Genomic DNA, 458,236 nt, shown 5'->3' on the forward strand with positions numbered 1-458,236 from the left:
TACTGGTACTGCTGCGTCTGCGCCGCATCGACGCCGTCGGTGATCGCGGTGATCCGGTCCGCCGCATCGAACCCGTAGGTCAGGCTCTGCAGCGGGCCCGCCGCCGCATTCGTGCTGATGCCGATGATGCGCCGGTCGGTGTCGTAGCTGAAGGTGCGCAGCAGCCCGTTGCCATAGGTCAGATACGCCGGCGGGCCAAACGCCTGATACCCCCCAGCGTCGCCACCGTGGTCGTACTGCCGTTCACCATCGCCGTGACCGTCGCCAGGTGCCCATCGGCATAGCCATATCCGACCGTGATGCCGCTGGGATATTCAAGCCGCGCCAGCCGCCCCATGCCGTCGTACCCGTAGCGCGTGGTGTCGGTGGTGCCGTCGAGGGTGTCCTGCCGGGTGGCGAGCTGGCCCCAGGGGGTATAGGCGAAGCTGGCGGCTGTCGCCGTGCCGCCGGTCTTCGCCGCCACGCACAGGAGCCCCTTGCCGTTGGTGCAGGCATCGTAGGTCAGCGTGCGCGTCTGCCCGCCCGCGCTCTGGCTGACCAGGCGCCCCAGCCCATCATAGCCATAGGCAATGACGGTGAGATCCGCCTTCTGGGCCTGCGTCAATTGCCCGACGCCGTTGTAGGTGAACGCAGTGGTGCCGGTGTCCGGGCTGACCTGCGCCAGCAGGTGGCCCAGCCCGTCATAGGTGTAGCGGGTGACAGTCCCGCGCGCATCGCGCACCGACACCACCCGCCCCAGCGCGTCATACCCCGTCTCCGTGGTCCCCGCCGCGTCGGTCACCGTGGTGACACGGCGCTGGCGGTCGTAGCCGTAGCTGACCGTATTGCCCAGCGCATCGCTGATCTGGTCCAGATCGCCATTGGCATTGTAGTGGTAGGTCGTAGCCTGCCCGTGCTCGCCCTTGCGGCGGCTGAGGAAGCCGTTGCCGTCGTACTCGAACGTCGCCCGCTGCTGGGTCGTGGTGGTCGTGCGCACGACCGGCTTCCGGCGCTCCTGGTCCCACAAGGTCATCCGGTACTGCGAGCTCACCGTCACCGAGAGCGGCTGCGAGAGCAGGTTGTAGGTGTACGCCTGCGTCTCGGTCCAGGTGCGGCTGAGCACGCAGTCCACACCCCTGCCTGATCGCAGGGCTCCTCCAGCGGCAGCGCCGTCACCCGACTGATCGACACCAGCCGACCGTACCCGTCGTACGCACGCTGTACGGTCACCCCGTCGGGCGTCGTCACGCTGACCGGATTGCCGCGATCGTCATATACCGTACGGGTGACCTGCGCCACCCCGTCCACCCAGCGGGTTTCCGTCAGCAGCTGGCCACGCGCGTTGTAGGTGTAGTCGGCGATGGCGCCATTCGGCGAGACCACGCGCCCCGGCTGGCCGAGCGCGTTGTAATTGGAGTACGTCGCCACATGCCCCAGACCGTTGCGCACGCTGGTCAGGTTGCCGGCTGCATCATAGGTATAGATGACCGCATCGCCATCCCCCGCCAGCGGGCCGTCCACCGTCATCGTGGCCACCAGGCCGTTCGGGTGCAGGGTGTAGGCGTAGGTGGTGGTCAGGCTGCCCACCGGGCCGCCTGCCAGATTGGCCACCGTCGCCGACTGCAGCAGGCGCGCGCGCGGATCCCCGTCCGGGTAGTAGGTGTAGGTGGTGGTATTCAGCGGCTGGTCCAGGCTGGCGCCATAGACCTGCAGCTGGTTCAGCCGGGACTTGATCGCCGCATCCCACACCAGGTGCGTGATCTGCTGCTGGTCGGTCTCCCCATTGGGGCCGATGCCGGTGATCTTCTCCATCAGCCGCTGATCGGCATCGTAGGCATAGGTGGTGCGCACGCCGAACTGGTCGCGCTCCTCGATGACGTTGCCGTTCGCATCGTAGAACGTCTGCGCCACGCTGCCGGCGCAGGTGGGCGACGGCGGCCGCTCCACCGCGATGATGCGGCGCACGCCGTCCTGCTCGCTCACGTAGTGGATCGTTTTTTGCCCGAGCGCATTGGTCACTTCGGTGCGGTCATCGAAATACTCGAAGCTGCTGCGCTCGACACCCCCTTCCAGCCCCGACCACTGCACCTTCACGCCACCGGTCGTGCCCATGTACTGCACGCGCAGATAGCGCACGTCGTTGATGGAGACCCCGGTCAGCAGGTCGGCCCCAAACGGGCTTTCGTAGTGATAGGTGCGGGTGCCCAGGTTGTCGGGATAGATGACCTTGGCGAGATAGCCGTTGGCCCCGTAGCCGTAGGCGTAGCTCTTGCCGTTCGGACCGGTGACGCTGGCCACCTTGCCGCCGATCCAGGTCAGGGTCAGGAAGCGGCCGCTGGTGTGGGTGATCCGGGTCAGGCGCCCGCCTGCATCGTAACTGTAGGTCAGACCGATGCCGCGCTCGCCAAGAATCCGCAGCGGGCGGCCGTTGCCGTCGAACTCGTGGCGATCCCCGCTGGCATAGCGCACCACCCAGCCGCCGTTCTCCTGGGTCGCCACGTCCCCCTGCGCGGAGCGCCACTGCCCGTCCACCTGATTGAACCGCACCGGGTAGCCGCTCGGCCCATAGGCATACACGGTCAAGAGCGGCTTGCCGCCGGGGACGCAGGGCTCCACATGGTCCAGATACGCCCAGCACACCAGATTCTGGTATTCGAACACCAGGGTGTAATCGATGTTGGAACTCCACGAAGGCCCGAAGGCCCCGATCTTGGTGTTGCCCTGCTGGTAGAGCCGGTTCAGCGTCAGCGGGATGCCTTCGCCCACCGAGGGAATATCGAATTCAGGCAGGAACTTGGTGCCGGTGGCAATCCGCACCGGGTGGTTGGTCGCGTTTTTGTTTTTATTGTCACAGGGGTCCTGCACCTTCTGGCGGCCCTTGTCCGCCACCTTGCCCTGAGAAGCGCCACCGCCGCCACCAAAGTCCAAGGTTGGCGTAAACCAACTACCGGGAAAATCAAAATAGATCGGAGGAACCCAGTACTCCGTCAACGTTATTCCATAAACCACGACTGTTTCTGAATCATGCGGAGGCGGCTTCTGCTCACTGGGTGCCTGCTCCACCGCCTGCGTAGTTCCGGATGCCATCAAAATCCCGGCCGCCAGAACTACCCCCCGACACTGATCCGATTGAATGCCCGCATCCCTTCCTCCCTTGCAGGACTGGCCTGCGCCTGCGCGGCGCGCTTTGAAATGCCGTGGAATATTGCGAACGCCCGACTCCCTCTGCGCGAGCGATGCGCGCAGGCCCCTAGGAAACACGGACGGCAAGAGGCTAGCATTCAGGTCACTCCATAGGCAATCCCGTCCGCATGCGAGGCTGTGGCCGCTCGCGGTAATGCTGCAACGTCAGGCTCTCCCTGATGCCCCCGATCACTGCACGTCCGCCCCCCCCACGCGGCGCGGGTCGCGAGGGACGTGTCGGGCAACGCCCGCGTGCGCGCCGCTACGCGAAATGCTGGTAGCCCGGTGGCACCGGCCCGAGGCCGGCGCAGTGGACGCCGCTGCCGGCGACGATGCGGCCGATGCGCGTCAGCGGCAGCCGCAGCGGTGCGGCCAGCGTCTGCAGCGCCGCGCGCTGGGTGGCCGGAGCGGTGAAGCACAGTTCGTAATCGTCGCCGCCGGTGGCCTGCAATACGCGCCGGGCATCGGCCGCAAACGCGCCGCGCAGTGCGTCGCTGGCCGGCAGCGTATCGGCCTCGATCTCGGCACCAACGCCACTGGCGCGCGCGATGTGCGCAAGATCGGCCAGCAGGCCGTCGCTGATGTCGATGCAGGCCGATGCAATCCCGCGCAGGGCCAGGCCCAGCGCCACCCGCGGCGTGGGGCGGTCCAGCCGCGCGCGCAACGGCGGCGCGATCGCCGTGCCCGCCTGCCATTGCGCCAGCGCGCCGGCGGCATCGCCCAGGGTGCCACTGACCCAGACCTCATCGCCAACGCGCGCGCCGTCGCGGCGCAGGGCCGCGCCCGCCGGTACGAACCCGTGCGCAGCGATGGACACGGACAGCGGGCCGCGGGTGGTATCGCCGCCGACCAGCGCCACGTCGTGCTGCGCCGCGAGGGCGAGGAAGCCATCGCAGGAAGCCATCCACGAAGGCGGCGTCGGCATGCGGCAACGTCAATGAGAGCGTGCACCAGGCCGGCTGCGCGCCCATCGCGGCAAGGTCGGAAAGATTGACCGCCAGCGCCTTCCAGCCGATGTCGGCAGGCGCCGTTTCTGGGGGAAATGCACCCCCGCGTTGAGGGTGTCCATCGTCACCGCCAGCTGAATGCCCGGAGGCGGCGCGAGCAGCGCGCAGTCGTCGCCGATCCCCAGCGCCACGTCGTCGCGCGCGGCGATGCGCCGGCGGATGCGCGCGATCAGGTCGAATTCACCCTCGGACATGCGGCTTCCGGCACGGCCCGCGCGGGGCGGATTACTTCTTCGCTTCCACGCCGCGCAGCATCGCGGCGGCCTTGTCCAGCACGCCGTTGACGTAGGTGTGGCCGTGCTCGGAGCCGAAGCGCTTGGTGGAGTCGATGGCCTCGTTGATCACCACCCGGTACGGCACGTCCGGACGGTGCATGAGTTCGTAGGCGGCGATCCGCAGCGCGGCGCGCTCGATCGGGTCCACCTCGGCGATGCCGCGGTCCAGGTGCCCGGCCAGCGCCGCGTCCAGCGCATCGACGTGGCGCAGCACGCCGCGCACCAGGTCCTCGAAGTATTCGAGGTCGGCCACTTCGTGCGCCTGCTCGTGCGCGAACTGGGCCAGCAGGCTGCGCTCGTCGGCGCGGTTGATCTGCCAGGCGTAGATCGCCTGCAGTGCACGCCGGCGCGAACGCGAGCGGGCCACGGGGTCGATGCCGTCGGGACGGCGGCGATGGTGTTCGTTCATACCAGCTCCTGGAGCTTGCGGCGGAGGTCGGCCATCTCGATCGCCACCAGCGCCGCCTCCTCGCCCTTGTTGCCGTGGCTTGCCGCCGGCGCGGGCCAGGGCATCCTCGAAGCGTTCCACCGCCAGCACGCCATTTAGCACCGGCACCCCGGTATCCAGCGCCACCCGCATCAGGCCCTCGGAGGCGCCGTCGGCCACCTGCGCGTAGTGGCGGGTGTCGCCGCGCACCACGCAACCCAGGGCGACGATCGCCGCATGGCGGCCGGCCAGCGCCAGCGCGCGCGCGGCCACCGGCAGCTCCCACGCGCCCGGCACCCGCACCACGTCGATCCCGGCCTCGGGCACGCCGTTGGCGAGGAAGGTGGCACGCGCGGACTCCACCAGCGCATCCACGATGCGTGGGTTCCAGCGGCTGGCAAGGATCGCGAAGCGCGCACCCGGATGGATGCGCAGGTCGCCTTCGAGGTGCGGCATCGGCGTGGACAGGCAATGGGGCCGTGCAGTTTACCGCGCCGGCAGGGCCGCGTACTCCACCACCTCCAGCCCGTAGCCGGCCAACCCGACCTGGCGCCGCGGCGTGCCCAGCACCCGCAGCCGGTGCAGGCCGAGGTCGGCCAGGATCTGCGAACCGGCGCCGGTGCGCCGCCACTGCGCCAGCGCGCCGGCCTTCGAGGGCGGCGGGGCCGGCTGCTCGCGGATGCGCGCCAGCACCGCCTCGGCATCCGGGGCCTCGCCCAGCAGCACCAGCACCCCGCGTCCTTCGCCGGCGATCATCGCCAGCACGTCGCCCACCAGCGGGCCGAAATCGGCGCGCCGCCAGTGCAGCGCGTCCGCCAGCGGATTCTGCGCCTGCACCCGCACCAGCACCGGGGCGTCCCCGGCAACGTCCCCGCGCACCAGCGCGAAATGCAGGCCGCGGGTGAGACGGTCTCGGTAGGTGTGCAAGGTGAACGCACCGTGGTCGGTCTCGATCGGGCGGCTGTCGATGCGCTCCACCGTGTGCTCGGTTTCCAGCCGGTACCGGATCAGGTCCTCGATCGACCCGATCTTCAGCCCGTGCGTGCGCGCGAACACCTCCAGCTCGGGCCGGCGCGCCATGCTGCCGTCGGGATTGAGGATCTCCACCAGCACCCCGGCCGGCTCGAAGCCCGCCAGCCGGGCGAGATCCGAGGCCGCTTCGGTATGCCCGGCGCGGGTCAGCACGCCGCCGGGCTGCGCGGTGAGCGGGAAGATGTGGCCGGGCTGGCTGAGGTCGGAGGGCTTGGCGTCCGGGCGCACCGCGGTACGGATGGTGTGCGCGCGGTCGTAGGCGGAAATGCCGGTGGTGACGCCCTCGGCGGCCTCGATCGAAACCGTGAAATTGGTGTGGTGCGGCGAGGTGTTGTCGCGCACCATCGGGTTCAGGCCCAGCTGCGCGCAGCGCTCGCGGGTCAGCGACAGGCACACCAGCCCGCGCGCGTGGGTCACCATGAAGTTGATGTCGGATGGTTTGACCAGCTCGGCGACCATGATCAGGTCGCCCTCGTTCTCGCGGTCCTCGTCGTCGACCACCACCACCATGCGCCCGGCGCGCAGTTCGTCCAGCAGTTCCGGGATGCTCGCAAAGCTCATGCCCAACCCTCCGTCTGCCGCAGGCGTTCCAGGTAGCGCGCCAGCAGATCGACCTCGATGTTCACCGCATCGCCCACGCGCAGCGCGTGGAAGGCGGTGTGCGCCACCGTGTGCGGGATCAGCGCGACCTCGAAGCCGGCCTCGTCCACGGCGTTCACGGTCAGGCTGACGCCGTCCACGCACACCGAGCCCTTGTGCGCGATGTAGCGCAGCAGCCCGCGCGGTGCGGAAAGCGCCAGCGCACAGCGCGCGCGTCCTCCCAGCAGGCCTCGGCCTGCCCTAGCCCGTCCACGTGGCCGCTGACCAGGTGCCCGCCGAGACGGTCGGACGGCCGCAGCGCGCGCTCCAGGTTCAGCGGCGCGCCGAGCGGCAGCTGGCCCAGCGTGGTCAGCGCCAGCGTCTCGCGCGAGGCATCCACCGCGAAGCTGTCCACATCGAACGCCACCACCGTCAGGCAGCAGCCGTTGACCGCGATGCTCTCGCCCAGCCGCACGTCATCGAAGGGCAGCGTGCCGGCTTCGATAATCAAGCGCGCATCGCCCCCCGCGGCTCGCGCGCCCGCAGCGCACCGACGCCCTCGATCAATCCTGTGAACATGTCCGCAAGTCTCCCGCATGGCACGGGAAACGCCGGCAAGGCGCGCGCAGACGCGCGGCGGTTGGCCGCGCGGGTGCGTCTTCTTCCTTCCGGACTGTGACCGTCGGCCCCGGCATGCGACCGGGTCTGCTGACCTTCCCGCCGGCCCGGCCGGGAAGCGCTCGCGGGCTCGCGCGGGCCGCCCCCTCGCCGAGGGAACACCACGCCTACCGCCGGTGGGGACTTCCACCCCGCCCTGAAGACGTTTCGTGAATGATGTGGTGCCGGCGAACCGGCGCAGGCAAGTTTAGCACCGCGCGGTGTCCGGCCCGAGCCCGGACGACCGCCGGAACACAGGGTTCCGCGGACGCTGCCGCCGGCTCAGGCGGCCGCCCCGGCTGCGCGCGCCAGCGGCCGCAGGCGCAGGCGGAGGTCGTCGCCGAGCGGGGTGCAGTCGATCGGCTGCAGGTGGAAGCGCTGCGCCATGTGCTCGATCGACAGGCCGGCGAACAGCGGGCGGGCGGTATCACCGAGCAGGACCGGGGCGATGTAGAGCAGCAGCTCGTCCACCAGGCCGGCGGCGAGGAAGGCGCCGGCGAGGGTGGCGCCGGCTTCCACCTGCACCTCGTTGATGCCGCGCGCGGCGAGCAGGCGCAGCACGGCATCGAGGTCGAAGCGGGTGCCGTGGACCGGCGCGGGCGCATGTTCGACCGCCAGCCCGTGCGGGAGCTTGGCATCCGGCGCGTGCAGGTAGAGGGTGGGCGCGCTGCCCTCGCGCACGTGGCCGCGCGCGACGGTGGCCAGGCCGGCATCCAGCACCACCCGCAGCGGCGGCACGAAGGCGCTGCCGTCGTCCAGACGCACGGTGAGGTGGGGATCGTCCGCGAGCACGGTGCCGGCGCCGGTCAGCAATGCGCCGCTGCGCGCGCGCCAGCGCTGCACGTCCCGCCGCGCGGCCTCGCCGGTGATCCATTTCGATTCGCCGCTGGCCAGCGCGGTGCGGCCGTCCAGGCTCATCGCCAGTTTCAGCCGCAGCCACGGGCGGCCGCGCTCGACGCGCGAGAAGAAGCCGCGGTTGAGTTCGCGCGCCTGAGCTTCCAGCAGGCCGTGTTCCACCGCGATCCCGGCCGCGCGCAGGCGTGCAAAGCCGGCGCCGTCCACCTGCGGGAATGGATCGCGCATCGCCGCGACCACCCGCGCCACCCCGGCTTCGATCAACGCATCCGCGCACGGCGGCGTGCGGCCGTGGTGGGCGCAGGGCTCGAGGGTGACGTAGGCGGTGGCCCCGCGCGCGGCCGCGCCGGCCGCGCGCAGCGCGAACACCTCGGCATGCGGGCCGCCCTGGCGCTGGTGCCAACCCTCGCCGAGCACCGCGCCGTCACGCGCGATCACGCAGCCGACCATCGGGTTCGGGCGGGTGGTGTAGGCGCCGCGCTCGGCCAGGCGCAGGGCTCGCGCCATCAGCGCATGGTCGGCGGCGGAAAAACTCATCGCCGCCGCAGCCGCTCGGGGCCACGCGCGGCCGCGGCGGGCTCGCCGTCCAACAGCGGCAGCTGGCCTTCACCGGGTAGATCGCGCTCCAGCCGGTCCAGTTCCTCGCGGAAATCGGCCACGTCCTCGAAACTGCGGTACACCGAGGCGAAGCGCACGTAGCCGACGTGGTCGAGCTTGCGCAACTGCTCCATCACGAACTCGCCGACCCGGCGCGAGGGCAGCTCGCGCTCGCCACTCATGCGCACCGCGTGCACCACCGCGCGCACCGCGGCCTCCACCTGCTCATCCGAAACCGGCCGCTTCTGCAGCGCGCGGTCGAAGCCGGCGCGCAGCTTGCGCGCGTCGAACGCCTCGCGGCGGTCGTCGCTCTTGATGATCGCCGGCAGCTTCAGCTCGATGGTCTCGAGGGTGGAGAAGCGCTCGCCGCAGGCCTCGCAGCCGCGGCGGCGGCGGATGGTCGCGCCGTCCTCGCTGACCCGCGAGTCAAGGACGCGGGTATCGGCATGCTGGCAGAACGGGCAGTGCATCGGCCGCGGTCACTCCTGGCTGCCGCCACCGCTGCCGGAATCGCCGCCGCTGCCGCCGCCACGCCGGATCGGGCGGAACGAGATCGGCACCGCGAGCACGCTGGTGACCGGCTTGCCGTCGATCGTGGCCGGCTCGAAGCTGGCGTTGCGCAGGACGCGCTTGGCGGCGATGGCAAAGGCGCCATCGGACATGCACACGGCTTCCGCCGCCAGCGGCTTGCCGTCGGCACCGACCAGCACAGCCACCACCACCGTGGCCGGCTTGCCTTCCAGCCCGCGCGGCGGGATCACCTTGCCGCTGCTGATGACTTTCGGCGGGGTGTGCGAGGCGGTCGCGGCCGGCGCCTGCGGCCAGGCCCCGCCGAACACCTCGCCCATGGTCTTGCCTTCGAACGGCTGCACATCGCCGCGGCGGCAGGTGACCGGCAGGTCGCGCGCGCCGGGGGTGCTGTAGTCGGTATTGCTGCTCCAGCGCGGCGCCGGCGACTGCGCCTGCGCGGTGGCGGCGACCGCGGCAAGCCCGGCGAGGGCGGTGGGAAGCAGGAAACGGGGCTTGCGCATGGCGGGATCCTTCTGGAGTCAGGAATGGATCAACGATAGACCGGGAACTGCCGGCACTGCTGCTCGACCCTGGCGCGCACGCCGGCGATCACGGCCTCGTCGTTCGGGTTGTCCAGCACGTCGCAGATCCAGCCGGCCAGCGCTTCGCAGTCGGCCTCTTTATAGCCGCGGGTGGTGACGGCGGGCGTGCCGATGCGCAGGCCGGAGGTGACGAAGGGCTTGCGCGGGTCGTTCGGCACCGAGTTCTTGTTGACGGTGATGTGCGCCTTGCCCAGCGCCTCCTCGGCCTGCTTGCCGGAGACGTCCTTACCGATCAAATCCACCAGCATCAGATGGTTCTGGGTACCGCCGGAGACGATCCTGTAGCCGCGGGACAGGATGGCCTTCGCCATCGCCTGCGCGTTCTTCACCACCTGCTGCTGGTAGTCCCTGAACGCCGGCTCCAGCGCCTCCTTGAACGCCACCGCCTTGGCCGCGATCACGTGCATCAGCGGGCCGCCCTGGATGCCGGGGAACACGATCGACTGCAGCTTTTTCTCCAACTCCTCCGCCTGCCCGCCCATGCCGGCCTTGCTGGCCACGATGATCCCGCCGCGCGGGCCGCGCAGGGTCTTGTGGGTGGTGGAGGTCACCACGTGCGCATGCGGCAGCGGGCTCGGGTACACGCCGGCGGCGACGAGGCCGGCCACGTGCGCCATGTCCACGAACAGGTACGCGCCCACCTTGTCGGCGATGGCGCGGAAACGCGCCCAGTCCACCACCTGCGAATAGGCGGAGAAGCCGGCCACGACCATCTTCGGCCTGTGTTCCAGCGCCAGCCGCTCGACTTCGTCATAGTCGATCAGGCCGGCATCGTTGACGCCGTATTGCACCGCGTTGAACAGCTTGCCCGAGGCATTCACCTTGGCGCCGTGGGTGAGGTGGCCGCCGTGCGCCAGCGACATGCCGAGGAGGGTGTCGCCCGGTTGCAGCAGCGCGAAATACACGGCCTGGTTGGCCTGCGAGCCGCTGTGCGGCTGCACGTTCGCATAATCCGCGCCGAACAGCTGCCTGCAGCGGTCGATGGCCAGCTGCTCGGCGATGTCCACGTAGTCGCAGCCGCCGTAGTAGCGCTTGCCGGGATAGCCTTCGGCGTACTTGTTGGTGAGCTGGCTGCCCTGCGCCTCCATCACCCGGGGGCTGGCGTAGTTCTCAGAGGCGATCAGCTCGACGTGGTCTTCCTGGCGCCGGTTTTCCGCGGCGATCGCCTGGGCGAGCTCGGGGTCGAAGGCGGCAAGCGTGTCGGCGCGGGAGAACATTCGGGAATCTCCGGGGAAGGCGTGGGGAATTGGCCGATTGTAGCCCGCAGGAAGGCCGCGAGCGCCCCGCCCCGGTAGCGCCCGCGTGCCAGCAGCAGCGTCAGCCTGCGCTGCAACAGCGGCTGCAGGAACGGCACCGGCAGCGCGCGCAGGCGGCCGTCCGCCAGCGCCTCGCGGACCGCCACTTCCGGCAGCAGGGCGATGCCCAGCCCGGCCACCACCGCCTGCTTGATCGCCTCGGTCTGCGCCAGCTCCAGCTGCCGGCGCGGTGGCGGCAGCCGCTCCAGCAGACGTTCGGTCAGTGCGCGGGTGGCCGAGCCGGCCTCGCGCACCACCCAATCGACATCCGCGAAATCGGCCGCGGTGAGCCGTCGGCGCACGGCCAGCGGATGCGCCGCCGGCGCCACCACCTGCAGCGCATCGTCGCGCCAGTGCACCGCCTCCAGCTCCGGGTGCAGCACCGCGCCCTCCACGCAGGCCACGTCCAGCGCGTGCGCGGCCAGCGCCCGCGCGATCCCGTCGGTATTGCCCACCCGCAGCCGCACCGTCACCTGCGGATGCGCGCGCACGAAATCACCCAGCAGCTCCTCCACCCGGTAGTTGCCGACGGTATTGCTGGCGCCGATGCGCAGTTCGCCGGACAGCACGCCGCCGGTGTCGGTGGCGGCGCGCACGAATGCGGCCTGGCGCTCCAGCAGGTCCTGCGCCAGCGGCAGCAGGGCGCGCCCGCGCGGGCTCAGGTGCAGGCGCCCGCGCACGCGGTCGAACAGGGGCGCGCCCAGCCGCCGTTCCAGCTCGGCCAGCGCCATGCTCGCCGCCGGCTGGGTGAGGTGCAGCTGCTCTGCAGCCTGGCGCAGGCTGCCGGCCGCGGCGGCACGCACGAACACTTCCAGCTGGCGCGGGGGGACGTGATTCATCAGTGATGATTATCGAATAAATCAGTAAGTAAAAGTTTCAATGATGATCTATCAGGCGCAGACTGGCGCCACCTCGCTTCCGGCCCTGCCGTCATGTCCCTCGCCGCCGCCACGCCCCTGCCGCCCGACCGCCCAGACCGCCTGCTGCCGGGGCTGCTGCTCAGCCTGGGACTGGCGGCGCTGGCGTTCGCGCTCGGCCGCGCGCTGCCGCTGGTCGGCGGCGCGGTGTTGGGGATCGTGCTCGGACTGCTGGTGCGCAATGCGCTGGCGCCATCGCCCGGCACCGCGCCCGGCATCCGCTTCACCGGCAAATATCTGCTGCAGGCGGCGGTGATCCTGCTCGGATTCGGGCTGGATCTGCGCCAGGTGCTGCACACCGGGCTGTCCTCGCTGGCGGTGACCCTGGTGACCCTGAGCGTGGCCTTCCTGACCGCCTGGGCGCTGGCGCGGCTGCTGAAGGTGCATCATGGGCTGGGCACCCTGATCGGGGTCGGCACCGCGATCTGCGGCGGCTCGGCGATCGCCGCGGTGGCGCCGATCCTGCGCCCGGACGAGCACGACACCGCGCTGGCGATGTCCACCATCTTCCTGTTCAACCTGCTGGCGGTGCTGCTGTTTCCGCCGCTGGGCCATCTGATCGGACTGAGCGACGCCGGCTTCGGGCTGTGGGCGGGCACCGCGATCAACGACACCTCCTCGGTGGTGGCCGCCGGCTACCATTACAGCCACGCCGCCGGCGACATCGCCACCGTGGTCAAGCTGGCGCGCGCCACCCTGATCATCCCGATCTGCCTGGTGCTGGCCGGCTGGCAGCTGTGGCGCGCGCACGGCCGTGCCGAAGGCCGCCCCGACCTGCGTGGGATCGTGCCGTGGTTCATCTTCGGCTTCCTCGCCGCCTCCGCGCTGCGCAGCGCCTCCCTGGTGCCCGCCGCGCTGCTGGCGCCACTGCACCTGGCCGCGGAGTTCCTGATCGTGCTGGCGCTGACCGCGATCGGGCTGTCCGCCGACCTGCGGCGGATGGCCGCCACCGGTGCGCGCCCGCTGCTGCTGGGGCTGGGCACCTGGTTCGCGGTGGCCGCCAGCAGCCTGCTGGTGCAGGCGCTGCTGCACCAGGCCTGAGGCCTTGCGAAACGACGAAGGCGCCCACAGGCGCCTTCGCGTTCACGCGCGCCGTGGCACCGGCGCTCAGTGGCGCAGGATGAGATCGGCGATGATCCCGGTCGTCGCCGCCACCAGCAGGAAGTCGCCGGCGTCGCTGCGTCGCCAGTAATAGCCGCGCGGCGGCGGCGCCAGGCGGTAGTAGCGCCAGTCGTCCACCACGTAGGTCGGGCCGTAGCCGGGGCCGTAGTAATACCCGCCACGCACCCAGCGCGGCGGTGGAACCGGGCGATAGACCACGCGCGGCGGCAGCGGGCGGTACACCACCTCGCGCTCGTGGATCACCTTCACCTTCTTCGGCGGGCCGCGGTGCCAGCCGCGGTCGTCGTGGTGTTCCCAGCGCTCCCAGCGCTCGTCGCGGCGGTCATCGCGGTCATGGCCACGGCCATGGCCATGGCCATCGTAGGCGGCGGCCGGCCCGGACAGCAGGGCCAGCAGCAGCGGGGCAGTTGCCAGGGCGAACAGGCTGCGCTTCATCGTCATTCTCCTACGTCCGTCGGGTGGGCCTGGGGCCGATCATGCCGGCGCCGGCTGAACCTGCACTGGCTTTTACCACGCCCGTGCCCCCGGCGACAGGCGCGGTTCACCTCCGCCCGCCGCGGCGGGCGGGGGGCGACGGGTATAATTCGCGCATCCCAATCCCCGCCGCCGCCCGCGCCCCGCGCGCAGGCGCGGGCGCGCTCACGGAGCTTTCCGCATGTCCTCGCAATACATCTACACCATGAACCGGGTGTCCAAGGTGGTGCCGCCCAAGCGGCAGATCATCAAGGACATCTCGCTGTCGTTCTTCCCGGGCGCGAAGATCGGCCTGCTGGGCCTGAACGGCGCCGGCAAGTCCACCGTGCTCAAGATCATGGCCGGGGTGGACACCGACTTCGAGGGCGAGGCCCGACCGCAGCCCGGCATCAAGGTCGGCTACCTGGCGCAGGAGCCGGAGCTGAACCCCGAGCACACCGTGCGCCAGGCGGTGGAGGAAGGCGTGGGCGAGGTACTGCAGGCGCAGGCCGAGCTGGAGCGCGTGTATGCCGCCTACGCCGAGGACGGCGCCGACTTCGACGCGCTGGCCAAGGAGCAGGAACGGCTGGAAGCGATCCTCGCCTCGGGCGATGCGCACACCCTGGAGCAGCAGCTGGAAGTGGCCGCCGACGCGCTGCGCCTGCCGCCGTGGGACGCCATCGTCGGCCAGCTCTCGGGCGGTGAAAAGCGCCGGGTCGCGCTGTGCCGCCTGCTGTTGTCCAAGCCCGACATGCTGCTGCTGGACGAACCCACCAACCACCTCGACGCCGAGTCGGTGGAGTGGCTGGAGCAGTTCCTGCACCGCTACACCGGCACCGTGGTGGCGGTGACCCACGACCGCTACTTCCTCGACAACGCCGCCGAGTGGATCCTCGAGCTCGACCGCGGCCGCGGCATCCCGTGGAAGGGCAACTACACCGAGTGAAGCTGGTGCAGAAGGAAGAGCGCCTGAAGCAGGAAGAAAACCAGGAGAAGGCGCGCCAGAAGGCGATCCAGAAGGAACTGGAATGGGCCCGCCAGAACGCCAAGGGCGGGCGCAGCAAGGGCAAGGCGCGCCTGGCGCGGCTGGACGAGCTGCAGTCGATCGAATACCAGAAGCGCAACGAGACCAACGAGATCTTCATCCCGCCGGGCGAGCGCCTGGGCAACAACGTGATCGAGTTCCGCAACGTCTCCAAGCGCTTCGGCGACCGCCTGCTGATCGATGACCTGTCCTTCATCGTGCCGCCGGGCGCGATCGTCGGCATCATCGGCCCGAACGGCGCCGGCAAGTCCACCCTGTTCAAGATGATCACCGGGCAGGAAAAGCCGGATTCCGGCGACATCCTGATCGGCCCCACCGTCAACCTGGCCTACGTGGACCAGAGCCGCGGCGCGCTGAACCCGAACAACACGGTGTTCCAGGAAGTCTCCGGCGGGCTGGACATCCTCGACATCAACGGCATCGAGATCCAGTCGCGCGCCTACATCGGCCGTTTCAACTTCAAGGGCCAGGACCAGCAGAAGCTGGTCGGCTCGCTGTCCGGCGGCGAACGCGGCCGCCTGCACATGGCCAAGACCCTGCTGCAGGGCGGCAACGTGCTGCTGCTCGACGAACCGTCCAACGACCTCGACATCGAGACCCTGCGCGCGCTGGAAGACGCGCTGCTGGAGTTCCCCGGCAACACGTTCGTGATCTCGCACGACCGCTGGTTCCTGGACCGCATCGCCACCCACATCCTCGCCTTCGAGGGCGACTCGCACGTGGAGTTCTTCCAGGGCAACTACCGCGAATACGAGGAAGACAAGAAGCGCCGCCTCGGCGACAACGCCGGCCCGCACCGGCTGCGCTTCAAGGCGCTGAAGTGACACCGGGGCGCCCGCGGCCATGCGGGCGCCCCGCCGCAGGAGGGAGACATGGGCTTCATCGACAAACTGCGCGCCCGCTGGCGTGACGCCGACACCCTGCTCTGCGTCGGCCTCGACCCCGACCTGGCGCGGCTGCCCGAGCGCTTCCTCGCCGGCGATGCGCTGGACGAGGCCGAGGCGTTGTTCGGGTTCTGCCGCGACATCGCCGATGCCACCGCCGAGTTCGCCTGCGCGTTCAAGCCGCAGATCGCCTACTTCGCCGCCCACAACGGCGGCGAAGCCGCGCTGCAACGGCTGATCGCGCACATCAACGCCGCCCATCCGCAGGTGCCGGTGATCCTCGACGCCAAGCGCGGCGACATCGGCAGCACCGCGCAGCAGTACGCCTGCGAGGCGTTCGAGCGCTATGGCGCCGACGCGGTGACGTTGAACCCGTACATGGGGCGCGACTCCGCGCAGCCGTTCCTGCAGTACAACGACCGCGGCTGCATCTTCCTCTGCCACACCTCCAACCCCGGCGCGCGCGACTTCCAGGAACTGCCGGTGGACGGCGAGCCGCTGTACCGGCGCATCGCGCGCACCATTGCCGGCGACTGGAACGCCGACGGCAACTGCGCGCTGGTGGTGGGCGCCACCTTCCCGCGCGAGCTGGCGGAGATCCGCGCGATCGTCGGCGACATGCCGCTGCTGATTCCCGGCGTGGGCGCGCAGGGCGGCGACGTCGAGGCCGTGGTGCGCAACGGCAGGTCCGCCGACGGCAGCGGGCTGATGATCAATTCCTCGCGCGGGATCCTGTACGCCGGCTCCGGCGAGGGCTATGCCGAGGCCGCCGCGCAGGCCGCGCGCGAGCTGCGCGATACAATCAACCGCTGGCGCTGACCGGCGCCGCCACTGGAACCCCCATGTCCAGCCAACCGCACGTCCCCGACGGCAGCAAGTATCTCAGCCCGCAAGGCACCCGCGCGATCAAGAGCGGGATCAAGCCCAATGCCAACAGCAGCATCCCCGACGTGGACCGCAAGCCGCCGTGGCTGCGGATCAAGCTGCCCAGCGGCGCCGCCTACGAGTCGGTGCACGACATCGTGCGCACCCACAAGCTCAACACCGTGTGCGCCGAGTCGCGCTGCCCGAACATCGCCGAATGCTGGAGCAACGGCACCGCCACCCTGATGCTGATGGGCGCGGTATGCACCCGCGCCTGCAAGTTCTGCGCGGTGGCCACCGGGAATCCCCGCGGCTGGCTGGATCCGCAGGAGCCCGCGCACGTGTCCGAGGCGGTCGCCCTGATGGGCCTGAAGTACGTGGTGCTGACTTCGGTGGACCGCGACGATCTGCCCGATGGCGGCGCCGGCCACTACGCCGCCTGCATCCGCGCCATCCACGCGCGCTGCCCGGACACCGCGGTGGAGGCGCTGACGCCGGATTTCTCCGGCGACGAGGCGCACGTGGCCACCGTGCTGGACGCGGGGCTGGCGGTATTCGCGCAGAACCTGGAGACGGTCGAGCGGCTCACCCACACAGTGCGCGACCCGCGCGCGGGCTACCGGCAGACCCTCGACGTGCTGGCCTTCGCCAAGCGCCACGCGCCCGCCACCCTCACCAAGACCAGCCTGATGCTGGGCCTGGGCGAGACCGACGCGGAGATCGCGCAGGCGCTGGACGACATGCGCGCGGCGAACGTGGACATCGTCACCCTGGGCCAGTACATGCGCCCCAGCAAGCACCACCTGCCGGTGCAGCGCTTCGTCACCCCCGAGGAGTTCCGCGGCTACCGCGAGCTGGCGCTGGCCAAGGGCTTCCGCGAGGCCGTGGCCGGTGCGCTGGTGCGCTCCAGCTACCGCGCCGAACGCGTGCTCGAGGGCAACAACCTCGGCCTGTGACCGTGGCGGCGCACAGCCGTCAGAACGAGGCCGTCAGGGCTTGGCCTTGCACTGCAGCGGCGCCATCCGCCCGATCTCCACGGTGAGATCATCGCCCTTGCCGCGGATGGTGGTGGTGCGGCTGGCATAGACGAAGCCTGAGCCGCTGGGCTCCTGCTGCAGCTCGGTGGTCTGCCCGCCGCGCACCAGCACCGCTACGCCCTGCGCCGGGAAGAACCGCACCGACAGGTCCAGCCCGTTGCTGCAGGTGAACGCCACCTCGCGGTCCTGTGGCGAGCCGTCGTTGGTCACCGGCCTGTCCACCGCCACCGGCGTCGCGGCGCAGCCCGCGACCAGCCCCGCTACCACCAGCGCGGCCGCGTGGGCCGCCATCGTCTTGCGCATGTCCATGGTGTCCTCCCGATTAAAGTTGAGCGCGGGTAATCCCATTTGACCGCTGGCCTGATGCCCATCGCGCCGTGCGGGCACGCCAATCCTAAGGCCGCTCGTCGTACGTCGGGGCGTGGTCGGCGCCGTCCAGCCAGGCGGCGCGGTCGCGGTGGAAGATGTGGGCGGTGACCGGGCCGGCGAATGCGCTGTCCAGCATGCCCGGGCGCAGGCGGATCACCTCCGGCGGGCCGGGGCGGTGGCTGAACAGCGGCGAGCCGCAGTGGCCGCAGAACTTGCGGAACACGCCCGACGAGGACTCATGGCTGGCCAGCCGCGCGTGCGGATCGCTGACGGTGAAGGTGGCCGGCTCCACCGTCACCGCGGCCAGGAAGGCGGTGCCGTTCGCCTTGCGGCAGCGCGCGCAGTGGCAGAACACCAGCGGGCCGAGCGCGCCGTCCACGGTGTAGCGAACGGAACCGCAGAGACAGGAACCGGTATGCATGGGCGCGGCGCTGCAGAGGGGAGGCCGTCATCCTGCTTCGCCGCGCACGATCGCGGCGCTGCCGGCTCCGCCGCGGCGCAGCAGGGCCAGCGGGAAATGCAGCCAGATCGCGGCGAATACCAGGCCGCGCTGCCAGGCCGTGCGGCGCGGGGCCTCGAAGCGGTGGAAATAGCGCCAGAGCCCGCGGTGCTTGTGCCATTCCACGAACAGCCGGCGTCCGCGCGAGGACACCCCGCGCAGGTGCACGGCCTGCACATCGTTGGCACAGGCCACCGCGATCCCCGCGCGGCGCGCGCGCCGGCACAGGTCCAGATCCTCCACGTGCAGGCGATAGCCGGGATCGAACCCGCCCAGCCGCGCGAACGCCGCGCGCGGCAGCAGCAGCAGCGCGCCGGAGACCGCTTCCACCGGCTGCAGCGATTGCGTCGGGTCGGGCGCGATCGCCAGGCGCGCACGCCGCAAATCGCGCAGCATCGCCGCAAAATCGGGGTCGTGCCGACGCGCAGCCGGGTCGCGGCGACCGTCGGCATCCACCAGATCCGCGCCGACCAGCGCACCGCCCGCGGCCTGCGCATGCGCGCGCAGGCGGGCCAGCGCATCGGGCGGCAGGAAACAGTCGGGATTGAGGAAGGCCAGCCACGGCGCATCGCAGTCCGCCGCGCCCTGGTTGCAGGCGGCCGCGAAACCGGGGTTGTCGGGATTGGCGATGAAGCGCACCCGCGCATCCGCCAGCGCGTGCCGCTGCACGATCGACAGGCTGCTGTCGGTGGAGCCGTTGTCCACCACCCGCACCTGCACCACGCCCTCCGCGGCGCGCACGCGCAGCAGGCATTCGTCGAGGGTTTCCTCGCTGTCGTGGCTGACCACCACCACCGCCACGCCATCACTCATACGCGATCCGCGAACAGATCCGGCTGCGGCGAGGCGTGTTCCAGCTCCTCCAGCGCCGTATGCAGCTGCGCGCGCAGGGCGGGCAGCGGGTCCTGCATCAGGCAGCGCGCGATCTCGGCATGCCAGGCCGGCCAGCGCGCCGCGAGCAGGTCGCCATCGCCGGGATGCGGCTCGCCCTCGCGCTCGCGCAGCACGAACGCACCCGGGCACAGCACGCTGCGGCCACCGAGGCCGGCCAGGCGCAGCGACAGGTCGGCCAGCGCCGCCGGCCACGCGCGATAGCTCTCGCCATCCACGCCGCCGGCCGCGACCCGCGCACGCCCGCGCAGCAGCACCGCATGCGAGACCGCGGAGGGCAGCGTCGGGCACGCGCCGCCGGCCAGCTGCGCGCAGGCCTGCGCCAGCCGCGCCGGGGCCAGCGCGAGCGGCACGATCTCGCCGATCCGCGGCCACGCCGCCACTTCGCCGGCATTGCACCAGGGCGTGGCGGTGGCGATCCCCGGATCGTCCGCCAGGCACTGCGCCAGCCGTTCCAGCCAGCCGGGCGTGGGGCGGGCATCGCTGGCCAGCACGACGACGTCTTCCTCGCCGCAGGCCGCGAGCGCCTGCGCCACGTGGGCCGCTTCGCCCAGCGGCGCGCTGCGGCGGGTATGCGCGGCCTGTAGCCGGGTCTGCGCCAGCCAGCGCTGGAGGATCGCCAGTCCGCGCGGGCCGGCCTGGGCATCGTCGGCCAGCCACACCCGGGTGCCTGGCGGGGTGGCGGTCTCGAGCGCCGCCAGGCAGCCATCCAGCGCCTTCTTCGTCGGTGCCTACCGGCACCAGCACGATCGGCAGGGCGGCGCCTGCGCGGCTCATTTCTTCTTCGGCGCGTAAATCGGATCCAGCGCGCGGAAGCGGCGACCGTATTCGTCGGTCAGGTTGCGCGCCTCCAGCGGGTTGCGCACCACCGTCGGGGTGATCAGCACCACCAGTTCGTCGCGGGTCTTCTCGCTGCCCTGCTGGCCGAACAGGCTGCCCACGATCGGGATCCGGCTCAGCCCCGGCACCCCGGTGGAGCTGCGGTTGCTGCCGTCGCTGATCAGGCCGGCCAGCACGATGGTCTCGCCGCTGGGCGCCACCGCACTGGTGGTGACCTTGCTGGTGTCGATCCGCACGTTGCCGTTGGCGTCGGCGGTGCCGGTGGGCTTGCTCACTTCCTGCACGATGTCGAGGAACACCATGCCGTCGCGGGTGATGCGCGGGCGCACCTTGAGGATGATGCCGGTGTCGAGGTACTGCACCTGGCTGTAGGTGCCGGTGGTGCCGCCGGCCGGGTTGAAGCTGACCGAGGCCACCGGGATGCGCTGGCCGACGTTGAGCACCGCTTCCTTGTTGTTCTGGGTGAACACGCTGGGCGAGGACAGCGTGCGCACGTCGGTGACGTTGTCCAGCGCCTGGATGATGGCCGCCGCGCTGCTGCCGAGGAAGGTCCAGCTGAGCAGGTTGCCGCCGCCGTTCGCCATCGGGCCCAGGCTGCCGCTGTAGCTGCCGTAGCTGTTGCGGCCGGTCGGGTACGGCAGGCCCTGGCCGGCCAGCGCATTGTCGAAGTACCAGCTGACGCCGTATTGCAACGCGCCCTTCAGCGCCACGCTGACCACCTGCGCCTCGATCTGCACCTGCATCGGCATCACGTCGAGGCGCTCGATCACGTCGCGGATCGACTTCCACTGCGCCGGGCTGGCGCGCACCAGCAGCGAATTGGTGTCCTCCACCGCCGACACCCCGACCTCGGCGCCGCCCACCTTCAGGGTCACCCGGCCGTTGCCGGCCCGCGCCTGCGGCAGCGCCGCGCCCTGGCCGAGGCCGCCGGCCGACGCGCCCTGGGCGCCGGCATCGGCGTTCATCGCGTCCTGCGCGCGCGCATCGCCGCCGCCACTGCGCAGGTCGGTCGCCTGTACCCCGGGCATCAGCGCGCCGGCCTCGTCGCGCCCGCCGCCGCTGCCACCGAACACCTCGGCCAGGCGGTCGGCCAGATCGCGCGCCTTGATGTACTTCAGCTCGTAGGAGAACAGCTGGTTGTCGCCGCTGCCGCCCTCGATGCGGTCGATCCACTGGCGGATCTCGTCGAGGTAGCTGGCCTGCGGTGTGATCACCATCACCGCGTTGGTGGATTCCAGCGGCATGAAGCGGAACATCCCAGCCACCGGGGTCTTGCCCTGTTCGCCGAACACCCGCTCCAGGTCCTGCACCACGTCCACCGCGCGCCCGCTCTGCAGCGGGAACACGCCCACCGACATGCTCGCCATCCAGTCCACGTCGAACACCTGGATGGTGCGCAGGTAGTTCTCCAGCTCGGCGCGGCTGCCGGCGATCGTGATCAGGTTGCGCGCGCCGTCCACGCTGACGATCGCGCCCGGGCGCGCGTACGGCTTGAGGATCTTCTCCATCTCGGCGGCGGCGATGTAGCGCAGCGGCACCACCCGCGACTCGAAGCCGCGCGCCAGCGCCGGCGAGACGTTGCGCGGCACCGCGCCGCTCTGCAGCGCCTGGTCGGCCGGCACGATGTTGTAGCGGCCGTCGCTGTACACCATGCGCGCGCCGTTCTGCGCCAGCACCTGCTCCAGCAGGCTCAGCGCACCGGCGGCGCCCACCGGCTTCTGGGTGGCCACCGTCACCGTGCCCTGCACGCCCGGCGCGATGCTGTAGCTCTGGCCCAGCATGTCGCCCAGGATCGCCTTCACCACCGCCTGCAACGATTCGCCCTCGAAATTGAAACTGGCCTGGCCGCTGCTGAGGATGGCCGGCGGCGGCGCGCTCGCGGCCGCGCGGTTGATGACCTCGCCGCTGCCGCGCCGGATCACCGGCTGCGGGCCGGCGCTGCCGAGTTCCTGCATCACCTCGCTGCGCAGGTCCTGGGCCGCGGCGGCGCCCTGCGCGGCCTGCGCGCCGCGGTGCAGCTGCGGCTGCGGGACGCTGGCGCAGGCCGCCAGCAGCATGGCCGCCAGGGCCAGCAGGAACGGGCGTGCGGAGGGAAGCGACGGCGTGCGGTTCATGAGCCGGTTCATGGGCAGTGGGTCTTCTTCGTCATTTGCCGGGGCCGGACAGCGGCCGTGCGGGACCGGCGCTGGCATCGGCCGGGGTGGAAGGTTGTTGCTGCTGCAGCTGCGCGCGGCGCGCCTCGATGCGCCGGCGCAGGTCGTCGATCCGGCGCTGCTCGTCGCCGGGCTTGTCGGCGTCCGGCTCCGCCGCGGGCGCGGCCTCGACGCTGGCGGCCGGCGGCGGCGCGGGCGCGCCGAACACCCGCAGGTCGAGCGCCATCCGCCCGCCGGGGCCATCGAACAGCGCCCGCCGCGGCTGCACCTCGACCAGCCGCCAGCCGGCCGCGCCCTCGGGGGCAGCGCCTTCGCGCACGCGCTGGGCGGGGCCGCCGTTGCCGGGCTGCAGGATCGCCAGCCGCACCTGCGGGCTGATCAGCACGCCGGTCAGCACGTAGTCGAAGGCATTGCCGCTGCCGCCGTCGCCAGGGTCGGCGGTGGTCGCGACGAACGCGCGCGGGCGGCGGTCCTCGGTGAACAGCGGGCGCGTGGCCGCCTCGGCGTACTGCGCCAGCGGGCCGATGCGGTCCGGCGCGGGCGCGGCCGGTTGCGGCAAGGGCCCCGGCGGCACCGCGGCCGGCGTGGCCAGGCGCCCGCCCATGCCCAGCGCCGCGCCCAGCCACAGCAGCAGCGCCCAGGCGCAGGCGGCGGCCAGCAGCTCAGGTCGTCAGGCCGGCGCGCCGGAAGCGCTGCAGCAGGCCCTGCTCAATCGCCATGCGCACCCCCGCGGACGGCCGCAGGTAGCCGGACAGGTTGAAGCCGACATCCAGCCCGCCCTCCTGCGGCTGCGCGCTGCCGGGTACCGCGAAATAGCGCTGCGCGGTGATGTTCAGCGCATCCACGAACAGGTAGGGCCGCGCCGACTCCAGCGCGTGCAGCACCGCCAGGGTCTCGGCGTTGCCGCAGCGCAGGCGCACCTGCACGGTCACCCGCCGGTAGCGCCCGGGCTGGCTGGCGTCGTCCAGCGGCGTGCGGTTGACCAGCGCGCAGCCGCGCCCGCCCGGGCTGGCCTGGGCAACCACCGTTTCCAGCTGCTGCACCAGCGCCGCGGTCGCCAGCTCGGCGGTCGGCTCCAGCAGGAACTCCGGCTGGCCGCCGCCGCGCGCGTCCAGCGCCGCCAGCCGCTGCTCCACCTGTGGGCGCTGCTGCAACAGGCCGCGCAGGCGGACATCGCGCGCCTGCAGGTCGGCGATCCGCGCATCCACCGCCTGCAGCGGGGTGCCCAGCAGCGGCCACAGCAGCGCCAGCGCCAGCAGCAGCAGGCCCAGCAGCAAGGCCAGCGCCAGCCAGCGGTCGCGCTGCGCCGGCGACAGTCGCGCGCCCGGTGCGGCGCTCATGGCGCGCCTCCCGCCGGGGTGGCCGGCGCGGCGTCCGGCGGCACCTGCCGCCGCAGCTGCGCGACCAGGGTGAAGCGGTCCATTCGCGTGCGCGGATCCTGCTGCAACGCGCCGCTGAGCGCCGGCGCGCTCCATTGCGGCGCGCCTTCCAACTTGCCGACCAGCGCCGCGGCCTGGTTGGACAGGCCGATCAGGGTGAGCTGGTCGCCATCGATCGCGAGCTTCTCGAGATAGGTACCGTCCGGCAGCCGCTGCGCCAGCGCATCCATCACCTCCACCGCGGAGGGACGGCCGTTGCGCTGGGCGCGCAGCCAGGCGCCGCCTTCCACCGCGTCCAGCAGGTGCTGGCGCTGGGCGGCGACCGCATGCGCCTGCGCCTCGCGCCGGGCCATGTCGGCCTGCAGCGCGGCGGCGGCGGCGCGCCGGTTGTCGAGCAGCTGCGCCATGCCGAACAACAGCGCCAGCAGCGCCAGCCCGGCCAGCGCCAGGTTCCAGCCACGCCACGGATCGCGCGCACGCCGGCGCTGCGCGGGCGGCAGCAGGTTCACGCCCAGCGGCGTGCCGGCGGCGTCCACCAGGTCCAGCCCGGCCAGGCTGCCGGCCGCGCCGCCGAGCCGCGCGAGCGCCGCCTGGTAATCGCGGCGCGGCAGCACCACCAGCTCCACCTGCAGGCGGCCGTCGGGCTGCACCTGCAGCAGGCGGCCGTCGTGCAGGGCTTCGCCGGCGGCGAACGGGGTCTGGCGCTCGATCTCGAACGCCAGCACCTCGCGCAGGCGATCGCGCGCCGCCGCCGGCAGCAGCAGCGGACGCCGCAGGCCCAGCCGCGCCGGCAGCAGCAGCCAGCGCGGCCATTCGGCCACGTCCTCGCGCAGCAGTCGCGCCAGGGGGATCAGATTCGCCGTCCAGCGGCAGCGGCAGCAGCGCCAGTTCGCGCACGCCGCCGGCAGTGGCCGCCTGCACCCGCACCCCGTCGCCGTCCACCTGCAGCAGCAGGCGATCGCCCCCGGCCAGGGCTTGGCGCAGGCGCGGCGGCAGCCAGGCCATCAGGCCCGCCCGCCACCATCCCAAGAAGCCGCGCCAGCCGTGCACCGAGCGCGTCCATGCGGACACCCGCGCCGCCTGTGCGCTCACGGCATTGCTCCTTCCGCCTGCCAGCGCAGCGGCGTGTACGTCGAACCCGGCAAACCACTTCCCCCAAGCGAATGACCACCGCAAGCCCCGCGCTGCGTCCATCCGCGAGCCGGGCACGGCTGTCGATACTATACGTGCCGCTGCCTACCGGCGGCGGCGCATCCGGCGCCTGCGGCTCGGGCCGTGGCGGCAGCCCCAGCGCACGCCGCACCAGCGGATCGGCGAAACGCGCATCCGGCGTGCCCTGCCCGGAATACACGGTCAGGTGCGGCGCGGCGCGCGCATACAGCGCCGGGGTCATGCCCAGCACCTGCTGCAGTTCGGACACGTCCTCGAACGGCGCGTCCTTGGCGCCCCAGGCCAGCCCGGCGGCGGCGTAATCGGCGTCCTCGGCGCCGCCCATCGGCTGGGTCAGGCTGTCGGGGTCGCGGAAATCCACCACCGCACCGGCCAGTCGCGCGGCCGCTTCCGGCGCCTGGCCAAGGGCGAGGAAGAAATCGCGCAGCAGCTCGGGCGAAGCGGCGTTGAGGTCGATCTTGCCGGCTTCGTCGCGCACGCTCACCTGTATCTGCGCGCCGGCGAACGCGAACGCCTGCGGGCGGCCATCCACCGGCCAGCGCCGGGCCGGGTCCGGATCGAGCAGGCGGTACACCGCGTATTCGATGCCGGCGCGTGCCGCCTCGCGCGCCGCCAGCGTGCGGGCCACCCCGTTGCCCTGCAGCGATTCGATGCGCGCGCTCAGGGCGTAGCCGGCCACCAGGGTGGACAGCAGCAGCACGATCCACAGCACCAGCAGCAGCGCCGCGCCGGCGTGCGTCCGCCTCATGGCTGCGCCCCCCGGCGACGGCGTTCGCCAGCGGCAGCGCCACCACCAGCTCCGGCCACTCGCCGCCGGCATCGGCGATCCGCACCCGCACCTGCAGCGGCAGCGCCTCCGGGGTCTCCCAGCGCGACTGCCAGGGCGTCCAGCGCCCCTGCGCATCCAGCGTGCGGTAGCCCAGCTCGAACCGCCGCAGCCCCTGCGCCAGCGGCTCCGGCGCGCGCAGCGGCGGCCCCGCCTCGCCCGCCTGCAGCGGCCGGAACTCCACCATCAGCGCGTTGCCGCCGGCGGTCTCGCGCAGCGCCAGCTGGTGCACCTGCGGGCCACCGCGGCCGAGGTAGGCCGGCAGCTCGGCCACGAACCGCAGCGACTGCGGCCCGCCCTCGAAGCGCAGCGAACGCCCGCTGCGCGGATCCAGCGCGAACACCATCGGCAGCGCGCCGCCGATCCGGCTGCGCAGGAAACCGGAGACCGCGCGCACGTGCTCGTTGCGCGCGCTCACCAGCTCGCCGCGGGTCACCGTGGCCCCGGCCGCGCGCAGCACGCCGAAGGCCAGCGCCAGCGCCGCCGCCAGCAGCGTGGTGGCCAGCAGCACCTCCATCAGGGTGAAGCCGCGCGCGGTGTGCCTCATGGCGCGGCCCCGTCGCCGCCCGGCAGCGCCAGGCGCAGGCTGTCGATCCGCAGTCGCTGGCGCGGCCCGCCCTCGCCCCAGGCCACGTCCAGCCGCACCTGCAGCAGCCGCGCGGCGCGCGGATCGGCGTCCTCCACCGCGCGCTGGCGCGGGTCCTGCCAGGGCGTGACCTGCAGCTGCCAGCGGTAGCGGCCGCCTTCGAATTCGCCCTGCGCCCGCCCCGGCTGGCGCGGCAGCAGCGCGCGTTCGGCCAGCAGCGACTGCGCATGCAGCGCGGCGGTGCCGGCATCGCCGCCCTCGCGCAGCTGGCGGCTGGCACCGGACAGGGTGCCCAGCAGCAGGGTCAGGCCGAGCGCGAGGATGCCGAAGGCGACCAGGATCTCGATCAGGGTGAAGCCGGCCGCGGCGCGTTTCACGGCGCCTCCCCGATGCGGTGCAGGCGCACCTCGCCGGTCAGCCAGGCCACGTCCACGTCCCAGCCGCCGCCGGCCGCCGCCAGCCGCAGCTGGCCGCCGGTGGCCGCGCCGTCCGGGAAGAACCGCACGATGCCGCGCGCGGCCGCCTCCGGGCCGCCGCCGAGCTGGGCCGCGCTGGCGCCGTGGAAGCGCAGCTCGCCGACCTCCGGCAGCCGCCCGTGGCGGCCGTCCGGCGCCAGCCAGCGGCGGCTGCGCACATCCAGCACGAAGTCCTGCGGCTGCCCGCTGCTGATCGCCAGGGCGCGGGTGAAGCGCAGCTGCGCCGCCACGTCCTTCGCCGCCGCGCGCAGGCGCATGCCGGGCAGGCTGCCGCTGAACGCCGCCATCGCCAGCGCCATCGCCGCGGCGATCAGCACCAGCACCAGCAGCATCTCCAGCAGGGTGAACCCCGGCGCCGGCGCGCGTGCGTGCATCGCTGGCCCGCCGCGCCGCTTATTCGTACTTGAGGTCGGCGTTGACGCTGTCGCCGCCCGGGCGGCCATCGGCGCCATCGCTGCTGAGGTCGAACGGACGCCCGCCGTCGCCCGGCACCTTGTAATGCAGCGGGTGCATCCAGGCATCGTTGAGGTCGGCCGACTTGGCGTACGGGCCAAGCCAGCCGGACACCCCGGCCGGCGCGGCCACCAGCGCGTCCAGGGTCGGCGGCAGGTGGCCGGTGTCCATCTGGTACTGCTGGATCTTCTCGGCCACGGTCTGCAGCTGGGCCTGGGTGAGCTTGACCTTGGCGCGGTCGCCGCCACCGAGGATGCGCGAGGCCGCGAACGCCACGATCCCGCCGATCAGCACCACCACCACGATGATCTCGATCAGCGAGAAGCCGCGCTGGGCCGATTTCGGGGACAGGCGCGGCGCGCGCGGTTGCAGGCGGGAGGACGGACGAAGCTGGGACATGGCAGGGTTCCGCGAAAAATGGAAGGGACGGGCGTTCAGGACATCGCGCTCAGGACACCACGTTGGTGAGATCGTAGATCGGCGCGAGCACCGAGAGGATCACCGCGCCCACCACCAGCGCCAGCACCAGCGTCACCGCCGGCACCAGCGCCGCCAGCAGGCGGTCGATCGCGGCCTGGGTGTCCTGGTCGAAGGCATCGGCGGTCTTCAGCAGCATGCCATCCAGCGTGCCGGATTCCTCGCCCACCTGGATCATCTGCAGGGCCAGGCGCGGGAAGCGCTTGCCGCGCGCCAGCGCGGCCGACAGCCCGACGCCGTTCTTTACCGCCTCGGCCGCGGCCTCCACGTCCTCGGCCAGCAGGCGGTTGGCAAGCACGTTGCGCGCGATCCCCAGCGCCACCAGCAGCGGCACGCCGTTGCGCAGCAGGGTGCCGAGCGTACGCGCCAGCCGCGCGGTCTCCAGCTTGGCCAGCAGCGGGCCCAGCAGGCGGCGCTGCAGCAGCCAGCCGTCCAGCCGGCGCATGAAGGCCGGGTCGCGGCGCAGGCGCTCGAACCCGAGCAGGACCAGCAGCGGCAGCGCCAGCAGCACGAACCACCACGCGCGCACGAATTGCCCCACCGCCAGCACGCTGCGCGAGAACCACGGCAGCTCGGCGTTCAGGCTGGCGTACATGGCCGCGAACTGCGGCACCACGTAGGCCAGCAGGAACAGCAGCGACAGCCCCACCATCGCCAGCAGGATGGCCGGGTACACCAGCGCGTTCACCACCCGCGTGCGCAGCGCGCGCGAGCGCTCCAGGTACTCGGCCAGCCGCTGCAGGGTCGGTGCCAGGCTGCCGCCGGCCTCGCCCGCGCGCACCATGTTCACGTACAGCCGCCCGAACGCGCCGTGCTGGCGCTCCAGCGCCACCGACAGCGGCGCGCCGCCTCGCACCGCCTCGCGCACGTCGGCCACGATCCGGCGCGAGGGCGGATCGTCGGGCAGGTCCATCAGGATGCCGAGCGCGCGGTCCAGCGGCTGCCCGGCGCCGAGCAGGGTGGCCAGTTGCTGGGTGAAGCGCACCAGGTGGTCGCCGGAGAACGGCGGCGGCCGCAGCAGCGCGCGCAGCGCCGGCAGCCCACCCTCGCCGGTATCGACTCGCGCCTCCACCGGCAGGTGCCCTTGCTCCTGCAGGCGGGTGGCGACCTCGGCCTCGCCGGCGGCCTCCATCCGGCCTTCCAGCAGTTCGCCGCGCGCGTTCAGCGCCTTGTAGCGGTACGTCGGCACGGGTTCAGGCGTCCTCGGTCACGCGCAGGACTTCCTCGATCGTGGTCTCGCCGCGCAGCGCCTTGGCGATCCCGACCTCGTACATGGTCGCCATCCCGGCCTGGCGCGCGAGCTTCTCGATCTCGTCCATCCCGGCGTGGCGCATCACCGCGCGCCGCAGCTCGTCGTCCATCACCAGCAGTTCCATGATGGTGGTGCGGCCGAGGTAGCCGGTGGGCGACAGCGGCGACGGCACCGGCCGGTACAGCAGGATCTCGCCCTGCGGCTGGAACCGGCGCAGGCCGAACTTCTCGATCTCCTCCGGCGAGGCCGGGTACGCCTGCGCGTGGGTCGGCTCCAGCCGGCGCACCAGGCGCTGCGCAAGGATGCCGTTCACCGTCGAGGTCAGCAGATAGTCCTCCACGCCCATGTCCAGCAGGCGGGTGATGCCGCCGGCGGCGTTGTTGGTGTGCAGCGTGCTCAGCACCAGGTGGCCGGTGAGCGCGGACTGGATGGCGATGCGCGCGGTCTCGAGGTCGCGCATCTCGCCGATCATGATGATGTCCGGATCCTGGCGCACGATGCTGCGCAGGGCGTTGGCGAAATCCAGCCCGATCGCCGGCCGCGCCTGGATCTGGTTGATGCCCTCGATCTGGTACTCCACCGGGTCTTCGACGGTGATGATCTTCACCTTCGGCGTGTTGAGCTTCGACAGCGCGGTGTACAGCGTGGTGGTCTTGCCCGAGCCGGTGGGGCCGGTCACCAGCAGGATGCCGTGCGGCTGCTCCAGCACCTTCTGGAAGCGCGGCATGAACGCCGGGCCGAAGCCGAGGCGCTCGAAGTCCAGCACCACCGTCTCGCGGTCGAGCAGGCGCATCACCACCGACTCGCCGTGCGCGGTCGGCACCGTGCTCACGCGCAGGTCCAGCTCCTTGCCCTGCACCCGCATGACGATGCGGCCGTCCTGCGGCAGCCGGCGCTCGGCGATGTTGAGCTTGGCCATGATCTTGATGCGGCTGACGATGGCGGCGGCGAGGTTGGCCGGCGGGCTCTCGCCTTCCTCCAGCACGCCGTCGATGCGGTAGCGCAGCTTCAGCCGCGTCTCGAACGGCTCGACGTGGATATCGGAGGCGCGCAGCTCGACCGCGCGCTGGATGATCAGGTTGACCAGCCGGATCACCGGCGCTTCCGAGGCGAGGTCGCGCAGGTGCTCGACGTCGTCGAGGTCGGCCTCGGCGCCGGCGCCCTCCACGATTCCCTCCATCGCGCTGCGGCCCTGGCCGTGCCAGCGCTCGATCAGCTCGTCGATCTCGGCGCGCAGCGCCACCGCCGGGCGCAGCGGGCGCCCGAGGGCCAGCCGCACCGCGTCGAGCACGTAGCTGTCCTGCGGGTCGGCCAGCAGCACGTCCACCCCCTCGGGGTCGGCGGCGACCGCGACCACGTGGTGCTGCTTCATGAACTTCAGGCCCAGCGCGACCTCGTCCGGCGGCAGCTCGGGCACGTCGCGCGCGCTGCGCAGCGGCAGGCCCAGCGCGGCCGCGCAGGCCTCGGCGTGGTCGCGCTCGGCCACCAGCCCCAGCCGCGCCAGCAGCACCAGCAGATCGCCGCCGTCCTGCTCCTGCAGCCGGCGCGCGCGCGCCAGGTCGGCCTCTTTCAGCTTCTCGCGCTGCAGCAACAGCGCCACCACACGCCCTGCGGCATCGTCCTGCATCGTTTCCACCGGGCTGGGCACTGCATTCACGCCTGCGACTCCTGCGATCCGCAGCGGACTTTAGCAGGCCGAGCCGGCGCCGGGACGGCCGCGCGCGCGTGCGCGGCCAGCACCGCTCGGCGGCACCCCCGGCCCGTCGGCGGGCAGGCCGCCGGGCGTTCGCGGGCTCGCGGCTAGCGCCGCTCGGCGGCACCCCCGGCCCGTCGGCAGGCAGGCCGCCGGGCGTTCGCGGGCTCGCGGCTAGCGCCGCTCGAAAGCCCCGCTCACCCCAGCTCACACCCGGGCGTTGCGGAACATGCGCAGCCACGGCGACTCCTCCGGCCAGTCGGCCGGGGCCCAGCTGAAGTTGGCGCTGCGCAGGGTGCGCTCGGGATGCGGCATCAGGATCGTGGCGCGGCCGTCGCGGCTGGTGACGCCGGCGATGCCGTCGGGCGAGCCGTTCGGGTTGGCCGGGTAGTGCTCCGCGACGCGAGCGCCGTCCATGTAGCGCACGGCCACGTCCACCACGCCGCGATCGATCGCATCCGCGAACACCGCGCGGCCCTCGCCATGCGCCACCGCCACCGGGATCCGCGACCCCGCCATGCCGCGCAGGAACACCGACGGCGACTCGCCCACCTCCAGCAGCGCCAGCCGCGCCTCGTACTGCTCGCTGGCATTGCGCTGGAAGGTCGGCCAGTGCTCCGCGCCGGGGATGATGTCGCGCAGCTGCGCCAGCATCTGGCAGCCGTTGCAGATGCCCAGCGCGAGGCTGTCGCTGCGCGCGAAGAACGCGGCGAACATCGCGCGCAGGGCCGGGCGGCTCGAGGATCGAGGTGGCCCAGCCGCGACCGGCGCCGAGCACGTCGCCGTAGCTGAAGCCGCCGCAAGCGGCCAGAGCGTGGAAGTCCTTGAGGTCGAAGCGGCCGGCGATGAGGTCGCTCATGTGCACGTCGAACGCGTCGAAGCCGGCGCGATCGAAGGCGTAGGCGGTTTCCATCTGGCTGTTGACGCCCTGCTCGCGCAGGATCGCCACCTTCGGACGCGCGCCGGTGGCAATGAACGGTGCCGCCACGTCCTCCGCGGCATCGAAGGTGAGCACCGGCTGCAGGCCCGGCGCGTCGAACCGGCGCGCGGCCTCGCGCTCGGCATCGGCGCAGGCGGGGTTGTCGCGCAGGCGCTGGATGGCGTGGGTGACCGACCACCAGGCATCGAACAGCTCGTCCCAGCGCCACTGCGCCAGCTCCGCCTCGCCGTCCGCGATCCGCACCACCGGCGCGGTGGTCGGCACCGCGATCCGCTGCGCGCATTCGATCAGGCCGTGGCGCGCGACCAGGTCGGCGAACGCGGCGCGCTCCGCCACCGGCACCTGCACCACCGCGCCCAGCTCCTCGTTGAACAGCGCGCGCAGCGGGTCGTCGCTGCGGCCATCGCCCCAACCGTCGAGGCGGATGTCCAGCCCGACCCGCGAGGCGAACGCCATCTCGCACAGGGTGGCGAACACGCCGCCGTCGGAACGGTCGTGATAGGCCAGCAGCAGGCCTTCGGCGCGCGCCTCGCGCACCAGTTCGAACAGCGCGCGCAGGCGCTGCGGGTCGTCGAGGTCGGGCACTTCGCCGCCAAACGCCGGCAGCAGGCCGCCGCGATTGGCCTGCGGATGGCACTGCGCCAGCACCGAGCCGCCCATGCGCTGGCGCCCGCCGCCGAGCCCGATCAGCCACAGCTCGGAGTCCACGTCGCGGCGCAGCAGCGGGGTCAGCTGGCCGCGCACGTCCGCCACCGGCGCAAACGCCGAGACCACCGGCGACACCGGCGATACGACCTTGTGCGCGCCCTCGGCGTCCTGCCACTGCGCCTGCATCGACAGCGAATCCTTGCCGACCGGGATGCCGAGCTCGAGTTCCGGGCAAAGCTCCAGCCCGACCGCCTTGACCGCGTCGTACAGGCGTGCGTCCTCGCCGGGATGCCCGGCCGCCGCCATCCAGTTGGCCGACAGCTTGATCCGGTCCAGCGCCTCCAGCGGCGCCGCCATCAGGTTGGTGAGGGCCTCGCCCACCGCCATCCGCGCCGCCGCCGCGGCGTCCAGCAGCGCCAGCGGGGTGCGCTCGCCCATGCTCATCGCCTCGCCCGCAAAGCCGTCGAAACCGGACAGGGTGATCGCGCAGTCGGCCACCGGCAGCTGCCACGGCCCGACCATCTGGTCGCGCGCGGTCAGGCCACCCACGCTGCGGTCGCCGATGGTGATCAGGAACGACTTGGCGGCGACGGTGGGATGCGCCAGCACGCGCAGGCCGGCCTCGCGCAGGCCGAGCGCGTCGGTGTCGGCCGGCGGCCAGCGCGGCGGCGCCGGGTGCGCGGTGTCGCGGTGCATCTTCGGCGGCTTGCCGAACAGCACGTCCATCGGCAGATCGATCGCCGGCGGCTGCCCGGCGTAGCCCACCCGCAGGTGCTGCTCGGCGGTGGCGGTGCCGACCACCGCGAACGGACAGCGCTCGCGCGCGCGCACAGCGCGGCGAACTCGGCCACCCGCGCCTGCGGGATGCCCAGCACGTAGCGCTCTTGCGACTCGTTGCACCACAGCTGCATCGGGGAGAGCGAGGGATCGTCCTTCGGCACCTGGCCGAGGTCGATCACGCCGCCCACGCCGGAATCGTGCAGCAGCTCGGGGATGGCGTTCGACAGGCCGCCGGCGCCGACGTCGTGGATCGACAGGATCGGGTTGTCCGCGCCCAGCGCCACGCAGCGGTCGATGACCTCCTGCGCGCGCCGCTCCATCTCCGGGTTGTCGCGCTGCACCGAGGCGAAGTCGAGCTCCTCGGCGGAGTCGCCGGAGGCGACCGAACTGGCGGCGCCGCCGCCGAGGCCGATCAGCATCGCCGGCCCGCCGAGCACGATCACCGCGTCGCCCGGCGAGATCCGCCGCTTCTCCACCTGGCCGCGGTCGATCGCGCCGAGGCCGCCGGCCAGCATGATCGGCTTGTCGTAGCCGCGGGTGAGCCCGTCGGCCTCGTGCAGCTCGAAGCTGCGGAAATAGCCCGCTAGGTTGGGCCGCCCGAATTCGTTGTTGAACGCCGCCGCGCCCAGCGGTCCGTCACGCATGATCTCGAATGCGGAGGCCATGCGCGGATTGAGCGGGCGCGGCGCTTCCCACGGCTGCGGCAGGGTGGGGATGCGCAGGTGCGAGACCGAGAACCCGGTCAGGCCCGCCTTCGGGCGGCCGCCGCGGCCGGTGGCGCCCTCGTCGCGGATCTCGCCGCCGGCGCCGGTGGATGCGCCCGGGAACGGCGCGATCGCGGTCGGGTGGTTGTGGGTCTCCACCTTGATGCAGAACGCCGAATCCGCCACCGGCTCGCTGCGGTAGCGCTGGCTCGCCGGGTCCGGGCGCCAGCGCGCGGCCGGGTAGCCCGCCACCACCGCGGCGTTGTCGCTGTAGGCCGACAACACGTGCTGCGGGGTGCGCGCCTGGGTGTGCTTGATCATCTTGAACAGCGAGGTGGGCTGCTCCTGGCCGTCGATGGTCCAGCTGGCGTTGAAGATCTTGTGCCGGCAGTGCTCGGAATTGGCCTGCGCGAACATCATCAGCTCGACGTCGTGCGGGTCGCGCCCGAGCTCGGCGTAGCGCGCGCGCAGGTAGTCGATCTCGTCCGCGGCCAGGGCCAGGCCCAGGCGCGTATTGGCCTCTTCCAGCCGCGCCAGCGGCACCACGTCCAGTGCCCCCGCGGGCGGCGCCGCGAACAGCGCCGCGCCGGCCTCGCGCGTCTCCAGCAGCGACTGTGTCATCGGATCGTGCAGCAGCCTGCCCAGGGCCGCAGCGGTGGCGGCCGCGGCAGGCCAGCCGGTGAGGTCGAGGCGCATCCCGCGTTCGACCCGGCGCACCGGCAGGCCAGCGCCGCGCAGCAGTTCGGTGGCCTTGCTGGCCCACGGCGAGAGCGTGCCCAGGCGCGGCACCACGTAGCGGCTGGTGGCGCCCGGCGCAGGCGCGGCGAAGCCCTCACCGGCCTGCAGGATGCGGCGCAGCGTGTCCATGTCCGGGGTCGCGCCCGGTTCGGGATCGACCCAGTAGCCGTGCCAGGCCCCGGTGATGCGCAGGCCGGGGACGAGCGCTTGGAGGCGGTCTTGCAGGCGGTCGCGGCGGAACGGCGACAGGGCGGGGGCGCCCTCGAGGACGATCATGTCCGGCAATTGGTGTGGACGGCCCGCCATTGTAGCCGAGCCCCCACCGCCCGCGCCGGCGCGGGCGCCGCGCTCAGGGCGCGTCCAGCGCGTCCAGCCGCTGCGCCAGCCGTTCCGGCGGCAGGTAGCCGCCGACCAGGCGCCCGTCCAGGGCCAGGATCATCGGCGTGCCCTCCAGCCCCATGCGCAGGCCGGCGCGGTACTGCATGTCCACCGGCGTGCGCGTGCAGGTCGAAGCCAACGGCACCGGGCGGTCGTTCTTGGCGTCGGTCAGCGCCTTCCTGCGGTCGGGCGCGCACCACACCGCGACCATCTTGCGGTAGTCGTCGCTGCCCAGCCCGGCGCGCGGGAAGGCCAGGTATTCGACCCGGATGCCGAGCGCGTTGTAGCGGCCGATCTCGGAGTGGAACTTACGGCAGTAGCCGCATTCGATGTCGGTCAGCACCACCACCGTATGGCGCGGCGTGCCCTTGGGCGCGAACACGATGCGATCGGCTTCCGGCAGCGAGGCCAGGATGTCCTTGCGCACCTGCGCCATTGCCGCCTCGCTCAGATCCCGGCGCTTGGCCACGTCCACCAGCCCGCCCTGGAACAGGTATTTGCCGTCGTCGCTGACGTACAGCACGGTGCCGCCGGCCACCACCTGGCGGAAACCTGGAATCGGGGCCGGGCCGATGCGCTCGATCCGCACGCCCTCGCCCAGCGCCTGCACCGCGGCGCGCGCGCGCCTCCGGACTGCCGGCGGCGATCTTGCCGAGGTCGGCGGCCGGCACGTCGGCATCGGGCTTGGCGGCGACCGCACCTCCATTGGACTGGGCGCAGGCGGACAGGCTGAAGCCCAGCAACAGGGCGAGGACGAACTGTTTCATCGGCACTCCGGGACGCAGGGGAACGGCTTGGACCCGGCGCCAGCGCGCCGGTTCCGCATTGTCGCACGCCGCCGCGCGGGCCCGCGGCGGCTCAGGCCCGCGGATGGTGCAGCGCATGCAGCCGGCGCAGGCGGTCGCGCGCGACCAGGGTATAGATCTGGGTGGTGGACAGCGAGCTGTGGCCCAGCAGCATCTGCAGCGCACGCAGGTCGGCGCCGTGGTTGAGCAGGTGGGTGGCGAAGCTGTGGCGCAGCCCGTGCGGGCTGACCCGCGCCGGATCGATCCCGGCCAGTGCCGCATGGCGCTTGACCAGCGCCCAGAACGCCTGGCGGCTGAGCGGGGCGCCCGCGGGCGCGAGGAACAGCAGCGCCACCGCGGCCGGTGCGCGCGCGCCGGCCAGCAGCGCCGGCCGCGCTTCGTCGAGGTAGCGCTCCAGCCAGTGACGGGACTCCTCGCCCAGCGGCACCAGGCGTTCCTTGTCGCCCTTGCCGCGCACCCGCAGCAGGCCCTGGCGCAGGTTCACCGCGGTGCCCAGCAGCGCCACCAGCTCGCTCACGCGCAAGCCGCAGGCATACATCAGCTCCAGCATCGCGCGGTCGCGCAGGCCCAGCGCAGTGCCGGTGTCGGGCACTTCCAGCAGGGCCGCCACCTGCGCCTCGGACAGCGCCTTCGGCAGCAGCCGCGGCAGCGCCGGCGCCTGCAGCAGCGCGCACGGATCGTCGCCGCGCAGCCCCGCGCGCAGCGCATGCGCGTAGAACGCGTGCAGGCAGGCCAGCAGCCGCGCCGTGCTGCGCGCCGCGTATCCGGCCTGCGCGCGCATCGCCAGATAGTCGAACAGGGCGCCGCGGTCGGCCTGCAGCAGCGGCGGCCGGCCACTGCCGCGCAGCCAGCGCGCCAACGCCTGCAGGTCGGCGCGGTAGGCGGCCAGGGTGGCGGCGGCCAGCCCGCGCTCGGCCCACAGCGCGTCCAGGAAGCGCTCGATCGCCTGCGCATCCTGCGCGTCCAGCGGCGGCAGGCGGTGGATGTCGCGGCGGCGGTCGGCGGCGCTCGGCATCGCCCAAGGGTAGCGGCCGCCACGCGCGCCGTCTGTATCCTGTGGCGATGCCCGACCGCCCTTCCTCCCTCATCGGCTGGCGCCTGCTGGCGCTGCTGTACGACCTGTTCCCGGCGCTGGCGCTGTGGTTCGTGGTGGCCGCGGCCTTCACCCTCGTGCATGGCGACGCGGTGCGCGGCGGCGCGCTGGGGCTGCTGGAGTTCGCGGCGCTATGGCTGGTGACCGGGCTGTACGCGACCTGGAGCTGGCACCGCGGCGGCCAGACTCTCGGCATGCGGCCGTGGCGGCTGCACCTGGTGGCCGTCGACGGCGGCCGCCCCGGCTGGCGCGCGCTGTGGCTGCGCTACGCGCTGGGCGGGGTGTCGCTGCTGGCCGGCGGGCTCGGCTTCTGGTGGGCGTGGCTCGACCGCGACCGCCTGACCTGGCACGACCGCCTCAGCCGCACGCGCCTGCTCCGCGGGCAGGCGCGGCCGCTGGCGTGAGGCGCACGGATCAGCGGCGGCGGCGGCGGCGGTGGAACAGGCTCCACGACAGCGCCAGCATCACCAGCGGCGGCAGCGCGTAGGCGATCCGGAAATCGAAGCGGTAGATCCCGGCCAGCCTGGACGCGATCGTCTGCAGCACCCAGAAGCCCAGCGCGAACACGATGCCGAGGAACAGGCGCTTGCCGTAGCCGCCGCTGCGCAGCGAGCCGAACGCGAACGGCAGCGCCGCCAGGCACAGCGCCAGCACGTTGAACGGATAGAACCAGCGGCTCCAGTACACGTTCTCGAACTCGGCCGCATCCAGCTGGTTGCGGCGGCGGTAGTCGATGCTGGCGCGCAGCTCGCGGCTGCTCATGTTGCCGGGGCGGGTGATACTGGAAGCCAGCGCCGACGGGTCCAGCTGCGAATCCCAGCGTTCCTGCGCGATGCGGCTGCGCTGCACCGATTTTGGCCCGAACACGGTGCGCTCCACCCCGTGCAGCAGCTCACTGGCCGGCGCGGTGCTCGGCCATGTCCACGTTGGCGATCGACAACAGGCGGCCGTCCTCGCCGAACTGGAACAGGCGCACCCCGCGCAGCTCCAGCCAGCGCTCGTTGCCGCGCTGCTTCTCCTCGCCACCGCGGGCGTTCAGGAACATGTCGCCCTCGCGCGCCCACAGCCCGCTGTAGCGCGACACCGCCATGTCGCTGTGGCGCACCGCCTTGATCGCCTGCGCGCGGTCGTCGCCCCACGGCGCCAGGGTCTCGCCGTTGACCACCATCAGCACCGTCACCAATACCAGCGGCGCGAGCACCGACGCGGCCAGCCGCATCCGTGACACGCCGATCGCGCGCAGGACGGTCAGCTCGGAGGTGGCCGCCAGCTGGCCCAGCCCCAGCAGCATGCCGATCACCGCGGCGGTCGGGAACAGCACGTAGGCGCGGCTGGGGATGGTCAGCCCGGTGGCGGCGATGGCGTGGTTGATGGTGTAGCCGCCGCGACCCAGCTCGCCCATCTCGCCGACGAAGGCCAGCACCACGTCCAGCCCCAGCAACACGCCCCAGGCCAGCAGCACGCCGCCGAACACGACCCGCGCCAGGTAGAGATCGTGCAGCCGCGGCCAGCGCTTCACTTCGCCCCCTTCGGGCGCGCCAGGCGGCCGTCGCGGGCATACAGCCAGGCCGCCAGTGCCAGCAGCGGCAGCAGCAGTCCACCACAGGCCGGCGGCGGCCGGAATTCGCTCTTCCGCCAGCCACTGGGTGCCGAGCACCAGCAGGAACAGGCCCACGAGATACACCAGGAACGCCAGCAGCATCGCGCCGTAGCGCGACTGCCGCGGCCCGCTGCGCGCCAGCGGCACCGCCAGCAGCGCCAGCGCCAGCGCCAGCAGCGGCGGCGCGATCCGCCAGTGCAGCTCGGCCTGCGCCGCCGGCGCCGGGTTGCCCAGCAGGGCCGGGGTCGGCAGCAGCTCGGGGTCATCCAGCTGGCGGGTGTCATCGGCGGTGGGCAGTTCCATCTCGTTGCGGCGGTAGCGCATCAGCCGGTAGTCGAGGTCGGGGCCGGCCGCCGGGCCTTCCACCCGGAACCCGTCCAGCAGCGCCAGCACGCGCGCGCCGTGGTCGCGGTAGAGTTCGCCGCTGCGCGCGGTGGCCACGTCGATGCGATCCCCACGCTCGCGGAACAGGAACACCCGCGCCAGCCTGGTGCCGTCGTTCGACATCTCGCCGGCATAGGCCACGCCGCCGTTCGAGAGCGGGGTGAAGCGGCCCGGCTCCAGCCCGGCCACCAGCAGGTTCTTGTTGGCCTCGATCACCATTCCGCGCGCCAGCCGGTTGGCCCACGGCCCCAGCCACAGCGAGCAGCCCGCGATCACCAGCAGCACCGGCAGCGTCACCATCGCCAGCGGCCGCAGCACCCGCGCCGGGCCCACCCCGACCGCCGCCAGCACGTGCATCTCGGAATCCCGGTACAGCCGCCCGACCGCCAGCAGCAAGCCCAGCAGCAGCGCCAGCGGCAGGATCATCGGCAGGTAGCCGAGCAGGCGCAACCCCAGCTGCGACAGCAGCAGCGCCGGCGGCAGCTTGCCGCGCGCCATCTCGCCGATCAGGTCGGCGAACAGCCCGCCCAGGCTGACCATGCCCAGCACCACCAGCGCCGCCGCCACGGCACGCGCGAATTCGGCACTCAGGTAGCGGTCCAGCTTCGGCATCGGGCGCGGTTGCTTTAGAATCGGAAATCCACTTTCGCGCGGCATCGCCGCCCGAGCGCAGGCCGCGCATTGTATGCCACGCCACCCGCGCGCCCCGGCCGGCGCACCCGGCCGGGGCTACGCGCATCCATGCACGCCTACGCACCACTTCCCACGCAGACCCGCGCACAACACAGGTACGTTGATCGATGAGCCTCGAATTCAGCCTGAACCAGACCCCTCCCGCCGATGCCGCCGTCGACTGCGTGGTGACCGGCGCCTTCGCCGATGGCCGCCTGACCGCCGCCGGCCAGCAGCTGGATGCTGCCTGCGGCGGCCGCCTGGCGGCGCTGATCGCGCGCGGCGATGTCGAGGGCAAGGCCGGCAAGACCGCGCTGCTGCACGATCTGCCCGGCATCGCCGCGCCGCGGGTGCTGGTGGTGGGCCTGGGCGAGGCCGGCAAGTTCGGACCGGCGCAGTATCTGAAGGCGGTGGGCGATGCCGCGCGCGCGCTGAAGACGGGCCCGGTCGGCAGCGCACTGCTGACCCTGACCGAGCAGGCAATCAAGGAGCGCGACGCCGCCTGGGCGATCCGCCAGGCGGTGATCACCGCCGACCACGCCTGCTACCGCTACACCGCCACCCTCGGCGCCGACAGCCCCAAGCGCAAGCACACCGGCCTGAACCGGCTGGCGCTGGCCGGCAGCGACGACACCGCGCTGGCGCGCGGCATCGCCATCGCCAAGGGCGTGGCCTTCACCCGCGAACTGGGCAACCTGCCGCCCAACGTCTGCAACCCGGCCTACCTGGCCGAGCAGGCGCAGGCGCTGGCCACCGCCCACGCCGGGGTGGAATGCGAGGTGCTGGACGAGCAGGCGATGCAGGCGCTGGGCATGGGCGCGCTGCTGGCGGTCGCGCGCGGCAGCGCGCAGCGCCCGCGCCTGATCGTGCTCAAGTACACCAATGCCGGCGACGCCAGGCCCTATGTGCTGGTCGGCAAGGGCATCACCTTCGACACCGGCGGCGTCAACCTCAAGGTGCAGGGCGGCATCGAGGAAATGAAGTACGACATGTGCGGCGCCGGCAGCGTGCTCGGCACCTTCCTCGCCGCGGTCGAGATGCAGCTGCCGGTCAACCTGGTGTGCATCACCGCAGCGGTCGAGAACGCCATCGACGGCAACAGCTACCGTCCGTCGGACGTGATCACCAGCCTGTCCGGCAAGACCATCGAGGTCGGCAACACCGACGCCGAAGGCCGTCTGATCCTGTGCGATGCACTCACCTATGCGCAGCGCTTCCAGCCGGCGGCGCTGATCGACGTGGCCACCCTGACCGGCGCCTGCGTGATCGCGCTGGGCAAGCCCGCCACCGGGGTGATGACCAAGGACAGCGACGATCTCGCGCGCGAGCTGCTGGACGCCGGCACCACCGCGCACGACCGCGGCTGGCAGCTGCCGCTGTGGGACGACTACCAGCCGCTGCTGGATTCCGCGTTCGCCGACGTCTACAACATCGGCGGCCGCTGGGCCGGCGCGATCACCGCCGGCTGCTTCCTGTCGCGCTTCACCGAGGGCCAGCGCTGGGTGCACCTGGACATCGCCGGCAGCGCCTCCGAGGACGGCAAGATGGGCATGGCCACCGGCCGCCCGGTCGGCATGCTCAGCCAGTGGCTGCTGGACCGGGTGGCATAAGCGCCGATGCCGCGCGCCGATTTCTACCTGATCGACAAGCCGCGCTTCCGCGAGCAGCCGCTGCTGCTGGTGTGCGAGCTGGCGCGCAAGGCGCATGCCAGCGGCCAGCCCACCCTCATCCTGGCGCGCGACCAGGCCCAGGCCGAGGCGCTGGACGACCTGCTGTGGGCCTTCGATCCGGACGAATACCTGCCGCACCAGATCGCCGGGCAGGACGAGGACGAGGACGAGGCCCCGGTCCTGATCGCGCCGCCGGAGATCGACGCGCCGCTGCGCCCGCTGCTGATCAACCTGCGCGACGATCCGCCGCAGGGCGCGTTCGAGCGCGTGCTGGAAGTGGTCCCGGCCGAACCGGCCGCGCGCGGCCCGCTGCGCACGCGCTGGAAGCACTACCAGGCGCTCGGCTTTGCACTCAACAAATACGACATGTAATCCCGCCGCAATGACATCCCTCGCCCCCGGCTACGACCCCAAGTCCTTCGAATCCCGCCTGTACCAGCAGTGGGAGGCCAGCGGCGCGTTCGCACCGCAGGGCGACGGCCCGGCCTACACCATCCTGCTGCCGCCGCCGAACGTCACCGGCACCCTGCACATGGGCCATGCGTTCCAGCACACCCCTGCAGGATGCGCTGATCCGCTACCACCGCATGCGCGGCTACCGCACCCTGTGGCAGATGGGCACCGACCACGCCGGCATCGCCACCGAGATGGTGGTCAGCCGCAACCTCGCCATCGAGGGCAAGGGCGAGACCCGCGATTCGCTGGGACGCGAGAAGTTCATCGAAAAAGTGTGGGAGTGGAAGCAGCACAGCGGCGACACCATCGAGCGCCAGATGCGCCGCCTGGGCGCGTCCGGCGACTGGTCGCGCAGCGTGTTCACCATGGACCCGATGGCCAGCGCGGCGGTCACCGAGGCCTTCGTGCGCCTGTACGAGCAGGGCCTGATCTACCGCGGCCAGCGCCTGGTCAACTGGGACCCGGTGCTGCAGACCGCGATCTCCGACCTCGAGGTAGTCAACGAGGAAGAAAACGGCCACCTGTGGTCGATCCGCTACCCGCTGGCCGACGGCGCCACCTTCGAATACGTCGAGCACGACGCCGACGGCCACGAAACCCTGCGCGAAGTGCGCGACTACGTGGTGGTGGCCACCACCCGCCCCGAGACCATGCTCGGCGACAGCGCGGTGATGGTGCATCCGGAAGACCCGCGCTACCTCGACCTGCACGGCAAGGCCATCCGGCTGCCGCTGACCGGCCGCCGCATCCCGGTCATCACCGACGCCTACGTGGACCGCGACTTCGGCACCGGCGTGGTGAAGGTGACCCCGGCGCACGACTTCAACGACTACGCGGTGGGCCAGCGCCACGGCCTCGGACTGATTAACATCTTCACAAAAGAAGCCAAGATCGTAAGCAATGCCGCTTCCGACTGGCACATGAACATGACGACCAGCAATCGATGGGAGAATCGCAACCGCGCCTTCTCCGTAACTGATCTTGCTGGAGATATCGGAATCCCAGAAAAGTACCAGGGCCTCGACCGCTTCGACGCGCGCAAGGTGATCGTGGCCGACCTCGAGGCCGCCGGTCTGCTGGTCGAAATCAAGCCGCACCGGCTGCAGGTGCCGCGCGGCGACCGCAGCGGCCAGGTGATCGAGCCCTTCCTCACCGACCAGTGGTTCGTGAAGATGGACGGCCTCGCCAAGCGTGGTCTCGAACTGGTGGAGTCCGGCGAGGTGAAGTTCGTCCCGCCGAACTGGATCAACACCTACCGCCACTGGCTGGAGAACATCCAGGACTGGACGATCAGCCGCCAGCTCTGGTGGGGCCACCGCATCCCGGCGTGGTTCGACGAGACCGGCAAGATCTATGTCGGCCGCAGCGAGGCCGAGGTGCGCGCAAAGCACGGCCTGGGCGATGCGCCGCTGCGGCAGGACGCGGACGTACTGGAGACCTGGTTCTCCTCGGCGATGTTCCCGTTCTCGACCTTGGGCTGGCCTGACGCACAGGCCATGCGCGAGCGCGGGTTCGATGCCCACCTGCCGAGCAATGTGCTGGTCACCGGCTTCGACATCATCTTCTTCTGGGTGGCGCGGATGATCATGATGACCGACGCGCTCACCGGCCGGGTGCCGTTCCGCGACGTGTACATCACCGGCCTGGTGCGCGACAAGGACGGCCAGAAGATGTCGAAGTCGAAGGGCAACATCCTCGACCCGCTGGACATCATCGACGGCATCAGCGCGGATGCGCTGGTGGCCAAGCGCACCACCGGGCTGATGCAGCCGAAGATGGCCGAGAAGATCGAGAAGGCCACCCGCAAGGAATTCCCGAACGGCATCAACCCGCACGGCGCCGATGCCCTGCGCTTCACCATGGCCGCGCTGGCCGGCCCGGGCCGCGACATCAAGTTCGACCTCGCGCGCGCCGAGGGCTACAAGAACTTCTGCAACAAGCTGTGGAACGCGACGCGCTTCGCGCTGATGAACGTCGGCGAGGCCACGTTCGCCGGCGCGCCGCAGCCGCAGACCGACGCCGAGCGCTGGATCCTCGCCCAGCTCGACCGCACCTGCGCCGAGGCCGCCGCGCATTTCGCCAGCTACCGCTTCGACCTGCTGGCGCAGTGCCTGTACGAGTTCACCTGGAACCAGGTCTGCGACTGGTTCCTGGAGCTGGCCAAGCCCGCGCTCAACAGCGACGATGCCGAGGCCGCCCACAGCACCCGCCACACGCTGGTCTATGTGCTGGAGGCCCTGCTGCGCCTGCTGCACCCGCTGATCCCGTTCATCACCGAGGAGCTGTGGCAGGCGGTCGCGCCCCGGCTCGGCAAGTCGGGCAGCCTGATGCTGCAGCCGTACCCGCAGCCCGGCGCGATCGATGCCGGCGCCTACGCGCAGGCCGAGGCCGACATCGAGTGGCTGAAGGCGATGATCGGCGCGGTTCGCCGCATCCGCAGCGAGCTCGGCGTGTCGCCGGCCAAGCAGGTGGCCCTGCTGGTGCGCGGCGGCAACGCCGAGGATGCGGCGCGCATCGCCCGCTTCGACGCCCCGCTGCGCTTCCTGTGCAAGCTGGAGCGGGTCGAGGCGATCACCGGCGAGCCGCCGGCCGCCGCGCCGGCGGTGGTCGGCGAGCTGCAGCTGTTCGTGCCGCTGGAAGGGCTGGTGGACCTCGACGCCGAGCGCGCGCGCCTGGACAAGGAGCTGACCAAGGTGGGCGCGGAGAAGGCCAAGAGCGAGGCCAAGCTGGCCAGGTTCGGCCCCGGCGTACCGGAGGCGGTGGTGGAACAGGAACGCCAGCGCCTGGCCGACTGGAGCACCAAGCTCGCCGCACTGGCCGAACAGCGCGCGCGGTTGGGGTGATCCCGGGACGCAGGCCACACCTGCGTCCTGCGCCTGTCGGAGGCTGAAGCCCGCTCGTCCCGCGCCTGCCGGGGCACGAAGCCGTTCGTCCTAAGCCTGTTGAAGTCGAGAGCCCGTTCGTCCTGAGCCTGTCGAAGGATGAACGGGCGCGGCCCGCGCACCCGGCGCGATCAGTCCGGCAACAGCTCCATCGCCATCACGATCGCGTCCTCGCGGCCGCCGACCGCCGGGTAGTAGCGCGGGCGGCGCCCGATCTCGTTGAAGCCGCTGCGCTGGTAGAGCTCGATCGCGCGCCGGTTGGACGGCCGCACTTCGAGGAACACCCGCTGCGCGCCGTGGCCGCGCGCGATCTTCAGCAGCGCCTGCAGCATGCGCCGGCCGAGGCCGCGGCCCTCGTGCCCGGGCGCGGTGCACAGGTTCAGCACATGCGCCTCGTCGGCGGCGATGCTGAGCACGCCGTAGCCGGCCAGCCCGCCGTCCGCGCACTCGGCACCCACATCGCATAGCCGGCGCGCAGGCAGTCGCGGAAGATGCCGGGCGTCCACGGGAATGGATAGGCGCGGCGCTCGATCGCCATCACCGCCTCGAGGTCGGCCTCGCGCATGGGCCGCAGCCCGGGTTGGGCCGCGGCGGCATAGGCCTCGGCCGCGGTGCTCATGCGCGGCCCCGGCGCAGGGCGCGCAGGCGCGGCCACAGCGCCCGCTTGGCTGCCGGATCGGTGCGCAACCGCGGCAGCAGGTCGGCGATCCCGGCCTGCGCCCGCAGCGTCTGCGGCGACAGCCGCGCCGCCTGCGCCAGCTTCGCCAGCAGGGCGGCATCGCGGGCATCGATCTCCATGCCGGCGCCCGACCCGGCCTCCTCCGGCGCGGATTGCCCCGCCACGGCAACCGGCGCGCTGCCCGACGGCGCCACGGCCACCCGGTAGGCGTCGTGGCCGAGCTCGGCCAGCACCGCGCGCTGGAACGGATCCCAACTCAACCGGCGACCTCCGGCGGCAGGCGCCGGCGCTTGAACCACAGCAGCGGGCCGGACAGCGCATACAGGGTGGTGCCGCCGAGCAGGGTGATCGCCGGGGCGACCCACAGCGCGATCAATCCCGCCAGCACCAGCACCAGCACGAAGAACGGCACGCGGTCGGCTTTCGGCCCCTGGCGGCTGCCCTTGAAGCTGTTGTAGCGGATGCGGCTGACCATCAGCAGGCCGGCCACCACCGCCACCGCCAGCGCGGCGTAGCGCAGTTCCACCCCGGAAGCGCCGAACTCGTGGCAGACCCAGACGAAGCTGGCCACCAGCCCGGCCGCAGCGGGGCTGGCCAGGCCGATGAACCAGCGCTTGTCCACCGTGCCCACCTGAGCGTTGAACCGCGCCAGCCGCAGCGCCGCGCAGGCCGCGTACAGGAACGCGCCCAGCCAGCCGATCTTGCCCAGGGTGGGCCCGTCCAGCTTCAGCGACACCAGCGCCCAGTGGTACATCAGCATGGCCGGGGCCATGCCGAAGCTGATCAGGTCGGACAGCGAGTCGTACTGCACCCCGAATTCGCTCTGGGTGTTGGTCAGCCGCGCGACCCGGCCGTCCAGCCCGTCCAGCACCGCGGAAATGAAGATCGCGATGCAGGCCGCCTCGATGCGCCCCTGCGAGGCGGCGATGATCGAATAGAACCCGCCGAACAGGGCGCCGGTGGTGAACAGGTTGGGCAGCAGGTAGATGCCGCGGCCGCGCGGGCGCGGCGAAGGGTCGAGATTTTCATCCATGACCCCAGTTTACGGGGTTGCGGTGGAGCCGGCGCGGTGCTGCAATCGGCCGGCATTCCCCGGAGCCCGCCATGACCCTCGCCCGTTTCCTCGTCCTGTCCGTGCTGGCCGCCGCGCTGGCCGCGCCGGCCACGGCCCAGCAGCAGCAGCGCGTGTACCAGTGGAAGGACGCCAGCGGCGTCACCCACTACACCGACACCCCGCCCAGCAGCGCCCACCAGACCCGCGACATCGACGTACGCACCGGCACCACCGCGCCCAGCGAGCCCAAGCAGGCCGCCGAGAGCGAGCAGTGCACCAATGCCCGCGCCAATCTCAAGCGCCTGCAGAGCGGGGAGCCGATCGGCTACGACAGCAACGGCGACGGCAAGCCCGACCGCAACCTCAGCGCCGACGAGCGCAAGGCCCAGACCGAGCTGAACGCGGCCGCGGTGAAGGCGTTCTGCCCGCCGGGCAAGTCCTGAGGCCCGTATGAAGCAGTGGTTCTGGATGGTGCTGCTGGCGGTGGCCGCGGCGGCCGCGGCCCGCTGGTGGTACACGGTCGAGATGCCGCGGCGGGCGCATGAGCGCGAGGCCGCCGCCGAGGCCGCGGCGATCCAGGCCGAGCGCGCAGACGCGCTGTACCGCTGGCGCGACGACGACGGCACGTTGCACGTCAGCGACGAACCGCCGAAGAACCACCGCTACGAGCGCATCCGCAAGACCCCGAAGGACGGCATCGAGGTCGACGGCACGCGCTGATCGCGCGGGCGCCCGTCCAGCCCGGTTCGCGCACAGACCATCCCCGTTCGCGGCGCGCCATACCCCCGCACGTGGAATGCGACACGCCTGTCGCCGGGGGAGCCGCATCCCGTTCGTGGTGAGCCTGTCGAACCACGGACGGGATACCCGCCCTGCACGCCCTTCCGCAGGCCCAGGGTGGACGCTCGCAGGGTCCACGGTGCGCGCGCATGGCAAAATGCGCGTTCCGCCCCGTGTCGAAGTCCTCCGCATGCGCCTGTCGCAGTTCCACCTCCGCACCGAAAAGGAAACCCCGGCCGAAGCCGAGATCGTCAGCCACAAGCTGATGCTCAAGGCCGGCATGATCCGCAAGCTGGCCGCCGGCCTGTACACCTGGTCGCCGCTGGGCCTGCGCGTGCTGCGCAAGGTGGAGGCCGTGGTGCGCGAGGAAATGGACCGCGCTGGCGCGATCGAAATGGCGATGCCCTCGGTGCAGCCGAAGGAGCTGTGGGAGGAAACCGGGCGCTGGGCGAAGTTCGGCCCGCAGCTGCTGAAGATCCGCGACCGCAAGGAGCAGGAATACTGCTTCACCCCGACCGCCGAGGAAGCGGTCACCGATTTCTTCCGCCAGGAATTCTCCAGCTACAAGCAGCTGCCGGTGAATCTCTACCAGATCACCACCAAGTTCCGCGACGAGATCCGTCCGCGCTTCGGGGTGATGCGTGCGCGCGAATTCCTGATGAAGGACGCCTATTCCTTCCATATCGACGAGGATTCGCTGCGCGTCGAATACCGCAACATGTACGACGCCTATTCGCGCATCTTCACCCGGCTGGGGCTGAAGTTCCGCGCGGTGGCGGCGGATACCGGCGCGATCGGCGGCAGCGCCTCGCACGAGTTCCAGGTCCTGGCCGATTCCGGCGAGGACGCACTGGCCTATAGCGATGCCTCCGATTTCGCGGCCAACGTGGAGCTGGCCGAAGCGGTGGCGCCTGGTCCGCGCGCGGCCGCGGGCGAACCCCTGCGCGAAGTCGCCACCCCGACGCAGAAAACCTGCGAGGACGTCGCCGCGCTGCTGGGCATCCCGCTGGCGCGCACGGTGAAATCGGTGGCGGTGATGGGCACGGGCGACGACGGCGCGCCGCAATTCACCCTGGCGCTGGTGCGCGGCGACCACGTGGTGAATGAAATCAAGCTGGCGAAACTGCCGGGGCTGGCCGATTACCGGCTGGCGAGCGAGGCGGAGATCCTGGAATACCTCGGCTGCGAACCGGGCTTCCTCGGCCCGCTGCAGCCGCGCCGGCCGATCCGGGTGATCGCCGACCGCACGGTGGCGGCGATGGCCGATTTCGTGGTCGGCGCCAACAAGCCCGGATTCCACCTGGCCGGCGTCAACTGGGGCCGCGACCTGCCCGAACCCGAAGTGGCGGACATCCGCAACGTGGTCGAGGGGGACCCCTCGCCGGACGGCAAGGGCGTGCTGCGGATGGCGCGCGGGATCGAGGTCGGCCATGTGTTCGCGCTTGGCCGCAAGTATTCCGAAGCGATGCACTGCAGCGTGCTGGACGCGGCCGGCAAGGCTGTGGCCCCGGCGATGGGCTGCTACGGGATCGGCGTCTCGCGGATCGTGGCCGCGGCGATCGAGCAGAACCACGACGCGGCCGGCATCGTGGCCGCCGGCGATGGCGCCGTGGCGGGTGGTGGTATGCGTGATCAATCCCAAGAATGACCCGGCGGTGACCGCCGCGGCGGAAGCGCTGTATGCGGAATTGAACGCGGCCGGGCTGGATGCCGCGCTCGACGACCGCGGCCTGCGCCCCGGCGCGATGTTCGCGGATATCGAATTGATCGGCATTCCGCATCGGGTGGTGGTCTCCGCGCGCGGGCTGGATGCCGGCACGTTCGAATACCGCGCGCGCACCGCCAGTGAATCCGAACAGCTGGACCGCGCCGCGCTGCTGGAAAAGCTCCGCGCCTGAACCCAGCCTCCACGGCTTCCTGAACGCATATTCCGGGAATCCCGCGGGATTCCCGGAAGAATCTGCGCGGATGGAATGAATCGGAGTATGATCCGCGCATCCAACGGACTGGATACTCCCTTCATTCCAAAAAGTCGAAACCCACCATGAGCATGAATATCGACACTCTCAGCCCGCAGGAACTGGCCGCCCTGATCGCGCGCGCCAACAAGCGCAAGAAACTGCTGGCCAAGCGCAAGCCCGCCGCGCAAACCAAGGCCGCGGTGGCCAAACTGCTGAAAAGCGCCGGCTGGACCTTCGAGGAGCTGTACGGCAAGTCCGGCGGTAGCAGCGTGCCGGCCGCGGCGAAGAAGCCGCGCAAGGCCGCCGCCAAGCGTAGCGCTGGCAAGGTGCCGCCGAAGTACCGCAATCCGGCGAACGAAAAGGAAACCTGGACCGGCCGCGGGCGCCCGCCGCGCTGGCTGGCCGGGGAACTGGCCGCCGGCCGCAAGCTGGAAGAGTTCCTGATCCAGAAGTAATCCACGACCGCACGCACGCTGTGGAACCCAAAACGCCGGCTGTCGCCGGCGTTTTTTCCATGTGCCGCAACACCAGGGTTTCCAGCGAGCGATGCATCGTCATGCCGGATGCAGCCGATCGGCCGGCGCTGCATTTCACAGATTGCGGCGCGCGCTCGCCAGCAGGTTGCCGAACAGCAGCCCGGCCAGCAGCGCCATCAGGGTATTCAGCGCGGCCAGCGCGGCCTCCTGCCCGGCACCCAGGTCCTGCGCCTGGACCAGGGTGATCACGCCGCGCAGGGCCACGCTGCCCGGCACCAGCATGATCAGGCCCGGCAGCCGGATCAGTGCGCCCGGGCGATTGAACCTGCGCCCGTACAGATTGCCGGCGGCAGTGGTCAGCAGCGCCGCCAGGAACAGCCCCGCCTGCGGCCCGAACCATTCGCCGCCATAGCGCGAAATCAGATAACCGGAAGCCGCCGCCGCCATCACCAGCGGATAATCGCGGCGGTGGGCGCGGAACAGCACCGCGAACGCGAACGCGCCCAGCACCAGCGCCGCCCATATCACCCAGTCTGGCTGCGGGCGCGCGGCGCGCACCTGCGGCTCGATCCCGAGCAGGCCGGCCAGGCCGAGCGCGATCGCGGTGCCGATGGTCAGCTTGAGGATGGTGGTGAGCGCGCCGGCGAAACGCGCGGTGCCCGAGACCAGGTGGTGGCTGGTGAGTTCGTTCATCGCATTGGTCAGCGCCATGCCGGGCAGCAGCACGATCAGCGACGCGATGATCACGGTATTGAGGTTGAGCGGGCCGATCCAGACCGACACCGCGATCACCATCGCGCCCGCCACCAGCCCGCAGATGGCCTCGAACGCCTCGCCCAGCTGCGGGCGCACCTGCACCGCCAGCTCCAGCAGGCCGATCACCAGCCCGATCGCGGCGGCGGTGCCGATGTCCAGCCACGGCAGCCGCAGCAGGCCTGCCACCGCGGCCGAGGCCAGCGCGAATCCCAGCACCTGCATCAGCCGTCCGCGGCGCCCGGCCACCCGCTGCAGCGCGCGCAGGGCCTGCCGCCCTTCCGCCACCTGCATCCGCCCGGCCAGCACGTCCTCGGCGATGCGGTCGGCCTCGCACAGCTTGTAGAGATTGGTGTCGCCGCCGCCGAGCCGGATCACGCGGGTGGTCTCGGTCTCGCCCGGCGCGCGCCGCGGGTCGCTGAAGGCCAGGATCATGCCGGTGGGGTTCACCCACGGCTCGCAGTCCAGCCCCAGCCGCCTGGCCACGCCCACGATCGCACCCTCCAGGCGCTGCGCGGTGGTGCCGTAGGCGTGCAGGTGCGCCGCCAGGTCCACCACGAAGGCAACGCGTTCGGTATAGGAAACGGCATCGTGGCGGGCGTGCGCGTGCATCGTCCAAGCATGACATGCGCGCGCCGGATTCACACCCGCATCACGGCTTTGCGTAAGCTTGCCCGCGCATGAGCCGCGCGCCCAACCACCATCCGCCCAGCGCCAGCCCCGATCCCGGCGACCCGCAGGTGCTGCGCCTGGGCGGGCGCTGGACGCTGCGTTTCTCGGCCGAGATCGGCGAGGTGCTGCGCGCGGTCCCGGACGGCATCGCCTGCATCGATGCGCGCGCCGTGGACCGCCTGGATTCGCTGGGCGTGCTGCAGCTGCTGCGCTGCGCCGACCGCCGCGGGCTGGCGTTCGACCGCTTCCGCTTCCGCGACGAGCACCAGGCGCTGATCACCGCGATCGAGGACGTGCACGACGACCGCCCCAAGGGCCGCCGCGACACCGGCTTCACCGCCGCGCTGGAGCGCCTGGGCCGCGCGATCGTGGCCAATGCACGCGAGGTGCTGGCGCTGGTGGCCTTCCTCGGCGAGGTGCTGGTCAAGCTGCTGCGCCTGCTGAAGGAGCCGCGCCGGCTGCGGATGACCGCCACCGTGCACCACATGGAGCAGGTGGGGCTGGACGCGGTGCCGCTGGTGGCGCTGCTGTCGTTCATGGTCGGCGCGGTGATCGCGTTCCTCGGCGCCACCGTGCTGGCCGATTTCGGCGCCACCGTCTACGTGGTGCAGCTGGTCACCATCGCCTTCCTGCGCGAGTTCGGCGTGCTGCTGGCGGCGATCCTGCTGGCCGGGCGCACCGCCAGCGCGTTCACCGCGCAGATCGGGATGATGGTCAACCGCGAGGAAGTGGACGCGATCCGAGTGCTCGGCCTCGATCCGATCGATCTGCTGGTGATCCCGCGGGTGCTGGCGTTGCTGGCGATGCTGCCGCTGCTGACCTTCATCGCGATGATCGCCGGCCTGCTGGGCGGGATGACGGTCGGCGCGCTGGCGCTGGACATCCCGGCCGCCGCCTATCTCACCCGCATGCAGGACACCATGAACATCCACCATTTCGTGGTGGGCATGGCCAAGGCGCCGTTCTTCGCGCTGGTGATCGCGCTGATCGGCTGCCTGGAAGGCCTGCAGGTGCAGGGCACCGCGCAGTCGCTGGGCGAGCGCACCACCTCCAGCGTGGTGCAGGCGATCTCGCTGGTGATCGTGCTGGATGCGCTGGCCGCGCTGTGGTTCATGGAGATCAACTTCTGAACGCGCACGCCGCCAGCGAAGAGCGCATGGACGCGCGGGATGCCACCGCCGGCGCGGACGCACCGATCATCCGCGTGCGCGGCCTGGTGAACCGGTTCGGTCGCCAGCTGGTGCACGACGGGCTGGACCTGGACGTGCGCCGCGGCGAGATCCTGGGCGTGGTCGGCGGCTCCGGCAGCGGCAAGTCGGTGTTCATGCGCAGCCTGCTGGGGCTGCAGGTGCCGGCCGCGGGCCGCATCGAGATCCTCGGCGTGGACGCGCGCGCAAGACCCGCTGCTGCGCCGGCACATCGAGCGCAACATCGGTGTGCTGTTCCAGGACGGCGCGCTGTTCTCCTCGCTCACGGTTGGCGAGAACGTGCAGGTGCCGCTGAAGGAGTACTACCCCGAGCTGCCCGAGTCGCTGCGCTACGAACTGGCGCTGCTGAAGGTGAAACTGGCCGGGCTGCCGGCGGATGCGCTGAACAAGCTGCCCTCGCAGCTGTCGGGCGGCATGCGCAAGCGCGCCGCGCTGGCGCGCGCGCTGGCGCTGGACCCGCCGCTGCTGTTCCTGGACGAGCCCACCGCGGGGCTGGACCCGATCGGCGCGGCCGCGTTCGACCAGCTGCTGCGCACCCTGCGCGAGGCGCTGGGGCTGACCGTGTTCCTGATCACCCACGACCTCGACACCCTGTACGCGATCTGCGACCGGGTGGCGGTACTGGCCGACCGCCGGATCGTCGCGGTGGCGCCGGTGCGCGAACTGGAAACCCTGGACCACCCGTGGGTGCAGGAGTACTTCAACGGGCCGCGCGGGCGCGCCGCACGCGCCGCCCGGACGTAAGCCCCATGCACGCGCCGCACACGCCCATGCCGTAGAGTCCATACGATGGAAACCCGCGCCAATTACGTACTGATCGGAAGCTTCGCCCTGCTGGCGACGGTGTTCCTGCTGCTGTTCGTGCTGTGGGCCACCAAGTTCGGCGCCGACCGCAGCTGGCAGCGCTACCAGGTGGTGTTCACCGAACCGGTGGTCGGCCTCACCGAAGGTGCCGGCGTGCAGTACAACGGCATCTCGGTCGGCACCGTGGACAAGCTCAGCCTGGACCCGGCCGACCCGCGCCGGGTGGTGGCGCTGCTGAAGCTGAAAGCAGATATCCCGGTCAAGGTGGACACCCGCGCCAAGCTCTCGCAGCAGGGCATCACCGGAGTGCCGTTCATCCTGCTCAGCGGCGGCAGCCCCAATGCGCCGCTGCTGCAGCCGCCGCCCGGCAGCGACATCGCGGTGATCCGCACCGAACCTTCCGCGCTGCAGAACATCGCCGATACCGCAAACCGGCTGGTGGCGCGGCTGGACGAACTGCTGAGCGAGGACAACATCCGCCACATCAACGCCACCCTGGCCAACCTCGAGCAGACCAGCGCCGCCCTGGCCGCACACCGGCAGGACATCGCGCAGCTGGTCGTCAACGCGCGCGACGCCAGCGCCTCGCTGAAGACCACCCTCGACACCGCCAACGGCACCCTGCAGGGCCTCGACCGCAACCTCGTGCAGCGGCTGCCGGCGGTGCTGGACAAGCTCGACGCCAGCATCGCCAGGCTCGATGCGGCCGCCGGCAACGCCGACGCCCTGATCCGCGAGAACCGCCCGGCGATCCGCAGCTTCACCCACGACGGCCTGCCGCAGCTGGAACCGACCTTGGTGGAGCTGCGCGGCCTGGTGCGCGACCTGCGCGTGCTGTCCGGCCGCCTGCAGGGCAACCCCGCGCGCTACCTGCTGGGGCGCGATGCACCCAAGGAGTACGAACCCAAATGAGCCGCCTGCCCCGCCTCATCGCGCCCGCGGCCGTCCTGCCGGCCATCCTGCTGCTGGCCGGCTGCGCCAGCCTGCTCGGTGGCGATCCGCAACAGGCCACGCGCATGTACGACCCCGTGCCGCGCCTGCAGCCGGCGGACCCGGCCTGGCCGTCCGTGGACTGGTCGCTGTCGATCGCCGCCCGCAGCGAATCCGCGCTGCTGGATGGCCAGCGCGTGCTGGTGCATCCGGGCGGCGACGAGCTGCAGCCCTACCGCGGCGCAGCCTGGGCGCGCCCGCCCTCGGCCATGGTGGAAAGCGCGGTACTGCGCACGCTGGAGGACAGCGGCAGGATCCCTGGCGGTGGCCCGCTCCGGCAGCGGCCAGGCCGCCGGGTACCGCCTGCTGCTGGACGTGCGCCGGTTCCAGGCCGAGGTCGCCGGCAGCCCCGCGGTGCGGATCGAGGTCGGCGCCAAGCTGCTGAAGGTGGACGCGATGGCGATCGTCGGCAGCCGCAGCTTCGAGGTCCGCCAGGGCGCCAGCAGCGACGACGCCGGCACGCTGGCCGCCGCCTTCGCCGCCGCGCTGGGCACGCTCGGCCACGAGATCGCCGGCTGGACGCTAGCCAGCGGACAGGCGCAGGCAACGCCGGCGCGCTGATGCGCACGGCGCGCGCCGGGGAACATCCGCACGCGGATTGCCCGCCCCCGGCAAACGCCGGACAATTGCAGGATTCGCCACAGGAGAATCCCGCATGAATGCCCTCGGCCCGGAGCGCATCGAACGCGAATCGATGGACTACGACATCGTCGTGGTCGGCGCCGGCCCGGCCGGGCTGTCTGCGGCGATCCGCCTCAAGCAGCTGGCGGCAGAGCGCGGACGCGGGGTGTCGGTGTGCGTGCTGGAGAAGGGCTCCGAGCCGGGCGCGCACATCCTCTCCGGCGCGATCATGGACCCGCGCGCGCTCACCGAGCTGTTCCCCGACTGGCGCGAACGCGGCGCGCCGCTGAGGCAGGCGGTGACCGCGGACGAATTCCTGTTCCTCGACGAGACCGGCGCCAGGGCCACCCCGCACTGGCTGCTGCCGGACTGCTTCAAGAACGAGGGCCACTACATCGTCAGCCTGGGCGCGGTGACGCGCTGGCTGGCGCAGCAGGCCGAGGCGCTGGGCGTGGAGGTCTTCCCCGGCTTTCCCGCCGCCGAGGTGCTCTACGACGACGCCGGCGCGGTGACGGGCGTGGCGACGGGCGACATGGGCATCGGCAAGGACGGCCAGCCCACCGACCAGTACCAACCGGGCATGGAGCTGCACGCCAAGTACACGATCTTCGCGGAGGGCGCGCGCGGCCAGCTGGGTCGCCAGCTCATCGCCAAATACAAGCTCGACGCGGGCAAGGACCCGCAGAGCTACGGCATCGGCATCAAGGAGCTGTGGCAGGCCGATCCGGCCCGGCACCGGCCGGGCCTGGTGGTGCATACCGCCGGCTGGCCGCTGGATGCCGGCACCTACGGCGGCTCGTTCCTGTACCACGCCGAGGACGGCAAGATCGCGGTGGGCTTCGTGATCGGGCTGGACTACAAGAACCCGTGGCTGAGCCCGTTCGGCGAGTTCCAGCGCTTCAAGACCCACCCGGCGATCCGCAAGCACCTGGAAGGCGGCAAGCGCATCGGCTACGGCGCGCGCGCGATCACCGCCGGCGGCCTGCTCAGCCTGCCGAAGACGGTATTCCCGGGCGGCGCGCTGGTGGGCTGCGAAGCCGGCTTCCTCAACGCCAGCCGCATCAAGGGCGCTTCACGCCGCGATCAAGACCGGCATGCTCGCGGCCGAGGCCGCGTTCGCGGCGCTGGGCGAAGGCCGCGCGCGCGACGAGCTGGCCGCCTATCCGGCCGCATTCGAGGCGAGCTGGCTGCACGCCGAGCTGCTGCAGGCGAAGAACTTCAAGCAGTGGTTCAAGAAGGGCCGGCGCGTCGCCACGGTGATGACCGGCATCGAGCAGTGGCTGCTGCCGAAGCTGGGCATCCGCAACCCGCCGTGGACGCTCCACCGGGAAAAACCCGATTACGCCTGCCTGCAACCGGCGGCGACCCAGCCCAAGATCGAGTACCCCAAGCCCGATGGCGTGCTGACCTTCGACCGCCTCAGCTCGGTGTTCCTCTCCAGCACCCACCACGACGAGAACCAGCCGGCGCACCTGACGCTGAAGAACCCGGCGATCCCGGTCGAGGTGAACCTGAAGGAATACGCCGGTCCCGAGGCGCGCTACTGCCCGGCCGGCGTGTACGAGTACGTGGGCGAGGCCGGCAGCGAACGCCTGCAGATCAACGCCGCCAACTGCGTGCACTGCAAGACCTGCGACATCAAGGACCCCACCCAGAACATCGTCTGGGTCGCCCCGCAGGGTGGCGGCGGGCCGAACTACCAGAACATGTGAGGCGGGCGCGACCCGCGGCCCGCCTTCACAGGTTGCGCGGCGCCGTGGCGAAGTAGCCGCCCGTGGTTTCGTACTGGATGGCGCTTGCGGCCCCGAACATCGCCGCAAGCGCGGCGAACTGGGTCGCGGTCAGGAACACCTGGGTGGCCGCGGTGGCACCGTCCAGGGTGAAATACAGCCAGTACTTCTTGTCGCTCGGCCGGAAGCCGAAGCTGTAGCTCTGCACGCTTTTCCAAGCCATCGCCGCATTTCCGTCGTCAGGTTCCCCTTGAAGCGGAAAAAGCGCAGGGAACCGGACAGGGCTGTGCGGACAGGCCTGCGCGAAGCGCCCCGGAGGGCCGCCCTCTCCCACCCCCTGCGCTGGCGCGAGGGAGGTAGCAGAAGCGCCTCAGCGCAGCGGTACGCCGGTCTTGGCCGCCGCTTCCTCGCGGCTGACGCCCTCGGCCAGCTCGACCAGCGCCAGGCCGTCCGGGGTCACGTCGAACACGCCCAGCTCGGTGATGATGCGGTCCACCACGCCCACGCCGGTCAGCGGCAGGGTGCACGCGGGCAGGATCTTCGGGGCGCCGGCCTTGGTGGTGTGCTCCATCAGCACCACCACGCGCTGCACGCCGGCCACCAGGTCCATCGCGCCGCCCATGCCCTTGACCATCTTGCCGGGCACCATCCAGTTGGCCAGATCGCCCTTGTCGGTGACCTCCATCGCGCCGAGGATCGCCAGGTCGATGTGGCCGCCGCGGATCATCGCGAAGGAGTCGTGGCTGCCGAAGTAGCTGGCGCCCGGCACCGCGGTGACGGTCTGCTTGCCGGCGTTGATCAGGTCAGGATCGATCTCGTCCTCGGTCGGGAACGGGCCGATGCCGAGCAGGCCGTTCTCGCTCTGCGCTCACACGTTCACACCGTCCGGGATGTAATTGGCCACCAGCGTGGGCAGGCCGATGCCGAGGTTCACGTAGGCGCCGTCGGTGAGTTCGCGGGCGGCGCGCTGCGCCATCTGGTCGCGGGTCCAGGCCATGTCAGTTGCCCTCCGGCTGGCGAATGGTGCGCTGTTCGATGCGCTTCTCCGGGTGCGGGTTGTGCACGATCCGGTCCACATAGATGCCGGGCAGATGCACATGGTCGGGGTCGATCTGGCCGATCCCCACCACCTCCTCCACTTCCGCCACGCAGACCTTGCCGGCCATCGCGCAGACCGGGTTGAAGTTGCGCGCGGTCTTGCGGAACACCAGGTTGCCCGCCTTGTCGGCCTTCCACGCCTTGACCAGCGCGACATCCGCCCTGAGTGCGGTTTCCAGCACATACCAGCGGCCATCGATCTGGCGGGTTTCCTTGCCCTCGGCGACCACGGTGCCGTAGCCGGTGGCGGTGAAGAACGCCGGGATGCCCGCACCGCCGGCGCGCAGGCGCTCGGCCAGGGTGCCCTGCGGGTTGAACTCCAGCTCCAGCTCGCCGCCCAGGTACTGGCGCTCGAACTCCTTGTTCTCGCCCACGTAGGAGGAAATCATCTTGCGGATCTGGCGGGTGGCCAGCAGCTGGCCGAGGCCGAAGCCGTCCACGCCCGCGTTGTTGGAAATCACGGTGAGGCCCTTGACTCCTGAATCCCGCAGCGCGGCGATCAGCGCCTCCGGGATGCCGCACAGGCCGAAGCCGCCGACGGCGAGGGTTTGGCCATCCGCCACCAGCCCGGCGAGGGCGGCGGCGGCACTGTCGTACAGCTTGCTCTTGGCGGATGCCACGGACAGTTCCTCACACGACTGGAATTGGAGCCCGCATTCTAACGTTTCGTGCCACAACGCCCAGCGGACTTTCGGGCAGGCGCCCGCCCGCGGCCGCCGCCGCCGCGGGCAGTGCCGGCGCCCGTCCGCTAAAATGCGCAGTCCGGCCACCAGGGCCGCCCTCCGTTCCCCAAGGACATCCGCACGATGAAGATCCTCGTCGGCTACAAGCGCGTGGTGGACTACAACGTCCGCATCCAGGTCAAGCCGGACGGTTCCGGCGTGGTCACCGACGGCGTCAAGCTGTCGCCCAACCCGTTCGACGACATCGCGCTGGAAGAAGCGCTGCGCCTGCGCGACAAGGGCATCGCCAGCGAGGTGGTGGTCGCCACCATCGCGCCGGCCGACGCCCAGGCGCACCTGCGCAACGGCCTGGCGATGGGCGCCAACCGCGCCATCCACGTGGTGGCCGACGCCCCCATCCAGCCGCTGACCGCCGCCCGCACCCTGCTCAAGCTGGTCGAGAAGGAACAGCCCGACCTGGTGATCCTGGGCAAGCAGGCGATCGACGACGATGCCAGCCAGACCGGGCAGATGCTGGCCACGCTGTGGGGCCGCCCGCAGGCGACCTTCGCCTCCAAGCTCGAGATCGCCGATGGCAAGGCCACCGTGGTGCGCGAGGTGGACGCCGGCCTGGAGACGCTCGAAGTGGAGCTGCCGGCGGTGGTCACCACCGACCTGCGCCTGAACGAGCCGCGCTTCATCAAGCTGCCGGACATCATGAAGGCCAAGAGCAAGCCGCTGGAGACGCTGGCGCTGGCCGACCTCGGCGTGGAGGCCAATGACTCGCTCACGATCACCCACTACGCCCCGCCCGCCCAGCGCAGCCGCGGCGTGATGGTGAAGGATGCGGCCGAACTGGTGGCCGCGCTCAAGCAGAAGGGGCTCCTGTAATGGCCAAGGTTCTCATCGTCGCCGAACACCTCGGTGGCACGCTCAACCCCGCCACTGCCAAGTGCGTGAGCGCCGCGCAGGCGCTTTCGCCCGATGCCATCGACATCCTCGTGCTCGCCGCCGACCCGGCCGGCGTGGCCGCCGAGGCCGCGCAGATCGCCGGCGTGACCCGGGTGCTGACTGTCACCCACCCTGCCAATGCGCACCCCATCGCGCAGGTGCTGGCACCGCAGATCGCCGCGCTCACCGGCGGCTACACCCACGTGTTCGGCCCCTCCACCACCTTCGGCAAGGACCTGATGCCCTGCGTGGCCGCGCTGCTGGGCGTGAACCAGGTGTCCGACCTGATGGCGGTGGAAGGCCCCCACACCTTCAAGCGGCCGATCTACGCGGGCAACGCCATCGTCACCGTGCAGGCGCCGGCCGACCAGACCGTGGTCGCCACCGTGCGCATCGCCTCCTGGCCGGAAGCGCCGCGCGGCGGCAGCGCCGCGGTGGAAGCGGCGAGCGTGGACGTGGCGCTGCCCAGCCACACCCGCTTCGTGGGCCTGGCGGCCGGCAAGTCCGACCGCCCCGACCTGCAGTCGGCCCGCCGCGTGGTGTCCGGCGGCCGCGGTGTCGGCAGCGAGGAGAACTTCAAGGTCATCTACGCCCTGGCCGACAAGCTGGGCGCCGCGGTCGGCGCCTCGCGCGCCGCGGTGGACGCCGGCTACGTGCCGAACGAACTGCAGGTGGGCCAGACCGGCAAGATCATCGCGCCGGAGCTGTACATCGCCGTCGGCATCAGCGGCGCCATCCAGCACCTCACCGGCATCAAGGACGCCGGGACGATCGTGGCGATCAACAAGGACGCCGACGCGCCGATCTTCGAGATCGCCGACATCGGCCTGGTCGGCGACCTGTTCCAGGTGCTGCCGGAACTGGAAAAGGCGCTGGGGTGATCCCCCGCCGCCCGCATCCTTCGCCTGGATACGCCAAGGCCCGCAGCGATGCGGGCCTTGTGCGTGATGGGGGTGCGGAAGCCGACAAGCCAGCCCCGGCCTGTCCTGAGCACCATGAACTGCCTGGTGAGGAAGCGGATGCCCCTGGCACCTTGGCAGGCGCGGGCGAATAAGGGCATCGGCTTGCGTGGCAGGGCGGCGGGTTTACTGCCGGCCGCCGCATTGCTGCTCGCTACGGACTATTTGGCCGTTTACCGCGCGGCCTTCTGGCTCGCGTTGGCCATGCGCAGCGCCAGCACCTTGGCGAAATTGCCCGGCTTGGCCAGCGCGCGTGCCAGCGCCTGCCCTTCCCGCGATTCGGCGCGGCTCAAGGTTCCCGCCAGACGGTCACGATCGGCAAGCAACTTTTTTCTCTGAAAGAATTGTCCGCCGCCGCAAGGTTGTATAGCGCATAGGCCAGCACCTTGTCCTCGTCGACACCCTGGCCGGACTCATACATCCAGCCGAGGTTGTATTGCGCGGCGGCAACCCCCTGCTCGGCCGCCTTGCGATACCACTTCGCCGCCTCGGCATCGTCCCGCACCACGCCCCGGCCGTTCGCATACATCCAGCCGAGGTTGTTTTGCGCGGCGGCCTCCCCCTGCTCGGCGGCCTTGCGATACCACTGCACCGCTTCGGTCTCATCCTGAGGCACGCCTTGGCCTTCCGCATACATCAGAGCGAGGTTGTATTGCGCGTTGGCATACCCCTGCTCGGCAGCCTTGCGATACCACTTCTCCGCCTCGGCATCGTCCCGCACCACGCCCCGGCCGAGCGCATACATCCAACCGAGATTGTTTTGCGCGGCGGCATCCCCCTGCTCGGCAGCCTTGCGATACCACTGCACCGCCTCGACATCGTCCTGCGGCACGCCCCGGCCGTTCGCATACGTCACGCCGAGGTTGGTTTGTGCGACGGCAACCCCCTGCTCGGCGGCGCGGCGCCACCACTTCGCCGCCTCGGCATAGTCCTGCGGCACGCCCAAGCCACTCGCATACATCAAACCGAGGTTGTATTGCGCGCGGGCATGCCCTTGCTCGGCGGCACGGCGCCACCACTTCACCGCCTCGGCATACTCCTGCGGCACGCCTCGGCCGTTCTCATACATCACGCCCAGGTTGAATTGCGCGACAGCATCCCCCTGCTCGGCAGCCCTGCGATACCACATCGCCGCCTCGACGTAGTCCCGCGACACACCCCGGCCGTTCGCATATCTCAAGCCGAGGTTGTATTGCGCCATGGCATCCCCCTGTTCGGCGGCCCTGCGATACCAATGCACCGCTTCGGTCTCGTCCCGCGGCACGCTGCGGCCGTTCGCGTACATCCAACCGAGATTGTTTTGCGCGTCAATATGTCCCTGCTCGGCGGCCTTGCGGTACCACTGCACCGCTTCGGTCTCGTCCTGCGGCACGCCTTGGCCTTCCGCATACATCAGGGCGAGGTTGTATTGCGCGTTGGCATGTCCCTGCTCGGCGGCCCTGCGATACCAATGCACCGCTTCGGTCTCGTCCTGCGGCACGCCTTGGCCGCTGTCATACATCAGAGCGAGGTTGTATTGCGCGTTGGCATGTCCCTGCTCGGCGGCCTTGCGGTACCACTGCACCGCTTCGGTCTCGTCCTGCGGCACGCCGCGGCCTTTCGCATACATCAGGGCGAGGTTGTATTGCGCGTTGGCATGTCCCTGTTCGGCCGCCTTGCGGTACCACTGCATCGCTTCGACATCGTCCTGCGGCACGCCTCGGCCGCTGTCATACATCACGCCGAGGTTGTGTTGCGCCATCGCATATCCCTGCTCGGCGGCCTTGCGATACCACTGCACCGCCGCTACATCGTCCTGCGGCACGCCACGGCCATGCTCATACATCCAACCGAGGGTGTTTTGCCCGTCGGCATAGCCCTGCTCGGCGGACTTGCGATACCACCGCACTGCCTCGACATCGTCTTGCGGCACGCCCAGGCCGTTCTCGTACATCCAACCAAGGCTTTTCTGCGCGGCGGCATTTCCTTGCTCTGCAAGCGGCCGCAACTCCTTGTAGGCCTTTGCGTAATCGCCCCCATAGGCGGCCACCCCTTTGTCGGAGCCCGCCATGCAGGGCAATGCGGCAACCCAGACGATGGCAAGCAAGCACAAGGCCAGTCGCTTGCAATACAAGCTCATGTGATCTCCGTCCTTTGGCATGACCAAACCCGTTTCAAGAGCAGCCCCTTTCCGGCATCAACCCGCAGATGGAGGCAATTCTATTTGACCCCCAACGCCATCCACTCCCCCCGCGCCCGCGGCCGTGGGCTGGCGGCGAGGGCGAAGGCTTCGCCATCCAGGCTGAGGTTGGGGTTGTAGGCGGGGTCGTCGTCGAGCAGCGCGCCCCAGCGCTGGCGCATGAAATCGGCCTCGCGCTGCAGGCGGGCCAGGTTGTGCGGATCGGTATCCGGGCCGCGGGTGGCGGATTCGGCGTGCACCAGCTGCGCATGCGGGGTCCATACGTTGCGGTAGCCGGCGGCGCGCAGGCGCAGGCACAGGTCCACGTCGTTGAAGGCCACCGGCAGCGCTGCGTCCAGCCCGCCCACGGCATCGAACGCTTCGCGTCGCACCACCAGGCAGGCGCCGGTGACCGCGGACAGCTCGTGCGCCAGCCGCAGGCGGTCCATCGGCCCGCGGGTGTCTTGCGGCCAGCCGCACCACGGGTGCGCGGCCACGCCCCCGATGCCCAGCAGCACGCCCGCATGCTGGATGCGTCCGTCCGGGTACAGCAGCAGCGCGCCGACCGCACCGATCCCGGGCCGCAGTGCCTCGGCCACCATCTCGCGCAGCCAGCCGGGCGCGATCACCTGGATGTCGTTGTTGATCAGGCCGAGCACGCTGCCGGACGCCTGGCGCGCGGCGAAGTTGTTGATCGCCGAATAGTTGAAGGGCGCATCGAAGCGCAGCACACGCACCCGCGCATCGCGCGCGATCGCCGCCAGGTAGTCGCGGGTCTGCGCTTCCACCGAGCCGTTGTCCACCACCAGCACTTCCAGCGCCGGGTAATCGGTGGCGTGCAGCAGGCCCTCCACGCACGGCCGCAGCAGGTCCACGCGGTCGCGGGTGGGCACGATCAGCGAGACCCGCGGCGGCGGCGAGGGCAGCGCGCGGCGGACGCGCAGGCGTCCGGGGGCGAGGATTTCCACCTCCGCCGCCTGTCCGGTGCGCTGCAGATGCGCCTGCACCGCGCGCCGGGCGGCCGCGGTGGCGTAGTCCTTCGCCGCCGGATCGGCGGCGCTGGAGCCGGCATGCGCGCGCCAGTGGTAGAGCACCTGCGGCACGTGTCCGATCTCGTCGCGGCGCAGGCGCTCCACGCAGCGCAGTGCCAGATCCCAGTCCTGGCTGCCATCCACGCCGGGCGCGACGCCACCGACCTCGCGCAGCAGGTCGGCGCGGTACATCGCCAGATGGCCGATGCAGTTCTGTCCGAGCAACAGGGTGTGATTGAAATCGGGCTTGAAATAGGGGTCGCAGCGGCGGTCGGCGGCGTCGAGCTTGTCCTCGTCCGAATACAGCATCCGCCAGCGCGGATGCGCCAGCGCGGCGCGTACCATCTCCAGCAGCGCGTGCGGTGCCAGCAGGTCATCGTGGTCGAGCAGCGCCACCCACTCGCCGCGCGCCAGCGCCAACGCGTCGTTGCTGGCCGCGGCGATGTGGCCGTTGCGCGCGCGGTACACGGCGCGGATGCGGCCATCGCGCCGGCCATAGTCCTCGATCAGCGCGCGCACCTGCGGCGAAGGCGAGGCATCGTCGGCGATGCACAGCTCCCAATCCGGATAGGCCTGCGCCAGCACGCTGTCGAGGCAGGCGCGCAGCCAGTCCAGCGGCGGGTCGTACACCGGCAGCAGGATCGACACCCGCGGCCGCGCCGGCAGCGCCGCGAGCCTGCGCGCGCGCGCCGCGGGCTGCGCGTGCGGATCGAGCGCGCGCGCCAGCAGCCAGGCGGCATAGGGATCGGGCGGCGCGCCCAGGCGCTGCCGGTACTGCGCATAGGCCCAGTCGCCGGCCGCGCGCAGGCCGCGCGGCAATCGCAGCAGGGTGCCAGCGGCCAGCCGGAGCGCGGCACCACGCCCGACGTGGTGGGCCAGGTCCACCAGCATCGCCGCCAGCGCGCGGCGCTTGCCGATCCGGCGCAGCCGCACCTGCGCGCGCACGCCGGCATCCGCGTGCCCAGGTATGCCCAGGCGCAGCGCATGGGTGTCCATCCGCAGCCGCACCAGCGCCTGCACGCGGGCGTCGGCGTGCACCGGCGGCAGGCTCACGCAGGCTTCGTCCGCGCACGGCGGCCCAGCGTCCTCGACCAGCAGACACAGCCGCAGCCCGGCCACGGACGCCCCGTGCAGGCGCGCCTGCAACCGGTACCAGCCGCCCTCGAACAGGCCGCACGCCGGCACCGGCACGTCCAACGGCAGCGGTCCGGCCTCAGCCATCCAGCGGCTCCAGCGCAATGTCCAGCATCGGCAATCCGAGCATGCCGGTCGGCAGGCCCTGCCCCTCGGCGTGCAGCGCCAGCGCCGCGTGCGACCACCACTGCACGATGTGCTCGGCCTGGGTGCCGCGCGCCAGGCCGATCGCGAACGCATAGTCGCCGGCCTGCAGGCGCGGCATGCGGAAAGTGAAGCGCGCGCGGTAGCGTGCGCCCGCCGGCACGTGCAACGGCGCCCCGGCGGTGGTGAGGTAGGTGTTGTCGCCGAACAGCAGCTGGCCCAGGCGGTCCTTCAGGTAGAAGCCAATGATCGGCGCGGCGGTCGGCGCCAGCGCCTCGGCCACGATCTCCAGGGTCACCCGCTCGCCGCCCACCACGGTGGCCAGGCGGCGGCCCTGCGCATCGCGCAGGGCGACATCGCACAGGCGCGCGCTGCCCTCGCCGAAGCCGGCATCGCGCGCCGGGTCGAACACCGGCACCTGGATGTCGTTGCGCAGCGCGCTGCGCAGCAGCAGCTCCTCGCGCACGTCGCACTCCGTCGCGACCTGCGCGCTGCTGGCCGCTGCCGGGCGCGGGCGGCCTTCCGGCGCACCCTCGCGCGCGGCGATCTGCGATTCCAGATACGCCTCCCCGACCTCGCGCGCCGGCCCGTCCATGCGCAGCCGTCCCTGCTCCAGCCACAGCGCGCGGGCGCACAGCGCGCTAACCGCCGCGGTGTCGTGGCTGACCAGCAGCAGCGTGCCGCGCTGCTGGAACTCGCGCAGAAAGCGCATGCACTTCTGGGCGAAGAACACGTCGCCCACGGCCAGCGCCTCGTCGATCAGCAGGATGTCGGCATCCACGTGCGCCAGCACCGCGAACGCCAGCCGCACCAGCATGCCGCTGGAATAGGTGCGCACCGGCTGCTGCGCGAACGCGCCGATGTCGGCGAACGCCAGGATGTCGGGCAGGCGCCGTTCGATCTGGGCATGGCTCAGGCCGTGCAGCGCGGCATTGAGCATCGCGTTCTCGACCCCGGTGAACTCCGGGTTGAAGCCGCTGCCCAGCTCCAGCAGGGCCGCCACCCGGCCCTGCACCCGCAGCGTCCCGGTGGTCGGCGCCAGGGTGCCGGCCAGCAATTGCAGCAGGGTGGACTTGCCGGAGCCGTTGCGGCCGATGATGCCCACCGACTCGCCGCCGCGCACCTGCAGATCCAGCTCGCGCAGCGCCCAGAACGCCTGCCCGCGCGCGCGTCCGTCCAGCAGTTCGAGCAGGCGCTGCCAGGGCCTGGCGTAGGCGGCATAGCGCTTGCCGATGCCGTGCGCGGCGATCGCCCACTCACAGGACATCGGCAAACCCCGCCTGCAGGCGCCGGAACAGCGCCTGCGCCAGCAGCGCGAACAGCAGCGCCAGCAGCGCATACCCTGCCAGCTGCGGCCACTGCGGCCACTGCCCGAGGAACAGCACGCGCCGCAGCTGGTCGATCAGGGTGGTGAGCGGATTGGCCAGGAACAGCCAGCGCCAGCCGGCCGGCACCGCCGCGGGCGGCACCAGCGCCGACGACAGCAGCAGCGCGGCGGTGGCCAGCGGCGCCACCAGCTGGCCGAGATCGCGCAGGTACACGCCGAGCGCGCCCAGGCTCCACAGCAGGCCCAGCAGCAGCGGCAGCAGCGGCAGCAGCACCAGCGGCAGCGCCAGCAGGGTGGGCGGCAGGCCGCCGCGCCGCAGCGCCAGCGCCAGCAGCAGCACCAGCAGGTTCATCGCCAGATGGAACAGCGCCGAGGCCAGCACCGGCCAGGCCAGCAGCGCCAGCGGAAAGCGCACCCGGGTGACATAGTTGGGCTGCGCGGTCACCAGCGCGGGCGCGCGCGCCAGGCATTCGGCGAACGCCGCGTGCACCGCCAGCCCCGCAAATACCCACAGCGCGAACTCGCCCAGACCGTGCAACCCCGGCCACTGGGCGCGCGCCAGGTGGCCGAAGGCCAGGGTGTACACCAGCAGCATCAGCAGCGGCGTGGCCAGCGCCCACAGCGCGCCCAGCCCGGTGCCGCGGTACTTGCCGGCCAGCTCGCGCCGGATCAACTCCCAGACCAGCGTGCGCTGGTCGGCGCGCACCGGCAGCAGCGCCTTCAGCCCACCGCGCATGCGCCGGCCCCGGGGCGCTCATCCGGCCAGCGCCTGCGCCAGATCGGCACGCAGGTCGGCGGCATCCTCGACCCCGACGCTCAGCCGCAGCAGGGCATCGTCGATCCCGAGCTGCGCGCGCCGCGCGGGCGGGATCGAGGCGTGGGTCATCAGCGCCGGATGGTTCACCAGCGACTCCACCCCGCCGAGCGACTCGGCCAGGGTGAACAGCTGCAGCCGCTCGCACACGCGCCTGGCCGCGTCGAAGCCGCCCTTGAGGCGGATCGACAGCATCCCGCCGAAGCCGGCCATCTGGCGCGCGGCCAGCGCATGGTGCGGATGCGACGGCAGGCCGGGATAGATCACTTCCGCCACCGCATCGTGCGTCTGCAACCACTGCGCCAGTGCCAGCGCGTTATCGCAGTGCGCGCGCATGCGCAGGTGCAGGGTCTTCAGCCCGCGCAGGGCGAGGAAGCTGTCGAACGGCCCCTGCACCGCGCCCACCGAGTTCTGCAGGAACGCCAGCTGCTCGCCCAGCCCGGCGTCGTCGCCGACCACCAGCACGCCGCCGACCATGTCGGAATGGCCGTTGAGGTACTTGGTCGCCGAATGCATGACGATGTCCGCGCCGAGCGCCAGCGGGCGCTGCAGGATCGGCGAGGCGAAGGTGTTGTCGACCGCGACCAGCAGGCCGTGCTTCTTGGCGATGGCCGCGATCGCGGCGATGTCCACGATCTTCAGCAGCGGGTTGGTGGGGGTCTCGATCCACACCAGCTTCGTGTCCGGCGTGATCGCCGCCGCCAGCGCCTCGGGGTCGGTGAGATCGACATAGCTGAACTTGAGGCCGGCGCTGCGCCGGCGCACGCGCTCGAACAGGCGGTAGCTGCCGCCGTAGAGATCGTCCATCGCGATCACGTGGTCGCCGTGATCGAGCAGCTCCAGCAAGGTGGACAGCGCCGCCAGCCCGGAGGCGAAGGCGAAGCCGCGGCGGCCACCCTCCAGCGCCGCCACGCAGCGCTCGTAGGCGAAGCGGGTGGGGTTGTGGGTGCGCGAGTATTCGAAGCCCTGGTGCACGCCCGGGCTGGACTGCGCATAGGTGCTGGTGGCGTAGATCGGCGGCATCACCGCGCCGGTGGACGGGTCCGGGGCCTGGCCGCCGTGGATCGCCAGCGTGCCGGGGGCAAGGGTGGAGTGGTCAGTCATGGGATATCCGGTCGAATCCTGGGAACAAGCGGGGCCTCCGCGCCGCGACGTGCGGCGCCATGCTTCACTGCACCCGGCGGCGCAGGTAATTGAGCAGGTCGATGCGGGTGATCAGACCGAGGAAGGTCTCGTCGTCCATCACGATCGCCACATGCCCGCGGTCGAACACCGGCAGCAGCGCCTCCACCGGCGCGCGCACGTCGACCAGGTCGAGCTTGCTGACCATCGCGCTGGCCACCGGGTCGCGGAAGCGCGCCTCGTCGCCATACACGTGCAGCAGCAGGTCGGATTCGTCCACGATGCCGACGATGCGCTCGCCCTCCAGCACCGGCAGCTGGCTGACGTCGTACAGCTTCATGCGCTGCCAGGCGGTGAGCAGCAGGTCGTGCGGGCCGACCACGACGGTGTCGCGCTGCGCGAACGGGCGCAGGATCAGATCGCGCAGATCGCCGTGCGCGGTGCGCTCCAGGAAGCCGTTGTCCAGCATCCAGTAATCGTTGTACATCTTCGACAGATAGCGGTTGCCGGTATCGCAGACGAAGGTCAGCACGTTCTTCGGCGTGGCCTGTGCGCGGCAGTAGCGCAGCGCCGCGGCCAGCAGGGTGCCGCTGGACGAACCGCCCAGCACGCCCTCCTTCTCCAACAGCTCGCGCGCGGCCAGGAAACTGTCCTTGTCGCTCACCGCGTAGGCCTTCTTGACCCGGGTGAAGTCCGAGATCGGCGGCAGGAAATCCTCGCCGATGCCCTCCACCATCCAGCTGCCCGACTTGTCACTGAGGGTGCCGCGGTTGATGTATTCCTCCAGGATCGAGCCGACCGGGTCGGCCAGCACCAGCTCGGTGTGCGGCGAGTGCTGCGCGAAGCAGCGCGACAGCCCGGTCATGGTGCCGGCGCTGCCGCAGCCGAACACGATGGCGTCCAGCCCGCCGACTTCCGCCATCTGGCGCAGGATCTCCGGCCCGGTGCCCAGCTCGTGCGCGGCCGGGTTGTCGGGATTGCCGAACTGGTTGATGAAGTAGGCGCCCGGGGTCTCGGCGGCGATCCGCGCGGCCAGGTCCTGGTAGTAATCGGGATGGCCCTTGGCGACGTCGCTGCGGGTCAGGATCACCTGCGCGCCCATCGCCTTGAGGTTGAAGATCTTCTCGCGCGACATCTTGTCGGGCACGACCAGGATCAGCTTGTAGCCCTTCTGCTGCGCGGCCAGCGCCAGGCCGATGCCGGTATTGCCGGCGGTGCCTTCGACCAGGGTTGCGCCGGGCTGGATGTCGCCGCGTTTTTCCGCGGCCTCGATCATGGCCATGCCGATGCGGTCCTTGATCGAGCCGCCCGGGTTCTGGCTTTCCAGCTTCAGATACAGCGTGCAGGGGCCGGTATCGAGCCGGCGGACGCGGACGATCGGGGTATCACCGATCAGGCTCGAGAACGGAATCGTGGATGGCCATGGGGCGCCTGCGTGCGGAGCAGGCCCGGATTCTAGCAGCGGCTCCCGTCTGGCCCGGGTGGCGCGTTCCCGGCCAACGCGGGCCGGGAACGCGTCCTTGCCTGCGCGCTCAGTGCGCGCGTTCGTACATCTGCAGCAGTCGCTGCTTGGCCGCAAGCTTCTCGCGCTTCATCTGGCCCAGGGTGGCGTCGTCGATCGGCAGCACGCCCAGCTCCGCGTCCAGGACCTGGCGGTCCAGTTCGCGGTGCCGGTAGTACAGCTGCCGGAACTCGCTGTTGGCCTTCATCAATGCTTCGATTTCCGCCTGCGGTTGACTTTCGAACATGGAAACCTCCTGACTCGGCTTGGGCCATGCCCGGCGGCTGCGCGCGGGCATGGGGGGAACGGCAGCCCGACGGCTGCCGGGAAACGCCGCCGGTCGCCTGCGGCGATCGACGGTTCTGCACGGCCGGCTCAAACCGGCGCGCAAAAACGCAACGCCCCGGCGCGCAGGCACGGGGCGTCAGAGAGGCTTGGGCAACGGGCGGGACGGCATCGATGCGCGCGCCGCGCCCGGCAACCCGGCTTGCGGCGGCGGCCCTCGCGGGGGCGCTCGGTGCGGTGGCGAACGGATCGTGCATCGGCCGGCCTCCGTCCGGTGGCGGAATGCCCGCCCCGGGAGCTCGAACCTACGCCTGCCGGTCGCACTTGGCAAGGCCCGCGCGGGCCGCGACTCAGGCCCGGCCACGTTCCTGAAAATCAGCACAACCACATGATTTTTCAGGATTTTGGCGTGACGACGACCTCCACCCGACGGTTCTTGGCGCGACCCGCGGCGGTGCGGTTGTCGGCCACCGGATCCTCCTCGCCGCGCCCCTGCGCGGTGACCCGCGCACGCTCCAGTCCGGCCGCCACCAGCGCCGCCCGCACCTGCTGCGCGCGCCGCTCGGACAGACGGCGGTTGGCCGCCGGATCGCCCTGGCTGTCGGTGTAGCCGACCACCTGTACCGGGCCGCCGGGCAGGGCCGCCAGGTACAACCCCAGCGCCTTGAGGCTGGCCGCCGCCGCTGGCGTCAGCCTGGCCTGCCCGGAGGCGAAGGCATCGCCGGCCAGGATGAACACCTCGCCGCGCGCATCGCGCTGCACCGGCGGCAGCCTGGCCCCGGCCACCAGCTCGGCCTCCTTGCGCGCCAGCGCGGCTTCCTGCGCGCGCGCCGCCTCCGCCTTGGCCTGCTGCTCGGCCTGCGCCCCGTCCAGCGCCGCCTCGGCCTGCTGCGCCTGCGCACGCAACCGCTCGGCCTCTTCCGCCTGCAGCTGGGCCTGGATGCGCAACCGCTCGGCCTCGGCGCGCGCGCGCTCGGCATCGCGCCGGCTGGCTTCCACCAGCAGCTCGCTGCGCTCGCGCTCCATCCGGTCCAGCGCGCGCCGGGCGGCTTCCACCCGCGCCGCCAGCTCGGCGATCGCCACCCGCTGGTCGGCGCGCGCCAGCGCCGCCGGCAGCGCCTTGCGGCTGACCGTGGCCAGCGCGGTGACCGCCTGCCGCGCCTGCAGCCGCTCGTACTGCGCGAACGGATTGAGGCGGATGTCCGCGTCCAGCGCCTGCAGGCGCTGCTCGGGCGTGCCGGCCGGCACCGGGATGTCGAGCGGATCATCCGCATCGCCCGCCTGTGCGGCCGGCATTTGCAGCTGCCGGCGCAGGCGGGCCAGTTCGTCCTGCATCTGGCGCCAGTCGGCGCGCGCCCGCGCCGCGCTGCTGCGCACCCGCGCCAGGTCGGCGGCCGCGGCCGCGGCCAGCGCACCATCGCGGGCGTCGTCGTTGCGCCCGCGCGCCTGCGCCGCCTGCGCCGCCTGCAGCGCGCTGCGCGCGGCGGCCAGGTCGTCCGCCGCGTACTGGTCGGCATCCGCCGCCTCGGCGCGCGCCAGTGCCTGCTGCGCGGTGTCCAGCTCCGCCGTCGGCGGCGGCAGGCTGGCGCAGCCTGCGATGAGCATCACGCCCGCGACGGCGGGCGCGTACAGGACGCTACGGAAGTATGCGAAGCTTGGGCGCATGGGGGTCGCGGCTCTGCGTGGAGGTCGCGGCCATTGTGGGAAGGCGCCGGCGCCGATGCAACGCCGGCCGGGCAGCACGGGGAGACCGCATGGAGATCGGCCACTATTTCAAGTTGATGGCGGAAAAGGGCGCCTCGGACATGTTCCTGTCCACCGGCGCGCCGGTGAACATCAAGACCGAAGGCATGCTGCAGCCGGTGAGCGAGGCGCCGCTCTCCCCGGGCGAATGCCGCGACATCGCCTACGGCCTGATGGATGCCGCCCAGGTCGCCGAGTTCGAACGCGAGAAAGAGCTGAACATGGCGATCTCGGTGCCCGAATGCGGGCGCTTCCGCGTCAACGTGTTCCAGCAGCGCGGCGAGGTCGGGCTGGTGATCCGCGCGATCCGCAGCGACATCCCCACCATCGAGGAACTGCAGCTGCCGACGGTGCTCAAGGACATCATCATGGCCCCGCGCGGGCTGGTGCTGATCGTCGGCTCCACCGGCTCCGGCAAGTCCACCACGCTGGCGTCGATGATCGACCACCGCAACAGCACCACCACCGGCCACATCCTCACCATCGAGGACCCGATCGAATACCTGCACCGGCACAAGCTGTCGGTGGTCAACCAGCGCGAGGTCGGGCTGGACACCCACAGCTTCCACGCCGCGCTGAAGAACGCGATGCGCGAGGCCCCGGACGTGATCCTGATCGGCGAGATCCGCGACGCCGAGACGATGGACGCGGCGATCGCGTTCGCCGAGACCGGCCACATCTGCCTGGCCACCCTGCACTCCAACAACGCCGACCAGACCATCGAGCGCATCCTCAACTTCTTCCCCGAGGGCGCGCACAAGAACGTGCTGATGAACCTCGCGCTGAACATGAAGGCGATCGTCAGCCAGCGCCTGGTGCTGGGCGTGGACGGGCGCCGGATGCCGGCCACCGAGGTGCTGATCAACACCCCGCTGATCCGCGACCTGCTGCGCCGCGGACAGGTGCACGAGATCAAGATGGCGATGGAGGACTCGCTGCAGGAAGGCATGCAGAGCTTCGACCAGTGCCTGTTCCGGCTGTACAAGGAAGGCCGGATCGAGATGGAGGAGGCGCTGAAGGCGGCCGACTCGCGCGACGGCCTGGCCCTGAAATTCCGGCTGTCGGAAGGCGCCAGCGCCGAGCACGACCCCTACGCCGAGGTGTTCGGCAGCCAGTGAGGGCGGCGCCAGGCCGGCATCACGCCTGGCGGCGTGACTGGGCGCGCCTCAGGCCGCGGCCGGGGCGTCCGGCTGGTGCTCCGGGCGGGCGGCGATGAACGCCGGCAGCGCCAGGCAGGCGGCCTCGATCCGGCGGATGGTCGGATACGCGGCCAGGTCCACCCCGAACCGGCGCGCGTTGTACACCTGCGGGACCAGGCAGCAGTCCGCCAGGGTGGGCGTCTCGCCTTCGCAGAAATCGCCGGTGGAAGGGTGGTCGGCCAGCAGCGCCTCGACCGCGCGGAAGCCGTCCTCGATCCAGTGCCGCACCCAGCCATCGCGCTCCGGCTGCGGCACGCCCCACTCGCGCTCGAAGTACTGCAGCACGCGCAGGTTGTTGAGCGGATGGATGTCGCAGGCCACCAGCAGCGCCAGTGCGCGCACGCGCTGGCGCTCGCGCGCGGTGGCCGGCAGCAGCGCCGGCTCCGGCCACACCTCGTCGAGGTATTCCAGGATCGCCAGTGACTGGGTCAGGCGGCGCTGGCCGTGGCACAGGGTGGGTACCAGCGCCTGCGGGTTGAGGTCGCGGTAGGCCGCGGAGTGCTGCTGGCCGCCCTCCAGCACCAGGTGCACCGGCACGGTGTCGTAGGCCAGGCCCTTCAGGTTCAGCCCGATCCGCACCCGGTAGGCCGCGCTGGAGCGCCAGTAGGAATACAGCCGCAGGGGTTCGCTCATCCGCCCACCTTAATGCCGCGCATGCACGGCCGCCATGCCGCTGGCGGCGTCGGTTCGACCGTCCGCCGCCCTCAGCCGGCGGGGGCCTGCTGGATCCGCTGCTCGATCGCGCCGAACACGCTGCGGCCGTCGTGGCCCAGCATCTCGATCCGCACCACGTCGCCGAAGTGCATGAACGGGGTCAGCGGCTTGCCGTGCTCCAGGGTTTCCACCGTGCGCCTCTCGGCGAAGCAGGACGCGCCCTTGCTGGTGTCCTGGTTGGCCACGGTGCCGGAGCCGACGAGGGTGCCGGCCGCCAGCGGGCGGGTCCTGGCCGCATGCGCCACCAGCTGGGCGAAGTCGAACTGCATGTCCACGCCCGCTTCCGGGGCGCCGAACCACTGGCCGTTGATGTGGGTCAGCAGCGGCAGGTGCACCTTGTTGCCCTGCCAGGCCGCGCCCAGCTCGTCGGGGGTCACCAGCACCGGGCTGAGCGCGCTGCGCGGCTTGGACTGCAAAAAGCCGAAGCCCTTGGCCAGCTCGTCCGGGATCAGGTTGCGCAGCGAGACGTCGTTGACCAGGCCGATCAGCTGGATATGCGCGGCCGCCTGCGCCAGGCTGACCCCCATCGGCACGTCGTCGGTCACCACCACCACCTCGGCCTCGAGGTCGATGCCGTAGTCCTCGCTGGCGACCAGCACCGGATCGCGCGGGCCGTAGAACCCGGCGCTGGTCGCCTGGTACATCAGCGGATCGACGTAGAAGCTCTCCGGCACCTGCGCCCCCCGCGCGCGGCGCACGCGCTCCACGTGCGGCAGGTAGGCGCTGCCATCGACGAACTCGTAGGCGCGCGGCAGCGGCGCCGCCAGTGCCTGCAGGTCGAGCGCGAACTCGCCTTCGACCGGCCCGGCCTCCAGTGCCTCGGCCAGCGCGTTCAGGCGCGGCGCGGCCTGCTGCCAGTCGTCCAGCGCGCGCTGCAGGGTCGGCGCGATGCCATCGGCGCGCACCGCGCGCGACAGATCGCGCGCGACCACGACCAGGGTGCCATCGCGCCCGCCTTCCTTGAGAGAGCCCAGTTTCATTGCGACCTCGTACTGCCGGGATGGAATCGGTTGCAATTGTAATCGTCGTCGCCCAGAAAACCGGCACTGCGGAAGGTCAGCACCAGGGTGTCGCGATGGCCACCGGCCGCGGCTTCGGGCTGGATCGGGGTGGACTCGTGGATCACCCGCGCATCGTCCAGCAGCAGCAGCGACCACGGCTCGGCCAGGGTGAAGCGCTGGCCGTCGGGGCCGTCGGCGGCGAACACCCGGGTCTCACCGCCTTTGATCGCCCGCCGCGCCACCAGCAGCACCGCGACGAAATCGACCCCGTCGCGGTGCGCGCCCTCCGGGGTGGGGCGACCGATGCCGCCACTGGTGTCGATCCGGAACTGGTGCGCCTCCACATGCCAGCGCGGCACCGCCGGGCGCTGGCGGCTGCAGACGGTGGCCAGGCCCAGCACCAGCGGCGCGAACCCCGGCGCGGCCACGGTCGCCGGATCCAGCGGCGCGAACCAGCGCCGCATGCCGCCATGCAGGGCGTTGTATTCGCGCGGCTGCCAGTGCGCACGGTGCGGCACCGGGCGCAGCCGGCCGGACTCGACCACGAACGAGCCGTGCCGGCGGTAGCGGTAGCGGCCACCGTCCTTGAGGTACTCGTCCGCCGGCAGGTCGTCCCAGCCAGGCGCCAGCGCCTGCAGCGCGGCCAGCGGCACGCCCGCCAGCGCCGCCACGTCGTCCGCGCCCAGCACCGCGTAGCCACGCGTGCGCAGGGCCTGATCGAGCGCCGGCAGCGGGATCAGGGGCGGCGGGAAGCTGGCGACGGCCGACATGTGCAGGTCCAGGAAACCACGGGCGCCCATTGTCGCACCGGCCGGCGCGCCGCGGCCTGCTTCGGCACCGCGGGATTGGGACGTACAATGCACGGCCGTTGAATCCGCAGTGCCCCTCTCCGTGAAAGCCCAGCTCCGCGCCCTGATCGACCAGGGCCTGACCGCCCTGCGTTCCGCCGGCACCCTGCCGGCCGGCCTCGCACCCCCCGAGTTCGTGATCGAGCGCCCGAAGGAGCGCGCGCACGGCGATTTCTCCACCAACGCCGCGCTGCTGCTGGCCAAGGCGGCCAAGACCAACCCGCGCGCGCTGGCGCAGCAGCTGGTCGCGGCGCTGCCGGCCTCCGACGCCATCGCCAGGGTGGAGATCGCCGGCCCCGGCTTCATCAACTTCCACCTGACGCCCGGCGCGTGGCAGCAGCAGGTGCGCGCGATCCACACGGCCGGCGCGCGCTTTGGCCACAACGCTTCCGGCGGCGGGCGCACGGTCGGGGTCGAATACGTCTCCGCCAACCCCACCGGCCCGCTGCACGTCGGCCACGGCCGCGCCGGCGCGATCGGCGACTGCATCGCACGGGTGCTGGCCGCCAATGGCTGGAACGTCAAGCGCGAGTTCTACTACAACGACGCCGGGGTGCAGATCGAGAACCTGGCGCGCTCGGTGCAGGCGCGCGCCAAGGGCCGGAAGCCGGGCGATGCCGACTGGCCGGTCGACGCCTACAACGGCGACTACATCGCGGATGTCGCGGCCGCCTATCTGCGCGGCGACAGCGTGGACGTGGAAGGCCACGTGGTCACCGGCAAGGACGACCCCGACGACCTCGACGCCATCCGCCGCTTTGCGGTGGCCTACCTGCGGCGCGAGCAAAACGCGGACCTGGCCGCGTTCGGTGTCGGCTTCGACGTGTATTTCCTGGAGTCCTCGCTGTATGCCGACGGCAAGGTGGAAGAGACCGTACGGCGCCTGATCGCAAACGGCCACACCTACGAGAACGGCGGCGCGCTGTGGCTGCGCACCACCGACTTCGGCGACGACAAGGACCGGGTGATGCGCAAGTCCGACGGCACCTACACCTATTTCGTGCCGGACGTGGCCTACCACCTGTCCAAGTGGCAGCGCGGCTACCAGCGCGCGATCACCGAACTCGGCGCCGACCACCACGGCTCGCTGGCGCGCGTGCGCGCCGGCCTGCAGGCGCTGGACTGCGGCATCCCCGCCGGCTACCCGGACTACGTGCTGCACCAGATGGTCACGGTCATGCGCGGCGGCGAGGAGGTGAAGCTGTCCAAGCGCGCCGGCAGCTACCTGACCCTGCGCGACCTGATCGACGAGGCCGGCCGCGACGCCACCCGCTGGTTCCTGATCGCACGCAAGCCGGATTCGCAGCTGGTGTTCGACATCGACCTGGCCCGCTCACAGTCCAACGACAACCCGGTGTACTACGTGCAGTACGCGCATGCCCGCATCTGCAGCCTGCTGCGCCAGGCCGGCGAGAAGGGCCATGCGTTTGATGCCGCGCGCGGACAGGCCGCGCTCGACCGCCTGGACGACGCCCCGGCGCAGGACCTGCTGCGCGAGCTGTCGCGCTTTCCGGAGGCGGTGGAGGCGGCCGGCGCGACCCTGGAACCGCACCTGGTCGCGCAGTACCTGCGCGAGCTGGCACAGGCCTTCCACGGCTGGTACCACGCCAGCCCGGTGCTGGTGGAGGATGCCGACCTGCGCGACGCCCGCCTGGCGCTGGCATTGGCCACCCGCCAGGTGCTGGCGAACGGCCTCGACCTGCTGGGCGTGTCCGCCCCGGAGCGTATGTGATGGCAGCACGACGTGGCAAATCCCAGGCGCGCCGCAGCAGCGGCAGCGGCCTGCCCGGCTGGGCCTGGCTGCTGATCGGCATCGCCCTGACCCTGCTGGCGGTGCTGCTGGTCCCGCGCTACCTCAAATCCGGTGGCGGCGACGGCTTCTTCCGGCCGAAGCCGAACCCGGATGCACTGCCGGCCGCGGTCAGCGGCGAAGGCGAGTCCATCGCCCCAGACACCGCACCGGCCACCAAGCCCGATACCAGCAAGCCGAAGCCGACCCAGTACGACTTCTACACCCTGCTGCCGGGGCAGGAGGTGGCGATGAGCGATGCCGAGCTGGCCGCCAGCGCCAAGGCCGAAGCCGAGGCCGCCGCACGCGCGCGCAAGCAGGCGGACGCCGAGGCCGCGCCCGCCGCCGCACCCGCGCTGCCGCAGCCGCTGGCCGACACGCCCGCCGGCAACGCACCGGCCACGTCCACGCCCTCCGCCGGCGAACGCCCGCCCGCCAAGGCCGCCACCGCCGCGACCGAACCGGCCGCCGGCAACGCGCACTATCTCCTGCAGGCCGGCGCGTTCGGCGCCTCCGGCGACGCCGAAGCGCTCAAGGCCAGGATCGCCCTGCTCGGCCTGAACGCGCGGGTGGAATCGGCGCAGATCGGCGACAAGACCGTGTACCGCGTGCGCATGGGCCCCTACGGCAGCGCCGGCGAGCTCAGCGACGCCAAGGCCAAGCTGGCCGACGGCGGGCTGTCGGCGATCGCCATCAAGACGAATTGATGCGCGTCCGGCGCGCCGTCGCCGTCGGCGCAGCAGGTACCGGGCGACTGCTGGCGCGGCGCGCTGCCGCACAGCATCGCACCCCCTGAGATGGCGTCGGGGCATACTCGTTCCACTGCGAGGATGCCGCCATGCCGATCGAAGCCGCCCTGATCAAACCCGTCGTGGATGCGCTGCTGGCGCTGCTCCAGCGCGGCGAGAAGGCGGGCCTCAAGCGCAACGCCGAGGCCGCGCTGCGCGAGGCGATCCGCGAACTGCTGCTGGCCAATCCGGACGAGAACAAGGCGCAGGCGCGGATCGCCATCGCCAAGGCCGCCGGCCTCCTGTCCGAGGACGTGCTGCTGGCCGAGGACATGCTGCAGAAGCACCGCGCCACCAAGGCCAGAACCGCGGGCAAGTCCGGCACCGGGCGCAGGCGCAAGCCTGCCGCCTCGGCGGACGCCCCGGTCGAGGGAGCAAAACCGGCCCGGCGGCGCACGCCACCGGCGAAGCCGAAAGCCTGACGGCGTTCCGTGTCGAAGCAGGTCGGCACGCCCGCGCCGCTAGAATGTCGGCATGGACGCACACTCTCCCCGCACCGCCCTCATCACCGGCGCCACCGCCGGTTTCGGCCGCGCCAGCGCGTGCCGTTTCGTCGCCGCCGGCTGGCAGGTGATCGCCACCGGCCGCCGCGCCGACCGCCTGGAATCCCTGCGCGCCGAGCTCGGCGACGGCCTGCATCCAGCCTGCTTCGACATCCGCGACGAAGCCGCCATGCGCGCCGCGCTAGACGCGCTGCCGGAGCGCTTCCGCGGCATCGACCTGCTGGTCAACAACGCCGGCCTGGCGCTCGGCACCAAGCCCGCCCAGGACGCGCTGCTGTCGGACTGGAAGACCATGATCGACACCAACGTCACCGCGCTGGTGACGCTGACCCACGCGCTGCTGCCCACGCTCATCGCGCGCAAGGGCGCGATCATCAACATCAGCTCGGTGGCGGGCGTGTACCCGTACCCGGGCGGCAACACCTACGGCGGCACCAAGGCCTTCGTCAGCCAGTTCTCGCTGGGCCTGCGCTGCGACCTGCACGGCACCGGCGTGCGCGTCACCAGCATCGAGCCGGGCATGGCCGAAACCGAGTTCACGGTGGTGCGCACCCACGGCGACCAAGGCGCGTCGGACAAGCTCTATGCCGGCGCCCATCCGATGACCGCCGAGGACATCGCCGAGGCGATCTTCTGGGTCGCCAGCCTGCCGCCGCACCTCAACATCAACCGGCTCGAACTGATGCCGACCTCGCAGTCGTTCGCCGGCTTCCAGGTGCACCGCTCCCCTTGAGGGGAAGCCCATTCCCGCTCACTGCGGCGTGTCGTCGAGGTAGGTGTAGGCGGTCAGGCCGGCTTCCAGCGCGGCCTTCAGCGCCTCGCCCTCGGCGGCCGGCAGGTTCGCCGCGTCCACCTTGGCGGCGTATTCGCGACGCAGGTCGTCGAGCTTGTAGCCGACGTAGTCGAGCATCACGTCGGTGGTGTCGCCGCAGCGCTGCTGGCTGACCGCGAAGCCGTCGCCGTCGCAGCGCACCTCGATGGCGTCGGTGTCGCCGAACAGGTTGTGGATGTCGCCCAGGATCTCCTGGTAGGCGCCGACCAGGAAAAAGCCCAGCCGGTAGTTCTCGCCCTTGCGCAGTTCGTGCAGCGGCAGCGAGGAGTCGAGGTCCTCGTTCTCCACGTAAATGTCGATCTTGCCGTCGGAATCGCAGGTGAGGTCGCAGATCACCCCGCGGCGGGTCGGCACCTCGTCCAGGCGCTCGATCGGCACGATCGGGAACACCTGGTCGATCGCCCACACGTCGGGCATCGACTCGAACACGCTGAAGTTGACGAAGTACTTGTCCACCAGCCGCTCGTTGAGCTCATCGAGCAGGTCGCGGTGGCTCTTCTCGTCGTAGCTCAGGCGCGCCTTCACCGCGTGCGCGATGGCGTAGAACAGGTCGTCGATGCGCGCGCGCTGGACCAGGTCCAGCTGCCCCAGCGCGTACAGGCTCAGGCCATCGGCATGCGCCTGGCTGGCCTCGTGGAAGACCTCCACCGCCGGGCGCTGGGCCATTTCCGCATGCAGCTCGCGCAGCTGGCGCACCGGGGTGGATTCGTCGTCATGCGACTCCGGCACGCGGCCTTCCGGCGCCTGCTCGACCTCGCTGACGTTGGCCACCAGCACCGCATGGTGCGCGGTCATCGCGCGCCCGCATTCGGTGAGGATGCGCGGCGGCGCAAGCCCCTCGGCGCGGCAGGCCTCGGCCAGCGGCTGCACGATGCTGGAAGCGTAGTGGTGGATGCCGTAGTTCACCGAGTTGTACGAACGCGAGCGGGTGCCCTCGTAGTCGATGCCGAGGCCGCCGCCGACGTCCACGTGGCGGATGGTCGCGCCCAGGCGCGAGCTCGACGAAATAGCGGGTGGCCTCGCGCATGCCGGCGGCGATGTCGCGCACGTTGCTGATCTGGCTGCCCATGTGGAAATGCAGCAGCTGCAGGCAGTCGCCCATGCCGGCGTCGCGCAGCTCCTTCCACAGGGTCAGCAGCTGGCGCGGGTCCAGCCCGAATTTGGCCTTGTCGCCGCCGCTGTTCTGCCACTTGCCGGCGCCCAGCGAGGCCAGCCGCATGCGCACGCCCAGGCCCGGCCTCACCCCCAGCGCGGCCGCTTCCTCCAGCGCCACCTTCAGCTCGGAGGGCTTCTCGATGACGATGAAGGTCTCCAGCCCCAGCTTGCGCCCGATCAGCGCCAGGCGGATGTACTCGCGGTCCTTGTAGCCGTTGCAGACGATGGTGCCGCCGGGACGCGACAGCGCCAGCACCGCCATCAGCTCCGGCTTGCTGCCGGCCTCCAGTCCGAAGCCCTCGCCGTGGTGCGCGGCCAGGGTACCGGCCACGCCGGCGTGCTGGTTGACCTTGATCGGATAGACCGCGGTATAGCCGCCGGCGTAGCTCCAGTCCTGCTGCGCCTGCGCGAACGCCGCCTGCAGCTTGCCCAGGCGGTGCCCGAGGATGTCGGGGAAGCGCACCAGCACCGGCAGGTTGCCGCCCTGCGCCAGCGATGCGTCCACCACCTCGGGCAGCACGATCGCTGGCCCGCGGGCCCCGCGCGGGCGCACCACGATGCGGCCGCGATCATCGACGTCGAAATACCCGTCCGCCCAATGCGGGATCGAATAGGTCTTGCGGGCGAGGTCGGAAGACCAGCGGGTCATTTGGGCAACGTCGGCAACAGGGGGGACGCGCATTCTACGGGCTACCACCACCCCCTGCGGTAAAGCGGAGCGCCGGCCACCTTGCGGACCCGGCGCGCGATGCCGCGGCGATTGGTGGCGACAAATACCAGGACACTACCCGGCAGCACCAGCGCGTCTACGACCTGCTGCAACTTGGCGGATTGGCTCCATACGAAGCCACGCAGGGCCACCAGCATGACGTGGTGGGGGACGGCTTCGCCCCCTGGCGGCAGGCGCTTGCGGACTAGCCAGGCCCGGCCGACGCCACCCACACGCGCCAACGCCGCACGCAGCGCTTCCGTGGCAGGCGCATCGAGGCCATGCGGGAGAAACTCGTCATCGGCCGCGAGTGTGTTCCTGGCCTGCTGGACCCTGCTCCACCTGGCTTGGATGCGCGCCCATTCATCGGCGACACGATCCCGGCCAGTCAGATCCCCCGTGTCGCGGTAAAAACTGTCAAGGCGCTGGAGGGCCGCCTCGGCGTTGCCATCGTCAAGCGCTATCGCCTTCTCCAGATGCCCGATGCCGGCTGCATCCCCGCGATCCAGAAGCAGGCACCCTACTCGGAATCGCGCAAGGGCATGCTCTGGCGCCAGCGCCAGCGCCTGCTGGTAGATCGGCAAGGCATCCGTCTCCGGACGCAGCGACTCCACCAGTCCCGCATATTCCACCGCCTCGTCGGGTGTCCGCGACGGTAGCGCCTCGAGCGCTTCCAACCGCGCTCGATCCTGCGCATGTTGCCGGAACCACCGCTGCCAGTCTTCCTCGACGCGCACTCGCCAGTCGTCGCTGAAGCGGCGCTCGAGGTCTGTCAGCAGCGGGCCCAGCAACTCGCCCGCGCACCCGGCCTGCGCCTCCGGCACATCGACCCGATCGATGCCCAGTGCCGCCAGGCGCTGGGCCAGGGTGGGGTGGGTATCGTCAAAGTCGGGGACGCGGGCCAGCGCCTGTGCCAGCCGGTCGCCATCGCTGGAGGCAGGCACGCGCAGGTATTCCCCGATCTCGCGATACAGCAGGGCCGGAGGTGCCGGCTGCGTCTGCGATGCGCGCTGCAGGCCCGGCCAGAACTCCTGCTCCAGCCGCGCGGCGCCCACGTCCACCCGAATCAGTGCCTGGCCGGCGGCCTGCGGACTCGCCACGCGGGCTGCTGCCGCATCCGCCTCGTACTCCTGTGCGCGCGCCATCACGAAGCTGTAGGCATCGAAATACGGGGCGTACCAGTTGAAGAAGCGGACGAAGAGCTTGCTGGCCCAGGCCTCCTGCACCTGAAGCGCGCCCAGTAGCCGATACCAACTAACACGAACATGGTAGATCCAGCCCGTAAAGCGGCCGTGCCCACCACCAAAATGACCGAACTCGTGCGCCACCACCGAGGCGAACTGCGACCGATCCAGCAATTGCATCAATGGAAGCCCGAGCAGCAGGTAGTGGCGATGCCCCAGGAGCCCCATCGCGCGCGGCACGCTGACCGCTGCAGCATTCAGGGCGGCGTCGATCACGATGCCCGTCAGCTTGGGAGCACCGGTGGCCACACGGAGATGCTCCACCTCGGCCCATAGCGCCGGGGCCTCATGCGCCGCCAGGCGATGCCCGTCAGGCGGCGAAAACTTCACCCACAGGCTGCGCAGCAGCACCCAGCCGAACCCGATGGGAATCCAGATCAACTTGGCAAGCTTCAGCAGCAGCCAGGGACTGATCGCTGCCAGCAGCAGCACCAGACCGATGGACAGGCCGAACGCCAGCACCACTGCGCCGCCCAGAACCGCAAAACCCGCCAGTGCCAACAATGCCACCTTCGCCCGATAGCGCCCCGGGGCCACGGCCGCCTCGCCTTCCAGCCGTTCGATCAGCGCGCGCCGCGCACTCGCAGATACCATCCCTTCCCCCTTCGTTCCCCCGAGCCCCCGCCTGCCGCCCCACAAGGTCATCAACCCCATCCGCTACAATCCGCACCCCCGGACGCCGCCCACGCGCGGATGACAGGCTTCCCCCCACAGGATACCGCCATGACCGAGCCGACCTGGCTGCACGAAAATTTCGACAAGGCCGGCTCCTCGATCGGCTTCCGCGTCACCCGCAAGCTGGACGAGGTGCAGTCGCCGTTCCAGAAGATCGAGATCTACGAATCGACCGACTGGGGCAACATCATGCTGATCGACGGCGCGATGATGCTGACCACGCGCGACAACTTCCTCTACCACGAGATGATGGCGCACCCGGCGCTGTTCACCCATCCGGACCCCAGGCGCGTGGTGATCATCGGCGGCGGCGACTGCGGCACGCTGCGCGAGGTGCTGCGCCACCCGGGCGTGGAGAAGGCCGTGCAGTGCGACATCGACGAACAGGTGACGCGCATGGCGGAGAAGTATTTCCCCGAACTGTGCGAATCCAATGGTGATCCGCGCGCCGAGCTGCTGTGGGACGACGGCATCGCCTACATGGCCCACTGCGCGCCGGGCAGCGTGGACATCGTGATCGTCGATTCCACCGACCCGGTCGGCCCGGCGGAGGGGCTGTTCAACAAGGCATTCTTCGAAAGCTGCCACCGCGCACTGAAGGACGACGGCATCCTCGTCCAGCAGAGCGAATCGCCGCTGGCGCTGCTGGACCTGATCCAGGCGATGCGCGCCGAGATGGGCAAGGCCGGCTTTGCGAGCTTCCAGACCCTGCCGTTCCCGCAGCCCTGCTACCCCACCGGCTGGTGGAGCTGCACGATGGCCAAGAAGGCGGCGAACGCCGGGTTCGGCTTCCGCGAAGCCGACGCCCGCGCCAGGGCGTTTTCGACCCGCTACTACAGCGCGGACGTGCACAAGGGCGCCCAGGCCCTGCCGCCGTTCGTGGCGGAGGCGCTGGGCCGCTGAAACCAGGCCCCGCGGACTGCGATCCCAGGCACAACGGGCGTCACCGGTTTGTAATACATTCGGGATTGTTCTCACCCGGAGCGCGAATGGGCCCAGCCCCGTGGCTGCGAATCCTGCTTCTGCTGCTGGCCCTGCTGCCGGCGGCAGCGCCGTCGTCTGCCTCGCTGCTGGAGGCGCCGCCAGCGCCGCCGTCGAAGGCCGCGCAGTTCGATGCCGTGTTCCAGAACGTGATCGGGCCGGGTTCGATGGATGCGCCTTACGACGCCTACGCCGGCTGGCTGGAGCAGCTGCGCATCCTGTTGCCCCCGGGCGACAAAGCGCGCGAAGTGCAGTTTCGCTCGGTGTACTGCGGCAGTCCGCGCTGGAAAGACGCGCAGCAGGGCCTGGCCTACAGCCAGGAGGCGTTCCGCCGCGCACTGGCAGCAGGCGATGTGGCCTCGCAGGGCCGCGCCCTGTTCTGCCAGGTCGGGTTCGTGCAGGAGCTGGAAGGCACCCGCAGATCGATCGCGGTGGCCGACCGCATGGTCGCCCTGCTGGAACGCTCCGCCGAACGCCAGCTGCTCGGCGAGGCGCTGATGCTGCGCGGCGGCCTGCTGTCCGACATCGGCGAGCAGGCGCGCGCGCTGATGGATTTCCAGCGCGCACGGGCCGCGTTCCGCGATGCCGGGATCGACCACGAGATCGACTACCTGCAGATGAAGATCGCCACCGCCTACCGGCGAATGGGCGATTTCAGCCAGGCCGAGCGCTATTTCACCGGCTCGGTCGCGCGCCAGCAGGACCTGGGCGACTGGGAGCGCCAGGTCTCGGACCTGATCCAGCTCGGCTACCTGTACGAGGAATCCGGCGAGCTGCCGAAGGCGCGTGCCAGTTTCGAGCGCGCCGTGGCGCTGTCGCTCAAGCACGAGAGCCGCCTCAACGTCGCCAGCGCGCGGCTGGGCCTGGCCTCGGCGCAGATCGCCCAGGGCGAGTTCGATTCCGCGCTGATCACCCTCGCGCAGGCCCGTGCCGGCCTCATTGCCGAGCACGTGGACGCCAATGACGGCCTGCTGCTGCTGACCTCTGGCCAGGCACTGGCAGGAAAGGGCGAGCACCGCGCCGCGCTGGAGCATTACCGGCTGGCACTGGCGCCGATCGAGAAAGACGGCAACCAGCGCTATCTGGCCATGCTCTATCAGGCGCAATCGGCCAGCGAGGAAGCCCTCGGCCAGCTGCGCGCGGCGCTGGACGACTACAAGCGCTACGCACACCTGCAGGCCGAACTGCAGTCCAAGATGCGGCTGGAGCAGAGCCGGCTGCTGCAGTACGAATACGAAATCCGCCGCCGTGATTTCGAAAACCGGCGCCTGCAGACCGAGGCGCAGGCACGCCAGCAGCAACTGATCGTCCTGGAGCGCGAGCGTCATTGGCAGATCCTCGCCTTGCTCCTCGGCGGCCTGCTGGCTGCACTGCTGGCCTGCCTGGCGTGGCTGCAATGGCGCCGCTCGCGACGACTGCGCACGCTGGCGATGACCGACCCGCTGACCGGCGCCGCCAGCCGGCTGGCGATCGAAAGAACCGCGGATACCGCACTGGCCGCGGCGCAGCGGCAGGGCCAGCCGCTGTCGCTGCTGCTGCTCGACCTCGATTATTTCAAGGCCGTCAACGATCGCCACGGCCATGCCGCCGGGGATGCGGCCCTGCGCGACATCGTTCAGGCCTGGCAGGCGCAACTGCGCGATCGCGATACGCTGGGGCGGATCGGCGGCGAGGAATTCGCGGTGGTCTGCGCCGGCGCCGACCTGGCGCAGGCGCGCATGATCGCGCAGCGGCTGCTGGACGCCACCCGCGCCATCCGCCTGCCCGACATCGACCCCGCGCTGCGCATGGCCACCAGCATCGGCATCGCCGAGGCGCGCGCGGACGATACCCGCGAATCCCTGTTCGCGCGCGCGGACGCCGCGCTGTACCGCGCCAAGCAGCAGGGCCGCGACCGCGTCGAGGATTAGCGGATGAATCGGGGTGGCCGCGGCCGCCTCCGGGAACCGCCGGCGCTTATAGCGCGTCGGCGTCGAGCTCGCCGGTGCGGATGCGCACCACCTGGTCCAGGCCCCAGACGAAGATCTTGCCGTCTCCGATCTTGCCGGTGCCGGCCGCCTTCATGATGGCCTCGACCACCGGGCCCACGCGGTCGTCGGTGACCGCGATCTCGAGCTTGATCTTGGGCAGGAAATCCACCACGTACTCGGCGCCGCGGTACAGCTCGGTGTGGCCCTTCTGGCGGCCGAAACCCTTGACCTCGGTCGCGGTGATGCCGGTGACACCCGCCTCGGCCAGCGCCTCGCGCACATCGTCCAGCTTGAACGGCTTGATCACCGCCATCACCATCTTCATCGTCGCGCCTCCATTTGCATGCGGCGAGCATAGCGCGGCCGATGCCGGCATACTGACCGCGTCCACCCGGTTTCCCCTACCCTGCCGCGCGGAACCCGCCGACGGCCAGCGCCCCGCGCCCCGCGCCATGCTGGCCCTACCGGCAGGAGACCCACCATGAGCCCCGCAAGCATGATCGATCTGGCCCACCTCGACGACCTCGCCCGCCGCCTCAGCAGCCTGGTGCCCCCCGGCCTGCGCGAGGGCCGCGAAGAACTGCAGCAGAACTTCAGGGCCGTGCTGCAGGCCGGGCTGGCCCGGCTGGATCTGGTGACCCGCGAGGAGTTCGAGGTGCAGCGCCTGGTGCTGGCGCGCACCCGCGAGAAGCTCGAAGCGCTGGAACGCCAGCTGGCCGAACTGGCCGCCGGCAACGATCCCGCCGCGCGCTGAGGGCCGCCGCCATGAGCCTTGCGATCGTGCACAGCCGTGCGCGGCTGGGCGTGCACGCACCCGAAGTGCGGGTGGAAGTGCACCTGGCCGGCGGCTTGCCGGCGATGTCGATCGTTGGCCTGCCGGAGGCGGCGGTGCGCGAAGCCAAGGACCGCGTGCGCGCCGCCATCCAGTGCGCGCAGTTCGAGTTCCCGGCGCGCCGGATCACGGTGAACCTCGCGCCCGCCGATCTGCCGAAGGATGGCGGGCGCTACGACCTCGCCATCGCGCTGGGCATCCTCGCCGCCAGCGGGCAGCTGCCGGTGGAGGCGCTGGACGGCTGGGAGTTCATCGGCGAGCTGGCCCTGACCGGCGAACTGCGGCCCGTGGACGGCGTGCTGGCAGCGGCACTGGCGGCCGGGCAGGCCGGGCGCCGGCTGCTGGTCGCCCCCGGCAATGCCGCCGAGGCGGCGCTGGCCAGCGCGGTGGACGTGCGCGTCGGACGCACCCTGCTGGAAGTGTGTGCGGCGCTGGAGGGCCGGCGCGCCCTGCCGGCTGCAGAAGCCCCGCCCACCGTGGAAGCCACTTCCCCCGATCTCGCCGACGTGCGCGGCCAGGCGCAGGCGCGGCGCGCGCTGGAGATCGCCGCGGCCGGCGGCCACCACCTGCTGCTGGTCGGCCCGCCCGGGAGCGGCAAGACGCTCTTGGCCTCGCGCCTGTGCGGCATCCTGCCGCCTCCCACCGATGCGGAAGCGCTGGAAGCCGCCAGTATTGCTTCCGCCAGCGGGCGCGGGCTGGACCTGGCGCGCTGGCGACAGCGCCCGTTTCGTGCCCCGCACCACACCGCCAGCGCGGTGGCGCTGGTCGGCGGCGGCGCCGACCCGCGCCCGGGCGAAATCTCACTGGCCCACCACGGCGTCCTGTTCCTCGACGAGCTGCCGGAATGGAGCCGGCACGCGCTGGAAGTGCTGCGCGAACCGCTGGAATCCGGCAGCGTCAGCATCGCGCGCGCGGCGCGCCACTGCGAGTTCCCGGCGCGTTTCCAGCTGGTGGCGGCGATGAACCCCTGCCCCTGCGGCTGGGCCGGCGACCCATCGGGGCGCTGCCTGTGCAACGAGGAGATGATCCGCCGCTACCGCGCGCGCATTTCCGGCCCGCTGCTGGAGCGGATCGACCTGCACGTGGAAGTGCCGCGCCTGCCACCCACTGCGCTCCGCACCGACGGTCCGCCGGGCGAGTGCAGCACCCGCGTGCGCGAGCGCGTACTGGCGGCGCGCACCCGCCAGCACGCCCGCAGCGGCCGGACCAATGCGCGCCTGGACCAGGCCCAGACGAATGCATTCTGCGCGCTGTCCGCGCGCGACGCCGGCCTGCTCGAACGCGCGGTGGAGGCGCTGCAACTCTCCGCGCGCTCGCTGCACCGCATCCTGCGCGTGGCCCGCACCATCGCCGACCTCGCCGGCAGCGACGCCATCGACACCCCGCACCTCACCGAGGCCATCGGCTACCGCAAGCTGGAACGCGGGCGCGACCGCGCGGCGGCATGACCGCGCGCATGCCGGTCAACGCGCCCACACCCGCTGGTTGGGGTCGAACTCCGACTCGACCAGCGTTCCGGCGCGCGGCCCGAAGCCGCAGATCAGGAGCGGGCTCTGCTCGTAGTGGATCATCCCGAACGCCCGCTCCAGATCGACCTCGTTGATCGCGCTGGTGACGAACGGCCCCAGCCCGGCCTGCGTCGCGCACAGCTGCAGGGTTTGCGACAGGTGCCCGGCATCGAGGACGCAGACCCGATACGCCTTGGCATGGTTGCGGTACTTCCAGAAATTGCGATGGAAGCGGGGGCCAGCACGCACAGCACCGCGGCATCGGCGAAGAACGTCTGACCGGCCACGGCGATCTGCGCGAACGCCCGAAGGCTCTCGCTGCTCCATGCGGAGGCCGCCTCGCCGGGCGATAGCGCGCGCGTGCCGATATCGCCCACCACTGGAGCCGCAGCCTGCGGGACCACGGCCAGCAAGGCGTGCTCCGTCGCACGGTAGCGATACAGGCCCGGGGCCAGCCCCTGCACCCGCTGCACGATCAGAAAGCATTCGACGGGATGCAGCGCTCCCCCGGATGGACTGGTGCGCTTGATGACCTCGAATCCTGGAGCGGGCTGGCCACTTCCGCGCCGTCCGAAGGTGCGGGCCATGATCCTGGAAAACACCTCCAGCGGGATGCTGGCCTGCGGGTCGTAATTGCGGCAGGTGGTCCGTGCATCCAGCAAGGCGTCGAACCCGTCGCGGACGGGACGCGGCAGGGCATGCAATGGCGCCCCCTCCGGAACCGGACTCTCCGGTGGCGGCGGAAGCCCGTGCTGCTGCAGCAGGCCCTCGTTGCTGTCCAGCCCCTGCTCGGCCATGCCCGCAGGACCATCGATGGCCTCCCAGCGCGCGGCCATGTGCGCGACTGCCGCCGGCGGATGCCAGCCCTGCGCCCGGAATCGGGCGTCCGCCAGCGCCTGCTCCTGCACCCCCGGTTCCTGCAGCAGCAGTTGCAGCGCCAGCAGCGCCGCCACCGCCTCCGCGCCAAAGCGCGCCTCAAGCATGTCACGGCCGACCCAATCCACCGGCCCGACCGCGCCCAGCAAGGCCACATGTGCCGGGTCGATCTCGATGGCAGCCCCCAGATGCGGTGCATGCGCGAACCAGGCCAGCCGGCTGACCACGCCGGTGCCACCCGCCAGCAGGTCATCCAGCTGGAACGTCGCCAGCTCGCGTGGCTCCAGCCATACCACCGCACATCGCCTGACCCGCATCCGCCCCTCCGGCTCGATGGATCGCGGTGCTATTGTCCGGGCTCCAACCAACAGGGGATACCCACATGGCAACCGGAGACAAGCTTCCGCCCGCCGGCCTGCACCCGCAACTGGTCAAGCGGCTGCTGGACAACCTGGAAAGCAACGACGCCTTCCGCGCGCTGTTCCAGCAGTCGCCCGAGCAGGCGCTGCGGTCGCTCGGCTATACCGATCCGTGGGAATGCCTTTCGATGAAGGCAAATTCCGCCCTGGCCTCGCCCGAGCAAATCCGCACCCAACGCCGCAAGCTCGAGGCAGCCATGGTGGGCATCCAGGGAATGGTCTGCCCGCTGCACGCGCAAGGAAGCTGATCTTTCGATACCTCAGGCCTCATTCGGCATGCCCGCAGCGCTCAGCGCGCGGCGGTCTCCGGCGCTGCCTGGCGCGCGCGCAGGACGGCGTTGGAAACCGAGAGGTTGAAGAACCGCAGCACGTCGGACGCGGTGCTTTCGGCGAACACCCGGCCACGATGCGTCGTCGCCAGCCAGTCGGCCTGGGCGCGGGCGATGTCCTGCGCGTTGGCCGCTTCGGCCGCCCGCATCAGGGCCCAGTGGGTCGCCACCAGGGCGGTATCCCGGGCTACCAGCGGCTGCAACCGCGCCAGCGCGCGCGCGGGCTGCCCGTCCAGACGCTCCTGCTCGGCCAGCAGCACCTGCCGCAGTTCACCCACGGTCGGATAATCGCGCAACGCGCTGCTGCCTTCGGTCCGGCGCAGGGCCTGCGCGAGACCGGCACGGTCGTTGCGCCAGGCGGCCAGCAGGCCGGCATACAGGCGTAGCTCGGTGGACATCGGCGGATAGAGCTGATCCGCCTCGGCCCCCTTGGCTTCCACCAGCGCCGCCAGCGACTGCAGCGCGCGCCCGGCATCGCCCTGGCCCTGGAGCACGGCCAGGCTGGCCAGGGCCGCGTGCGACCGCAGCTGCTCCAGCACGTCGCCATCGGCTTCGGCCTTCTGCGCCCAGGCGCGCGCGTCAGCAGCGGCGCGCGCCGGCTGGCCGCGGTCGATCCAGACGATGGCCCCGATCTCGCCCCCCAGCCATCGCGCCCGGCGGTACTCGCGCGGTGCACCTTGTCCGCCTCGGCATGCTGGCCGCGCGCCTCGTAAAGCAGGGCGTAGAACTCGCCCGCGCCGGTGAAGCCGGACCCACGCGCAAGCCGGAACTGCTCCAGCGCCGCGTCGTAGCGTTCCTGCCCGAACAGCATGATGCCAAGGCTGTAGCGGACCACCGCAGAGCGCTCGTTCTGCGGCCGGATCGCCCGCCGGGCCATGGCCTCGGCCGCACGGAAGTCGTTGCGCTGGTGCCACAGGTTGCTCGAAAGCCGGCCGATGGTCTGATAGTCGTCCGGATACAGCGCCAGGTATTCCTCGGCCTTGCGGAAATAGGCCTGCGGATTGTCGTACTGCATCAACATCAGCTCGACCATCTGGTGTTCCTGCGGCGACAGCCGCTGCGGGATCGCCAGCGCCTTGCGCCATTCGTCACGCGCATTCGCCACTTCGCCCAGCGACGCATACAGGCGCGCCATGTCGGCATGCGCCAGCGCGAAGTCCGGGTCCAGCTGCAGGGCGCGCCGGTACAGGCCCAGCACCTGCTCGCGATCGGCGGTGGTGACGGCCAGCCGGCGCGCCACCGCGAACGCCTTCAGCGCGTCCAGGCTGGGCGTGGCGACGTTCGGCAGCGGCACCGACGTTTTCTGGACGTTCTGCAGGGCTTCGCCGAGCTTGCCGCGCAGCTGGTCGGTGACGTCGTCGATGGAAGCCAGCGCGGACTCCACGCCCTTGCCATCCGCCGAGACCGCGTACACGGTGGTCTGGGTGTGGGGATCGATGACCTCGGCGCTCACCCGCAGGCGCCCGCCCACTTCCGAGACCGTGGGCAGCAGCAGTGCGCGGGCGCCGTCGCGCAGCGCGATCTCCGAGCCGAGCATGCGGTCCACCTGCACGTCCGGCTTGCGCTGCATCCGCTGCAGGGTGTCGCGCACCTTGAGGTCGCTGAGCACGTTGACGTAGCGCGACTGCTCCAGGCTGATCCGGAACGCCTGCTCCAGCGCATCGTCCAGGCGCGGATCGCCAGTGAGGTTGCGCAGGTCGCCCACCACCACCCAGTCTCGCTCATTGAAGGCGATGGCCGGCTTCGGCTGGGTCAGGAACCAGGCGCCGATCGCCATGCCGGCCACCAGCAGGGCCTCCGCGGCCAGCGCCACCGGGCGTCGCCACAGCGGCAGGTCGCGCCAGGCCTTGGGGGTATGCGCCGGCATGCGCAGCGCGGCCAGGCCGGGCTCGCCGACCTCGTGCACCTCCTGCGCCTCGGGCACGCCCTTGAAGCGCCAGCGCCCATAGGACTTCCACACCAGCAGCTCGCCGCGCTCGCCCAGCTCGCGCGCGGCGCGATGCGCCAGCGGCTCGGCGGTGGCCGACAGCAGGATCTGGCCCGGCCGCGCCAGCGCCATCAGGCGCCCCGCCAGCGGCTTGGCCAGGCCTTCCACTTCCAATGGCTTGGCGCCCATCCGCACCGCGTCAGGGCTGTTCTCCCACAGCAGGACTTCGCCCACGTGCAGGCCGGCGCGCATCTGCAGCAGCTGCTTGAGCTGCATCTGCCGCCCGAGGTCGCGCAACTCGCGCGCATAGTCGAGGGCGAAGCCGAGGCCGTCGATCGGCCGCTCGAACAGCAGCAGCAGCCCGTCGCTGCGGTCGATCAGCCGCCCGCGCCAGCGCTGCTGCAGCTCCAGCACCAGGCGGTCGTGGGCGCGGAACAGGGCCGCGGCCGGCGCATCGCCCAGGCGCTCCACCAGCTGGGTGGAGTCCACCAGGTCGGTGAGCAGCAGGGTGCGGATCTGCGGGGCGTTGGCCACCTGATCCATGGCCGGGGGCTCAGTCCAGCCACTCGACATGGCCGCCGCCGCGGCGCTTGGCGCGGTACAGCGCGCGGTCCACGCGGGCGTAGCACTGCTCCCAGCTCGGCGCCTCGTGAGGGCCGACCAGGCAGGCGCCGATGCTGAGGGTGGCCATCTGCGGCGGGTTGCTGTGCATGCGTTCCAGCATGCGCGCGCTGTCGGCGATGTAGCCGGCGATGCGCCGGGCCTCCTCGCGTCCCTGCCCCTGCAGCAGCAGGCAGAACTCGTCGCCCCCAGCCGGCAGGCGATATCGTCCTTGCCGGCCACCGCGCGCAGCAGGTTGGCCACGCCCTGCAGCACGCGATCGCCCGCCAGGTGGCCGTGGGCATCGTTGATCGCCTTGAAGCGGTCGCAATCGAGCAGGATCAGCGCATGCCCGGCGAGCATGCCCTCCTCCCGCAGCTGCTCCAGGTGCTGCAGGAATCCGCGCCGGTTGGCCAGTCCGGTGAGCTCATCGGTGCGGGTCAGCGCTTCGGTCTGGTCCAGCCGGTGGCTGGTGGAGCGCAGCGCGTCCAGGGTGTCCTGCAGCTCCTGGTTGCGCCGGCGCAGGCGGCCGATCAGCGCCTGCTCGTTCAGCACCACCCGCATGATCGCGCGGCGCAGGAACTGCGCCAGCAGGTGCGGATCGCGCGCGGCCAGGGTCTCGAATTCGCCGCGGCCCAGCTCCAGCAATGCACTGTCCTCCAGCACACGGGCGTCCGCGCTGCGCGCGTGGTTGCCGATCAGCAGGCCCAGCTCGCCGAAGAACGCGCGCGCGCCCAGCCGCTTGCTGACCAGGTCGTCGCCGAAATCCAACTCGACCGTGCCGTTGGCGACCACGAACATGGCGTCGCCGGCATCGCCGCGGCGGAACAGATGCCGGCCGGCCTCCACCTCGCGCGGGCGCGCGACCTGCGCGAACAGCGCGTACTCCTGCGGGTCCAGCGCTGCTACGCCAGACTCGTCCGCGACCCGTGCCTTGCCGATGCTGCCCACTGCGGCCACGCTTTCCCCTGCTCCGCTGCGCCTATTCAGGCGCAAACAGGATAGCACCGCCGGCGGCATGGCAAGCCCCCGGCGGTGGGACGCTCAGGCCGCGGCGCGATCGCCGTGGAACTGCGCTTCTTCCGTACTGCCCCTGAGCGCGACGGTGGCGCTGTGCTGGCCCTGGATGGTCTGGGTGAGGGCGTCGAAATAGCCGGTGCCGACCTCGCGCTGGTGCCTGACCGCGGTGAAGCCGCGCGGGCGGCGGCGAATTCCTTTTCCTGCAGCTCGACGAACGCGCTCATCTGCCGTCGCGCGTAGCCGTGCGCCAGCTCGAACATGCCGTAGTTGAGGCTGTGGAAGCCGGCCAGGGTGATGAACTGGAACTTGTAGCCCATCGCCGCCAGCTCTTTCTGGAATCTGGCGATGGTGGCGTCGTCCAGGTGCTTCTTCCAGTTGAAGCTGGGCGAGCAGTTGTAGGCCAGCAGCTTGCCGGGGAACTTCGCGTGGATCGCCTCGGCGAAGCGGCGCGCGAACTCCAGGTCGGGCTTGCCGGTCTCGCACCAGACCAGGTCGGCGTACGGGGCGTAGGCCAGCCCGCGCGAAATGGCCTGATCGAGCCCGTTGCGGGTCTTGAAGAAGCCCTCCACGGTGCGCTCGCCGGTGCAGAACGGGCGGTCGTTGGGATCGATGTCGGACGTGAGCAGGTCCGCGGCCTCGGCATCGGTGCGGGCGACGATCAGGGTCGGCACCCCGCACACATCGGCGGCCAGGCGCGCAGCGATGAGCTTTTCGACCGCCTCGCGGGTGGGCACCAGCACCTTGCCGCCCATGTGCCCGCACTTCTTGACGCTCGCCAGCTGGTCCTCGAAATGCACGCCGGCGGCACCGGCCTCGATCATTCCCTTCATCAGCTCATAGGCGTTGAGCACGCCGCCGAAGCCGGCCTCGGCGTCGGCCACGATCGGCTGCAGGAAGTCGATGCTGTCGTCGCCCTCGGCGTGGTGCAGCTGGTCGGCGCGCAGCAGGGTGTTGTTGATGCGCTTGACCACCTGCGGCACCGAGTTGGCCGGATACAGCGACTGGTCGGGGTACATCTCGCCGGCCAGGTTGGCATCGGCGGCGACCTGCCAGCCGGACAGATAGATGGCCTTGAGCCCGGCCTTGACCTGCTGCATGGCCTGGTTGCCGGTCAGCGCGCCGAGCGCGTTGACGAAATCCTCGGTGTGCAACGACTTCCACAGCTTGTCCGCGCCCAGCCGCGCCAGGGTGTGCTCGACATGCACGGTGCCGCGCAGGCGCACCACGTCCTCGGCGGAATAGGTGCGGGTGATACCGGCCCAGCGCGGGTTGTTGGCCCAGTCCAGCTGCAGTTGCTCGGCGGTCGGCAGGGTGTGCGTCATGGTGGTGTCCTCGGTGGAGTGCGGCGGCGGTTGTTGCTCCCTTCGCCCGTGACGAAAGGAGGCGCGAAAAAAGGAAGTGCTCAATCCAGCCGTTCGTAGGCCGGCAGGGTCAAAAACGGGGCGAGTTCCTCGGCATGGATGAGGCGGTCGAGCAGGCCGATCGCTTCGGCGACGCGGCTGGCGCCGGGCAGCCCCGGCTGGGCGTGCAGACGGCTGGGCAGGGTGATCAGGGCGCGCTCGAACAGGGCGAAATCGACCGCGGTGCCGTCGTCCAGCGCGAGCGGCTCGCCGCCGGCATCGGCAAAATGCAGCCACTGCCACAGCTGCGCGCGCGCGATCTCCGCGGTGGCAGCATCCTCCATCAGATGGTGGATCGGCACGCAGCCGTTGCCGTCCAGCCAGGCGGCCAGATAGCGCACGCACACCTCGACGCCGTTCTCGAAGCCGGCGCGGGTGAGCGTGCCGCGGCACGGCTGCAGCAGGTCGGCGGCCTCGACGTGTACGTCCTCGCGCAGCACATGCTGCTGGTTCGGGCCGCGCATGCGCGCATCGAACACCTCGCGCGCGACCGGGACCAGCGCCGGGTGCGCGACCCAGGTGCCGTCGTGGCCGGCGGTCACCTCGCGCAGCTTGTCCGCGCGCACCCGCGCCAGCGCCTCCGCGTTCGCCTGCGGATCGTGCGCGATCGGGATCTGCGCGGCCATTCCGCCCATCGCGTGCGCGCCGCGGCGGTGGCAGGTCTGGATCAGCAGCTCCGAGTACGCACGCAGGAATGGCTGCGCCATCGTCACCTGGCCGCGCTCGGGCAGCACCCGGTCGCGGTGCCGGCGCAGGGTCTTGAGATAGGAGAAGATGTAGTCCCAGCGCCCGCAGTTGAGGCCGACGGCGCGGCCTTTCAGCGCGTGCAGGATCTCGTCCATCTCGAACGCGGCCGGCAGCGTCTCGATCAGCACGGTGACCTTGATCTGCCCGCGCGGCAGCGCAAGCCTGTCTTCGATGTGGGCCAGCACCGCCTCCCACAGCGCGGCCTCCTCCATCGACTCCAGCTTGGACAGGTACAGATAGGGCCCGCGGTCGCGCGCGGCCAGCGCGCGGGCGTTGTGGAAGCAGAACAGCCCGGCGTCGAACAGCGCCCCCGCCAGGCGCGCGCCGTCCACCCGCAGATGCTTCTCGTCCAGGTGCCAGCCGCGCGGGCGCACGATCAGCACCGCCTGCTCGGCCTGCGGGCGCAGCGCGTAGCGCTTGCCGCCCGCCTCGTGGGTGAGCGTCCCGGCGATTGCCGCGCACAGCGCCAGCTGCCCGGTGACGAGGTTGGCCCAGGTCGGGGAAGTCGCATCCTCGAAATCCGCCATGTAGCAGCTGGCGCCGGAGTTCAGCGCGTTGATCACCATCTTCGGGTCCACCGGGCCGGTGATTTCCACCCGGCGGTCGCGCAGCGCGGCCGGCGCCGGGGCCACCGTCCACTCGGCGGCGCGCAGGGCGGCGGTGTCGGCGCGGAACTCCGGCAGCGCGCCGGCATCGAAGGCCTGCTGGCGCGCACGGCGGGCGGCCAGCCGGGCCTGGCGTTCGCGCTCGAAGCGGCGGTGCAGGCCGGCAAGGAACCCCAGCGCGTCCGGGGTGAGCAGCGCGGCCTGCCCAGTCGCCTGCGCGGTGACCTCGACCCCTGCCCCGATTTCGGGCTGGACCTGCTGCTGCATGACTGCCGACATCGTCGCTGTGCTCCCGTGCTGACTCGTGGAGCGCTACCATCCGATGGCGTGTGGTATTTGACAAACGAGATTTATCAATGTTTTGTATTTATTGAACAAATACTGAAACAGATGTCGCCCGCCCGTCCGCCCCGCACCCCGCGGTTTTCCTACAAGGGCTCGCGCCTGAAGCCGCTGCGGGCGTTCTGCCAGGTCGCGCGCCTGGGCTCGATCAGCCGCGCCGCGGAGGCGCTCTACCTCAGCCAGCCGGCAGTGACCCTGCAACTGCAGGCGTTGGAACGCGAACTCGGGGTGCGCCTGTTCGAGCGCAGCGGACGGCGCCTGACCCCGACCCGAGAAGGGGAGCTGCTGTACGAGCTGGCACGCCCGCTGGTGGAAGGGCTGGACACGCTGGCCACCCGTTTCCGTGAACAGGTGCGCGGGCTGGATGCGGGTGAGCTAAACGTCGCGGCCGGCAGCTCGACCATCCTGTATCTGCTGCCGCCGATCGTGGAGGCCTTCCGGCACCAGCATCCGGACGTGCGCCTGACCCTGCACAACGTCACCGGCGCCAGCGGGCTGGACCTGCTGCGCAGCGACGCGGTGGATCTGGCGGTGGGCTCGATGCTGGACGTGCCGGCGGACCTGGCCTACACCCCCGCCCATCGCTTCGAGCCGATGCTGATCACCCCGCTGGATCACCCGCTGGCCAGCAAGGCCGAACTGGAGCTGGCGGACCTGTCTCCGTACGGGCTCATCCTGCCGCCCAAGCGCCTGACCACCTACCGGCTGGTGGACCTGGTGTTCCAGCAGCACCAGGTGCCGTACACGGTGGCGCTGGAGGTGGGCGGCTGGGAAGTGATCAAGCAGTACGTGGCGATGGGCCTGGGCATCAGCATCGTGACCGCGATCTGCCTGACCGCCGCCGATCGCCAGCGGCTGGCCGCGCGCTCGCTGGCACGCTGGTTCCCGGCGCGCAGCTACGGCGTGGTGATCCGCCGCGGCAAGGCGCTGTCGCCGCAGGCGCGTGCGTTCGCCGCGCTGATCCAGCCGCAGGCGCTGGCCCCGCGCGGCCACGACGAGAGCGGGCACTCCGAGCGCTGAGCCCGGCCTACGGCGTCTGCCCCGGCAGCGGCAGCGGATCCTCGCGGTAGATCGCCACATGCGGTACGCCGTCGGGGCCGATCCAGCCGCGGTACATGCCCGGCGTGTTGAACGGAAAGGCCATCACGCCATCGGCGCCGAGTGCGATCGCACCGCCGTCGCCGCCCGCCTTGGGAATGATGTGATTGATGACCTCATCGGCGGCTTTCGGCAGCGGCTCGCCGGCGAGCCGGGCGCGCGCGCAGATCTCGTGTGCGGCGGCCGTGCGGATGTAGAACTCGCCCCACCCGGTGCCGGACACCGCGCAGCCTGCCTCGGCCCAGGTGCCGGCGCCGATGATCGGGGCATCGCCCACCCGCCCGTAGCGCTTGTTGGTCATGCCGCCGGTCGAGGTGCCGGCGGCGAGGTTGCCGTGCGCATCCAGCGCCAGCGCCCCCACGGTGCCGAAATAGGCCTTGCCCGGCAGCACCAGCGGCTGGTTCGAGGCCTGCGCCGCGCGCTCCTCCCGCAGCGCCTTCTGCAGCTGCTGCCAGCGCTTTTCGGTGCGGAAGTAGGCCGGATCCACCAGGGTGATGCCCTGCTCGCGCGCGAACTGTTCGGCACCGTCACCGATCATCATCACGTGCCGGGAGCGCTCCATGATCGCGCGCGCCAGCAGGATCGGATTCTTCACCCGGTGCAGGCCCGCCGCCGCGGCGGCCTTGCCGCTGGCACCGTCCATGAGCGCGGCATCCAGCTCGTTGCGGCCATCGTGGGTGAACACCGCGCCACGCCCGGCATTGAACTGCGGTGCATCCTCCAGCACCGTGATCGCGGCGGTCACCGCCTCCACCGAACTGCCGCCGCCCTGCAGCTTCGCATAGCCGGTGCGGAGCGCCTGCTCCAGCGCCCTGCGCGCCTGCGTTTCTTCTTCCGGCGTCAGATCGCCATGCGCAACCCCCGCGCCGCCGTGGATGACCAGGGTCGGCAGGTCCAGCACGGCCAGTACGCCATCCCGAACCGTATACCGCCGGGTGAAGGCAGGGCGCTCCACTTCGCCAGAAGGAAGATGCAGGACCGAGCGGACATCCACCCCCACCGCCCACAGGCGTTCTATCCGCGCCGGGCGGTCGGGCTGCACACGCCGGTCGAATCCGCCGTGCACCACGGTTGCGCCCGCCCCCGGCGCCGTGGCGAACACCCGCGCACTGCCGTCGGCCTCCACCGCCAGCGCAGCGTTCTCATCCACTCCCAGCCCGATCAGGGGGCGGCCGGCCAGTTCCTCGCTCTTGGTCAGAAAAGCCACCAGCCGTCCCAGCCGGGCGCGCTCGCTGAAGTGGGTGTCGGTCACCACGCCTTCGAGGAGAGGAATGTTGAGGAATCCCGTCTCGATCGTATTGCTGTCGCCGAGCGGATCGGACAGCGCGCGTGGGCTGGTCAGGCTGCCGCCATCCATCGCCCCGTACAGATACTCGCCCAGGATGGCCAGACCCGCGCTGGTGCCGCCCAACGGTTTGCCCGCGCGGACGTGATCGTCCAACGCCTTCGCCAGCGGGGTGTCGCGCCAGTAGCGCACATAGCGGGACTGGTCGCCACCGGCGATGAAGATGCCGTCGGCGCGGCGGATCGCCGCAAGAATGGCCGGATCGCTGGCCGCCTCGCGGTCCTTGAACACGAATGTCTCGGCCGAGGCGATGCCGCCTACCTTGCGGTAGAACTCCTCGCCGATTTCGCCGCCCAGCGAAGCGCGCAGGATCACGATATGGCCGTGGCCGGCCTTGGCCATGAACCAGCGCAGCGCATCGAAATTGCGGTCACCCCCGCCCATCAGCAGCAACCCCGGCTGCACCCGCGCCGGAGCCTTGCCCGCGGGGTTGCCAAGCAGGTAGTGATCCACGTTCGCCGCCAGCGCCGACAACGGTGCCAGGACCGCCAGTACCGCCGCCAGCCATCGCGCGCTGCCGCCCACTCGCTGCATGTCGATTCCTCCCGCAGGTGCCATGCCGATGCAGGAAATAGACGAACGGACGCGCGGTTTCCCCCGCCGCGGCACTGGCTTCCGCTATGGTAGCGCCATGCAGACCGACCTCGACCGCTGGTTCATCCAGGAGATCCTGGTTCACGAACAGGCGCTGATGGCGTTCCTGCGCCGGCACTGGCCACATCCGGACGACCTGCATGATCTGCGCCAGGAGCTCTATGCGCGCCTCTATGAAGCCGCCTCCCGCGCGCGTCCCGTGCAGCCCAAGGCGTTTCTGTTCGCCAGCGCCCGCCACCTGATGGCCGATCGCCTGCGCCGCGCCAAGGTGGTCTCGATCGAACCGATGGGTGATTTTCCGCCTTCGCACGTCCTGATAGACGAGGTGTCGCCGGAGCGCTGGTGCGGCGGGCGTCAGTCCCTGCGTCGACTGGCGCAGGCGCTGGACCGCCTGCCCGACCGCTGCCGCGAGGTGGTATGGCTGCGGCGGGTCGAAGAGCTTTCCCAGAAGGACGTGGCGCTGCGGCTCGGGATCAGTGAGAAAACAGTGGAGAAACACATCGCCAACGCCATGCGCCTGCTTGCCGATGCCCTGTTCTCGGGCGAAGCGCCGCTGGCGCATGCGTCGGATCCGGCACGGTCGACGGAATCGCGCCATGGCCGCCGATAGCGCCACCATCGAAGCCACCGCCGCAGACTGGCTGGCACGCCGCGACGGCGGCCACTGGAGCGCGCAGGACGCGGCCGCGCTGCAGGACTGGCTGGATGCGGATACCGCGCACCGGGTGGCCTTTCTGCGCCTGCAGGCGGCCTGGCAGGAAAGCGCGCGCCTACAGGCGCTGGGCGCAGGCCGCGGCGCGCGCCGCGAACAGATGCTGCAGGCGCTGATGGCACACCCGCCGCGCCGCGCCCCGCATCGGCCCCGTCGCTGGCCGTGGGCGGTGGCCGCCGCCCTGGCCGGCTGCACCCTGGCCGCCGGATGAAGCTGTGGCGGCCGGCGCCGCAGCCCCAGCCTGTGCCCGGGCATGCCTACCAGAGCGGCGTCGGCCAGGTTCGCCCGCTCGTGCTCGGCGATGGCTCGCGGGTGACGCTGGCGGCCGCCAGCCGGATCGAGGTGCAGCTGACGCCGCACGCGCGCCGCGTCCACCTGCTCGAAGGCGAGGCGATCTTCGCCGTGGCCAGGGATCCCGCGCGGCCGTTCGCGGTCATCGCTCGCGGCTATCGCGCCGTGGCGGTCGGCACGCGCTTCTCGGTGCGGCGGGATCCCGGCAGTGTGCGGGTGGTGGTGACCGAGGGTCGCGTGCGGCTGGAGGACGCGGCGGGGACCGGCGGCGCTTCCGCGCTGCTGCCGGCCGGCAGCCTGGCGCTGGCGCGTGCGGACGGGGTGCTGGTCCGCAGGCTTGCGCTGGAGGACGCGCAGCACCTGCTGGACTGGCAGCAAGGCTGGCTCGTGTTCCGCGACACGCCTTTGTCCGAGGTGGTAGCCGAATTCAACCGCTACAACGCCCGCAAGCTGGTGCTGGCCGACGAACGCGCCGGCGCGCTGCGGATCGGCGGCAGCTTCCGCTGGGACAACGAGGCCGGCTTCGTGCGCCTGCTGGAGGCCGGATTCCCGATCCGCGCCGAGAGCGTGGATGGGCAGATCCTGCTGCACGCGCGTTGAGGAATGGTGGATGCGGGATTTCCCGCGGTCGCTCGTCATGATGCCGTAATGGCGCCACGTCGAGCGCCCACTCTGGGGAATCTTCGCCATGAAACCGCTGCGCGTCCTGCTGCTGTCGCTTGCCTGTTCCGCCGCCCTGGCGGCACAGGCGCAAACCGCCACCCGCCTCGACATCCCGGCCGGCGATCTCGCCACCGCGCTGGATGCCTATGCCCGCCAGACCGGCACCCAGCTGGTGTACCGCGCGGACCAGTTGAAGGGCGCGCGCAGCAAGGGGCTGCGCGGGCAAGCATCGTCCGCGCAGGCGCTCGATGCCCTGCTGGCAGGCAGCGGCTTCACCGCGCAGCGCGACGCCTCCGGGGCCGTGCTCATCGTGCCGGTTGCCACCGCACCGGCTCCGCCGCCGGTGCGCAAGCCGCCGGCGGCGCAGGCCGAAACGCCGGTCACCACCCTGGAAGCGGTGCAGGTCACCGGTTCGCGCATCCCGCGCGCACAGGTCGAGGGCCCGGCGCCCATCACCATCGTCACCGCCGAGCAGATCCGGGCCTCCGGCCTGACCACGGTGCCCGAGGTGCTGCGCTCGCTCAGCCAGAACAGCGGCAGCGTGCAGGGCCAGCAGAACACCACCAGCGCGCAGTCCACGCCCGGCGCGCAGGCGGTGGACCTGCGCGGCCTCGGCCCCAACCACACCCTGGTACTGATCAACGGCCGCCGGATCGCCGACTTCCCGCTGCCGCTCAACAGCCGCAGCAACTTCACCGACATCGGCAGCATCCCGCTGGGCATGATCGAGCGGATCGAGATCCTCACCGGCAGCGCGTCCGCCGTGTACGGCTCGGACGCGATGGCGGGGGTGATCAACTTCATCCTGAAGAAGTCGGTGGACGGGACCACCCTCGACTACCGCTACGGCGGGACCAGCGAGGGCGGCGGTGAATCGCACGATCTCACCCTGACCACCGGCTTCCAGCGCGGCGGTTTCAGCGCGCTGCTGGGGCTGGAACTGATCGACCAGCGCCCGCTGTGGGGATTCCAGCGCAAGGTGCAGGATTCGACCCTGGATGCGCCGATCCCGCGCCGCCGCCTGCCGCGCCTGATCGCGCAGGTGTACGACTGGGACGACGACGTCAACCTGCCGCCGCCGGACGGCTGCCAGGCGATGGCCGGGCTCAACGAGGGCACCACCGTGCTGGCCTACGACCGCTACGGCGAGCCCTATTGCGGCAGCGACCGCGCGATCGCCTACCGCACCATCCGCAACCAGCGCACCGGGGTCAGCGCATACGGGGCGTTCGAATACCGGATGTCCGGCGACCTGTCCTGGTTCGCGGACGTACAGGCGGCGCGCCAGACGGTGAAGCTGCTCACCGGCACCAACGGCAACGACGTGGTCAGCGACCACATGGGCTGGGAGTTCCACGACCCGGCCTCGACCGGCAACTACCGCAACAAGATGTTCTTCAACCAGGCCACCGGGCATTATGAAATCTGGTCGCGCCAGTTCACGCCGGAGGAAATGGGCGGGCTGCGCAACCGCATGAACACCACCACCCAGAAGACCCTGGCCGTCACCACCGGATTCAAGGGTGTGTTCGGTCGCGACTGGAACTGGGAGGCGGCCTACAACCATTCGCAATACGATGCCGACGTGGCGATGCCGCGGATCAAGGCGGCGGCGGCCAACACGCTGTTCCTGGGGCCACGCCTGGGCTACGACGCCGACGGCTACGCCATCTACGACGCCGACCCGGCGCGCCTGTTCAAGCCGCTGACCGAGGCCGAGTTCGCCTCCATCGCGGCGATGTCGGTGTTCCGCCCCAAGGCGGACAACGACAATCTCAGCCTGACCATGGACACCCCGGCCCTGTTCACCCTGCCGGCCGGCGACGTCGGCTTCGCAAGCGCCCTGGAATTCGGGCGCCAGTCCTACCGCATCAATCCCGATCCATTGGCACTGACCGACGATGCCTACGTGGGCCCACGCTATGGCGACGGCCACGGCAGCCGCAATCACTGGAGCGCCGCCGCCGAGCTGCGCCTGCCGCTGCTGCCCAGCGTGCAGGGCAGCCTCGCCGGGCGCTACGACCAGTACCGCTACGGCGGCCGCCAGCCGGGCAAGGTCACCTACAGCCTGGGCCTGGAATGGCGTCCGCTGGACAGCCTGCTGGTGCGCGGCTCCTACGGCACCGGCTTCCGCGCACCGGACATGCATTACCTGTTCGCCGGCAACGACTACTACCGCACCCGCTTCGCCACCGACTACTACCAGTGCCGGCTGGCCAATCCCGGCGCCAGCAACGCCTGGTGCTACGACGACGGCGGCTACGACATCAGCACCTTCGACGTATACAGCGGCAACATCGCGCTCGACGTGGAAACCAGCCGCTCCGGCACGTTCGGTTTCGTGTGGTCACCCAGCCACGGCTTCGACATCGCGATCGACTACTACACGATCCGCGTGCAGAACCAGGTGCAGGCCCAGGACCGTGACCTGCTGCGCCAGACCGAGGCCAACTGCCGGCTTGGCCAGACCGATACCGGGGCCCCGGTGGACATCCACTCGCCCACCTGCGTGGACGCCATCGCGCGGGTGATCCGCGACGGCAACGGCGACATCACCAGCGTGCATTTCGGGCCGATCAACATCGCGCGCGAACAGACGTCGGGCATCGATGTCACCGCCAACTACCGCCTGCAGACCACGGCCGGCGATTTCCGCTTCACCGGCAACTACAACTGGACCCGCCGGCACACCCGCCAGCAGTATCCGGGCGACCCCACCGAGGACATGCTGGCGGTGACCTTCAGCGACACCACCCTGCCGCGCGCCAAGGGCAATCTCGAAGTCGACTGGAATCGTGGCGCGTGGGGCGCCAGCCTGTTCGGCACCTACCTCGGGCGGGTGGCCAACTACGCCAACGATGCCTGGACGCACGCCACCTGGCGCTTCAATGCCCGCGTGCGCTACGACATCAACGACCATCTGCGCCTGGCACTGACGGTGGACAATCTGTTCAACCAGATGCCGCCGAAGGATCCCACCTGGGGCAACTACCCCTATTACGACACCTCGTGGTTCGACAGCATCGGCCGCAGCTTCTTCCTGCAGCTGACCTGGAAGCTGGGCGGCAAGCCGCTGCAGTGACCCGGCCCGGCGCGGCGCGACGGATCGCGCTGCGCCTATTCCGCCGGCACCGGCGCGCCGACGAAGCGGCGGTAGCCTGCGTAGTGGTGGAACACGAAGCCGCCGAACGCCGTCCGCTTGCGGTATGCGGCCTCGACCCTGCCTGCCTCGGCCTCGAACGCGGCCTCATCCATGCCGTGGAAGCTGAGCTTGGCCGGCTCGCCGGGGTTGAACTCCAGCCCGATCACCACGCGCTTGCCCTCGCGGTCGGCATACGCCATCTCGGAGGCGGCGTGGGAGAGGATGGAGTCGCGGCCCTCGGCGCGGTTGCGGTAGTCCATCAGCGCCACGTAGTCGGTGAGGTCGATCACGTGCTCGCTCACCGGCTTGCGCGCGCCGCGCCACTCCAGGGCGATGCCGTCCCACCAGAACGGCATCGCCGGGCCGACCGGCAGCGTCTGCCCGGAGGCGCGCCGGGCCTGCATCATCGCCGCGCTCATGTCGAGGAAGCCGCGCAGCAGGCGCGGGCGGGTGGCGTCCTCCCATTCGTCCAGCAGGTGCGGCTCGATGTCGTAGTTCACCCCGTCGAAGCGCGCCTCCGCCGGGGCGGCGGCGTTGTAGTCCAGCACCCGCTGCAGCATCGCCACCGCCTTCTTCTGCTGGCGCGGCAGCACGTAGCGCTCGGTGTGCAGATGCCACGAGCCCAGCAGCGCATACACCTGCATTCCGCGCGCATGCGCGGCGCGAATGAAGGCGTGGTAGCGGGCCGGCTGCTGCACCAGCAGATTGCGCCCCTGGTAGGCGTCGGCATACAGGTACAGCGTGCCGATGCGCTTGCGCTGCAGGACATCGAACGCCTCCTCGGCCACCGCCGGCACGTCCAGCATCGCGTAGGAATCGGCTTCCCAGACCCACACCGCGCGCGGCGCCTGCGCGGCGACGCTGCCGGCCAGCGCCAGCAGCGCGGCGAGCAGCCCGCCACCGGCACGGCGCAAGCTCATTGCGCGGCGCCCGGGATGTCCACCGGCACGTGGTAGCGCCCGCGCCCCAGCGGCTTGCCGTCGTCGGGATCGGACGGCCGCACCGCGACGAAATAGCGCCCCGGCGCCGACGGTCGTGGCAGCCACAGCGTGACCGCCTGCCGTGCATTCGCCCGTAGCCGCAGCGGCACGCCCGTAGCTTTCGTGCAGCTCGCGGCCCGCTTCATCGGTGAGCACCGCCAGCGGCACGAAGCGCGCCGAGTCGTGGCCGTCGCCGTTGGCGAACTCGGCCTGCAGCCGGATGCCCTCGGCCGTCACCGCCACCGTCAGCGCCTCCACCCCGAGCCCGGGCGCGGTGGCCTGCACCGCCTGCGGCGCGGCGGCGGGCGCGTCGCGGTAGGCCACCAGCGCCGGGGTCGCGCCCTCCGGCGACAGCCGGCGGCTGCGCAGGAACGCGGCGTTCGCGGCTTCATACGCCTGCAAATGCGCCTGCACCTGCGCGCGCAGCCCGGCATCGTCCACCTCGGACGTGCGCAGCCCGTCCTGCAGTTCGAACAGCGTGCCGTCGTGCAGGAACCAGCGCCCGGAGACGAAATCCAGCGCGCTGGTCTTGGTCTGCTTGAGCGGGAACTCGTGGGTGCTGCGGAAAGTGGTGGCCATGTCCAGCCCGCTGCCGGTCCAGGCCGCGCGCGCCGGACGCTTGAGCCCGTAGGTATGCGCCAGCAGCGCCAGCAGCGAGGGGGTCACGTCCAGGTGCGAGGACACCGCGCGCACCCGCAGCGGCTGCCTGAGCAGCGGCGAGAAAATCAACAGCGGCACGTGGTAGCGCTCGATGTGGGTGTCCAGCGGGATTTCCGGCAGACGGTGGTCGCCGGTGATGACGAAGAGGGTGTCGGCATACCAGGGCGCGCGGGCGACGCCTCCGAAATAGCGCCGCAGCTGGTCGTCGGTGTAGAGGATCGCGGTGTAGATGTCGGACTGCGCGCGATAGGCCGCGCGCCGCGCCTCCGGAATCCCCAGCCGCTGCAGGCGCTGCTCCAGCCGCGCGCGGTAGGCCTCCTGCCCGGGGAAACGGTAGTTCGTGTGCATGCTGATGGTCTGCATGCCCAGCACGAACGGCGTTTGCAGGTGCGGAGTATCGGCCAGCACCCGGCGCACCAGCTCGCGGTCGGGATAGCCCCACCCGCTGAACGGATTGCGCTGGTAGCCCGCACCGAAATTGCGCAGGTCCACGATGTCCTGCACGCCCTGCCGCTGCAGGAAGGTGCGCTCGTCGTCGAAGCCGGCGTCGGTGCCGCTGTAGAACGCCGTGTGGTAGCCCTGGCGCTGCAGCACGTTGAACAGGCCGGCATGCGCGGGCATGTCGGCGCCCAGCGCGGTGAAGCCTTGCGCGCCCATCGGCAACGAGGCCAGCAGCGAGGGCAGCACGCCGAAGGTGCGACCCTGGTTGGCGAGGAAATTGTCGAAGTACAGGCTGCGCGCGGCCAGTTCGTCGAGGAACGGGGTGAAGCTGCCGAGCGGCGCGTCCGGGCCGGAGAAGGAGCGGCCCAGGCCCTCGACCACGATCACCACCACGTTCGGCGGGCGGCCGTCGCGGGTGGGGCCGAAGTACGCGCCCAGCGCGTCCGGGGTGGCGTCCGCATGCAGGAAGGGATAGGCCGGATCGCCGGCCGCCGTCGGCGCGGCGGCACTGCCGCTGGCGATCATGAGCCGGATCTGCGCACGCCACCAGCGCAGGTTATCGACCACGAAATAGGCGCCCTTGCTGGTCGCCGCGGCGCGTACCGCCTCGCTGCGCAGCAGGGAAACGCCGGGCGCCAGCGGCAGCGCCCAGGCCGCCAGCCCGGCCAGCACCAGTAGCGGCAGCACGCCGCGGCGCGGCGGGTGCGGGCGGCGTGCGCGCCAGACCAGCAGGACCGTCAGCACCAGCAGCGGCAGCAGCAGGCCGGCCATCCCCGTCACGCCGAGCTCGCCACCGGCCCCGCCGAGGGTGGTGCGGATTTCGTCCAGCCGGTAGCCGAACAGGTCGGCGCCCAGCGCCACGCCGGCCGTCTGGAAGTACAGCGCCAGCAGCGCCTGCGCCAGCAGGAACAGCGCCCAGCACGCCGCGACCGCCAGCAGCGCCCAGCGCCGCGCCGGCAGCGCGGCCAGCGCCAGGCTGACCGGCAGCAGCAACGGCATGGCGCGCAGCAGGAACAGCAGGTCATTGCCGATAGCCAGCAGCACGGCCGCGGCGCCCGCGCCCGGCGGCAGCGCGCGCACGCCCATCCACAGCGCCAGCACCAGCTGCGCGACCAGCAGCGCCGGCAGCCACGCCAGCAGGCGCGCGCCCGCGCCTTCGCGCCCGTCGTCCGCGAACCGGGGGGCGTTATCCCGTCTCACCAGCGCCGGTACAGCGCGAAGGAGAGCTGGCGCTCGTTGAACCCGTCTGCATCGTCGGCGTAGCCGGCGCCGAGCTTGAAGCCCCAGGCGCCGAAATAGCGCACCCACGACACCCCCAGCGCGGCATTGCTGTTGCGCACCAGTGCGCCGCCGCGGTCGAGGTCCACGCTGCGGCCGTGGCCGGCGCTGACTTCCCAGTAGTCGTCGGCATTGCCGCGGTAGTAGTTGCGCAGCTGTGCGCGCTGGCTCCAGCTGCCGGCGCCCACGCCGGGCACGTGCTGCAGCTTGTAGCGGGCGTACCAGTCGCCCCAGTAGTGGCCGACCCCCACCCCGTAGAACTCGGTGGTGGTGGAATAGCGCAGATGGTCCACGCTGGCCGACAGCTCCCAGCCGCTGCCTACGCCCTGGAACAGCTCCGCCCGCCACGCCGTGCGCGGCAGCACCCCGGAGGCCGGGCCCTGCTGGTAGCGCAGATTGGCGTAGGCGCGCGCCCACAGGCTGGCGTAGCCATCCAGCGCCCAGGCAGCGTCGCGCTGGCGGAAGTGGTCGGACTGCAGCCATTCCAGCGCCAGCGAACCGCGCGCGAACCTGCGCCGCAGCGAGACGCCGGCATCGGTCCAGGCAGCGCGGCCGCCGCTGAAGGTGGTGCGGTCGAGCCCGGCCCGCAGCAGCCAGCGATAACCGTCGCTGCGCAGCGCCTCGGGCGCGGCGGTGCGCGCCGGCTGCAGGCTCTCGCGCAGCGCGGCCACCTGCGCCGGGTCGGCGCCGCGCTGCGCGGCCGCCTCGAAATCCGCGCGCGCGGCCGCAACATCGCCGGCGGCGCGCCAGGCGCGCCCGCGGGCCAGATACGCGGCTGCGTCCGTCGGCTCCAGCGCGATCCAGTGCGCGTATGCCTCTGCCGCCTCGCGCGGGCGGTCGCTCCACAGGTACAGATCGCCCAGCGCCGACCAGGCATCGGCGTAGCCGGGCTTGGCCGTGGTCACCGCGCGCAGGTCGGCCTCGGCCTCGGCATAGCGCCCGTCCCAGGCGTAGGTGCGGCCGCGTGCCAGCAGCACGTCGCTGTTGCCGGGCGAGTCCCGCAGCATCGCCGCATACAGGGCCAGCGCCTGCGCACGCTTGACCGGATCGCCGGAGGTGGCCAGTGCGCGCGCCTGGCGCAGGCGCAGGGTCTCGGCATCTTCCTGCGCGGCAGCCACGGGCGGCGCGGCCTGCAGTGGCGCGGTCGCGGCGGGACCGCTGGCGAGGAGGGCGGCCGCTTGCAGCACGGCCGGAGACAGCAGCATCATCGGGTCGCTCCCGGCGCGGATTGCAGGGGTCGGGAAGCGGCGGCGCCGGCGCCTGCCTCCCCGGGGTCGTCCGCGTGCCAGTCGCCGTCGCGGCGCATATGGCCCCAGTGCGAGCGCCGCCCCAGCCGGAGCAGGCGCACCAGCCAGCGCAGCAGCCCGACCACCCGGAACAGCGACATCATCTGGCGATAGCCGAAGTTCTCCAGCACCGCCACCAGGAACAGCTTGAGCTGCTGACCCGGGCGCGGGTACAGGTGGAACGAGATTTCCTCCAGCATCATCGCATTGACCGACAGCAGGATGCCAAGCCCGACCGAGGCGAACAGGAACACGAAGAACGCCTGCGACGACAGCAGCCCGGCCAGCCCGAGCACGATCACCGAGGCATAGCCCAGCACCTCCACCAGCGGCCCCAGGCATTCGAACAGCAGCATGAACGGGTACGCCACCCAGCCGACCATGCCGCCGTTGCGCCTGGCCATCAGCCGCCAGTTGCCAAACAGGCTTTCGGCCAGGCCCTGCTGCCAGCGCACGCGCTGGTTGTACAGCGAACGCAGGTCGGACGGCACTTCGGTCCAGCAGATCGGATCCGGCACGAAGGCGATCCGGTAGGGCCGCTTCTCCTCGCGCATCTGGTTGTGCAAGCGCACCACCATTTCCATGTCCTCGCCGACCAGGTCGCTCTTGTAGCCGCCGGCGGCGATCACGCGCTCCTTGTAGAACACCCCGAACGCGCCGGAGATGATCAGCAGCGCATTCAGCGGCGACCAGCCCAGGCGCCCGAACAGGAACGCGCGCAGGTATTCCAGCGTCTGCGTCAGCGGCAGCAGCCGGTCCGGCAGGTCGATCTCCGACAGCAGCCCGTCCTTGACCTTGCAGCCGTTGACGATGCGGATCACGCCGCCGGCGGCGATCATCCGCGCATCTTCCAGGAACGGCTGCACCACCCGCGCCAGGCTGTCCTCCTGCAGGATGCAGTCGGCATCGACCACGCAGAACAGCGGATAGCGGGCGGTGTTGATGCCGGCGTTCAACGCATCCGCCTTGCCGCCGTTGTCCTTGTCCACCAGGCGCACCCGGCCGTTGCCGGGGGAGACGAAGATGCGCCTGACCGGCGCGGTCTTCAGGCGCACGCGGTAGGCCTCCGGGAACTCCACCAGCCCGAACGCTTCCACCACCGCGCGCAGGGTGCCGTCACGCGAGCCGTCGTTGATGACCACCACCTCGAAATTGGGATAGCCCAGCCGCAGCAGCGAGCGCACGGTGGCGACGATGGTCTTTTCCTCGTTATGGGCCGGCACCAGGATGCTGACCGGCGGCTGGTACTCGGCGAAGTTGCGCAGGCGGAAGCTGGCACCGTGCTCGCGGGTGTAGCGCAGGATCGCGAACATCGCGATGAAGTTCAGCCCCAGGTACACCGCGTTGATGCTGACGAAATACAGCAGAAAGGCCCACTGCAGGCCTTCCAGGGTGGTCGCCAGCGCGGCCGGGATGGCGGGCATGGCCATTGCCTCGATCGCAAGGCTCATGCCGCCACCTGCAGGCTGTGCTCGGCCAGCACCTGGGTGAGGATGTCGCGCGCGTAGCGGTCCTGCTGGCGCTCGCGGATGCGCGCCAGCGCTTCGTCGTCGCCCAGCAGGTGCTGCAGCGCCTGCGCGCTGCGGTAGCGCACCCACCACTGGGTATCGCCCAGCAGCGGCAGCAGCGCCCCGGCATCGCGCGCGCTGCCCAGCCGCCCGAGCGCGGCCGCCGCGTGCATGCGCACATGCCAGCGCGGATGCGCCAGCAGCGGCCGCACCCTGTCGAGGTCGGCCGCCTCGGTCATCACCTGCAGGCAGGTCGAAACCAGGTGCTCGTCATGCGGCTCGGACAGGATGCGGCGGATCACCGGAGCCGCCGCCTGCGGGCTGACCCCGGCCAGGAAGCGCACCATGCGCGGCGCCACCTCGTCGTTGGCGCGCAGCGCGGCGCCACTCAGCGGGCCCTGTACCACCGCGGCATCGGTGTCCGACAGGATCTGCGCCACGCCGCCGTCCACCCAGTCCTGGCGCGCCTCGATCTGCGGCACCACCCGCTCCACCGCGCGCGCCGCGTCGATCCGCATCAGCGCGTGCGCGGCGCTGATCGAGACGATCGGGCTGGGATCGTCCAGCAGCGGCTCGATCCGGCTGAAGCTGGAGACGCTGCGCAGGTGGCCGAGCGCGATGATCGCCATGACCCGGTCGTGAAAGCGGCCGGCGCTGGCGATCTTCTCCAGTTTCGGCGCCAGCCCGACTTCCCACGCCAATTGGTGCATGCCCAGGTTGTCCACGCCCTGCGGCAGCTCGTGCAGCGCGTTCCAGGCCTCCATGAAGCCGGTCATGTCGTGCCCGGGCAGCAGCGGCAACCGCGCGGGCAGGCCGTCGCGCATCGCCTCCTCCAGCAGCGCCCGCCAGCGCGCCACCGCCTGCAGATGCTGGCGTTCGCGCCGCTGCGCCAGTCTGCGCAGCACCAGCACCGCCACGAACAGCGCCAGCGAGGCCAGGCTCATGCTCAGGCCCACCCAGAACGCGAACACCACCCGCGGGTCGCTGCTGTAGAGCAGGTCGAAGAGCCTCATCGGCCACCCCGCGCGCGCGCCGATGCCAGCCGCGCGCATGCGCGCCGCCCGACACCTTCCTGCACTGGCCATGACCGCTTCAAACCGCTTCTGCCTCCCCTTCTTTTCTTTGCCGATCCGCGCATCCGATACCGTTGCACTGTCCTGTCTTCCCGCCGGCCGCACTCCTCCCGGCAACACGCGGCGCGCGCTGCCCGAAAAGGCCTTGCGGGGTGGTGTCGCGACGGGCGCGCGCGGCGCACGCGGAAACTGCGACGCAAATCCCATGCCAAACCCGGAATCGCGGGTTTGCCACGGGAAATTCATGTATTCCAGGAAGTCGAACTGACGCGTTGCGTCAGTTCCGGCCCCGGGGCGGCCGCATTCAGCCGGGCTGCCGCACGTCGTGGTGGCGGCCCTTGAATGGCGCATACCAGCGCTGGATGCGCGCGATGTCGGCCGCCATGTCGCCGCTGGTGGTAAACGCCGGGCCGAGCACGATCCGCCGCCGCGGGTAGTCGAACGCCGCCACCACCACCGGCACCTGCGCGGCCTGCGCGATCCGCCAGAACCCCGGCTTCCACCGCGCCACCGGGCGGCGGGTGCCTTCCGGCGCCATCGCGTACCAGATCACGTCGCGCGCGCGCATGGCCGCCACCGCCTGCTCCACCACCCCCTGCGGCGCGGCGCGGTTGACCGGGATCACCCCCTGCCAGCGCAGCAGCGGCGCCAGCAGCGGAATGCGGAACAGACTGTGCTTGCCGAGGATCGACAGCCGGATGCCCAGCGCCAGCTTGGCCGCGATCCCCCAGAACCCGTCCCAGTTGGAGGAATGCGGGGCCGCCACCAGCACCGCCTTGGGGATATCCGGCAACTCCCCGTCCACCCGCCAGCCGCCCAGCCGCAGCACCGTGCGCCCCAGCCACGGGGCGATGTGCCCGCGCGGCATCCGCGGCACCCGCGGCGGCAGCGCCGGCACCAGCCCGTCGTGCGCGCCGACGCTCATTCCCAGCCCCGCCCGCTGCGGCCCTGCTTGCGCTCGCTGCGCACGCGCTTTTCGCCCAGCCGGCGCTCCTTCGCGGCGCGGGTGGGCCGGGTGGGAATGCGCGGCGCGGGGGCGCGCAACCCGCTCTCGATGAAGGCGGCCAGCCGCGCCCGCGCATCCTCGCGATTGCGCTCCTGGGTGCGGAACCGCTGCGCCGACAGCACCAGCACGCCCTGCCCCGTCATGCGCCGGTCGCGCCGCGCCAGCAGGCGCGCGCGTACCGCTTCCGGCAACGCGGGGGAAGCGGCCACGTCGAACCGCAGCTCGACTGCAGTGGCGACCTTGTTGACGTTCTGCCCGCCCGGCCCGGACGCGCGCACGAAGCGCTCCACCAGTTCGTCATCGGGGATGGACAGCGGGCCGACCTGCATCCTTCGATCTTAAACGACGCCCGCGGCCGGCTGCGGGCCGAACAGGGCCAGCGCCCTGGCGAACTCCGCGTCCACCGGCGCGGTCACCTCGATCCGCGCGCCGGTCTGGGGGGTGGAGGAAGGCCAGGCGACGCGCGTGCAGCAGCATGCGGTGGATGCCGAGCATACGGAACTGGCGGTTGTGGCGGCCGTCGCCGTGGCTGGAATCGCCGATCAGGTGGTGCGAGATGTGCTTGAGGTGGCGACGGATCTGGCGGAAGCGGCCGGTGTGCGGGCTGGCGCGCAGCCAGGCATAGCGCGAGGTGGGAAAGCCGGCCGAGGGCAGCGGCAGTTCGCAGGTCGCGAGCACTTCGAAGGCCGTTTGCGCCGGCTTCTTGTGCGGTTTGCCGGGCCCGCCGTCGAGCGGATGGTCGACCACGAACGCGCGCTGCGCCGGCCAGCCGCGGCAGATCGCCCAGTACTCCTTCTCGACCGCGCGCGCCATCAGCACCTTGCCGAGCGCGGAAGCGATGTCGCGGTCGAACGCCAGCAGCAGGCAGCCGCTGGTGGCGCGGTCGAGGCGGTGGATCAGGTGGATCGGCCGCCCGAACTGCGCGCGCAGCTGGTCGGCGGCGAATTCGGTGACGCCGCGCGCCAGCGCGCTGTCGTGCACCATCAGCCCGGCCGGCTTGCACACCACGGCCAGCCTCTCGTCCCGATACAGCACCGGCAGCGGTCCACCACCCTCAGTCATGCAGATCCACCTGGCCGCAGTGGCGCGTCTCCACCTGCAGGGTGGCGTGGTCGATGTCGAAACGCGCGTGCAGCATCGCCGCGACTTCAGCGCGCACGGCGTCGGGATCGCGGCCAGCTTCCGCCAGCAGCACGTGCGCGGTCAGGATCGGCTCGCGCGAGCCCAGCGCCCACACGTGCAGGTCGTGCACCGCGGCCACCCCGGACACCGCCTGCATGGCATCGCGCACGGCGTCGATGTCCAGCCCGGCCGGCACGCCCTGCATCAGCACCTGCCCGGCCGCGCGCAGCAATGTCCAGATGCGCGGCAGCACCCACAGCGCGATCAGCACCGCGATCAGCGGGTCCAGCAGGGTCCAGCCGGTGTAGCGGATCAGCAGCGCGCCGACGATCACCCCCAGCGAGCCGAGCATGTCGCTCCATACTTCGAGGTAGGCACCACGCATGTTCAGGCTCTCGCCGGCACCCGCCGCCAGCAGCCGCATCGACACCAGGTTCACCACCAGCCCCAGCACCGCGACCGCCAGCATGGCGTCTTGCGCCACCGGCTGCGGCGCACGCAGGCGCGCCAGCGCCTCCCAGAGGATGATGCCGGCGGCCACGAACAGCAGGCCGCTGTTGGCCAGCGCGCCCAGCGCTTCCATGCGCGCATAGCCGTAGGTGCGGCGGGCGTCGGCCGGGCGCCGCGCCATGCGCACCGCGAACAGCGAAATCCCCAGCGCCATCACGTCGGTGAACATGTGCGCGGCATCCGACAGCAGCGCCAGGCTGTTGCTCCACAGGCCGCCGGCCACTTCCACCAGCATGAACAGCGCCGTCAGCGCGAACGCGATCCACAGCGGCCGTTCGTGGCGGATCTCGGCCGGCGCGTGGCTGTGACCGTGCGAATCGTGGCTGCCGTGAGAATGGCCTGCGCCCATCGCGCGTGCTCCTGCAGAAACTGCGCGGCAAATTAGCGGCGGCCGCCGCGGTACACAATTGCAGCGGCACGGCGCATCGCGGCGCGGCGTCAGCGGCGCGGCCAGGCCGCGAATAGGGCCCACAGCCCGCCGAGTCCGGCGATCCAGGCCGAGACCGGCAGCGCCAGCAGACGCGCTCCGCCGGCATCCAGCGCGTACAGCAGCGCGGCGGCGATCAGCAGCCCCACGCCCAGCACCGAGGCCACGATCCGGCGCTGCATCTGCGCCAGCACGTGGGTGATCGCGCGCACGTCGGCCGAACGCATCGCCAGCTCGTGCCGGCCTTCCACCTGCTGCTGCAGCCAGGCGTGCAGCAGGCGCGGCATCTCCGGCGCGCGCGTCACCAGCTCCGGCAACTGCTTGCGCAGCTCGCCCAGCAGCCGGCGCGGGCTGTAGCGCTCGGCCAGGATCTCCTCCAGCACCGGCCGGGCCACCGCCCAGATGTCGATCTGCGGGTCCAGCTGGCGGCCCACGCCCTCGATGTTGAGCAGGGTCTTCTGCAGCAGGATCAGCTGCGGCTGCAGGGTCAGCTCGTAGCGCTGCGCGGTGCGCAGCAGCTTGACCAGCACCTCGGCCAGCGAAATCTCGCTCAGCGGACGGGTGAAGTACGGCTCGCAGACCGCGCGCGCGGCCGCCTCGAGCTCGTCGATGCGGATGTGCGACGGCATCCAGCCGGCCTGCACATGCAGCTCGGCGATGCGGCGGTAGTCGCGGTTGAAGATCGCCATGAAGTTCTCGGCGAGCCAGTACTGGTCCTCGCTGGAGAGCTGGCCCATGATCCCGAAGTCGAGCGCGATGAAGCGCGGGTCGGCCTGGCGCTGCGGATCCACCCAGATGTTGCCGGCGTGGGCGTCGGCGTGGAAGAAGTTGTCGCGGAACACCTGCTGGTAGAACACGCGCACGCCCTTGACCGCCAGCGCCTTGCGGTCGATCCCGGCCGCGTCCAGCGCGGCGATGTCGTCGGACGGGATGCCGCGCACGCGCTCCAGCGTGAGCGCGCGTTCGGCGGTGTGGCTCCAGACCACCTCGGGCACGTACAGATCCGGGGAATCCCGCCAGTTGCGGCGCAGCAGGCTGGCGTTGCCGGCCTCGCGCAGCAGGTCCAGCTCGGCGGCGAGGGTGTTCTCGATCTCGGCCACCACCTCGCGCGGGCGGATCTTGTCGGCGCGCGGATGCGCGCGTTCGACGAGCGCGGCGAGCGCCTTGAGCAGCGCGATGTCGGCCTCGATCAGGCGGTCGATCTCCGGGCGCAGCACCTTCACCACCACCTCGCGCCCGTCGTGCAGGGTCGCGGCGTGCACCTGGGCGATGCTGGCCGAGGCCAGCGGCACGGTGTCGAAGCTGGCGTAGGCGGCCTCGATCGCGCGCCCCAGCGCCTGCTCCACCAGCGCGCGCGCCTGCGCGCCCGGGAACGGCGCCACCCGGTCCTGCAGCAGCGCCAGCTCGTCGGCGATGTCCGGCGGCAGCAGGTCGCGGCGGGTGGACAGGATCTGCCCGAACTTGACGAAGATCGGCCCCAGCTCCTGCAGCGCCAGGCGCAACCGCGCACCGCGCGGCAATGCCTCCACCTCGCGCGAGGCGCGCGGCACCAGCGGGCGCATCAGGCGCAGCCAGCGTTCCGCCGGGGTACCGTCCAGCAGGGCATCCAGCCGGTAGCGCAGCAGCACGCGGCCGATCCGCCAGGCGCGCAGCGCGGACTTCATGCGTCCAATCCTCGCGCGCGGCGCAGGCGCGCCAGCTTGGCGGCGAGCCGCTCGACGTCGTCGCGCAGTGCGTCCACGTCGTCGTGGAAGGCGTCCAGCTCGGCGCGCGCCACCACGTCGCGGCTCTCTTCGGTGACGTACTCGGCGGCCATCTGCGCGAACTGGCGGCCGGCGCCCTGCGCCTGGCGCAGCGCGGCGGCCACCGCCTTGGCCACCTGCACGCCCAGCACCTCGCCGAACACCGCCACGAACGGCCGCTGCCAGTCGGGATCGAAGCGCTGCGCCAGTATCTGCAGGCGGCGCGCCAGCTCGGCATCGCCCTCGATCCGCAGCTGCCCCACCGGCGGCGCGGCGGCATCGCGCAGCGGCGGCAGCTGGCGCAGCAGCGCGCCGAGGCTGGCGCGCACGCCGAGGTCGGGCGCCTGCGCCGCATCCGGCGGCCCCACCCGCAGCGACTCACCGTCCACCCGGATCTCCAGCGCCAGCGGCGGCGGCGCCAGGTGCAGCGCGATGCGCCGGCCATCCAGCGCCGGCAGCGCGGCGCGGGTGTCGGGGTCCAGCGCCAGCGCGCGGTTGAGCGCGGCTTCCAGCGCCCGTCCGGCAGGCCGCTTCCAGTTGAAGGGGGTTCGGTCATGGCCGCATTGTAGGGTGCGCCATGCCGCTTCAGAGCAGCCTCATGCGGGGCAGGCAACCCCGCACCCCGACGACAGCCTCAATCCGGCCTCACCAGCGACGCGCGCAGCCGCGCCAGCCCGTCCGCCATCGACACCCGCGGCACGTAGCCAAAGTCACGCGCGGCCGGCGCCATCGAATACCAGTGCGGGGTGGCCAGCTGTTCGGCCAGAAAGCGCGTCATCGGCGGATCGCCGCGCAGCGGCAGCACGCTCCACAGCCCTTCGCAGACCGCGCCCAGCGCATAGGCTGCGCGGAACGGGAGCGTGGCGTGCACTTCCGGCGCCCCGGCGGCGCGCAGCAGCGCATTGAGCACCTCGCGCAGCGGCCACGGTTCGCCATTGCTGATGAAGTAGGCGCGCCCGGCGCAGGCGGCGCCCGGATGCAGGTGATCGAGCGCAGCCAGATGTGCCTGCGCGGCGTTATCGATGTAGGTGGTATCGACCAGGTTGTCGCCGCTGCCGACCAGGCGCAGGCGGCCACTGCGTGCGCGTTCTACCAGCCGCGGCAGGATCTGGGTATCGCCCGGCCCCCAGATCAGGCGCGGACGCAGGGCCACCGTCGCCAGCTCGGGGCCGTTGGCCGCCAGCGCCTCGCGTTCGGCGATGATCTTGGTCGCGGCGTAATGCGCCTTCACGCCCTCGCCGTAGGGCACCTCCTCGGCGGTCGCGCCTTCCACCGGGTGGGTGGCGCGATGGGCGACGCTGGGCGTGGACGTGTAGACCAGCCGCGGGATGCCGTGCGCGCGGCAGGCCGCAATCACGTGGCGGGTGCCCAGCACGTTCGCGCTGAAGTAGCTGGCATGGCTGCCCCAGGCGCCGGCCTTGGCGGCGTTGTGCAGCACCGCGTCGAAACCGCCGGCAAACGCGGCCAGCACCGCGTCGCGGTCGGCCAGGTCGGCTTGCCGCTGGGGCACGCCCATCGCATCCAACGCCGGATGGCGGCTGCGGCTGACGCTGGTGACGTCATGGCCGCGGGCCAGCAGCGCGCGGCACAGGGCCTGGCCGAGAAAGCCGCCGCCACCGGTGACGAGAATCTTCATGCGGCCTCCTTGCGCAGCTGGCGCGCCGCCCACGCCGCCAGCGCCTCGCGGCCGATCTTGGCGTTATGGCGGATGTCGACCGGAAATGGTTTTGGGTAATGCAGGAAGTGCGCGATCCTGGCGGTGTGCACGAAGCCGTCCGCACGATGGCGCAGCGCCTCGGCAATCTGCGGCCAGTCACGCCGATCCGTGCCGGCCTTCAGCTCCACGCACAGCACCGGCACCTGCGCGCCCTTCGGGCCAACCCCGACCAGCGCGCAGCGGCGCACCTGCGGATGGACGTTGAACACCGGCTCCACCTGCTCGGTGCACAGGGTGGTGTGCGCGTCCACCACCACCCGCTGCGACTTGCGTCCGCAGAACCACAGCCGGCCCTCGCCGTCGAAATAGCCGAGGTCACCCATGCGGTGCACGATGCGCGCGCCGCCGCCGGGCAGTGCTTCGCGGAGCTTGGCGAGCGCGGTCTGCGCGTCGCGGTTGAAATAGGCGTCGGTGGCGCTGGGGCCGGCGACGGTGATCTCGCCCACCTGCCCCGGGGCGACCTGCAATCCGTCGTGCCACTCGGGAATCACGCCATCGTCGATGCGGATGATGCGCACCGCATTGCCCGCCACCGGACGCCCGACGCAGGTGCCGGCACCGGTCTCGGTGCGCGCGCGCAGGGTGAGCAGCTCGCGACCTTCGATCACCGCCACCGGCAGGCATTCGGTGGCGCCGTAGGGCGTCCAGAACCGCGCATCGGGCGGCAGCAGGGCCAGCATCTTCTCGACCACCTCCGGCGGCACCGGCGCGCCGGCGCTGGTGACGCGCTTCAAGGTGGGCAGCGGCTGGCCGTGCTCGGCCAGGACGCGCATCAAGGCCGGCGAGCCGAACAGCTGGTCGGCGCCGAACCGCGCAATCGCCGCGTGCAGCTTGCGCGGATCGGCCAGCGCCGGGCGCGTGGGGTCCATGTCAGGGATGATGCTGGTCAGACCGAGGGCCGGATCGAACAGGGCGAACGGCGGGAAGGTGGGGAAATCCACGCCCGCCGGGGGCGATCCCGAACGCCTCGCGCAGCATCTTGATCTGCGCCACGAAATGGCGGTGCCGGTACACCACGCCCTTGGGCACGCCGGTGCTGCCGCTGGTGAACAGGATCGCGGCCACGTCCTCGCCGTCGGTATCCGCCAGCTGCGGCCCTGCGCCGCGTCCATCGGCCTCGACCTGCGCCAGCGTCGCATCGGCCAGCCACGCGCGGCGGCCGGTGGTGATGCGCACGCGCGCCGCCTTCGCCCAGCCCAGCAGCGCCTTCGCCAGCAGCGCCAGCGGGATGCCGATGAACGCCTGCGGCTGCGCCTCGTCCAGGCACTGCTTGAGCACGCGCCTGGCGATCCCGGGGTCCACCAGCACCGGCACCGCGCCGGCCTTGAACAGCGCGAACATCAGCAGGAAGAACGCCGGCGTGGGCCGCACCATCACCACCGTGCGGGTGCCGCGCACGATCCCGCGCCGGGCCAGGCCGGCGGCGATCGCGTCGCTGCGCGCGTCGAGCTCGGCATAGGTCAGCGTTTGTCCGTAGCGCCCGTCGCGCCCGGGACAGCGCATGGCGATCTGGTCCGGACGCTCGCGCGCCAGCCGCGGCAACGCCGCGGCGATGTTGCAGGGCGGATTCATGCCGGCATTATGACCCGCCGCCGCGCACCTTCGCGGCCACTTGCATGGCCATCGCAGGCAGCCAACAATCGCCACCCCACCGCTTCCGCCGCGCACCGCCCGGCCTGCCCGCATGCACCCCCTGCCTGACCTGCGGCGCCTGCTGCACCCAGTACCGCGTCGCCTTCCATTGGATGGAATCGGACGAGGTGACCCCGGGCGGGGTACCGGCCGCGCTGACCGAACGGCTGGACGCCCACCGCCTGTGCATGCGCGGCACCTACGCCCCGCCGATCCGCTGCGTGGCGCTGGACGCCGACATCGGAAAGTACTCGCGCTGCACGATCCACCCCAACCGCCCCTCGGTCTGCCGCGAGGTCGATGCCTCGTGGGAGTTCGGCCAGCCCAGCCCGCAATGCGACAAGGCCCGCCTCGCCCACGGCCTGCCGGTGCTGACACCGGGGGATTGGGTGGAAGTGGCGGAGCACGGGAAACACCCTTCGCCGATGAGCGGTTGATATCCCTCTCGCAGCACGGCCGGGCTTCCGCCAGCTTCCGGCCCGATGTCTTGCCAGTCTCATTCCGTGAGACGGCAATCCCTAAGATTAAGGCCTGAACAACGCCATCCAGGCGTTGTCAGCCCACGCCATCCATGGCCGGCGGGAACCTCTGGGTTGATCAGAGGTTCCCTAGCGCGCCAGTTCCAGGAACAGCATCGCGTAGCGCTGGTTCATCAGCTCGCGCCCGTATTCGCGCAGCGCGGTCTGCCGCGCCTGTGCGGCCAGCTGCGCGGCGCGCGCCGGGTCGCGCAGCAGGGCCTCTAGCACGTCCGCCAGCGCCTGCGCATCGCCTTCCGGCACCAGATGGCCATCCACCCCGTCGCGGATCACCTCGCGCACGCCCGGCACCGCGCTGCCCACCACCGCGCAACCGGCGGCCATGCCTTCCAGCAGCGCCAGCGGCATGCCCTCGTAATGGGTGCTGAGCACGCAGATCTGGTGCGCGAGCAGCCGCTGCGGCACGTCGCGCACCACGCCCGGGAAATCCACCTGCGCACGGATGCCCAGCTCCGCCGCCAGCCGTTCCAACGGCGCGCGGTGCAGGGCCTTGCCGCCGCCGACCAGCTGCACCGGCACGCGCAGGCCGCGTGCGGCCAGTTGCGCCACCGCGCGCAGCAGGGTGGCGTGGTCCTTCTGCTTGGAGAAGCGCGCGACCATCACGATCCCGGGGATGCGCGCGGCATGCGGATGTGCCTCGGCCTGCGCGAACGGGGCCAGGTCGATGCCGTTGGGGATCGCCAGCGTGCGCGCGGCCGGCATACCCATCGCCAGCAGCGCCTGGCGCACGCCTTCCGAGCAGCCCACGATGCGGTCGGTGCGGCGCGCCAGCCAGCGCGTCTGCGCCAACCGCCAGCGGGTGTAGCGCTCGCGCGTGTTGTGCTCGACGTGCACCAGGTGCGGCACCTTCGCCAGCAGCCCGGCGTAGCGGCCCCAGAGGTGTTCGGAAAAGCCGTGCGCGATCAGCACGTCGGGGCGGAACTTCTGGCACACGCGTGCCAGTGCCAGCACCGTGGCCAGGTGCGACCAGCCCGGCACCAGTTGCAGCGGCACGTTGCGCGCGTGCAATTGTGCGATCCGCTCTGGCGGCGTGCGCCGCTTGCGGCGCAGCACCAGCAGCGGTTCGATCGCCCCACCCGCACGCGCGGCCTCCACCAGCTGGATCGCCACCTGGGTCGCGCCGCCGGAGAACCCGCCGGTGACGAAATGCAGCACGCGCACGGGCGGGGTCATGCGCGGTCATCCGTTGGCGGGCAGGTCGTGCCACGGCGCCAGCGCAGCCAGAACAGCGGCCCGTACAGGCGGCTGAAATGGTGCCAGCGCGGCCACAGCCGCCGCGCCTCGTAGCGCAGCTTGGGCCAGGGATTGCGCGAGCGCGGTTTGCCGCTGCCGATGGTCGAAGGCACCGGCTCGGCGCTGACCACTGGCGGATGCAGCGAGAGGATGCGCAGGCCGAATTCCCAAGGGTGCTGCAGATCGCAGTCGATCGGCCGCGCCACCCCGGCGAAGGCGGCCACGAACCGCTGCGCGCCCGCGCGCGTCCACACCGCGGCGGTGGTGGTGCTGGGCACGCTGGGGCCGTATTCGACCAGACAGCAGCTGGCCGTGAGCGGCGCCAGCGGCATCCAGCGCCGCCTCGTATTGCACAGCTTGAGCACGTCCCAGCGGCACAGCGGGTCGGCCTCCGCGCGCCGGCGTTCCAGCGCCGCCGCCAGCGCCGGCAGGAACCCGTCCTCGAAGCAGGCGTCGTCCTCCAGCAACAGACAGAACTGCGCGGATGAGGCCAGGAAGCTGCGCAGCGCCTGCACATGCCCGAGGTAGCAGCCGACTTCGCCCGGGCGCAGCGGCTTGTAGTAGCGGTTGACCCGGGTCAGGCGCGCCAGTTCATCCGCAGGCAAGGTGGCGCCATCCACGCCCTCGATGCGGGCGAAGGCGATGCCCAGCGCGGACAGCTTCTGCTGCATCGCCGCCAGCCGCTGCGGCGCACGCGCCAGGTTCAGCACCAGGCACAGACAGTCGGCAGGCAGTCCCATCTCAGCCTTCGTCCTGCATCCGGTTGTGCGCCCGCTGTTCCAGCCGCCGGTAGTTGGCGACCCGGATGGCGCGGGAGATACGGTCGCGCAGGCGCCGCCACAGCGGTAGCGGCACTTGGCGCACGCCGCTGGAGAAGTAGCGGGCTTCCACCCGCGCGCGTCGGTCCAGCCCGTACTTGGCCATCACCCGATCTTCATCGGCCAGGGCCGCCTTGAAACCAGTGCTCTTGTAGAGCTCGCCACCGCCGACCGGGCGCGAGTGATACACCGCGGTCGCGTCGATGATCGCCATCGCCTGCTCGCCGCGATCGGCCAGCAGGCGCGGCCAGACCGAATCCAGTCCCCAGCCGCTGGTGCTCTCGGTGAAGGTGGGCAGGCAGGTGCGCAGGGCGTCGCGGTCGAACATCGGCGCCATGACTTCGACGAAGCGGGTGTAGCGCAGCTGGTAGCGCGCATCCTGCAGCAGCAGCGGCCAGGTGTAGTAGGAGTTGCGGGTCAGCGCCGGCTGCGCCAGCGCCAATTGGTAGGCGCGGGCGAAGGCGAACATGCGGTCGATGGTGGCGGTATCCGCCACCAGGTCGTCATCCGGCAGCTCAGAAATAGTCATAGCGCTCGACCAGCTCGGGATGCGCCTGCAGCAGCTCGCCCAGCACCGGCCACTTCATGCCCTTGCGGTCCTCGTGGTATTCGGCCTGCTCGGCATAGCGTCCCGGCTGGTTGCCGAAATAGCTCACGAAGAGATCGAAGTCGCGCGCACTGCCGGCCAGCCAGCCCGGGTGCACCGAGTTGTCGCCGGCGCGCACGATCACCAGGTTGCGGCGCTGGCTCATGCCTGTGGTTCCTCCTGCGGCTTGCCGAGCAGGCGGTTGCACAGCGCCAGCGCGGCGCCGACCACCTGGTCCATGTTGTAGTAGCGGTACTGCGCCAGGCGGCCGACGAAGCTCACCTCCGGCGTCTGCTCGGCCAGCGCCTTGTAGCGCTGGTACAGCGCTTCGTTCTCCGGGCGTGGAATCGGGTAGAAGGGATCGCCCTCGGCCATCGGATACTCACGCACGATCGAGGTGCCCGGCGCGGTCTCGCCGGTGAGGTACTTGAACTCGGTGATGCGGGTGTAGGCGTGGTCGTTGGGATAGTTCACGGTGCCGGTGGGCTGGAAGGTTTCCACGTCCGGTAGATGCTCGTGTTCGAAACGCAGGCTGCGATAGGGCAGCTTGCCGTAGCAGTGGTCGAAGAAGGCGTCGATCGGGCCGGTGTAGATGGTGCGCCGGCGCGGCGGCCGGGTGCGTGCGCGCACATAGGTCACCCCTGTGCGCACCTCGATGCCTGGGTGATCGAGCATGCGCTGGAACATCCGCGTGTAGCCCTCGGCCGGCATGAACTGGAAGCTGTCGGTGAAGTAGCGATCGTCATCGTTGGTGCGGGTGGGGATACGCGCGGCCACGCCTGCCGCCAGCTCGGACAGATCCAGCCCCCACTGCTTGCGGGTATAGCCGCGGAAGAACTTCTCGCACAGGTCCGCGCCCACGCTGTTCATCACCACGTCTTCGCTGGTTCTGGCGGGCAGGCGCTGGGTGCGGCGCTCGGCCAGGAACGCCTCCACCCCGGCTTCGTCCAGGTTCAACCCGTACAGGCGGTTGATGGTGGTGCGGTTGATCGGGATCGGATACAGCTTGCCATCCACTTGCGCCAGCACCCGGTGCTCGTAGAAGCGCCAGTGGGTGAAGCGCGAGAGGTATTCGAAGATGCGCTTGCCGTTGGTGTGGAAGATGTGCGGGCCATAGGGATGGATCAAGAGCCCGGCGGCGTCGCGGGTGTCGTGCGCGTTGCCGCCGATGTGCGGGCGGGCGTCCACCACCAGCACACGCCAGCCGGCATCGGCCAGCTCGCGCGCGCACACGCTGCCGGCAAACCCCGCGCCCACCACCAGTGCGTCGAAATCGCTTGCGTCCAGGATCGGGGGTGTCGTTCATCGGCTCTTGGAGGTTGTCGGGTCTGGCATGGAGGAAGTGTGGCAGGCGGCGCTGGCGCGGGCATCCAGCAGCCACCAGCGGCGGCCGTTGGCCAGGCCCATGTCGCGGGCCAGGGCGGGATCGACGCAGGCGGGCAGGCCATCGCCCTGCTCCACCAGCAGCCAGCGCGCGGCGGGCGCAGCCTGCTGCCAGCGCACGCCATCGGCGAACTGCGCCGCGAGCGGACGCTTGAAGCCGAAGTCGGCGGCCGGGCGGTCGGCCATCAGCAGCTGCTGTTCGCGCCAGCCGACCAGGCCGAGCTGCGCGCGCGGGCCGATCGCCGCGCCGACGTCGCGCATCAGCCCGCGCGAGGAACTGCCGTCGTTGAGCAGTACCGTGCCGACCAGCGAATACAGCACCCACAGCCCGGTCAGCATCGCCAGCAGCGCGGCGTGCGCACGCCGGCGCCCGAACCACAGGCAGGCGCCGAGGCCGAAGGCGCCGATCGCGCAGAACATCCAGGCCAGGCCGGTGGCCACGCCGGGGTCGCGGCCGTCGAGGAACTGCCGCTCGAAGCCGGGATTGCCCAGCAGCATGGCCAGCCCCGCGCCCAACGCGACCAGTGACAGCAGGACGGTGAACGCCAGCAGCAGCCGCTGCGGGTTCGGCTTGCGCAGCAGCCCCGGCAGCAGCGGTGCCAGCGCCAGCGCCAGCATCGGCAGCGCCGGCAGGATGTACATGTCGCGCTTGCCGGACGGGATGCTGAAGAACACGAACACCAGCACCACCCACGCCAGCGGCAGCAGGTAGCGCGCGTCGCGCCGGCGCAGGCGCCGCCGCCAGGCCGGGAACGCCCACGGCAGCGCCAGCACGGTCGGCAGCCAGGTGGTCAGCGCCACCTCGATGAAGTACCACCACGGCTGCCCGTGGTGCCAGGAATTGGCGTAGCGGGTGACGGTCTGGCGCAGCAGGATGTCGTCCACGTAGGCGCGGTAGGCGGCGCCGCCCTCGCCCAGCGCGGCCACCAGCATCGGCACCAGCCACACCCCGCAGGCGACCAGGAAGGCCAGCGGCCCGAGCCAGAAGCGGCCGTCGCGCGCATGCACGCGCACCCCCGGCCAGCCGCGCAGCGCAGCGAATGCGGCCGGCAGCAGCATCAGCAGCGCCAGCACGCCCACGCCCTTGGTGATGGTGCCCAGCCCGGCCGCGGCCCAACCCAGCATCCACATCCGCCAGTCCGGCCCGCGCAGCAGGTGGCGCAGCAGGCCGTAGCAGGACAGGGTGATCCAGAACACCACCATCGGGTCGATCTGGGCCTTCTTGGCCTGGAAGGTGAACTGGAGGGTCAGCAGGGTCGCGTAGCCGGCCAGCACGCCCACCCGCGGCGTCCACAGCCGGCGGCCGAGGTCGAGCACGCACCATAGGGTGCCCAGCGCGGCCAGCAGCGAAGGCAGCAGGAAGGCGATGCGCAGGTTGCCGGTCAGCCACAGCAGCGCGGCCTGCATCCACATGAACAGCGGCGGCTTGTCCGAATACAGCTCGCTGCCGCGGTGCGGGAACAGCCACTGGCCGCTTTCCAGCATCTGCCGCGCAGCTCAGCGCGAAGCGCGGCTCATCCGCCGGCCACGGGTCGCGCAGGCCGAGCCCGGTGGCCAGGATCAGCAGGGCCAGCAGCCAGAACAGCCAGAGGTCGCGGCGGGGGCGGGTCATGGCAGGGGACATGGCGCGGAGCATGGCGATAGTGTGCAGGGCGGACGTCAGGCTTTGCGCAGGCGGGCGTAGAAGAAGCCGTCGCGGCCGCCCTCGCCGGGCAGGCGCTGGCGGCCGGCGCCGGTGTCGTGGCCGAAGCGGGCATCCAGCGCATCCAGCCTCGCATCGGGCGTGCGCGCGAGGAAGGATTCGACCTGCGCCGCGTTCTCCGCGCGCAAAATCGAGCAGGTGGCATACAGCAGCGCACCGCCGGGTGCGAGCAGCGGCCACAGCGCATCCAGCAGCGCCGCCTGGGTCTGCACCAGCGCGGCGAGGTCGGCTTCGCGCCGGTGCAGCAGCACGTCGGGCTGGCGGCGCACGATGCCGGTGGCGCTGCACGGGGCATCGACCAGGATCGCGTCGAACGGGGTGCCGTCCCACCAAGACTCGGGGCGGGTGGCATCCGCGGCGAGGGTGTGCAGTCCTTCCAGCCGCAAGCGCGCGAAGGTGTCCTGCATCCGCCGCACCCGGTGCGCGTCCACGTCCAACGCGAGGATATGCAGCGACGGATCGCGCTCGGCCAGGTGCGCGGCCTTGCCGCCGGGCGCGGCGCAGGCGTCGAGCACGCGCGCGCCGGGGGGTGCCAGGGCGTCGGCCACCGCCTGCGCGCTGGCGTCCTGCACCGAGACCAGGCCTGCGGCAAAGCCGGGCAGCTGGGCGACCGGCAGCGCGGCGTCCAGGCGCAGGGCGTCGGCCAGATCGGCGTCGGGCATGGCGGTGATGCCGGCCTGCTGGAGCAGGTGCAGGTAATCCCCGCGCTGGATCCAGCGCCGGTTGACGCGCAGCCACAGCGGCGGCGGCTGCGCGCTCGCGGCGAAGATCGTTTCTGCCTCCTGCGGCCAGTCCGCGCGCACCTGCGCCGCCAGCCAGCCGGGCCAGGCGGCCTCGGGCGCGGCGGCCGGCAGCGGCTCGCGGGTGGCCCGGCGCAGCAGCGCATTGACCATCCCGGCCTGATGCGCGCGGCCCAGCGCGCGTGCGGCCTCCACCGTGGCGGCCAGCGCGGCGTGCGCGGGCAGGCCGAGTTCGAGCTGGGCAAAGCCCACCAGCAGCAGGGCGCGCAGCAGGGCATCGCGCGATCCCAGTGGGCGCGGCGTCCATGCATCCAGCGCGGCGTTGTAGCGCACGCGCTGGCGCAGCGCGGCCAGCACGATGGCCTCCACCAGCGCGCGGTCGCGCGGGTCGGGGAGCTCCGGCAGGCGGGTGCCCAGCGCGGCTTTCAGCGAACGCCCGCGGTGCAGTACCGCGGCGAGGATACGCGCCGCGGCGACGCGGGTGGCGACGCCATCGCTCACGCGAATACGTCGCGGCGGGCGTTGCGGTAGTCCTGCGCGCTGATCGGCTTGCCGCCGTCGCGTTGCAGGCGTTCCAGGCGCAGCACGCCGTGGCCGCAGGCGACGTCGATGCCCTCGCGCCCGGCGCGGAGCACGCTGCCGGGCGCGGCGGCGTGGGTTTCGTCGAGGGCGCGCGCGGCATGGATGCGCACGCGCTCGCCGGCCAGCTGCGCTTCCGCCACCGGCCACGGGTGGAACGCGCGCACCTTGTTGGCCAGCGTGATGGCGGGCTGCGACCAGTCCAGCTTGGCTTCGGCCTTGTCCAGCTTGTGCGCGTAGGTGACGCCCACCTCCGGCTGCGGCTGCGGCACCGGCAGCAGGCCGGCGCGCAGCAGGCCCAGGCCGTCGGCGAGAATCCGCGATCCGAGCGCGGCCAGGCGGTCGTGCAACTGCCCGCCGGTCTCCTCCGGGCCGATCTCGGTGGCCTGCGCCAGCAGCACCGGGCCGGTGTCGAGGCCCTTTTCCATCCGCATCAGGCACACCCCGGTGCGGGTGTCGCCGGCTTCGATCGCGCGCTGGATCGGCGCCGCGCCGCGCCAGCGCGGCAGCAGCGAGGCGTGCACGTTCCAGCAGCCATGCACGGGGATGTCCAGCACCGACTGCGGCAGGATCAGCCCGTAGGCCACCACCACCATCACATCCGGCTGCAGCGCGCGCAGGGTGGCCTTGGATTTGGCCGAACGGAAGTTCTCCGGCTGGTATACCGGGATGCCGCGCTGCACGGCCTCGAGTTTCACCGGCGAGGGCGTCAGCCCGCGCCCGCGCCCGGCCGGGCGGTCCGGCTGGGTATACACGGCGACCACCTCGCCGCGGGCGGCGGCCGCGCGCAGGCAGGGCACGGCGAACTCCGGCGTGCCGGCGAAGACGATGCGCATCGGGTCAGGCGGCGGCGGCGCGCTTGGCCTTGAGCAGTTTTTTGCGCACCATCTCGCGCTTCAGCGGGCTCAGGTAGTCCACGAACAGCTTGCCGTCCAGGTGGTCCATCTCGTGCTGGATGCAGACCGCCAGCAGGCCATCGGCCTCCAGCGTGAACGGCTGGCCGTGGCGGTCCAGCGCCTCCACCGTGATGGTGTTGCTGCGGGTGACGTCGGCATAGATGCCCGGCACCGACAGGCAGCCCTCCTGGTACACCTGCTCGCCGTCGCGCGCGGTGATGCGCGGGTTGACGAACACCAGTGGCCGGCTGTGGTCGTCGGTCACGTCGATCACCATGAAGCGCTTGTGCACGTCCACCTGGCTGGCGGCCAGGCCGATGCCGGGGGCGTCGTACATGCTTTCGAACATGTCGTCGATCAGGGTCTGGAACGCGGGCGTGGCCAGATCCGCCGGGTCCACATCGGCGGCCTTGGTGCGCAGGCGCGGGTCGGGGAATTCGAGGATCGTGAGCAGGGCCATGGCTGGGGTTCCGCGGTTCGGCGGCCGCACGGGGCCGCCACGTTTTGGATTGTAGCGCGCCCAGCCTGCACCGCCGCTTGCCAGATGCGCCGGATTGTGGGCTATATTGGGCAGGCTTCAGGGGGTTTCGCCATACGGAGCGGGGAGATAGCGAACATGCTTGAACGGGTTTCCAACCTGGCGCGCACCAACGCGCCGCGCACGCGCGGTCTGCGCGTCATGCTGGCTGCCGCGCTGCTGACCGTGGCCAGCTACGCCGCCGCGGTCGAACTGCGCGGCGACCATCCCGAATCCTACGTGGTGAAGCGCGGCGACACCCTGTGGGACATCTCGGCCCGCTTCCTCAAGAAGCCCTGGCTGTGGCCGGAGATCTGGCAGGCCAATCCGCAGATCAAGAACCCGCATCTGATCTATCCGGGCGACGTGATCAGCCTGGCCTACCTCGACCGCGTCACCGCCAAGGTGCAGCCGGGCGAGCGCAAGGAAAGCCCGGTCAACGCGGTGCCGCTGGCCGAGGTCGAGCCGTTCCTGAAGGACATGCGCATCGTCGACAGCCTCGACGGCCTGCCCTACGTGGTCGGCCTGGAGGACAACCGCCTGCGCGCCAGCCGCGGCCAGGTGGCCTACGTGCGCGGGCTGGAAGGCGCCGCCCCCGGCCAGCGCTATGTGGTGGTGCGCCCGGAGAAGCGCTACCGCATGCTCGAGCCGCGCCGGCCTGTGCTGCGACCTGTTCCAGACCCAGGACCTCGACGCCCGCGGCCAGCCCCGCCTGAGCCAGGATTCGCCGTGGACCGCGGCGGTGTTCCCGACCAAGAACACCGAGTTCCTCGGCTACGAGCTGGTGGCGCAGACCACCGGCACCGTCACCCGCACCGAGGTCGGCGGCATCCAGGCCAGCACCCTGATGCTGGACGCCGAAGGCCGCGACGTGCGCGTGGGCGATCGCCTGGTGCCGGTGCAGGCGCAGGCGTACGACCTCCAGTTCTTCCCGCATCCGCCCAAGCAGCAGGCCGAGTACGGCCGCCTGACCGTGCTGTCGGTGGCCGACGCGGCGCGCTTCGGTGGCACCCGCGACGTGATCGCGATCTCCGGCGGCAGCCGCCAGGGCATCGACAACGGCACCGTGTTCTCGATCTGGCGCCGCGGTGATTCGGTGGTGGACCGCGTGCGCGACGGCCTCGACCGCGACGATTCGCTCACCCCGCACGAATCCAAGGTGCGCCTGCCGGACGAGTTCGCCGGGCACGCCATGGTGTTCCGCACCTTCGACAACGTCAGCTACGCGCTCATCATGAGCAGCGTCAAGCCGACCCGCGTCGGCTACGAGCTGAAGCACCCGGACGCGGCCTACTGACCGCCCCGGCGTTTTCCGAGCCACCCACGCGACGGCGCCCGAGGGCGCCGTCGTCGTTTCCGCGCGATGCTGGCGGCATGCCCGATCCGCGCGAACCCGAATCCGAATCCGAGGCCCTGCTGCGGCTGCTGCTGAGCGGCGCGCCCGCCGCCGCCCTGCGTCGCCTGCTGGACAGCTCACGGCAGCGCGCGGGCCGTGCTGGCGGCTGGCGCCCGCGACTGGGCCAGCCACGGGCTGGATGCCGAGGTCTGCCGCAGCCTGCGTACCCCACCGGCGGAGGGGCTGGCCGCCGGCCTTGCCTGGCTGCAGGCAAGCCCGCGGCACCAGCTGCTGGGCTGGCGCGACCCGGCCTATCCGCCCCTGCTGCGGCGGATCGCCTCGCCCCCGGCGATGCTGTTCGTGGCCGGCGACCCGGGCCTGCTGTGGCAGCCCACGGTCGCCATCGTCGGCAGCCGCGCGGCCACCGCCGGCGGCTGCGCCAATGCCGCGCAGTTCGCCACCGCGCTGGCGCGCGCCGGGCTGTGTATCGGCAGCGGCCTGGCCGCCGGGATCGATGCCGCGGCCCATCGCGCCACCCTGGAGGCCGGCGGCGCGACCGTCGCGGTGCTCGGCACCGGCCCGGACGTGGCCTATCCCCCGCGCCACCGCGATCTGCTGGCGCAGGTGGCGGCGGCCGGTGCGGTGGTGTCCGAGCACCTGCCCGGCACCCCGCCGCTGCGCGCGCACTTTCCCAGCCGCAACCGGATCCTGGCCGGGCTGGCGCTGGGCGTGGTGGTGGTGGAAGCAGCGGCGCGCTCCGGCGCGCTGATCACCGCGCACCAGGCCGCCGATGCCGGGCGCGAGGTGTTCGCCCTGCCCGGCTCCATCCACAACCCGATGGCGCGCGGCTGCCACCGCCTGATCCGCGAGGGCGCGCAGCTGGTGGAAACCCCGGCCGAGGTGGTGGAGGCGCTGGCACCCGCGGTGCGCGAGCTGGCGCGCGCCCTGCGCGGCGCGCTGGACCCGCAGGCGGCCGTCATCGCCCCCGGGACGCCCCCGGCGGCGGGCACGGCCGCCGAGGCCCCGGACTACAACCGCTTGTGGCTGGCGCTGGGGCACGACCCAACCGATATGGACACCCTGGCGGAGCGCTCCGGATTGACGGTGGCCGAACTGTCCCCCATGCTGCTGGCGTTGGAACTGGAGGGGCGGGTGGCCGCGGCCTACGGCCGCTACACCCGGATCGCCTCCTGAAGGCCCCGGCCGCAGGCCCTGCATGGCGCCCTCGGGCGCAGGACGGAGGACATGAAAGAAAGCATCCTGGACGTCCTGCTGTATCTGTTCGAGCACTACTTCGCGGGCGAGGACCTCGCCGTTTCCGATGTCCTGCAGGCGCATGACACCCCGCTGATGGGCGAGCTGGTCAAGGCCGGGTTCTCGCCGGCGGAGATCGGCAAGGCCTTCGACTGGCTGGACGGGCTCAGCCGCCGCCGGCCAGCGTCCGATGCGCCGCGCGGAGTCGGACCGGTGCGGGTGTTCCACGCGGCCGAGCTGGAACGGCTGGACGTGGCCGCCCGCGGATTCCTGCTGGCGCTGGAGCAGCACGGGGTGCTGGACGCCGGCCAGCGCGAGCTGGTGCTGGACCGCGCGTTGGCGCTGGACCAGGACGAGATCGACCTGGACGACCTGAAATGGGTGGTGCTGATGGTGCTGTTCGACCAGCCCGGCAGCGAGGCCGCCTACGCCTGGATGGAAACCCAGATCTTCGCGGACGACCCCGAGCCGCTGCACTGAGCCGGGATTGGGCCGCGCCCGCGCCGTCCTTCGGCTTGACAGCCGCCCCCGCGGCGTGATTCCACTATAAAAGAAGGCGCCCGGGGCATTTGCTCCGGGCGTCGGTTTCTGCGGCCGCCGCCGGCCGCCCCGTCCGCACCACCGGAACCCGCACCACCATGGCCAAGAACCTGCTCATCGTCGAATCGCCGGCCAAGGCCAAGACGATCAACAAATACCTCGGCAAGGACTTCACCGTCCTCGCCAGCTATGGCCACGTCCGCGACCTGGTGCCGAAGGAGGGCGCGGTCGATCCCGAGCACGGCTTCGCGATGCGCTACGAGACCATCGAGAAGAATGAGAAGCACGTCGATGCGATCGCCAGGGCCGCCAAGGCCGCCGACCACCTGTATCTGGCCACCGACCCGGACCGCGAGGGCGAGGCGATCAGCTGGCACATCGCCGAGATCCTGAAGGAGCGCGACCTGCTGAAGGACAAGTCGCTGCAGCGGGTGGTGTTCACCGAGATCACCCCGCGCGCGATCCGCGAGGCGATGCAGCAGCCGCGGTCCATCGCGAGCAACCTGGTCGATGCGCAGCAGGCGCGGCGCGCGCTGGACTACCTGGTGGGCTTCAACCTCTCGCCGGTGCTGTGGCGCAAGATCAAGGCGGGCCTGTCCGCCGGGCGCGTGCAGTCGCCGGCGCTGCGCATGATCGTGGAGCGCGAGGAGGAGATCGAGGCGTTCCAGGCGCGCGAGTACTGGACGGTCGAGGCCGAGTGCGCGCATCCGGGGCAGGCCTTCACTGCCAAGCTGGTGAAGCTGGACGGGCAGAAGTTCGAGCAGTTCACCCTGACCGACGGGGCCAGCGCGGAGGCCGCGCGGCTGCGCATCCAGCAGGCCGCCGGCGGCCGCCTGCACGTCACCGACGTGGCCAGCAAGGAGCGCAAGCGCCGTCCGGCGCCGCCGTTCACCACCTCCACCCTGCAGCAGGAGGCCGCGCGCAAGCTCGGCTTCACCACCCGCAAGACCATGCAGGTGGCGCAGAAGCTGTACGAGGGCGTGGCCCTGGGCGAGGAAGGCACGGTCGGCCTGATCTCGTACATGCGTACCGACTCGGTGAACCTGTCGCAGGACGCGCTGGCCGAGATCCGCGACGTGATCGCGCGCGACTACGGCACCGCCGCGCTGCCGGACAAGCCCAACTTCTACCAGACCAAATCAAAGAACGCACAGGAAGCGCACGAGGCGATCCGTCCGACCTCGGCGCTGCGCACCCCGGCGCAGGTCGCGCGCTATTTGGGCGAAGACGAGCGCAAGCTGTACGAGCTGATCTGGAAGCGCGCGGTGGCCAGCCAGATGATCCCGGCCACCCTCAATACGGTGACGGTCGAACTGGCGGCCGGCAGCCAGCATGCGTTCCGCGCCAGCGGCACCACCGTGGTCGTGCCCGGCTTCCTCGCCGTGTACGAGGAAGGCAAGGACGGCAAGGGCAAGGACGACGAGGACGAAGGCCGCAAGCTGCCGCTGATGAAGCCGGGCGAGGACGTGCCGCTGGAGCGCATCCACGCCGACCAGCACTTCACCCAGCCGCCGCCGCGCTTCACCGAGGCCTCGCTGGTGAAGGCGCTGGAGGAATACGGCATCGGCCGGCCGTCCACCTATGCCGCCATCATCCAGACCCTGCTCGGCAAGCAGTACGCGGTGCTGGAGGGGCGCGCGTTCAAGCCCACCGACATCGGCCGCGCGGTCAGCAAGTTCCTGTCCAGCCATTTCAGCAAGTACGTCGATTACGACTTCACCGCCAACCTCGAGGACGAGCTGGACGCGGTCAGCCGCGGCGAGGAGGACTGGATCCCGCTGATGGAGAAGTTCTGGGGCCCGTTCAAGGCGCTGGTGGACGACAAGAAGGCCAGCCTCGACAAGGCCGATGCCGGCAGCGTGCGCGTGCTCGGCACCGATCCCGCCAGTGGCCGCCCGGTCAGCGCGCGGATCGGCAAGTTCGGCCCGCTGGTGCAGATCGGCACGGTCGAGGACGAGGAGAAGCCGCGCTTCGCCTCGCTGCGGCCGGGCCAGAGCATCTACAGCATCGGCCTGGAGGAAGCACTGAAGCTGTTCGAGATGCCGCGCCGGCTGGGCGTGGATGCGAACGGCGAGGAGGTCAGCGTGGGCATCGGCCGCTTCGGCCCGTTCGCGAGGCGCGGCGCCACCTACGCCTCGCTGAAGAAGGAGGACGACCCCTACACCATCGACCTGGCGCGCGCGCTGTTCCTGATCGAAGAGAAAGAGGAAATCGCACGCAACCGCGTGATCAAGGAATGGCCCGGCCATGCGGTGCAGGTGCTGAACGGCCGCTTCGGGCCCTACATCAGCGATGGCAGGCTGAACGGCAAGATCCCGAAGGACCGCGAGCCGGCCTCACTGTCGCTGGAGGAGACGCTGCAGCTGCTGGAGGACACCGGCAAGCCCGCGCGCAAGGGCTTCACCGCGAAAAAGGCCCCGGCGAAGAAAGCCGCCGCGAAGAAGGCCCCGGCCGAGAAACCGGCCGCCAGGCCGGCGGCGAAGAAGGGCGCGAAGAAAGCGGTGGCGAAGAAGGCCGTCGCCAAGAAAGCCCCTGCCAGGAAGGCCGCACGCCCGCTGTCGGGCGGCCGTGAAGAGGCCCGGCCGCTGCTCACCGCGGCCAAGGTGGTGCCGGGCAAGAAGCGGGTGGTGAAGCCGGCCGCGCGCGAGGATGCCCCGTTCTGATCCCCCCGCATGGCCCGGTGGCCAGCGCGGATGAGGCGCGCCTGAAGCGGCCGCGCGCGGGGGTTCCGCCGTCCGTCGCGGCGCGCCAAGATAGCCGCATGCGCGCCGCCGCCGCCCTGTTCGCCAGCCTGTTGCCCGCCGTGGCCGGCGCGGCGCAGGTGCCGCCCGCGCCCGCCACTCCCGCGGCCGCGCCGGTGATCGTGTACCGCTGCACCGACGCCGCCGGCAAGGTCAGCCTGCAGGATGCGCCCTGCGCCCGCGGCCAGCTCCAGCAGGAGCGCCAGATGCAGCGCCCGCAGGATGCGCCGCCCGCGCCACCTGCCGCGCCGCAGCCGCGGTCGCCGGTCCAGCCGCCGCCTGCCGCGCCCGCACCCGTGGTGTACCTGGCGCCGCCGCGGCCGCTGTACGAATGCGTCACCCCCGACGGCACCCGCTATACCAGCGACGACGGCCGCGGCAATCCGCGCTGGGTGCCGCTGTGGACGCTGGGCTACCGGCTGCCGCGGCCAGGGCGGCCGGGAGACGTAGACCGCGAGCGGCCGGCGGCCGACGCGCCGGCACAGGCCGGGCCTCCGCAGCCGCATGCCCTGCGCTGGCCGCTGGTCGGCGCTGGCGGCACCTGGGTGCGCGACGACTGCGTGATGCTGCCGCCGCAGGAAGCCTGCGCGCGCCTGCGCGATCGCCGCGCCGAGCTGCGCACCCGCTTCTTCAACGCGCAGGAAAAGGAACGCGACGCCCTGCGCCGCGAGGAGCGCGCACTCAACGCGCGCCTGGACAACGATTGCGGTGGGAGCTGATGCGGCTGCGACGGTCCGCCTGCCTGCTGTGGCTGTGCGCGCTGGCGGCGCCGGCGCTGGCGGCGCCGGCGCTGGCGCAGGAGACCGTGTTCTACAAATGCACCGATGCCCAGGGCCGGGTGTCGATGCAGAACGGCACCCCGTGCGCGCCGGGTCAGCGTCAGGAAATCCGCCGGGTGGGCGAGGTCAGGGCGGTGCCCGCGCCGCCGCCGAAACCGCCTGTGCCGGACGTCCCCGCGCCGGTGCAGTATGGCGAGTTCGTGCAGGTGGGCGGCCCGCGCCCGCAGCGCACGCCCGCGCCCGAGGCCGCCGGGCTGCCGCCACCGCCGGCGCTGTACCAGTGCCGGACCTGGGAGGGCGACACCTACTACGGCGAGACCGCCAGCCCGCCGGCGCGCTGCGCGCCGCTGCAGGTGGTGGGCATCGACGGCCGCCCGGACCCGGGCCTGGGCGCGGCCTGCGAGGTCAAGCACGACGACTGCGCCGCGGTTCCGGACGCGCAGCTGTGCGCGGCCTGGTACCGGCGCCTGGACGATGCGGAGTTCAGGCTGCGCTACGCCGGCGACGACACCCGCCGCGCGCGCCAGGCCGAATTCGATGCGATCGACGCCCGCATCAAGGCCAGCCGCTGTTCGACCACCGCGCCTGCGCCGCCCGCCGTGCCGTAAGCTGGCCGCCGGCATACACGCACGGACGGAACCCCCCGGGATGGAGAGCGACGGCCTGGAACTGGCTCTGGTCTTCCTGCTGGCCGCGGTGCTGGCGGTGCCGCTGTTCAAGCGGCTCGGGCTGGGCGCGATCCTGGCCTACCTCGCCACCGGCGTGCTGCTGGGCCCGCACGAGCTGGCGGTGGTGCGCAATCCGGAATCGGTGCTGGCCGCCAGCGAGATCGGCGTGGTCATGCTGCTGTTCGTGATCGGGCTGGAGCTGTCGCTGCCGCGGCTGGTGCTGATGCGGCGGCCGATCTTCGTGGTCGGCGGGCTGCAGGTGCTGCTGGGCGGCGCCGCGCTGGGCGGGCTGGCCCTGCTCGCCGGGCTGGGCTGGAAAGCAGCGCTGGTGGTGGGGCTGGGGCTGGCGCTGTCATCCACCGCGGTCGGGCTGCAGTTGCTGGCCGAGCGCAAGGAACTGGCGACCGACCACGGCCGGCTGGCGTTCGCGATCCTGCTGTTCCAGGACCTGGCGGCGATCCCGCTGCTGGCGGCGATCCCGCTGCTGGGCAAGGCCAAGGGCGCCGGCCTGGAAGGCGCGGACGTGGCGCGCGCGCTGGTGGTGATCGTGGCGCTGGTGGTGGGCGGGCGCTACCTGCTGCGCCACCTGTTCCGCACCATCGCGCGCGCCGACATGCCCGAGGTGTTCACCGGCGCGGCCCTGCTGGTGGTGCTGGGCAGCGCCTGGCTGATGCAGTCGGCCGGTCTCAGCGCCGGGCTGGGCGCGTTCCTGGCCGGCGTGCTGCTGGCCGAGTCCGAATACCGGCACGAACTGGAGGCGCAGATCCGCCCGTTCGAGGGCCTGCTGCTGGGGCTGTTCTTCATGGCCGTGGGCATGGGCATCGACGTGCAGCGGGTGCTGGCCGAACCGTGGCTGGTCGCGGCCGGAGTGGCCCTGCTGCTGGCGGTGAAGAGCGCGCTGCTGTTCGCGCTCGGCCTGCGCCCCGGGCGGCTGGACGTGCGCAGCGCCTGGATGCTGGCCGGCGTGCTGGCGCTGGGCGGCGAATTCGCGTTCGTGGTGTTCGGCGAGGCGGCCAAGGCCGGCCTGCTGGATGCCGCCCACCGCGACCGCCTGACCGCGGTGGTCGGGCTGTCGATGGCGGCCACCCCGCTGTTGCTGCTGCTGTATGCGCGCCTGCTGCCGGTGCGCGCGCCCCGCCAGACGCAAGCCTTCGACGCCATCCCCGACCGCCAGCCGCAGGTGCTGGTGGCCGGGTTCGGCCGCTTCGGGCAGATCGTGGCGCGCCTGCTGCGCGCGCAGGGCATCCCGTTCATCGCGATCGACCCGGACATCGAGCAGGTGAACCTGTCGCGCCGGATCGGCACCGACCAGATCTACTACGGCGACCCCACCCGGCTGGCGCTGCTGCGCTCGGCCGGCGCGGCGCAGGTGAAGGTGTTCGTGGTCGCCATCAATGGGGTCGAGGCCAGCCTGCGGATGGTGCGGCTGGTGCGCAAGCACTACCCGCAGGCGCGGGTGTTCGCGCGCGCGCGCGACCGCCGCCACGCCTGGCAGCTGGTGGACCTCGGCGCGCACGCGCTGCGCGAGACCTACGGCAGCAGCCTGGAGATGGGGCGCGATGTGCTGGTGGCGCTGGGCATGCCGCCAGCGCAGGCGGACGAGCGCGTGCAGCGCTTTCGCGCCTGGGATGAATCGCTGCTGGAGCAGCAGCGCCTGCTGCAGGACGACGAGGACGCGCTGCTGCAGGCCGCGCGCGATGCCCGCCGCGAGCTGGAGGAACTGTTCGCGGCCGATGCCGGGCAGGCGGACACCGGGCCGGCCACCGCGGAGCCGACGGCGCAGCCGCAGTCGCAAGACGACGCGGCCACGCGCGGGCGGGAATGAGCGCGGCGGCCGCGGGGCGTGCCTGCTACTCGCGCAGGAAACGCGCCATCGACACCCCGCCGCCGGGCGGCAGCGGGGCGTTGCCGAGCTCCGCCGCCACGTCCACGTAGCCGCGCATCAGCGCGATGTCGCGCGGGCTGCGGTTGAGGGTGTCGCGCTGGTCGGGGTTGGCACCGGCGTCCAGCAGCGCGCGCGCCACCCGCTGCAGGCCGTGCAGCGCGGCCAGGTGCAGCGGGCCGTAGCCGCGGCTGTCGCGGTCGTCCAGCCGCACGTCTTCGTCCAGCAGGCGCTCCAGCGCGCCCAGCAGCACGTCCTCGTTGGCCGGGGTGCCGGGTTCGGCGCGCGCGCCCAGCAGCAGCAGCAGCGGGGTGAGCCCGGCACGGGTGGCGGCGTGCGGGTCGGCGCCGGCCAGCAGCAGCGCATCCAGCAGCGCCATCAGGCGCGGGCGCTCGCGCGCGGTGAAGCCGTACAGGGCGGCGCAGTGCAGCGCGGTCTGGCCCTGGGCGTCGATGGCGTGCAGGTCGGCGCCGGCCTGCAGCAGGCGCGCGGCCATGTCCGGCAGGCCCAGCGCGGCGGCCAGCATCAGCACGCTGACCTCGCCCGGCAGGCGCTGGTCCAGTCCGCTGCCGGCGCGCAGCAGCAGGTCCACGATCTCCAGGTGGCGCATGCTCACCGCCGCCGACAGCGCGGTGGCGCCGGTGCTGGCGGCCAGCCCGGGGTCGGCGCCCTGCGCCAGCAGGAACTCCACCAGCGCGCGATGGCCGCCACCGGCGGCGCGCAGCAGGGCGGTGCACCCCTGCGCGTCGCGGGCATTCACCGGCAGGCCCAGCGCCAGCAGCCGGCGCGCCGCATCGAGGTCGCCGACGATGGCAGTGGCCGGCAGGTCGGGCGGCAGCAGCGGCCGCCGTGGCGGCCGCCAGCTGCGCCAGTCCAACCAGTCGGCAAGGTCGCGCCGGCCGCAGGACAGCGCGATTCCCAGCGGGGTCTGGCCATCGGCAGCGCGGCGGTCGGGGTTGGCGCCGGCCAGCACCAGCGCCTTCACCAGGTCGGTGCGGCCGAGCGCGGTGGCGTGGTGCAGGGCGGCCATGCCGCGATGGTCGCTGGCATCGGGGTCCAGCCCGCGCGCCAGCAGCGCGCGCAGCAGCCCGATCCAGCCCAGGCGCGCGGCCAGCACCAGTGCCGGATCGCCGTCCGCGCCCGCGGCAAACGGGTCGGCCCCGCGTTCCAGCAGCTCCAGCGCGAACGTCTCGCCGTCCGCGCCGGCACCGTGCGCCAGGCAGCCGGCCAGGAAGCGCGCCAGCCCGCCGGCCCCGCCCGCGCCGGCCCCGGCGGCGAACAGGCGGCGGGCGCCGGCGATGCCGTCCGCGCCGCGCGCCAGCAGGCGCCACAGCGGCGGCTGGCCGGCGGTGTCGGGGGCTTCCGGCTGCGCGCCGTGGCGCAGCAGCCAGTCCAGCCGGCCGCGTTCGGCGATCACCGCATCGTCGTGCAGCAGGGCATCGAGGTCGCGCGCGCCCAGCAGGGCGGCCAGCACCGCCAGCTCGGCCTCCGGCGCCCCTTCCAGCAGGCGTTCGCGCAGCAGCACCTGCGGCGGGCGTTCGGCCTGGGCCGCCGCGTCGTCCTGCAGCGACACCGGCAGCGGGCACTTGGGATCCAGTGCCGCCACCAGCGTCCAGCGACCGGCCGCGATGGCCACGTCCAGCGCGCTGCGGGCGTGCGCGTCCGGCGCGTGCGGATCAACGCCCAGTTCGCGCAGGTCGCGCACGAGATCCAGGCGGGGCGTTTCCGCGGCACACGCCAGATGCAGGGCATTGGCGCCAGCGGCGTCCTGCGCATGCACGTTGGCGCCGGCCGCGAGCAGGGCTTCCAGCGCGCGCAGCGCGCCGCCACGCACCGCCTCCAGCAGCGGTGTGCGGCCCTGGCCGTCGCGCGCATCCACCTCGGCGCCTGCTTCCAGCAGGGCCCGGCAGATTTCGGCGTGGTCGAGCGCGGCGGCCTCGTGCAGCGCGCTGCGGCCGCGCGCATCGCGGGCGTTGGCGCGCGCCTTATGGCGCAGCAGCAGCTGCACCCCGGCGGCATCGTCGTCCTCGCCGGCGGCGGCGCACAGCAGCGCCGGCTGGCCGCCGGGCGGTTCCGGGCGCGCGCCGCGCTCCAGCAGGAAGCGCGCCAGCCGCCAGTTGCCGGCCAGGCAGGCACTGCCCAGCGGGGAAATGCCCTCGTGGTTGCAGGCATCGACCTCGGCACCGGCGTCGCGCAGCAGTGCAGCCACCCCGGGATCCACGCTGCGCGCGGCGAAATGTAGCGGGGTATTGCCCTCGGCATCGGCCTGGCGCGGGTCGGCGCCGTTCGCCAGCAGGGTCATGACCGCTTCCGGGCGGCCGTGCCAGCTGTCGCGGGTGGCCGCCAGCAGTGGGCTCATCCCGGCCTGCATCGCATTCACGTCCACACCGTGCTCGATCAGGGCGCGCAGCAGGCGCAGGTCGGGCAGCACGGCCGCCAGCATCGCCAGGCTGCGGCGGTCGCGCGCGTCGGGTTCCGGCGGGGCATTGGGATCGGCGCCTTCCGCGAGCAGCGCCAGCGCGCGCTCCACCCGGCCGTTGCGCGCGGCGGCGTACAGCTCGCGGGCGAGGCGGGCGGGATCGGGCGCATCGGCCTCGGCTTCACGCGCAGCTGCGGTACTGGCGGGGCCATCGAACAGCGGCGCGGCGTCGGCGGCTTCGCCGGCGTCCATCTCGACCACCGGCAGGCTGTGCAGGGTCGGCGCGGGCGCGGCGGCTTGCACCAGCAGGTGCAGCAGCGGCATCAGGACGACGAACAGGATGAGTCCCAGCAGCCGTGCCGGGCCGGCCAGCAGGCCGGGCCACGCCAGCAGCAGGCCGCCGGCGACCAGCAGGGCGATCGGCAGCGCGACCCGCAGCAACCCGCGCCAGGACGCCTGTTCCAGCGCCGCGCGCCGCGCCCGACGCAGGCTTTCGCCACCACTGCGCGCCAGCAGGTGCAGGCCGGGCCAGTGCCACCACAGCCCGATCAGCAGCACCCCGGCGCCGCCGGCCAGCAGCAGCGCATGGCCCAGGCTCGGCTGCGCCAGCAGCCAGCGCAGCGGCCCGGCCAGCAGAAGCACGCCGGCCGCCGCGGCCGCCAGCCACTGCAGCAGCAGGCGCCCGGCATCGGCCAGCAGCCCGGCGCGCGCGCGCGGGTGCCGCGCAGCAGGCCCAGGCCCAGCGCCACCGGCACCTGCGCCAGCAGCAGGCCGATCGCCGCCGGCACGCCGCCCAGCCAGCCGCACGCCGCCAGCGCCAGCCCCGGCACGAGCCATGCGGTGCCGGCGAGGGGGCGCGCTCAGGCATCGGTGCCCCAATCGTCCAGCAGCGGGTCCTGCACGCTGGGCGGCAGCTGCAGGTGGAAGCCGTTGGCGGCCAGGTTGCGGCGCACCACTTCGGGGTTCTCGCGCGCCAGCGTGCGCTCCGGGGTTAGTGCCACCTCCAGCACGAAGCGCAGCTCGCCCAGCTGCGCGCGCACCGGCGCCGGCAGGCGCGCGAAATCGTCGCGCGCGGCCAGGTACACGTAGGTATCGGCCTTCTTCAGGCTCTTGTAGACGAAGGCGAGCATGGCGGCCCGGGGGATGGAATGGCGGCGTCGCAGCGATTGTGCGGGAAAGCGCGGCGCGGCGGAACCCGACAGGACCTTAGGCACAAGCGCATGTGGCGGCGGCTGCTACCCTGCCGACTGCCTTTATCGCGGAGCCTGTGATGCGTCTGTCCCCGTTCGTGTTTGCCCTGCTGCTTGCCACCGTGCCGGTGCACGCGGCCGATCCGAAGGCGGTCACGCTCGAGCAGGCGATGGCCGATCCCGACTGGATCGGCCCGCCGGTGGAGCTGGCGTGGTGGCGCTGGGACGGCAAGGCCGCGTATTTCCTGCAGAAGCGCCCCGGCGCGACGGTCCGCGACGTATGGACGGTGACCACGGATGGCGCCTCGCCGCCACGCAAACTGGAGGAGGCCGCGCGCGCGGACATGGACGCCGGCAATCCGGTGCTGGCGCCCGACCGCACGCGCATGGCCTTCGTGCGCAACGGCGACGTATTCCTGCGCGACCTGCGCCGCGGCACGCTGACCCAGCTCGGTCGCGGCCTGGGGGGCGCCTCGCGCCTGCAATGGGGCAGCGCCGGCCTGGTGTGGCTGGCCGATGGGCGCTGGTACCGCTGGGACGGCGCACTGATCACCCAGGCGGCGCAGCCGCGCGCCGAGGACGCCCCGGGCACGCCGGCGGCGGCGGACGCGCTGCGCGAGCAGCAGCTGCGCCTGATCGACACCTTGCGCCGCGACCGCGAGATGCGCGAGGCCGCACGCGCGCAGGCCGAGGCCTGGCAGCGCCAGGACCCGACCCGCGCGCCGGCGCCGGTGTATCTGGGCAAGGACGTGCAGATCGCCGATTCCGCGCTGTCGCCGGACGGGCGCTGGCTGCTGGTGGTCACCAGCGCCAAGGGCGCCGATGGCGGGCGTGCCGGCAAGATGCCGATGTACGTCACCGAATCCGGCTACGAGGAGTTCGAGGACGCGCGCACCCGGGTCGGCCGCAACCCGCCGGTGCCGCAGCGGCTGTGGCTGGCCGAGCTGGCCACCGGCAAAGCTGCGCGAGCTCACGTTCGATCCGCTGCCCGGGCTGCGCGACGACCCGCTGGCCGACCTGCGCAAGGCCGCCGGCAAGCCGCCGCTGGACGGCCCGCGCCCGCTGCAGGTGGCCGAGATCCGCTGGCGCGGCGACGGCGGCAGCGCCGCGGTGATGCTGCGCGCGATCGACAACAAGGACCGCTGGATCGCCACCGTCGATCCCGCCACCGGCACCCTGCAGCCGCGCCACCGGCTGCACGACCCGGCCTGGATCAACTGGAGCTTCAACGACTTCGGCTGGCTACCGGACGAGCGCACGCTGTGGTACCTCAGCGAGGAAAGCGGTTATTCGCACCTGTACCTGCTCGACGGCGCGCGCCGCCGGCAGCTCACCGACGGCCGCTGGGAGACCTCGCAGGTGGCGGTGTCTCCGGATGGGGCCACCTTCTACTTCCTGTGCAACCGCGCCGCGCCCGGCGATTACGAGGTGTGCGCGGTGCCCGCGCGCGGCGGCGAGGTGCGCGAGCTGACCGCGCTGGACGGGGTGGAGGATTTCAGCCTGTCGCCGCGCGGCGATGCCCTGCTGGTGCGCTATTCCGCGGCCTACCTGCCGCCACAGCTGGCGCAGGTGGCCGCCAGCGGCGGGCAGGCGCGCACCCTGACCGATACCCGCACCCCCGAGTACAAGGCCCGCCGCTGGATCCAGCCGCAGCTCGTGCAGGTGCCCAGCCAGCACGGCGCCGGCGTGATCTGGGGCAAGCTCTACCGCCCGCAGCAGCTGGAGCCCGGCCGCAAGTACCCGATCGTGATGTTCGTGCACGGCGCCGGCTATTTGCAGAACGTCTCCGCGCGCTACCCCGGCTATTTCCGCGAGCAGATGTTCCACAACCTGCTGGTGGACGAGGGTTACATCGTGCTCGACCTGGACTACCGCGGAAGCGAAGGCTACGGCCGCGCCTGGCGCACCGCGATCTACCGCTGGATGGGCCAGCCCGAGCTGGAGGACTACCTCGACGGCCTCGACTGGCTGGTGGCCCACCAGCAGGGCGACCGCGACCGTGCCGGCATCTATGGCGGCAGCTACGGCGGCTTCATGACCTACATGGCGCTGTTCAAGGCGCCCGGCGTGTTCAAGGCCGGCGCCGCGCTGCGCCCGGTGGCCGACTGGAGCCAGTACAACCACGAATACACCAGCAACATCCTCAACACGCCCGAGCTCGACCCCGAGGCCTACAAGCGTTCCAGCCCGATCGAGTTCGCCGCCGGGCTCAAGGACCGCCTGCTGATTGCGCACGGCATGATCGACGACAACGTGTTCTTCCGCGATTCGGTGATGATGGCGCAGAAGCTGATCGAGCTGCGCAAGGACAACTGGACACTGGCGCCTTATCCGCTGGAGCGGCACGGCTTCGTGCATCCCGACAGCTGGTACGACGAATACCGGCGCATCCATGCGCTGTTCGAGGCTACCCTGAAGCCGTGATCCGGGTCGAATCACCATGGCAGGAGGCACCGTGATGGACGCCCTGTTTCAACTGTCCGCGCCGTGGTGGGTGTTCGTGCTGCGCGCGCTGGTGGTGTACGTGCTGGTGACGGTATTGATGCGGCTGTCGGGCAAGCGCTCGGTGGGCCAGTTCACCCCGTTCGACCTGGTGCTGCTGATCCTGCTGGGCAACTCGGTGCAGAACGGCATCAACGGCGGCGACAACTCGCTCACCGGCGCCGCGATCATGGCCAGCACCTTGATCGCGGTGAACTACCTGGTGGCGCTGGCCACCTCGCGCAGCCGTCTGGCCGAGCGCCTGCTGGAGGGCGAGCCGGTGGTGCTGGCGCGTCACGGTCGCGTGTTCGACCACGTGCTGCGGCGCGAGCTGATCAGCAAGACCGATTTCCACGAAGCCATGCGCATGAACGATGTGGATGATGTCGGCGAGATCGCCCTGGCCCTGCTGGAAACCAACGGCCACATCACCATCCTCAAGAAGTCGGATCGAGCAGGCAGGGACTGAAAACGGGATCATGAAAACGGGGCCAGGTCCACTTCTGAACCCGACCCCGCATTCTGACCCGGCTGCGCCCTGCTATCACCCGCACTTGCTATACCCACAATTCAAACAAGTCGCACACCCGTCCATCAGCACCAGCGCCTTGGTCGAACACTTGTGGCACATGGTCGCGGACGGCGGAAAGCTGGCGCCGTCGCCGGTGACGGCGATGTCTTCCGGGTGCTCCGCCGCGCTGCTCAGGCCGGACGGGCCGGATTCAGCGTTTTTTTGAGCGCTCCTCGAACTGCCTGCGCTTCTCGGCGATCAGTGCGCGGGTGTGCTCGCCCATCTCCGGGTCGTGCAGCAGGCCGATCGACTTCAGGTGGTCTTCGACGATGTGACCGAGCTCCGCCACCAGCGACGGCATATACACGCCGCCGGCCTTGAAGTAGCCGCCGCGCGGATCGAACACGGCCTTCATCTCCTCGACGATGAAGGTGACGTCGCCACCCTTGCGGAACACGGCGGACATGATGCGGGTGAGCGCCACGATCCACTGGAAGTGCTCCATCGACTTGCTGTTGATGAAGATCTCGAACGGGCGACGGTGTTCGTGCTCGGTGCCGGCGTTGAGCACGATGTCGTTGATGGTCACGTACATGGCGTGCTCCACCAGCGGCGACTTGATCTTGTAGGTGCTGCCGATCAGGACGTCCGGGCGCTCGATGCGCTCGTGCATCTGGATCACGTTGTCGTCGGGGGCGGCGGCCGGCGCGGCGGTCTCCGCGGCCTTGGCGCTCTCCTTCGCCTTGTCGTCCGGGGTGACGACGGCATAGCCCTTGATTTTCTTCTCGATCCTGACGGTCATGGTCCTGACTCTGGCGGTCTGTGCGTTGCGGGTTGCGCGCCACGCCCGGCACGGCCGGGCGGGCGCAAAGGGACGGCTTATTTGCGGGCGGCCTTCTTGGCAGCCTTCTTGGCGACGGCCTTCTTGGCGGGCGCCTTCTTCGCCACCTTCTTCACGGCCTTCTTGGCAGCCTTCTTGGCGACGGCTTTCTTGGCGGCGACTTTCTTCACCGCCTTCTTGACGGCCTTCTTCGCCGCCGGCTTCTTGGCCGCGACTTTCTTCACCGCTTTCTTGGTGGCGGCCTTCTTGGCGGCGACCTTTTTCTTCAGCGCGGCCACTTCCTTCTTGGCGTCCTTGCTGGCGGCTTCGAGCTTCTTCTTGGCCCTGGCCACGGTCTTGCCGACCGCCTTCCTGGCCTTGGCCACGTTGGTCTTCACCTTCTTCTCGGCCGACTTCGCAGCCTTCTTCACCTTCGCCACGGTGGCGCTGGCGGTGGTGGCCATCGCGCCGCCGACTTCCGCAACCTTCTCTTTCGCAGTTTCAACGGCATCCGACAGGGCTGCCGTCACTCCATCTCCATTGCTCATAGGCCCTCCTCAAGGGCGTGGTTGGTGGGTACCGCAGCGCGATCCTATACCCGGAAACGGCGCGCGTGCAGCAGGCGGCGCGGTTGTCCGCGCGCGCCGCCGCGGGCGCGTTCAGAACTTGCCGTAATAGCCTTCCTTGAGGGCGTCGAACAGGTTGGCCGCGGTGTGCAGCTCGCCGTCGTATTCGATCTGCTCGTTGCCTTTCACTTCGACCACGCTGCCGTCTTCCAGCTCGAAGCGGTAGGTGGTGTTCTCGAGGTCGGTTTCCTTGACCAGCACGCCCTGGAAGGCGGCCGGGTTGAAGCGGAAGGTGGTGCAGCCCTTCAGGCCCTGCTGGTAGGCGTAGCGGTAGATGTCCTTGAAGTCCTCGTACGGGTAGTCCGTGGGGACGTTCGCGGTCTTGGAGATGGAGGAATCCACCCATTTCTGCGCCGCAGCCTGCACGTCCACGTGTTCCTTCGGGCTGATGTCGTCGGCGGCGATGAAATAATCGGGCAGACGGGCGGCCGGATCCTCGGCGTAGGGCATCGCCTTCGGGTTGACCAGCGTGCGGTAGGCCAGCAGCTCGAAGGAGAACACGTCCACCTTCTCCTTGGTCTTCTTGCCCTCGCGGATCACGTTGCGGCTGTAGTGGTGGGCGAAGCTCGGTTCGATGCCGTTGCTGGCGTTGTTGGCCAGCGACAGCGAGATGGTGCCGGTGGGTGCGATGGAGCTGTGGTGGGTGAAGCGCGCGCCGACCTCGGCCAGCTCCTCCACCAGTTCCGGCGCGACCTCGGCCACCTTCTGCATGTAGCGGCTGTAGCGCGCGTGCAGGGTCTTGCCCTGGATCTCCTGGCCGATCTTCCAGCCGTCGCGCGCCATCTCCGGGCGCTTGCGCAGCATCTCGGCGGTGACCGTGAACACCTCGTCCATGATCGGGGCCGGGCCCTTCTCGCGCGCCAGCGCCAGCCCGGTTTCCCAGCCGGCAAGTGCCATCTCGCGGGCGACGCGCTCGGTGAACTCGCACGACTCCTGGCTGCCGTACTTCATCTTGAGCATGGTCATGGTGCTGCCCAGGCCCAAAAAGCCCATGCCGTGGCGGCGCTTGCGCATGATCTCGTCGCGCTGCTGCTGCAAGGGAAGCCCGTTGACCTCCACCACGTTGTCCAGCATGCGGGTGAACACGCGCACCACTTCCTTGTATTCCTCCCAGTCGAACGTGGCCTGGTCGGTGAAGGGATGCTTGACGAACTTGGTCAGGTTGACCGAGCCCAGCAGGCAGGCGCCGTACGGCGGCAGCGGCTGCTCGCCGCAGGGGTTGGTGGCGCGGATGGTCTCGCACCACCAGTTGTTGTTCATCTCGTTGACGCGGTCGATCAGGATGAAGCCCGGCTCGGCGTAGTCGTACGTCGAGACCATGATCATGTCCCACAGGTGGCGGGCGCGGATGTGGCCGTAGATCTTGCAGGCCACCAGGCCGTCCTCGCGGGCGATGTAGTTGCGGTGGGTGGGCCACTCGCGCCACACCACCTGGGCCGGGTCATCGAGGTCGACGTCGCCCTTTTCCTTGATGTTCACCGGGAACACCAGCGGCCAGTCGGCGTCGTGTTCCACCGCCTGCATGAAGCCGTCGGTGATCAGCAGGGACAGGTTGAACTGGCGCAGCCGGCCGTCCTCGCGCTTGGCGCGGATGAAGTCCTTCACGTCCGGATGCGACACATCGAAGGTGCCCATCTGCGCGCCGCGGCAGCCGCCGGCGGAGGACACGGTGAAGCACATCTTGTCGTAGATATCCATGAAGGACATCGGGCCGGAGGTGTAGGCACCGGCGCCGGCCACGAACGCGCCGCGCGGGCGCAGGGTGCTGAACTCGTAGCCGATGCCGCAGCCGGCTTTCAGGGTCAGGCCGGCCTCGTGCACCTTGTCCAGGATGCCGTCCATCGAGTCTTCGATCGTGCCGGAGACGGTGCAGTTGATGGTCGAGGTGGCGGGCTTGTGCTCCTGCGCGCCGGCGTTGGAGGTGATGCGGCCGGCGGGGATGGCCCCGCGGCGCAGCGCCCAGGTGAAGCGCTCCTGCCAGTACTGCTGCAGCTCGGCGGTGGGCTCGGCCTCGGCCAGCGCCTTGGCGACGCGCCTGTAGGTGCCGTCGATATCGGCATCCAGCGGCACCCCCTGCTTGGTCTTCAGGCGGTACTTCTTGTCCCAGATGTCCACCGACGCCGGCTGCATCGGGATGTCCTGATTCGCGTCCGTGGTCACCGCTTCAAGCCTCGCCGTGCTCATGCCCTTCGACTCTCCTGTGTCGTTATAGACCCGCGCTGGCGGATCCGCTGCCCATGCCCCGCCCCCGGCGTCCGGCGGCGGCGGCGACGCAGGCCGCGCACGATGCGCGCAGCCTGCCAATGCTTCATTTTGGTGGCGTCACCGCCGGTTCTTGCTTCGTCACGCGCCGCTCCCCTGCCGACGTCGTTGCCCTCGGCTCGGCCCCCTGCGCCACTAGCCTTGGGATTTCCTGCAAAACCAACCACAAGATGTTGTGGCCAACCCGCAAGACCATAGCCACGCCTCCAACCCAAGTCAACGCGAAAATCGCACCGCCCCCGGCTTGCAATCCCGCGCCCGCCGCTGACACCCGCCCAGAATGCGTGTTCCACGCGATCCGGCACGCCTCCGGCGTGGAACTGAATACGTGCAAAACCCGCACCCGCCGGATGCTGCAGTGCAATGCCCACCCTCCCGCTGGCGATGGCCCGCCCCTTCAGCCACGATTGCGCAAGCCGCGGCGGGTCTCGGCAATACTTGCGGCCTGGCCCGCCGTTGCTTCCGATCGCCGCGCATGAAGACCGCCACCAAGACCCTGCTCGCCCTGACCGTCGCCGCCGCGTTCGGCGGCTTTGCCGCCACCGGGCTGAACCTGCTGCTGGAGCAGCCGGCGCGTGCCGCGGCGACCACCCCGGCGGTGCCGGCGGCCGGCGGCACCCTGCCGGCGGCGGTGGCGGGCACCCCGGTGCCATCACTGGCGCCGATGCTCAAGCGCGTGCTGCCGGCGGTGGTCAGCGTGAACACCAAGCAGGTGGTGCGGGTGAACACGCCGTTCGGCGACGACCCCGTCTTCCGCCGCATCTTCGGCATCCCGGCCGAGCGCATCGCGCAGTCGCTGGGCTCGGGCGTGATCGTGGACGCCCAGCGCGGGCTGGTGCTGACCAACAACCACGTGGTCGAGGACGCCGACGAGGTGCAGGTGACCCTGGCCGATGGGCGCAGCCTCAAGGCCCAGTTCGTCGGCAACGACCCCGACACCGACATCGCGCTGATGCGGATCCCGGCGCAACGCCTGACCGCGATCCCGCTGGCCGACAGCGACAAGCTGCAGATCGGCGATTTCGTGGTGGCGATCGGCAATCCGTTCGGCGTGGGGCAGACGGTGACCTCGGGGATCGTGTCCGCGGTGGGCCGCAACAACCTGCCCGGCGCCGGCTACCAGAACTTCATCCAGACCGATGCCAGCATCAACCCCGGCAACTCCGGCGGTGCGCTGGTCAACCTCAACGGCGAGCTGGTCGGCATCAACACCGCCAGCTTCAACCCGCGTGGCTCGATGGCCGGCAACATCGGGCTGGGCTTCGCGATTCCCTCCAACCTCGCGCACCGGGTGATGGACCAGCTGCTGGCCGGCGGCGTGGTGCGCCGCGGCACCCTCGGCATCGACACCCAGGACGTGGACGCGCGGCTGGCGCAGGGCCTGGGCCTGGCCGAGGCGCGCGGCGCGGTGGTGACCCGGGTGTTCCCGGGCTCGGCCGCGGGCGCCGCCGGGCTGAAGGTGGGCGACGTGGTGGTGGCCGCCAACGGCCAGCCGATCGACAACGCCGAGGCGCTGCGCAACTTCCAGGGCCTGCAGGCACCGGACGCCACCGTGGTGCTGGAGGTGCGCCGCGACGGCAAGCCGCTGCGCATCACCAGCGGCCTGCGCGAGGCACCGAAGGCGCTGGACGGCGGCCAGCTGGATCCGCGCCTGGCCGGCGCGCGCTTCGCGGAACTGCCCGAATCGCTGCGCCGGCAGGGCCTGGCCGGGGTGCTGGTGGAGCAGGTGCAGCGCGGCAGCCGCGCCGCCCAGAACGGACTGCAACCCGGCGACGTGGTGCTGGCCGCCAGCAGCGGCGCGTTCAGCGATCTCACCGGATTCCGTGCCACCCTGTCCGCGCCGGTGCCGCAGCTGGTGCTGCGGGTGCTGCGCGGCAACGCCAGCGGACAGCTGCCGATGCGCTGACCCCGGCGTTGACGCCCTCCATGCAGCGCCGGTGCGACACTGCCGGCGCGGTTCCCTTTCACCCCCGAGGACGCAGCAGATGAGCGAGCACACCGAAGCAGTCAAGAGCAACCTGGGCGAGGCCGGCGCGCACCTGAAACAGGCCGCCAGCGCCGCCGGTGGCGCGGTGAAGAACGCCGCCAGCGCGGCCGGCGACGAGCTGCGCCTGGGCAAGGCGCAGGTGAAGGCCGAGCTGGCCGACGGCGCGGTGGCCGGGCTGGGCGCGGCCGAGCACCTGGGCGGCGCCGCCGGCGAGCAGATGAACGCACTGATGGACAAGGGCCGCGACCTGCTGGACAGCGCTTCCGAGCTGATCCGCGAGCGTCCGCTGGTGGCGTTCGGGGTGGCGTTCGCCGCCGGTTTCATCCTGTCCAAGCTCGCCCGCAGCGACAAGTAAGCCGCCGATGGCCACCGGGGAGCCGCGGCAGGCCGCGGGCGAAGACGCCGGCGCGGGGCAGGCCGACGCGCATGCGGGCACGGCGGCGGGCGTGGCCGACAGCCTGCGCGCGCTGGGCGCGGAAGGCCGCGCCGGGCTGCGCGCCAGCCGCGATGCGCTCAAAGCGCTGCGGCTGCTGGTGGCGGCCGACATCGCGCTGGCGCGCGCCGCGCTGATCCGCGCGCTGGTCGCCGTCGCGCTGGCGGTGATCTTCGGCGGTTCGGCCTGGCTGCTGCTGATGGCGGCGCTGATCGCGGCGCTGCAGGCGCTGGGGCTGTCGTGGCTGGCGGCCCTGCTGGCGTGCGCACTGCTCAGCCTGGCGGTCACCGCGGCGTGCGCGCTGGCGGCGATGCGCTATTTCGAGTACAGCAGCCTGCGCGCCACCCGCCGCCAGCTGGCGCGCCTGGGGTTGGACGCGCTCGCCGAGCTGGACGCGCTGCTGCGCCGCGACGCGCAGGAGCCGCCGGCTACGAATGCCGATACGTCCGGCGGCGATGCCAATGGAGATGGCCGTGGCGACAACCACGCCCGACCGAACGGAGCCCCCGCGCCATGAGCCTCGACCGCGGCTTCGATGCCCTCCGACGGCGCGTGCAGCACGCCGAGCACGCGCTGACCGTGCGCGAACGGCGCGCGCAGCGCCAGTGGCAGCGCCTGCAGTCCACCTGGCGCGCGGCCTGGACGCCAGGACGGATCCTCGTGATCGGCCTGGCCCTGGGCTTCGCCAGCGGCCGCGCGCGCCCGCTGCGGCTGGCCGGCGAAGGCGGCCTGCTCGGCGCACTGCGCGCCCTCGGCCCGCTGCTGGCCACCCTCGACGCGGTGCGCGCCGCCACAACCCGTGACAGCCGCGCCGCCCCACCCGCGGACTGATCGCCTGCCGTGCGCCGCCTCCGCCACGGCGGCCTACAATGCAGACGTGAACCCGTCCATCCGCGCCCTGACTTTCGACCTCGACGACACCCTGTGGCCGTTCGCCCCGATCGGGGAGCGCATCGAGAATGCGCTGCACGCCTGGTTCCTCGAACACAGCCCGCGCACCGCCGAGCGCTTCCCGATCGAGGAGATGCGCGCCCTGCGCGCGCGGGTGTTCGCGGAATTTCCCGAGCACGCGCACGATCTCGGCCTGCTGCGGCGGCTGACGATCGAGCGCGCGCTGCGCGAGAGCGGCGACGACCCCGCGCTGGCCAGCGCGGCCTACGCGATCTTCTTCCGCGAGCGCAACCACGTGGAGTTCTATCCCGACGCGCAGGACGGCCTGCGCCGGATCGCCGCGCGGTGGCCGATCGCCGCGCTGACCAACGGCAACGCGGACCTGGCGGTGATCGGCATCGCCGGGCTGTTCCGCTTCCAGCTCGGCGCGCGCGAATACGGCGCGCCCAAACCCGACGCCGGCCTGTTCCATGAAGCCTGCCGCCGGCTCGGGTTCGCCCCGGAGCAGGTCATGCACGTGGGCGATCATCCGCAGATGGACATCGCCGGCGCGACCCACGCCGGCCTGCACACCTGCTGGATCGACCGCGGCGATCACGCCTGGCCCGCCGACCTGCCGCCCGCGGAACTGCGCGTCACCACCCTGACCGCGCTGGCCGACTGGCTGGAGGCCGGCGCCCATTCCGAGGCCTCTACATGACCCTGCCCGACGGCTACACCACCGACCTGTCCGCCGCGCTGCCGCTGCATGCGGTGAGCAAGGCCACGTTCCCGGCCTGGCTGCAGGCGCAGGCCGCGCCGGTGCAGGCCTGGCTGGCGGCGCAGCGCTTCGACGGCGCGCCCGGCCGCGCCTGCAGCTGGCCGGATGCCGCCGGCCGCGCGGCGGGAGCGGTGCTGGGCGTGGATGACCTCCACGACCCGTTCGCCTGGGCGCATGCCCCGCGCGCGCTGCCCGCGGGCGACTGGCAGGTGGCGTCCGAACTCGATGACGGCGCACGCCACGCGCTGCAGCTGGGCTGGGGCCTGGGCCGCTACCGCTTCGCCCGCTACAAGGCGCAGCCGGCCCCGGCGGCGCGGCTGGCCGCGGACGGCTTCGATGCCGAGACATTCGACCTGCTCGCCGCCTGCGTGCGCGTGCGCGACCTGGTCAACACGCCCACCGAGCACATGGGCCCGGACGAGCTGGAAGCGGCCGCGCGCGGACTCGCGCAGGCGCACGGCGCGACGGTCGATGTCATTGCCGGCGACGCCCTGCTGGCGCAGCACTACCCGGCCATCCACGCGGTGGGCCGCGCCTCGCACCGCGCGCCGCGCCTCATCGAACTCACCTGGGGCGAGGCGGCGCATCCGCACGTGGCGATCTGCGGCAAGGGCGTGTGCTTCGACACCGGCGGGCTGGACCTCAAGGCCGCCGCCGGCATGCGCAACATGAAGAAGGACATGGGCGGCGCCGCGCACGCGCTGGCGCTGGCCGGGCTGGTGATGGCGCGCAGGCTGCCGCTGCGGCTCACCCTGCTGGTGGCCGCGGTGGAAAATGCCATCGGCCCGAACGCGCTGCGCCCCGGCGAGGTCATCGCCACCCGCAAGGGCGTGAGCGTGGAGATCGACAACACCGATGCCGAAGGCCGGCTGATCCTCGCCGACGCCCTGGCCCGCGCCTGCGAACTTTCGCCCGACCTGCTGCTGGATTTCGCCACCCTCACCGGCGCCGCGCGCGTCGCGCTGGGGCCGGACCTGCCCGCGCTGTACGCCAACGACGAGGCGCTGGCGCAGGACTGGCTGGCCGCCGGCCAGCAGGTGCGCGACCCGCTGTGGCGGATGCCGTTGTGGCGGCCGTACCTGCGCTACCTCACCAGCGGTATTGCGGACCTGGCCAACAGCAGCAACACCACGATGGCCGGCAGCGTCACCGCCGCGCTGTACCTCGAGCGCTTCGTCGAGGACGGCGTGCGCTGGGGCCACGTGGACGTGTACGCATGGAACGACGGCGACCGCCCCGGCAAGCCGGCCGGCGGCGAGGCGCAGGGCCTGCGCGCCGCCTACGTGCTGCTGAAGGCGCGCGCGGCGGGTTGAGCGCGCGCAGACGGCTTTTCAACTCCCACGCAACAGCGGCGCAAGCTGGCGCAGGCCGGCTGCGGTCGCCGGTCCGACCAGCGCAAACGCGGTTCCGCCTTCGACCCAGTACTGCGCCAACAGGCGCCCGTCCCGGCGCTCCCCGGCGCGGTGAAGCGCGGCGTGCGCGGCCGCAGGTAGATGGCGATGGGGGTTCCCGCAGCGTCCCGATACAACAGCATGGCCGCTGGCCCCTCCGGGGTGGACAACAAACGCCCCCCGCCAGCGCATAGCCCTGGGACGTCAGTTCGGGGATGACGCCAGCACCGCCGAAATGGGTGCGCAGCCAGGCCTGCAAGGCCGCGCGGCTGCCGCCATCGAATGCGACCGGTGCATCCTCTGTCGCGAACACACGGTAGGCCGCGACCGCGTCCGCCATCGGAGGCGCCAGTGCCATGTCATGCCGGGCGTGCAGCTGCCAGCCGCCCAGGAGGCCCAGTCCAAGCGCCGCCACCAACCCCGCCGCGATGCCGGCGCGGGCACGGCGGCGTTCGGCCAATCGCCGTCGCACTGCCTGCACCCGCAGCTGCGGTGCGTCGGGCAAGCGGCCGGCAAAGCCCGCTCGGAGGGCGGCCGCATCCCGACGCCACGCAGCGATGCGCGCCATCTCCTGCGGATGGGACCGCAACCAGGCCTCGACCGCGGCCTGCCGCGCAGCCGGCAATTGGCCATCCAGCCAGGCATGCAAGTCGTGCTCGTGGATGTCATCGTTCATAACACGCTTCTCAGATTGCGCCCTGCTGCAGGTGGTTCCTCCGCGAAGGCGCGCAAGCGCGCGCGGGCGCGCGCCAGGCGCGACATCACGGTGCCAACGGGAATGCCGAGCGCCGCAGCGGCCTCGCGGTAGCCAACCCCCTCCACCACGACCAGCACCAGCACCGCCCGCTGCTCCGCCGGCAAGCGGGAAAACGCCGCCAACTGCTCGCGCCCGGCATGCACCTGCTCAGGGGATGGCACGTGATCGTCGTCCGCGCCGCCACCCGCCGCGAACAGCTGGCGCCATCGGCTCCAGCGCGCCTGCCGTCGGCATTCGTCCAGGAACCGCCGATACAGGATCGCGAACAACCACGGCTGCAGCGCCTGCGCGCGGCGGCCGCGCCAACCCGCCAGCGCACGCTCCAAGGTCGCCTGCACGAGATCGTCGGCATCCGCCGCATCCTTGCACAAGGCGCGCGCGAACCGCCGCAGCGACGGCAATGCCTCCTCCAACGCCCGCGCCTGTTCTTCTGCATCCATCCCGCCGGACTCCGTGGGGTGTGGCTGTAAAACGTCCCGGCGCGGCGTTTATTCCATTGCCGAGGCCGATGCCGCAGCACGCCAGCCGCGCCCGTGGCCGTTGCGATTCCGGTGGAATAACCGCCCTGCAGCGGCGTCACACCCATGTTCCATTCCGGGAAACCCGCATGTCCAGCCTGCCCCCTCGTCTCCTCCGCGCCTTGCCACTGCTTGCCATCGCCGCAATCCTCTTCTTCCTGGCCGGCGCGTTCGCCTGGACCGCCGGCTGGATTCCCGGCCAGCGGTTGACCGCGCAGCGTTTCACCGATGCCCTCGAAGCCGGCAACGGCGGCATCCATCCGGGATTCCGGCGGGCTCACGCGAAAGGCGTCTGCATCAGCGGACGTTTCGTGAGTAGCGGCGCCGGCGCGGCGTTGACCCGCGCCGGCATGCTGGCACCGGGTGCGGTGACCCCGGTGCTCGGCCGCCTTTCGATCGGCGGCGGCGATCCGCACGCCCCCGACGCCACCACCCGGGTGCGCAGCATGGGCCTGCTGCTGTCCTCCGCGAATGGCCAGCAATGGCGGATGGCGATGAACAACTTCCCATTCTTCGCGGTCTCCACTCCGGAAGCCTTCTACGAGCAGGCCCTGGCCAACCGCCCGGACCCGGCGACCGGCAAGCCAGATCCCGCCAAGCTCGCTGCACTGCTGCAGCGGCATCCGGAAATCGCCAAGTTTCAGCAATGGGCGAAGACGGCGCCGTGGCCGGACAGCTGGGGCAATACCCAGTTCAATGGCGTCAATGCCTTCCGATTCAGCGATGGCCGCGGCAAAAGCCATTTCGTGCGCTGGTCGATGCAGCCGCAACTCGCGTTTGCGCCGATGGAGGCGGCCCGCCGCGCCGAGGCCGAGCCCGACTACCTGGCCGATGACCTGCGCACACGCCTTGCGCGCGGTCCGTTGCGCTGGGACCTGGTCCTGACGGTGGCCGCCGACGGCGATCCAATCACCGACCCCTCGCAGCCCTGGCCCTCCGATCGCCAGCGCGTGGTGGCGGGCACGCTGGAGATAGACGCGATGCAACCGCAAGCCAGCGGCGCCTGCCGCGACGTGAACTTCGACCCGACCGTGCTGCCGGCAGGCATCGCACCCTCCGCCGATCCCGTGCTGGCGGCGCGCGCCTCGGTCTATGCGCAGTCGTACAACCGCCGCGAGCGTGAAATCGCGCTGGGACAGGCCCCGGATGCCACCGCCAAGGAGCGTGCACGATGAGCACCCAGACCCCGTTCAATCCGCTGGCGCGCCTGCTGCACTGGGGCATGGCCGCGATGCTGTTGGCGATGCTGTTCGTCGGTGTCGGCATGGTCGCCTCGATCGCCCAGCGCGAATGGTTGATCGCACTCCACCGCCCGCTCGGCATCGCGATCCTCGTGCTCGTGCTGGTGCGCATCGGGAACCGGCTGCGCCATCCACCCCCGCCGCTGCCGGCGGACCTGCCGCGCTGGCAGGCGCACGCGGCGCACCTTTCGCATTGAGCTTGCTGTACGCGCTGATGCTGGCGCTACCGCTGCTGGGATGGGCGATGTTGTCCGCCGGCGGCTTCCCGGTGCAGATGACGCCGGCCTTGCAGCTGCCGCCGATCGCTCCGGTCGATCCGCTGCTGTATGCATGGCTGCGCTGGCTGCATGGCAGTCTCGCGTTCGCGCTGTTCGCCCTGGTGTTGCTGCATATCGCTGCGGCGCTGTACCACGCCTGGGTGCGTCGCGACGGCGTGTTTTCCGCCATGGCGGGCCGTGGCCGCTCGCCACGGGAAGAGTGAGCGCGCGCTACAGCCAGCCCTTCTGGCGCGCGAGGCGGTAGGCCTCGATGCGGTTGCCGACGCCGAGCTTGCCGATCGCCTCGGACAGGTAGTTGCGCTCGGTGCCGTGCGAGAGGTTCAGGCGCTGCGCGATCTCGCCCGCGGACAGGCCTTCGCCGGCCAGGCGCAGGGCCTGGCGCTCGCGTTCGCTGAGCGGATCGGCCTCGCCCCAGGTCTGAAGCGCCAGCTGCGGGTCGATCGCGCGGCCGCCGCGGTGGACGTTGCGCAGGGCCTGTGCCAGCTGCTCGGCCGGGGCGTCCTTCAGCAGGTAGCCGCGCACGCCGGCGTCCAGCGCGCGCCGGAGGTAGCCAGCGCGGGCGAAGGTGGTGATCACCACCACCTTCACCGGCAGTTCGTGGCGGGCGATCCGCTGCGCCAGCTCCAGCCCGGTGAGGCCGGGCATTTCGATGTCGGTCAGCAGCAGGTCGGGGCGATGCCGCTGCAGCGCGCGCCAGGCCGTCTCGCCGTCGCCCACCGCGGCCACCACCTCGAGGTCGGATTCCATCCCCAGCAGCGCCGCCAGCGCGCTGCGCAGCATGGTCTGGTCTTCGGCGAGCAGGATCCGGATCATCGCGCGGGCAGGCAACGGGAGGGCGCGGGAAGGGAGCCAGACCTTAGCAGGTCGGTGCGGCCGGCAGGGCTGGACTTTCCGCCAGCGGGATGCGGATTTCCACGCAGGTGCCGGCCTGCGCGCTGCTGTCCAGCCGCAGGCGCCCGCCGAGCGCGCGCACGCGCTCGCGCATGCCGGACAGGCCGTTGCCGGGCACCAGTTCGCCGCCGCGGCCGTCGTCGCGAATGCGCAGCAGCAGCTCGCCGGCCTCGCGCGTGAACAGCGCCTGCGCGCTGCGTGCGCGCGCATGCCGCTGGACGTTGGTGGCCGCCTCGCGCAGGCACATCGCCAGCGCGGTCTCGGCCGCGGCCGGCAGCGGTTGCGCGGAAAACGCCTCGTCCAGCTGGTAGTCGAAGGCGATGCCGTCGCTTTCCAGCAGCAGCTTGGCGGCGGCCAGCTCGGCGGCGATCCCGGCCGCGCGGATGCCGCTGACCGCGCCGCGCACCTGCGCCAGCGCCTCGCGCGCGACCTGGCTGACCGCGGCGATCTCCGCCTGCGCCGCCTGCGGGTCGCGCGCCAGCAGGCGGCCGGCGAGGTCGGACTTCAGCGCCACCATCGACAGCGTGTGCCCGAGCAGGTCGTGCAGATCGCGCCCGATGCGCTCGCGTTCGGCCAGCGCCGCCAGCCGCCGCACTTCCTCGTGCGAGAGCTTGAGGGCGGCGTCGCGCTGGCGGTTCAGGCGCTCGACGAAGGTGATGATGCCGATGATCGCGGTCACCGCCGGCATCCACACCAGCGCCACCCACGGATAGCCGATCAGGCGCGCATAGCCCATCAGCGCGAGGTTGCAGGCCAGCAGCCAGACCACGTAGCGGCGCAGCGTGCCGTTGCCGCGCGGCTGCAGCATCACGCAGCCGAACACGAAGTAGCTGAGCCCGGACGGATACCACGGCAGCAGTGCGAAGCACAGCAGCAGCATGCCCAGCGCGGCCAGGTGCGCGCGGCGCTCGCTGGCGCAGACACTGACCGTGTACAGCCACAGGAACAGCGGATACGACACCAGGGTCAGCAGCAGCCAGCGCCCGGTATAGCCGTACTCGCCGCCGGAAAAGGCCGGGGTGATGAACACCCACACCGACCACACCAGGTGGATGAAGCAGGTCCAGGCCGGGCGTTCCAGGCGCGCCTCGCGCGCGACCAGGGAATCCGGCGCCGGCGCGAAGTAGCGCGCCAGCCAGCCGCGCAGGCGTCGATCGAACCGATCGCCCATGCCGCTGCCAGTGTCTACGTCCATCGCGTCCCTCCCGCGGGCCAGGCGCGATCCTACTGCAGGCCGCACTTCAGCCGCGCCGGCGCAGGCGGCGCGCCGCCGAGCCACAGCAGTCCGGCGGTGAACGCGGCCAGCACCAGCACGTGCGGCCAGCACGCGCCGGTGTCGAAGCCCACTGCCGACAGCGCCAGCGCGTTCAGGTGGTAGCTCGGCCACACCGGCGCCAGCTGGCGCAGCAGCGGCGGCATCATCTGCAGCGGGAACCACAGGCCGGACAGGAACGCCATCGGCAGGTACACCATGTTCAGCAGCCCCGGCGCGCCCTGGCCCTTGAGCAGGGTGCCGATGAACAGGCCGAGCGCACAGAACGGCAGCACGCCCAGCGCATCCACCAGCAGCAGGGTGGCCATCTGCATCGGCACCAGCGGCGCGTGCGCGATGCCCACGGCCAGCACCAGCAGCAGCGCGCCCACCACCAGCGCCACCAGCACCGCCATCAGCATCTTGCCGAGCAGGTAGGCCCCGGGCGGCATCGGCAGCGCGCGCTTGAGGGTGAGCAGGCCGCCATCGCGCTCCAGCGCCAGCGACACCCCGAAGCCGAACAGCCCGGGCGCCATCACCCCGAAGGTGCTGTAGCTGCCCAGCATGTAGCGCGTGGCCTCGCTGCTGCCGTGGTTCAGCACCACCGCGAACATCAGATAAAACACGTTCGGGAACAGGATCACCGGCAGCAGGAAGCCGGGGTTGCGCAGGTAGCGGACGATCTCGCTGCGCGCCTCTTGCACGTAGGCGCCCAGCAGTCGCGCGCGCGGCAGCGCCGGCAGCATGGCCACGGTGGTCGCTGCCGGACTGGACGCCGGCGTGGATGACGGGATCGATGCAAGGGTCATGCAGCCTCCGCGACCTGCCCGGCGCTGGCCGCGCCGGTGAGTTCGGTGAACGCCTCGGCCAGCCCGGCCGCGCGCACTTCCAGCCCTGACAGCGCCGGGTCGGCGGCCAGCAGTCGGCGCAGCAGCTGTTCGGGGACGTCGCTGGACAGGCACAGGCGCTCGCCGTCGCGCGCGGCCTCCGCCACCTCCGGCCACGCCGCCAGTTCCGCCAGCGGCAGCGTGGTCGCGCACCACACCCGCTTGCGCGCGATCCGCGCGCGCAGCGCCTGCACGCTGCCCTCGCTCAGCAGCCGCCCGTGCGCGAGCACGCACACGCGGTCGGCCAGGGCCTCCGCCTCCTCCAGGTAATGGGTGGTGAGCACCACCCCGCAGCCGTCCGCCACCAGCGCGCGGATCGCCGCCCACAGCGCCTGCCGCGCCTGGATGTCGAGGCCGACGGTGGGCTCGTCGAGGAACAGCAGGCGCGGGTTGCCGCAGATCGCCAGCGCGAACTGCACGCGCCGCTGCTGGCCACCGGACAGCTTGCCGTAGGGCCGCGCCAGCAGGTCTTCGATGCCGGCCAGCGCGGCCACGTCGGCGATGCTGCGCGGCGCGGGATAATAGCTCGCGGTCAGCCGCAACAGCTCGCGCACCTTCAGGGTCGGCGGCAGCGCCGCTTCCTGCAGCATCACCCCGACGTGGCGGCGCGCGGCGATGTCCTGCGGATCGCGCCCGAACAGTTCGACGCTGCCGGCATCCGGGCGCGCCAGGCCCAGCAGCAGGCCGATCGCGGTGGTCTTGCCGGCGCCGTTCGGCCCCAGCAGCGCCAGCAGCTCGCCGCCGCGCAGCGCCAGGTCCAGGCCCTGCAGCGCAGGGATCGCGCCATGCCGCTTGTGCGCAGCGCGCAGGCAGGCCAGCAGCGGCCGCGCATCCGTCCCATGTCCGTCCATCGTAAGCCTCCGCGAAGATGGCGCCAGCATGCCGATGGCCCGCCCGTGCCTGCAGCCGCAGGCGTCAGGACATCCGGATGACAGCCATCACATGCTCGTCCGGAGCGCCCCGCGTAGGCTGTGTCACGATGGCGATGCAGCGCGGGCCGCAGCCGGGCCCACCGTTCCGCCACCCACCGGATTCCGACATGCCTTCCAACGCCGACCTCCTCCATTCCCTGAAGATCGACCGCACCGCACCGCCACCGCCGCCATCGCGCAAGGGGCTGTGGATCGCGCTGGCGGTGGCCGGCGCGGCGGTGCTGGCCCTCGCCGCCGGGCTCGCCCTGCGCGGCGGCCGGCCGGTGAGTGTGCAGGTGGCCGAGGCGACCGCGATCGGCGGCGGCGCGGCGTCCGCCCCTTCGGTGCTGGACGCCAGCGGCTACGTGGTGGCGCGGCGGATGGCCACGGTCTCGGCCAAGGTCACCGGCCGGGTGCGCGAGGTGCTGATCGAGGAAGGGCAGAAGGTCAAAGAAGGGCAGGTGCTGGCCCGGCTGGATCCTGTCGATGCTGAAGCCCAGCGCGCCCTGTCGGCCTCGCAGCTGGCTGCCTCGGAAAGCCAGATCGCCAGTGTGCAGGCACAGCTGACCCAGGCCGAAGCGGATGCTGCACGGCTGGCCACGCTGGTGCAGCAGTCGCTGGTCTCACGTGCGCAATACGAGCAGGCGCTGGCGCAGAGAGACACCCTGCGCGCCCAACTTGCCACCGCCCGGCGCAATGCACAGGTCGCCGCAGCATCGTTGCGGATCGCCGACAACGGCGTGGACAACACCGTGGTCCGTGCCCCGTTCGATGGGGTGATCATCGCCAAGGCGGCGCAGCCGGGCGAAATCGTTTCGCCGCTGTCGGCGGGTGGCGGCTTTACCCGCACCGGCATCGGCACCCTGGTGGATATGGAGTCACTGGAAGTCGAGGTCGAGGTCGGCGAGGCCTACATCGGCCGGGTCAAGCCGGGCATGCCGACCCAGACTGCGCTCAACGCCTATCCAGACTGGAAGATTCCCGGCAAAGTGATTGCCATCATTCCGGCCGCCGACCGCGGCAAGGCCACGGTGAAGGTGCGGGTCAGCCTGGACGCGCGAGGCGACCCGCGCGTCGTCCCCGACATGGGCGCACGCGTCAGCTTCCTGGAGGAGGCTGACGCGCAGCGGCGCAATGAAACTGAAACCACGGGTGTGTTGGTGCCGGCTGCAGCGATCGTCCGGCGCGGCGATAAGGACGTGGCGTTCGTGGTGAGTGGTGGCAAGGTCGTTGAGCGTCCACTCGTGCTGGGTCGCACGCTGGGCGATGACCGTCAGGTGTTGCGCGGGCTGAGCGCGGGTGAGCAGGTGGTGCTGGAGCCGCCGGAGACACTGGCGGATGGCATGCGCGTGACGCGAGCAGACGACGACGAAGAACAGCAGTAACCGCACGACCATCACGCCGGCAGACGCACCAGACGGTGCGCAGTGGCGGCCTTTCCAGGGAGTCGATCAATGTCAGCACTCGTCCGTATCCGTAACCTGCACAAGACCTACCAGCGTGGCCCGGAACAGATCGATGTGCTCAAGGGTCTCAACCTCGATATCGACGCCGGGGAGTTCGTGGCATTGATGGGCCCGTCGGGCTCCGGCAAGACCACGTTGCTCAATCTGATCGGCGGGCTGGATACGCCCAGCAGTGGTGAGATCGAAATCGCCGGGCAGCGGATCGATCGTCTGTCGTCCAGCCAGTTGGCGCAGTGGCGCAGCCGCCACGTGGGCTTTGTGTTCCAGTTCTACAACCTGATGCCCACATTGACGGCACTCAAGAATGTCGAGCTGCCACTGCTGCTGACATCGTTGTCGGCGGCGCAGCGGCGTCGTAATGCCGAGATCGCGCTTGAACTGGTGGGGCTGAAGGATCGGGCCCGGCACCGCCCCAACGAGCTGTCCGGTGGCCAGCAGCAGCGCGTGGCGATCGCCCGCGCCATCGTGTCTGATCCCACCCTGCTGATCTGCGACGAGCCAACCGGCGACCTCGACCGGCAATCGGCAGAGGACGTGCTGCAGCTGCTGCAGACGCTCAACCGCGAGCATGGCAAGACCATTGTGATGGTCACCCACGATCCCAAGGCCGCTGACCATGCCTCGCGCACGCTGCATCTGGACAAGGGCAGCTTGGTCGAACAGATCGAGCAGGCGGCCTAAGGGCGTTTTGATTACGACAGACGGGCTGCCGGCCAGGGAAGGTCGGCCTGCGAAACCACGCACGCACGCGATTGTTTCGCAAACGTCGCGTCTGGACATGGGCCAGGCGCGCCGTGGTGGACACGGCCAGGATGGAGGTGTTCAAGCCCTTCCCAACGCGAGGACACGACGATGAAGTATTTCCCTCTGGTGTGGGCGGCGCTGATGCGCAGCAAGACGCGCACGTTGTTGACCCTGCTGTCGGTCATGACCGCGTTTTTGCTGTTCGGCATGCTCGATTCGGTGCGTGTCGCCTTCAATTCCGGCGGCAGTGTGGCTGGCGCCAACCGCATGATCACCACGTCGCGGCTGTCGATCACGCAGATGCTGCCGTACCGGCTGGATGCGCAGATTCGCGCCGTGCCGGGTGTGAAGAAGGCGGCCTTTGCGGCATGGTTCGGCGGCATCTACCGCGACCCCAAGAACTTCTTTGCCAACTTCAGCGTCAGCCCGGACTATCTGGATCTGTATCCAGAGTTCAAGCTGCCGGCCGCGCAGAAGAAGGCCTGGCTGGCCGACCAGCGCGGCGCTATCGTCGGCGCAGCGTTGGCCAGGCAGTTCGGCTGGAAAGTGGGCGACACCATCCCGCTGCAGGCCACCATCTTCCCCACCCACGGCAGCAATGACTGGACGTTCGCGCTGCGCGGCATCTACACGGTGGCCGATCCGAAGCAGAAAGCGCAGGAGCGCGTGCTGTTCTTCCACTGGAAGTATTTCGACGAAGCCAACGACTACGTGAAGGGCCGGGTGGGCTGGTGGGTGATCGAGCCACAGAGCCCGGCACAGGCCGAGCAGGTGGCCCGCGCCATCGACCGGCTCAGCGAAAACTCCGATCACGAAACCAAAACCCAGAGCGAGGCGGCTTTCAATCAGGCGTTCGCCAAGCAGTTTGCGGACATCGGCCTGATCGTGTCGGCGATCATGGGCGCGGTGTTTTTCACCCTGTTGCTGTTGACCGGCAACACCATGGCGCAGGCGGTGCGCGAGCGCATCCCGGAGCTGGCGGTGCTCAAGACCATCGGATTCAGCGACCGCAGCGTGCTGGCAATGGTGCTGGCCGAGTCGGTGTTGCTGGTGGTGCTGGGCGGTTTGCTCGGCATGGTGCTGGCGGCGGCCATCGTGCCGATGGTCAGTGCTGCCAGCGGCGGGATGATCCAGTTGCCTGGGTTGTTGCCCCAGACCTGGGGAATGGGACTGGCGCTGATGGTGGCAATCGGCGTGGTGGTGGGCCTGTTGCCGGCGCTGCGCGGCATGCGCCTGAACATTGTCGATGCCTTGGCCGGACGTTGAGAGGACACCCTGGATGAAACGTTTCTTTTCCGGTCTGCTGACCTTGCTGTTGCTCGTCCTTGTCCTGGCGATCTGGATCGCCTTGCCCTGGTTCATGGTGCTGGGCCTGGTGGTTGCCATCGGCCTGTGGCTGGGGCTGACCCGCAGCGGCCAGTTGGCATGGGCGGCGGCCCGGATCGGTATTGCCAGCCTGCCGCAGCGCTGGGGGCATCCAGCGTGGTGGTGGTGGGCATTGCCGGTGTGGTGGGCGTGCTGGTGGCGATGCTGGCGATGGGCGAGGGCTTCAAGGCCACCCTGGACAGCACCGGCGATACCCGTACGGCGATCCTGCTGCGCGCCGGTTCGCAGGCAGAAACCAACTCGGTCATCACCCGCGACCAGGTGCCGCTGATCGCGACGCTGCCGGGGATCGCACGCGATGGCGAGGGCCGGCCACTGGTGTCGCCAGAGCTGTCGCAGGTGGTCAACCTGCCCAGTCGTGCCGATGGCACGGATGCCAATGTGCAGTTCCGCGGCATCGGTCCAGCCGGTTGGGTCATTCGTCCGCAGGTGAAGATCGTCGAGGGACGCAGGTTTCAGCCTGGCTTGCGCGAGATCGTGGTTGGCCGTGGCGCGCAGCAGCGGTTTCGGGGCCTGGCGGTTGGCCAGACGCTGAAACTGGCCAATCAAAGCTGGACTGTGGTGGGTGTGTTCAAGTCCGGGGATGCGCACGAATCCGAGCTGTGGACCGATGCCGATGTGCTGGGCCCGGCCTACCAGCGCAGCGCGTTTCAGTCGGTCACCGTGAAACTGACAGATGCATCGGCGTTGCGCCGGCTGAAAGCAGCGCTGGCGAGTGATCCGCGGTTGAAGCTGGATGCGCTGACGACGCGCGACTATTACGGCCGTCAGTCGGCGGGCCTGACCAAGCTGATCCGTATTCTTGGCAACGTGATCGGCACGATCATGGCCATTGGCGCGGTGTTTGGTGCGCTCAACAGCATGTATGCGGCGGTGGCCGGGCGGGCACGCGAAATCGCCACCCTGCGGGCGATCGGGTTCGGCGGGCTGTCGGTGGTGACCGGCGTCATGCTGGAAACCCTGCTGCTGGCGTTGCTTGGCGGGCTGCTGGGTGCGGCCATCGCCTGGCTGCTGTTCAACGGCTACACGGTCAGCACGCTGGGGCAGAACTTCAGCCAGGTGGTGTTCCAGTTCAAGGTCAGCCCGACATTGCTGTGGACCGGCCTGAAGTGGGCGCTGGGCATTGGGCTGATCGGCGGCCTGCTTCCGGCCTTGCGGGCGGCACGCCTGCCAGTCACCGAAGCCCTGCGCGCGAGCTGAACCAGCTCAGGCCAGGTCTGCGAGTGCGGCCTGGCGTTGGCGGCGGGTGTGGCGCAGGCCGTCGGCCATGAATACCGCCAGCGCCACCCAGATGCAGAGAAAGCCAAGCAGGCGGACACGGTCGAACGGTTCATCGAAGATCAGCACGCCGATCAGGAACTGCAGGGTCGGGGCGATGTATTGCATCACCCCGACCACGGTCAGCGAGACGCGCCGCACGGCGTAGGCAAACCCGATCAGCGGCAGCGCGGTGATCAGACCCGACAGCACCAGCAAGGCAAATGTCGCGGTGTCGCCCGGGCCGGTGCTGGTGTATCCGAGGCCGGCACCGTGCAACCACAGCAGTGCCGCCAGTGCTGGCAGAACCAGGTAGGCGTTTTCGATGCCCAGCCCGGTGACGGCATCGACGTGCGCCAGCTTGCGCAGCACGCCGTACAGCCCGAACGATGCCGCCAGCGCCAGTGCAATCCAGGGTGGGCGGCCGTACTGCCAGGTCAGCCACAGCACGCCGACCAGGGCAATCGCGACCGACAGCCATTGCAGCGGGCGCAGCCGTTCGCGCAGGAACAGCACACCGATCACCACATTGAGCAGCGGGTTGATGAAGTAGCCCAGGGCGGTTTCCACCACGTGGCCGGCGTTCACCGCCCAGATGTAGAGCCCCCAGTTGAACGCGATCAGCACGCTGCTGAGCAGCAGCATGGCGCGCAGGCGTGGTGCGCCGGTCAGGGCCAGCCGCAGCCAGTGGCGGCCATCGCGCCAGGTGAGGAAGGCGCCCACCAGCAGCGCACTCCAGACCACGCGGTGCAGCACGATCTGCAGCGAAGGCACGTGCTTGAGCAGATGCCAGTACAGCGGGGCCACCCCCCACAGGGTGAAGCTGGCCAGGGCGGCCCAGATGCCGCGGGTGACGTCCTGACGCGTGGACGCGCTCATGCCACGTCCTCCACCGGTGCAGCGGGCGTGGTGTTGGCGCTCCGGCGCAGGGTGATGACGGCCACGGCCAGCAGGATCACTGCAATGGCGACGGCCTCGTGCGCACCGATCCGTTCGTGTGCCAGCCAGGCGCCCAGCAGCACCGCGATCGCCGGGTTGACGTAGGCATAGCTGCCGGCCAGCGCCGGCCGCACGTGGTGCAGCAGCCAGACGTAGGCAGAGAAGCCTGCCAGCGAGCCCATCACCACCAGATACCAGAATGCCGCCAGCGCGCGTGCCGTGGGCAGGCCGGACAGGCGCTCGCCCAATGCCAGCCCGACGACCAGCATCAGCAGGCCGCCGCACAGCATTTGCGCGGCGGCGGACATCAGCGGCGCGGGCAGATCGCGGCCGCGGCTCCAGATCGAGCCGAATGACCAGGACACCGAGGCGATCAGCAATGCGAGCAGGCCCAGCGGGGCGCCGGTCAGGCTGTCACTGCTACTCAGCCAGACCACGCCGATGAAACCGATGCCCAGGCCGACCATCTCAAGCCGTGTCGGCCGATGGCCGCGCATGGCCGCAAACACCGCCATCCACAGCGGCGCGGAGGCCACGGTGACCGCGGCCAGCCCGGACGACACTTTGGTCTCGGCCAGGTTCACCATGCCGTTGCCCAACAGCAGTAACAACGCTCCCATCACTGCGGCGTTCCGCCACTGCCGCGGGGTCGGACCCGGCTCCCCGCGCAGGCGCAGGACGCCCAGCAGCAGCGCGCCGGCGATCACAAAGCGGATCCCGCCCAGCAGGAAGGGCGGAAACCCGCCTTCCAGCGCGATCCGGATCGCCAGATAGGTCGAGCCCCAGATCAGATAGACGGCACTCAGGGCCAGGGCGGTGCGGGCGAGCGAAGCGGTCGGGGGTGCTGAGGACATGGGGTCGCCTTGCAAACGGCGGCGGGCACCCGGATGGTGCCCGCCCGTCGATCAATGTGGGGATCGCCGGTCAGGGAGGATCGGCGCAATGCCATCCTGGCCGACGGAACTCTCCGCCGTGGTGGGAGCGTTCTTAGTCGGCCCAGTGACCGCCCGCGTTGCGAGTGGCGGGCAGCACCCGTGCCGCCAGTGCGCCGTCCTTGCCGAGCAAGCCGATGGCGTCGGCGAGGATGGCGGCGGATTCGCGCAGCAGCGGGTCGATCATTTTGCGGGCCGCTTCCTCGCGCGCCACCGATTCGGCGACGTTGCGTTCGTCAGCGGCCAGCCCATCATCCGGGCGCGCTTCCAGCAGCGGATCCTGGGCCAGCCCCAGGCGCTTGCGTTCCTCGGCGCGCTGCTTGCGCAGTGCCTCGAAGCGGTCGCGCTCGGCGCGGCGCTCGGCTTCGTTGAGCGAGATCGACTTCTTCGCCTGCTCCTCCCGGAACCGGCGCACATCCTCCAGCCACCACTGGTATTCCACATCCTTGGCCGTGCGCGCCTGGTGCAGGACGTCGAGCTGGGGCAGCAAGGGTGTGAAGTTGCCGTAGCGCACATGGGGGCGGCGGCGATGCGCGACCACGGCAGCGCATTGGGGTAGGTGCTTTCGCCGTATTCGCTGGCATCGACACTGGCGGGGAAGGCCACATCCGGCTGCACGCCCTTGTTTTGCGTGCTGCTGCCATCCGGGCGGAAGAATTGGGCGACGGTCAGTTTGACTTCGCCAAAGCGCGGGGTCTCATTGGCCGGCCAGCGATCCAGATCCACCAGTGTCTGCACGGTGCCCTTGCCGAAGGTGTCCTCGCCGATGATCAGGCCGCGCCCGTAGTCCTTGATCGCGCCGGCGACGATCTCCGAGGCCGAGGCGGAACCACGATTGACCAGCACGGCCAGCGGCCCGTCCCAGGCCACGCCGGCATCCTGGTCGTATTGCACGGTGACCCGGCCGCCGGTTTCGCGAACTTGCACCACCGGCCCCTTGTCGATGAACAGGCCGGTCAGCTCGACGGCCTCGCTGAGCGAGCCGCCGCCGTTGCCACGCAGATCCAGCACCACGCCATCGACGTTCTGGGCGCGGAAATCGGCCAGCATCCGCGCCACGTCGCGGGTGGCAGAGGCGTAGTTCTTGTCACCGCGGCGGCGGGCTTCGAAGTCCTGATAGAAGCCAGGCAGGCGGATCACCCCGATCCGTCGTGCCGGCAGGGTGCCATTGGCCGGCACGCTGATGATGTCGGCGCGTGCGCGCTGGTCTTCCAGCCGAACCTTGGCACGGGTCAGCACGATCTGCTGCGGCTTGCTGTCGAGCGGGGCTTCGGCCGGCACCACGTCCAGCCGCACCTGGGTGTTGGCGGGGCCGCGGATCAGTGCCACCACATCGTCGATGCGCCAGCCCACCACATCCTTCATCTCGCCGCTGGTGCCCTGGCCGACCGCGACGATGCGATCGCCCGGCTTGAGTTTGCCGCTGCGTGCGGCCGGCCCGCCCGGCACCATTTCGCGCACCACCACCACGTCATCCTGGCGGAACAGCACCGCGCCGATGCCTTCCAGCGAGTTGGACATCTGCACGTTGAAGTTTTCCGCGCTGCGCGGGGTCAGGTAATCGGTATGTGGGTCGATCCGGCTGGCGTAGGCATTCATGAAGCTCTGGAACACGTCCTCGCCTTTGATCTGCTGCACGCTGGTCAGCACGTTGGCATACCGCTTGTCCAGCAGCTTGCGGATCTCGTCCGGCTGCTTGCCGGCCAGCTTCAGGCGCAGCCAGTCGTTCTTGACCGACTGCCGCCACAGCTGGTCGAGCGCGGCACTGTCCGCCCATGGCGCATCTTTGCGGTCATAGGCGTAACGCTCGTCCTTGCTGAAATCGAAGCTGCCGGTGAGCAGGCGGCGGGCATAGGCCACCCGCTCCTCCACCCGTTGCCGGTACAGCGCGAAGATCGCCCAGGCCGGCTCGACCTTGCCGCTCTTGATGGCGTCGTCCAAGGTGGTGGCGTAGCGGGCTTTGAGCTCGGCAACGTCCTGGTCGGTGAAGAACAGCTTCGAGGGGTCCAGCGCCTTGAGATATTCGTCGAGGATTTCCTGCGACAGGGCATCGTCCAGCGCACGCGGCCGATAGGCGTAGCGGCTGTCGGACAACAGGCCGTACACCATGCGTGCGGCGATCGACTGGTTCTGGGTGGGGCCATCGGGCAGGGCGGCGGTATCGCCGGCGGCCGCCAGCAGCGCCAGCGGCGCGGCCAGCACCAGGCCAAACAGGAGAGCGAACGGGGACGCTGACGGGTCATGCGGGGATCCGCGGTGGGGGTGGTGGAACAACAGGGATGCTGGCAGGCAGGTGGACCGCCGGCCAGTGCCGGAAGTTCACGCGGCTGTGTGCTAGCTCCACTCTACCTGCATTGTCGATCAGTTTGTGAACGTTTGTGCAGTGCGGCGCATGAGCCGCGTCGGCGAATGACTGGCTGGGAGTGACTCCGGTTGTGATGTCGCTTGACGAAATAAAGGGGGGGGTGATATAGAGTGGTCACCAGTATCAAATCGGGGAATTAAGGTGTTACGGAGTGGTGGCTTGAAATGGTGTTCTGTAATGTTGGTCGCTGGGTTAGTTGTGGGTGCGAATGCAGCTGATCCCCCAGTTGACCTTCCCCCAGTTCGAGCTGTTCCTGCGACTGACGGTGGGAAAATTATCTGCTACGGATACAGGTGTGCGGGTCTGCTTAATTCGTTGCTTCCAGCGCCACCACCGATTGAAATGGATGTGATTTCAATCGATCAATCAGGAGTCGACAGAAGCCAGTTTTGTGGCATGCTAAAGAGTCAGAAGCCGTCCAGTTGCAGTGCGAGTAGTCCTCCAGCAACGCCTGATACGGATCCAAGCTGGCGACCAAATGGGTGTGGGAATAATTGGCGAGTACAGGCGGCAATGCAACTCGGTATCATGGCTATTGTTCCTGATGATTTTGCTGGAAATTACAATGCGCCGTACTCCGGGGTTTCTTTCGAGGCGGCGTGCAACAATCATGATCGTTGCTATGGTCTAGCCTTTGATAAGGCATTCTGTGATGAACGTTTTGGAGATGAAATGAGGAGTGCTTGCAGCTTGGTTTCAAGTAGCTCTGGCTATAATCAGTGCGCAGGTTTGGCCGATATATACCGTGGTGCCGTTGCGGTCTTTGGGGCTTCTGCATACCAATCGGCCGTGCGAGATCATGAATGCGCTGTATGGGTTAAAGACATGAAACAAAATGGATGCAGTCAGTGAGCAGAGTTTATAATTTTGGAATCTTATTAGCAGGTTCGCTTGCTTTAATGGGATGTGTGGAGCCGTCCCATGGACGTGCAGAGTCTGCGCGCAACAATGAAAAACCCTTGCACGAAAGTGCTGTGCCTGTGATGGGTGCTGTTTCGGCAAGTCATGCGTTACAAACGAGAGGTCGCGCGTCAGAGAATCCTGCATCTGTTCTTGGTTTTGATTATACCAGTGATGCACAAGGTGCACTGGCGTTGGGTATCCCCTCGGTTGGGATCGCCTCGTACTATCGCGCCTTGCCGGACTACCTTCTCGAAAACAGAGCAAAATCGGGTGAGAAATTTGCCATGGCATTCTTTGTTGAAAGAATCGCTATGGATATCTTGGAATTTCAAAGAGCCAGACGCTCAGTAGAGCACCTTTCCCCAGATGGTGGTACCGGGCCGCTCAGGAACTTCGGAAAAATGAGCGTTACCTTGAGCGCTTTGATGCAAGACCCTACAAACGCAATGGCAGGATATTTGTGGGGGCTGGCACATTCCGCTTCCATCTTCGGCGCGCCCGACGAACCCATTGTTGCCGGTATTCGGCTGGCGGGAGTCCGGGGCGATGTCAGGGCAGCCGAATTCGAGCGTCAATTCCGCAGCACCCACCCAAATTTAGATGAAGCGAAAATAAAAATGTATTTTGATTCTGGTCGCCGCGCTATGGAAATGGCTGCTCAGCCGCGCAATCCGTAACCGCAGCGCACGATTATGCGCCCATTATTCTGGAGTAGATTAAAGCAAGGGGCGCTGAGTGAATTTCGCTTACGGAAACGGCTAAGGAAATGCGAGCTTTGGTATAAAGCAAGCCGGCATCAGGAAATCGGCGATGGTGCAATCCCGTGTTGCCACGCCAGCCCGAACTGCCGGCCGAGCTGTTCCAGCAAGACCGGTTTGACCGCCTCCAGCGACGCCGGGCCACCGAGGTCGGACAGCGCCACCACCTGCAGGCCGGCATAGCCGCAGGGGTTGATGCGGGAAAACGGCGGCGTGCTTTCGCCGCTGATGTTGAACGCCAGCCCGTGGAAGGTGCAGCCGCGGCGCACGCGGATGCCCAGCGAGGCGATCTTGGCGCCATTGACGTACACGCCCGGTGCGCCGTCTTTGCGGGCGGCGCCGATGTTCCATTCGGCCAGCGTGTCGATGACGGCCTGTTCCAGCCGGCACACGTAGTCGCGCACGCCGATCTTCAGGCGTTTTAGATCCAACAGCGGATATGCCACGATCTGACCGGGGCCGTGGTAGGTCACCTGGCCGCCGCGATCGACGTGGATCACCGGAATGTCGCCGGGCATCAGCACGTGCTCGGGCTTGCCGGCCTGGCCGAGGGTGAATACCGGGTCGTGTTCGACCAGCCAGAGTTCGTCCGGGGTGTCGTCGTCGCGGGCATCGGTGAACGCCTGCATGGCGCGCCAGACCGGCACATAGGCTTGCTGGCCGAGGTCGCGCACGATCCCGGCCCGGATGGCGCTTGCCGGGGTGGTCGGTGTGGCGCAGGCCGGGCTTACAGCGTCCATTTCACATCTGGATGGTCACGCAAGGCCTGGTGGGCGCGTTCGTATTCCTCGCGCGAGTTGGCGCGAAAGCGGATCCGCACCGAGACGTAGCGGCCGTTGCTGGAATGCCGCCAGTTCACCTCTTCGTGCAGCACCTCGATGCCGGCCTCCATCAGGTGCCGGGGCAGCTCGCTTTCCAGCTGGCGGTCGGCGGGCCCCATGGCGGACAGCTCGAAGACGCCGGGGAACTGGAAGCCGTGGTCCGGGTTATCGGAATGGATGCCGGTCATGGTGTCATTGTAAGTCGGTGCCGAACCGGGCCGTTCAGCCCTGCCACCACATCAGCAGTTCGTGCCAGAGGCGCTTGAAGAACCCGGCTTGTTCGACCGGGGCCAGCGCCACCAGCGGCGCCTGTGCGATCACCTTGCCATCCAGGCGCACCTGCACCGTGCCGATCCGCTGGCCTTTGGCGATGGGGGCGGTCAGCGCCTTGGGCAGCGCCATGCTGGGCTTGAGGTCGTTGTAGCGGCCGCGCTGGGTGGTGATCAACAGCGGTTGGCTGACCCCGACCGGAACGGTGTTGGTCGCCCCCTTCCAGACCTTGGCGGTGGCAAGGGGTTTACCGGGTTCGTAAAGGCGGTGGGTTTCAAAGAAACGGAACCCCCAGTTGAGCAGGGCCTGGGAGTCCACCGCCCGCTGGTTTTCGCTGCTGTCGCCCATCACCACGGTGATCAGGCGCATGTCGCCGCGCTTGGCCGAGGCCATCAGGCAGTAGCCTGCGCTGGAGGTGTGACCGGTCTTGATGCCGTCCACCGAGGGGTCGCGCCACAGCAGCAGGTTACGGTTGGGCTGGGTGATCGGCCCGACTGTGAACTCCTTGATCTTGTTGTAGCTGTAGGCCACCGGGAAATCGCGGATCAGCGCCCGCCCGAGCAGGGCCAGGTCATACGCGGTGCTGTAGTGGCCCTCGGCGCTGAGCCCATGCGGGTTGACGAAGTGGGTGTTACGCATCCCGAGCTTCTTGGCATAGGCGTTCATCAGCTGGGCGAACGCTTGCTCGCTGCCGGCCACGTGTTCGGCCAGGGCGATGGCGGCGTCGTTGCCGGACTGCACCACCATGGCCTTTTCCATCTCCACCAGCGGCGCGGTTTTGTTGACCTCGAACCCGCTGTAGCTGCCATCGGTGCCGGCGCCGCCGGCGCGCCAGGCGTGCTCGCTCATTAGTACCGGATCGTTGGGTTTGATCCGGCCCGTGGCCATCTCGGCGGCGAGCACGTAGCTGGTCATCACCTTGGTGATACTGGCCGGCTCCACCCGCGTGTGGATGTTCTCACCGGCCAGGACTTGCCCCGTGGTGTAGTCCATCACCAGCCAAGCCTTGCTGACCGCGGGCGCAGGCGCGTCGGGGATCGGCAGGGCAGCAGCGGTCGGCGCGGTCGGTCGTGCCTGTGGCTGCGCCATGGCCAGCCCACTGCCGACCGACAGCACGGCGGCCGTCAAGGTGACTGCAAACAGGGAACGCATCATCAACAACACTCCTGGGCCGCCTGGCAGCGGCACGGCATGCAAACGACCATTCTAAGTCGTATGGGAAAGATCGGGTCAGTCATGCACGCGCGTGGGCGTGCCCAATCCCAGACCGGCAATCCGTGCCGCGAGTTCCGTTCCGTCGGCCTCGTTCAATGGGCCAACGCGCAGCCGCCAGAGCGTGCGGCCGTTGCGCTGGGTGGGTTCCAGCCAGGCCTGTTCGATCGCCGCGGCGCGCAGGCGCAGCAGCGCCTGCTCGGCATTGCGGCGGTCGCTGAAGCTGGCGATCTGCAGGATCAGGCCGCGGTTGCCGGCGGGGGCGGGCGTGACGTGCGCATTGGCAGAAGCCGTCGATGCGCTGGCGGGGGGCGGGGTGGGGCTGGTTGCGGTGGTGTCAGTTGAGGCGGATCGATCCGGCAGGCCGGCCAGCAGGCCATCCAGCGGGCTGGTTGGTGTTGCGGCGGTGTCTTGGTCCGGAGTCAGCGCCTCCACCCGAACCCGGGCACTGCCTTTGTCGCGAAAGCCCAGCTTGACCGCGGCGGCATAACTCAAGTCGATGATGCGGCCTGGATGGAACGGCCCGCGATCGTTGACGCGCACGACCACCGACTTGCCGTTTTCCAGATTGGTCACCCGGGCGAAGCTGGGCAGCGGCAGGGTCTTGTGCGCGGCGGTGAAGGCGTACATGTCGTACACCTCACCACTGGAGGTGCGGCGGCGATGGAACTTGGTGCCGTAATACGACGCCAGCCCCTCTTCGCTGTAGCCTGCGACATCGTCCAGAACCCGGTATTGCTTACCCAGCACCACGTAATCGCGGTTGCCGGTGGGCGCGCGCGGCTCGGCGCGCACATCCGGTTCCGGGATGGCATCCACGTCCGGGATGTCCTCCGGCACGCTGTCGGGCACACCAGGGCGGAACAGCCCCCGGCCACGTAATCGCCGCGCTTGTCGGGGTCTTCCTGCGCCGGGGGGTAGGGCGAGGATTTGGGGGGCGGCGTCGTGACGACCGGGGGCGGTGGCACATGGGCGCTCCCGCCCGTGCTGGGCGCGCCGCCGCCGGTGGTGGCGCAGGCGGCCAGGGCCAAGGGCAGCAGCAGGCCCGGCAGGCGCCAATGGCGGTTCATGCCTCGCCCTCCGGCTGGACGGCGATCGCCTGCGCAAGCTGGTACACCGCAGTCGCGTACAGGCGCGAGAGGTTGTAGGTGGTGATCGCGCGGAAGTTGTTGAAGACGATCCAGTATTCCGGCCCAGCCTCGCCGTCGAGGGTGATCAGGCCCGCCGGGGTCTGCGGTGGCGGCATCACGTCTGTTGCGGCCGGGCGATAGCCGAGCGAGGCCAGTGAGGCCAGGGTTTGATCCAGCACCACCGTATTGCCTGACTGGGTGAGGTCGGCCGCCGCCGCATCCCGCACCGCGCGCAGCATCACCGGGCCGCCGGGCTGCCAGCCGCCTTTTTGGGCGAAATAGTTGGCCACGGAGGCGATCACATCATCCAGGTCGTTGAACAGATCGCGCTTGCCATCGCCATCGCCGTCCACCGCGTACTGACGATAGCTGGACGGCATGAACTGGCCCCAGCCCATCGCGCCGGCGTAGCTGCCCTTGAGCGTGGTGATGTCCAGCCCCTCGTCCTTGGCCAGCGCAAACAGTTGCGCCAGCTCGTCGCGGAAAAACGCCGCGCGCCGGTCTTCGTAGGCGGCCTTGGCCGGGGTCGCCGCTGCGTGGGTAGGCAAAGGCCAGGGTGTAGAGGGCATCCAGCACCGGCCAGCGGCCCTGGTTGGCGCCATAGCCGGTTTCCACGCCGAGAATGGCGACGATCAGCTCTTTCGGGACACCGTAGGTGTCCTCGGCGCGCTGCAGGGCGGCGCGGTGCGCGGCGAGGAAGGCACGTCCGCGTTCGATCCGTGAAGGTTGCAGGAAGATCGGCCGGTATTCACGCCAGGGCTTGGCCTCCGCCGGGTTGGCCATGGCGGCGCGGATCGGCTCGCGGATCTGTGCCTGCGCCAGCACCGCCTCAATCTGTCGGGCGGGAATGCCAAAGCGCTGGGCGGTTTCGCGCACGAACGCCGCGCGCGCCGTGGCCAGGTCCACCTCGGCATTCGCGGCGGGCGTGACCGGTGCGGGCGCCGGCACGGCGGGCGGCGACGGCGACGACGGCGGCGCGACGGGATGCACCGGGGATGTCGTGCAGGCAGCCAGGAGTGCCGCGGGCAGACAGAGCAGGAGACGTCGGATCATCGGCGCCGAGGGTAGCACGCCGGACGTGAACGGGCCGAACCCGGCCCCGTTTTCAGCCGCGCAGCGGCCGGTGCGCGCGCAGCGCCATCACCAGCCCGAAGCCGAGCAGGATGGTGACGGCCGAAGTGCCGCCGTAGCTGAGCAGGGGCATCGGCACGCCGACCACCGGCAACAGGCCCGCCACCATGCCGCCATTGACGAATACGAACGCAAACAGCGACAGGCCAATCGTCCCGGCCAGCAGGCGGGCGTAGCCATCGCGAGCGTCGGCCGCGATCCACAGGCAGCGTGCGATTATCAGTAGATACAGCGTCAGCACCAGCACCACGCCCAGCCAGCCGAACTCCTCGGCCAATACCGAGAAGGCGAAATCGGTGGTGTGCTCGGGCAGGTAGTTCAGATGCGACTGCGTGCCCAGGCCCCAGCCTTTGCCGGTCAGCCCGCCGCCGCCGATGGCGATCTGCGATTGCAGGATGTTCCAGCCCGCGCCCAGCGGGTCGTTGTCGGGGCTGCGGAAGGTGAGAATGCGCTGCTGCTGATAGGGCCGCAGGAACCAGAACCATTCGATCGGCGCCCATTTGGCCAGCGCGAAGCCGCCGCCGCCGACCGTCGCGGCGATCCCCCACCACCACCAGGACGTGCCGGCTAAAAACAGCACGAACACGCCGGTGGCCAGGATCAGCACCGCAGTGCCGAGATCCCGTTGCAACAGGGTCAGCCCGACGGGCACTGCGATGATGGCCAGGGCCGTCAACAACACCGACGGTGACGGTGGCAGCCGGTGGCGGTCGAAATGCCAGGCCAGCAGCATCGGCAGAGTGAGTTTGCACAGCTCGGCCGGCTGCACATTGAAAAACCCCAGGTTGATCCAGTGGTTGCCGTATTTGCCTTGGCCGATGAACAGCACCGCCACCATTGGCAGCATCGACAGGGCAAAGATGGCAGGGGTGGCCTGTTTGATCAGGTGCGCCGGGAGACGGGAGATCACCCACAGGCCAGCCAGGCCGACGCCGTAAAACACGGCCTGGGCGATGACCCCGCGCAGCGAGGCATTGCTGGCGCTGTACTGGACGGCCAGCCCGATCGCCATGAGCACCAGCAATGCCGGCGTCAGGATCGGATCCAGGCTACGCACGAAGCGGCGCAGCAGGCTGAGTAGCAAGTGCAGCAGGGCGCTCATGGACGTGGCTCCGCAGCCGTCGCAGGCGGGGCCGACGGCGGCACCGGCTCGGCATCCGGGGGTGCCCCGCACGCCGGAGAAGTCCACCCGCGCCGGCTGTGCCGGAAGGGTGGCGCCGGTGCTGGCTGCGGGGGTCGGCATTTTGCCCAGCAGCCAGGCGTCGAACACCTTGCGGGCGATCGGCGCAGCGGTGTCGGCACCGTAACCACCGCCTTCCACCGCGACCGCAATGGCGATCTGCGGATCATTGGCCGGTGCGTAGGCGATGAACAGGGCGCGGTGACGCAGATGGAGCGGCAGGCTCTTGGGGTTGACCGCGGTATTGCCGCGCCGGCTGACCACCTGCGCGGTGCCGGTCTTGCCGGCGATCAGATAGGTCAACCCGGGGCGGATGTTGGTGGCGGTGCCGGGGCCGTGCACGGTGCCGATCATGCCTTCGCGCACCACCTGCAGATGCTGCGGATTGTCGCTGATGCGGCGTTTGGGCGTGACCTGCACCGGCTGCCAGGGGGCGCCGAAGCCGGTGCGAACCGCTTTGACCAGATGCGGCGGGCGCAGCCAGCCAGTGGCCAGCGCGCCGGTGCCCTGCACCAACTGCAGCGGGGTGACCTTCCAGAAGCCCTGGCCGATCGCGGTGATCACGGTGTCGCCGGGATACCACGGCCCTTGCCGACGGGCATGCTGGGCCTTCCAGGCGGGTGAGGGCAGGATGCCGGCGATTTCGCCGGGCAGATCAATGCCAGTCGGTGCACCGAAACCGTAGCGGGCCATGTACTGATCGACGCGGTCGATGCCCATGTCGAGCGCCAGCCGGTAGTAGTAGGTGTTGACCGATTCATAGATCGACTTGCGCAGATCGGTCCAGCCGTGACCGCCGCGGTGGGAATCGCCATAGCCGCGCTTGAAGCCGGGCAAATAAAACATGCCGGTGGACAACACCTTGTCTTCGGGCCGGCGCAGGCCGCTGTCCAGCCCGGCCAGGGCCAGAAACGGCTTGACCGTCGAGCCGGGCGCCACGCCTCCCTGTACCAGCCGATTGAACTGCGGGCGCGAAGGGTTGTCGTTGAGGGCCTGGAAGTCGGCATGGCGGATGCCGTTGACGAACAGGTTGGGGTCGAAGCTGGGCAGGCTGACCATCGCCAGGACCTCGCCGGTGCGCGGGTCGATGGCCACCGCCGAGCCTTCCAGGTCGCCGAAGGCATCCACCATCGCCTGTTGCAAGTCGGCGTCGATCGACAGCCGCAAGTCGTGCCCGGGCACTGCGGGCACGGTGTCGAGCGCGCGCACGGTGCGCCCGGCGACGTTGGTCTCCAGCCGGCGGTAGCCGGGGCGCCCGCGCAGTTCGTCCTCGTAATAGCGCTCCAGCCCGCTCTTGCCGACGTGGGTATAGGCCGCGGCGGCCTCGCCCAGCTTCTCCAGGTCGTGCTCGTCGGCGCGCCCGACGTAGCCGATCACGTGCGCGAACAGCGCGCCGTACGGATACACCCGCCCGAGGTAGGGCACCAGGTCCACCCCGGGGAAACGCCAGCGGTTGGCGGCGAAGCGCGCGGCCTCCTCGTCGCTGAGGCGCAGCTTGAGGGTGACCGGCTTGAACGGGCGCGCCGCGCGGTAGTCGCGCAGGAAGCGCTGCTGCTGCTCGGCATCCAGCGCCACCACGCCCTGCAGCGCGCGCAGCAGAGCCACGCCGTCGCCGGCGCGCTCGGGCACTGCGTCCAGTCGCCAGGCGGCCACGTTGTCGGCCAGGATGCGGCCCTTGCGGTCGTAGATCAGCCCGCGCGCCGGCGCCACCGGCACCAGCCGCAGGCGGTTGCGCTCGGAGCGGGTGGCGTACAGCGCATGCTGGGTCACCTGCAGGTTGAAATACCAGCCAGCCAGCACCGCCAGCCCGCCCAGCGCCGCCAGCAGGCCCACCAGCGCGCGCCGCCGGAACAGCGCCGCCTCGCCGGCATGGTCCTTGAGTGGCCGCATCCGCCGCAACATGGCTCAGCCCCGCCGGCGCAGGCGCGCCGCGTCCAGCAGCAGGTGCAGCGGCGGCCACAGCAGCATGCCCAGCAGCGGTGCCAGCCAGTAGGCCCAGGCCAGCTGCGGCGCGCCCATCAGCAGGTGGATCACCGCGGTGATGATGCGGTCGTTGAACAGCAGCACGCCCAGTGCCAGGGTCTGCTGCGACATCGGGAAAAAGCGCAGGCGCGCGCGGAAGCGCTCGATGATGAAGGCCAGCACCACCAGCCGCAGCGCCTGCTCGCCCAGCAGACTGCCGAACGCGAGGTCGGCCAGCAGGCCGAGCACGAACGCGCTGCCCAGCCCCACCCGCTGCGGCGCCTCCAGCAGCCAGTACGCCAGCACCAGCGCCAACCAGTACGGACGCAGCGGCTGCAGCGCCTCCGGCAGCGGCACCAGCCCCAGCAGCAGCGCCGCGGCGAGGCTGAGCGGCAGCACCCAGGTATTGCGCGGCCGGCTCATCGCGCACGCTCCGGCGGGCGACGGGCGGCGGGCGCGGTAGGCGCAACGGCCGCGGGCGCCGCCCCGGCTGATGTTGGTGTTGGTGCTGGCGCCGCCGCGGACGGTACGCAGGCGCCGGCGGCGGGCGCCACGGCGGCCGGCTTCTTGCCGGTCGGGGCCGGGGCCGGCGGGCAGGCCGGCAGCGGCGGTTGGTAGCCGCGCAGCAGTAGCACGTCGCGGCCACGGTCGAGCTGCGCGGCGGGGATCACGTCGGCCTCGAGGAAGGCGCGGCTGTCGTCGGCGCGCAGCGCGGCCACCCGGCCCACCGCGAATCCCGGCGGGAAGCGGCTGCCGAGCCCGGAGGTGAGCAGTTCATCGCCCTCGCGCACGTCCGCCGACAGCGGCACGTCGGCCAGCTGCAGGCGATCGCTGCGGCCGGTGCCGTACACCACCAGGCGTACCCGCTGCGCGCCACCATCACCGGCACCGCGTGGTCGGGATCGGTCACCAGCAGCACGGTCGCGGTGGCCGGGGTGGTGGCGATCACCTGCCCCAGCAGCCCGCCGGCATCGATCACCGCCTGCCCCACGCGTACGCCGCTGCGGCTGCCGGCGTCCAGCAGCAGGCGCTGGCGGCTGGGATCGAGATCGACGTCGAGCACGCCGGCCAGTTGCACGTCCAGGCGCGCGCGCGGCGCTGTCGAGCAGGCCACGCAGGCGCGCGTTTTCGGCCGCCACCATCTGCAGGCGCGCGTTGCGGGCGGTGGTCAGCAACAACTCCTGGCGCAGGCGGGCGTTGTCGGCGATCAGCTGGCTGCGCGAGACCGCGTTCTCGCGCACACCGATCGCCAGCCGCGCCGGTTGTGCCGCCAGCCACCACAGCGGCTGCACCAGTGCCTCAGCCTGCGCGCGCACGGCGTGCAGCCAGCCGCCGCGGAAATCCAGCACCATCAGCGCGCCGGCCGCCACCAGGTAGGCCAGCAACCGCAGCACGCCGGCGATATCGCCGGGACGGGATGCGGAAGGGCCGGCCTGGGGCATCGGGCAAGGACTATGCGAGAGATCGAAGAAGAGAAAACGGCCGTGACGAGGACGCCGGCAGACGGTGACCGCGCTGCCGCGTGGGCGCGCTCAGTCCGGCGCGAAGAACTCGTTGCCGTGCATGTCCACCAGCTCCAGCGCGCGACCGCCGCCGCGGGCGACGCAGGTCAGCGGGTCGTCGGCCACCTGCACGTGCAGGCCGGTCTCGCCGCTGATGAGCTTGTCGAGGTCGCGCAGCAGGGCGCCGCCGCCGGTCAGCACGATGCCGCGCTCGGCCACGTCCGCGCACAGCTCCGGCGGGGTCTGCTCCAGCGCCAGCTTGATCGCGGACACGATCCCGGCCAGCGGCTCGCGCAGCGCCTCCAGCACTTCGTTGGAATTGATGGTGATGATCTTGGGCACGCCCTCGGCCAGATGCCGGCCGGAGATCTCGATCTCGCGCACCTGCTGCTGCGGGAACGCGTTGCCCAGCTCCAGCTTGATCCGCTCGGCGGTGGCATCGCCGATCAGCATGCCGTGGTGGCGGCGCACGTAGTTGATGATCGACTCGTCGAAGCGGTCGCCGCCGATCCGCACCGACTGCGAGTACACGATGCCGTTCAGCGCGATCACCGCCACCTCGGTGGTGCCGCCGCCGATGTCCACCACCATCGAGCCGCGCGCCTCGGTCACCGGCATGCCGGCGCCGATCGCCGCGGCCATCGGCTCCTCGATCAGGTACACCTCGCGCGCGCCGGCCTCCTCGGCCGATTCCTTGATCGCACGGCGCTCCACCTGGGTGCTGCCGGCCGGCACGCACACCAGCACCCGCGGGCTGGGCCGCAGCACGCGCGATTTGTGCACCTTGCGGATGAAGTGCTTGAGCATCTCCTCGGTGTAGGTGAAGTCGGCGATCACGCCGTCCTTCATCGGCCGCACCGTGGTCATGTGGCCGGGCGTGCGGCCGAGCATCTGCTTGGCCTCGCTGCCGACCGCCGCCACCGCCTTGGCGCCGCCGCCGCGGTCCTGGCGCACCGCCACCACCGACGGCTCGTTGAGGACGATGCCCTGGCCGCGCACATAGATCAGCGTGTTGGCGGTACCGAGGTCGATGGACAGGTCGCTGGAGAAATAGCCCCTGAGAAACTTGAACATGCGGGTGTCGTGCCGGAATGGGGGTGGGCCGCGTACGCGACGCGGTACGGGAGAATGCTCGCCTGGGGCGGGGGAGCCGCGGCGGACGCCGGGGGGCGGACAAGCCTAGCAACGCCCCCCGCCGGCGGCAAGGAACCGCCCCGCCGGCATTCAGCGGCGATGCCGCCGGCCGGGCCGGGCGGGTATCATTCGCGGCCCTGCATTCCTAACGACCGAGGCGTCCATGGCAGCCCTGATCTGCGGCTCGCTGGCCTACGACACCATCATGGTGTTCCCCGACCAGTTCAAGAACCACATCCTGCCGGACAAGGTGCACATCCTGAACGTGTCGTTCCTGGTGCCGCGGATGCGCCGCGAGTTCGGCGGCTGCGCCGGCAACATCGCCTACAACCTCAAGCTGCTGGGCGGCGACCCGATCCCGATGGCCACCGTCGGTGCCGATTTCGGCCCCTACCGCGAGTGGTTCACCGAGCAGGGCATCACCCTGGCGCACGTGAAGGTGATCGACGAGCTGTTCACCCCGCAGGCGTTCATCACCACCGACCACGACAACAACCAGATCACCGCCTTCCATCCCGGCGCGATGATGCGCAGCTTTGAAAACCACGTGAAGGACGTGCCGGGCGTCACCATCGGCATCGTCAGCCCGGACGGCTATGAAGGCATGCTGCAGAACGCGCGCGAGTTCGCCGAGGCCGGCATCCCGTTCATCTTCGACCCCGGCCAGGCCATGCCGCTGTTCAACGGCGAGGAGCTGCGCCGCTTCATCGAGCAGGCCGACTACGTCTGCGTGAACGACTACGAATCCAACCTGCTGCAGGAACGCACCGGCTGGAGCGAGCGCGACATCGCCGGCAAGGTGAAGGCCTACATCACCACCCGCGGCCCCAAGGGCGCGGAGATCCACGCCGACGGCACCAGCTACCGCATCCCGCCGGCGCACGAGCGCCGCGTCACCGACCCCACCGGCTGCGGCGACGCCTTCCGCGCCGGCCTGATCTTCGGCATCGAGAAGGGCTACGACTGGGAGACCATCGGCCGCATGGGCAACCTGATGGGCGCGCTCAAGGTCGAGCACCCCGGCACCCAGAACCAGCGCTTCGACTACGCCGAATTCGCCGAGCAGTTCCGCCAGCAGTTCGGCTACGCGCTGGCCTGAGGCGGGGCCGCCGGGCGCGCCACGCGCGCCTTCAGTTCCACTTCGGCAGCCGGGCCGGGTCCAGCCCGCCGACCTCGAACTGGGCGGTGCGCGCGCCGACGTCGCGGGTGGGGAATTCGATCGCCAGCTGCTTGCCGGACCTGGCGAGCTTCCACAGGCCCCTCCAGTCGTCGATGAACATGGCGATGGCCTCGTCGGTCTTCGGGCGCGAGCCCGGCAGGGTGTGCACCTGGCCGTCCAGCGTGACCTTGAGCCGGCAGCCGCGGTAGCAGTCGAAATCGCCGGCCTGCAGCACCAGATAGGCGCTGCGGCCCCACTGGGGATGATCGCGGAAGATCAGCCGCACCGGATGCGCGCCGCTGCCGTCGGTATCCACCGGCTCCTGCGAATAGATCGCCGCCGACAGCTGATGGCCACCGCCCGCAACCGGGATGTCGTCGTAGCTCCATAGCGCGGCCAGCCGCTGCTGCTGCACCTGGGCCTCGGCCCTGGCGCGCACTTCGTCCAGCCGCGGCTTGACCCGTTGCGCGGCGGCGCTGGTCGGGTAGTCCACCTGCAGCACCTCGGCATAGCCCTTGGCCAGGCGCCAGTTCTGCGCCGCCACCGCGTCCTCGAACTGTTTCTCCATCGCGGCGGCGGCCTGCTCCTTCGCCGCGGCCTGGGCGGCGACCTTCGGATCCTCGCCGCGCTGGCAGGCGGCCAGCAGCAGGGCGGCGGCGGCAAACACGGCGAACGCGGCGGGCAGGGCGGCGCGGGACATGGCGGCATCAAAGCAGTCTGCGGGAAGCGGAAAGCTTAGCCGGACGCGGCGGGTGTGTCCTCGATCCAGGCCACCAGCGCCTGCGCGACCTCGCGCGCGCGCTCCACCGGCGTCATGTGCCCGCAGCCGTCCAGCAGCCGCTGCCGCGCGTGCGGAATGCGCGCGGCGTACAGCGCCAGCGCGCTGGGGTCGATCACCGCGTCCTGCCGGCCCCAGACCAGCAGCGCGGGCTGGCGGATCCGCACCGCCTCCTCGCCGGGCCGCAGGCTGTCCGGCCCGCGCCCGATCTGGTCGAGCACCGCCTGCTCGAACGCGGCGTCGGCGCGGCGGCGGGCGATCAGCGCGGCGGACAGCGGCCACGGCAACCAGGGCATGGCGCGAGGATCGAAGAACACCGTGTGCAGATAGCGGCGCAGCGAGGCGGCATCGTGCACGGCGAAGGGATTCTCGCCGGCCAGCACCGCCAGCCCGAAGGCATTGTCGGCAAAACGCACCCCGGCGGCGCTCAGCAGGGCCACGCGCGCCACCCGCTGCGGATGGCGGGCGGCGACCAGCGCGGCGATCCCGCCGCCCATCGAATGCCCGACCAGCACCACCGGCCGCAAAGGCGAGCATGCGGCGATGAACGCGGCCACGCGCTCCGCCTGCTCGACGAAGCCGTAGGCGGCCCCCGGCTTGCGCTCGGACTCGCCCCAGCCGGGCAGGTCGGGGATCAGCAGGTGGCAGCGACGGCCGAGCGCGCGCGCCAGCAGATACCAGTTCTCCTTGCTGCCGGTGAACCCGTGCAGCAGCACCAGGGTCGGCGCCGCCGGATCGCGCGCGCGGCGCTCGGCATACACCCAGCGATGCCCAGCCACCTGCACCTGGCGCCGGCGCAGGCCCAGCGCCAGGCGCAGCAGGGCGAAGACCAGGCGCAGCAGGCGGTACGGTTCCCGCACCCACGCCCACACCGCCGCCAGTGCGGCCAGCGCGGCGAGCGTCAGCAGCAGCGCAGCGAACGTGCGCGCGCCGTCCATCCCGGCCCGTGCGCCTGGCGCCGGCTCACGGCGCGGCGGCGGCCGGCGTCGCCTGCGCCTTGGCGGCGTCCAGGATCGCCTGCACCGAGCCGGCGGTGATCGGATGCATGCCCGGCCGGGCCTTGGCGAACACCTGCTCGGCGAACGCCAGCCCGTCCGGGGTGGCCACCAGCGCCTTGTAGATCGGCAGGATCAGCTTGCGCCGCCCGACCTTCTCCAGGAACTTGCCCATCTCCTCGCGCGCGGCGGTGTAGCCGCTGCGCTCGGCCAGCGGGTACCAGCGCATCGCGATCTCGCCGTTGGCGGTGCCGGTGAAGTGGTAGGCCGCGTCCAGCTGCGCCAGCTGCTCCGGCTTGAGCGTGGCCGGCATGGTCTCCAGGAAGTGCACCCACTCCTGGGTGGTCCAGGCATCGGTCACCGCCTTCGCCGGCAGCTGGCCGCTGCCCTGCCAGGCGATGCGCGCGGCGTTCACGGTGGCGAACTTGGCCGACTCCACCTGCGGCGCGTTGCCGGGGATGCCCGGCTCGTACAGCCACTGGTCCACCTCCTGCATCGTCACCACGTTCGGGTGCTTGTCGATCAGGGTGGTCTTGAGGTAATCGCGGAACTGCGCCGTGGTGATGCTCTGGAACGCGAAGTGGTCGAAATAGCCCTTCAGCCACGGATCGAACACGTCGCGGCCGAAACGCTTCTCCAGAAACTCCAGGAACCACGCGCCCTTGGTGTACACGGTGGCGCTGGACTGGTCGTCCGGATCGGCCAGGGTGCCCGGCTTGAGCGAAAGCCGCTGCAGCTCGGGACGCAGGGTCTTGTATTCCTGCTCGAGCTCGTCGCGGTCGATCACCTCCTCCATGTCGGCCATGTCGCGGCCGTACAGGGCCTCGGTGATGCGGCTCTGCACGTAGGTGGTGGTGCCCTCGTTGAGCCAGGCGTCCTTGTCGGTGGCGAAGGTGACCAGGTTGCCGGACCAGCTGTGCGCCAGCTCGTGCGCGACCAGCGACACCAGCGACTTGTCGCCGACGATCACGGTCGGGGTGGCGAAGGTCAGGCGCGGGTTCTCCATGCCGCCGTAGGGAAGCTGGGCGGCAGCACCAAGAGGTCGTAGCGGCCCCAGCGGTACGGGCCGTACAGCGACTCTGCGGTGTCGATCATCTTCTCGGTGTCTTCGAACTCGTGCGCGGCCTTGTCCACCATCGCCGGCTCGGCCCACACCCCGCTGCGCGCGGAGATCGGCTTGAAGACCAAATCGCCGGCGGCGATCGCCAGCAGATAGGACGGGATCTTCTGCGGCATCTTGAAGCTGTAATCGCCGTCGCGCACCGCGTTCGGGTCGTTGTCGGCGCTCATCAGCACCATCACGTCCTTCGGCGCCTTCACATGCGCGCTGTAGGTGAAGCGCACCTGCGGGGTGTCCTGCAGCGGCACCCACGAGCGCGCGTGGATCTGCTGCGACTGGCTGAACATGAAGGGCAGCTTGCCGCCCTCGGTCATCGCCGGCGCCAGCCACTGCAGGCCGGAGGCCTCCGGCGAGGTGGCGTAGGTGACGCGCACCTTGGCCGGGCGGGTCGGCGTCTCGATGGTCAGCGCGCTGCCCAGCACCTTGTCCTTGTCCGACAGCGAGAACTGCAGCGGCGTCCACTTGCCGTCCGCGCCCAGGCCCTCGGCCTTGTCGATGGTGAGGTCGCGGGTGTCCAGCACCAGCGCCGTGGCGGACTTGTCCAGCCAGTCGAGGGTATAGGTGGCGGTGCCGCTGATGACCTTCCTGTCGAAGTCGAGCGCGAGGTCCAGCGCAAGGTCGGTGATACGGACCTTGTCCGGCTGCGAGAAGGAATGTTCGTCCACGATTTTCTCGGCCACGGCGGGCGCGGCGGCGGGGGTGGCGGCGGTTTCCGGGGCGGGCGCGCGGTTGCAGGCGGCGAGGGGCGCGCCCAGCGCGGCGGCGATGGCGGCGGACAGGAGCAGCTGACGCATGGATATCGGGCCTTGCAGCGGAAAGCACCGAGTTTAGCGCCATCGCCCGCGCGCCGCCGCCGTGCCGAAGGTCGCACCCACCTGCGGCACTTCGGGGGCGCGCGCATCACGGGCATCGTGCCCGCCACGCCGGCCGGAACCGTCGCCACCCCTGCCATCGGTCATGGCAACCGTGGCGGCGCCCGCGGCATCCCTGCCAACACCACATTCACGACTCCCGCCAGATGCCCCGCTTGAAACCGCATGCCCTGATCGCCGCCCTGCTGCTGTGCGCCCCGTTCGCCCGTGCCGGCACCGGCACTCAAGCGACCGCCCCGCCGCCGGCCACCGTGCCCGGCGGCCGCATCCCGCTGCTGCAGGGGCCGATCGTGATCGACGGCAAGCTCGACGACGCCGCCTGGCAGGGCGCGCTGGTGCAGGAGATCGCCTACGACATCCAGCCCGGCGACAACACCCCGGCGCCGGTGAAAACCCGCGTGCGCATCGGCTACGACCGCGACACGCTGTACTTCGCCTTCCATGCCGAAGACCCCGATCCCGCGCGCATCCAGGCCCACCTGCGCGACCGCGACAGCGCGTTCAACGACGACTGGGTGGGCGTGTTCCTGGACACCTTCAACGACCACCGCCGCGGCTACGAGCTGATCGTCAACCCGCTGGGCGTGCAGGCCGACCTGATCCGCGACGAGAGCAACCCCGCCAACCAGGAGGATCCGAGCTGGGATGGCCTGTGGCAGAGCGCCGGGCGGCTGACCGCGAGCGGTTACGACGTGGAGATCCGGATTCCGTTCTCGACCCTGCGCTTCCCGCGCGGCGGCGGCCTGCAGCATTGGGGGGATCTCGCTGCTCCGCAACTGGCCGCGCGACAAGCGCCATCTGCTCGCCAGCCACCGGGTGCCGCGCGACTCGCGCTGCTTCCAGTGCGAATGGGGCCAGTACACCGGGATGGAGGGCGTGCACCAGGGCCGCAACCTGGCGCTGGTGCCCACCCTCACCGCCGGCCTCGGCCAGACCCGCGACGCCGCCGGCACGCCCTGGGGCAGGACCGATTCCAAGGTCTCGCCGGGGCTGGACGTGAGCTGGGCACCCTCGCCGGCGATGACGCTCAACGCCACCCTGAACCCGGATTTTTCGCAGGTCGAGACCGACCAGCTGCAGGTCAACTTCAACGACGGCTTCGCCCTGTTCTACCAGGAGAAGCGGCCGTTCTTCCTGGAGGGCGCGGACTACTTCACCACCCCGCTGAACGTGCTCTACACCCGCCAGATCGCCGACCCCGATTTCGGGCTGCGCATCACCGGGCGCAGCGACGGCAGCACCTACGGCGCGCTGCTGGCGCGCGACGCCACCACCCAGCTGCTGGTGCCGGGCGTGCTGGGTTCCAGCTTCCAGTCGCTGGACCAGAAGGCCGACGTGGCGGTCGGCCGCTACCGCTACGACTTCAACCAGCACGCCAGCGTCGGCGTGATCGGCACCTTCCGCCGCGGCGAGAACTACGCCAACGGCGTGGCTGGGTTGGATGCGCGCTGGCAGCAGGGCGGGCACACCCTGTCGGCGCAGCTGCTGCACAGCGACGCGCGCTATCCGCAGGCGATCGTGGGCGCCTATGCCGACGAACTCGGCGGCAACCCGCGCCCATCCGGCAATGCCTGGCAGGTGCAGTACAGCTACGGCAACCGCCACTGGGGCTTGAGCGCCCTGCACGTGGACATCGGCCCCGGCTTCCGCGCCGATCTCGGCTTCATCGGCCAGGTCGGCTACCGCCGCAGCGCGCTGTCCGGCAACCGCGTCTGGTACCGCGACGATGCCGCGTTCAACCGCATCAGTCTGGCTGCCAGCGGCGGCACCAGCACGCGCTTCGACGGGCAGCTGCTGCAACGCGACGTCAAGCTGAGCCTGGCCGTGCAGGGCCCGATGCGCAGCAACTTCAGCCTCGCGCCGCTGGTGCGCACCCGTTTCTGGAACGGCGCGCTGTACCACGAGCACGACCTGTCGCTGTTCGCCGGGCTGTGGCCGCTGCCCAGCCTGCGCCTGGGCCTGGCCGCGAACAATGGCCGCGTGCTCGACCTGACCGGATCGCGCCTGGGCCAGCGCCTGCTGCTGAACCTCAACGGCGAGACCGATCTCGCGCGCGGTATCAACCTGAACTGGGACCTCGTCCACCAGCGCCTGCGCCGCGACGGCGGCACCGCGTTCACCGCCAACATCGCCAACCTCGGCGGCAGCTGGCAGCTCACTCCGCGCCAGCGCCTGCGCCTGACCCTGCAGGGCAGCAACGTGGAGCGCAACCAGGCGCTGTACACGGAGACCGTCAACCAGCATGCCCGCGACCGCGCCGCGCAGCTGGTCTATTCCTACAAGCTCAACCCGCGCACCGCGCTGTACGCCGGCGGCGCCTGGGGCGGCTTCCTCGACGACGACCATCCCGCCCTGTTCGGGGATACCCGCAGCGTGTTCATCAAGCTCAGCTACGGCTGGCAGCCGTGATCCTGGCCCACCAGGCGAAGTAAGGGAGCGCGCGCGGGCCGGCTTGCCTCGCACGCGCGCGGCCGCGACGGCGACAGATATAGACGAAGTGCGACGGCTGCTGCTTGCCTCGCACGCGCGCGGCCGCGACACTCCGCGCATGCCGCTTCGGGATGCCCTGCCGCCGACCCTTCGCCGCCACGCGGCCTTCGTGCTTGTGCTGGTGGCGCTGCTGGCGGGGTTGGCCGGCTGCCGGCAGTCCTCCGCGCCCGCGGCACCGGACGGCGTGCAGGAGGCCGGCGCGCCGGTGCCGGCCGCGCGCCCGGTGGATGCGGTGTACGTGCTGCGCGACCGCCTGCTGGCGCGCGACGGGCTGGGCTTCGCGCGGGTGGCGGTGCCGCCCGCGCTGCACGCCGAGCTGCGACGCGCCTGGCGCGACGGCCGCAGCCGCTGGCCGCTGGACGAGCTGCCGCTGGATGCGCGCATCCCGGCGATGCTGGCCGCGCTGCAGGCGCCGGGCGCGGACCGGCTGCTGATGGCGACCTTCCGCAAGCAGTTCGCCGGCGCCGACGCCGACATCGACCAGGCGGTGCGCACGCTAGTGGTGTTCGGCACCGAATATGTCCAGCGCGATCCCGGCTACAGCGCGGACGAACGCGACCACGCCGCGCAGGCGATCGCCGCCCTCGGGCGCTGGGCGATCGCCGCGCCACTGGACGATCCGGCGCGCGCGCAGCGCTTCTTCACCGCGCTCTCGGCGGCGGCGGTGCGCAGCGGCATCGACGGCAAGGCCGGCTGGCCCGCGTTCGCAGCGCTGGGCATGACCCAGAGCCTGAACCGGCTGTCCCCGTTCTTCGCCACCCTGCTGGCGCAGCTGCGCCAGCAGTACGGCCTCGACCTGGATGCCAGCCTGCGCAGCCTGCACGTCAGCCTGGTCGAGCAGACCGGCGACCGCGCGCGGTTGCGCCTGCAGTACACCCTGGCCGGAACCCCGATCGACACCCTGGCGACCGCGGTGCGGATCGACGGCCGCTGGTACCTGGCCGATTACGTGCAGGATGCGCAGCACCGCCTGGCGGCTGCTCCGCCCCCGGGCGCTGAGTCCAGGCAGGCCGGGCAACAGCTTGGGCGAACCCTGCCGATATACTCGCCAAGGCGTCCGTGCCTGCCTCGCATGCGCGGACTCCGGCATGGGGATGCCGGCACGCGCCTGCACGGGAGAGGCCAAGGCATGAGCGAAGGCGGGCAGACGGAACAGCAGGGCGCGACCGGCGCGGACGCGGGCGGTGCCTTGCCCGGGATCGCGCCGGCGGGGCTGGCGATCGCCACCGCAGCCAGCGTGCGCGAAACCGCTGCTGCGCTGCTGCGCGGGCTGGCCGAGTGCGGCCGCCAGGCCCATGCCGTGGCCTGGACCGACCACGGCGCGTTGCTGTTCGAGCCGCCGGAAAGCGCCACGAGCGCACGCCGGCAAGCGGCCGTCGCCGCCTTCTCCGGGCGTCCGCCCAGTGGCGCCGGGGCCCCGATACCCGCCTGCTGCCGCCCGGCGCGGCCGATGCCGGTGCCGTGCTGCTGGCGCCGCACGGGGCGCTGGCGCGGCTGGAGCCGGGCCCCAGCCGCCTGGTCGCACTGGCCGGGCAGCGCCTGGCCGAACTGTTCGCGTTCCGGCGCCTGCGCGCTTCGGTGCAGGACCTGGAGCAGGCCGAGCAATTGCAGCACGCCCTGTTCGCGATCGCCGATTTGGCCGCCTCCGACCGCGACATGCAGAGCCTGCTGCGCGGGCTGCACCAGATCATCGGTCGGCTGATGTATGCGGAGAACTTCTACATCGCGCTGTACGACCCACAGCGCGACACCTTGCGCTTCATCTACTTCGTCGACCAGATGGACGGCGGGATGTACGACCCCGACCAGGAGATCCCGGCGGCGCAGATGCGCGGCAGCCTGACCCTGGGCCTGATCCGCCACGGCCGCGCGGTGCGCGGGCCATCGGAGGAGATCGTGGAGCTGCTGGGGCTGCCACCGGAGGACGGCATCGGCACGCCGTCGGTGGATTTCATGGGCGTGCCGATGCAGCGCGACGGCCAGATTTACGGCGCGCTGGTGGTGCAGAGCTACCAGGAAGGCATGAGCTACACCCAGTCCGACTGCGCGGTGCTCAGCTTCGTGGCCGAGCACGTGCTGAATGCGGTGGAGCGCAAGCGCGGCCAGGAGGAACTCGAACGCCGCGTGGTGGAGCGCACCCGCGAACTGGCCGAAGCCAATGCCCAGCTGCAGGTCCAGATCGCCGAGCGCGAGCGCGCCGCGCACCTGCAGGCCACCCTGTACAAAATCGCCGCGCTGGCCAATGGCGAGCAGTGCGATGCGGAGTTCTACCGCAGCATCCACCAGGCGGTGGGCGAGCTGATCGACGCCGAGAACTTCTACATCGCGCTGCTCTCGCCCGACGGTCAGCACTTGCAGATCCCGTACACGGTCGACGCCGCCGGGGAAGATCGCGCCGATCGTCCGCTGGGCCATGGGCTGACCGAATACGCGCTGCGCCAGACCGGGCCGCTGCTGATCGACGACGCCGGTGTCCGCGCGCTGGTGGCGCACGGCGAGATCGACGCCGACCATTACGCCACCCGTGTGCCGGCGGTGTGCTGGCTGGGCGCCCCGCTGTGCGGACCGGGCGGCGTGATGGGCCTGGTCGCAGTGCAAAGCTACCGCCCGAATCTGGTCTATACCGAGCAGGACGCCAAGTTGCTGGATTTCGTGGCGCAGCAGATCGCCAGCAGCGTGCAGCGCCGGCGGCATGCCGAAGCGCTGGAGCGCCTGAATGCCGAGCTGGAACAGCGCGTGCAGGCGCGCACCCGCGAGCTGCGCCGCGAGATCGCGGTGCGCGAGCAGGTCGAGGCGCAGCTCAAGCACCAGGTGATGCACGACCCGCTGACCGGGCTGCCCAACCGCCTGTACCTGCGCGACCGCCTGCAGCGCGCGCTGTCCAGCCAGCAGCGCAACCCCGAACACGCCTTCGCCCTGCTGTACCTCGACGTGGACCGCTTCAAGCTGTTCAACGACAGCCTCGGCCATCTGACCGGCGATGCGGTCCTGCGCGAGGTCTCGCGACGGCTACTGGACTGCGTGCGCGGCCCCGACATCGTGGCGCGCCTGTCCGGAGACGAATTCGCGATCCTGCTGGAGGAGGGCGCGCAGCCGGCCACCGCGGTCAAGGTCGCGCAGCGCATTCTGGCGCGCATGCAGGCGCCGCTCACGCTCGGCGAGCGCGAGCTGCAGGCCTCGGTCAGCATCGGCATCGCCATCAGCCACGACCGCTATCTGGCCATCGACGAGATCCTGCACGATGCCGACGTGGCGCTGTACCGCGCCAAGTCCACCGGCCGCCAGCGCTTCGTGCTGTTCGACGAAAGCCAGCAGAGCGCGGCGATGAACGTGCTGGAGCTGGAGCTGGCCCTGCGCAACGCGCTGCACGCGGGCGAATTCGTGCCCTACTTCCAGCCGATCGTACGCATGGACGACCGCAGCACGGTCGGCTACGAGGCGCTGCTCCGCTGGCAGCACCCGGTGCGCGGCGTGCTCGGCCCGGGCGAGTTCCTGCCGGTGGCCGAGGAAAGCGGGCTGATCGAGGCGATCGACTGGCACATGTACCGCCTGGCCTGCACTGCCGGCGCGCCGCTGGTGGCCAGCGGCGGCTTCATCAGCATCAACATCTCGCCGCGCCATTTCCAGTACGAGGATTTCGACCAGCGCCTGCTGGAGCTGCTGCGCGAGACCGGGTTCCCGCCGCAGCGGCTGCAGATCGAGGTGACCGAAAGCACCCTGCTCGGCGATCCGGACGCCGCCGCGCGCATCCTGCAACGGCTGCGCGATGCCGGCATCGGCGCCGCGCTGGACGATTTCGGCACCGGCTATTCCTCGCTCAGCCACGCCCACCGCTTCCCGCTGAAGAAGATCAAGATCGACCGCAGTTTCATCCGCGATCTCGACCAGGCCGACGCACAGCGCAGCATCGCGATCATTCGCGCGGTCCTGAGCCTGGCGCAGTCGCTGGATCTGAACGTGGTGGCGGAAGGGGTGGAGACCGAGGCGCAGCGGCAGGCGCTGCTGGAAATCGGCTGCCAGTGCGCGCAGGGCTTCCTGTTCGGGCGCCCGCAGCCGGCGGCGTACTGGCTGGCACCGGACGGAAAAGCGTGACCGCGGTCACGCCGGGTCGCGGCGGGGCGTCCCTGCGGCAACGGGCGCTCGGCCATAATGGCCGCGATGCCTGACCGCAATCTTCCCGACCAGCCCGGCCTGTTCGATCCGCCGGCCGCCGCCGACGACCCCGCGACCGGCCCCGCCGGGCCCGCGCCGCTGCCGCTGCCCGGGTTTCTGGCACACGCCACCGCCACGCCTCCCGGCCCTCCTCCGCCGCCCGCGGGCAAGGCGCGCAACCCGCTGTGGGCGCGGCTGCTGGGGTGGCTGCTGGGGCCGTGGCTGCGGCTGGAGATCGACACCGACGCCGCGGTGACCCCGGCCGACCCGCGCCCGATCTGCTACGTGCTGGAGGACTACGGCCTGTCCAACGCGCTGATCCTGGCCCGCGCCTGCCGCGAGGCCGGGCTGCCGCCGCCGCTGCAGCCGATCGCCGGCGACCCGCTGGGCCGCAAGCGCGCCTATGTGGCGCTGTCGCGCCGGCACGTGAATGCGCTCGGCCTGCTGCCCGGGGCCGAGCACAAGACCCACTCCGGTTCGCTGGCGCGGCTGCTGCAGGCGCACCAGCGGCAGCCGGAGCTGGACGTGCGCCTGGTGCCGGTGTCGATCTTCGTCGGGCAGGCGCCCAAGCGCAGCAGCGGCTGGTTTTCCGTGCTGTTCTCGGAGAACTGGACCATCGTCGGCCGCTTCCGCCGGCTGCTGGCGATCCTGCTCAACGGGCGCGACACCCTGGTCCAGTTCGCCGCGCCGGTGCCGGTGCGCGAGATCGTGGCCGAAGGGCTGGAGCCGGAACGCACGGTGCGCAAGCTCTCGCGCCTCCTGCGCACCCATTTCCGGCGCGTGCGCGAGGTGGTGATCGGGCCCGACCTGTCCACCCGGCGCATGCTCGCCGACCAGGTGCTGTCGGCGCCGCTGGTGAAGGACGCCATTGCCGACCAGGCGCGGCGCGACGGCAGCACGCCGGAGGCGGCCTGGGAGAAGGCCAATGCCTATTTCTGGGAGATCGCGGCCGACTACTCCAACACCGTGGTGCGCTCGGCCAGCTTCGCCCTGACCTTCGTCTGGAACCGGATCTATCGCGGCGTGCTGGTGCACCACCTCGACCAGTTCAAGCAGGAAGCCCCGGGCCACGAGGTGGTGTACGTGCCGAGCCACCGCAGCCACATGGACTACCTGCTGGTGAGCTATCTGCTGTACACCCACGGCGTGGTGCCGCCGCACATCTTCGCCGGCATCAACCTCAACCTGCCGGTGGTGGGCACGTTGCTGCGCAAGGGCGGCGCGTTCTTCGCCCGCCGCAGCTTCAAGGGCAATGCGCTGTATTCGGCGGTGTTCCGCGAGTACATGGCGCAGCTGGTCGCAGGCGGCTATTCGATCGAATACTTCATCGAAGGCGGACGCTCGCGCACCGGGCGGCTGCTGCAGCCCAAGGGCGGCTCGCTGGCGATGACCGTGCGCGCCTACCTGCGCCAGCCGACCCGGCCGCTGCTGTTCCAGCCGGTGTACATCGGCTACGAGAAGCTGATGGAAGGCCGCAGCTATCTCGACGAGCTGTCCGGCAAACCGAAAGAGAAGGAGTCGATCTGGCAGCTGCTGGGCGGCATCCCCAGGGTGCTGCGCAGCAACTACGGCCAGGTGGTGGTGAACTTCGGCGAGCGCATCCAGCTCGGCCAGGTGCTGGCCGAACTGGCGCCGGAATGGGATGGCCAGCCGCTCGGCGACGACGAGAAGCCGGCCTGGTTCGCGCGCACGGTGGACGCGCTGGCGCAGCGCATCCAGACCAACGTCAACCGCGCCGCCGACGTCAACCCGATCAACCTGCTGGCGCTGGCCCTGCTGTCCACGCCCAAGCACGCGATGGGCGAAGCCGACCTGCGCGCGCAGATCGCGCTGTCCAAGACCCTGCTGGCGGAGGTGCCGTACTCCGACTGGGTGACGGTGACCCCGCACACGCCGGAGCAGATCATCGCCCACGGCGAGGAGATCGGCCTGATCGCCCGCACCACGCACCCCCTGGGCGACGTGCTCGGGGTGGAAGGCGACAACGCGGTGCTGCTGAGCTACTTCCGCAACAACGTGCTGCACCTGTTCACCGCGTCCGCGTGGATCGCGGTCTGCTTCCAGAACAACCGCCGCATGGGCCGCCGCCAGCTGCAGCAGATCGGCCGCACCCTGTACCCGTTCCTGCAGGCCGAGCTGTTCCTGCCGTGGGACGAAGACACCTTCGCCGCGCGCATCGAGCAGACCATCGAGGTGTTCATCCGCGAGGGCCTGCTGGAGCAGGTCAGCGACGAGGACGGCGGCATCCTCCAGCGTAACTCCGGGCAGAGCGACGAGGTGTTCCGCCTGCGCGCGCTCGGCCACACCCTGCAGCAGGCGTTCGAGCGCTATTACATCGCGATCGCGGTGCTGGTGAAGAACGGCTCCGGCACGCTCGGCGCGGGCGAGCTGGAAAGCCTGTGCCAGCTCACCGCGCAGCGCCTCTCGCTGCTGTACGCCCCGGCCGCGCCCGAGTTCTTCGACAAGGCCCTGTTCCGCGGCTTCATCCAGAAAGCTGCGCGAGCTCAGGCTGGTGTGGCCCGACGACACCGGCCGGCTGGCGTTCGACGACCGATTGAAGGCCTGGGCCAAGGACGCGCGGGTGGTACTCGGGCGCGAGCTGCGCCACACCATCGAGAAGATCAGCCCCGCCGGGACCGGACGCAGCAGCGGAGAACAGCCGGCATTGCCCGTGCAGGACCCTGCCGCACCGCCCTCCAGCGACTGAGCCGCTACGCCGGCTCGTCCGGGATCAGCAGATTCTCGATCCAGGCAATCTGGTCCTTCAACCACAGCTTGTGCTTCTTCATCCGCTTGAGCACCAGCTCGTCGGCCTGGATGCCCTCCTGCAGGCGGGCGATGGTCTCGTCCAGGGCGCGATGCTCCTGACGCAGCTCGGCAACGCGCCGGGCCAGGCGCGCGAGTTCGGCCGGATCGAGGGGCTGGTTCATGTGCCGAGCATAGCGCGCCCGTCGCGCCGCGGCAGGCGGGTAAAATGCGGCCAGATGACGACCCAGGCCCACATCCCCGCGCTGCCCCCGCGCGCCACAAGCGCGAAGCCGACAAGCTGGCCAAGCGCCTGCGCCACCAGGTGGGCAGGGCGATCGCCGACTTCGGCATGATCGAGGACGGCGACAAGGTCATGGTCTGCCTGTCCGGCGGCAAGGACAGCTACACCCTGCTGGACATGCTGCTGCAGCTGCGCAAAAAAGCGCCGGTCGATTTCAGTATCACCGCGGTCAACCTGGACCAGAAGCAGCCTGGGTTCCCGGAGCACGTGCTGCCCGAATACCTGAAATCGATCGGGGTGGACTTCCACATCCTCGAACAGGACACCTATTCGGTGGTCAGCCGGGTGATCCCGGAAGGCAAGACCATGTGCTCGCTGTGCTCGCGCCTGCGCCGCGGCGCGCTGTACACCCATGCCGCGCAGCACGGGTTCACCAAGATCGCGCTGGGCCACCACCGCGACGACATGGTGGCCACCTTCTTCCTCAACCTGTTCTTCCACGCCAAACTCTCCGGCATGCCGCCCAAGCTGATCAGCGACGACGGCCGGCACGTCGTCATCCGCCCGCTGGCCTATGTGCGCGAGGACGACATCGCGGCCTATGCCGAGGCGAAAGGCTTCCCGATCATCCCCTGCAACCTGTGCGGCTCGCAGGAAAACCTGCAGCGCAAGCAGGTAGCGAGGATGCTGGCGCAGTGGGAGAAGGAGGCGCCCGGCCGGATCGAGACCATCGCGCGCGCGCTGGGTGACATCCGCCCGTCGCAGCTGGCCGATCCGAAGCTGTTCGATTTCCTCGCGCTGGGCCGGCGCAGCGGCGCGGCCCTGCCCGATGCGCATGCCTGGCTGGCCGGTGCGCCGGCCGGGCACGAGCCGGTAGCGATGGCGCTGCACCCGGTGCGCAACCACGACGGCCTGGACATCCTCAAGTCTTAGCCAGCCCGGAGCAGTCCCGTTGGTGTCGTGTCCTTGCCCGCCCGCAGGCAGTCCCGTTCGTGGTGAGCCTGTCGAACCATGAACGGGATTCGCCAGAACCCAGCTGTTCCCATCGCCCCATCACGCGCTCCGGCATTCCCGGCCTGGCAATAGCCGCATCAAAAGAACCACACCGCCTCATTCCCACATCGCTGCACCGCTTCCATGCCGCAGCCCGCACAGGATTCCCGATGTTTTTCCGCAACCTCACCCTGTTCCGCTTCCCGTCCTCGCTCGATCTGTCCGACCTCGAACCACAGCTGGCGGAATGCGCGCTCACGCCGGTCGGTGCGCTGGAGCTGTCCTCGCGCGGCTTCATCGCGCCGATGGGCCAGCACCACGCCGGCTTTCAGCACGCATGCGACGGTGCGCGCTGGCTGACCGTCGGCGGCGAGGACAAGCTGCTGCCCGGCGCGGTGGTCAACGACCTGCTGCAGAAGAAGCTGGCCGCGATCGAGCAGAAAGAAGGCCGCAAGCCCGGCGGACGCACCCGCAAGCGGCTGAAGGACGAGCTGATCGCCGAACTGCTGCCGCGCGCGTTCGTCCGCCCGGTGCGCACCGACGCGCTGCTGGACGGGCCGCTCGGCGTGATCGCGGTGGACACCTCCTCGCGCAAGGTGGCCGAAGCGGTGGTATCGGAAGTGCGGCGCGCACTCGGCAGCTTCCCGGCGCTGCCGCTGAACGCGGAGGTGGCGCCGCGCGCCATCCTCACCGGCTACCTGGCCGGCGATGCGCTGCCCGACGGGCTCACCCTGGGCGACGAGTGCGAGCTGCGCGACCCGGCCGATTCCGGCGCGGTGGTGAAGATCCAGCGCATGGAGCTGTCCGGCGAGGAAATCGCCAAGCACCTGGAGGCCGGCAAGCAGTGCACGCGGCTGGCGCTGGTGCTGGACGACCACGTCAGCTTCGTGCTCGGCGAGGACCTGATCGTGCGCAAGTTCAAGCTGCTGGACGGCGCGGTGGACCAGATGGAGTCCACCGAACACGACGATATCGTGGCCGAGCTGCAGGCCCGCTTCGCGCTGATGACCGGCGAGTTCAAGCGCCTGTTCGCAGTGCTGGAAAAGGCGTTCAAGCTGAGCAAGGCGGACTGAGGCCGCACCTCGGCCACACCGGGGAAAACCGCCGGCGTACACTCGCCCCATGGGTTCCCTGTTCCGCCTGTTCACGCCCGCGCGCAGCGCGCCGAAAACGCCCGCGATCCAGCGTGACCGGCTCGCGTTCCTGCTCGACGACGGCCGCGAAATCACGGTACAGCGCGTGCGCGACCCGCGCGCGCGGCGGATCCGCCTGGCGGTGGACGAGCGCGGCGCGCGGCTGACGCTGCCGCTGCGTGCCAGCCTGGTCGCAGGCGACCGTTTCCTGCGCGAGCACCATGACTGGCTGGCCGGGCAGCTCGCGGCGCAGGCCGACGTGGCCGGCAGCGGGCTGGTGCGGATGGCGACGCCGGCATTGCCGCTGCGCGGCATTGAGCTGCCGCTGCGGTGGGACGGTGGCCGCGCAACGCGACTGGTCTTCGACACCGACGGCAGCCTGCGGTTCACCACCCCGGCCAGCGCCGGCGATGCGGTCCTGCGCCGCGTCCTGCGCGATTTCTACGAGGCCGAAGCCCGCGCCGATGTCGGCCGCTGGCTGCCGAAATACCTCTCCGGCCTGCCGCGCGCGCCGCGCCGGATCGTGTTCAAGCGCACCACCTCGCTATGGGGCTCGCTGGCGCCGGACGGCACCCTGGCGCTGGACCTGGCGCTGGTGCTGGCGCCGCCTGCGGCGTTCGAATACGTGCTGGTGCACGAGCTCTGCCACCTGCTGCACGCCGACCACTCGCCGCGGTTCTGGGCCGCGGTCGAAGCCCGCTATCCGGACTGGCGCGACCAGCGCGACTCCCTGCGCCACGCAGGCCGCGGCCTGAAGGGCCGGCTGCGCGCGCTGCTGGCCGGCTGACCCGCGCCAGCGCGTTTTCCCGGACAGACACAGACCAAGCGCCGGGGGGATCCATGACCACCACGCACAGCCGCCTGCCGGGCCTGCTGCCCGCGGTCGTGGCCGTCACCATGGCCATGACCATGGCGATGGCCGGGTGCCGCAAGGCGCATGAAGGCGTACCGGAGGCGGCAGTGGAGCGCGCGCCGGGGGCCGCGCGGGTCGCGGCGGCGGCCGATGGCACCACCAGCGTGGCACTGCCGCCCGGCTTCCCCACCGACATCTACCTGCCGGCGCAGCGCCGGGTGGCCACCGCGGTGGACATGGCGGGGATGCAGATGGTCAACCTGGTGACCCCGGCAACCAGCGAGGCGGTGTATGCGGAAGCCGACCGGCTGATGCAGGGCCGCGGCTGGAAACGCGAGCTGGCGATGCAGTCGGACGACGGCAGCACGCTGGCTTTCCGCAAGGAGCATCGTCAGGTGTTCTACCAGCTGGTACGCGACGATGCCGGCGGCACCCAGCTGGCGGTGCGGGTGGCCGCCAGCGACTGAACCCGCGCTCCGCGGGCGGCGGCACTCCCCTCGGACTCCCGGCACTTCAGCCCACGCCGAGGAACTCGCCCAGTACCTGCGCCACCGCCTCCGGCTGCTGCATGTGCAGGTGGTGGCCGCCGGGCAGCACCGCCATCCGCCCCTGCGGCAGCAGCGCCACCCGCCGCCGGCGTTCGTCATCCGGCAGGTAGGGCTGTGCGGGATCGGCGAACAGCGCCAGCGTCGGGCATTCGATCGCGCGCAGCACGTCGTCGATCTGCGCCTGGGTCATGCGGATCAGGGTCGGCTGCACCAGGCGCGGATCGCTGCACCAGACGAAGCCGCCGTCCACCGCGCGCAACCCGCGCTCCACCAGTAGCCGCAACTGCGGCTCCCCCAGCCCGGTGCCGGGTACGCGCTGCGACTGCAGGCGCGCGCGCACCGCAGTGTCGATGTCCGGGAACACGCGCAGCCCGCGCCCGGGCCGCAGGCGGTGCGCGATCGCCTCGCGCATGCGGGCGGCGGTGCGCTCCGGGGCCTCCGCCAGCGCGCCGAGCATCTCGATCACCGCCAGCCGCTCGATCCGCTGCGGGCAGGCCGCCGCCAGCAGGCTGGCCAGTCCGGCGCCCATCGAATGCCCGAGCAGGCAGAACGTCTCCCAGCCGAGCGCATCGGCCACGTCCAGCAGGGTGTTCAGCGCCAACGGAAAGCCGTAGTCGGTGCCGGGCGGCAGGTGCACGCTGTGGCCGTGGCCCGGCAGGTCCGGCACCACCAGATCCAGCCCGCGCAGATAGGGCGCCAGCGGCAGGAAGCTGGCGGCATTGTCCAGCCAGCCATGCAGCGCCAGCACGCGCGGGCCGCGGTCGTCGCTGCGCAGGGCCGCGATCCGGCCCAGCGGGATGTCGAGGGTGATCTCGCGCATCAGGCCCAGCCCTCCGCCGCGCGCGCCAGCGCGGCCAGCGCGTCGGCGTGCGCCGGCTCGGCGTTGAGGCAGGGGATGTAGCGCAACGCCTGGCCGCCCGCTGTGCGGAAGGCCGCGGCGTTCTGCAGCGCGATCTCCTCCAGCGTCTCCAGGCAGTCCACCGCGAACCCCGGGCAGGCCACGTCGACCTCGCGCACGCCGTCGCGCGCCAGCGCTTCCAGCGTCTGCTGGGTATAGGGCTGCAGCCAGGCCTCGCGGCCGAAGCGCGACTGGAAGGTCAGCACGATCTCCTCGCGCGCCAGGCCCAGCGCGGCGGCGATCGCGGCGGCGCTGGCTTCGCACTGCGCAGCGTAGGGGTCGCCTGCCTGCACCAGCCGCTGCGGAATGCCGTGGAACGACAGCAGCAACCGCTCGCCGCGCCCGTGCGCCTGCCAGTGCGCGCGGATGCTGCCCGCGACCGCCGCGACCCAGCCCGGATCGACGTGGTAATCGTGCAGCGTCTCGATGTGCAGCTCACCGCGCGCCGCGGCCACCGCGTCCTCGACGCTGGCGGTGGTGGTGGTCGAATACTGCGGGTACAGCGGCAGCACCCGCACCCGGCGCACGCCCTGCGCGCGCAGCTCGGAGAGCACCGCGGCCACCGCCGGCTCGCCGTAGCGCATCGCGTGCCGCACCCGCCAGCCCGGCAGGCGCGCCCCGACCGCCGCCGCCAGCGCGGCGGTATGCACCGCCAGCGGCGAGCCGCCCTCCATCCAGATCTCGGCGTACTTGTGCGCCACCTTCCGGGCTGCGCAGCGGCAGGATCACGAAATGCAGCAGCGGGCACCACAGCCAGCGGGTCAGCGGCACCACCCGGTAGTCGTGCAGGAACTGCGAGAGGTAGCGGCGCACCGCAGGCGCGGTGGGGGCCGCCGGGGTGCCGAGGTTCACCAGCAGCAGCGCGGGCGGGGCGGCGGAAGCGTCAAAGGGGGCGTCGTCCTGCATGTGCATAGGATGGCATGAAGCGCGCGCGCGGCCAGCCTGGCTTAACATCGATTCATCGCCGCCGCGCCAGGATGCGGCAGTCCCCCCGCAACCGGAGACCCCGATGACCGCCACCCCGCGCCGCCTGACCCTCGCCCTCGCCGTCCTGCTCGCCGCCGGCAGCGTCGCCGCCGGCAGCCGCGAGGATGCGCGCGCCGACGAAGCGATCCGCGTGCTCAAGCAGATCCAGGCCATTCCGGAATCCTCGATCCCCGACCGCCTGCTGGAGGACGCGCGCGGGATCGTGGTGGTGCCCGACACCATCAAGGCCGGCTTCATGCTAGGCGGCCGCCGCGGGCTCGGCATGATGGCGGTCAAGCGCCCGGACGGCAGCTGGTCGAACCCGGTGTTCGTGAAGCTGTCCGGCGCCAGCTTCGGCTTCCAGGCCGGGGTGCAGTCGGCCGACGTGATCCTGGTGTTCCGCAGCGAGCGCGGCCTGGACACCATCGTCAACGGCAAGTTCACCCTCGGCGCCGATGCCAGCGTCGCCGCCGGCCCGGTCGGCCGCAGCGCGGCGGCCGCCACCGACGGCGCGATGAAGGCCGAGATCTGGTCGTGGTCGCGCGCGCGCGGGCTGTTCGCCGGGGTGGCGCTGGACGGCGCAGTGCTGCAGATCGACCACGGCGCCGACCGCAGCGCCTACGGCGCGGGCGTCACCCCGCGGATGATCTTCGAAGGCCGCACGCCGCCGCCGTCGCCCGCCATCGCTGCCTTCCGCACCACCCTGGAAGAGGCCACCGCCGCCGCCCGCTACGCACGCCAGCGCGCCGAGGCGGCATCGGCCCCGCCGCCGCCCGCGCCGGGCGCGGCCACGGTGACTCCGCTGGGCGACGACAACCCGGCCAGCAGCGCGCCGCTGCCGCCGCCGACCAAACCGTGAGCATCGCGCGCGCCTGCTAGACTGGCGGCCTCTTTCCGTTCCTTACATTCCACGGGTGCACCATGGGCGGCTTCAGTATCTGGCACTGGCTGATCGTGCTGTTGATCGTGCTGCTGGTGTTCGGCACCAAGCGGCTGACCTCGGGCGCGCGCGACCTCGGCAAGGCCGTGCACGAGTTCAAGAAGGGCATGCGCGGCGAGGATGAGGGCGCGCAGGACGCGAACAAGCCCGCGCCGCGCATCGGCCAGGAGCCGCCGGCGGATGCGCCCTCCGAGCAGCGCGAGCACGACGACACCTCACGCTGACGCCGGCAGGCGGCGATGTTCGACTTCTCGCTCGGCGAGATGCTGGTGGTGGCGCTGGTGGCACTGGTGGTGCTCGGCCCCGAGCGCCTGCCCAAGGCCGCGCGCCTGGCCGGGCTGTGGCTGCGCCGCGCGCGCGCGCATTGGGTCTCGATGAAGAACGAGCTGGAGCAGGAGCTGGCGCGCGAAGAGCTGGCGCGCAGCCTGCGCGAGACCCGGCAGGCGCTGGACGAGGCGCAGGCGCAGCTGCACGCGGCCGACCGCGATCCGCCCCCGGCGGCGCCCGCGGCCAACGCCGCCGATGCCGCCCCGGCGGCGGCTAGCGAGGAAGCCGCCAGCCCCAGCGCCGCCAGCACTGCGCCGACCAGCGAGGTGCGCCGTGACGACTGAAGGCCGCGACGAGGCCGGCGAGCGCCCGCTGATCGCGCACCTGCTGGAGCTGCGCATGCGCCTGCTGCGCGGCCTGACCGGGCTGGTGCTGGTGCTGCTGGCGCTGCTGCCGGTGGCCAACCGGCTGTACGCCTTCCTGGCACAGCCGCTGCTGGCGAAACTGCCGAAGGGCGGCCAGCTGATCGCCACCCAGGTGGCCTCGCCCTTCTTCGCGCCGATGAAGCTGGCCTTCTTCGTGGCGCTGATGATCGCCATGCCGTGGCTGCTCTACCAGCTGTGGGCGTTCGTCGCGCCGGGGCTGTACCGGCGCGAGAAACGGCTGGCGCTGCCGCTGCTGGCCTCGGCGCTGGCGCTGTTCTACGCCGGCTGCGCGTTCGCCTATTTCCTGGTGCTGCCGATGGTGTTCGGCTTCCTCGCCCGGGTGACCCCGGACGGGGTGGCGATGATGACCGACATCAGCGCCTATCTGGATTTCGTGCTGGTCCTGTTCCTCGCCTTCGGGCTGGCGTTCGAGCTGCCGGTGGCGCTGGTGATCCTGGCCCTGCTCGGCTGGGTGACGCCGACCCAGCTGCGCGAGGGGCGCGGCTACGCGATCGTCGGCATCTTCATCGTCGCCGCGATCGTGACGCCGCCCGACGTGGTCAGCCAGCTGATGCTGGCGGTTCCGATGGTCCTGCTGTACGAGGCGGGCATCCTCGCCGCGCGCCTGGTCGCGCCACGCCCCGGCCGCGATGGTGCGTCCGCCTGATCCCGTGGCTGCCGGCTTCTGGCGCCGCTACGCGGCGTGGTCGCTGGATGCCGCCTGCCTCTTGCCGCTGGTCGTGCTGCTCGGGGCCGGCCCGCTGCGGCGGGCGTGGGCACAGGCGGATGCCAGCCTGCACACGCTGCTGGCGCTGGGCGTGCAGCGGCTGGACGCCGGGCTGGCGCAGGGCGATCCGCCGCTGGCGCTGGCCCTGGCCGCCACTGGCGATCCCGGCCTGCAGGCTGCAGCGGGCGCGCTGAGCGCCGCGCTGACCACCCTGCTCGGCCTGCCGCTGCTGCTCTACGCCCTGCTGTCGGCGCTGTGGGCGCTGGGGTTCGAAACCTCGCCCTGGCAGGCCACCCCCGGGCCAGCGCGCGCTGGGCCTGCGCGTGGCCGATGCCGCCGGCGCACGCGCCAGCGCCGGGCGGGTGCTGCTGCGCCACCTCGCCGCCGGGCTGTCCTGGGCCAGCCTCAACCTCGGGCATGCGCTGATCGCCTTTCCGCCGCACCTGGCCCTGCACGACCGCATGAGTGGCACCCGCGTGCTCGCACGCGGCGGCGATCCGCGCCTGCCCGCCTGGGCGCGCACGTGGCTGTGGCTGCAGGCGCTGGCCGGGGTGTTCGCGCTGGCCTGGCTCTACCGCCTCCTGCAAGTGCAGGCGGACGCCGCCCTGCGCGCGGCCCTGGGTGCCTGAACGCCCGCCAGGCGCGGCTTACAGCTCGATGCGGTCCTCGCGCGCCGGCAGCGGCTGGGCATTGCCGCCATCGCCGCAGATATCGCGCCAGGCGAAATACATCACCCCGAACATCACCACCATCAGGCCGACCACGAACGCCAGGTACAGCGGCACCGCGATCGCGGCCACCACCCAGCCGCCCACCAGCTTGGCCAGCACCCCGGCCAGCAGCATGGCCAGCACCAGCACGATCGCCAGCACGATCGCCGCCAGCACCGCCAGCACGAACAGCAGCAGCAATGCCGGCAGGTTGCGCAGGGTGCCGCGCACGCCGTCGGCCAGGGCCGCGCCGACGCCGCGGCCGCGCAGCGCGATCTGGCCGAAGCCGACCGCCTGCACCCCGTAGAACAGCAGCCCCACCACCCACATCACCAGCAGCGCCAGGCTGAAGCCGTCCGGCAGCGCGGGGCCGGCGCGCCCGCCATCGGGCCCTGCAGGCTGTGCAGGTACCAGCGGCCGATGTCCGGCGCCAGCAGCCCGATCAGCAGCGCCAGCAGCAGGTTCTGGGCCAGCATCAGCACGACCATGAACAGCACCGCGCGCGCCGCCACCGGCGGCTCGCCCAGCACCGAGAACACATCGCCGGCCCTGGCGGCGCGACCGCGTTCCACCGCATCCACCAGGCGCAGGTAGCCGGCGATCAGCGCCGCCATCAGGGCGGTGATCACGAGCCCCACCAGCATCGAGACACCGCTGGCCACCGCGCCACCCGGTTTGGCCCCCATGCCCACCGCGACCAGCACGACCACCATCGCCACCGCCAGGGCGATGATCGCCACCAGCAGCAGCAGCGCCCCGCCGAAGATCGCCTTCGGGTTGTCGCGGCCCAGGTTCAGCGCCCGCCGCAGCCAGTCGATGCTGGCCGTGGCGCCCACCGCACGCGTCGTCATCCGTGTATCCCTCGTGAAGAGCCAGGCCCGCGGCGCGGGCATCGCCTACAGCATACCCAAACCGCGCCCTCAACCGGCGCGCGCGTGCCGCACGAAGCGCCGCAGCACGCGCCGGGCCAGCGGCGCGGCGTGCACATCGGCTTCGAGCTGGCGCGGATCGCGGCCTTCCGCGCGCAGCGCGTCGCGACGGGCGCGGATGTAGCCGCGCATGTGCAGCGTGCTGAACTCGGGATGGAACTGCACCCCCAGGCGCTGCTGCCCCAGCGGAAGGCGTGGCAGGCGTCGTGGTCGTTGCGGGCCAGCACGACCGCCCCGGCCGGCGGGCGCAGTACGCTCTGCAGGTGGGTGGCCTGCGCGGCAAAGCGCGCCGGCAGACCAGCAAACAGGGGGTCGGCGGCGGCTTCCGGCAGCCGCTCGACCGCCACCGTACCCATCTCGCGCCCCCGCGGGTTGTCGCCCACCTCGCCGCCCAGCGCGTGCGCGATCAGCTGGTGGCCATAACAGATGCCCAGCAGCGGCAGCCCGGCCTGCGCGGCCTCCGCCAGCCAGACCGCGCTGCGCTCGCTCCAGTCGCGATGCTCGGTCACCATCGCCGCCGAGCCGGTGACGATCACGCCGGCAAACCCGGCGCGCTCCGGCAGTGCCTCGCCGTGCTCCACGTCCACCACCACCGCGGCATCGCGCTCCAGCCCGGCCGCCACCCGGATCCAGTGGGCAAAGCTGCCATGCCGGCGCATGCGCGCGGTGGGGTGGCCGGTTTGCAGGATCAGGAAGGGGGCATGCATGCGGGCGGGCCTCTCCCGCGAGCGCCGCGGGAACGACTGTGGGGATTGCGCGGGAACCGCGACCGCAGAGCGGCGAGGCGGGCCACTTATACTAGCCGGCCACGTTGCCGCTTGACCCGCCGATGGCCGCCGACCGCGTACCGATCACCTTCCAGCAACTCATCTCCCGCCTCAACGCCTACTGGGCCGAGCAGGGCTGCGTGCTGATCCAGCCGCTGGACCTGGAAGTGGGCGCAGGTACCTTCCATCCCGCCACCTTCCTGCGCGCGCTCGGCCCGGAGCCGTGGAACGCCGCCTACGTGCAGCCTTCGCGCCGCCCCACCGACGGCCGCTACGGCGAGAACCCCAACCGCCTGCAGCGCTACTACCAGTACCAGGTGGTGATGAAACCCAGCCCCGACGCCATCGTCGAGCTGTACTTCGATTCGCTCAAGGCACTGGGCATCGACCCGCTGGTGCACGACCTGCGCCTGGTCGAGGACAACTGGGAATCGCCCACCCTCGGCGCCTGGGGCCTGGGCTGGGAAGTGTGGCTCAACGGCATGGAGGTGACCCAGTTCACCTACTTCCAGCAGGCCGGCGGGCTGGAATGCCGCCCGGTGCTGGGCGAGATCACCTACGGCCTCGAGCGCCTGTGCATGTACCTGCAGCACTGCGACAACGTCTACGACCTGGTGTGGACCTATGGGCCGGACGGGTTGCCGGTCACCTACGGCGATGTGTACCACCAGAACGAGGTGGAGCAGAGCGCCTACAACTTCGAGCACGCCGACGTGGCCGAGCTGTTCCACCGCTTCGACGCCTGCGAGAAGGAGGCGATGACGCTGGTCGACGCCGGGCTGCCGCTGCCGGCCTACGAGCAGGTGACCAAGGCCAGCCACAGCTTCAACCTGCTGGACGCGCGCCGCGCGATCTCGGTGACCGAGCGCCAGCGCTACATCCTGCGCGTGCGCAAGCTGGCGCAGGCGGTGGCGGAAAGCTATTTCGCCCAGCGCGAGAAACTCGGCTTCCCGGGGCTGAGGAACAACGCCGCCCGCACGGAGGCCACGGCATGAGCATGCAACCCCTGCTGATCGAGCTCGGCACCGAGGAGCTGCCGGTCAAGGCATTGCCGGGGCTGGCGCAGGCGCTGTTCGACGGCGTGATCGCCGCGCTGGAGAAGCGCGGCATCGCGATCGAACGCGGCGATGCCAAGCCGCTGTACTCGCCGCGCCGGCTGGCGGTGCTGCTGCCGGGGGTGGCGATCGAACAGCCGGCGCAGACCTCCGAGGTGCTGGGCCCCTATCTCAACATCGCGCTGGACGCCGACGGCCAGCCGACCCGCGCGCTGCTGGGCTTCGCAGCGAAGCTCGGGGTGGAATGGACGCAGCTCGAACGCATCACCGACGGCAAGGGCGAACGCTTCGTGCACCGCGCCACCACCCCGGGCGCGCTGACCCTCGACCTGCTGCAGGGTGTGCTGGACGAGGCGCTGGCCGGCATGCCGATCCCCAAGCCGATGCGCTGGGGCGACCACGCCTACGGGTTCGCGCGCCCACTGCACTGGCAGGTGGTGCTGCTGGGCGGCACCGTGGCCAATGTGCACGCACTGGGCATCCGCGCCGGCCGCCACACGCGCGGCCACCGTTTCCACGCGCCGGGCAACGTCTCCATTGCGCAGCCGCAGGACTACGCGCAGGCCATGCGCCAGGCGTTCGTGCTGGTCGATCCCGATGCGCGACGCGCGCACATCCGCGCACAGGTGGAACAGGCAGCACGCGGCGTCGCCGGCCAGGCGCGCATCACCGCGGACAACCTGGAACAGGTGACCTGCCTGACCGAATGGCCGCAGGCGATCACGTGCGCGTTCGACCGCGAGTTCCTGGCGGTGCCGCAGGAAGCATTGATCGAAACCATGGAGGCCAACCAGAAGTTCTTCCCGGTGCTGGACGCACAGGGCCGGTTGACCGAGCACTTCATCGGCATCGCCAACATCGCCTCCAAGGACCCGGCGGAAATCCGCAAGGGCTACGAGCGGGTGATCCGCCCGCGCTTTGCCGATGCCAGGTTCTTCTTCGACGAGGACCTCGAGCAGGGCCTGGAAGCGATGGGCGAGGGCCTGAAGTCCGTGACCTACCAGGCCAGGCTGGGCAGCGTGGCCGACAAGGTGGCGCGGGTGGCCGCGCTGGCCGAGGCCATCGCCGCGCAGGTCGGGGCCGACCCGGCGCAGGCGCGGCGCGCCGCGCAGCTGGCGAAGAACGACCTGCAGAGCCGCATGGTGGGCGAGTTCCCGGAGCTGCAGGGGATCGCCGGGCGCTACTACGCGCGGCACGCCGGCGAGCTGGAGGAAGTGGCGCTGGCGATCGACGAGGCCTACCGCCCGCGCTTTTCCGCCGACGACATCGCGGCATCGCCCCTCGGCAAGGTGCTGGCCATCGCCGAGCGTCTGGACACCCTGGCCGGCGGTTTCGCCGCGGGCCTGAAGCCGACCGGCAACAAGGACCCGTTCGCGCTGCGCCGCAATGCGCTGGGATTGGCACGGACGATCATCGAGGGCGCGCTCGATCTCGACCTGAAAGCGATGCTGGTGCAGGCGAACGCGGCGCTGGCCGCGAAGGGCATCCAGGCCGACGTCTCCGAACTCTACGACTTCATCCTCGACCGCCTGCGTGGCTACTACGCCGACAAAGGCGTGCCGGCCGCGCACTTCACCGCCGTCGCGGAGCTCGAGCCCGCCTCGCTGTACGACTTCGACCGTCGCCTGGACGCCATCGGCGTGTTCGCACAGCGGCCGGAGGCCGCCGCGCTGGCCGCGGCCAACAAGCGCATCGGCAACATCCTGAAGAAGGCCGACATTGCCATCCCGGCGATGGAAGACCCCTCGCTCATGATCGAGCCCGCCGAACGCGCGCTGGCCGAGGCGGTGGAAGCGGCCTATGCGGAGACGGCTCCGGCGCTGGCGCGCGGCGATTACGTGGACGTGCTCACCCACCTGGCGCGGCTGCGCCCGCAGGTGGATGCGTTCTTCGACGCGGTGATGGTCAATGCCGAGGACCCGGCCGTGCGCGGCAACCGCCTGGCCCTGCTCAAGCGGCTGGCCGAGCGCCTGGGCAGCGTGGCGGCGATCGAGCACCTGTCGGCCTGAGGGCCGCGCGGCGGCGGGTTTAATCCGGCGTTGACGCCGCGCCGGTATCCTGCGCCGATGCCGATCCGTTCCCCGCGCCTTCCGCTGCTGCTCGTCTGCCTGTGCGCCGCCGCCCCGGCGTGGGCGGTCAAGGTGGACCGGATCGAAATCGAGGGGCTGAAAGACGCGGCGCTGCGCGACAACGTGCGCAGCGCGCTGTCGCTCAATGACGAGCTGGGCAAGGACCTGCGCGCGCGCCGCCTGGGCTATCTGCTGCGGGAGGCCGACGCCGAGGCGCGGCGCGCGCTGGAACCGTTCGGCTACTACGCGCCGACGATCGAGGTGCTGCGCAGCGACCGCCCGCTGCCGGCCGCCACTCCCGCAGCGGAGGCCGGCCTCGACGCGGAGACGGCGGAGACGGAGGACAGCGCGAACGCGGCCGAGCGCCAGCGCCGCATCACCGTCACCCTGCGCATCACCCCGGGGCTGCCGGTGCGGGTGCGCGGCTTCGATGTCGCGGTGGACGGCCCCGGCAGGTCCGATTCCACCGTCGTGGACGCGCTGCAGGCGTTCCAACCGCGCCCGGGGCAGGTGCTGGACCACGCGCGCTATGAGGCCAGCAAAGCACAGGTGGCGGGCGCGCTGGCGCACCACGGCTATTTCGATACGCAGCTCGTGCAGCACCGGGTGGAGGTGACCCGCGCCGCGCACGCCGCCGACATCGCGCTGCGCTGGGACAGCGGTCCGCGCTTCGCCTTCGGCCCGGCGCAGTTCACGCAGACGCCGCAGGCGGTCGTGTGGCCGCGCCTGCTGGACAGGCTGGTGCCGTGGACGCCGGGTGCGCCCTACGACGAGGCGCAGGTGGATCGCCTGCGGCAGTCGCTGCAGGCGCTGGACTACTTCGCGCTGGTGGACGTGCAGGCCGACCCGGCCGCCGCCAGCGACGGGCGGGTGCCGGTGCAGGTGCAGCTGACCCCGGCCAAGCGCAGCCTCTACAGCGCCGGCCTCAGCTATGGCACCGTCAGCGGCACCGGCGTCAGCCTCGGGATCGAGCGCCGCTACCTCAACCGCCGCGGACACAAGGCGCTGGCGCAGATCGACTGGGCGCAGAAGCGCAAGACCGCCACCGTGCAATACCGCATCCCGGCGTTCGCCTGGCTGGACGGCTGGTACACCGCCAGCCTGCAGGCCGCCGATGAGCAGACCGCCTACGTCAACAGCCGCCGGCTGGAACTCGTCGCCGGGCGCACCGGGCAGTACAGCAAGCGCCTGGCGCTGTCGGCCACCCTGCACCTGCTGCGCGAGCGCTGGGCCTATTACGTGCTGACCAAGCCCACGCCCAGCTTCCAGTTCGCCAGCTTCGTGTTCCCGGAGCTGCGCGGCGACTATATCGATGTGGACAACCGCCTGGCCCCGCGCCGCGGCGGTGGCCTCGGCCTCACCCTGCGCGGCGGCCGCGGCGGCAACGCCAGCTTCACCCAGCTGCATGCGCGCGCGCAGTGGTTCCACGGGCTGGATGCCGACAGCCGCCTGATCGTGCGCGGCGAGCTGGGCCACACCTTCACCCGCGACGTGCTCGACCTGCCGCCCAGCCTGCGCTTCTACGCCGGCGGCGACCGCAGCGTGCGCGGCTACGGCTGGCACGAACTCGGCCCGCGCATCCTCACCAGCGGCGGCCCGTATTACACCGGCGCGCCCAACGTGGTGACCGCCAGCCTGGAGTACGAGCGCTACTTCAAGGGCCCCTGGGGCGCGGCAGTGTTCGTGGATACCGGCAATGCCTTCGCCGGGCGTGCACCCGGCCTGCGCACGGGCGTCGGCCTCGGCCTGCGCTGGCGCTCGCCGGTGGGGCCGGTGCGGATCGACATCGCGCGCGGGCTTAATGCGCCCGATTCGCCGCTCAGCCTGTACCTCAACATCGGGCCCGACCTGTGAGCCGCCGCGAGCGCCACTCCGGGCTTGCGCCGCCGCCGGCGGACGCCACGTCGCAGCAGCGCGAGGCGCGGATCACGGAACTGCGTGCGCTGCGCCGCGCGCGCCGGCGCCGGCTGGCCATGCGCAGCGGAATCGGCGCGCTGGCACTTCTGCTGTTGGCGGCCGTGGCCGTCACCTGGCTGCTGATGACCATCGGCGGGCGCGACGCGCTGCTGGCGCAGATCGTGGCGCGGCTGCCGGCCGGCACGACGCTGACCTGGGACGCGGCAGACGGGCCGCTGTCCGGGCCGCTGACCCTGCACGGCGTGCGCTTTGCGATGCCGCGCCAGCGCGACCCCGACTGCGTGCCCACGCCGCGCGCCAGTTGCGCGATGGGCACCCTGCGTTTCCAGGCGCAGACCGTGGTGCTGGATCCGGCGCTGCTGCCGCTGCTGGGCCGCACCCTGCGCCTGGACGCGCTGGAGGTGCACGGCGGCGTGCTCGACCTGCCGCGCAGCGACACCCCGCTGGAACTGCCGCGCTGGCCGGACGTGCTGCCGCAGATCGCGCCGCCGCTGGCGCTGCGCGCCGACGCCATCCGCATCGACGACCTTGCGATCCGCCACGAGGGCGCGCCGCTGCTCGTGATCCGGCGCCTGCACGGCGGCGTGCAGGTCCGCCATGGATTCCTGCACGTGGAACGGCTGGCGATCGCCAGCGACCGCGGCCACTTCACCCTGCACGGCGACTATCAGCCCGCGCGCGAGTTCCGCAGCGACCTCACCGCCACCGCGGTGCTCGCCGCCGCGCCCGGGCGCACCCCGGCGCGGCTGGGCCTGGTGATGCGCGGCACTCTGGCGCGGATGGTGGTGGCACTGGCCGGGGATGTCCCGGCCCCGCTGCGCGCCCGCCTGGTGCTGCAAGGCAACCAGGCGACACCGCACTGGCAGCTCACCGCGCGCGGCGACGGGCTGGATCCGGGGCTGCTGACCGGCGCGGCCACGCCGGCCACGCCGCTGCGGTTCGCGCTCACTGCGCGCGGCGACGGCGGCCGCGCGCAGCTGCAGGGCGCGCTGCAGCGGGGCGAGTTCGCGCTCACCCTGCAACCCTCACGGCTGCACCTCGAGAATCAGCGGCTGCAGCTGCAGCCGCTGGTGCTGGATGCCTTCGGCGGCCGCATCACCGCCAGCGGCCGCGCCGACCTGCGCGATCCCGCCCACGCCGCGGTACAGCTGGCGCTGAACGCGCGCGGCCTGCGCTGGAGCAGCACCGACGGTGCGACCACCCTGCGCGGCGATGCCGACCTCGGCGTGGCCGGCCAGCTGCAGCGCTGGGCGCTGCAGGGCCAGCTGCGCCTGCAGCGCGGCGAGGAGCGCGCGGAGGTGGAGCTCGCCGGCACCGGCGACCTGGACCGGATGCAGGTGACGCGTCTTGCGGCGAGGATGCCGCAGGGCCGGCTGGACGCCACCGGCGCGCTGGCATGGACACCGGCGCTGCAATGGACGGCGCAGGCCCGTCTGGCCGGATTCGATCCCGGCTACTTCGCGCCGGACTGGCCGGGTACGCTGCGCGGCGAACTGCGCAGCAACGGCGAGACCCGCGCGGACGGCCGGCTACGCGCGGAGCTGCAGGCGCGCAACCTCGGCGGCCGCCTGCGCGGGCGCGCGCTGGCCGGGCATGCCAACGCCACGATCGATGGCGATGCCTACCGCGGCGAACTCGCGCTCAGCCTCGGCGGCAGCCGGATCGACGCGCGCGGCCGTGTGGCCGGGACGATCGCGGTGCAAGCGCGCCTCGCCCCGCTGCGCCTGGACGACCTGCTGCCGGGCGGCGGCGGCGTGCTGCGCGGCACGCTGGAGGTGCGCGGTGCGCGCGCGGCACCGGAGCTCGCGGTGGATCTCTCCGGCAGCGCGCTGGCGCTCGGCGACCTTCGCATCGCGCAGCTGCAGGCGCAGGGCCGCCTGCCCTGGCAGCGCGGCGCGGGTGAACTGCGTATTGCCGCCAGCGGCATACAGGCCGGCCTGCCGCTGGACAGCCTGCACGCCACCCTGCGCGGCGCCCTCACCCAGCTGCAGCTGGACGCCGACGCGCGCGGCGAGGCCGGCCACCTGGCGTTGTCGGCGCAGGCGCGCCGGCAGGGCGGCGGCTGGCAGGGTGCGCTGGCGACGTTGGCCCTCACCCCCGCACGCGGCGCTGCGTGGACACTGGCGCAGCCGGCGTCCTGGCGCTGGCGCAGCGGTGCGTTCGCGCTGCAGGCCGCCTGCCTGCACGGGGCCGCGGGCGGCCGCGTCTGCGCCCAGGGCGGCTGGCCGCAGCCGGGGCTGCATGTGCAGGGCGACGCGCTGCCGCTGGCGCTGGCCGCCGACTGGCTGCCGCCGCGCCGCGATGGCCGGCGGTGGGCGCTGGACGGCACGCTGGATCTGGAGGCGGACGTGCGCGCAGCGGCGCGCGGCTGGCAGGCCAACGCCATGCTGCGCTCGGCCGCCGGTGGCCTGCGCGAACGTCCCACCGCGCGGCGCGCGCTGCTGCGCTACCGCGATCTGGTGGTCGAGGCCACGCTCGGCCCGGCGCAATGGCAGCTGTCGGCCTATGCCGCGCTGGGGCGCGAGGGCAGCCTGGCCGCGCAGCTGCAGACCGGGCCGCAGGCGCAGGCCCCGCTGCGCGGCGTGTTGCGCCTGCGCACCACGGAGCTGCTGCTGCTGGAACTGCTCTCGCCCGACATCGTCGAGCCGCGCGGGCGCCTGGACGTGGCGGTACAGCTGGGCGGCACCCGCGCCACGCCGCTGCTCGGCGGCGAGGCACAGCTGCAGGCGTTCGCCGCGGAACTGCCGGCGCTGGGCATCGCGGTGCAGGACGGCACCCTGCAATTGCAGGCGCGGGAGGACGGCAGCGCGCGCATCGCCGGCAGCCTCGGCACCGGCCAGGGCCCGCTGCAGGTGGAGGGCAGCCTCGACTGGCAGGACGCCGACACCCCGCTGCAGCTGGCGCTGCGCGGCACCCGCGTGCTGCTGGCCGACACCCGCCAGCTGCGCCTGCTGGCCTCGCCCGACATCCAGCTGCGCTATCGCGCCGGCGCGCCGCTGCAGGTACGCGGCCGCGTGGCCGTGCCGGAGGCGGCCTTGCACCTGGAGCGGCTGGACATGGGCGTGGCGCCCTCGCCGGATGTGGTGGTGCTGGACCCGGCCGACCCGCAGCAGGCCGCCGCAAGTCCACTGCCGCTGGATCTCGATCTGGCGGTGACGGTGGGCGATGCGGTGAAGCTGGACGGCTACGGTCTGGCCGGCACCCTCGGCGGCGAGCTGCGCGTGCGCCAGCGCCCCGGCGGCGAGGTGCGCGCCACCGGCGCGCTCGACGTCGGCGGCCGCTACCGCGCCTACGGCCAGGACCTGCGCATCACCCGCGGCCGCCTGCTGTGGTCGAACGAGGCGATCGGCGACCCGCGGCTGGACATCCGCGCCGAGCGCGAGATCGGCGCGGTCACCGCCGGCGTGCAGGTGTCGGGGCGCGCCTTGGCGCCGCAGGCCAGCGTGTGGTCGGACCCGGCGATGAGCCAGTCCGAGGCGCTGGCCTATCTCACCCTCGGCCGCCCGCTGCCCAGCCTCAACCGCAGCGAGCTGCAGCAGGTGGACCTGGCCAAGTCGGCGCTCAACACCGGCGTCGGCCTGCTCACCGCGCAGCTGGGCGCGCGCATCGGCCTGGACGATGCCGGCGTGAGCAACTCGCGCGCGCTCGGCGGCGACGTGCTGGGCGTGGGCAAGTACCTCTCGCCGCGGCTGTACATCAGCTACGGCGTGTCCCTGCTCGGCACCGGCCAGGTGGTGACCCTGAAGTACCTGCTGCGCAAGGGCTTCGACATCCAGGTGGAATCCAGCACGGTCGAGAACCGCGCCTCGATCAACTGGCGCACGGAGAAGTGAGGCGCGCCGCGCGCCCGCTTCCCGCCCACCGCGGCGCGCTCAGTCCTGCTTGATCTTCGCCAGCCGCAGCTGGAACAGCACCTTGGTCACCAGCAGGCGCTCCTCGATCGGTTTGAGCACCAGGTCGTTGGCGCCTTCGCGCAGCAGCGCGGCCTGGTTGTCGCGGTTGTCGTCGCCGGTCATCATCACCATCGGCAGGCGGCGCTTGCCGTAGCGGAACACCGCGCGGATCTGGTTGAGCAGGTCGCGCCCGGACAGCGCGCCCTTCAGATACACGTCGCTGAGCAGCAGGTCGGCGCCGACGTCGCCGTCGCTGCGGCCGAGGAAGCGGTGCAGGTGCTCCAGCGCGTCCTCCGCCGAAATCATGTGCAGCACCTGCAGGCCGTGCCGTTCCAGCATGCGCTTGGTGGCGACCGCGACCACCTTGCTGTCCTCCACGTACAGCACGCGTGCGCCCTCGATCGGCGCCGGATGCACGTAGCCGCGGATGAACGCGGCCAGCGCGTCCTGGCCGAGCGACTTGTCGAAGTAGTCGGTGATGTCCTCGCTGAAGGCGCGCGCCTCCAGCGCTTCCTGCGCGTTGCCGGAGACCACGATCACCGGCACGTAGGCTTGACCTGCCGCCTCGCGCACGCTGCGCGCCAGCGCCAGGCCATCGCCATCGGGCAGCACCAGCGCGGTGGTGACCAGGTCGACGGCGCCGTCCTGCAGGGCCTGGCGCGCCTCGGCGATGCCGCCGCAGCCGATCACCTCCGCGCCCGGCAATTCCTTGCGCAGGGTGTCGCCGATCAGCTTGCGCACCAGCTTGCTGCCATCGACCACCATCACCCGCGGGGCGTCGCTGACCACGTGGCGAAGATCGTGCTTGTCGGCCATGTCAGCCCTCCACCGGGCGGTTCTGTCGCAGATGGTGGCCGGTGACCGCGGCCGCGCCCAGCCAGCCGAGCAGGCCCGCCAGCGCGAGCACGCCCGCGACCTCAGGCCAGGCCAGGCCCTGCAGTGCGAACGCGCTGCCATAGCTGGCGGCGAGGGTGGCCAGCGGCGCCTGCAGGACCAACCCCGCTACGGCCAGGATGGCCAGCGCCAGCGCGCCGGCGGCCAGCCCATACCACAGGCCCAGATACAGGAACGGCCGTCGCACGAAGCCGTCGCTGGCGCCCAGCAGCTGCAGCACGCTGATTTCCTCGTGCCGGGACTGGATGTCCAGACGCACGGTGTTGCCGACCACCAGCAGCGCGCCCAGGCCCAGCAGCACCGCCAGCACCTGTGCGATGCGGATGCCGAACCCCAGCCACGCCTGCAGGCGCTGGCGCCAGGCGGCGTCGTACTGCACGCGTTCGACCCCGGGCATGGCCTGCACCGCGGCGGCCAGCGCGCGTTCGTCGCCGCGCGCGGACACCCGCAGCACCGCCGGCAGCGCGCGGCGTGCGGCGTCCTCGCCCAGGGCGTCGATCGCGGCGGCCAGGTCCGGGCGCGCGCGCATCCGCGCCAGCGCCTGCGCCGGCGAGACCGTCTCCACCGTCGCCACGTCGGCCCGCGCACGCAGCGTGCGCGCCAGCGCCTCGGCCGCGCCCGCGCCGGTGCCCGGCGGCAGGAACACCGTGACCTCGTGCGCGGCTTGCACCGCGCCGTCCAGCCGCGCCAGATTCTGCAGCGCCAGCCCCAGCGCCAGCGGCAACGCCAGCGCCAGCGCCATCACCGCGATCGTGAGCAGGCTCGACCACGGCCGCCGCAGCAGCCGGCCCAGGCTGGCCATCACGCTGAACCCGTGGTGGGCCAGCCAGGTGCGGAAGCGGCCGGCATGGGTGCCCGCGGTACGCTCACGCATCGACCAGGTCCTCCGGCGCGATGTCGTCGATCAAATGCCCCTGCTCCAGCACCAGCACGCGCTTGCGCATGCGCTTGACCAGCGCGAGGTCGTGGCTGGCCACCAGCACGCTGGTACCACGCTCGGGCAGGGCGGCGAACAGGTCCATGATTTCCGCCGACAGCCCCGGATCGAGGTTGCCGGTAGGCTCGTCGGCGATCAGCAGGCGCGGCTCGGCGATGATGGCGCGGGCGATGCCCACCCGCTGCTGCTCGCCGGCCGAGAGCTGGCCGGGCAGGGCGCCGGCGCGCGCGGCCAATCCCAGCTTGTCGAGCAGGCTGCGCACGCGTTTGCCGATCTCGCCGCGACGCAGGCCGCGCAGCACCAGCGGCAGCGCGACGTTGTCGGCCACGCTGCGATCCATCAGCAGCTGGTGGTTCTGGTACACCACGCCGACCTCGCGCCGGTGGCGGGCGACGCCACCGCCGCGCACGCGCGCCAGGTTGCGCTCCTCGAACAGCACCGCGCCGCGGCTGGGACGCTCGGCCAGCTGGATCAGCTTGAGCAGGGTGCTCTTGCCGGCGCCGGAGCGGCCGGTGACGAACAGCATCTCGCCCGGCTCCACGGCGAAGCTCACCCCGGCCAGCGCGGCGTGGCCGCCGGGATAGTGCTTGCTGACGTTGTCGAACCGCAGGACCGGCATGCGCACAGGCTATCCGAAAGGGGCACCAGTATCGCCGCCAGCGTCGCCGGCGGCCAGCGCCGCCCGGGTCCGCGGCGGGTGCGGGTGCGGCGGCGCGTGGCGGGCGGTCAGTGCGGGCCGGCCGGGCCGCGCCAGACCAGCGACTTCAGGCCGCGGCCGATGCGCTTGAGCAACGAAGGTTTGCCGGCCGCAGGCGCGCTGGACGCCGGCTTGGCCGCCGGCACGTACTTCGGCGCGGCGGAGCGGGATGGCTGGCCTTGCGCCTGCGCCGCGGCGGCCTCGCCGCCCTCGACAGGACGCCCGCGGCGGCGCCGGCGGCGCTTGCGGGCGGGCGTCTCGCCCGCGGCGGCGGCCGGCTTGGCGGGCGCCGGCGCAAGCGCGGCAGCCGCGCCGGCTTCGACCGTCGCCGCATCTGCCGCGCGCGGCTTGCGCGGCGGACGCGGGCCACGGCCCTCGCCGCGCCCTTCGCCACCGCGACGCTCGCCGGAACGCTCGCCGCTGCGGCCGCCGCGGCCACGGCCACCGCCGCGCCTGGCGTCCTCGGCGGCGCGCGCCTCGCGCACCTCCTTGAAGATCTCGCCGATGCTCTCGCCTTCCTCGGCGTTGGCCTCCACGCCCTCGCGCGGCTTGCGCGGCAGCGCGGTCATCAGCTCGGCGGTGACCGGCTCGGACGGGATCTTCTGCCCGATGTAGGCCTCGATATCAGGTAGCGACATCGCGTAGCGCTCGCAGGCGAAGCTGATGGCATCGCCTTCCTCGCCCAGGCGCGCGGTGCGCCCGATGCGGTGCACGTAGTCCTCGGCGTCGAACGGCAGGTCGTAGTTGTAGACGTACTTGATGCCGTCGATGTGCAGGCCGCGCGCGGCCACGTCGGTGGCCACCAGGATCTCCAGCTGGCCGGCCTGGAACTTCTTCAGCAGCGACTCGCGCTTCTTCTGCGGCACATCGCCGGAGAGCACGCCGACCCGGTAGCCGGCGCGTTCCAGCGCCCGCGCGACGCGCTCGACGAACGCCTTGGTGTTGACGAACACCATGGTGCGCGCACCCTCGCTGCGCGAGAGCAGGCCCAGCAACAGCGGCAGCTTCTCCTCGTCGGCCGGATAGTAGAGCTTCTGGCGCACGCGCGCGGCGGTGACGGTCTCGGCCTCCACCACCAGCTTCTGCGGCTCGTTCATGTGCTCGTAGGCCAGCTCCAGCACGCGGTGGCTCAAGGTGGCGGAGAACAGCAGGGTCTGGCGGGTGGTGCGCTCGGGCATACGCCGCAGCAGGAAGCGGATGTCCTTGATGAAGCCGAGGTCGAACATGCGGTCGGCCTCGTCCAGCACGCAGATCTCGCAGGCGTGCAGGCTCACCACCTTGTGCTGCTTCACGTAGTCGATCAGGCGGCCGGGAGTGGCGATGATCACGTCGGCGCCGGCCTGCAGCAGCTCGCGCTGCTTGTCGTAATCGACGCCGCCGTACACCAAGGCGAACTTCAGGCCGAGGTCGGAGGCGAATTTCAGCGCGTCCTTGTGGATCTGGATGGCCAGCTCGCGGGTCGGCGCCAGGATCAGCGCACGCGGATCTTCGGGCTTGCGGTCGGCCAGCGCCGGACGCGTCAGCAGGCGGTTGATCACCGCCACCAGGAAGGCCAGGGTCTTGCCGGTGCCGGTCTGGGCCTGGCCAGCGACATCGCCACCGGCCAGGGCGACCGGCAGGGTCATCGCCTGGATCGGGGTGCAGCGGGTGAAGCCGGCGCCTTCCAGCCCGGCGAGCAGGGCCGGATGCAGGTCGAAGGAGGAAAAGGTGATGTCGGTCAGGGGTTTGTCGGACACGGATACGGCCTCGAAGGCGGCGGATGCACGCGGGCCGGAACGTCGCGTTGCACTCGGCCACTTGTCTTGATGGAGGCAGCCGCGCAGACTGCCGGGAGGATTCCGGGGCTGGTCATTCCCGGCACGGGCCCGGGGCTACGTGAAACCCCGGCCAATCCGCCCAAGTTTAACATCTACGCGCCACCGGCCGCGCCCACCCCATCTGGAGCCCTCCATGAGCAACACCGTCCTGCACGCCACCGATGCCGATTTCGACGCCCAGGTCCTGGCCTCCGAGGTGCCGGTGCTGGTGGACTTCTGGGCGCCCTGGTGCGGCCCGTGCAAGATGATCGCCCCGGCGCTGGACCAGCTGGCCGCCGACTACGCCGGCAAGGCCAAGGTGGTGAAGGTGGACGTGGACCAGAACCAGGCCACCGCGATGAAGTACCACGTGCGCAGCATCCCGATGCTGCTGGTGTTCAAGGGCGGCCAGATCCACGGCCAGCAGATCGGCGCGGTCGGCAAGGCCCAGCTGGCGCAGATGCTCGACAAGGCGCTCTGACCCGCCGCGCGCAGCGTGCACCCGGCTGGCGCGATCGTCGCCCGCCCTGTCTTTCCCGGCCTGCCCCTGCCGCGCGCGCAAGCGCGGGCGCTTCCCCTAAGGAAGGTCTGAACAACGCCATCCAGGCGTTGTCAGCCCACGCCGGGTCCGGTACAGACCCGGACACCGGCTCACACGAATCAACCACTTGCATGATGGATGCGTGGCCCGCCCTCCATGGCCGGCAGGAACCTCTGCGTTGATCAGAGGTTCCCTAACTTGCGCGCAACCCCACGCGGGTGCTAGCGTTCCGCCGTCACGGTGCCGATCCCCCCGCCAGTCTGGCGCGCCGCACCTTCTTCCGATCCATTCCCACGACCCCGTCCGCGCGACGCGGACGCTCGCCACCATAGCGAGGATTTCCCCCTTGTCCGAGACCACCAACGACGCCCCCGGCGAAGTCGCCGAGAAGCGCGTGCGCAAGACCCGCGTGGCCAAGCCACGTAGCCCCGAACAGCCCGAGATGCGCCTCAGCGACGATGCGTCGTCACCGCCCCCGGCAGCGGCTCCGGAAGTCGCCGCGGCGGCCCCGGCGCGCCAGGCCGAGACCACCGACGCGCCGCAGGAGGCGCGCGCGGCCGCCGGCGGCCAGCCGGCGCAGGACGCCGTGCAGGAGGGCGGCCAGCCGCGCGAAGGCGGCCACCGCCTGAGCCGGCGCGAGCGCTTCAAGAACCGCCGCGAGCGCCAGCGCGAACGCCAGCGCGAAGCCGGCGGCATGCCCGACGACGGCGGCAACGGCAGCGAACCCTTCGTGCCGCGCCCGCATCCGCAGGTGCCGGAGGGCTTCCCCACCTACACTCTGGGCGACCTCAAGCGGATGCCCGCCTACAAGCTGCTGGAGATCGCCGACCAGCTCTCGATCAGCGAGGGCGTGGCGCGCGCGCGCAAGCAGGACATCATCTTCGCGATCCTGAAGGTGCTGACCCGCCACGGCGAAGGCGTGCAGGCCGACGGCGTGCTGGAGATCCTGCCGGACGGCTTCGGCTTCCTGCGCGCAGCCGAGGCCAGCTACCTGGCCGGCCCGGACGACACCTACATCAGCCCGTCGCAGATCCGCCGCTTCAACCTGCGCACCGGCGACCACGTCTCCGGCCGCATCCGCTGGCCCAAGGACGGCGAGCGCTACTTCGCGCTGAACATCGTCGACACCATCAACGGCGAGCCGCTGGAAGCGTCGAAGAACAAGACCCTGTTCGAGAACCTCACCCCGCTGTTCCCGCGCAAGCGCTTCAAGCTGGAGCGCGGCGACGGCTCCAGCGAAGACATCACCGGCCGCATCCTCGACCTGATGGCGCCGCAGGGCAAGGGCCAGCGCTCGCTGATCGTCAGCCCGCCCAAGGCCGGCAAGACGATGATGATGCAGCAGATCGCCAGCGCCATCACCTACAACCATCCGGACGTGCACCTGATCGTGCTGCTGATCGACGAGCGCCCGGAGGAGGTGACCGAAATGCAGCGCACCGTGCGCGGCGAGGTCATCAGCTCCACCTTCGACGAGCCGGCCGCACGCCACGTGCAGGTGGCCGAGATGGTGATCGAACGCGCCAAGCGCCTGGTCGAGCACAAGAAGGACGTGGTGATCCTGCTCGACTCCATCACCCGCCTGGCGCGCGCCTACAACAACGTGCTGCCGAGCAGCGGCAAGGTGCTCACCGGCGGCGTGGACGCCAACGCCCTGCATCGCCCGAAGCGCTTCTTCGGCGCCGCGCGCAACGTCGAGGAAGGCGGCTCGCTCACCATCATCGCCACCGCGCTGGTGGACACCGGCAGCGCGATGGACAAGGTGATCTACGAAGAGTTCAAGGGCACCGGCAACAGCGAAATCCACCTCGACCGCCGCATCACCGAAAAGCGCGTGTACCCGGCGATCGCGGTCAACCTCTCCGGCACCCGCCGCGAGGACCTGCTGATCGAACCCGAGCTGCTGCAGAAGATCTGGATCCTGCGCAAGCTGCTGCACCCGATGGACGAGATCGCGGCGATGGAGTTCCTGCTCGACAAGATGAAGAACACCAAGTCGAACGACGAGTTCTTCCAGTCGATGAAGCGCTGAAAGCTTCACCCTACACCGCATCCCCGACGCCCCGCCCCGCGCGGGCGTCGGCGTTTGCGGCGATCGCAACGGAGGCTTTCGGCCGAGCTGGCGACCAGGGCGGAGCCGGCACGCCGGCGGGCGATGGCCCGCGCGGTCAGTGGCCGGCGCGGGCCTCGCCGGTCTCGATCACCTTGTCCAGCACATAGACATGGCGTGAGCCGTCGGCGGGCGGGGACTTGCGCGGGTAGCGGTCCACCCGCAGCACGTCGCGCACGCCTTCGCGATGGGTATAGCCCTCGATCGGATCATAGAAATGGGTGAACGCGCTGGGCGTGCCAACCGCCAGGCCCTGCGCGTCGTAGTGCAGCTCGCGCACCTGCAGGCAGCGCGCCTGCGGGATCAGCGGATGCGGGCAGGGCGCGCTGGCGGGGGCCACTTCCAGGAACAGCCGCTGCGGCGGGCCGTCGAAGCGGGCGGCGGCGGCGGGCAGGCCAGCGAAGGTGAGGGTGTCGCCGGCCGCGTTGACCAGCACCAGCCGCGGCGGGGTGCCGGCATCCAACTGCATCGCCAGGCGCCCCTGCAAGCGGTTGGCGACCGCGCCGTCCAGCGCGGCCAGCGCCGGGTCCGGGCAGGCGCGCATGCCGGAGGCGAACGCGGCGATGGTCAGGCTGTCCGCGGCCACCGTGTGGTGCGCGCTCAGCACGTTGCAGGCATTCCCCACGCTCACCAGCGAGGCGTTGAAGTCCAGCTGCAGCGGCGCCTCGGGGCGCGCGAACAGGGCGTCGATGCGGTGGCCGCCGGCATCCACCGCCGCCACCAGCCGCCAGTGGTGGCGGATCAGGCGCAGGGTGGTCTCCAGCGTGCCGGGCGGTGCCGGCGTGGCCTGCTGCAGCGCCGGCGCCGGCGCCGGGGCGGGATCGGTCGCGGTCGCGGCCGCCGGCGGCGCGGCCGGGCCGGGCGCCTGGCAGGCGGCCAGCAGCAGCGCCAGCGGCAGCCACAGAGGGCGATGGATGCGCGGGCTCATGCGTCCTCCTCGGCGCGGCGTGCGCCTCACTGCCCGACCGGCAGCCACAGCAGCAGGGCCAGACCGACCAGCAGGCGGTACACCGCGAAGCCGGTGAAACGGTGCTGCTGGATGTAGTGCAGCAACCACTTCACCGCCGCGAACGCGGTGGTCGCGGCAACCACGAACGCCACCGCCAGCGCGCTCCAGTCCTCGCCGGCGGCGCCGCCGGCCTTGAGCGTGCCCAGCAGCTCGTAGCCGGTGGCGGCGAACATGGTGGGGATGCCGACCACGAACGCGAATTCGGTGGCGGCAGCGCGGTTGGTGGTGCCGGCCAGCAGCGCCACGAAGATGGTGGCGGCGCTGCGCGAGGTGCCCGGGAACACCCCCGCGACAATCTGCGCGGCACCTACCAGCAGCGCCACCGTCCAGGTGATGGCGCTGCGCTCGCCCTCGCGCGCGGCGCGGCGCGCGGCCAGCTGCTCGGCCAGCACCATCCACGCCGCGCCGATCACCAGCGCCCACGCCACCGGGGTCACCGTTTCCGGCAGGCGCCAGCCCAGCTTCTTCACCAGCAGCCCGCCGATGGCGGTGACCAGGAAGGCGGCGATCAGTTTGAAGGCATAGTCGCGCGACTGCGCCGGGGTGGCGGTCTGCCCTAGCGGGTCGTAGGCGGCGGGCGCGTCCTTGCCGAAGAACGCCAGCAGCATGCCCCACAGCCGCTTCCAGTAGATCAGCACCACCGCGAGGATGGCGCCGGCCTGGATGGCGATGTTGAACAGGTCGCTGCGCGCGCCCAGCCAGTGCTCGGCGATCAGCAGATGGCCGGTGCTGGACACCGGCAGGAATTCGGTGACGCCTTCGATGATGCCCAGCAGCAGGGCGGTCAGCAGATCGTGCATGGGCAATGGCAGCAGGAACGCCGCGCGGCAGGCGCGGCCGAGGATGCAGGATAGCCGATTCCTTTATGCGCTATTTGTGTGCAAACGGTAGCCGTTGCCGCACAATCATCGTGCAATCCCGCATGCGCGCCCCGACTCCATTTAATCAAATCAATGGGTTATCGAACTGGCACGCATCCTGCAACTGCTGGACAGTGGTCTGCCTGTCGCAAAGCCGCGTCGCCCTTCCCACCTGCCGCCCGAGGTTCCCCGATGTCGCTCGAACACGTCGAAAAACTGCTCAAGGATCACAAGGTCGAGTTCGTCGACCTGCGCTTCGCCGACATGCGCGGCGTGCAGCACCACGTCACCTTCCCGGCCTCGATCGTCGATGCCTCGCTGTTCGAGGACGGCAAGATGTTCGACGGCAGCTCGATCTCCGGCTGGCGCGGCATCCAGAACTCCGACATGGTGCTGCTGCCCGATCCCTCCACCGCGTTCGTGGACCCGTTCACCGCCGACCCCACCCTGGTGCTGGGCTGCGACATCCTCGATCCCAGCACCATGCAGGCCTACACCCGCGACCCGCGCGGCGTGGCCAAGCGCGCCGAGGCCTACCTGAAGGCCAGCGGCATCGCCGAGCAGGCCTTCTTCGGGCCGGAGCCGGAGTTCTTCATCTTCGACTCGGTGCGCTTCGCCAACGAGATGGGCCACACCTTCTTCCACGTCGACTCGGAAGAGGCGCACTGGAACTCCGGGCGCGAGTACGACGGCGGCAACAGCGGCTACCGGCCAATGGTGAAGGGCGGCTACTTCCCGGTGGCGCCGCTGGATTCGCTGCACGACCTGCGCGCGGAGATGTGCAAGACCCTGCAGCAGGCGGGGATCGAGGTCGAGGTGCACCACCACGAGGTGGCCAACGCCGGCCAGTGCGAGATCGGCACCCGGTTCAACTCGCTGGTGAAGAAGGCCGATGACCTGCTGACGATGAAGTACATCGTCAAGAACGTCGCGCACCGCAACGGCAAGACCGCCACCTTCATGCCCAAGCCGCTGGTGGGCGACAACGGCAGCGGCATGCACGTGCACATGTCGCTGGCCAAGGGCGGCGCCAACCTGTTCTCCGGCGACGGCTACGGCGGCCTGTCGCAGCTGGCGCTGTGGTACATCGGCGGCATCTTCAAGCACGCCCGCGCGATCAACGCGTTCGCCAACTCCACCACCAACAGCTACAAGCGCCTGGTGCCGGGCTTCGAGGCGCCGGTGATGCTGGCCTATTCGGCCTCCAACCGGTCGGCGTCCTGCCGCATCCCCTACGTCGCCAACCCCAAGGCGCGCCGCATCGAGATCCGCTTCCCCGACCCGATGCAGTCCGGCTACCTGACCTTCGCCGCGCTGCTGATGGCCGGCCTGGACGGCATCAAGCACCAGATCGACCCGGGCGAGGCGATGGACAAGGACCTGTACGACCTGCCGCCGGAAGAGGCCAGGAACATCCCGACCGTGTGCCACGCGCTGGATCAGGCCCTGGAGGCGCTGGATGCCGACCGCGAGTTCCTCAAGGCCGGCGGCGTGTTCAGCGACGACTTCATCGATGCCTACATCGCGCTGAAGATGAAGGAAGTGACCGCCTTCCGCGCGGCCACCCACCCGCTGGAATACCAGCTGTACTACACGATCTGACGGCGCCGTGGTCCGGCCCCGGCCGGACCGGATGCCCGCCATTTCGCGCCCCCGGGCCCCGCGCCCGGGGTTTTCGCATGTACACCTCCCGAGCGCAGGCACGGGAACCCGGGCGGATGCGCGCGCCGCGATGCGGCCGGGCAGCCGGGCTGGGAGTGAAGGCGGGGGCGATGGCGGCGCGCCAAGACTCGCAGCGCCGGCATGCCGGGCGCGCAGCGCACGCCGCGAGGCTGGTGCGGGGATGCAGGGAGGAACCGGCAGCCCCGTCCTCCCTGACGGGGCCCGCAGCGGAAGGGGAGTCCTTCGCCACCCAGGGGTCACGGGCGGATCCGAGCGCTGCCGGTGAGGCAAGCTTGGCGGCAACCAACGGTCGGCGCCATGAGAGCTTTTCTCGCCGTCGGGTAGGATTTTTCTGACCCCTCCACCCGCCCAACCCCATGCCCCAAAACGCACGGGACCCGCTGGTGCGGACCCCGTGGCAACGCCTTCAACGCCTGCGCGGCGAACGCTTATTTGCGCGCGGTGAGGATCGGCGTCAGCAGGTCCGGCTTGCCGGGGATGCGCTCCAGGTGCGGGTAGCGCAGGCCGCCGTGGTACTCCAGCTTGACCGTGCGGTAGCGGTCGAACTCCTTGAGCAGCAGTTCGATCGAAGCCTTCGGATCCTTCGCCGCGGCCTTCACCGCCTCCTCCAGCGCGTCGTTGCTATAGGCCTGGCCGTTGACCGCGACCACGCTGGCGCCACTGCCGATGCCGGCGTTGAATGCCGGGCCGTCCCAGCGCACGTCGTTGATGGTGCCGTCCTTGCCCACGCTCAGGCCCAGCGAGTAGGTGAAGTCGGCGCCGCCCCAGCGCGCATTGGCCTTGGCATAGGCGCTGGGGGTGTCCTTGAACACCAGCCTCCAGCCCGCCGCCTCGATCCCGCCGGTCAGGCCCTTCTTGCCGTCCAGGCGCTCGCGCAGGAAGGTCGCCCAGTCGTACGGCAGCACCCCGTCGAGGGTGGCCACCACGGTGTCGAAGGTGTAGGTGTTCTGCTTCTCCCACTCGCCGTCGTTGATCCCGAAGAACGCGCGGGCGAAATCATCCAGCGATTTCTTGCCGCCGGTTTTGGCGCGGATCAGCGCATCGGCCTCCAGCCAGATCAGCTGCCCGCCCGAGTAGTAGTCCTCGCTCAGCTGGTAATTGCGATACGCGCGCGGGGCGCGGTTGGCGATGATCGGGTCGTTGGTGGTGTCCTGGATGTTGCGCCAGGACAGGCCCGGGCGGTTCTCGGCGTAGGTCGCGGCGACCAGCGCCAGCGCGTCGATCGAGGCCGGCAGCGGGCGCATGCCGCTGCGTGCGGCCAGCACATTGCCCCAGTACTGGGTCTGGCCCTCGTACACCCATAGCAGGCTGTCTTGCATCGGCACGTTGAAGTTCGGCGTCCACAGGTCGGCCGGGCGGCGGTACTTGCCGTTCCAGCTGTGGGTGTACTCGTGCGCCAGCAGGTCGGTGAAGCCGGTCTTCTCGTTCCAGCCGGTGAAGTAGTCGGTGCCGACACCGTTCTCGCTGGAGCGCTGGTGCTCCAGGCCGTTGCCGCCCATCTGCTCGGACAGCGAGAACAGGAACTGGTAGTGGTCGTAGTGCTGGGCGCCGAACAGTTTCAGCGCCTGCTCCACCATCGCCTTGTGCCGCGCGACCTGCTCCGGCTTGGCCTCCAGGTACTTCGGCGCATCCGCGATCACGCCCAGCTTCACCGGCACCTTGCTGCCGGCCGGGGTGAGGTCGATGTTCTTCGCATGGCGGCCGGCGTACACCGGCGAATCCACCAGGATGTCCAGCGGCACGTCCTGATAGTCCACGGTGTCGCCGCTGCGGCCGTCTTCCTTGAGCGCGGTGAAGGCGGTCCAGCCGGCCGGGTAGGTGACGCGCAGGTCGAACGGGATGCGGTGCGCGTAGTAGCCGGCCGGGTACAGCACGGTGGAGAGCGTCTGCAGGTTGAGCATGTTCGGGGTCATCACGATCCGGCCCTGAGCTGGGGGTGGTCGGGGTGAGGTAGTCGAACTCGGCGGTGATCGCGCTGACCCCGGATGGCACGTCCAGATGGAAGGCGTTCACGTCGAGGGGGTCGCGCGTCCAGTCCAGCGTCTTGCCATTGGCCTTGAAGGTGATGCCGGCGATCTTGTCGATCGGGTTGCGCGGGCTGTGGCCGCCCGGCACCCACTTCGGATACAGCAGGGTCAGCGGGCCGGGCCGGACCGGAATGGTCTCCTTCATCCGGAAGATGCGCTGGCTGAGGTTGGTGGCATCCACCTCGAGCTTGATCGTGCCCGGATAGGGCACGTCCTGCGGCGGCGGGATGTCCGGGGCCTGGGCCTGGGCGGCTCCGGCCAGCAGCAGGGACAGGGCGAGGGGCAGCAGACGGCGCTTCATGGCAGACTCCGGGCAGCGGGGTAAGCCCGCATCCTACTGGCGGCGGCCCCGCCCCCTATGCCGAAAGGCATGCACGCGGCCTTGACCGGCACCCCATATGCTGGCGTCACCTCCACCATCGAGGATTTCCGTATGCCGCTGCGCCCGCTCGTGATGCTCCCGGTTCTGCTGCTGGCCGCCTGCGCCAACCATCCGGCACCGCCCGCCCCGCCGCCCGCACCCCCGCCCCGCCGGCCGGGATGGCACCCCGCCGCCCGCCCCGCCGGCACCGCCGGCACCGCCGGCACCGCCGACGGCGGCGCCGCCTCCGCCCCCGCTGGCGATGGCCTGTGACGCCGCGCCGGCGCAGCGGTTCGTGGGCCAGCCGGCGACCGCCGCCAATGTCGAGGCCGCGCGCCAGGCCGCCGGGGCGAGCACGGTGCGCAGCCTCAAGCCCGGCCAGCCGATGACGATGGATTACCGCGGCGACCGCCTGAACGTGCTGCAGGACGCCGCCGGCAAGATCGACAAGATCAGCTGCGGCTGAGCGCGGCTCACTCCACCGCGTCCGCGCCCGCCGGCAGCGGTGCCTGCGCGGCGGGATCGCGCGCGTAGCGGCGCGCCACCAGCGCGGCCAGCGCCAGCAGACCGGCCGCCAGCAGGAATGCCACGCCCGGCAGGCGCAGCGGGGCCTGCGGGCTGATGAAGAACCCGAACGCCCCGGCGAAGGTGGCCGGGGCCACGATCCCGGCCAGCGACACCAGGCTGCCCAGCGAACCCTGGATGCGCCCCTGCTCGTTGGCCGGGACCTGGCGGGTGATCAGCGCCATCGTGGCCGGCCCGGCCACCGCCCACAGCGCGCTGATCGGCAGTCCCAGCAGGAACAGCCAGCCCTGTCCGGCCAGGCCGTACAGGAGGAAGCCGAAGGTGCCGCAGGACAGCCCCAGCAGCAGCGCGCGGCGCTCGCCCAGCGCCTTCACCAGCCGCCCCACCACCGCCACGTTGACGATCACGCTGAGCACCCCGACCACCGCCAGCACGTAGCCGGCCTGCCGCTCCTTCCAGCCGAAGGCGGCATCCGCGTACAGCACGAAGGTGCTCGGATACACGTAGTGGGCGAAGTTGGCGATGAACACCACCGCCACCAGGCCCCAGATCGCGCGATGCTCGCGCAGCATCCGCACCCCGCCCAGAGGGCGCGCGTGCCGCCAGTCGAAGCGCGGGCTGCGGCGCTCGCGCGGCAGCGATTCCGGCAGCACGAACAGCCCGTACAGGAAGTTCAGCAGGGCCAGCCCGGCCGCGCACCAGAACGGCAGGCGCTGATCCAGGGTACCGAGCACGCCGCCGAGCAAGGGCCCGATGATGAAACCCAGCCCGAACGCCGCGCCGATCATGCCGAAGCCCTTGGCGCGCCGCTCCGGCGGCAGCACGTCGGCGATATAGGCGTTGGCGGTGGTGAAGCTGGCCGAGGTGATCGCGGAAATGATGCGGCCCACGAACAGCCAGCCCAGGCTCGGCGCCAGCGCCATGAACACGAAGTCCGCGCCCAGCCCGAGGCAGGACAGCAGGATCACCGGGCGCCGCCCGAAGCGGTCGGACAGCGCGCCCTGCACCGGCGCGCTGAAGAACTGCACCAATGCGAAGGTGAATGAGAACAGCCCGATCCAGTATGCCGCCGTGGACAGCGCGCCGCCGACCATCTGCTGCACCAGGTGCGGCAGCACCGGGATGATCAGCCCGAACGCCAGCACGTCGATCAGCACGGTGACAAAAATGAAGGCGAGTGCGGCCTTGCGGGCAGGATGGGGTGGGGTGGGGCTCATGCGCGGGAGAATCCGAATCGGAGTTCAGACACCGAAGGCATCGCTGGCCAGCCATTCGGCATGCTCGCGCACATCCTCCGGCCAGCTCGCAATCGCCGCTTGAAACAGGTGGTAATCCGCTGCAAACAGCGCGCGTGCGGCATCCTCGGCGTTTTCCGCCATGTCCGCCATCGCCTGCAGAAAACGGTAGGCCGCCTCCTGCGCCGCGCGTCGGCGGTCCTCGGCGGCGGTGACCGCGCGCGCTGCGTCCACCAGCCGGCGCAGCGCGATCGAGGCGCCGCCCGGCTGCGCCGCCAGCCAGTCCCAGTGCTGCGGCAGCAGGGTCACCTCGCGCGCCACCACACCCAGCTTCGGCCGCCCGGGGCGGCGTGGGCGCGCGGAGGCCGCATCCCCTTCCGGGTGTGGCCGCGCCAACCACGCCAGCAGGTCGGCGGCCGGTAGCTCCAGCGGCAGTTCCAGCAGGCGCGCATCACGATCGTCGAACACCCGCAGCGCACGCTCGGGATGGGCGTCGAAGGCCTGCTTGGCCTTCAACGCGACGTGGCGCAGCTCGCCACTGGCGATGCGGTCGCTGCCGGAAAACGCGGTGCAGCGCAGGCTGGGGGAGATCAAGGCCGGCTCCTGGCGTCGTCAGCGGCCCGGCCCGACCTCGATGAAGCGCAGGAACTCGGCGCGGGTGCGCGCATCCTCGCGGAAGCTGCCCAGCATCTTGCTGGTGACCATGCTCACCCCGCGCTTGTGGATGCCGCGGGTGGTCATGCACTCGTGCGCGCCCACCACCACCACGCCGACGCCGCGCGGCTGCAGCGCGCGCTGGATGCAGTGGGCGATCTGCGCGGTCATCTTCTCCTGCACCTGGAAGCGGCGGGCGTAGGCCTCCACCACCCGCGCCAGCTTGCTGATGCCCACCACCTTGCCGTCCGGCAGATAGCCCACGTGGACCTTGCCGATGATCGGCGCCATGTGGTGCTCGCAATGGCTTTCGTACTCGATGTCGCGCAGCACGATCATCTCGTCGTAGCCGTCCACCTCCTCGAAGGTGCGCGCCATGTAGTCGTCCGGATCCAGCGCATAGCCGCTGAACCAGTCCTCGTAGGCCTTGGCCACGCGCTTGGGCGTGTCCAGCAGGCCCTCGCGCGCCGGGTCGTCGCCGGCCCAGCGCAGCAGCGTGCGCACCGCCTCCTCGGCCTGCGCGCGGGCGACGCCGTGGCGGACGTCATCGGAACGGGAATCGGACATGTGCGGCTCCGGGCGTGCGTGGGGCCGCATGGTAGCGCGATTGGCGTCGGCCCCGGATCAACCCGCGGCCGCGGCGCGCCCGCCCAGCAGGCGCGCCGGCAGCCACAGCAGCGCGCGCAGGAACGCGAACACCGCCGACAGCGTGATCCCCGCCAGCCGCAGCGGCAGCGACAGCAGCCAGACCAGCGGCCACAGCAGCAAGGCCAGCAGCGCCAGCGGCCAGCACAGCACGAACAGCAGGCACCACAGCAGCAGGGCGACTAGGGCCTTCATGGTGTTGATCTCCTCCGGCACCGCTACCGTGGCGCACCCACCCGGCCCCAGCAAGCGGTTTGCGACGAAGCGGCCCGCGCGCCGACGAAATCCGGGCGCTTGCCCTTCAATCCAGCCCCATCGCCCACGCCAACGCCGCATCGGCATCGACCGCGGCCGGCAGGCTGCCATAGGTGTTCGCACGCGCCGGGCCCAGCCGCGCCGCGCACCAGTCGCGCGCCAGCGGATGCTGCGCACGCAGCAGGATGGCGCCCTGCAGCAGCAGCGCCAGGCGCTCGACGAAGGCGCGCGCGCCGGCTTCGTCGCTGCCCGCCTCGAGCATCGCCATCCCGGCCTGCAGCGCGGCGTCGAACTGCGCGTCCATGCCGGCCGCGGCCTGCCACTGCGCGCGCAGCGCGGCGCCGATCTCCGGTTCGCGCGCCAGCGCGCGCAGCACGTCCAGACACTGGATGTTGCCACTGCCTTCCCAGATCGAATTCAGCGGCGCCTGCCGGTACAGGCGCGGCAGCAGCGTCTCCTCGATATAGCCGAGCCCCCAGGCATTCCTGCGCTTCGTTGACGAAGCCCGGCGTGCGCTTGCAGATCCAGTACTTGCCGATGGCAGTGGCGATCCGCGCCAGTGCGGCCTCGCCGGAATCGTGCGGCGCGCGATCGACCGCGCCGGCGACCCGCAGCGCCAGGGCGGTGGCGGCCTCCGACTCCAGCACCAGATCGGCCAGTACGCGGCGCATCAGCGGCTGCTCGAGCAGGCGCTTGCCGAACGCGCGGCGGTGGCCGGCGTGATGCAGCGCCTGTCGCAGCGCCATCCGCATCAGCCCGGCCGAGCCCAGCATGCAGTCCAGCCGGGTCAGCATCACCATCTCGAGGATGGTGGCGACGCCGCGGCCTTCGGCGCCGATGCGATGCGCCCACGCGCCATCGAACTCCACCTCGCTGGAGGCATTCGACCAGTCGCCCAGCTTGTCCTTCAGCCGCATCAGCCGCAGCGCGTTCCTGGTCCCGTCCGCACGCCAGCGCGGCAGCAGGAAGCAGCTCAGCCCGCCCGGCGCCTGCGCGAGAACGAGAAACGCATCCGACATCGGCGCCGAGAAGAACCATTTGTGCCCGACCAGCGCGTATTCGCCCTCCGCACCCAGCGGCGTGGCGCGGGTGGTGTTGGCGCGTACGTCGCTGCCGCCCTGCTTCTCGGTCATGCCCATGCCGAGGGTGACCCCGCGCTTGTCCGCCATCGGCACGTCGCGGCCGTCGTAGGCGAACGCGCAGGCCTTGTCGGCCCATTCGCGCAGGGCCGGCGCCTGGCGCAGCACCGGCACCGCGGCGTGGGTCATGGTCAGCGGGCAGCTGCTGCCGGGTTCGGCCTGGTAGTGCAGATAGCTCAGCGCCGCGCGCGCGACGTGCGCGCCCGGTTGCGGCTGCACCCACGACAGCCCGGCCACGCCATGCGCGATCGCCGCGCCCATCACCTCGTGGTAGGCGGCGTTGAAGGCGACGCGATCGATGCGGCGGCCGTAGGCATCGAAGGCCTGCAGGCGCGGGCGGTCGCGGTGCGCCTCGTCGGCCAGCCGCAGCAGGGTGTCGCCGGCCAGCGCACCGTAGGCCGCGAGCGAGGCGGAGAACGCCGCGCCGCCCTCGCGCGCCACCGCCGCGCGCAGCCCCGGATCGTCCGCCCACAGGTCGAACGGGCCGGGCGGCGGCGGCTGGTTGAACACCTCGTGGGTCTGGAAATGTGGCTGCTCCATCACATTCCTCCACTTTGTCCGTCAAGCCCGCTGGCATTGTGCCGTAGATGTCAGCAAGCGAGATAGGCTGCTGCCAACATGCACAGCACGATCTGCGCTAGCGTCGAGCACACGCGCATCGATGGGAGGTCGCCATGAACAATGTCCGCCAAGGCACTGCCGCCGAACTCTGGCAAGACCTGCTGCGCGACGCCGGGAAGCGCAGCCATGTCCCGCTGGATGAATCTCAGGAAAGCTATCTGGTATTTCTGCTGTTGCGGCACCAGAACGATCCGCAGCTACTCGCGCACGTGCAGGCGCTGGATTGGCTGCACGCGCAAACGCTGGTCGGACAGTCGCGCGCCGATGCCCTGCGCGACGTCGGCGACCGCTGCCTGCTGATCGCCGGCCTGTTCCCGACGCTGGCGCAGCGCCGCCGGGTCAGCCTGGACTATTTCCTGACCCTGGGCCGCAGCGCCTACCGCGACCTGGCCGACGCCTGCCGCTCGGCCTATGCCGAGCTGTTCGCGCAGCTGGCCGCGCACTACGACGCGTTGGCACAGGTGCTGCGCGGACTGCGCGAGACGCCGCTGCCGGTGCCGGCCGTGGCGCTGGCACCGGCGCGTCGCCCACCGGGGATGCGCGTGCATTGAGCTCAGCGCGGACTTTCCGAACCCGCGGATACGATCCCGAACTCGGCCTCGATCATCGCGTAGAACACCTGCACGTCCTGCTGCCGCAGCAGATCGAGGAAAGCCTCGATCTGCGCGCGCGGGGCCACGAACTCGACCAGCACCGGCTCGGTGCCGGCCAGCTCGAAAAAGCGCTCCTCGCGCAGGGTGCCGTGGCGGCCGAACCCCGCCAGCGCCCGGAACACCGAGCCGCCGGGGATGCCCGACTCCATCGCCTTGTGCAGCAGCCACTCGTACAGCGGCTTGCCCTCGTGGCGGCTGTTCTCGTAGGTATAGACGCGCAGGTGGATGCCTTTCATGCGCTTGCTCCTTGGAATTGGGCCTGCAGCAGGGCGTGGGTGACGGCATAGGCCGCCCAGGTGGCAAGCAGGGACAGGCCGACATGCAGCGCGATGCCGGCGCCGGCCCAGCCGAACTGGCCGCGCATCATCAGCGTGGTGATCTCGGCGGAGAACGTGGAGAACGTGGTCAGCCCGCCGAGGAAGCCGGTCATCAGCGCCAGCCGCAACGCGGGCGGCAGGGCATCGAACTGGTTGAACAGCGCCAGCAGCAGGCCCATCAGCAGGCCGCCGACGGTATTCGCGGCCAGCGTGCCCAGCGGCACGGTGGGGAACAGGGGATTGAGCGCCAGGCCCAGGCCCCAGCGCGCCAGCGCGCCGAATCCGGCGCCGATGAAGATTCCCAGGGCTGCAATGAAATTCACGGCCAGTGCCTCGCATGTGGCCGGCACGCGCAACCCATGATGAGCCTGCGCACCGGTGATCGTCCGGATGGGCAGGCATCATCAGCACCCCGGCGTTCGCGCCGCGTGCAGTTCGCCTGTCGAAACAAGCCGGAGGATGCCTTCTCCTTGCCGGCCATCTTAACGCAGGTGCGGCGCACGGAATGCTGAATTCCAGCGCTGGCCCGGGCGCAGGCCCGTACCCGCGTGCATGCGCGGCACGGATCGGTGATAATTCCTGTACCCGCGGGTTTACCCGCTTCGCCCCCGTTCAGCCAGTGCCCACCAAGCTGCGCGCCGACGCGCCCGCCGCTTGAAGCCGCAGCCGCAGTCCGCGTTTCCCTTCGTACCACCCATATTCAGGACCCAATGCCCACGCCCACTCCCCCGCCGTGCGCCTGTCCGATGTCCGCCTGGGCTATGGCGGCCGCACCATCCTGCGCGGGCTGCGCCTTGCGGTGCCGGAAGGCAGCATGACGGCGGTGCTGGGCCCCTCCGGCAGCGGCAAGTCCACCCTGCTGGCGGCGATCACCGGCGAGCTGGTGCCGGCGCAGGGCACGCTGGAGGTGTTCGGGCAGCCGGTGCCGCGCGATGCGCGCGGCCTGCTGGGGATGCGCAAGCGGCTGGGCGTGCTGCTGCAGGGCAATGGCCTGCTCACCGACCTGACCGTGGCCGAGAACGTGGCGCTGCCGCTGCGCGCCCATTCCGGCCTGGCGGAACCCGAGCTCCAGGCGCGGGTGCAGGCCAAGCTGGACGCGGTCGGCCTGGGCGCGGCGGCCGACCTGTTCCCGCGCGAGCTGTCCGGCGGCATGGCCCGGCGCGCGGCGCTGGCGCGCGCGCTGGCGCTGGACCCGCCGCTGCTGCTGTGCGACGAGCCGCTGACCGGGCTCGACCCGATCGCCAGTGGGGTGGTGATGGCGCTGCTGCGCCAGCTCAACCAGTCGCTGGGGCTGACCTGCATCGTGGTCAGCCACCACGTGCGCGAAACCCTGCCGGTGTGCGACCAGGCGGTGGTGGTCGCCAACGGCACGCTGGTGTTCGACGGCACGCCCGAGGCGCTGCAGGCCAGCTCAGGACCCGCTGCTGCGGCAGTTCCTGGACGGCGCTGCGCACGGGCCGATCGCGTTCGACGACGTCACCGGACAGAGGGCCGCCTGATGCCGCTCGCCGACACCCTGCGCGCACTCGGCCGTGCCGGGCTGTTCGCCCTCTCGGTGCTGCGCGCCTCGCGCCCGGGCCGCGATTTCCTGGTCGAGCTGGTCAAGGAGATCTACAAGGTCGGCGCGCGCTCGCTGCCGATCATCGTGGTCGGCGGCGCCTTCGTCGGGCTGGTGCTGACCCTGCAGGGTTATCGCACCCTGACCACCTTCGGCGCCAGCGACGCGCTGTCCACCCTGCTCGGGCTGTCGCTGTACCGCGAGCTGGGCCCGGTGCTGACCGCGCTGCTGTTCATTGGCCGCGCCGGCAGCTCGATCGCCGCCGAGCTGGGCCTGATGCGCGCCACCGACCAGATCAAGGCGCTGGAACTGATGGCGATCGACCCGGTCGCCAAGGCGGTGGCGCCGCGGTTCTGGGCGGCGGTGATCAGCCTGCCGCTGCTGACCGGGCTGTTCTGCCTGCTGGCGGTCACCGCCGGCTGGTTCGAGGCGGTGCCTTCGCTGGGGCTGGACAACGGCACGTTCTGGTCCGGCCTGCAGGGCAGCGTGGATGCCTGGGACGATTTCGGCGTGGCGCTGCTGAAATCGGTGGTGTTCGGCGGTACCGCGGCGCTGGTGGCGGCCCATGCCGGCTACTACGCCGAGCCCACCATCGAGGGCACCTCGGTGGCCACTACCCGCGCGGTGGTCAACGCCTCGCTGCTGGTGTTGATGCTCAATTTCGTGATGTCGGCGCTGCTGTTCAGGTAAAGCCACGCACCCTCGCGCCTGTCCGCGCGGGAGGCCAATGAAAATCGGGGCGTCCGGGACGCCCTCTTCGTACGTATAGAGGTCGCATATGGCAATCCGTCGCCCCAGGATCGAATTCGCAGTCGGCGCCTTCCTGCTGGTGGCGCTGGCATCCCTGCTGGTGCTCGCGTTCGTATCCACCAACCGCAAGTTCGGCGATGGCGGCGCGCATTATTCGCTGCGCGCCAGCTTCACCTCGATCGGCCAGCTGCGCCTGCAGGCGCCGGTGCGGATCGGCGGGGTGACGGTGGGGCGGGTCGCCGCGATCACGCTGGACCCCAAGACTTACAACGCGGTGGTGACGCTGGACATCGACTCACGCTACCAGCTCCCGGCGGATACCTCGGCCGGCATCTACACCAGCGGCCTGCTGGGCGACAGCTACGTCGGCCTGCAGCCCGGCGGCGATCCCGAGAACCTCAAGCCCGGCGAGCAGATCGCCTTCACCCAGCCGGCGGTGGATCTGATCCAGCTCGCCGGCAAGTACATGTTCGGTGGCGGCGCGCCGACTCCGGCGCCGGCCACGGCCCCCACTCCCACGGAAGCCAAGCCATGAAAACCCTGTTCCTGAGCCTCTCCCTCGCCCTCGGCGTGCCGCTGCTGGCCGCCGCGCCCGCGCTGGCGCAGACCCCGCCGGCCGCCGCCGCCAATCCCGGTCCGCAGATCGTCGCCACCGGCAACCAGATCCTGGCCACCCTGCAGCAGCGCCGCGCCGAGTTCCGCAAGGATCCGGCCGCCCTGCGCCGCTACGTCGATGGCGCGCTGCGCGCCAACTTCGACAGCCTGTACGCCGCGCGCCTGGTGCTGGGCCTCCACGGCCGCGGTGCCAGCGACGCCGACGTCAAGCTGTTCGCGGACGCGCTGGTCGACAACCTGATGCAGCGCTACAGCAGCGCCCTGCTGGATTTCGAGGGCCACCCGCGGCTGCGCCTGAAGGGCGAGACCGCGCTGCCCGGCGGGCGCGGGGGTGAAGGTCTCGACCGAGCTGCTGCGCGACAACGGCGCGCCGGTGCCGGTGGACTACCTGGTGCGCAACAATGGCGGCTGGAAGATCTTCGACGTGATGATCGAAGGCGTGTCCTACGTGCAGACCTTCCGCAGCTCAGTTCGACGGCCCGCTGCAGCAGAAGTCGATCGCGCAGGTCGCCGCCGATCTGCGCAATGGCATCGCCCCTGCGGCGACCAATACGGGCGGGCGCTGACGTCCGCTCGCCCCGGGAGAACGCCGCATGCCGCGTCTGATGCTCACTCCGCTCCTGCTGCTGGCGCTGTCCGGGTGCGCCGGCCAGGCCGTGCACGCGGATGCCCCCCGGCACGCGCGGCTGCACAGGCCCCGGCCGCCCCGGACCAGGCCGCGCCTGTCGCCGCACCCGCGGCCGGCGCGCCCGCCGTCGCCACGGCCAACGCCGCCAGCCCCGCAAAGACCGATGCGGCCGCTGCACCGGCCGCGGACGGCCAGGCGCCCCTGTCCGGCGCCATGCTGGCCGCCAGCGACGCCTCGGCCGACGCCGCGGACGCCGATTACGCCGCGATCTACGGCAGCGCGGGCGTGGGCGGCAGCAGCGACATCACCCCGATCCTGGACCCGTGGGAGCCGATGAACCGCCGCGTCCATGCCTTCAACCTGGCGGTGGACCACGCGGTGATGCGCCCGCTGGCGCGCGCCTATGCCACCGTGGTGCCGGCGCCGGTGCGCACCGGGGTCGGCAACTTTTTCGACAATCTCGGCACCCCGGTCACCTTTGCCAACCTGCTGCTGCAGGGCCGCCCGGGCGAGGCCATCGAGACCCTGGGCCGGTTCCTGGTCAATACCACCATCGGCATCGGCGGCCTGTTCGACCCGGCCGGCAAGGTGCTGAAGATGCACCGCCACAGCGCCGACCTCGGGCGCACCTTCGCGCGCTGGGGCTGGCGCGAATCGCGCTACCTGGAGCTGCCGTTCTTCGGACCGAGCACCCTGCGCGACGCCTTCGGCAAGGCCGGCGATTACGAACTCTCGCCGCTGACCTACGTCGAGGAGGATCGCACCCGGATCGGCCTGCGCGCCCTGCAGGCGGTGGATCTGCGTGCCAGCCTGCTGAACCTGGACGCGCTGCGCCAGGCGGCGCCGGACGACTACACCCTGACCCGCGACGCCTGGCTGGCGCGCCGCCGCTACCTGATCGAGAACGACCGCAGGCATGGCGACGAGGGCATCGATGCGCTGCCGCCGTACCTGATGGATGCGCCGGTGGAACCGGAGAACCCGGAGCCTGCGCGGCAGCCCTGATCCGGCCCGGGCACCGCCTCAGGGCGCCGCGCCGCCCGGCCCGCCCAGGCGCGGCGCGGCATCGCCACCCGCCTCCGCGGCGACGTCCACCTCGCGCAGGCTGCGCTCGATCGCACGGGTGCGCACCCCGGTCTGCTCGATCTGCTTGCTGGCCTGGTCGAGCTTCTCCTTCACCTTGTCCAGCACGTCGCCGAACTTGCCGAACTCGGTCTTGGCCCTTTCGAGAATGCGCCACACCTCGGCCGAGCGCTTCTCGATCGCCACCGTGCGGAAGCCGATCTGCAGGCTGGTGAGCAGCGCCAGCAGGGTGGTCGGCCCGGCCAGGGTGATGCGGTGCTCGCGCTGCATCGCCTCGAACAGCCCGGGCCGGCGCAGCACTTCCGCGTACAGCCCTTCGGTCGGCAGGAACATCACCGCGAACTCGGTGGTGTAGGGGCTGGCCACGTATTTGCGGATCTCGCGCGCCTGCAGCCGCACCGCGCGTTCCAGCGCCTCGCCGGCGGCGCGCACCGCCTCGCCATCGCCGCGCTCCTGCGCGTCCAGCAGGCGCTCGTAGTCCTCGCGCGGGAACTTGGCGTCGATCGGCAGCCACACCGCGCTCTCGCCGGTGGTTCCAGGGAAGCGCACCGCGAACTCCACCCGCCGGTTGCTGCCGGGCACGGTCTCCACGTTGGCGGCGTACTGCTCCGGCGCGAATACCTGCTCCAGCAGCGCCGCCAGCTGCACCTCGCCGAAGATGCCGCGCGATTTCACGTTGGTCAGCACCCGCTGCAGACCGCCGACATCCGCCGCCAGCTTGCTCATGTCACCCAGGCCCTGGTGCACCTGCGCCAGCATCTGGTGGACGCTGGCGAAGCTTTCGGTCAGGCGGGTCTCCAGGGTGGCGTGCAGCTTCTCGTCCACGGTGGCACGCATCTGCTCGAGCTTGCGCGCATTGTCCTCGCGCAGGGTGGTGAGCTGCTGCTCGAGGGTGGCGCGCAGCTCGCCCAGGCGCACCTCGTTGCGCTGGGTGAGCTCGCGCAGGCCGGCCGCGAGCGACTCGGCGTGCTGCTGCTGCTGCGTGGCCAGCTCCAGCCGCGCCTGGCGGGCATCGTGGGTGAGCGCGGCGCGCAGCTCCTCGAGGCGGGCGTCGGTGCGCGCGGTCAGCTCGTCCAGGCGGGTGTCGGTGCGGGTGGCCACCGCCTGCACCTGCAGGCCGAAGCCATCGATGCGCTGGCCCTGCTGCAGGGCGAAGCTGTCGAGCTGGGCGCGCAGTTCGTCGCGGCCTTCGCGCGCCTGCGCGCGCAGCAGTTCGGCCAGGCCCTCGCCGCGGCCGCGAACCAGCAGCAGGGCAAGCATCACGAGCGCGGCCAGCGCCGCCAGCAACAGCACGACCAGAAGCAGGGTGTTCGTCTCCATCGCGCCAGTGTAGCGGCGCGCGGTCGCAGCGCCTGCGACTTCAGCCGGCGCTGATGCCGAAGATCCGGCCGATGCCGGCGGTGACCGCAAGCGCGAGGGCGCCCCAGAGCAGCACCCGCAGCGCGCCCTTGAGGCCGCCGCCGCCGGCGACGCGCTCGGCCGCATAGCCCAGCACGGCCAGCAGCAGCAGGGTGCTGGCGACGATCACGGCGGACAGGCCCGGTGCGGTCCAGAGCCACGCCAGCAGCACCGGGGGCAATGCGCCGACGGTGAACGCGGCGGCCGAGGCCAGCGCCGCCTGCACCGGGCGCGCGCGCTGCAGGTCGTGGATGCCGACTTCATCGCGCAGGTGGGCCGCCAGCACATCGTGCGCGGTCAGCTGCTCGGCCACCTGGCGCGCCAGCGCCGGCTCCAGCCCGCGCCCGATGTAGATCTGGGTCAGCTCTTCGAGCTCCGCCTCGGGATGCTGTTCCAGCGCCTTGCGCTCCATCCGGATATCCGCCAGCTCCGCGTCCTCCTGCGAACTGACCGAGACATACTCGCCGGCCGCCATCGACAGCGCGCCGGCCGCCAGCCCGGCGATGCCGGTCAGCAGGATCGTGCTCGGCGCCGCCTGCGCCGCGGCCACGCCGAGCACCAGGCTGCTGGTGGAGATCAGGCCATCGTTGGCACCCAGCACCGCGGCGCGCAAGCCAGCCCGAGTGCTGGCTGCGATGGACCTCGTGGTGATGGTGGTGGCACTCGGCAGGCATGGGGATCCCTCGGCTCGATTGGGGGCAAGGCGCGCAGCACGCGCGCTCGCGTTCAGTCCAGCACGCGGCAGAATACCGCCTTCAGGTAGCGCGATTCCGGTACCTGCGCCAGCCACGGGTGGTCGGGGCCGGCGCCGGCGACCTTCAACACCTGTACGGTGCGGCCGGCGTAAAACGCGGCGCGGCGCAGCATGTCGAGGAACTGCTCCTCGCTGACCAGGCCGGTGCAGCTGAAGGTGGCAAACAGCCCGCCGGGCTTGACCACGCCCAGCGCCAGCTTGTTCATGTCGAGGTATTTCTTCAGCGCCGGGATGACCTGCTCGCGGTCGCGGGTCATCTTGGCCGGGTCCAGGATCACCACGTCGAAGCGCTCGCCGTTGAGGGCGGCGTCGCGCAGCCACGGGAAGATGTCGGCCTGCACGAAGCGCGGCTTGCGGGTGCCGATCAGCGCCGCGTTGAGATGCGCGTTCGCGCGCGCGATCTCGATCACCGCCGGGTCGATGTCGATGCCCACCACCTCGGCCGCGCCGCGCACCGCGGCGTACACGGCGAAACCGCCGGTGTTGCAGCACAGGTCCAGCACCCGCTTGCCTTCGACCTGCTGGCTCAGCCACTGCCGGTTCTCGCGCTGGTCGGCGAAGAAGCCGGTCTTGTGCGCGCCGGCCGGATCGGCGCGGAACCGGATGCCGTGCTCGGTGACGATGGCCGGTTCGGTGCCCTGGGTGTCCTTGTAGTCGAAGCTCTCCTGCTTCTGTACGTGCTCATCCGCGAAGCTGTGGAAGCGGCAGCCGGGGGAAGTGCGCGCGCAGGGCGTCGAAGATGATGCTGCGCTGCCGCCAGGCGCCGGCGCTGAAGAACTCGACCACCAGCAGGTCGTCGTAGCGGTCCACCACCAGCCCGCTGATGCCATCGCCCTCGCTATGGACCACGCGCCAGGCGTTGGAGATGTCGTCCAGCCGCAGGATCTCGCGGCGCAGCTGCACCGCCTGCCCGATCTTGCGCACGAACCAGCCGGCGTCCACCGCCACGTCGGGGTCGCGCTCCAGCATGCGCAGGGCGATCCGCGAGTGGCCGTTGTAGAAGCCGCGCCCGATGAACGCACCGTCCACCCCGACCACCTCGACGATGCTGCCGGGCTTGGGCCGCTGCGCGGGCTTTTCGACCAGGCGCTGGAAGATCCATGGATGGGTGGAGTTCCAGGCGTTCTTCAGGCGGACGACGGGCAACGGCTCGGACATGGGGCTTGACGACGGGCGGGCGGGATCGGGTATTGTCACCGAAGAAGGGGAGTAATCCCGCGCGCGACGGTCGTCATGACGGGCCGATGTCCTTGCCGGACATCCCGCCCCGGCCCCGCGGCAGGCCGCCGGCCTGTGGATGAGACCTTCGCCGAACGGCGAAGCGCGCCCCTTTTCCATGCGTCCCTGCATGGACGCCTGCGCCGCTCGTACCTTCCCCTGCGGAGCATGGCATGGAGACGATCGCAACCCCCTTTCTCTGGCTGGTATTCGCCGGCGTGGTGCTGCTGGCGCTGGTGGCCGACCTGGTGCTGATGCGCCACGGCGGGCCGCACAAGGTCACGTTCAAGGAGGCTGCCTGGTGGAGCCTCGGCTGGGTCGCGCTGGCGCTGGCCTTCAACGCCTGGCTGTGGTGGGAGGCCGGGCAGCGCTTCGGCGCCGCGGAAGGCGAGCGCATCGGCATGGAGTTCCTGACCGGCTACCTGGTCGAGAAGGCGCTGGCGGTCGACAACATCTTCGTGTTCCTGATGATCTTCGGCTATTTCGCGGTGCCGGAGCTGCAGCGCCAGCGCGCGCTGGTGATCGGCATCGTCGGCGCGATCGTGCTGCGCGCGATCCTGATCTTCGCCGGCGCGCTGCTGCTGGCCCGGTTCCACTGGATCCTCTACCTGTTCGGCGCATTCCTGCTGCTGACCGGGGTGAAGATGTGGCGCGCGGCCGGCGAGGAGCCCGACCTCGAATCCAATCCGGTGCTGCGCTGGCTGACCGCGCACGTGCCGTTCGTGCGCCGCTACGTGGGCAGCGCGCTGTGGATCGGCAGCGGCCGGCGGCGCAAGTTCACCCCGCTGTTCATCGTGATCGCGATGATCGGCATCACCGACGTGATCTTCGCGGTGGATTCGATCCCGGCGATCTTCGCCATCACCGCCGACCCGTTCATCGTGCTGACCAGCAACGTGTTCGCGGTGCTGGGCCTGCGCGCGATGTTCTTCCTGCTGCAGGGCATGGCCGACCGCTTCCACCTGCTGCCCTATGGCCTGGCGCTGGTGCTGGCGTTCATCGGCGCCAAGATGCTGCTGGTGGACCTGTACAAGCCGCCGGTGCTGCTGGCGCTGGGCGTGGTGGCGGCGATCATCGGCACCACCATCGCGCTGAGCCTGCTGCGGCCGCCGGCCGCACGCAGCGGCCACGGCTGAGGGCAGGGCGCGCCTTGCGTCGGCGCCGGCGCGCCCCATGTCGTTGCGATGGACACGCTTGCCGCCACCGCCGCGCGCCAGGACCGCCGCCGCCTGCGCCGCGCCATGCTCGCCAGCGGCGGCTTCGTGCTGCTGCTGTGGGCCTGCTTCCTCGCCCAGCACGCCCTGGACCGGCAGGGCGTGGACTGGGCCGGCCTGACAGTGACCCCCGGCACCGCCGCCGGCCTGGTGGGCGTGTTCACCGCGCCGCTGCTGCACGGCGCGCTGGAGCACGTGCTGGCCAATTCCTTCGCGCTGCTGGTGCTGGGCACGCTGGCGCTGGTGGTGTATCCGAAGGCGACCCTGCGCGCATGGCCGCTGCTGTGGCTGGGTTCGGGGCTGGGCGCCTGGCTGCTGGGCGATCCCGGCAGCCACCACCTCGGCGCCAGCGGGCTTGCCCACGGCCTGGGTTTTCTGGTGTTCACCCTGGGCCTGCTGCGGCGCGACCGCGCGGCGATCGCCGCGGGGATGATCGGCTTTCTGTTCTACGGCGGGATGCTGTTGACCATCCTGCCGCGCGAGGCGGGCATTTCGTGGCAGTCGCACCTGGGTGGCGCCCTGGCCGGCCTGCTCGCCGCTTTCCTGTTCCGCCGCAGCGACCCGCCGCCCGCGCGCGCGCCCTACAGCTGGGAGCTGGAGGAACAGCAGGAAGCGACCGCGCGCGAACGCAGTGCTGCGGATGCCGTGCTGTTCGAACCGCCCGCGGACGTGCCGGTGCTGTGGCAGCGCCCGGCGTTCGTATCGGGTGCAGACACGGTGGCGCCCCTGCGGCGGCCTGCGGCATCGTCCATCGAACCCCCCGCGAGGGGGGGCGATTGACCACCCCGCAGGCAGATCCTCGCGGCCCTCGCGCTCAAACGCCGTAGTCGTCCTGCTCGTATTCACCGCGGCGCAGGGCGTGCACCTGACGCGCCTGCCCCTCCAGCGCCGCCTGCCGGCGGGCGCGTTGGCGCGCGGCGTACCAGAGCAGGCCGGCACCGGCCACCGCCGCGCCCACCAGCAGCGGATTGCGCCGCACGAAACCGCCGGCCACTTTGGTGCCCGCGCGCAGCGCAGCCAGGGCGGCCCCGGTCTCCAGCCACTGCTTGGCGCTGCCCGGCAGGGCCTTGCGCAGGCCGTCGCCGAGCTCGCCCATCAGTTCCCGCGCCCGGTCCTGGGTGTCATCGAACTTGCGCATGCACTCCTCCGTCATCGTTTTTTGCCTGCTGGCCGGGGCAACTATCCACCAGCGTCCGTTGATGGATCGTGAGCGGGATGACGCCGGCGCCATCCGCCGCGCTACCATCTCCGTACGCACTCCCCGAGCGCCGGGGCGACGCCGGGGTGCCCGGCACGCTGGCCGCGCTCGGGCTTGCTTCCGGAAACCCTTGCCCCCTGCTCTTGGAACCTGCTCTTGGGACTGATGGACGCCACCAAGGAGCGCATCTGCGCATGAATCCCTCTGCTTTTCGTCCGCTGCTGGCCGGCATGGCCGCAGTGCTGCTGGCCGCCTGCGCCGGCGCGCCGCCGCGCCTGCCGCCACCGGCGCTGGACGCACGCGCGCCGCTGTCCACCTCGGGCGGCGACGCGCGCGCGGCATGGCCGGTCGCCGACTGGTGGACGCACTACCAGGATCCGACCCTGGACGCGCTGATGCAGCGCGCGCTGACCCAGGCACCCAGCCTGGCGCAGGCACAGGCGCGCCTGGCGCAGGCGCGCGCCGCGATCGCCGCGCAGGCGGCGGCCGGCAATGCCTACGTCGGTGCCAGCGCCGGCCTGCAGCGGCAGCGGATCAGCGAGCACGGGCTGTTCCCGGTGCAGTTCCTCGGCTTCACCTGGTACAGCCAGGCCGATCTCGGGGTGCAGCTGCAGTACGACGTGGACTGGTGGGGCAAGCACCGCGCGCAGGTCGCCGCCGCCACCGACCAGGCCCGTGCCGCCGCCGCGGAGGCGGACGCCGCGCGCCTGGCGCTGACCGCGGCGGTGGCGCAGACCTATTTCGGCTGGCAGGCCGACCAGGCCCGACTGGCCTTGGCCACGCGCGCCATCGAGGCGCAGCAGCGCCTGCTGGCGCTGGCGCGCGCGCGCGCCGCGCGCGGGATCGACAGCAGTGACACGGTGCATGCGGCGGAAGCCGCATTGGCCGCGGCCGAGCGCGCCCGCACCGCGCTCACCGCCAGCGCCGAAGGCCGCCGGATCGCGCTGGCGGCGCTGCTCGGGATCGCGCCGGACGCGCTGCCGGCGCTGCAGGCGCGGCCACTGCCGGCCATGACCGGCGGGCTCCCGGAGGATGCCTCCCTGAACCTGCTGGCGCGCCGCCCGGACGTGGCCGCCAGCCGCCGGCGGGTGGAGGCCGCGGTGCAGGACGTGGCCGCCGCGCGCGCGGCCTTCTTTCCCGATCTCAGCCTGAAGGCGCTGCTCGGCCTGTCCAGCATCGACCTGGGCCAGCTGCTCACCGCCGGCAGCCGGGTGGCCCTGCTGCAGCCGGCGCTGAGCCTGCCGCTGTTCGACGGCGGCCGCCTGCGCGCCGGCTACGGCCTCCGCCGGGCCCAGCTCGACGCCGCGATCGCCGACTACCACGCCAGCGTGGTGCAGGCCGCGCGCGAGGTGCAGCAGCAGGCGCTGACCGTCACCCAGCTGGCCGACGAGGCGGCACAGCAGGCCGCCGCACTGACGGCCGCGCGCGCCATGCAGGCCAATGCCGAGGCGCGCGCGCACGCCGGGCTCGGCGACGACCGCAGCCGCGCCCAGGCCGCACTGGCCCTGCTGCAGGCCGAGGACGCCGCGCGCGTCCTGTCCGCCGCGCGGCTGGCGGCCGACATCGCCCTGATCCAGAGCCTCGGCGGCGGCTATGCCGACCCGTCCGCCGCCGCGCCTTCCCCCGTTTCCAAGGACGCCCCCACGCCATGAGCACGCCGACTCCTTCCGCCGCCCCTGCCGCGCCCAGCAATGGCAACGGAAACGGCAAGCGCAAGCGCGTGTTGCTGGCGATCGCCGCGCTGTTCGCGCTCGCCGGCATCGCCTGGCTGCTGCTGTGGCTGTTCGTGTTCTCGCTGCGGCAGACCACCGACAACGCCTACGCCGGCGGCCACCAGGTCGGGGTGAGCGCGCGCGTGGGCGGTACCGTCACCGCGATCTACGCCGACGACACCGACCTGGTGCGCGCCGGCCAGGTGCTGGTGCGGCTGGACGGCACCGACACCCGACTGGCGCTGCAGCGCGCCGCCGCCGCGCTGGCGCAGGCCGTGCGCCAGGCGCGCCAGGCCGACAGCGGGGCCGCCGCCGCCAGCGCCGCCGAGGCGCAGGCGAAGATCGCGCTGGCGCAGGCCGAGGCCGACTACCGCCGGCGCCTGCCGCTGCTGGCCGAGAAAGCGGTGCCGCCGGAGGAAGTGGCGCATGCGCGCGAAGCGGTGGAGCGCGCACGCGCGGCGCTGGCGCAGGCCAGCGGGCAGGCACGCGCGCAGCGCGCGCTGGTGGAGGGCGTGGCGGTTGCGCAGAATCCGGCGGTGCAGCTGGCGCGCGCCGCCTATGTCGAAGCCTGGGTGGCCGACCACCGCACCGCGATCGTGGCCCCGGTGGACGGCATCGTCGCCGAGCGCGCGGTGCAGGTCGGCCAACTGGTCGCGCCCGGGCAGCCGCTGCTGAAGGTGCTGCCGCTCGGTCATCTGTGGGTGGATGCCAACTTCAAGGAAAGCCAGCTGGACAAGATCCGCCTCGGCCAGCCGGCGACCCTCACCAGCGATCTGTACGGCAGCGGCGTGGTGTTCCACGGCAAGGTGGCCGGCATCGCCGCGGGCACCGGCAGCGTGTTCTCGCTGCTGCCGGCGCAGAACGCCAGCGGCAACTGGATCAAGGTGGTGCAGCGGGTGCCGGTGCGGATCGCGCTGGATGCGAACGACACGTTGCGCGCGCATCCACTGCGCATCGGCCTGTCGATGGAAGTGGACATCGATACCCGCGACCAGTCCGGGCCGCGCCTGCCCCGCTCAGCCGCCGACGGCGGCGGTCAGCCAGACCGATGTGTACGCGCACGACCTCGACGCCGCCGCACGTGCGGCGGACGCCATCATCGCCGCCAACGGCGGACGCTGACGACCGGCCATGGCCGCCGCTGCCGCGACAGACACCGCCGCCCTGCCGCCGCCGGCGGTCGCCGCGAAGCCGCCGCTGCGCGGCGGCGCGCTGGTGCTGCTGACCCTGGCGATCGCGCTGTCCACCTTCATGGAGGTGCTGGACATCACCATCGTCAACGTCTCGGTGCCGACCATCGCCGGCAGCCTGAGCGTCGGCGTGTCCGAAGGCACCTGGGCGATCAGCTCCTACTCGCTGGCCAGCGCGATCGTGCAGCCGCTGACCGGCTGGCTGGCGCGCCGGTTCGGCGAGGTGCGCACCTTCACCGCCTCGGTGACCCTGTTCGTGGTGTTCTCGATGCTGTGCGGGTTCGCTACGAGCATGCCGATGCTGGTGCTGTTCCGGCTGCTGCAGGGGCTGGTGTCGGGGCCGATGGTGGCGCTGTCGATGACCCTGCTGCTGGCCAACTATCCCAACGAGAAGAAGGGGATGGCGCTGGCACTGTGGGCGATGACCGTGATCGTGGCGCCGATCTTCGGGCCGATCCTCGGTGGCTGGATCACCGACAACTATTCCTGGCACTGGATCTTCTTCATCAACGCGCCGGTCGGGCTACTGGCGGCGCTGGTGGTGTGGACCCTGCTGCGCGACCGCGAGACGCCGGTCCAGAAGGTGCCGATCGACCGCATCGGGCTGGCACTGCTGGTGATCGGGGTGGGCTCGCTGCAGTTCATGCTCGACAACGGCAACGACAAGGACTGGTTCAGCTCGCCACTGATCACCACGCTCGGCATCGTCGCGCTGGTCTGCCTGACCTTCTTCGTGGCCTGGGAACTGACCGACGCGCATCCGGTGGTGGATCTGTCGCTGTTCAAGCGCCGCAATTTCCGGGTGGGCGTGATCGCGCTGTCGGTCGGCATGTTCGGCTTCTTCGGCATCAACGTGATCTACCCGCTGTGGCTGCAGACCACGCTGGGCTACACCGCGGAATGGGCAGGGCTGGCGACCGCGCCGGTCGGCATCCTGGCGGTGTTCTTCTCGCCCCTGGTCGGGCGCCTGATCGGCAAGGCCGACCTGCGGGTCATGGTCAGCTTCGCGTTCCTGGTATTCGCCTTCACCACCCACTGGTTCTCCACCTTCACCGCGCAGGCCAGCTTCGACCAGCTGATCTGGCCGCGCCTGATCCAGGGCATGGGCGTGGCGTTCTTCTTCATTCCGCTCAACCAGATCATCCTGTCGGGGCTGCCGCAGCACGAGATCGCCAACGCCTCGGGGCTGTCCAACTTTTTCCGCACCATCGCCGGCAGCATTTCCACCGCGGTCTCGGTGACGCTATGGCAGCACCGCGCCGACTACCACCACGCGATGCTGACCGAGCATGTCACCAGTGCGCGCCCGGCCGCCGAACAGTGGCTGGGCACCCTGCAGGGCGTCGGGATGGGCCGGGCGCAGGCGCTGGCCCTCACCGACCAGACCATCAATCTGCAGGCGTTCACGCTGGCAGTGAACGACCTGTTCCTGCTGTTTTCCGGCCTGTTCGTGGCAATGATCGTGCTGGTGTGGTGGGCGCGCCCGCCGTTCGGCAGCGCCGGCGGCGCGCCGGCGCATTGAGCGGGGCGACGCTCAGGTCCCGCGCGGCTTGGCGCGGTGGGTGGCGGTAGCGCTCCACGGGTCGTCCGGCCATGGATGGCGCGGATAGCGGCCCTTCATTTCCTTCCTGACCTCGGGATAGGTGCGCTCCCAGAACCCGCGCAGATCGGCGGTCACCTGCAGCGGGCGACCGGCCGGCGAGAGCAGGTGCAGGGTCAGCGGCACCCGGCCGTCGGCGATGCGCGGTGTGTCCGCCAGGCCGAACAGTTCCTGCAGCTTGACCGCCAGCACCGGCGGCGCCGGCGTGCCGTCGGCCTCCAGCGCGTACGCGATGCCGCGCTGCAGGCCGGACGGCACGGCGATGCGGGTCGGCGCAAGCGCATCGATCCGCTGGCGCAAGGCCCACGCCAGCCGACCCTTCAGCGCCTCGCCCAGCTCCTCGACCGCGAGCGCGTCCAGCCGGGTCTTGCCGGCGAACGCGGGCGTCAGCCAGTCCTCCAGCGTGGCCAGTAGCGCGGCGTCGGACAGGTCGGGCAGGCCGAGCTCGGGCAGCCACGTGCGCAGGCACTGCACGCGGATGCGCCACTGCGCCAGCGGCTCGCTCCACGGCAGCACGGCCAGGCCCAGGTCGCGCACGGCATCCGTCAGCGCCCGCGCAGCCAGCGCGGGATCGACGCGGCCGGTGGAGTTCGCCGCCAGCACGATGCCGTCGAAGCGGGCGATGCGCTCGCTCACCAGCGCGCGCCGCCCGGCGTCCCAGCGTACTTCGTCGGCTTCGGAGAAATGCGCGGCGAACTCGCGGCGCAGCACCGCCTCGTCCACCGGCGCGGCGCGCAGCAACAGGGCGTCCTTGGGTTCGAGGCGCAGCGCGCTGGCCACCAGCTCAGGGCTCGCCGTACAGCGCGGAGTCCTCCAGCAGGCGCGCGCTGCGCCCGTTCGCGAGCAGATAGCGGCGCGGATCCTGCGGGTGCTGGCGGGCGATGCGGTCGGGAAAGGCATGTGCGAGCAGATCACCCAGCGCGTGCGCCGGAACCGCTGCAGGCGGCAGCGCATCGCAGCGCAGACGGCGGCGCCACTGCCGGGCCGCGGCATCGATCGCCGCCAGCGCACTGCGGCTGGCCTCGGGCGGGAGACGCCCGCTGCGAAACGCGGCCAGCGCCTGCCAGCGCGCGGCCAGCGCATCCGTGCGGCTGCGCAGCGGATCGCGCGCCTCCAACAGTGCGGCCAGATCGCAGGCCAGCGCGAGTTGCTCTGCCGTGCGCGCGGCCAGCAGCATCGCCGCCAGCCGCGGATGCGTGCCCAGCGCCAGCATCCGGCGTCCCTGCGCGGTGATGCCGCCGCTGGCCTCCAGCGCGTCCAGCCGGCGCAGCAGGTCGCGCCCGGCCGCCAGCGCGCCGGGCGGCGGCGGATCGGGGAAGCGCAGCTCGCTGCTGCCCCAGGCCGCCAACTCCAGCGCCAGCGGCGCCAGGTCCAGCTGTGCGATCTCCGGCCGCCGCTGCGGCTCCAGCCGCTGCGACGCCGGCCACAGGCGGTAGGCCCAGCCTGCGGCCACGCGCCCGGCGCGGCCGGCGCGCTGGTCGGCGCTGGCCTGCGCGATCGCCACCACGTCCAGGCGCGAGAACCCGCTGTTCGGGTCGAAGCGCGGCGCGCGCGCCAGCCCGCTGTCGATCACCACCCGCACGCCGGGCAGGGTGACGCTGGATTCGGCCACGTTGGTCGCCAGCACTACCCGCCGGCGGCCGTCGGGCGCGGGCTGCAGTACGCGCGCCTGCTGATCGACCGGCAGCTCGCCGTGCAAAGGCAGCACCTCGGCGGGCAGCCCGGCCTGGGCCAGCAACGCCTCGACCTTGGCGATCTCGCGCTGGCCCGGCAGGAAGACGAGGACATCGCCCGGATGCTGGGTGAGCGCATGCTCGACCGCACGCCGCACCTGCTGTTCCAGCGCCTCGTCGCGGCGCGCCGGGACGTGCGAAATCTCGACCGGGAAGCTGCGCCCGGCGCTGGACAGCCGCGGCGCGTCGAGGAATGCCGCCAGCCGCGCGCCGTCCAGGGTCGCCGACATCACCACGATCCGCAGGTCGGAACGCACCGACGCCTGCACGTCCAGCGCCAGCGCCAGGCCGAGATCGCCTGCGAGGTGACGCTCGTGGAACTCGTCCAGCAGCACCGCGCCGACCCCGTCCAGCAGCGGGTCGTCCTGCAGCATGCGGGTGAGGATGCCCTCGGTGACGACCTCGATGCGGGTGGCCGGCCCGACCTTGTTCTCGAAGCGGATGCGATAGCCGACCGTCTGCCCGACCGTTTCGCCCAGCTGTTTCGCCATGAACCCGGCGGCCGCGCGCGCGGCGACGCGGCGCGGCTCCAGCAGGACGATCTTCCTGCCCGCCAGCCACGGCGCGTCCAGCAGCGCCAGCGGCACCTGCGTGGTCTTGCCCGCGCCCGGCGGCGCCTCCAGCACCAGCCGCGGGCGTGCGGCCAGCGCGGCGAGGATGTCGGGCAGCAGGGGGAGATCGGGAATTGCATGCGCGCATTGTAGGAGTCACGCATGCCAGGCCGTCGCCCTTGCCGCCGGGCCGCGGGGGGATTCGAGCGCGCCATGGATGGCGCGCGGCCGCGAATCGGAGCCGGATGCGCAGCCTGAGCGGCGAAGCCCGCCGCGGCCCGGCGGCAAGGGCGCGAGGTGCGACGGCTACAATTTCGCCATGCAACTCATCGACATCGGCCTGAACCTCAGCCATGACAGCTTCGACCGCGACCGCGACGCGGTCTGGGAGCGCGCGCGCGCGGCCGGGGTGACGCGTGCCGTGCTCACCGGGGCCAGCCGCGAGCACAACCCGAAGGTGCTGGCGCTGGCGCGCAGCCGGCCGGGCGAGTGGTTCGCCACCGCCGGCGTGCATCCGCACCACGCCAGCGAATACACCGAAGAGTGCGATGCCGAACTGCGCGCGCTGCATGCGCACCCCGAGATCGTCGCGGTGGGCGAATGCGGGCTGGACTACTTCCGCGACTTCTCGCCGCGCCCGGCGCAGCGGCGCGCGTTCGAGCGCCAGCTGCAGATCGCCGCGGACACCGGCAAGCCGCTGTTCCTGCACCAGCGCGACGCGCACGCCGACTTCATGGCGATGATGAAGCAGTTCGATGGCCGGCTCGGCCCGGCGGTGGTGCACTGCTTCACCGGCCCCCGCGAGGAGCTGTTCGACTATCTCGACCGCGACTGGCACATCGGCATCACCGGCTGGCTGTGCGACGAACGCCGCGGCCAGCACCTGCGCGCACTGGTGCGCAGCATCCCCGCGCACCGGCTGATGGTGGAGACCGACGCGCCCTACCTCTTGCCGCGCACGCTCACCCCGCCACCGAAGGATCGCCGCAACGAGCCTGCGTTCCTGCCGCACATCGTGGCCGAGCTGGCGCGCGACCGCGGCGAGGCGATCGAAGCCACCGCCGCGGCGACCACCGCCACCGCCACCGCCTTCTTCCGCCTGCCGCAATGACCGCGTGCGCGCTGCGCCCTCAGTGGCGCAGCCCGACCCCGCGCTGGAGCAGCCACAGGCCGAGTGCGGCGAGCGCGGCCGTAAACCCCAGCATCAGCCCGAAGGCCACCCCCAGCGACACGTCGGACACACCCAACAGGCCATAGCGGAAGGCGTTGACCATGTAGAAGATCGGGTTCGCGTGGGTGGCGGCCTCGGCCCAGCCGGGCAGCAGCTTGATCGAGTAGAACACGCCGCCAAGGTAGGTCAGCGGGGTGAGGATGAAGGTCGGCACGATCGCGATGTCGTCGAACTTCCTGGCGTACACCGCGTTGACGAAGCCGGCCAGCGAGAAGATGGTCGCGCCCAGCAGCACCGCGCCGATGGTCACCAGCGGATGCGGAATGCGCACGCGGGTGAAGCACATCGCGATCAGCAGCACGATCGCGCCGACCATCAGCCCGCGCAGCACCGCGCCGGCGACGTAGCCGCCCAGGATCACCCAGTTCGGCATCGGGCTGACCAAGAGCTCCTCGACGTGGCGGCCGAACTTGGCGCCGAAGAACGAGCTGCTGATGTTGCCGTAGCTGTTCTGGATCACGCTCATCATCACCAGCCCGGGGACGATGAAATCCATGTAGCGGATGCCGTCCATGGTGCCGACGCGCGCGCCGATCAGGCCACCGAAGATCAGAAAGTACAGGGTCATGGTGATCGCCGGCGGCATCAGGGTCTGGCCCCAGATGCGCAGGATGCGGTTCACCTCGCGGCGCACGATGGTGCCCAGCGCGACCAGGTTGGGATGGGTGGGTGGGCGGGCGCTCATGCCGCGTCCTCCTGCCTGCCGGTGAGGCGCACGAACAGTTCTTCCAGGCGGTTGCTCTGGTTGCGCATCGAGCGCACGCGGATGCCGGCCTCGCCGAGCACCGCGAACACGTGGTTGAGGTCCATCGCGCGCGGCATCTGCAGGTCCAGGGTCTGCGGGTCGGTGGCCTTCAGGTGCGCGCCGGGGATGTGCGGCAGCGGGTGCGGCAGTTCGCCGTCCACGTCCAGCACGAAGCCCTCCATGTCGAGTTTGGTCAGCAGCGACTTGATCGGCCCGTGCTCGATGATCTGGCCGCGGTCGATGATCGCCAGGTGCCGGCACAGGTGCTCGGCTTCCTCCAGGTAATGGGTAGTGAGGATGATGGTGGTGCCCTCGGTATTGATCTGGCGCAGGGTCTTCCACATGCCGCGGCGGATCTCGATGTCCACCCCGGCGGTGGGCTCGTCCAGGATCAGCAGGCGCGGCCGGGTCATCATCGCGCGCGCGATCATCAGCCTGCGCTTCATGCCGCCGGACAGGGTGCGGCTCATCTTGTCCGCCTTGTCCCACAGCTGGGCGTCCTTCAGCACCTGCTCGGCGCGCTGTAGCGCCTGCCGGCGCGGCATGCCGTAGAAGCCGGCGTAGTTCACGCAGATGTCCAGCGGCTTCTCGAACATGTTGAAGTTCAGCTCCTGCGGCACCAACCCGATCTGGCGCATGGCGCGACTGCGCTCGCGTTCGAGGTCGATCCCGAACACCTCCACCGTGCCGCCGCTCTTGTTCACCAGCGAGCTGGTGATGCCGATCAGGGTGCTCTTGCCGGCGCCATTGGGGCCGAGCAGGGCGTAGAAATCGCCGGGCGCCACTTCCAGGCTCACGCCTTTCAAGGCTTCCACGCCATTGTCGTAGGTCTTGCGCAGCTCGTGGATGCGCAGGGCAGGGGTGTGGGTGTCGGGGTGCATGCAGGCCTCGGGCGCGGGAGACGCGCGGCAAGCCGGTAGTATAGGCAGCCCCGTGGCCCGCCCGATGCCACGCAGTGTTGCAGCCCGTGGCCATTTCCCATTTTCCGCTCAGACTGACCGCCCGCCGGATGATCGCGCCGAGCGTGGCGCACCTTTCGTTCGAGCGCGCCGACGGCCAGGTCCTGCCCTGCATCCCGGGGCAGTTCATCCAGATCCACTTCCAGTACGCCGACGGCACGCCCGCGCGCCGCAGCTATTCGATCGCGGTCGGGCGCGCGCTGGACGCGGTGCCGGATGCGCGGGTGGAGATCGCGGTCAGCTACGTGCCGGGTGGCGCCGCCACCGCACTGTTCGAGGCGCTGCCGATCGGCGCCATGCTGGACGCCAGCGGCCCGTTCGGTCGTTTCTGCCTGCTGCCGAACGACGGCAACCGCCGCTACCTGCTGATCGGCACCGGCACCGGCATCACCCCCGTACCGGGCGATGCTGCCGGCGCTGGAGCGGCTGATGGCCGAGCGCGGCGTCGAGGTGCTGCTGCTGCAGGGCGCACGCACACCGGCCGAGCTGCTGTATGGCGACGAGTTCCGCGCCTTCGCCAACGCCCATCCGCGCTTCCGCTATCTGCCCTGCCTGTCGCGCGAGCTGCCGGCCGAAGGCTCGCCGCATGCGCATCCGGACGTGCGCCACGGCTACGTGCAGAACGTGCTGCCGGAGCTGGCGCCCGATCCGGCCAGCGACATCGCCTACCTGTGCGGCAACCCGGACATGGTGGATGCGGCCTTCGAGGCGCTGAAAGGCATGCGGCTGCCGGTGCCGCAGATTCGCCGCGAGAAGTACGTCAGCAACAAGTGATCCCGCCGGTCGGGATTGCCCGCGCTGTCAAGGAAGCTTGACAAGCGTTCCGCGGGCACCGTATCGTCGTGTCAAGCATCCTTGACATGAGGTGGCGCATGACCCCGCAAGACCCGAAGCAGCTGCGCGGCCCAGGGATCGCGTTCCTCGGTGCCGGCGTGGCGTTCTCGGCGGCCGCGCTGGCCGCCGGGCAGGCTGCCTTCATCGGCGTGGGCTCGGCCCTCATCGCGCTGGGCGTGGTGTTCCTCGCCCGCTCGCGTCGGGGTTGAACCGATGACCCTGCGCCGCTGGATGTGGATCTTCGTGGTGATCGGCCTGGCCGCGCTGGCCCTGGCAGGCGCGGGCCGCTGGCTGCTGGCCTGGCCGGGCGCGGCGGTGGGGACGTGGGCCGGGATCGGCGCCGGCTACCTGCTGGGTGCGGCGCTGCTGGCGCTGATGCCGCGCTGGTGGCGCCAGCACTGCGACGAGATGTACGCGCAGCCGGCCGGCCGCCGCTACCTGCGCGCGCTGTGGCCGATCATGGTCGCCTATTCCCTCACCCTGTTCCTGTCGCTGTGGCGGTGAAACGCGGGATCGACTCGCTGCCGCTGCGCGCACTGGTGGCCATCCTGCCCGCGCTGCCGATCGCCCTGTTGATGCGCGCCGCACTGCGCTACCTGCGCGAGATCGACGAGCTGCAGCGGCGGATCGAGACCGAGGCGATCGGCATCGCCAGCCTGCTGGTGGCGCTGCTGTACTTCGCCGGCGGGCTGCTGCAGAAGGCGAAGGTGATCGACCTGGATGCCGCCGCCGCGATGATCTGGGTGTTCCCGCTGCTGTGCCTCGTCTACGGCATCGCCAAGATGGCACTGACGAAGCGCTACCTGTGAGGCCCGCCCGGTGAACAACCGCCTGCGCGAGCTGCGGGAACGCGAGGGCCTGTCGCAGGGCGAGCTGGCGCTGCGGCTGGAGGTCTCGCGGCAGACCGTCAACGCGCTGGAGACCGGCAAGTACGACCCGTCGCTGCCGCTGGCGTTCCGCATCGCCCGCCTGTTCGATTGCCGGATCGAAGACGTGTTCCTGCCCGATGCTCCCTGATCCCCTTCCCTCCTTCCACCACGCCCCTCCTGCGAGGTCGTCCCGATGAACTCCCGCAAGACCCGATTCGCGCTGGCCGCCGCGATCGCCGCCGCGATCCTCGGCTACAAGGCCCTGCAACCCAAGCCCGGGGACGCCAGCACCGCGCCCGCCGCCGGCTCGCCGGCGCCGGTGGCCGCGGCCAAGCCGGTGATGCTGGGCACGATTCCGTTCACGCCATGCACGCTCAGCTCGCCGATGAGCAAGGACAGCCTGGAGGCGCTGTGTGGCCACTATGCAGTGCCGGAAGACCGCGCGCATCCGGCAGCACGCAAGATCACGCTCAACCTCGCCTGGCTGCAGCCGACCGCCAATGGCGAACAGCAGCCCGACCCGGTGTTTTTCCTGGCCGGCGGCCCCGGCCAATCGGCGGTGGACACCTTCCCGGCCATGGATCCCGTGTTCAAGGAAGTCCGCAAGCACCGCAGCGTGATCCTGGTCGACCAGCGCGGCACCGGGCGCTCCAATCTGCTGTCGTGCAGGCCATCCAAGGATGACGACGATGCCGACACCTCGCCCGCGGCGATGCAGGCACAGGCGGCAGCCTGCGCGGCCGAGCTGTCGAAGAAGGCCGACCTGCGCTTCTACACCACCACCGACGCGGTCGCCGACCTCGACGCGGTGCGCCAGGCGATCGGCGCCAAGCAGATCAACCTGGTCGGCGTGAGCTACGGCACCCGCGTGGCCCAGCAGTACGCCATGCGCCATCCACAGGCCACGCGCAGCATCGTGCTGGACTCGCCGGTGCCCAACAAACTGGGCCTCGGCAACATCTTCGCGCGCAACCTGGACGACGCGCTCACCCTGCAGTTCGGCCTGTGCAGCAAGGATCCCGCCTGCAGGGGCGCGCTGGGCGATCCGCGCGCCGAGCTCGACGTGCTGCTGACCACCCTGCGCGCGCACCCGGCGCAGGTGCAATACCGCGACGCCACCAGCGGCGAGATGAAGCAGGGCACCCTGCGCGCCGAGACGGTCGCCGGGCTGGTCCGCATGTACGCCTACATGCCGCTGGCCGCGGGGCTGCTGCCGAAGCTGATCCACGAGGCCAACGCCGGCCGTTACGAGAACCTGATGGCGCTGGCGCGGATGCTGACCGACGGCATGCAGGACGCGATGGCGATGGGCATGCAGCTCTCGGTGGTGTGCAGCGAGGACGCCGACAGCATGGTCACCCGCGCCGAGGACGCCGGCACCGTGCTGGGCAACGCGCTGCCGTCGGGCATGGCCGCGATGTGCAAGGCCTGGCCGAAGGGCAAGGTGCCCGCCGATTTCAACCAGCCGCTGGCCACCCCGGTGCCGGCGCTGGTGCTGGCCGGCGAATTCGACCCGGTGACGCCGCCCCGTTACGGCAGGGAGATCGTCCAGCACCTGCCGAATGGCCGCCTGTTCGTGCTCCGGGGCCAGGGCCACTCGGTGCTGGGCGCTGGCTGCATGCCGAAGCTGCTTGCCCAGTTCATCGAGCACGCGGACGCCAAGGCGCTGGACGGGACCTGCCTGGACAAGCTCGGCTACCCCGCCCCCTTCGTCAGCTTCAACGGCGCCGCGCCCTGAGCCGGCCCCGCCACGACACGACTTCTCAAGGACTGACGCAATGATCGTTGCAGAACACCTCCGCAAGACCTTCCCCGGACGGGGCAAGGACAAGACCCCGGTGGTCGCCGTGGACGACGTCGGCTTCACCGCCCGCGACGGCGAGATCACCGGCCTGCTGGGTCCGAACGGCGCCGGCAAGACCACCACCCTGCGCATGCTCTACACCCTGATGGCCCCGGAATCCGGGCGCGTGCTGGTGGATGGCATCGACGTGGCCAGCGACGCCGCGCGCGTGCGCCGCCACCTCGGCGTGCTGCCCGACGCGCGCGGCGTGTACAAGCGCCTGACCGCGCGCGAGAACATCGACTACTTCGGCAGGCTGCACGGGATGGCCCCGGCGGAGATCGCCGCGCGCACCGGCAAGCTGGCGCAGGCGCTGCAGATGGAGGATTTCCTCGACCGCGCCACCGAAGGGTTCTCGCAGGGCCAGCGCACCAAGACCGCGATCGCGCGCGCGCTGGTGCATGACCCGAAGAACGTGATCCTGGACGAGCCCACCAACGGCCTCGACGTGATGACCACCCGCGGGCTGCGTGGGTTCCTGCAGGAGCTGCGCGCCGAAGGCCGCTGCGTGATCTTTTCCAGCCACATCATGCAGGAGGTCGCCGCACTGTGTGATCGCATCGTGATCATCGCCAGCGGCCGGGTCACCGCGCAGGGCACCCCGGACGAGCTGCGCACGCTCACCGGCGAGACCAACCTGGAAGACGCCTTCGTGAAACTGATCGGCAGCGAAGAGGGCCTGCACGCATGAACAAGACCTCTTTTACCACCGTGATGCTGACGGTGATGCGCAAGGAATGGCTGGACTTCTTCCGCGACCGCCGCACGTTCTTGCTGTCGCTGCTGATGGCCCCACTGCTGTACCCGCTGATCTTCCTGGGCATCGGCAAGCTCACCCAGCTACGCGCCGAGACCCAGCTGGAGAAGACCCTCAGCGTGCCGGTGGTCGGCATGGAACGGGCGCCGAACCTGATGAAGTTCCTGGCCACCTACGGCATCGACGCCAAGCCGGCGCCGGCGGACATCGAAGCGCGCGTACGCGCGCAGCAGGAAGACCTGGCGCTGGCGATCGATGCCGACTTCGCCAAGGACTGGACGGCCGGCAAGCCCGCCAAGATCGACATCATCACCGACACCACCCGCCGCAACGGCGACGTCAAGGTGGCGCGGGTCAGCAAGGTGCTGGAGAGCTACGGCAGCGGCGTCGGCGCGATGCGCCTGCTGGTGCGCGGCATCAACCCGGCCATCGCCGCCCCGCTGCAGGTGGGCACCCGCGACATGGCCACGCCGGAAGCCAAGAACAGCCAGTTCATGTCGATCCTGCTGCCAATGATCCTGACCATCTTCGCCTTCATCGGCGGTGCACACCTGGCGATGGACACCACCGCCGGCGAACGCGAGCGGCAATCGCTGGAGCCATTGCTGGCCACCCCGGCCGCGCGCGCGGCGCTGGTCGGCGGCAAGATGCTGGCGGCCGCGCTGCTGGGACTGGCCACCATGCTGCTGATCCTGGTCTCGTTCAAAGTCTCGGCCACCCTCGCCAGCGGCATGGCCAGGCAGATGGACGTGAGCTTCCTGGCGATGGGCAAGCTGCTGCTGACCCTGGTCCCGCTGGTGCTGATCGGCACCGCGCTGATCACCGCGCTGGCGGCCGGCGCCAAGAGCATGAAGGAAGCGCAGAGCCACATCATGTGGCTGATGCTGCTGCCGATGCTGCCGGCCTACGGGCTGATGGCGTATCCGTTGAAAGACACCGCGGTGTGGCAGTACGCGGTGCCGTTCCTGGCGCAGAACCAGCTGATCCAGAAGATCACCCGTGGCGAAGCCGCGTCGATGGAGCAGTGGGCGCTGTACCTGGCCAGCTCGCTGGCGCTGGCGGCCGTGCTCTGGGCGCTGGCGGTGTGGCGCTACCGCCAGGAAAAGCTGGCGATTTCAGCCTGATCCGGCGTCACCTCGCTGCCACGAAAAAGCCCGGCGCATGCCGGGCTTTTTCGTGCCGCATCGTCGCCCGGACTACTGCTCGAACGCGATCGTGCGGCGGCTGGTGACGGCCTGGCCCACCGGCTGGAAGCGCCAGCGTTTGACCGCGGCCAGCGCCTCGCGCTCGAAATCGCGCTGGAACTGGCGCGGCACGTCGGCGGAGACCACCCGCGCGCTGGTGACGCTGCCGTCGGTGCCGACGGTGTATTCCACCTGCACCGACCCGCTGGCGCCGGCGCGCTGGGCCGCCGGCGGATACTTCGGCCCCGGCAGGCTGATCGGCCGTAGTTCGGTGCCGCCCGCCGCGGCCGGACGCTGTGCCGGTGCCGATGCGGCCGCCTGCGCTTTCTGCTGCGCGGCGGCCTGCTGCTGGCGCTGCCGTTCGGCTTCGGCGGCGGCCGCCTGCTGCTGGCGCACCCGTTCGGCTTCGGCCTCGGCGGCGGCCTGCTGCTGGCGCTGCTGCTCGGCCGCGGCCTGCTGCTGGCGCTGCTGTTCCTGCAGCTTCTTCTGGTCTTCCTCGCGCTGCTTGGCCAGCTCGGCCCTGCGCTTGGCCTCCTCCTCGGCACTCAGGGCCTGGGCTTCGGCGCGCTTTTTTGGCCGTCGCCTCGGCGCCCGCGACGCCCGCCTTCAGCCGCCCCAGCGCCGGATGGTTGGGATCGGCCTTGCCGATCAGGGCCACCAGCCGCTTGGCTTCGTCGAGGTCGTCGCGCGCCAGCGCCTGGTCGGCGGCGATCACCGCCATCGGCAGCAGGTCGCTGAGGGCGCTGGCGGCACTGGCGTTGCCCGGCTGCTTGTCGCGCAGGGCCAGGTAGTACTCCATGGCGTTGTTGCCAGCCGGCGCGTACAGGCGATTCTCGTTGTACGCCTTGCTGGCGGCCTCGCGCAGCTCGTCCACGCCCATCGCGGAGACCGAAGTCGCCACCACCGATTCCGGGGTGGGCGCCTTGGCCGCCGTCGGAGCGGCCTGCGGGCCGGCTGTGGCCGCCTCGTCCTTCTTGCAGCCGGCCAACGCGACCACCACTGCCATCGTCAATGCGACCGGCACCAGCCCCTGGTGCCGCTTGTTGCTTGCAGACATGTTCCTGATTCCCCTGTGGAGATGCACCCGGTTCCACGATAGCACGCGGCAGCGGCGCCGGCTTGTCAAGCCAAAGGTGCGTCCGCGCTCACTTTCCGATGCAGAAGCTGGCGAAAATGTGACCGAGTAGCGCATCCGCATCCACCCGCCCGCCGATTTCGCCGAGGCTGGAATGCGCCGCCGCCAGGGCCTCGGCCGCCAGTTCCAGGCGCTCGTGCGCAAGCTCCGCGCCGGCTTGCCGCAGCCACGCCTGCGCGCGCGTCAGCGCCTCCACGTGGCGCGCGCGCGCGGAGAACGCGCCGTCGCCACCGCTCGCCCCGGCCAGCGCCGCCAGCCGTGCGTGCAGTGCGGGCAGCCCGGCGCCGGTCTGCGCCGAGACCGCCAGCGCCGCCAGCCGTGCGTGCAGTGCGGGCAGCCCGGCGCCGGTCTGCGCCGAGACCGCCAGCGCATCCGCGCCGAGCGCGGGCAACTGCGGCAGCAGGTCGGCCTTGTTGTGCACCCATAGCACCTGCGGCACCGCGGCCAGGTCGGCGGCGACCGCCGCGCGCCCGGCCCCAGGGTCGCGCGCGTCCAGCACCACCAGCGCCAGATCGGCGCGCGCCAGTTCGGCGCGCGCGCGGCGGATGCCCTCGGCCTCGATCGCATCGCCGGCCTCGCGCAGCCCGGCGGTATCGACCAGCGTGAGCTCGACCCCGTCGATCCGCACGGTTTCCTGGAGCAGGTCGCGGGTGGTGCCGGCGATGTCGGTGACGATCGCGCGCGCACTGCCGGCCAGCGCGTTCAGCAGCGAGCTCTTGCCGGCATTCGGCGGCCCCACCAGCACCGCGTGCAGGCCGTCGCGCAGGCGGCGGCCGCGCTCGGCTTCGTCCCGGAGCGTGGCCAATTCGCGCGCGGCCTGCTCCAGCGCGCGCCGCAGGGCCTCGCCGCCGAGGGTGTCCAGCGGTTCGTCGGCGAAATCGATCGCGGCCTCGACCTGCACCCGCAGGCCCAGCACGCCGGCCATCACGGCCTCGACCCGGCGCGAGAACACGCCGTCCAGCGAGCGCCGCGCCGCGCGCGCAGCCTGCAGGTCGGCGGCGGCGATGAGGTCGGCGATCGCCTCGGCCTGGGCCAGGTCCAGCTTGCCGTTGAGGAAGGCGCGCTGGCTGAATTCGCCCGGCCCGGCCTGCTGCGCACCCAGCGCCACGCAGCGCGCCACCAGCGCGCGCAGCAGCACCGGGCTGCCGTGCGCCTGCAGCTCCACCACGTCCTCGCCGGTGAAGCTGGCCGGGGCGCGGAAATACAGCGCGATGCCGTCGTCGATCGGAGTGCCGTCGGCGTCCAGGAAGCGCACGTGGTGGGCATGGCGCACCCGCAGCCGGCGCGCGCACACGGTTTCCGCGATCGCCTTCGCGCGTGGGCCCGACAGGCGCACGATCCCCACCCCGCCCGTGCCCGGCGCGCTGGCGATGGCGACGATGGTGGCGGGGCTGGCGGCGGCGTGGTTCATCGCGGCATGATCGCAAAAACGCACGGACCCGCCGCGCGGCGGGTCCGTGCAGGGCGCGTGGCGGCGCAGGTCAGGCGGCCTTGGCCGGCGCCTCGGCGAAGCGCTTGGTGTTCCACCACTGCTGCAGCATGCCCAGCGCACCGTTGGTGACCCAGTACAGCACCAGGCCGGCGGGGAAGAAGGCGAACATCACCGCCATCACCAGCGGCATCAGCTGCATCATTTTCTTCTGCATCGGGTCCATGCCGACCATCGGGGTCATGCGCTGGGTCAGGAACATGATCGCGGCGTTGAGCAGCGGCAGGATGAAGTAGGGATCGCGCGCGGTGAGGTCGTTGACCCAGCCGACGATCCACGGCGCCTGGCGCAGCTCGACCGCCTCCAGCAGCACGTAATACAGGGCCAGGAACACCGGCATCTGGATCAGCACCGGCAGGCAGCCGCCGGCCGGATTGATCTTCTCCTTCTTGTACAGGTCCAGCATCGCCATCTGGAACTTCTGCTTGTCGTCGCCGTAGCGCTCCTTGAGCTGCTCGATGCGCGGCTGGAACTTGCGCATCTTGGCCATCGAGCGGTACTGCGCGGCCGACAGCGGATACAGCACCAGCTTGATCAGCACCACCAGCAGCACGATCGCCCAGCCCCAGTTGTGGGTCAGCTTGTGCAGCTGGGTCAGCAGCCAGTGGATGGGCTTGGAGAGCACGGTGAAGATGCCGTAGTCCATGGCCAGCCCCAGCCCCGGCGCGGTGGCATCGAGCTTGTCGGCCAGCTTCGGCCCGACCCACAGGGTGGCATCGCTTTCAAAGCGCTGGCCGGGTGCCAGGGTGATCGCCGGGCCGCGCGCGCTGATGCTGTACAGCGCTCCCTTCTCGCCCAGCGTGTACAGCGCCGGCTGGTCCGGCTGCGGTACCCAGGCCGCGAGGAAATAATGCTGCGACAGCGCCACCCAGCCGCCGGTCACCTGCAGGTTCAGCGGGCCGTCCTTGGTGAAGTCCGGGTACTTGCGCTTCTTGTATTTGTCCTGCGGGCTGTACCAGGCCGCACCGTTGAGGCTGAAGGATTCGGGATTGGTGAAGCCGCTCTTGACCACCGGCGGGACGCGCTCCAGGCGGCGGTCGATGTCGCCGCTCCACGGGCTGCTGCCGGCGTTCACGACCTCGTCGCGCACCTGCAGCGCGTAGCTGCCGCGGGCCAGGGTGAAGGTGCGCTGCACGCGCAGGCCGCTGGCGGCGGTTGCTTCGAACACCGCCTGCACACGCGGCTGCCCGGCGGCCAGGGTGAACGCACGCGCCGCGCCCTGCGGCTGCCAGGCCAGCTCGCGCCCCTGCGCATCGCGCCAGAGCGCCTCGGCCGCGAAGAAGCGGGTCGGGTCGGCATCGAACAACACCACCGGCGGACTGCCCGGAGCGCGGCTCTGCGGATACTTCAGCAATTCGGCATGGGTCACCGCGCGGCCATCCAGCACCAGCGCCAGCACGTCGTTGCGCAGCTGCACGCTGACCGGGGCCGGGACCGCCACGCTGGCGGCGGCAGCGGGGGCGGACGCGGCGGGCGTCGCGGCCGGGATCGCGGGCACCGCGGCCAGGGCCCCAGTGGCGGTGGCCGCTGGCACTGCGGCCGCTGCGGTCTCCTGCGGCGGCGTACCCCATTCGCGCCAGAGCAGGAAGGCCACCATCAGCCAGGCGGCAAGCAGGAAGGTGCGGGTCTGGTTCATTCGTCAGCCGTCTCGGGACCGCGCATGCGCGCAGCCGGATCAAGGGGGGATGGGAGGACGTCGCGGCCGGCATTGTGCCGACCGCGGCCGGTGCGGGCAACGCATCCGCGCGGCGTAGCAGGCGCTGCAGGGTGGCGCGCAGGGCCGCCGCATCGGCCTGCGCCGCGCCGCGGCGGGCGACGATCACGTAAGCGCCGGGGCGCAGCTGCGGGCGCAGCTGGCGGAACGTTTCGCGCAGGGCGCGCTTGATCCGGTTGCGGCCGACCGCGCGCGAATCCACCTTGCGCGAGACCGCCAGCCCCAGCCGCGCGGGCGCGGCGTCTTCCAGCCAGTGCAGCGCGAGGTCGGGCTCGGTCTTGCGCTTGCCGGTCTCGAACACGCGCGCGAACTCGGCCTTGGCGCGCACCCGCGCTGCGCGCGGGAAGCCGTGGCGGAGGCGATCGGCAGACGCGACGACGCCGGCATCCTGTGCGGAGGCCGGCGTCGGAGGTGTCACGGGCGCGGTCATCGGATTCCGGCACAAGGCCGGACACGGCCTTGCGGCCGTGTGGGTCAGACCGTCAGGCGACGGCGGCCCTTGGCGCGGCGGCGGGCCAGCACCTTGCGGCCGTCGGCCGTCTTCATCCGGGCGCGGAAACCGTGGTCGCGCTTACGCTTGAGGTTGCTGGGCTGGTAGGTGCGCTTGGTCGCCATGGCGGGCCTGTTTGCTTTGTTTCAACGGAAAAGACCGCGGATAATAGCGGCCGTCCCGGCGCGACGCAAGCCCGCCTGCGCGCGGCGCCGAGTGTGCGGGGTTTTGCTCGGCCCGGGGCGATGCTAGTCTGGCGCATTCCCCGACCTTATCCACAGGCGCTCCACAGACGTCTGGTTCGTTTCCGTTTTCGAGACCCGCCCGCGCATGGATGTTTGGCCCACCTGCCTGCAACGCCTGGAATCCGAACTGCCGCAGGAGGACGTGCTGGCCTGGCTGCGCCCGCTGCAGGCCGCCCACGAAGGCGATGGCCTGGTGCTGTACGCGCCCAACATCTTCGTGCGCGACGAGGTGCAGTCGCGCTTCCTGCCGCGCATCCGCGAACTGGCGCGCCATTATGGCGGCAATACCGAGGTGCTGCTGGACATCGGCGCCCCGCGCCGCGCGCCGGAACCGGCGCCGGCTGCTCCGGCCATCGCGCCCCGCCCGGGCCCGGCGGCGGCGGCGTTCCAGGGCAATGTGGACCTGCACTACACCTTCGACAATTTCGTGGAAGGCCGCAGCAACCAGCTGGCGCGCGCTGCCGCCTGGCACGCGGCGCAAAAGCCGGGCGACCGCGGCCACAACCCGCTGTTGCTGTACGGCGGCACCGGCCTCGGCAAGACCCACCTGATGCACGCGGCCGGCAACGAGATGCGCCGGCTCAACCCCGAGGCGCGGGTGCTGTACCTGCGCTCCAATACCTTCTACGACGCGTTCTTCCGCGCCCTGCAGGAAAAGAGCACCGACCAGTTCAAGCGCCAGTTCCAGAAGATCGACGCGCTGCTGATCGACGACATCCAGTTCTTCGCCGGCAAGGACCGCACCCAGGAGGAGTTCTTCCACACCTTCAATGCGCTGTTCGAGGGCCGCCAGCAGATCATCCTCACCTGCGACCGCTATCCGCGCGAGGTGGACGGGCTGGAGCCGCGCCTGAAGTCGCGCCTGGGCTGGGGGCTGTCGGTGGCGATCGATCCGCCGGATTTCGAGACCCGCGCCCAGATCGTGCTGGCCAAGGCGCGCGAGCGCGGCGCGGTGATCCCGGACGAGGTGGCCCAGCTGATCGCCAAGAAGATGCGCAGCAACGTGCGCGAGCTGGAAGGCGCGATCAACAAGCTGACCGCCCAGGCCGGCCTGCTGGGCCGCGCGGTGACCATGGAATTCGCCCAGGAGACCCTGCGCGACCTGTGGCGCGCGCAGCAGCAGTCGATCAGCATCCCCAACATCCAGAAGGCCGTGGCAGACTACTACGGGCTGCAGCTGCGGGAGATGCTGGGGAAGAAGCGCAACCGTTCGCTGGCGCGTCCGCGGCAGATGGCGATGGCGCTGGCCAAGGAGTTGACCGAGCACAGCCTGCCGGAAATCGGGATGGCGTTCGACGGCCGCGACCACACCACCGTGCTGCACGCCTGCCGCCAGATCCGCACCTTGATGGAAAGCGATGGCAAGCTGCACGAGGATTGGGAAAAACTGTTGCGCAAACTCAGTGAGTGACGCCGGGAGAAACTGTGGACAAGTCCGGAATGGCCGCCCTCCGAAAAATCATCCACAGCTTTTCCCCAGCACCCGACACGGTTTTGCAATGCTTTTCCATTACTTGATTTACAAGTAAAAACAATGACTTGAACCACTTATCCCGGGATTTTCCGGACACCAGCACCACCCCGTTTTCAGATTTATCTCCATTTCCAGAAGCAGGAGCAGCCTGCCTGCCCTGCCTCCCAAACGAACGGCCGAGGGGTCAACATGCGGTTTTCACTGCAACGCGAAGTGCTGCTCAAGCCGTTGGCGCAGGTCGTCAACGTCGTCGAACGCCGGCATACCCTGCCGGTGCTGGCCAACCTGCTGGTGCGGATCCAGGACGGCGTGCTGGCGCTGACGGGCACCGACCTGGAGGTGGAGATGGTGGCCCGCACCGGCGCGGATGACGCAGTGAACGGGGAAATCACCATTCCCGCCCGCAAGTTCTTCGAGATCGTGCGCTCGCTTCCGGACGGCAGTCGCGTCACCGTGTCCCAGAGCGGCGACAAGGTCAGCGTACAGGCCGGCCGCAGCCGCTTCAGCCTGTCCAGCCTGTCGGCGAACGATTTCCCGGCGCTGGATGAAGTGGATGCCAGCGAGCGCGTCACCATCCCCGAGGCGGCCCTGAAGGAGCTGCTGGAACGCACCGCCTTCGCGATGGCCCAGCAGGATGTGCGTTACTACCTCAACGGCCTGCTGTTCGACCTGCGCGAGAACGCCCTGCGCTGCGTGGCCACCGACGGTCACCGCCTGGCCCTGTGCGAGGCCAGTCTGGAGGCCGGGCCCGGTGGCAGGCGCCAGATCATCGTGCCGCGCAAGGGCGTGCAGGAGCTGCAGCGCCTGCTGGAAGGCGGCGACCGCCAGCTGGAGCTGGAAGTCGGCAAAGGTCATATCCGCATCAAGCGCGACGATGTCACCTTCACCAGCAAGCTGATCGACGGCAAGTTCCCGGATTACGAGGCGGTGATCCCGCTTGGCGCCGACCGCGAAGTGAAGGTGGACCGCGAAGCCCTGCGCGCCGCCCTGCAGCGCGCCGCCATCCTGTCCAACGAGAAGTACCGCGGCGTGCGCCTGGAAGTGGCACCGAACCTGCTGAAGATCAGCGCGCACAATCCCGAGCAGGAAGAAGCGCAGGAGGATGTGGAGGTGGAGACCGCGGTCGATGGCCTGGCGATCGGCTTCAATGTCACCTACCTGCTGGAGGCATTGACCGCGCTGCGCGACGAGTACGTCGTGATCCAGATGCGCGATGCCAATTCCTCTGCCCTGGTGCGCGGCGCCGACAGTCAGCATGCGCGGCACGTGGTCATGCCTTTGCGGCTGTGATTTCGCGCGTGTTCCACGTGGAACATGACTTGCGACGCCCGGCACTGCCCGGGCGTCGCCGTTTTGATGCCGGTCGGTCGGACACGCCATGCTGATCCACCAGCTACGCGTGGAGGGACTGCGCCGGTTCGATGAGGTCCGCTTCGCGCCGCAGCCGGGGTTCAACCTCATCACCGGCGACAACGGCAGCGGCAAGACCAGCCTGCTCGAGGCCTTGCACCTGTTGGCGCATGCCCGCAGCTTTCGTGGGCGGGTGCGCGATGGCTTGATCCGGCAGGGCGCGCCGGCACTGCAGGTGTACGTGGAGTGGGAGGATGCGCAGGGGGCGCCGCACCGCGCCGGGTTGCGGCATAGCGGCAATGCCTGGCAGGCACGCCTGGACGGGCAGGACGTGACTCAGCTCGGGACGCTGTGCGAGGCGCTGGCGGTGGTGACCTTCGAGCCGGGCAGTCATGCGCTGGTCGATGGCAGCAGCGAGGTTCGCCGCCGCTATCTCGACTGGGGCATGTTCCACGTGGAACATGGTTTCCTTCCGCAGTGGCGGCGCTATGCGCGCGCGCTCAAGCAGCGCAACAGCTTGCTGCGGCAGGGCGGGGGGCGTCGCTGGAGGCCTGGGAGCACGAGCTGGCCCTGGCCGGGGAAGCCATCACCGGGCTGCGTCAGGCCTACGTCGCAGGATTGCAGCCGCACCTGGCGCGCATGCTGCCGCTGCTGCTGCCGGCCGCCGGCAGCATCGAACTGGGCCTGCAGCCCGGCTGGAAGCGGCAGGAGCTGGGGCTGGCGGATGCCCTGCTGCTGTCGCGCGAGCGCGACCTGGCGCTGGGGCACACCACGCTGGGGCCGCACCGGGCCGACCTGCGCTTCGTCCTGCAGTCGCTGCCGGGGCGGGACGGGCTGTCGCGCGGGCAGGCCAAGCAGCTGGCGCTGGCCCTGCTGCTCGCGCAGGCGGCGCATCTGGCCGAATGCCGCGGGGCGTGGCCGCTGCTGCAGCTGGACGATCTGGGGTCGGAACTGGATCGCCAGCACCAGCGGCGGGTACTGGCGCTGCTGGCCGGCACTGGCGCCCAGGTGCTGGTGACCGGAACCGAGCGGCCGCCGGGGTGGCCGGTTGCGGATATCCCTGCGGCATTGTTCCACGTGGAACATGGCGCCGTCTCCGGGCCTCTGCCCGGCGCGGGCTGAAGGGTCGGGAGCGGCTTCGTCAGCGTGCCGCGCGGCAGGGTGGGCTATACTGTGGATTCCTATAGCTAATGTGTCCTGGCGCGTCCTGGCGCGCCGCGGGAGTCGAACGCGTCGATGTCGCAGAACGAACAGACCCCGGGCCAGTCGCCCGAAACCACCCCGAACAGCAACTACGATTCCAGCAAGATCACCGTCCTGCGCGGGCTGGAAGCGGTGCGCAAGCGTCCGGGCATGTACATCGGCGATGTCCATGACGGCACCGGCCTGCACCACATGGTGTTCGAGGTGGTGGACAACTCGGTGGACGAGGCCCTGGCCGGTCACGCCGACGACATCGTGGTCACCATCCATGCCGACGGCTCGGTCAGCGTCGCGGACAACGGGCGCGGTATTCCGGTGGACATCCACAAGGAAGAGGGCGTGTCGGCGGCGGAGGTGATCCTCACCGTGCTGCACGCGGGCGGCAAGTTCGACGACAACAGCTACAAGGTTTCCGGCGGCCTGCACGGCGTGGGCGTGTCGGTGGTCAATGCGCTCTCCAGCAAGCTCACCCTGGATATCTGGCGCGACGGTGGCCACCACCAGCAGGAATATGCGCTGGGCGAGCCGGTGTATCCGCTCAGGCGGGTCGGCGAGCAGGGCGGCCGGCGCGGCACCACGCTGCGCTTCTGGCCTTCGTCCGAGACTTTCAGCGACGTCGAGTTCCACTACGAGATCCTCGCGCGCCGCCTGCGCGAGCTCAGCTTCCTCAACTCCGGGGTCAAGATCACCCTGGTGGACGAGCGCGGCGAGGGCCGCCGCGACGTGTTCCAGTACGAAGGCGGCATCCGCAGCTTCGTGGAGCATCTGGCCCAGCTCAAGACCCCGCTGCACCCGACCGTGATCTCGGTGAGCGGCGAGCAGAATGGCATCACGGTGGAAGTCGCCCTGCAGTGGACCGACGCCTACCAGGAAACGATGTTCTGCTTCACCAACAACATCCCGCAGAAGGACGGCGGCACCCATCTGCAGGGCTTCCGCGCGGCGCTGACCCGCACACTCACGAACTACATCGAACAGAGCGGCATCGCCAGGCAGGCCAAGGTGGCGCTGTCTGGTGATGACATGCGCGAAGGCATGATCGCGGTGCTGTCGGTGAAGGTGCCGGACCCCAGCTTCTCCAGCCAGACCAAGGAAAAGCTGGTTTCCTCGGACGTGCGCCCGGTGGTGGAGGGCATCTTCTCCGCCCGCCTCGAGGAGTTCCTGCAGGAGCACCCGAACGAAGCCAAGGCGATCGCCGGCAAGATCGTGGATGCCGCCCGCGCGCGCGAGGCCGCGCGCAAGGCGCGCGACCTCACCCGCCGCAAGGGCGCGCTCGACATCGCGGGTCTTCCGGGCAAGCTGGCCGACTGCCAGGAAAAGGATCCGGCGCTGTCGGAGTTGTTCATCGTCGAGGGCGACTCGGCGGGCGGCAGCGCCAAGCAGGGCCGCAACCGCAAGAACCAGGCGGTGCTGCCGCTGCGCGGCAAGATCCTCAACGTCGAGCGCGCGCGCTTCGACCGCATGCTGGCCAGCGCGGAGGTCGGCACCCTGATCACCGCGCTCGGCACCGGCATCGGCAAGGACGAGTACAACCCGGACAAGCTGCGCTACCACCGCGTCATCATCATGACCGATGCCGACGTGGACGGCAGCCACATCCGCACCCTGCTGCTGACCTTCTTCTACCGGCAGATGCCGGAGCTGATCGACCGCGGCCACATCTACATCGGCCTGCCGCCGCTGTACAAGATCAAGCAGGGCAAGAACGAGCTATACCTGAAGGACGATGCCGCGCTGGATGCCTACCTGGCCGGCAACGCGGTGGAAGGCGCGGCCCTGGTGCCGGCCGAGGGCGAGCCTGCGATCGAGGGCGCCGCGCTGGAATCTCTGTTGCTGGCGTATGCCAAGGCCCGTGAGGCGATCGCCCGCAACGCGCACCGCTTCGATCCGGCCGTGCTGGAAGCGCTGATCGACTTCCTGCCGTTGGACGCCGCCAGCGTGGCCGCGCACGGCGACCTGGACCCGGCGCTGGCGGCATTGGTGTCCCGCCTCAACCAGCGCGGCCTCGGCAAGCCGCGCTACGCGCTGCGCTGGCAGGCCGCGCAGGAGGGCCGTCCGGCGGCGCTGCTGGTGACCCGCGCGCACATGGGCGAGGAGCTGACCCAGGTGCTGCCGCAAGCGCTGTTCGAGCATGGCGAGCTGAAGGCGTTGCGCGATGCCGCCGCCCAGCTGCACGGGCTGGTGCGCGACGGCGCACGCATCCTGCGCGGCAACAAGACGCAGCCGGTCACCTGCTTCGCCGAGGCGCAGGCCTGGCTGATGGAGGAGGCCAAGAAGGGCCGCCAGATCCAGCGCTTCAAGGGCCTCGGCGAGATGAACCCGGAGCAGCTGTGGGACACCACGGTGAACCCGGACACCCGCCGCCTGCTGCAGGTGAAGCTGGAGGACGCGGTGGCCGCCGATGCCCTGTTCAGCACGTTGATGGGGGATGTGGTCGAACCCCGCCGCGAGTTCATCGAGGACAACGCGCTCAAGGTCGCCAACCTGGACGTGTGACGGCCCCTCTCGCGCTGTCCCAGGCAGGCCAACCGGCACACGCCTGTTCACCCACGATCTGCTAGGTTTTCCGTAATGCCGCGCCTGGCGCGGCCCCACTCTTTCCCGAGGTGCCCCATGCCCCAGATGTCCCGTCAACCGCTCGTGATCGCCCTGACCGCCGCGCTGGGTGCGCTGGCACTGGTGCCGGTGGTGCATGCCGACCCGCAAAGCATGCGCGAGGAGCGCGCCCGGCGCGAGGCCGAGCTCGGCAAGGGCAAAGTCGCGGCGAAAACCGAAGCCAAGGCGCCTGCCTATCCCAACGCGACACGCCAGTCACCCGACGCCAAGGCCTCTCCGAAAGCGATCAAGCTGCTGCAGGCCATGCAGGAGCGCTACGAGAAAGACGATTGGGCCGGCGTGATCGCCAAGGCCGAGGATGTTGCGGCCATGCCGGCGGCCAGTGCCTATGACAAGGCGTTTGCCTATTCGATGGCGGGCAATGCGGCCGCGAACATGGATGACGCCGCCAAAGCGGCGGATTACTTTGCGAAGGCCATCGCCACCAATGGGCTCGACAACGACAGCCATTTCTCGGTGATGTACAACCTGGCGGTGACCTACTACCAGGAACAAAAATTTGCCGAGGCACTGCAGGCATTGGACCGCTTCCTGGCCGAAACCAAGTCCGACAAGCCGGAGCATCTGAGCCTGAAGGCCGGCATCCTGGCAAATCTCGACCGCAATGAAGAAGCGGCCGCCATCTACAGGCAGCTGCTGGCGCAGAAACCGGACGACAAGCGCATCCTGATGAACGCGGTCGCCACGCTGCAGGCGGCGGAGAAGTTCGATGAGGCCAACGCCCTGCTGGGCGACGCCTACAAGCGCGGCATGCTCACCGAGCCGCGCGAGCTGCGCGCGCTCTACGTCGGCTACATGAACGCCGGCAAGTGGGCCGACGCGCAGAAGGTGATCGAGGACGGCGTCGCCAAGGGCATCCTGCAGCCGGGCCCGGATCTGGCGCGCGACTACCAGGTGTTGGCGCAGACCGCCTACGTCAATGATGACATCCCGCTGGCGATCGAAATGTACCGGCGTGCCGCGCCGATGGCGGCCGACGGCGAGGCTTACCTCAACCTGGCCAAGGTGCTGGACTACGCGGGCAAGAAGGCCGAGGCGAAGGAAGCCGCCAAGCAGGCGCTGGCCAAGGGCGTGAAGAAGCCCGAGGACGCCAACCGCATCCTGGCGCGCTGAGAACCAGACCGCATTTTTCGCATACGCCAGCGTCGGGACTTGGAACAAGTCGCCGCGATTGGTATAGACTACGGGATTCCTGCGGCCCCAACGCCGCGCAGCTGAAGCCCCGGTGCCGACGCCCGGGGCCCCCCACACCAGAGCCGTGCGCATGACGCAAGATCTCGCCTACATCGAGAAGAAAGAAGACCGCGACAGCGGCTTGAGCTGGCCACGCATCGCCGGTATCAGTTTCGCCATCGCGCTGCATGCCGCTGCGCTGTTGCTGCTGCTGTCGCCGGTCGCGCCGCCCGCACCGGACGTGCAAAAGGAAGACGTCGTCAGCGTCACCTTCATCGAGCCGCCGCCGCCCCCGCCGCCGCCGCCGCCCCCGCCGCCGGAGCCGCCCAAGCAGCTCACCCCGCCCAAGACCCTGTCGCCGCCGCGTCCGTCGCCGGTGCCGCCGCCGCCGGATGAGCCGCCGGTGGTGCTGGACACGCCGCGTGCGGTCGATGTGGCCGCCCCGCCGCCGTCGCCGCCGTCGCCGCCAGCCGCGGTGCCCGACATCGGTTCCAGCGTGGATCCGTCCTCGCGCGCGATGAATCCGCCGCGGTACCCGCCGGAGGAAATGCGCCGGCAGATCCAGGGCACGGCGGTTCTGATCATCAGCATCGATGCCAGCGGCAACGTGCTCGACATCGAGGTGGAAAGGTCGAGCGGCAATCGCAACCTCGATCGCGCGGCCATGCAGGCGGCGCGCAAATGGCGCTTCAATCCGGAGATCAAGAACGGGCAGAAAGTCGCCAGCCGCGTTCGCGTTCCGGTCGAGTTCAAGCTGAACTGATCACCGAACATCGTCAGCGTAATATCGTCATCACCGTTCCACCCCCGTTACATCGGTTCTGTTTCACCCTCATCCACGACATCAAAAGGTAAGCGTATGTTGCAAGAAACTGCTGCCGCCGCACCTGCCGCCGCCGGAGGCAACAACGCCGCCGCGCTGCAGCAGATGGGCTTCGACCATCTGATCCAGGGCTTCGACGCGGTCGGCTGGGCCGTCTTCCTGACGCTGTCCATCATGTCGGTGATGTCCTGGTACTGGATCATCATCAACTTCATCAAGAACATGCGCCTGCGCGCGCGTGCCAACCGCGTGGTCGACACGTTCTGGGAGACCCCGAACGCGCAGGACGCCATCCGCTTCATGGAAGAACAGCCGAAATCCGAGCCGTTCTCCAAGATCGCGCTGGACGCCGCCCAGGCCGCGGCCCACCACTCGCGCCAGGACGGTTCGCGTCTGGCCGAGTCGCTGAACCGCTCCGAGTTCGTGGATCGCGCGCTGCGCCAGGCCGTGACCCGCGAGTCGCTGAACCTGGAAGACGGCCTGACCGTGCTGGCCACCGTGGGGTCGGCGGCGCCGTTCGTCGGTCTGCTCGGCACCGTGTGGGGCATCTACCATGCGCTGATCAAGATCGGTTCCTCGGGCGACGCGTCGATCTCGGCCGTGGCCGGCCCGGTGGGCGAGGCGCTGATCATGACCGCGATCGGCCTGTTCGCTGCGATTCCGGCGCTGCTGGCCTATAACGCCTTCGTGCGCTTCAACCGCGTGACGAACAACCAGTTCGACACCTTCGCCCACGATCTGCACGACTTCTTCGCCACCGGCTCCCGCGTTGGCGACGGGAAGTGAGATACAGCGGGCGATTGACCGGACACTGACGGAGGCCACGGACCATGGGTGCGAGTGTAGGTAATAAGGAAGACGGCGCGCCGATGGCGGAAATCAACGTCACGCCGCTGGTGGACGTGATGCTGGTGCTGCTGATCATCTTCATGATCACCACCCCGCTGATGAACCACAAGGTCAAGGTGGCGCTGCCGGAAGCGACGGTCGAGAAGAAGAAGGAAGAGAAACAGCAGGTGCCGCCGGTCACCATCACGGTGACCGAAGCGGGCGAGCTGTTCCTCAACGATGAGCCTTCCACCAAGGCGGCGATCGAAAGCCGCCTGTCGGTGGAGGCGCAGAAGACCCCGCAGCCGCCGGTGCAGATCCGCGCCGATAAAACCACCCAGTACCGGCTGATCAGCGACGTGGTGAAGATCGCCCAGCAGCAGGGGATCGCGAAGGTCGGCTTCGTCACCACGCCGCCGAAGAAGGGCCAGTAAGGAGAACGCACGATGGCCTTTTCGACCAACAAGTCCGGCGGCCCGATGGCCGACATCAACGTCACCCCGCTGGTGGACGTGATGCTGGTGTTGCTCATCATCTTCATGGTGACCATGCCGATCCAGTCCATCCCGGTGGACGTGGATCTGCCGCAGAAGACCGACAAGCCGCCGGAAAACCCGAAGGAACCGCCGGAGCCCATCCGCCTGCGCATCGACGCTTCGGGCCAGGTGTTCTGGAACGATTCCCCGGCGGCGCTGGGCGAGCTGCAGAAGCGCATGGTGGAAGAAGTGGCGCGCGACCCGACCAACCAGCCGGAGCTGCAGATCGACACCAACGACCAGGCCGAATACGGCGTGCTGGCGAAGGTGCTGACCGCAGCGAAGAATGCCGAGATGGTCAAGATCGGTTTCGTCCAGAACTGAAGTTTTTCCTGCTCCGCTCCTGCGGAGCGCGTCGTGGATGACGAAACGCCGCCTGCGGGCGGCGTTTTTTGCGCGCGGGCCTGGCGTCGGGATTTCGCAGCGGGCGCTGCTTCCTTCAGCGGCGCGGCGATCGCGCCGGAGTAGGCTCAGGCGGCGTGCGCGATGGCGCGGTAGGCGCGCACGGTCGGCGCCAGGCCGGCATACAGCGCCTCGCCGATCGCGCCGGAGTAGGCTCAGGCGGCGTGCGCGATGGCGCGGTAGGCGCGCACGGTCGGCGCCAGGCCGGCATACAGCGCCTCGCCGATCAGCGCGTGGCCGATGGAGACTTCCAGCACGCCGGGCACCGCGGCCAGGAACGCGGGCAGGTTGGCCTGGTTGAGGTCGTGCCCGGCATTGACCCCGAGGCCCGCGGCCTGCGCCAGGCGCGCCGTCTGTGCGGCAGCAGCCAGTGCGGATTCTGGATTGCCGTTGGCGAACGCCTCGGCATATGGACCGGTGTACAGCTCCACCCGGTCGGCACCGTAGGCGGCGGCCTGCGCGACCTCCGGGTCGCCGACATCCACGAACACGCTGACCCGGCAGCCCAGCGCCTTGAACGCGGCCACCAGCGGGCGCAGCGCGGCGCCGTCGCGGGTGAAATCGAAGCCGTGGTCAGAGGTGAGCTGGCCGTCGCCGTCCGGTACCAGGGTCACCTGCGCCGGGCGCACTGCCTCGCACAGCGCCAGCAGCCCCGGATAGCCCGGGCGCGGTGGCGCGAACGGATTGCCTTCGACGTTGAACTCCACCGCGCGCGCGCGGCACAGCGCGCCCAGCGCCTCCACGTCGTCCGCGCGGATGTGGCGCGCGTCCGGGCGCGGATGCACGGTCAATCCGTCGGCACCGGCGTCCAGACAGGTAATGCCGGCGCGCAGGACGTCCGGCTCGCGGCCACCGCGCGAATTGCGCAGCACCGCGATCTTGTTGAGGTTGACGCTGAGCGCGGTCACTGCGCGCGGCCAGTGCTGTCGTCGTCGCGACGTGCCTGCGCCTGCTCGCGCAGGCGGCGCAGCTCCGCCGGATCCAGCATCACGGACACATCGCGCCCGCTGCCCGCCACCCGCGCCTGGTACAGGCCCAGCACCCACAGCACGAACAGCACCAGCGCCGCCAGCAGGCAGCCCAGCAGCACCGCCATCGAATGGGTGAGGAAGGCGAATGCCATGGCGGCGAACGCCAGCAGGAGGAACAGCCAGTGCATGGGTGGCCTCGCGGAGTGGACTGATGGGGAGTGTACGCGCGCCCGCTGGTCAAAGCAGCGGGGACAGCAGGCGCGCCAGCGCCTCCGGCAGGCGTGCCGTCCACAGCGGTCGCGGGCGGTCGGCGCGCACCCGCGGGGCGGCCGCGAATTCGCGTGCGATCTGCTGCGCCAGGGCGGCGGCAACGCCGGCGTCCTCGAACAGCAGCGAGGCCTCGAAGTTCAGGCGGAAGCTGCGATGGTCGAAATTCGCGCTGCCGATGATGGCCAGCCCATCGTCCACCAGCAGGGCCTTGCTGTGCAGCATGCGCGGGCCGTACTCGTACACCTTCACCCCGGCCGCCAGCAGGTCGTCGAAATAGGAACGCATGCACCAGGTCACCAGCCGGCTGTCGCTGACCCGCGGCACCAGCAGGCGCACGTCCAGCCCGCCGAGGGCGGCCGAGGTCAGCGCCATCATCGCCGCCTCGCCGGGCACGAAATAGGGCGTGGTCAGCCAGACCCTGCGCGTGGCGGCGTGGATCGCCGACACATACATGCGGTGGATCGGTTCCCACGGCGAATCCGGGCCCGAGGTCAGCAGCTGCGCGCGCACCGGGCCGGGCATCGGCGGCGGCATCGCGCGCACCACCGCGCCGACGAAATCGTCGCGCTCGGTGGCGTAGGCCCAGTCCTCGACGAAAACTTCCTGCAGCGAGCGCACGATGTCGCCCTCCACCCGCAGGTGCAGGTCGCGGTAGGCATCCTCGCGCAGGCGCTCGTCCTCCTCGTCGGTGATGTTGATGCCGCCGAGGAAGCCGACCCGGCCGTCGATCACCACCAGCTTGCGGTGGGTGCGCAGGTTCATCCACGGCCGCTTCCACGGCGCCCACGGGCGCACCGGATGGAACCAGGCCAGCTCGCCGCCGGCTTCCAGCAGCGGTGCGAAGAAGCGGCGCGCGGCCTGCTTGGAGCCGACCGCATCCAGCAGCAGGCGCACCTTCACGCCGTCGCGCGCGCGCGCGGTGAGTGCATCACGCAGCACGGTGCCGGTGCGGTCGGGCTGGTAGATGTAGTACTCCAGGTGCACGTGATCGCGCGCTCGGGCAATGGCCTCCAGCAGGGCCGGATATTTGCTGCCGCCATCCACCAGCAGCTGCACCGCCTGCGCGGTGCTGGGCGCCAGCCCGGTGGTGGCGTGCGCCAGGGTGCGCAGTTCGGCGCTATCGTCGCCGTCGGCGCAATCCGCGGGCAGGCGGGCGTGGTGGCGCAGGCGGCGCCTGCGGTGGCGCACGATCCGCTGCGGGCCGAGGAAGTAATACACCGCGAACCCGACATAGGGCAGCGCGGCCAGGCTGATCAGCCAGCTCAGGGTGGCCACCGGCTCGCGCTTCTGCAGCACGATCCAGCCACCCAACCACAGCAGGTACAGCAGCCAGCCGGCAAGCAGCCAGGCATGGATGTGGGGGATCGCCCACAGCGCGTCCCAGGCGGGGATCAAACCCGGCATCGATGGCGTCCTTCGTCGCGGGTGGTGCGACGGCTACAGGGTAGGCTGTGCGGATGGTGATTGCATCCAGCCCGCCTTCGTCCGATGACGATGCCCGGCGCGCGCCGGCGCCGATCCACGGCCGGGGTGCCGCCAGTCACCTGGCCGGCCGCTTTGCGCGCCAGCAGGCCTGTGCCGAGGACGATGGCTGGGGGTCGGCGCATGCCGCGCAGGCGGACGCGCCGGCGTTGCGCACCGAGGTGCGCGTCGAGCGCGCGCGGCGGGTGATCAGCCGCAACCAGTCGCCCGACATCGGGCTGCGCCAGTCGGTCAACCCCTACCGCGGCTGCGAGCACGGCTGCGCCTACTGCTTCGCGCGGCCCTCGCACGCCTATCTCGACCTGTCGCCGGGGCTGGACTTCGAGACCCGCCTGTTCGCCAAGACCAATACCGCCGAGGTGCTGCGCACCGAGCTGGCCCGCCCCGGCTACGTGCCGGCGCCGATCGCACTCGGCATCAATACCGATGGCTGGCAGCCGATCGAGCGCCGCTATGGAATCAGCCGCGCCTGCCTGGAGGTGCTGCGCGAAGCGCGCCATCCGGTGAGCATCGTCAGCAAGGGCAGCGCGCTGCGGCGCGATCTCGACCTGCTGGCGGCGCTGGCACGCGAGGGCCTGGTGCACGTGTACATCTCGGTCACCACCCTCGACAACCGGCTGTCGGCCAGGCTCGAGCCGCGCGCCGCGGCCCCGCAGGCGCGCCTGCGCCTGATCGCGGCACTGCGCGAGGTGGGAGTGCCGGTGGGCGTGCTGGTGGCGCCGGTGATCCCGGCGCTGACCGACGCAGACCTGGAGCGCATCCTGATCGCCGCGCGCGAGGCCGGCGCGCAGGCGGCGGGCTACGTGCTGCTGCGCCTGCCGCACGAGCTCAAGGCGCTGTGGCGGCAGTGGCTGCAGGCGCACTATCCCGAGCGCGCCGAGCGCGTCATGCATCTGCTGCAACAGATGCACGGCGGGCGCGATTACGACGCCCGCTTCGGCCACCGCCAGCGCGGCAGCGGGCCGCTGGCGGACCTGCTCGCGCAGCGCTTCGGCAAGACCTGCGCACGGCTGGGGTATTCGGTATTGCCGCCGCTGCGCACCGATCTGTTCGTGCCCCCGCGCCCGCCATCGCCGCAGGGAACCCTGTTCTGAGGGTGCGCTATCTCACCCCAATGCGGCAGCAGCGGGCCCTTCAGCCACAGCCAGCGCGCCATCCACGCGCTGACCAGGCCGAGCAGCACGGTCAGCGGCAGGCCCACGCGCAGGAAGTCCGCGAAGCGGTACTGCCCAGGTCCCAGGATGAGCAGGTTGCCGTGGTGGCCGATCGGGGTCAGGAAGGCCACCACCGCGCCCATCGCGGTGCACACCACGAATGGCGTCGGCGGCATGTCCAGCATCTGCGCCAGCGAGATCGCCACCGGCCCGAGCAGCGCCACCGTGGCCGAATCCGACATCGGCTGGGTCAGCAGCGCGGCGGCGGTGAACATCACCAGCAGCACCGTCAGCGGCGGCCAGTGCGCGACCAGGTGGGCCAGCCCGCTGGCCAGCAGGTCGGCGGTGCCGGTCTGCTCCATCGCGATGCCCAGCGGAATGACCCCGGCGATCATCACGAAGATGCGCACATCGATCTCGCGGTAGGCCTGCTGGATGTCGATGCAGCGGGTGGCGATCATCGCCACCGCGCCCAGCAGGAAGGCCAGTGGCACCGGCAGGCGGTTGCTGGCGGCAAGCAGGATGGTGCCGGCGAGGATCGCCAGCGCCAGCGGCGCGCGCAGCCGGCGCTTGGCCTCGCCCGCGAACGGCGCCAGCAGCAGGAACCCGTGACTGGAGGCGAGCTCGGCCAGGCGCGACGGATGCCCCCACAGCACCAGCAAATCACCCTCGCGCAGCCGCGCATCGGAAAGACGCTCGGCGACCTGCCCGGCATGTCGCCATAACCCGGCGATCACCGCATGGAACTGGCGCGAGAAATCCAGTTCGCGGATGCTGCGGCCGATGAACTCCGAGCCCGGCGCCACCACCGTCTGCACCAGTTGCGGACGCCCCTCGCCGCTGAGCTGATCGCCGTAGCGGGCGATCGCATTGAGGTCGAGTCCGGGGTCGTCATGCAGCGACATCAGCTCGTCCGCGCCGGCCTCCACCAGCAGCACGTCGCCGCCGAGCAGTGGGCTGCTGGAGGTGAGGTCGGTGCGCATCACGCCGTCGCGCAGCCAGCCCAGCACCTGCACGGAGGGCCCGATCGCCTTCTGCATCTCGGCCAGGGTGCGGGTGGCCCATTGCCCGCCGGGCACCACCAGCAGCTCGGTGCGGAAGCGGCCCAGGCGCAGGTAGTCGTCCTCGCCGCCCTCGCCGCTGCGCTTGGGCAGCAGCCAGCGTGCCGCCAGCATGTAGCCGGTGCCGACCACCACCAGCGCGATGCCGATCGGCGTGATCGAAAAAATGCCCAGCCCGCTGGTGCCGGCGCGCTGCAGCTGGTCGTTGGCGAGCAGGAACGCCGGCGCGCTGACCAGGGTGAGGGTGGTGCCCAGCGAGGCTGCCAGCGACATCGGCATCAGCAGGCGCGAGGCCGGCAGGTGGCGGTCGCGCGCGTGCTTCAGCAGCAGCGGCAGCATCATCGCGGTCACCATCACGTGGTGGGTGAACGAGGCGAGCAAGGCCACGATCGGCATCACCACCGCGATCGTGCGCCACTCGCTGCGCCCGCTGGCGCGGCCGATCCAGGCGCCGATGTGTTCGGTGACGCCGGTGGCGGCCAGTCCGCCGGAAATCACGAATACCGCGGCGACGATGATTGCCGGCTCGCTGGCGAAGCCCGACAGCGCCTGCTTCTCGTCGAGGATCCCGGTCACCACCAGCGCCAGCAGGATCAGCATGGCGGTGACGTCGATCCGCACCTTTTCGGTGACGAACAGGTACAGGCCGCCGACCAGGATCAGGCCGAACGCGATCTGGGGCCACAGGTGGTGGAAGGCGTGCATGCCTGCATTGTGCCCAAAATCCGGCGGCGTGCCGCCGGCGCTCAGGCCGGCGCGCGGGCGGCGTCGTGGCGGCGGTGATAGTCCTCGGCGATCGCCACCTCCGCACGCGAGCCGAGGAACACCGGCACCCGCTGATGCAGACCGGACGGCACCACGTCCAGCATGCGCATCCGGCCGGTGCTGGCCGCGCCACCGGCCTGCTCGACCAGGAAGGCCATCGGGTTGGCCTCGTACAGCAGCCGCAGCTTGCCGCCCTTGGGTGCGCACTTGCTGTCCAGCGGGTAGCTGAAGATGCCGCCGCGGGTGAGGATGCGGTGCACGTCGGCGACCATGCTGGCGACCCAGCGCATGTTGAAATCCTTGCCGCGCGGCCCGTCCTTGCCCCGCAGCAGGTCGCCGACGTACTGCTGCATCGGCGCCTCCCAGAAGCGCTGGTTGGACAGGTTGACCGCGAACTCGCGGGTTTCCTCCGGGATGCGCATGCCGCGGGCGGTGAGGATGAAGCTGCCCACCTCGCGGTCCAGGGTGAAGGCGTGGGTGCCGTGGCCGACGGTCAGCACCAGCGTGGTCTGCGGCCCGTACACGCAGTAGCCGGCCGCCACCTGCGCGCTGCCGGGCTGCAGGAAGTGGGCGTCGTCCGGGGTGGTCACGCCTTCCGGGCAGCGCAGCACCGAGAAGATGGTGCCCACCGAGACATTCACGTCGATGTTGGAGCTGCCGTCTAGCGGATCGAACAGCAGCAGGTAGTTGCCGCGCGGATATACATCGGGGATCGGCTGGCTGTGGTCCATCTCCTCCGAGGCCAGCCCGGCCAGGTGCCCGCCCCAGGCGTTGGCCTCCAGCAGGATCTCGTTGGAGAGCACGTCCAGTTTCTTCTGCGCCTCGCCCTGCACGTTGATGCTGGCCTGCCCGGCCTCGCCGGCGTCGCCCAGCACGCCGCCGAGCGCGCCCTTGCCCACCGCGATGGAGATGCGCTTGCAGGCGCGCGCCACCACTTCCACCAGCAGGCGCAATTCGGGGTTGATGCGGCCGGCACGTTGTTCCTCGATCAGGAAGCGGGTCAGCGAGATCTGGGTGTGTGTCATGGGCAGGATTTCGAGCGGAACGGGGCCGCCATTGTCGCCTACTCGGCCGGGCCACCGGGAGCGGGGCCTGCGAAGCCCGCCGCCGCAGGAACTGTCATCCGGTGCCCCGGGCAGTGGTGGACCTCGATGGTCGAGTGCACGACCTCGGGGTGCGATGCAAGCCGCGCCCGCACCCGTTCCGGCGTGAGCGCATGGTCGCGGGTGATCACCGCCATCGCGCAGGAATACACCTGCTTGCCGACGCGCCAGACATGCAGATCCACGACCTGCGTTTCCCCCGCGGGGCCGCCGGCTTCGACCGCCCGGCGGATGGCCTCGACCACGGGGAGATCCATTTCGCGGTCGAGCAGGACCTTTCCGGTTTCCGTGATCAAGCCCTTGGCCCAAACCGCGACCAGTGCGGCGCCGACGATGCCCATCAGCGGATCCAGCTCAGGACCAGCCGAACAGCCAGCCGCCGCACAGGGCCGCGATCGCCAGCACCGAAGTCGCGGCATCCGCGAGCACGTGCAGATAGGCGGATTTCAGATTGAGATCGTGATGATGGGTTTCGCCGTGCCCATGCCCATGCCCGTGGCCGTGATCGTGGTGGCCATGCGCATGGGAATGCCCGTGGTCATGGCCGTGCTCATGCCCATGGTGGTGCGCCTTGCCCAGGATCAGGGCGCAGACCACGTTCACGGCCAGTCCGAGGACCGCGATCACGATTGCGTCCTGATACTGGATCGGTCGCGGCGAGACGATCCGTTCCAGCGAACCCACCAGCATCATCGCCGCCACGCCCAGCAGGAAGATCGCGCTGGCGAAGCCGCCGAGGATTTCGATTTTCCAGGTCCCGAAGGCGAAGCGGGGATCCTGCGCGTAGCGCCGTGCAGTGGCATAGGCGAACGCCGACAGCCCGATGGCCACGGCATGCGAGCTCATGTGCCAGCCATCGGCCAGCAGGGCCATCGAGTTGAACCACCAACCCGCCGCGATCTCGACCAGCATCATCGCGGCAGTGATCCACATCACCAGCCGGGTGCCGCGTTCCGCGGCGGCGTTGCCCGCGTGGAACCCGTGCGCATGGGGCCAGGCGGCAGGGTCTGCGTCGTGCATGGGACTCCTCAGCGAAGATAGGTGCGCAGGACGCCGATCAGCTCCTCGGCACTGCGGGTGCGCTCCGCGGCGCTGGTGATGTCCGGGGCGGCGACATGGGTGCGGATGTGGTCCTCGAGCACTTCGGCCATCAAGCCATCGATGGCGCCACGGATCGCGGCGATCAGGTGCAGCACCTCGCTGCAGCCCTTCTCGCCATCGAGTGCGCGCTCCAGGCCCTCCACCTGCCCACGAATGCGGCGCGCCCGCGCCAGCAGTTTCCCTTTGCCGCGGATCGTGTGGCTCATGCCGGCCTGCCCATGGATAACATAGGGGGATATGGTATATCAGAAATACGGTAGGCCAACATGCCGCCCGCACCGCGCGTCAGAACCCGAAGCGCGCGCCCGCCCCGAGCAGGGTGGCGATGCCGAGCAGGGCGAAGAGCACCGCGGCCAGCGCGTGCACCAGGCGCATCGGGATGCGGTTGGCGAGCTTGTCGCCGAGCAGCACCGCGGGCACGTCCGCGATCAGCATGCCGGCCGTGGTGCCGATCACCACCAGCAGCGGCGAGGCGTAGTGCGCGGCCATCGCGACCGTGGCGACCTGGGTCTTGTCGCCCATCTCGGCGAGGAAGAACGTCGCCAGGGTGGCGCCGAACACGCCGAAGCGGCCGGCGATCCGGGTTTCCTCGTCTTCGATCGCATCCGGCACCAGCGTCCACGCCGCCATCGCCAGGAACGACAGGCCCAGCACCCAACGCAGCACTTCCGGGTCGAGCGCGCTTGTGATCCAGGCGCCGAGCGCGCCGGCGAGGCCGTGGTTGACCAGGGTCGCCGCGAGGATGCCGAGCACGATCGGCAGCGGCTTCTTGAAGCGCGCGGCGAGCAGGAAGGCGAGCAGCTGGGTCTTGTCGCCGATCTCGGCCAGGGCGACCACGGCGGTGGGAATGAGCAGGGACTCCATCGGTACTCCCGGGCCGGATCACAGACGCATGACCACGGCGCATCCCCGGCCACGGATGGAGGCGCTGTGGTCAAAGGTCTTGCCAGGTACGGGAACCTGCTTGCGCCACGGCCGGCCGGCCGAGTGTGTTGACGCAAGCCCCTTCACGCAGACGGGAGGCTACTCCCCAATGACGGGGCGTATTGTAGCAGGCGCTGGCACCATGCCGTGCCGAGCGGCCGTCCTCACACGTCGCCGCCGCGCGCCCAGCCTTCGCCGGTGCCGCGCTGGAGCACCATGTCGGTCTCCAGCACGCTGCCGGCCGGGATCGTGTCCTGCCCGGCCAGACGCGCGTAGATCGGGGTGAAGTCCGGCCGCGTCGCGTCCATCAGCTGTTCGAAGCTGTCGATCACGAAGTAGGTTTTCTGGTAAGTGTCGATGCGGTAGCGCGTGCGCATCACCCGCTCCAGGGCGAAGCCGATCCGGTTCGGTGCGGCGCTGTCCAGGCAGTGGATGGATTCGCCCTTGGAACTGAGGATGCCGGCGCCGTAGATGCGCAGGCCGTCGGGCTGACGGATCAGGCCGAACTCCACCGTGTACCAGTACAGCCGCGCCAGCTGCATCAGCGCGTCCGGGCCGATGGCGTGCGCCTTCACCCCGCCCTGCCCGTAGGCCTGCAGGTAGTCGGCGAACATCGGATCCATCAGCAGCGGCACGTGGCCGAACAGGTCGTGGAAGAGATCGGGCTCCTCGATGTAGTCGATCTGCTCGGGGCGGCGGATCCACCAGCTCACCGGGAAGCGGCGATGGGCGAGGTGGGTGAAGAAATCCAGCTCCGGCAGCAGCCCTTCCACGCCGACGATCTGCCAGCCGGTGGCCGCGCCCAGCACCGCATTGAGGTCGGAGAACTTCGGGATGCGGTCGGGCGGCATCCGCATCGTCTCCTGCGCGCGCAGGAAGGCATCGCAGGCGCGGCCGGGCAGGATCTCGCGCTGGCGCGCGTACAGCCGGCGCCACACGTCGTGGTCGGTGGCGGTGTAGCTGTCCCACGGCTGCTCCACGGTGCCGGTGGCATACACCGGCAGCGATCCGCGGTCGGTCTGGATGTTCTCGAGGCGGCGGGGCGTGGGCAGGGCGGACATGGCGAGGCGGCCAGTGGCTTGGGTCTTTCAGCCTAAGCCGCGGGCGGCGCAAGATGTCTGCGTTGTTGCGCAGATATCGCGATGTGGCGCAATATCATTGCAGAGAAAACGAATTTCATAGAAAAAATGACTGGTACTGCGCTCGACCGCATCGACCTGCTGCTGCTGGCTGAACTCCAGCGCGCGGCGCGCCAGACCAATGCCGAGCTGGCCGAGCGCGTGCACTTATCGCCCTCGGCCTGCCTGCGCCGGGTGCAGCGGTTGGAGCGCGCCGGGGTGATCGCCGGCTACCGCGCCGAGGTCGATCCGGAAGCGCTGGGGCTGGGGCTGCAGGCCTTCGTGCGGGTGCAGCTGAAGAGCCACGACGCGGCGCGGATCGCGGTGTTCGCCGAGCAGGTGAACGCCTGGCCGGAGATCGTCGCCTGCCACGCGCTGACCGGCGACATGGACTACCTGCTGCAGGTGCTGGTGCGCGACCTCGAGCACTTCTCGCGCTTTCTGCTGGACAGGCTGCTGGCGCAGGCCGAGGTGGCGGACGTCAACACCAGCTTCGTGCTGCGCACGGTCAAGCGCGCGCAGGCGCTGGTGCCGGAGGCGTAAGGCCCGCGCGGCAGGCCGCGATCACCGGGCGGTCACGGCGCACCGGCCAGCGCCGCCTCCAGCTCCAGCAGGGCGCGGTCGCGGCCGATCGCGGCGGCGGCCACCAGCTGTCCGCCGCGGTAATAGCGCACCAGGCAGTCGCCGGCGGCGGGATCGCCGTCCAGCTCCAGGTTGTCCCAGCCGCGGCCGTGGCCGACGTAGCGCAGCTCGATGCCGGCCTGGTGGGTCCAGAAGAACGGCGGCACTGCGTAGGCCACCGGATTGCCCAGGATCGCATCGGCCACCGCCTGGCCCTGGCGCTGGGCATGCACCCAGTGCTCCACCCGCGCCCAGCCACCGGCATGCGGATAGCGCGCCACGTCGCCGGCGGCGTACACCCCGGGCGCCGAGGTGCGCAGCCCGGCATCCACCCGGATGCCGTCCTCCACCGTGAGGCCGGCCGCCAGTGCCAGCGCGGTGCGCGGTTTCACCCCGACCCCCAGCAGCACCGCGTCCACCGCCAGCGTGCTGCCGTCCGACAGCCGCAGCGCGCGGCCATCGAAACTTTCGGTCTTGCAGCCGAGGTGGAACACGATGCCCTGCGCGCGCTGCCGGGCCAGCAGCGCGGCGGCCAGCGCCTCGCCCAGCAGGCCGGCCAGCGGCAGCGCCTCGGGCGCGATCACGTGCACCTCCAGCCCGCGGCTGCGCAGCGCGCCGGCCGCTTCCAGCCCGATGAAGCCGGCACCGACGAGCGCCAGCGTGCGCGCGCCGTCCAGCGCGGCCAGCAGCGCATCGGCATCGGCCAGGCTGCGCAGGGTGAACGCGTTGGGCGCGTCGAAGCCGGGCAGACGCACCGGCGCGGCGCCGGTCGCCAGCAGCAGGGCGTCGTAGTCGAACACCGTGCCGTCGGCGCAGCGCACCTGGCGCGCGGCCGGATCCAGCGCCGTCACCGTGCAGCCCAGGTGCAGCGCGATGTCCTGCGCGGCGTACTCCTCGGGCGCCTGCAGCGGGATCCACTCCGCCGGCGCGTTGCCGGCCAGATAGTCCTTGGACAGATTGGGGCGATCCACCGGCGGCGCACGTTCCTCGCTGAGCAGGGTGATGCGGCCGCTGAAGCCGCGCTCGCGCAGGCGGCGCGCGCAGGCGTACCCGGCCGCACCGCCGCCGACGATCACCACCCTGCGCGGTGCCGCTCCCTGCTCCGCCGCGGCCTCCGTCACGGTCTCCGCTGCAGTTTCCGCTGCGGCGGCGCGCACGTAGGCCATGCCGGCGCGCACCTCCACCTGCCAGCAGGCCAGCGGCGCAAAGGCCGGCGCATGCAGGGCGCGCCCGCTGCGCAGGTCGAAACAGGCGTGATGCCACGGGCAGCGGATCTCGTCGCCGACCCGCAGGCCCTCGCCCAGCGGCGCGCCGTAATGGGTACAGCTGGCGGAAACCGCGTGCAGGGCTCCGCCCACGCGCGCCAGCAGGACCGGCTGGCCGTCCACCTGGCCGGCGAGCACGCCGTCATCGGGAATCGCGGAGATGGCGATGCCGCGGCCGAAATCCGGCCCGCTGGCCGGGGTGTGATCGCCCATGGTCGACTCCCGATCGCTGCAGGGCCTCCAGCCTTGCCCGCGTGCGATTCAAATGGCGTGAAGGCGGATCGGCAAGAGCCCACGCCGCATGGTTGCGTGCGCCCCACGATTCAAACGCCTCGTCATCGAGGGCGGCAGCCTATTTCGAGCCCCCGCGGGGGCGGAAAGAAGCTCCAGATGCTTTCAGCAGCGTCCTGATGCGACCGATCGAATACTGGGTTTCTTCCGATAGTTCGCGAATCGATCGCCCGAGTTCATAGCGTTGTCGTAGGGCGCGCCCCATTTCATCCGCATCATTCTCGTGCAAACGTGAATAGGGCGGGACCAATGGCAACTGGATGGGCCCACCTTGGTAGCCTTTGTGTTGCTTTCCTCGTGGCGCGATATCGGGATCGGATTCGGCACCCCAGGCCGACCATTCGGGTTGAGGATGGCGCGCGAACAGCTCCAGATAAGGACCGGGCGAGCATGCCTGGATCAGCGGGTATTGCTCGTCCGGCTTGCGCGAATGTTCTCGCTTTCTGGTTTCGATCATGTTGACTTGGCTGCGTGCTGGTCCAAGCGTGCGCAGGGAGCCGCGCACGCCAAACAGGAGCAGTTCGGTGACGTTGCGGAAATAAAAGCCGACACCACGCCCGTCCGGACCGCCATCCTTGCGCCGCTTGGCCCAAACGATATTGGAGACATATCGAAAGCCCCATGCGTCCATGACCTTCAGGCCCTCCGGAAGCAGGGCGTTGGGTACCCACAGGTAGAGGTGGCTATTGCGGGCGGCAATGCTTCGGACGGGCATCGCGCAGATGTCGTCCAGCGACATGGTGGAATAGCGATCGAGACGCCGATGTTCGGGCGCAACTTTCCCGGTCCGATTGGTGAAGCGCCAAGGAGGATCGGCGAGAATGGTGGACCAGCCCCCTCAACGGAAGGAAGCGGAAGATGGTGTTCCTGTTCAACCAATGGGCTCGCCATCAGGGTTCCAAAAAAGATCTTGAGAACGCGAGCATATTGGATCTTTGGCGCACTGCCTAGTCGGAAACGTATGTCTCCGGGCAGATGAAGACCGCAAGGATCGGACAACCGCCTGCGTCACCCCGGGTCAGACGAGGAAGCAGCTTCTCCCGATTGGTGGTTGTCGTCGTGTTGAGGATGCGGCGCGCTTGCTCAGGCGGCATGCCGGCTTCCAGGGCGAGGTGGCGGCCAAGATCGCGGAGATCCAGCGTTCGGGTAATCAGCACGCCGACGTCTATAAGTGCCGCATCGTAAAGCGAACGGTAAGCGCCGATGTCGCGATCAAGGTTTCCGTCCTTTGCGTTCCATTCCACGTCAAGTGCGATGCGATCGCGGAAGTTGTCCACCTTGTAGCCTTCATTCCGGGTTTCCGTAATGATCGGATCAAGCCTTACCTCGCCAGCGGCGGCGAGAGGCGTGCGCTGAAGCGATAGCTGGATCAGTGTGTCCACTCGAGCTTCGCGCCATCCATGCTCGCGGAATGCGCGATTCATGCGGGCAGCGAGATCGCTTTCCTGCCCACCCGGATTCAAGAGATCGGAAGATTTGAGTTGAAAGTTGCGAAGCACGGTCAGCAACTGGTCGAACGCATGGCGGTTAGTCGCTGCGAAAATGGCAGCAGCATTCCGGGTTTCTGCGAACTGATAACGCGCCAGAACGTCTTGAGGGACGTGGTTCTGGAAAGAAGTGGTCAGATCCATGGCGCGTGCATTACAGGGAGTGGGTGTCCCAGCATAGGGGATCTTGGCCCGGGGCCTGGAAAAGTAGTCAACGGCAGTCCGGATCGCGCCGCCACTTGTCCAGCCAGCCGCGTTGCTGGGCGCAGCGGGCCTTGCGCTCGGCCGCGCGCTGCTGCGCGGCGCGGGCGTCGGCGTCCGCGCGCGCCTGCGCCAGCCGCTGCGCCTGCACGGCGGCGAGCTTCGCCCGGATCTGTGGCAGTGCGGCCTGGGCGGCGCGTTCGCCCTCCAGGATCGCACGGCTGCGCTGCTCGAAATCGGCCGGGCCGATGTCGTTCACCGCGGGGCGGATCACCACGTCGGCGCGCGCCAGTTCGGCCGCGCCCAGTTTCTGGCCCATGATCGCGATGCTGCGGTTGACGTTGCCGAGCAGGCTGCTGGCATCGGCGGCGCCGCTGGGCCTGGTGGAGATGTCCACCGCGATCACGATGTCGGCGCCCAGCTCGCGCGCGGCGTCCACCGGTACCGGGCTGACCACGCCGCCGTCCACGTAGTGGAACTTGTCGATCGTCACCGCTTCGAACACGCCCGGAATGGCGCTGGAGGCGCGCACTGCCTGGCCGACGTTGCCGCGCACGAACACCGTGCGCTGGCCGTCCTCCAGGCGCGTGGCCACCGCAGCGAACGGCTTTTTCAGCTGGGCGAACGTGCGGTTGCCGAGCTGGGCGTTCACATAGTCCTGCAGCTTCTGCCCCTTCACCAGCCCGCCCGAGAACAGGCTGACGTCGCGGATGCTCCCCTCGTCCAGCGCCACCGCCTTCTGCTGCAGTGCATAGGCATCCATGCCGCCGGCGTACAGCGCGCCGACCACGCTGCCGGCGCTGGTGCCGGCCACCACCGCCGGCTGGATGCCGTTGGCTTCCAGCATCTTGATCACGCCGATGTGGGCAAAGCCCTTGGCAGCCCCGCCGCCCAGCGCCAGGCCGATCTTCGGCGGCGGCACCGTCACCGCCGGCGCGGGGGCGGGTGCGGCCGCGGGCGGGGCCTTGGGCGGACTGGCGCAGGCGGCGAGCAGGATGGCGAGCAGGGCGGCAGGCAATACGGGGCGCATGACGGCAGGGCGACGGTCGAATCGGGGCAGGCGAGTGACCGGGCAGTCTAGCGGGCGCCGGCCCAACCGCCGGCAACCGGGCGCACCGCCCGAGGCACCCGCCGAGCAGGCAAGGCGCGCATTTTTCGGTGACAATGGCGTGACAGCCAGCGCCCGGTCCGGGGCGCTGGTCGACATCCACGGGGACCCCATGCAGAACATGACCAAGACGCGCACCGCGTTGCGCCCGCTCGCACTGTCCATCGCCCTGGCGCTGCCGCTGCTCGCCCAGGCCCAGCAGTCGGCACCCGACGAGAAGGCCGCGCGCAGGGCGGTCACCCTGGACGCGGTGCAGGTCACCGCCGATCGCCGGGTCGAGAACATCCAGGACGTGCCGATGGCGATCACCGTGGTGGACGGCGAGAAGCTCACCGCCTTCACCTCGTCCGGCGAGGATGTGCGCGTGCTGTCCGCGCGGCTGCCGAGCCTGAACATCGAATCTTCGTTCGGGCGCGCGTTTCCGCGCTTCTACATCCGCGGCCTGGGCAATACCGACTTCGATCTCAACGCCAGCCAGCCGGTGTCGCTGGTGTACGACGACGTGGTCCAGGAGAACCCGATCCTCAAGGGGTTCCCGATGTTCGACATGGCCGACGTCGAAATGTACCGCGGCCCGCAGGGCACGCTGTTCGGCCGCAACTCACCGGCGGGCGTGATCCGCTTCAGCTCGGCGCGGCCGGAGCAGACCTTCGGCGGGTATGCCCGGATCGGCTATGGCACCTATGGCACCGCCAATCTGGAAGGCGCGTTGACCGGCGGGCTGACGCCGACCGTCTCGGCGCGGCTGTCGGTCCTGCACCAGCGGCGCGATAACTGGGTGGACAACCTGCACAACGGCCCCGGCAAGGATCTGGAGGGCTATCGAGAGACCGCCGCCCGCCTGCAGCTGCTGTGGCAGCCTTCGGATACCTTCGAGGCGCTGGCCAATGTGCATGTGCGTGCCCTGGATGGCACGGCGCGTGTGTTCCGCGCGGGGGCGATCGCGCCGGGCGGCAACCGGCTGGCCGCCGGCATCCGCCGCGATCAGGTCAGCCTGGATGGCGCCAACAAACAGACCCTGGATGGCGATGGCGCCAGCCTGCGTCTGCGCTGGAATCTCGGCGGCGTGACGCTGCATTCGATCACCGGCTACGAGCACGTCAAGGTGTACAGCCGCGGCGATATCGACGGCGGGTCCGTGTATGTGTTCCCGCCAGTGCTGCCGGGCCAGGCCCTGTTCCCTGCCGAGTCCGCCGACGGCCTGCCGTATCACCGCCAGCTCACCCAGGAAGTCCGGCTGGAATCCAATGACTGGGGCCGCTTCGACTGGCAGGCCGGGGCGTTCTGGTTCAACGAGCGCATCCGCGTGGACAGCTTCTCCTACGACGGCTTCGGTGGCCCGCAGACCGGGTATGCCACCCAGCGCCAGGACAACACCGCATGGGCGGTGTTCGCGTCCGGCGACTACGACCTCACGCCGGCCTTCAAGCTGCGTGGCGGCCTGCGCTATACCCACGACAGCAAGGACTTCACCGCGCAGCGGGTGACCGGCCCGTTCGGCCCGCCGATCGCGCCGATCCACGTCGCTCCGCGTGGCAGCAACGTCAGCGGCGATCTGAGCGGTCTTTACCAGCTCAGCCCGAATACCAACGTGTACGCGCGTCTGGCCACCGGCTTCCGTGCGCCCAGCGTGCAGGGGCGGTTGATGTTCGCCGATGCCAGCCTGCCCGCCAGCGAGCTGGTGACAGTGGCCAACTCGGAAAAGGTGCGCTCGCTCGAAATCGGCCTCAAGCGCCAGCTGTGGGACAACCGCGTCCGCCTGGGGCTGGCGGCATTCCATTATCAGGTGAGCGATCTGCAGCTCACGGCGGTTGGTGGCATCGCCAATGTCGCGCGGCTGCTCAACGCGCGCCGCGCGCGCGGCCAGGGTCTCGAGCTCGACCTCGAAGCCTGGCTGAGCGAGGCGCTGTACGTGACCGCCGGCGCCAGCATCAACGACACCCGCATCCAGGACCCGACCCTGGCGGTGTTCGGCTGCGTGCTCGACCTGTGCGGGGTGCGCGATCCGGTCAATCCGGATCCGGCGCGTCCTGGCACCTATCTGATCGATGGGAATCGGTTGCCGCAGGCGCCCAAGTATGTGGCCAACCTGACCGCGCGCTATGGTGTGCCGGTCGGTCGCGGCGAGTTCTTCGTGTTCACCGACTGGGCGTACAAGAGTTCGGCCAGCTTCTTCCTGTACGACTCCGTGTCGTTCCGCAGCCAGCCGAAGGCGGAAGGCGGCCTGCGCGTCGGCTACAGCTGGCGCGACGGCGAGCGCGAGGTCGCGCTGTTCGGGCGCAATATCACCAATGCGATGTACGCCACGTCCGGGATCGACTTCAACAACCTGACCGGGATGCTCAACGAGCCGCGGATCTGGGGCGTGCAGTTCAGCGTGAAGTTCTGACGCGTGAGGCCGATGCCTGCCCGCCGGCGCAAAATGCCGGTCGCAAGGCATCGCCCCGATGTGCCCGCCGCGGTCCATGCCGGCCGCGGCGGGATGCGGCAAGCCCGGCTTAGAAGCGTGCTTCCAGGCCCAGCGACAGGGTGTTGGCGCTGACGCGCAGGTCGCCGCCCGAGCCCTGGTTGTGGTCGTAGTTCAGGCTGACGCCGAAGGTCTTGCTGAAGTCGTAGCCGGCGCCGATGCCGTAGTACGGCTTGTTCGAGGTCTCGCTGCCGTTGCCCAGCGAGGAGTTGATGGAGAGCTTGCCGCGGGAAAGCCCGCCGCGCAGCTGCACGAAGAAGCCGAGGTCGGTCGGGGTGGCGTGTTCCTTGACCACCACGCCGAGGCCGATCGCGGACAGCTTGCCCTTCACGTAGTCCTCGCCGTCGTTGTACAGGGTCTGGTCGTAGAAGCGGCTGTAGTGGCCTTCCACGGCGAAGTTCGAATTGAACCAGTAGCCGCCGCGCAGCGAGTAGGCGGTGTCGTCGTCGTGATCGCTGCCGATCCCGTCCAGATGGGCCTTGACCTTGCTCTGGCCGACTTCGGCGCGGGCGAAGCCTTCACCGGCGAGCGCCGAGGCCGACAGGCCGGACAGGGCCAGCGCGCAGGCCAGCATCAGGGACTTCTTCATGTGCAACTCCTTGTGGATGGATGTAACCCGCCGATCCCGGCGGGCCGCGCACACTACCATGGTGGCCGCGGGGGATCACCGATATGCGCGGGACGGCGCGCCGTGCGTGCGCGCATCCGGTCACACGCATCCGGCCAAGTGCACCCGGCTCAATTGCAGCGCGATTCGCAGCGGGCTTCCGGAAGCTCCAGCAGGAACCGCGCGCCGCCGCCTTCGCGGTCCTCGTACCACAGCTGGCCGCCGGCGCTGACCACGATCTGGCGCGCCAGCGCCAGCCCCAGCCCGGTGGAGTGGCCGGGATCGCTGGCGTGGCCGTGCAGGCGCTCGAACGGCTGGAACAGGCGCGGCTGGAAGAACGCCGGCACCCCGGGGCCGCGGTCCTGGGCCACCACCTGCCAGTAGCCGGGCGCGCCGGCGCGCGCCACCAGCTCCAGTTCGCCGCCGCCGCGGGCGTATTTGAGCGCGTTGCTGATCAGGTTCTCGCCCACCTGGCGCAGCACCTGGCGGCTGATCGCCACGCAGGCCTCGGTCTCCGGCGGCTGCACGCGCAGGCGCAGGCCGTGCGCTTCCAGCTGCAGTTCGTAGCGTGCCGCCAGCCAGCGCAGGGTTTCGCCGAGGTGGGCGCAGCCGCCGGCCGCGGCACCGCCGGCGCGCGCGGGGTTGGCCTGGGTTTCCAGATAGTCGTGGATGTAGCTGAGCGCCTCGCGGGTGCTGTCCTCGATGATCCGCAGGTAGCGCGGCGCACGCTCCGGCCGGCAGTCTGGCTGGGCCAGCATCTCGCAGGCGAACAGCACGCTGGTCAGCGGGTTCTTGAGGTCATGCGCGACCAGGGTCACCAGCGCCTGGCGCTCGCGCGCCACCTGCGCCAGGCGGTCGCGGGTCAGCTTCAGGCGCAGGTGCACCTGCACCCGTGCCAGCAGTTCCTCTTCGCTGCAGGGCTGGCCGATGTAATCCACCGCGCCGGCATCGAACGCGCGCAGCAGTCGGGTCTGGTCGGGCGTGGGGGTGAGCACGATGATCGGCACCGCCTGCAGCGCCGCATCTGCATGCAGCGCGTGCAGCAGCTCGACCGCGGTGATGCCGGGGATCGGCAGGTCGAGCAGGATCAGGTCCGGCGGTTGCGCCGGCGCCAGTGCGAGTGCCTGTTCGGCATCCGCGGCGCGCATTACCGCATGGCCGTTTTCGCCCAGCAGTGCACACGCCGGGCAACTTGGAGGCTGGGCTGTCACGATCAGAATGCGGCCGGGGCGGTCGATCTGGTGCGGCATCCTGCGGGCTCCTCGCCGGGCGGGACGGCTACGCTAGCAGAGCCTGCGCGCGCCGGATAGCGCATTCAGGCGGAGGCCAGCGCCCGCCATTCCCCAGGCATCAACCCCTGCAGGCGGTGCGGGCCGATCGCCACCCGCACCAGGCGCAGGGTGGGCAGGCCGACCGCCGCGGTCATGCGCCGCACCTGGCGGTTGCGGCCTTCGCGAATCTGAAGTTCCAGCCAGGCGTCGGGCACCGTCTTGCGGAAGCGCACCGGCGGGTCGCGCGGCCACAGCGGTGGCGGTGCGATCTGGCGCACGCGCGCCGGGCGGGTGGGCCCGTCGGCGAGTTGCACGCCGTCCCGCAGCTGCTGCAGCTGCGTTTCGCTTGGATCGCCTTCCACCTGCACCCAGTAGGTCTTGGGCTGCTTGTGGCGGGGATCGGTCAGGCGGTGCGCCAGGCCGCCGTCGTCGGTCAGCAGCAGCAGGCCTTCGGAGTCGAAATCCAGGCGCCCGGCGGGATACACGCCCGCAGGCAGGCCGAACCCCGCCAGCGTCGGCCGCGGGCTGGCGCTGCGGTCGGTGAACTGGCACAGCACGCCATAGGGCTTGTTGAACGCGATCAGCATCGTCCGCCCCGCGCAGAGCCGGCGCGTCGGCGGGCTACGCCAGCAGGGCGAGCGCCGCGTTGAACGTCGCGCTGGGCCGCATCGCCGCGCTCAACTTGACCGGGTCGGGATGGTAGTAGCCGCCGATGTCCACCGGCTGGCCCTGCACCGCGACCAGCTCCGCGACGATCGCCTCCTCCTGCTCGGCCAGCGCGCGCGCCAGCGGCGCGGAGCGTTCGGCCAGCGCCGGCTCGGCGGTCTGTGCGGCCAGCGCCTGCGCCCAGTACAGCGCCAGGTAGAAATGGCTGCCGCGGTTGTCGATCGTGCCCAGCTTGCGCCCCGGCGAGCGGTCATGTTCGAGGAACTGCGCGGTGGCCACATCCAGCGTCTCTGCCAGCACCCGCGCGCGGGCGTTGCCGGTGGCGTTGGCCAGATGTTCCAGCGAGGCCGCCAGCGCCAGGAACTCGCCCAGCGAATCCCAGCGCAGATAGTTTTCCGCCAGGAACTGCTGCACGTGCTTGGGCGCGCTGCCGCCGGCGCCGGTCTCGAACAGGCCGCCGCCGGCCATCAGCGGCACGATCGAGAGCATCTTCGCGCTGGTGCCCAGTTCCATGATCGGGAACAGGTCGGTCAGGTAGTCGCGCAGCACGTTGCCGGTGACGGAGATGGTGTCCTGGCCTGCGCGGATGCGCGCCAGCGAGACCTTCATCGCCTCGACCGGCGCCAGGATGCGGATGTCCAGCCCGGTAGTGTCGTGCTCGCCCAGGTAGCGTTCGACCTTGGCGATCAGGCCGCGGTCGTGCGCGCGCTGCGGGTCCAGCCAGAACACCGCCGGCGTGTTGCTCAGGCGTGCGCGGGTGACGGCCAGCTTCACCCAGTCGCGGACCGCCGCGTCCTTGGTCTGGCACATGCGCCAGATGTCGCCGGCCTGCACCGGGTGCTCCATCAGCACGCTGCCGGCGTCGTCCAGCACCCGCACCACGCCCTCGGCGTCGATCCGGAAGGTCTTGTCGTGGCTGCCGTATTCCTCGGCCGCCTGCGCCATCAGGCCGACGTTGGGCACGCTGCCCATGCTCGCCGGATCGAACGCGCCGTGCGCCTTGCAGTCCTCGATCACCGCTTGATAGATGCCGGCATAGCAGCGGTCGGGGATCACCGCCTTGGCGTCCTGCAGCTTGCCTTCGGCGTTCCACATGCGCCCGCCGTCGCGGATCATCGCCGGCATCGAGGCGTCCACGATCACATCGCTGGGCACGTGCAGGTTGGTGATGCCCTTGTCGGAGTTCACCATCGCCAGCGGCGGGCGCTGCGCGTACAGCGCGGCGATGTCGGCTTCGATCTGCGCGCGCTGCGCGGCGTCCAGCTGGGGCAGGCGCGCGTACAGGTCGCCGATGCCGTTGTTGGGGTCGAAGCCGATCGCTTCCAGCGCCGGCGCGTGCTTCTCCAGCACCGGCGCATAAAACCGGCGCACCACGATGCCGAACATGATCGGGTCGGACACCTTCATCATGGTCGCCTTCAGGTGCAGCGAGAACAGCACGCCTTTCGCCTGCGCGTCGGCGATCTGCGCGTCCACGAACGCGGCCAGCGCGGCGGCATCCATCACGCTGGCGTCGATCACCTCGCCGGCCTGCACCGGCACCGGCGCGCGCAGCGGGAAGCGGCTGCCGGTGGCGCTGGTGAACTCGATCCGCACGCTGCCGGCCGCGGGCAGGGTCACCGACTGCTCGCTGCCGTAGAAATCCCCCCGCCTCCATGTGCGCCACGTGCGCCCCGCTGCCTGCCGACCACGCCGCCAACGTGTGTGGATGCTTGCGCGCATACGCCTTCACCGCCTTCGGCGCGCGACGATCGGAGTTGCCCTCGCGCAGCACCGGGTTCACCGCGCTGCCCTTGACCCGGTCGTAGCGCGCCCGGATGTCCTTTTCCTCATCGGTCTGCGGCGCGTCCGGGTAGTCCGGCAGCGGGAAGCCCTGGGCCTGCAGCTCGGCGATCGCCGCCTTCAGCTGCGGGATCGAGGCGCTGATGTTGGGCAGCTTGATGATGTTGGCTTCGGGGGTCTTGGCCAGCTCGCCCAGCGCGCGCAGATCGTCGCTCACCGCCTTGTCGCCCAGCCGCTCCGGGAACTGCGCCAGGATGCGCGCCGCCAGCGAGATGTCGCGCGTTTCCACGTCCACGCCGGCGGTCTGCGCATACGCCTGCACGACCGGCAGAAAGCTGGCGGTGGCGAGGAACGGGGCCTCGTCGGTCAGGGTGTAGAGGATCTTGGACATGACGGCTCGCGGACGCTGGGGAAGCCGTCATTGTCGCGCATCCACGCGTGCGCTGAAACGCATGCGCTCACGGCGCGGCGGCGGCGACCTCGAACACCCGCGCCTGTGCCAGCTGGCCGTCCAGCCGCAGTTCCAGCCGGTACTGACCCGGCGGCCAGCCGTCGGGCTTGCTGAGCTGGAACACGGTCTGCCGCGGGCCGGGGCCGGTCAGGAGTTTGCGTTCTTCGAGAATGGTCTGGCGGGTGTCGAGGTAGAACCAGTGCGCGTCCAGCGTGTGCGGGATGGCATCTGCCAGCTGCAGCTCGATGCTGGCGTAGAAGGTGTCATGCGGCGCGAATCGAATCAGCGGCAGCACGACCCGGCCCTGCGCATCCACCGCGTTGCCGAGTTCCAGGCGCGCGATGCGGTTGCTCGCCGGCGCCGGCAGTGGAGCCGTGGCGGTGGGCGAAGCGGGTGGCGCTGGCGGCGGCGCGCTGCGCTGGCAGCCGGCCAGCAGCATGCCCAGCGCGAGCACAATGGCGCGAGAGGCAATCACTGGCGCAGGCTGCGGTGCGGCGGCGGCGGCACGCGGCCGGGGGTCGCCCGCCAGGGGTTGATGTCCAGCCCGCCGCGGCGGGTATAGCGCGCTTCCACCGACAGTTGCTGCGGCGCGCAGCGGGCGAGCAGGTCCACGAAGATCTGCTCCACGCACTGCTCGTGGAAGCCGGCGTGCTCGCGGAAACTCACCAGGTAGCGCAGCAGCCCGGCGCGGTCGATGCGCGGGCCGCGGTAGGCGATGCTGACATCGGCCCAGTCGGGCTGGCCGGTGACCGGGCAGTTGGACTTCAGCAGCGCGCTGGTGAGGGTTTCTTCCACCACCTGTCCGCGATCGGCATGCAGCAGGTCGGCATCCGGCGGGCCGTAGTGGTCGATCGCGATGTCCAGCCCGTCGATGCTGTGCGCGTCGTCATCCTCGCGCAGCGGCGCCACCCCGAACGTCAGCGTGACTGGCGCGCCGGCCGCGGCCGAGAGATCGGCTTCGATCCGCGCGCGCAGCGTGTCCGCCGCGTCGAAGCGCGCGGCGTTGAGCGAGTTCAGGTACAGCTTGAGCGATTTGGATTCGATCAGCCGCGGCGAATCCGCCGGCACCTGCAGGGTGGCGGTGGCCACGCAGGGCTTGCCGCGCCCGTCCAGCCACGACAGCTCGAACGCCTGCCAGCGATCGAACCCGATGAACGGCAGCGCCGCGCCGAGGCCCAGCGCGGCGCGTGCCGGCGCGCGCGGGATCGGGTACAGCAGGGACGGGTCGTAGCGATCCGGATAGGCGGTGCCGCGGCCCAGCGGCGAGCCGTCGGGGGTATGGGCGCTCATTCGCTGTGGTGCTCGTGGGACATGTACTCGGTGGATTGCATCTCGGTCAGGCGCGAGGACGTGCGCGCGAACGGGCCGGCCAGGTCCTCGCCCGCATACAGCGCCATCGGCGCGGCATCTGCGGTGCAGACCAGGTTGACGTGACGGTCGTACAGCTCGTCGATCAGGTTGACGAAGCGGCGCGCGGCGTCGTCGCGCAGGGCGTCGAAGCGCGGGATGCCGCCCACCAGCACGGTGGCGAACTCGCGCGCGATCTCGATGTAGTCGGTGGTGCCGCGCGGGCCTTCGCACAGCGCGGCGAAATCGAACCAGGCCATGTCGTGGCCGAGCGCGCGCACCGGGATCGGGCGGCCGTCGATATGGAGCTGGGTATCACGCTGGCGGTCGTTGCCGCCCAGCTCGTGCCAGCGGCGTTCCAGCCAGGCGTCGGACTCGGCGTCCAGCGGGGTGCGGTACACCGGCGAGCGGGTGAGCGCGCGCAGGCGGTAGTCGGTGTCGCTGGCCAGCTCGACCACCTCGCACTCGCGTTGCAGCAGGTCGATCGCCGGCAGGAAGCGCACCCGCTGCAGGCCGTCCTTGTACAGCTCGGACGGTGCGGTATTGGAGCTGGTGACCAGCACCACGCCCTCGGCGAACAGCCGGTCCAGCAGGCGCTCCAGCAGCATGGCATCGCCGATGTCGCTGACGAAGAACTCGTCCAGCACCAGCACCCGCAGCGCCTGCCGCCACTGCCGCGCGATCGCCGCCAGCGGGTCGCGCTCGCCGGCATGCGCGCGCAGGCCTTCGTGCACCTCGCGCATGAAGCGATGGAAGTGGGTGCGGCGCTTCTGCTCCAGCGGCAGCCCGGCGAAGAACAGATCGATCAAAAAGGTCTTGCCGCGGCCCACCCCGCCCCACAGGTACAGCCCGCGTACGTGCGCGGTGCGCGGGCCATTGCCCAGCAGCCGGCCCAGCAGGCCGGGGAGCCGGCGCGCTGGCCAGCAGCTCGCGGTGGAGGCGGTCGAGTGCGCGCAGTGCCGGCTGCTGCGCCGGATCGTCCAGCCAGTCGCCGCGCGCCACCCCCTCGGCATAGCGCCGGGAAGGAAGCTGTGCGGTGCGGGCACCGTCGCTCATGCCACCGCTCACGCCGGGTCCGCCGGTGGCAGCCAGTCGCGGATGCCGTTCTTCAGCGCGCCGCGCAGATCCATCAGCTTGCGATGGAAGAAGTGGCTGGTGTCGGGCATTTCCACCAGCACCGGCGGCTGCGGCAGGCCGCTGACCCAGGCGCGCACGGCGCTGGCATCCACGATCTCATCGGCCTGTCCCTGGATCACCAGCCAGGGCATCTGCGGCGGCGCGATGCCTTCGAACTCCCAGCTGCGCCCGACCGGCGGCGCGATGCTGATCAGCGCCTTTGCGCCCAGTTCCGCCGCGCCGCGCAGCGACACCCAGGCGCCGAAGCTGAACCCGGCCAGCCACAGCGCGTGATCGGGAAACCGCGGGCGCGCCCAGGCGGCGACCGCGCGCAGGTCGTCGAGTTCGCCGCGGCCGTCGTCGAAGGCGCCCTCGGAGGCGCCCACGCCGCGGAAGTTGAAGCGCAGGGCGGCGATGCCGCACTCGCGCAGGGCGCGCGCCGCCATCGTCACCACCTTGTTGTGCATGCTGCCGCCCTCGGTCGGCAGCGGATGGCAGACGATCGCCAGCACCGGCCGCGCGGGGACATCCGCAGCGTCGAAGGCGATTTCCAGGCGACCGGCCGGGCCGGCGATAGTGGCGGGGATGTTGTCCATGTCCATGCCGCGGATGATGCCGAAGTGGGCGTTAAACGGTTCCGATGCCGGCATCGCCGGACCGCGGGAACGCGCCACGGAAACAAAGACGCCGCCCGCAGGCGGCGTCCGCATCGAGCGGCGCAGGGCGCTTATTTCTTGCTCTGCGCCACCATGTACTCGACCGCGGCCTTGACCTGCTCGTCGGTCAGGGCCGGGTTGCCGCCCTTGGCCGGCATCACGCCCACCGCGCCCTGGAAGCCGGAAATCGCCTTCTTCACCAGCTCGTCGATGCCCTGCTGGGCCACGCGCGCGCCGATCCCGGCGGCGTCCAGCTTGGGCGCGCCGCCGACGCCGGCGGTGTGGCAGCCGGTGCAGGGGCCGTTGTTGAAGATCTCGGCGCCGTCGGTGCGTCCGCCGAACGGCACGTTGGCCACCGCCGCCGCCGCTTGGGCCGCCGCGGCCGCGGCCTGGGCCGCCGCGCCGGTGGCCCCGGCATACACCGCACCGACCGGGGCGATCCGCTCCAGGGTCTTTTGCTCCGCGACCGGATCGGGCGGGTATGCCACCTTGCCGTTCAGGTAGTGGGCGAACAGGATCAGGCCCACCATCACCAGGAACAGGAAGGCGATCACCATCGAAAAACGCTTCAGAAACGCCAGGTCGTACGCGCGCACAGTGCCCCCGCAGGTCGTGGCCGGAGTCGGCCATTCAGCCCGATTATTCCAGAAACCGGACGCGCCATGCGAGGCGGTCGGACGTGGGTCGCGCCCGGAGACCTGGGTTGCTCGCGCGGATTCGAGGCTGGTCGCGCATTCAGGAAGGCTTCAGAGCGCACTGGAAACGTGACCTAGTTGACATGACACCCGTTCAGCGGCGATAAACCGTGCGTCAAGACGTCCGCAGGGGGTTCCGCGCCCGGCGTACGCCAGCACTGCAACGGCATGCTGCAGCGGCTTCAGGCCGCCGGGGCAAGGCGGATACACACTTCAAGGGATGGGGGATTCAACATGAGCGAGATCCGGAACGTCGGCACGTCGGGCAAGGCGCGCAATCGCCGCGTCTTCAAAGTGGCGCCGGTGACGCGCGCGGTGCGTTCGGCGCTGGCGGTGTCCGCGCTGACCCTGGCGATCGGCTTCGGGGGCGGTGCGGCGGCGGCGACCCCGCAATCGGCGGTGTCCGCGCACGCGCTGCGGATCGAGCGCTCCGCGCTCGACTTCGCCCCGGTGCAGGATCTCACCGTCGTTCCCCTGCTGGTGCCCGGCGGCGCGGGGGCCCCCACACCGACCTTGATCGGCGGCTACTACCCCGGCGATGCCAATATCGTCAACAACGCTCCGATCATCGAAAGCCAGGTCGGCAACGCTTTCGGGATCTACGCCTATAGCGGCACCGGCAACGTCAGCATCGTCAACGGCGCGCTCGGCGCCATCAGCGCGCATTCCGACTACGGCAATGCCATCGGCATCTACGGCTACGCCCTGGCCGGCGATGTTGCCATCACCAATGCCGCCAGCATCGTGGCGGACGCGCCCAACGGCCTGGCCGATGCGATCTTCGCCTCCGGCCACGATGTCACCGTGATCAACACCGGCAGCCTCACCGCGACCGGCTATTCCTGGGCCGCGGGCATCGAGGCCCAGGCCGGCAACAGTGTGAGCGTCACCAACACCGGCAGCATCACCGCGACGGCGACCGGTGGCCTGGCCTATGGCATCTATGCCACGGGCGATGCCAGCGCCAGCGTGGTCAACGCCGGCAACATCACCGCGCGCGGCTACTACGCGACCGGCATCCACGCCGAATCTGGCGGCGATGTCGCCATCACCAATTACGCCAGCGGCAGCATCGATGCCGGCACCATCACCGGCAGCGCGCTGGCGTGGGGCATCTACGCCGCCTCGAATGGCGGCGGGGCGGTCGTGCAGGTCGACAACAGCGCCTACATCCATGCCGCGGCGGTGTATGGCGCCACCGGCATCTCCGCGGTGGCGTCCGGTCTCGGCGGCAGCGCGGTGGTCAACAACGATGGCGACATCGTGGTGCAGCAGAATCGCCTAATGACCAGCTACGGCGGCTACGGCATCCTCGCCGCCGGCGATGTGCACGCGGAAATCAACAATTCCGGCGATATCACCGTCACCTCGCGCGGCCCGGCGTTCGGCCTCGCCGCGCTGTCCACCACCGGCGACGCGTCGGTCTCCAACTCCGGCAACGTCATCGTTTCCAGCAACATCAACAGCACCTCGGTGGCCCCGACCGGCATCCTCGCCGCCGGCGGCTACGGCAGCGCCGCGGTGGACAACTCCGGGTTCGTGCGCGCCACCGGCGTGCGCGTCGCCAGCGGCGTGGACATCAGCGGGTATGGCAACCTGACCGTCGACAACAGCGGCTACATCGGCGCGATCGCCAATGCGGGTTCGGGCCTCAGCGGCCGTGCCAACGGCATCAAGGCGGTGTCGGGCGGCGGGGATATCGCCATCAGCAACAGCGGCGAAGTCTATGCGCGTGGCCGCACCCTGGCCCTGGGCGTGTATGCGCTGGCCAACGGCGGCAACATCAGCGTTTACAACGACGCCTATGGCGCCATCGATTTCTTCTCGGCCGCCGGGCGCGGCTGGGGCGTGTGGGCCTACGCCGCCGATGGCAGCATCGCGGTCGACAACCAGGGCTACATCGGCGGCCTGGCCTTGGCGCAGGCCTACGGCGTCCTGGCGCAGGCGCCGCAGGGCAACATCGACGTCAGCAATGGCGGAACGATCAATGCCACCTCGGCCAGCAGCACCGCCCGCGGCGTGCTTGCAATCGCCAGCAGCGGCACCGCGAGCATCGACAACACGGGCGATATCTACGCCACCAGCGGCGGGTTCGGGTTCCCCGGGACTGCGGCCTATGGCGTGATCGCCTCGGGCGCATATGCCGATGTGTCCAGCAGCGGCAATATCGTTGCCCGCGGCAACACGGCGGCGTTCGGCGAAGTCGCGCAATCGGTGTCCGGCACCACGGTGTACAACGCCGGCGGCCGCATCGCGGCATACGCCAACGGGACCGCGGTCGGCATCAGCGCCACGGCGTCCGCCGGGGATGTCATGGTGGACAGCGCCAGCGCCATCACCGCGATCAGCCAGCAGGGCAATGCCACCGGCATCGTGGCCAACGGCTACTACGGCGCCAGCATCGACAACACGGGTGGCATCACGGCCGTGGGCCGCACCAGTGCCTCCGGCATCCGCGCGCTGAGCAGCGCAGGGGATGTCACGATCAGCAACAGCGGCCCGGTGTTCGCCTACACGGTCTATGGCAATGCCATCGGCCTGTATGGCTATTCCCTGTACGGCAATACCAGCATCAGCAATAGCGGCGATGTCACCGCGATCTCGGTCAATGGCCTGGCCGACGCCATCTTCGCCTCGGGTGCGGATGTCAGCATCGTCAACAGCGGCATGCTGTATGCCAACGGCAGCACCTGGGCCGCGGGCATCGAGGCCCAGGGCACCGGCACCACCAGCGTGCAGAACGACGGCGATATCGCGGCGTATGCGCGCGCGGCCGGCGCGCATGCGTTCGGCATCTACACCACTGGCGATGCCGGGGTGACCATTGCCAACACTGGTGCCATCAACGCCCAGGGGTACTACGCCACCGGCATCTATGCCAGCTCCGTCGGCGGCAGCATCTCCATCGGCAACACCGGCAACATCACCGCCGGCTACGTGTATGCCGGCAGCTACTACAGCGCGCTGGCCACCGGCATCGACGCAATGAGCGGCGGGGTCGGCGCGCAGGTCGATGTCGTCAACAGCGGCGACATTTCCGCGCTTGGCTATTACGGTGGAACGGGTATTTCCGTGGTCTCCAGCGGTCTCGGTGGCACCGCCAGCGTGGACAACAGCGGCAACATCACCGTCGCCCAGGGCAACAAGTACGGCTACGGCGCCAACGGCATTTTCGTGTCGGCGGATGGCGATGCGCTGATCACCAATAGTGGCGCGATCACGGTGAACTCCGGCGGTGCCGCTGCCGGTGCGGTCGCCCTGTCCTTCGCCGGCGATGCCAGCGTCGTGAACTCGGGCGATATCTCGGTCGATTCCACCGCGTTCTTCGGCTACAACGCCTACGGCGTGATCGCGTTCTCCGGCAATGGCGGCGCGATGGCCAGCAACAGCGGCCAGATCGACGTCACCACCAAGTACATCGGCGTCGGCATGGACGTGGGCGGCCTGACCGGCGCCACCGCCGACAACAGCGGCGGCATTGCGATCGATGCCTGGCGCGCCTATGGCATCCGCGCCCAGTCCGGCAATGGCGATGTGGCGGTCACCAACAGCGGCACGATCTATGCCACCTACAGCGGATCCTACGGTGGCACGGCGTTCGGCATCCTCGGTATCGGTACCAACGGCAACGTCGCGATCGACAACAGCGGCAGCATCGGCACCCATGTCGCCGGCCAGTCGGTGGGCGTGTTCGGAATCTCCAGCTACGGCGACGTCAGCGTCACCAACAGCGGCAGCATCGATGCCTACAGCGGCAGCAATGCCGCAGTGGGCGTGTTCGCGCGGGCCGACAACGGCACGGCCAGCGTCGGCAATAGCGGCAGCGTCAGTGCCTACTCCTATTCGGGGGTGGCCTATGGCGTGATCGCGCGCGGCATGGACGCGCTGGTGGACAACAGCGGCACGGTGTCGGCGAGCGGCTATTACGCAGCCATTGGTATGGCTGCCCTCGGCACGGATTCGGCCACCATCACCAGCAGCGCCGGCAGCGTGGATGCCTTTGCGCTGGGCCAGGCGATCGGCGATCTGGCCAGCGCTTTCTACGGCGACGCCACGATCACCAATGCCAGTGAAGTCACGGCGATGAGCCTCTATTCCGGCGCCACCGGTCTCTGGGCCCGGAGCGTCCAGGGGAATGCTTCCGTGACGGGGACCGGCAATGTCACGGCGATGTCGTTCATGGGAGCGGCGACAGGCGTCGAGGCTTACACGATCTTTGGTGATGCCGCGATTGACAATAGCGGCGACGTCACCGCGGCGGTCCTGTCGGGGACCGGCAACGCCATCGGCCTGTATGCCTACTCGATGTACGGCAACGCGACGGTGCACAACACCGGTGCCATCACGGCCGATTCCTATGGCGGCCTGGCAGATGCCATCTTTGCATCGGGGACTGTGGTCGATGTCGACAACGCCGGCGCACTGAGCGCGACGGGCAGCACCTGGGGCGCGGGCATCGAGGCGCAGGGGACGGCGTATGCGCGCGTCACCAACAGCGGCGACATCACGGCGTACGCCATGCCGTTCCAGCAGGTGGTGGATTACTACGGCAATTCGCTGGGCTACGCCAATGGCGGCCACGCCTTCGGCATCTACGCCACGGGCGGCAGCTACGGCGTGCGCGTGACCAACAGCGGCGCGATCAGCGTGGACGGCGGCTATGCCGACGGCATCTACGTGCAGTCGGGCGGCAACGCGGTGGTGGTCAACAGCGGCGACATCACCGCCGGCAGCGGCCTGGCGAGCTACTACAACAGCTACAACGGCTACACCTACTACTCCGGCACCCAGCTGGCCAACGGCATCAACGTCAGCAGCAATGGCGACGGCGCCGTGGTGATGGTGGACAACAGCGGCGCCATCACCGCCAGCGGCATCTTCGGTGCCAACGGCATCTCCGCCGTGGCCAGCGGCCTGGGCGGGGTGGTGGCGGTGTACAACGACGGCAACCTGACGGTCAGTCAGGCCAACAAGTACGGGTATGGCGCTTACGGCGTGTTCGCCTCGGCCGATGGCGATGCCTTCATCGACAACGGCGGGACCGTCACCGTCGACTCGGACGGTGCGGCGACCGGCCTTGCGGCGCTGTCGTTCGCAGGCGATGCCACGGTGGTCAACCACGGTGACCTGGATGTCACCAACACGGCGGCGCTGATGTACGGTGCCACCGGCATCACCGCGTTCTCCGCCAATGGCAACGCGGCGGTGGGCAACTACGGCGCGGTCAACGTCACCAGCAAGTACCAGGCGACCGCCGTCGATGCGCGCGCACTGGGTGATGTCACCGTGGTCAACGGCGGCTCGCTGTATGCCAATGGCGACAAGTACGCGTTCGGCGTGTACGCCTCGGCCGGCACCGGCAATGCGGTGGTCAGCAACCAGGCCGGCGCGGACATCGGGTTCTATTCCTATATCGGCCGCGGCTTCGGCGTGCTGGCGGTGTCCAGCCTGGGCGATGTGATGGTGGACAATGCCGGCAGCATCGCCGGCTATGCCTTCGGCCAGTCGGCCGGCGTGTTTGCGGTCGCGCTGCAAGGCGATGCCACGGTCTCCAACAGCGGCAGCATCGATGTCAGCAGCGGCGGCAACGTCGCGGTGGGCGTGTTCGCGCGTGCCGACTATGGCACCGCGACTGCGGTCAACAGCGGCAGCATCCACGCCACCGACTTCCCGGGCGGCAACTACACCGGGTATTCGGCCTACGGCATGTTCGTGCGCGGCGACATCGCGCAGGCGGGCAACAGCGGCAGCATCAGCGTGGACGGCTACTACGCCGCGACCGGCATCGAGGCGACCTCGATGAATGGCACCCTGGTCAGCAATACCGGCGGCAGCATCGTCGCGACGGCGACCGGGATGGCCACGGGCATCGATGCCAGCTCGGTGTACGGCGATGTCCAGGTCGGCAATGCCAGCACGATCACCGCCAGCGGCATGTACCTCGGCGCGACCGGCATCGAGGCAATGTCCTACGGCGGTAACGCCAGCGTGACCAACACCGCGGCGATCACGGTGTCCTCGGCATATGCCGGCAGCATTGGCATCCTCGCCGGGGCATATGGCAACGTCAGTGTGACCAATGCGGGCGCCATCACGGCCACCGCCGGCGGCGCCTACGCCCTGGCCCAGGGCATCTACGCCTACAGCAATTCCGGTGACGTCACCGTCGGCAACACCAGCGCGGGGCATATCGAGGCCAGTGGCGGTTCGGCGGCGGTCGGCATCCACACGGGCAGCTATGACGGTACCGTGGTGATCAACAATGCCGGCGTCGTCCATGCCAGCGGCGGTGTTTACAACGCCGGCGTGCTGATGGAGAACGTGTACGGCACCAGCACCTTGAACAACCTGGCGGGCGGCGTGATCAGCGCCGACGGCCCGGATGGTTATGCGTTCGCGGTGTACGGCAGCAATGCGGTCGAGATCATCAACAACAGCGGCCGCATCCTGGGCAACGTGGCCCTGCGGGGCGGGGATGACGTGTTCAACAACAAGGCCGGCGGCGTGTGGGATGTCGGTGCCACCACCTACAGCGATTTCGGGGATGGCGACGACACGTTGAACAATGCAGCCGGTGGCCAGGTGCTGCTCAACGGCGGCCACATCGCCTTCGGGGCTGGCAGCGACACGGTGAACAACGCCGGCCTGATCAAGATGACCAACAGCAGCATCAGCATGGGCCCGATGGTTCCGCTGTTCGCACCACTGGCGGGCGAGACCAACGTGTTCAACAACACCGGCACCCTGCAGGTGATCGGCAGCAACAGCATCGACACCTACGGTGGCACCTTCAACAACACGGGCCTGGTGGACTTCCAGAACGGCGTCACCACCGACAGCCTGACCCTGGACGGCACCCTCGCCGGGGTCGGCACGATGAATATCGATGTCGATCTGAACACCAATACGGCCGACCAGCTGGTGGTGAATGGGGATGTCGCCAGCACGGCCAAGCAGACCGTGAACGTACAGTTCACCGGGCTGCCGACCGCGACCACCACCGACATCGCTTTTGTCAACGTCACCGGCACCTCGGCGGCGGGCAACTTCGTGGGCGGCCAGTTCATCGGCTACAACGCGAACGCCAACTTCCTGACCCTGGGTCTGGGCGTCAAGAGCGCCATCAACACCGCCAACACCAGCGATGACGTGTTCTCGATCAGCATGGTGGTCAACGGCCTGAGCGATAGCGGTTCGCTGGGTGCGTCCACCGCCTCCGGCATGGCCGGCTTCATGAGCGCGCAGATGGGCACCTTCCGCCAGCGCCTGGGCGTGAATCCGTACGGCGATGCCGGCAAGGTGATGAGCGCCTTCGTCCGCGTGTATGCCGACCAGGGCGATGTGTCGCAGAAGCACACCAGCAACTTCGGCAACGGCGGCTATTTCGACTTCGATACCGCCAGCTGGGGCCGCGAAGTCGGCATCAACGCCAACCTGTATGGCAACTTCCATGCCGGGCTGGTGCTGGGCAGCACGGATGGCCGCCAGCGCCTGACCGGCGGCGGGGTCGGCGAGAGCCGCATGCATGCGATGACGGTGGGCGGCTACCTGACCTGGTACGTGCCGAATGGCTGGTACGTGGACTTCAGCGCGCGCCAGATGGCCCCGGACATCCATCTGTCCACTTCGGCCGGCACCATGTCCAGCCGCACCCATGTCAATGCGATGAGCCTGGAAGCCGGGTACGAGTGGAACATGGGCGGCTTCAACCTGGTGCCGCAGGCGCAGTACACCCGCACCAAGGTCGAAGATGCCACCTACATCGGCAACCTGGACACCATGGTGGCGCATGGCGGCACCTTCGAGCGCGGCCGCCTCGGGCTGGAGCTGAACAAGACCTTCCTCTCCGGCGACGTGCGCTGGATGCCGTACGCCACCCTCAGCGCGGTGCATGATTTCAGTGGCACCAGCACCTACACGGTGGCCAACGTGTTCAACGGCAGCACCACCGTGAAGGGCACCAGCGCGATGGCCGAACTGGGCGTGGGGATGCAGAAGGGCAGCTTTGGCTTGACCTTCAGCGCCAGCTGGAACGACGGCGGCCCGTACAAGAGCGTGGTCGGCGCCCAGGCCAACCTGCGCTACTCCTGGTAATCGCCGCGGCACCGGGCCTGGCATGACGCCGGGCCCGGGCCGGGCACCTGCAGTCTGGACAACACGTGTCTAACGAAAACAACCCGCAGAACGACCCCAAGATCCAGTCCAACCAGGACACGCCCGAGCTCGAGACCGGGCTGGATGCCATTGCGAGCGAGGCGCCGGCTTCTGCGCCGGCCCCGACCTCGGAAGCGGCAGCTCCCCTGCACAGGCGCAGCAACCGCAGCCCCCACGTGATCTCACCAAACTGCGGGTGGAGAAAAGCTGCTCGCGTAGCCTCGCCGGCTGGCTGGGCCAGAACCGGCTGTCGCTGGCGATCACCTCCTACCAGACCGGTCGCATCTATCTGGTGGGCAGCGACCAGCAGGGCCGGGTCTCGTTCTTCGAGCGCATCTTCGAGCGCGCGATGGGCGTGGTCGGCAATGCCCAGCGCATCTACCTGGGCGGGCTGTACCAGCTGTGGCGGTTCGAGAACATCCTGCGCCCGAACGAGGTCATCCACGGCCAGTTCGACAAGTGCTACGTGCCGCGCAACGCGCAGACCATCGGCGATCTCGACATCCACGAGCTGGGCATCCGCAAGGACGGCCGGGTGGTGTTCGTCAACACCAAGTATTCCTGCCTGGCCGAGCTCAGCCCCACCCACAGCTTCAAGGCGATCTGGAAGCCGAAGTTCATCAGCAAGCTGGCGCCGGAGGACCGCTGCCACCTCAACGGCCTGGCGATGGTGGACGGCGAGCCGAAATACGTCACCGCGGTGTGCAAGAGCGACAGCGTGGACGGCTGGCGCGAGCGCCGTCGCGACGGCGGCGTGGTGATCGACGTGCAGACCGACGAGATCGTGTGCGAAGGCCTGTCGATGCCGCACTCGCCGCGCTGGCACAACGGCCGCCTGTGGCTGCTCAACGCCGGCACCGGCCAGCTGGGCTGGGTCGATTTCGAGAAGAAGGCGTTCGTGCCGCATGCCTTCGTGCCGGGCTTCGCGCGCGGGCTGTCGATCATCGGCAATGTCGCCGCGGTGGGTCTGTCGAAGCCGCGCAACCAGCGCTTCGAGGGGCTGCAGCTGGACGAAGAGCTGAAGAAGCGCGACGCCGAGCCGTGGTGCGGGGTGCAGATCGTGTCGCTGGCCAATGGCGATGTCACCAACTGGATCCGTTTCGACGGCGACATCACCGAGATCTTCGACATCAGTTTCCTGCCCAACGTCAAGCACCCGATGATGATCGGCCTGCGCACCAACGAGATCCGCGACCTCATCACCTTCGAATCCGAGATTCCCGTGGAGGCGGCCGTCGCATGACCCGCGCGCACCCCATTGTCCTGCTGCTGGCCGGCCTGCTGCCGATGGGGCTGTTGCAGGCCCAGACCAAACCGGCCGCGCCCGCGCCATCCGCCGCCAGGCCCGATCCGGTGGCCGCGACGTTCAAGGCCTGGGACAAAAACGGCGACGGCCAGCTCTCGCTGCCGGAGTTCCGCGCCGGCTGGGGGCAGATGCAGGCCGCGCTGCGGGTGGAGCAGGCGCTGCGCCGCCAGTTCGCGGCGCTCGATACCAACCACGACGGCGCCATCGACGCCAGCGAATACGGCAACCTGGTGCTGATCAAGCAGGCCGGCAAGGCCGCGCCGCCGCTGGCCCGCTTCGATGCCAATGGCGACGGCAAACTGGAGTTCGTCGAATACGTGAAGCTGGTGCAGGCGCTGGCGCCGCCGCAGGACGCCGGCAAGGGCGGCAAGAAGTGAAGGTCGAGATCATCCCGGTCTGGAAACAGGTGACGCCGGCGCTGACGGAGGAGGTGGTCGCGTTCTGGCGCGCGCACAAGGCGATCGCCGACGAGGCCGTCGCGCGCGCGCGCGCGCAGGAGCTGGTGTGCATCGCGCGCGACAAGATGGGCGCCCTGTGCGGGGTCGGCACCGCGGTGCTGAAAGTGCTGCCGCGCCTGCGCCAGCCCACCTACTACTATCGCCAGTTCTTCGCCCCGCAGCTGCGCGGGCGCGGTCACATCCTCGGCTTCTTCCGGCGCTGCAAGCAGGTCCTGCACGACTACAACGCCGGCCTGAAGCAGCCGGAAAGCCTGGGCCTGCTGCTGGAAATCGAAAACCCCAAGATCGCCTCGGCCTATAAACGTGCAGTCGAGCCCGGTTTCGATGTGGTTTTCATCGGATATTCACCGCGCGGCCTGCAGCTGCGGGTGTCGTATTTCGACGATGCCGTGTTGCAGGCGCCGGCGCGCATCAGCGCCCCGGCGGCGCTAGCGAATGGCGGGCGCGCAGCCCGCGGAAAGAGCGGTACACCCCTTCCCGCCGCGGGCGCCGCAGCGGGGTCGATCACCACGGAGAACGCGTCATGAAAGTTCAAGCAAGCCTGCTGTGCCTCGCCATCGCCTCCGCCCTCGCCGTCACCGCGGCCCCGGCCGATGCGGCGGCGCTCCAGAAATCCGCGGTGGTCGCCCGCGCCAATGCCCTGGTCGGCAACCACGCCACCCTGGCGCGCAAGGCGCCCGCCGATGCCTTCGCCGTGCGCGACGTGATCGTCGATGCCGACGGTACCGAGCACGTGCGCTATGACCGCACCTACAACGGCCTGCCGGTGATCGGCGGCGACATGGTCGTGCATGCCCGCAACGGCCAGCTGACCGGCATCAGCCAGACCCTGAACACGGCTGCGCGTCCTGGCCTGCAGGCCAGGATCAGCCGCGACCAGGCCATCGTCGAGGCCGGCGCCCGCTTCGGCACCCGCTTCCTTGGCGCGCCGAGCGCGCGCACCGTGGTCTATGCCGTGGGCATGGCTCCGGTGCTGGCGCATGAGGTCGTGTTCAACGGCATCAAGGCCGACCAGACCCCGACCGAGATGCACTACATCGTGGACGCCAGCAGCGGCCGCATCCTCAACCAGTGGGACGGCATCGAAACCGCGCGTCCCGGTCCGGGTGGCAGCAGCAGCTGCAGCACCCCGGCCGTGGGCACCGGCAAGACCCTGACCCTGGCGGATGTGGTGATCAATACCGCCCAGTGCAGCAGCACCAGCTACCAGATGGTCGATCTCACCCGCGGCGGCGGCGCCACCCACAACATGGCGATGAAGACCTCCGGCATGGGCACGGTGTTCACCAGCAGCACCAACGTCTGGGGCAACAACCTGCTCTCCAATTCCCAGACCGTGGCCGCGGACGCCCACTACGGCGTGGCCACTACCTGGGATTACTACAAGAACACCTTTGGCCGCGTCGGCATTGCCAATGACGGCAAGGGCGCCATCAGCCGCGTGCACTACGGGCGCAACTACGCCAATGCGTTCTGGAGCGATTCCTGCTTCTGCATGACCTTCGGCGACGGCGACAATGGCGCGAGCATCTATCCGCTGGTGGCGCTGGACGTGGCCGCCCACGAGATGAGCCACGGCGTGATGAGCCGCACCGCCAATCTCACCTACAGCGGCGAGTCCGGCGGCCTGAACGAGGCCAACTCCGACATCTTCGGTGCCATGGTCGAGTTCTACGCCAACAATCCGGAGGACACGCCGGATTACGTGATCGGCGAGGAGCTGTTCCCGAACAATGCCGACCTGAGCAAGGCGATCCGCTGGATGTTCAAGCCGAGCCTGGATGGCGTTTCCAAGGACTGCTACTACAGCGGCATCGGCAGCATCGACGTGCACTACAGCTCCGGTCCGGCCAACCACTTCTTCTACCTGCTGGCGGAAGGCGCGGTGGTGCCGGCGGGCTTCGGCGCTGGCACCTGGGCGAACCTGACCCCGGCCGCGCTGGTGTGCAACGGCAATACTTCGCTGGTGGGCATCGGCCGCGCCAAGGCGGCGGCGATCTGGTACAAGGCGATCACCACCTACATGACCAGCAGCACCAACTACACCGGTGCGCGCGCCGCCACGTTGAATGCTGCTGCCGCGCTGTATGGCAACGGTTCGGCTGAGTACAACGCGGTGGCCGCGGCGTGGAGCGCGGTCAACGTGAACTGACCGGCTCCACGGCCGGCATGCGAAAACGGCCCGCGCGCGCGGGCCGTTTTCTTTGCGGCGCAGCCTGCGCCCGAGGCGCCGATCCCGCCCGCGATGGCGCCCGGGCGGCGAGCAGGATCAGGCCGCCTGCACGATCCGCAGCGGGTTGCCCCACTCCTTGAGCAGTTCCGCCTGGCGCGTCCTGGCCTGGTGCAGATGCGCGTCCTTGACGTGGCCGTAGCCGCGGATGTGCTCGGGGATGCTGGCGATCTCGGCCGCCAGACCCACGTTGCCGGCGTCGAGCGTCTCCAGCAGGCCCGCCACGGTGCGCTGGTAGTCGTCGATCAGTGCGCGCTCGGTGCGGCGCTCGGCGGTGTAGCCGAACACGTCCAGCGGCGTGCCGCGCAGGACGCGCAACCTGGCCAGCACGCGGAACGCGGTGAACACCCACGGGCCGTATTCGCGCTTCTGCAGCCGGCCCTGCGCGTTCCTCGACGCCAGCAGCGGCGGGGCAAGGTGGACGTGCAGCCTGTAGTCGCCTTCGAACTGCTGTTCGATGCGCCGCTGGAACTCGCCGCTGGTGTACAGGCGGGCCACTTCGTATTCGTCCTTGTAGGCCATCAGCTTGAAGAAGTAGCGCGCCACGGCTTCCGACAGATCGGTGCTGCCTGGCACCCGGCTGGCTTCCACGGCGCGGACCTGCGCCACGAAATCGGCGTAGCGGCGGGCATAGCGGGCGCTTTGGTAGTCGGTGAGGAAGGCCACGCGGCGCGCGATGATCTCATCCAGCGAGCGCGACAGGCGCGCATCGTCCAGCGGGCCGAAGGCCGGTTCGCCGGCGTGCGAAGCCGGCACATGGCGCAATTCATCGCCGCTGCGCAGGTCGGCGGCGAACGGCGTCAGGCCGGATTCGCCCGCGTCGTTGGCGGTGGCGCCCAGCAGCGGCAGCGTATGCGGCGTGGCTTCCGCTGCGGTCGGCACATTCCGCACGATGCCGGCGGCCTCGATGACGGCGTCCAGGTCCACCGCCGCCAGGCGGCCCCAGGCGAACGCGGTCTTGTTCATCTCGACCGCCGCGCCGTTCAGCTCGATCGCGCGCATCAGCGCATCCAGCGAGAGCGGCACCAGCCCCTGCTGCCAGGCATAGCCCAGCATGAACAGGTTGGCGGCGATGGCGTCACCCAGCAGCGCGGTGGCCAGCTGGGTGGCGTCGATCTGCAGCGGCGCTTCGCCGTCCAGCGCGGTGCGCACCGCCTGGACGATGTCGGCCGCGGGGAACTGCAGATCCGGGCGGGTGGTGAAGGTGCCCGGCATCGCCGCGTAGGTATTGAGCACCACCGTGCTGCGCCCGGCGCGGATCTTGGAGAGCGCCCAGTAGTCGTTCACCACCACCATGTCGCAGCCCAGCACCAGGTCGGCCTCGCCGGCGGCGATGCGCACTGCGTGGATGGCGTCCGGCGACCTGGCGATGCGCACGTGTGTGGTCACCGCGCCGCCCTTCTGGGCCAGACCGGTCTGGTCGAGCACGCTGGCGCCCTTGCCTTCCAGGTGGCCGGCCATGCCCAGCAGCGCGCCGATGGTCACCACGCCGGTGCCGCCGACGCCGGTGATCAGGATGTTCCACGGGTGCGACAGGTTGCTGCGGATCGCGGGTGCGGGCAGGTTGGCGAGGCGCTCCGCGGCGTTCGCCTTCTTGCCCTTGCGCGGCTTGCCGCCGTGCACGGTGACGAAGCTGGGGCAGAAGCCCTCCACGCAGCTATAGTCCTTGTTGCAGTTGCTCTGGTCGATCTCGCGCTTGCGCCCGAACTCGGTCTCTTTCGGTAGCACGCTGACGCAGAAGCTCTTGGCGCCGCAGTCGCCGCAGCCTTCGCACACCAGCGAGTTCACCACCACGCGCTTGGCCGGATCGGGCAGCTTGCCGCGCTTGCGGCGGCGGCGCTTCTCGGTGGCGCAGACCTGGTCATAGATCAGGATGCTCACGCCCTTGACCTCGCGCAGCCTCTTCTGCACGGCATCGAGGTCGCGGCGGTCGTGGAAGGTGACGCCAGCCGGGAAGAGCGACGGGTCGGTCCATTTGTCGATGTCGTCGGACACCACCGCAATCGTTTCCACGCCCTCGGCGCGCATCTGGTGGGCGATCTGCGGCACGGTCAGGATGCCGTCCACCGGCTGGCCGCCGGTCATCGCCACCGCGTCGTTGTAGAGGATCTTGTAGGTGATGTTGACGCCAGCGGCGATCGCCTGGCGGATCGCCAGCGAACCGCTGTGGAAATAGGTGCCGTCGCCCAGGTTCTGGAACACATGCTGTGTTTCGGTGAACGGCGCCTGCCCGGCCCAGGTGACGCCCTCGCCGCCCATGTGGGTGAAGGTGTCGGTGCGGCGGTCCATCCAGGTCACCATGTAGTGGCAGCCGATGCCCGCCAGCGCGCGGCTGCCTTCCGGCACCTGGGTGCTGGTGTTGTGCGGGCAGCCCGAGCAGTAGTGCGGCACGCGCGGGAAGTTGGCGCGCGGCAGGGCCAGCTCGCCCTCCTTCTGTGCCATCCACTGCAGCACCTGGCCGATGCGTTCGGCGGCGGCCCCGTCCACCAGGCCCAGCCGCAGCATGCGGCGGCCGATCACGCCGGCGATGGTGGCGGGGGTCAGCTCGCCGGTGCTCGGCAGGATCCACTCGCCGGCTTCGTCGTACTTGCCGACGATGCTCGGGCGGCGGCCCCAATCCTGCGGCCAGTTGTAGAACTGCTCCTTCATCTGGCGCTCGATGAAGGCCTTTTTCTCCTCGACCACCACGATGTCGGAGAGGCCCTGCGCGAAATGCGCGATCCCCTGCGGCTCCAGCGGCCAGGTCATGCCGACCTTGTACACGCGGATGCCGACGTCGCGACAGGCGGTCTCATCCAGCCCGAGGTATTCCAGCGCCTGCAATACGTCGAGATGGCTCTTGCCGGTGGTGACGATGCCCAGCCGCGCCCGCGCGGAATCGATCACGGTGCGGTCGATGCGGTTGGCGCGCGCGAACGCCTGCGCCGCCTTCACTGCGTAGCGGTGCAGGCGCATCTCCTGTTCCATCGGCGGGTCGGGCCAGCGGATGTTGAGGCCGCCCGGCGGCATTTCGAACGCGTCCTCGCCCGGCAGCACGATCTGCAGCGCGAACGGGTCCACCTGCACCGAGGCCGAGGATTCCACCGTCTCGGCGATGGTCTTGAAGCCGACCCAGCGCCCGGTGTAGCGGCTCATGGCAAAACCCAGCACGCCCATGTCCAGGATGTCCTGCACCCCGGCCGGGTTGAGGACCGGCATCATCGCGCTGACGAACTCGTCCTCGCTGCCGTGCGGTAGCGTCGAGCTGCGGCAGGCGTGGTCGTCGGCGGCCAGCGCCAGCACACCGCCGTACCGCGAGGTGCCGGCCGCGTTGGCGTGCTTGAACACGTCGCCGCAGCGGTCCACGCCCGGACCCTTGCCGTACCACAGGCCGAACACGCCGTCGTATTTCGCGCCCGGGAACAGGTTGGCCTGCTGGGTGCCCCAGACCATGGTGGCGCCGAGGTCTTCGTTCAGGCCCGGGGTGAACTTCACATTCGCCGCGTCCAGGTGCTTCTTCGCGCGCCACAGCTCCAGGTCGAACCCGCCCAGCGGGCTGCCGCGGTAGCCGCTGACGAAGCCGGCGGTGTTCAGCCCGGCGCGCGCATCGCGCAGGCACTGCATCAGCGGCAGCCGCACCAGCGCCTGCACGCCGGACAGGTAGATGCGGCCCCGGGTGCGCCGGTATTTGTCTTCCAGGGTGTAGTCGGTGTCCAGCACGTCGTGGGTCAGCAGCGACTTGGCGGATTCGGGCGAGGACAGTTCGGCGGTGCTGGTCATGGTGGGGCGGCCTTCCGGAAACGGCGAAAACGCCGCGCAGGGGCGGCGTTCGAGCAGATCCTCCGCATTTTAGCAGCCGCCGCCGGCAGGCCCGGGGCGGCGCCCGTCCGTGCGATCGGCTAGGATCGCGCCTGCGCGGCGCGATGCGCGCGGACGCGCAGGACACCATGCTTGAAGGGAGAGCAAGCCGATGCGTTACATCCTGGGGATGCTGTTGGGCATCGCGCTGGCGTCGCTGCCGGTGGCGGCCGATGCCGGCAATGCGCGCGCCGCGCGCAAGCTGGTGGAATCCACCCTGCTGGTCAGCGGCAAGATCGTGATCGCGCCGGACGGCACGGTGCGGGAGTACAAGCTGGACGACACGCGCGCGTTGGGGGCGCCGCTGGAGCAGTTCCTCGATGCCAACATCCGCCGCTGGCGGTTCGAGCCGGTGGTGGTCGATGGCACCGTGGTGACCGCCGAGGCGCCGATGCGGATTCGCCTGGTCGCCCATCCGCAGGACGGCGGCGGCATGCAGGTGCGCATCGCCGCCACCTGGTTTGGCGATGAAAAAGGCGGGCGGCCTGCGACCGATTTCCCGCGCCAAAGCCGCATGGATCCGCCGTCCTATCCGCGCGAGGCCCTGATGCTGGATGCCCAGGGCATTGCCTATGTCGTCCTGCGGTTTGGCCGCGATGGCAAGGTGCAGGAAGCGGACGTGGAGCGGGTCAACCTGCGTACCTACGGCACGGAGCAGCAGATGGCCGCGCTGCGCAGGCAGTTCGCGGATGCCGCGCTGCGCGCCGCGCGCAGGTGGACCTTCCTGCCGCCGACCACCGGGGAAGAAGCGAAGGAGGATCACTGGCTAGCCAGGGTTCCGGTGAGCTTCCAGATAGCGGACCTGAATCAGCCCAAGCCCTGGGAATGGCAGAGCTACATCCCCGATCCCAGCGTGCGCGACCTGTCGTGGGCGCACGAGCAGTTGCGGATCGCAGGCTCGCCCGAGGCGCTGCCCGACAGCGGGGTGTTCCCGCTGGCACGGCCGGCGATTCGCCTGCTGAACGGTCCGGGGACCTGAGTCCCGCCACCGCACCGGCGCTCACGCCTCGGCGCGGCCTGCGATCCAGGTCGCGCGCACCTGCGCGTTCGCATCCAGCCATACCAGATCGGCGCGGTAGCCAGGGGCGATGCGGCCGTGAGCTGCCGCCGAGGCCGAGAAACTCCGCCGGATACTGCGCCGCCATCCGGCACGCCTCGTCCAGCCCCAGGCCGAGCAGGCGCACCGCGTTGCGCACGGCGCTGGCCATGTCCAGCGCGCTGCCGGCCAGCGCGCCGGCGGCGTTGCGCACCACGCCATCGCGCGCGGTGATGGTCTCGCCGTACAGGGCGAATGAGGGCGAGGCGGCCCCCACCATCGGCATCGCATCGGTCACCAGCAGCAGCTTGCCGCGCGGTTTCGCCGCCAATGCGATGCGCAGGCTGGCCGGGTGCACGTGCACCCCGTCCACGATGATCCCGCACCAGCAATTCTCGTCATCCAGCGCCGCGCCGACTACGCCAGGCTCGCGGCCCTGCAGCGGGGTCATCGCGTTGTAGAGGTGGGTGACGCCGCGGATGCCGGCGGCGAAGCCGGCGCACATCTGCTCGTAGCTGGCATCGGTATGCCCGGCGCAGACGATCGCGCCGCGCGCGACCAGCGCGTGGATGGTCGCGGCGGGCACGCGTTCCGGCGCCAGGGTGATCAGGGTGACGCCGTTGTCCAGCGCGGTCGCCATCGTGATCTCGTCGGCGTCCGGCACGCGGAACTGACCAGCGTCGTGGGTGCCTTTGCGCGCGGGCGCCAGGTACGGGCCTTCCAGGTGCAGGCCGAGCACGCCGGGCATGCCCTGCGCGATGGCCTGGCGGGTCGCGGCGATCGCGCGATGCATCACCGCGGCGGCGTCGCTGATGAGGGTGGGCAAAAAGCCGGTGGTGCCGAAGCGGCGGTGGGCGCGGGCAATCGCGGCGATGCCTTCGACGCTCGGCGCGTTGTTGAACAGCACCCCGCCGCCGCCGTTCACCTGGATGTCGATGAAGCCGGGCGCCAGATACCCGCCGCCGAGGTCGATGCGCACCCCGCCGCCGGGCGGATCGCCGTGCAGCACGGCGACGATGTGGCCGTCCTCGACCACCACGCAGACCTCCGGCTCGAACCCGCGCCCGGTCAGGACATGGCCATTGTGGAAGACCAGCGGTTGCATGCGCGGGCGGAGGACGGGCGGCGGCCATGGGCCGGGGCCTGCCAGCCTACCCGCACCTTGCCGGCCTGCGGTAGTCTTGGCGTTCACCGCATGCGTCCGGGGGGAATGGCATGGCTGGATCGGAACTCCAGGTGATGGTGATCGAGGATCACGGCTTCCAGCGCAGGATCGCGCTGCGGCTATTGGCCGAGCTGGGCATCGAGCGCACCCTCGAGGGGGCCGACGGGCTGCATGCGCTGGACGTGCTGCGGCGCCAGCCCAGTCCGCCGGACGTGGTGCTGGTGGATCTGGACATGCCGGGCATGGACGGCATCGAATGCATCGGCCAGATCGCGCAGGAGCGCCTGGCGCGGGCGGTGGTGGTGGTCAGCGCGCTGGACCCCGCCTTGCTCAATACCGTACAGACCATGGCCCGCGCCTACGGGCTGCGGGTGCTGGGCAGCGTGGAGAAGCCGCTCACCCGCGACAAGCTGCGGGACGTGCTGGCGCGCTTCGGCGAGCACGCCGGCGAGGCGCTGATCGAAGCCGCCAGCGATTTCAGCGTGCCGGCCCTGCTGGCGGCGCTGGAGCAGGGTGAGATCGTGCCATGGTTCCAGCCGCAGGCGGAGCTGGGCAATGGCAAGGTCGTCGGGGTCGAAGCGCTGGCGCGCTGGGAGCGCAGCGACGGTAGCGTGGTGCGTCCGCTGCAGTTCGTGTCGCTGCTGGAGCGCGAAGGCCAGGCGCACGCGCTGACCGAGCGCATGCTCGACGAGGGCTGCCGCTGGCTGCGGCGCTGGAATCGCGACGGCATGCGGCTGAAACTGTCGGTCAACGTCTCGCCGCTGGCGCTGGCCGACGCCCAGGCCGCCGACCGCTACCAGGCGATCGTCGAAAACCACGCGCTCAAGCCCGAGGACGTGGTGCTGGAGCTCACCGAGAGTTCGGTGATGGCGGATGCCGCCTGCGGCCTGAGCGTGCTGGCGCGCCTGCGCCTGAAGGGCTTCGGGCTGTCGATCGACGATTTCGGCACCGGCTATTCCTCGCTGGCACAGCTGGCGCAGGTGCCGTTCAGCGAGCTCAAGATCGACAAGGAATTCGTGTGCGGCGCGCATCTGCAGCCGCGCAAGCGCGCGATGGTGGAGGCCAGCCTGGACCTGGCGCGCAAGCTGCGCCTGGCCACGGTGGCGGAAGGCGTGGAGAGCGCCGAGGACTGGCAGCTGCTGGCCGAACTGGGCTGCGAGGTGGCGCAGGGCTGGCTGATCGGGCGCCCGGTGCCGGGCAGCGAGCTGCCCGCGGCGATCGCGCGCTGGCGGCGGCCGGTGCACTGAGCCGGATGCGCGGCATGCCATCCTCCGCCCGGGCCTGATCCATGCGCTTCGACGCCCTGCGCTACAGCATCCGCAAGCAGCTGCTGGGGCTGTTCGGGCTGTTTCTGATCACTGGCGTGCTGGTGCTGGCGCTCGACCAGTTCCAGCAGTACCTGGCCGAACGCGCGCTGATCGCGATGCGCGACGACGTGCTGGCCGGCATGCAGCGGATCCGCAAATTGTCCAACACCTACGAAATGGATCTGGTGGACACCACCTTCCGCACCCGCAACTACCTGATCGACTGGCAGCAGGCGGCGGCCACGCTGGCGCGCGCGCAGGACACCGCCACCGCCGAATGGCAGGCGCTGCAGGCGATGCCGCTGGACGAGGAGGGGCGCGCGCTGCTGGCGCAGGCGCTGCTGGCGCGCCCGCGCGCCGACCAGGCGCTGGCCGACCTGCAGGACATCGTGCAGCGGCAGGACATTCTCGCCCTGGGCCGGTTCGCGGACCGCGAGCTGTACCCGGCGGTGGACCCGCTGGTGGCGCGCCTGGAGCAGATCGATGCGCTCGGGCAGGCGCGCGCGGATGCGCTGGTGCGCCAGGAGCTCACCCGCGCCGCGTGGTTCGGGCGCGCACGCATCGGGCTGTCGCTGCTGTGCTTCGTGCTGGTCGCACTGTTCGGCCGGCGCGTGCTGCACAACGGCTATCGCGGGGTGGAGAGCCTGCACCGGCTGGCGCTTGACATGGCCCGCCACGACTACACCAGCCTGCCGCGCTTCCGTCCGCGCGGCGAGCTGGGCGAGGTGATGGAGAGCTTCCTGCGCATGCGCGAGCAGGTGCGGCGGATGGAAGCCCAGCTCACCGACCAGCTGGCGCGCAACGACAGGGTGCGGGTGACATTGGAGCGGCGCGAGCAGTTCCAGCGCCTGCTGCTGGAAGCGGCGCAGACGGCGATCTTCGCGGTGGATGAAAACGGGGTGTTCTCGCAGGTCAATCCGTTCGCGGAAAAGCTGCTGGGGTGGCCGGCCGGATCGCTGGTCGGGCGCGAACGGCTGGATGCGATCCTCGATCCGGAGGCGCTTGGCGCGCTGGCGCGCGCGCTCAGCGAGGCCTATGGCCACACCGTGCCGGCCGACTGGACCGCGCTGCGCGAGCTGGCCCGCCACCGCGAGCCGCCGCGCGAGTTCGCCCTGCGCCACCAGCGCGGCCGCACCCTGCCGGTGCTGCTGGCGCTGTCGGCGATGCGCAGCGATACCGGCGAGATGATCGGGTTGCTGGCGGTGGCCACCGACCTCACCCACCTCAAGCGGCTGGAGCACGCCCTGCGCGACAGCGAGGCGCGCGCGCGCGAAGCCAACCACGCCAAGAGCGCGTTCCTGGCGGCGATGAGCCACGAGATCCGCACCCCGATGATCGGCGTCACCGGCATGATCGAGGTGCTCGGGCACACCCGCCTGGATGCCGAGCAGCGGCGCGCGCTCAACGTGATTCAGGCCTCGGCCGAGACCCTGCTGCGGATCATCGGCGACATCCTGGATTTCTCGAAGATCGAAGCCGGGCGGATGGAGCTGGAGCCGGTCGCCACCGACCTGCCGGAGCTGGTGCGCAGCGTGGTCGCCAGCTATGCCGGTTCCGCTTCCAGCAAGGGGCTGGCGCTGGAGTGCCGGATCGGCAGCGACCTGGCCCCGGCCTATGAGGTCGACCCGGTGCGGCTGCGCCAGGTGCTGGGCAATTTCCTGTCGAACGCGCTCAAGTTCACCGCGCAGGGTGGCGTCACCGTCAGCGTGGAGATCGAGGGCAGTGACCCGGACGCCGGCCCGCCGGGCCGCGATGCGCTGGTGCTGCAGGTCGCCGACACCGGCATCGGCATCAGCGCGCAGGCGCAGGCGCGGCTGTTCCAGCCGTTCGCGCAGGCCGAGGCCGACACCACCCGGCGCTTCGGCGGCACCGGGCTGGGCCTGGCGATCAGCCGCCGGATCGCCGAGCTGATGGGCGGCCGCATCGAGATGGAGTCCGCGCCCAGCAAGGGCACCCGCATGCGGCTGCACCTCACCCTGCCGCGCGCGCCGGCCGCCGCGCTGCCGCAGCCGCCGCACGCGGGCCGGCGCCTGGGCGGTTTCGCGCCGCGCCGGCTGCCCACGGTGGCCGAGGCGGAGCAGGAGCGCAGCCTGGTGCTGCTGGTGGACGACCACGCCACCAACCGCCAGGTGATCCAGCGCCAGCTGGCGCTGGCCGGGTATGCCTCGGAAGTGGCCGAGGACGGGCTGGAGGGCCTGGAGCGCTGGCGCAGCGGGCGCTATGCCCTGCTGCTGACGGACGTGCACATGCCGCGCATGGACGGCTACCAGCTGGCGCGCGCGCTGCGCGAGGAAGAGGAGCGGCGCGGCCTGCCGCGCACCCCGATGGTGGCGCTCACCGCGGCCGCGCTGAAGGGCGAGGCCGAGCGCTGTCTGGCTGCGGGCATGGACGACTATCTGGCCAAGCCGGTCGGGATCGCCGCGCTCGGCGCCTGCCTGCAACGCTGGCTGCCGCATACCGCCAGCAGCGCGGGCATGGACGAGGAAGAGGGGCACCGCATCCAGGCCGCCAACAATGCCCGCGCGGAGGCCGCCGCCGGCGACCCAGCGGAGGCCTCGCCGGTGCTGGACACGGCGGTGCTGGATGCGCTGGGCGGCGCCGATCCGGCTGCGCTGCTTGACGACTTTCTCGCCACCACCCGCGACGATCTGCACGTGCTGGAGCGGCTGCACGAGGCCGGCGACCTGCCCGGCCTGACCCGCCAGGCGCACAAGATCGAGGGCGCTGCGCGGCTGGTCGGCGCGCAGGCGCTGGCGGACGCCGCGGCCGCGCTGGAGGCGGCCGGCCGGCGTGGGGACTGGGCCAGCGTGCTGCCGCTGGCCGCCGATCTGCGTACCGCGGTGGAGCAATTGCGCCTGCACGTGGAGGCGCGCGCGCGCGGGTGAAGGCGGCGGCATGCGCCGGCACGGGCCGGCGTGTAGGCTGTCGCGGTGGCGATCCGGAGCCCTGCGATGAAGACCTGGCTGGTGGCGTGTTCCAAGGGCGGCGTCGGCAAGACCACGCTGGCCATCCATCTGGCGGCCCAGGCGGCGCTGGCGGAACGCACGGCGGCGCTGGTGGATGCCGATCCGCAGCGTTCCGCCACCCGCTGGTGCGAGCGCCGGGCCGGCCTGCAGGGCGCGGTGGCGGCGGTGGACGGCACCCGCCGCGCCTGGCACAAGCGCCTGCCGGGCGGCGTGCAGCGGGTGGTGGTGGACGCCCCCGGCCGGCGCCGACCGTGATGCGCTGGAGGCCTTCCTCGACGAAGCCGATGCGCTGCTGGTACCGGTGCAGCCCTCGGCGCTGGATATCGAGGCCGCGTCCGGCTTCCTGCACGACCTGCTGCGCCACCCGCGCCTGCGCAAGGGCAAGCTGCCGGCGGCGCTGGTGCTCAACCGCTGCAAGCCCAATACCCACGCAACCCGGCAGGCGCTGGAGCTGCTCGCCGGCTGGCCCTTGCCGGTGGTGGCGCAGCTGCGCGACAGCTCAGGCCTACGTGGTGCTGACCGGGCTGGGCAAGACCGTGTTCGACTACCATTCCGCCCAGGTGCGCGAGCACCAGCAGGACTGGATGCCGCTGCTGCACTGAGCTGGGCGAGCCCTGACCCTTCCCCATGGATACCTTGCGATGCGCGAACTGATCCTGCTCCGCCACGCCCACGCCGATGCCGCCGCGCCCGGGCAGGACGACGCCGGCCGCCCGCTGTCGGACACCGGCCTGGCCGAGGCGCGCGCCGCCGGCGACTGGCTGCGCCAGCACGGGCTGCGCCCCGACCGCGTGCTGTGCTCGCCGGCGCGGCGCACCCGCCAGACCCTGGCCGCGCTGGGTGAGCTGGGCTGCGGTGATGTGCGTGAGGAACCGGCGATCTACGAGGCCAGCCCCGGCACCCTGGTGGCGCTGGCCGACGCCCATGCCGATGCCGCCTGCCTGCTGATCGTCGGCCACAACCCGGGGCTGGAACAGCTGGCGGCGCTGCTCTACAGCGGCCAGTCCGGCGACCATCGCGGGATGCCGCCGGGCGCGATCGCGGTACTGGCGTTCCCGGAGGATGCCGCGGTCGAACCCGGCGCCGCGCGCCTGGCGCGCTTCTGGTGGCCTTGAGCCCATGTGTCGGGCGCGGGGCGGCCGCTGGCTGGCGGCCTGGCTGGTTCTGCTGCTGTGCTCCGGCTGCGCCACCCTGGGCCGCGCCCAGCGTGATGCGGCCGCCGGGATCGCGCAGGCGGCGCGCAGCACGCAGGTGGACTGTGCCCGCGCCGATGCCTGCGCCACGCCCTCGCCGGTACTGGACATGGCGCGCGAGGTCTGGGCCGCGTCCACCGCGCAGGCACCGCATCACCGCGCGCTGATCCTCGACCACGCCCCGGATGCGCTGCTGCTGCGCATCCACCTGATCCGCAGCGCGCGCCGCAGCATCGAGCTGCAGACCTATATCTTCGACGAGGACGACTCCGCCCAGCTGGTGATGGACGAGCTGGAGGCCGCCGCCTTCCGCGGGGTCAAGGTGCGCATCCTGATCGACCAGCTGGCCGCGCTGCGCAAGGTGGAGACCCTGGCGGCGCTGGCATCGCGCCATGCCAATCTCGAATTGCGCCTGTACAACCCGGTGCTCGACCGCGCGCGCCTGCCGCTGCCGATGTATGCCATCGCCTCGCTATGCTGCTGGCGCCAGCTCAACCGGCGCATGCACAACAAGCTGCTGGTGGTGGACGGGCGGGTCGGGATCGTCGGCGGGCGCAATTACCAGGACGACTATTACGACTGGGGCGAGGACTACAACTTCCGCGACCGCGACCTGCTGCTGGCCGGGCCGCAGGTGGCGGCGATGCAGGCCAATTTCGAGGCGTTCTGGCGTTCGCCGCGCAGCGTGCCGCCCGAACGCCTGGGCGACGTGGCGCGCTACCTGCGCCGCTATGGCGCGCCGGCCACGCCACCGCACCATCCGTTCCGGCGCCCCGAGCGGGTGCGCGCGCTGCTCGCCCAGGCCGATGATCCGGCGCTGCTGCGTGCGCGCTTCGTGACCCCGGCGCTGGAGGTCGGCGGGGTGTCGTTCATCGCCGACCTGCCGCGCAAGCACCGCGAAGAGACGTCCGCCGGCGTGCCGGCAGAGCCGGCCGTGGGGGCTGCCAGCCGCGGCCTGCTTGAGCTGTTGCAGGGGGCGCAGCACGAAGTGCTGCTGCAGACGCCCTATCTGGTAATGTCCAAGCCCGCGCAGCAGGTGTTCCGCGCCTTGCACGCGCAGCCCTCGCCGCCGCGGATCCTGATCTCCACCAACAGCCTGGCGGCGACCGACGCCTTCATCGCCTACGCGATGTCGTACAAGTACAAGCGCCGCTACCTGCGTGATTTCGGCTTCGAGATCCACGAATTCAAGCCGTTTCCGGCGGATGCGCCGCTGGAGCTGGGCGAGACCGGAGCCGTGCTGGAGCGCGAGCCGGACGAGGACGTCGAAGCGGAGAAGGCGGATGCGGCAGGCGCGCCGGCCGCCCTCGGCTCCGGCGGCAGCCTGCTCGAGCGCCGGCTGGCCAGGCGCGGCCTGCGCAGCGAGCCGGTCAGCGAGGCCGGGCGGCTGTCGCCGTTCGCCTCCTCCGGCGGGCTGCCGGTACGGCTCAAGCGCGCCGGCCTGCGCATGGGGCTGCACGCCAAGTCGCTGGTGGTGGACGAGCGCGTGGGGGTGGTCGGCACCCATAACTTCGATCCGCGCGGCGACACCCTCAACACCGAGAGCGCGGTGGTGATCGCCGACCCCGCCTTCGCCCGCCAGCTGGCCGCCAGCATCCTGCGCGATATGGCCCCGGCCAACGCCTGGACCATCGGCCGGCGCGACGACGCGCTGCTGCTGCCGGGGGTGGAGTACACCCTGGCCAAGCTGTCGGAGCGGATGCCGATCTTCGACCTGTGGCCGCGCAAGTACGCCACCAGCTACGACTACGTGCCCGGCCCCGGCTGCCCGCCGACCAGCGTGCCGCCGTCGCCGTTCGCTGCCGACTTCCGCCGCTGCAACCAGCCGGTGGGCGATTTCCCGGAGGTGGACCTCGGCCTGAAGTGGCTGGGCGTGCGCCTGTTCACGGCGTTCGGCTCGGGGCTGTCGCCGATTCTCTAGATATCCGCGTTGCGCGCGCGCAAGCGGCGATGCCATGCTTGCGCACACACGCCCCCTCTGCACCATGGAGATGCCACCACCATGCAGACCCCGGTCTTCACTTGGCCGCCGGAGGCAAGCCTGGAGGCGCTGAACGCGCGCTCGCGCGGCACGCTGATGGAGGCGCTCGGGATCGTGTTCACCGAGCTGGGCGACGGCTATCTGCGCGCGACGATGCCGGTTACGCCGCAGACCCGGCAGCCGTACGGCTTGCTGCACGGCGGCGCCTCGGTGGCGTTGGCGGAAACCCTGGGCAGCAGCGCCGGGATGCTGATGGCCGGCGGCAATGCGGTGGTGGGCCTGGAGATCAACGCCAACCATTTGCGCGCGGTGCGCAGTGGAACCGTCACCGGCACGGCGCGGCCGTTCCATCTCGGGCGCAGCACCCAGGTCTGGGAGATCCAGATCGAGGACGAGGGCGGGCAGGCGGTCTGCATCAGCCGGATCACCCTGGCGGTGCTGCCGGCGCCGCCGCGCTGAGGGGCCGGCATATGCGTGATTCCGCCGCCGCAAGGCATCGGGTATCGTGCTCTCCCATGAAGTTTCCCCCGGTTCACACCGCCCCGCGCGGCAGGGCGGCGCGGGCATGGCGCTACGCCTATCGCACGCCGCTGCTGGCCTGGCACCTGCTGGTCGACCTGCCGATCACCCTGCTGCTGATCGCGCTCGGGCGCGGCGGGTGGCTGTCGCACGCGATGGTGCGCTGGTGGTCGGGCGGCCTGCTGCGGGTGTTCGGCATGCGGTTGCAGCGCGAGGGCGCGCCGCTGCCGGGCGGCACCCTGTTCGTGGCCAACCATGTCAGCTGGGTGGACATCATGGTCCTGCACTCGCAGCACATGATGGGCTTCATCGCCAAGTCCGAGATCCGCCGCTGGCCGCTGGTGGGCTGGATCACCACCCATGCCGAGACCATCTTCCTGCAGCGCGGCAACGGGGATTCGCTGGGCCAGGTGATGGCCGAGATGGTGCAGCGCCTGCGCGCCGGGCGCGCGGTGGCGGCCTTCCCCGAGGGCGGCACCCGCGATGGCCGCGCGCTGGGCGCGTTCCACGCGCGCATCTTCGCCACCGCGGTGGAGGCCAATGCCCCGGTGCAGCCAGTGGCGCTGTGCTATGGCGCGCGCTGCGAGGCGCAGGCGATCGTCGCGTTCGCGCCGCGGGAGAGCTTTCTCGGCAATTTCCTGCGCCTGTTGGGCGAGCCGGCGCGCCCGGTGCGGGTGTGCTTCACGGCACCGGTCGACCCCGGCCAGCACGACGGCCGCCGCGGCATCGCCGAGGCCGCGCGCGCGCAGGTGCTGGCGGCGATGCAGGCGGGCTGAAGATGCGGTCCGGCCCGGTACGGTCCGGCTATGCGCCGCCAGCCTGGCTGCGCAACCCGCACCTGCAGTCGCTGCTGGCCTCCAGCCCGCTGCGCGCGGTGCAGTCCCGGCGCCGCCTGCGCCAGGTGCCGGCCACGCATGCGCCGACCCTGCTGGAACTGACGGGTGGCGTGCGCCTGCAGGGCGTCGCCAGTGTGCCGGCGGCGCGCGCGCCGCGGGCAGCGGTATTGCTGCTGCACGGCTGGGAGGGCAGCGCCGAATCCAGCTACATGCGGCTGACTGCCGCGCACCTGCTGCGCGCGGGGTTCGTGGTGTTCCGGCTCAATTTCCGCGATCACGGCGACACCCATCATCTGAACGAAGGCCTGTTCCACTCCAACCGGCTGGACGAGGTGGTGGATGCGGCGCACGCGGTTGCATCCCGCTGGCCGCAGCTGCCGATGTTCGCTGCCGGCTTCTCCCTGGGCGGCAACTTCGCCCTGCGCCTGGCGCTGCGCGCGGGCCAGGCCGGGTTGCCGCTGCGGCAGGTGGCGGTGGTCTGCCCGCTGCTGGACCCGGCGCGCACGATGGACAGCATGGAAGTCGGGCCGGCGGTGTACATGCGCCATTTCGAGCGCATGTGGCGGCGTTCGCTGGCACGCAAGCGCGCGCTGTTCCCGCAGGCGCACGGCTTCGACGATGCGGTGCTGCGCCTGCCGATGCGCGCGCTGACCGACTGGATGGTGCGGCATGCCACCGAGTTTCCCTCGTTGGCGGACTATTTCGACGGCTATTCGGTGGCTGGCGAGCGCCTGCGCGCGCTGCCGGTGCCGGCGCACATCCTGATGGCGGCGGACGATCCGGTGATTCCGCTGGAGGATTTCCACCACATCGCGGGGTTTCCGAACGTGCGCCTGGAGCTGGCCGCGCACGGGGGCCATTGCGGCTTCATCGAGCGCGCCAGCCTGGACGGCTACAGCGAGCGCTGGGTGGCCGCGCGCTTCCTGGCCGCGCTGGATGCGCGCGATCCCGCCGTAGAATCGGCGCACGATCCTTGCGGAGAGTACGACCATGCATCTGCGTAGCGACAGTTTCCAGCACCGCCAGCCGCTGTCTCCGGCGTTCGCCATGGGCGCGCCCGGCGGCGGCTTCGGCGGCAACCGCAATCCGCATCTGGCCTGGGACGCGGTGCCGGCCGGCACGCAGTCGTTTGCGCTGCTGTGCATCGATACCGATGCCCCGACCGACGGCGCGCTGGTGGCGGATGCGGCCACCCCGATCCCGGAGGCCCACCCGCGCGGCGATTTCGTGCACTGGGTGGTGGCCGACATTCCCGCCGACGTGCGCCAGATCGCAGAGGGCAGCTGCAGCGACGGCGTCACCCTGCGCGGCAAGCCGGCCGGGCGCGATGCCGACGGTGTGCGCGGGCTGAACGACTACACCGGCTGGTTCGCGGGCGACGCCACGATGGGTGGGCGGTATTTCGGCTACGACGGCCCCTACCCCCCGCGCACGACCTGCGCACGCATCGCTATTTCTTCCGCCTGTTCGCCCTCGATGTGGCGAGCCTGGGCCTGGTGGCGCCGTTCACCGCCGCCGACGTGCTGCGCGCGATGCACGGCCACGTGCTGGCGGAGGCGGCGATCTACGGCACCTACAGCCTGCACGGCTGAGGACGCTCCCGCCGCGGCGCCCGGCGCGGGCACGGCCGCCGCACGGGCATCGTCACAGGATGTAGCGGCTCAGGTCCGGGTCCTGCACCAGCGCGCCCAGCTGGGCGTCCACGTAGGCGCGGTCGATGGTGACGCTGCCGCCCTTGTCCGGGGCCTCGAAGCTCAGCGACTCCAGCAGCCGCTCCAGCACCGTGTGCAGGCGGCGTGCGCCGATGTTCTCCTGGCGCTCGTTGACGTGCGCGGCGATCTCCGCGATCCGCTCCACCGCCTCCGCGGTGAACGCCAGGCGCACGCCCTCGGTGTCCATCAGCTCGACGTACTGCCGGGTCAGCGCGGCCTTCGGTTCGGTGAGGATGCGCACGAAATCGTCCTTGCCCAGCGCGGTCAGCTCCACCCGGATCGGGAAGCGGCCCTGCATCTCCGGGATCAGGTCGGAGGGCTTGGCCAGGTGGAACGCGCCGCTGGCGATGAACAGGATGTGGTCGGTCTTCACCGGGCCGTATTTCGTGCTCACCGTGCTGCCTTCCACCAGCGGCAGCAGGTCGCGCTGCACGCCCTCGCGGCTGACATCGGCGCCCATGCCCTCGCTGCGCTTGGCGACCTTGTCGATCTCGTCGATGAAGACGATGCCGTGCTGCTCGCAGGCCTCGATCGCGGCTTCGCGCACCTCGTCCTCGTTGATGAGCTTGGCTGCCTCTTCCTCGACCAGCAGCGGCCGCGCGGCCTGGATGGTCATGGTCTTCCTGTGGGTCTTGCCGCCGGAGATCTGGCTGAACATCTGGCGCAGCTGCTGGCCCATTTCCTCCATGCCGGGCGGCGCCAGGATGTCCACGCCGACGTTCATGCTGAGATCGAGCTCGATTTCGCGCGTGTCCAGCGCGCCATCGCGCAGCTGCCGGCGCAGCTTCTGCCGGGTCGAGGAGTCCTGCGCCGACGGTTCGGCGCCAATGTCGATGGTGGTGGTCTGTGCCGGGTTGAAGCCGAAGCCAGGCGCGGCCTCGCGCCTGGGCAGCAGGGCATCGAGGATGCGCTCCTCGGCGCGTTCCTCGGCCTGGGTGCGCACGCGCTGCTTGGCCTGCGCGCGGTACAGCTTCACCGCGGTGTCGGCCAGGTCGCGGATGATCTGCTCGACATCCTTGCCGACGTAGCCGACCTCGGTGAAGCGGGTGGCCTCCACCTTCACGAACGGCGCGTTGGCCAGCGTCGCCAGGCGGCGCGCGATCTCGGTCTTGCCAACGCCGGTGGGGCCGATCATCAGGATGTTCTTCGGCATCACCTCGTTGCGCAGCTCGGGCGCCAGCTGCGCGCGCCGCCAGCGGTTGCGCAGGGCGATGGCGACCGCGCGCTTGGCGGCGTGCTGGCCGACGATGTGGCGGTCGAGTTCCGCGACGATCTCGCGCGGGGTCATGGAGGAGGAGTCGGTCATCGGGAGGGTCCTTCACGGGGCCAGCCCGGTCGGGGCGGCCCCATCAACAAAGCGAGTATCGGGGAGCGACTTGATGGGGTTGCCCCGGCCGGGATGGCCCGCGATCAAGCCTGGTTCGCGCGGGCTCAGAGCGTCTCCACCACGATGTTGCGGTTGGTGTAGATGCAGATGTCGCCGGCGATCCCCAGCGCCTCGGTGGCGATGGTGCGGGCGTCGAGGTCGGTATGCGCCAGCACGCGCGCGCGGCGGACAGCGCATACATGCCGCCGGAGCCGATCGCGATCAGGCCGTCCTCGGGTTCGATCACGTCGCCGGTGCCGGAGATCACCAGCGAGGTATCGGCATCCGCCACCGCCAGCAGCGCCTCGAGCTTGCCGAAGCGGCGCTCGGTGCGCCAATCCTTGGCCATTTCCACCGCAGCGCGGGTGAGCTGGCCGTGCTTTTTCGAGCTTGGCCTCGAACAGCTCGAACAGGGTGAACGCATCCGCCGCGGCGCCGGCGAACCCGGCCAGCACGCGGCCGTCCTTGCCGAGCCGGCGCACCTTGCGGGCATTGGCCTTCATCACCGTGTGGCCGAGCGTCACCTGGCCGTCGCCGGCGATCACCACCTGGCCGCCACGGCGCACCGAGACGATGGTGGTGGCGTGGAACACGTGGGGGTTCTGGCTGGGGTCCATCGTTTTCTCCGTTGAATCCTGCATGTGGGGCGCGACCGGCGCGCCTTCAAGTCGATTCATTCCGGGGGGCACGCATGGTTCCGCCGCTGGTCAGCCTGGCCGTGCCCATCTTCGGGGTGGCGCGCACCTTGCCGCAGGCGCTGGAGAGCGTGCTGGCGCAGGACGAGCCGCGCTGGGAATGCCTGCTGTGGGACGACGGCAGCCGCGACGGAAGCCGTGCGATCGCCGCCGCCTACGCCGCCCGCGACCCGCGCTTCCGGCTGCTCGGCGACGGATGCAACCGCGGCACCGCGGGCGCGCTGGCGGCAGCCCTGCAGCAGGCGCGTGGCGACTTCGTGGCCAGCCTCGACGGGGATGACCTGCTGGAGCCGCAGGCGCTGTCGGCGATGCTGGCTTTCCTGCACGCGCGGCCGGACCTCGGCATGGCCTATTCGCAGTACCGCGAGATCGACGCCGACGGCCGCCTGCATGGGCTGGGGCCGCGCTGCCTGCTGCCCTATTCGCCGCGGCACCTGCTGGTGGCGTTCATGACCTTCCACTTCCGCCTGATCCGGCGCGCGGCCTACCTCGCGGTCGGCGGCTACGATCCGCGCGCGCTGCTGGTCGAGGATTACGATCTCTGCCTGCGCCTGTCGGAACGGGTCGGCATCGGCCAGCTTGCGCGTCCGCTGTACCGCTACCGCGTGCACGCCGGCTCGCTCTCGCACACCCAGCGCGCGCAGCAGGTGCAGGCCAGCCTGGAGGCCGCCCGCCGCGCGCTGCACCGGCGCGGGCTGGACGCGCACTACCAGCTGGAGCTGGATGCGCAGGGGCGGCACGTGCTGCGGCCGCGGCGCGCGGGGGGCTGAGACGCGACGCGGCAGTGATTCAGCGCTTGCGCCGCGCGCGCGGGTGGGCGGCGTCGTACACCTTCGCCAGGTGCTGGAAGTCGAGGTGGGTGTAGATCTGGGTGGTGGCGATGTCGGCGTGGCCGAGCAGTTCCTGCACGCCGCGCAGGTCGCCGGAGGATTCCAGCACGTGGCTGGCGAAGCTGTGCCGCAGCAGGTGCGGATGGATGCGCTTGAACACGCCCTGGCGCTGCGCGAGCTGCTTGAGCCGTAGCTGGATCGCGCGTGCACTGATGCGCGCGCCGCCGCGGCCGGGGAAGACGAAGCCGTCCGCCGCGCCGCCGCAGTCTTCGCGCCAGGCCAGCAGCGCCGCGCAGGCGTGCGAGCCGACCGGCACGATGCGCTGCTTGCTGCCCTTGCCGAGCACCGTCACCAGCCTGCCGTCGAAATCCAGGTCCTGCCAGCGCAGCGCACACACTTCCGACAGGCGCAGGCCGGAGGAATACAGCAGTTCCAGCAGGGCGCGGTCGCGCAGGCCCAATGGCGCGTCGGTGGGCAGCGCCACCAGCTGCACCGCCTCGTCCACGTCCAGCACCTGCGGCAGCCTGCGCGCGGCCTTCGGCGCGCGCACCCCGGCGCAGGGATCGCGCGCGATGCGCGCGTGCCGCAGCAGCCAGCGGTACAGGCTGCGGCAGGCCGACAGTCGCCGTTGCAGCGACTTCGGGGCCAGCCCGCGGCGGTGCTCGGCGGCGACGAAGGCGCGGATGTCGGCCTCCTCCAGCGTCGCCAGGTCGCGCCCCTCGGCCCAGCGCGCCAGCGCGTCGAGGTCGCGCCGGTAGGCGTCGAGGGTATGCGGGGAGCCCTGCTTCTCGACCGCCAGGTGGGCCAGGAAGTCGTCGATCGCGCTCATCGCCCGGTGCCGTCGTGCGCGCCTGCGCCGGTGGCGCGGCTCAGCCGTCGAACCGCTGCAGCGCCGTCGCCAGCGCCTCGCCCAGCATGCGCAGGAACAGCGTGCCCATGCCCGGGAAGAAGCGGTGGGGATCGAAGCTGCCCACTGCCACCAGGCCGACCCCGTGCAGCGATAGCAGCACCGAGCTCTGCACCTCGCCCCGCGCGCGCCGTACAGCAGCGCGTGCTTGTCCGGATGCAGGCGGCCGCAGACCGGATCGCCGCTGGCGAGCAGGTCGCGGAAGCCGGCCAGGCGAGGATCGTCCTCGGCGATCACCTGCAGCCAGTCGGCCTCCTCCAGCCCGGCCACCGGATGGAATGCCACCACCCGCACCAGGTCGCTCTGGAAGTCCTCGCGCAGGCTGCCCACCAGCGCGCGCCAGGTATCCGCCGCGCTGCGCTGTTTCATCATGGCCAGCGTCAGCTGGTGCATGCGCACCGCCAGCCGCTCGTTCTCCTGCGCGTTGGCGAACAGCTCGTGCAGGCGGCGGGTCAGCTCGCGGTTCTTGTCGCGCAGGATCTCCAGCTGGTAGGCTGGCCAGCGACGCCGCCGGGCCGCTGTCGCGCGGCACCACCAGCGCCAGCGCCAGGTCCGGAAACTGCTGCAGGAAGGTGGGATGCCGGCGCAGCCAGGCCGCCACCTCGTGCGCGCTGATGCGTTCGGTGATGCCGTCGAACTCCTTGCTCACGGGATGTCTCCTTCGAAGACGAATGCGGCTGGGCCGGCCATCCACAGATGGTCGTCGGCGTCTTGCTGGATGTGCAGTTCCCCGCCCGGCAGCGCGACCGTCACGCCGGCGGCCGCGCGCACCCGGCCGCGCCGATCCAGGAGCGCCACCGCCGCGCAGGCGCCGCTGCCGCAGGCCAGGGTTTCGCCGGCGCCGCGCTCGTACACCCGCAGGCGCAGGCGGTCCGGTGCCAGCACCTGGGCGAAGCCGACGTTGACCGACTGCGGAAAGGCCGGGTGCTGCTGCAGGGCGGCGCCGATGCCGGCCACGTCCGCGCCGTCCACCGCCTCCACTTCCAGCAGCGCGTGCGGATTGCCCAGCGAGACCGCGCCGACCACAAGCGTGCGGCCGGCGATCTGCAGCGGGTAGGCGTCCTGCGTCTGCGCAAAGCCGCGCAGTGGAACGTCTGCCGGGAAAAAGCGCGGCGCGCCCATGTCGATCACGAAATCGCCGCGCGCATTGCGTCGCACCGGGTGCCGCCCGGCCGGGCTCGTGATCACGAAGGCGTCCTGTGCCGGCGCCGCGCCCGCACGCACCAGCCAGGCCGCGACACAGCGCGCGCCGTTGCCGCACTGGCCGGCCACGCTGCCGTCGGCGTTCCAGATCCGGTAGGACGCCACCGCATCCGCGCCGGGCGCCGGTTCGATCGTCAGCAGCTGGTCGCAGCCGACGCCGAAATGGCGGTCGGCGATCCGCGCGCACTCGGCGGGCGTGGGCGGCGCGCGGCCGTCGCGCAGATCCAGCACGACGAAGTCGTTGCCGGCGCCGTGCATCTTGCTGAAGTGCATGCCGCCCCGTTCAGCCCTGTACCGGCGGCGGATCCTGGGCCGGGGCGGCCGGCGGCGCGTCGGGTGCCGGCTTGTCCGGCAGCACCAGCGCCCCTTGTTGCCGCAGGCGGCCAGCAGGCAGGCGAGCACGGACAGCAGGAGCAGGCGTCGGGTCATGCCGGCAGTGTACCCGCGGCCGCGGCCCACTGTCGCGCGCGTGGCCGCGCCCGCGGGGCATGCATGGTCGTGCTCATGGCCGTGGCTCCGGGCGCCGCCACAGCCACAGCGCGACCAGCGCCATCACCGCGTCCACCGTGGCCGCCATCCACGGTTGCGGCGCGGTGAACCACACGCCGACGCCGGAGGCTGCCATCATCACCGTGGCCAGCCACTTGGCGCGCCGGCTCACGGTGCCCTCGCGCTCCCAGTCCAGGATCGCGCGGCCGAACTGCGGGTGCCGCAGCAGCCAACCGCGCAGGCGCTGCGAGCCGCGCGCGGCGGCGAACGCCGACAGCAGGATGAATGGCACCGTCGGCATCACCGGCAGCAGCACGCCGATGATGCCCAGCGCCAGGCAGGTCCAGGCCAACGCGGCCCACAGCCAACGGGTCATGGGGCTATCGCCTTTGCTGTCGCAGCGCGCACCGCGGGGGGTGTGATCGTGCTGTACGGACTCATGCGGAAAACACCGCGCCTGGCCGGGCGCTCCTGGGAGGAGGTGAGCGGAGGTTATTCGACCCCCAGCCGATCCAGCATGAACGCATACATCTCCGCCTGCTCGCGGTGGCGGCGGAAGCGCCCGGACTTGCCGCCGTGGCCGGCGTCCATGTTGGTGCGCAACACCACCGGTTCGGCCGAGGTGTTGAGGTCGCGCAGCCGCGCCACGTACTTGGCCGGCTCCCAGTACTGCACCTGCGAATCCCACAGCCCGGTGCCGACGAACATCGCTGGATACGCCTGCGCGCGCAGGTTGTCGTAGGGTGAGTAGGACAGCATGTACTGGTAGTACTCCGGCTGCTCGGGGTTGCCCCATTCGTCGTACTCGTTGGTGGTCAGCGGGATGCTGGGGTCGAGCATGGTCGTCACCACGTCCACGAACGGCACCTGCGACAGGATCACCCGGTATTTCTGCGGCGCCATGTTCGCAATGGCGCCCATCAGCAGGCCGCCGGCGCTGCCGCCGTAGGCCGCCACGCGGTCGGGTGCGGCATAGCCTTCCTTCACCAGGAAGTCGGTGACGTCGATGAAGTCAGTGAAGGTGTTCTGCTTGTTCAGCAGCTTGCCGTCCTCGTACCACTTGCGGCCCAGCTCCTGGCCGCCGCGGATGTGGGCGATGGCATAGGCCATGCCGCGATCCAGCAGGCTGACCGTGGCGACCGAGAAGCCCGGATCCATCGACATGCCGTAACTGCCGTAGCCGTACTGCAGCAGCGCGGCCTTGCCGTTCTTCGCGAAGCCCTTCCTGTAGACGATGGACACCGGAATCTTTGTGCCATCGCGCGCGGTGGCCCACAGGCGCTCGCTGACGTACTGCGCCGGGTCGTAGCCCGGCACCGGCTGGCGCTTGAGCAGGCGGCGCTCGCCCGTCTTCACGTTCAGCGCGTACACGGTGGCCGGGGTGGTCATCGAGGTGTAGCTGTAGCGTACCCAGTCGGTGGCCGGCTCGCTGTTGACGTCCAGCCCCATCGAATAGGCCGGCTCGTCGGCGGCGATGTGGTCCTCGCGTCCGTCCGCGTGCAGGAGACGCAGGCGCTCGAGACCGCCGCTGCGCTCGGCGATCGCGGTGAAGCCGTCGAACAGCTCGAAGCCCTCCACCAGCACGTCGTCGCGGTGCGCGATCCAGTCCTGCCAGTCCTTGCGCGAAGTGGCGCCGTCGGCGGCGGTGACCAGCTTGAAATTGGTCGCGCCGTCGGCATTGGTGCGGATCACCCAGCGCCCGCCGAAGTGGTCGGCGTCGTACTCCACGTCGCGCGCGCGCGCGGCCAGCACGGTGAACTCGCGCGGAGCGTCGGCCGGCGCGTAGCGCACCTCGTCGGACACCGTGCTGCTGACACCGATGACGATGTATTGCTCGTCGCGGGTGCGGTCGATGCCGATGTAGAAGCTGTCGTCGTGTTCCTCGTAGACGACAGGGTCCAACGTCGGGTCGGTGCCCAGCACGTGCTTCTTCACCCGCACGGTCAACAGCGTCTCCGGGTCGTTCTCGACGTAGAACAGGGTCTTGTTGTCGTCGGCCCAGACCAGGTTGGGCGAGACGCCGGCGATCGTTTCCGGGTAGGCCTCGCCGGTGACGAGGTTGCGGAAGCAGATGGTGTACTGGCGGCGGCCGTTGCTGTCGTCGGCGTAGGCCAGCACGGCGTTGTCCGGCGTCACCGCGTAATCGCCGACGCTGTAGTAGTCCTTGCCGGCGGCCAACCGGTTGACGTCCAGCAGCACCTCTTCGCCCGCGAAGTCGCCGGCGGCATTGGCCTGCTGGATCGACAGGGCGTCGATCCCCGGCGCGTCCTTGCGGCGGGCGTGGATCGGGTAATCCTTGCCGGTTTCGAACCGCGCGTAGTACCAGTACCCACGGTCGCGGCAGGGCACGCTGGCATCGTCCTGCTTGATGCGCGCCACGATCTCGCCGTAGAGCTTGTCCTGCACCGGCGTGCTCGACGCCAGCACGGCGTCGGCGTAGGCGTTCTCGGCGTTGAGATAGCCGAGCATCGCGGCGTCCTTGCGGCTGTCATCGCGCAGCCAGTAGTACTCGTCCTGGCGCTCGGCACCGAATGGCGCCTGCACCACGTGCGGCTTCTTTTCCGCGTCGGGCGGCGTGGGCGGAGTCTTGGCGGAAGTGGGGCTGCTCATGGGGACAAGACCGGCGATCAGTGCGTGGGGTTGCCTGAATGGGGCGTCGCAAGGGGGTTTGCAACGCTTTGCTCGTCATCCCCGCGCAAGCGGGGATCCATGGGCGTCGTGCACGGCGCAACCGGGGGCGGTGGCCCGGGCTTCCCCCTTTCGCTGGAATAACGCCGGAAGTCATTCCGTCAGCCGGTTCCACAGGAAGGTGTAGGCCAGCGCGGCCATGTGCGCGGCCTGCGCGTTGTCGGCGGCACCACCGTGGCCGCCTTCGATGTTCTCGTAGTAGTGCACGTCTTTTCCGGCCGCTTCCATCTTCGCCATCATCTTGCGCGCATGCCCCGGGTGTACGCGGTCATCCTTGGTCGAGGTCAGCAGCAGCGTCGGCGGATACGTCCGCGCCGGGTCGAACAGGTGGTAGGGGCTGAAGGTCTTGATGAACTCCCAGTCCGCGGTGTCCGGATTGCCGTATTCGGCCATCCACGAGGCGCCGGCCAGCAGGTGGCTGTAGCGCTTCATGTCCAGCAGCGGCACCTGGATCACGATCGCGCCGAACTTCTCCGGGTACTGGGTGAGCATGTTGCCCATCAGCAGGCCGCCGTTGCTGCCGCCCATCGCGCCCAGGTGCGCGGGCGAGGTGATCTTGCGCGCAATGAGGTCGTCGGCGACCGCGGCGAAGTCCTCGTAGGCCTTGTGGCGGTTGGCCTTGAGCGCAGCCTGGTGCCAGCGCGGGCCGTATTCGCCGCCGCCGCGGATGTTGGCCAGCACGTACACCCCGCCCTTCTCCAGCCAGCCTTTGCCGAGCGCACCGGAATAGGTCGGCGTCATCGACACCTCGAACCCGCCGTAGCCGTACAGCAGGGTCGGCGCCTTGCCGTCGAACTTCAGATCCTTCGGCCGCACCAGGAAGTAGGGCACGCGGGTGCCGTCCTGGCTGGTGGCGAAGTGCTGCTCGATCACGTCGCGGCGGGCGTCGAAGAAGGCCGGGTTCGACTTCAGCACCTCGGGCGCCTTGCCGATCTCGGCCAGCGACAGGGTGGTGGGGGTGAGGAAATCGGTGGCGGTCAGCCACACCGCGTTGCTCTCGTCGGGATCGACCGCCGCCACCGCGACCGTGCCCATCGCCGGCGCGCCGGTAAAGTCGCTGCGCGCCCAGCCGTGCGCGCCGGGGGTCAGCACCACGAGCCGGTTCTTCACGTCCTCCATCACGTTCAGCACGAGATGGTCGCGGGTCCAGGTGTAGCCGGCCAGCGCGGCCTGGTCGGTCGGTGTGAACAGCAGGTCGAAATCGCGTTTGCCGGCCATGAAATCATCGAAGCGGGCGGCGATCAGCGCGCCGGCCGGATAGGTCCTGCCGCCGGCGGCGTAGGGCTCGCGCAGCTCCAGCAGCAGCCAGTCCTTGTGCACGCTCTTCTGCGCGCTGTTGGGCGCGTCGATCTTGGTCAGGCCCGCTGCCGCTCCTGCGCATCCTGCGCCCGCGGCACTCGCACATCCATGTGCGTCGCGCAGGTACAGCTCGTCGTTGTAGAAGGCCAGGGTGCGGCTGACGAAATCGCGCTGGTAGCCCGGCGTGTGGTCGCGCAGGGCCGCGATATACATGTCGTCCGGCTTGCCCTCGTACACGACGCTGGCCGTCGCCAGCGGGGTGCCACGCTTCCACTGTTTGACGATCCGCGGATAGCCGGAGCGGGTAAGGCTGCCGGGGCCGAAGTCGGTGTACACGTACACGCTGTCCTCGTCGATCCACGCCAGACCGCCCTTGGCCTCCGGGCGGAAGAAGCCGTCCTTGACGAACTGCCTGGTGGTGAGGTCGAACTCGCGGGTGACGTCGGCATCCGAACCGCCCGGAGAGAGCGCGATCAGGCAGCGCTCGTATTTCGGGCGCAGGCAGTCGGCGCCGTGCCAGACCCACTGCGCGCCCTCGGCGGCATTCAGCGCGTCGAGGTCGAGCACGGTTTCCCAGCGTGGCTCGGGCTTGCGGTATTCCTCCAGCGTGGTGCGCCGCCACAGGCCGCGCGGATGCTGGGCGTCCTTCCAGAAGTTGTAGTAGTACGCGCCGATCTTCTCGACGCCGGGGATCTTGGCGTCGGAATCGAGGATCGCGCGAATGTCTGCTTCCAGGGTCTTGAACGCGGGCGCAGCGGCGATTTCGGCCTCGGTCCGGGCATTGCGTTCGCGCACCCAGTCCAGCGCCCTGGCCCCGTGCACGTCTTCCAGCCACAGGTATGGGTCGTCGCCGGATGGCGTTTGCGCGGAGGCGCCAGCGCTCATGGCCAGGCTGGCGATCAGGGCGGCATGGGTGAGCTGGGACATGCGCAGGACTCTCCGTTGGGCGGGGGAGACGAACGCTAGCACAGGCCTGCAATCCGGGAATGCGACCAGCACCCCCATGACACGCGCGACGATCCTCGTGTTCAGACAAGACGGACGCCGCGCAAACGCAGCGCATTGCCGATCACCGATGCGGAGCTGAAACTCATCGCCAGGGCGGCGATCAACGGTGAAAGCAGCCAACCGGTGAGCGGATACAGCGCGCCGGCCGCAATGGGAATGCCGAGTGCGTTGTAGAGAAAGGCGAACATCAGGTTCTGCTTCATGTTGCGGACCGTGGCCATTGACAAGGCGCGTGCCACCGCAATACCGCGCAGGTCACCCTTGACGAGCGTGATCTGTGCGCTGTTCATCGCCACGTCGGTGCCGGTGCCCATGGCGATGCCGGCGTCGGCCTTTGCCAAGGCCGGGGCATCATTGATGCCGTCACCAGCCATCGCAACGATACGCCCCTCGCGCTGCAACCGCTCCACCAGTTGCAGTTTGTCGGCGGGCTTGACTTCGCCATGCACCTCATCGATGCCCAAGCGCGCCGCCACGGCCTCGGCCGTGGTCAGACCGTCGCCCGTAGCCATGACGACGCGCAAGCCCTCCGCGCGCAACGACGCCAGCGCTTGCGGCGTGGTCTTCTTCACCGGGTCGGCGACGGCCAGGATTGCGGCGAGCACGCTATCGACGGCCAGATGCATCACGCTGGCACCCTCACGGCGCAGTGCCTCCGCCCGCTCGGCCAATGGCCGTACGTCCACACCGATCTGCTCCATCAGCGCGGTGTTGCCCAGTGCCACGGTATGTCCATCGACGCGCCCACGCACGCCGATGCCTGAGTGCGAGTCGAACTCCTCGGCGCGTGAGAGCACCAGGCCCTGCTCGCGCGCGGCCGTGACGATGGCTTCCGCCAGCGGATGCTCGCTGCTCTGGTCTAGGCTGGCAGCCAGTCGCACGGCTTCGCTGGCGGTGAAGCCTTCGGCTGCGACCGTCGTCTGATAGCGCGGCCGGCCCTCGGTCAATGTGCCGGTCTTGTCGACGATCAGGGTATCGACCTGGCGCATTTTCTCGATTGCGGCGGCATCGCGAAACAGCACCCCCTGCGTAGCCCCTCGCCCGGTCGCCACCATGATCGACATGGGCGTGGCCAAGCCCAGCGCGCAGGGGCAGGCGATGATCAGCACAGCCACGGCGTTGATGAGGCCAAAAACCCAACGCGGTTCCGGCCCGAACAGGCCCCAGGCAAAAAAGGTCAGCACGGCGATGGACACCACCGCGATCACGAAATAGCCCGCCACGGCATCGGCCATGCGCTGCATCGGCGCCTTGGATCGCTGCGCCTGCGCCACCATTTGCACGATCTGGGACAGCATGGTCGCCGAGCCGACACGTTCGGCGACCATGACGAATGCGCCACTGGTATTGAGCGTCGCACCGATGACCTTGTCGCCCACCCGCTTGGTCACGGGCAGGGACTCCCCCGTCAGCATCGATTCGTCCACAGCGCTGCTGCCCTCGATGACCGTACCATCTACCGGAACCTTTTCGCCGGGTCGAATGCGCAGCCGATCGCCGACATGGATGTGCGTCAGGGGCACGTTCTCTTCCGTGCCATCGTCGCGAAGGCGCCGGGCGGTCCTGGGGGGTCAGTCCGAGCAAGGACTTGATGGCGGCCGAGGTCTGCGAACGCGCCTTGAGTTCCAGTACCTGCCCCAGCAGGGTCAGGGAAATGATCACCGCCGCCGCCTCGAAGTACACCGCGACCCGGCCCATGGATACGAACGACTCCGGGAACAGTTCTGGGGCCACGGTCGCCGCCACGCTGTAGACGAACGCCGCCCCGGTGCCCAGTCCGATCAGGGTCCACATGTTCGGGCTGCGATGGACCACGGACTGCCAGCCGCGCACGAAGAACGGCCGGCCCGCCCACAAGACGATGGGCAGGGACAGAACGAGTTCGATCCAGGTCTGTGTGCGCGCCTCGAACCAATGCAACTGGTGGCCGAACATGGCAAGCACAGTGACCATGACGGTCAGCGGCAGGGTGCACCAGAAGCGGCGCTGGAAATCGCGCAGCTCGGGACTCTCTTCTCCTTCGAGATCCGGCAGCACCGGCTCCAGCGCCATGCCGCACTTCGGACAATGGCCGGGGTGATCCTGCCGAATCTCGGGGTGCATGGGGCAGGTGTAGATGGTGCCTGCCGCCAGCGCCGGCGCTTCGACAGACGAAGGCTCATGGCCGCTGTGGGCATAGCGCGCCGGCTCGGCGACGAACTTCGCCCGGCACTTGGCGCTGCAGAAGTAAAAGAGTCGGCCTGCGTGCTCGACGTGGTGCTCGGACTGCGCAGTCGCGTCCATGCCGCAGACAGGGTCCTTCGGACTTTCGGCCCGCTGCAGTGCGCTCGGGTGGTCGTGGGCGTGTCGGAGGTGTTCGTGGTCTGATCGCAGGTTCATGACTTCACGCCTCCCTGTTGGCGGGTTTGTCGGGCGGCGCACCATGCCCGCCATCGCTACCGTGGCCATGCAACAGGTGCATCAGCGGGTACGCCAGCAGCAACAGGTACACCCAATTGCTGCGACATGAATCCAGTGCTCGCGCAGCAGGTAGAAGCCGCCGATGAGGGCCACCATCAGCAACGCGATCCTGACACGCCGGCTCAGGCTGGACGAGCCACGCGTGTCGGGGTGGTGATCATGATGCGTCGCGCCCATCGCCGGGTGCGGGGTTTCTTCATGGATGAGAACTGAACGCTTGCGCAGCCCCGTCTTTCCCAACCAGCAAGACCTGGTAGGCATCACGGTGTCCTCCGTAGGCGACACCATCCATGCCGGGTGAACCAATGGGCATGCCCGGCACCGCCAAGCCCAAGGCTTGGGGCTTTTCCTTGAGCAGCCGCTGGATGTTCGTTGCGGGTACGTGGCCTTCGATCACATAGCCTTGGATCAGGGCCGTATGGCAGGAACCGAATTTCTGCGGCATCCCGAGGCGAGTGCGGGACGCGCCGTTGCCCTGGTCGACGGCACTCACGCGGAATCTGCTTTTCTCCAGGTGGGCAATCCAGTCCTTGCAACATCCACAGTTCGGGTCCTTCCACACCTGCACGGCGGCCGTCTGCAGTGCGGCGGCGGGTGTGAGGAAGGGGAAAAGGCTCAGGGCAATCATCGCCATCAGCATGCGCGGTCGTCTGCTCACGTGAGATCGGCTGAAGTTGTTCGTGTCAAGGCAGGTCTCCTACTCGGAAATGCTTTCAGGGTTGATTGCCGTCCTGAATCGCGCCCTGCGGCATCGCCTCTTCATCGCTTCGTGCGGTGAGGATCTGATACTGCTCCGGCGTCAGCTCCGGCAAGCGCTGCAGGAAAGTCACCATATTCCAAATGCGTTCGTCATCGTGGGTCGTTCCCCATGCCGGCATTCCTGAGGCTTTAATGCCATGTTTGATGATCCAGAAACGTCGTCTCGCTTGTGCCGTTAGGTCTTTTCCGTCCACCTGGGTGGGGGGCAGGCTGAGATTAGGCGGTACCGGATACAGCCCCAGAGTGAAATCACTCTCTTTCTTTCCGGGGCGCAGGTGGCACCCCGCACACATGTCATTGTAATCGGCACCACCGGCAAGCAGGCGGTTGGGCGTGCCCAGGTCGCCGGGCACTTCGATATCGGCACTGGCGCGGGCTATGGAGCGCTCACGCAAGGTCTCGAGCGCCCAGTAGGTCAGCCCGTTATGCGGCACATCGGCACCGATCGGATACCAGCCGGAGTAGAGGAAGGCCATCCCCGCCGCCAGCGCGAACAGGCCCGTGCCCAGCAGGCATTTCCCACAGGACAGCAGAGCTCTGGATTTCATGTAATCTCCTTTGGAGTGCCGCCCTTGCGGGTAAAGAGCAAGGGCGGGTTTCAGTCATTTTTCGTGTGCGTTCCGCGGCGGCTTGCTTTGCTCGGCTTTTTCACTTTGCTGTTGGTGTTTGGCATGAGTGCCGTTTGATGCTGAGCTGTCTTGATGCATGTCTTTCATGCACTTTTGCATCATCGCCTGCATCACGGGATCATTCATGTCCATCTTGCCGTGATCCATGCCTTTCATGGCGGCGCAGTCAGGTTTTTGCTGTGCCTCTTTCATGTGCTCTTTTGGGTCATGCGCGGGCGCATTCATGGCCAAGAACAGGGCGGGGATACCCAAGATCAGAAAGGATGTTGCTGTTTTCATGGTGTGACTCCTGTGGGTTGATTGGGGCGGCCTTCAGAACCAGAAACGCAAGCCGGCCACATACCGCGCTTCCCGGGCACGCTGCCCTTCGGTGTGGACAAAATCGGCGGTCTGCCCGAACCTGCCAGCCCATTCGACGCCGACGTAGGGCGCGAACTGGCGCGAGAACTCGTAACGCAGGCGCAAGCCCACTGCCGCATCGGAAAGCCCACTGCCCAAGCCACGCGCTTCATCGCGCCGGCCGTACAGATTGACTTCCGCGCGGGGCTGCAGAATCAGGCGCTGGGTGAGCAGGAGCTCGTACTCGCTCGACAGACGCAGTGCCGTGCGTCCCGAGCTGCCGACGTAGGCGGTGGCATTGACATTGAACCAGTACGGCGCGAGTCCCTGGATGCCGAAAGCAAGCCAGGTCCGGTCAGGCCCCGTGCCGCTGTCCTGCCGCCCCCCGAGTTGGGCGTCCCAGTACGAGGCGATCGCATGGCCCCAAAGGACCTCCGTGCGAGCCTCCTCCAGTTTGCCTTTGGTGACGTTACCTTCGGCCTTGAGGACCAGGCGGTCGTAGGTGCCGCCGAACCAGGCTAGCGCGTCATAGGCGGTCGCGTTGCCGTTCTTCGTGTCAACGCGCTCCAGGCGATCGAGGAGCACGCTGCCAAACGCATGTTCATCGGAGAACCGCAGTTGCCGTGGCCCGGGAAGTACGTAAGGGCCCGACTCCAACGTTAGGCCATTGGAATACGCATTCGGATCACGGGCATCGGCGGGGGCGGGGCCGCCCTGCATGTTGCTGCCGTGGTCCATGGTGGCGCTCGCGGGCGATTTGGCTCGCGTTGGCGCGGCAGCCGCGCCTGCGTGAGCGGCATGGTCGCCGTCTTCCATCGATGTTTGCGCCCAGACGGGTGCCGCACCGAGCAACACCAGCGCCGCAGTGAAGAGAGAACAGGGTTTCATTGCGAATCTTCTTTTGCTCGGTTTCATGACACGACCACCTCGCGGAACATGCCCATGTCCATGTGCAACATCAGGTGGCAGTGCCAGGCCCAGCGACCCAGGGCGTCGGCGGTCACGAGGAAGCTGACGCGCTGTGCGGGTTGAACCGGGATGGTGTGGCGACGCACCAGGAACTGACCCTCGGGCGTTTCCACCTCGCTCCACATCCCGTGCAAATGCATCGGGTGGGCCATCATCGTGTCGTTCTGTAGGATGATGCGCGCCCGCTCGCCGTATTTCAGATGCACCGGCGTGCTTTTGCCGAACTCGAGGCCGTCGAACGACCAGGTATAGCGCTCCATGTTGCCGGTGAGGTGCAGCTCGATTTCGCGCTCGGCCCTCGAGGATCCAGCGGGCCGCCGATCGTCTTGAGATCCGCCAGCGTCAGCACGCGCCGACCGTTGTTGCGCAGACCGATGCCCGGATCGTCGAGATTGGTCCGTGGCGTATCCACCCGCATATCGGTACTCGGGCCATATTCTGTTCGCGCATGACGAACCGTGGTGCTGGGCTTGGCCAGCGCGCCGCCGGCCATGCCATGCATCGCGTGCTGGCCGTGATCCATGGCCATCGCGCCATGATTCATGTTGGACATGCCGTGCTGCATGCCCGGCATGTCGTGGCCCATCGCCGCGTGGCCCATCGCGCCCATGGCCGGGCCGCCATACCCCATCGCGCCCATCATATCGGCCATGGTGAGCCATTCGACGGGATCGAGCGCAGGCACGGCGGCACTCAAGCCCTCGCGCACCGCGAGTGTGCCGCGGGCGAAGCCGGTTCGATCCATTGATTGCGCGAAGATCGTGTGGGCGTCCTCTTGGGGTGTGACGATCACGTCGTAGGTCTCGCCCGGTCCAAAGCGAAACTCATCGACGGTGACGGGCTCGACGTTCTGCCCGTCGCTTTGCACCACCGTCATCTTGAGCCCCGGGATTCGCACGTCGTAGAAGGTGTTGGCCGCGCCGTTGATGAGCCGCAGACGCACGCGCTCGCCCGGCCGGAACAGGCCGGTCCAATTGCCGGCAGGGGTGACGCCGTTCATCAGGTAGGTCAAGGTCGCCGCCGAGAGATCGGCCAGATCGGTCGGGTTCATCCGCATCTGGTTCCACATCGCGCGCTTGTCGAGTGCGCTCGAAAGCCCCATGTCGGCGACGTCCCGGAAGAAGTCAATGGCCGTCGGCTGGTGGTAGTTGTAGTAGTCGCTCTGCGCCTTGAGCTTGGCGAGCACCCGCATGGGGTCTTCGTCGGTCCAGTCGGACAGGTGCACGACGTAGTCCCGGTCGGCACGGATCGGGTCGGCATCGCGCGGTTCGACGATCAATGCCCCGTACATGCCGGTCTGCTCCTGCATGCCGGAGTGCGAGTGATACCAGTAGGTGCCGGTTTGTTCGAGGCGGAACCGATAAGTGAAGGTTTCGCCCGGGGGGATGCCCGGAAAACTGATACCGGGTACCCCGTCCATCTGGTAGGGCAGGATGATCCCGTGCCAGTGGATCGACGTGGCTTCGCGCAGGCGATTGGTGACGCGGATGGTGACTGTGTCGCCCTCACGCAGTTTGAGCGTCGGCGCCGGGATGGAGCCATTGATGGTGGTCGCCATCCGTGGCTTACCGGTGAAATTGACTGGCGATTCGCCGACCACCAGGTCGATGTTCGTGCCGCTGAGCACGGGCGCTGCACCCGTGCGCGTGTCGGACAGCCCCTGTGCCGCAGCACGCAGCCAGGGTGACAGGCCGATCATGACGCCGCCAGCGACCAAGCCGCGCACGAAACGCCGCCGAGCGGGCACCAACGGCAACGGTGAATGAAACGGTCTCAAGGGCGGCATGGGCTCCTCGCAATGAATTGCTGATTTCGTGGATGACATGCTAGAGGGCCACCCCTGTTAGGAAGCTGTCTGCCCGATTACATTTTCATTATCAATGTGTCAGGTGCATTCAAAACCTTCACACTAGCGGCTATTCGATATGGCCGAGCACCCTTATGAAGATACTGATCGTTGAAGATGAACCCAAAACGGGCGACTACCTGCGTCAAGGCTTGAGCGAAGCGGGTTTCGTGGTCGATCTGGCGCAAGACGGCGCCGATGGGCTGCACCTAGCCTTGCTGGGCGAGTACGACTTGATCATCCTGGATGTGATGCTGCCCGGCCTCGACGGCTGGCAGGTACTGCAATCCTTGCGCCATCGCGGCCTGCAGATGCCGGTGCTGTTCCTGACTGCACGCGATCAGGTGGAAGACCGTGTAAAGGGGCTGGAGCTGGGAGCCGACGATTACCTGGTCAAGCCGTTTTCATTCGCCGAGCTTTTGGCCCGCGTGCGCACCATCCTGCGGCGTGGACGAGGCGGCGGACTGGACAGCAACGTCCTGCGCGTGGCCGATCTGGAGCTGGACTTGCTGCGCCGCCGCGTCACACGGGGCGGAAAGCGCATTGACCTGACGGCCAAGGAGTTTGGTTTGCTGGAACTGCTGATGCGCCGTCATGGCGAGGTCCTGCCCCGCTCGCTGATCGCCTCACAGGTCTGGGACATGAATTTCGACAGCGACACCAATGTGATCGAGGTGGCCATCCGGCGCTTGCGCGTGAAGATTGATGAGGAGCATGAAGTCAAGCTGATCCACACCGTGCGTGGCATGGGCTACGTCTTGGAAGCGCCCGAGGCGCGGTGAATGTTGCACTCCCTGTCGCTGACGACCCGGCTCACCCTCTTCTTTACGTTGGCGGCTGGGGCTGTGGTGTTTGGATTGGCCTTGTTGGTCATCGCTGCATCCGAGCGGCATTTCATCGAGCTGGATCACATGGCGCTGCAGGACAAGCAGCACCTGATCGAGGATATTTTAGCGCGATCCAATTCGACCGAGGACGCCAAGTGGCTTGCTGCGCGAGGCATTGAGCCACCATCACGGGCTGTACGTCAGCGTCCACGATTCGAAGGGTGAAACTCTCTTCCGGTCCGAAGGATTTCGCCTCCCGCGCGAACTGTCACCGGCGGATAAAGGCAACGGCGAAGACGCGCTGAAGCATTGGGCCGACGAAGGGCGAGCGTTTCGCGGAGTGCGTTTCCAGGCTGTTCCCGCCTATGACGCGACGACGCGGCTGGACATCCTCATTGCCATGGACACCGCGTTACACACACGGTTCATGCAGGATTTGCAGCGCACGCTGATGATCTATGCCGCCGTGACGATCGTCCTCTGTGCCGTGCTGAGCTGGTTTGCCGCGTACAAGGGGCTGGCGCCATTGCGGGCCATGAAGTCGCGGGCGACCATACTCACGAGCCAGCGGCTGCACCAGCGCATGCCCGTCGAGGCGGTACCCATCGAAATGGCCGATCTGGCTCACGAACTCAACAAGATGCTGGACCGGCTGGAAGACGCGTTCACGCGACTGTCGGAGTTCTCGTCGAATCTGGCGCATGAGCTGCGCACCCCCTGAGCAACCTGCTGACCCAGACCCAGGTCGCATTGGCTACCCGGCGCGATGCCGATACCTATCGGGAGATCCTGGCTTCCAATGCCGAGGAACTGCAGCGTCTGGGTCGCATGGCGTCCGATATGCTGTTCCTGGCCAAGGCCGAACGCGGGATGATGCCGCCGAACCGGGAGCGTTTCTCGGCAGCCGAAGAAACGTACGCCCTGATCGAGTTTTATGAGGCGGTCGCCGATGAGAAGGGCGTCAGACTGGCTCAGCGTGGTGAGGGTGAGATCGTCGGCGATCGCTTGATGTTCCGCCGTGCCCTGAGCAATCTGCTTTCGAACGCGCTGCACCACACCCCGCCCCATGGCGAGGTCATGATCGAGATCAGCCGGTCTTCCCAAGCCACCCGGGTGAGCGTCGAGAACACCGGCGAGGACATCGATCCGAAGATCTTGCCGCGCCTGTTCGATCGCTTTTACCAGGCCGACCCATCGCGGTCACATCCGGAAACCGATGGCGCAGGGCTGGGATTGGCGATTACCCGCGCCATCATGCAAACCCATGGAGGATCGATCAGCGTGATTTCCGCGCAGGGCAGGACTAGGTTCTGCCTGGAGTTCCCAGTGATGTGAAACAGTTGGGGCGAGCCCGCCCAAGTGTCTTTGGTCTGCGCGCTTTCGCAGAGGCTGTTGCACGCGTTCCGTGTCCTGCCGCGACGCCAGCAGAGCCGCATCATCAAGCGCGTCGAGGCGTACGCGCGGGGGGGGCTGACATTCCGACGGGTCTGGAGTGATGGACCGGCGACCAGCCTTGCGCATCCATGTCGCACCGGTTGCGACGCTCAGAATCCGGCCGCCGCCAGCGCCTTCTCCGCCTCGCGACGGCCGATGTCGATCAGCTCGGCGGCGCGCCAGAACTCGTAGAACTGGCAGGCATCGCGCGGGATCTGGATCAGCAGGTCGGGCGGATCCAGCGCCAGCTGCACGTGGGTGATGCGCTCCTGCATGGTGTCGAGTGCGCGCGCCATCACCTCCACCAGGCTGAGGTGGTGCGTGTGCTGCGCGCCGGACGGGCCGACGTGGCGCTCCATCCAGCGGCCGAGCAGCCCCGGCTCGGGTTCGGGATGACGGGCTTCGACGTCGCGGACCGGCGTGTCCCAGCGCGTCGGCGGGCTGCCGTTGAGGTCGACCGCGACCACCCGATGCCGGCCGGTGAGCCGGGTGGCGGTGATCGGCAGCGGTGACAGCAGCCCGCCATCCACCAGCGCCATTTCGCCCATCATCAGCGGGGTGAAGATGCCGGGAATCGCGAACGAGGCGCGCAGGGCGTCCCACAGGTCGCCGCGCCGCAGCCACACCTCGCGCTGCCGGTGCAGGTCCACCGCCACCGCGGTGAAATCGATCGGCAGGTCCTCGATCCGCGGTTCGCCGATCGCCTCGCGCAGGGCGCGCATCAGCCGGGTGCCGGTGAACATCGCCGGGCGGCCCAGGCCGGGGTCCAGCAGGCGCAGCATCCGGTTGCGCGGGGTGGTGAGCATCCAGTCGCGCAGCACGTCGAGTTTGCCGGCGGCGAATGCCCCGCCGACCAGCGCGCCGCTCGAGGTGCCTGCCACGGCCGCCACCTGGAGGCCGCGTGCCTGCAGCACCTCGATCACGCCGATGTGGGCCAGTCCGCGCGCGCCGCCGCCACCCAGGGCCAGGGTGAGCGCGGTCGCAGCGGAGCCGGTGGGCGCGGGAGCCGGTGCGGGATCGCTCATGCGTCGTCCTGATGGTTCGACAGCGCCAGTTGCAGGTGCGCGCGCAGCTGTTCGCGCAGGGCGCGCGGCTCCACGATTTCGGCGTCGGCGCCGTACTGCAGCACGTCCATCAGCAGCTCGCGCGGGACCGAGTATGGCAGCTTCAGCTCATAGCGGCCGTCCGGCAGGAAGCGGCCCTGCTGCTGCGAATGCCAGCGTTCGTCGGCCACCCAGCGCGCGGCCTTGGCCGAGAAGCGGATGGTGGCCCAGCCCTTGGGCGCTCCGGAGAAAATGCCGTAGCCGGCGGCCAGGTGCGCATCCAGCGCCGCCTCGTCCACGTCGCGCGCGGCGGCATCCAGCAGGCGCGCGCCGCTGATGCGGTCGATCGAGAAGCTGCGCAGGGCTTCGCGCTCTTCGTCCCAGGCGTCGAGGTACCAGTTGTCGCGGTAGTGGGTGAGCCGCTGCGGGCTGACCGTGCGCCGGGTGCGCTCGTCGGTGGTGCGCGCGCGGTAGTCGAAGGCCAGCTGGCGCCGGTCCAGCACCGCCGAGGCGACGATCCGGAACACATGCTCGTCCATCCGGCGGCCGCGGTGGGGAATCACCCGCACCCGTTCCAGCGGCCAGCGCTTGCCGCCGGACTGCGCCTCCAGCAGCTTCTCCACCCGCTGCTGCAATGGCGCCAGCGCCGACGACAGCATGCCGCCGCTGCTGCGCGCCAGCAGCTGCTGCGCGGCCAGCAGCGCGTGCAGCTCCTCCGAGCTCAGCCACAGGCCCGGCAGCTCGAAGCGCTCGGCCTCGGCCTTGTCGTAGTGGAACCCGGCCTCGCCGTTGCCGACCACCGGCGCCATCAGCGCATCGCGCAGGAAGGCGATGTCGCGGTACACGGTGGCGCGCGAGCAGCCCAGCGCATCCTGCAGGTGGGCCACGCTCACTGGCCGCCGCGCGGCGCGCAGGTGGCGATCCAGGGCGATGATGCGTTCGTAGCGGTCCATGCCCGGATTATGCGGCAGCCGGTGGCGGGTTCGGCGGTCATCGGCAGGCTGCCGCGGATTCGTTAGACTTGCTGTCAGTCCCTGCCTGATGCGTGTCGCATGCCGCCGCTGTTATGGCTGGTGCTGGCCGCACCGCCGACCGCCTTCGCCGTTCCCCCGTTACCGGTGCTGCAGCCGGAGGTGGCGCAGCGCCTGCTGGATCCGCCGGTCTGTCTGGCACCGCGCTGCGTCAATGGAGAATGGGTGGTGGAGGCGATGCCGGCGATCCCGCCGGGCCAGCGCCGGGTCGGGCCGGAGGACCTGCCCGGCGGCGGCGGCCGCCTGCGCGTGCCCGGCGCCCCCGCGACTGGGTGAAGGCGCAGGGCAGCAATGCGCGGGTGGGCATGCAGTACGGCCTGCAGGCGCTGCAGACCCGCGATACCCGCGTGACGCTGGCGCTGGGCACCGGCTACCGCCTGACGCCCTATGCCGACGACGGCATCGCCGGCACCGGCCCGATCCTGCGCGGCCAGCTGGAATGGAACCAGGCGCTGGGGCGGTACGCGCGGCTGTCGCAGGTGACCCGGCTGGAAACCGGGCGGCACGGTGCGTTCCTGCGCAACAGCCTGCTGCTGAACGTGCAGCTGCGGCCGGCGCTGACCTTGAGCTCCGGGGTCGAGCTGCGGCGCGACCGCGACCTGGCCGGGCGCGACCAGACCGACGCCACCGTGAAGCTGAAATACGCGTTCTGACCGCGCGGCCTTCAGGTGGCATCGATCAGCGCGCGCGCGCCCTGCGCCAGCAGCGCCCGCGCCACCGCCATCCCCAGCGCGTCCGGGTCGGCCGCCGATCCTTCCGCCTGCGCCCGCACCTGGCGACCGTCGCTGGCGCTGCCGACCAGCCCCTGCAGGTGCAGGCGCGCGCCGTCCAGGGTGGCCAGCGCCGCCACCGGCACGTGACAGCTGCCGTGCAGGGCGCGGTTCATCGCGCGCTCGGCTTCCACGCAGGCGCGGGTGGGCGGATCGTCCAGCGCCGCGCACAGCGCCAGGGTGGCGGCATCGTCGGCGCGGCATTCGATCGCGATCGCGCCCTGCGCCGGCGCCGGCAGCCAGTCCGGCGCCGTCAGCCGCGCGCACACACGTTCGCCCAGCCCCAGCCGTTCCAGCCCGGCGCAGGCCAGCACGATCGCGTCGTAGTCGCCGGCATCGAGCCTGGCCAGGCGGGTGTTCACGTTGCCGCGCAGATCGCGCAGTTCGAGGTCGGGGCGCCGCGCGCGCAGCTGCGCCTGCCGGCGCAGCGAGGAGGTGCCGACCCGCGCGCCAGGGGGTAGCGCGGCCAGGTCCGCAAAATGCGGGCTGACGAACGCGTCTGCCGGATCGTGGCGGGCCAGGATCGCGCCCAGCGCGAAGCCCGGCTCCAGTTCCATCGGTACGTCTTTGAGCGAATGCACCGCGCAGTCGGCATCAAAGCGCTGGATCGCCAGTTCCAGCTCTTTCAGGAACAGCCCCTTGCCGCCGATCGCCGCCAGCGAGCGGTCGAGGATTTCATCGCCGCGCGTGCTCAGCGGCACCAGTTCGACGTCCAGGCCGGGGTGGGCCTGCTGCAGGCGGGTGGCGACGTGCTCGGTCTGCCACAGGGCGAGCGGGCTCTTGCGGGTGGCGATGCGCAGGCGGGTCATGCGCGGATTATCGCCGTTCCGCGGCCGGTTCCGCTGCGGGCGATGCGGTCGGTCAGGCAGGCCGCAGGGTCTCACGCAGCTGCGGCAGGCAGCGGCGGCTGACGGCGAGCGGCTGCGGCACGTCGCGCAGCACTGCCTGCACGTGGCCGTCCGCGGTGCGCCGCAGCTCCACCAGCTGCGCGCGCGCCACCAGGCAGTTGCGGTGGATGCGCAGGAAGCGGTCGGCAAACTCGGTTTCCAGCGCCTTCAATGGTTCTTCGATCAAATCCTCGCCGCGCGCATGATGTACCACCACGTACTTCTCGTCGGCCTGCAGGTAGCGGATGTCCTCCACCGGGATCCGCCGCAGGCTGCCGCGCAGGCGCGCGCACAGGTGGTCGCGCGCGGGCGCGGCGCTGCCGGCATCGGTCCGTCCAGCGAGGAAGGTGCGCACCTTGTCCAGCGCCTGCGCCAGGCGTTCGGCGCGCACCGGCTTGACCAGGTAATCCAGCGCCCGCGCCTCGAACGCGGACAGCGCGTGCGCGTCGAATGCGGTGCAGAACACCACCGCTGGTGCCGGGGAGCATGCCGCCAGCCGGTGCGCGGCCTGGATGCCGTCCAGGCCGGGCATCGCGATGTCCAGCAGGACCAGGTCCGGGTGCAGGCGCTGGCAGGCCTCCAGCGCGGCCTGGCCATCGCCCGCCTCGCCGGCCACCCGCACCCCGGGCTGCGCCTCCAGCAGCGCGCGCAGGCGCGCGCGCGCCAGCGGCTCGTCATCGACGATCAACACCTGCAGCGGTCGCGTGGCCATCCCCCTCCCTCCGACGCCGGTTGCCGCCCTCGCCGCGATGGTAGCCGCGCCGCGGCGGCAGCGTCATCCGGCGCCCAGGCGCGCCGTCATCCACTCGCCGAGGTCGGCGATCTCCTCCGCGCACACCGCGTGCTGCATCGGGTAGCGGCGCAGCGTGGCCGCGAACCCGAGCCGGCGCAGCGTGTCTGCGGTGGCTTCGCCGGCCGCCAGCGGCACCACCGGGTCGAACACTCCGTGCGCCATGAACAGCGGCTGCGCCGCGGCCTGCGGCTGCAGCCGTTCGCGCGCGGTCTGCGCTGGCATCGGCAGGTAGGTGGACAGCGCGACCAGCCCCGCCAGCGGCGCCTGCCGCGCCAGCCCGGCCGCCAGGGTGATCGCCCCGCCCTGCGAGAACCCGGCCAGCAGCAGGCGCTGCGGCGGGATCCCGCGCGCCGCCTCGCGGGCAATCAGCGCTTCCACCTGCGCGATGGACGCATCCACGCCCGCGAGGTCGGCGCGCTGGGCGAGGTCGAGGTCGCGGATGTCGTACCAGGCGCGCATGCGCATGCCGCCGTTGATCGTCACCGCGCGTAGCGGCGCGTGCGGGAACACGAAGCGCAGCGGCGGCCAGGTCGCGCGCACCAGCTCCGGCACGATCGGTGCGAAGTCGTGGCCGTCGGCGCCCAGCCCGTGCAGCCACAGCACGGCCCACTGCGGGTTCGGGCCGGTTTCGCGTTCGACGGTGTCCAGCAGCATGCGCGGTTCCTGCGATCGGGGCCGCGCCATTATGCCGGCGCGGCTTTCAGCCGGCGGGCGCCGCCAGCAGCGCGGCGGTGTCCGGCAGGCGCGCGCCGGGCGGCCAGCGCCGGAAGGCCTCGGCAGCGCGCATCGCTGCGAATCGCCGGCACCGGCGCAGTAAGCTTGCAGGCGTGTCCCAGCTCCCGCCGTCCATGTCCGCTCTCCGTCCGCCTGCCGTGCGCATCCTGCTGATCGAAGACCAGCACGACATCGCTGCCAGCATCTGGGATTTCCTGGAGCGGCGCGGCTACGAGATGGACCACTGCGCCGATGGTGCGTCCGGGCTGGCGCGCGCGCTGCGTGGCGAAGCCGACGTGATCGTGCTCGACCTCGGGCTGCCGCGGCTGGACGGGCTGGCCCTGTGCCGGCGCCTGCGCGAGGCCGGGCACGGGATGCCGGTGCTGATGCTGACCGCGCGCGACACCCTCGACGACAGGCTGCGGGGCTTCGCCGAGGGCGCCGACGACTACCTGGTGAAGCCGTTCGCGATGCCCGAGCTGGAGGCGCGCATCCGCGCCCTGCGCCGGCGCGCACAGCCCATGCCGGATGACCTGCCGACGTTCGCCGGGCTGTCCTACGATCCGCGCAGCCTGACCGCGCAGCGCGAGGGGCGGCGGATCCCGCTGACCCGTCTGCAGGGCGCGCTGCTGCATGCGCTGCTGCGCGAGGCGCCGCGCATCGTCAGTCACGCTGCGCTGATCGAGAGTGCCTGGCGCGGCGGTGCCGACGTGGCCGCGCTGCAGACCCAGGTATACGAATTGCGCAATGCGATCGACAGGCCGTTCGGGAGGCCGCTGCTGCACGCGGTGCGCGGGGTTGGCTATCGCCTGGCGGCGCCGGAATGAGGCCGCGCCTGCCGCTGCGCTGGCGCTTCGCGCTGCTGGCTATGCTGCTGGGATTGCTGCTGTCGGGGCTGGCGGCGCTGGTGCTGCTGCGCGCGGCCTACGAAGACGAATACATCGTCTCGCGCGAGATCCTGCGCGGCCAGGCCGAAGACTACGGTCGCCGGCTGGCGCAGGGGCAATCGGTGCAGCTGCCGCAGACCCAGCGCCTGCGTGGCTATCGCCTGCAGGATCCGGCGCTGCCGCGCGCCTATGCCGGATATCCGCTGGGTGTGCACGAGGATCCGGTGGATTCCGACATCCACGTCGGTGTGTTCGATACCGCGGCCGGGCGCCTGCTGTTCGTGATCGACCTCGGCGACATCGAGGCGATGGAGCGCCACCTGCGCCTGCTGATGGGGCTGATCATCGGCCTCGGCGCGCTGCTGTCGGGCTGGCTGGGCTGGATATTCTCCGGGATCGCGCTGCGCCCGCTGCAGGCGCTGGCGCGCGCGGTGGACGCGCTGCCCGCGCAGCCGCAGCCGACCCGGCTGGCGGATGCGCTCAGCCACGATGCCCTGGGCCGGCTGGCGGACGCCATCGACCGCTACCAGGCGCGGCTGGTGGAGGCGGACGCGCGCGAGCAGGCGTTCCTGGCCGATGCCAGCCACGAACTGCGCACTCCGCTGGCGGTGGTGCAGGGCGCGCTGGACGTGCTGCAGGACGATCCGGCCGCCACGCCCGCGCAGCAGGCGCGGCTGGCGCGGCTGGCGCGCGGCGCGGCGGACATGCGCCGGCTGCTGGAGGCGATGCTGTCGGCGGCGCGGCGCAAGCCGCTGCGTGGCGAACGGGTGGCGGCCGAGGAACTGCTGCGGCGGGCGGCCGATGCCGCGCTGGCCGGCCGCCCCGGGCCGCCGCTGGAAATCCAGGCGGCCGGCGAGCTCGAGGCTGCCCCGGCCGAGGCACTGCTGCTACTGGCCGGCGTGCTGCGCATGCTGGCACAGGCGGATGGCGACGGCGTGCTGCGCCTGCACTGGCGGGCGCCGTGCTTCCTGCTGCAGCGCGAGGCCGCCGCCAGCAGCACCGCCGTGCGCGCCGACACCGGCACCGGCTCGGCCCTGCTCGACCGCCTGGCGCAGCGGCTCGGCTGGCAGGTCCGCTGGGAGGACGCCCGGCGGGTGGTAGTGGTCACCGGCCCGGGGTGAAGCGGCAACGGATGGTGGGCCCACCAGGACTCGAACCTGGAACCAAGGGATTATGAGTCCCCTGCTCTGACCATTGAGCTATGGGCCCGCGCGGGGAATTGTAATGGCCCGCAAACGCGAAACCCGCCGGGGGGCGGGTTTCGTGGCGCGATGATGGGCTGGGGCCTCAGTCGATGTCGAGGAAGCTGCGCAGCATCTCCGAGCGGCTGGGATGGCGCAGTTTGCGCAGCGCCTTGGCCTCGATCTGGCGGATGCGCTCGCGGGTGACGTCGAACTGCTTGCCGACTTCCTCCAGGGTGTGGTCGGTGTTCATGTCGATGCCGAAGCGCATGCGCAGGACCTTGGCCTCGCGTGGGGTCAGCCCGGCCAGCACGTTGCGGACGGTCTCGATCAGGTTGATGTCGGTGGTCGCGTCCATCGGGGACATCGCGTTGGTGTCCTCGATGAAGTCGCCGAGATGGGAGTCCTCGTCGTCGCCGATCGGGGTCTCCATCGAGATCGGCTCCTTGGCGATCTTCATCACCTTGCGGATCTTGTCCTCGGGCATGTCCATTTCCTTCGCCAGCTCTTCCGGCGTGGCCTCGCGGCCGTACTGCTGGAGCATCTGGCGGGAAATGCGGTTGAGCTTGTTGATCGTCTCGATCATGTGCACCGGGATGCGGATGGTGCGCGCCTGGTCGGCGATCGAGCGGGTGATGGCCTGGCGGATCCACCACGTCGCGTAGGTCGAGAACTTGAAGCCGCGGCGGTGCTCGAACTTGTCCACCGCCTTCATCAGGCCGATGTTGCCTTCCTGGATCAGGTCGAGGAACTGCAGGCCGCGGTTGGTGTATTTCTTGGCGATCGAGATGACCAGCCGCAGGTTGGCCTCGACCATCTCCTTCTTGGCCTTGCGCGCCTTGGCCTCGCCGTAGGAGAGCGCGCGGTTGATGTCCTTCAGGTCCGGCAGGCTGATGCGCATGGTCTTTTCCAGCGCGAGGGTGGCCTGCTGTTCGGCGAGGATCTGGTCCTTCACCTCGCGCAGGGCGCTGCCCCACTTCTGCTTGCGCTTGAGCAGCTCGTCCACCCATTCGAGGTTGGTCTGGTTGCCTTCCCAGGCCTTGAGGAAATCCTTGCGCGGCATCTTCGCGACCCGGGTGCACAGGTCGAGGATGCGGCGCTCGTGTTCCTTGGCGGCGTTGACTGCCTCACGCAGGTTCTTCACCAGCGCGTCGGTCAGCGGCAGCGGCAGCTTCAGGGTGACGAAAGTGGCCGCCATCTCCTCGCGCGCCTTCAGGGCCGCCTTGCCGGCCGGGCCGCCCTTGGCCCAGGCCTTCTCGAAGCGCGCGAACGCGGCGGCCAGGGCCTCCATACGCGCCGCCACCTCGGCCGGGTCCGGTCCGGTCGGCGCCGGCTCGTCGGCCTCGCCACCGGCGTCGTCGGCATCCTCGTCGTCCTCGGCCTCGGCGTCCGCGGAGACGTCGATCTCTGCCACCGGCAGATCCTCCGGCTCCGGCTCCTCGTCGTTGAAGCCGACCACGATCTCGGCCAGGCGCTTCTTGCCGGCCTTGTGCAGCTCGTAGTCCTCCAGCAGCTGGCGGATCGTGGGCGGGAAGCTGGCCAGCGCGGCGTTCATCTGCGCCAGGCCTTCCTCGATGCGCTTGGCGATCGCGATCTCGCCCTCGCGGGTCAGCAGGTCCACCGTGCCCATCTCGCGCATGTACATGCGCACCGGGTCGGTAGTACGGCCGCCCTCGGTGTCCAGCGAGGTCAGCGCGGCGGCGGCTTCCTCGGCGGCGGTTTCGTCCACCTCGCGGCCACCGGTCTGCTGGCCGGCCAGCAGCAGGGTCTCGACATCCGGTGCCACTTCGTGGACCTCGATGCCCATGCCGTTGATCATGCCGATGATGTCTTCCAGCTGCTCCGGATCGACCATGTCGTCGGACAGGTGGTCGTTGACCTCGGTATAGGTCAGGTAGCCCTGCTCGAGGCCCTTGCTGATCAGGGACTTGATGTCGGACTGGGGGGCGGTCTGGCGGTCGTTGGCCATGGAAGCGGTACCTGTGGAAGGTCTGCGCGTGACGCAGGAAAGAACCCAGCATTATACCGTGCAGGCGGAACATCCGCCCGCGCGGGCCTGGTCACGGCCGCAGCAGGAAGGTGACGGGGCCGTCGTTGACCAGGCTGACCACCATATGGGCGCCGAAGCGGCCGGTTTCCACCCCGGCGGGTGCAGTTCGCGGCAGAGCGTCACCAGGCGTTCGAATTCGCGGCGGGCCTGCTCCGGCGGCGCGGCACTGCCGAAGCTGGGGCGCATGCCGCTGCGGGTGTCGGCGGCGAGGGTGAACTGGCTGACCAGCAGCAGCCCGCCGCCGGTGTCGGCCAGCGAGCGGTTCATGCGTCCGGCGGCGTCCTCGAATACGCGGTAGCCGAGCAGCCGTTGCGCCAGCCGCCTTGCCTGCGCCTCGCCATCGTCGGGCTCGATCCCGACCAGCGCCAGCAGTCCGGGGCCGATCGCGCCCACTGCCTCGCCATCGACGGTCACCCGGGCTGCGGTCACGCGCTGGATCAGGGCAAGCATACCGGCATTGTAGGCGGACCCACCTACAATGCCGATGATGACGGAGTTTCTCGCTACCCTGCTGTACGCCCCCGCCTGGCTGGCGGCGCGCCTGCCGTGGCCGCTGCTGCGGGCGCTGGCCGACGCCCTGGCCTGGCTGTGGCTGCGTCTGGACGCGCGTGAGGCGCGGGTGGCGCGGCGCAATCTGGAGCTCATCCGCCCGTCCCTGGCACCCGCCGAACGTGAGCGTTTGCTGGGTGAAATCATGTGCACCACCACCCGCCAGGCGCTGGAAACCCTGCGGCTGTGGACACGCCCGCCCGCGCGCAATCTGGCCGATATCGTCGAAGTCCATGGCGAGGCGCTGTTCGATGCCGCTCTGCGCAGCGGACGTGGGCTGATCGTGGCCGCCCCGCACCTGGGCAATTGGGAGCTGCTGAACCAGTGGCTGGCGCACAAGACCCCGCTGGCGATCCTGTACCGCCCGCCGGAGTCGGCGGTCGGCGAAGCCTTCCTGCGCCGCGCCCGCGCCCACGCCGGCGGGCAGGTGGAGCAGGTCCGCGCCGAGGCGGCGGGCGTGCGCACCCTGCTCAAGCGCCTGCAGAAGGGCGGCGTGGTCGGGATCCTGCCCGACCAGCAGCCGAAGGCCGGGGAGGGCGAGTTCGCGCCGTTCTTCGGCAAGCCGGCGCTGACCATGACCCTGCTCTCGCGGCTGGCCGCGCGCAGCGGGGCGCAGGTGCTGCTGGCCTGGTGTCGGCGCCTGCCGGGCAAGGGCGCTCCGCGCTTCACCCTGCACATCGCTTCAGCGCCGGCGCAGGTGGCGGATGCGGATCCGGCGCGCGCGGTGGCGGCCCTGAACGCTGCGCTGGAGGCGGCGATCGGGCAGGACTTCACCCAGTACCAGTGGACCTACAAGCGCTACACCCTGCGTCCGCCGGGCAGCGGCGAGGACAACCCCTACCGCGATCTGTACTGAGCGCGCTGCGCCGTCAGCGCGGCTGATAGCGCAACGAATGAGCCGCCGGCGGCAGCGGGCGCTGCTGCGCCGGCAGGCCGAGCCAGACCTCGGCCGGCCACACCTGCAGCCAGCGCAGCCGCCATGGCTGCTGGAATAGCGGCGCGGGCGTCTGCGCGGGGTGACCGGATTCCACCACCAGCAGCCCTTGCGGATGCCGGCGCGCCCACTGCCGGGCGTCGGCCTCGTCCAGCGCCGCCACCGGCGTCTGCAGGCGACCGGCGAAGTGGAACTGCAGCTGATAGACGCCCAGATAGCCCAGCGGGCGGCCCTGCCTGGCCGCGCTGGCCAGCACCTGCGCGGTCGGGGCCAGGTCGTACTGCGCGCGCAGCAGGGGGTTGCGGCGGCATGGAGCGTAGCCACCGCCAGCAGCAGCCCGGCCGCGTGCGCCGGCAGGCTGCGCCAGCGCCACAGGGCCACGCCGAGCAGGAGCAGCGCGAAGCCGGCCAGCGCTGCGCTGCGCTGCACTTCGGCGGGCAGCGGCGGCCAGCCGAAGTGCGCGGCCACCAGCAGTGCGCCCAGCGCCACCAGCAGCAGACCCGGCATCCAGCCCAGATGCGGCCGGCGCTCGGCGGCGGCCGCCAGCAGCAGCGCGAAGGCGGGGAAATCCGGCAGCAGGTAGTAGGCCTGCTTGCCGCTGATCAGGCTGAACAGCAGCAGCACGCCGAGCAACCACATCCACGGCAGGCGCAGCGCCGGATCGCGCCACAGCGCCGGCACCTGCCGCCACCACCAGGCCTGCCACCACCACGGCGCCAGCAGCACCAGCAGCACCGGGAGATACCACCACCATGGCTCGGCGTGATCGAAGCTGTGCTGGATGCGCCCGGCGGTCTGGGTCACCAGCAACGCATGCCGGTATTCGGGATCGCCCAGCAGCAGCGCCGGGAGCAGCCACAGCGCGAACAGCGCGATGCCGCCCAGCACCGCCAGCGTGGCGTTGCGCGCGAAGCGGCGGCCATCGGCGCGCGCCGCCGGATGCCACAGGCGCGCGGTGAGCAGCGGCACCCCCAGATGCAGCAGCGCCACCGGGCCCTTGGCCAGCAGGCCGAGCCCCACCGCCAGTGCCAGCCCGATCCAGCCCGGGCGCCAGCCATCGCCCTGGCGGCGGCACAGCGCCAGCAGCCCGCCCAGCACGGCTGCGGCCAGCGGCAGCTCGTACATCACCTGCCAGGAGAACAGCACGAAGTACCACAGCCCGACCATCACCCAGGCGGTGCCGGACGCGATGCGCGGACGCTGCGGCAGCAGCCGCTGCGCCAGCAGCCCGCTCTGCACGATCACCAGACCGGCCAGCAGCACCATCAGCAGGCGCGGCCAGACATCGCTCACGCCGCCCGCCGCCCAGCCGGCATGGATCAGCCACGGCAGCAGCGGGGTCTTGTGCGAATACGGCGCACCGTTGAACAGCGGCACCAGGTAGCTGCCGCGCGCCCACATTTCCCAGGCCACCGCCAGGGTGCGGGTGGAATACAGCGGCACCGGGCCGTGCAGGAAGATCGACGGCAGTGCGACCGTGAGCCAGGTCAGCAGCGGCAGGCGCAGGGCGCGCGCTGCGCGCAGTTCGTGCAGGAAGGACATTGGGCAAAGATACTGCACAGGCTTGCGGCCTGGGCGACAATGGCGGCGATCCATCCGCGCAAGGAACCTTTCGATGCCCGAACGCATCCTCGTCGTCGGCGGCGCCGGCTACATCGGCGCGCACATGGTCCAGCAGCTGGTGCGCGCGGGCTTCACGGTGGCGGTGGCCGACGATCTCTCCTCCGGCCGCCGCGAGGCGGTGCGCGGCGCCGAGCTGCACGTCGGCGACATCGGCGATGCCGCGTTCGTGGAGCGCCTGCTGCGCGAGGTGCGTCCGGCGGCGGTGATGCACTTCGCCAGCTTCATCCAGGTCGGCGAATCCATGGCCGACCCCGGCAAGTACTACCGCAACAACGTCGGCGCGACCCAGGTGCTGCTGGACGGCATGCGTGCGCACGCAATCACCCGCTTCATCTTCTCCTCCACCGCGGCGATCTTCGGCGATCCGCAGTACGTGCCGATCGACGAGGCGCATCCGAAGGCGCCGATCAACCCCTACGGCCGCAGCAAGTGGTTCGTGGAGCAGATGCTGGAGGATTACGACCGCGCCTATGGCCTGAAGTCGGTCTGCCTGCGCTACTTCAACGCCGCCGGGGCCGATCCCGAGGGCGCGCTGGGCGAATGCCACGAGCCGGAAACCCACCTGATCCCGCTGGTGCTGCAGGTGGCGTCCAACCGGCGCGCGCACATCACCGTGTATGGCGAGGATTACCCCACCACCGACGGCACCTGCATCCGCGACTACATCCACGTCGAGGACCTGTGCCAGGCGCATCTGCTGGCCCTGCGGCAACTGCTGGAAGGCGGGGAGAGCGCGCGCTACAACCTCGGCAATGGCAATGGCTATTCGGTGCGCGAGGTGATCGCCGCCGCGCGGCGCGTCACCGGGCATCCGATCCCGGTGCAGGCCGGCACGCGCCGGGCGGGTGACCCGCCGGTGCTGGTGGCCGATGCCAGTGCCGCGCGCCGCGCGCTCGGCTGGCAGCCGCGCTTCGCCGATCTGGAGACGATCGTCGCCCACGCCTGGGCGTGGGAGCGCAAGCACGCAGTGTGGTCGCGGGGCGATGTGCTGCCTCAAAAATAAAATGATTCGAACTAAGGAAGGTCTGAACAACGCCATCCAGGCGTTGTCAGCCCACGCCGAGTCCGGTACAGGCCCGGACTCGGCTCACACGCATCCATCACTTGCGTGATGGATGCGTGGCCGGCCCTCCATGGCCGGCGGGAACCTCTGAGTTGATCAGAGGTTCCCTAACGTCCCCGCCTTCTGGCCAATGGGCTTCCATCGGCGTGCCGCGGGCGGAGGATTTCGCGAATCAGCGAGTGCGCAAGCCGCGCCGCGCGCCAGGTCGCGCCGGACGGCGGTGCCTGGCCGGCGCTGTCGCCGAGGTACAAGCGGCGCAAGGACAAGCGGCGGCCCGGCCTGCCGATGCTGAAGGACGACGCCCCCATGCTCGGTGACGGCCTGCACTACCAAGTGCCGCCTGGCGTGGGCGTGCTGTACCTGGGCACCAGCGTGCGCTATGGCGCCGCCCAGCACTTCGGTCATGGGGCATCCTGCCCTGCAACTGCTGGGCCTGTCCGCGGAGGACGGCGCCGAGCTGGTGACCATTGCCGAGGATCACGGGCGCGCGGTTGGGGGGGCTGATCCGGCCACTGCCGGAACGGGAGCGCCGATTCCGAGCGTCAGGAGGCGACGGAGTGATGGTAGGATCGCGCCATGGACCTGCTGGTCATCCTGCTGGTGTTGCTCCTCGCCGGGGGCGTGCATTCGGCCATCCACGGCGTGGTCAAGCCGCTGGCGGATCGCGCCTATCCCGCGGAGGCATCCTCGCCACCACCGCCCCCGTCGCCCGCAGCCACCGCCCGCCGTCGTCGCCGCCGCGTCTGGCTGGTGCTCGCGATCTGGATTCTCATCGGCAGTCTCATGCAGCTGTTCCCGCGCTGACGCCGGCGTGCCCGGCGGAGGCCGGCCATGGTTGACCTGATCCCGCACGCGGGGCTCAACCGGCCAACGCCCGTGCTTGCATCACATTGCGTCTTGTCCCACGCCGCCTCGATGCGCTGGCAGGCGGTCTCGAAGATCGCCGGGTCGATCTCCACACCGACGAACCGCCGCCCCGTCTGCAGGCAGGCCACGCCGGTGCTGCCGCTGCCCATATAGGGGTCGAGCACCACCTTGTCGATGCCCACGCGCGCGGTTTCGAGGCACCAGGCCATGACCGACACGGGTTTCTGGCTGACATGGTGACGGACGCGCTTGCCGTCCGCGCCATCATCCGCGCGCATCCGCCCCATCCAGAAATGCCGGACGATCACGCGCGGGTTGCGCCGGTTGGTCCACATGAACTCGGCATCGACGAAACTCGCCGCCGGGCCATGCCCGCAGCTCTTGTCCCAGCACAGGAAGCGCCCGCCCTCGGGCAGCCGGGTCTTGTAGTGGTCGGCACCGAACAGCACCACCGGCCTGTCACCGGCCGCCTGCGTCCACGGCCGCGGGTCGAACGGATCATCGTCGCCGATGATCCTATCCGTCTTGGCCACACATCCCGTCCATCCTTTCCCGCCTCCGCTGTGCTGGAATCCGATGCCATAGGGGGATCGCTCACCAGAGCATCCCATTCCGGCAGCGCGCCCGCCTGCAGCAGCGCAAGGCTGTCGCCGCAGTACAGGATGGCGCGGCCGCCGGCGAGCGTGCGGGTGGTCAGGTGTTGCATGCTGGTTTCCTCCGCATGTTTCCGTTGTCCGCGTTGATGCCCGGGCGGGGTTGGCTATACTTGGTGCAAGGGCTGGCGGCAAAATCTCCCTCCATCCGGTGAGGGCAGACCTGGGGCCCAAAGGTTTCGTCGCCGGGCGCGGGAGTCCGGCGCGCCAGCCCCGCGAGGCGGTCCAGGTGCCGCCTCATTTCGAGGCGCAGGTGGAGGCGCGCGGCGACGAGCTGGCCGCCGCCTTCGGCCTGCTGCGGCAGAAGCTCGCGCAGGTGAAGGAAGCCGCCCGCTTTGACGCGCGGGCGGGGTAGGCTATACTGAAAAATGCTGTGATGCGGTGTACCCCGATTGGCAAGGGGGTCGCCCGCCGCGCGGGTAGACGTACGCAGGTTCGATTCCTGTCCCGCATCACAGTTTTCCATCAAGCACCACCGCCTCACCGCGCGCCACCATCGAGCGCAGCGTATCGACTTCGATCATCCGCGACGCAGTGCGCACGATGTTCAGGCCGTTGCCACGGTAATCGACTCGCCGCCGGGCCATGCCCGCAGCTCTTGTCCCAGCACAGGAAGCGCCCGCCCTCGGGCAGCCGGGTCTTGTAGTGGTCGGCACCGAACAGCACCACCGGCCTGTCACCGGCCGCCTGCGTCCACGGCCGCGGGTCGAACGGATCATCGTCGCCGATGATCCTATCCGTCTTGGCCACACATCCCGTCCATCCTTTCCCGCCTCCGCTGTGCTGGAATCCGATGCCATAGGGGGATCGCTCACCAGAGCATCCCATTCCGGCAGCGCGCCCGCCTGCAGCAGCGCAAGGCTGTCGCCGCAGTACAGGATGGCGCGGCCGCCGGCGAGCGTGCGGGTGGTCAGGTGTTGCATGCTGGATTCCTCCGCATGTTTCCGCTGCCCGCTTTGCCGCGCGGGCTTAGGCGGGTTATGCTGTGTTTCATGGCCAGCGCATGGCGCCGTCCGGCTCATACCCGGAAGCGTTGCGGACGTTAGGCGCCGGGGCTGGCCATTTCCTCGCGCTCTTGAGCGACACCATGCGCCTTCCACGGCGCACTTCGAACACCCAGAGATACCTCACGCCATCGACCTGGTGACGCACAGCGATGGCCGGCGAGCCGTTGTCCGTCGTCCCCATCGGCTCGATTGCCCCGTCGAGTATTGCGCGCGGTAAAAGGCGGTAGTCTGCCGATGTCACGGCAACCTGCCCCATACCGGCATCGATGCCGTCCGCGCCGTGCCGCCGCTCGATGTGGCGCACCTCGTCAGCGGCCACCGCCCAGTCGTATAGATCCCGCCCAAGCGCCTCGACGCCGGTCATGGCCGCGATGGACTCGGCCTCGGCGCTGGTCAGCAGCCCCATGGTGCGGTACGGCTCGGCGGCGCGCCCTTCGAGCACGGCCTGGGCGTAGCGCCGCACGGCCTCGCCCGTCTCCGGCTGGCTGCGCACGGCCAGCGCCAGCGCGTCGCGCGCGCCCGGCGGCACGCCGCCCATGTAGGCCTTGGCCAGCTCATAGGGCCAGGCCACGGTCTTGGCCGCGAGCGCCCGCACGGCATCGGCCACCGTCGCCCCCGGCTGATACCCCCACCCCTTGTCGATGCCCACCGGCTCGCCGGTCTTGGGGTCGATGGCGTCCCACCCCGGCGGCGGCTCGGTATAGCCGGGCTTGCCGCCCAGCAGTTCGGCGGTCTTGGGGCCGGCGGCGCCCACAACGCGGCAGCCGCAGCCCCAGCCGTTGGGCGGGTAATGCTGCTGCCAGAAGCGATGATCGGCGGGCAGGGTCAGGCCGTCCCAGGCCTTGTGCTGCAGGCGCGGATGCTCGGCCCCGAAGACGTGATCCCCATGCCGCAGCCTGGATTTTCTGGCAAGCCTGACGGAGCAACTCGAGACGGAGGCCGACCGGACAGCGGTGGCCCTCGCGACCGGCCAACGCTCGACGGAACCCGCGTCGAGCTACAGCGGATGCCGATCCAGGAACGCCCGGATCAGCGGCACCAGCGCCTCGTGTTTGTCTTCCAGCACGTAATGGCCGGCATCGGCGTAGGCATGCACTTCCGCGTTCGGCAGCGCGTGCCGGAAGCCGTCGAGGAAGTGCTGGTCGAACACGAAATCACGCAGGCCCCAGCCGATGAAGGCCGGACGGTCCGCATAGCCGGGCAGCGCGCGTGCGCTGGCCTGCACCAGCGGCATCGCGCGGTCGCCGTCGTGCAGCGGGATGTCCTGCATGAAGCGCAGGGTGGCAATCGCCTTGTCCCAGCCGGCGTACACGCCGGCATAGGCCGCGCGCACGTCCTTCGGCAGCGAACGCCTGGTGCCGAACCACGCCGCGCCGCGCGCGAACAGGTTGAAGCGGCGGATCAGCCAGCCGCCCAGACGCGAGTCGCGCCCCATCGCCAGCCGGCGCGGGAAGCGCTTGGCCGGCGGCAGCGGGAACGCGGCGGTGTTGGTGATGACCAGGCGCTTGATCCGCGCGGGATCGCGCAGCGCCCAGCCGAAGCCGATCATCCCGCCCCAGTCGTGCACCGCCAGCGTCACCGGGCCGTCGATGCCGAGGTGCTTCAGCAGCGCATCGAGATCATCGATGCGCGATTGCAGGGTGTAGTCGTAGCGCGGCTGCGCGGACACGCCATCGTCCGGGCGGTCGCTCAGGCCCATGCCGACGTGGTCGGGCGCGATGCAGCGGTACCTGTCCGAGAGGCCGGCCACCAGGTGGCGCCAGTAATAGCTCCACGACGGATTGCCGTGCAGCATCACGACGACTTCGCCGCCGCGCGGGCCTTCGTCGAGGAAGGACAGTGCGATGCCGGGACGGACGTCGAAGCGGTGCGGTGTGAACGGATAGTCGGGAAAGCGCATCCGCCCATTGTAGGCGGTGCGCCGCCCTCAGCCCTGCCTGCGCAGCAGGAAGGCCTGGCGTTCCACCTGCTCCAGCGCGAACCCGAAGCGCGCCGCCAGCCACTGCAGCGTGGCCAGGCGGTGGAAGCTGACGTGGGTGCGGTCGTCGCGGTAGCGCCAGCGCAGGAAGTTCTCCGGCCGCTCCGGCGCCAGCTGGGTCATCACCCCCAGCCAGCCACCGGAGCGCACCAATGCGGCCAGTTGCGTCCAGCCGGCCAGCGGGTCGCGGAAATGCTCCACCACCTCGGTGCAGGTGACGAAGTCGTACTGCGTCTCCAGCAGCGTCGCGTCCGGCGCGTAGAACGGGTCGTACTCGGCCATCGCCATGCCCGCCTCGCGCAGCATCACCGCCAGCACCGGCCCCGGCCCGCATCCGAAGTCCAGCCCGCGCATGCCCGGCACCAGCTTCGCCCGCAGCGGCTCCGCCAGCCGCGCCAGGAACGCGCGGTAGCGCGCATCCGCGGGATCGTTCCGGTGCAGATCGTAGATCGCGCGCTCCTCGGCCGCGGACAGGTGCGAGGCCGGATCGGCCATCACCAGGGCACAACGCGAGCATTCGAAATAGCGGCGCGCGCGGTCCTCGCAGAACGCCCGGGTCTCGCCCGCGCAGAGCGCGCAGGGGGGAAGCACCGCGGCGGTCAGCATCGGCGGCGGCGGTGCGGGGCCGGATCGAGGAACGCCCGCGGCATGCGCGGCTCCTGCAGTCGATGGGGAGCGCATTGTAGGCCCGCGATGCGCGATGGCGGTGCGCCGGCATGCTGGATGTGGGAATCGGATACGCAGAAAGAAAAGCCCCGCAGCCAGGGGGGACTGCGGGGCCGGGGAAGGCCGGTTGGGGAGGACCGGTTGCCTTCCGGTTGATCACACCAGGGGAGGGGTAGTGATCGACAACAGGCGTTGCACCTGTTGCGCGCTATATGACCACTCCGCGCCTTGATGGTTCGTGAAGATTGGGGTTAAAAAACCGTTCGGTTCAGGAATGATTCATTGCATTCCGGCCGATGCCGCCAGCCGCGGCCGTCGGTCACGGCTGGCGGGCGTGCAGGCGCATGCCTCGCGCAGCATCCGCGCGGGGCGTCAGTGCGCCTCGTCCCAGTTCGCGCCCACCCCGCCCTCCACCAGCAGCGGCACCCGCAGCTCGGCCACGCCCGCCATCAGCGCGGGCACCTGCGCCTGCAGCGCGGGCACGAAGTCTTCATCGGCCTCGAACACCAGCTCGTCGTGCACCTGCAGGATCATCAGCGCGCGCGGCGCGCCGGCGGCGGTGCGCTGGCCGTCCAGCCACGCATCCACCGCCACCATCGCGCGCTTGATGATGTCGGCGGCGGTGCCCTGCATCGGCGCGTTGATCGCGGCGCGCTCGGCGCCGGCACGCTGCGCGGCGTTGCGCGAGTGGATGTACTCCAGCGCCAGCCGCCGGCCGAACACGGTCTCGACGTAGCCCTGCTCGCGCGCCTGCGCGCGGGTGCGCTCCATGTAGTCGCGCACGCCCGGATAGCGGCTGAAGTAGAGCGCGATGTAGTCCTGCGCCTGGCCGCGGTCGATCCCGAGCTGGCGCGCCAGCCCGAACGCGCCCATGCCGTAGATCAGCCCGAAGTTGATCGCCTTGGCCGCGCGCCGCTCCTCGCTGGTCACCGCTTCCAGCGGCTTGCCCAGCACCTCGGCGGCGGTCGCGCGATGGATGTCCGCGCCCTGCGCGAACGCGCGCAGCAGCGCCGGGTCCTGCGACAGGTGGGCCATGATCCGCAGCTCGATTTGCGAGTAGTCGAACGACAGGAGGCGGCGCCCCGGCGGCGCGATGAACGCGGCGCGGATGCGGCGGCCCTCCTCGGTGCGCACCGGGATGTTCTGCAGGTTGGGATCGGACGAGGACAGCCGCCCGGTGGCGGCGCCGGCCTGGTGGTAGCTGGTATGCACGCGCCCGCTGGCGGGGTTGACCATCTCCGGCAGCTTGTCGGTGTAGGTGCTGCGCAGCTTGGCCAGGCCGCGGTAGTCGAGGATCACCCGCGGCAGTTCGTGCAGGTCGGCGATCGCTTCCAGCGCTTCCTCGTTGGTCGAAGGCGCACCGCCCGGGGTCTTCACCCGCGCCGGCAGTTTGAGCTCGTCGAACAGCAGCGCGCCCAGCTGCTTGGGCGAATCCAGGTTGAAGCTGCGCCCGGCCAGCTCGGTGGCGCGCTGCTGCAGGGCGAGCATGCGCCGGGAGAGGTCGGCCGACTGCCGGCGCAGTTCCTCCACGTCGATCATCACGCCGTTGTCCTCGATCCGCGCCAGTACCGGCACCAGCGGCATCTCGATGTCGCGATAGACCGACTGCAGGCGCGGCGCGGCCGCAAGTTTGGGCGCCAGCACGCGGTGCAACCGCAGGGTGATGTCGGCGTCTTCGGCGGCATAGCGGGTGGCCGCCTCGATCGCCACCTGCGAGAACGGGATCTGCCTGGCGCCCTTGCCGGCCACATCCTCGTACTTGAGGGTGTCGTAGCCGAGGTGGCGGCGCGCCAGCGAATCCATGTCGTGGCGGGCCAGCCCAGCCTCCAGCACGAAGCTCTCCAGCAGGGTGTCGTCGGCATAGCCGCGCACATCCACGCCGTGGCGGCGCAGCACGTGCAGGTCGTACTTGCCGTGCTGGCCGAGCTTCTTCCTGGCCGGGTCTTCCAGCAGCGGGCGCAGCGCCTCCAGCACCGCGGCGCGATCCAGCTGCGTGGGCGCGCCGGGATAGGCGTGCGCCAGCGGGATGTAGCAGGCGACCCCGGGTTCCACGCAGAAGCTGAGGCCGACCAGGTTGGCGCGCAGCGGGTCGAGGCTGTCGGTCTCGCTGTCGAACGCGAATTCCTCCGCCGTGCGCAGGCGCGCGATCCAGTCGTCCAGCTGCGCCCGGGTCAGCACGGCTTCGTACGCGCCCGGCGCGGCCAGCACCGGGTCGGTCTGCGTGGCTGCGGCTGCGGACGCGGCGGTAGGCGCGGGGGCCGCGGCGGACACGCCCGCATCCAGTTCCTTCAGCGCCTGGTTGAACCCGAAGCGGGTATAGAGCGCGCGCAGCGCATCCACATTGCGCGGGCGCAGGGCGAGATCGGCCGGCGCCACGTCCAGCGCCACGTCGGTCTTGATGGTGACCAGCGCGCGGTTCAGCGGCAGCCGCGACAGCGCCGCGCGCAGGTTGTCGCCGATCTTGCCTTTGATGGCCTCGGCGTTTTCGGTCACGCCCGCCAGCGAGCCGTATTCGGCCAGCCATTTGGCCGCGGTCTTCGGCCCGCACTTCTCCACGCCCGGCACGTTGTCGATGCTGTCGCCCATCAGCGCCAGGTAATCGACGATCTGCGCCGGGCGCACGCCGAACTTGGCGAGCACCGCTTCCTCCGAATCCAGCCGGCTGCCGCTCATGGTGTTGACCAGCGCGATCGAGCCGCGTCCGGCGTCCGCCGGCGGCCGCACCAGCTGCGCGAAATCCTTGTCGCCGGTGGAGACGGTCACCTGCATGCCCTGCTGCGCCGCGCGCACGGCCAGGGTGCCGATCACGTCGTCGGCCTCCACCCCCGGCACGCGCAGGATCGGGATGCCCAGCGCCGCCACGACCTCCAGCATCGGCGCCACCTGCGCGCGCAGGTCGTCCGGCATCGGCGGACGGTTGGCCTTGTAGTCGGGGTACAGCGCGTCGCGGAAAGTCGGCCCCGGCGCGTCCACCACGAAGGCGATGTGCTCGGGCTGCTCCTTCAGGTGCGCGCGCAGCATGTTGACCACGCCGAACAGCGCGCCGGTCGGCTCGCCGGCCGCGTTCGACAGCGGCGGCAGCGCGTGGTAGGCGCGGTACAGGTAGGAGGAACCGTCGATCAGGACCAGGCGTGTCATCCCGCGATTCTACGCAGCACCGCCTGCCGGTGCCGGTGGAGGGATAATGGCCGCCCCACCGCCACGCGAGTCCCGCCATGCCGCATGCCCCGCAGCTCCGTATTCCCGCCACCTACATGCGCGGCGGCACCAGCAAGGGCGTGTTCTTCCGGCTGCAGGACCTGCCGGTTGAGGCGCAGGTGCCGGGGCCGGCGCGGGATGCGCTGCTGCGGCGGGTGATCGGCTCGCCCGACCCCTACGGCAAGCACACCGACGGCATGGGCGGCGCGACCTCGTCCACCTCCAAGTGCGTGATCATCTCCACCAGCTCCCGGCCCGATCACGACGTGGATTATCTGTACGGGCAGGTCAGCATCGACAGCGCGTTCGTGGACTGGTCCGGCAACTGCGGCAACCTGTCCGCCGCGGTCGGCCCGTTCGCGGCCGCCAGCGGCTTCCTCCCGGCCGAACGCATCCCGCAGGACGGCACCGTCACCGTGCGCGTGCGGCAAGCCAATATCGGCAAGACTATCCTGGTGCACGTGCCCATCAGCGGCGGCCAGGTGCAGGAAACCGGCGACTTCGAACTGGACGGAGTGGCCTTCCCGGCGGCGGAGATCGTGCTGGAGTTCCTCGATCCAGCCGACGACGCAGGCGAGGGCGGCGCGATGTTCCCCACCGGCAACCTGGTCGATACTCTCGACGTGCCCGGCGTCGGCCCCCTGCGGGCGACGCTGATCAATGCCGGCATCCCCACCGTGTTCGTGAACGCCGTCGACCTCGGCTACGACGGCACCGAGCTGCAGCCGGCGATCAACGACGACAAGGCCGCGCTGGCGAAATTGGAAGCCATCCGCATCGCCGGCGCGCTGCGCATGGGCCTGATCCAGGCGCCGGAGGAGGCCGCCACCCGCCAGCACACGCCCAAAGTGGCGTTCGTGGCGCCGCCGCAGGCCTATGTGGCCTCCAGCGGCAAGCCGATCGCGGCTGATGCCATCGACCTCAACGTGCGCGCGCTGTCGATGGGCAAGCTGCACCACGCGATGATGGGCACTGCCTCGGTCGCGATCGCCACCGCCGCCGCGGTGCCCGGCACGCTGGTGAACCTGGCCGCCGGCGGCGGCCGGCGCGAGGCGGTGCGCTTCGGGCACCCTTCCGGCACGCTGCGGGTGGGCGCCACGGTCGAGCAGCGCGACGGCCAGTGGACGGTGACGCGCGCGGTGATGAGCCGCAGCGCGCGGGTGCTGATGGAAGGCCACGTGCGGGTGCCGCGCACGTTCTGAGGCACGCGGCGCGCGGCTCCCGCCGCCCGGCTCACCCCTCGGGCGCGAATCCGGCCTTGCGCAGCTCGTGGCGGGCCTGGTCGAAGCCCTGCATCGGCGCGAAGTCGCCGTTGCGGTCGGTGAGCTCGGCCCAGCGCGCCAGGATCTGCTCGCCGCTGGCCGCCTCGCCCAAATGGATGCCCTGGGTCAGCGCGACATAGGCCAGCTCGAACCCGCCGGCACCGGCGCTGAGGATGGCGCGGTTGGGCGCGTTCTCGGCCACCAGCGCCAGCACCGCCGGGCTGACCAGCTCCGGCTTGAACCAGGCCAGCTGCTCCGGCGGCAGGATGCCTTCCAGCATCCGCGTGGCGGCCAACGGAGCCAGGCAGTTGACCCGGATGTCGTGCCTGGCGCCCTCGATCCCGAGGGTCTGCATCAATCCCACAAGCGCCATCTTGGCGGCGGCGTAGTTGGCCTGGCCGAAGTTGCCGTACAGCCCGCTGCAGGAGGTGGTCATCACGATGCGCCCGTAGTTGCGTGCGCGCATGCCGTCCCACACCGCCTTGGTGCAGTGCACCGCGCCCATCAGGTGTACCTCGAGCACCTGCCGGAACTCCTCCAGCGTCATCTTGGCGAAGCTCCTGTCGCGCAGGATGCCGGCGTTGTTGACCAGGATGTCCACCCGGCCCCAGTCCTGCTCGATGGTCTGCACCATGTCCTGCACTGCCGCGGGATCGTCCACCGCGCATTGCGCCGGGCGCGCGCTGCCGCCGGCGGCGCGGATCTCGGCGGCGACCAGGTCGGCATCCTCGCCCAGATCGTTCACCACCACCCTGGCGCCGCGGCTGGCCAGTAGCAGCGCATGCGCGCGGCCCAGCCCGCCGCCGGCGCCGGTGATGATCGCCACCCGCCCACTCAAATCGATCATGCAGGCACTCCTTTTCGTGCATGGCCAGCAGTGTATCCAGCGCCGCCACCACCGCCGGCAGCGCGTCCAGCGCCGCCACCCGGCGCAGGCGGGGATGCTCCGCGGCGACCTCATGTGCGGCCTCGTGGCGCCAGGTGGTGTGATAGGGCACGTGCACGCCCCAGCCGCCCAGCGCCAGCACCGGCGCGATGTCCGAGCGCAGCGAATTGCCCACCATCAAAAAGCGCGCGGCCGGCACGCCGAACTCTTCCAGCAGCCGTGCATAGGTCGGCACGTCCTTCTCGCTGACGATCTCGATCCGCCGGAACAGCTCGGACAGCCCGGACTGGCGCACCTTCGCCTCCTGGTGGAACAGATCGCCCTTGGTGATCAGCACCACCGGGAACTTTGCGGCCACCGCCTCCACCGCCGCGCGCACGCCCGGCAGCAGCTCCACCGGATGGCGCAGCAGCGCCTTGGCGATCGCCACGATGCGGTGGATGTCGGCGGCGCTGATGCGCCCGCCGGTGATCTCCACCGCCGCCTCCACCATCGACAGCGCCATCCCCTTCACGCCATAGCCGAAGAGGGCGATGTTGCGCGCCTCGTACTCGTACAGGCGCTGGCCGGCATCCTGAAGGTCCACGTAGCCGGCGATGATGTGCTCGAACTGCGCCTGCGCCGCGTCGAAATGGTCCTGGCTGCGCCAGAGGGTGTCGTCGGCATCGAAGCCGACCAGCGCGAGGCCGCGCGCAGACGAAGACGGGAAATCCATCACCGCATTCTAAACACCGGGCCGCTGCGGCATGATGCGCCGTCGTTTCCTCCCCCCTACCGCCGCCGCCATGACCGACTGGACCCGCCTGCTGCGCGACATCCCGGATTTCCCCAAGCCCGGGATCCTGTTCAAGGACGTGCTGCCGGTGCTGGCCGATCCGCAGGCTTTCGCCGTGGCGATCGCCGCGCTGGCCGACCCCTGGCGCGATGCGCGCATCGACGCGGTACTGGCAATCGAGGCGCGCGGCTTCCTGCTCGGCGCCCCGCTGGCGCACGCGCTCGGCGCCGGCCTGGTGCCGCTGCGCAAGCCCGGCAAGCTGCCCGGCACCGTGCGCGAGGTGTGCTATGCGCTGGAATACGGGCAGGACGCGCTGCAGGTGCAGGCCGGCGCACTGGCGCCCGGCGCGCGGGTGCTGCTGGTAGACGACGTGCTGGCCACCGGCGGCACCCTGGCCGCGGCCTGTGCGCTGGCGCAGCAGCTGCAGGCCGAGATCGCCGGCGCCGGCGTGCTGCTGGAACTGTCCGCGCTGGGCGGCCGCACGCGCTGGACCGTCGCCGCCCCGCTGCACGCCGCGCTGGTGGCGTGAGGCGAACGGTGCCCCGCCCTCAGTGCGCGGCGGCCGCAACCGGGCCGCGCACGCCTGAGGCCGGCGGTGCTCAGGCCTTCTTCACGAACTCCGACTTCAGCCCCATCTGGCCGATGCCGTCGATCTTGCAGTCGATGTCGTGGTCGCCGTCCACCAGGCGGATGTTGCGCACCTTGGTGCCCACCTTCACCACCAGCGAGGAGCCTTTCACCTTCAGATCCTTGATGACGGTGACGGTATCGCCGTCCTGCAGCACGTTGCCCACGGCGTCCTTGACCACGCGCGCCGCCTCTTCCTCGGTCGCCGGTTCGCCCGCGCGCCATTCGTGGCCGCATTCCGGGCAGACCAGCTGTGCGCCGTCTTCATAGGTGTACCCGGAGGCGCAGTGGGGACAGGGCGGTAGTGGCATGGGGATGGCCGCCGGCATGGACTGGGCGCGCATTTTACCGGCTCCCCGCAGGGTTCCTGGCTGCCGCTCATCCGGCAAACGCAGTAGAGTCCCGACTCCGATCGATGAGGCGACTGCCGATGGAATGGGTGGACCTGCGCAGCGATACCGTCACCCGGCCGACCGCCGCGATGCGCGCGGCGATGCGGGATGCCGACGTCGGCGATGACGTGTACGGCGAAGACCCGACGGTGAACGCATTGCAGGCGCGGTTGGCCGCCGAACTCGGGTTCGAGGCGGCGCTGTTCGTGCCCAGCGGCACCCAGTCGAACCTGCTGGCGCTGCTGGCGCACTGCGAGCGCGGCGACGAATACCTGGTCGGCATGGACGCCCACACCTACAAGTTCGAGGGCGGCGGCGCGGCGGTGCTGGGCTCGATCCAGCCGCAGCCGATCGTGCAGGCCGAGGACGGCACGCTCCCGCTCGCGCGCGTGGCCGCGGCGATCAAGCCGGTCGATCCGCACTTCGCGCGCACCCGCCTGCTGGCGCTGGAGAACACCTGGCACGGCCGCGCGCTGCCGTTGGGCTACCTGAGCGAGGCCGGCGCGTTCGCGCGCGCGCACGGGCTTGGCGTCCACCTCGACGGCGCGCGCCTGTTCAATGCGGCGGTGGCCTGCGGGGTGCCGGCGCGCGAGATCGCGCGGCATTTCGACAGCGTGTCGGTGTGCTTTTCGAAAGGGCTGGGCGCGCCGGTCGGCTCGGTGCTGGTGGGCACGCAGGCATTGATCGACAAGGCGCGGCGCTGGCGCAAGGTGTGCGGCGGCGGCTGGCGCCAGGCCGGGATGCTCGCCGCGGCCTGCATGCATGCGCTGGACCACCACGTGGCGCGCCTGGCCGAGGATCACGCGCGCGCCGCGCGCCTGGCCGCGGCGCTGGGCGCGATCGACGGCATCACCCTGCTCGGCCAGCACACCAACATGGTGTTCATCGACGTGCCGGCCGAGCGCCTGCACGCGCTGGATGCCCACCTGCGCGCAGCCGGCGTCCGCATCAGCATCGGCTACCTGCCGACGCTGCGCCTGGTGACCCACCTGGACGTGGACGACGCCGGGATCGCGCGCACCGCCGACGCCTTCGCGGAGTTCTTCACGCGCGCCTGAGCGGCGTGTCGCCGGCCTACCAGCGCCGCCAGCCCCACGGGCCCACCAGCCCGGGGCCGCTGGCATTGCCCACCTGCACGTCCACGTTGACGGTGCCGGTCTTGCCGCCGCCGGTGGCGGTATCGGTGCAATAGTGCAGGCGCGCCGCGGTGAAGTTGCTGCTGCCGAAATGCTCGGTGTAGCCGGCGCCGGCGCTCACGCTGCCGCTGAAATGGCGCGGGTTGCCCTGTGCATCCCGCGGGCAGCCGGAAGACGCCACCCAGCCGCTGCCGGCATCCGCGATGCCCGGTGCCATCGGCGACAGCACGGGCGCCACCACAGGCGCGGACAGCGGCGCAGGAGCGAATGCCTGCGCCGGCGGCAGCGACAGATCCAGCGCCGATTGCGGTCCTCCTGGCGCTTCCCCGCCAGTGCCGGCAGCACCGGCGCGCACCACAATGCAGCCATCGCCAGGGCCTTGCGCATGTCGGCGTCCTCGATCGGTTTCGTCCCGCCCGGCGGGCGATGCAGGCCGACGCTAGCAAGGATTGCTTGAACGCGCGCTGGCTATCGCGGCCTGCGCGCATTCGGGCGTAGCCGCCTGCGCGCCGGATTGCGACGTGCGTACCCATCGCCGCGACACGTCGACCTCGCCGGCAACATGGCTGCCGCCGGCCCCACCAAGCAGCGGATCACGGGTGGCCGCGGTCGCCCGCCTCAGGCCTCGTCCTGCGAATACACCGACAGCGCGAGCCCACCGGCGTCGTCCACGTCCACCACCACCGTGATCGGGCGGCAGCACACCGTGCAGTCCTCGATGTAGTGCTGCGCGCCGGCACTGGCGTCCAGCATCAGGGTGACGGTCTCGCCGCAGTACGGGCAGGCGACATCGCGTGCGTCCAGCATCGCGCTCACCCCAGCGTGCCCTGCGGCAGCACCAGCCGCTGCACCGGATACCCGCGGCGGGCGGCGCGCTCGCGGATCGCGTTGAACTCCGCGCGCGGCATCGCCGGCGTCCGCGAGAGCACCCACAGGTATTTGCGCGACGGGCCGCCGACCACCGCCCAGCGGTAGTCGGGATCGAGCTCGACCACCCAGTAATCGGCCCAGGTGAACGGCAGCCACGCCAGCCAGTCCGGCGCGAAACGCACCTGCAGCGCGCCCGGCTGGCCCGGCACCCGGCGCGCCACGCCGTCGGATACGTCGAAGCGTCCGTCGCGGGTGCGGCAGGCGTTGCGCACGCTCACCAGTCCGTCCGCGCGCAGGCTGTAGGTGGCGCTGATGTCGGCCACGCACTGGCGCTGGAAGAACATCGGCAGATGCGCGATCTCATGCCAGCTGCCGGCATAGCGCTGCAGGTCCAGCGCCGGCACCGGCACGTTCGGCAGCGTCGGCGGCTCCTGCGCCGCGGCCGTGGAGGCGGCGAGCGCGAGGGCGAATGCGAGGGGACGCAGCATGGGCAGGCTCCGGCGGGGGATGCGTGCATCCTCGCGCCGCGCGCGTGGTGGCGGGGTGAATGCGCGCACGGGCACCCTGCGCCGGCCCGCGTCACCCCTCCAGGTAGAACTCCAGCGGGATCAGCTCCACCGCCCAGCCCCCCTCTTCACCGATCTGCGCGGCCGGGTGCATGGCGGCCAGGCGCAGCGCTTCGTCGCGGCTGTCAGCTTCGATGATGAACAGCCCCACCACTTCCTTGGCCTCCGCGTAGGGGCCATCGCTGACGTGCGTGTTACCGTCACGCGGGCGCAGCGTGGCCCAGGTGTCCAGGTCGCCCAGCGATGCGGACAGCCGCACCTTGCCGGTGGCGCGCATCGCCTGGTCCAGCGGCGGGCATTGGCGACCAACGCCTTCACGGCGTCGGGCGGAGTCGCCGCGCCGGCCATCGGGTGATCGGTGTCGCGATGCCTCGCCTACCGCGCACACGCCTTCGGCCCGCCGGCCGTGGCGAAGGCGCGTGCGAAGAAGGGCAGCATCGCGGTCTCGAAGCGTGCGCGGGCGTGGTCGGTATGGGTGCCGTCGTAGGTGACGAAGGTGTGCGCGATGCCGTGCCGATCCAGCGCCTGCGAAAATGCGCGCGCGCCGGCCGTCACGCTGGTGATCTGGTCCTGCAGCCCGGCGTCGAAGGCGATCCCGCACAGGCGCCGATAGCCGGCCGGATCGCGGTCGAGCCGATAGAGCGGCATGTAGCGCTTCCACGTTGCCTCGACGGCGGCGTGCCGCTCGATTCGCCCGTCGGGCGCGGTCGTGAACGGCAGCGGCGGCTCGGCGTCCGGGGCGGCGCCATCGGGCGCGGCGAAGGCCATCGCCATCGCACGCAGCCAGCCGCCGAGGGGCTGTTGCCAGCGCGCGCCTGCCTGCGCCAGATCGCCGGCGAAGCCCAGGCAGCAGGGGCTCACGGCATACACGTAAGCGAACGTGTCGGGATGCCGGCCGGCCAAGTACAGGGCGCCGAACCCGCCCATTGACTGACCCGCCAGCCCGCGCGCCCGGCGCTCCGGGCGCGTGCGGAAGCGCGCATCGACGAACGCCACCAGCTCCTTCGCCACGAAGTCTTCCCAGTGGCCGAAGCGGGCGGAGTTGACGTAGAACGAGCCGCCGTAGCGATTGTTCGCCGCCGGCATCACCACGATGAACTCGTCGGGGCCGGCCATCCGGTCCAGCGTGGCGCCGAGGTCCATGCCCTGGTAGCTGCCATCGAACCACTCGCCGGGCTCGGACGTGGCCCCGTGCAGCAGGTACACCACCGGATAGCGCCGGGTGGCCTGGGTGTCATAGCTGGGCGGCAGATAGACCGTGATCGCACGGTCCGGCGAATCCCCGATCGCGTTCCCGCGCAGGGCCGTGGAGTGCAGTGTCTCCACCACCACCCGCGCCTGCGCGTCCACGGCCGCAAGGCCGGCCAGGGCAGCAGAAGGCCCAGAACCCATCCGACTCGGTGCCTCATCCCGCCCTCCTCGGCCACCCGCGACCGGAGCAGCTTAGTCCCGAACCGGGGGAGCGGAAAAGAATGGGAGTGGGCTGCTTACGCGGGCGTTCCTGCGGTGGATGCGGCGACTCATCCTGGCGAAGGGTGGGCGGCATCCGTCGAGCACGCCCGATCGTGCTTCTGCAGTTTTGCCGCGAGCGGGGATTCGTGCCCGCGCGGGTTTCGGTGCCGCTTATGCCGATGCCAGCCAGTCGCGTGGGCGTAGGTAGTCGGCCAGGCGGGCTTCCGGGCTGCCGGGTTCGGGGGCGTAGCCGTATTCCCAGCGCACCAGCGGCGGCAGGCTCATCAGGATGGATTCGGTGCGGCCGCCGCTCTGCAGGCCGAACAGGGTGCCGCGGTCGTACACCAGGTTGAACTCCACGTAGCGCCCGCGGCGGTAGAGCTGGAACTGGCGCTCGCGTTCGCCATACGGCGTGTCCTTGCGGCGCGCGACGAGCGGCAGGTAGGCATCGAGGAAGCCATTGCCGACTGCCTGCATGTAGGCGAAGTCGGCATCGAAATCTTCGCTCAGGTCGTCGAAGAACAGCCCGCCCACGCCGCGGGTTTCGTTGCGGTGCCTGAGGAAGAAATACTCGTCGCACCAGCGCTTGTGCGCGGCGTAGCGCGCCTGCCCGCCGAACGGCTCGCACAGTGCGCGCGCGGTGCGGTGCCAGTGCCGCACGTCCTCGTCGAAGGGATAGAACGGCGTCAGGTCGAAGCCGCCGCCAAACCACCACGCCACCGTTTCGCCGTCGCGCTCGGCGCGGAAGTGGCGCACGTTGGCGTGGGTGGTCGGCAGGTACGGGTTGCGCGGGTGGAACACCAGTGACACGCCCAGCGCGCGCCAGGATGCGCCTGCCAGCTCCGGCCGGTGGGCGGTGGCGGACGGCGGCAGGCGGTCGCCCGACACGTCGGAGAAGCCGATCCCCGCCTGCTCGAACACCGCGCCCTCGCGCAGCACGCGGGTGCGCCCGCCGCCGCGGATGGGCGAGGTGTCCGGGTCCTTCGCCCAGGCGTCTTCACGAAAGCGCGCGCTGCCGTCGGCGTCTTCGATCGCCGCGCAGATACGGTCCTGCAGGCCGGTGAGGTAGTCGCGGACGGTGGAAAGCGGCGCGATGGCGGTCATGCCGGCATTGTAGGGGCACGTGTGGGCCTGGCGTCACGCAACGGAAGCATTTGCACGGATAATGTGCGCCGGGACCTTCTCCGCAGGGATCGCGGATCCATCTCTGGGGAGAGAACTCACCATGCATCGCCGCAACCGGCGCAGGCTCGGGCTTGCCTGCGCGCTCGCTTTACTGTGTTCGTCCGTGGTCGCGACCGATTTCGGGTTGCCCGACCACTATGAGTTCAACGCCACCCTGTCGGTGCCGTTCCAGGTGCAGGCTGGCGGCTTCCCGATCCGGATCGACTTCGACTACCCCGGCGCCGGCGACATCACCCGCGCCGCCTGGCTGGTGGAAGTGCTCTCGCCGACCGGCGCGGTGATCGGCAGCGACAGCGGGATCGCCACCCTGGCGCACGGGCGCGGGGTGCGCAGCGGGCGCTGGAACGGCTTTGCCAGCGGCGGCCGCCGTCTGCCGGCGGGGTATTACACGGTGCGCCTGCGCGCGGTGCCGATGGTAGAGGTGCCGGCCGATGCGCGTCTGAGTACCGAGCAGCGCGTGCGCAAGGCGCTGGCGGTGTTCGCCGACGAGGTGGTGGAGCAGCGCTACGACGTGATGCTGGGGCAGGTGCCGAAAGCGCGCCTGCGCGCGATGGTGCCGCTGCCGACCGGCCCGACCAGCGCGCGCGCCACCGGTGCGCCGCTGCGTGCGCAGTCGCTGGTGGCGCCAGCGGTGGCCTGCCCTACACCATCTACTACGGCAACCTGCACAGCCAGACCAACCACAGTGACGGCGGCACCCCGGTGGCCACCTGCGGCGGGGCAGAAACGCCGCAGGCCGGCGCCTACGGGCCGGCCGACGCCTACGCGATGATGCAGACCCAGGCTGGCGGCGACTTCCTGCTCGCCTCCGAGCACAACCACATGTACGACGGCTCGACCGGCACCAACACCTCGGCCAGCCCCACCACCGCCAACAACCTGTTCAACTCCGGCCTCGCCGCCGCCGCCAGCTATCGCAGCGCGCATCCGCAGTTCCTGGCCCTGTACGGTAGCGAGTGGGGCGTGATCAGCAACGGTGGCCACCTCAACATCATCAATCCGGACGGCCTGGCCAGCTGGGAATACAACAGCAGCAACCAGCTGATCGGCAGCGTCGCCACCCCGAAGTCGAACTACGCCAGCCTGTACGCCACCATGAAGGCGCGCGGCTGGATCGGCCAGTTCAACCACCCGGCCAGCAGCGGCCAGTTCCAGATCAACGGCGTGTCGCTGGCGTACGACGCCAATGGCGCCGAAGTGATGGTGCTGGCGGAGGTACTGAACAGCTCCGCGTTTTCCACCAACACCACCATGACCGAGACCGGCCGCAGCAGCTACGAGAGCGCATGGAACAAGCTGCTGGAGGCCGGCTACCGGCTGGCGCCCTCCAGCGACCAGGACAACCACTGCGCCAACTGGGGCCTGAGCTTCACCAATCGCACCGGCGTGCTGCTGCCCAGCGGCACCGCGCTCACGCCGGCGGCGTTCTATGACACCCTGCGCGCGCGCCGGGTGTTCGCCACCGAGGACCGCACCAGCCAGCTGGTGCTGACCGCCAACGGGCACGTGATGGGCGAGTCGTTTTCCAACACCGGCCCGGTGACGCTGATCGCCAATTACGCCAGCAGCAGCGGCCAGAGCGCGCAGCGGGTGCAGTTCTTCGAAGGCGTGCCGGGCCGCAACGGCACCGTCACCCAGCTCGCGGAAGGCAGCGGCAGCTATACCTTCACGCCCGCCACCGGCAAGCACTTCTACTACGCGAAAATCACCCAGGCCGACGGCCTGCGCCTGTGGTCGGCGCCGGTGTGGATCGATCAGGGCGGCAGCACGCCGGCCGATACCACCCCGCCCACGGTCAGCGCCAGCGAATCCGGCAGCAGCGGCACCATCACCCTGTCGGCCAGCGCCAGCGACAATGTCGGCGTGAGCAAGGTGGAGTTCTGGATCGACGGCGTGCTGGTCGCCACCGATACCAGCGCCCCGTATGCGGTCACCTTCGATTCCACCACCCTGTCCAACGGCAGCCACGGCCTGGTGGCGAAAGCCTATGACGCCGCCGGCAACGTCGGCACCTCCTCGTCGGTGAGCTTCAGCGTGAGCAATGCCGCCGCCGACACCACCCCGCCCACGGTCGGCGCCAGCGAATCCGGCAGCAGCGGCACCATCACCCTGTCCGCCACGGCCAGCGACAACGTCGGCGTGAGCAAGGTGGAGTTCTGGATCGACGGGCTGCTCAAAGGCACGGTGCTGACGCCGCCGTACACGCTGGCGCTGGACTCGACCACGCTCAGCGACGGCAGCCACACCCTGGTGGCCAAGGCCTATGACGCCGCCGGCAACGTCGGCACCTCCTCGGCGGTGGCCTTCAGCATCAGCAATGCGCCGGCCGCGGTGGAGCGGATCAGCAACGGCGGCTTCGAATCCGGCACCACCGGCTGGACCGGCAGCAGCGGGGTGATCACCAGCGATGCCACCTATCCGGCCAAGGCCGGCAGCTGGAAGGCGTGGCTGGACGGCTACGGCAGCAGCCACACCGACTCGCTGTACCAGACGGTGACGCTCCCCTCCACCGCCACCAGCGCGACCCTGAGCTTCTGGCTGCGGGTGGACAGCAGCGAGACCACCACCCGCACCGCCTACGACACCCTGAAGGTGCAGATCCGCGACACCAGCGGCAACGTGCTCGCCACCCTGGCCACCTATTCCAACCTCAACAAAGGCAGCAGCTACGTGCAGCGCAGCTTCGACGTGAAGTCCTGGAAGGGGAAGACGGTGCGGGTGTACTTCCTCGGGGTGGAGGATTCCAGCCTGGCGACCTCGTTCCTGATCGACGAGGTGTCGCTGAAGACGCAGTGATGCAGGAAGGCGCACCGGGGCGGCGGCACCGCCCCGGTGCGCGGCGGACGCTCACGGCCGCTGCCAGGACACCGCGTCCGGCACCCGGTGCGAGCCCGGCCGCTGCAATTGCTCCGGCAGCCGCGAAAACGACCGGGACATCGCGTCACCCCGCATCGGGATGAAGACGAGGCTTGCATGACGATCCGCCATGCGGCGCCAGAGGCCACGCGCGCAGCAGATCGGCGGGGAGCGTGCCGGCAGCCACCGCCACGCGGGTGAAGCCAGCGGTGCGCGCCACCTCTGCCAGGCGCGCGCTGGCCGCAGCCACCGCGACCGTGCGCAGGCGCGGGTCGTCCACCTGTGCCAGCAGCGCGGCCAGCGCCTCGCCGCTGCTCAGCGCCAGCAGCACCTGCTGCGGGTGTGCCAGTGCGGCCGCGAGTGCGGCCCGCTGGCGCGCGCCTAGCGCCACCGGCACGCGCGCATAGACATCAGCGCGCTGCACCTGCGCGCCGCGCGCGGCCAGCGCCGGCGCCAGCCGGTCGCGCCCGCCCGGGGCGGTCACCAGCCCGACCGCGTGTCCGCGCACGGCCGCCAGCGCCGGCAGCGCGAGCAGGCCTTCGCTGTCCATCCGCGCCGGGGCCTGCGCGGCGATCCCCAGCCGTTGCAGCGCGCGCCGGGTGCCGCTGCCCACGGCGAGCCAGGGCCTGGCCGCGGCGCGGGTGCAGGGACGCCAGCGCCGCCGCCGCGCGCACCGCGTTGGGGCTGGTGAACAGCACGAAATCGGACGCCAGCGCGTCTTCCAGTGCCTGCCGGGTGGCATCGTCATGGCGTGCGACGATCGCCTGCGGCGACAGCGCCAGCACCCGCGCACCCGCGCGCGCCGCGGCGGCGCGCAGACCGCCGTGCTGGCCGCGCGGACGCAGCGACAGCACGGTCCAGCCGTACAGCGGCGGCAACGTGGACGGCAGCCTGGGCGAGGGGACGCGCATGCGCCCAGCTTGGCATAGCCGCGCGCTTTGCGGCAGGCTTGGGCGATGGATAAGACCGCTTCGCGCAGCGTATTGGACGCCCTTTCCCGCCATCTGCACGGCATGCCGCCGGTGGCGGCCCTGCAGCCGCGCATCCTTGCGTGGGAAGCGGGCCGGCTGCGCCTGGGCGCGCCGCTGGCGGCCAACGTCAATGACAAGGGCTGCGCGTTCGGCGGCAGCCTGGCCTCGCTGATGACGCTGGCGGCCTGGGGACTGGTGACCCTGACCCTGGCCGAGGCCGGCCTGAGCGCGGAGGTGTTCGTGGCCGACAGCCAGGTGCGCTATCTCAAGCCGGTGTTCGAGGACCTGGACGTGGAGGCCACGTTCGAGGACCCCGCCGCCGCGGCCGCGCTGGTCGCGGCGGTGCGCGACCAGGGCCGCGCCAGCCTGCGCCTGCAGGCACAGGCGCGGCTGGCCGCAGGCGCGGTGGCGGCGACCTTCGCCGGGCGTTACGTGGCGATTGCGAAAACCGCCGCCGGCGCCGGGTAGGATGCTTGCCATCCGCCGTCTGCCGAGGATCCGCCGATGCTCCGTTTCCTGCTGCGCTGCCTGTTGCTGGTGCTGCTGCCGCTGCTGGCCTGGCCAGTGGGTGCCGCCAGCAGCCGCCGCGATGCGCTCGACCAGGCCCAGTACGCGTGGTCGGAGGCGATCCGCTGGGGCGATTTCGAGCGCGCCTGGGGCCAGGTCGATCCCGAGGTGCGCGCCGCGCACCCGCTGACCGACATCGATTTCTCGCGCTACCGGCAGCTGCAGGTCGCCGGCTACCGCGACCTCGGCAGCAGCGTGGTCGGCGGCAGCCAGATCCAGCGCCGGATCGAGATCACGGTGGTCAACCGCAATACCCAGCAGGTACGCACCGTGCTGTTCCAGGAACGCTGGCGCTTTGATCCGGCCCGCAAGACCTGGTGGCAGACCAGCGGCCTGCCCGATTTCTGGCAGGAGCAGGACTAAGGAACCTCTGACAACTCGGAGGTTCCCGCCGGCCATGGAGGGCTGGCCACGCATCCATCATGCAAGTGATGGATGCGTGTGAGCCGAGTCCGGGCCTGTACCGGACCCGGCGTGGGCTGACAACGCCTGGATGGCGTTGTTCAGACCTTCCCTAAAACGGCCGCCCGCACCGTCAGCCGCTACAATGGCCAGCCCCTTCCGACCGATCCATGCCGTGACCTTCGCCGAACTGGCCGCCTTCGCCGGCCGCAATCCCGTCCTGTCGCTGGCCTTCGTCGGCCTGACCGTGGCCATCATCGCCAACGAGATCGCCGGCCTGCTCAGCGGCATCAAGCGCGTCGGCCCGGCCCAGCTGACCGCGCTGGTCAACCGCGACAACGCGCTGGTGATCGACCTGCGCGCCGCCGCCGATTTCGCCAAGGGCCACATCGCCGGCGCGAAGAACGTGCAGATGAGCCAGTTCGACCCCGAGAACAAGGCGCTGGCCCCGGCCAAGGCGCTGCCGGTGGTGCTGGTATGCAACGTCGGCCAGACAGCGTCGGTCGCCGCCAGGCGCCTGCGCAAGGCCGGGTTCGCCAACGTGGCGGTGCTGGAGGGCGGCATCCGCGCCTGGCTGGCCGCCGACCTGCCGGTGGTCAAGGGCCGCTGAGCGCCCCGCCCCCGCCCGGGGCTTGTGTTCGCCGCCGTCCGCCCCAATTTCGCTGGGGTTGCCCCGGGTTCGATGCGATAATCGACCTTCCCTTTTCGTTAGCCGCACCTTGCGTGCCTTCTGGAGTGTTCCATGTCCGATGAAACCCTGAACGGCGCCGCGCCGTCCGCCGATGCCCCGATGGGCCCGACCTTCACCGTCGAGAAGCTGTACGTGAAGGACGTGTCCTTCGAAGCGCCGAACGCGCCGCAGGTGTTCAACGAGCAGGGCCAACCCGACCTGCAGATGAAGCTCAACCAGAAGGTGCAGCGCCTGGCCGAGAACGCGTTCGAGGTCAGCCTGGGCATCACCCTGACCTGCACCCTGAACGGCAAGACCGCCTACCTGGCGGAAGTCGAGCAGGCCGGCGTGTTCGGTCTGGCCGGCATGGACGAGCAGATGATGGACGCCATGCTGGGCATCCAGTGCCCGAACATCCTGTACCCCTACGCCTCGGCGGCGGTGGGCCAGATGATCACCGCCGGCGGCTTCCCCGCCGTTCCCGATGCAGCCGATCAACTTCGAGGCGCTGTACGCCGAGACCTTGCGCCAGCGCGCCGCGCAGATGGGGCAGGAAGGCGGCCTGCTGGCCGACGCCGAAACCGCCGGCAACGCCTGACCGGCGACGCATGGCGGCAGCTGCCAAGCCGAAGGTCGCGGTCCTCGGCGCGGGCTCCTGGGGCACCGCGCTGGCCGCGCTGATCGCCCGCCACGGCCACCCCACGGTGCTGTGGGGGCGCGATCCGGCGGTGGCGTCCGCGATCGCCGGGCGCCACGAGAACCCGCGCTACCTGCCGGGCATCGCCCTGCCGGCGGGGCTGCACGCGACCACGTCGCTGCCGGACGCGATGGCCGATGCCGGCCTGGTGCTGGTGGTGGTGCCCTCGCACGCCTTCGCGGAGACCCTGCGCGCGCTGGCCCCGCTGCGGCCGGCGGGCGCCGGCGTGGTCTGGGCCACCAAGGGCTTCGAGCCGGGCAGCGGCCGCTTCCTGCACGAAGTCGCCGGTGACATTCTGGATGCCAGCGGGCTGGGCGGCGGCGTGCCGCTGGCGGTGGTCACCGGCCCTTCGTTCGCCAAGGAAGTGGCGGAAGGCCTGCCCACCGCGCTCACCGTGCATTCCGACGACGCCGGCTTCTGCCAGCAGGTCGCCGACGCCCTGCACGGCCCCGCGTTCCGCGCCTACACCGGCAATGACATGCGCGGCGCTGAGCTGGGCGGGGCGATGAAGAACGTGCTGGCCGTGGCCACCGGCGTCGCCGACGGCATGGGCCTGGGCCTGAACGCCCGCGCTGGCCTGATCACCCGCGGCCTCAACGAGATGCTGCGCCTCAACATCGCCCTCGGCGGCCGCCCGGAAACCCTGATGGGCCTGGCCGGGCTGGGCGACCTGGTGCTGACCTGCACGGGCGATCTCTCGCGCAACCGCCGGCTGGGCCTGGCGCTGGGCCGCGGCGCGTCGATCGCGGAGGCGGTGTGCGAGATCGGACAGGTGGTGGAATCGCTGCAGACCGCCGACGAGGTGATGCGCCTGGCGGACGCGCATGGCATTGAGCTGCCGATCGCCGAAGGCGTGCGCGACGTGCTGCACGGCGCGGTGACCCCGGCGGAAGGACTGGCGCGGCTGATGGCGCGCGAGCGCAAGGCCGAATATCCGCAGTCGCTGTTCTGCTGACGCTGCTGACGGCCGCTGCTTCCGCGTGGCGGTCAATGCGGCGATGCCAAAGAAAACGCCCGGCCTGCGCCGGGCGTTTCCGTGTTGCGGCGTGGCGTCGCTTACCAGGTGAAGCGCGGGCCGACGAAGTACTGCTTGTCGCCGCCCTGGATCAGGCGCACGTCGGCGTTCATGCCGAAGTTCTGGGTGAACATCAGGTTCGCGCCCAGGCGGCCATAGGCTTCGCCGCTGGTCTTGTTGGTGTCCATGTAGCCGACCTTGGCATAGCCTTCCAGGTTCGGCATCAGGGCGCTGCGCACGCCGGTCTCGACGCTGTAGCCGTTGGCCTTCGGGCCGCCGTGCTTCACGGCGTAGCGGTCATAGGCCACGTCGGCCACGAAGTCGGTGTTCTTGCCGACCGCGGTGTTGTAGCCGCCGCCGATGCGCCACTGGTCGAAGCCGGCACTGGAGTGCTTCACGTCCTGGTTGGTGTACTCGGCCAGCAGGTGGAAGTTCGGGCTGACGGCGACCGAGCCGTTCACGCCCCAACCGTCCGCATCCGGGCCGCTGGTGTTGGTGGCGACGTAGCCACCCTGCACGTAGTTGTAGGTGATGCCGTCGGCCGCGGAAGCGGCGAAGGGCAGGGCAGCAATCAGGGCCAGGGCAATGGCATAACGCTTCATGGGGGATGACCTCCGTGTTTGTTGTTGTACGCACGACCGACCGGTCGGGCGTGCGGCCATTGTTGGCGGGCGCCCGCAACGCGGCCTGAATCCAGAACTCTCTGGTACAGGAACCATTCGGGAACGCAGGAGTAAACGCGCGCCTTTGTCTGTCGCGCTGCGCGGCGTTCAGTCGCCGCCGGTGAAACCGGCCTGGCGCCAGGCTTCGAACACCATCACCGCCACCGCGTTGGACAGGTTGAGGCTGCGGTTGTGCGGGCGCATCGGCAGGCGCAGGCGCTGCGCCTCGGGGATCGCCTCCAGCACCGCCTGCGGCAGTCCGGCGGTTTCGCTGCCGAACAGGAACACGTCGTCGTCGCGGTAGGCCGGCGTGTCGTAGCGCACGCGGCCGCGGGTGGACAGCGCGAACACCCGCGGCCGCGCGCCGATGTCGGCGGCGATCGCCGCCAGCGCGGCGTCGAGATCGTCGTGCACCTGCACCCGCGCGTACTCGTGGTAGTCCAGCCCGGCGCGCCTGAGCTGGCGATCCTCGAGGTCGAAGCCGAGCGGGCGCACCAGGTGCAGCCGCGCGCCGGTGTTGGCGCACAGACGGATCACGTTGCCGGTATTGGGCGGGATTTCCGGGCGATGCAGGATGACGTGCGGCATCGCGGCATTGTAGGGCGGCCTACCAGGGCAGCGTCTGGCCCTGCCAGTCGAGGAAGGCGCCGGACTGCGCGGGCGTGGCGCGCTCGATCACCCGCAGCAGCCCGGCCGCCGATTCCTGCGCGCTCAGCGACGCCTGCGGCCCGCCCATGTCAGTCTGCACCCAGCCCGGGTGCAGCTGCAGCACCACGATGCCGCGCGGCGCCAGCGCCTGCGCGAGCTGCGCGCCCAGCATGTTCTGCGCCGCCTTGCCGGCGCAGTAGCTGGGCGTGCCGAAGCGGGCCACGCGCGCGATCGAGCCCAGCTGCGAGCTGAGGTTGGCGACGGTGGCGCCGTCGCGCAGGTGCGCGGCCAGCGCCTGCACCAGCAGGAACGGGCCGATCGCGTTGGTGCGCAGGCTCTCCTCCAGCGCAGCCTGGGTCACCTGGCCGAAGCGCTCGCCCGGCTGCAGCACGCCGGCGTTGTTGATCAACAGGTCCAGCGCCGCGCCGGCGAGGGTGTGCTCCAGTACCGCCGTGAACTGCACGCGTGCGGCCTCGCTGGCCACGTCCAGCGCCAGCACCCGCAATTGGCCTGGATGCGCCGTGCCCAGCGCCTGCAGCGCCGTCGCCTGCGCGGGCTGGCGGCAGGTGGCGATCACGGCCTCGCCGCGGGCCAGCAGCTGGCGCGTGAATTCGAGCCCGAGGCCGCGGTTGGCGCCGGTGACGAGGACGGTGCATGGCATGGCGAAAACTCCCGGGTGGCTTTCGGCCTAGTGTAGGCCGCCGGGGTGGCGGCTATGATCGAACGCTCGCCGTTCCAGGCCCCCGCCGGAACCGCTCCCGCCAGAACCCGAAGGAGTCGTCGATGTCCGTGTTCCGTCCCGCCGCACTGGCGCTTGCCCTCGCCGCCAGCCTGCCGATCGCAGGCTATGCGCCCTCGGCACGCGCCGCCGCTGCCACCACCGCCGCCACGGTCGATATCCCCTACGAGACCTTCACCCTGCCCAACGGCCTGCGCGTGATCGTGCATACCGACCGCAAGGCCCCGATCGTCGCGGTCAACCTCTGGTACCACGTCGGCAGCAAGGACGAACCGGCCGGCCGCACCGGTTTCGCGCACCTGTTCGAGCACCTGATGTTCAACGGCAGCGAGAACGCGCCGGGCGAGTTCTTCACTCCGTTCAAGGCGATCGGCGCCACCAACCAGAACGGCACCACCAACTCCGACCGCACCAACTACTTCGAGAACGTGCCCACCACCGCGCTCGACACCGCGCTGTGGATGGAATCCGACCGCATGGGCCACCTGCTCGGCGCAATCGACCAGAAGACCCTGGACGAGCAGCGCGGCGTGGTCCAGAACGAGAAGCGCCAGGGCGAGAACCAGCCCTATGGCCAGGTGTGGGACGTGCTGGGCAAGACCATGTACCCGGCCGGCCACCCGTACCACCACAGCACCATCGGCTCGATGAACGACCTCAACGCGGCCTCGCTGGAGGACGTGAAGACCTGGTTCCGCACCTGGTACGGCCCCAACAACGCGGCGCTGGTGCTGGCCGGCGACATCGACCTGGCCACCGCGAAGGAAAAGGTGGCCAAGTACTTCGGCGACATCCCGGCCGGCCCGACCATGGCCCAACCCAAGGTGGACGTCGCCGCGCACACCGCCGACACCCGCAGCGAGATGACCGACAACGTGCCGCAGTCGCGTATCTACCGCGTATGGAACGTGGCCGAGTACGGCCAGCCCGACCTCGACCGCCTGCAGGTGCTGGCGCGCATCCTCGGCGGCGGCAAGGCCTCGCGCCTGGATCGCCGGCTGGTGCACCAGGACAAGCTGGTGGACAACATCAGCGCCGGCGCCTACGGCGCGCAGCTCAGCAGCACCTTCATGATCACCGCCGCGGTCAAGCAGGGCGTGGACGTGGCCAAGGTGGAGGCGGCGATCGACGAGGAGCTGAAAGCGCTGCTGAAGGACGGCCCGAGCGCGGACGAAGTGGCGCGCGCGCGCACCGCGCTGGAGGCCGGCTGGATCCGCGGCATCGAGCGCATCGGCGGGTTCGGCGGCAAGGCCGACGTGCTGGCCGAATGCGCGGTGTACACCGGCAACCCCGGCTGCTTCCGCGCCAGCCTCAAGACCCTGGCCGCGGTGACCCCGGCCAACCTGCGCGCCACCGGCAATGCCTGGCTGGGCGCCGGCAAGGGTAGCCACACCCTGGTGGTGAACCCCGGCAAGCGGGTCGCGCTGGCGGAAGACCCCACGGTCACCCCGGCGCCGTTCAAGACCCCCAGGCCGGATCCCAAGTACACGACCCTGCCGAGCACGGTGGACCGCAAGGCCGGCGTACCGATGCCCGCGCGTTTTCCGGATTTGAAGTTCCCGCAGCAGCAGCATGCCACCCTGCGCAACGGCACCAAGGTGATCCTGGCCGAGCGCCATGACGTGCCGGTGGTGCAGATGAGCTACGAGTTCCGCGGCGGCGCCGCCGCCAGCGCGCCCGGCGTGGCCAGCTTCGCAGCCGGCCTGCTGGACGAGGGCACCGGCGATCTCGACGCGCTGGCGTTCGCCGACCGCGCCGAGGCGCTGGGCGCGCAGCTGGGCGCCAGCGCCGGCCAGGACGGCAGCAGCGCCTACCTGTCGGCGCTGAAGCAGAACCTCGCCCCATCGCTGGCGCTGTACGCCGACATGCTGCGCAGGCCGCGCTTCGCGCAGGCCGACATCGACCGCGTGCGCGGGCAGTGGATCGCCGGCATCAAGCAGGAGAAGGCCAGCCCGAACGGCATCGTGCAGCGCGTGCTGCCGGGCCTGGTGTACGGCGCCGGGCATCCCTACGCGGCGCCGCGCAGCGGCACCGAGGCCGGGATCGCGGCCCTGACCCGCGCCGACATCCAGCGCTGGCACGCCACCGCCCTGCGCCCGCAGGACGCCACCCTGGTGGTGGTGGGCGACACCACCCTGCCGGAAATCCTGCCGCTGCTGGAACAGGCGTTCGGCGACTGGACGGCCGCCCCCGGCGCGCCCGCCGCACCGGCCATCCCGCAGGTGCCGGCGCAGCCCAAGCCGCGGGTGTTCCTGGTGGACCAGCCGGGGGCGGTGCAGGCCAACATCGTCGCGGCCACCCTGCTGCCGTCCAGCACCGATCCGAAGACGGTCGAGTACGACATGGCCAACATGGTGATCGGCGGCGATTTCACCGCGCGCCTGAACATGAACCTGCGCGAGGACAAGCACTGGTCCTACGGCGCCCGCAGCGGCGCCGGCGGCGCCCTCGGCCAGCGCCTGTGGACCGCCTCGGCCCCGGTGCAGATCGACAAGACCGGCGAGGCAGCGGCGGAGATGCGGCGCGAGATCGCCGAGTACGCCGGCGGCCAGCGCCCGGCCAGCGCCGAGGAAGTGGAGGGCATGGAGAAGGTGCTCACCCTGACCCTGCCCGGCGCCTACGAGACCGCCGCCGCGGTGATGAACACCATCGCCAGCAATGCGCTGTACGGCCGCCCCGACGATTACGTGTTCCAGCGCAAGGCGCAGATCGAGGCGATGACCCCGGCGCAGGTGAACGCGGCCGCCAAGGCCCTCGATTCCAGCGGCCTGACCTGGGTGGTGGTGGGCGATCTGTCCAGGACCGAGGCCCCGCTGCGCGCGCTCAACCTGGGCGAGGTGACCGTGATCGACGCCGACGGCAAGCCGGTGGCGAAGAAGTAAGCCCCGGCCGGTCGCCGCGGCCCATGTGCCAGCGGGTGCGGCGCCCCCCACCGCTTTTGCACGATTCAGACGCACCGGGCCACAATCCGGTGCGTCTTCGTTTTCCGGGAGTCCCGCGCATGCCCCTGCCGATCCGTGTCGCCGCCGTCGTCCTGCTGGTGCTGGCCCTACCGGCCTGCACCTTCGTGAAGATGGCCCCGGGGGGCACAGCAGGTGACGGTGCTGGCGGCCGCCCCGGCCGGCTGCGAGGCGCGCGGCGAGGTGGTGGTCTCGGTGACCCACAAGGTGGGCTTCTACGAGCGCGACGCCCTGCGCGTGCGCGACGAGCTGGAGGTCCTGGCCCGCAACGAGGCGCCGCGCCTGGGCGCCAACCGGATCAGCCCGCTCGGCCCGCCGGCCGAGGGCGAGCAGCGCTGGGCGATGTGGCGCTGCCGCTGAGGCCGGCGCCGCGCCAACCTGAACAGGCCGGGGATACGCCGGCGTACGGGAGCGAAAGCCGCTATCCTAGGCGGTTCCGGCGCCGCCCCGGCGCCCGTACGAGTGTCCCGCCATGCTGTTCCACCACGTTGCCATTGCCGGCCTGGCCCATATCGACGCCCCGCGCCGGTTGACCTCCGGGGAGATCAACGCGCGCCTGAAGCCGACCCTCGACCGCCTCGGCATCCGGGTGGACGTGCTCGGCGACGTGGCCGGCGTGCATGCGCGCCGCCTGTGGGACGGCGACGTGCAGGCCTCGGATGCCGCCACCCTGGCCGGGGTGAAGGCGTTGGCGGATGCCGGCATCGACCCCGACAAGGTGGGCCTGCTGGTCAACACCTCGGTCAGCCGCGACTACCTGGAGCCGTCCACCGCCTCCATCGTCAGCGGCAACCTCGGTCTGCCCGACACCTGCCAGAACTTCGACGTGGCCAACGCCTGCCTGGCCTTCATCAACGGCATGGACATCGCCGCGCGCATGATCGAACGCGGCGAGATCGAATACGCCCTGGTGGTGGACGGCGAGACCGCCAATCTCGCCTACGAGAAGACGCTCGAGCCGCATGACCCGCGCCGACGTCACCGAGGAAGACTTCAAGAACGAGCTGGCCACCCTCACCCTTGGCTCCGGCGCCGCCGCGATGGTGCTGGCGCGCGCCGAGCTGGCCCCGGGCGCGCCGCGCTACAAGGGCGGCGTGACGCGCGCCGCCACCGAGTGGAACAAGCTCTGCCGCGGCAACATCGACGGCATGATCACCGACACCCGCATGCTGCTGGTGGAGGGCATCAAGCTGGCCACCAAGACCTTCGAGGTCGCCAAGCAGAAGCTGGGATGGGTCGTCTCCGAACTGGACGAATTCGTCATCCACCAGGTCAGCAAGGTGCATACCGCCGCCTTCACCAAGGCGATGGGGATCGACCCGAAGAAGGTCATGACCATCTTCGCCGAGCACGGCAACATCGGCCCGGCCAGCGTGCCGATCGTGCTGTCCAAGCTGCGCGAGATGGGCCGCCTGAAGAAGGGCAGCCGGGTGGCCCTGCTCGGCATCGGCTCCGGCCTGAACTGTTCGATGGCGGAAGTGGAATGGTGAGCTGGCGCTGGCCTGCGTCGGGTGCGGGCTCCCGCGTCGATTAATCGCCAAGGAACCTGAATCCCGAACCTTCGGGATGGATGCGCGAATCGCGATGGCGTCCGTGCGGTGCCGCCGGACGCGCGCTCAGCGCGCCACGCGCGCGCCCTTGAGGTGGGCCACGCCGCTGGCGTCCACGTCGGTCCAGGCCAGCCACGCGCCGCCCTCATCCACCACCAGGCGCGGATAGCCACTGGCCAGGCCGCGGGTTGCCAATGTGGCGAGGGTGAGGGTCTGCAGGCGACGCGACAGGTCGGGTGCGTAGCGCGCCAGCTGCAGGCGCTGGCCGCGGTCGGCCTGCTCCAGCCAGGCCACCCACACCTGGCGGGCGTCCAGTGCGACCGCGGGGCGTCCCAGCACGTTGGGGCCGGCGGCCACCGTTACCGGCGGGTCGAACTGGTCGCCCGCATCCTGGCTGCGGGCCAGGTATACGGCCGGCTGGCCGCTGCCTTCGCTGTACCAGGCCAGCGCCACGTTCGCATCGTGGGCGGCCAGCGCCGGGCCGTTCACCGGGCAGCCTTCCACCTTCCAGCCGTCGGCATGCGCGATCCGCGGCGCGGTCCACGCGCCCTGCTGATAGCGCGCGGTGGCGATGTCGCGCACCTCGTTGGCGTCGCGGTCGCGCCAGGCCAGCAGCGGGCCGCGGCGGGTGAGGGCCACCGCGACCTGGCAGCAGTCGCAGCTGCGCACATCCACCACGGCATCGCTGCCGCGCGCCAGGTCGAGGGTGAAGCGGTTGGCGCGCAGCTGCATGTCGCCCTCGCCTTCGTCATGCGCACCCGTGGCGGCGCCATGCGGGGGCGCGGGGCGCTTGCCGCGCCCGTCCAGCCAGGCGACTCCGGCGCCATCGCTGCCGTCGGCCCACAGCGCGGCGAAGCCGTGCTCGGTGGGCATGCCGTCGGTGTTCACCCGGGTGATCTGCTCCCAGGCCATGCCGCCGTCCTTGGAGCGCGCCAGCACCACGTCGGTCCCACCGGCAGCGTCCGGCTGCGTCTGCACCCACTGCGCCCACAGCGCGCCATCGGGCGTGGCCAGCAGGTGTGGAGGGTCGGCGGCATTCGCCTGCAGCGCGTTGCCGATGGCAATCGTGCGCGGCTGGCTCTGCCAGCCGTCGGCCTCGGTGTAGGAGGCGAACTGCAGCGCGTTGCGGCGGCCTTCGCGGCGGTTGATCCAGCCCAGCAGCACGCGCCCGCCGGGGCCCGCCACCAGGGCGGGCGCCATCGAGCCGGCCTCGGCCGGCAGCACCCAGGTCTGCACCGCGTAGTCGCCGTTGGCGGGCCGGGGCGGCGCAGACGTTCGCTGGCAGGCAGACAGCAGCAGGGCGAAAGCGGCGAAGGTGAAAGCAGGCAGGCGCATGGTCGGCACTCCGGCAGTGAGGGGCGATTGTCGCGCAACTGCGCCGTACTGGAACGGCCGCTTGTTCAGGCCGCGCGTTCGCGCCGCGCGCGCTCCAGGTGCACCAGCAGCAGCGAGATCGCCGCCGGGGTCACGCCCGGGATGCGCTGCGCCTGCCCGATGGTCTGCGGCCGCACCTGCTGCAGCTTCTGCAGCACTTCGGCGGAGAGCCCGCGCACCTGCGCATAGTCGAAGCCGTCCGGGATCGCGGTCGCCTCGTGGCGCTGCTGGCGCGCGATCTCCTCGCGCTGGCGCTCGAGGTAGCCGGCGTACTTGGTGGCGATTTCCACCTGCTCGGCGACCTTCTGGTCGGCAACGCCGGGTCCCAGTTCGGGCACCTGCATCAGCCGGGCGTAGTCCAGCTCCGGCCGCCGCAGCAGGTCCAGCGCGCTGTTCTCGCGGCTGACCTCGAGCCCGAGGTGGCGCGCCAGCGCCGCGCCCAGCGCGTTGTTCGGCGCCGCCCACAGGCCGGCCAGGCGCGCGGTCTCGCGCTCAATCGCCGCGCGCTTGCGGCTGAAGCGTTCCCAGCGCAGGTCATCGACCAGGCCCAGTTCGCGCCCGAGCGGTGTCAGCCGCGCGTCGGCATTGTCCTCGCGCAGCTGCAGCCGGTATTCGGCGCGGCTGGTGAACATGCGGTAGGGCTCGCTGGTGCCGTGGGTGATCAGGTCATCGACCAGCACGCCGAGGTAGGCCTGGTCGCGGCGCAGCGTGCAGGGCGGCTTGTCCTGCGCGTGGCGCGCGGCGTTCACCCCCGCCAGCAGGCCCTGCGCGGCGGCTTCCTCGTAGCCGGTGGTGCCGTTGATCTGGCCGGCGAAGAACAGCCCGGCCACCGTCTTGGTCTCCAGCGAGGCCTTCAGCCCGCGCGGGTCGAAGAAGTCGTATTCGATGGCGTAGCCGGGGCGGGTGATGTGCGCCTGCTCGAAGCCGCGGATCGAGCGCACCAACTCCAGCTGCACGTCGAACGGCAGCGAGGTGGAGATGCCGTTCGGATAGATTTCCACCACGTCCAGCCCCTCGGGCTCGACGAAAATCTGGTGGCTGGGCTTGTCGGCGAAACGCACCACCTTGTCCTCGATCGACGGGCAATAGCGCGGGCCGATGCCCTCGATCTGGCCGCTGTACAGCGGCGAGCGGTCGAGCGCGCCGCGGATGATGGCGTGGGTGCGTTCGCTGGTGTGGGTGATCCAGCAGCTGACCTGGCGCGGATGGTCGTGAAGGCTGCCGAGGAACGACATCACCGGGCGCGGATCGTCGCCCGGCTGTTCTTCCATCACCGCGTAATCCAGCGTGCGTCCGTCGATCCGCGGCGGGGTGCCGGTCTTCAGCCGGTCCACCACGAAGCGGCCTTCGCGCAGCTTGTGCGCCAGCGCGGTGGACGGCGGATCGCCCATGCGCCCGGCGGCGTACTGGGTCGGCCCGATGTGGATCTTGCCGGCCAGGAAGGTGCCGGCGGTGAGCACCACCGCCGGCGCGTGGAAGCGCAGGCCGGTATGGGTGATCGCGCCGCGCACGGCGTCCTGTTCGATGACGATGTCGTCCACCGCGGCCTGGAACACGGTGAGGTTCGGCTGGGTTTCCACCGCGCGGCGGATGAAGGCGCGGTACAGCGCGCGGTCGGCCTGGCAGCGGGTGGCGCGCACCGCCGGGCCCTTGCTGGCGTTGAGCACGCGCCACTGGATGCCGGCGGCGTCCGCGGCGCGCGCCATGATGCCGCCCAGCGCGTCGATCTCCTTCACCAGATGGCCCTTGCCGATGCCGCCGATCGCCGGGTTGCAGCTCATCGCGCCCACGGTCTCGATGCTGTGGGTCAGCAGCAAGGTGCGCGCGCCGGCGCGCGCGGAGGCCAGCGCGGCCTCGGTGCCGGCATGGCCGCCGCCGATCACGATCACGTCGAAGTGGTAGAAGGCGTTGCTCATCCTGGGGCCATTATCGCGCGGCGGGCGGGGCGGTGCGCGGGACTGGCACGCTTCCTGCTTCCAACAGTCCGGCACTCGGCCTGGCACACCGCCAGGTGATGGTCGGACTGAACAGGGGCCGACCCTGCGCAGGTCGAGGATGCCGGGAGGGCCGGTTGTCGGGGGACAGCCGGCCCTCGTTCTTTTTACACATCCGATCTGCGCGCCAGTGCGCGCCGCGTCTCGCCTTGCGATGGCACCGGAGGGGCGGCCGTGGCGATGGCCGCGCGCCGCGCCGGTGCAGCGGGCGCCGGTGCCGGCAGGACGACGGAACAGGGGGATCCGGGAAATCCTGCCGACACCGGCAGCGCTAGATTAGCGCGATCCGGCGCGAAGTGACGCATCCGGTCACCCTTGCGACGCTTTCCGGTGCGGTCTGTGGGCTGCGTCACGGTTCGTGACCGCGGGCGCCGGCGGCGACTGCCCCGGGCCTGCGCGTTGGGCCGCGGGTTAGCATGTGCGGATGTACGCCGCCTCGCCCGATTTCAATGATGTCCTCGACGCCGCGGCGCGCATCGCCGCGCATGTGCACGCCACCCCGGTGCTCACGTCGCGTGCGCTCAACGCCGAGACCGGCGCGCGCCTGCACTTCAAGGCCGAGCACCTGCAGCGCATCGGGGCGTTCAAGTTCCGCGGCGCCTGCAATGCGGTGTTCGCGCTGGACGATGCCACCGCCGCCCGCGGCGTGGTGACGCATTCCTCCGGCAACCATGGCGCGGCGCTGGCGCTGGCCGCCCGCCTGCGCGGGATTGCCTGCCACGTGGTGGTGCCGGAAGGGGCGGTGCGCGCCAAGCTCGCGGCGATCGCGCACGCCGGCGCGCTGCTGCACCCCTGCGCGCCCACCATCGCCGCGCGCGAGGCCGCCTGCGCGCGGGTGCAGGCCGAGACCGGCGCCACCGTGGTGCATCCCTATGCCGATGCGCGCGTGATCGCAGGCCAGGGCACCGCCGCGCTGGAACTGCTGCACACGGTGCCCGATCTGGATGCCGTGGTGGTGCCGCTGGGCGGCGGCGGGCTGGCCGCCGGCACCGCGCTGGCGGTGCGCGCGCTGGCACCGGCGTGCGAGTTGTTCCTGGCCGAACCCGAAGGCGCCGCCGACGGCGCGCGCTCGTTCGCGCGCGGTGCGCTCGACCATGACTTCGTGCCCGATACCGTCTGCGACGGCCTGCGCGGCACCCTGGGCGCGCCCAATTTCGCCCTGCTGCGCGCATCGGGCGCGCGCGTGCTCACCGTGGACGATGCGCGCACCGTGGCCGCGCTGCGCCTGCTGTGGACGCGCAGCAAGCAGCTGGTGGAGCCGTCGTCGGCGATCGCGCTGGCGGCGGTGCTGGCGCATCCGGCGCTGTTTTCCGGACGCCGGGTCGGGATCGTGCTGTCGGGCGGCAACGTCGACCTCGACGCGCTGCCGGCCCTGTTCGCCCTTGCAGGAGACGCCGCGTGAAGATCGATGGCAACCGCGCGCACGACCGCGCGATCGAACTGGTGCTGTCCTACTACGCCGCGTTCAACCGCGGCGACTGGGACGGCATGCTGGCGCTGCTGGCCGAGGAGGTGATCCACGATCTCAACCAGGGCCCGCGCGAAACCGGCAAGCCGGCGTTTGCCGCCTTCCTGCAGCGGATGGCGCGCTGCTACCGCGAGCAGCTGCGCGACGTGGTGGTGCTGGCCAGCGAGGACGGCACCCGCGCCGCCGCCGAGTACGTGGTGCACGGGCAGTACCTGCGGGCGGATACCGGGCTGCCGCCCGCGCGCGGGCAGGCCTACGTGCTGCCGGGCGGGGCGTTCTTCGACCTGCGCGAAGGCCGCATCGCGCGGGTCAGCAACTACTACAACCTCGAGGACTGGCTGGCGCAGGTGCGCTGAGGACGCGCCTCAGCCGCGCCGGCGGATCGGGATGCGCGCTACCGGCACCGCGGCCAGGTCGACCCCGTGTTCGCGGATCGGGGTGCCGGCCTCCGGCGCCCAGGCCATCGCGCTGATGATTTCCCAGCTGGCCGGCAGCCCGGACGCGGCGCGCCGGGCCTCGTAGGCCTCGGCCGCGACCGCGAAGCGGCGGCGCCCGGTCAGCGCGTGGCGGCGCGAGGCCAGCGCATTGGTGGCGCCCAGCGCGCGCAGTTCGCGCATCAGCGCCGGCATGTCCGGATACAGGCTGGTCTCGAGGTCGCGGTCCACCACCGGCTGGAAGAAGCCCGCGGCCACCAGCGCATCGCCCACCGCCGCCACGTCCATGAACGGGCTGACGTGCGGGGCCTCGTCGGCTTGCGCGAACGCATCGCGCAGCTCCCACAGGGTGTCCGGGCCGAAGGTGGAAAACAGCAGCAGCCCGTGCGGCTTGAGCACGCGGCGGAAGCCGGCCAGCACCGCCGGCAGATCCTCGACCCACTGCAGGCACAGATTGGAGAAGAGCACGTCCACGCTGGCCTCGGCCAGCGGCAGTGCGCGCGCATCCGCGCACACCGGCTGCGGGGTGGCCGCGAACGGATTGCGCAGCGGCAGTCCGGGCAGGCGCGGGGCGGCATTGGCGGCGCGCGCCTGGCGCAGCATCGGCAGCGCCAGATCCAGCGCGATGACGCGCGCCTTCGGCCAGCGCCTCTGCAGCATGCCGCTGGCGTGGCCGGTGCCGCTGCCCAGATCCAGCACCACCTGCGGCGGCGTGCGGCCGAGCGCGGGATCGTCGAGGTAGTCCAGCGCTTCCAGCAGCCGCGCTTCTACCAGCCGCTGCAGGCGCGCGGCGGCGTCGTAGCTGGCGGCCGAACGCGAGAACGCGCGCCGCACCTGGCGGGTATCGAACAGCGGCGCGCTCATGCCGATGCTCCGTCGAGGAAGTCGCGCAGCGCGGTGGCCACCGCGTCGGCATGGGTCAGGAACGGCGCGTGCCCGGCATGCCCCACCTCGACGTAGCGCGCCTGCGGCGCCAGCGCGGCGGCGGCCTGCAGCGCGGCCGGGTTCACCAGGCGGTCGCGGCGGCCGCCCGGCCACAGGCTGGGCATGCGCAGCGCCGGCAGCGCCGCGCGCAGGTCGCAGGTTTCCAGCAGGCGCAGGCCGGCGGCCAGCACCTGCGGCACGGGCGCGCCGCGCGCCAGCACCGCCTCGCGCAGCAGGCGCAGCTCCTCGCGCATGTGCTCGGAGCCGAACGCCTCCAGCGCGAGGAAGCGTTCGACCGTGCCCTGCCAGTCCTGCGCCAGGGACTGTGCGAACTCGGTGAACACCTGTACCGGCATCCCGTGTGGCCAGCCGTCGCCGCGCACGAACTTCGGCGTGGCGCAGACCATCGCCAGCGCCGGCACCCGCTGCGGCGCCTGCTGCGCAGCGTGCAGGGCGATCAGCCCGCCCAGCGACCAGCCGCACCACGGCGCGGTGGGCACCGCGGCCAGCACCGCCTGTGCGCAGGCCTCCAGCGCCAGCGGCACGCCGGCATCGCGGCTGTGGCCGTGCCCCGGCAGGTCCACCACGTACAGGGTGCGCCGCGCGCGCAGCGCCTGCACCAGCGGCGCGAAGATACCACCGTGCATGGCCCAGCCATGCAGCAGCACCAGCGGCGGGCCGTCGCCCGTGATCTCCACGTGCAATGCGTTGTTCGGATCGGTCATGGGGATTCCTGCCAGTGATGCGGCGCGGCAGGCGGAAACGGAAGCGGAACGGATGTGCATTATCGCGCGAAGCTCACGCCGCCCGGCGTATCGTTTCCGCACCGTCATCGTTCCCGGAGGAGGCCAATGGACGCTTCGACTCGCCTCGCGCTTGCCGACCCTGATCTTTTTCGCCAGCAGGCGCTGATCGACGGCCGCTGGTGCGCGGCCGACGCCGGCGGTACCTGCGCCGTGCACGACCCGGTCGACGGCCTGCCGTTGGGCACGGTGCCGGACATGGGCGCGGCCGAAACCCGGCGCGCGATCGCCGCCGCGCATGCCGCCTTTCCCGCGTGGGCGGGCCAGACCGCCAAACAGCGGGCGCAGGTGCTGCGGCGGATGGCCGATCTGATGCTGCAACACCAGGAAGACCTGGCGCGGCTGATGACCGCCGAGCAGGGCAAGCCGCTGACGGAGGCGCGCGCCGAGATCGCCTATTCGGCGAGCTATTTCGAATGGTTCGGCGAGCAGGCCAAGCGCATGGACGGCGAGGTGATCCCGGGCCACGTGGATGGCGTGCGCATCCTCACCCTGCGCCAGCCGGTGGGCGTGGTGGCGGCGATCACGCCGTGGAACTTCCCGTCCGCGATGCTGGGGCGCAAGCTTGGCGCGGCGCTGGCCGCCGGCTGCACGGTGGTGTGCAAGCCGGCGCTGCAGACCCCGCTGTCGGCGCTGGCCCTGGGCGTGATCGCCGAGCGCGCGGGGCTGATGCCGGGCGCGTTCAACATCGTCACCGGCCAGGATGCCGCGGCCATCGGCCAGGAGATGACCGCCAATCCGCAGGTGCGCAAGCTCACCTTCACCGGCTCCACCGCGGTCGGCAAGCGGCTGATGGCGCAGTGCGCGGACGATCTCAAGCGGCTCTCGCTGGAGCTGGGCGGCAATGCCCCGTTCATCGTGTTCGACGATGCCGACCTCGATGCCGCGGTCGCCGGCGCGATCGCCAGCAAGTTCCGCAACAGCGGCCAGACCTGCGTGTGCGCCAACCGGCTGCTGGTGCAGGAGGGCATCTACGATGCCTTCGCGGACAAGCTGGTCGAGGCGGCGCGCAAGCTGCGGGTGGGGCCGGGCCTGTCCGGCGCGAGCGACCAGGGGCCGCTGATCGATGCCAAGGCGCTCGCGAAAGTGGAAGCGCACGTGGCCGACGCGCTGGCCAAGGGCGCGCGGCTGGCGCTGGGCGGCCGCCGGCACGCGCTGGGCGGCACGTTCTATGAACCGACCGTGCTGCTGGACGCCACGCCGGAGATGCGGCTGGCGCAGGAGGAAACCTTCGGGCCGGTGGCGCCGCTGCTGCGCTTCAACACGGAGGACGAGGCCATTGCGCTGGCCAACGCCACCGAGTTCGGGCTGGCCGGCTATTTCTACACCCGCGACCTGGCACGCGCCTGGCGGGTGGCCGAGGCGCTGCAGTGCGGGATGGTCGGCCTCAATACCGGGCTGATTTCCACCGAGGTCGCGCCGTTCGGCGGGATCAAGCAGTCCGGCTTCGGGCGCGAAGGCTCGCAGCACGGGCTGGACGACTACACGGCGATCAAATATCTGTGCCTGGGCGGGCTGTAGCGCCAGCGAGCCGGTCGTGGACGCGCGCCAGCGCGTCCAGCAGGGTGCGCAGCTGGGCTTCGTGTGTGCGGCCGACAGGGTGATACGCAGGCGCGCGCGGCCTTCCGGCACGGTTGGCGGACGGATCGCGCCGACCCAGAGGCCCTGCGCCTCCAGCGCCTGCGCCAGCGCCAGCGCGCGCGCGTCGTCGCCGCAGTGCAGCGGCTGGATCGGGGTGTCGGAGTCGAGCAGCGGCAGCCCGAGCCGGCGCGCGCCGGCGCGGAAGCGGGCCACCAGTTCCGCCAGCCGCGCGCGCCGCCAGCTCATCGCGGCGCGCGCGCTGGACCGCCGCCAGCGAGGCCGCGGCCAGCGCCGGCGGCAGCGCGGTGGTGTAGATGTAGGGGCGCGCGGTTTCCGCCAGGTGCCGCACCAGATCCGCCTCGCCCACCACCAGCGCGCCGTAGCCGCCCAGCGCCTTGCCCAGGGTCACCAGCCGCAGCGGCACCGCGCCGTGATCGAGCCCGGCGGCGGCCACGCTGCCGCGGCCTTCCTCGCCGAGCACCCCAGTTGCATGCGCCTCGTCGATGTAGAGCGTGGCGCGCTGCGCGCGCGCGATCAGCGCCAACGCGCGCAGCGGGGCGATGTCGCCGTCCATGCTGAACACCCCGTCGCTGGCCAGCAGCGCGGCACCTTCGGGGGCGGCCCGCAGCTGACGCAGCGCGCCTTCGGGATCGGCGTGCGGATAGCGGCGCAGCGCGCAGCCGGCCAGGCGCGCGCCGTCGATCAGGCTGGCGTGGTTGAGGCGGTCCTGCACGCACACGTCGCCCTCGCCCAGCAGCGCCTGGACCACCGCCAGATTGGCCAGATAGCCGCTGCCCAGCAGCAGTGCCGCCGGCGCCTGCAGCCAGTCGGCCACCGCCAGCTCCAGCGCGACGTGCGCGGCGTGGTGGCCGCACACCAGATGCGAGGCCACGCCGCCGGCGCCGCTGCGCGCCGCCTCGTCCTGCAGCGCGCCGCTGACGGTGTAATGCCGGGCCAGGCCCAGATAGTCGTTGCCGCAGAAGTCCAGCAGCCAGCGGGTGGCGCCGCCGTCCCCGGCCTGCACCTCGCAGCGCATGCCGTCGCGGCGCAGCACGGTGCGCCGCACGCGCAGGCGCTGCTGGTCGATGCGCTGCTGGCGCAGGGTGGCGATGCGGGCGGTCAGCAGCGGCCGCGACATGTCCGCTCAGGCGGCTTCGGTGATGCCGGCGTGGACGGTGGTGGTACAGGCGTCGATGCGGTCGTCCGGCACCGATTCCACCGCCATCGGGCGCAGCCCCAGGCGCGCGAACAGGGCTTGATCGTGCGCGGTGTCGGGGTTGCCGGTGGTCAAGAGCTTCTCGCCGTAGAAGATCGAATTCGCGCCGGCCAGGAAGCACAGCGCCTGCAGCTCGTCGCTCATGGTTTCGCGCCCGGCGGACAGGCGCACCATCGATTTCGGCATCAGGATGCGGGCCACGGCGATGGTGCGCACGAACTCGAACGGATCCAGTTCGACGGTGCCATGCAGAGGGGTGCCTTCCACCTGCACCAGGCGGTTGATCGGCACCGAGTCCGGATGCGCCGGCAGGTTGGCCAGGGTCTGCAGCAGGCCCGCGCGCTGATGGCGCGATTCGCCCATGCCCACGATCCCGCCGCAGCAGGTCTTCAGGCCAGCGTCGCGCACGTGGGTCAGGGTGTCCAGGCGGTCCTGCATCTGCCGGGTGTGGATGATGTCGCCGTAGTACTCGGGGTCGGTGTCGAGGTTGTGGTTGTAGTAGTCCAGCCCGGCGTCTTTCAGCGCCTGCGCCTGCGCGCCGCTGAGCATGCCGAGGGTGGCGCAGGTCTCCAGCCCCAGCGCCTTCACCGCGCGGATCATCGCCGCCACCTTCGGGATGTCGCGGTCCTTCGGGCTGCGCCAGGCCGCGCCCATGCAGAAGCGGGTGGCACCGGCGGCCTTGGCCTGCCTGGCGCGCTCGGCCACCGCCTCGGTCTCCATCAGCTTGGTCGCCGCGACGCCGGTGTGGTAGCGCGCCGCCTGCGGGCAATAGCCGCAATCCTCCGGGCAGCCGCCGGTCTTCACCGACAGCAGGGTGGAGACCTGCACTTCGCTGGGATCGAAATGCTGGCGATGCGCGCAGGCGGCGCGGTGCAGCAGTTCGGGGAAGGGAAGCGCGAACAGGGCCTCGACTTCGGCGCGGCTCCAGTCGTGGCGGTTGGGGAAATCGGCGACTTCAGGCATGGGGGTTTACCGACGGACGGACGATGGGCAGGCCGGCAGTCTGGAGCGCATGCCGATCACCGTCAACCAACCCTGCGCACCGAAAGTTGACGATGCCTCGCTGGGCTGGCTGCTGCCGCCGCGCTGCGTGGTGTGCGGCACGCGCGGAATGCCGGGGTGCGATCTGTGCGCGGACTGCCTGGCCATGCTGCCGCCGGCGCGCCAGGCCTGCCCACGCTGCGCCTGTCCACGTGCTGACGGCGCGCTGTGTCCGGAGTGCCGGCGGATCGCGCCCGATTTCCCGCTGGCGCGGGTGCGGGCCGCCTTCGCCTACGCCTTCCCGCTCGACCTGCTGCTGCCGCGGCTGAAGTTCCATGGCGATTTCGCCGCCGGCCAGGTCCTGGCGCAATGCATGGCCGCGCACTTTGCGGCCGCACCGGCGCCGCAGGCGCTGCTGCCCGTGCCCCTGCATCGCGCGCCTGCGGCGGCGCGGCTACGACCAGGCGCTGGAGCTGGCGCGGCCGCTGGCGCGCGCGCTCGGGCTACCGCTGCGCACCGATCTGCTGCAGCGCGGCCGCGCCACCGCCGCGCAGACCCGGCTGGACGCCGCCGCCCGCCGCCGCAATCTGCAGGGTGCATTCGCGGTCCGTGCGCGTGCACCGCTGCCGGCACACGTGGTGCTGCTGGATGACGTGATGACCACCGGCGCCACCCTGCACGCCGCCGCTGCCGCCCTGCGCGCGGCCGGGGTGGCCCGGGTGGAGGCGTGGGTCTGTGCGCGGGTGGCGTGAGCAGTGCGGCGGATCAGGCGGCGAGCGTCTTCGCGCGCAGGGCAAAGTCCAGTGCGATGCCGGCGAAGAGGGTCAGGCCCACCCAGTGGTTGTGCAGGAAGGCGCGGAAGCAGTCGGCGCGGGCGCGGCTGCGTGCGATCCCGAACTCCCAGGCCACCAGCACCACCGCCACGCCCAGGCCCGCCCAATACCACGGCCCCATGCCCGCGCTGCGCCCGGCCAGCGCCAGCGCCGCGAACATGCCGGCGTACAGCACGCCCTGCGCGATGAGGTCCAGCTCGCCGAACAGGATCGCGGTGGACTTCGCGCCCATGCGGATATCGTCCTCGCGGTCCACCATCGCATACCAGGTGTCGTAGGCGGTGGCCCAGAAGACGTTGGCCACGTACAGCACCCACGCCAGCGGCGGCACGCTGCCGGTCAGCGCGGCGAACGCCATCGGAATGCCCCAGCCGAAGGCCATCCCCAGGTACACCTGCGGCAGGTAGGTATAGCGCTTGAGGTAGGGATAGCTGGCGGCCAGGAACACCCCGATCACACTCATCCATACCGTCAGCCGGTTGAGCGTCAGCACCAGGGCGAAGGCGACCAGCATCAGCGCCGCGAACACGGCCAGCGCCTCGCGCGCGGATACCGCGCCGGTCACCAGCGGCCGCGCGCGGGTGCGCTCCACATGGCCGTCCAGCCAGCGGTCGGCGTAATCGTTGATCACGCAGCCGGCCGAGCGGGTCAGCCACACCCCGAGCGTGAATACCAGCAGCGGCCACGCCGGCGGCATGCCCTTGGCCGCCATCCACAGCCCCCACCAGGTCGGCCACAGCAGCAGCAGCCAGCCGATCGGGCGGTCGCCGCGCACCAGCCGCCAGTACTGGGGCAGGCGTTCACGCCAGAGGGCAGGAGCGGTCAGTGCAGGGCCGTTGCGGTCGTTCATCGCGGTCGGATCAAAAAGGCAGCCGCCATCCTGCCAAATCCGCAACCGACAGCCCACTGTCAAATGGCCGCAACCCGGGGACGGCAGGCTGGCGTGACTGTATCTTTGGGCCTACCTGCCGATGTCGCCGCTGCTCGCCCTGGCCATGCTCGCCGCGCCTGCCTGCCCGGTGCCTGCCGCATTCCCGCCGGAGCCGGCGCGCGCCGCGCGGGTGCTGGTGTACGGCCACCGCGGCGCCAGTGCGCTGCGTCCGGAACACGCCCTGGCCAGCTACGCCAAAGCGATTGCGGATGGTGCGGATGCGATCGAGCCAGACCTGGTCATGACGCGCGACGGGGTGCTGGTGGCGCGCCATGAGAATGAGATCGGCGGCACCACCGACGTGGCGGCGCATCCGGAATTCGCCGGGCGTCGCACGACCAAAATCATCGACGGTGAAGCCGTCACGGGCTGGTTTACCGAGGACTTCACCCTCGCCGAGCTGAAGACCCTGCGTGCAAAAGAGCGGTTGCCGGAGCTGCGCGGCACCGCCTGGGACGGCCAGTTCCAGGTGCCAACCCTGGACGAAATCATCGCCTTCACCGCGGCCGAGGCTGCTGCGCGCGGGCGCACCATCGGACTGGTGCCGGAGCTCAAGCACTCCACCTATTTCCGCGCCCACGGGTTGCCGATGGAGGAGGCGCTGCTCGCGGTCCTGCAGGCGCATGCCTATACCCGGCAGGCGCCGGTGGAGATCCAGTCGTTCGAGATCGGCAACCTGCGCGCATTGCGCCAGACCTTGGGCCAGGCGCATCCCAACATCCGTCTGCTGCAGCTGATCGACGATCCGGAGCTCAAGCCGGGCGACGTGCTGGCCGCCGGCGGCGCGCTGACCTATGCGCAGATGCTGGCGCCGGTCGGCCTGCGTGAGATAGCCCGGTATGCCGATGCGATCGGCCCCGACTACCACGCGGTGATCCCGTTCGATGCCAATGGCTGCCTCGGCGCACCGACGCCACTGGTGCGCGATGCGCACGCCGCCGGGCTGGAGGTGCACGTCTACACCTTCCGCCCGGAGAACGTCTTCCTGGCCCGCCAGTTCCGCGAAGGCGACAGCCCGGCGACGATCCCGGCCAACGGCATGGTGCGCCAGATCCGGCATTACCTGCGCACCGGGATCGATGCGTTCTTCACCGACGATCCTGCCGGCGGCCGCCGCGCGGTGGATGCCGGTCCGCTTTCCCCTGCCAAACGCTGAGCCTCCCATGCCCCGTTTCCCGCGTCGCCTCACCGTGCGCGCCGCCGCGTGCCTGCTGTCGTGTCTGTGCGCGCTGGCCGTGCTGCCGGCATTCGCCGCCGGCCGCCCGGTGCTGCTGGTGTCGATCGACGGCCTGCGCCCGCAGGACGTGCTGCAGCCGCCGCCGGGCGCGCCGCCACTGCCGCAGCTGCGCGCGCTGGCGCGCGAGGGCGCCTATGCCCAAGGCGTGGCCGGCGTGCTGCCGACCCTGACCTATCCCAGTCACGTCACCCTGCTGACCGGCGCCGCGCCGCGCACCCACGGGATTGGCGGCAACCTTACCTTCGACCCCTACAACAAGAACCAGCAGGGCTGGGCCTGGTATGCCAGCGACATCCGCGTGCCGACCCTGTGGCAGGCCGCGCACGCCGCCGGCCTGCGCACCGCCAACGTGCACTGGCCGGTGAGCGTGGCCGCGTCCGGGCTGGACGCCAACCTGCCGCAGATCTGGCGCACCGGCACCGACGACGACCGCAAGCTGCTGGCCGCGCTGGCCACGCCCGGCTTGCTGCCGGTACTCGAAACGGAGACCGGCATCGCCTACCCACAGGGCATCGACGAGTCGCTGGAGGCCGATGTGCAGCGTGCGCGCTTCGCGCTGGCGTTGATCCGGCGCGACCACCCGCAGTTCATGACCGTGTACTTCGCCGCGCTCGACCACGAGGAGCATCTGCACGGCCCTGGCTCGGCGCAGGCCTGGCAGGTGCTGCAGCGGATGGACGCGATCGTCGGTGAACTGCGTGCGGCGTGGCGGCAGGCGCATCCGGACGGCGTGCTGGCGCTGGTGTCCGACCACGGCTTCACCGATGTCGCGCACGACGTGAATCTGTATGCCCCGTTCCTGCAGGCCGGGCTGATCACACTGCAGGACGGCCAGGTCAAGGACTGGCGGGCGATGCCGTGGAACCAGGGCGGCAGCGCCGCGATCGTATTGCGCGATCCCGCCGATGCCGCGCTGCGCGCCAAGGTGCAGGCGCTGCTGCAATCGTTGAAAGCGGATCCCGCGCTGGGCATCGCGGCGGTGCTCGATCGCGCCGAGGTCGCGGCCAAGGGCGGCAGCGAGCGCGCCGAATGGTTCGTGGTGTTCGCACCCGGCTACGAAATGGCCGCGCGTCCGGATGCGCCGCTGGTCGGACCTGCGCAGCGGCGCGGCATGCATGGCTACGATCCGGCCCGGCCCGACCAGCGCGCCAGCCTCTATCTCGCGGGGGCGGGGATCGCCGCGGGGCAGGACCTCGGCGAAGTGGACATGCGGGCGATCGCGCCGACCCTGGCGGTGCTGCTGGGTGTCGCCCTGCCGTCGGCGGAGGTTGCGCCGCTGCCGCTGCGCCCGCCGTCATCGCGCTGACGCACGCGCGTCAGCGTTCCTAAACACGGGATCCACATCCTGCCGCCCACGCGCCGGCATCCACCGGTCGCGCGCTCGTGCGCTCCATTCCCCGCATCCGATTCCCACGCCATCCACTCCAGGGGTTCCCTCCACATGTCCGCCCAACTGCTTCCCCGCCGCCGCACTGTGCTCGCCATCGCGCTGTTGGCTGCGCTGCATGCTCCCGCCTTCGCCGCCGAACCCGTGGACGCCGAGGATGCCGCCCGCGATCGCGTCGCCAAGCAACTGGACACGGTCTCGGTGATCGGCCAGGGCAATGCGCGCCAGGTGCACCGCATCAGCGTGCAGGAAACCGCGCTGCAGCCGCCCGGCGCCAGCCCGCTGCAGGTGCTGGCGGCCAAGCCCGGCGTGCACTTCGTCGCCGCCGACCCGTTCGGCAACTACGAGTGGTCGACCCGCTTCAGCCTGCGCGGCTTCAACCAGGCGCGGCTGGGCTTCACCCTCGATGGCATCCCGCTGGGCGACATGAGCTACGGCAACAACAACGGCATGCACATCAGCCGCGCGATCATCGCCGAGAACCTGGGGGGCGCCGAGCTGGCCGAAGGCATCGGCGCGCTGGGCACCGCCTCCAGCAGCGATCTCGGCGGCACCGTGCAGTTCTTCTCCGCCGACCCCCGCCCCGATTTTGGTGCCACCCTCGCGCAAAGCGTCGGCAGCGACGCCGCCCGCCGCACCTTCCTGCGCCTGGATACCGGCAGTCACAAGGGCTTTTCGATGTACCTGGCCTATGTTTATGCCGACGTGGACAAGTGGAAGGGTGATGGCCGCCAGCAGCAGCAGCAGTTCAACGCCAAGGCGGTGTACGAGCTCGGCGAGGACAGCCGGATCGGCGCCTGGTTGGGGACGTCCGATCGCGACGAGCAGGACTACCAGGACCTGTCGCTGGCACTGACACTGACCCGCCGCAACGGCTGGAACTGGGACAACTTCCGTCCGGACTGGGCGCGGGCGGTCAGGGTTGCACAGCAGTACCAGACCACCGGCAGCGTCAACGATGGCAATGTGCAGAGCGTGGATGACGCCTATTACGATGCGCGCGGCCTGCGTCGCGACACCCTGGGCAGCGTGTTCGGGGATTTCGCGCTGGGCGACGGGGTGCGCCTGAAGGCGACCCTCTATCACCACGAGAACCGCGGCCAGGGCCACTGGTTCACCCCGTATGTACCGTCGTTTCCGGGTACATCGCAGCAGACCCCGATCTCGATCCGCACCACCGAGTACGGCATCAACCGCAGTGGTGCGGTCGCCTCTCTGGCCTGGGAGCTGGGCATGCACCGGATCGAGGCCGGGCTGTGGTACGAGGATTCCGGCCACAACGTGCAGCGCAATTTCTATTACATCACCGGCCCGCTCGACAGCAGCTACTTCCTGCGCAACCCGAACCTGCGCCAGTTCAGCCTGCATTTCCAGACCACCACCCGCATGGTCTACCTGCAGGACAGCCTGAGCCTGCTGGATGGCCGCCTGCGCGTGGACGCCGGCTTCAAGGCGCTGGACGTGCAGACCGACGGTCGCCCGCTGCCTGGCACGCTGACTTACGGCACCGCGGGGTCCTATGCGACCGGCACCTTGACCGCGAAGAAAAACTTCCTGCCGCAGCTGGGGGCCAGCCTCGATCTCGGCGACGGCTTCGAGGTGTTCGGCTCCTATGCCGAGAACATCGCGGCCTTCCAGCCCGGCATCACCAGCCCGCTGGCCACCACCCAGGTCGCCTTCGACACCTTCGCCCGCAATCTCAAGCCGGAGGAGTCGCGCACCTTCGAGGGCGGCCTGCGCCAGGTCAATGCGCTGTTCGAGGCCTCGCTGGCCCTGTACCACGTCAAGTTCGACAACCGCCTGCTGGTGATCTCGCAGTGCGCCGGCATCGTCGGCTGTGCCAACGCCTACGCCAACGTCGGTTCGGTCACCAGCAAGGGCGTGGAGCTGGCGATGAACTTCAAGCTCGCCCCGGACCTGCGCTGGAACAACGCGCTGGCCTTCAACCAGGCGCGCTACGACAACGACTACGTGAGCGGGCTGGACGGCAATGGCAATCCGGTCATCGTGCCCATCCGCGGCAAGGCGGTGGTCGACAGCCCCAAGCAGCTGTTCAGCAGCAACCTGTACTGGACCCCGGGCCCGTGGGAGCTGGGCCTGTCGGCCCATTACACCGGCAAACGCTACTACAGCTACCTCAACGACGCGGGCGTCCCCGCGTTCTGGCTGTTCAACGGTGTGGTCGGCTACGACTTCGGCAAACTCGGCGCCGCCGAGGGCGTGAAGCTGACCCTGAACGTGACCAACCTCGCCAACAAGCGCTACTTCTCGACCATCGGCTCCAACGGGTTCGTGGTCAGCGATCCCGACGGCAGCTACCAGACCCTGCAGGTCGGCGCCCCGCGCGCCCTGATGCTGACTGCCAGCGTGCGCTTCTGACCGGTCCTGCAAGCAGCCCCGCCTCCGTCCGGACGCGAGCCGGGCGGAGGCGGCCCCGGGCAGGCATGTCATCGAACCCGCGTTTCATGCCAGAATAACCGGCCGCGATGCCCGCCATCGCGCACCGCGCGCCTGTAGCTCAGCCGGATAGAGTAGTGGCTTCCGAAGCCATTGGTCGGGGGTTCGAATCCCTCCAGGCGCGCCAAACCCCCTGTGACAAATCTGGGACAGATCTGGGACAAAACCTGATCGGGTTCCCTGCCCGGATTGAGTAAAGGCGCGCCATGCCCAAGCCCATCCTCCAGATCCGGGTCGAGCTCCAGGAAATCGAACCACTGGTCTGGCGCCGCCTGCAGGTGCCGGGCGACTACACCTTCTGGGACCTGCACGTCGCCATCCAGAGCGCCTTCGCCTGGACCGACACCCACCTGCATGAGTTCCGGCCCTGGGGCCAGCGCGACGGCACGCCGCGCTTCGGCATGCCGCTCGACGACTTCGACGACAACCCGCCCCTGCCCGGCTGGGAACACCGCGTGGCCGACGTCCTGACCCGTGCCAATCCCCGGATCGAGTACGAATACGACTTCGGCGACGGCTGGGAGCACACGGTCGTACTCGAGGAGATCCTCGAGGCGGCACCGGGCAAGAAGTACCCGCGCTGCACCGCCGGCGAGCGCTCGGCGCCGCCCGACGACTGCGGCGGCCCCGGCGGCTACGAAAGCCTGCTCGAAACCCTGGCGGACCCCGAGGACCCGGAGCACACGTCGTCCCACGTCTGGGCCAGCAGCCAGAAGGGCCGGCGCGGCAAGTTCGACCCCGAGGCCTTCGACGAGCAGCAGGTGAAGTTCGCCAACCCGGCGCCTCGACTCAAACGGCTGCTGGCGTACCTGGCATCCCGGCGTTGACGGCCGGCCCCGGCTATCGGGGGCCTGCGGCGTCTCAAGAAGCGGAGCCACGACGCCAGCGAGCTCGGCCACTACCTCGGCAAGCCCAGGCGCCTCCAGCCGACCCCTTTCGAGGAAGGCCCGCCATTGCTTCTGCTTGGCGCTGTCTGAGGCGAACGCCTCCGTCAGCCCCACCGGCAGGGAACCAGGCATTGGGGTGTCCCGTCGCGCGAACGTGGCGGACACGGCGTTTCGAAGCACCGTCGGATCGAGCCGGCCCTCCTGGGCCAGGCTGAGCAGATCGAAGTAATCCTTCATCCGGCTGTTGGTCATGCCGAGCACGACGATCGCCTCCAGCTTCTCGGCGAAGACGGTTTCGCGCGGATAGATGCGCAGCGAGGGCACGGGCAGGTCATCGAGCAGGGTCGGCAGTTCGGCGTCCTCGGGCCCAGGCGTCACGGCATCCCCGAACCCGATATCCCACTGGATTAGACACTCCGCCGATCCGAGTCGTGCTCTCAGGTTCACGCGCAGCCCGTCGTAGCGCGCCGTTTCCCGGATCTCGCTGACACGCAGGCCCGCGAGGTCGAAGGCCAGGCCGTCGTCGACCTCAAGTTCGCAGAGTTCGCGGACGATGGCTTCGATCCGCGCCGGATCCGCCGCGCCAAAGCCCAGGAAGTCCGCGTCGCGCGTCGGCCTGTGCTCCTGGTCGAACCAGTGCCGGAAAAGCATGGCGCCCTTGAGCAGGAAGTCATCCCGGTGGCGCGAGATCGAGAGCCGATACAGGAGACGCTCGACGGCGTATCGATCGAGCGTGAGCTGGAACTCCTCGCCCGACGTCTTCGCATGGTTCAGCAGCCGCTGGCGGATCGAATCGACGCGGGCTGGCGAGGGCGCACTCATGCCACCGATTCCAGATAGGGACGCATCACGTTCGCCATCCGAAGCTGGCTCGCCAGCCGCCAGAGTTCGTCGTTGCTCGCCCGACGCTCGCGGCGCAGCTGGGACAGCGCCTCCAGCGCCACGTCCAGGCCAATCCTGTTGCGGAACTTGAAACAATCCACGACGGTCCGTGCGACCCCGGTAACCCGAAGCGGCACGCCATCGCGGTCATGGGTTTCGATCCCGGCCGAGAGGCCGGCACCCGAGTACCGAACGACCCGCAGCGAAGGCCAGTCAAGCTTGGGCGCGTGCCGGCCGGCGGCAATACCAGCCAGACCGAGTGCGGTGCCTGTGTCGTGAGCCCGTGGAAGCGCAGCGCCGTCAGGAGGCAGAAGAATCCGTCGGGCACGCGGCGCGCGACGATCTGCAGCCCCTCGTCCGCCGACGGCGCCCGACCGGGCAGCGAGTAGACGCCACGCGCCAGCCTGACCAGCTCACCCCGTTGCACCAGGCGCGCGATCTGGGCGCCCTCCAGCCCGGCGGCCCGGAGGTCGCGGGCCCGGGCACTGCCCTGAGCTTCGAGCAGGTGCTTGGCTTTGGCGTGGGGATCCATGCCGAAAGATTGTTCCAATTCGGCAATCAAAGTCAATTATGTGTGCGATTTTGTAACGTTCGCTGTACGCCCCGGGAGGTAGCCTCTACTCCATTGACCGTGCCGCGGAGAGCTTTGGGGCGAGGCGCCAAATGGCCTCAAGCGAACTCTTTGCAGGTCGGGCATGGCGCGTGCAGAAGCCGGCCAGATCGCTTCGAGCGAATGGAGATGGTCTGTAATCCTTTGCCGTCACTGGGATTCCACGCCTTCCGAAGCCCCTCCGGGCGCGCCATCTTCGATGGCGCTTCCTGCGTGATTTCCGGCCCGCGCGCGGCCCGCGCGCAGGCGTTCGCGTTCGCGCGAAGCTGGCGCTTCGCAGGTGCGTCCGCTCACCCCTCCGGGCGCGCCATCTCCGGTGCCGCCGCGCTTTGCGTGGCTCCGCCGGCCTTCAGGCGCGGGCCTGGTGGTGCTGGACGAAGGCGATGAAGTCCTGCGGCGGCAGCGCCGGCGACCAGTGGAAGCCCTGGCCGCGTTCGCAGCCGAACGCGAGCAGGCGCGCCAGCGTCTGCGCATCTTCCACGCCCTCGGCCACCACCTGCAGGCCCAGGCAGTGGCCCATTTCGATGATCGCGCGCACCAGTCCCTCGTCGTGCGGGTTGCTGGTCATGCGGCGCACGAACGACTGATCCACCTTCAGCCGGTCCACCGCGAAATGGCGCAGGTAGCCGAGGTTGGAATAGCCGGTGCCGAAGTCGTCGATGGCGATCTGCACGCCGCGGCTGCTGAGCCGCTGCAGCACGTCGCCGAGGTAGCTGGCGTCGGCCATCAGCAGGGATTCGGTCAGCTCCAGCTCCAGCGCCTGCGCCGGCAGGCCGCTGCTGGCGAGCGCACGGGCGACATCGCGTTCGAGCCCGTCGCGGCGGAACTGCACGGCCGAGACGTTCACCGCCACGCCCAGCGCGCCCAGGCCAAGCTCGCGCCAGGATTGCGCGTCCAGGCAGGCCTGGCGCAGCACCCAGGCGCCGAGCTCGTGGATCAGGCCGCTGCGCTCGGCCACCGGGATGAAGCGCGCGGGCGAGATCCAGCCGTGTTCGGGATGCCGCCAGCGCAGCAGCGCTTCGGCGCCGACGATGCGCCCGCTCGTCAGTTCCAGCTGCGGCTGGTAGTGCAGCATCAGCTGCTCGCTGCCCAGCGCGCTGCGCAGCCCGGACGCCAGGTGCAGTTGTTCGACCACGCTTCCGTTCATGCTCGGGTCGAAGAACCGGAAGGTGTTGCGGCCGGCGTCCTTGGCCCGGTACATCGCCATGTCGGCGTGCTTGAGCAGGGTGCCGGTATCGCTGCCATCGCGTGGCGCCACCGCGATCCCCAGCGAGGCGGTCACCAGCACGTCCACGCCTTCCACCGGGAAGGCCTGCCCCAGGCGATGGGTCAGCTTGGCCACCGCCGCGACGATCGCGTCTTCGTCCGGCAGATCTCCGAGCAGGATCAGGAACTCGTCGCCCGACACCCGCGCCACGGTGTCGGATTCGCGCACGCAGTCGCGCAGGGTATCGGCCACCTGGCACAGCAGCGCATCGCCGGCGATGTGTCCGAGCGAGTCGTTGATGGTCTTGAAGTTGTCCAGGTCCAGGAACAGCACCGCCACCATGCCGCCATTGCGCCGGGCCTGGGTCAGCAGGTGGGTGAGCCGGTCCTTGGCCAGCGCGCGGTTGGGCAGGCTGGTCAGGCTGTCGCGCTGGGCGAGGATCTCGATCTGCGCGTGCGACTGTTCCAGCGCCTCTTTTTCTTCCTCCAGCTGGCGCACGGTGGCGTCGAGATCGCGCACGATCAGCCACACGAACAGGGCGGTGACCGTCAGGATCAGGCCGATCACGAAGGGCCGCCGCCAGTCCATCGGCACCAGCGGCTGGCTGACCACCAGCCCGCCCTGGTGCAGGAAGAACAGCGCGACGATCGCGGCCAGCACGACCGCCGCCAGCCCCAGGAACATCCGGCGCGAGCCGAACATGCCCGCGAACAGCAGCAGCGCGGGGAGCGCCAGCACCGCCTCGTCGTACAGGCCCTGGTTATGCACTATCAGCACGATCAGGCCCAGCAGCAGCGACACCGCGGCCAGCGCGACCGCGCCCCGGGAGGAGCGATGAGCAATCGGCAGCGCCACCAGCAGCAGGCTGGCGATCAGCCCTTCCAGTGCGGCGGTACGCATCGCGCCGCTGGCCAGGTTGATGCCGATCACCAGCGCGAAGGCACCCACCAGCAGCCACAGCATCTGGCACAGCCGGCGCCGCTGGCGGGCGGCAAGCGGATCGGGCGGCGCGTCGGGCAGGCGCGGTGGGATGGGCATGCGGTCGATGGGGGAAGCCGGCGTGTTCAGTCTGTTTTTCGGCCACGTCGCCGGTAGCTGAAGCTACGCGGGTGGGCGGTGTTTGCACTAGATTAGTGCAAATGGTGATGCCGGCGGACAGCGCGCTCCTCGAGACCCTGGACAGCCTGGGCACGCCGCTGTTGCGGCTGGATGCGCTGGGTGTGGTGACGTTCGCCAATCTTGCGCTGGCGCGCTGGCTGGGCGTGAGCCAACGCCGTCTGCTGGGCCTGCACGCGGCCGCGCTGGAGCAGGAGGGACAGCAGCTGGCGATCGGTCTGGTGCGCGGGATGCAGGCGCCGCTGCGGCTGCGGCGGGTGGGGCTGGCCCTGCCTGGCACCGCGCCGGTGCTGTTCGCCGACCTGTGGCTGTCCCCGGCGGCGGACGGGCTGTGGCTGGAAGCGCATCCGGTGGACGAGTTCCCCGGCGAGGATCCGGCGCGGCTGCTGCCGGCGGCGCTGGCGGCTTCGCTGAAGGGGCTGGCGCACGAGCTGCGCAACCCGCTGCTGGGCATCAAGGGCGCGGCGCAGTTGCTGGCGCGGCGGATCGATGCGGAAGGCCGCGAGCTGACCGCCATCATCGAAAGCGAGGTCGGCCGGCTGTCGATGCTGGTGGACCAGCTGCTCAGCCCGGCGCCGCCGCGGCCATTCGTTCCGGTCAACGTCCACGCCGTGCTGGAGCGCGTGCTGCGCCTGGCCGAAAGCGATGCCGGCTGGGCGGTACACCTGCAGCGCGATTACGATCCCTCGTTGCCGGAGTTTCCCGCGGATCCCGATCGCCTCGCGCAGGCCGTCTGGAACCTGGTGCGCAATGCGATCGAGGCCGGCGCCGGGCGCGTCACCCTGCGCACCCGCGCCGAGCATGCGGCGCGGATCGGCAGCGCGCCGCCCGCGCTGGCGCTGCGGTTGGACGTGATTGACGATGGCCGCGGGGTGCCGCCGGAGCTGGCCGAGCACCTGCTGCTGCCGCTGGTCAGCGGGCGCGCCGACGGCACCGGGCTGGGCCTGGCGTTGGCGCAGCAGGTCGCGCGCGAGCACCGCGGTGCACTGACCTGGCGCTCGCGTCCGGGGCATACCGTGTTCACCCTGATGCTGCCGCTGGGCAGCGAAACGGAGCCGGCCGATGGCTGAGGCAGCGCAGGTCTGGATCGTGGACGACGACCGTTCGGTGCGCTTCGTGCTGGCCGCCGCGCTGGGCGAGGCCGGCTACCGCGTCACCGCGTTTTCGGATGCCGCCGAGGTGCTGGCCGCGCTGCAGGCGGGCCGCCGGCCCGACCTGCTGCTGACCGACGTGCGCATGCCCGGTGACAGCGGGCTGGTGCTGCTGGACAAGCTGAAGGCCGCGCATCCGCAGCTGCCGGTGATCGTGATGTCGGCGCATACCGACATCGCCAGCACCGCCGGTGCGTTCCGCGGTGGTGCGCAGGAGTTTTTGTCCGCCGTTCGACATGGACGAGGCGGTGGCGCTGGTCCAGCGCGCGCTGCCGGCCGCCGCCGCCCCCGCGCCGCCGCTCGCCGCCGTACCCGCGGATACCGGCCAGGCGCTGGTCGGGCAGGCACCGGCGATGCGCGCGCTGTTCCGCGCCATCGGCCGGCTGGCGCAGGTGCCGCTGTCGGTCCTCATCACCGGCGAGACCGGCACCGGCAAGGAGCTGGTGGCGCGCGCGCTGCACCGCGAATCGCCGCGCGCGCACAAGCCGTTCATTGCGCTCAACACGGCCGCGATTCCGGCCGAGCTGCTGGAGTCGGAACTGTTCGGACATGAGGCCGGCGCCTTCACCGGCGCGACCCGGCGACAGCCCGGGCGCTTCGAGCAGGCCGACGGCGGCACCCTGTTCCTCGACGAGATCGGGGACATGCCCGCGGCGCTGCAGACGCGCCTGCTGCGCGTGCTCGCGGAGGGCGAGTTCTTCCGGGTCGGCGGGCGTGAGCTGATCCGGGTGGACGTGCGCGTAATCGCCGCCACCCACCAGCCGCTGGAGGCGCTGGTGGAACAGGGCCGCTTCCGCGCCGACCTGCTGCACCGGCTGGACGTGGTGCGCCTGCGCCTGCCGCCGCTGCGCGAGCGGCGCGAGGACATTCCGTTGCTGGCGGCGCGCTTCCTGGAAGACGCCGCGCGCACCCTGGGGCTGCCGCCCAAGCGGCTGTCCGCCGCCGCGCTGGAGCGCTTGCGCGCGCACGCCTGGCCGGGCAACGTGCGCGAGCTGGAGAACGTGTGCTGGCGCCTGGCCGCGCTGGCCCCGGGCGAGACCGTCGGGGTCGCCGATCTGGCGCAGGCCTTGCCGGCAGTCGCGGCCGCGGCGGCGGAGGACGACGATGGCTGGTCGCGCGCCCTGGGCGACTGGGCGCGGCGCGCGCTGGCGGCCGGCACCCCCGACCTGCACGCCCAGGCGCGCGAGCGCTTCGACCGCGTGCTGCTGGAGGCCGCGCTGGAGTTGCACCAGGGCCATCGCGGCGAGGCCGCGCAGGCGCTCGGCCTCAGCCGCAACACGCTGACCCGCAAGCTGGGCCCGTCGCGCGCGCGGCGCTGATTCGCACCTTCATGCCGGCATCCGCCATGTGCGGGTAGAGTGGTGCGGCCCATTCGCGGAGGAGCCCCCCATGAAGCCGACAGTCATGCCTATCGTCGCCACCTGCAGCTTGCTCCTGGCCGCCTGCGCCAGCGCGCCGCCGCCCGCGCCGGTGCCGGCCCCGGCCGTGCCGCCCGGCAGCGCGCGCGAGGCCGTGGCCAACCTCGCCGCCGCCTCCGGCAGCCTGGTCAGCGGGCGCCTGGTGCTGGTGCCGATGGGCGATGGCGTGCATCTCACGGGCGAGATCGGCGGCCTGCAACCCGGCAGCCAGCACGGCTTCCACATCCACGAAAAAGGCGACTGCAGCGCGGCCGATGCCAGCAGCGCCGGCGGCCATTTCAATCCCGGCGCGCAGCCGCACGGCCGCGCCGGCCACGGCGCCCACCACGCCGGCGATGCCGACAATCTGGTCGCCGACGCCAACGGCGTGGCGCGCGTGGACGTGCACGTTTCCGGCGTCAGCCTCGGCACCGGCACGGCCAACGACATCACCGGCCGCGCGATCGTCGTCCACGCCGCGCCCGACGACTACCGCAGCCAGCCCGCCGGCAACGCCGGCGCACGCATCGCCTGCGGGGTGATCCGCGTCACCCGCTGACGGCCTTGCGGACACCAATTGGCGGTGTTCACTGCAGACAGGCGGAATCGCCGTCGCCGCAGTGCACGAAATTGACGTCGATGGCGTGTGCGCCCAGCACCGCGGCGTACTGCCGCTGGCGGGCCTGGAACAGGGCGAAGCCGCGCTCCAGGCGCGCGCCGTCTTCCTCGTCGGGCAGGGTGCGCCGGCGCCAGGCGGCGGGGTCGAGCAGGGCGATGCGCACCTCGCCGTCGCCGTAGCGCGCCAGCGGTTCCGGCGGGGCGTCCAGCAGGCAGGTGCCGGCGGGGTCCAGCAGCGCGGTTTCCAGCAGCGACCACAGCCCGTCCAGGCCGACGTTGCGGTACTGCATGGCCATCATCGCCAGCAGGTCGTGCAGGCTCAGGTAGCGGACATGTTCGAGCTGCGCGCCCAGCCCGTCCTGCAGCGCGAGCGCAGTGTCGGCGGCGGCCATGCCGCGGTCCAGCAGCCGCGCCTCCAGCGCTTCACCGGCCGCTTCCGCATTTTCGCCGCGCAGCACGAACGGCAGCACCCGCAGGCCGCCACCGGCCAGCGCGGGATCGGCCTGCAGCGGCAGCGGCACGTCGCCCTGCGCGTCTGCGCCGAAGCCGACGATGCGCGCGCCCTGCGCCTTGCCGGGCGCGCGCTGCAGCAGTTCCAGCGCGCGCCGGTGCAGCGGCCAGCCCGGGCGCAGGACCTCGGCCGGGTCGAAGTGGGCGCCGAGCAGGGCCAGCGCGCAGGTGGCCGCTTCCGGCACCAGTTCCGCAAGATCGCGCCCGAGGCGTTCGGCCACGTCGCCGGCGCTGGCAGCCTCCAGCGCGGCGTGTGCCGGCGGCGCGCCGTTGCGCAGTTCCAGGGCGATCACGCCGCGGAAAGCGGCGCGGTCTGAGGCGTCGAATGGCATGTGGAGTCCCGGCTCGGCGAGGCAACGCTACACTTGCCATTATGCCCGCGCCGCGGGCGCGTCCTCGAGGTGAAGCATGCAATATGGTCGTCCCGTCGCCGTGCTGGGCGGCGTCCGCATTCCGTTCTGCCGCCAGAACACCGCCTATGCCGATGTCGGCAACCTCGGGCTGTCGGTGCGCACCCTGGGCGCGCTGGTCGAGAAGTTCGGCCTGCACGGGCAGCAGCTGGGCGAGGTGGCGATGGGCGCGGTGATCAAGCACGCATCCGACTGGAACCTGGCGCGCGAGGCCACGCTGTCCTCCGGGCTGTCGCCGCGCACGCCCGGCATCACCCTGCAGCGCGCCTGCGGCACCTCGCTGGACAGCCTCCTGCTGATCGCCGGCAAGATCGCGACGGGCCAGATCGAGGCCGGCATCGGCGGCGGCTCCGATACCACATCGGACGTGCCGATCGTGTACGGCAAGGCCCTGCGCCAGCGCCTGCTGCGCGCGGCCGCGGGCAAGACCTTCGGGCAGAAGCTGGCCGCGTTCAAGGGCTTTCGGCTGTCCGAGCTGAAGCCCGAGTTCCCCGGCGTGGCCGAGCCGCGCACCGGCAAGTCGATGGGCCAGCACTGCGAGGACATGGCCAAGGAATGGAACATCCCGCGCGAGGCGCAGGACGCGCTGGCCGCCGACTCCCACCACAAGCTGGCCGCCGCCTACGGGCGCGGGTTCTTCGACGACCTGGTGGTGAGCTTCCGCGGCATTGCGCGCGACAACATCCTGCGCCCGGACACCAGCATCGAGAAGCTGTCCACGCTCAAGCCCGCGTTCGACAAGACCTCCGGCCGCGGCACCCTGACCGCCGGCAACTCCACCCCGCTCACCGATGGCGCCGCCGCCTGCCTGCTGGCCAGCGACGACTGGGCCAGTGCGCACGGCCACGAGGTGCTGTGCCATATCCGCGACGCGCAGGTGGCGGCGGTGGATTTCGTGCACGGCGAGGGGCTGCTGATGGCGCCCACCATCGCGGTGGCAGAGATGCTGGCGCGCAACAACCTCAGCCTGCAGGATTTCGATGTCTACGAGATCCACGAGGCGTTCGCGGCGCAGGTGCTGTGCACCCTGCGCGCCTGGGAAAGCGCCGGCTACTGCCGCGACCGCCTGGGCCTGGCCGCGCCGCTGGGCCGGATCGACCCCAACCGGATCAATCCGAACGGCTCCTCGCTGGCCACCGGGCATCCGTTCGCCGCCACCGGCGCGCGCATCGTCGCCACCGCCGCCAAGGAGCTCAAGCAGCGCGGCCACGGCCGCTGCCTGGTGTCGATCTGCACCGCCGGCGGCATGGGCGTGGTGGCGATCCTGGAACGCTGACGGCGCCGCCGCGCAGGCCACGCCGCTATCCGCTATTCCGCCTGCCGCGTATCGCCGGGCGCAGTGGACGCGCTACGCCCGGCCGTATCCCGCGTTTCTCGGCTCAGTCGGTTCGCAGCGCATCCTGCTTGGCCTTGCGGCGCACGTCGGCGGGCTGGGTCCAATCGTTGTTGAACAGCGCCGGTTCCCAGCTGCCGTAGGTCGGGTTGGGCAGCATGAACCAGCGCACCCCGAACCAGTCGCGATACTGCTTGAACAGCGCGGCGCGGCCTTCCGGGGTGTTGCTGATGATCTGCACGAAATCGCCCAGCTGGTCGCCCACCTGCAGCAGGATGCGGTAGCGGCGGCTGGCCAGCCGGCGCCGGCAGTCCTTCTCGCTGCCGTTCTGCTCGCAGCCGGGCACGAACGTGCCCAGGCCCATGAACACGCTGGCGTCCTTGATCGGGAAGCCTTCCGCCTTCAGGTTGTCGAGGGTGTCGGCGTCCAGGTCCGTCGCGCGGTTGGAAATGTAGAGCACGGTGATGCCGCGCGCGGCGGCGGCCTGGGCGAACGCCACGGCGCCCGGAATCGCGCGCGCCTTGCGCGCGTGCACCCAGTCGGCCCAGGTCGCTTCGTCGTATTCCCCGCCGCTGCGCACCAGTCGGGCCTGATACGGGGAGTTGTCGAGCACGGTCTCGTCCACGTCCACGATCACCGCGGGCGGCAGGCTGGCATCCGGCTTCTCGCGTTCCTCCGGCACCAGCGCATTCCAGGTTTTGTCCTTCAGGGCCTGGTCCAGGCGCGCCTCGGCCGCGCGGTACACGGTCTGGGTGACGGCCGCGTATTCCACCGTCTGCTGCATCCACACCGTGGCGTTGAGGTTGTCGTTGGGCAACGCGGCGGGTGCCGGTGCGGGGGCGGGGGCGGCCGCTGCGACCGGCGCGGGTGCGGCGGCGGGCACCTGCGCGGTGCGGGGCATGCTCTGGCAGGCGGACAGCGCCAGCGCGGCGGCCAGCGCGGACAGGGGGAGAGCAAAGCGCATGAAAAGGCTCCAGGACGGCGGACCGGCGGATTGTACGGCGTGCGGATGACGGCAGCGGGTCAGTCCGCCAGCAGGGCCTGGATGTCGGCGAAGCTGGCGCGGCGGCGCGCGGCCCGCTGCGCGGCCTCGGCCTCGGGGTCGGCGCCGTCGCGCAGCAGGTCATCCGTGGGCAGTTCGTCCAGGAAGCGGCTGGGCGACAGGCGCAGCCGCTCGCCCCAGCGCTGGGCTTCCTTCGCGTATGACAGCCACAGCCGCTCCTTGGCGCGGGTGATGCCGACGTAGAACAGCCGCCGCTCCTCGTCGATGCGGCCTTCCTCGAGGCTGGCCTCGTGCGGCAGGTTGCCGTCCTCCACCCCGACGATGAACACGAAGCGGAACTCCAGCCCCTTCGAGGCGTGCATCGACATCAGCCGCACCTGGTTGCCGGCCTCGCCCTTGTCGGCGTGCGAGAGCAGCGCCAGCGCGGCGGCCAGTTCGCCGGGCCCACTGGTCTTCGGGCCGTCGAACCAGTCGGCCAGCTCGTCGAGGTTGCGCCGGCGTGCCTGGAACTGCGCCTCGTCCTTGCAGGTCGCGCGCAGCGCAGCGAGCAGACCGGAGCGCTCGTTGAGCCTGCGCACCAGCTCGGCCGGTGGCAGCGTGCGGGCGTCCGCGCGCAGGCCCTGCACGATCGCGGAGAAGCCCTGCAGCGCGTTGGCCGCGCGCGCCGGCAGCTGCTGCGCCACCGTCATCGACTCGGCGGCGCGGGCCAGCGGCAGGTGCTTCTGGTTGGCCAGTTCGCCCAGTTTCGCCAGCGTGCCGGCGCCGACGCCGCGGTTGGGCGACTGCACCGCGCGCAGGAAAGCGGCGTCGTCGTCGGGGTTGGCCAGCAGGCGCAGCTCAGGCCAGCGCATCCTTCACTTCGCCGCGGTCGAGGAAGGCGGTGCCGCCGCTGAGGTGATACGGAATGCGCAGCAGCTGCAGCGCCTTCTCCAGCGCGCGGCTCTGGTGGTTGCCGCGGAACAGGATGCAGAACTCGCCCCATGGCAGGCTGCCGTCGGCGGCGGCGTGCTGCCTGGCGAGGAACTGGATCTCGGCGGCCACCCGCTCGGCCTCGTGCGCGGCGTCGCGGCACTCCCACACGCGGATGCGCTCGCCGTCGCCGGCCTCGCTCCACAGGGTCTTGAGATGCTCGTGCGGGTTGTGGGCGATCAGCGCGTTGGCCGCGCGCAGCACGCGGCCCGGGCAGCGGTAGTTCTGCTCCAGCTTGATGACTTTCAGCGCCGGATAATCGCGGCCCAATGCGAGCAGGTTGTCCGGATTGGCGCCGCGCCAGGCGTAGATGCTCTGGTCGTCGTCGCCCACGCAGGTGAACTGCCCGGCGGTGCCGGCGATCGCCTTCAGCAGCCGGTACTGCGCATCGTTGGTGTCCTGCGCCTCGTCCACCAGTAGATAGCCGATGCGCTCGCGCCAGCCCATCCGCGCGTCTTCGTCGCTCTCCAGCAGCTGCACCGGCAGCCGGATCAGGTCGTCGAAATCGACCGCATTGAACGCCGCAAGCCGCTGCTGGTAGTGCGCGTACAGCGCTGCGGCCTCGCGCTCGCGCGCGCTGCGCGCGGCCTCCGCGGCCTGCTCCGGGGACAGGCAGGCATTCTTGGCGCGGCTGATCAGCTGCTGCATCGCCGCGACCGCGTCGGGTTTTCTGCCGGGCGGCAGCAGGTCCTTGATCTGCGCGGCGGAATCGTCGGCATCGAAGATCGAAAAGCCGCGCCGCAGGCCCAGCCTGGCGTGGTCGGTCTGCACGATCTTCAGCCCCAGCGCGTGGAAGGTGCAGACGGTCAGCGCCTGCGCGTCGTCACCTTTGAGGCGCTTGCCGACGCGCTCGCGCATCTCGCGCGCGGACTTGTTGGTGAAAGTGATCGCGGCGATCCGCCGCGCCGGGTAGCGGCCGCGCTGCACCAGGTGCGCGATCTTCTCCACGATCACCCGGGTCTTGCCGCTGCCGGCGCCGGCCAGCACCAGCAGTGGGCCCTCGGTATGCAGGACCGCGGCGCGTTGCGGGGGTTGAGGCCGTGGAGGGGGTCGCGTGACATCGGCGCCCATTGTCGAAGCACGCGGCGGCGCATGCCAGCCTTGTGCGCCGGTAGAATCCGTGCATGGCCAAGCTCTATTTCTACTATTCCGCGATGAACGCGGGGAAGACCACCACCCTGCTGCAATCGGCCTACAACTACCGCGAACGCGGCATGCGGGTGGCCATCCTCACCCCGCGATTGGGCGTGCGCGCCGGCAGCGGCACCGTGGCCTCGCGCATCGGCCTGCGCGCCGACGGCATCGCGTTCGGCCAGGGCGACGACCTGCAGCGCATCGTGGAGGCCGACATCGCGGGCAACGGCCCGCTGCACTGCGTGCTGGTGGACGAGGCCCAGTTCCTCACCAAGGCGCAGGTCTGGCAATTGTCCGAAGTGGTGGATGCGCTGCGCATCCCGGTGCTGTGCTACGGCCTGCGCACCGATTTCCGCGGCGAGCTGTTCGAGGGCAGCCAGTACCTGCTGGCCTGGGCGGATGAGCTGCAGGAGATCAAGACCATCTGCCACAGCGGCAGCAAGGCGACCATGAACGTGCGCATCGACGCGCAGGGCCGCGCGCTGCAGGACGGGCCGCAGGTGGAGATCGGCGGCAACGAGCGCTATGTCTCGGTGTCGCGCAGGGAGTTCAAGAAGGTGATGCGCGGCGAGGGCGGCATCGATCCGCTGCAGGCGCCGCTGCCGCTGTAGCGTCAGCCCTGCGGCCGGGTTCCGCACTGTGCGCGCAGCTGCTGCACTTCGCGCGGCAGCGCGCCGCCTTCCGGCAGCGCCAGCTGCATGTCGGTCAGGGTGGCATCCAGCGCCAGCCGCGCCTGCCGCGGTTGCTGCGCGCATTCCAGCGCGGCCGCGTAGGCGCGTGCCGTCCATGCGGCCTTGCGCTGCTCCAGGCTGTCACCATGCGCCTGCGCCAGCTTCTGCAGACGCAGCAAGGCCTCCGGCTCGCCCTGCTGTGCCTGGGCGCGCGCCAGCGCGATTTCGGCACGACGGGTATGCGAATGCCCGGGGCCGAAGCCGGCGCGGGTGGCGCGCACCGCTGCCTGCAGCAGCGCCAGCGCGGCTTTGCGCTCGCCGCGCGCGATCAGGATTTCGCCGAGCAGGCGCTGGCTGTCGCCCACCAGTCCCTGCTGGGTGCCGGTCTGGCGCAGCCGCAGCGCCTCGCGCGCGGGCGCCAGCGCCTCCTCGTCGCGGCCCGCGCTGTGCAGGATCATGGCCTGGTTGAACAGCCCGCTCGCCAGCACCCCGGCATTGCCGGACTTGCGCCAGCCGGCCACGGCCTGCCGCTGCAGGGTGACGCGCGCGCGATGTCGCCGCGCTCCCAGGCGGCGATCGCCAGGCTGTTGTAGGCACGCGCCAGGTCCGGATGGTCCGGGCCCAGGGCGCGCGCAGCCAGGCGGTGGCGTCCAGGAAGATGGTCTCGGCCTCGGACAGCCGGCCGAGGTCCAGATACAGCGCCGCCAGCTGGCGGTTGGCGTCGATGGTGGCGCGGTGGTTGCTGCCGTGCAGGGCCTGCGCCAGCCCCAGCGCGGCGCGGCAGTCGCGCACCGCGGCATCGAGATCGTCCAGGCTGCGTTCGATCGCGCAGGCGGTGCGCAGCATTTCGATCGCCTGCGGATGCTGCGGGCCGGCGGCCTTCTGCAGGCGCGCCAGGCCCTGACGCAAGGTTTGCAGCGCCTGCGTCTGGTGGCCGGCATCGGCCTGCAGCAGGGCCTGGTCGAGGGTGGTTTCGGCGACGCCGGCATCGTCGCCCTCGCGCTGGCGCAACGCCAGCGCGTGCGCGAACAGCCGCTGCGCCGGCGCGTGTTCGCCCAGTGCCTGGCGGCAGCGCCCGAGCTGGTTGAAGAACGCCGCCGCCGGCAGCGCCAGGCGCTGTTCCTCCTGCCGCGCCAGCGCTTCCTGCGGCTGCATGAACGCGACGCAGGCCGCCGGGTTGCCCAGCTGTTGGCGGGCGTTGCCGCGCAGGGTGGCGGCCTCCAGGCGCAGGCTGGCGGGGGCCTCCGGCAGCACCGCCAGCAAATGTGCCTGGCGCTGCAGCAGTTCGTCCGCCTCGCGGTAGTCGCCCAGTCCCAGCCGCAGCCGCGCCACCACCCCGTACAGTTCGGCGCGTGCCTGCGGCTGCCGCGCCAGGCTGCGCTCGCTGCGCAGGATGCCCATGTCCAGCAGGCTGCGCAGGTCGATCGGGGTATTGGCCGAGGTGCCGGCGTCCTGGAACAGTTCGGCCACATAGCGCTGCATCGCCTGCGCGCGCGCGGCTTCGCGCAGCGCGCGCTGGGCCTGCCAGGCCACCACGCCCAGTGCGATGAGCAGCACCAGCAGCACGCTGGCGGTGGCGCTGATCGCCCAGCGGTGGCGGTGCAGGTATTTGCGCAGGCGGTAGCTCATGCGCTGGCCGCGCGCCGAGACCGGACGCCCGCGCAGGTGGCACAGGAGGTCCTGCGAGAGCGCTTCGGCCGAGGCGTAGCGATGCTCCGGCCGCTTCGCCAGCGCCTTCAGCACGATGTTGTCGAGGTCCCCGGCCAGCGCGTGCGCCAGCCGCGCCGGAGTGTATGGCCGGGTGCTCTCGGGATCGGCCTGGGCCGCCGCCTGCGAGGGCTTGACCGGCTCGCCATCGAGGATCGCCTCTTCCCATTCCGCGTCGGTCTGGCGTTTGAGCCGGTAAGGCTTGCTGCCGGTCAGCAGTTCGTACAGCACCACACCCAGCGAGTACACGTCGGTCATGGTGGTGACCGGCTCGCCGCGGATCTGCTCCGGCGCGGCGTAGTGCAGGGTGAAGGCGCGCACTCCGGTGCGGGTCTGCTCCACCGGCAGCGGGTGCACGTCGAGCAGCTTGGCGATCCCGAAATCCAGCAGGCGCACGTGCCCGGCCGGGGTCACCAGGATGTTGGACGGCTTCAGGTCGCGATGCACGATCAGGTTGGCATGCGCGTGGCTGACCGCTTCGCAGACCTGACGGAACAGATCCAGGCGCGCGGCGAGGTCGAGCTGGCGCGACTGGCACCAGCGGGTGATCGGTTCGCCTTCGACGTATTCCAGCGCCAGGTAGGGTTGCCCGTTCTGGTCGATCCCGGCGTCCAGCAGGCGCGCGATGAACGGATGCGCGAAGCGCGCCAGGATCTCGCGCTCGCGGTCGAAGCGCTGGCGCAGGCGCGGGTCGGCCAGGCCCGGGCGCAGCAGCTTGAGCGCGACCTTGCGCTCGTACAGCCCGTCTGCGCGCGCCGCCAGCCAGACCTGGCCCATGCCGCCTTCGCCCAGCAGCCGTTCCAGCCGGTACGGGCCCAGCCGCGCGCCGGGGATCACCCCGGCCGGTAGCTGCAGCGGCGGCGAATCGAGGAAGCCGGCGTCCCCGGCCTCCAGCGTCAGCAGCCGCTGCAGCTCGTCCGCCAGCGCCGGGTCTTCGCCGCGCAGCACCGCCAGGTGCTCGTCGCGCGCGTCCGGCGACATGTCCAGCAGGGCGTCGAGCAGCGGGGACAGGCGCTGCCAGCGCAGGGCATCCATGGCGGGGCCGCCTGCCCGACCTTGCGGTCAGGCCGGGGGCGTCTCCTGCAGCGCGGCCAGCAGGAACATCCGTGCCTTCTGCCAGTCGCGGCGCACGCTGCGCTCGGAGCGCTGCAGCAGCGAGGCGATCTCCAGTTCCGACAGCCCCGCGAAATAGCGCAGTTCCACCACCTGGGTCAGCCGCGGGTCCACCGCCGACAGCCGCTGCAGCGCCGCGTCCAGCCCCAGCATGTCCTCGTCCACCCGCAGTCCGCCCTCGAGATTCTCCGGCAGGTCGGTGACCCGGTGCATGTCGCCGCCGCGTTTCTGCGCCAGGCGCTGGCGCGCGTAGTCCACGATCACCGAGCGCATCGCCGAGGCAGCGTAGGCGAAGAAGTGGCCGCGGTCGTCGAAGCGGGCGCTGCCACTGCCGCGTCCGACCAGTTTCAGGTAGGCCTCGTGCACCAGCGCGGTGGCGTCCAGGGTGTGGCCGTGGTGCTGGCCGGCCAGCTGGCGCCGGGCCATGCCGTGCAGTTCCTGGTAGAGCGTGGCGAGCACGCGGTCCATTGCCGCGCGGTCGCCATCGCGCGCAGCGTCCAGCAGGACGGTGATGTCGCCGGCTTGGGTCATCGTCGGTTGTGCGAACAGAGGGTGTCGGGGGACGCCGGCACTATAGCGAATGGCAGGAGTGCGTGGCGCGCACCTTGCGCACGCCGCCCTCGCGTTCCGGCGTGCCTAGCGCTGGCAGTGCGCGCACCAGACGGTGGTGCGCTGGCCGATGCTGGCCTGTTTCAGCGGGCGGCCGCAGCGCGGGCAGGGCTGCCCGCCGCGGCCGTAGGCCAGCAGTTCCTGCTCGAAGTAGCCGGGCGCACCGTCGGGGCTGAGGAAGTCGCGCAGAGTGGTGCCGCCGCGCGTGATCGCATGCGCGAGGATCGCCTTCACTTCCCGCGCCAGCGCGGCGTAGCGCTCGCGCGAGACCTTGCCGGCCGCGCGCAGCGGCGCGATGCCGGCCCGGAACAGGGCCTCGGCGGCGTAGATGTTGCCGACCCCGACCACCACCGCCTGGTCCATCAGGAAGGCCTTGACCGGGGCGCTGCGACCACGGCTGCGCGCGAACAGGTAGTCGCCGTCGAAACCGTCCTCCAGCGGCTCCGGGCCGAGCCCGGCCAGCAGCGGGTGCACTTCGCCCGGTGCCTGCCACAGCAGGCAGCCGAACCGGCGCGGATCGTTGAAGCGCAGCACCTGGCCGGAGTCGAGGGCGATATCCACGTGGTCGTGCGCGCGCACCGGGGTGTCGGCGGGCAGCACCCGCAGGCTGCCGGACATGCCCAGGTGCAGCAGCGCGCTGCCGGCGGCGGTGTCCAGCAGCAGGTACTTGGCGCGCCGGCGGATGGCGTCGATCCGCTGGCTCGGCAGTAGTTCCTCCACTTCGCGCGGGATCGGCCAGCGCAGGTCGGCGCGGCGCAGGCGCACCTGCTCGACGGTGCGCCCGGCCACGTGCGGCAGCAGCCCGCGGCGGGTGGTTTCGACTTCGGGGAGTTCGGGCATGGGGGCATGATGCCGCGCCGGGCGGCGTACAGCTCATGCCGTGGCATCATGCGCTGGCGCATCCGCGCCCATGTCCCACGAGCCATCCGATGTCCACGTCCATGATCGATTTCCTCGCCGGCGGCCTGCTCCAGCTGGGCTGGTGGGAAATGCTGCTGTACCTGCTGATCGCCACCCAGGTCACCATCTTCACCGTCACCCTGTACCTGCACCGCAGCTCAGGCCCACCGCGGGGTGGACTTCCATCCAGTGGTGGCGCACTTCTTCCGGTTCTGGTCGTGGCTGACCACCTCGATGATCACCAAGGAGTGGGCGGCGATCCATCGCAAGCACCACGCCAAGTGCGAGACCGAGGACGACCCGCACAGCCCGATGCACAAGGGCATCGGCACCGTGTTCTGGCGCGGCGCCGACCTCTACAGCGCCGCGCGGTTGAACCGCGAGGACATCGAGCAGTACGGCAAGGGCTGCCCGGACGACTGGATCGAGCGCCGCCTGTACACCCGCTTCGCCAATGCCGGCGTGGCCCTGCTGCTGGCGCTGAGCTTCGTCCTGTTCGGCTTCAAGGGCGTGGCCGCGTGGGCGATCCAGATGGCGTGGATCCCGTTCTGGGCGGCCGGCGTCATCAACGGCCTCGGCCACTGGTGGGGCTACCGCAACTTCGAGACCACCGATACCGCCACCAACCTCACGCCGTGGGCGGTGTGGGTGGGCGGCGAGGAGCTGCACAACAACCACCACGCGTTCCCGTCGAGCGCGAAGTTCGCGCTGCGCCGGTTCGAGTTCGACATCGGCTGGGCGGTGATCCGGCTGTTGGCCGCGCTGCGCCTGGCGCGGGTGCTGCGGGTGGCGCCTACACTGCGCCTGCGCCCGAACATCCACATGCCCGACGCGGAGACTCTGAAGGCGCTGCTGGCGCACCGCTTCCAGGCCATGACCGACTACCAGCGCAACGTGCTCACCCCGGCGCTGCGCGAGGAAGCCGCGGCGGCGGGCGCGAAGCTGCGCGCGCTGTTGCCGCGCAAGCTGCGCAAGGCCATGGCCGATGACGGCCGCTGGCTGCAGCCGGACGCGCGCGCGCAGCTGCAGGCCTGGGTAGAGGCGCGCCCGCGCATCCGCGGCCTGCTCGAACAGCGCCGGCGCCTGGCCGAGGTGCTGGAAAGCCGCGGCCACGATGCCGCCGAACGCCTGCGCCGGCTGCAGGCCTGGTGCGCCGAGGCCGAGGCCAGCGGCGTGCGCGCGCTGCAGGAGTATGCCGCGCGCCTGCGCGGCTACGCCCTGGTCCAGGCGTGATCCGGCATCCCGCCGCGCTTTTGTGTGCCCTGCTGCCGTTGGCGGCGGGCGCGCAGCAGGTGCGCGGCGCGGGCGATTACCTGGCGCGCATGGATGCCGATGGCGACGGCCGCGTCTCGCTTCCCGAATACCTGGCCTGGATGGGCTACGCCTTCGATCGCATGGACCGCGACCACGACGGCGTGCTGCAGGCAGGCGAGCTGCCGGGCGGCAAGGGCCAACCGCTCACCCGCGCGGCGCATCGCGCGCAGTTGGCCGAGCGCTTCCGTCGCCAGGACGTCGATCACGACGGCTATCTCGATGCCCACGAACTGGCCGCGCCGCCGCGCTGAGCGGTCGTTTGCGGGCGTTTCCGCGCATTCGGCGCACGGGGTTGCCTGAACGGCGTCCACGCGCCGGTTTGCTTTCCGCGTCCGATGCGCCTACCGTGGCCGGGCTGAATGACAAGGGTCACCTTGAATCGTGGCCTGATGTTGCAGTCGCCCGTTCCTCTGCATCGTTACACCCGCTTCTCAATTCTCCTTGGCACCAGCGTTCCCGCCGCACCCGCGGCTTCACCCGTTACAAGGAGCAATTGCGATGTCCAATACCGGAACCGGTACCGTGAAGTGGTTCAACGATGCCAAGGGCTTTGGCTTCATCACCCAGGATGGCGGTGGCGACGACCTGTTCGTCCACTTCCGCTCGATCGAGTCCTCGGGCTTCAAGTCCCTGCAGGAAGGCCAGAAAGTGTCCTACGTGGCCGTGAAGGGCCAGAAGGGCATGCAGGCCGAGCAGGTCCGCCCGCTCTAAAGCCACGCCCGCGCGTGACCCGAAACGCCCGGCCTTGCGCCGGGCGTTTTCGTTTGCGCCGATCGTGTTGCGGCGGGGCGGGTGTTGCGGCGCGCGCACGCCGGCCCCGGAAAGCCGGATGCCGGCGCGCGGCCGGCGTCCGCAGCGCCCAGCGGGCGCGGCCGCTTACCAGATCTTCACCCGCGCGTCCGGGGCCAGGTACAGCGTCTGGCCGTCCTTCACGTCGAAGGCCGAATACCACGGATCGAGATTGCGCACCGTCAGCGCGCGCCACGGGCCGGGCGCGTGCTCGTTGCCGACCACCTGCGCGCGCAGGGCGGCGTCGCGCATCTTGGTGCGCCAGGCCTGGGCGAAGGCGATGAAGAAGCGCTGGTCGCCGGTGAGGCCGTCGATCACCGGCGCCGGCTTGCCGCCCAGCGACTGGTGGTAGGCCGCCAGCGCCGCCTGCAGGCCGGCCACGTCGGCGATGTTCTCGCCCAGCGTCTGCTGGCCGTTGATGTGCAGGCCCGGCAGCACCTCGTAGGCGTCGTACTGCTGGACCAGCTTCTCGGTAGCGGCCTTGAAGTGGGCCGCGTCCTGCGGCGTCCACCAGTTGTGCAGACGACCCTCGGCGTCGAACTCGGCGCCGAGGTTGTCGAAGCCGTGGCTGATCTCGTGGCCGATCACCGCGCCGATCGCCCCGTAGTTGGCGGCGGCGTCCGCGTGCGGGTCGAAGAACGGCGGCTCCAGGATCGCGGCCGGGAAGTTCATCGCGTTCTGCAGCGGCAGGTTCACCGCGTTCACCGTCTGCGGGGTCATCCACCACTCGCCGCGGTCCGGGGTCTTGCCCAGTTTGGCCAGCTGGTGGCGGTATTCGGCAAGCTGGGCGCGCTGGGCGTTGCCGAGGGCATCGTCCGGCTTCACGTCCAGCGAGGCGTAGTCGCGCCAGTGGTCGGGGTAGCCGACCATCACCCGCATGTTCTCGGCCTTGCGCTTGGCCTCGGCCTTGGTCTGCGGGCTCATCCAGGTGAGCCGGTCGATGCCGTCGCGGAACGCGGCCAGGATGTTGGCCACCATCGCCTCCACCTGCGCCTTGGAGCTGGCCGGGAAGTACTGCTTCACGTACAGCTGGCCGATGGCGTCGCCGAGCGCACCGTTGGTGGCCGCCAGCGCGCGCTTCCAGCGGTCGCGCTGCTGGGTGGCGCCGGACAGCTGGGTGCCGTAGAAGCCGAAACGCAGGTCGGCATAAGCCTTCGGCAGCAGCGCGGCGTTCTCGTTGAGCGCATGGAAGCGCAGGTAGTCCTTCCACACCGGCAGCGGCACGCGGGCCACCAGCGCCGACAGTTTCTTCACCGCCTCCGGCTGCCATGCCACCAGCACCGGCTGCCCGGATAGCTGCGCGGCTTCGAGGAAGGCCGGCCAGTCGATGCCCGGCGCGCGCTTGCCGAGCTCGGCGGTGGGCCACGGGTTGTTGGCCTTGTGGATGTCCTGGGTGTCGACCACGCTGGCCTGCGCCCTGGCGATCTGCAGCTCCAGGTCGAAGATCGCCGCGGCCTGCTTCTTCGCCTCCGCCTCCGGCGTGCCGGCCTGCTTCAGCAGGGCCGCGATGTAGGCCTGGTAGGCCTGCCGGTTCTTGACCATCGCCGGGTCGGAGGAGAGGTAGTACTCGCGGTCGGGCATGCCCAGGCCGCCCTGCAGCAGATAGCCGACGTTCTTGCCGGGATCGTCCAGGCCGGCGGCCACGAACAGGCCGAACAGGTGTTCGGTGTAGTAGTTGGTGGCGTTGAGCGGGTCCACGTCGGCGCGCAGGGTGCTGCCGAGATAGGCCGATAGCGCCTTGCGATCGTCGATCCGGGCGATCGCATCCAGGGTCGGCTGCAGCGGCGTCAGGCCGCGGCCTTCGATGCCGGCCTCGTCCATGTAGGCGGCGTAGTAGTCGGCGATCTTGCGTTCGTTGCTGCCGGCGGGGGATTCTGCTTTTGCAGGCCCTGCACGAGGTCGGCCAGGCGCTTCTCGGCCTTCTCGAACACGGTGTAGAACACGCCGGTGCTGCTGCGGTCGGGTGGGATCTCGGTGGTCTTCTGCCAGGTGCCGTTGGCATAGGCGTAGAAGTCGTCGCCCGGTGCCACCGACCGGTCCATTCCGGCGAGGTCGATGCCGATCGAAGGCTTGGAGGCCGGCGCGGATGTGGCCTGCGGCGTGGCGGCGGCCTTGGGGGCCTCGGCGGGCTTGCAGGCGGCCAGGGTCAGGCCGGCGACGGCGCACAGGGTGGCGATCGCCAGCGGGGTACGGCGGAGGGAAACGGAGGGCATGGGGCGGCTCGTGGGTGTGGAGACCTGCCTATCCTGCGCCGGCGAATGTTGCGATCCAGTGCAGGAAGTCAGCCCGCCGCCGCGACGCGGCCGCGGCTGTACGCGGTTTAACATTCGCCCAACGCTGCGGGCCGCCGCCTGCGGCACACTCGACCCCGGCGCGGGCGGCCGCGCCTGCGCCTGCAGGAGGACCATACGATGAGCGACCTGTACCCGGTGGATGCCGCGTTCGCGGCCCAGGCCATCACTTCCCGCGAGGCGCTGGCGCGCGCGGTGGCGCAGGCGGAACAGGCGCCCGACGCGTTCTGGGCCGACCTGGCCCGGCGCCTTCAGTGGGACACGCCGCCCACCCAGATCAAGGACGTCAGCTTCGATCTCAGGGAGTTCCGCATCCGCTGGTACGCCGACGGCGCGTTGAACGCCAGCGTGAACTGCCTGGACCGCCACCTCGCGGAGCATGGCGAGAAGGTCGCGCTGATCTTCGAACCGGATGATCCGGCTGCGCCGGCAGAGCGCATCACCTACCGCGCGCTGCACGCGCGCGTGTGCCGGCTGGCGAACGCGCTGCGCAATCTCGGCGTGCGCAAGGGCGACCGGGTGACGATCTACCTGCCGATGATCCCGGAGGCGGTGGTGGCGATGCTGGCCTGCGCGCGGATCGGCGCCATCCACATGGTGGTGTTCGGCGGCTTCGCCCCGCAGTCGATCGCCGACCGCATCGCCGACTGCACCAGCAAGCTCATCATCACCGCCGACGAAGGCCTGCGCGGCGGCCGTAGGGTGCCGCTGAAGGCGAACGTGGATGAAGCCCTGAAGCTGCCGGGCACGCAGTCGGTGGAAACCGTGCTGGTGGTGCGCCGCACCGGCGCCGCGGTGCCCATGCAGATGCCGCGCGACCGCTGGTTCGACGCGGTGGTGGACGGCCAGCCGGATACCTGCGCGCCGGAGCGCATGAACGCGGAGGATCCGCTGTTCATCCTCTACACCTCCGGCAGCACCGGCAAGCCGAAGGGCGTGCTGCACACCACCGGCGGCTATCTGGTGTGGGTCAGCTACACCCACGCGCTGGTGTTCGACCTCAAGCCGGACGACGTGTACTGGTGCACCGCCGACATCGGCTGGGTCACCGGCCACAGCTACATCGTGTACGGGCCGCTGGCCAATGGCTGCACCCAGGTGTTGTTCGAGGGCGTGCCCAACTACCCGGATTTTTCGCGCTTCTGGCAGGTGGTCGACCGGCACGGAGTGTCGATCTTCTACACCGCGCCGACCGCGATCCGCGCGCTGATGCGCGAGGGCGATGCCCCGGTGAAACGCACGTCGCGCCAATCGCTGCGGCTGCTCGGCAGCGTGGGCGAGCCGATCAATCCCGAGGCCTGGCGCTGGTATTACGAGGTCGTCGGCGAGGGCCGCTGCCCGATCGTGGACACCTGGTGGCAGACCGAGACCGGCGGCATCCTGATTTCGCCGGTGCCCGGCGCCAGCGATCTCAAGCCCGGCTCGGCCACCCGCCCGCTGCCCGGCATCCGCGCCGCGCTGGTGGACGCCACTGGCGAGCGGCTGGAAGGGGTGGCCGAAGGCAATCTGGTGCTGCTGGATTCCTGGCCGGGGCAGATGCGCACGGTCTATGGCGACCACCAGCGCTTCATCGATACCTACTTCAAGACCTATACCGGCATGTACTTCACCGGCGACGGCTGCCGCCGCGACGCCGACGGCGACTACTGGATCACCGGGCGGGTGGACGATGTCATCAATGTCTCCGGCCACCGCATCGGCACCGCCGAGGTGGAGAGCGCGCTGGTCGCGCACCCGCAGGTGGCGGAGGCCGCGGTGGTGGGCTTTCCGCACGACCTCAAGGGGCAGGGCATCTACGCCTACGTCACCCTGGTGGCGGGCGCGCAGGAAAGCGACGCCCTGCGCGCCGAACTGGTGGCCTGGGTGCGCCACGAGATCGGCCCGATCGCCACGCCCGATGTGATCCAGTTCGCGCCCGCCCTGCCCAAGACCCGCAGCGGCAAGATCATGCGCCGCATCCTGCGCAAGATCGCCGAGAACGCACCCGACCAGCTGGGCGACACCAGCACCCTGGCCGACCCGTCGGTGGTGGACGCACTGCTGCGCGGGCGCCCGGCGGCGTGAAGGGCAAAGGGAGTGCGCATGCTATAACCGAAGTCGGCTCCCAAGAACCGCTATCAAGGAGGCTGTATGACTCATGCGATTCGTCGTGGACTGCTGCTGTTGGGGGCCATGGCCGCGGGCACTCTCTACGCCGGCGTGAAGGGCTTCGACTTCGATATCAGCGGTTCAAGCGTCCGAACCGATGCCGTGACGCGTGTCGTCACGGTTCAGGATGCGGAGTTCCCGCTCGGGGGTTCATCCGCGACGGTCAGTGCCGATAGCGTCTCGTTTATTGCTCCGCGTGCGGGGAACCCTGCATCGGTACAGCTTGGAAAGCTCGCGCGCATTTCGCAGCAGGGACGGGCGCTGCTGGCATCCGATGCCGTGTACTACCCGGAACTCGATACCCTGACCGCACAGTCGCTCAAGGGCGAGGGCATCGCTAGTTCCACGTGGACGTGTCAGTCGGGGATCCTGTTCCAGGATGGCGCCTCCACCGGCAAGTCCAGCATGTGCTGGGGAGCTGCGGAAATCTCCTGTACCGGCAGCGGGGGCAATCGCGTTCGCTATCTTTCCAGTTCGCCCAACTGTCCGTGATCCGGCGGCTGCTGTGGCTGGTGCTGCATCCGGATGTGCGGCACAGCCCGCGCGTGGCCCGCGCCAGCGCGCTGGTGGCCGAGGTGGCGACGGCCGCGGCCGCCGCGCTGGAATGAACGCGCGCCTGCCGGCGGCATCGGCTCAGAACCCGTAGCGCAGGAAGCCGCCGTCCACGGCGATGCATTCGCCGGTGATGTAGCTGGCGGCGGGCAGGCACAGAAAGGCGACTGCCGCCGCCACTTCCTCGGGTTCGCCGATGCGCCCCAGCGGGGTGCGCAGCAGCACCTCGTCCAGATAGTCCGGATCGGCCAGCTTGCCGCTGGTGCGGCGGGTGCGGATGTACCACGGCGCCACCGCGTTCACGCGGATGCCGTCCTCGGCCCACTCGACCGCGAGGTTCTTCGTCATCTGGTGCAGCGCCGCCTTGCTCATGCCGTAGGGCGCGCCGCTGCGCACGTGGGTCAGGCCGGAGACGCTGCCGATGTTCACGATGCTCGAGGCCGCGTGCCTGGACAGCAGCGGGTGCGCCAGCCGGCACAGCTCGAAGGCGGAGAACAGGTTGGTCTCGAAGATCCCGCGCCACTGGTCCTCGCCGTAGTCCAGCGCGGGCCGGGTGAGGTTGCCGCCGGCGTTGTTGACCAGCAGGTGCAACCCACCCTGATCGGCGGCCCAGTCGATGATCTCGGCGCGCTGTTCGTCGTCGGTGACGTCGGCGGGCAGCGCCAGGACCGCGTCCTCGGGGCCGGGGAACTCGTCCTCCAGCTCGGCGCGCGCCTGCTCCAGCAGTTCGGCATCGCGCGCCACCATCAGCACCTGCGCGCCCAGGCCCAGCAGTTCGCGGCAGATGGCCAAGCCAATGCCGGCGCTGGCGCCGGTCACCAGCGCGCGTTGCCCGTGCAGGCTCCAGCGGGGCGAATGCATGGATGCTCTCCGTTGCGAGGACCGGCGTAGGATAGGCCAAGCCCGTCGCCGGAGACCGCCATGTCGCGCGCCCTGTCGCTGCCGTTCGTCCTCGCCGCCCTGCTGGCGGCCTGTTCGGAACCGACCCCGCCCGATCCGGAGCGCCCGCCGGTGCCGAAAGCCACGTCCTCGTCGGCCGCGCCGGCTTCCCCGATCACCGCCACCGCCAATGTCTACAAGGACGCTGCGCGCGACGCGGTGGACAAGACCCAGGCGCAGGCCGCGGAACAGGCGCGCGCGGCGGAGCAGGCGGCGCAATAAGGCCGCCCGCCGCCCGCGCGTGGCGGCTCAGCGCGGTTCGCAGAAGCAGTAGGCCAGCGCCGTCACCCGCGCCGGGCCGCGGCGTTCCAGCGCGGTCTGCACGAAGCGCAGCGGGGTGGCCTGCTGCAGGGCGTGCAGGCGACTGGCCAGCAGCAGGTCGCCGGCGCCGCTGGTGCGCAGCAGCGCCAGCCCGGCGCGGCTCTGCATGAAGTCGCCCAGCCAGTCCGAGAACGAGGTCGCACTCGGTTCCACGTAGCGCACCTGCCAGCGGTCGCGCGTGCCCAGCTTGGCGCGCGCGGCGGCATCGGCGGTGGCCTCGTCGAGCCCGCCGAAGGCGTCCACCAGCCCGCGCGCCTTGGCCTGCGCGCCGCTCCACACCCGGCCCTGCGCGACCGCGTCGATCTGCTCGATGCTCTTGCCGCGGGCCTTGGCCACCTTGCCGGTGAAGTCGCGGTAGCCCTTGTCGATCACCGCCTGCACGGTGGCGGCCACGCCCGGGTCGAGCGGACGGGTGATGTCGAACGCGCCGGCGTAGCGCGCGGTGGCCACGCCGTCGGTGTGCACGCCGAGCTTGCCGAGGGTGCGGTCGATGGTGGGGAACAGGCCGAAGATGCCGATCGAGCCGGTGATGGTGGACGGGTCGGCGTAGATGCGGTCGGCGTCCATGCCGATCCAGTAGCCGCCGGAGGCGGCGACATCGCCCATCGACACCACCACCGGCTTGCCGGCCTCCTTCAGCGCGGCCACTTCGCGGCGGATCTGCTCGGAAGCGAACACCTCGCCGCCGGGCGAGCTGACCCGCAGCACCACCGCCTTCACGGCCTCGTCGTCGCGCGCCTGCCGCAGCAGGGCCGAGGTGGAGTCGCCGCCGATCTTGCCGGGCGGCAGGTTGCCGCCGGCGATCTCGCCCTCGGCCACCACCACCGCCACCTGCGGGCGGCTGTCGGCCTGCGGCAGCGCGCCGTCGAGGTGTTGCAGGTAGGTGTCCAGCCCGACCTGGCGGAAGCCGCCGTCGGCGTCGGGATCGGCCACCCCGCGTTCCGCCAGCAGGGCGTGCACCTCGTCGCGGGTCTTCAGCGCGGTCACCAGCTTCTGCTGCAGGGCCAGCTGCGCCAGGTCGCCGCGGGCGGCCACCACCTGCTCCGGCAGGGTGTCGGCGTAGCGCTGCAACTGCGCCGGATCCAGCCCCCGGGCGCGGCCGATGTCGGCCAGCAGGCGCTGCCAGATGTCGCCCATCCAGTACAGGTCGGCTTCCTTGGCGGCCGGCGAGGCGGCATCCAGAACGTAGGGCTCGGCCGCCGACTTGTAGGTGCCGACCTTGAACAGGTGCATGTCCACGCCGAGCTTGTCCTGCAGCGCCTCGCGGTAGTACTGGCGGTAGGCGGCCAGGCCGTCCAGCATCACCCCGCCGGACGACATCGGGTCGAGGTAGATCTCGCTGGCCTGCGCGGCCAGCAGGTACTGGCCCTGGGTATAGCCGTCGCCATAGGCGATCACCTGCTTGCCGGCGGCGCGGATCGCGGCCAGTTTGGCGGCGATGGCGTGCAGCGAGGCGAATCCGGACGGCTGCAGTTCGTCCAGCGACACCGCCACCCGCTCGATCCGGGCATCGCTGCGCGCGGCGTCCAGCGCGCGCAGCGCATCGCGCAGGCGCACCTCGCGGCAGTCGTTGCTGCGGGTGGCGCGCGCCAGTCCGCGGCTGAAGGCGTCGCAGCTGTACTGCTCCACCAGCCGCCCTTCCGGCGCGAACACCAGGGTGGTGCGGGACTGCAGCGGCGCCAGCCGGCCACTGCCGAGCATCGCCAGCAGCAGTACCAGCACGACCAGCAGGAACAACAGGTTCAGCACCAGCCGGCGGGTGAAGTCGAGGGCCTGCCAGCTGCCGACGATCAGGCGGGCGATGGGGCCGCGGCGGCGCGGTTCGTTCATTGCGTTGCTCCGTGGGGGACATGCCGCGCGCGGGCGGCATGGAAGGGGATGCTAGCGGGGCGGGCGGGGAGAATCATCCGGCATCGGTCACCCTGACCGACGGCGCAGGCGCGGGAATGGGGAGGCGCCGGCTGCTGCGCAAGAAGCGCCGCAGCAGCAGGACCGCGGCGACGGCGAGGCCGGCGGTCAGGCCCAGCTCACATGCCGGGCGCGCCCCAGCCCAGCGCCAGCCCCAGCCCGGCGCCCACCGGCATGCCGATGCCCCAGTAGGCCAGCGCCGCCAGCCACATCGGCACGCGGGTGTCCTTGAGGCCGCGCAGGGCGCCGGCCGATACCACCTGGATGCCGTCGGGGAACTGGAACAGCGCGGCGTACAGCAGCAGGCTGCCGGCCAGCGCGATCACCGCCGGGTCGGTGGTGTACAGGCCGGCGATGGCCTGGTGGCCCAGCAGCATCAGCAGCGCCGAGCCGGCCTGGGTGGCCAGCGCCAGCGCGAACCCGGCGAACGCGGCGCGGCGCACGCCGTCGCGGTCGCCGCGGCCCAATGCGTGGCCCACCCGCACGGTGGTGGCCTCGGCCAGGCCGAACGGCACCATGAAGCACAGCGAGGCCACGTTCAGCGCGATCTGGTGCGCGGCCGCCGGCACTTCGCCCAGCCGCCCGATCAGCAGCGCGGTGGCCGCGAACAGCCCGCCCTCCATGGTCACCGTCACCCCGATCGGCAGCCCGGTGCGCAGCAGGCCGGCGATCACCGCCCGGCGCGGTGGCTCCCAGTGCGCGAACAGGGCGAGGTCGGCGAACCGGCGCGCGCGCCGCAGGTACAGCGCCAGCGCCAGCGCCTGCAGCCAGAACATCAGCGCCGAGGCCACCCCCACGCCGGCAGCGCCCAGCGCCGGCAGCCCCAGCAGGCCGTTGGTCAGCACGTAGCCCACCGGCGCCAGCAGCAGCAGGCCGCCGAACCCCACCACCATGGTCGGCATCGACCAGTGCAGGCCGTCGCTGAGATAGCGCATGGCCAGGTACAGGGTGAAGCCGGGGATGCCCCAGCGGATCGCGTGCAGGAAGGCGGTCGCGCCGGGCACGATGTCGGGCGCGATGCCCATCGGACGCAGCGCCAGCGGCAGCAGCGAGATCAGCGCGAACAGCAGCACCCCCAGCAGCGCCGCCAGCCACAGCGCCTGCCGGAACAGCGGGCCGATCTCGGCGCGCCGCCCGCCGCCGTCCAGCTGCGATACCGACGGCGGCAGCGCCATCAGGGTGCCCATCGGCGCCAGCATCGGCAGCCAGAACAGGGCCGCGCCCACCGCCACCGCGGCCAGGGTGGCCGTGCCGTGGTGGCCGGCGACCACGGTGTCGATCAGGCCCACCAGCCCGTGCGAAAGATGCCCGGCCGCCAGCGGCGCGGCCAGGCGCGCGGTCAGGGCCGCATCGTGGCGGAGGCGGGAGAATGTGGAGGGCATGGCATGGAGGCGGGGGGCTGGCGGTGCGCACTGGCGCGTGCGCCACGCGGCCTGCCATTCTACCGGCATCACCGCCTCCGACGATCCCGCGCCAGATGGCAGCTGGCGCAACGGCGTGTCCGGCTGGATCGACGGTCTGCTGCTGCAAAAGCGGGGGGACGCGCAGGCGGGCCGATGACGCTGTTGAAGTCCGGCGTGCAGGGCGGCGTGTACTCGGTGCTGCCGGCCTGCGCCGTCACCGCCGTGGCGATGATCGGGCGGGTGTCGATGTGGGCCGCGCCGGCACCGCAAACGCCGCGGGGCGGCTTTGGCCGCCCCGCGGGTGGGGTGTCGCCGGGCCGGGACAGCTTACAGATCGAAGCCGACGCCCGCGCCGGCCGAGGATTCGCCGTTGCCGCCGAAGCTGACGCCGGCCGAGAACGAGCCGCGGTCGCCGATCCGCTTGCCGTAGCCGATCGACACCGCGCCCTGCCCGCCCTGTGCGCCCACGCCGATCGCCACGCGTCCTCGCGGGCTGTTGCCGATCGCCGCGTTCACCGCCATCTGGGTCATCGCCGTGCCCATCGCGCCGATCCGGTCGATGCGGCGGTCGGTCTGTACGAAGCGGCGGTCGGTCTGCTGCTGGAACTGGGTAAAGCTGTCGTTCCAGGCGGCGAACTTGGCATCGGTATAGGCCTTGGAGGCCGACAGCGTCTGCGCCGAGGAGGTGTCGGTATAGCGCTTGGCGGAGGCCAGGGTGGCCGCATCGCCGGCCACCATGTCGGTGCGGATCGCCGCCTCGCGGGTATCGGTATAGGCATTGGCGGTGCCCACCGCATTGTTCGCCGCGGTCAGTGCCGTGTCCGCGGTGGCCTGCGCATTGTTCGCCGCGGTGAGTGCGGTATTGGCGGTGGCCTGCGCGGTGTTGGCCGTGCTCAGCGCCGTGTCCGCGGTGGCCTGCGCATTGTTCGCCGCGGTGAGTGCGGTATCTGCGGTGGCCTGCGCGTTATTGGCGGCACTGAGGGCCGTGTCGGCCGTAGCCTGCGCATTGCTGGCGGCGGTGGCGGCGCCGTCCGCGGTGGCCTGGGCGGTGCCGGCGGCGGCCAGCGCGGCGTCGGCGGTGGCTTGCGCGTTGGCGGCATTGGCGTTGGCACCGGCCACCGCGCTGTCCAGCTGGCCCTTGTTCACCGCGTCGGTGGCAGCGATGCCGTTGCCCACGTTGCCCACCACGTTGCCGCCCATGTTGATGGTGGTGTTGTTGACGATGGTGAAATTGCCGCCACTGCCGCCGACGGTCAGCCCGAGGAAGGTCGGCGTGCTGCTGAAGCCGTAGCGGATGGTGTTGCCGCTGCGGGTGACGGTGAGGTTGCCGTTGGGGTCGTCGGCCTGGAACTCCACGGTATCGCCGCTGCCGATGGTCGCGCTGGTGGCGCCACCGTCGGCGGTGATCGCAAAGCCCGCATAGCTGCTGATGCCGCCGACCGCGGTGGTGATGGCCGCGTTCATCTGGCCCAGGTTCACCGCGTCGGTGTCGGCGGTGCCGGCGGCGACGTGGATCAGCTGGCGCTCGTTGCCGGCGCTGCCGATCGACACGCTGTAATCGCGGTCGGCAATCGCCAGGTAGCCGAGCGCGGTGCTGCCGGTGTTGAGCGCCTGCGCCTCGGTGCCGAAGGCATTGCTGTAGTTGCCGCTGGCGATGGTGAAGTTGCCGACGGCGTTGGCCGCCTGCCCGCTGGCGTTGTTGAAGTTGCCAAGCGCGCTGCTGCCGAAGCCGCTGGCGGTGTTCAGGTAGCCGATCGCGTTGCTGCCGTAGCCGCTGGCGCTGTTGTAGTGGCCGAAGGCATTGGCACCGAACGCGCTGGCGACGTTGAGGTAGCCGAACGCGCTACTGGCATAGCCGCTGGCGCTGTTGCCGACGCCGAACGCGCTGGCGTATGTCGCGCTGGCCGTGTTGCGGCGATCACTTCCGGTGTCGAATGTGCCGTCGCCGTTGGAATCGAACCAGGTACCCACGGCCACGCTGTTGCGCGCGGTGGTGGGATCACTGTCGCTGTTCCCCGCCCGGCTGTAGGTGCCGATCGCGATGCTGCTGTTGTCGTAGGCCAGATTGCCGTAGCCGAAGGCGTTGCTGGTCATGCCCATGGCCCTGTTGGAGCCGCCGACGGCCGCGCTGTAGTTGCCATCGGCCTGGTTCAAGGTTCCGAAGGCATTGCCGCTGATGCCGTTGGCGGCATTCTGGTACCCGAACGCATTCGCGTAATAGCCGCTTGCCGTATTGAAGATGCCGTAGCCGTTGGCATACGCGCCGCTGACCGTATTGATGGCACCGAAGGCGCTGCTGTAGGTGCCGCTGGACGCATTGGATGCACCGAAGGCATTGCTGCTGCTGCCAGTCGCGGCGTTATTGAGCCCGAATGCATTGCCAGAGTAACCGCTGGCGACGTTGTTGCCACCATAGGCGTTGCTTGCGTACTCGCTCGCGGAGTTGCGGTAGCCGAACGCATTGCTGTACGAGCCGCTGGCGGTGTTGACGGCACCAAAAGCGCTGCTGACCGTGCCGCTGGCCAAATTGATACTGCCGAAGGCGCTGCTGGCGAGGTTGCTTGCGATGTTGTAATAGCCATAGGCGCTGCTGTAGGCACCACTGGAAATGCTTTGCCAGCCGTATGCGCTGGCGGTGGGGGGTGCAGGTGCTGTTCTGGCCATTGGCGCTGCCGGTGTCTTCGACCCCCTGGCTGGTATTGGCGCCGGTCGTGTTTCCGTATTCATCCACACACGGGCGGTCGGCGGCGAATGCCGGGCTGGCCGCGGCCAGCACGAGCAGGGACAGGGCGATGGCCAGCGGGCGGCGGGCGAGCCGGCGGGACGAAGTGCAGGACTGCATGGAGGTCTCCCAAGGCGGGTCGATGGAAGGAAGCGGGTCCTTGCGCATTCGCATTCGCGTACCCTGGCAGGACCGCGCGCGGAACATGGCAAACGGCGATGGTGATCTGCGTGGAAATGCAGATCCCGTCACCACGGGGTGACAGCGGCCCGCCGGATGCCTAGCGCTGCAGCTGCGCCTGCAGCTCAGGCCGAGCGGCGGGCGGGCGGTTCCGCCAGCAGGGCGCGGCGCAGGGTGGTGCGGGCCTGTGGCGGGGTGGTCTGGGCCAGCCGTGCCAGGGCCTCGAGGTCATCGCCGCTCAGTTCGCGCAGCAGCTGCAGCAACGCCGCGCGTTCGCCGGTGTCCACGAAGGCGAACAGCGGGGCGATCCGCGGCCAGTCGCGGCCCAGATGCGGGCCGAGGTGCCAGCCGCGGTGGGCATCGAATGGCTGCTGCGCGTAGCGCTCCCGCAATGCTTGCTGGTCCGCTGCGGGCAGGGCGTCGAAGCGGGTGGCGATCGCGCGCAGCTGCGTACGCTCGGCGTCGGTCAGGGCCTGCCACTCGGCCCAGGCGGCGCGCGCCTGCGCCCGCGCGGCCGGGGCCAGGCGTTCCCATGCCTGCGTGCGCCGGGCGAGCTCGGTAGCGTCGGGCGGGGCGTCGGCGGTCGCGGGGGCGATGGTCGGATCGGCGGGTGGCAGCGCCGCGGTGTCGGTGGCCAGTCCAGGCCAGCAGCGGCAGCCGGCGCGCCACCTGCAATTCGTGCGGTGCAGCCAGCAGTGCGCGATCCGGCTGCAGCGCCGGATCGGCGGGATCGAAGCGCGCTTTCGGCGGGTCCGCCGGCGGCAGCGGCTGCACCTGCACGCGCTGGTGCCAGGCGTCGATCGCTGTGCGCGTGCCCGGATGCAGTACGAAGGTGGCGGCCAGCGCCAGCGCGCACAGCAGCACGCCCAGCCACAGCCAGCGCTGGCGCCGGCGCGCCGTGCGCTCCGCGGCGCACGAAATCGCTTCGAGTGGCGTGGGCGTTGCGTCCGGCAGCGCCTCCAGCGTGCGCTTGACCGCCGCGCTCCAGGCCCGCCACACGTCGAGGTCGGGCTGGCCCAGCGCATCGCGCGGCAGGGCGTCGCGGATGCGGCCCTGGTAGGTCGCGACCGGGAGGTCGAGGCGCTGCCGCGGCATCGGCATCCTCCAGCCCGGCCACCAGGTGCAGCAGCACCGCGGCGCGCGCGGGCGGCGGCAGGCGCGCGATCCCCGGCAGCGGCCCGGCCGCCGGGCGTGCGACCCCGCGGCCCATCGCCGGCACCGACAGCAGCAGCCGCCAGAACTGCAGCGGCCATTGCGACATCGGCCAGCCGGCGGCATCACCGGCGAATACCTGCGCGGTGACCGCCAGCGCGCGGCGCGCGGCCTCTTCGTCGCCGGCCTGCACCCGCGCCAGCAGGCGTGCGCGGCGATCCACCCCGCGCAGGAACGCGGTGACTGCCGCGGGGGGCGGGGGCGGGGCGGATGGGGTCATGGCAGGCGCGTGGGCACGGTGCATCTTAGCGCTGACCTGGGTCGGACGAGAGGCTTGACAGGCGTCCGCCGCAAGGCTCCGCAAGCAATGGCGCGGGCTGTGGGCAACGCAGTTGTGCACAGCCGTAAAAATGGCTTCACACGCCAGGTTCCACGCCTGAACGTTCGTTCAGGCTTTCGGTGTTTCACGTACAAGTGCATGTTTCTAAAGGGATTGCTGTATGTGGCGATTTTTTGACCAGAGCCCTGCGGGCCTGTCAGTGCGGGCCTTGCGCGCCCCAGCCCCGAGCGTATGCACAGGCTTATCCACAGGCGATGTGGATAAGGGATGTTCTTCAACGAAAACAAACGGTTGTGCGATTTTGGTGATCCGGCGTGGAGCTGTGCCCGGCAAGCGCGGCTTAACAGGTGCGTTCGGTCACACGCCGCCGGTCACGCCGGAGGCAGGCCCGGGGTGGCGGCGCTAGACTGCGCCGATGCCTGTCCCCGTCCCGACCCTGCAGGTGGCGCTGCCGGTGCCGCTGCCGCGCCTGTTCGACTATCTGCCGCCACCCGGGATCGCGGCCGCGGCGGTCGCGGTCGGGCAGCGCCTGCGGGTGCCGTTCGGCCACCGCGCGCTGTGTGGCGTGGTGCTGGGGCATGGCGAGGCCGAGCCGGGCATCACGCTGCGCGCGGCGCTGGAACTGCTGGATACGGGGCCGCTGCTGCACGGCGAGCTATTGGACTCCCTGCGCTGGCTGGCCGGCTACCTGCATGCACCCATAGGCGAGGTGCTGGCCACCGCGCTGCCGGTGGCGCTGCGGCGTGGTGGGCCGCTGCCGGATACCGCGCGCCGCGGTTGGGTGCTCAGCGAGGCCGGACGCACCGCGCTGCCGGGCCTGCGCGCGGGCAAAGCCCCGGCGGCTGGCGGAATTGCTGGTCGAGGCGCGTGACGAGGACTGGCTGGACGCCGCCTTGCCGGGCTGGCGCGTGCCGCTGCGCCGCCTGCGCGAGCGCGGGCTGGTCGAACGGGTGGTGCTGGCGGAAGCGCCCGCACCGGCGCCGCTGGCGGCAGGGTTCTCGCCCAATCCCGAGCAGGAGGCGGCGATCGCCGCGATCCGCAGCGCGACCGGATTTGCGCCGTTTCTGCTGGATGGTGTCACTGGCAGCGGCAAGACCGAGGTCTATCTGCAGGCGATCGCCGACTGCCTGGCCCGCGGCCGGCAGGCGCTGGTGCTGGTGCCGGAGATCGGGTTGACCCCGCAGCTGCTGGGGCGCTTCCAGCGCCGGCTCGGCGTGCCGGTGCATGTGCTGCATTCCGGCCTCGGCGACGGCGAGCGCGCCGCGACCTGGATGGCCGCGCTGCGCGGGCAGGCGCGGGTGGTGGTTGGCACCCGTTCGGCCGTATTCACCCCGCTGCCGCACGCGGGGCTGATCGTGGTCGATGAAGAGCACGATGCCAGCTACAAGCAGTTCGACGGCATCCGCTACCACGCGCGCGATTTCGCCATCGTGCGGGCGCGCGCGCTCGGCGTACCAATCGTGCTGGGCAGCGCGACGCCCGCGCTGGAAACGCTGCACAACGCGCGCAGCGGGCGATTTAGTGTGCTGCGCCTGCCGCGGCGCGCGGGTCTGGCGCAGCCGCCAAGCGTGCGGGTGGTGGACGTGCGCAAGCGCCCGCTGCAGGCCGGGCTGTCGGAGCAGGCGCTGGAGGCGATCGCATCGGCCCTCGCCGCCGGCGGCCAGGTGCTGGTGTTCCGCAACCGCCGCGGCTATGCGCCGGTGCTGCTCTGCCACGACTGCGGCTGGAGCGCGCACTGCCCGCGCTGCAGCAGCGAGGAGCGGCCGACGCCGATGACCGTGCATGCGCACGGCAAGCGCCTGCAGTGCCACCACTGCGGCTATCGCAAGCCGGCACCGCCGGCCTGCCCGGATTGCGCCAGCCTCGCCCTGCAGCCGCAGGGCAACGGCACCGAGCGCATCGAGGAGGCCCTGCAGGCGCGGTTCCCGGAGGTGCCGGTGCTGCGCATCGACCGCGGCAGCACCGGCCACCGGGATGCCCTGCAGCGGCATTTCGACGACCTCGGCGCGCGTCCGGGCATTCTGGTCGGCACCCAGATGCTGGCTAAGGGGCACGACCTGCCGAATCTGACCCTGGTGGTGGTGGTCGGGATCGACGAAGGCCTGTTCTCGGCCGATTTCCGCAGCGGCGAGAAGCTGGCGCAGCTGCTGGTGCAGGTCGCAGGTCGCGCCGGCCGCGCTGCGCGTGCGGGCGAGGTGCTGCTGCAGACCCATCATCCCGAGCATGCCCTGCTGCAGACCCTGCTGCGTGGCGGCTATCCCGCGTTCGCACAGGCCGAGTTGGCGCAGCGCGAGGCCGCCGGGTTGCCGCCGTTCGCGCACATGGCCCTGCTGCGCGCGGAGGCGCGCCATGCCGATCCGCCACAGCAGTTCCTGCAGGCGGCCCGGCAGGCGCTGCAGGGGTTCGCGCTGGAAGTCTCCGGTCCGCTGCCGGCGCCGATGCCGCGCCGCGCCGGCCATGTGCGCGCGCAGCTGGTGCTGTGCGCGAACGCGCGCGGCCCGCTGCACGCGGCGCTGCAGGCGGTGATGCCGGCGCTGCACGCGCTGCCGGAGGCGCGCCGGGTGCGCTGGTCGCTGGACGTGGACCCGGCCGACCTGTACTGACCGCGCGCGCCGCGATGCGCGACAATCGCCGGTCCCGACGTATCCGCAGACGCCCATCCGTGACCTCCCGACTCGACCAGCTCCGCCAGCATTCCGTGGTGGTCGCCGACACCGGCGACATCCAGGCCATCGCCCGCTATGCGCCGATGGATGCCACCACCAACCCCTCGCTGCTGCTGAAAGCGGCCGCGTTGCCGGCCTATGCGCCGCACATCGCGGCGGCGGTGGCGGCGGCCAGTGGCGACGGCAGGGTGGGCGACGCCTGCGACCGCTTCGCGGTGGCGATCGGCGGCGAGATCCTCAAGCTCATCCCGGGTCGGGTGTCCACCGAGGTGGATGCGCGCCTGAGCTTCGACACCGAGGCCACCATCGCCAAGGCGCGGCGGCTGGTGCAGCTGTACGCTGACACCGGCATCGGGCGCGAGCGCCTGCTGATCAAGATCGCGGCGACCTGGGAAGGCATCCGCGCCGCCGAGCGGCTGGAGCGCGAGGGCATTGCCTGCAATCTGACCCTGCTGTTCTCGTTCGCGCAGGCGCGCGCCTGCGCCGATGCCGGGGTGTTCCTGATCTCGCCGTTCGTCGGCCGCATCCTCGACTGGCACCTCGCCCACGGCCTGCCCGCGCCGGCCACCGCGCAGGACGATCCCGGCGTGCAGTCGGTGGCGCGCATCTGGCACCACTACAAGCAGCACGGCTATGGCACCGTGGTGATGGGCGCCAGCTTCCGCAACACCGGACAGGTGCTGGCGCTGGCCGGCTGCGATCGCCTCACCATCGCGCCCGAGCTGCTGGAGCAGCTGGCGCAGGACCGGGGCGAGGTGGCCGCGACGCTGCGGGGTCCGGAGGCGATCACGGCGCCGCCGCCGGCGCTGGCCGAGGCCGCCTTCCGCTGGCAGCACAACGAAGACGCCATGGCCAGCGACAAGCTGGCCGAGGGCATCCGCAAGTTCGCCGCCGACCAGCGCACGCTGGAGGCGCTGCTGGCCGCGCGGCTCGCCGCCTGACGGTTTTTTCGAAACGCCGACGGCCCGGATCGCTCCGGGCCGTCTGGCATGTTGCCTGGCTGCGGCGAGGCTTAGCTTACGCCGCAAACAGCGCCTTCATTTTCTTCAGCGCGTTGGCTTCGATCTGGCGGATGCGCTCGGCAGAGACGCCGTACTCGTCGGCCAGTTCCTGCAGGGTGATCTTGCTGTCCGGGTCCAGCTCAGCGGCGCCTGATGATGTCGCGCGAACGGGCGTCGAGCCGGGCCATGCCCTCGCGCAGGACTTCCAGCTGGTCGGCCTCGCTGTCGGCGGACTCGTAGGCGATGGCGGGGTCGGCCTCGTGCGCTACCAGGTAGTTCGCCGGCGCCGGCGGGGCGTGCTCGTCGTCGCCGTCGTCGGGCGCGTCGAAGCCGATGTCGCGGCCGGACAGGCGCGCCTCCATTTCCAGCACCTCGTGCTCGGAGACGTTGAGGTCGCGGGCCACCGCGCGCACTTCCTCGGCGTTCATCCAGCCCAGGCGGGTCTTGCTCTTGCGCAGGTTGAAGAACAGCTTGCGCTGCGCCTTGGTGGTGGCGACCTTCACGATCCGCCAGTTCTTGATGATGAAGTCGTGCATTTCGGCACGGATCCAGTGCACCGCGAAGCTGACCAGGCGCACGCCGACCGCGGGGTCGAAGCGCTTGACCGCCTTCATCAGGCCGATGTTGCCTTCCTGGATCAGATCGCCCAGCGGCAGGCCGTAGCCGGCATAGCCGCGGGCCACGTGCACCACGAAGCGCAGGTGCGACAGGATCAGCTCCTGCGCGGCGGCGATGTCGTTGTGCTCACGCAGGCGCAGGGCCAGCCGCTGCTCCTCCTCGGCGGACAGCACCGGGATCTGGTGCACGGCACCGATGTACGCCTCCAGCGAACCCATGGCGCTGGGGATCGGCAGGTTGTGGGCGACGAGTGCGGCGGACGTCATGGCGGATTCCTTCATGCGCTGGATTCTAGCAGTCGCCCCGTATGACTGCTAATCAGGGGCGGAAGTTCCTGAGCGTTGCGTCGGTGGAACGATGGATGTTCAAACACCCGTCAGCCACGCGGCCGGTCGAAAGGATGTAGGGGCGATGTTTCAGGCGATCAAGTCCCGCGCCGGCGGCAGCGACCAGTCCACCGGGGCCTGCCCGGTGCGCGCCAGGTACTGGTTGGCGGCGGAGAAATGCCCGCAGCCCAGGAAGCCGCGGTGGGCGGACAGCGGCGAGGGGTGCGGCGCCTTCAGCACCCGGTGCCGGCGCGGGTCGATCACCGCGCCCTTCTTCTGCGCGTAGCTGCCCCAGAGCAGGAACACCAGGTGCTCGCGCTCACGGTTGAGCACGTCCACCACGTGGTCGGTGAAGCCTTCCCAGCCCTTGCCCTGGTGCGAGCCGGCCTGGCCGGCCTCGACCGTCAGCACGCTGTTGAGCAGCAGCACCCGCGGCGTGCCCACGGCAGCAGGCAGCCGTGGTCCGGGCGGGCGAAGCCGGTCTCGCGCGCGAGTTCCTTGTAGATGTTGTCCAGCGATGGCGGCACCGGGACGCCCGGGCGCACCGAAAAGCACAGCCCGTGCGCCTGGCCGGGGCCGTGGTAGGGGTCCTGGCCGAGGATCACCACCTTCACCGCCTCGAACGGGGTGGCGTCGAACGCGGCGAAGATCTCGCCGCCGGGCGGATAAATGGTGGCGCCGGCCGCCTTGCGCTGGCGCAGGAAGGCGGCAAGCTGGCGCATGTCCTCGCGGGCGAACCAGGCGCCGACGCGGGCCTTCCAGCTCGGTTCCAGGCGAACCTCGGGCGGGGCGGACGTCTCCATCCTGGTCAGATCACGCCGCGCTTCTTCTCAAGCAGCAGGTAGCCCACGCCGACCGCGGCGCCGATGCCCAGCGATGCCGGCCAGCCCAGCGGGCTCAGCCATTTGACCAGCCCGGCCGCGACCAACCCGAGGACGACGAACTGCGAATAGCGCCAGCGGCTCTCGCGGAAGCTCTTCAGCGGCGGTGGTGCGGTCATCGTTCAGACCTTGTAGCCGGTGTGGATGGCCACGATCCCGGCGCTCAGGTTGCGATAGCTGCAGCGCGACAGCCCCGCTGCCTCCATCATCGCCTTGAGCGCCTCCTGCGGCGGATGCTTGCGGATCGACTCGGCCAGGTAGCGGTAGCTGCCGGCGTCGTTGGCCAGCAGCCGGCCCAGCCGCGGCAGCACCTGGAATGAGTGGAAGTCGTACAGCGGCCGGAACCATTCGGCTTTCACTTCCGAGAACTCCAGCACCCGCGCCTGCCCGCCGGGTTTCAGCACCCGCGCGATCTCGCGCAGGGCGGCGTCCTTGTCGGTGACGTTGCGCAGGCCGAAGGCCATCGTCACCAGGTCGAAGCTGGCGTCGGGAAACGGCAGGCATTCGGCGTTGCACTGCACATACTCGAAGCCGCGTACAAAGCCGCGGTCGGTCATGCGGTCGCGGCCGACCCGCAGCATGTCGCCGTTGATGTCGCCCAGCACGATGCGGCCGGTTTCACCCACGCGGTCCTGCAGCAGCGCGGCGATGTCGCCGGTGCCGCCGGCCAGGTCCAGCACGCGGTCGCCGCGGCGCACCTGCGAGGTGGCGACGAAGAAGCGCTTCCAGACCCGATGAATGCCCAGGCTCATGGCATCGTTCATCACGTCGTACTTGCGCGCCACCGACGAGAACACCTCGCCGACCAGCTTCTGCTTCTCGGCCACCGGCACGTCGCGGAAGCCGAAGTGGGTGGTGCCGGGGGTGCCCGTAGGTTCGCTCATGCCGCGATTATCGCACCGCCCGGCGCGACACGGCGCAGGCCCCGGGAACGCGCGGCCCCGGAAACGCAAAGCCCGCCTTGCGGCGGGCCTTGCAGTGCATCCCGGAGGCCGGGCGGCTTACTTGATCTTGCCTTCCTTGTACATCACGTGCTTGCGAACGACGGGGTCGTACTTGCTGACCTCCATCTTGTTCGGCGTGTTCTTCTTGTTCTTGTCGGTGGTGTAGAAGTGGCCGGTGCCGGCCGAGGAGATCAGGCGGATCTTGTCGCGCTTGGAAGCCATGGTGTGATCCTCCCTTAGACCTTCAGGCCCTGCTTGCGCAGGTCGGCGAGCACGGCGTCGATGCCGTTCTTGTCGATGGTGCGCAGCGCGGCGGTGGAAACACGGAGCTTGACCCAACGGTTCTCGGAGGCGACCCAGAAGCGGCGCTCGTGGAGGTTGGGCTGGAAGCGACGACGCGTCTTGCGGTTGGAGTGCGAGACGTTGTTGCCGGTCGTCGTGCGCTTGCCGGTGACTTGGCAGACTTTGGACACTGGGCACCTCGATGGTGGTTGGGTTGTCGCCCGTAGCCCGGGAGACGGCGGCCCCGGCACGCGGCCGGGAGGGCGCTGCAACAAGACGCAGCGAGCCGCGCATTATGCCCGCCGCGCGGGCGCGCCGCAAGCCGCTGTATGCGTCCGCCACCTTGCAGCGCCAGTCGCGGTTGTACTGTGCGCGATCAGCGGGGGTGGCTGGCGGGCGCGGCCTGCTGCGCGGCGATCCAGCCCCGCACCTGCACCTGCAGCACCGGCAGCGGCAGCGCGCCCTGGCCCAGCACCACGTCGTGGAAGGCGCGCACGTCGAAGCGCGGGCCCAGCGCGGTTTCCGCCTCGCGGCGCAGGTCGCGAACCACAAGTTCGCCCAGCTTGTAGCTCAGCGCCTGCGCCGGCCAGCTGATGTAGCGGTCCACCTCGGTGGTGATTTCATGCTCGGACAGCGCGGTGTTGTCGCGCAGGTAGGCCACCGCGCGCGCGCGGCTCCAGCCGTCGTGGTGGATGCCGGTATCGATCACCAGCCGGCAGGCGCGCCACATCGCGTAGGTGAGGCGGCCGAACTCCTCGTAGGGCGTCTGGTAGATGCCCATTTCCTCGCCCAGCCACTCGCTGTACAGCGCCCAGCCCTCGCCGTAGGCGCTGATGTACTCCTTGCGGAAGCCCGGCAGCGCACCCTGCTCGCGCACCAGCATCTGCTGCAGCGAATGCCCGGGCGCGGACTCGTGCAGGGTCAGCGCCGGCAGGTTGTACAGCGGGCGGCTGGGCAGGTCGTAGGTGTTCACCCAGTACACGTCGGCACTGCCGCGGCCGGCGGTCCAGTACGGCGCGATCGCCGCCGGCACCGGCGCGATGGTGAAGCGCCCGCGCGGCAGGGTGCCGATCAGGCGGCCGAGCTGGCCGTCCACCCGCTTGCTGATCCAGGCCGCGCGCTCCAGCAGCTGCTGCGGGGTCTGCGCGTAGAACTGCGGGTCGGTGCGCAGGAAGGCGAGGAAATCAGCGAACCGGGTCTGCGGCGAACGCCCGCGGAAGCCGAGGCGGTCGATGATCGCCTCCATCTGCGCGCGCAGGTCGGCGACCTCGCGCAGGCCGATCGCGTGGATCTGCCCGGGCGCCAGGTCGAGCGTGGTGTAGCGGCGGATCTGCTCGCGGTAGTAGGCCTTGCCGTCGGGCAGGGCCTCGGCGGCCAGGCTGGTGCGCGCGCGCGGCAGGTACTCGTCGCGGAAGAACGCCAGCAGCCGGCGGTAGGCGGGGATCACCGCCTCGGCGATCGCGGCGCGGCCTTCCGCGCGCAGCGCGTCCTGTTCGGCGGCCGGGATCGTCGCCGGCAGTTTCGCGTAAGGCGCGTACATCGCGGCCGCCTCCGGGTCCTGCAGCGCGGCCACCGCGGCGATCGCACCGTCGCGCCCGGCGAGCACCGCGCGCGGCACCGAGAACCCGCGCGCGAGTCCCGCGCGCATGTTGGCGATCTGCTGGTCGAAGTAGCGCGGCACGTCGCGCAACCGCGCGGCGTAGGCGCGGTAGGCGGCGGCATCGCGCAGCTCGACGCGGGCCATGAAGTCGAGGTCCGACCAGAATGCGCTGTCGGAATTGAACGGCATCTCGTAGTCGCGGAAACGCAGCGCGGCGATACGGTGCTCGATCTGCGGCCGGTACACCGCGTAGTTCAGGCGCCCGGCCGGCGAGAGCGCGGCCACGTCGATCGCGTCCAGCCGGCGCAGCACGTCCTGCAGATAGGCCAGGCGCGCCGCCTGCGCGGCCGGGCCGACATCGGGCAGGCGCGTCTGCGATGCGGCGTCGGCGCCGCTGTCGCTGTCCTCGTTCCAGTCGCCGGCCTGCTGCGTGCGCCAGGCCCATTCGGCCTTGTAGAGGGCCTCGAAGGCGTTGTCCGCGGCGCTCCCGGCGTTTGCGGCAGGCGACTGCGCGGCATGCGACGCGAGCGGCAGCAGCAGGCAGCAGGCGAGCACGAACGATTTCACGGTGCGGCTTCCGGTGGGCGAGGCTGCGGATCGTAGCACCGGCATTGGCGCGTCATTCCGGCACCGGCGGACGTGGATGCCGCGATGGTCCGGGCAGGCGAATGCGCTCACTCGCGCGGCGTGCCGTCGGCCTCGTCCGCGTTGTCGTGCCACAGCTCGTGGCTGTCGATCCGCACCAGCAGCGCCGCGTCCAGCGCGTCCACCCGCGCCTGGCGCTCCTGGCTGCGGCTGGCGCGGGCGTTGCGCTGCGCCAGCGCTCATTCGGCCAGCGGTGCCTCGCCCAGTTCCCAGGCGCGCCGGGTGCGCGCGGCCGCGGCCTCCTGCGCGGTGGCCGCGGCCTGCAGCGCCTGCCACTGCGCGTGCCGGGCCTCGGCCAGATCGGCGGTGGCCTGGGCCTCGCGCGTGATCGACAGCCGCATGCCGTCCACCTCGGCCTGCGCCATGTCGGCGCGCGCTGCCTCGCGCGCGGCGACGTCGCGCCGGTAGCGCCCGCCCAGCGGCACCGACAGCACCACCCCGACCGCGCGCTCGGCGCCGCCGCGGTCGTCCAGCACGCGCAGGCCGATGCTCGGGTCGGGCAGGCGGTCGGCGCGTGCGCGCGCGGCCACCTGCTGCTGGCGCAGCGCGTCCTGTTCGGCGATCCCGATCTCGTGGCTGCGCGCGATGATCAGGTCGCGCCAGTAGGCGACGCCGCCCGGCAGCGGTGCCGGGTCCGGCAGCGACGGCGGCGTGGCCGGCAGCGGCAGCTGCGGGTAGGTGACGGCAAGCGCCTTGCGCGCGGCCTCGGCCTCGGCGGCGGCGCGCAGCGCCTCGGCCTGCAGCTGCGCGAGCTCGGCGTCCATCGTGTCCAGCTCGCGGCGCGCGGCGTCGCCCAGCTGTACCCGGCGCGCCAGCGCCTGCCGCGCCTGCCGCATCAGCTCCAGCTGCGCCTGCGCGTCCGCATCCAGCAGGCGCGCGCGCAGCCAGCCCATCCAGTCGTGGCCCAGCCGGCGCGCGGCCTGGTGGGTGGCATCGTCGATCCGCAGGTTCGCGGCGATGTTCGCGTGGCGGCCGATTTCGCGGTCCAGCGCGGCCTTGCCCGGCAGCCGGATGCGGCGGCTGATCTGGCCCTCGAACTCGCGGTAGCGCAGGTCGGGCGCCACGCTGCGCCGCTGCGGGATCAGCTGTGCTTCCCATTCGTAGCTGCCGGCGGCGAGCGCGCGCGAGTCGGCCTGGGTCGCCTGCGCCGCGGCGACTGCGGCGCGCACCTCGGGCTGCGCGGCCAGCGCGCGCTGGGCCAGCGGCTCCGGCGGCAGGAACGCGGCGTCGCCCGCGTGCGCCGGAAGCGCACCCAGTGCCAGCGCCAGCAGTGGCGAGCTGATCGTGGGGCGAATCTTCATGCCAGCCTCCCGGCGGCCAGCACCGGCTCGGTCCACCAGCGCACGTCCTGCGAGGCCACCGTGGCACGCACCGCATCCAGCGCCACGTCCAGCTGCGCCGGGTCGATCAGCATCCACAGCACCCGCCGCTGCACGCGCCCGCGCACCTGCTCGCCCGGCGAGGCGCGCCGGAAATCGCTGGTATGGCCCTCGGCGTGGAACAGGGTGTAGCCGGGCAGGCCGGCGTGCGCGGACAGGGCCTCGGTGATGCCGTCCTCCAGCTCCGGCGGGAACACCAGGGTCATGCGGATCGGGGGCTCATGGCGAGGCTCCGGGGGCGGGCGGCGCGGGATGGGCGAAGCGGCGGTACAGCAGCGGCAGCAGCAGCAGGGTCAGCGCGGTCGAACTCACCAGCCCGCCGATCACCACGATCGCCAGCGGGCGCTGGATCTCCGAGCCGGGCCCGCTGGCCAGCAGCAGCGGCACCAGCCCGAACGCGGTGATGCTGGCGGTCATCAGCACCGGGCGCAGGCGCCGCAGCGCGCCCTCGCGCACCACCCGCTCGATCGGCAGCCCCAGGGCGTGCAGCTGGTTGAAGTGCGCCACCAGCACCAGCCCGTTGAGCACCGCGATGCCGAGCAGGGCGATGAAGCCGACCGAGGCCGGCACCGACAGGTACTGCCCCGACAGCCACAGCGCGAGGATGCCGCCGACCAGCGCGAACGGGATGTTGCCGAGGATCAGCAGCGCCTGGCGCGCCGAGCCGAAGGTCGTGAACAGCACCACGAAGATCAGCCCCAGCGCGACCGGCACCACCAGCCCGAGGCGTGCGGCGGCGCGCTGCTGGTTCTCGAACTGGCCGCCCCACACCAGCCGGTAGCCGGACGGCAGCGGCACCTGGCGCGCCACCGCGGCGCGCGCCTCGGCCACGAAGCCGACCAGGTCGCGCCCGCTGACGTTGGCCTGGACCAGGGCGAAGCGCGAGCCGCCCTCACGGCGCACCGCGACCGGGCCGGTGGCGGGGGCGATCGTGGCCACGGCCGCCAGCGGGATGTCGCCGCTGCCGTCGCCGCGCGCCAGCAGGCTGCGCCCGAAGCGCTCGGCCGATTGCCGCAGGTCGCGGTCGCCGCGCACCAGGATCGGGGTGCGCTTGTCGGGTTCGATCACGCTGCCGGCACGCATGCCTTCCAGCTGCGCGCGCAGCTCGTCCTGCACCGCGCTGACGCTGAGCCCGGCGCGGCCGGCGGCCTGCGGGTCCACCCGCACCTGCAGGTACTGCACGTGGTCGGCGGCCTGGGTGAGCACGTCCTGCGCGCCGCGGATGCCCTCCAGGGTGGCGGCGATGCGCGCGGACAGCTCGCCCAGGGTTTCCAGGTCCGGGCCGAACACCTTGATCGCCACGTCGCCGCGGCTGCCGGTGAGCATCTCCGACACCCGCATCTCGATCGGCTGGGTGAAGCCGTAGTCCAGCCCCGGGAAATCCGCCATCACCGCGCGGATGCGGTCGGCGAGCGCCTGCTTGTCGGCCACACGCCACTGATCGCGCGGCGCCAGCTGCATGAACATGTCGGTCTCGTTCAGGCCCATTGGATCCAGCCCGAGCTCGTCGGCGCCGGCGCGCGCGATGATGTGGCGCACCTCCGGCACCCGCGCCAGGATCGCGCGCGCCACCGCGTCGTCGGTCGCCAGCGAGGCCTGCAGGCTGATCGAGGCCGGCTCTTGCAGCTGCAGCAGGATGTCGCCTTCGTCCATGGTCGGCATGAAGGTCTTGCCGGTGCCCGCCAGGCCAGCACGCCCAGCAGCAGGGCGCCCGCGGCCGCGCCCAGCGCCACCCGCGGGTGCGCGAGCGCGCGTTCCAGCAGCGGCTGGTACAGCGCATGCAGCCGGCGCATCAGCTCACGGTTCGCCGTGCGCGCGCTCCTGCAGCAGCAGCGCAGCCAGCACCGGCACCAGGGTCAGCGACAGCAGCAGCGAGGCGCCCAGCGCGAACACGATGGTCAGCGCCACCGGCGCGAACAGCTTGCCTTCCAGCCCCTGCAGGGTCAGCAGCGGCATGAAGGTGAGGCAGATGATGAGGATGCCGGCGGCCACCGGCACCGCCACCTCGCGGGTGGCGGCATACACCCGGTGCAGGCGCGGCAGGTGCGCGCCGGGTGCCTGCGGGTCGAGCCGGCTGACCGCGTTCTCCACCACCACCACCGCGGCGTCCACCAGCATGCCGATCGCGATCGCCAGCCCACCCAGGCTCATCAGGTTGGCGCTCATCCCGGTCAGCCGCATCAGCAGGAAGGTGGCCAGCGCCGCCAGCGGCAACATCAGCGCCACCACCAGCGCCGCGCGCAGCTCGCCGA

339 protein-coding genes, 3 tRNA genes, 82 pseudogenes and 3 riboswitches (2 of these 427 cut by a window edge) are annotated in these 458,236 nt (G+C 70.7%); of the genes and pseudogenes, 177 read left to right on the plus strand and 247 right to left on the minus strand.

Going from position 1 to position 458,236, the window contains the following annotated elements:
• The 13 genes and pseudogenes from LJB71_RS00350 to LJB71_RS00410 all read right to left on the minus strand — a co-directional run.
• A protein-coding gene (locus LJB71_RS00350; RefSeq protein ID WP_310649428.1) for a hypothetical protein crosses the window boundary here: on the minus strand, nucleotides 1-290 show its 5' portion. The gene continues 577 nt to the left of window position 1, outside the view; 290 of the gene's 867 nt are visible here — the first part of the coding sequence; the start codon lies at nucleotides 288-290; its stop codon lies off the left edge, out of view.
• Nucleotides 179-1,102, minus strand: a complete 924-nt coding sequence (locus tag LJB71_RS00355; RefSeq protein ID WP_259302662.1) for a hypothetical protein — start codon at nucleotides 1,100-1,102, stop codon at nucleotides 179-181. Before LJB71_RS00355 ends, LJB71_RS00350 begins: the two co-directional genes overlap by 112 nt.
• A complete protein-coding gene (locus tag LJB71_RS00360; protein WP_259302666.1) occupies nucleotides 1,033-2,907 on the minus strand; it encodes a DUF6531 domain-containing protein in 1,875 nt (624 codons plus the stop codon). Before LJB71_RS00360 ends, LJB71_RS00355 begins: the two co-directional genes overlap by 70 nt.
• Nucleotides 2,908-3,475: 568 nt before the next feature.
• A pseudogene (thiL, locus tag LJB71_RS00365) lies at nucleotides 3,476-4,363 on the minus strand (thiamine-phosphate kinase); the annotation flags it as partial.
• 31 nt (nucleotides 4,364-4,394) lie between these two features.
• Nucleotides 4,395-4,853 (minus strand): transcription antitermination factor NusB, encoded by a 459-nt coding sequence (nusB, locus tag LJB71_RS00370; RefSeq protein WP_114960973.1) that lies wholly within the window; start codon nucleotides 4,851-4,853, stop codon nucleotides 4,395-4,397.
• Nucleotides 4,850-5,327, minus strand: a pseudogene (gene ribH / locus LJB71_RS00375) (6,7-dimethyl-8-ribityllumazine synthase). Before ribH ends, nusB begins: the two are co-directional and overlap by 4 nt.
• A gap of 30 nt (nucleotides 5,328-5,357) precedes the next feature.
• Complete coding sequence (ribB, locus tag LJB71_RS00380; protein WP_114960975.1) at nucleotides 5,358-6,464, minus strand: 3,4-dihydroxy-2-butanone-4-phosphate synthase; 1,107 nt, start codon at nucleotides 6,462-6,464, stop codon at nucleotides 5,358-5,360.
• Nucleotides 6,461-7,061: pseudogene (locus tag LJB71_RS00385) on the minus strand (riboflavin synthase). The gene ribB and the pseudogene LJB71_RS00385 overlap by 4 nt, the downstream one beginning before the upstream one ends.
• A 73-nt stretch (nucleotides 7,062-7,134) precedes the next feature.
• Nucleotides 7,135-7,308, minus strand: a riboswitch (FMN riboswitch).
• A gap of 113 nt (nucleotides 7,309-7,421) precedes the next feature.
• On the minus strand, nucleotides 7,422-8,531 hold the full coding sequence (ribD, locus tag LJB71_RS00390) for a bifunctional diaminohydroxyphosphoribosylaminopyrimidine deaminase/5-amino-6-(5-phosphoribosylamino)uracil reductase RibD (protein WP_259302667.1): 1,110 nt from the start codon (nucleotides 8,529-8,531) through the stop codon (nucleotides 7,422-7,424).
• A complete protein-coding gene (gene nrdR / locus LJB71_RS00395; RefSeq protein ID WP_259302668.1) occupies nucleotides 8,528-9,061 on the minus strand; it encodes a transcriptional regulator NrdR in 534 nt (177 codons plus the stop codon). Before nrdR ends, ribD begins: the two co-directional genes overlap by 4 nt.
• 9 nt (nucleotides 9,062-9,070) lie before the next feature.
• On the minus strand, nucleotides 9,071-9,622 hold the full coding sequence (locus LJB71_RS00400; protein WP_259302669.1) for an energy transducer TonB: 552 nt from the start codon (nucleotides 9,620-9,622) through the stop codon (nucleotides 9,071-9,073).
• Nucleotides 9,623-9,651: 29 nt separating this feature from the next.
• Complete coding sequence (gene glyA, locus LJB71_RS00405; protein WP_259302670.1) at nucleotides 9,652-10,920, minus strand: serine hydroxymethyltransferase; 1,269 nt, start codon at nucleotides 10,918-10,920, stop codon at nucleotides 9,652-9,654.
• Complete coding sequence (locus LJB71_RS00410; protein WP_259302672.1) at nucleotides 10,824-11,837, minus strand: LysR family transcriptional regulator; 1,014 nt, start codon at nucleotides 11,835-11,837, stop codon at nucleotides 10,824-10,826. Before LJB71_RS00410 ends, glyA begins: the two co-directional genes overlap by 97 nt.
• Nucleotides 11,838-11,930: 93 nt before the next feature.
• On the opposite strand from LJB71_RS00410, the gene LJB71_RS00415 reads away from it, so the two are divergent.
• Nucleotides 11,931-12,956 carry a putative sulfate exporter family transporter gene (locus tag LJB71_RS00415; RefSeq protein WP_259302673.1) on the plus strand — a complete coding sequence of 342 codons (1,026 nt, stop codon included), beginning with the start codon at nucleotides 11,931-11,933 and terminating at the stop codon, nucleotides 12,954-12,956.
• A 66-nt stretch (nucleotides 12,957-13,022) separates the two neighbouring features.
• On the opposite strand, the gene LJB71_RS00420 is transcribed toward LJB71_RS00415, so the two are convergent.
• Nucleotides 13,023-13,472, minus strand: a complete 450-nt coding sequence (locus LJB71_RS00420; RefSeq protein ID WP_259302674.1) for an RcnB family protein — start codon at nucleotides 13,470-13,472, stop codon at nucleotides 13,023-13,025.
• Between the two features lie 220 nt (nucleotides 13,473-13,692).
• On the opposite strand from LJB71_RS00420, the pseudogene ettA reads away from it, so the two are divergent.
• The 3 genes and pseudogenes from ettA to lipA all read left to right on the plus strand — a co-directional run bounded on the left by ettA (nucleotide 13,693) and on the right by lipA (nucleotide 17,239).
• Nucleotides 13,693-15,359, plus strand: a pseudogene (ettA, locus tag LJB71_RS00425) (energy-dependent translational throttle protein EttA).
• Nucleotides 15,360-15,407: 48 nt separating this feature from the next.
• Entirely contained in the window at nucleotides 15,408-16,238 is an 831-nt protein-coding gene (pyrF, locus tag LJB71_RS00430; RefSeq protein ID WP_259302676.1) for an orotidine-5'-phosphate decarboxylase, read from the plus strand.
• 23 nt (nucleotides 16,239-16,261) lie between these two features.
• Entirely contained in the window at nucleotides 16,262-17,239 is a 978-nt protein-coding gene (gene lipA, locus LJB71_RS00435) for a lipoyl synthase (RefSeq protein ID WP_259302677.1), read from the plus strand.
• Between the two features lie 33 nt (nucleotides 17,240-17,272).
• Here the strand turns inward: lipA and LJB71_RS00440 are convergent, their stop codons facing one another.
• From LJB71_RS00440 to xerD, 17 genes and pseudogenes are all read right to left on the minus strand, one after another.
• Nucleotides 17,273-17,623: an MliC family protein gene (locus LJB71_RS00440; protein WP_259302678.1), complete on the minus strand. Its 351-nt coding sequence runs from the start codon at nucleotides 17,621-17,623 to the stop codon at nucleotides 17,273-17,275.
• 91 nt (nucleotides 17,624-17,714) lie between these two features.
• A complete protein-coding gene (locus LJB71_RS00445; protein ID WP_259302679.1) occupies nucleotides 17,715-18,110 on the minus strand; it encodes a GFA family protein in 396 nt (131 codons plus the stop codon).
• Nucleotides 18,111-18,137: 27 nt separating this feature from the next.
• Nucleotides 18,138-19,001 carry a glycosyltransferase family 2 protein gene (locus tag LJB71_RS00450; protein ID WP_259302680.1) on the minus strand — a complete coding sequence of 288 codons (864 nt, stop codon included), beginning with the start codon at nucleotides 18,999-19,001 and terminating at the stop codon, nucleotides 18,138-18,140.
• A pseudogene (locus LJB71_RS00455) lies at nucleotides 18,998-19,856 on the minus strand (glycosyltransferase). The gene LJB71_RS00450 and the pseudogene LJB71_RS00455 overlap by 4 nt, the downstream one beginning before the upstream one ends.
• Nucleotides 19,853-22,045: a type II secretion system secretin GspD gene (gene gspD / locus LJB71_RS00460; RefSeq protein WP_240311133.1), complete on the minus strand. Its 2,193-nt coding sequence runs from the start codon at nucleotides 22,043-22,045 to the stop codon at nucleotides 19,853-19,855. Before gspD ends, LJB71_RS00455 begins: the two are co-directional and overlap by 4 nt.
• A 19-nt stretch (nucleotides 22,046-22,064) precedes the next feature.
• On the minus strand, nucleotides 22,065-22,676 hold the full coding sequence (locus LJB71_RS00465; protein ID WP_259302682.1) for a hypothetical protein: 612 nt from the start codon (nucleotides 22,674-22,676) through the stop codon (nucleotides 22,065-22,067).
• A 58-nt stretch (nucleotides 22,677-22,734) separates the two neighbouring features.
• Entirely contained in the window at nucleotides 22,735-23,412 is a 678-nt protein-coding gene (gspM, locus tag LJB71_RS00470; RefSeq protein WP_259302684.1) for a type II secretion system protein GspM, read from the minus strand.
• The gene (locus LJB71_RS00475; protein WP_259302685.1) at nucleotides 23,409-24,272 is read right to left on the minus strand and encodes a PilN domain-containing protein; all 864 of its coding nucleotides are present in this window, start codon (nucleotides 24,270-24,272) and stop codon (nucleotides 23,409-23,411) included. The genes gspM and LJB71_RS00475 overlap by 4 nt, the downstream gene beginning before the upstream one ends.
• Before the next feature lie 267 nt (nucleotides 24,273-24,539).
• Nucleotides 24,540-25,369 (minus strand): annotated as a pseudogene (locus LJB71_RS00480) (type II secretion system minor pseudopilin GspK).
• A gap of 621 nt (nucleotides 25,370-25,990) precedes the next feature.
• Complete coding sequence (locus LJB71_RS00485; protein ID WP_114960997.1) at nucleotides 25,991-26,410, minus strand: prepilin-type N-terminal cleavage/methylation domain-containing protein; 420 nt, start codon at nucleotides 26,408-26,410, stop codon at nucleotides 25,991-25,993.
• Nucleotides 26,407-26,883: a GspH/FimT family protein gene (locus LJB71_RS00490; protein ID WP_114960998.1), complete on the minus strand. Its 477-nt coding sequence runs from the start codon at nucleotides 26,881-26,883 to the stop codon at nucleotides 26,407-26,409. The genes LJB71_RS00485 and LJB71_RS00490 overlap by 4 nt, the downstream gene beginning before the upstream one ends.
• 19 nt (nucleotides 26,884-26,902) lie before the next feature.
• A complete protein-coding gene (locus tag LJB71_RS00495; RefSeq protein WP_114960999.1) occupies nucleotides 26,903-27,361 on the minus strand; it encodes a type II secretion system protein GspG in 459 nt (152 codons plus the stop codon).
• 49 nt (nucleotides 27,362-27,410) lie between these two features.
• Nucleotides 27,411-28,628: a type II secretion system F family protein gene (locus LJB71_RS00500; RefSeq protein WP_114961000.1), complete on the minus strand. Its 1,218-nt coding sequence runs from the start codon at nucleotides 28,626-28,628 to the stop codon at nucleotides 27,411-27,413.
• Nucleotides 28,629-28,632: 4 nt separating this feature from the next.
• Nucleotides 28,633-30,348: a type II secretion system ATPase GspE gene (gene gspE / locus LJB71_RS00505; RefSeq protein WP_205388084.1), complete on the minus strand. Its 1,716-nt coding sequence runs from the start codon at nucleotides 30,346-30,348 to the stop codon at nucleotides 28,633-28,635.
• Between the two features lie 243 nt (nucleotides 30,349-30,591).
• A pseudogene (purL, locus tag LJB71_RS00510) lies at nucleotides 30,592-34,470 on the minus strand (phosphoribosylformylglycinamidine synthase).
• 73 nt (nucleotides 34,471-34,543) lie between these two features.
• Nucleotides 34,544-35,278 (minus strand): DsbC family protein, encoded by a 735-nt coding sequence (locus tag LJB71_RS00515; RefSeq protein WP_310649368.1) that lies wholly within the window; start codon nucleotides 35,276-35,278, stop codon nucleotides 34,544-34,546.
• A gap of 152 nt (nucleotides 35,279-35,430) precedes the next feature.
• Complete coding sequence (gene xerD, locus LJB71_RS00520; RefSeq protein WP_259302689.1) at nucleotides 35,431-36,393, minus strand: site-specific tyrosine recombinase XerD; 963 nt, start codon at nucleotides 36,391-36,393, stop codon at nucleotides 35,431-35,433.
• A gap of 47 nt (nucleotides 36,394-36,440) precedes the next feature.
• On the opposite strand from xerD, the gene LJB71_RS00525 reads away from it, so the two are divergent.
• A complete protein-coding gene (locus tag LJB71_RS00525) occupies nucleotides 36,441-36,875 on the plus strand; it encodes an RDD family protein (RefSeq protein ID WP_259302690.1) in 435 nt (144 codons plus the stop codon).
• Nucleotides 36,876-36,885: 10 nt separating this feature from the next.
• Here the strand turns inward: LJB71_RS00525 and lptG are convergent.
• Together lptG and lptF are read right to left on the minus strand one after the other, a co-directional pair.
• A pseudogene (gene lptG, locus LJB71_RS00530) lies at nucleotides 36,886-38,038 on the minus strand (LPS export ABC transporter permease LptG).
• Nucleotides 37,987-39,067, minus strand: a pseudogene (lptF, locus tag LJB71_RS00535) (LPS export ABC transporter permease LptF). The pseudogenes lptG and lptF overlap by 52 nt, the downstream one beginning before the upstream one ends.
• Before the next feature lie 188 nt (nucleotides 39,068-39,255).
• On the opposite strand from lptF, the gene LJB71_RS00540 reads away from it, so the two are divergent.
• The 3 genes and pseudogenes from LJB71_RS00540 to LJB71_RS00550 all read left to right on the plus strand — a co-directional run bounded on the left by LJB71_RS00540 (nucleotide 39,256) and on the right by LJB71_RS00550 (nucleotide 44,096).
• Nucleotides 39,256-40,737, plus strand: a complete 1,482-nt coding sequence (locus LJB71_RS00540; protein WP_259302691.1) for a leucyl aminopeptidase — start codon at nucleotides 39,256-39,258, stop codon at nucleotides 40,735-40,737.
• 6 nt (nucleotides 40,738-40,743) lie between these two features.
• Nucleotides 40,744-41,169 carry a DNA polymerase III subunit chi gene (locus LJB71_RS00545; protein ID WP_114961009.1) on the plus strand — a complete coding sequence of 142 codons (426 nt, stop codon included), beginning with the start codon at nucleotides 40,744-40,746 and terminating at the stop codon, nucleotides 41,167-41,169.
• 10 nt (nucleotides 41,170-41,179) lie between these two features.
• A pseudogene (locus LJB71_RS00550) lies at nucleotides 41,180-44,096 on the plus strand (valine--tRNA ligase).
• A gap of 170 nt (nucleotides 44,097-44,266) precedes the next feature.
• On the opposite strand, the pseudogene rimI reads toward LJB71_RS00550, so the two are convergent.
• From rimI to pssA, 3 genes and pseudogenes are all read right to left on the minus strand, one after another.
• Nucleotides 44,267-44,754, minus strand: a pseudogene (gene rimI, locus LJB71_RS00555) (ribosomal protein S18-alanine N-acetyltransferase).
• Nucleotides 44,751-45,074 carry a hypothetical protein gene (locus LJB71_RS00560; RefSeq protein ID WP_114961011.1) on the minus strand — a complete coding sequence of 108 codons (324 nt, stop codon included), beginning with the start codon at nucleotides 45,072-45,074 and terminating at the stop codon, nucleotides 44,751-44,753. Before LJB71_RS00560 ends, rimI begins: the two are co-directional and overlap by 4 nt.
• Complete coding sequence (gene pssA / locus LJB71_RS00565) at nucleotides 45,071-45,847, minus strand: CDP-diacylglycerol--serine O-phosphatidyltransferase (protein ID WP_259302692.1); 777 nt, start codon at nucleotides 45,845-45,847, stop codon at nucleotides 45,071-45,073. The genes LJB71_RS00560 and pssA overlap by 4 nt, the downstream gene beginning before the upstream one ends.
• Before the next feature lie 71 nt (nucleotides 45,848-45,918).
• On the opposite strand from pssA, the gene LJB71_RS00570 reads away from it, so the two are divergent.
• The 4 genes and pseudogenes from LJB71_RS00570 (at nucleotide 45,919) to LJB71_RS00585 (ending at nucleotide 49,064) form a co-directional block, all read left to right on the plus strand.
• Complete coding sequence (locus tag LJB71_RS00570; protein ID WP_114961013.1) at nucleotides 45,919-46,311, plus strand: DUF4124 domain-containing protein; 393 nt, start codon at nucleotides 45,919-45,921, stop codon at nucleotides 46,309-46,311.
• Between the two features lie 7 nt (nucleotides 46,312-46,318).
• Complete coding sequence (locus LJB71_RS00575) at nucleotides 46,319-46,588, plus strand: DUF4124 domain-containing protein (RefSeq protein WP_114961014.1); 270 nt, start codon at nucleotides 46,319-46,321, stop codon at nucleotides 46,586-46,588.
• 250 nt (nucleotides 46,589-46,838) lie between these two features.
• Nucleotides 46,839-48,546 (plus strand): annotated as a pseudogene (locus LJB71_RS00580) (proline--tRNA ligase).
• Between the two features lie 152 nt (nucleotides 48,547-48,698).
• Nucleotides 48,699-49,064 carry an H-NS histone family protein gene (locus tag LJB71_RS00585; RefSeq protein ID WP_259302693.1) on the plus strand — a complete coding sequence of 122 codons (366 nt, stop codon included), beginning with the start codon at nucleotides 48,699-48,701 and terminating at the stop codon, nucleotides 49,062-49,064.
• Between the two features lie 135 nt (nucleotides 49,065-49,199).
• Here the strand turns inward: LJB71_RS00585 and LJB71_RS00590 are convergent, their stop codons facing one another.
• Nucleotides 49,200-50,450, minus strand: a complete 1,251-nt coding sequence (locus LJB71_RS00590; RefSeq protein WP_259302694.1) for a threonine/serine exporter family protein — start codon at nucleotides 50,448-50,450, stop codon at nucleotides 49,200-49,202.
• A 68-nt stretch (nucleotides 50,451-50,518) separates the two neighbouring features.
• On the opposite strand from LJB71_RS00590, the gene LJB71_RS00595 reads away from it, so the two are divergent.
• The 5 genes and pseudogenes from LJB71_RS00595 to LJB71_RS00615 all read left to right on the plus strand — a co-directional run bounded on the left by LJB71_RS00595 (nucleotide 50,519) and on the right by LJB71_RS00615 (nucleotide 55,845).
• Nucleotides 50,519-51,640, plus strand: coding sequence for an ABC transporter permease (locus LJB71_RS00595; RefSeq protein WP_259302695.1), 1,122 nt, complete (start codon nucleotides 50,519-50,521; stop codon nucleotides 51,638-51,640).
• A 26-nt stretch (nucleotides 51,641-51,666) separates the two neighbouring features.
• Nucleotides 51,667-52,462: pseudogene (locus tag LJB71_RS00600) on the plus strand (ATP-binding cassette domain-containing protein).
• Nucleotides 52,463-52,507: 45 nt separating this feature from the next.
• The gene (locus tag LJB71_RS00605; protein ID WP_259302697.1) at nucleotides 52,508-53,434 is read left to right on the plus strand and encodes an MlaD family protein; all 927 of its coding nucleotides are present in this window, start codon (nucleotides 52,508-52,510) and stop codon (nucleotides 53,432-53,434) included.
• A gap of 204 nt (nucleotides 53,435-53,638) precedes the next feature.
• Nucleotides 53,639-54,073: an ABC-type transport auxiliary lipoprotein family protein gene (locus LJB71_RS00610; protein WP_259302698.1), complete on the plus strand. Its 435-nt coding sequence runs from the start codon at nucleotides 53,639-53,641 to the stop codon at nucleotides 54,071-54,073.
• A gap of 94 nt (nucleotides 54,074-54,167) precedes the next feature.
• Nucleotides 54,168-55,845 (plus strand): annotated as a pseudogene (locus LJB71_RS00615) (electron transfer flavoprotein-ubiquinone oxidoreductase).
• Between the two features lie 25 nt (nucleotides 55,846-55,870).
• Here the strand turns inward: LJB71_RS00615 and LJB71_RS00620 are convergent.
• From LJB71_RS00620 to LJB71_RS00630, 3 genes and pseudogenes are all read right to left on the minus strand, one after another.
• Nucleotides 55,871-56,086, minus strand: a complete 216-nt coding sequence (locus LJB71_RS00620; RefSeq protein WP_259302699.1) for a hypothetical protein — start codon at nucleotides 56,084-56,086, stop codon at nucleotides 55,871-55,873.
• Between the two features lie 147 nt (nucleotides 56,087-56,233).
• A pseudogene (locus LJB71_RS00625) lies at nucleotides 56,234-56,860 on the minus strand (CoA transferase subunit B).
• Between the two features lies 1 nt (nucleotide 56,861).
• Nucleotides 56,862-57,587, minus strand: coding sequence for a CoA transferase subunit A (locus LJB71_RS00630; RefSeq protein WP_259304693.1), 726 nt, complete (start codon nucleotides 57,585-57,587; stop codon nucleotides 56,862-56,864).
• A 180-nt stretch (nucleotides 57,588-57,767) separates the two neighbouring features.
• Between LJB71_RS00630 and LJB71_RS00635 the strand changes: the two genes are divergently transcribed.
• Together LJB71_RS00635 and LJB71_RS00640 are read left to right on the plus strand one after the other, a co-directional pair.
• A complete protein-coding gene (locus LJB71_RS00635; protein ID WP_259302701.1) occupies nucleotides 57,768-58,514 on the plus strand; it encodes an electron transfer flavoprotein subunit beta/FixA family protein in 747 nt (248 codons plus the stop codon).
• Nucleotides 58,514-59,455 carry an electron transfer flavoprotein subunit alpha/FixB family protein gene (locus LJB71_RS00640; RefSeq protein ID WP_259302702.1) on the plus strand — a complete coding sequence of 314 codons (942 nt, stop codon included), beginning with the start codon at nucleotides 58,514-58,516 and terminating at the stop codon, nucleotides 59,453-59,455. The genes LJB71_RS00635 and LJB71_RS00640 overlap by 1 nt, the downstream gene beginning before the upstream one ends.
• 367 nt (nucleotides 59,456-59,822) lie before the next feature.
• Here the strand turns inward: LJB71_RS00640 and LJB71_RS14455 are convergent, their stop codons facing one another.
• From LJB71_RS14455 to LJB71_RS00690, 8 genes and pseudogenes are all read right to left on the minus strand, one after another.
• A complete protein-coding gene (locus LJB71_RS14455) occupies nucleotides 59,823-61,652 on the minus strand; it encodes a tetratricopeptide repeat protein (RefSeq protein ID WP_310649369.1) in 1,830 nt (609 codons plus the stop codon).
• An 80-nt stretch (nucleotides 61,653-61,732) separates the two neighbouring features.
• Complete coding sequence (locus LJB71_RS00660; protein WP_259302704.1) at nucleotides 61,733-63,943, minus strand: glycosyltransferase family 2 protein; 2,211 nt, start codon at nucleotides 63,941-63,943, stop codon at nucleotides 61,733-61,735.
• Nucleotides 63,936-65,267, minus strand: coding sequence for an ABC transporter ATP-binding protein (locus LJB71_RS00665; RefSeq protein ID WP_259302706.1), 1,332 nt, complete (start codon nucleotides 65,265-65,267; stop codon nucleotides 63,936-63,938). The genes LJB71_RS00660 and LJB71_RS00665 overlap by 8 nt, the downstream gene beginning before the upstream one ends.
• Entirely contained in the window at nucleotides 65,257-66,063 is an 807-nt protein-coding gene (locus LJB71_RS00670) for an ABC transporter permease (RefSeq protein WP_259302707.1), read from the minus strand. The genes LJB71_RS00665 and LJB71_RS00670 overlap by 11 nt, the downstream gene beginning before the upstream one ends.
• A gap of 18 nt (nucleotides 66,064-66,081) precedes the next feature.
• On the minus strand, nucleotides 66,082-67,245 hold the full coding sequence (locus LJB71_RS00675) for a cystathionine gamma-synthase (protein WP_259302708.1): 1,164 nt from the start codon (nucleotides 67,243-67,245) through the stop codon (nucleotides 66,082-66,084).
• 64 nt (nucleotides 67,246-67,309) lie between these two features.
• Nucleotides 67,310-68,687: pseudogene (locus LJB71_RS00680) on the minus strand (pyridoxal-phosphate dependent enzyme).
• A 108-nt stretch (nucleotides 68,688-68,795) separates the two neighbouring features.
• Complete coding sequence (locus tag LJB71_RS00685; protein WP_259302709.1) at nucleotides 68,796-69,011, minus strand: YdcH family protein; 216 nt, start codon at nucleotides 69,009-69,011, stop codon at nucleotides 68,796-68,798.
• Nucleotides 69,012-69,445: 434 nt separating this feature from the next.
• Nucleotides 69,446-70,654 carry an OmpA family protein gene (locus LJB71_RS00690; RefSeq protein WP_259302710.1) on the minus strand — a complete coding sequence of 403 codons (1,209 nt, stop codon included), beginning with the start codon at nucleotides 70,652-70,654 and terminating at the stop codon, nucleotides 69,446-69,448.
• A gap of 149 nt (nucleotides 70,655-70,803) precedes the next feature.
• On the opposite strand from LJB71_RS00690, the gene LJB71_RS00695 reads away from it, so the two are divergent.
• Complete coding sequence (locus tag LJB71_RS00695; RefSeq protein WP_259302711.1) at nucleotides 70,804-71,910, plus strand: PilT/PilU family type 4a pilus ATPase; 1,107 nt, start codon at nucleotides 70,804-70,806, stop codon at nucleotides 71,908-71,910.
• A 48-nt stretch (nucleotides 71,911-71,958) separates the two neighbouring features.
• On the opposite strand, the gene maiA is transcribed toward LJB71_RS00695, so the two are convergent.
• The 3 genes from maiA to LJB71_RS00710 form a co-directional block, all read right to left on the minus strand.
• Nucleotides 71,959-72,624 (minus strand): maleylacetoacetate isomerase, encoded by a 666-nt coding sequence (maiA, locus tag LJB71_RS00700; protein ID WP_259302712.1) that lies wholly within the window; start codon nucleotides 72,622-72,624, stop codon nucleotides 71,959-71,961.
• 71 nt (nucleotides 72,625-72,695) lie between these two features.
• Nucleotides 72,696-73,685 (minus strand): fumarylacetoacetate hydrolase family protein, encoded by a 990-nt coding sequence (locus tag LJB71_RS00705; RefSeq protein WP_259302713.1) that lies wholly within the window; start codon nucleotides 73,683-73,685, stop codon nucleotides 72,696-72,698.
• Nucleotides 73,682-74,476 (minus strand): 2OG-Fe dioxygenase family protein, encoded by a 795-nt coding sequence (locus tag LJB71_RS00710; protein WP_259302715.1) that lies wholly within the window; start codon nucleotides 74,474-74,476, stop codon nucleotides 73,682-73,684. The genes LJB71_RS00705 and LJB71_RS00710 overlap by 4 nt, the downstream gene beginning before the upstream one ends.
• Before the next feature lie 121 nt (nucleotides 74,477-74,597).
• Here LJB71_RS00710 and argS point away from each other — a divergent pair, with 121 nt between their 5' ends.
• The 4 genes from argS to LJB71_RS00730 all read left to right on the plus strand — a co-directional run bounded on the left by argS (nucleotide 74,598) and on the right by LJB71_RS00730 (nucleotide 78,367).
• Entirely contained in the window at nucleotides 74,598-76,286 is a 1,689-nt protein-coding gene (gene argS, locus LJB71_RS00715; RefSeq protein ID WP_259302718.1) for an arginine--tRNA ligase, read from the plus strand.
• Nucleotides 76,286-77,050: an SPOR domain-containing protein gene (locus tag LJB71_RS00720; protein WP_259302719.1), complete on the plus strand. Its 765-nt coding sequence runs from the start codon at nucleotides 76,286-76,288 to the stop codon at nucleotides 77,048-77,050. The genes argS and LJB71_RS00720 overlap by 1 nt, the downstream gene beginning before the upstream one ends.
• Before the next feature lie 131 nt (nucleotides 77,051-77,181).
• Complete coding sequence (locus tag LJB71_RS00725; protein WP_259302720.1) at nucleotides 77,182-77,553, plus strand: hypothetical protein; 372 nt, start codon at nucleotides 77,182-77,184, stop codon at nucleotides 77,551-77,553.
• A 52-nt stretch (nucleotides 77,554-77,605) separates the two neighbouring features.
• Complete coding sequence (locus LJB71_RS00730) at nucleotides 77,606-78,367, plus strand: SDR family oxidoreductase (protein WP_259302721.1); 762 nt, start codon at nucleotides 77,606-77,608, stop codon at nucleotides 78,365-78,367.
• 18 nt (nucleotides 78,368-78,385) lie between these two features.
• Here LJB71_RS00730 and speA read toward each other — a convergent pair.
• Nucleotides 78,386-80,270, minus strand: a pseudogene (gene speA, locus LJB71_RS00735) (arginine decarboxylase).
• Between the two features lie 41 nt (nucleotides 80,271-80,311).
• Nucleotides 80,312-82,168: a M48 family metalloprotease gene (locus LJB71_RS00740; RefSeq protein ID WP_259302722.1), complete on the minus strand. Its 1,857-nt coding sequence runs from the start codon at nucleotides 82,166-82,168 to the stop codon at nucleotides 80,312-80,314.
• Nucleotides 82,169-82,297: 129 nt separating this feature from the next.
• Here LJB71_RS00740 and speE point away from each other — a divergent pair, with 129 nt between their 5' ends.
• Both speE and LJB71_RS00750 read left to right on the plus strand, forming a co-directional pair.
• Nucleotides 82,298-83,152 carry a polyamine aminopropyltransferase gene (speE, locus tag LJB71_RS00745; RefSeq protein WP_259302723.1) on the plus strand — a complete coding sequence of 285 codons (855 nt, stop codon included), beginning with the start codon at nucleotides 82,298-82,300 and terminating at the stop codon, nucleotides 83,150-83,152.
• An 86-nt stretch (nucleotides 83,153-83,238) separates the two neighbouring features.
• A complete protein-coding gene (locus tag LJB71_RS00750; RefSeq protein ID WP_259302724.1) occupies nucleotides 83,239-85,140 on the plus strand; it encodes a diguanylate cyclase in 1,902 nt (633 codons plus the stop codon).
• Nucleotides 85,141-85,186: 46 nt separating this feature from the next.
• Here LJB71_RS00750 and LJB71_RS00755 read toward each other — a convergent pair whose 3' ends face one another.
• The gene (locus LJB71_RS00755) at nucleotides 85,187-85,525 is read right to left on the minus strand and encodes a P-II family nitrogen regulator (RefSeq protein ID WP_259302728.1); all 339 of its coding nucleotides are present in this window, start codon (nucleotides 85,523-85,525) and stop codon (nucleotides 85,187-85,189) included.
• A 171-nt stretch (nucleotides 85,526-85,696) separates the two neighbouring features.
• Here LJB71_RS00755 and LJB71_RS00760 point away from each other — a divergent pair, with 171 nt between their 5' ends.
• Nucleotides 85,697-85,954, plus strand: a complete 258-nt coding sequence (locus LJB71_RS00760) for an accessory factor UbiK family protein (protein WP_259304695.1) — start codon at nucleotides 85,697-85,699, stop codon at nucleotides 85,952-85,954.
• Between the two features lie 11 nt (nucleotides 85,955-85,965).
• On the plus strand, nucleotides 85,966-87,480 hold the full coding sequence (locus LJB71_RS00765) for a YifB family Mg chelatase-like AAA ATPase (protein WP_259302729.1): 1,515 nt from the start codon (nucleotides 85,966-85,968) through the stop codon (nucleotides 87,478-87,480).
• A gap of 138 nt (nucleotides 87,481-87,618) precedes the next feature.
• On the opposite strand, the pseudogene LJB71_RS00770 reads toward LJB71_RS00765, so the two are convergent.
• A pseudogene (locus LJB71_RS00770) lies at nucleotides 87,619-87,867 on the minus strand (nitroreductase family protein); the annotation flags it as partial.
• Nucleotides 87,834-88,733, minus strand: a pseudogene (locus LJB71_RS00775) (putative peptide maturation dehydrogenase); the annotation flags it as partial. The pseudogenes LJB71_RS00770 and LJB71_RS00775, both read right to left, overlap by 34 nt.
• A gap of 65 nt (nucleotides 88,734-88,798) precedes the next feature.
• Between LJB71_RS00775 and LJB71_RS00780 the strand changes: the two are divergent.
• Complete coding sequence (locus LJB71_RS00780) at nucleotides 88,799-89,083, plus strand: NHLP-related RiPP peptide (protein ID WP_259302730.1); 285 nt, start codon at nucleotides 88,799-88,801, stop codon at nucleotides 89,081-89,083.
• A 41-nt stretch (nucleotides 89,084-89,124) separates the two neighbouring features.
• Here LJB71_RS00780 and LJB71_RS00785 read toward each other — a convergent pair whose 3' ends face one another.
• The 6 genes and pseudogenes from LJB71_RS00785 to aceB form a co-directional block, all read right to left on the minus strand.
• A complete protein-coding gene (locus tag LJB71_RS00785; RefSeq protein ID WP_259302731.1) occupies nucleotides 89,125-89,442 on the minus strand; it encodes a hypothetical protein in 318 nt (105 codons plus the stop codon).
• Complete coding sequence (locus tag LJB71_RS00790; RefSeq protein WP_310649429.1) at nucleotides 89,352-91,664, minus strand: putative peptide modification system cyclase; 2,313 nt, start codon at nucleotides 91,662-91,664, stop codon at nucleotides 89,352-89,354. Before LJB71_RS00790 ends, LJB71_RS00785 begins: the two co-directional genes overlap by 91 nt.
• The gene (locus LJB71_RS00795; RefSeq protein ID WP_259304697.1) at nucleotides 91,645-92,022 is read right to left on the minus strand and encodes a diguanylate cyclase; all 378 of its coding nucleotides are present in this window, start codon (nucleotides 92,020-92,022) and stop codon (nucleotides 91,645-91,647) included. Before LJB71_RS00795 ends, LJB71_RS00790 begins: the two co-directional genes overlap by 20 nt.
• A pseudogene (locus LJB71_RS00800) lies at nucleotides 91,956-92,711 on the minus strand (cyclic nucleotide-binding domain-containing protein); the annotation flags it as partial. The gene LJB71_RS00795 and the pseudogene LJB71_RS00800, both read right to left, overlap by 67 nt.
• Nucleotides 92,712-92,735: 24 nt before the next feature.
• Nucleotides 92,736-94,033 (minus strand): annotated as a pseudogene (aceA, locus tag LJB71_RS00805) (isocitrate lyase).
• Nucleotides 94,034-94,113: 80 nt separating this feature from the next.
• Nucleotides 94,114-95,730, minus strand: a complete 1,617-nt coding sequence (aceB, locus tag LJB71_RS00810; RefSeq protein ID WP_259302732.1) for a malate synthase A — start codon at nucleotides 95,728-95,730, stop codon at nucleotides 94,114-94,116.
• Nucleotides 95,731-95,853: 123 nt separating this feature from the next.
• Here aceB and LJB71_RS00815 point away from each other — a divergent pair, with 123 nt between their 5' ends.
• Nucleotides 95,854-96,825, plus strand: a complete 972-nt coding sequence (locus LJB71_RS00815; RefSeq protein WP_259302733.1) for a LysR family transcriptional regulator — start codon at nucleotides 95,854-95,856, stop codon at nucleotides 96,823-96,825.
• Nucleotides 96,826-96,832: 7 nt separating this feature from the next.
• On the opposite strand, the gene LJB71_RS00820 is transcribed toward LJB71_RS00815, so the two are convergent.
• A complete protein-coding gene (locus tag LJB71_RS00820; RefSeq protein WP_259304698.1) occupies nucleotides 96,833-97,810 on the minus strand; it encodes an isoaspartyl peptidase/L-asparaginase in 978 nt (325 codons plus the stop codon).
• A gap of 225 nt (nucleotides 97,811-98,035) precedes the next feature.
• Nucleotides 98,036-98,806: pseudogene (locus LJB71_RS00825) on the minus strand (cyanophycinase); the annotation flags it as partial.
• A 73-nt stretch (nucleotides 98,807-98,879) separates the two neighbouring features.
• Between LJB71_RS00825 and LJB71_RS00830 the strand changes: the two are divergent.
• The 4 genes from LJB71_RS00830 to LJB71_RS00845 all read left to right on the plus strand — a co-directional run bounded on the left by LJB71_RS00830 (nucleotide 98,880) and on the right by LJB71_RS00845 (nucleotide 103,590).
• The gene (locus tag LJB71_RS00830; protein ID WP_310649430.1) at nucleotides 98,880-99,452 is read left to right on the plus strand and encodes a sigma-70 family RNA polymerase sigma factor; all 573 of its coding nucleotides are present in this window, start codon (nucleotides 98,880-98,882) and stop codon (nucleotides 99,450-99,452) included.
• Entirely contained in the window at nucleotides 99,439-99,765 is a 327-nt protein-coding gene (locus tag LJB71_RS00835) for a DUF4880 domain-containing protein (protein ID WP_259302735.1), read from the plus strand. Before LJB71_RS00830 ends, LJB71_RS00835 begins: the two co-directional genes overlap by 14 nt.
• Nucleotides 99,766-99,797: 32 nt before the next feature.
• A complete protein-coding gene (locus LJB71_RS00840; RefSeq protein WP_259302736.1) occupies nucleotides 99,798-100,445 on the plus strand; it encodes a FecR domain-containing protein in 648 nt (215 codons plus the stop codon).
• A gap of 88 nt (nucleotides 100,446-100,533) precedes the next feature.
• Complete coding sequence (locus tag LJB71_RS00845; RefSeq protein WP_259302737.1) at nucleotides 100,534-103,590, plus strand: TonB-dependent receptor; 3,057 nt, start codon at nucleotides 100,534-100,536, stop codon at nucleotides 103,588-103,590.
• 35 nt (nucleotides 103,591-103,625) lie between these two features.
• On the opposite strand, the gene LJB71_RS00850 is transcribed toward LJB71_RS00845, so the two are convergent.
• The 12 genes and pseudogenes from LJB71_RS00850 to oleC all read right to left on the minus strand — a co-directional run bounded on the left by LJB71_RS00850 (nucleotide 103,626) and on the right by oleC (nucleotide 118,972).
• Complete coding sequence (locus LJB71_RS00850) at nucleotides 103,626-106,931, minus strand: LTA synthase family protein (protein ID WP_259302738.1); 3,306 nt, start codon at nucleotides 106,929-106,931, stop codon at nucleotides 103,626-103,628.
• Nucleotides 106,928-108,217: a YaiO family outer membrane beta-barrel protein gene (locus LJB71_RS00855; protein WP_259302739.1), complete on the minus strand. Its 1,290-nt coding sequence runs from the start codon at nucleotides 108,215-108,217 to the stop codon at nucleotides 106,928-106,930. The genes LJB71_RS00850 and LJB71_RS00855 overlap by 4 nt, the downstream gene beginning before the upstream one ends.
• On the minus strand, nucleotides 108,214-109,746 hold the full coding sequence (locus tag LJB71_RS00860) for a glycosyltransferase (RefSeq protein ID WP_259302740.1): 1,533 nt from the start codon (nucleotides 109,744-109,746) through the stop codon (nucleotides 108,214-108,216). Before LJB71_RS00860 ends, LJB71_RS00855 begins: the two co-directional genes overlap by 4 nt.
• A complete protein-coding gene (locus LJB71_RS00865) occupies nucleotides 109,743-110,816 on the minus strand; it encodes a HEAT repeat domain-containing protein (protein ID WP_259302741.1) in 1,074 nt (357 codons plus the stop codon). Before LJB71_RS00865 ends, LJB71_RS00860 begins: the two co-directional genes overlap by 4 nt.
• Before the next feature lie 364 nt (nucleotides 110,817-111,180).
• Nucleotides 111,181-111,801, minus strand: a complete 621-nt coding sequence (locus tag LJB71_RS00870) for a 1-acyl-sn-glycerol-3-phosphate acyltransferase (protein ID WP_259302742.1) — start codon at nucleotides 111,799-111,801, stop codon at nucleotides 111,181-111,183.
• Nucleotides 111,798-112,211: an alternative ribosome rescue aminoacyl-tRNA hydrolase ArfB gene (gene arfB / locus LJB71_RS00875; RefSeq protein ID WP_259302743.1), complete on the minus strand. Its 414-nt coding sequence runs from the start codon at nucleotides 112,209-112,211 to the stop codon at nucleotides 111,798-111,800. Before arfB ends, LJB71_RS00870 begins: the two co-directional genes overlap by 4 nt.
• A 9-nt stretch (nucleotides 112,212-112,220) precedes the next feature.
• A pseudogene (locus LJB71_RS00880) lies at nucleotides 112,221-112,944 on the minus strand (pseudouridine synthase).
• On the minus strand, nucleotides 112,937-113,863 hold the full coding sequence (locus LJB71_RS00885) for a cation diffusion facilitator family transporter (protein WP_259302744.1): 927 nt from the start codon (nucleotides 113,861-113,863) through the stop codon (nucleotides 112,937-112,939). The pseudogene LJB71_RS00880 and the gene LJB71_RS00885 overlap by 8 nt, the downstream one beginning before the upstream one ends.
• An 89-nt stretch (nucleotides 113,864-113,952) precedes the next feature.
• Nucleotides 113,953-115,605: a ubiquinone biosynthesis regulatory protein kinase UbiB gene (gene ubiB, locus LJB71_RS00890; RefSeq protein ID WP_259302745.1), complete on the minus strand. Its 1,653-nt coding sequence runs from the start codon at nucleotides 115,603-115,605 to the stop codon at nucleotides 113,953-113,955.
• On the minus strand, nucleotides 115,602-116,195 hold the full coding sequence (locus LJB71_RS00895; protein ID WP_259304699.1) for an SCP2 sterol-binding domain-containing protein: 594 nt from the start codon (nucleotides 116,193-116,195) through the stop codon (nucleotides 115,602-115,604). The genes ubiB and LJB71_RS00895 overlap by 4 nt, the downstream gene beginning before the upstream one ends.
• A gap of 122 nt (nucleotides 116,196-116,317) precedes the next feature.
• Nucleotides 116,318-117,319 carry a 2-alkyl-3-oxoalkanoate reductase gene (oleD, locus tag LJB71_RS00900; protein ID WP_259302746.1) on the minus strand — a complete coding sequence of 334 codons (1,002 nt, stop codon included), beginning with the start codon at nucleotides 117,317-117,319 and terminating at the stop codon, nucleotides 116,318-116,320.
• Nucleotides 117,316-118,972: pseudogene (oleC, locus tag LJB71_RS00905) on the minus strand (olefin beta-lactone synthetase). The gene oleD and the pseudogene oleC overlap by 4 nt, the downstream one beginning before the upstream one ends.
• A 44-nt stretch (nucleotides 118,973-119,016) precedes the next feature.
• On the opposite strand from oleC, the gene LJB71_RS00910 reads away from it, so the two are divergent.
• The gene (locus LJB71_RS00910; RefSeq protein WP_259302747.1) at nucleotides 119,017-119,469 is read left to right on the plus strand and encodes a YkgJ family cysteine cluster protein; all 453 of its coding nucleotides are present in this window, start codon (nucleotides 119,017-119,019) and stop codon (nucleotides 119,467-119,469) included.
• 171 nt (nucleotides 119,470-119,640) lie between these two features.
• Here the strand turns inward: LJB71_RS00910 and LJB71_RS00915 are convergent, their stop codons facing one another.
• The 9 genes and pseudogenes from LJB71_RS00915 to def form a co-directional block, all read right to left on the minus strand.
• Nucleotides 119,641-120,741 (minus strand): glycosyltransferase, encoded by a 1,101-nt coding sequence (locus LJB71_RS00915; protein ID WP_259302748.1) that lies wholly within the window; start codon nucleotides 120,739-120,741, stop codon nucleotides 119,641-119,643.
• Nucleotides 120,738-121,541: a glycosyltransferase family 25 protein gene (locus tag LJB71_RS00920; RefSeq protein ID WP_114959534.1), complete on the minus strand. Its 804-nt coding sequence runs from the start codon at nucleotides 121,539-121,541 to the stop codon at nucleotides 120,738-120,740. Before LJB71_RS00920 ends, LJB71_RS00915 begins: the two co-directional genes overlap by 4 nt.
• Before the next feature lies 1 nt (nucleotide 121,542).
• Nucleotides 121,543-122,148 (minus strand): DUF707 domain-containing protein, encoded by a 606-nt coding sequence (locus LJB71_RS00925; protein WP_259302749.1) that lies wholly within the window; start codon nucleotides 122,146-122,148, stop codon nucleotides 121,543-121,545.
• Nucleotides 122,135-122,371, minus strand: a complete 237-nt coding sequence (locus tag LJB71_RS00930) for a hypothetical protein (protein ID WP_259302750.1) — start codon at nucleotides 122,369-122,371, stop codon at nucleotides 122,135-122,137. Before LJB71_RS00930 ends, LJB71_RS00925 begins: the two co-directional genes overlap by 14 nt.
• A complete protein-coding gene (glf, locus tag LJB71_RS00935; protein ID WP_259304700.1) occupies nucleotides 122,368-123,495 on the minus strand; it encodes a UDP-galactopyranose mutase in 1,128 nt (375 codons plus the stop codon). The genes LJB71_RS00930 and glf overlap by 4 nt, the downstream gene beginning before the upstream one ends.
• A gap of 12 nt (nucleotides 123,496-123,507) precedes the next feature.
• Nucleotides 123,508-125,200: pseudogene (locus tag LJB71_RS00940) on the minus strand (glycosyltransferase family 39 protein).
• Nucleotides 125,201-125,247: 47 nt separating this feature from the next.
• Complete coding sequence (gene rsmB / locus LJB71_RS00945) at nucleotides 125,248-126,537, minus strand: 16S rRNA (cytosine(967)-C(5))-methyltransferase RsmB (protein WP_114959603.1); 1,290 nt, start codon at nucleotides 126,535-126,537, stop codon at nucleotides 125,248-125,250.
• On the minus strand, nucleotides 126,528-127,445 hold the full coding sequence (fmt, locus tag LJB71_RS00950) for a methionyl-tRNA formyltransferase (RefSeq protein ID WP_114959538.1): 918 nt from the start codon (nucleotides 127,443-127,445) through the stop codon (nucleotides 126,528-126,530). Before fmt ends, rsmB begins: the two co-directional genes overlap by 10 nt.
• Before the next feature lie 4 nt (nucleotides 127,446-127,449).
• Nucleotides 127,450-127,965, minus strand: a complete 516-nt coding sequence (def, locus tag LJB71_RS00955; protein WP_114959539.1) for a peptide deformylase — start codon at nucleotides 127,963-127,965, stop codon at nucleotides 127,450-127,452.
• 219 nt (nucleotides 127,966-128,184) lie between these two features.
• Between def and LJB71_RS00960 the strand changes: the two are divergent.
• The 7 genes and pseudogenes from LJB71_RS00960 (at nucleotide 128,185) to LJB71_RS00990 (ending at nucleotide 137,165) form a co-directional block, all read left to right on the plus strand.
• Nucleotides 128,185-129,319: pseudogene (locus tag LJB71_RS00960) on the plus strand (LysM peptidoglycan-binding domain-containing protein).
• Between the two features lie 77 nt (nucleotides 129,320-129,396).
• Nucleotides 129,397-130,552 (plus strand): annotated as a pseudogene (dprA, locus tag LJB71_RS00965) (DNA-processing protein DprA).
• A 51-nt stretch (nucleotides 130,553-130,603) separates the two neighbouring features.
• The gene (locus LJB71_RS00970) at nucleotides 130,604-131,092 is read left to right on the plus strand and encodes a DUF494 family protein (protein WP_114959542.1); all 489 of its coding nucleotides are present in this window, start codon (nucleotides 130,604-130,606) and stop codon (nucleotides 131,090-131,092) included.
• A gap of 158 nt (nucleotides 131,093-131,250) precedes the next feature.
• On the plus strand, nucleotides 131,251-133,815 hold the full coding sequence (locus LJB71_RS00975; RefSeq protein ID WP_259302751.1) for a DNA topoisomerase I: 2,565 nt from the start codon (nucleotides 131,251-131,253) through the stop codon (nucleotides 133,813-133,815).
• A gap of 98 nt (nucleotides 133,816-133,913) precedes the next feature.
• Nucleotides 133,914-134,612, plus strand: a complete 699-nt coding sequence (locus LJB71_RS00980) for a DUF4124 domain-containing protein (protein WP_259302752.1) — start codon at nucleotides 133,914-133,916, stop codon at nucleotides 134,610-134,612.
• Nucleotides 134,612-135,280, plus strand: a complete 669-nt coding sequence (locus LJB71_RS00985) for a DUF4124 domain-containing protein (RefSeq protein ID WP_259302753.1) — start codon at nucleotides 134,612-134,614, stop codon at nucleotides 135,278-135,280. The genes LJB71_RS00980 and LJB71_RS00985 overlap by 1 nt, the downstream gene beginning before the upstream one ends.
• A 40-nt stretch (nucleotides 135,281-135,320) precedes the next feature.
• Complete coding sequence (locus LJB71_RS00990) at nucleotides 135,321-137,165, plus strand: monovalent cation:proton antiporter-2 (CPA2) family protein (RefSeq protein WP_259302754.1); 1,845 nt, start codon at nucleotides 135,321-135,323, stop codon at nucleotides 137,163-137,165.
• Nucleotides 137,166-137,190: 25 nt separating this feature from the next.
• Here the strand turns inward: LJB71_RS00990 and LJB71_RS00995 are convergent, their stop codons facing one another.
• Together LJB71_RS00995 and LJB71_RS01000 are read right to left on the minus strand one after the other, a co-directional pair.
• Complete coding sequence (locus tag LJB71_RS00995) at nucleotides 137,191-140,448, minus strand: ankyrin repeat domain-containing protein (RefSeq protein WP_259302755.1); 3,258 nt, start codon at nucleotides 140,446-140,448, stop codon at nucleotides 137,191-137,193.
• A gap of 53 nt (nucleotides 140,449-140,501) precedes the next feature.
• Entirely contained in the window at nucleotides 140,502-140,771 is a 270-nt protein-coding gene (locus LJB71_RS01000; protein ID WP_114959548.1) for a YcgL domain-containing protein, read from the minus strand.
• 140 nt (nucleotides 140,772-140,911) lie between these two features.
• Here LJB71_RS01000 and LJB71_RS01005 point away from each other — a divergent pair.
• Both LJB71_RS01005 and LJB71_RS01010 read left to right on the plus strand, forming a co-directional pair.
• Nucleotides 140,912-143,255, plus strand: a pseudogene (locus tag LJB71_RS01005) (S9 family peptidase).
• 34 nt (nucleotides 143,256-143,289) lie between these two features.
• The gene (locus tag LJB71_RS01010) at nucleotides 143,290-143,781 is read left to right on the plus strand and encodes a YetF domain-containing protein (protein ID WP_259302756.1); all 492 of its coding nucleotides are present in this window, start codon (nucleotides 143,290-143,292) and stop codon (nucleotides 143,779-143,781) included.
• Nucleotides 143,782-143,856: 75 nt separating this feature from the next.
• On the opposite strand, the pseudogene LJB71_RS01015 reads toward LJB71_RS01010, so the two are convergent.
• The 3 genes and pseudogenes from LJB71_RS01015 to LJB71_RS01025 all read right to left on the minus strand — a co-directional run bounded on the left by LJB71_RS01015 (nucleotide 143,857) and on the right by LJB71_RS01025 (nucleotide 147,453).
• Nucleotides 143,857-144,625 (minus strand): annotated as a pseudogene (locus LJB71_RS01015) (NrdJb).
• A gap of 77 nt (nucleotides 144,626-144,702) precedes the next feature.
• Nucleotides 144,703-145,191: a hypothetical protein gene (locus tag LJB71_RS01020; RefSeq protein ID WP_259302757.1), complete on the minus strand. Its 489-nt coding sequence runs from the start codon at nucleotides 145,189-145,191 to the stop codon at nucleotides 144,703-144,705.
• 111 nt (nucleotides 145,192-145,302) lie between these two features.
• Complete coding sequence (locus tag LJB71_RS01025; RefSeq protein WP_259302758.1) at nucleotides 145,303-147,453, minus strand: adenosylcobalamin-dependent ribonucleoside-diphosphate reductase; 2,151 nt, start codon at nucleotides 147,451-147,453, stop codon at nucleotides 145,303-145,305.
• A gap of 553 nt (nucleotides 147,454-148,006) precedes the next feature.
• Here LJB71_RS01025 and LJB71_RS01030 point away from each other — a divergent pair.
• From LJB71_RS01030 to LJB71_RS01055, 6 genes are all read left to right on the plus strand, one after another.
• Nucleotides 148,007-149,437 (plus strand): Do family serine endopeptidase, encoded by a 1,431-nt coding sequence (locus LJB71_RS01030; RefSeq protein ID WP_259302759.1) that lies wholly within the window; start codon nucleotides 148,007-148,009, stop codon nucleotides 149,435-149,437.
• Between the two features lie 79 nt (nucleotides 149,438-149,516).
• Complete coding sequence (locus tag LJB71_RS01035; RefSeq protein ID WP_259302760.1) at nucleotides 149,517-149,873, plus strand: hypothetical protein; 357 nt, start codon at nucleotides 149,517-149,519, stop codon at nucleotides 149,871-149,873.
• 7 nt (nucleotides 149,874-149,880) lie between these two features.
• Nucleotides 149,881-150,468 (plus strand): phage holin family protein, encoded by a 588-nt coding sequence (locus LJB71_RS01040; protein WP_259302761.1) that lies wholly within the window; start codon nucleotides 149,881-149,883, stop codon nucleotides 150,466-150,468.
• A complete protein-coding gene (locus tag LJB71_RS01045) occupies nucleotides 150,465-150,782 on the plus strand; it encodes a hypothetical protein (RefSeq protein WP_259302762.1) in 318 nt (105 codons plus the stop codon). The genes LJB71_RS01040 and LJB71_RS01045 overlap by 4 nt, the downstream gene beginning before the upstream one ends.
• Nucleotides 150,783-150,828: 46 nt before the next feature.
• Nucleotides 150,829-151,542 carry an HAD-IA family hydrolase gene (locus LJB71_RS01050; RefSeq protein ID WP_259302763.1) on the plus strand — a complete coding sequence of 238 codons (714 nt, stop codon included), beginning with the start codon at nucleotides 150,829-150,831 and terminating at the stop codon, nucleotides 151,540-151,542.
• Nucleotides 151,539-152,915 carry a leucyl aminopeptidase family protein gene (locus LJB71_RS01055; RefSeq protein ID WP_259302764.1) on the plus strand — a complete coding sequence of 459 codons (1,377 nt, stop codon included), beginning with the start codon at nucleotides 151,539-151,541 and terminating at the stop codon, nucleotides 152,913-152,915. Before LJB71_RS01050 ends, LJB71_RS01055 begins: the two co-directional genes overlap by 4 nt.
• A gap of 18 nt (nucleotides 152,916-152,933) precedes the next feature.
• On the opposite strand, the pseudogene LJB71_RS14460 reads toward LJB71_RS01055, so the two are convergent.
• Both LJB71_RS14460 and LJB71_RS01060 read right to left on the minus strand, forming a co-directional pair.
• Nucleotides 152,934-153,669 (minus strand): annotated as a pseudogene (locus LJB71_RS14460) (anti-sigma factor).
• A complete protein-coding gene (locus LJB71_RS01060; protein WP_259302765.1) occupies nucleotides 153,666-154,190 on the minus strand; it encodes a sigma-70 family RNA polymerase sigma factor in 525 nt (174 codons plus the stop codon). The pseudogene LJB71_RS14460 and the gene LJB71_RS01060 overlap by 4 nt, the downstream one beginning before the upstream one ends.
• 167 nt (nucleotides 154,191-154,357) lie before the next feature.
• On the opposite strand from LJB71_RS01060, the gene LJB71_RS01065 reads away from it, so the two are divergent.
• On the plus strand, nucleotides 154,358-155,443 hold the full coding sequence (locus LJB71_RS01065; RefSeq protein WP_259302766.1) for a catalase family peroxidase: 1,086 nt from the start codon (nucleotides 154,358-154,360) through the stop codon (nucleotides 155,441-155,443).
• Nucleotides 155,444-155,511: 68 nt separating this feature from the next.
• A pseudogene (locus LJB71_RS01070) lies at nucleotides 155,512-155,990 on the plus strand (cytochrome b/b6 domain-containing protein).
• Between the two features lie 7 nt (nucleotides 155,991-155,997).
• On the opposite strand, the gene LJB71_RS01075 reads toward LJB71_RS01070, so the two are convergent.
• From LJB71_RS01075 to LJB71_RS01090, 4 genes are read right to left on the minus strand one after another with little or no spacing between them, the layout of a single operon-like run.
• Nucleotides 155,998-156,600 (minus strand): response regulator transcription factor, encoded by a 603-nt coding sequence (locus LJB71_RS01075; RefSeq protein WP_259302767.1) that lies wholly within the window; start codon nucleotides 156,598-156,600, stop codon nucleotides 155,998-156,000.
• A 43-nt stretch (nucleotides 156,601-156,643) separates the two neighbouring features.
• Nucleotides 156,644-157,873 carry a sensor histidine kinase gene (locus LJB71_RS01080; RefSeq protein ID WP_259302768.1) on the minus strand — a complete coding sequence of 410 codons (1,230 nt, stop codon included), beginning with the start codon at nucleotides 157,871-157,873 and terminating at the stop codon, nucleotides 156,644-156,646.
• Between the two features lie 29 nt (nucleotides 157,874-157,902).
• A complete protein-coding gene (locus LJB71_RS01085) occupies nucleotides 157,903-158,739 on the minus strand; it encodes an ABC transporter permease (RefSeq protein WP_310649370.1) in 837 nt (278 codons plus the stop codon).
• Complete coding sequence (locus LJB71_RS01090; protein WP_259302769.1) at nucleotides 158,736-159,668, minus strand: ABC transporter ATP-binding protein; 933 nt, start codon at nucleotides 159,666-159,668, stop codon at nucleotides 158,736-158,738. The genes LJB71_RS01085 and LJB71_RS01090 overlap by 4 nt, the downstream gene beginning before the upstream one ends.
• 188 nt (nucleotides 159,669-159,856) lie before the next feature.
• Here LJB71_RS01090 and LJB71_RS01095 point away from each other — a divergent pair, with 188 nt between their 5' ends.
• The 4 genes and pseudogenes from LJB71_RS01095 (at nucleotide 159,857) to LJB71_RS01110 (ending at nucleotide 164,524) form a co-directional block, all read left to right on the plus strand.
• A complete protein-coding gene (locus LJB71_RS01095; protein ID WP_259302770.1) occupies nucleotides 159,857-161,113 on the plus strand; it encodes an efflux RND transporter periplasmic adaptor subunit in 1,257 nt (418 codons plus the stop codon).
• 69 nt (nucleotides 161,114-161,182) lie between these two features.
• The gene (locus LJB71_RS01100) at nucleotides 161,183-161,875 is read left to right on the plus strand and encodes an ABC transporter ATP-binding protein (protein WP_259302771.1); all 693 of its coding nucleotides are present in this window, start codon (nucleotides 161,183-161,185) and stop codon (nucleotides 161,873-161,875) included.
• A gap of 171 nt (nucleotides 161,876-162,046) precedes the next feature.
• Nucleotides 162,047-163,204 (plus strand): ABC transporter permease, encoded by a 1,158-nt coding sequence (locus LJB71_RS01105; protein ID WP_259302772.1) that lies wholly within the window; start codon nucleotides 162,047-162,049, stop codon nucleotides 163,202-163,204.
• Nucleotides 163,205-163,217: 13 nt separating this feature from the next.
• Nucleotides 163,218-164,524, plus strand: a pseudogene (locus tag LJB71_RS01110) (ABC transporter permease).
• Nucleotides 164,525-164,530: 6 nt separating this feature from the next.
• On the opposite strand, the gene rarD reads toward LJB71_RS01110, so the two are convergent.
• The 3 genes and pseudogenes from rarD to LJB71_RS01125 all read right to left on the minus strand — a co-directional run bounded on the left by rarD (nucleotide 164,531) and on the right by LJB71_RS01125 (nucleotide 168,666).
• Nucleotides 164,531-165,460, minus strand: coding sequence for an EamA family transporter RarD (gene rarD, locus LJB71_RS01115; RefSeq protein ID WP_072756630.1), 930 nt, complete (start codon nucleotides 165,458-165,460; stop codon nucleotides 164,531-164,533).
• Nucleotides 165,457-166,374 carry a drug/metabolite exporter YedA gene (yedA, locus tag LJB71_RS01120; RefSeq protein ID WP_072756629.1) on the minus strand — a complete coding sequence of 306 codons (918 nt, stop codon included), beginning with the start codon at nucleotides 166,372-166,374 and terminating at the stop codon, nucleotides 165,457-165,459. The genes rarD and yedA overlap by 4 nt, the downstream gene beginning before the upstream one ends.
• Nucleotides 166,375-166,507: 133 nt before the next feature.
• A pseudogene (locus tag LJB71_RS01125) lies at nucleotides 166,508-168,666 on the minus strand (carboxy terminal-processing peptidase).
• Nucleotides 168,667-169,330: 664 nt separating this feature from the next.
• Here LJB71_RS01125 and LJB71_RS01130 point away from each other — a divergent pair.
• On the plus strand, nucleotides 169,331-169,669 hold the full coding sequence (locus LJB71_RS01130) for a hypothetical protein (RefSeq protein ID WP_143148892.1): 339 nt from the start codon (nucleotides 169,331-169,333) through the stop codon (nucleotides 169,667-169,669).
• Nucleotides 169,666-170,397: a hypothetical protein gene (locus tag LJB71_RS01135; protein ID WP_178137917.1), complete on the plus strand. Its 732-nt coding sequence runs from the start codon at nucleotides 169,666-169,668 to the stop codon at nucleotides 170,395-170,397. The genes LJB71_RS01130 and LJB71_RS01135 overlap by 4 nt, the downstream gene beginning before the upstream one ends.
• A 119-nt stretch (nucleotides 170,398-170,516) precedes the next feature.
• Here LJB71_RS01135 and lipB read toward each other — a convergent pair whose 3' ends face one another.
• The 10 genes and pseudogenes from lipB to LJB71_RS01185 all read right to left on the minus strand — a co-directional run bounded on the left by lipB (nucleotide 170,517) and on the right by LJB71_RS01185 (nucleotide 180,760).
• Nucleotides 170,517-171,218 (minus strand): lipoyl(octanoyl) transferase LipB, encoded by a 702-nt coding sequence (lipB, locus tag LJB71_RS01140; protein ID WP_072756360.1) that lies wholly within the window; start codon nucleotides 171,216-171,218, stop codon nucleotides 170,517-170,519.
• Entirely contained in the window at nucleotides 171,206-171,487 is a 282-nt protein-coding gene (locus LJB71_RS01145) for a DUF493 family protein (protein WP_072756361.1), read from the minus strand. Before LJB71_RS01145 ends, lipB begins: the two co-directional genes overlap by 13 nt.
• A gap of 34 nt (nucleotides 171,488-171,521) precedes the next feature.
• Nucleotides 171,522-172,721: a D-alanyl-D-alanine carboxypeptidase family protein gene (locus LJB71_RS01150; protein WP_259304701.1), complete on the minus strand. Its 1,200-nt coding sequence runs from the start codon at nucleotides 172,719-172,721 to the stop codon at nucleotides 171,522-171,524.
• A gap of 78 nt (nucleotides 172,722-172,799) precedes the next feature.
• Nucleotides 172,800-173,851 (minus strand): annotated as a pseudogene (locus LJB71_RS01155) (septal ring lytic transglycosylase RlpA family protein).
• Nucleotides 173,848-174,964: pseudogene (gene mltB / locus LJB71_RS01160) on the minus strand (lytic murein transglycosylase B). The pseudogenes LJB71_RS01155 and mltB overlap by 4 nt, the downstream one beginning before the upstream one ends.
• A 52-nt stretch (nucleotides 174,965-175,016) precedes the next feature.
• Entirely contained in the window at nucleotides 175,017-176,144 is a 1,128-nt protein-coding gene (gene rodA, locus LJB71_RS01165) for a rod shape-determining protein RodA (protein ID WP_072756364.1), read from the minus strand.
• Between the two features lie 135 nt (nucleotides 176,145-176,279).
• Nucleotides 176,280-178,124 (minus strand): annotated as a pseudogene (gene mrdA / locus LJB71_RS01170) (penicillin-binding protein 2); the annotation flags it as partial.
• Nucleotides 178,125-178,127: 3 nt separating this feature from the next.
• A complete protein-coding gene (gene mreD / locus LJB71_RS01175; RefSeq protein ID WP_259302773.1) occupies nucleotides 178,128-178,607 on the minus strand; it encodes a rod shape-determining protein MreD in 480 nt (159 codons plus the stop codon).
• 185 nt (nucleotides 178,608-178,792) lie between these two features.
• Nucleotides 178,793-179,626: pseudogene (gene mreC, locus LJB71_RS01180) on the minus strand (rod shape-determining protein MreC); the annotation flags it as partial.
• 90 nt (nucleotides 179,627-179,716) lie between these two features.
• Nucleotides 179,717-180,760 carry a rod shape-determining protein gene (locus LJB71_RS01185; RefSeq protein ID WP_114959395.1) on the minus strand — a complete coding sequence of 348 codons (1,044 nt, stop codon included), beginning with the start codon at nucleotides 180,758-180,760 and terminating at the stop codon, nucleotides 179,717-179,719.
• A gap of 223 nt (nucleotides 180,761-180,983) precedes the next feature.
• Between LJB71_RS01185 and LJB71_RS01190 the strand changes: the two genes are divergently transcribed.
• Complete coding sequence (locus tag LJB71_RS01190; protein WP_259302774.1) at nucleotides 180,984-181,919, plus strand: carbohydrate kinase family protein; 936 nt, start codon at nucleotides 180,984-180,986, stop codon at nucleotides 181,917-181,919.
• 31 nt (nucleotides 181,920-181,950) lie between these two features.
• Here LJB71_RS01190 and LJB71_RS01195 read toward each other — a convergent pair whose 3' ends face one another.
• From LJB71_RS01195 to LJB71_RS01210, 4 genes and pseudogenes are all read right to left on the minus strand, one after another.
• Nucleotides 181,951-182,679: a hypothetical protein gene (locus LJB71_RS01195; RefSeq protein WP_259302775.1), complete on the minus strand. Its 729-nt coding sequence runs from the start codon at nucleotides 182,677-182,679 to the stop codon at nucleotides 181,951-181,953.
• A gap of 35 nt (nucleotides 182,680-182,714) precedes the next feature.
• A complete protein-coding gene (locus LJB71_RS01200) occupies nucleotides 182,715-183,695 on the minus strand; it encodes an alpha/beta hydrolase (protein ID WP_259302776.1) in 981 nt (326 codons plus the stop codon).
• Nucleotides 183,696-183,720: 25 nt separating this feature from the next.
• Nucleotides 183,721-185,666 (minus strand): annotated as a pseudogene (locus LJB71_RS01205) (M1 family metallopeptidase).
• A gap of 161 nt (nucleotides 185,667-185,827) precedes the next feature.
• A complete protein-coding gene (locus LJB71_RS01210; protein ID WP_259302777.1) occupies nucleotides 185,828-186,496 on the minus strand; it encodes a hypothetical protein in 669 nt (222 codons plus the stop codon).
• Between the two features lie 64 nt (nucleotides 186,497-186,560).
• Between LJB71_RS01210 and LJB71_RS01215 the strand changes: the two genes are divergently transcribed.
• The 4 genes and pseudogenes from LJB71_RS01215 (at nucleotide 186,561) to plsB (ending at nucleotide 195,093) form a co-directional block, all read left to right on the plus strand.
• Nucleotides 186,561-188,153 carry a DUF5916 domain-containing protein gene (locus tag LJB71_RS01215; RefSeq protein ID WP_259302778.1) on the plus strand — a complete coding sequence of 531 codons (1,593 nt, stop codon included), beginning with the start codon at nucleotides 186,561-186,563 and terminating at the stop codon, nucleotides 188,151-188,153.
• Nucleotides 188,154-188,292: 139 nt separating this feature from the next.
• Nucleotides 188,293-189,936, plus strand: a complete 1,644-nt coding sequence (locus LJB71_RS01220; protein WP_259302779.1) for a hypothetical protein — start codon at nucleotides 188,293-188,295, stop codon at nucleotides 189,934-189,936.
• A complete protein-coding gene (locus LJB71_RS01225) occupies nucleotides 189,936-192,326 on the plus strand; it encodes an EAL domain-containing protein (RefSeq protein WP_259304702.1) in 2,391 nt (796 codons plus the stop codon). Before LJB71_RS01220 ends, LJB71_RS01225 begins: the two co-directional genes overlap by 1 nt.
• A 57-nt stretch (nucleotides 192,327-192,383) precedes the next feature.
• Nucleotides 192,384-195,093, plus strand: a pseudogene (gene plsB / locus LJB71_RS01230) (glycerol-3-phosphate 1-O-acyltransferase PlsB).
• A 4-nt stretch (nucleotides 195,094-195,097) separates the two neighbouring features.
• Here plsB and LJB71_RS01235 read toward each other — a convergent pair.
• Nucleotides 195,098-195,316 (minus strand): YdcH family protein, encoded by a 219-nt coding sequence (locus LJB71_RS01235; protein ID WP_259302780.1) that lies wholly within the window; start codon nucleotides 195,314-195,316, stop codon nucleotides 195,098-195,100.
• 44 nt (nucleotides 195,317-195,360) lie between these two features.
• Between LJB71_RS01235 and ttcA the strand changes: the two genes are divergently transcribed.
• The 4 genes from ttcA (at nucleotide 195,361) to LJB71_RS01255 (ending at nucleotide 198,821) form a co-directional block, all read left to right on the plus strand.
• Nucleotides 195,361-196,308 carry a tRNA 2-thiocytidine(32) synthetase TtcA gene (ttcA, locus tag LJB71_RS01240; protein ID WP_259302781.1) on the plus strand — a complete coding sequence of 316 codons (948 nt, stop codon included), beginning with the start codon at nucleotides 195,361-195,363 and terminating at the stop codon, nucleotides 196,306-196,308.
• Between the two features lie 230 nt (nucleotides 196,309-196,538).
• Nucleotides 196,539-197,441, plus strand: a complete 903-nt coding sequence (locus LJB71_RS01245; protein ID WP_259302782.1) for a recombination-associated protein RdgC — start codon at nucleotides 196,539-196,541, stop codon at nucleotides 197,439-197,441.
• Between the two features lie 49 nt (nucleotides 197,442-197,490).
• Nucleotides 197,491-198,288, plus strand: coding sequence for a SprT family zinc-dependent metalloprotease (locus tag LJB71_RS01250; RefSeq protein WP_259302783.1), 798 nt, complete (start codon nucleotides 197,491-197,493; stop codon nucleotides 198,286-198,288).
• A 53-nt stretch (nucleotides 198,289-198,341) separates the two neighbouring features.
• Nucleotides 198,342-198,821, plus strand: a complete 480-nt coding sequence (locus LJB71_RS01255) for a hypothetical protein (RefSeq protein WP_259302784.1) — start codon at nucleotides 198,342-198,344, stop codon at nucleotides 198,819-198,821.
• 46 nt (nucleotides 198,822-198,867) lie between these two features.
• Here LJB71_RS01255 and LJB71_RS01260 read toward each other — a convergent pair whose 3' ends face one another.
• Nucleotides 198,868-199,722, minus strand: a complete 855-nt coding sequence (locus LJB71_RS01260; RefSeq protein ID WP_259302785.1) for an alpha/beta hydrolase — start codon at nucleotides 199,720-199,722, stop codon at nucleotides 198,868-198,870.
• Nucleotides 199,722-200,706, minus strand: a pseudogene (hemH, locus tag LJB71_RS01265) (ferrochelatase). Before hemH ends, LJB71_RS01260 begins: the two are co-directional and overlap by 1 nt.
• A 103-nt stretch (nucleotides 200,707-200,809) precedes the next feature.
• On the opposite strand from hemH, the pseudogene LJB71_RS01270 reads away from it, so the two are divergent.
• From LJB71_RS01270 to LJB71_RS01290, 5 genes and pseudogenes are all read left to right on the plus strand, one after another.
• Nucleotides 200,810-201,547, plus strand: a pseudogene (locus tag LJB71_RS01270) (lipid-binding SYLF domain-containing protein); the annotation flags it as partial.
• Nucleotides 201,548-201,687: 140 nt separating this feature from the next.
• Nucleotides 201,688-201,930, plus strand: coding sequence for a Sec-independent protein translocase subunit TatA (tatA, locus tag LJB71_RS01275; RefSeq protein WP_259302786.1), 243 nt, complete (start codon nucleotides 201,688-201,690; stop codon nucleotides 201,928-201,930).
• Nucleotides 201,931-201,945: 15 nt separating this feature from the next.
• Nucleotides 201,946-202,176 (plus strand): annotated as a pseudogene (gene tatB / locus LJB71_RS01280) (Sec-independent protein translocase protein TatB); the annotation flags it as partial.
• A 196-nt stretch (nucleotides 202,177-202,372) separates the two neighbouring features.
• Nucleotides 202,373-203,065, plus strand: a complete 693-nt coding sequence (tatC, locus tag LJB71_RS01285; RefSeq protein WP_259304703.1) for a twin-arginine translocase subunit TatC — start codon at nucleotides 202,373-202,375, stop codon at nucleotides 203,063-203,065.
• 383 nt (nucleotides 203,066-203,448) lie between these two features.
• Nucleotides 203,449-203,754 carry a hypothetical protein gene (locus tag LJB71_RS01290; RefSeq protein ID WP_259302787.1) on the plus strand — a complete coding sequence of 102 codons (306 nt, stop codon included), beginning with the start codon at nucleotides 203,449-203,451 and terminating at the stop codon, nucleotides 203,752-203,754.
• A gap of 18 nt (nucleotides 203,755-203,772) precedes the next feature.
• On the opposite strand, the gene LJB71_RS01295 is transcribed toward LJB71_RS01290, so the two are convergent.
• The 3 genes and pseudogenes from LJB71_RS01295 to LJB71_RS01305 form a co-directional block, all read right to left on the minus strand.
• Nucleotides 203,773-204,165 (minus strand): hypothetical protein, encoded by a 393-nt coding sequence (locus tag LJB71_RS01295; RefSeq protein WP_259302788.1) that lies wholly within the window; start codon nucleotides 204,163-204,165, stop codon nucleotides 203,773-203,775.
• On the minus strand, nucleotides 204,165-204,686 hold the full coding sequence (locus LJB71_RS01300) for a hypothetical protein (protein ID WP_259302789.1): 522 nt from the start codon (nucleotides 204,684-204,686) through the stop codon (nucleotides 204,165-204,167). Before LJB71_RS01300 ends, LJB71_RS01295 begins: the two co-directional genes overlap by 1 nt.
• Before the next feature lie 69 nt (nucleotides 204,687-204,755).
• A pseudogene (locus tag LJB71_RS01305) lies at nucleotides 204,756-205,471 on the minus strand (glutamine amidotransferase).
• 122 nt (nucleotides 205,472-205,593) lie between these two features.
• Here LJB71_RS01305 and glyQ point away from each other — a divergent pair.
• The 4 genes from glyQ to LJB71_RS01325 are packed head-to-tail and all read left to right on the plus strand — an operon-like array spanning nucleotide 205,594 to nucleotide 214,405.
• A complete protein-coding gene (gene glyQ / locus LJB71_RS01310) occupies nucleotides 205,594-206,526 on the plus strand; it encodes a glycine--tRNA ligase subunit alpha (RefSeq protein WP_259302790.1) in 933 nt (310 codons plus the stop codon).
• Nucleotides 206,523-208,595, plus strand: a complete 2,073-nt coding sequence (gene glyS / locus LJB71_RS01315) for a glycine--tRNA ligase subunit beta (RefSeq protein WP_259302791.1) — start codon at nucleotides 206,523-206,525, stop codon at nucleotides 208,593-208,595. Before glyQ ends, glyS begins: the two co-directional genes overlap by 4 nt.
• A 57-nt stretch (nucleotides 208,596-208,652) precedes the next feature.
• On the plus strand, nucleotides 208,653-210,509 hold the full coding sequence (locus tag LJB71_RS01320; RefSeq protein WP_259302792.1) for an autotransporter assembly complex family protein: 1,857 nt from the start codon (nucleotides 208,653-208,655) through the stop codon (nucleotides 210,507-210,509).
• Nucleotides 210,506-214,405, plus strand: coding sequence for a translocation/assembly module TamB domain-containing protein (locus tag LJB71_RS01325; RefSeq protein WP_259302793.1), 3,900 nt, complete (start codon nucleotides 210,506-210,508; stop codon nucleotides 214,403-214,405). The genes LJB71_RS01320 and LJB71_RS01325 overlap by 4 nt, the downstream gene beginning before the upstream one ends.
• Before the next feature lie 39 nt (nucleotides 214,406-214,444).
• Here LJB71_RS01325 and LJB71_RS01330 read toward each other — a convergent pair whose 3' ends face one another.
• The 4 genes from LJB71_RS01330 to rhlB form a co-directional block, all read right to left on the minus strand.
• Complete coding sequence (locus LJB71_RS01330) at nucleotides 214,445-215,281, minus strand: response regulator (RefSeq protein WP_259302794.1); 837 nt, start codon at nucleotides 215,279-215,281, stop codon at nucleotides 214,445-214,447.
• A gap of 1 nt (nucleotide 215,282) precedes the next feature.
• Complete coding sequence (ftsX, locus tag LJB71_RS01335; RefSeq protein ID WP_259302795.1) at nucleotides 215,283-216,233, minus strand: permease-like cell division protein FtsX; 951 nt, start codon at nucleotides 216,231-216,233, stop codon at nucleotides 215,283-215,285.
• Nucleotides 216,226-216,915 (minus strand): ATP-binding cassette domain-containing protein, encoded by a 690-nt coding sequence (locus tag LJB71_RS01340; protein WP_259302796.1) that lies wholly within the window; start codon nucleotides 216,913-216,915, stop codon nucleotides 216,226-216,228. The genes ftsX and LJB71_RS01340 overlap by 8 nt, the downstream gene beginning before the upstream one ends.
• A 107-nt stretch (nucleotides 216,916-217,022) precedes the next feature.
• Nucleotides 217,023-218,729, minus strand: a complete 1,707-nt coding sequence (gene rhlB / locus LJB71_RS01345; RefSeq protein WP_259302797.1) for an ATP-dependent RNA helicase RhlB — start codon at nucleotides 218,727-218,729, stop codon at nucleotides 217,023-217,025.
• Nucleotides 218,730-218,943: 214 nt separating this feature from the next.
• On the opposite strand from rhlB, the gene trxA reads away from it, so the two are divergent.
• Both trxA and rho read left to right on the plus strand, forming a co-directional pair.
• Nucleotides 218,944-219,270 (plus strand): thioredoxin, encoded by a 327-nt coding sequence (gene trxA, locus LJB71_RS01350; protein ID WP_259302798.1) that lies wholly within the window; start codon nucleotides 218,944-218,946, stop codon nucleotides 219,268-219,270.
• Between the two features lie 406 nt (nucleotides 219,271-219,676).
• Nucleotides 219,677-221,362 (plus strand): transcription termination factor Rho, encoded by a 1,686-nt coding sequence (gene rho / locus LJB71_RS01355; RefSeq protein ID WP_259302799.1) that lies wholly within the window; start codon nucleotides 219,677-219,679, stop codon nucleotides 221,360-221,362.
• 136 nt (nucleotides 221,363-221,498) lie between these two features.
• On the opposite strand, the gene LJB71_RS01360 is transcribed toward rho, so the two are convergent.
• Together LJB71_RS01360 and LJB71_RS01365 are read right to left on the minus strand one after the other, a co-directional pair.
• Nucleotides 221,499-222,368 carry an META and DUF4377 domain-containing protein gene (locus tag LJB71_RS01360; protein ID WP_259302800.1) on the minus strand — a complete coding sequence of 290 codons (870 nt, stop codon included), beginning with the start codon at nucleotides 222,366-222,368 and terminating at the stop codon, nucleotides 221,499-221,501.
• 26 nt (nucleotides 222,369-222,394) lie between these two features.
• Nucleotides 222,395-223,249, minus strand: coding sequence for an undecaprenyl-diphosphate phosphatase (locus LJB71_RS01365; protein WP_259302801.1), 855 nt, complete (start codon nucleotides 223,247-223,249; stop codon nucleotides 222,395-222,397).
• 252 nt (nucleotides 223,250-223,501) lie between these two features.
• Here LJB71_RS01365 and glnA point away from each other — a divergent pair, with 252 nt between their 5' ends.
• On the plus strand, nucleotides 223,502-224,911 hold the full coding sequence (gene glnA, locus LJB71_RS01370) for a type I glutamate--ammonia ligase (RefSeq protein WP_259302802.1): 1,410 nt from the start codon (nucleotides 223,502-223,504) through the stop codon (nucleotides 224,909-224,911).
• A gap of 509 nt (nucleotides 224,912-225,420) precedes the next feature.
• On the opposite strand, the gene LJB71_RS01375 is transcribed toward glnA, so the two are convergent.
• A complete protein-coding gene (locus LJB71_RS01375; protein ID WP_310649371.1) occupies nucleotides 225,421-226,905 on the minus strand; it encodes a M61 family peptidase in 1,485 nt (494 codons plus the stop codon).
• A gap of 88 nt (nucleotides 226,906-226,993) precedes the next feature.
• A pseudogene (locus LJB71_RS14465) lies at nucleotides 226,994-227,320 on the minus strand (M61 family peptidase); the annotation flags it as partial.
• 69 nt (nucleotides 227,321-227,389) lie between these two features.
• Here LJB71_RS14465 and LJB71_RS01380 point away from each other — a divergent pair.
• Both LJB71_RS01380 and LJB71_RS01385 read left to right on the plus strand, forming a co-directional pair.
• Entirely contained in the window at nucleotides 227,390-227,653 is a 264-nt protein-coding gene (locus tag LJB71_RS01380; protein ID WP_259302803.1) for a hypothetical protein, read from the plus strand.
• Entirely contained in the window at nucleotides 227,643-227,846 is a 204-nt protein-coding gene (locus LJB71_RS01385; protein ID WP_259302804.1) for an I78 family peptidase inhibitor, read from the plus strand. The genes LJB71_RS01380 and LJB71_RS01385 overlap by 11 nt, the downstream gene beginning before the upstream one ends.
• Nucleotides 227,847-227,853: 7 nt before the next feature.
• Here LJB71_RS01385 and LJB71_RS01390 read toward each other — a convergent pair whose 3' ends face one another.
• The 5 genes and pseudogenes from LJB71_RS01390 to LJB71_RS01410 form a co-directional block, all read right to left on the minus strand.
• On the minus strand, nucleotides 227,854-229,122 hold the full coding sequence (locus tag LJB71_RS01390; protein WP_259302805.1) for a TCR/Tet family MFS transporter: 1,269 nt from the start codon (nucleotides 229,120-229,122) through the stop codon (nucleotides 227,854-227,856).
• A gap of 24 nt (nucleotides 229,123-229,146) precedes the next feature.
• Nucleotides 229,147-229,734, minus strand: coding sequence for a DUF2239 family protein (locus LJB71_RS01395; RefSeq protein WP_259302806.1), 588 nt, complete (start codon nucleotides 229,732-229,734; stop codon nucleotides 229,147-229,149).
• Nucleotides 229,735-229,752: 18 nt separating this feature from the next.
• Nucleotides 229,753-230,361: a GTP cyclohydrolase I FolE gene (gene folE, locus LJB71_RS01400; RefSeq protein ID WP_259302807.1), complete on the minus strand. Its 609-nt coding sequence runs from the start codon at nucleotides 230,359-230,361 to the stop codon at nucleotides 229,753-229,755.
• Between the two features lie 57 nt (nucleotides 230,362-230,418).
• Nucleotides 230,419-230,634, minus strand: coding sequence for a hypothetical protein (locus tag LJB71_RS01405; RefSeq protein ID WP_259302808.1), 216 nt, complete (start codon nucleotides 230,632-230,634; stop codon nucleotides 230,419-230,421).
• A gap of 106 nt (nucleotides 230,635-230,740) precedes the next feature.
• Nucleotides 230,741-232,373 (minus strand): annotated as a pseudogene (locus LJB71_RS01410) (acyl-CoA dehydrogenase family protein).
• 134 nt (nucleotides 232,374-232,507) lie between these two features.
• Here LJB71_RS01410 and LJB71_RS01415 point away from each other — a divergent pair.
• Complete coding sequence (locus tag LJB71_RS01415; RefSeq protein ID WP_259302809.1) at nucleotides 232,508-233,005, plus strand: hypothetical protein; 498 nt, start codon at nucleotides 232,508-232,510, stop codon at nucleotides 233,003-233,005.
• A gap of 2 nt (nucleotides 233,006-233,007) precedes the next feature.
• Here the strand turns inward: LJB71_RS01415 and LJB71_RS01420 are convergent, their stop codons facing one another.
• The gene (locus LJB71_RS01420; protein WP_259302810.1) at nucleotides 233,008-233,343 is read right to left on the minus strand and encodes a DUF190 domain-containing protein; all 336 of its coding nucleotides are present in this window, start codon (nucleotides 233,341-233,343) and stop codon (nucleotides 233,008-233,010) included.
• Nucleotides 233,340-233,747: a fluoride efflux transporter CrcB gene (crcB, locus tag LJB71_RS01425; RefSeq protein ID WP_259302811.1), complete on the minus strand. Its 408-nt coding sequence runs from the start codon at nucleotides 233,745-233,747 to the stop codon at nucleotides 233,340-233,342. Before crcB ends, LJB71_RS01420 begins: the two co-directional genes overlap by 4 nt.
• A gap of 65 nt (nucleotides 233,748-233,812) precedes the next feature.
• Nucleotides 233,813-233,903: riboswitch (Fluoride riboswitch) on the minus strand.
• Nucleotides 233,904-234,157: 254 nt separating this feature from the next.
• Between crcB and LJB71_RS01430 the strand changes: the two are divergent.
• The 5 genes and pseudogenes from LJB71_RS01430 to LJB71_RS01450 all read left to right on the plus strand — a co-directional run bounded on the left by LJB71_RS01430 (nucleotide 234,158) and on the right by LJB71_RS01450 (nucleotide 237,980).
• Nucleotides 234,158-234,923: pseudogene (locus LJB71_RS01430) on the plus strand (ATP-binding cassette domain-containing protein).
• Complete coding sequence (locus LJB71_RS01435; RefSeq protein ID WP_259302812.1) at nucleotides 234,923-235,672, plus strand: MlaE family lipid ABC transporter permease subunit; 750 nt, start codon at nucleotides 234,923-234,925, stop codon at nucleotides 235,670-235,672. Before LJB71_RS01430 ends, LJB71_RS01435 begins: the two are co-directional and overlap by 1 nt.
• Nucleotides 235,673-235,760: 88 nt before the next feature.
• Nucleotides 235,761-236,267, plus strand: coding sequence for an outer membrane lipid asymmetry maintenance protein MlaD (gene mlaD, locus LJB71_RS01440; protein ID WP_259302813.1), 507 nt, complete (start codon nucleotides 235,761-235,763; stop codon nucleotides 236,265-236,267).
• Nucleotides 236,264-236,913 (plus strand): annotated as a pseudogene (locus LJB71_RS01445) (ABC transporter substrate-binding protein). Before mlaD ends, LJB71_RS01445 begins: the two are co-directional and overlap by 4 nt.
• 275 nt (nucleotides 236,914-237,188) lie before the next feature.
• Entirely contained in the window at nucleotides 237,189-237,980 is a 792-nt protein-coding gene (locus LJB71_RS01450; RefSeq protein WP_259302814.1) for a VacJ family lipoprotein, read from the plus strand.
• 18 nt (nucleotides 237,981-237,998) lie between these two features.
• On the opposite strand, the gene rmuC is transcribed toward LJB71_RS01450, so the two are convergent.
• The 3 genes and pseudogenes from rmuC to LJB71_RS01465 all read right to left on the minus strand — a co-directional run bounded on the left by rmuC (nucleotide 237,999) and on the right by LJB71_RS01465 (nucleotide 241,368).
• The gene (rmuC, locus tag LJB71_RS01455) at nucleotides 237,999-239,378 is read right to left on the minus strand and encodes a DNA recombination protein RmuC (protein ID WP_259302815.1); all 1,380 of its coding nucleotides are present in this window, start codon (nucleotides 239,376-239,378) and stop codon (nucleotides 237,999-238,001) included.
• A 40-nt stretch (nucleotides 239,379-239,418) separates the two neighbouring features.
• Nucleotides 239,419-240,130 (minus strand): annotated as a pseudogene (locus LJB71_RS01460) (VIT family protein).
• Nucleotides 240,131-240,182: 52 nt separating this feature from the next.
• Nucleotides 240,183-241,368: pseudogene (locus LJB71_RS01465) on the minus strand (class I SAM-dependent rRNA methyltransferase).
• Nucleotides 241,369-241,601: 233 nt separating this feature from the next.
• On the opposite strand from LJB71_RS01465, the gene LJB71_RS01470 reads away from it, so the two are divergent.
• Both LJB71_RS01470 and LJB71_RS01475 read left to right on the plus strand, forming a co-directional pair.
• Nucleotides 241,602-242,564, plus strand: coding sequence for a TerC family protein (locus LJB71_RS01470; protein ID WP_259302816.1), 963 nt, complete (start codon nucleotides 241,602-241,604; stop codon nucleotides 242,562-242,564).
• A 48-nt stretch (nucleotides 242,565-242,612) separates the two neighbouring features.
• Nucleotides 242,613-243,422: a rhomboid family intramembrane serine protease gene (locus LJB71_RS01475; protein ID WP_259302817.1), complete on the plus strand. Its 810-nt coding sequence runs from the start codon at nucleotides 242,613-242,615 to the stop codon at nucleotides 243,420-243,422.
• Between the two features lie 34 nt (nucleotides 243,423-243,456).
• On the opposite strand, the gene LJB71_RS01480 is transcribed toward LJB71_RS01475, so the two are convergent.
• A complete protein-coding gene (locus LJB71_RS01480; protein ID WP_259302818.1) occupies nucleotides 243,457-243,780 on the minus strand; it encodes a hypothetical protein in 324 nt (107 codons plus the stop codon).
• A gap of 254 nt (nucleotides 243,781-244,034) precedes the next feature.
• On the opposite strand from LJB71_RS01480, the gene LJB71_RS01485 reads away from it, so the two are divergent.
• From LJB71_RS01485 to LJB71_RS01495, 3 genes and pseudogenes are all read left to right on the plus strand, one after another.
• Nucleotides 244,035-245,492, plus strand: a complete 1,458-nt coding sequence (locus tag LJB71_RS01485) for an efflux transporter outer membrane subunit (protein WP_259302819.1) — start codon at nucleotides 244,035-244,037, stop codon at nucleotides 245,490-245,492.
• Nucleotides 245,489-246,475 (plus strand): annotated as a pseudogene (locus LJB71_RS01490) (efflux RND transporter periplasmic adaptor subunit); the annotation flags it as partial. The gene LJB71_RS01485 and the pseudogene LJB71_RS01490, both read left to right, overlap by 4 nt.
• Before the next feature lie 208 nt (nucleotides 246,476-246,683).
• A complete protein-coding gene (locus tag LJB71_RS01495) occupies nucleotides 246,684-248,264 on the plus strand; it encodes a DHA2 family efflux MFS transporter permease subunit (protein ID WP_259302820.1) in 1,581 nt (526 codons plus the stop codon).
• A 12-nt stretch (nucleotides 248,265-248,276) separates the two neighbouring features.
• On the opposite strand, the pseudogene hrpB reads toward LJB71_RS01495, so the two are convergent.
• Nucleotides 248,277-250,761 (minus strand): annotated as a pseudogene (gene hrpB, locus LJB71_RS01500) (ATP-dependent helicase HrpB).
• A 184-nt stretch (nucleotides 250,762-250,945) separates the two neighbouring features.
• Here hrpB and LJB71_RS01505 point away from each other — a divergent pair.
• On the plus strand, nucleotides 250,946-251,737 hold the full coding sequence (locus tag LJB71_RS01505; protein WP_259302821.1) for a TatD family hydrolase: 792 nt from the start codon (nucleotides 250,946-250,948) through the stop codon (nucleotides 251,735-251,737).
• 19 nt (nucleotides 251,738-251,756) lie between these two features.
• Here the strand turns inward: LJB71_RS01505 and LJB71_RS01510 are convergent, their stop codons facing one another.
• Both LJB71_RS01510 and LJB71_RS01515 read right to left on the minus strand, forming a co-directional pair.
• Entirely contained in the window at nucleotides 251,757-252,542 is a 786-nt protein-coding gene (locus LJB71_RS01510; protein WP_259302822.1) for an ABC transporter permease, read from the minus strand.
• Nucleotides 252,539-253,483, minus strand: coding sequence for an ABC transporter ATP-binding protein (locus LJB71_RS01515; protein ID WP_259302823.1), 945 nt, complete (start codon nucleotides 253,481-253,483; stop codon nucleotides 252,539-252,541). The genes LJB71_RS01510 and LJB71_RS01515 overlap by 4 nt, the downstream gene beginning before the upstream one ends.
• A 128-nt stretch (nucleotides 253,484-253,611) precedes the next feature.
• Between LJB71_RS01515 and LJB71_RS01520 the strand changes: the two are divergent.
• From LJB71_RS01520 to LJB71_RS01555, 8 genes and pseudogenes are all read left to right on the plus strand, one after another.
• Nucleotides 253,612-254,335: pseudogene (locus LJB71_RS01520) on the plus strand (FAD-binding oxidoreductase).
• A 98-nt stretch (nucleotides 254,336-254,433) separates the two neighbouring features.
• A complete protein-coding gene (locus LJB71_RS01525; protein WP_259302824.1) occupies nucleotides 254,434-254,604 on the plus strand; it encodes a hypothetical protein in 171 nt (56 codons plus the stop codon).
• 4 nt (nucleotides 254,605-254,608) lie between these two features.
• A complete protein-coding gene (locus tag LJB71_RS01530) occupies nucleotides 254,609-254,899 on the plus strand; it encodes a hypothetical protein (protein ID WP_259302825.1) in 291 nt (96 codons plus the stop codon).
• On the plus strand, nucleotides 254,896-255,204 hold the full coding sequence (locus LJB71_RS01535; protein WP_259302826.1) for a hypothetical protein: 309 nt from the start codon (nucleotides 254,896-254,898) through the stop codon (nucleotides 255,202-255,204). Before LJB71_RS01530 ends, LJB71_RS01535 begins: the two co-directional genes overlap by 4 nt.
• Before the next feature lie 10 nt (nucleotides 255,205-255,214).
• A complete protein-coding gene (locus tag LJB71_RS01540) occupies nucleotides 255,215-255,412 on the plus strand; it encodes a helix-turn-helix transcriptional regulator (protein WP_259302827.1) in 198 nt (65 codons plus the stop codon).
• 45 nt (nucleotides 255,413-255,457) lie between these two features.
• On the plus strand, nucleotides 255,458-257,002 hold the full coding sequence (locus tag LJB71_RS01545) for an alpha/beta hydrolase (protein ID WP_259302828.1): 1,545 nt from the start codon (nucleotides 255,458-255,460) through the stop codon (nucleotides 257,000-257,002).
• 40 nt (nucleotides 257,003-257,042) lie between these two features.
• Nucleotides 257,043-257,798 carry an ATP-binding cassette domain-containing protein gene (locus tag LJB71_RS01550; protein ID WP_259302829.1) on the plus strand — a complete coding sequence of 252 codons (756 nt, stop codon included), beginning with the start codon at nucleotides 257,043-257,045 and terminating at the stop codon, nucleotides 257,796-257,798.
• On the plus strand, nucleotides 257,795-258,988 hold the full coding sequence (locus tag LJB71_RS01555) for an ABC transporter permease (protein WP_259302830.1): 1,194 nt from the start codon (nucleotides 257,795-257,797) through the stop codon (nucleotides 258,986-258,988). The genes LJB71_RS01550 and LJB71_RS01555 overlap by 4 nt, the downstream gene beginning before the upstream one ends.
• Nucleotides 258,989-259,060: 72 nt before the next feature.
• Here the strand turns inward: LJB71_RS01555 and LJB71_RS01560 are convergent.
• The 5 genes and pseudogenes from LJB71_RS01560 to rpmH all read right to left on the minus strand — a co-directional run bounded on the left by LJB71_RS01560 (nucleotide 259,061) and on the right by rpmH (nucleotide 264,001).
• Nucleotides 259,061-260,054 (minus strand): annotated as a pseudogene (locus tag LJB71_RS01560) (energy transducer TonB).
• 139 nt (nucleotides 260,055-260,193) lie between these two features.
• Complete coding sequence (gene mnmE, locus LJB71_RS01565) at nucleotides 260,194-261,594, minus strand: tRNA uridine-5-carboxymethylaminomethyl(34) synthesis GTPase MnmE (protein ID WP_259302831.1); 1,401 nt, start codon at nucleotides 261,592-261,594, stop codon at nucleotides 260,194-260,196.
• 70 nt (nucleotides 261,595-261,664) lie between these two features.
• Nucleotides 261,665-263,308, minus strand: a complete 1,644-nt coding sequence (gene yidC, locus LJB71_RS01570; protein ID WP_259302832.1) for a membrane protein insertase YidC — start codon at nucleotides 263,306-263,308, stop codon at nucleotides 261,665-261,667.
• Nucleotides 263,309-263,363: 55 nt separating this feature from the next.
• A pseudogene (rnpA, locus tag LJB71_RS01575) lies at nucleotides 263,364-263,816 on the minus strand (ribonuclease P protein component); the annotation flags it as partial.
• A 44-nt stretch (nucleotides 263,817-263,860) separates the two neighbouring features.
• Nucleotides 263,861-264,001: a 50S ribosomal protein L34 gene (gene rpmH, locus LJB71_RS01580; protein ID WP_156640208.1), complete on the minus strand. Its 141-nt coding sequence runs from the start codon at nucleotides 263,999-264,001 to the stop codon at nucleotides 263,861-263,863.
• Between the two features lie 205 nt (nucleotides 264,002-264,206).
• Here rpmH and dnaA point away from each other — a divergent pair, with 205 nt between their 5' ends.
• The 9 genes and pseudogenes from dnaA to LJB71_RS01625 all read left to right on the plus strand — a co-directional run bounded on the left by dnaA (nucleotide 264,207) and on the right by LJB71_RS01625 (nucleotide 274,448).
• Nucleotides 264,207-265,532 carry a chromosomal replication initiator protein DnaA gene (gene dnaA, locus LJB71_RS01585; protein WP_259302833.1) on the plus strand — a complete coding sequence of 442 codons (1,326 nt, stop codon included), beginning with the start codon at nucleotides 264,207-264,209 and terminating at the stop codon, nucleotides 265,530-265,532.
• A 252-nt stretch (nucleotides 265,533-265,784) separates the two neighbouring features.
• Nucleotides 265,785-266,885, plus strand: a complete 1,101-nt coding sequence (dnaN, locus tag LJB71_RS01590) for a DNA polymerase III subunit beta (RefSeq protein WP_259302834.1) — start codon at nucleotides 265,785-265,787, stop codon at nucleotides 266,883-266,885.
• An 88-nt stretch (nucleotides 266,886-266,973) separates the two neighbouring features.
• A pseudogene (gene recF, locus LJB71_RS01595) lies at nucleotides 266,974-268,067 on the plus strand (DNA replication/repair protein RecF).
• A 114-nt stretch (nucleotides 268,068-268,181) separates the two neighbouring features.
• Nucleotides 268,182-270,644 carry a DNA topoisomerase (ATP-hydrolyzing) subunit B gene (gene gyrB, locus LJB71_RS01600; protein WP_259302835.1) on the plus strand — a complete coding sequence of 821 codons (2,463 nt, stop codon included), beginning with the start codon at nucleotides 268,182-268,184 and terminating at the stop codon, nucleotides 270,642-270,644.
• Between the two features lie 126 nt (nucleotides 270,645-270,770).
• Nucleotides 270,771-271,877 carry a tetratricopeptide repeat protein gene (locus tag LJB71_RS01605; protein ID WP_259302836.1) on the plus strand — a complete coding sequence of 369 codons (1,107 nt, stop codon included), beginning with the start codon at nucleotides 270,771-270,773 and terminating at the stop codon, nucleotides 271,875-271,877.
• Between the two features lie 151 nt (nucleotides 271,878-272,028).
• A complete protein-coding gene (locus tag LJB71_RS01610; protein ID WP_259302837.1) occupies nucleotides 272,029-272,700 on the plus strand; it encodes an energy transducer TonB in 672 nt (223 codons plus the stop codon).
• Nucleotides 272,701-272,796: 96 nt separating this feature from the next.
• Complete coding sequence (locus tag LJB71_RS01615; protein WP_259302838.1) at nucleotides 272,797-273,546, plus strand: MotA/TolQ/ExbB proton channel family protein; 750 nt, start codon at nucleotides 272,797-272,799, stop codon at nucleotides 273,544-273,546.
• Between the two features lie 44 nt (nucleotides 273,547-273,590).
• Nucleotides 273,591-274,022, plus strand: coding sequence for a biopolymer transporter ExbD (locus tag LJB71_RS01620; protein ID WP_259302839.1), 432 nt, complete (start codon nucleotides 273,591-273,593; stop codon nucleotides 274,020-274,022).
• 12 nt (nucleotides 274,023-274,034) lie between these two features.
• Nucleotides 274,035-274,448, plus strand: coding sequence for a biopolymer transporter ExbD (locus LJB71_RS01625; RefSeq protein ID WP_259302840.1), 414 nt, complete (start codon nucleotides 274,035-274,037; stop codon nucleotides 274,446-274,448).
• A gap of 233 nt (nucleotides 274,449-274,681) precedes the next feature.
• Here LJB71_RS01625 and LJB71_RS01630 read toward each other — a convergent pair whose 3' ends face one another.
• The 3 genes from LJB71_RS01630 to cls are packed head-to-tail and all read right to left on the minus strand — an operon-like array spanning nucleotide 274,682 to nucleotide 277,171.
• Nucleotides 274,682-275,434 carry a pyridoxine 5'-phosphate synthase gene (locus tag LJB71_RS01630; protein WP_259302841.1) on the minus strand — a complete coding sequence of 251 codons (753 nt, stop codon included), beginning with the start codon at nucleotides 275,432-275,434 and terminating at the stop codon, nucleotides 274,682-274,684.
• Entirely contained in the window at nucleotides 275,431-275,685 is a 255-nt protein-coding gene (locus LJB71_RS01635) for a hypothetical protein (RefSeq protein WP_259302842.1), read from the minus strand. Before LJB71_RS01635 ends, LJB71_RS01630 begins: the two co-directional genes overlap by 4 nt.
• Nucleotides 275,686-275,734: 49 nt before the next feature.
• Nucleotides 275,735-277,171, minus strand: a complete 1,437-nt coding sequence (cls, locus tag LJB71_RS01640) for a cardiolipin synthase (protein ID WP_259302843.1) — start codon at nucleotides 277,169-277,171, stop codon at nucleotides 275,735-275,737.
• A 53-nt stretch (nucleotides 277,172-277,224) separates the two neighbouring features.
• Here cls and LJB71_RS01645 point away from each other — a divergent pair, with 53 nt between their 5' ends.
• Nucleotides 277,225-278,343 carry a PA0069 family radical SAM protein gene (locus LJB71_RS01645; protein WP_259302844.1) on the plus strand — a complete coding sequence of 373 codons (1,119 nt, stop codon included), beginning with the start codon at nucleotides 277,225-277,227 and terminating at the stop codon, nucleotides 278,341-278,343.
• A gap of 56 nt (nucleotides 278,344-278,399) precedes the next feature.
• On the opposite strand, the pseudogene LJB71_RS01650 reads toward LJB71_RS01645, so the two are convergent.
• The 6 genes and pseudogenes from LJB71_RS01650 to phhA all read right to left on the minus strand — a co-directional run.
• Nucleotides 278,400-280,169: pseudogene (locus LJB71_RS01650) on the minus strand (SLC13 family permease); the annotation flags it as partial.
• 41 nt (nucleotides 280,170-280,210) lie between these two features.
• Complete coding sequence (locus LJB71_RS01655) at nucleotides 280,211-281,254, minus strand: class 1 fructose-bisphosphatase (protein ID WP_259302845.1); 1,044 nt, start codon at nucleotides 281,252-281,254, stop codon at nucleotides 280,211-280,213.
• A gap of 38 nt (nucleotides 281,255-281,292) precedes the next feature.
• A pseudogene (dmeF, locus tag LJB71_RS01660) lies at nucleotides 281,293-282,352 on the minus strand (CDF family Co(II)/Ni(II) efflux transporter DmeF).
• An 8-nt stretch (nucleotides 282,353-282,360) separates the two neighbouring features.
• The gene (locus tag LJB71_RS01665) at nucleotides 282,361-282,639 is read right to left on the minus strand and encodes a metal/formaldehyde-sensitive transcriptional repressor (RefSeq protein ID WP_259302846.1); all 279 of its coding nucleotides are present in this window, start codon (nucleotides 282,637-282,639) and stop codon (nucleotides 282,361-282,363) included.
• A 79-nt stretch (nucleotides 282,640-282,718) separates the two neighbouring features.
• Nucleotides 282,719-283,297, minus strand: coding sequence for a TMEM165/GDT1 family protein (locus LJB71_RS01670; protein WP_259302847.1), 579 nt, complete (start codon nucleotides 283,295-283,297; stop codon nucleotides 282,719-282,721).
• Between the two features lie 5 nt (nucleotides 283,298-283,302).
• Nucleotides 283,303-283,483: riboswitch (yybP-ykoY riboswitch) on the minus strand.
• A gap of 38 nt (nucleotides 283,484-283,521) precedes the next feature.
• Nucleotides 283,522-284,418: a phenylalanine 4-monooxygenase gene (phhA, locus tag LJB71_RS01675; protein WP_259302848.1), complete on the minus strand. Its 897-nt coding sequence runs from the start codon at nucleotides 284,416-284,418 to the stop codon at nucleotides 283,522-283,524.
• Between the two features lie 126 nt (nucleotides 284,419-284,544).
• Here phhA and LJB71_RS01680 point away from each other — a divergent pair, with 126 nt between their 5' ends.
• Nucleotides 284,545-285,018: an Lrp/AsnC family transcriptional regulator gene (locus LJB71_RS01680; RefSeq protein ID WP_259302849.1), complete on the plus strand. Its 474-nt coding sequence runs from the start codon at nucleotides 284,545-284,547 to the stop codon at nucleotides 285,016-285,018.
• Nucleotides 285,019-285,050: 32 nt separating this feature from the next.
• On the opposite strand, the gene LJB71_RS01685 is transcribed toward LJB71_RS01680, so the two are convergent.
• From LJB71_RS01685 to LJB71_RS01700, 4 genes are all read right to left on the minus strand, one after another.
• The gene (locus LJB71_RS01685) at nucleotides 285,051-286,574 is read right to left on the minus strand and encodes an FAD-dependent oxidoreductase (protein WP_259302850.1); all 1,524 of its coding nucleotides are present in this window, start codon (nucleotides 286,572-286,574) and stop codon (nucleotides 285,051-285,053) included.
• A 139-nt stretch (nucleotides 286,575-286,713) separates the two neighbouring features.
• Nucleotides 286,714-287,475: an MT-A70 family methyltransferase gene (locus tag LJB71_RS01690; protein ID WP_259304704.1), complete on the minus strand. Its 762-nt coding sequence runs from the start codon at nucleotides 287,473-287,475 to the stop codon at nucleotides 286,714-286,716.
• Nucleotides 287,476-287,599: 124 nt separating this feature from the next.
• Entirely contained in the window at nucleotides 287,600-288,283 is a 684-nt protein-coding gene (locus LJB71_RS01695; protein ID WP_259302851.1) for a BglII/BstYI family type II restriction endonuclease, read from the minus strand.
• A 67-nt stretch (nucleotides 288,284-288,350) separates the two neighbouring features.
• A complete protein-coding gene (locus LJB71_RS01700) occupies nucleotides 288,351-289,370 on the minus strand; it encodes a patatin-like phospholipase family protein (RefSeq protein ID WP_259302852.1) in 1,020 nt (339 codons plus the stop codon).
• Between the two features lie 199 nt (nucleotides 289,371-289,569).
• Between LJB71_RS01700 and LJB71_RS01705 the strand changes: the two genes are divergently transcribed.
• Nucleotides 289,570-291,837, plus strand: a complete 2,268-nt coding sequence (locus LJB71_RS01705) for a TonB-dependent receptor (protein WP_259302853.1) — start codon at nucleotides 289,570-289,572, stop codon at nucleotides 291,835-291,837.
• Nucleotides 291,838-291,946: 109 nt separating this feature from the next.
• Here LJB71_RS01705 and LJB71_RS01710 read toward each other — a convergent pair whose 3' ends face one another.
• From LJB71_RS01710 to LJB71_RS01750, 9 genes and pseudogenes are all read right to left on the minus strand, one after another.
• Nucleotides 291,947-292,504, minus strand: a complete 558-nt coding sequence (locus LJB71_RS01710) for a porin family protein (RefSeq protein WP_259302854.1) — start codon at nucleotides 292,502-292,504, stop codon at nucleotides 291,947-291,949.
• A gap of 149 nt (nucleotides 292,505-292,653) precedes the next feature.
• Nucleotides 292,654-293,772: a HAMP domain-containing sensor histidine kinase gene (locus LJB71_RS01715; RefSeq protein WP_259302855.1), complete on the minus strand. Its 1,119-nt coding sequence runs from the start codon at nucleotides 293,770-293,772 to the stop codon at nucleotides 292,654-292,656.
• Nucleotides 293,773-293,837: 65 nt separating this feature from the next.
• Entirely contained in the window at nucleotides 293,838-294,380 is a 543-nt protein-coding gene (locus LJB71_RS01720) for a pseudouridine synthase (protein WP_259302856.1), read from the minus strand.
• Between the two features lie 34 nt (nucleotides 294,381-294,414).
• Nucleotides 294,415-296,632, minus strand: a pseudogene (locus LJB71_RS01725) (NADP-dependent isocitrate dehydrogenase).
• Nucleotides 296,633-296,699: 67 nt separating this feature from the next.
• Nucleotides 296,700-297,167 carry a hypothetical protein gene (locus LJB71_RS01730; protein WP_259302857.1) on the minus strand — a complete coding sequence of 156 codons (468 nt, stop codon included), beginning with the start codon at nucleotides 297,165-297,167 and terminating at the stop codon, nucleotides 296,700-296,702.
• Complete coding sequence (queF, locus tag LJB71_RS01735; protein WP_259302858.1) at nucleotides 297,164-297,982, minus strand: NADPH-dependent 7-cyano-7-deazaguanine reductase QueF; 819 nt, start codon at nucleotides 297,980-297,982, stop codon at nucleotides 297,164-297,166. The genes LJB71_RS01730 and queF overlap by 4 nt, the downstream gene beginning before the upstream one ends.
• Nucleotides 297,979-299,095: pseudogene (zapE, locus tag LJB71_RS01740) on the minus strand (cell division protein ZapE). The gene queF and the pseudogene zapE overlap by 4 nt, the downstream one beginning before the upstream one ends.
• A gap of 8 nt (nucleotides 299,096-299,103) precedes the next feature.
• Complete coding sequence (locus LJB71_RS01745) at nucleotides 299,104-299,757, minus strand: alpha/beta family hydrolase (protein WP_259302859.1); 654 nt, start codon at nucleotides 299,755-299,757, stop codon at nucleotides 299,104-299,106.
• Nucleotides 299,758-299,882: 125 nt separating this feature from the next.
• The gene (locus LJB71_RS01750; RefSeq protein ID WP_259302860.1) at nucleotides 299,883-300,407 is read right to left on the minus strand and encodes a c-type cytochrome; all 525 of its coding nucleotides are present in this window, start codon (nucleotides 300,405-300,407) and stop codon (nucleotides 299,883-299,885) included.
• Nucleotides 300,408-300,740: 333 nt separating this feature from the next.
• Here LJB71_RS01750 and LJB71_RS01755 point away from each other — a divergent pair, with 333 nt between their 5' ends.
• The 5 genes from LJB71_RS01755 (at nucleotide 300,741) to LJB71_RS01775 (ending at nucleotide 312,576) form a co-directional block, all read left to right on the plus strand.
• The gene (locus tag LJB71_RS01755) at nucleotides 300,741-308,600 is read left to right on the plus strand and encodes a hypothetical protein (protein WP_259302861.1); all 7,860 of its coding nucleotides are present in this window, start codon (nucleotides 300,741-300,743) and stop codon (nucleotides 308,598-308,600) included.
• A gap of 256 nt (nucleotides 308,601-308,856) precedes the next feature.
• Nucleotides 308,857-309,903, plus strand: coding sequence for a TIGR03032 family protein (locus LJB71_RS01760; RefSeq protein WP_259302862.1), 1,047 nt, complete (start codon nucleotides 308,857-308,859; stop codon nucleotides 309,901-309,903).
• On the plus strand, nucleotides 309,900-310,343 hold the full coding sequence (locus LJB71_RS01765; protein WP_259302863.1) for an EF-hand domain-containing protein: 444 nt from the start codon (nucleotides 309,900-309,902) through the stop codon (nucleotides 310,341-310,343). The genes LJB71_RS01760 and LJB71_RS01765 overlap by 4 nt, the downstream gene beginning before the upstream one ends.
• Nucleotides 310,340-310,951, plus strand: coding sequence for a hypothetical protein (locus LJB71_RS01770; RefSeq protein WP_259302864.1), 612 nt, complete (start codon nucleotides 310,340-310,342; stop codon nucleotides 310,949-310,951). Before LJB71_RS01765 ends, LJB71_RS01770 begins: the two co-directional genes overlap by 4 nt.
• Complete coding sequence (locus LJB71_RS01775; RefSeq protein ID WP_259302865.1) at nucleotides 310,948-312,576, plus strand: M4 family metallopeptidase; 1,629 nt, start codon at nucleotides 310,948-310,950, stop codon at nucleotides 312,574-312,576. The genes LJB71_RS01770 and LJB71_RS01775 overlap by 4 nt, the downstream gene beginning before the upstream one ends.
• Nucleotides 312,577-312,693: 117 nt before the next feature.
• Here LJB71_RS01775 and LJB71_RS01780 read toward each other — a convergent pair whose 3' ends face one another.
• Nucleotides 312,694-316,413, minus strand: coding sequence for an indolepyruvate ferredoxin oxidoreductase family protein (locus LJB71_RS01780; RefSeq protein WP_259302866.1), 3,720 nt, complete (start codon nucleotides 316,411-316,413; stop codon nucleotides 312,694-312,696).
• Between the two features lie 190 nt (nucleotides 316,414-316,603).
• Between LJB71_RS01780 and LJB71_RS01785 the strand changes: the two genes are divergently transcribed.
• Nucleotides 316,604-317,470 carry an energy transducer TonB gene (locus LJB71_RS01785; RefSeq protein WP_259302867.1) on the plus strand — a complete coding sequence of 289 codons (867 nt, stop codon included), beginning with the start codon at nucleotides 316,604-316,606 and terminating at the stop codon, nucleotides 317,468-317,470.
• 21 nt (nucleotides 317,471-317,491) lie between these two features.
• On the opposite strand, the pseudogene nagA reads toward LJB71_RS01785, so the two are convergent.
• A pseudogene (nagA, locus tag LJB71_RS01790) lies at nucleotides 317,492-318,632 on the minus strand (N-acetylglucosamine-6-phosphate deacetylase).
• Nucleotides 318,633-318,742: 110 nt separating this feature from the next.
• On the opposite strand from nagA, the gene LJB71_RS01795 reads away from it, so the two are divergent.
• From LJB71_RS01795 to LJB71_RS01835, 9 genes and pseudogenes are all read left to right on the plus strand, one after another.
• Nucleotides 318,743-319,939, plus strand: coding sequence for an EAL domain-containing response regulator (locus LJB71_RS01795; protein ID WP_259302868.1), 1,197 nt, complete (start codon nucleotides 318,743-318,745; stop codon nucleotides 319,937-319,939).
• A gap of 41 nt (nucleotides 319,940-319,980) precedes the next feature.
• A complete protein-coding gene (locus LJB71_RS01800) occupies nucleotides 319,981-322,884 on the plus strand; it encodes an ATP-binding protein (protein WP_259302869.1) in 2,904 nt (967 codons plus the stop codon).
• A gap of 66 nt (nucleotides 322,885-322,950) precedes the next feature.
• Nucleotides 322,951-323,567: pseudogene (locus tag LJB71_RS01805) on the plus strand (ParA family protein).
• A gap of 39 nt (nucleotides 323,568-323,606) precedes the next feature.
• Nucleotides 323,607-324,080 carry a histidine phosphatase family protein gene (locus LJB71_RS01810; protein ID WP_259302870.1) on the plus strand — a complete coding sequence of 158 codons (474 nt, stop codon included), beginning with the start codon at nucleotides 323,607-323,609 and terminating at the stop codon, nucleotides 324,078-324,080.
• A gap of 4 nt (nucleotides 324,081-324,084) precedes the next feature.
• A complete protein-coding gene (locus tag LJB71_RS01815; protein WP_259302871.1) occupies nucleotides 324,085-326,079 on the plus strand; it encodes a phospholipase D family protein in 1,995 nt (664 codons plus the stop codon).
• Between the two features lie 81 nt (nucleotides 326,080-326,160).
• The gene (locus LJB71_RS01820) at nucleotides 326,161-326,598 is read left to right on the plus strand and encodes a hotdog fold thioesterase (protein ID WP_259302872.1); all 438 of its coding nucleotides are present in this window, start codon (nucleotides 326,161-326,163) and stop codon (nucleotides 326,596-326,598) included.
• A 56-nt stretch (nucleotides 326,599-326,654) separates the two neighbouring features.
• Nucleotides 326,655-327,434, plus strand: a complete 780-nt coding sequence (locus LJB71_RS01825) for a lysophospholipid acyltransferase family protein (RefSeq protein ID WP_259302873.1) — start codon at nucleotides 326,655-326,657, stop codon at nucleotides 327,432-327,434.
• Nucleotides 327,435-327,436: 2 nt separating this feature from the next.
• Nucleotides 327,437-328,498 (plus strand): alpha/beta fold hydrolase, encoded by a 1,062-nt coding sequence (locus LJB71_RS01830; RefSeq protein WP_259302874.1) that lies wholly within the window; start codon nucleotides 327,437-327,439, stop codon nucleotides 328,496-328,498.
• Nucleotides 328,485-329,086: pseudogene (locus LJB71_RS01835) on the plus strand (YbhB/YbcL family Raf kinase inhibitor-like protein). The gene LJB71_RS01830 and the pseudogene LJB71_RS01835 overlap by 14 nt, the downstream one beginning before the upstream one ends.
• A 52-nt stretch (nucleotides 329,087-329,138) precedes the next feature.
• On the opposite strand, the gene hslU reads toward LJB71_RS01835, so the two are convergent.
• Together hslU and hslV are read right to left on the minus strand one after the other, a co-directional pair.
• Complete coding sequence (gene hslU, locus LJB71_RS01840) at nucleotides 329,139-330,512, minus strand: ATP-dependent protease ATPase subunit HslU (protein ID WP_259302875.1); 1,374 nt, start codon at nucleotides 330,510-330,512, stop codon at nucleotides 329,139-329,141.
• 125 nt (nucleotides 330,513-330,637) lie between these two features.
• Nucleotides 330,638-331,189, minus strand: a pseudogene (gene hslV, locus LJB71_RS01845) (ATP-dependent protease subunit HslV).
• A gap of 74 nt (nucleotides 331,190-331,263) precedes the next feature.
• Between hslV and LJB71_RS01850 the strand changes: the two are divergent.
• The gene (locus tag LJB71_RS01850; protein ID WP_259302876.1) at nucleotides 331,264-332,037 is read left to right on the plus strand and encodes a glycosyltransferase; all 774 of its coding nucleotides are present in this window, start codon (nucleotides 331,264-331,266) and stop codon (nucleotides 332,035-332,037) included.
• A 19-nt stretch (nucleotides 332,038-332,056) separates the two neighbouring features.
• Here LJB71_RS01850 and xerC read toward each other — a convergent pair whose 3' ends face one another.
• The 8 genes and pseudogenes from xerC to LJB71_RS14625 all read right to left on the minus strand — a co-directional run bounded on the left by xerC (nucleotide 332,057) and on the right by LJB71_RS14625 (nucleotide 342,152).
• A complete protein-coding gene (gene xerC, locus LJB71_RS01855) occupies nucleotides 332,057-332,926 on the minus strand; it encodes a tyrosine recombinase XerC (RefSeq protein WP_259302877.1) in 870 nt (289 codons plus the stop codon).
• A 40-nt stretch (nucleotides 332,927-332,966) separates the two neighbouring features.
• A pseudogene (locus LJB71_RS01860) lies at nucleotides 332,967-333,632 on the minus strand (DUF484 family protein).
• 17 nt (nucleotides 333,633-333,649) lie between these two features.
• Entirely contained in the window at nucleotides 333,650-334,480 is an 831-nt protein-coding gene (gene dapF / locus LJB71_RS01865; RefSeq protein ID WP_259304705.1) for a diaminopimelate epimerase, read from the minus strand.
• Between the two features lie 229 nt (nucleotides 334,481-334,709).
• Nucleotides 334,710-335,072, minus strand: coding sequence for a YbaN family protein (locus LJB71_RS01870; RefSeq protein WP_259302878.1), 363 nt, complete (start codon nucleotides 335,070-335,072; stop codon nucleotides 334,710-334,712).
• A gap of 116 nt (nucleotides 335,073-335,188) precedes the next feature.
• Complete coding sequence (locus LJB71_RS01875; RefSeq protein WP_259302879.1) at nucleotides 335,189-337,306, minus strand: S9 family peptidase; 2,118 nt, start codon at nucleotides 337,304-337,306, stop codon at nucleotides 335,189-335,191.
• 171 nt (nucleotides 337,307-337,477) lie between these two features.
• Complete coding sequence (locus tag LJB71_RS01880; RefSeq protein WP_259302880.1) at nucleotides 337,478-339,610, minus strand: prolyl oligopeptidase family serine peptidase; 2,133 nt, start codon at nucleotides 339,608-339,610, stop codon at nucleotides 337,478-337,480.
• Between the two features lie 101 nt (nucleotides 339,611-339,711).
• Nucleotides 339,712-341,974, minus strand: a pseudogene (locus LJB71_RS01885) (heavy metal translocating P-type ATPase).
• A 100-nt stretch (nucleotides 341,975-342,074) separates the two neighbouring features.
• Entirely contained in the window at nucleotides 342,075-342,152 is a 78-nt protein-coding gene (locus LJB71_RS14625; protein ID WP_345779459.1) for a hypothetical protein, read from the minus strand.
• A gap of 44 nt (nucleotides 342,153-342,196) precedes the next feature.
• Here LJB71_RS14625 and LJB71_RS01895 point away from each other — a divergent pair, with 44 nt between their 5' ends.
• The gene (locus LJB71_RS01895; protein WP_259304834.1) at nucleotides 342,197-342,364 is read left to right on the plus strand and encodes a hypothetical protein; all 168 of its coding nucleotides are present in this window, start codon (nucleotides 342,197-342,199) and stop codon (nucleotides 342,362-342,364) included.
• Here the strand turns inward: LJB71_RS01895 and LJB71_RS01900 are convergent.
• The 5 genes and pseudogenes from LJB71_RS01900 to LJB71_RS01920 all read right to left on the minus strand — a co-directional run bounded on the left by LJB71_RS01900 (nucleotide 342,348) and on the right by LJB71_RS01920 (nucleotide 346,633).
• On the minus strand, nucleotides 342,348-342,791 hold the full coding sequence (locus LJB71_RS01900; protein WP_259302881.1) for a DUF411 domain-containing protein: 444 nt from the start codon (nucleotides 342,789-342,791) through the stop codon (nucleotides 342,348-342,350). The genes LJB71_RS01895 and LJB71_RS01900 overlap by 17 nt on opposite strands.
• A gap of 73 nt (nucleotides 342,792-342,864) precedes the next feature.
• Complete coding sequence (locus LJB71_RS01905) at nucleotides 342,865-343,458, minus strand: cytochrome c (RefSeq protein ID WP_259302882.1); 594 nt, start codon at nucleotides 343,456-343,458, stop codon at nucleotides 342,865-342,867.
• 54 nt (nucleotides 343,459-343,512) lie between these two features.
• A complete protein-coding gene (locus tag LJB71_RS01910; protein WP_259302883.1) occupies nucleotides 343,513-343,818 on the minus strand; it encodes a hypothetical protein in 306 nt (101 codons plus the stop codon).
• A 33-nt stretch (nucleotides 343,819-343,851) separates the two neighbouring features.
• On the minus strand, nucleotides 343,852-344,793 hold the full coding sequence (locus LJB71_RS01915) for a copper resistance protein B (protein WP_259302884.1): 942 nt from the start codon (nucleotides 344,791-344,793) through the stop codon (nucleotides 343,852-343,854).
• Nucleotides 344,790-346,633, minus strand: a pseudogene (locus tag LJB71_RS01920) (copper resistance system multicopper oxidase). The gene LJB71_RS01915 and the pseudogene LJB71_RS01920 overlap by 4 nt, the downstream one beginning before the upstream one ends.
• A gap of 155 nt (nucleotides 346,634-346,788) precedes the next feature.
• On the opposite strand from LJB71_RS01920, the gene LJB71_RS01925 reads away from it, so the two are divergent.
• From LJB71_RS01925 to LJB71_RS01940, 4 genes are read left to right on the plus strand one after another with little or no spacing between them, the layout of a single operon-like run.
• Entirely contained in the window at nucleotides 346,789-347,475 is a 687-nt protein-coding gene (locus tag LJB71_RS01925; RefSeq protein WP_259302885.1) for a heavy metal response regulator transcription factor, read from the plus strand.
• Nucleotides 347,476-347,745, plus strand: a complete 270-nt coding sequence (locus tag LJB71_RS01930) for a hypothetical protein (RefSeq protein ID WP_259302886.1) — start codon at nucleotides 347,476-347,478, stop codon at nucleotides 347,743-347,745.
• Nucleotides 347,681-348,241 carry a HAMP domain-containing protein gene (locus LJB71_RS01935; RefSeq protein ID WP_259302887.1) on the plus strand — a complete coding sequence of 187 codons (561 nt, stop codon included), beginning with the start codon at nucleotides 347,681-347,683 and terminating at the stop codon, nucleotides 348,239-348,241. The genes LJB71_RS01930 and LJB71_RS01935 overlap by 65 nt, the downstream gene beginning before the upstream one ends.
• Before the next feature lie 29 nt (nucleotides 348,242-348,270).
• Nucleotides 348,271-348,855 carry an ATP-binding protein gene (locus LJB71_RS01940; RefSeq protein WP_259302888.1) on the plus strand — a complete coding sequence of 195 codons (585 nt, stop codon included), beginning with the start codon at nucleotides 348,271-348,273 and terminating at the stop codon, nucleotides 348,853-348,855.
• 209 nt (nucleotides 348,856-349,064) lie between these two features.
• On the opposite strand, the gene LJB71_RS01945 is transcribed toward LJB71_RS01940, so the two are convergent.
• Both LJB71_RS01945 and LJB71_RS01950 read right to left on the minus strand, forming a co-directional pair.
• Nucleotides 349,065-349,979: a patatin-like phospholipase family protein gene (locus LJB71_RS01945; protein ID WP_259302889.1), complete on the minus strand. Its 915-nt coding sequence runs from the start codon at nucleotides 349,977-349,979 to the stop codon at nucleotides 349,065-349,067.
• A complete protein-coding gene (locus LJB71_RS01950) occupies nucleotides 349,976-350,950 on the minus strand; it encodes a YafY family protein (RefSeq protein WP_259302890.1) in 975 nt (324 codons plus the stop codon). The genes LJB71_RS01945 and LJB71_RS01950 overlap by 4 nt, the downstream gene beginning before the upstream one ends.
• Before the next feature lie 99 nt (nucleotides 350,951-351,049).
• Between LJB71_RS01950 and LJB71_RS01955 the strand changes: the two genes are divergently transcribed.
• Both LJB71_RS01955 and LJB71_RS01960 read left to right on the plus strand, forming a co-directional pair.
• Nucleotides 351,050-351,304, plus strand: coding sequence for a hypothetical protein (locus tag LJB71_RS01955; protein ID WP_259302891.1), 255 nt, complete (start codon nucleotides 351,050-351,052; stop codon nucleotides 351,302-351,304).
• Nucleotides 351,301-351,681 carry a DUF481 domain-containing protein gene (locus LJB71_RS01960; protein WP_259302892.1) on the plus strand — a complete coding sequence of 127 codons (381 nt, stop codon included), beginning with the start codon at nucleotides 351,301-351,303 and terminating at the stop codon, nucleotides 351,679-351,681. Before LJB71_RS01955 ends, LJB71_RS01960 begins: the two co-directional genes overlap by 4 nt.
• An 11-nt stretch (nucleotides 351,682-351,692) precedes the next feature.
• On the opposite strand, the gene hemC is transcribed toward LJB71_RS01960, so the two are convergent.
• From hemC to LJB71_RS01975, 3 genes are all read right to left on the minus strand, one after another.
• Nucleotides 351,693-352,607 (minus strand): hydroxymethylbilane synthase, encoded by a 915-nt coding sequence (gene hemC, locus LJB71_RS01965; RefSeq protein WP_259302893.1) that lies wholly within the window; start codon nucleotides 352,605-352,607, stop codon nucleotides 351,693-351,695.
• Nucleotides 352,608-352,659: 52 nt separating this feature from the next.
• Nucleotides 352,660-353,397: a LytTR family DNA-binding domain-containing protein gene (locus LJB71_RS01970; RefSeq protein ID WP_259302894.1), complete on the minus strand. Its 738-nt coding sequence runs from the start codon at nucleotides 353,395-353,397 to the stop codon at nucleotides 352,660-352,662.
• 63 nt (nucleotides 353,398-353,460) lie between these two features.
• Entirely contained in the window at nucleotides 353,461-354,132 is a 672-nt protein-coding gene (locus tag LJB71_RS01975) for an alpha/beta hydrolase (protein WP_259302895.1), read from the minus strand.
• A gap of 194 nt (nucleotides 354,133-354,326) precedes the next feature.
• On the opposite strand from LJB71_RS01975, the gene LJB71_RS01980 reads away from it, so the two are divergent.
• Nucleotides 354,327-355,019: a response regulator transcription factor gene (locus tag LJB71_RS01980; protein ID WP_310649372.1), complete on the plus strand. Its 693-nt coding sequence runs from the start codon at nucleotides 354,327-354,329 to the stop codon at nucleotides 355,017-355,019.
• Nucleotides 355,016-356,200, plus strand: coding sequence for a HAMP domain-containing sensor histidine kinase (locus LJB71_RS14470; RefSeq protein ID WP_310649373.1), 1,185 nt, complete (start codon nucleotides 355,016-355,018; stop codon nucleotides 356,198-356,200). Before LJB71_RS01980 ends, LJB71_RS14470 begins: the two co-directional genes overlap by 4 nt.
• A gap of 12 nt (nucleotides 356,201-356,212) precedes the next feature.
• Here LJB71_RS14470 and LJB71_RS01990 read toward each other — a convergent pair.
• The 3 genes and pseudogenes from LJB71_RS01990 to dtd form a co-directional block, all read right to left on the minus strand.
• A tRNA-Ile gene (locus tag LJB71_RS01990) sits at nucleotides 356,213-356,288 on the minus strand.
• Nucleotides 356,289-356,366: 78 nt separating this feature from the next.
• The gene (gene rpoD, locus LJB71_RS01995; RefSeq protein ID WP_259302896.1) at nucleotides 356,367-358,229 is read right to left on the minus strand and encodes an RNA polymerase sigma factor RpoD; all 1,863 of its coding nucleotides are present in this window, start codon (nucleotides 358,227-358,229) and stop codon (nucleotides 356,367-356,369) included.
• Between the two features lie 91 nt (nucleotides 358,230-358,320).
• Nucleotides 358,321-358,760: pseudogene (gene dtd / locus LJB71_RS02000) on the minus strand (D-aminoacyl-tRNA deacylase).
• 37 nt (nucleotides 358,761-358,797) lie between these two features.
• On the opposite strand from dtd, the gene LJB71_RS02005 reads away from it, so the two are divergent.
• Nucleotides 358,798-359,715 carry a lauroyl acyltransferase gene (locus LJB71_RS02005; RefSeq protein ID WP_259302897.1) on the plus strand — a complete coding sequence of 306 codons (918 nt, stop codon included), beginning with the start codon at nucleotides 358,798-358,800 and terminating at the stop codon, nucleotides 359,713-359,715.
• Between the two features lie 1,693 nt (nucleotides 359,716-361,408).
• Complete coding sequence (gene galE / locus LJB71_RS02010; RefSeq protein ID WP_259302898.1) at nucleotides 361,409-362,419, plus strand: UDP-glucose 4-epimerase GalE; 1,011 nt, start codon at nucleotides 361,409-361,411, stop codon at nucleotides 362,417-362,419.
• A gap of 728 nt (nucleotides 362,420-363,147) precedes the next feature.
• Here galE and LJB71_RS02015 read toward each other — a convergent pair.
• Nucleotides 363,148-363,798, minus strand: coding sequence for a site-specific DNA-methyltransferase (locus LJB71_RS02015; RefSeq protein ID WP_259302899.1), 651 nt, complete (start codon nucleotides 363,796-363,798; stop codon nucleotides 363,148-363,150).
• 430 nt (nucleotides 363,799-364,228) lie between these two features.
• On the opposite strand from LJB71_RS02015, the gene LJB71_RS02020 reads away from it, so the two are divergent.
• Nucleotides 364,229-364,354: a hypothetical protein gene (locus tag LJB71_RS02020; protein WP_259302900.1), complete on the plus strand. Its 126-nt coding sequence runs from the start codon at nucleotides 364,229-364,231 to the stop codon at nucleotides 364,352-364,354.
• A gap of 20 nt (nucleotides 364,355-364,374) precedes the next feature.
• A tRNA-Gly gene (locus tag LJB71_RS02025) sits at nucleotides 364,375-364,454 on the plus strand.
• Here the strand turns inward: LJB71_RS02025 and LJB71_RS02030 are convergent.
• The 5 genes from LJB71_RS02030 to polA all read right to left on the minus strand — a co-directional run bounded on the left by LJB71_RS02030 (nucleotide 364,452) and on the right by polA (nucleotide 370,788).
• Nucleotides 364,452-364,922 carry a hypothetical protein gene (locus LJB71_RS02030; RefSeq protein WP_259302901.1) on the minus strand — a complete coding sequence of 157 codons (471 nt, stop codon included), beginning with the start codon at nucleotides 364,920-364,922 and terminating at the stop codon, nucleotides 364,452-364,454. The two genes, LJB71_RS02025 and LJB71_RS02030, sit on opposite strands and share 3 nt — an antisense overlap.
• Before the next feature lie 67 nt (nucleotides 364,923-364,989).
• Nucleotides 364,990-365,760, minus strand: a complete 771-nt coding sequence (locus tag LJB71_RS02035; RefSeq protein ID WP_259302902.1) for a hypothetical protein — start codon at nucleotides 365,758-365,760, stop codon at nucleotides 364,990-364,992.
• A gap of 243 nt (nucleotides 365,761-366,003) precedes the next feature.
• Nucleotides 366,004-366,906 (minus strand): alpha/beta fold hydrolase, encoded by a 903-nt coding sequence (locus LJB71_RS02040; protein WP_259302903.1) that lies wholly within the window; start codon nucleotides 366,904-366,906, stop codon nucleotides 366,004-366,006.
• A 27-nt stretch (nucleotides 366,907-366,933) separates the two neighbouring features.
• A complete protein-coding gene (locus LJB71_RS02045) occupies nucleotides 366,934-367,575 on the minus strand; it encodes a class I SAM-dependent methyltransferase (protein ID WP_259302904.1) in 642 nt (213 codons plus the stop codon).
• A gap of 447 nt (nucleotides 367,576-368,022) precedes the next feature.
• Entirely contained in the window at nucleotides 368,023-370,788 is a 2,766-nt protein-coding gene (gene polA, locus LJB71_RS02050) for a DNA polymerase I (RefSeq protein WP_259302905.1), read from the minus strand.
• Between the two features lie 77 nt (nucleotides 370,789-370,865).
• Here polA and prpF point away from each other — a divergent pair, with 77 nt between their 5' ends.
• A complete protein-coding gene (gene prpF / locus LJB71_RS02055) occupies nucleotides 370,866-372,050 on the plus strand; it encodes a 2-methylaconitate cis-trans isomerase PrpF (RefSeq protein WP_259302906.1) in 1,185 nt (394 codons plus the stop codon).
• A 31-nt stretch (nucleotides 372,051-372,081) separates the two neighbouring features.
• Here the strand turns inward: prpF and LJB71_RS02060 are convergent, their stop codons facing one another.
• Nucleotides 372,082-372,957 carry an SDR family NAD(P)-dependent oxidoreductase gene (locus LJB71_RS02060; RefSeq protein ID WP_259302907.1) on the minus strand — a complete coding sequence of 292 codons (876 nt, stop codon included), beginning with the start codon at nucleotides 372,955-372,957 and terminating at the stop codon, nucleotides 372,082-372,084.
• A 76-nt stretch (nucleotides 372,958-373,033) separates the two neighbouring features.
• Nucleotides 373,034-373,711: pseudogene (locus LJB71_RS02065) on the minus strand (HAD family hydrolase); the annotation flags it as partial.
• A gap of 70 nt (nucleotides 373,712-373,781) precedes the next feature.
• On the opposite strand from LJB71_RS02065, the gene LJB71_RS02070 reads away from it, so the two are divergent.
• Complete coding sequence (locus LJB71_RS02070; protein WP_259302908.1) at nucleotides 373,782-374,300, plus strand: adenine phosphoribosyltransferase; 519 nt, start codon at nucleotides 373,782-373,784, stop codon at nucleotides 374,298-374,300.
• A gap of 70 nt (nucleotides 374,301-374,370) precedes the next feature.
• Here LJB71_RS02070 and LJB71_RS02075 read toward each other — a convergent pair whose 3' ends face one another.
• The gene (locus tag LJB71_RS02075; RefSeq protein ID WP_259304707.1) at nucleotides 374,371-374,709 is read right to left on the minus strand and encodes a zinc ribbon domain-containing protein YjdM; all 339 of its coding nucleotides are present in this window, start codon (nucleotides 374,707-374,709) and stop codon (nucleotides 374,371-374,373) included.
• A 119-nt stretch (nucleotides 374,710-374,828) separates the two neighbouring features.
• Between LJB71_RS02075 and ltaE the strand changes: the two genes are divergently transcribed.
• Nucleotides 374,829-375,848 carry a low-specificity L-threonine aldolase gene (ltaE, locus tag LJB71_RS02080; protein WP_259304708.1) on the plus strand — a complete coding sequence of 340 codons (1,020 nt, stop codon included), beginning with the start codon at nucleotides 374,829-374,831 and terminating at the stop codon, nucleotides 375,846-375,848.
• A gap of 16 nt (nucleotides 375,849-375,864) precedes the next feature.
• Here ltaE and LJB71_RS02085 read toward each other — a convergent pair whose 3' ends face one another.
• From LJB71_RS02085 to hemF, 6 genes are all read right to left on the minus strand, one after another.
• Nucleotides 375,865-376,281 (minus strand): hypothetical protein, encoded by a 417-nt coding sequence (locus tag LJB71_RS02085; protein WP_259302909.1) that lies wholly within the window; start codon nucleotides 376,279-376,281, stop codon nucleotides 375,865-375,867.
• 263 nt (nucleotides 376,282-376,544) lie between these two features.
• On the minus strand, nucleotides 376,545-376,733 hold the full coding sequence (locus LJB71_RS02090) for a CPXCG motif-containing cysteine-rich protein (RefSeq protein ID WP_259304709.1): 189 nt from the start codon (nucleotides 376,731-376,733) through the stop codon (nucleotides 376,545-376,547).
• Between the two features lie 5 nt (nucleotides 376,734-376,738).
• The gene (locus LJB71_RS02095) at nucleotides 376,739-377,284 is read right to left on the minus strand and encodes a lipocalin family protein (RefSeq protein ID WP_259302910.1); all 546 of its coding nucleotides are present in this window, start codon (nucleotides 377,282-377,284) and stop codon (nucleotides 376,739-376,741) included.
• Between the two features lie 91 nt (nucleotides 377,285-377,375).
• Nucleotides 377,376-377,639, minus strand: a complete 264-nt coding sequence (locus tag LJB71_RS02100; RefSeq protein ID WP_259302911.1) for a YciI family protein — start codon at nucleotides 377,637-377,639, stop codon at nucleotides 377,376-377,378.
• 98 nt (nucleotides 377,640-377,737) lie between these two features.
• The gene (locus tag LJB71_RS02105) at nucleotides 377,738-378,754 is read right to left on the minus strand and encodes an alpha/beta hydrolase-fold protein (RefSeq protein WP_259302912.1); all 1,017 of its coding nucleotides are present in this window, start codon (nucleotides 378,752-378,754) and stop codon (nucleotides 377,738-377,740) included.
• Between the two features lie 231 nt (nucleotides 378,755-378,985).
• Nucleotides 378,986-379,918: an oxygen-dependent coproporphyrinogen oxidase gene (gene hemF, locus LJB71_RS02110; protein WP_259302913.1), complete on the minus strand. Its 933-nt coding sequence runs from the start codon at nucleotides 379,916-379,918 to the stop codon at nucleotides 378,986-378,988.
• A gap of 184 nt (nucleotides 379,919-380,102) precedes the next feature.
• Between hemF and LJB71_RS02115 the strand changes: the two genes are divergently transcribed.
• Together LJB71_RS02115 and LJB71_RS02120 are read left to right on the plus strand one after the other, a co-directional pair.
• On the plus strand, nucleotides 380,103-380,771 hold the full coding sequence (locus LJB71_RS02115) for a hypothetical protein (RefSeq protein WP_259302914.1): 669 nt from the start codon (nucleotides 380,103-380,105) through the stop codon (nucleotides 380,769-380,771).
• Nucleotides 380,702-382,795: an Ig-like domain-containing protein gene (locus tag LJB71_RS02120; protein ID WP_259302915.1), complete on the plus strand. Its 2,094-nt coding sequence runs from the start codon at nucleotides 380,702-380,704 to the stop codon at nucleotides 382,793-382,795. The genes LJB71_RS02115 and LJB71_RS02120 overlap by 70 nt, the downstream gene beginning before the upstream one ends.
• A 145-nt stretch (nucleotides 382,796-382,940) precedes the next feature.
• On the opposite strand, the gene LJB71_RS02125 is transcribed toward LJB71_RS02120, so the two are convergent.
• Nucleotides 382,941-383,468, minus strand: coding sequence for a uroporphyrinogen-III synthase (locus tag LJB71_RS02125; protein ID WP_259302916.1), 528 nt, complete (start codon nucleotides 383,466-383,468; stop codon nucleotides 382,941-382,943).
• 343 nt (nucleotides 383,469-383,811) lie between these two features.
• Between LJB71_RS02125 and LJB71_RS02130 the strand changes: the two genes are divergently transcribed.
• From LJB71_RS02130 to LJB71_RS02150, 5 genes and pseudogenes are all read left to right on the plus strand, one after another.
• Nucleotides 383,812-384,294: a thioesterase domain-containing protein gene (locus LJB71_RS02130; protein ID WP_259302917.1), complete on the plus strand. Its 483-nt coding sequence runs from the start codon at nucleotides 383,812-383,814 to the stop codon at nucleotides 384,292-384,294.
• A 36-nt stretch (nucleotides 384,295-384,330) separates the two neighbouring features.
• Entirely contained in the window at nucleotides 384,331-384,756 is a 426-nt protein-coding gene (locus LJB71_RS02135) for a hypothetical protein (RefSeq protein WP_259302918.1), read from the plus strand.
• Between the two features lie 214 nt (nucleotides 384,757-384,970).
• Nucleotides 384,971-385,405 (plus strand): rhodanese-like domain-containing protein, encoded by a 435-nt coding sequence (locus tag LJB71_RS02140; protein ID WP_259302919.1) that lies wholly within the window; start codon nucleotides 384,971-384,973, stop codon nucleotides 385,403-385,405.
• Nucleotides 385,406-385,537: 132 nt separating this feature from the next.
• Nucleotides 385,538-386,063 (plus strand): annotated as a pseudogene (gene secB, locus LJB71_RS02145) (protein-export chaperone SecB).
• A gap of 10 nt (nucleotides 386,064-386,073) precedes the next feature.
• Nucleotides 386,074-387,117, plus strand: coding sequence for an NAD(P)H-dependent glycerol-3-phosphate dehydrogenase (locus LJB71_RS02150; protein ID WP_259302920.1), 1,044 nt, complete (start codon nucleotides 386,074-386,076; stop codon nucleotides 387,115-387,117).
• A 101-nt stretch (nucleotides 387,118-387,218) separates the two neighbouring features.
• Here the strand turns inward: LJB71_RS02150 and LJB71_RS02155 are convergent, their stop codons facing one another.
• From LJB71_RS02155 to LJB71_RS02165, 3 genes are all read right to left on the minus strand, one after another.
• A complete protein-coding gene (locus tag LJB71_RS02155) occupies nucleotides 387,219-387,779 on the minus strand; it encodes a diffusible signal factor-reguated Ax21 faimly protein (RefSeq protein WP_259302921.1) in 561 nt (186 codons plus the stop codon).
• A gap of 168 nt (nucleotides 387,780-387,947) precedes the next feature.
• Nucleotides 387,948-388,427: a tRNA (cytidine(34)-2'-O)-methyltransferase gene (locus LJB71_RS02160; protein ID WP_259302922.1), complete on the minus strand. Its 480-nt coding sequence runs from the start codon at nucleotides 388,425-388,427 to the stop codon at nucleotides 387,948-387,950.
• 19 nt (nucleotides 388,428-388,446) lie between these two features.
• Nucleotides 388,447-389,148: an SDR family oxidoreductase gene (locus LJB71_RS02165; protein WP_259302923.1), complete on the minus strand. Its 702-nt coding sequence runs from the start codon at nucleotides 389,146-389,148 to the stop codon at nucleotides 388,447-388,449.
• Nucleotides 389,149-389,270: 122 nt separating this feature from the next.
• Here LJB71_RS02165 and LJB71_RS02170 point away from each other — a divergent pair, with 122 nt between their 5' ends.
• The 3 genes and pseudogenes from LJB71_RS02170 to LJB71_RS02180 all read left to right on the plus strand — a co-directional run bounded on the left by LJB71_RS02170 (nucleotide 389,271) and on the right by LJB71_RS02180 (nucleotide 393,676).
• Nucleotides 389,271-392,108, plus strand: a complete 2,838-nt coding sequence (locus tag LJB71_RS02170) for a pitrilysin family protein (RefSeq protein WP_259302924.1) — start codon at nucleotides 389,271-389,273, stop codon at nucleotides 392,106-392,108.
• Nucleotides 392,109-392,227: 119 nt separating this feature from the next.
• A pseudogene (locus LJB71_RS02175) lies at nucleotides 392,228-392,546 on the plus strand (DUF4156 domain-containing protein).
• A 112-nt stretch (nucleotides 392,547-392,658) separates the two neighbouring features.
• Nucleotides 392,659-393,676 (plus strand): annotated as a pseudogene (locus tag LJB71_RS02180) (3-oxoacyl-ACP synthase III).
• A gap of 126 nt (nucleotides 393,677-393,802) precedes the next feature.
• On the opposite strand, the gene LJB71_RS02185 reads toward LJB71_RS02180, so the two are convergent.
• Complete coding sequence (locus LJB71_RS02185; RefSeq protein ID WP_259302925.1) at nucleotides 393,803-395,071, minus strand: sialidase family protein; 1,269 nt, start codon at nucleotides 395,069-395,071, stop codon at nucleotides 393,803-393,805.
• 65 nt (nucleotides 395,072-395,136) lie between these two features.
• Nucleotides 395,137-397,026 carry a tRNA uridine-5-carboxymethylaminomethyl(34) synthesis enzyme MnmG gene (gene mnmG / locus LJB71_RS02190; protein WP_259302926.1) on the minus strand — a complete coding sequence of 630 codons (1,890 nt, stop codon included), beginning with the start codon at nucleotides 397,024-397,026 and terminating at the stop codon, nucleotides 395,137-395,139.
• 502 nt (nucleotides 397,027-397,528) lie between these two features.
• Here mnmG and LJB71_RS02195 point away from each other — a divergent pair.
• Nucleotides 397,529-398,506 carry a pyridoxal-phosphate dependent enzyme gene (locus LJB71_RS02195; RefSeq protein WP_259302927.1) on the plus strand — a complete coding sequence of 326 codons (978 nt, stop codon included), beginning with the start codon at nucleotides 397,529-397,531 and terminating at the stop codon, nucleotides 398,504-398,506.
• The gene (locus LJB71_RS02200) at nucleotides 398,503-398,928 is read left to right on the plus strand and encodes a nuclear transport factor 2 family protein (protein ID WP_259302928.1); all 426 of its coding nucleotides are present in this window, start codon (nucleotides 398,503-398,505) and stop codon (nucleotides 398,926-398,928) included. The genes LJB71_RS02195 and LJB71_RS02200 overlap by 4 nt, the downstream gene beginning before the upstream one ends.
• Nucleotides 398,929-398,937: 9 nt before the next feature.
• Here the strand turns inward: LJB71_RS02200 and bioC are convergent, their stop codons facing one another.
• Together bioC and bioH are read right to left on the minus strand one after the other, a co-directional pair.
• Nucleotides 398,938-399,870: a malonyl-ACP O-methyltransferase BioC gene (gene bioC / locus LJB71_RS02205; RefSeq protein ID WP_259302929.1), complete on the minus strand. Its 933-nt coding sequence runs from the start codon at nucleotides 399,868-399,870 to the stop codon at nucleotides 398,938-398,940.
• Nucleotides 399,867-400,634, minus strand: coding sequence for a pimeloyl-ACP methyl ester esterase BioH (gene bioH / locus LJB71_RS02210; RefSeq protein ID WP_259304710.1), 768 nt, complete (start codon nucleotides 400,632-400,634; stop codon nucleotides 399,867-399,869). The genes bioC and bioH overlap by 4 nt, the downstream gene beginning before the upstream one ends.
• A gap of 147 nt (nucleotides 400,635-400,781) precedes the next feature.
• Between bioH and LJB71_RS02215 the strand changes: the two genes are divergently transcribed.
• Nucleotides 400,782-402,254, plus strand: coding sequence for an NAD-dependent succinate-semialdehyde dehydrogenase (locus tag LJB71_RS02215; RefSeq protein WP_259302930.1), 1,473 nt, complete (start codon nucleotides 400,782-400,784; stop codon nucleotides 402,252-402,254).
• Here LJB71_RS02215 and bioF read toward each other — a convergent pair.
• Nucleotides 402,226-403,452 (minus strand): annotated as a pseudogene (gene bioF, locus LJB71_RS02220) (8-amino-7-oxononanoate synthase). The gene LJB71_RS02215 and the pseudogene bioF overlap by 29 nt on opposite strands.
• An 84-nt stretch (nucleotides 403,453-403,536) precedes the next feature.
• Nucleotides 403,537-404,493 (minus strand): annotated as a pseudogene (gene bioB, locus LJB71_RS02225) (biotin synthase BioB); the annotation flags it as partial.
• A 49-nt stretch (nucleotides 404,494-404,542) separates the two neighbouring features.
• Here bioB and LJB71_RS02230 point away from each other — a divergent pair.
• Nucleotides 404,543-405,263: pseudogene (locus LJB71_RS02230) on the plus strand (double zinc ribbon domain-containing protein).
• A 13-nt stretch (nucleotides 405,264-405,276) separates the two neighbouring features.
• On the opposite strand, the gene ubiA reads toward LJB71_RS02230, so the two are convergent.
• A complete protein-coding gene (gene ubiA / locus LJB71_RS02235; RefSeq protein WP_259302931.1) occupies nucleotides 405,277-406,194 on the minus strand; it encodes a 4-hydroxybenzoate octaprenyltransferase in 918 nt (305 codons plus the stop codon).
• 121 nt (nucleotides 406,195-406,315) lie between these two features.
• On the opposite strand from ubiA, the gene LJB71_RS02240 reads away from it, so the two are divergent.
• From LJB71_RS02240 to LJB71_RS02260, 5 genes are all read left to right on the plus strand, one after another.
• Nucleotides 406,316-407,431 carry a glycerophosphodiester phosphodiesterase gene (locus tag LJB71_RS02240; protein ID WP_259302932.1) on the plus strand — a complete coding sequence of 372 codons (1,116 nt, stop codon included), beginning with the start codon at nucleotides 406,316-406,318 and terminating at the stop codon, nucleotides 407,429-407,431.
• Nucleotides 407,432-407,438: 7 nt separating this feature from the next.
• Nucleotides 407,439-408,818, plus strand: a complete 1,380-nt coding sequence (locus tag LJB71_RS02245) for an ectonucleotide pyrophosphatase/phosphodiesterase (RefSeq protein ID WP_259302933.1) — start codon at nucleotides 407,439-407,441, stop codon at nucleotides 408,816-408,818.
• 135 nt (nucleotides 408,819-408,953) lie between these two features.
• Nucleotides 408,954-411,278 (plus strand): TonB-dependent receptor, encoded by a 2,325-nt coding sequence (locus LJB71_RS02250; protein ID WP_259302934.1) that lies wholly within the window; start codon nucleotides 408,954-408,956, stop codon nucleotides 411,276-411,278.
• A gap of 128 nt (nucleotides 411,279-411,406) precedes the next feature.
• A tRNA-Arg gene (locus tag LJB71_RS02255) sits at nucleotides 411,407-411,483 on the plus strand.
• 79 nt (nucleotides 411,484-411,562) lie between these two features.
• Nucleotides 411,563-412,183: a plasmid pRiA4b ORF-3 family protein gene (locus LJB71_RS02260; protein ID WP_259302935.1), complete on the plus strand. Its 621-nt coding sequence runs from the start codon at nucleotides 411,563-411,565 to the stop codon at nucleotides 412,181-412,183.
• 105 nt (nucleotides 412,184-412,288) lie between these two features.
• On the opposite strand, the pseudogene LJB71_RS02265 reads toward LJB71_RS02260, so the two are convergent.
• From LJB71_RS02265 to LJB71_RS02275, 3 genes and pseudogenes are all read right to left on the minus strand, one after another.
• Nucleotides 412,289-413,065, minus strand: a pseudogene (locus LJB71_RS02265) (nucleotidyl transferase AbiEii/AbiGii toxin family protein); the annotation flags it as partial.
• Complete coding sequence (locus LJB71_RS02270; RefSeq protein ID WP_259302936.1) at nucleotides 413,062-413,226, minus strand: hypothetical protein; 165 nt, start codon at nucleotides 413,224-413,226, stop codon at nucleotides 413,062-413,064. The pseudogene LJB71_RS02265 and the gene LJB71_RS02270, both read right to left, overlap by 4 nt.
• Nucleotides 413,227-414,084: 858 nt before the next feature.
• Nucleotides 414,085-415,980, minus strand: coding sequence for an EAL domain-containing protein (locus tag LJB71_RS02275; RefSeq protein ID WP_259302937.1), 1,896 nt, complete (start codon nucleotides 415,978-415,980; stop codon nucleotides 414,085-414,087).
• Nucleotides 415,981-416,087: 107 nt separating this feature from the next.
• Here LJB71_RS02275 and LJB71_RS02280 point away from each other — a divergent pair, with 107 nt between their 5' ends.
• The 3 genes and pseudogenes from LJB71_RS02280 (at nucleotide 416,088) to LJB71_RS02290 (ending at nucleotide 419,165) form a co-directional block, all read left to right on the plus strand.
• Entirely contained in the window at nucleotides 416,088-417,128 is a 1,041-nt protein-coding gene (locus tag LJB71_RS02280; protein ID WP_259302938.1) for an ATP-binding protein, read from the plus strand.
• A pseudogene (ntrC, locus tag LJB71_RS02285) lies at nucleotides 417,121-418,528 on the plus strand (nitrogen regulation protein NR(I)). Before LJB71_RS02280 ends, ntrC begins: the two are co-directional and overlap by 8 nt.
• Nucleotides 418,529-418,598: 70 nt before the next feature.
• Nucleotides 418,599-419,165 carry a superoxide dismutase family protein gene (locus LJB71_RS02290; RefSeq protein ID WP_259302939.1) on the plus strand — a complete coding sequence of 189 codons (567 nt, stop codon included), beginning with the start codon at nucleotides 418,599-418,601 and terminating at the stop codon, nucleotides 419,163-419,165.
• A gap of 28 nt (nucleotides 419,166-419,193) precedes the next feature.
• On the opposite strand, the gene LJB71_RS02295 is transcribed toward LJB71_RS02290, so the two are convergent.
• A complete protein-coding gene (locus tag LJB71_RS02295; RefSeq protein ID WP_259302940.1) occupies nucleotides 419,194-420,066 on the minus strand; it encodes a hypothetical protein in 873 nt (290 codons plus the stop codon).
• Between the two features lie 76 nt (nucleotides 420,067-420,142).
• On the opposite strand from LJB71_RS02295, the gene LJB71_RS02300 reads away from it, so the two are divergent.
• Nucleotides 420,143-421,420: an acetyl-CoA C-acetyltransferase gene (locus LJB71_RS02300; protein ID WP_259302941.1), complete on the plus strand. Its 1,278-nt coding sequence runs from the start codon at nucleotides 420,143-420,145 to the stop codon at nucleotides 421,418-421,420.
• Nucleotides 421,421-421,523: 103 nt separating this feature from the next.
• Here LJB71_RS02300 and LJB71_RS02305 read toward each other — a convergent pair whose 3' ends face one another.
• A complete protein-coding gene (locus tag LJB71_RS02305; RefSeq protein WP_259302942.1) occupies nucleotides 421,524-422,441 on the minus strand; it encodes an HAD family acid phosphatase in 918 nt (305 codons plus the stop codon).
• A 59-nt stretch (nucleotides 422,442-422,500) separates the two neighbouring features.
• Nucleotides 422,501-424,520 (minus strand): annotated as a pseudogene (locus tag LJB71_RS02310) (UvrD-helicase domain-containing protein).
• A gap of 53 nt (nucleotides 424,521-424,573) precedes the next feature.
• Between LJB71_RS02310 and LJB71_RS02315 the strand changes: the two are divergent.
• Complete coding sequence (locus LJB71_RS02315; protein ID WP_259302943.1) at nucleotides 424,574-425,194, plus strand: thymidine kinase; 621 nt, start codon at nucleotides 424,574-424,576, stop codon at nucleotides 425,192-425,194.
• Nucleotides 425,195-425,196: 2 nt separating this feature from the next.
• On the opposite strand, the gene LJB71_RS02320 is transcribed toward LJB71_RS02315, so the two are convergent.
• The 4 genes from LJB71_RS02320 to mutM all read right to left on the minus strand — a co-directional run bounded on the left by LJB71_RS02320 (nucleotide 425,197) and on the right by mutM (nucleotide 429,523).
• A complete protein-coding gene (locus tag LJB71_RS02320; protein ID WP_259302944.1) occupies nucleotides 425,197-425,433 on the minus strand; it encodes a hypothetical protein in 237 nt (78 codons plus the stop codon).
• Nucleotides 425,396-427,996 (minus strand): serine/threonine-protein kinase, encoded by a 2,601-nt coding sequence (locus LJB71_RS02325; RefSeq protein WP_259302946.1) that lies wholly within the window; start codon nucleotides 427,994-427,996, stop codon nucleotides 425,396-425,398. Before LJB71_RS02325 ends, LJB71_RS02320 begins: the two co-directional genes overlap by 38 nt.
• Before the next feature lie 27 nt (nucleotides 427,997-428,023).
• A complete protein-coding gene (locus tag LJB71_RS02330) occupies nucleotides 428,024-428,605 on the minus strand; it encodes an ECF-type sigma factor (protein ID WP_259302947.1) in 582 nt (193 codons plus the stop codon).
• 105 nt (nucleotides 428,606-428,710) lie between these two features.
• Nucleotides 428,711-429,523, minus strand: a complete 813-nt coding sequence (mutM, locus tag LJB71_RS02335; RefSeq protein ID WP_259302948.1) for a bifunctional DNA-formamidopyrimidine glycosylase/DNA-(apurinic or apyrimidinic site) lyase — start codon at nucleotides 429,521-429,523, stop codon at nucleotides 428,711-428,713.
• An 89-nt stretch (nucleotides 429,524-429,612) separates the two neighbouring features.
• Here mutM and LJB71_RS02340 point away from each other — a divergent pair.
• From LJB71_RS02340 to LJB71_RS02350, 3 genes and pseudogenes are all read left to right on the plus strand, one after another.
• Nucleotides 429,613-430,816, plus strand: a pseudogene (locus LJB71_RS02340) (fatty acid desaturase).
• Nucleotides 430,813-431,148, plus strand: coding sequence for a calcium-dependent protein kinase 21 (locus LJB71_RS02345; RefSeq protein ID WP_259302949.1), 336 nt, complete (start codon nucleotides 430,813-430,815; stop codon nucleotides 431,146-431,148). The pseudogene LJB71_RS02340 and the gene LJB71_RS02345 overlap by 4 nt, the downstream one beginning before the upstream one ends.
• Nucleotides 431,149-431,395: 247 nt before the next feature.
• The gene (locus tag LJB71_RS02350; RefSeq protein ID WP_259302950.1) at nucleotides 431,396-431,608 is read left to right on the plus strand and encodes a cold-shock protein; all 213 of its coding nucleotides are present in this window, start codon (nucleotides 431,396-431,398) and stop codon (nucleotides 431,606-431,608) included.
• Between the two features lie 165 nt (nucleotides 431,609-431,773).
• Here the strand turns inward: LJB71_RS02350 and LJB71_RS02355 are convergent.
• Nucleotides 431,774-433,899: pseudogene (locus LJB71_RS02355) on the minus strand (M13 family metallopeptidase).
• Between the two features lie 198 nt (nucleotides 433,900-434,097).
• Here LJB71_RS02355 and acs point away from each other — a divergent pair.
• Together acs and LJB71_RS02365 are read left to right on the plus strand one after the other, a co-directional pair.
• Nucleotides 434,098-436,041, plus strand: coding sequence for an acetate--CoA ligase (acs, locus tag LJB71_RS02360; RefSeq protein WP_259302951.1), 1,944 nt, complete (start codon nucleotides 434,098-434,100; stop codon nucleotides 436,039-436,041).
• Nucleotides 436,042-436,107: 66 nt separating this feature from the next.
• A complete protein-coding gene (locus LJB71_RS02365; RefSeq protein ID WP_259302952.1) occupies nucleotides 436,108-436,617 on the plus strand; it encodes a hypothetical protein in 510 nt (169 codons plus the stop codon).
• Nucleotides 436,618-436,758: 141 nt separating this feature from the next.
• Here the strand turns inward: LJB71_RS02365 and LJB71_RS02370 are convergent, their stop codons facing one another.
• A complete protein-coding gene (locus tag LJB71_RS02370) occupies nucleotides 436,759-437,538 on the minus strand; it encodes an SDR family oxidoreductase (RefSeq protein WP_259302953.1) in 780 nt (259 codons plus the stop codon).
• 60 nt (nucleotides 437,539-437,598) lie between these two features.
• Here LJB71_RS02370 and LJB71_RS02375 point away from each other — a divergent pair, with 60 nt between their 5' ends.
• Nucleotides 437,599-437,838, plus strand: a complete 240-nt coding sequence (locus tag LJB71_RS02375; RefSeq protein ID WP_259302954.1) for a hypothetical protein — start codon at nucleotides 437,599-437,601, stop codon at nucleotides 437,836-437,838.
• 27 nt (nucleotides 437,839-437,865) lie between these two features.
• Here LJB71_RS02375 and sppA read toward each other — a convergent pair whose 3' ends face one another.
• The 4 genes and pseudogenes from sppA to LJB71_RS02395 form a co-directional block, all read right to left on the minus strand.
• Nucleotides 437,866-439,767 (minus strand): signal peptide peptidase SppA, encoded by a 1,902-nt coding sequence (gene sppA, locus LJB71_RS02380; RefSeq protein ID WP_259302956.1) that lies wholly within the window; start codon nucleotides 439,765-439,767, stop codon nucleotides 437,866-437,868.
• A 73-nt stretch (nucleotides 439,768-439,840) separates the two neighbouring features.
• Nucleotides 439,841-441,227, minus strand: a pseudogene (locus LJB71_RS02385) (MATE family efflux transporter).
• 348 nt (nucleotides 441,228-441,575) lie between these two features.
• Nucleotides 441,576-443,912: a hypothetical protein gene (locus tag LJB71_RS02390; RefSeq protein ID WP_259302957.1), complete on the minus strand. Its 2,337-nt coding sequence runs from the start codon at nucleotides 443,910-443,912 to the stop codon at nucleotides 441,576-441,578.
• A gap of 363 nt (nucleotides 443,913-444,275) precedes the next feature.
• A complete protein-coding gene (locus LJB71_RS02395; protein WP_310649374.1) occupies nucleotides 444,276-445,403 on the minus strand; it encodes a DUF3106 domain-containing protein in 1,128 nt (375 codons plus the stop codon).
• Nucleotides 445,404-446,057: 654 nt separating this feature from the next.
• Here LJB71_RS02395 and LJB71_RS02400 point away from each other — a divergent pair.
• Nucleotides 446,058-448,245 (plus strand): annotated as a pseudogene (locus tag LJB71_RS02400) (primosomal protein N').
• A gap of 59 nt (nucleotides 448,246-448,304) precedes the next feature.
• A complete protein-coding gene (tal, locus tag LJB71_RS02405) occupies nucleotides 448,305-449,249 on the plus strand; it encodes a transaldolase (protein ID WP_259302959.1) in 945 nt (314 codons plus the stop codon).
• Nucleotides 449,250-449,325: 76 nt separating this feature from the next.
• Here tal and rpoH read toward each other — a convergent pair.
• From rpoH to LJB71_RS02465, 12 genes and pseudogenes are all read right to left on the minus strand, one after another.
• Nucleotides 449,326-450,193, minus strand: a pseudogene (rpoH, locus tag LJB71_RS02410) (RNA polymerase sigma factor RpoH).
• Between the two features lie 150 nt (nucleotides 450,194-450,343).
• Nucleotides 450,344-450,772, minus strand: a complete 429-nt coding sequence (locus LJB71_RS02415) for a uracil-DNA glycosylase family protein (protein ID WP_259304711.1) — start codon at nucleotides 450,770-450,772, stop codon at nucleotides 450,344-450,346.
• Complete coding sequence (locus tag LJB71_RS02420) at nucleotides 450,658-451,056, minus strand: hypothetical protein (protein ID WP_259302960.1); 399 nt, start codon at nucleotides 451,054-451,056, stop codon at nucleotides 450,658-450,660. The genes LJB71_RS02415 and LJB71_RS02420 overlap by 115 nt, the downstream gene beginning before the upstream one ends.
• 5 nt (nucleotides 451,057-451,061) lie before the next feature.
• Entirely contained in the window at nucleotides 451,062-451,253 is a 192-nt protein-coding gene (locus tag LJB71_RS02425) for a hypothetical protein (RefSeq protein ID WP_259302961.1), read from the minus strand.
• A 3-nt stretch (nucleotides 451,254-451,256) separates the two neighbouring features.
• On the minus strand, nucleotides 451,257-452,018 hold the full coding sequence (ubiE, locus tag LJB71_RS02430; RefSeq protein ID WP_259302962.1) for a bifunctional demethylmenaquinone methyltransferase/2-methoxy-6-polyprenyl-1,4-benzoquinol methylase UbiE: 762 nt from the start codon (nucleotides 452,016-452,018) through the stop codon (nucleotides 451,257-451,259).
• 117 nt (nucleotides 452,019-452,135) lie between these two features.
• Complete coding sequence (gene rpmG, locus LJB71_RS02435) at nucleotides 452,136-452,300, minus strand: 50S ribosomal protein L33 (protein ID WP_114960770.1); 165 nt, start codon at nucleotides 452,298-452,300, stop codon at nucleotides 452,136-452,138.
• A 14-nt stretch (nucleotides 452,301-452,314) separates the two neighbouring features.
• Nucleotides 452,315-452,551, minus strand: coding sequence for a 50S ribosomal protein L28 (gene rpmB / locus LJB71_RS02440; protein ID WP_072755037.1), 237 nt, complete (start codon nucleotides 452,549-452,551; stop codon nucleotides 452,315-452,317).
• Between the two features lie 185 nt (nucleotides 452,552-452,736).
• Entirely contained in the window at nucleotides 452,737-454,572 is a 1,836-nt protein-coding gene (locus LJB71_RS02445; protein ID WP_259302963.1) for a DUF885 family protein, read from the minus strand.
• Nucleotides 454,573-454,784: 212 nt separating this feature from the next.
• Entirely contained in the window at nucleotides 454,785-455,906 is a 1,122-nt protein-coding gene (locus LJB71_RS02450) for a TolC family protein (RefSeq protein ID WP_259302964.1), read from the minus strand.
• The gene (locus LJB71_RS02455) at nucleotides 455,903-456,190 is read right to left on the minus strand and encodes a DUF3240 family protein (protein WP_259302965.1); all 288 of its coding nucleotides are present in this window, start codon (nucleotides 456,188-456,190) and stop codon (nucleotides 455,903-455,905) included. Before LJB71_RS02455 ends, LJB71_RS02450 begins: the two co-directional genes overlap by 4 nt.
• A 13-nt stretch (nucleotides 456,191-456,203) precedes the next feature.
• A complete protein-coding gene (locus LJB71_RS02460; RefSeq protein WP_259304712.1) occupies nucleotides 456,204-457,670 on the minus strand; it encodes an efflux RND transporter permease subunit in 1,467 nt (488 codons plus the stop codon).
• A 111-nt stretch (nucleotides 457,671-457,781) separates the two neighbouring features.
• On the minus strand, nucleotides 457,782-458,236 hold the final stretch of the coding sequence (locus LJB71_RS02465; RefSeq protein ID WP_259302966.1) for an efflux RND transporter permease subunit. Its footprint extends 1,057 nt past the window's final position; only the last 455 of its 1,512 coding nucleotides appear in the window; its start codon lies off the right edge, out of view — the gene reads right to left on this strand; it ends in the stop codon at nucleotides 457,782-457,784.

The sequence above is a fragment of the Thermomonas sp. S9 genome, from assembly GCF_024704365.1.
In the GTDB taxonomy this organism is placed as follows: domain Bacteria; phylum Pseudomonadota; class Gammaproteobacteria; order Xanthomonadales; family Xanthomonadaceae; genus Thermomonas.

Bases quoted from the DNA above. Each gene is read 5' to 3' on its own strand.
- LJB71_RS00490 (WP_114960998.1), bottom strand. From the start codon at position 26,883: ATGCACGCACGCGCGCCGGCGCCGGGGTTCACCCTGCTGGAGATGCTG.
- LJB71_RS01060 (WP_259302765.1), bottom strand. From the start codon at position 154,190: ATGGATGCAGAAGAACAGGCGCGGGCGTTGGAGGAGGCATTGCCGTCG.
- LJB71_RS01420 (WP_259302810.1), bottom strand. From the start codon at position 233,343: ATGAAAGGCATCCACCTGCGCGTCTATACCTACGAGAACAGCCGCCAC.
- LJB71_RS00815 (WP_259302733.1), top strand. From the start codon at position 95,854: ATGTCGCCCGCCCGTCCGCCCCGCACCCCGCGGTTTTCCTACAAGGGC.
- LJB71_RS01435 (WP_259302812.1), top strand. From the start codon at position 234,923: ATGCCGCTCGCCGACACCCTGCGCGCACTCGGCCGTGCCGGGCTGTTC.
- LJB71_RS00720 (WP_259302719.1), top strand. From the start codon at position 76,286: ATGGCAGCACGACGTGGCAAATCCCAGGCGCGCCGCAGCAGCGGCAGC.
- glyQ (WP_259302790.1), top strand. From the start codon at position 205,594: ATGGCCGCCGACCGCGTACCGATCACCTTCCAGCAACTCATCTCCCGC.
- LJB71_RS00660 (WP_259302704.1), bottom strand. From the start codon at position 63,943: ATGGCTGAGGCCGGACCGCTGCCGTTGGACGTGCCGGTGCCGGCGTGC.
- LJB71_RS00990 (WP_259302754.1), top strand. From the start codon at position 135,321: ATGGAGAGCGACGGCCTGGAACTGGCTCTGGTCTTCCTGCTGGCCGCG.
- LJB71_RS01340 (WP_259302796.1), bottom strand. From the start codon at position 216,915: ATGCCGGTCCTGCGGTTCGACAACGTCAGCAAGCACTATCCCGGCGGC.
- tatC (WP_259304703.1), top strand. From the start codon at position 202,373: ATGCGCCTGCTGCGCGGCCTGACCGGGCTGGTGCTGGTGCTGCTGGCG.
- LJB71_RS01905 (WP_259302882.1), bottom strand. From the start codon at position 343,458: ATGAAATCCAGAGCTCTGCTGTCCTGTGGGAAATGCCTGCTGGGCACG.
- ubiB (WP_259302745.1), bottom strand. From the start codon at position 115,605: ATGAAGTCCGCGCTGCGCGCCTGGCGGATCGGCCGCGTGCTGCTGCGC.
- LJB71_RS01475 (WP_259302817.1), top strand. From the start codon at position 242,613: ATGGACACGCTTGCCGCCACCGCCGCGCGCCAGGACCGCCGCCGCCTG.
- LJB71_RS02350 (WP_259302950.1), top strand. From the start codon at position 431,396: ATGTCCAATACCGGAACCGGTACCGTGAAGTGGTTCAACGATGCCAAG.
- xerD (WP_259302689.1), bottom strand. From the start codon at position 36,393: ATGCCGAGCGCCGCCGACCGCCGCCGCGACATCCACCGCCTGCCGCCG.
- LJB71_RS01680 (WP_259302849.1), top strand. From the start codon at position 284,545: ATGACTGGTACTGCGCTCGACCGCATCGACCTGCTGCTGCTGGCTGAA.
- LJB71_RS02395 (WP_310649374.1), bottom strand. From the start codon at position 445,403: ATGGCCGCTGCAGTTCTGGCGGCTGCTGCTGTCGGTGCCGGCGATGGG.
- mutM (WP_259302948.1), bottom strand. From the start codon at position 429,523: ATGCCCGAACTCCCCGAAGTCGAAACCACCCGCCGCGGGCTGCTGCCG.
- LJB71_RS01720 (WP_259302856.1), bottom strand. From the start codon at position 294,380: ATGCTGATCGCGTTCAACAAGCCCTATGGCGTGCTGTGCCAGTTCACC.
- LJB71_RS00540 (WP_259302691.1), top strand. From the start codon at position 39,256: ATGAGCCTCGAATTCAGCCTGAACCAGACCCCTCCCGCCGATGCCGCC.
- LJB71_RS01820 (WP_259302872.1), top strand. From the start codon at position 326,161: ATGCAGACCCCGGTCTTCACTTGGCCGCCGGAGGCAAGCCTGGAGGCG.
- LJB71_RS02420 (WP_259302960.1), bottom strand. From the start codon at position 451,056: ATGGAGACGTCCGCCCCGCCCGAGGTTCGCCTGGAACCGAGCTGGAAG.
- mlaD (WP_259302813.1), top strand. From the start codon at position 235,761: ATGGCAATCCGTCGCCCCAGGATCGAATTCGCAGTCGGCGCCTTCCTG.
- LJB71_RS01975 (WP_259302895.1), bottom strand. From the start codon at position 354,132: ATGCTGCTGGACACCGTCGAACGCGAAACCGGCCCGAACCCGCAGTGG.
- LJB71_RS01745 (WP_259302859.1), bottom strand. From the start codon at position 299,757: ATGGACATGGACAACATCCCCGCCACTATCGCCGGCCCGGCCGGTCGC.
- LJB71_RS02070 (WP_259302908.1), top strand. From the start codon at position 373,782: ATGACCGACTGGACCCGCCTGCTGCGCGACATCCCGGATTTCCCCAAG.
- LJB71_RS01255 (WP_259302784.1), top strand. From the start codon at position 198,342: ATGACCACCACGCACAGCCGCCTGCCGGGCCTGCTGCCCGCGGTCGTG.
- hemC (WP_259302893.1), bottom strand. From the start codon at position 352,607: ATGACCCGCCTGCGCATCGCCACCCGCAAGAGCCCGCTCGCCCTGTGG.
- LJB71_RS01815 (WP_259302871.1), top strand. From the start codon at position 324,085: ATGTGTCGGGCGCGGGGCGGCCGCTGGCTGGCGGCCTGGCTGGTTCTG.
- LJB71_RS00915 (WP_259302748.1), bottom strand. From the start codon at position 120,741: ATGACCCCGCCCGTGCGCGTGCTGCATTTCGTCACCGGCGGGTTCTCC.
- LJB71_RS00845 (WP_259302737.1), top strand. From the start codon at position 100,534: ATGAAACCGCTGCGCGTCCTGCTGCTGTCGCTTGCCTGTTCCGCCGCC.
- mnmE (WP_259302831.1), bottom strand. From the start codon at position 261,594: ATGAACCACGCCGCCGCCAGCCCCGCCACCATCGTCGCCATCGCCAGC.
- LJB71_RS02160 (WP_259302922.1), bottom strand. From the start codon at position 388,427: ATGCCGCACGTCATCCTGCATCGCCCGGAAATCCCGCCCAATACCGGC.
- rarD (WP_072756630.1), bottom strand. From the start codon at position 165,460: ATGAGCGCGTCCACGCGTCAGGACGTCACCCGCGGCATCTGGGCCGCC.
- LJB71_RS00750 (WP_259302724.1), top strand. From the start codon at position 83,239: ATGGGCCCAGCCCCGTGGCTGCGAATCCTGCTTCTGCTGCTGGCCCTG.
- LJB71_RS01010 (WP_259302756.1), top strand. From the start codon at position 143,290: ATGGACGCCCTGTTTCAACTGTCCGCGCCGTGGTGGGTGTTCGTGCTG.
- LJB71_RS00450 (WP_259302680.1), bottom strand. From the start codon at position 19,001: ATGAGTGATGGCGTGGCGGTGGTGGTGGTCAGCCACGACAGCGAGGAA.
- LJB71_RS01260 (WP_259302785.1), bottom strand. From the start codon at position 199,722: ATGCGCGAGATCACCCTCGACATCCCGCTGGGCCGGATCGCGGCCCTG.
- LJB71_RS00610 (WP_259302698.1), top strand. From the start codon at position 53,639: ATGGCCAGCGCGTGCTGGTGCATCCGGGCGGCGACGAGCTGCAGCCCT.
- LJB71_RS00985 (WP_259302753.1), top strand. From the start codon at position 134,612: ATGCGGCTGCGACGGTCCGCCTGCCTGCTGTGGCTGTGCGCGCTGGCG.
- LJB71_RS00685 (WP_259302709.1), bottom strand. From the start codon at position 69,011: ATGTTCGAAAGTCAACCGCAGGCGGAAATCGAAGCATTGATGAAGGCC.
- LJB71_RS01415 (WP_259302809.1), top strand. From the start codon at position 232,508: ATGAACAATGTCCGCCAAGGCACTGCCGCCGAACTCTGGCAAGACCTG.
- gyrB (WP_259302835.1), top strand. From the start codon at position 268,182: ATGTCGCAGAACGAACAGACCCCGGGCCAGTCGCCCGAAACCACCCCG.
- LJB71_RS00970 (WP_114959542.1), top strand. From the start codon at position 130,604: ATGAAAGAAAGCATCCTGGACGTCCTGCTGTATCTGTTCGAGCACTAC.
- LJB71_RS00755 (WP_259302728.1), bottom strand. From the start codon at position 85,525: ATGAAGATGGTGATGGCGGTGATCAAGCCGTTCAAGCTGGACGATGTG.
- LJB71_RS01295 (WP_259302788.1), bottom strand. From the start codon at position 204,165: ATGTGGGTGGTGGGGCTGCTGTTCTACGGGGTGCAGGCGGTCGGCTTC.
- galE (WP_259302898.1), top strand. From the start codon at position 361,409: ATGCCCGAACGCATCCTCGTCGTCGGCGGCGCCGGCTACATCGGCGCG.
- LJB71_RS01530 (WP_259302825.1), top strand. From the start codon at position 254,609: ATGACCCTGCGCCGCTGGATGTGGATCTTCGTGGTGATCGGCCTGGCC.
- LJB71_RS01495 (WP_259302820.1), top strand. From the start codon at position 246,684: ATGGCCGCCGCTGCCGCGACAGACACCGCCGCCCTGCCGCCGCCGGCG.
- LJB71_RS02090 (WP_259304709.1), bottom strand. From the start codon at position 376,733: ATGCTGGACGCACGCGATGTCGCCTGCCCGTACTGCGGCGAGACCGTC.
- rpmH (WP_156640208.1), bottom strand. From the start codon at position 264,001: ATGGCGACCAAGCGCACCTACCAGCCCAGCAACCTCAAGCGTAAGCGC.
- LJB71_RS01065 (WP_259302766.1), top strand. From the start codon at position 154,358: ATGTCCAGCCTGCCCCCTCGTCTCCTCCGCGCCTTGCCACTGCTTGCC.
- LJB71_RS01900 (WP_259302881.1), bottom strand. From the start codon at position 342,791: ATGCTGATGGCGATGATTGCCCTGAGCCTTTTCCCCTTCCTCACACCC.
- LJB71_RS01545 (WP_259302828.1), top strand. From the start codon at position 255,458: ATGAACTCCCGCAAGACCCGATTCGCGCTGGCCGCCGCGATCGCCGCC.
- LJB71_RS01080 (WP_259302768.1), bottom strand. From the start codon at position 157,873: ATGGACGTAGACACTGGCAGCGGCATGGGCGATCGGTTCGATCGACGC.
- LJB71_RS02445 (WP_259302963.1), bottom strand. From the start codon at position 454,572: ATGCCGGTGCTACGATCCGCAGCCTCGCCCACCGGAAGCCGCACCGTG.
- LJB71_RS00595 (WP_259302695.1), top strand. From the start codon at position 50,519: ATGAGCCGCGCGCCCAACCACCATCCGCCCAGCGCCAGCCCCGATCCC.
- LJB71_RS00855 (WP_259302739.1), bottom strand. From the start codon at position 108,217: ATGATGCTGCTGTCTCCGGCCGTGCTGCAAGCGGCCGCCCTCCTCGCC.
- LJB71_RS01875 (WP_259302879.1), bottom strand. From the start codon at position 337,306: ATGAGCAGCCCCACTTCCGCCAAGACTCCGCCCACGCCGCCCGACGCG.
- LJB71_RS00690 (WP_259302710.1), bottom strand. From the start codon at position 70,654: ATGCTCATCGCAGGCTGCGCCAGCCTGCCGCCGCCGACGGCGGAGCTG.
- LJB71_RS00415 (WP_259302673.1), top strand. From the start codon at position 11,931: ATGTCCCTCGCCGCCGCCACGCCCCTGCCGCCCGACCGCCCAGACCGC.
- LJB71_RS01525 (WP_259302824.1), top strand. From the start codon at position 254,434: ATGACCCCGCAAGACCCGAAGCAGCTGCGCGGCCCAGGGATCGCGTTC.
- LJB71_RS01220 (WP_259302779.1), top strand. From the start codon at position 188,293: ATGCCGCTTCGGGATGCCCTGCCGCCGACCCTTCGCCGCCACGCGGCC.
- LJB71_RS00975 (WP_259302751.1), top strand. From the start codon at position 131,251: ATGGCCAAGAACCTGCTCATCGTCGAATCGCCGGCCAAGGCCAAGACG.
- LJB71_RS00525 (WP_259302690.1), top strand. From the start codon at position 36,441: ATGCCCGACCGCCCTTCCTCCCTCATCGGCTGGCGCCTGCTGGCGCTG.
- LJB71_RS02170 (WP_259302924.1), top strand. From the start codon at position 389,271: ATGTCCGTGTTCCGTCCCGCCGCACTGGCGCTTGCCCTCGCCGCCAGC.
- LJB71_RS00830 (WP_310649430.1), top strand. From the start codon at position 98,880: ATGCAGACCGACCTCGACCGCTGGTTCATCCAGGAGATCCTGGTTCAC.
- LJB71_RS02300 (WP_259302941.1), top strand. From the start codon at position 420,143: ATGCAATATGGTCGTCCCGTCGCCGTGCTGGGCGGCGTCCGCATTCCG.
- LJB71_RS01150 (WP_259304701.1), bottom strand. From the start codon at position 172,721: ATGCGTTCCCTGTTTGCAGTCACCTTGACGGCCGCCGTGCTGTCGGTC.
- LJB71_RS01915 (WP_259302884.1), bottom strand. From the start codon at position 344,793: ATGAAACCGAGCAAAAGAAGATTCGCAATGAAACCCTGTTCTCTCTTC.
- LJB71_RS01765 (WP_259302863.1), top strand. From the start codon at position 309,900: ATGACCCGCGCGCACCCCATTGTCCTGCTGCTGGCCGGCCTGCTGCCG.
- polA (WP_259302905.1), bottom strand. From the start codon at position 370,788: ATGACACGCCTGGTCCTGATCGACGGTTCCTCCTACCTGTACCGCGCC.
- LJB71_RS01670 (WP_259302847.1), bottom strand. From the start codon at position 283,297: ATGGAGTCCCTGCTCATTCCCACCGCCGTGGTCGCCCTGGCCGAGATC.
- LJB71_RS01930 (WP_259302886.1), top strand. From the start codon at position 347,476: ATGTTGCACTCCCTGTCGCTGACGACCCGGCTCACCCTCTTCTTTACG.
- LJB71_RS01850 (WP_259302876.1), top strand. From the start codon at position 331,264: ATGGTTCCGCCGCTGGTCAGCCTGGCCGTGCCCATCTTCGGGGTGGCG.
- LJB71_RS00860 (WP_259302740.1), bottom strand. From the start codon at position 109,746: ATGAGCCTTGCGATCGAGGCAATGGCCATGCCCGCCATCCCGGCCGCG.
- LJB71_RS02060 (WP_259302907.1), bottom strand. From the start codon at position 372,957: ATGATCGATTTGAGTGGGCGGGTGGCGATCATCACCGGCGCCGGCGGC.
- tatA (WP_259302786.1), top strand. From the start codon at position 201,688: ATGGGCGGCTTCAGTATCTGGCACTGGCTGATCGTGCTGTTGATCGTG.
- LJB71_RS01655 (WP_259302845.1), bottom strand. From the start codon at position 281,254: ATGACACACACCCAGATCTCGCTGACCCGCTTCCTGATCGAGGAACAA.
- LJB71_RS01925 (WP_259302885.1), top strand. From the start codon at position 346,789: ATGAAGATACTGATCGTTGAAGATGAACCCAAAACGGGCGACTACCTG.
- LJB71_RS14470 (WP_310649373.1), top strand. From the start codon at position 355,016: ATGAGGCCGCGCCTGCCGCTGCGCTGGCGCTTCGCGCTGCTGGCTATG.
- speE (WP_259302723.1), top strand. From the start codon at position 82,298: ATGACCGAGCCGACCTGGCTGCACGAAAATTTCGACAAGGCCGGCTCC.
- LJB71_RS01200 (WP_259302776.1), bottom strand. From the start codon at position 183,695: ATGGACGGCGCGCGCACGTTCGCTGCGCTGCTGCTGACGCTCGCCGCG.
- LJB71_RS00925 (WP_259302749.1), bottom strand. From the start codon at position 122,148: ATGACTATTTCTGAGCTGCCGGATGACGACCTGGTGGCGGATACCGCC.
- pyrF (WP_259302676.1), top strand. From the start codon at position 15,408: ATGGGCTTCATCGACAAACTGCGCGCCCGCTGGCGTGACGCCGACACC.
- LJB71_RS01825 (WP_259302873.1), top strand. From the start codon at position 326,655: ATGAAGTTTCCCCCGGTTCACACCGCCCCGCGCGGCAGGGCGGCGCGG.
- LJB71_RS01405 (WP_259302808.1), bottom strand. From the start codon at position 230,634: ATGAAGGCCCTAGTCGCCCTGCTGCTGTGGTGCCTGCTGTTCGTGCTG.
- LJB71_RS00515 (WP_310649368.1), bottom strand. From the start codon at position 35,278: ATGGAGGTGCGGTCGCCGCCAAGCCCGATGCCGACGTGCCGGCCGCCG.
- LJB71_RS00640 (WP_259302702.1), top strand. From the start codon at position 58,514: ATGGCCAAGGTTCTCATCGTCGCCGAACACCTCGGTGGCACGCTCAAC.
- LJB71_RS02095 (WP_259302910.1), bottom strand. From the start codon at position 377,284: ATGCTGCGTCCCCTCGCATTCGCCCTCGCGCTCGCCGCCTCCACGGCC.
- phhA (WP_259302848.1), bottom strand. From the start codon at position 284,418: ATGTCCGCCCTGCCCACGCCCCGCCGCCTCGAGAACATCCAGACCGAC.
- LJB71_RS00585 (WP_259302693.1), top strand. From the start codon at position 48,699: ATGAATATCGACACTCTCAGCCCGCAGGAACTGGCCGCCCTGATCGCG.
- LJB71_RS00980 (WP_259302752.1), top strand. From the start codon at position 133,914: ATGCGCGCCGCCGCCGCCCTGTTCGCCAGCCTGTTGCCCGCCGTGGCC.
- LJB71_RS01555 (WP_259302830.1), top strand. From the start codon at position 257,795: ATGAACAAGACCTCTTTTACCACCGTGATGCTGACGGTGATGCGCAAG.
- mnmG (WP_259302926.1), bottom strand. From the start codon at position 397,026: ATGAGCAACGCCTTCTACCACTTCGACGTGATCGTGATCGGCGGCGGC.
- LJB71_RS02390 (WP_259302957.1), bottom strand. From the start codon at position 443,912: ATGGCCAGAACAGCACCTGCACCCCCCACCGCCAGCGCATACGGCTGG.
- pssA (WP_259302692.1), bottom strand. From the start codon at position 45,847: ATGGATGAAAATCTCGACCCTTCGCCGCGCCCGCGCGGCCGCGGCATC.
- LJB71_RS00445 (WP_259302679.1), bottom strand. From the start codon at position 18,110: ATGCATACCGGTTCCTGTCTCTGCGGTTCCGTTCGCTACACCGTGGAC.
- LJB71_RS00670 (WP_259302707.1), bottom strand. From the start codon at position 66,063: ATGCGCGGTGGGCTGAAGGCGCTGCTGCCGGTGCGCGCCGACCAGCGC.
- hslU (WP_259302875.1), bottom strand. From the start codon at position 330,512: ATGACCGACTCCTCCTCCATGACCCCGCGCGAGATCGTCGCGGAACTC.
- LJB71_RS02240 (WP_259302932.1), top strand. From the start codon at position 406,316: ATGTCGCCGCTGCTCGCCCTGGCCATGCTCGCCGCGCCTGCCTGCCCG.
- LJB71_RS00835 (WP_259302735.1), top strand. From the start codon at position 99,439: ATGGCCGCCGATAGCGCCACCATCGAAGCCACCGCCGCAGACTGGCTG.
- LJB71_RS00575 (WP_114961014.1), top strand. From the start codon at position 46,319: ATGAAGCAGTGGTTCTGGATGGTGCTGCTGGCGGTGGCCGCGGCGGCC.
- ribB (WP_114960975.1), bottom strand. From the start codon at position 6,464: ATGAGCTTTGCGAGCATCCCGGAACTGCTGGACGAACTGCGCGCCGGG.
- ubiE (WP_259302962.1), bottom strand. From the start codon at position 452,018: ATGAGCGAACCTACGGGCACCCCCGGCACCACCCACTTCGGCTTCCGC.
- oleD (WP_259302746.1), bottom strand. From the start codon at position 117,319: ATGAAGATTCTCGTCACCGGTGGCGGCGGCTTTCTCGGCCAGGCCCTG.
- trxA (WP_259302798.1), top strand. From the start codon at position 218,944: ATGAGCAACACCGTCCTGCACGCCACCGATGCCGATTTCGACGCCCAG.
- LJB71_RS01830 (WP_259302874.1), top strand. From the start codon at position 327,437: ATGCGGTCCGGCCCGGTACGGTCCGGCTATGCGCCGCCAGCCTGGCTG.
- LJB71_RS00920 (WP_114959534.1), bottom strand. From the start codon at position 121,541: ATGGGACTGCCTGCCGACTGTCTGTGCCTGGTGCTGAACCTGGCGCGT.
- sppA (WP_259302956.1), bottom strand. From the start codon at position 439,767: ATGAACGAACCGCGCCGCCGCGGCCCCATCGCCCGCCTGATCGTCGGC.
- LJB71_RS00465 (WP_259302682.1), bottom strand. From the start codon at position 22,676: ATGGGCGGGCGCCTGGCCACGCCGGCCGCGGTGCCGCCGGGGCCCTTG.
- xerC (WP_259302877.1), bottom strand. From the start codon at position 332,926: ATGAGCGCGATCGACGACTTCCTGGCCCACCTGGCGGTCGAGAAGCAG.
- LJB71_RS01100 (WP_259302771.1), top strand. From the start codon at position 161,183: ATGTCAGCACTCGTCCGTATCCGTAACCTGCACAAGACCTACCAGCGT.
- LJB71_RS02290 (WP_259302939.1), top strand. From the start codon at position 418,599: ATGAAGCCGACAGTCATGCCTATCGTCGCCACCTGCAGCTTGCTCCTG.
- LJB71_RS01185 (WP_114959395.1), bottom strand. From the start codon at position 180,760: ATGTTCAAGTTTCTCAGGGGCTATTTCTCCAGCGACCTGTCCATCGAC.
- ubiA (WP_259302931.1), bottom strand. From the start codon at position 406,194: ATGAACGACCGCAACGGCCCTGCACTGACCGCTCCTGCCCTCTGGCGT.
- LJB71_RS00870 (WP_259302742.1), bottom strand. From the start codon at position 111,801: ATGAGCGTCGGCGCGCACGACGGGCTGGTGCCGGCGCTGCCGCCGCGG.
- ftsX (WP_259302795.1), bottom strand. From the start codon at position 216,233: ATGCGTGAGCGTACCGCGGGCACCCATGCCGGCCGCTTCCGCACCTGG.
- LJB71_RS01870 (WP_259302878.1), bottom strand. From the start codon at position 335,072: ATGACCCGTTGGCTGTGGGCCGCGTTGGCCTGGACCTGCCTGGCGCTG.
- gspM (WP_259302684.1), bottom strand. From the start codon at position 23,412: ATGAGCGCCGCACCGGGCGCGCGACTGTCGCCGGCGCAGCGCGACCGC.
- LJB71_RS01035 (WP_259302760.1), top strand. From the start codon at position 149,517: ATGAGCGAGCACACCGAAGCAGTCAAGAGCAACCTGGGCGAGGCCGGC.
- LJB71_RS02275 (WP_259302937.1), bottom strand. From the start codon at position 415,980: ATGCCCATCCCACCGCGCCTGCCCGACGCGCCGCCCGATCCGCTTGCC.
- lipA (WP_259302677.1), top strand. From the start codon at position 16,262: ATGTCCAGCCAACCGCACGTCCCCGACGGCAGCAAGTATCTCAGCCCG.
- LJB71_RS02295 (WP_259302940.1), bottom strand. From the start codon at position 420,066: ATGCCATTCGACGCCTCAGACCGCGCCGCTTTCCGCGGCGTGATCGCC.
- LJB71_RS01945 (WP_259302889.1), bottom strand. From the start codon at position 349,979: ATGAGCGATCCCGCACCGGCTCCCGCGCCCACCGGCTCCGCTGCGACC.
- rpoD (WP_259302896.1), bottom strand. From the start codon at position 358,229: ATGGCCAACGACCGCCAGACCGCCCCCCAGTCCGACATCAAGTCCCTG.
- LJB71_RS01510 (WP_259302822.1), bottom strand. From the start codon at position 252,542: ATGAGCGCCCGCCCACCCACCCATCCCAACCTGGTCGCGCTGGGCACC.
- LJB71_RS01375 (WP_310649371.1), bottom strand. From the start codon at position 226,905: ATGACCCCGAACATGCTCAACCTGCAGACGCTCTCCACCGTGCTGTAC.
- LJB71_RS00790 (WP_310649429.1), bottom strand. From the start codon at position 91,664: ATGTCGAGTGGCTGGACTGAGCCCCCGGCCATGGATCAGGTGGCCAAC.
- LJB71_RS02155 (WP_259302921.1), bottom strand. From the start codon at position 387,779: ATGAAGCGTTATGCCATTGCCCTGGCCCTGATTGCTGCCCTGCCCTTC.
- LJB71_RS00865 (WP_259302741.1), bottom strand. From the start codon at position 110,816: ATGAGGCTCTTCGACCTGCTCTACAGCAGCGACCCGCGGGTGGTGTTC.
- queF (WP_259302858.1), bottom strand. From the start codon at position 297,982: ATGAGCGCCCATACCCCCGACGGCTCGCCGCTGGGCCGCGGCACCGCC.
- LJB71_RS01605 (WP_259302836.1), top strand. From the start codon at position 270,771: ATGTCCCGTCAACCGCTCGTGATCGCCCTGACCGCCGCGCTGGGTGCG.
- lipB (WP_072756360.1), bottom strand. From the start codon at position 171,218: ATGGACGCTGTAAGCCCGGCCTGCGCCACACCGACCACCCCGGCAAGC.
- LJB71_RS02375 (WP_259302954.1), top strand. From the start codon at position 437,599: ATGTCGCGCGCCCTGTCGCTGCCGTTCGTCCTCGCCGCCCTGCTGGCG.
- LJB71_RS01085 (WP_310649370.1), bottom strand. From the start codon at position 158,739: ATGACCCTTGCATCGATCCCGTCATCCACGCCGGCGTCCAGTCCGGCA.
- LJB71_RS02245 (WP_259302933.1), top strand. From the start codon at position 407,439: ATGCCCCGTTTCCCGCGTCGCCTCACCGTGCGCGCCGCCGCGTGCCTG.
- LJB71_RS01145 (WP_072756361.1), bottom strand. From the start codon at position 171,487: ATGACCGGCATCCATTCCGATAACCCGGACCACGGCTTCCAGTTCCCC.
- LJB71_RS02250 (WP_259302934.1), top strand. From the start codon at position 408,954: ATGTCCGCCCAACTGCTTCCCCGCCGCCGCACTGTGCTCGCCATCGCG.
- LJB71_RS02370 (WP_259302953.1), bottom strand. From the start codon at position 437,538: ATGCATTCGCCCCGCTGGAGCCTGCACGGGCAACGCGCGCTGGTGACC.
- yidC (WP_259302832.1), bottom strand. From the start codon at position 263,308: ATGAACCAGACCCGCACCTTCCTGCTTGCCGCCTGGCTGATGGTGGCC.
- LJB71_RS00740 (WP_259302722.1), bottom strand. From the start codon at position 82,168: ATGGTATCTGCGAGTGCGCGGCGCGCGCTGATCGAACGGCTGGAAGGC.
- acs (WP_259302951.1), top strand. From the start codon at position 434,098: ATGAGCGACCTGTACCCGGTGGATGCCGCGTTCGCGGCCCAGGCCATC.
- LJB71_RS01775 (WP_259302865.1), top strand. From the start codon at position 310,948: ATGAAAGTTCAAGCAAGCCTGCTGTGCCTCGCCATCGCCTCCGCCCTC.
- def (WP_114959539.1), bottom strand. From the start codon at position 127,965: ATGGCCCTGCTCACGATCCTCGAATTCCCCGACCCGCGCCTGCGCACC.
- LJB71_RS00440 (WP_259302678.1), bottom strand. From the start codon at position 17,623: ATGCGCAAGACGATGGCGGCCCACGCGGCCGCGCTGGTGGTAGCGGGG.
- LJB71_RS00780 (WP_259302730.1), top strand. From the start codon at position 88,799: ATGGCAACCGGAGACAAGCTTCCGCCCGCCGGCCTGCACCCGCAACTG.
- LJB71_RS00400 (WP_259302669.1), bottom strand. From the start codon at position 9,622: ATGCGCAAGCCCCGTTTCCTGCTTCCCACCGCCCTCGCCGGGCTTGCC.
- LJB71_RS01695 (WP_259302851.1), bottom strand. From the start codon at position 288,283: ATGGATCTGACCACTTCTTTCCAGAACCACGTCCCTCAAGACGTTCTG.
- LJB71_RS01665 (WP_259302846.1), bottom strand. From the start codon at position 282,639: ATGAGCCACACGATCCGCGGCAAAGGGAAACTGCTGGCGCGGGCGCGC.
- LJB71_RS01390 (WP_259302805.1), bottom strand. From the start codon at position 229,122: ATGAGCCCCACCCCACCCCATCCTGCCCGCAAGGCCGCACTCGCCTTC.
- LJB71_RS01480 (WP_259302818.1), bottom strand. From the start codon at position 243,780: ATGCGCAAGTTCGATGACACCCAGGACCGGGCGCGGGAACTGATGGGC.
- LJB71_RS01195 (WP_259302775.1), bottom strand. From the start codon at position 182,679: ATGTCCCGCGCCGCCCTGCCCGCCGCGTTCGCCGTGTTTGCCGCCGCC.
- dnaA (WP_259302833.1), top strand. From the start codon at position 264,207: ATGGATGTTTGGCCCACCTGCCTGCAACGCCTGGAATCCGAACTGCCG.
- LJB71_RS01625 (WP_259302840.1), top strand. From the start codon at position 274,035: ATGGCCTTTTCGACCAACAAGTCCGGCGGCCCGATGGCCGACATCAAC.
- LJB71_RS02105 (WP_259302912.1), bottom strand. From the start codon at position 378,754: ATGGGTTCTGGGCCTTCTGCTGCCCTGGCCGGCCTTGCGGCCGTGGAC.
- LJB71_RS01715 (WP_259302855.1), bottom strand. From the start codon at position 293,772: ATGCCGCACCAGATCGACCGCCCCGGCCGCATTCTGATCGTGACAGCC.
- cls (WP_259302843.1), bottom strand. From the start codon at position 277,171: ATGCCGGGTTTGATCCCCGCCTGGGACGCGCTGTGGGCGATCCCCCAC.
- LJB71_RS02450 (WP_259302964.1), bottom strand. From the start codon at position 455,906: ATGAAGATTCGCCCCACGATCAGCTCGCCACTGCTGGCGCTGGCACTG.
- LJB71_RS00930 (WP_259302750.1), bottom strand. From the start codon at position 122,371: ATGAGCCAGCGCCGCAACCTGGTGATCGTGCGCGCCGGCGACAACTCG.
- LJB71_RS02330 (WP_259302947.1), bottom strand. From the start codon at position 428,605: ATGACCCAAGCCGGCGACATCACCGTCCTGCTGGACGCTGCGCGCGAT.
- LJB71_RS01360 (WP_259302800.1), bottom strand. From the start codon at position 222,368: ATGAGCCCGCGCATCCATCGCCCTCTGTGGCTGCCGCTGGCGCTGCTG.
- LJB71_RS00730 (WP_259302721.1), top strand. From the start codon at position 77,606: ATGGACGCACACTCTCCCCGCACCGCCCTCATCACCGGCGCCACCGCC.
- glnA (WP_259302802.1), top strand. From the start codon at position 223,502: ATGTCGCTCGAACACGTCGAAAAACTGCTCAAGGATCACAAGGTCGAG.
- LJB71_RS02325 (WP_259302946.1), bottom strand. From the start codon at position 427,996: ATGGATGCCCTGCGCTGGCAGCGCCTGTCCCCGCTGCTCGACGCCCTG.
- LJB71_RS00605 (WP_259302697.1), top strand. From the start codon at position 52,508: ATGGAAACCCGCGCCAATTACGTACTGATCGGAAGCTTCGCCCTGCTG.
- LJB71_RS01705 (WP_259302853.1), top strand. From the start codon at position 289,570: ATGACCAAGACGCGCACCGCGTTGCGCCCGCTCGCACTGTCCATCGCC.
- LJB71_RS00570 (WP_114961013.1), top strand. From the start codon at position 45,919: ATGACCCTCGCCCGTTTCCTCGTCCTGTCCGTGCTGGCCGCCGCGCTG.
- LJB71_RS01380 (WP_259302803.1), top strand. From the start codon at position 227,390: ATGCACGCGGCCTTGACCGGCACCCCATATGCTGGCGTCACCTCCACC.
- LJB71_RS01470 (WP_259302816.1), top strand. From the start codon at position 241,602: ATGGAGACGATCGCAACCCCCTTTCTCTGGCTGGTATTCGCCGGCGTG.
- LJB71_RS01955 (WP_259302891.1), top strand. From the start codon at position 351,050: ATGCCGCCGCTGTTATGGCTGGTGCTGGCCGCACCGCCGACCGCCTTC.
- LJB71_RS00885 (WP_259302744.1), bottom strand. From the start codon at position 113,863: ATGGGCGCAGGCCATTCTCACGGCAGCCACGATTCGCACGGTCACAGC.
- LJB71_RS02455 (WP_259302965.1), bottom strand. From the start codon at position 456,190: ATGACCCTGGTGTTCCCGCCGGAGCTGGAGGACGGCATCACCGAGGCC.
- aceB (WP_259302732.1), bottom strand. From the start codon at position 95,730: ATGCAGCAGCAGGTCCAGCCCGAAATCGGGGCAGGGGTCGAGGTCACC.
- bioC (WP_259302929.1), bottom strand. From the start codon at position 399,870: ATGAGCGCGCCGCTGTTCGATACCCGCCAGGTGCGGCGCGCGTTCTCG.
- LJB71_RS00710 (WP_259302715.1), bottom strand. From the start codon at position 74,476: ATGTCGGCCGTCGCCAGCTTCCCGCCGCCCCTGATCCCGCTGCCGGCG.
- LJB71_RS01635 (WP_259302842.1), bottom strand. From the start codon at position 275,685: ATGCACTGGCTGTTCCTCCTGCTGGCGTTCGCCGCCATGGCATTCGCC.
- LJB71_RS00705 (WP_259302713.1), bottom strand. From the start codon at position 73,685: ATGAAACTGGGCTCTCTCAAGGAAGGCGGGCGCGATGGCACCCTGGTC.
- LJB71_RS01550 (WP_259302829.1), top strand. From the start codon at position 257,043: ATGATCGTTGCAGAACACCTCCGCAAGACCTTCCCCGGACGGGGCAAG.
- LJB71_RS01970 (WP_259302894.1), bottom strand. From the start codon at position 353,397: ATGGCCACGCGACCGCTGCAGGTGTTGATCGTCGATGACGAGCCGCTG.
- LJB71_RS01810 (WP_259302870.1), top strand. From the start codon at position 323,607: ATGCGCGAACTGATCCTGCTCCGCCACGCCCACGCCGATGCCGCCGCG.
- LJB71_RS02425 (WP_259302961.1), bottom strand. From the start codon at position 451,253: ATGACCGCACCACCGCCGCTGAAGAGCTTCCGCGAGAGCCGCTGGCGC.
- LJB71_RS01515 (WP_259302823.1), bottom strand. From the start codon at position 253,483: ATGCACCCCGACACCCACACCCCTGCCCTGCGCATCCACGAGCTGCGC.
- LJB71_RS01090 (WP_259302769.1), bottom strand. From the start codon at position 159,668: ATGGACGGACATGGGACGGATGCGCGGCCGCTGCTGGCCTGCCTGCGC.
- LJB71_RS01235 (WP_259302780.1), bottom strand. From the start codon at position 195,316: ATGAACCAGCCCCTCGATCCGGCCGAACTCGCGCGCCTGGCCCGGCGC.
- gspD (WP_240311133.1), bottom strand. From the start codon at position 22,045: ATGAACCGGCTCATGAACCGCACGCCGTCGCTTCCCTCCGCACGCCCG.
- ttcA (WP_259302781.1), top strand. From the start codon at position 195,361: ATGCGGCCAGATGACGACCCAGGCCCACATCCCCGCGCTGCCCCCGCG.
- LJB71_RS01710 (WP_259302854.1), bottom strand. From the start codon at position 292,504: ATGAAGAAGTCCCTGATGCTGGCCTGCGCGCTGGCCCTGTCCGGCCTG.
- LJB71_RS02215 (WP_259302930.1), top strand. From the start codon at position 400,782: ATGGACGCTTCGACTCGCCTCGCGCTTGCCGACCCTGATCTTTTTCGC.
- LJB71_RS01485 (WP_259302819.1), top strand. From the start codon at position 244,035: ATGAATCCCTCTGCTTTTCGTCCGCTGCTGGCCGGCATGGCCGCAGTG.
- LJB71_RS01950 (WP_259302890.1), bottom strand. From the start codon at position 350,950: ATGGACCGCTACGAACGCATCATCGCCCTGGATCGCCACCTGCGCGCC.
- LJB71_RS02040 (WP_259302903.1), bottom strand. From the start codon at position 366,906: ATGCGCTTTCCCGACTATCCGTTCACACCGCACCGCTTCGACGTCCGT.
- LJB71_RS01045 (WP_259302762.1), top strand. From the start codon at position 150,465: ATGAGCCTCGACCGCGGCTTCGATGCCCTCCGACGGCGCGTGCAGCAC.
- LJB71_RS02130 (WP_259302917.1), top strand. From the start codon at position 383,812: ATGGATAAGACCGCTTCGCGCAGCGTATTGGACGCCCTTTCCCGCCAT.
- LJB71_RS01250 (WP_259302783.1), top strand. From the start codon at position 197,491: ATGGGTTCCCTGTTCCGCCTGTTCACGCCCGCGCGCAGCGCGCCGAAA.
- LJB71_RS01780 (WP_259302866.1), bottom strand. From the start codon at position 316,413: ATGACCAGCACCGCCGAACTGTCCTCGCCCGAATCCGCCAAGTCGCTG.
- LJB71_RS02150 (WP_259302920.1), top strand. From the start codon at position 386,074: ATGGCGGCAGCTGCCAAGCCGAAGGTCGCGGTCCTCGGCGCGGGCTCC.
- LJB71_RS00590 (WP_259302694.1), bottom strand. From the start codon at position 50,450: ATGCACGCGCACGCCCGCCACGATGCCGTTTCCTATACCGAACGCGTT.
- nrdR (WP_259302668.1), bottom strand. From the start codon at position 9,061: ATGCACTGCCCGTTCTGCCAGCATGCCGATACCCGCGTCCTTGACTCG.
- LJB71_RS14625 (WP_345779459.1), bottom strand. From the start codon at position 342,152: ATGCACCTGTTGCATGGCCACGGTAGCGATGGCGGGCATGGTGCGCCG.
- LJB71_RS02005 (WP_259302897.1), top strand. From the start codon at position 358,798: ATGACGGAGTTTCTCGCTACCCTGCTGTACGCCCCCGCCTGGCTGGCG.
- LJB71_RS01000 (WP_114959548.1), bottom strand. From the start codon at position 140,771: ATGCTCGCCTTCGTCTACAAGAGCCTGAAGAAGGCCGATACCTACGTG.
- LJB71_RS01700 (WP_259302852.1), bottom strand. From the start codon at position 289,370: ATGCGCCCCGTATTGCCTGCCGCCCTGCTCGCCATCCTGCTCGCCGCC.
- arfB (WP_259302743.1), bottom strand. From the start codon at position 112,211: ATGCAGGTCGGCCCGCTGTCCATCCCCGATGACGAACTGGTGGAGCGC.
- LJB71_RS01755 (WP_259302861.1), top strand. From the start codon at position 300,741: ATGAGCGAGATCCGGAACGTCGGCACGTCGGGCAAGGCGCGCAATCGC.
- LJB71_RS00545 (WP_114961009.1), top strand. From the start codon at position 40,744: ATGCCGCGCGCCGATTTCTACCTGATCGACAAGCCGCGCTTCCGCGAG.
- LJB71_RS02315 (WP_259302943.1), top strand. From the start codon at position 424,574: ATGGCCAAGCTCTATTTCTACTATTCCGCGATGAACGCGGGGAAGACC.
- LJB71_RS01800 (WP_259302869.1), top strand. From the start codon at position 319,981: ATGCGCTTCGACGCCCTGCGCTACAGCATCCGCAAGCAGCTGCTGGGG.
- LJB71_RS01055 (WP_259302764.1), top strand. From the start codon at position 151,539: ATGACCCTGCCCGACGGCTACACCACCGACCTGTCCGCCGCGCTGCCG.
- LJB71_RS00760 (WP_259304695.1), top strand. From the start codon at position 85,697: ATGATCGATCTGGCCCACCTCGACGACCTCGCCCGCCGCCTCAGCAGC.
- dapF (WP_259304705.1), bottom strand. From the start codon at position 334,480: ATGCACTTCAGCAAGATGCACGGCGCCGGCAACGACTTCGTCGTGCTG.
- LJB71_RS02075 (WP_259304707.1), bottom strand. From the start codon at position 374,709: ATGCCACTACCGCCCTGTCCCCACTGCGCCTCCGGGTACACCTATGAA.
- ribD (WP_259302667.1), bottom strand. From the start codon at position 8,531: ATGAGTTTTTCCGCCGCCGACCATGCGCTGATGGCGCGAGCCCTGCGC.
- LJB71_RS02100 (WP_259302911.1), bottom strand. From the start codon at position 377,639: ATGCGCGCCACCGGCAAGGTGCGGCTGTCCGCATCGCTGGGCGACCTG.
- ltaE (WP_259304708.1), top strand. From the start codon at position 374,829: ATGGAATGGGTGGACCTGCGCAGCGATACCGTCACCCGGCCGACCGCC.
- maiA (WP_259302712.1), bottom strand. From the start codon at position 72,624: ATGAGCGAACCCCTGCGGCTGTATTCCTACTGGCGCTCCAGCGCGGCC.
- LJB71_RS00420 (WP_259302674.1), bottom strand. From the start codon at position 13,472: ATGAAGCGCAGCCTGTTCGCCCTGGCAACTGCCCCGCTGCTGCTGGCC.
- rpmG (WP_114960770.1), bottom strand. From the start codon at position 452,300: ATGGCTTCCAAGCGCGACAAGATCCGCCTGATCTCCTCGGCCGGCACC.
- LJB71_RS02030 (WP_259302901.1), bottom strand. From the start codon at position 364,922: ATGCAACACCTGACCACCCGCACGCTCGCCGGCGGCCGCGCCATCCTG.
- folE (WP_259302807.1), bottom strand. From the start codon at position 230,361: ATGTCCGATTCCCGTTCCGATGACGTCCGCCACGGCGTCGCCCGCGCG.
- LJB71_RS01210 (WP_259302777.1), bottom strand. From the start codon at position 186,496: ATGCTGCAGGCCGCCGCCGCGCGGGAAGCGCAGGGTCGAGAACGGAAT.
- LJB71_RS01030 (WP_259302759.1), top strand. From the start codon at position 148,007: ATGAAGACCGCCACCAAGACCCTGCTCGCCCTGACCGTCGCCGCCGCG.
- LJB71_RS00665 (WP_259302706.1), bottom strand. From the start codon at position 65,267: ATGTCCTGTGAGTGGGCGATCGCCGCGCACGGCATCGGCAAGCGCTAT.
- LJB71_RS02305 (WP_259302942.1), bottom strand. From the start codon at position 422,441: ATGCGCTTTGCTCTCCCCCTGTCCGCGCTGGCCGCCGCGCTGGCGCTG.
- LJB71_RS01075 (WP_259302767.1), bottom strand. From the start codon at position 156,600: ATGATCCGGATCCTGCTCGCCGAAGACCAGACCATGCTGCGCAGCGCG.
- LJB71_RS14455 (WP_310649369.1), bottom strand. From the start codon at position 61,652: ATGAGCTTGTATTGCAAGCGACTGGCCTTGTGCTTGCTTGCCATCGTC.
- LJB71_RS00725 (WP_259302720.1), top strand. From the start codon at position 77,182: ATGCCGATCGAAGCCGCCCTGATCAAACCCGTCGTGGATGCGCTGCTG.
- LJB71_RS00675 (WP_259302708.1), bottom strand. From the start codon at position 67,245: ATGACTGACCACTCCACCCTTGCCCCCGGCACGCTGGCGATCCACGGC.
- LJB71_RS01910 (WP_259302883.1), bottom strand. From the start codon at position 343,818: ATGAAAACAGCAACATCCTTTCTGATCTTGGGTATCCCCGCCCTGTTC.
- LJB71_RS01645 (WP_259302844.1), top strand. From the start codon at position 277,225: ATGGTGATTGCATCCAGCCCGCCTTCGTCCGATGACGATGCCCGGCGC.
- LJB71_RS01880 (WP_259302880.1), bottom strand. From the start codon at position 339,610: ATGTCCCAGCTCACCCATGCCGCCCTGATCGCCAGCCTGGCCATGAGC.
- LJB71_RS00635 (WP_259302701.1), top strand. From the start codon at position 57,768: ATGAAGATCCTCGTCGGCTACAAGCGCGTGGTGGACTACAACGTCCGC.
- LJB71_RS01245 (WP_259302782.1), top strand. From the start codon at position 196,539: ATGTTTTTCCGCAACCTCACCCTGTTCCGCTTCCCGTCCTCGCTCGAT.
- LJB71_RS01785 (WP_259302867.1), top strand. From the start codon at position 316,604: ATGCGTTACATCCTGGGGATGCTGTTGGGCATCGCGCTGGCGTCGCTG.
- LJB71_RS01025 (WP_259302758.1), bottom strand. From the start codon at position 147,453: ATGAGCACGGCGAGGCTTGAAGCGGTGACCACGGACGCGAATCAGGAC.
- LJB71_RS01795 (WP_259302868.1), top strand. From the start codon at position 318,743: ATGGCTGGATCGGAACTCCAGGTGATGGTGATCGAGGATCACGGCTTC.
- prpF (WP_259302906.1), top strand. From the start codon at position 370,866: ATGCCGCATGCCCCGCAGCTCCGTATTCCCGCCACCTACATGCGCGGC.
- LJB71_RS00695 (WP_259302711.1), top strand. From the start codon at position 70,804: ATGGAGATCGGCCACTATTTCAAGTTGATGGCGGAAAAGGGCGCCTCG.
- LJB71_RS01320 (WP_259302792.1), top strand. From the start codon at position 208,653: ATGCCGATCCGTTCCCCGCGCCTTCCGCTGCTGCTCGTCTGCCTGTGC.
- LJB71_RS02195 (WP_259302927.1), top strand. From the start codon at position 397,529: ATGTACGCCGCCTCGCCCGATTTCAATGATGTCCTCGACGCCGCGGCG.
- LJB71_RS01040 (WP_259302761.1), top strand. From the start codon at position 149,881: ATGGCCACCGGGGAGCCGCGGCAGGCCGCGGGCGAAGACGCCGGCGCG.
- LJB71_RS00765 (WP_259302729.1), top strand. From the start codon at position 85,966: ATGAGCCTTGCGATCGTGCACAGCCGTGCGCGGCTGGGCGTGCACGCA.
- rmuC (WP_259302815.1), bottom strand. From the start codon at position 239,378: ATGGAGACGAACACCCTGCTTCTGGTCGTGCTGTTGCTGGCGGCGCTG.
- mreD (WP_259302773.1), bottom strand. From the start codon at position 178,607: ATGAGCCGGCCGCGCAATACCTGGGTGCTGCCGCTCAGCCTCGCCGCG.
- glyA (WP_259302670.1), bottom strand. From the start codon at position 10,920: ATGTTCTCCCGCGCCGACACGCTTGCCGCCTTCGACCCCGAGCTCGCC.
- yedA (WP_072756629.1), bottom strand. From the start codon at position 166,374: ATGTCCTCAGCACCCCCGACCGCTTCGCTCGCCCGCACCGCCCTGGCC.
- LJB71_RS01190 (WP_259302774.1), top strand. From the start codon at position 180,984: ATGGCAGCCCTGATCTGCGGCTCGCTGGCCTACGACACCATCATGGTG.
- LJB71_RS01225 (WP_259304702.1), top strand. From the start codon at position 189,936: ATGTATGCGGAGAACTTCTACATCGCGCTGTACGACCCACAGCGCGAC.
- LJB71_RS01105 (WP_259302772.1), top strand. From the start codon at position 162,047: ATGAAGTATTTCCCTCTGGTGTGGGCGGCGCTGATGCGCAGCAAGACG.
- LJB71_RS01130 (WP_143148892.1), top strand. From the start codon at position 169,331: ATGCAACTCGGTATCATGGCTATTGTTCCTGATGATTTTGCTGGAAAT.
- LJB71_RS01895 (WP_259304834.1), top strand. From the start codon at position 342,197: ATGAATCCAGTGCTCGCGCAGCAGGTAGAAGCCGCCGATGAGGGCCAC.
- LJB71_RS00495 (WP_114960999.1), bottom strand. From the start codon at position 27,361: ATGTCCCAGCTTCGTCCGTCCTCCCGCCTGCAACCGCGCGCGCCGCGC.
- dnaN (WP_259302834.1), top strand. From the start codon at position 265,785: ATGCGGTTTTCACTGCAACGCGAAGTGCTGCTCAAGCCGTTGGCGCAG.
- LJB71_RS01620 (WP_259302839.1), top strand. From the start codon at position 273,591: ATGGGTGCGAGTGTAGGTAATAAGGAAGACGGCGCGCCGATGGCGGAA.
- LJB71_RS02135 (WP_259302918.1), top strand. From the start codon at position 384,331: ATGCTCCGTTTCCTGCTGCGCTGCCTGTTGCTGGTGCTGCTGCCGCTG.
- glyS (WP_259302791.1), top strand. From the start codon at position 206,523: ATGAGCATGCAACCCCTGCTGATCGAGCTCGGCACCGAGGAGCTGCCG.
- LJB71_RS02260 (WP_259302935.1), top strand. From the start codon at position 411,563: ATGCCCAAGCCCATCCTCCAGATCCGGGTCGAGCTCCAGGAAATCGAA.
- rodA (WP_072756364.1), bottom strand. From the start codon at position 176,144: ATGAGCGCCCTGCTGCACTTGCTACTCAGCCTGCTGCGCCGCTTCGTG.
- LJB71_RS01615 (WP_259302838.1), top strand. From the start codon at position 272,797: ATGTTGCAAGAAACTGCTGCCGCCGCACCTGCCGCCGCCGGAGGCAAC.
- LJB71_RS01505 (WP_259302821.1), top strand. From the start codon at position 250,946: ATGCAACTCATCGACATCGGCCTGAACCTCAGCCATGACAGCTTCGAC.
- hemF (WP_259302913.1), bottom strand. From the start codon at position 379,918: ATGACCGCCATCGCGCCGCTTTCCACCGTCCGCGACTACCTCACCGGC.
- LJB71_RS01365 (WP_259302801.1), bottom strand. From the start codon at position 223,249: ATGCACGATCTGCTGACCGCCCTGCTGCTGGGCATCATCGAAGGCGTC.
- LJB71_RS01020 (WP_259302757.1), bottom strand. From the start codon at position 145,191: ATGAGCAATGGAGATGGAGTGACGGCAGCCCTGTCGGATGCCGTTGAA.
- LJB71_RS01610 (WP_259302837.1), top strand. From the start codon at position 272,029: ATGACGCAAGATCTCGCCTACATCGAGAAGAAAGAAGACCGCGACAGC.
- LJB71_RS00410 (WP_259302672.1), bottom strand. From the start codon at position 11,837: ATGAATCACGTCCCCCCGCGCCAGCTGGAAGTGTTCGTGCGTGCCGCC.
- LJB71_RS00620 (WP_259302699.1), bottom strand. From the start codon at position 56,086: ATGGCTTGGAAAAGCGTGCAGAGCTACAGCTTCGGCTTCCGGCCGAGC.
- LJB71_RS01450 (WP_259302814.1), top strand. From the start codon at position 237,189: ATGCTGGCCGCCAGCGACGCCTCGGCCGACGCCGCGGACGCCGATTAC.
- LJB71_RS00910 (WP_259302747.1), top strand. From the start codon at position 119,017: ATGGCCATCGCAGGCAGCCAACAATCGCCACCCCACCGCTTCCGCCGC.
- LJB71_RS02365 (WP_259302952.1), top strand. From the start codon at position 436,108: ATGACTCATGCGATTCGTCGTGGACTGCTGCTGTTGGGGGCCATGGCC.
- fmt (WP_114959538.1), bottom strand. From the start codon at position 127,445: ATGCGCATCGTCTTCGCCGGCACGCCGGAGTTCGCCGTGCCCTGCCTG.
- LJB71_RS01385 (WP_259302804.1), top strand. From the start codon at position 227,643: ATGGCCTGTGACGCCGCGCCGGCGCAGCGGTTCGTGGGCCAGCCGGCG.
- LJB71_RS01300 (WP_259302789.1), bottom strand. From the start codon at position 204,686: ATGACGACGCGTGCGGTGGGCGCCACGGCCAGCATCGACTGGCTGCGG.
- LJB71_RS01980 (WP_310649372.1), top strand. From the start codon at position 354,327: ATGTCCGCTCTCCGTCCGCCTGCCGTGCGCATCCTGCTGATCGAAGAC.
- LJB71_RS01095 (WP_259302770.1), top strand. From the start codon at position 159,857: ATGCCTTCCAACGCCGACCTCCTCCATTCCCTGAAGATCGACCGCACC.
- LJB71_RS02165 (WP_259302923.1), bottom strand. From the start codon at position 389,148: ATGCCATGCACCGTCCTCGTCACCGGCGCCAACCGCGGCCTCGGGCTC.
- LJB71_RS01330 (WP_259302794.1), bottom strand. From the start codon at position 215,281: ATGGCCGACAAGCACGATCTTCGCCACGTGGTCAGCGACGCCCCGCGG.
- LJB71_RS02280 (WP_259302938.1), top strand. From the start codon at position 416,088: ATGCCGGCGGACAGCGCGCTCCTCGAGACCCTGGACAGCCTGGGCACG.
- LJB71_RS01685 (WP_259302850.1), bottom strand. From the start codon at position 286,574: ATGGGCGATCACACCCCGGCCAGCGGGCCGGATTTCGGCCGCGGCATC.
- LJB71_RS02185 (WP_259302925.1), bottom strand. From the start codon at position 395,071: ATGCGCCTGCCTGCTTTCACCTTCGCCGCTTTCGCCCTGCTGCTGTCT.
- nusB (WP_114960973.1), bottom strand. From the start codon at position 4,853: ATGAACGAACACCATCGCCGCCGTCCCGACGGCATCGACCCCGTGGCC.